Here is a 461,373-nt window from a genome sequence, read left to right on the forward strand (position 1 = left end):
TGGCGTAATTGCAAGAGGAATTATTGCGGAAATGGAGGGGGAATTGACTGTTGCTTCTCCACTTTATAAACACCACTTCCGCCTAAGCGATGGAGTCTGCATGGAAGATAGCAATATCAGGCTTGCCACCTACCCACTGGCACTTTATGAGGATAAGGTTTACATCGGCTGCAATAAGATACAGTAATGGCAGTAACGGAATTTTTGAGCGCGCGCCGCTCCTGCACTACCTGCCCCTATTGCGGCGTAGGCTGTGGAGTAACGGTCGACAAGGAAGAGCGCGCGGACACTACGGCTATAAAAGTCAGTGGCGATACCCAACATCCCGCTAATTTTGGCAAACTTTGTGTCAAAGGCGCCGCGCTTGGGGAAACCCTCGGTGAACGTGATAGGCTGCTACGTCCTCGCTTGCATGGAAAGGAGTGTGACTGGGATAGTGCCATGTCCTATGTGGCCGATAGCTTTGCGCAAAATATCCGTGAATATGGTCCAGACTCCGTAGCCTTTTATCTCTCCGGGCAGCTACTTACCGAAGATTACTATGTTGCCAATAAACTGATGAAGGGATTTATTGGCAGCGCTAATATCGATACCAATTCACGTCTGTGCATGTCCTCAGCAGTTGTCGGGTATAAACGTGCATTTGGAGCAGACGCCGTACCTTGCTGCTACGGTGACCTGGAACACACAGACCTTATTATATTAATTGGCTCCAATGCCGCCTGGACCCATCCAATCCTTTTCCAGCGCATGCAGGCAGGCAGTGCAAAACTGGTCGTCATAGACCCTCGTGCGAGTGCTACCAGTGAAATGGCCGACCTACACCTCGCTATTATTCCAGGCAGTGATGCATCCCTGTTTAACGGCTTGCTTAATTTCCTCGCACAGCACAATCAACTTGATCATCAATATATTCAGCAACACACTCAGGGCTTTGAGGACACCCTCGTCGCGGCTCAGCACTGGTCTCTTCAACAAACCGCGCTGGCCTGTGGAATATCTACAGAAAAATTACAGGCATTCTTTCAGCTGTTTGCCGAAACAGAAAAAACAATCAGCTTTTATTCCCAGGGTATCAACCAATCCAGCAGTGGTAGCGATAAAAACAACGCTATCATCAATTGTCACCTGGCTACAGGGCGCATTGGAAAAACGGGAACGGGCCCTTTCTCAATCACGGGACAACCCAATGCCATGGGGGGGCGTGAAGTGGGTGGCCTTGCGAATATGCTCGCTGCCCATATGGAATTCGATATGGATGCCATTGATCGGGTAGGCCGTTTCTGGTGCGCTCCGCAGGTCGCACTGACTCCCGGCTTAAAAGCAGTAGATATGTTCCGCGCAGTGGAAAGTGGGCAGATTAAGGCCATCTGGATTATGGCCACCAATCCTGCAGTGAGCATGCCAGAGGCAGACCGAGTGGCAGAAGCGCTGCGCAAGTGTCCGCTGGTAGTTGTTTCCGATTGTATTGCCGATACAGATACCGCACGGTGTGCCGATGTACTGTTACCAGCTACTAGCTGGGGAGAGAAAAATGGCACGGTTACCAATGCAGAACGGCGTATCTCCCGGCAAAGGCCCTTCCAGGAACCAAGCGGAGAGGCTCGGCATGACTGGCAGGCCATTTGTGACTTGGCAGGTCGTCTGGGATTCGAGGATCAATTCAGCTATTCACATCCCGCAGATATTTTCCGCGAGCACGCTCAATTATCCGGCTTTGAAAATAACGGTAGCCGAGCCTTTGATATTTCCCTCTTTGGGAATATCCAACGCAGTGACTACGACAAGCTACAACCGGTGCAGTGGCCGGTCAATACTGCAAACCCCAACGGCAGTGCACGCTTGTTTGGAGATGGAAGATTTTTTACCGAAAGCGGACGCGCTAATTTTATTCCTATCACACCCCGCTCTCCCCAGCAGCAAATTAATAAGGCCTACCCATTGTGGCTCAATAGCGGACGCATGCGTGACCAGTGGCATACTATGACCCGCACCGGCCGCTCACGCAAGCTGCTCGACCACAGCGAAATTGCTGAGGTTCAGATCAATCCGAGAGATGCCAGGGAATACGGTGTTGACGAGGGAGCCCTGGTAGAGCTGCGCAGTGCGCAGGGCAGAATGTGCGGACGCGCAGCGCTAAATGCCGCACAAAAACATGGAGAGTTATTTGCGCCCATCCACTGGAGCCAAACTCTTGCGCAGGAGTCCAAAGTCAGCGCCCTTACCGAAGCAGTTGTTGATCCCCTATCAGGCCAACCCGAGTTCAAACAGGTACCAGTTCAACTACAGCCCCTCGAATGCCACAGTTATGCCACCCTGATCTGCCCTGATCCAGTAGCCAAAAGTCTATGGCAGTGGTTACAAACACATAACGACAGCAACCTCCTGCACTGGTACAGAGTGCCTTGTGATGGTGGTTATCGCTTTGAGCTGGCTCTGTGCCATCCCCTGGATGGCCGCAAGTTAGGTGCAATGCTATTGCAAGATATCCCCGATATTCACTGGCAACAGGTCGAGACGTTAAAGAGTCAGCGCTGGCTGGCCTATAACGATGAATTCCAACTACTGATTATTGCTAATAACGACTGGCACAACCTACCGGATCGACGGACTCTAGAGCGCTATTTGCAACTCGATATGCCCCAAATTCCAGCTCAACTGCTACACCCTATCCCAGCCGGTGTGCGTATGGTCTGCACCTGTATGCAGATTTCCCGGCCGCAGATCGAGCAAGCAATTGGAAATGGCATCCACTCCGTAGAAGCGCTAGGTCATGCACTCGGGTGTGGAACCCGCTGCGGTTCTTGTAAACCGGAAATATCTGCCCTGATCCGCACAGCGCGGGAAAGTGGTGTTTCCGGACAGGCAGTAGCCGCTACGATGGAGACCGAAGTGGTTAAGTCTGCCAAAAATAAGCACAAAGAACTTAAAGAAAACTACGCAGCTGGCGCCTAGGAAGTCCTTTTGAATTAACAGAAGGGTCCAATTCATCCCCGCAATATCCCCAAGACAATAACTATCTGTGGATGAAATTATTTCCTTTAGAGGCTGACCTGCCGATTTAGAGCAGAAAGGCCTCTATTATGGCGTTGCAAGGGCCCTCTCAAGTTAATATCAACTTTATTCCCTCTACAATTAAGGCCGATATATCTAGCGCGTCATAGCGGAGCTTTTCAATCAAGCACACGGGGTTTCCATGTTCAAAATCGACCATATTGATCACGTGGTTTTACGCGTAAAATCACTAAGCGCTATGCGCGATTTTTATGAAGGAATCCTCGGCTGCAAGATGGAGCGGGAAAATGAAGACCTCGGGCTTTACCAGATGCGAGCCGGCAACTGCCTGATTGACCTGGTTCCGGTAGACCACTCCATTGGTTTAGCGGGAGGCTCAGCCCCAGGAAAAGAGGGACGTAATATGCATCACTTCTGCTTGCGTGTTGATCCTTTTAACCCAAGGGAAATTCACAAATACATGAGTGAAAATAATGTCGAAGCCTCCCCAGTAGAGCAGCGCTACGGAGCCGAAGGCATGGGGCCATCAATCTATATTTCAGATCCCGAGCACAATGTTATAGAGCTTAAGGGCCCGCCAACCACTTAGGGAACCCCGAAACAGCTTGATAATTTTCCAGTCCCGAAGAACAGAAATGTAAAAAACCTGAGATGGCTGATTACTCAGCCAATGAAGATTTTTTAGCAGCTTTCACGGATGGAATAGCAGCATTAAAGAAAAGCCCCTGGAGTATCCCGACATTTTAATCACAAACCACCTATCAAGCTCATTAAAAGCAGTATAACTACATTTTTTTGAAAAAAGTCATTTAGGGATCGGCAATTATTCTAGCCAGCTATTGATATACCAAAATCCTGAGTTAGTATCGCAACACAAAATATGATTATCACAAAAAAACCACATACAATAGTGCACGCTGGCGAAGGGAAATATTGAGCCTCCTATTCAATAATTGATGGCACCCTGAGCATTAATAAGAGTGTTCACATCTATGGCTTAATATACTTGGGACGATTAGAGGATTATATCTTTATTACGCATCCCGAAAGGCCAAATTAAAGCCCACCATTTCAATATGGAATTCTTTCCTATAGAAAAAATGATTTAACTCACTTTGACCATTTATGAAAAAGCTGTTTTCAATCAACTTGCATGCAGCCCCAAAAAGGCTTTTACTGACGGATATCAATAATTATCAACAGGAAAGCTATATGTCTTTACTTTTAGCTATGTTCGGATTTTCTCTGGCCATGTCGATCACGCCGGGGCCAGTCAACATGGTAATTATTTCTTCCGGCGTCAATTATGGTTTTGGCCGGACAATGCCATTTGTTTCAGGAGCAACAATAGGATTTACCCTCTTATTGGCAGCCATTGGCTTCGGTTTTTATCAATTACTGGCTGTTTATCCCAAGTTTTTACAATATCTGGCCATACTGGGTTCGGCTTATGTGATATATATCGGTTATAAGATAGCAACGGCTTCTGATGCAACTATTGATATTGCAGAGCAGACTAAACCGAGATTCCATGAAGGATTTTTGTTGCAATGGCTTAACCCTAAAGCGTGGGTAGCCTGCATATCTGGAGTTGCACTATTCTCGAGTGCAGAAAGCCACTCCAGTTTAATGACCTTTGTACTAATCTACTTCCTCGTATGCTATACATCTTTGGCAATCTGGGCTCTGGCAGGAGATAGAGCTCGATTACTACTAGGTACCGAACACCGGGTAAAAGTATTTAACGGTATTATGGGGGGGCTTCTGATCCTTTGTGCGCTCTATCTCTTGTATACACAGCTCCTAACTGGACAATCCGGGCTCACCAATTTATAGAGCTCTTCTATTTTTGCCTTTAACCCCACTAATTTAGTGCAGGGTTATTTAAAAAAATTTTGGCCGACCAAAACTATGCAAATCAAGAAATGCTTTCATTATATATTGCCATTGACACCCTTATATAAGTTAGTTAGCGCTTCTAGCAATTTTTCTTGCTTAATTTCTGCTAGAAGCCCGTCTCTGAACTCACTATTTAAGAATAGCATCCAAATTCACTATTAAATGAAATGATTTTATTGCTTTGCAGATGACGTAACTAAATATAATGTTTAAGTTCAACAAACGATAGGACTGTGCAATTGGACGCCAAGTAGATAATTTTGGCCTCTATCAGCTCTACGCTTGTGTATGTCTGATTGATTTTGTGCCAGTGAATCAACCTCTTGGCCTAAAAAGTGCGGCTACTCTGGGTGCTGGAATATACAATTTACCTTCTTGCAGATCCTTTTTATCCTGGTACCACTCAGCAATCTTTGCAATAAAATAACATTCAATCCTCATCTGTAGAGAAAAACTATGATACCGAGGGTATGGGTTTTTCAGTATATTTTAATAATCTTGAAGTCAACATTACTAAATTGAAGGAGTTGATTAACAAAATTATTTAATCAATTATCTCCCATAGAAACTTTGAGATTCAGACATTTTTATCAAGTAAGCTTACAATTTTCTCACAATTCAGGCCCTGAGATTATGGAAAATGAAGTCATAGATTATACGGTAAATGGTGATTCCTTTACCGGTTACCTCGCGTGGGACAGCGGTATTAACGAAAAGCGCCCCGGAGTCATTCTGGTACATGAGTGGTGGGGACATAATGCCTTTGTGAGGAAACAGGCAGACCGGCTGGCCGAACTTGGATACTACGCTTTTGCAGTGGACATGTTCGGTACCGGCAAACAAACCGATGACCCTGCCGAGGCGCAGAAATTCCATGATGAGGCCCTCAAAAGCCCCGTGGTTCTGGAAGCGCGTTTTCGTACAGCACTTTCGCTATTACAACAACACGCCGGTGTTGATCCCAATCGCATTGCTGCACAGGGATATTGTTTTGGTGGCGGCGTGGTATTAGCTATGGCACGCCTCGGCCTCGAGTTGCGTGGTGCCGTCAGCTTTCACGGTGCTCTGACCAGCGATGTTGTCGCGAAAAAAGGCAAGATCCAGGCCGAAATACAGGTCTATACCGGCGGTGCCGATGCCATGATTCCGCCCCAACAGGTCGGTGCTTTTGTTGAAGAGATGCAAGAAGCGGGAGCCAAGCTCACACTGGTGAGTTATCCAGGTGTACTGCACGGATTTACCAATCCCGCCGCAACTGAGCGAGGCGAGAAGTTCGGCCTACCACTCGCATATAACCAGGAAGCGGCAATGGATTCCTGGCAGGGCGCCCTGGATTTCTACCAAAAAATCTTCAACTGACAATGTTTGTGCCCGGTAAATTTACTACCGGGCACAAATCGCCTTTTAAATTTCAGAACTCTAATCTTCACTCAGATAGAGAGCACCTCTACCCTGCTCTGCCGCCTGGTCCCCTGGGTTGCGTAACGGGCAGTTATCCATAGAAAGGCACCCACAGCCTATACAACCTTCCAACCGATCGCGCAGCTGGGTCAGCTGGCGAATACGCTGGTCGAGGTCCTCACGCCAGCCTGCCGAGAGCTTGGCCCAATCTTTAGCTGTCGGCGTGCGTCCATTCGGAAGGGTTGCCAACGCCTGACGGATTTCGGCCAGTGGGATACCGGTACTCTGTGCCACCTTGATAATGGCCACACGCCGCAATACATCGCGGGAGTAGCGCCGTTGGTTACCACTGGTGCGCCAACTGCTAATCAGCCCCTTACTCTCATAAAAGTGCAGAGCGCTTACCGCTACATCACAGCGCTCTGCCACCTCTCCAACAGTCAACTCACGCCGGATACTTTGCCCCGGTTGGATAGCAGCTTTGTCATTTTTCGCCTTAGTCACCTAAAGGCCTCCCAAAACCATTGACCTCAATATTACTTGAGGTTTTACACTGCGCCGCGATCCAATGCAAGTAAAGGAAGGAAAGTGATGAACTGGAATCGTAAACAACCGAATCCGACTCTCCAGACACAGTCAGCACCGGGCTTCTTTCAACTGATGGTGGCAGCACAGAGCCTGAGCATCAGCCTGGTCAAAGAAACCAAGCAGCAAGAAAGTCCATCGGCTGCCAATACCGGGATCGGGTTGAATGCCTGCAAGGTCGGGGGCCAGTCATGAAAACTGTTGCTGCGATTGCAGTACCTGGTAATTTTACGGTTCCCACACCCCAACGGCTGACGTTATTGTGCCTCGCAGCACTCACAATTATGTCCGGCGCTACTGTGGCGCCATCCCTGCCGGCCCTGGAAAACTATTTTTCCCAACACCCAGATAGTGCACTGCTGAGCCGGCTGGTTTTGAGTTTGCCCGCCCTGATGATCGCCATATTTGCACCTCTGGCCGGGATTATCTCAGACCGCTACGGAAGGCGCAGACTACTGCTATTGGCGGTAGGTCTGTATGGCTTTGCCGGGACTTCCGCTTTATTGCAAAACAGTCTGGAAGGAATTCTCGCCAGCCGCATTCTTCTGGGGGTGGCCGTAGCCGGCACAATGACCTCTGTCACTGCCTTGGTAGGAGATTATTTCACCCCCAGAGAGAGGCAGGTTTACATGGGGCAGCAAGGCGCTTTTATCAGCCTCGGGGGAGTTGTCTGTCTACTGGCCGGGGGATTACTGGCAGACCTGCATTGGCGTGGCCCTTTTGCCATTTACGGGGTTGCGCTGCTGTTGATTCCCGCGGTGCTGATCTACCTTCCTGAACCCAAACGCAGCTATACACTCAAAAAATCAAAAAGCATTGCAGAAAAAAAAATCTACTGGCTGGGATTCTCCGCCTTGCTCGGTGCTGCCATGCTGAACAGCCTGGCTTTTTTCCTGATCCCAACACAGCTGCCTTTCCTGCTGCAAGAGATCGGTGCCAGCTCTCCCAGTCAAGCCGGAGTAGCCATTGCTGCGGGTAATCTAATGGGCGCTCTCGCTTCGCTGACTCTGTTCCCACGTGCACACAAAATTTTTGGCAAATTTGGAATTTTCGCCTTCAGTTTTACCGTTATGGCCACCGGCATGGGGTTGATTTCCATAGCAGAATCTTTCTCTGGAATCATTATCGCCATGGCAATCTACGGTAGTGGTATGGGAACACTCATACCACATATTTTTTCTACAGGGTTGGAGTCAGCTACAGAAAATATGCGCGGGCGCATTTCGGGAGCGCTGACCGCCAGTGTATTTATTGGGCAATTTTTATCTCCTTTTCTCAGTCAGCCATGGGTTAATCACTTTGGTCTTGCAAGTGCCTTCTCTACAGTGGCTCTAGGGCTATTGTTACTGGCAGTTATAGCCCTGATAACCCACTGGCTTAAAACAAAAACATCCACTGAAATTAAATTGCGGTAGGATGTAGACCCGCCCGACAACGCAACGCCAAAGAAGTAACCGTAACTTTGGCAAGGAGAGAAAGTGAAACCTATTATTTCGATCCAGGGCCTCGGCAAAACCTATGCTGGAGGATTTACCGCCCTAAACAATGTCGACCTGGAAATTCAGCGTGGGGAAATCTTTGCCTTGCTTGGCCCCAATGGAGCTGGCAAAACCACCCTGATCAGCATTGTGTGTGGCATCGTCAACGCCAGTCAAGGCAGTATTCGCGTCAACGGGTTTGACATTCAGTCAGACTACCGCAAGGCCCGCAATGAGATCGGTTTGGTGCCGCAGGAAATTTCCACCGATGCCTTTGAAACCGTATGGGCTGCTGTGAAATTCAGTCGTGGCCTGTTCGGAAAATCCCCGAATCCCGCCTATCTGGAAAAGATTCTGCGGCAATTGTCTTTATGGGAAAAAAAGGACAATAAAATTATTACCCTGTCTGGTGGCATGAAGCGCCGCCTGATGATTGCTAAAGCGCTTTCCCATGAGCCGAATGTCTTATTCCTGGATGAACCCACCGCAGGTGTAGACGTAGAGTTGCGCCAGGATATGTGGGAGATGGTACGCGGACTAAAGGATTCAGGCGTCACCATTATCCTGACTACACACTATATCGAGGAGGCCGAGGAGATGGCCGATCGCGTCGGCGTCATCAATCATGGTGAACTGGTATTAGTGGAGGAGAAAAAAACCCTGATGCAGAAAATGGGTGAGAAGGAACTCAGCCTCAACCTGCCCGAGCCATTACAGAGAATTCCCGATGCCCTTGCCGACTTGCCTCTAAGCCTAAGCGGAGATGGCAGCCAACTGGTATACCGTTTCGATGTCAAAAGCGAAGACACTGGCATTGCGGAGTTTTTGCGCCGCCTCAATGCAGCCAGTATCGATTTTCGCGATCTACATACCAGAGAGAGTTCCCTGGAGGAAATCTTTGTCAACCTGGTGCACGGTGCGCGCAGGGAACGAGAGGAACAGCTAAGCAAGGAGACCCAGGAATGAACTGGTACGGAATCGCGGCGATTTACAAGTTTGAAATGGCGCGCACATGGCGTACTCTGATGCAGAGTATCGCCTCGCCGGTACTCTCCACCTCCCTCTATTTTATTGTGTTTGGCGCGGCCATCGGCTCGCGTATGGGGGACATTGACGGTGTTAGCTATGGAGCCTTTATTATCCCTGGCCTGATTATGCTGGCTCTGTTAAGCGAGAGTATTTCCAATGCCTCTTTTGGTATTTTCTTTCCGAAGTTCTCAGGCACCATTTACGAAGTGCTATCCGCACCAGTATCGGCTTTCGAGGTTGTAGCCGGCTATGTGGGGGCTGCAGCATCCAAATCAATTATTCTCGGGCTCTTGATCCTGCTCACTGCACGCTTTTTTGTGGACTACGAAATTGTCCATCCCTTTTGGATGATCGTATTCCTGGTGCTGACTGCGGTCACTTTCAGCCTGTTTGGTTTTATCATCGGTATCTGGGCGGATGATTTCCAGAAACTGCAAATTATTCCGCTAATGATTATTACCCCCCTGACTTTTCTGGGTGGAGCTTTTTACTCCATTAGTATGCTGCCGGAAATCTGGCAGAAAATTACCCTGTTTAACCCGGTGGTCTACCTGATCAGCAGTTTCCGCTGGGCGTTTTATGGGGTTGCCGATGTAAACCTGGGCCTCAGCGTGGGAATGATCCTTCTTTTTCTTCTCCTTTGCCTGACAACTATCTGGTGGATTTTCCGCACCGGCTACCGGATTAAAACCTGATCAGTGAGATTTTAGGGATGGGGGAGATTCACGAAGGTGGCTGTGCCTGTGACGCCGTGCATTTTCACGCCACTGGCGCTCCTCACCGAGTGAGCCTCTGTTCCTGTAGCTGGTGCCGAAAACGTACCGGCAGTCTAATCGGCGTGTCGGTGTATTTTGACAAGGCCAACGTAGAGTTCATCCGAGGCAAGTTGAAAAGTCACCAGTTAATATCCGATGCGAATCGCTGGATAGAGTGCCAGTTCTGCATCAGCTGTGGCAGTGCCGTTACCTGGACCCTGGAATTTCTGCCTAGGTATCGCGGTATTGCCGGAGGCGCCTTCGACGACCCGGCATTTATTCAGCCAGAACGCTACGTCTACTACCAAAATAAACCGGACTGGCTGGAAATAAATAGAAATATCAGCCACTGCCCGATGATGGCGGGCCGCACCGACCAATATTAGAAATCAACGGTAACCGCGCATAAACAGTGCCACCGCCTTGCGCACCCGCTCGCGTCGCTCCTCCTCTGCCTGCACCTCACAGCAGCCGATCAATACACGCATATGCCGGCAACCCAGCAATATACCCATAAAGTCCTCAGCAGCCTCGGCCGGGTCCTCCACCCTCAACTTACCCATCTCGGTAGCACGGCGCAGCAACTGCTCAATATCCTTCAGAATTTGCTGAGGACCCGCATCGAAAAACAGCTGTGCCAGTTTTGATTCCTGCGCGGCCAGTGCGCACAAAAGCCGTAACAAGCGAATGCTATCTTCGCTGTCCACCATGCTCAGGAAGGCTTGGCCAATGCGCTCCAGTACTTCTGCCACCGAATCCCCCTCCTCCAGGTCGAAAATAGGCAGGGGCATCATCATCTCGCAGCGGGAAGTGATCGCAGCACTGAACAGCGTCTCTTTATCAGAGAAGTGGCTGTACACCGTCAGTTTCGATACACCCGCAGCAGAGGCCACCGCATCCACACTGGTTGCGGCAAAACCTTTGGTCAGAAACAGCTCCTTGGCTGCATCGAGAATTGCCTGGCGTTTGGCCAGATCCTTGGGACGCCCGCGCTGGGCAGCCGCCTGAGACTGTTCAGACATAGCACTCCATATACTGGACTCACCAGTTTAATAAATTTACTATACTCGCCAGTATAACATTACCGGCCGCCCGGCCATGACTCGTCCACTTCTGGACTTACCTTGTCGCCTCGCCGCCGAGGAAGGGAGCCCCTATGTACCGACCGCTACTCTTCACCGCGCTGTCATTCAGCCTGCTGTTGTCCGCCTGCGCGCCATCGGAGCCCACCGAACAGCAAGAAAAACCCCGCCCAGCAGTAATGGTCCAACCCCAGGTGGCCAGCGCACAGATGGATGTATATCCCGGCGAGGTACGCGCCCGCTTCGAACCCGCCTTAGCCTTCCGCATCAGTGGCAAATTGCAGCGGCGCCTGGTTAATGTGGGCGACCGCGTTGAGCAGGGGCAGGCATTGGCCGAACTGGATACCGAGGACCTGCTCCTGCAGCTGGATTCTGCGCGCGCACACCTCACCTCTGCCGAAGCCGACCAGCGCTTGGCGAGCAGCGAGTTAGAGCGTCACCGTAAACTATTGGAACGCCAGCTGGTCAGTCACTCACAGTTCGATGCGGTGGAAACCCGCTTCGAAGCCAGCGATGCGCGTCTGCAACAGGCCAGGGCGCAACTGGATGTAGCGCGCAACCAGGCCACTTACGCAGAACTGAAGGCGCCTGAGAGCGGAGTGATCGCCCGCCGTATGGCTGAAGCAGGCCAGGTTGTCGCCGCTGGCCAGGGGGTTTTCGAGCTGGCCGCCGACGGTGAACGCGAGGTGCGCATCGATTTGCCGGAGCAGGCAATTGGTCATTTCCGCGTCGGCCAGTCACTGACCGTGGAACTTTGGTCGCAACCAGGTAAATCCTTTCCCGCCCTGGTGCGTGAGCTATCCCCCGCCGCAGATCCAGTATCCCGCACCTTTGAAGCACGCGTGGCTTTTACCGATAAAACCACCGGCATTGAAATAGGCCAGAGCGCCAGGGTCTTCGTTCCCAAAGCAGCAGCTACCGATGTTTTACAGGTCCCCATGTCAGCAGTGAGCGCCGATGAAGGCAAAGCCTTCGTATGGGTACTGAACCGCGAGCAGCAAATCCTGCATAAAACCGAAATCACTGTGGGGCCCTATGGCCAGGAGTTTGTACCAGTTTTCTCCGGCCTGCGCGCCGATGATTGGGTCGTTGCCGCCGGCACTCACCTTCTACTGGAAGGACAACAGGTTCGCCCAGTGGATCGCATGAACCGCCCAATCGAACCAGACCGGGCCCTCGCGCGCCAGGACTGATTGGCGGCCGCACTCAGAAAAGAATCTGACCGGGCGCGCAGTAAAAAGGCGCTGCTACGAATTTGCCGAAATACGGCTTGCTCGATAGGGCCGTGCTTCAACACAGAGAAATTGCCATGGGTTTTAACCTTTCCGAATGGGCACTGAAAAATCGCCCGCTGGTACTCTACGCCATGATCGTACTGGGGCTGCTTGGCGCAGCCTCTTACACGCAACTTGGGCAAAGTGAAGACCCGCCCTTCACCTTCAAGGTAATGGTGATCAATACCCTTTGGCCCGGCGCCAGTGCCAAAGAGGTATCCCGCCAAATTACCGAGCGGGTAGAGAAAAAACTACTGGAGACTGGCGACTACCAACGCATCTCCTCTTTCTCCCGCCCCGGCCAATCCCAGGTGCTGTTTGTCGCCCGCGACGATATGCATTCGCGGGATATTCCCGATCTCTGGTACCAGGTACGCAAAAAGGTCAGTGATATCCGCCACACCCTGCCACCGGATATCCAGGGCCCATTTTTTAACGACGAATTCGGCACCACTTTCGGCAATATCTACGCGCTGACCGGCAGCGGCTTCGATTACGCCCTGATGAAAGACTATGCCGAGCGCCTGCAGTTGGCACTGCAGCGGGTCAAGAATGTGGGCAAGGTGGAATTACTGGGTCTGCAGGACGAAAAAATCTGGGTGGAAATTTCCAACACCAAGCTCGCCTCCCTGGGTATTCCCCTCACCGCAGTGCAAAGCGCACTGCAATCGCAAAACCAGGTCGCTGATGCCGGCTTTGTAGATACAGTGAGCGACCGTGTGCGTATTCGCGTGAGCGGCCAGTTTCACTCGGTCGATGAAATTCGCCGCTTCCCCATCACCGCCGGTGGGCGCACCCAGAGGCTGGGTGATATTGCCGAAGTACACCGCGGTTTCAGCGATCCTGCACAACCGCGCATGCGCTTTATGGGCGAAGACGCCATCGGCTTGGCCGTATCCATGAAAGAAGGCGGTGATATCCTCAAGCTGGGCAAACAGTTGGACACTACTTTTGCCGAGCTGCAGGAAGACCTGCCGATCGGCATGCAATTGCGTAAGGTGTCCGACCAGCCTGCGGCTGTAAAACGCGGTGTGGGTGAGTTCCTGCAGGTATTGGCAGAGGCGCTGGGCATCGTCCTATTAGTGAGCTTCTTCTCCCTCGGTACCCGCCCCGGCTTGATAGTAGCGCTATCGATACCATTGGTGCTGGCCATGACTTTCGCATTAATGAATTACTTCAATATTGGCCTGCACAAGATTTCTCTGGGCGCCCTGGTACTCGCCCTTGGCCTGATGGTGGACGATGCCATTATCGCCGTGGAAATGATGGCCATCAAAATGGAACAGGGGCTCAGCCGACTAAAAGCGGCCGGCTTCGCCTGGACCAGTACCGCCTTCCCCATGCTCACCGGTACCTTAATCACCGCCGCCGGTTTCCTACCCATCGCCACGGCCGAATCCGGCACTGGGGAATACACCCGCTCGATCTTCCAGGTAGTCACGCTTTCCCTGGTTGTTTCCTGGATTGCCGCAGTAGTATTCGTGCCTTACCTGGGACATTACCTGCTGCCCAATTTAGCTCGCCATGATCACAGCGGTGAGGTTCAGGACCCCTACCAGAAGCCCTTCTATCAGCGCTTCCGCCGCCTGATCACTTGGTGCCTGCGCCACCGCAAAACTGTCATAGTGGCAACCCTGGCGATCTTTATCGGTTCCCTGGCCTTGTTCCGTCTGGTGCCACAACAGTTCTTCCCCTCTTCCGGGCGTTTGGAGCTATTAGTAGATCTCAAGCTGGCCGAAGGTGCCTCACTGAAATCCACCGAGTTCCAGGCCAAGCGGCTGGAAACCCTGCTGGATAAAAACGACCTGGTGGAAAACTATGTGGTGTATGTGGGCACCGGTTCGCCGCGTTTCTACCTGCCACTGAACCAGCAACTTCCTGCAGCCAGCTTTGCCCAGTTTGTAGTGATGACCCGCAGTGTTGAGGAGCGCGAGCAGGTTCGCAGCTGGCTGATCGAAACCATGGCGGAGGAATTCCCCACCCTGCGTAGCCGGGTATCCCGCCTGGAAAATGGACCACCGGTTGGCTATCCGGTACAGTTTCGTATCTCCGGTGAACATATTGGTGAAGTGCGCAGCCTGGCCCGCCAGGTTGCCGAGCGTGTGCGGGAAAATTCCAAGGTTACCAACGTACATCTGGACTGGGAGGAGCCCAGTAAAACCGTCAATCTGAATATCGATCAGGACCGCGCACGCACCATGGGTGTGAACAGCGCCTCGCTTTCCCGTGCCCTGCAAAGCTCACTCACCGGTATTACCGTTAGCCAATACCGCGAAGACAACGAACTGATTGACGTACGAGTGCGCGGCGATGAGCAAGAACGCTACGCTCTCAGCCAACTGGGCAATCTGGCGGTGCAAACCGACAGCGGCCGCAGTGTCCCCCTCAACCAGATTGCCACCCTGGAGTACGGCTTCGAGGAAGGGATTATCTGGCACCGCGATCGCCTGCCCACGGTCACAGTGCGCGCAGACATTTATGGTGAAGAACTGCCCGCTAATGTTGTAAATGAAGTATGGCCGCGCCTGCAGAATATTCGTGAGCAATTGCCACCGGGCTACCTGCTGGAAATTGGTGGCAGTGTGGAGGAATCCGAGCGCGGACAAAAATCAGTGAATGCCGGTATGCCGCTGTTTGTGTTGGTGGTATTTACCCTGCTGATGCTGCAGCTGCGCAGCATGTCCCTGTCTACGATGGTCTTCCTCACCGCGCCTTTGGGACTGATCGGGGTTACCTTGTTCCTGCTGCTGTTCGGCAAACCCTTCGGTTTTGTCGCCATGCTAGGCACCATTGCCCTGGCCGGTATGATTATGCGCAACTCCGTCATTCTGGTGGATCAGATACAGCAGGATATCGGCCAGGGCTTGAGTGCCTGGGAGGCAATTATTGAGTCCACTGTGCGGCGTTTCCGCCCAATCGTTTTAACCGCCCTGACTGCGGTATTAGCGATGATCCCACTGTCGCGCAGTGACTTCTTCGGCCCCATGGCTGTTGCCATTATGGGGGGATTGATCGTAGCTACCGCCTTGACCCTGATCTTCCTGCCAGCCCTGTATGCCGCCTGGTTCCGGGTGCGAGAGGAGAAAACAGAGACTGAGGTAGAAATTCCAACGGAGTTAAATGGTGCTGAGCCGCAGGTATCCTGATAATCGCTGACACCCTAATAAAAAGACTCAAGTAAAAACCAAAAGAAAAAAGGCCCGGATATTTACATCCAGGCCTTTTTTCATTCAGCAGCTTTTAATCGCCACCATCAACATACGATTAAGACTTCTTGGATTTTGCAGCCAGAGAGTCATACACAATACCGGTCCAAATATCCGGGGTCATAAAACCCTGTCCATACTGATCATCGAAATCCTTGGTGGGCTTGGCAGCAATGACTTGATCGCGACTTTGACCACTATCGACCAATTTCTGAATGCGATCCCTCAGGGTCTCCAGCATATCCCGTTGCACTTTTAACTCCGCAGGATTACTCAGAGGACCATGTCCGGGAATGATTTTTGTGTTTTTACCAGAAAGCGCCAATGCGGTGTCCATAGCTTCAATCATGCCATTCACCGAACCACCAGAAGAAAGATCGATAAATGGATAAGTGCCATTGAAATAGATATCGCCCATATGAATCACATCGGCTTTGGCGAAATGCACAATAGAATCACCATCGGTATGGGCTGGGCCGACATGCTGTACCTTAACCTCATCACCATTCCAGTGAAAAGTGGTGGCATCGGTAAAGGTGATTACCGGTAGTGCTGCTGGCGGTGAGGGCTCAACCTTACGCTTAAAAGCCTCTATAAACTGTTCGGTACTCACACGTTTGCGCACATTCTCATGGGCAACGATCAGGGTACCACTTTTACCCAGGTTTTCATTGCCGCCGGTATGATCGCCGTGCCAATGGGTATTGATCACAAAGCGCAGCGGCTGATCTGCCAAACCCGCCACCGCTTTCTGTATTTTTGCAGTGAGTGGTGCATATTGGTCATCCACCATAAAGGTGCCGTCCTCTCCGACCAGTACTGCGATATTGCCACCAGCCCCCTGGAGCATATATACATTACCTGCCACCGGCTCACTGCTAATTTCGATCTTGGCAAAGCGGCCTTCGGCCAATAGCGGGGTGCTGATTAGAGACGCTAACAGCACCGCAATAGCTGCAATCTGCTTCATGAATATTTCTCTGTTTTTATTGTCATATTGCTACAGTGATATTACTCAATTCAGGACGCCTGCTCTAGCTGCTTAGGCTCGCCCTTTGCTTCCTGACCGGACAACATGGCCATTAATATATCAGGGCGGTCGGTAACAATACCATCCACGCCCAGGTCGATGTAGCGTTGTAGATCGGCCCGCCCGTTTGCTGTCCACACAGAAACATGCAGGTTGAGTTTGTGTGCCGCACGCATAGTACCCGCAGTTACCACATCCAATCCAAAGTGGAACATTGGCAACTGCATTGTCTGATAGTGAGGGGCCAGCAGGCCTTCCGCTCGAATCAATTGAGCAAAATACAATAGTGCCGCTTCCCAGGTCACTGCGCCTGTAGCAACATCCGGACTGAGACGCCTGAACGCACGAACAACTCCATGATGAAAGGAAGAAACAATCACCTGCCCATGCTTTTCCTTCGTCTGTAATACCTCGCTCAAAACCTCTGCGGCAGCGTATTTAGCGCTTTTTAACTCCAGAATCAGAGGAGTATCACCCACTTCCTCCAATGCCTCTTCAATAGTAATAATTGTCAGAGGATTCTCACGATAGGGATAGCTCTCTCCATCGGGGCTCCAATGATAAGCAATATTTAACTCGCGCAACTGGGCAAGGGTCATATCCTCAACAGAACCACTGCCATCTGAAGAGTCTTTCAACTCAGGATCATGTAATAAAACCAGATGGCCATCGGCGGTAAGCCAGAGGTCCACTTCGATACCATCGACACCCAGCTCCACCATTTTTTGTAAATACAACGAGGTATTACCGGGATACAGACCGTTGCTGCAATCATTACCATGGGAAATCACCATAGGGTTACGTGTATGTGTAAGCCGCAATGCCGATTTTTTCGCAGGTCTTGATCTGGCGTAAATCATCAGCACGATCAACAGACCAGCAAAGATCAACAACATAGACATGAATCAATACCATTTATACGCGACAAAGAAACAGTTGCCCTGGCATACCAAACACCGCTTGCAGACACAGTCAATACACAAAATCCTATAAAAGTCCTTATACCACGTAGAATTTCAACCATTGACAGCTGGCTCGGCCATTAGCTCTTCTCCAGCTCTCTCATTATTTTCCGTAGTATTCTCTTTCCCGCCACTGCCCTTATTAGCTCTCTCTTTCCAGTAGTGAAGCAATACTTCCTGTAACCACAAAGGAAAAAAGATCACCAAATCATAAAAACGATTTAACAGTATGCCAGTATGCATTACTGAAGTGGCCAAAAGGCGCAGCCCACCACAAAGCAGACGTAAACTGAGCACCAGGCAGGTGCCTATTACAGTACGCGCAGAGGAGATAAATTGCTCCAATGGAATTGCAGTAAAAGCCAGAATTAAAGGAAGGATAAAACCAAGCCCCATCTGCGTCAGAGAAACAGGCCAATAAGTCCCCATTCCCGCCATCATCGGCAAAGCCTCACCTGCACTGGCAGCCAGCAGCTGGTCATACTGTAAAAGTAATTCACGCGTAAATGCCAAGCAGGCCTCTACCATAGAAAAAAGTAGCAACAGTGCCAAAGCAGCCCAGTTCAAACGACGCCGGATATTATCTGACAAGGTATTGATCGCCGGAAACATCCGTGTGACTTGCAAGCATTCCATCACCATGATTCCAAGGCTCACCTGTAAAAAGATAAGTACGTAGGCGACAATATCTGTAACAACAAAACTACCGAGAAAACTATTACCACCCAATATTTCTGCTACCGGGCGCGCGATTAACTGAAAATTAACAGAAATACCAGCCACCGCCACCATTAAAGCCATGGAAGCAATTAAAAATCGGCCCATGGAAGAGGCTGACAGAAAGCGCACACTACGATCACTTTCCTGCAAAATTTCCTCATAGCGCTCCATGTGTAAGTCCAGGGCTTTAGTACGCCGAATGACCGACTCTACATTTTTATTGATTCTCCCCAGTGTGATTAGCATTGCACGCCAACTGGGCATCATTCGTTTCAGTAACTGATGTCGCTCACGAGTAGATTCCCGATAAGACTCCAGAGCCTTGGATTCCGCCTTTCGCATGGAGTGATTAATCGTTTCCAGCACGTCTGCCACAACAGAATCATCCTGGGCGGGAATTTCTGATACGGAGCGAATAGCACGAGCCCAGTTGGAGGGTTCAGGAGGCACTTCAGCACTGCGTACATAGTCTTCATCGATAGATGTCAGCTGCTCGCACAAACGACGGTGAAGTGTTGGATATTGCGCCAACTCTCTCTTCATTGCCCCTTCTATACGCTCAAATTCCCTTTCGATATGACGCTCTGCCGTCGCCCTGCCAGCTGCCAGCAAAACTTCTCGATTGCGCTCAAGGAGAGTCTGCTCTGCGGTGCCCAATGCACCAGCCGCAAGGCGCAGGGAACGATAACTAAAGCGCGCCAGAGCATATATAGCCCTATGTACCGGCCTCCTGGCAAGGAACATTGCGAAAAGGCCGAATAGGAGCCAAAGCCACAGCGGCAAACTATTGATTAATGGACTCACGATGTTAGCACCCTAGCGACAATTCAATGGCCCATCCTATCAGCTAGCAGTCACACAATCGCCCAAAATGTCACAGTTTATATTGCTATAAGACGACATCACCCTATCAGAGATAAACCCAGACAAAATGGTACCAGGGTATCTATTTCAACAAGATAAACCGGCATCGAAATAGCATTTGCAGCATTAATGTATTGAATTACCCAATAGTGTTTATTCGCACGCCACACCTTCTCAAATTACAATGCCGACAAATTCTCGGGAAAGAGTCCTCCTCAAATATTCACTAACCAGGCAGTATTCCCAGATAAAAAATGACTCAGGAAATCCTCCAAATATTAAGCACCAATAAAGCGAAGCATTCAGAATAAAAAGAGGTAGGACTGAGAAGCTAAAGACGCAAATGACACAGCAAAAAATCACGACCAGGGAGAAGTGTTTTTGGGAAAATGACACTCAGGGATACATGAGAACAATTTTCACAGATAGTTCCACCAATAAAAAATAACTGCGACATTTTCTTAATGTGGTTTTTTTATAACTGAAAATAAGGCATCTATTTTTCCAAGCCGTCCCACCCCACGTCTACACTCCAAACTAAATTCTCACTGGGTGAGTCATTTTCCCTAAGTACAAAAAGGGAATATGCGTAAGCAGGGATGCCTTCAAAAGAGGCATCAAAAGCCAATCAGGAAACTTATGTAACAGGAGTTGATAGAGGATCTCAAACTCAAATTTGGGAAAGATCTATCTGTATCAAGGAGAGGTACGAGGTATATGCCGGTTCTTTTTTTCAGCAATTCCGGCCTTCAGGGCGATCTTTTATTTTCACTTTTTTCTCAGTCTATTCCGCTCCCATGGGAAAAGGCGAGCATAGGAAAACAGCGCCATTGCCTGCAGCACTATGAGGCAATAATTGTTGACTGTTGGCAAATAGGTATTGCCGCCACATCCAAAGAATTTCTTTCCGATCTGAAAAAAATCAGTCATCCAAAAGCTATCCTTATTAACTTTCCAGTGGACTTACCTTTACATATCTTGGAAAAACTGCGCCAAAGTGGTTTCTACCTCCTCTGTGACAGTAATACCAGCCAGGAAAATTTAATTCAGAGATTAAGTACTGCTATTCACAGCTGTGAAAGCAGGCAGCATGGCAGTACCCCAAATCCTCTTCCTCTAACACGCAGAGAACAGGAAATTCTAGGACAACTGACTACGGGTGAACCCAACAGTGTGATTGCCACCAAACTTCACTTAAGTGAACACACTGTAAAAAACCACATGTATAACATATTCCGAAAAATCGGCGTAAAGAATCGCCTGCAAGCCAGTAATTGGGCAAAACTCAATCTCCAGGAAGAGAAAATATGAGGCTAAGCCTGCTGATATTTTTTCTCTGTATGTCAATTGCCTATGCTCAGGATGACACAACCGTCCCTCCTGCAGACACCGACTCAGGCAAACTAGAGGATGAAATCAGCGGGTTTAATATTGATCGAACAATAACGCGAACCGGGCATGATTTTGCGCGTTATCTGAGTGAATACAGAAATCTGAACTATCCAGATTCAACTTACAACTTAACAGTTTACGAGCGCCCCTCCGCACGGTGGGGCAACCTGATTTGGGTAACCTATAACGACAAAATAGTTTTTCGGCGCTTTATCACCCCAAGCACCAACAATATACACCGGCTGGCCGATGAGGCAGCACAGTATATTCACCAAGCGGTACTACAAGATCGCGTAAGCAGTGCGTTCACAGATAATTTTGATTTGGGAAAGGATGAATTCTAATGCAAATCAGATATTTGATAGTTCCTGCTGCCCTGCCTGTGATTATGTTCCTGTCCAGCAGTGGCTATGCCACAGAATTAATTTACGAACCAGTAAACCCCAACTTTGGTGGCAACCCATTAAATGGCACCTACCTGCTACAAAATGCGCAAGCACAGGACAGCCATGATGACCCCGACAAGCCAGACAGTCTGTATGAGCAGCCCAGCGCTCTGGATCGTTTTACTGACTCCCTCGAAACACGGCTTTTAAACCAGTTGCTTACTGATGTGGGCGATGGCAATAGCGGTGAACTAATAACTGATGACTTTATCGTGCAGATCGTTGACAACGACGGTGTACTGACCGTGTTGATCACTGACCGGAGTACTGGAGATAAAAGCGAAATCGTTGTAAGCGGGCTCAACCCGACTAATTAGCATAGTACCCAACTCCGAAGGAAAACTGGCAATGCGTAATGCAATAAAAAAAGCCATAGTTTTGCCCGCCCTGGCGTTCATATTAACACTAAGCGGCTGCTCCGCATTTAAAAGTCTTGGTGATGCCATTTTTGGCCCAGGTCGTACTGAGGCCATGCTCACACCGCGTATGAACACCTACAGGGATTTACTTAACCTGCCAGAACCAAAGGGTAAAATTCTGGCAGCGGTATACAGTTTCCGGGACCAAACGGGACAATACAAGCCTGCCCCAAACAGCAGCTTCTCTACCGCTGTCACCCAGGGCGGTGCCGCCATGTTGATGGATGTGCTGAATGAATCAGGATGGTTTATTGCGCTTGAACGCGAGGGATTGCAAAACCTACTCACTGAAAGAAAAATTATTCGCGCTGGTCTCAGCAAGCCGGATGCCCCTGCAAACAACAGTGTCCCTCTACCTACCTTAATTGCCGCCAATGTCTTATTGGAAGGGGGAATTGTCGCCTACGACCAGAATATTCAAACTGGTGGCGCAGGGGCCCGCTACTTTGGTATCGGAGCTGATGAGCAATACCGTATTGATCAGGTCTCCGTGAATCTGCGTGCTATCGATATCCGCTCAGGCCGAATATTGCATTCGGTATTGACCTCGAAAACCGTTTACTCAAAAGCAATCAGTGCCGATGTATTTCGCTTTGTAAGATTCCGGCGCCTACTGGAAATGGAAGCCGGAGTGACATACAACGAACCCGCACAACTTGCTATGCTTTCAGCAATGGAATCTGCGGTAATTCATCTGATCAGTGAGGGAATTATTCACAATTCATGGGCACTGGCGAACCCCGATGATATCAACAACCCCGTACTGCAATATTACCTGAATGACAGCACGGTGATTATGTGATGAATCCACTTGAGACAGGACGAGCTTAAAAGGCTGAAGCAACCATGCCAAGTATTAACAAGCACCATCTCCCCCTGAGCCTTACCGCTGCCCTCTTTCTCTTTTCAGGGGTTTGCAGCGCCACAGACCTGGATTCCAGCAATGAGCTGGCGATCTCCAGTGAACTGAGCGCCGCCAACCTTATTTCTGTTTCCAATCTCACCGTCATTAACCAGGAAGGCGGTGTAAACCATATCAACGTACGACAGTCAGGGCGAACCAACTACACATCTGCTCATCAGGATGGCAATCGAAATAATCTCTCTGTCACCCAGGCTGGCGAAGACAATGTTATTCTATCAAGCCAGATAGGAGATCAAAACTTAAGTGGCCTGATCCAGGTAGGCTACGAGAACCTAATTGATATCGAGCAGTACGGCATGGGAAATTCTGCCGGGATTTCCCAATTCGGTACGCAAAACAGTGCCCATGTACAAGAAATTGGCATATTGCATAAGGTCAACATCTACCAAAGTGGCCATGGATTACACACGTCTGTCACAGTAACAGGCACTGCGACGACCACCCATATCAGCCAATACGATTAAAACTGGTATTTGATCAATTCTCTACTGGCACTATTTTTTATTGGTTTTCTATCACCACCAAGGTCTGTCTTTCATTAAAAATTGCTTTCGGCGCATTTCACCTAAGTTAATAATGATTAATCCTGCACTGATTTCAACTCTGCTATCGATATAGTACATTCAACTCAAACAAACCCCGCATATCTAGCCAGTCGTATATTTTACTGAAATAGAAATCTCCATAAATTTATCATCTAATGATTCGAACTATTTTCCTAGTTTTTAGAGAATTACCTCCTATAGCCGTCTCGCAGGATTAGGGCAAAACTCTAAACATATCCGATCACTTGTTGTTTACACCTCTCGGACATTACGTCATGCAGGCATTAGGTTGTTATATAGAGATCATCTTCTCTGGGCCAAACCGGCCCTTCTTTACCAAGGTCCCGAATGTTGTACCTGGGAGACACTTGAATTTTCAACCTGGCATTAGAGCAGTACCGCCATCTTAATGAAATTTATCTAGCGACAGGGAACGATCAGTCGCTGGTAGCAGTATTCAGTCACGGATCAATAGTGTTTTAAATTCCCCAGCGGGATAAAACCGTATTGCCGTAATTACCCTTACCTGAAAAGGTACGGAAGTAATTCAGCGTAAATTTCGCTGGTTTATATAGCGTCGGAAGAAAAGGAGTATCTCATGAAGACGTTAACCCCTATCGCAGCAGTGGTCGCCATTGCCATAAGCAGTGGCGCACTTGCAGCAAGTAACACCACAATCCAGAATCAGGGAGGCGTAGGCAATATCGCGACTTCCACTCAAGTCGGCCCAGGTGTTGACAATAACCTGGTAATTCAGACTCAAGCTGGCACTGTCAATACATCAACTGCTCTACAAACTCTTGGCAGTGACCTCAATACTATCAACCATCTCCAAACTGGCGCCCTGAACACTGCTACATCCACTCAATCTGGCGGACTCCTGAACACCGCTTCTATTACCCAGGTTGGTAGCGGTAACAGTGGTATAACCACACAAGCCGCCTCGTCATTTGCATCTACAGCACTTATTAACCAGGTCGGTGATTTTAACACTGGCGTGGTTACTCAAACTGCCAGTTCACTGGATCTTGCTTCAATTAATCAAGCTGGCGACTTTAATGTTGCGACTGTTACCCAGACACTCAGCAGCTTAAATACTGCCATTGCCAATCAAGTGGGTGATGTTAACATCGCCACACACATTCAAACAGGTGCACTCCACACATCAACATCCACACAAGTGGGCACCCTCAATGTTGCTACCGTTTTCCAAGCTGGCTTGGGCAGTGATTCTTTCACACTACAGACTGGTTTCGGCAACGTATCCCTTCATGCCCAAACTGGCTTTTTTAACGATGCATTCACCAATCAGCTAGGCACTATCAACATTTCAACCATCACCCAAGCCGGGTTTGGGCACGATGCAATTGTCAATCAGGTTGGCACCGCCAACTTGCATACCATCACTCAATTTGGACTCAACGAAACCGCTGTTGCCACTCAGGTCGGTACTGGTAACGTCGGCATAATAGTGCAGTAGGAATACCGACCAAACCTTTTGAAAATGGATGTCAAATCACTCGTACTAGGAAGTTAGAGGTTTTACCATGAAGAAGTTAGCCCCAATCGCCGCAGCAATTGCCCTCACCGCAACTGCCGGTGCTTTCGCAGCGAACAACACAGCTGTTCAAAACCAGTTTGGAGTTGGAAACCTGGCCACTGCAACTCAGGTTGGCCCAGGGGTAGATAATAATACCATTATCCAGACCCAGGTTGGCCTGCTTAATCTATCCACTGCATTACAATCTGCGGGAAATAGTTTGAGCACCATCAATCATACCCAGGCTGGTGCCTTTAATGCGGCCACCTCCTTCCAAATTGGTTCCACACTAACTACTGCAAATATTACCCAAGTAGGTGCTGCAAACGTTGGTACAACCACACAGACGTTACCATCTATCGGCAGTGTGGCAAATATCAACCAAAATGGATTTGTAAACTTTGCCAGCACTTTGCAAACTATCAGCTTCTTTGATGTTGCCACTGTAACTCAAAACGGTCTGCTCAACCTGGCTCTGATAGTACAGCCTTTGGGTGCCTTCAATACTGCTGCAGTTACTCAAACCGGTGTCCTGAACAGCGCATTCCATTCCCAGGTTGGTGCCTTTAACACCACTACCTCAAACCAGCTCGGCGCATTAAACAGCGCTACAGCTATCCAAACCGGTTTCTTCAATGATTCTGGCATCCTGCAAGCTGGTGGCTTGAATTTTGCCCTGCATACTCAATTAGGCGCATTCAATGATGCACACTCAAACCAAGTGGGCCTCTTGAATATTGCCACCAAAACTCAGATAGGTTTGGGCCATGATGCAGTAACAACTCAAGTGGGACTGCTCAATAGCCACTTCACCACTCAGATCGGATTTAACGAAACTGCATTCGCCACTCAGGTTGGCATTGGTAATGTCGGTGTAATTACACAGTAGTTCCTTAGAGAGAGAGAAGCTTGTGGCGGTCATTAAATGACCGCCTTTTTTTAAACCCTGATTTCTCTTTGCTTTTATAACCTCGAGGTACGATTACTTTTTTCTCAACGAAATTTGCGAAGCTAAAAGCTCCTGGAAATAGTAGAGGAGGGTGAAAACCTTAATGTCTAATCCCATGGTGTCACAGATTTATTTACTGTATGGCATAAGTATCGTTAACTTATAAAAAAGCCCACTTTATTCCCAGGTTTTCAAGACTTCTGTCCTATAGCCGTAGAACCGCTCCTCATCAAAACTCTACTCAGCATCAAGATGCTGTTCATGAGGTATCGCAAGGTTGATTTCCTGAATGTCAAAAATTGAAGTTCTGTCTTCAAATATTGATTGCAAAACTGCCACCTGGAAATACCCAGAAATTTTTTACAGTGTGAAAGTACTTTGCAGTACCGGATGATGCTGTTTTATCAATTTTTCCGCATTAAAAAGCTTCTCAAGCTGATCAAGATATCTCTCTAGGAGTACCGATGAACAAGTACACACCCTTAGCGGCAAGTATTTTTCTTGCAATCGCCAGTACCGGAGCCGTCGCTGCAAACAACACTGCCGTACTTTTCCAGAATGGGGCAGGAAACTCAGCTACTGCCGATCAAAGTGATCCAACCGTTAACAATAACTTTATTTTCCAGACCCAAGTGGGAAATAACAATACAGTTTATGCAGAGCAAACAAACGGCAATGGCTTAGGGGTGATTACACAAACCCAAACCGGGGATAATAATAACGCCGAATCTTACCAGGAAGGTAATACACTGGGCACCACGGCCACCATTACCCAGATTCTGAATAATCACAATGCGGTAACCGATCAGGATTTCAATACTGGCGGTGCCGCGGTTATTATCCAGTCTGGAGATATGCAGACAGCCCAGATTGATCAAGTTTCTAACACACTAACTGTTGGAGTAGCAACACAGAGTGGCTTTAATAATAATGCTTTTGTATTCCAAATCATGAACCTGGCTGACGTGGCTACTGTTGTGCAAGATGGCACCACAAACCAAGCCAATGTTTTCCAGGTAATGGGTACCGGAGATGCGGCTACTGTCGCCCAATTTGGAGTAACCAATATTGCCACAGTTGCTCAAACATCGGGCACCGGTAACGTGGCCAATGCTACCCAGATTGGCACAATTAACGTTGCCAATATCACACAAACTGGTGGCTTTGCGAATACTGCCACTCTCACACAAAATGGCACCAACAGTGGCACTCTATTACAGAGTAACAGTAGCTTAAGCTCTATTAATGCAATCCAATCTGGCACATCCAATGGTGTAGTACACAACCAGGTATTAGCAACAAACGCTACATCACTATCAACCCAGGTTGGCACCTTCAACCAGTTTAATATCACTCAACAGGGAGGTGACAACTACAGTGAGCTTTGGCAAGTTGGTGATAACCAAGTTGCTATACACAGTCAAACTGGTGACGATAACTGGGCACTAACCGAGCAATTTAGTAGCTTTAACTTTGCAACAGTCATTCAGCCTGGCAGCTCAAACGACTCCTTCATTTTGCAAGGTGTAGGAACAGGAAATGTCACAAATGTATCGCAGATTGGTAGCTTCAATAGCTCTATTGCAACTCAGGTCGGCAATGCAAATATGATCTCTGTTACCCAGCTAAGTGATGGTAATGTTTCCACAGAAAACCAAATTGGGGATGGCAATATGGCCGTTGTTGTTCAGTAGTTCAAACTTGGGAAGGCCGACCTGACAACAGGTTAGCTTTCCCAGCACTTCAATTCCGATCTCTGGAAACACTAGACACTTGAATCTTTACTACCTCTCCACACCACAAAATTAGATTCTTTTATGTATTACGGTTTCATAGCTGCATCTTCCAAGTAATATTGAAATCCAGCATCTCTGGATATGTAAATGCACAACCAAAGGTAAATACCATACCAACAAGTACCATCAACTGGTTTAAGTATAAGAAAAAAGCATCAGCTGGCACTTTTAAAATCCAATACATCACCCAAGCAAACTAAACGACAATACGATAATTTGCATTTAATTAGGTGCCAAGAAAAATAGATTTAAAAATACACATCAATTGAAAAGACATACCTGCCAAGGCATTTTTTTTACGCTCACTTCAGCTAAAGTTTCCTGTAAGGAAATTTTGTAGGCCCCGGCGATGGCTTCACTTGGAAGAGGCCATCTTCGTGTAAATGGATATGAATGGACTCGAGTACACGGTAATACGCAGGAGTACACAGTGAGGAAGGTTACCGTTCTGCCCCTGGCAATTTTGTTGTCAGCCAGTGGTATTGTAAGCGCTTCAGATAACACCTCAACAATTGAACAGAGTGGTAATAACAATTCCGCCACGGCCGACCAGACGGACATAGGCGCTATCGACAACCATATTGAAGTTAATCAAAGTGGCAACCATCATAGCGCTGAAGCCATACAGACCAATGAGGCTGACAGCACCATTTACCAAATTCAGGAAGGTACCCTGAATGACATGTACAGCCTGCAGATGGGTGGCATCGGAAACAATGTACTGATCTATCAATCAGGAATGGACAATCGAGCCAGTACTTACCAGATTTCGGCACAAAATAATGAGGCTATGATTCGCCAGAATGGAATGGGCAATGAGGCGGAAATCCACCAGCACCTTGGTAGTGATAATGTTTCAGTTATTGAGCAAATTGGCGATATTCATGGCGCTCTGATTGGCCAATATGCAAGCTTTAACTCCGAGGCTTATATACTGCAGGAAGGTTCCTATCACGAAGCCTTAATCAGCCAGGAAGGCAGTGGTCACTACGCCAATATTCATCAGGCGGGTATGTCCCACACTGCTGAAATTGAACAGGCTGATATGTATAACGAAGCTGATATAGTTCAAAATGGTGAAAGCAACCTGACTACGATTGTCCAGGTTTCCTGGTACAACAGCGCTTATGTTAATCAGGATGGATTTATGAACCATGCCACTATTATGCAGTCAGGTGGTGGCGGACTTGGTGGCGGACATATGGTGATAGTGAACCAGTCCGGTGGATTGAATAACGCAACGGTGATCCAGTCTGGGTTTTCTGAGTCAGCAAATATTACCCAGGTGGGCACAGGTAATACCGCCATAGTGCATCAGTAATCCAGATATTTCATGCTGAGGAGATTAATTAGCTCCTCAGCCATTCTTATTTTTTGGAGTTAATTTCCGGGCAATAATTTAATTTCCCTTACCATTTAACTCCCAGCTATTTTTTTGGGGAGCTACCCCCATATAGCCACACTTAATTTCCATTATCCCAGACCTACTAAACCGTAGAATAACTGCAAACGTCATCGAAATTGGATACAAGTAATCACAAGCAGGTCACATAGTAAAAATTTTTTATCCGAAAACTAAATCATCCTTGCCATTCACTCAGTAAACTTTAATTTTTCGATAGCTGTCTGTCGCACTTTGACTCCATTCCGCCCACCCTTATCTGCGCAGATTTTAGATAGCCATATTGAATCACCTGGCAGCGTCGCCAAAATCACTATTTTTCCTCTCTCTATTTCTACAAATAAAACTTTATTCCTAGAGAATTAGAACTTCTCTCCTATAGCCGCATCTCACTACAGCTACAAGACTGAAGAGGACGGAACGAACATTTGGACTCCTAAGCAGTATCAAGGATGCCAATTATCATGTATATGTTTTCCCCTCAACTCGATTTTCCATCGATACGCTATTTCATGCGGCCACCTCCTATTGCTGGCCGTATTCCCGATTTACAGTTGCGCTGACTCTGCCGGGCTAGTGCTTTCGCTGTAAAAACCTCGGCACAGGATGACGTGCCATCCCTATCAGCACTTGAACGCTGACCCCAATCGTGATGCTCATTTTTATGTAGTAATGGAGACACTCATGAAATCTTTGACCCCTATCGCTGCCGCAATTACTCTCGCTATCAGCGGTACCGCTTTTGCGGCAGATAATGTTACCGAGCAACTGCAATATGGAAACGGTAACACGGTAAATTCTTTTCAGGTTGGCGCTGGAAGCCATGACAATTACGTAAAACAAGTACAATATGGTGATCACAATGCCGCTGTCGCTTCACAAGGCGAAGAGCATGACAGCGAAGCCATACAATACCAATATGGTGACGGTAACTTCTCCAACATAACCCAAATTTTTGGGCACGATAACCATGCCACTTCCAAGCAGGTAGGGGACCACAATACTTCAGTAACCCTGCAGGTTAACGAGCACCATAGTAAGTCTTACCATTACCAGGAAGGTAACGGTAACGACGCTAAAACGCTTCAAACTTTTGGTGGGTACAATGTTGCCAAAATTAAGCAGAGTGGCGACTATGGCAAGGCATCCATAACCCAGCTGGGTAGCTACAATGGCGAGGTAATTATCAAACAAAAAGGCGACCATGCTGACACCGATGTTATACAAACCGGCGAAGGGAACTACGTCCATATCTATCAGGGTCATGGTGGTATGAACGATGCCGACGTTCACCAGAGCGGTAATCACAACGATGCTCATGTTAAGCAAAAAGGCTGGATGAACGACGCACATATCAACCAGCCGGGTGATTATAACTACGCAAGCATCAAGCAGCGTGGCTATAAAAATGATGCCGAAATTGATCAACATGGCGACCATAATGATGCCAAAACTCGTCAAAAAGGCTGGAGGAATGACGCGGACGTCGATCAATACGCTGATAAAAGCTATGCAAATATAGAGCAGTACGGATATAAAAATGATGCCGATATTCGCCAAGCTTATGGGGAGCATAACGATGCCTCCATTGATCAGAAAGGCTTCTACAACGAGGCGGATATCTCCCAGGCCGGTTACTATAACTACGCCAATGCCAAGCAGATTGGATATGGCAACGACGTCTATCTAGGCCAGATCGGTAGTAAGCATAAGGCGTTAGCAGTCCAGGTCGGTGGATACAATGAAAGCTTGGTCGGCCAGTTTGGCCACTGTGAAACTGCACTGGTTCTTCAGGTAGGCCATGCAAACAAGAGCGTTGTTTTACAATAGAAAACTATCAGAAAGAAAAAGGGCGGCCTATGGCCGCCCTTTTTTGTGGTGAGGGACCTTATTACAGGTGCTCTACCGTATCAATCTCATACTCCACTGCGCCAGAGGGAGTATGCACCACAACCACGTCTCCCACTTCCTTGCCAATCAGGGCACGGGCAATCGGTGAATTTACTGAGATTTTGTGTTTCTTCACATCAGCTTCATCGTCACCAACAATCTTGTAGGTTACTTCCTGATCATTATCCAGGTGAATAATCGTTACTGTAGTACCGAAAATTACCTTGTCGCTGGGCTCAATCGACTTTACATCGATCACTTGTGCATGGGACAGCTTGGCTTCAATTTCCTGGATACGCCCTTCAACAAAGCCCTGCTTCTCCCTCGCCGCGTGGTACTCGGCATTTTCCTTCAAATCACCGTGTTCTCGCGCCTCGGCAATAGCCTGTACAACAGCGGGGCGTTCGACTTTTTTCAGATTATCCAATTCTGAACGCAGCGCATCTGCGCCTTCAACGGTCATTGGTACCCGGTTCAATGTGGGACCTCCATTATAGTTACTACGAAACCGGGCCCTGTGTTACCACAAGGCCCGGTCGGAACTTACGAATTGTTGTGAATGCTTAGGACAGCTTTACCACACGCTGGTGCAAATCCTGCAGGCGGCGAACCTGCAACGGCTGCTCCTGGCGCATGGCCATCGCCATGGCCTGAGCGGCCGCCAGGGTGGTGGTGTAACACACCTGATGGTTCTCGGCACTGCGACGGATATCCGCAGAGTCGCGAATCGCCTGGCGACCTTCGGTGGTGTTTACCACCAGTGCAATCTCGTCGTTTTTAATCATATCGACGATATGCGGGCGACCTTCACTCATCTTGTTGACGGTTGTAACGGGAATATCGTTTTCTTGCAAGACCTTGGCGGTGCCACGGCTGGCAATCACCTCGAAGCCCAGCTCCACCAGATCGCGGGCAACGCCCACTGCATCGGCCTTGTCGAAGTCACGCACAGAGATAAATACGCGGCCGGACTCCGGCAGGCGATCGCCAGCGGCAACCAGGCCCTTGTCGAAGGCTTCCGCGAAGGTGGCGCCTACGCCCATCACTTCGCCGGTAGACTTCATCTCTGGGCCAAGAATCGGGTCCACTTTGGGGAACTTATTGAAGGGGAATACAGACTCTTTGACGGAGTAGTAGTCCGGAACGATCTCTTCAGTAAAGCCCTGCTCTTTCAGGCTGATACCCGCCTGACAGCGCGCGGCCACTTTCGCCAGTGAAGTGCCGATGCACTTGGAAACGAAAGGCACAGTTCGGGAAGCGCGCGGGTTCACCTCGATCACGTAGATCTCGCCGTCCTGGTAGGCCAGCTGGGTGTTCATCAGGCCAACTACGCCCAGTTCGCGAGCCATGGCTTTCACTTCCTCGCGCATACGGTCCTGCACATCCGGCGGCAGGCTGTAAGGTGGCAGGGAGCAGGCGGAGTCACCGGAGTGAACGCCACACTGTTCGATGTGCTGCATGATGGCGCCGATTACAACATCCTGGCCATCGGATACCGCATCGATATCCACCTCAATGGCGGCGTTGAGGAAGTGGTCCAGCAGTACCGGCGCTTCGTCGGAAACCTGTACCGCTTCTTTCATGTAAGTGAGCAGCTCGTCTTCTTTGTAGACGATCTCCATGGCGCGGCCGCCCAGTACGTAAGACGGGCGCACAACCAGCGGGTAGCCCACGTCTTTCGCGGCCTGGATGGCTTCGGAGACAGAGCGCACGATAGCGTTCTTTGGCTGTTTGAGGCCGAGACGCATAATCATCTGCTGGAAACGCTCGCGGTCTTCGGCGCGATCGATCTGCTCTGGAGTGGTACCAATAATCGGCACACCTTCGTTGGCCAGGTAGCGCGCCAGGTTCAGCGGAGTCTGACCGCCGAACTGTACGATTACGCCTTCCGGCTTTTCTTTGGCAACGATTTCCAGCACGTCTTCCAGGGTTACCGGCTCGAAGTAGAGGCGGTCGGAAGTGTCGTAGTCAGTGGAAACGGTCTCCGGGTTACAGTTGACCATGATGGTCTCGTAACCGTCTTCGCGCATCGCCAGAGCGGCGTGTACACAGCAGTAGTCGAACTCGATACCCTGACCAATACGGTTGGGGCCACCGCCGAGTACCATAATTTTCTTCTTGTCGGACGGCTCTGCTTCGCACTCCTCATCGTAGGTGGAATACATATAAGCAGTGGAAGTACTGAACTCAGCTGCACAGGTGTCCACACGCTTGTAAGACGGGAATACGCCCAGCTTGTGGCGGAATTCGCGCACACTCTTTTGGCTCACCCCCAGTAAGTCGGCGAGGCGGCGATCGGAGAAACCCTTACGCTTGAGGAAACGCATATGCTCAGCAGTCAACGCTGAGGTAGGCAGTGACTTGAGCGGCTCTTCAATTTTGATCAGCTCTTCGATCTGCACCAGGAACCAGGGATCGATACCGGACAGATCGTAAACTTCGCCGACGCTCATGCCCATGCGGAAGGCGTCGCCCACATACCAGATACGCTCGGCACCGGGTACGGAAAGTTCGCTGCGCAGACGGCTCTCAGCGCCGTCTTTGCCCGGGTCAATCTTGCTTTCCAGACCGAAGCTGCCCACTTCCAGGCCGCGCAGGGCTTTCTGCATGGACTCCTGGAAAGTGCGACCGATCGCCATTACTTCACCCACAGACTTCATCTGGGTGGTCAGGCGCGCATCGGCCTCACCAAATTTCTCAAAAGTGAAGCGCGGAATCTTGGTGACAACGTAGTCGATGGACGGCTCGAAGGACGCCGGGGTAGCACCGCCGGTGATATCATTTTGCAGTTCATCCAGGGTGTAACCCACTGCCAGCTTGGCCGCGACCTTGGCGATCGGGAAGCCGGTGGCCTTGGAGGCCAGTGCGGAGGAGCGGGAAACGCGGGGGTTCATCTCGATCACCACCACGCGGCCAGTCTTCGGGCAGACGCCGAACTGTACGTTGGAGCCGCCGGTCTCAACACCGATCTCGCGCAGTACCGCGATGGAGGCATTGCGCATCAGCTGGTATTCCTTGTCGGTCAGCGTCTGCGCCGGGGCAACAGTGATGGAATCACCGGTATGTACACCCATCGGATCGAAGTTCTCGATGGAACATACGATGATGCAGTTGTCGTTCTTATCGCGAACCACTTCCATCTCGTACTCTTTCCAGCCGAGCAGGGATTCGTCGATCAGCAGTTCATTGGTGGGGGAGAGGTCGAGACCGCGCTTACAGATCTCTTCAAACTCCGGCCAGTTGTAGGCCACACCGCCACCGGAGCCCCCCATGGTGAAGGACGGACGGATAATCACCGGGAAGCCGAACTCTTCCGGTACCTTCTTCGCCTCTTCCATGGAGTGGACGATCTTGGCGCGCGGAGTTTCCAGGCCGATCGCCTTCATCGCCTTGTCGAACAGGTCGCGGTCTTCCGCTTTCTCGATAGCGTCTTTGTCCGCACCGATCAGCTCGACATTGAATTCCTTCAGGACACCGTGCTTGTCCAGGTCCAGTGCGCAGTTCAATGCTGTCTGGCCGCCCATAGTGGGCAGGATGGCGTCGGGGCGTTCCTGCTCGATAATCTTGGCTACGGTGCGCCATTCCACCGGCTCGATGTAGGTGGCATCGGCCATGGCCGGGTCGGTCATGATGGTGGCCGGGTTGGAGTTCACCAGGATCACCCGGTAACCCTCTTCGCGCAGCGCCTTACAGGCCTGGGCACCGGAGTAGTCAAATTCGCACGCCTGGCCGATCACGATGGGGCCTGCGCCGATAATCAGAATGCTTTGGATATCTGTGCGTTTTGGCATCTTTCTTCCGTTCTACTACCGGCTAAGGCCGGCTGCGCTAAATTTCATTCGTGTCTTGTAAGGAGACTCTAAACAACTCCGTGATGCCTCTGGCTTGCAGAGCGGTTCACAATCAAGGCGCGGCTTCGCAGGAATGTCTAGACCTTTCAAGAAGTCGCAACGCGGAGTGTGAATCGCTATGCAAGCCCCGAAGGGCGGGCCTTGAAGGCCACAGCTGCTGCGTTGCAGCTCTTGCAAAGGGCTACGGCCATTCGCGGCGAGCTGCGCCTAACATCTGCAGCCTTCAAGGACCCGCAGAGGTATTACGGTGTTATTCAGAGTCTCCTTATAACCGCCGCAAAAGCGGCGGTTGTTTGCCCTACCCTGGGCTGGCTACGCCCTTAGGCGCGCTCTTTCATCAAATCGATAAAGTGGTCGAACAACGGTGCCACATCGTGAGGGCCCGGGCTCGCTTCCGGGTGGCCCTGGAAGCTGAAGGCCGGCTTGTCCTTCAGGTGAATACCCTGCAAGGTGCCATCGAACAGGGACTTGTGGGTAACTTCCACATTGTCCGGCAGGCTGTCGGCGTCCACTTCGAAACCGTGGTTCTGTGCAGTGATCATCACCTTGGTGCTGTTCAGGTCCTGTACCGGATGGTTGCCGCCATGGTGACCGAACTTCATCTTGGCCGTTTTACCGCCCACCGCCAGGCCCAGCAGCTGGTGGCCCAGGCAGATACCGTAAGTGGGAATGCCCGCGTCGAGGATTTCGCGGATAGCGGTAATCGCGTATTCACAGGGCTCGGGGTCACCGGGGCCATTGGACAGGAATACACCGCTGGGATTCATCGCTAGCACTTCAGAGGCCGGGGTCTCCGCCGGTACTACGGTGATATCGCAGCCACGATCCACCAGCATGCGCAGGATATTGCGCTTCACACCAAAGTCGTAAGCCACCACTTTGAAGGGCTGTTCCGGCGCGGCCTTGTGGCCTTCGCCCAGCTCCCAGGTGCCTTCATTGAAGGGGTAGGCTTCCTTGGTGCTCACTACCTTGGCCAGGTCCATCCCTTTCAGACCTGCAAATTCCTCGGCCTTGGCCAGGGCTTCTTCGCGGTCGATATTGTCACCGGCAACGATGCAACCGCTCTGTGCACCCTTGTCGCGCAGCAGGCGGGTCAGGCGACGGGTGTCGATATCGGCGATACCAACGATATTGCGCTCGCGCAGGTAGTCTTCCAGGGACTGCTCGTTGCGGAAGCTGCTGGCCAGCAGCGGCAGGTCGCGGATTACCAGGCCGGCAGCCCAGATATCAGCGCACTCTTCGTCTTCCTGGTTGGTGCCAGTGTTGCCGATGTGTGGGTAGGTCAGAGTCACAATCTGGCGGGCGTAGGAGGGATCGGTGAGGATCTCCTGATAACCGGTCATGGATGTGTTGAACACGACCTCGCCAACAGAACTGCCGTGGGCACCGATTGCGCGTCCTTCGAAGACACTACCATCAGCGAGCACCAGCAGCGCGGGAGTTGTACTCTGCATAAAGTTGTGGGGCATGAAGGCCTCCGACGTAGGGACAGCTTTAGTCAAGTTGAACTCCAATCTTCAGAACTGCTTCCGGGCGGGGTTTGTGGGCTTTGGAGCACGCGGCTCCTGACTGGCACGCGCATAAAAAAGCGAGATGAAACATCGCAGCTTCATCTCGCTTTAAAAATCTTTTCACGCGCGGCTCTCACAAATTGGCCGATGCTTGCCACCGGCTTTTTAGTGGGCTCGCGCTGCGCGATCAAGCTTCGCGGCACCGGCCCAAATTCGGGCGCAGATTCTACGCGAATTTACCTCTGGACGCTAGTGCAAAAATACGCCAAGCCTGGCGGGGCGCTCTTCTTTACTCTGGTTTCTGCCCCAGGCGGAACAAGCTGTTTCCCATTTTCAGCTCAGCCTTTTCCAGCATGGTCTTGTTCATGCGCAGGGCTACTTCACCACCGCTATCGGCAAACTCAATCATACCGCCAGTTGCAGCAAAGCGCTGGGCATCACTGATAGTGAGAACCGGGAAGTACTCTACAGCCACCAGGGCCTTGAGTAAGCTGGCACGCTCCATGGCACCGAGTACTACGATCTGGCACTTGCGCGCCTGCAGCATCTCTTTCAGGTCAATCTTTTCCAGCTCCACCCGACGACCGTCGATACGCTGGTTCTTAAAACGCTCCGCCAGGGGTTCACCTAGAGAATCGCCTCCCATCAGGCATACCCTGAAAGGCGCGCGCTGATTGGCAAAAGCGTTGACCGGCCACTGCAGGTTGTAAGCGAAGTGCAGAATGTAATCCACCATCACCCTTCTCCCCAAAGGGGTATCGGAAAGGTTCACTGCCGCCTGCACTACTGGCGCAGCAAGTAAGATTAGAAGTAGAGAAAGACAGGAGAGGGTGCGACAGCTGGGAATTTTCACGATCGTTAAAGCCCTGGGGTTGCGCCATCCGGGGCCATACAATTATCGCCCCAAAACGGTTTTAATCGGCGGAGGCCCACGGTTTGGGACCTACACCGGGGCTCTGGTTGCGCGCCTGCAAAAAGCCCGGCCACCCCTGAAGGTTAGTCTACCGGGCCTGCCAGTGTCGGCGCCATTCCCGCTCCAGCGACAACTACACCACCTGCGGACTGCCTCCACTGCCATCGCCTGTTACCGCCGGGCGCCATTTGAGCGCCTTCTCAATAGACATAATCATGGCGCCAGCCACATCCTTACGCGTGGCACTCTCAATCCCTTCAAGACCAGGAGAGGAGTTCACTTCCAGCAACAACGGCCCCTTACTCGAGCGAATAATATCCACCCCAGCCACCTTGAGCCCCAATACTTTGGCAGCCTTAATCGCCAGGCGCTTCTCCTCCTGGGTGACTTTCACTACCGAAGCAGTCCCACCCTGATGAATATTGGCACGAAACTCCCCAGGTGCCGCCTCCCGCTGAATTGAAGCCACCACGCGACCATCAATGACAAATAAGCGCAGATCCTTACCTTGCGCTTCGCGGATAAACTCCTGCACCAATAAATTCGCCTTCAGGGACTTGAACGCGTTGATCACCGACTCCCCCGCTTTGCGGGTTTCTGCCAGCACCACGCCGCGCCCCTGAGTACCCTCCAGCAGCTTCACAACCAAAGGTGCGCCACCCACCATTTCAATCAGCTCATTGGTATCCACCGGGGAGTTGGCAAAACCGGAGGTAGGAATACTCAGACCGCTCTGCTGTAACAGCTGAAGGGAAAATAGCTTATCCCTAGACTGGCTGATCGCTGCAGAGCCATTCAGGGCAAACACATCCAGGCTTTCAAAATGACGCGTCAGGGCGCAACCATAGAAAGTCTGGCTTGGGCGGATACGCGGAATCACGGCATCCAGGTTATTGAGAATTCGCCCGTCCCGATAGTGCACCTCTGGCTCACTCGGGTCGAGCTTCATGTAGCACTGGCGGATATCGAGAAAGCTCATGCGATGCCCCCGCTCGGCACCGGCTTCCATAATGCGTCGGTTACTGTAGAGATCCGGATTGGATGCCAGTACACCGATACGCAGGCCAGTACCCGCAATATGGTGTTCATCCCGGTAGAATTCATCCAACTGGCTTTGGGGAATCTCACCCAGGCAAAAACTCTCTGAGGGGTCCACCAACATACGCCCCAGCATGGCCTCCCGACCAAGCAACATGCGATACCCCATACTGTCGCGATTAGTCAGGGTCAACTCGATATCCCAGACACTGCCCCCCACAGACATGGATGTGCGAATGACCGGGCGCTTCTCGCTTTCACCTGAGGAGCTCCGCACCAGGCGTTTATCCAGCAGGCGAGCCTCGCAACGCACAGAGGGGCGACGCTGGTGCTGCAATGGATGAGCCTCAAAACTTACCCAGGGTTCACCGTCGCGCTTAAAGGTATGGATGTTGTAAGCGTGCAGACAGGAAGTTTTCGCTCCAGAATCCACTCGCGCCTTAATCGCCGGAATGCCAAGTGCAGGAAATCCGCACCACTCCTCACTGCCGACAATCAGCTTCTTTTCCAATAGCAGTTCCTCAAAAAGGGATTACAGGGTGGCCAATTAGGGAGGGAAACCCAGCGGCCTTTTATAGCTTCGCCCACAAAAATGGCGGGCAAATGAAAATTACAAAATCATCTGGCGGCGCCCCTGCAGGCACCAAAAATATCTGTTCAGGGTGAGATTAGTTCAGCCCCAACACATCGCGCATATCATAGTGTCCAGGTGCGCGCACACTGCCATCACCAGCCAGCCACAAAGCAGCCCGAACCGCGCCACGGGCAAAAGAGAGTCGGCTGCTTGCGCGGTGACTGATCTCAACCCGCTCCCCTTCAGCCAGGAACATCACAGAGTGCTCTCCAACCACGTCGCCACCACGCACGGTGGCGAAGCCGATGGTATCGCGCCCACGGGCGCCAGTCTGGCCCTCGCGCCCATAGATCGCCACTTTTTCCAGGTCGCGGCCCAGGGTCTCGGCGACTACCTCTCCCATACTCAACGCAGTGCCCGAGGGCGCATCCACTTTGTGGCGGTGATGCGCTTCAACAATTTCTATGTCCGCATCTTCCCCCATTACCCGCGCAGCGGTCTCCAACAACTTGAAACACAGATTTACACCGGTGGAAAAGTTACTGGCCAGGCATAGAGGCACCTTCTCCGTATTGGCCAGCACCTGTTTTTTCTGCTCCGCATCAAAACCGGTAGTGCCAATGACAATGGGACGCCCATGGGCAGCACAATAGGCAGAGTTATCCACAGTTGCCTGCGGCGCAGTAAAGTCAATCAACACATCGAAGTCAGCCTTTTCCAGGCTATCCACAACGGCGATACCATTACGCCCGAGCCCTGCGACTTCGCCGGCATCAGCTCCCACCAGGCTGGAACCCGGGCGTACAATTGCGGCGCTTAATTCGGCATTATTCGCAAGCTGTAGCGCCTCTGCCAGCGCCCGCCCCATACGTCCGCCAAACCCTGTAACCGCTATCTTTACTGCCATTCCCACCGCTCCTGTGTGCACCCTTAAGGCCTGGGATTCTACCCTGCACCCTCAGTGGCGCATAGCGAAATAGACCCCCTTTAAATGAAGAAGAGTGCAGACAATAAAAGCTGCTACCAGGCAGCTAACACACCATGGAAATATCAATGGTAATCTTTATTCCCAAGAGAGAGTTTGCTGCCAAAACGCTCTTGACCACCGCTGCTAGTCTTTATGTGATGGGATAAATGGAGCGCCAATATGCGACTTATGATCCGATCTAACCACCTGCCGCATCTACTTGTGGTGGTTATTTCCCTGACCCTGGCTTTTGGCAGCATGCCGGGCTCAGCCCAGCAACAAGGTGCCAATGCGGATTTTTGGGAGAAATACGATGACATAACAGATTGGGTGACGCTGCGTCTGCAGCTCACCCCTGAACAGGAAAAAGTCGTCTTGCCCATCCTGCAGGAGAGTTTTGCGGAAAAAAAGGCAGTATTGGAAGCCTATAGCTTGTTGAGCGACAAAAAAATTGATTTAACCCCCAAACAACGTGGAGAGATCGGCGCACAAATGGCTGCCATCAGCGCTCAAACGCTGAAGGAATTAAAGGGAAAATTAAATCAGAAACAACTAAAGGAGGCGGGCAGAATTCAGCACGAATTCCTGCGTGAATTTGCTAACAGGTTACGGGTCCGGGCAGCCCAGGAGCGCTGACCCAGTAAAGATATTACTGGGTCATTCCAGTGCTCACTCAGCCAGCTCTAGCAACTGAGGGAGCCAAGTGGAAGATTAAAGCTTCATATCCCCAAAGAAGTTCTTCACACCTTCAAACCAACCGGTCTGACGAGGTGCATTTTTCTTTTCGCTCAGGGTATTGGCAAATTCCTGCAGCAATTCTTTCTGTTTGCCGGATAGGTTAACTGGAGTTTCCACTACAACCCGACACAGCAAATCACCGGTAGCGCCGCCGCGTACTGGAGTAACGCCTTTGCCACGCAGGCGGAACAGTTTGCCTGTCTGGCTCTCTGCCGGGATCTTCAGCTTCACCTTACCATCCAGGGTTGGTACCTCCAGCTCACCGCCCAATGCAGCGGCGGCAAAACTGATCGGCACTTCGCAGTAGAGGTTCTTGCCATCACGCTGGAACAGTTCGTGCTCTTTTACCACCACTTGTACATAGAGATCACCGGAGGGACCACCATCGGGGCCTGCTTCACCCTCTCCGGACAGGCGGATACGATCACCGGTATCCACACCGGGGGGAACCTTCACAGATAGGGTTTTGGTTTCTTCTACGCGGCCACGACCGTGGCAGCTGCCACAGGGATCGGAAATGATAGTGCCACGACCGCGACAATTGGGGCAGGTTTGCTGTACAGAGAAGAAACCCTGCTGCATCCGCACCTGGCCAGCACCACCACAGGTGCCACAGGTTTGCGGCGAAGAGCCAGGCTTGGCACCAGAGCCGTGGCAGGTATCACAGGAAGCCAGGGTCGGCACCCGAATCTTGACTGTGGTGCCGCGCACCGCGTCCTCGAGGTCCAGCTCAAGATCGTAGCGCAAGTCGGAACCCCGCGCCGGGCCACCGCGACGGCCACCGCCACCACCACCGAAAATATCGCCGAACACGTCGCCGAAGATATCGGAGAAGCCACCGAAACCGCCGGCACCACCACCACCCATCTGGCCCTCTACACCAGCGTGGCCAAATTGGTCATAGGCAGCGCGCTTCTCTGAGTCCGACAGGATCTCGTAAGCTTCATTAGCTTCCTTGAATTTGTTTTCCGATTCCTTGTCATCAGGATTGCGGTCCGGGTGGAACTTCATCGCCACCCGGCGGTAAGCTTTCTTCAGCTCTGCATCTGAAGCGCCGCGCTCGACGCCCAGGACTTCGTAATAATCGCGTTTCGACATAAAACTATGTTCTCTGGTCCGGCATCAAGAACGGCCAAACTCTTTCTACTTCTCTGTCCCTAACCAAGCTCCGCGTTGCGGAGCACTGCCAAAATAAGAAACATCACTTTTGGCAGCTATCTGAAACAACACAGGGCGCGGGGCCTATTAAGAAGGCGCCGCGCCCCTGAAGTTTTCCGGCAGCCACTGTATAAGCTGGTACCGGAAATGCAAGCGAACGCTTACTTACCTTCTTTTTTGTCGTCCTTTACTTCTTCGAACTCGGCGTCAACAGCATCGTCGCCAGCGGAAGATTGCTGCTGCTCACCCTGCTGAGCGTCTGCACCAGCGGCACCTTCAGCGCCCGCGGCCTGGGCCTGCTCGGCGTACATCTTCTGTGCAACCGGACCAGAAGCTTCGGTCAGCTTGGTGGTGGCAGCTTCCATAGCAGCCTTGTCATTGCCTTTCACCGCCTCTTCCGCTTCAGTGATAGCTGCTTCGATTGCAGACTTCTCTTCAGCGGTGGCTTTGTCACCGGCTTCTTCCAGGGTCTTCTTGGTAGCAGAGATCAGACCATCGAGGGTATTGCGGGTTTGCACCAGCTCCTCAAACTGCTTGTCCGCTTCGGCATTCGCCTCAGCGTCCTGAACCATCTTATCGATCTCGTCCTCGGAGAGACCGGAGGAAGCCTTGATCACGATGGACTGCTCTTTACCAGTCGCCTTGTCTTTCGCGTGTACGTGCAGGATACCGTTGGCATCGATATCGAAGGTCACTTCGATCTGGGGTACACCGCGGGGGGACGGCGGAATATCAGCCAGGTCAAAACGACCCAGGGATTTGTTCTGGGAAGCCTGCTTGCGCTCACCCTGTACCACGTGAATGGTTACCGCAGTCTGGTTGTCTTCCGCAGTGGAGAAAACCTGGGACTTCTTGGTGGGGATAGTGGTGTTTTTGTCGATCAGCGGAGTTGCAACGCCACCCATGGTTTCGATACCCAGGGTCAGTGGCGTTACGTCCAGCAGCAGTACGTCCTTTACGTCTCCAGACAGTACGGCGCCCTGGATGGCAGCACCCATAGCAACAGCTTCGTCAGGGTTAACGTCTTTACGCGGCTCTTTGCCGAAGAAATCGGTGACTTTCTGCTGTACCAGCGGCATGCGGGTCTGGCCACCAACCAGGATCACTTCGTCTACGCCTGAAGCGGACAGGTCCGCATCTTGCAGAGCGATTTTTACCGGCTCCAGGGAACGGGCTACCAGGTCTTCTACCAGGCTTTCCAGCTTGGCGCGAGTCAGCTTAACCACCAGGTGCTTGGGACCGGTGGCATCTGCAGTGATGTACGGCAGGTTCACTTCGGTCTGCTGGCTGGAGGACAGCTCAATCTTGGCTTTTTCCGCAGCTTCTTTCAGGCGTTGCATGGCCAGGGGGTCGCCTTTCAGGTCGATACCCTGGTCTTTCTTGAACTCTTCCGCGAGGTAGTCGATCAGGCGCAGGTCAAAGTCTTCACCGCCGAGGAAGGTGTCACCGTTGGTGGACAGTACTTCGAACTGCTTCTCACCGTCGACGTCTGCAATTTCGATAATGGAGATATCGAAGGTACCACCACCCAGGTCGTATACCGCTACAGTGCGATCGCCACCCTGCTTGTCCAAGCCATAGGCCAGGGCTGCCGCAGTCGGCTCGTTAATGATGCGCTTAACGTCCAGGCCCGCGATACGGCCGGCATCTTTGGTTGCCTGGCGCTGGGAGTCATTAAAGTAAGCAGGTACGGTAATTACCGCAGCTTCTACTTTCTCGCCGAGGAAATCTTCCGCGGTTTTTTTCATTTTCTTCAGGACTTCGGCAGAAATCTGCGGCGGAGCTTTTTTATCGCCTTTCACTTCTACCCAAGCGTCGCCATTGTCAGCTTCGGTGATGGTATAGGGGACCATCTTGATATCTTTCTGTACAACGTCGTCTTTAAACTTGCGGCCGATCAGACGCTTAACCGCAAACAGAGTATTCTGGGGATTGGTCACCGCCTGACGCTTGGCGGACTGGCCCACCAGAATTTCGTTGTCGTCAGTGAAGGCAACAATAGAAGGCGTAGTACGATCACCTTCGGCGTTCTCGATTACACGCGCCTTGTCACCATCCAGTACCGCTACACAGCTGTTAGTGGTACCCAGGTCGATGCCGATAATTTTTCCCATCTGTAAAATCCTCATTTGATGCGCGCCGCCAGCTCTGTTCTGTATGCAACGCGCGAATAATTCCTGATGTCAGCTATATTGGTGCCGGCCAGCGAAATTCAAGGCCGTTCCACTCATTTGCCGTTACGGGGCCTTACTAACCACAACCATGGCCGGGCGAACCAAACGACCGTTGAGGCGATAGCCTTTTTGAAACACCTCTAGAACCGTATTCGGCTCCACCTCCCCGTTGGGTACCTGGGTCATTGCCTGGTGCAACTCCGGGTCAAACGGCTCGCCAGCCGGATCAACTACTTCCACAGAATTTTTCGCCAGGGTATCGACGAAAGACTTGTGGGTAAGCTCAATACCTTCCACCAATGCCTTATTGGATTCATCAGCGTTATCGATGGTAGAAAGTGCCCGTTCCAGGTTGTCCACAACCGGTAACAAATCCTGCAACAATTTCTCTACAGCAAACTTGCGTGCACGATCGATATCCTGCTGGGCGCGGCGGCGGGCATTCTGCTCCTCCGCCTGGGCGCGCAGGGCGATATCCTTCTGCACAACCAGCTGTTCCTGCAGCTTGATAATTTCATCGTGCAGCGCATCGGCACTTTCGGCTTCTTCGTGCAAAGCCTCTTCAGCCTGCTGGCGCTCCGCTGTGGAGGGGTCTTCTATCTCCGCGGAAACCGCCTCGTCTGTAGCTGTTCTGTGCTCGTCCGCCAGCGCTTCCGGCTGCACTCCCTCTGTGATCTGATCTTCTTCGCTGCGCTCTCTGGCCACTGCTTTCTCCGTCGCGTCGACTCTGTCAGTAATGAGTTGGGGCCCGTCCCGCGGGCTCTGGTGGCTATATGGGGCCATCCCCGTACAGTTCAAGTGGTTTTTTGCGCTAGCGCACAGTGACAGGGGAATCTGCGCTTGACGCTATAGCTAACCCAAGGTGAATACTGTATAAATAACCACTAATTGGGCATTCATACCCATCCATATAAAAGGACACAGAAGCGATCTCTATATGTTGCTGCACTTGTCTATCAGCCAATTCACCCTGGTGGACCAACTGGAGTTGGAGTTCGGTCCCGGTACCAGCACCCTCACCGGCGAGACCGGCGCGGGCAAATCCATCACTCTGGACGCATTGGGGCTCGCCCTGGGTGGTCGCGGCAGTGCCGAACTGGTGCGCACTGGGGCCAATCGCGCCGATATTAGTGCCACTTTTGATATCTCCGAGCACCCAGCAGCGGGCCCATGGCTCAAATCCCAGGAGTTGGATGCAGGACAGGAAGTTATCCTGCGCCGCACTATCGGCGCAGATGGACGCTCGCGGGCCTATATCAATGGCCAACCGGTTACCCTGCTGCAATTGCGCGCCCTGGGTGAGCAGCTGATCGACATTCACAGCCAGCACGAACATCAATCTTTACTGAAAAAGGACACTCACCGTCGCCTGCTGGACGAGTTTGCCCAAGTCCAGGAGCTGGCTGCTGAAACCCGCAGCCGCTACAAGACCTGGCAAGACCAATACCGCCGCTACCGCACCCTGGCCAACAGTGTTGAAGAGGCCGAGGCACGGCGCCACCTATTGCAGTACCAGCTCAAAGAGCTTGAGCAACTGGACTTGAGTGAGGGAGAAGTGGAAGCCCTGGAGAGTGAGCAGCGCCAGTTGGCCAATGCCGGTGAAATCCTAAGCGGCAGCTACCAACTGGCCGCCCTTCTGTCCGGCGGCGAAGGCGATATCGCCGAGCAAATTCACCGCGCCCTGCAACTGCTATCGGCCATGCCCGAGCAGGCACCGGCACTGGTGGAAGTGGCGCAAATGCTCGACAGCGCTCGCATTCAGGTGGATGAGGCTGCCGGCACTCTATCTCGGCATATCGACCGCTTTGAAATGGACCCCGAACGCCTGTCAGAAGTGGAGGAACGCCTCAGCGCTATTTACCAGGCAGCGCGCAAACACCGTGTACAACCCAAAGAACTGCCATCCCTGCAGCAACAGCTGCAAGAAGAACTGGACGATATAGGCTCCGCAGACGCCCTGGAGCGACTCGCAGCGGAATGTGAAAAACTGGAGCAGCAATTCCGCAAAACTGCAGGCAAGTTGAGCAAACTGCGGGCAAAGGCTGCCACAGCGCTTGCCCACGCAGTGAATCAACAACTGGGCGATCTGGCCATGCCCCATGCAAAGGTCGAACTGGCCCTGCAAACCCTGGACAAGCCCTGCAGCCATGGGCTCGAGGAGGTGGAAATCCTGATCTCCACCAATCCCGGCCAGCCCCCTCGGGCACTGGGTAAAATTGCCTCCGGCGGTGAACTTTCGCGAGTCAGCCTCGCGATCCAAGTGGTAACAGCACAGACTTCACGCACCCCCACACTGGTCTTCGATGAAGTGGATGTGGGCATCGGCGGTGCCACAGGTGATGTTGTGGGGCGCCTGCTACGCCAGCTGGGTGAGACCCGCAATGGCCGCACAGGCCAGGTAATCTGCGTTACCCACCTGGCACAGGTGGCAGCCAGGGCCCATCGCCAGTACCTGGTGGAAAAACACAGTGACGGTGAGCGGGCCTTTGTGGCTCTGCGCGAACTGCTAAACGGCGAGCGCCGTGAGGAAATCGCACGAATGCTCGGCGGTGCTCCCAGCACCCAATCCCTGGCCCACGCAGAAGAGATGCTCTCCAGGACCCACTAATGCAAGGCTGAGCCAAGCAGGTTCTACTTACCTGTTTGGCTGCCACCCCAGAACAGCCTGACCGCACAGACAGACAGAGGCATCCAAAATCCGGCTGTTGAGCAATGAAATCCCGCAGATCAATAAATAACCGCCATACAATCGGGCAAAATAGCCTGCTTGCGGGTGAGATATGCCGTTTTAGGACAAATTGACCAAATATGACTGGGTATGGCGGCAGAAGTCACCATATACTCAGCCGCTTGTTTAACTTTGTTTGAGTAGTATCGGCCGAGTTTATGCAGAGAACGATTTTTAACACCCCCATTGTCACGCCCCTGCTGCGCCAGGTAGCCAAACTGCTCCTGAAATTGCACGGCTGGCGCGTTAATGGCGACCAGCAGTCACTTAAGCTGAAAAAGTACGTATTGATTGGGGCTCCCCACACCACCAACTGGGACGGCTACTACTTTATTCTCGCCGCGCTCAAACTGAAGATGACCCCGCAGTGGATGGGCAAGGACAAACTGTTCAAGTTTCCCCTCGGCGGACCTATGCGCTGGTTTGGCGGTATCGCCGTAGATCGCAGCAAAGCCAATAACCTGGTGGATGCCACTGTTCGCCAGTTCAAACTGCGCAAAGAACTGGTCATCGCTATCCCACCCGAAGGGACACGCGCCGTAGCCGAGCGCTGGAAGTCTGGCTTTTACCATATTGCGCGCAGCGCCAAGGTGCCACTGGTATTGGGCTTTATCAATTTCTCTAAGAAAGAAGTGGGTATTGGCCCGATTGCCCAATTAGGGGAAAACCTGGAAGCCGAATTGGCCAAGTTGAGGGAGTTTTATGCGGACAAGATCGGCAAATTCCCGGAACTCTACACGCCGCCCTGCCAGCCACAGCAATAAGCAGGCAAGGGAATGGGTGCGGCGAAGGCCGCACCTGAAATAATCTACTTTTCTTTCGCTTTCACATAAAGCACCAGACTGTGGCCTGTTAGCTCATAGCCGTGCTCTTCGGCGATCTGGCGCTGCAGCTCTTCGATTTCCTCATTGTGGAATTCGATTACCTTACCGGTATCGGTACACACCATATGATCGTGGTGATCACCGCGATCCAGCTCAAATACAGAGTGGCCGCCATCAAAATTGTGGCGCACAACCAGGCCAGCGCTCTCAAACTGGGTCAAAACCCGGTAAACAGTAGCCAGGCCGACATCCTCACCCGCTTCCAACAGTAGCTTGTAGACATCTTCTGCACTCAGATGCTGCTCACTGGTGCTCTCCAGCAACTGTAGAATCTTAACCCGCGGCAGAGTGACCTTGAGGCCCGCTTTGCGCAATTCCTGGTTTTCGTTCGACATGAATAAATTTTTCCCGACAGGATTTTATGGATTGTCTTTACTTGTAACAGCCCGCTGCAGAGATCTATACCCGTATAAGACCTCAGAGTTCCGTCTGTCAGCGAACCAACTCTTCGGGTATTATCCCATGCCCTACGGAGTTAGCGGAACCCCGATCACTTCGACAGGGGCAAATCGCGCAAGCGGGGGAACTTTCCTCCTCTCACGGAGCCTATTTCGGTTAACCGTATAAAATTTGTGCGAGAGGTGCCGTGTGAAAGAACATCATAATGGAGCAATGAATGCCGTCTAGCCTGAGATTTATCGCCATCGCCAGTCTATGCGCCTTATTAGGTGCCTGCACACTGGTTAAGTTTCCCGGCGTACACCGCATCGAAATTCAACAGGGTAATATCATCACCCAGGAAATGGTGGACCAACTCAAGCCGGGCATGACCCGCCGCCAAGTGCAGTTTGTTCTGGGCACACCGCTTCTGGAAGACACCTACAACCCCAACCGCTGGGACTACGTCAATCGCATACGCGATAAGAAGGGCCAGTATACCCAGAAGCGCTTTAGCGTTTATTTTGATGAGGACTCACTGGTTTCTACCAGCGGTGACTGGAAGCCGGCGGGCTGGCCCTGAGTTCAGGGCCCCTCCGCATCCTTCTTTTTCTCAGCCAGACGCTTGGCCTTCTCGGCGCGCTGCTTGCGCGCCTCTTTCGGATCTGCAATGAGCGGCCGATATACCTCTACCCTGTCCCCTGGCTGCAATTCATAGCTTTCCGCAGGCGGTAGCCCCTTACTGCCGAGGGGCTGGGCAAATATTCCCATCTTGGCGCTGTCCGGATCTACCTCCGGATACTCATCTGGAATTCCCGAGCGAATCAAAGCTTCCCGCGCGGTAGTTCCCTGCTTTACCAATAAGCGCATCAGGCGTTGCTCGTGAGGCAGTGCATAAACCACCTCCACCGAAATCATCTTTTCTTCTGTCATTGGGGTTTCCCGTAAATCACTTCGGCACGCTCACACATTACTGCCACCATCTGGTTGGCCAGATCGCTGAAAAGCTTGCCGGCAGCGGCGGCGATCAAACGGCTTTTCAGGGAAAATGCCAGGGTGAAAGTCACCTTGCAGGCATTTTCAGAAAGCGGGGAAAATTGCCACTGGCCGGTAAATGATTCAAAGGGACCATCCACCAGTGTCAGGGTCATGCTTTGGGGTCGATCCAGTTTATTGCGGGTAACAAAGCTCTGGCGTATACCCGCGCGCGACAATTCCAGCCGCGCCTCCAATGTCTGTTCATCGCTATACAAAACCTCCGCCCCGCGACACCCCGGTAAAAACTGCGGGTAACTGGTCACATCATTGACCAGGTCAAACATTTGTTCTGCGCTGTACATCACCAACGCGCTGCGTTCAATTTCAGTCATTCCTGCTGCCTAAGCCAGTCCTTCGGGCACAATCGCCCAGGATCGTCGTCTGGCCGCTAATTTTGCCAGCCAGCGCTACTCAAGCAAGACAATTCCTGTAACAATCGCGTTTTTTGCCATCGGGACACCCCCAGTCTCGCTGGAATAACAAAAACGAAAGCTGTATCCGATAAAAAATAATAGCGAGAGTACTATGACCGCCGTGAGAGAGCATTTTGGGTCAAGGCTGGGCTTTATCCTGGCCGCTGCGGGTTCCGCAGTTGGAATTGGTAATTTGGTGGCATTTCCAGTGGCGGCCACCAAGAGCGGGGGGGGTGCCTTCCTGCTGGTTTACGCTCTCTTCGTTTTCCTGATCTGCCTGCCGGTTATGATGGCCGAACTTGCTATAGGGCGCCGCTCCGACAAAGACCCTGTCGGCGCCTACCGCCAACTCTCCAATGGCTCAAACCTGTGGCGTATTCCCGGATGGCTGGCCCTCGCTACACCTTTTATGATCGCGGTTTTCTATTTAGTGGTTACCGTGTGGGTACTCGGTTACTTAATTGAAACCGTCACCGGCAACCTGGCCACACTGGCAACACCAGATTTCTTTATTCACTTTATTAACACCCCTCAGGTATTTATTTACCTGGTGGTACTGATGCTGATCATCAATGCCATTCTCGCTATGGGGGTTAAAGACGGTATTGAACGCGCGGCAAAAACCCTGATGCCGATGCTGTTCGTTATGCTGCTGGGCCTGGTAATTTTTGTATTGACCCTGGATAACGCCATCCTTGGAGTGAAGTACTACCTGGTACCGGATTTCAGCAAGATCGACGGCAACGTGGTGAGTAAAGCCATGGCCCAGGCTTTCTTCTCGCTGTCTCTGGGTATGGGCATCATGATTACCTACGGCTCTTATATGAAAAAGCGGGACTCCATTCCCGGCTCTTCCCGTGCGGTAGCCATTACTGACACCCTGGTTGCATTTACTGCAGGCCTGCTGATCCTGCCGAGCATCTTCCACTTTAACCCGCAGATTGATCCCTCTGAATTGAGCGAGTCTTCCGCAGGCATGATCTTCCTGTTCCTGCCGAAGATCTTCCTCGCCCTGCAGGACAGCATCGGCTATTTCGGCGCAAGTGCCGTAGCTGCGATCTTCTTCTTCCTGGTTCTGGTAGCGGCAATCACTTCCCTGGTTTCCATTATTGAAGTGCCCATTGCCACCCTGCGCGACGAGCGCAATATGGAGCGTCAAAAGGCCATTTACGTTGTCGCCGGAATACAGTTTGTACTGGCCATCGCTTGCGCCGTTTCCTTTGGCATGGTCAACTGGCTTACTGAATTTGTACAGTTGGCCGGCGTCAACAAGTCCTTCTTCGATTTAGTGGAGATCATTTTCTACGACACCATCCTGCCCCTGAACGGCCTGCTGGTATGTCTGTTCGTGATCTACAAGTGGAAGAAAGCCAACTTTGACAAGGAGCTTCAGGAAGGCGATGCGGCCTTCGCCGGCTCCTTCTCACAAAAATACATAAACTTCTCCCTGGGCACCTTTATCCCACTGATACTGCTGTTGATCTTTATCAACACCGTGGCCCTGAAGTTTTTTGGACACAGTTTTATCTAGTCATTAGAAGTTTTCATGGCCAAGAAAAAGAAAGCGCAAACATCCAATACCATCGCCCTCAACAAGAAGGCCCGTCACGACTACTTCATTGAAGAGAAGTTTGAGGCGGGCGTTGAGATGCAGGGCTGGGAAGTGAAAAGCTGTCGTGAGGGCAAGGCCCAGCTCACCGACAGCTATGTCATTTTCAAAAATGGCGAAGCCTGGCTGCTGGGTTCCAATATCCAGCCGCTGCCCAGTGCCTCCACCCACTATGTCACCGAGCCCGACCGCACCCGTCGCCTGCTGCTCACCAAACGCGAGCTATCCAAGCTGATTGCCGCCGTGGAACAAAAGGGACACACCGTGGTGGCCACCGCCCTGTATTGGAAAGGTCATCTGGTCAAATGCGAAGTTTGCCTGGCCAAAGGTAAGGCTATGCATGACAAACGCGAAACCGAGAAAAAGCGCGATTGGAACCGCGAAAAGCAACGTCTGATGCGCGCGACGCACAAGTAGTGCACAGAGACAAATAAAAGAATAATTACGGGATTTATCATGAGTGCACCGCGAGGACAGTTCAGCTCGAATATTGGCTTTTTGATGGCCGCGGCGGGGTCCGCCGTGGGCCTCGGCAATATTTGGGGCTTCCCCACCAAAGCCGCCAGTAACGGCGGCGCCGCCTTTGTGGTGGCCTACCTGTTTTTGGCCTTTGCCCTCGCCTACCCGGCACTGATGGCCGAACTCACCATTGGCCGTTACGCACGGCGCAATATGGTACAGGCACTACGCGCTATCTCCACTGGTCCTGTGAGCCGCTTTTTCGGCAGCCTTACCGGCTTTGGCGGTATCCTGGTGGCCTCCCTGATTCTTAGCTTCTACGCCATTGTGGCCGGCTGGATGGTGGCACATCTGGCCGAGCCATTCGCCGCCCTGTTTGGTGCCCAGGAAGCCGCACAGTGGCTCACCGAAAACAGTACCCAGCGCAATCTGATCTTTACCGCAATTTTCAGTGGCCTCACCATGTTGATTATTGCCAGCGGTGTTGAGAAAGGTATCGAGCGCTGGTCCACCCTGCTGATGCCCTCCCTGATCATCCTGTTGCTACTTTTGATCGCCTATGTACTCACCCAGCCCGGCGCCTTTACCGGCCTGGAGGTGTACCTGATGCCGGACTTCAGTCACTTCACCCCGAAGCTGCTGATTTCCGCCATGGGCCAGGCTTTCTTCTCTCTGTCTCTGGGTGTAGGCACCATGCTGATCTATGGCTCTTACCTGAGCCAGCAGGAGAGCCTGCCGCGCCTCGGTGCCCTGGTCACCCTGATTGATGTTGGTATCGCCTTCACCGCCGGCCTGCTGATCCTGCCCGCCATGTATGTAGCCCAGGAAGCCGGCACCCAGATCTTCGCCGCTGACGGCGCCCTGATTGCCGGGCCCAACCTGATCCTGCAGGTACTGCCAGCACTGTTCGATACCATGGGCGAAGCTGGTGTATTCGTAGCCATTGCCTTCTTTGCCCTGATGGTGATTGCCTCCCTCACCTCCTCCATCTCTATGCTGGAAGTGCCGGTGGCTTTCTCGATTGAGAACCTGGGGATTCCACGCCGTATCGCCACCCCAGCGGTAGGCCTAGTCATATTCGCCATCAGCAGCACCATTATTTACAACTTCGACACCCTGTTTGGACTGGCAGTCAGTATCAGTACTGAATACGGGCAGCCCCTGCTTGGTATCGCCCTGTGTATCTTTGCAGGCTGGATCTGGCGCCGTGACCAGCTACTGGGTGAGCTGAAAAAAGGCCACGAGGATATTGAACACACCCTGTTCTGGAAGATCTGGCCCTGGTATGTGCGCATCGTATGCCCACTGTTGATCCTGGTAGCCTTCGCCCAGTCAATTATGTAATCACTCCTCATACCTGCCCCGGCCGCAGCCAGCCGGGGCTACCCTCCACTTTCCTAACACCGCACCAAAACACCCCCAAACAGCCAGCAAAACATCTAGCACGTAAAAACTTATTGCTGAGGCCAAGTTTGAGGTATACTTAGATGACACACGAGAGTGTTTCTTATCGGGGATGACTTGGATTCGACGCCGGTTACGAAACCTTGGGTGCATGCCGAGATGGCAGCGAATCTCGTAAATCCAAAGCTGTATTTTATTAGTTGCCAACGACGACAACTACGGTGCCCAACTCGCTGCGTAAGCAGCTTGTGAAGCGCTAACTAAGGGTTCGTCCCTTAGCAGTCTTCAGCAAGGTTCCAGTATCGCGCTGTAGACTGTTATACAGAACTGGATCGCCGCAAGCCATACCCGTGGGTAAGCGGTTAAACAACTTTCGGGATCGCCCTATACGTCCTGACCGCCGGGCTGTAATGGGTTAAATCAATAGACGGAGCTAAGCATGTAGAGCCTCTGGCAGAGTGCTGACGGACGCGGGTTCGACTCCCGCCATCTCCACCAAATTGCTGTCTCAGACAGCCCACGAAAGCCCCGCAAACCTAGAGTTTCCGGGGTTTTTGCTTATCTGGACCATCCCAGTTAATCTAAGCTAACCCGTCCAAATTCCATGGAAGGTGAGCTATGCCGCTGTCTGACACCAAGGTCCGCGCCCTCAAGCCCCGCGAGAAGAAGTACATCGAGTCCGATGAGAAAGGGCTGGCAATCGAAGTGACCCCGACCGGGGCCAAGCGCTGGGTATTCCGTTTCCGCCTTCACGGCAAACGCCCGGAGACGGCACTAGGGTTCTCGCCAGATATGAGCCCAAAATATGCCCGCGAATTTCGCGATGAAGCCCGACAGCGTGTTGCCGAAGGTATCGACCCTCGCGATATAAAACATGCCCGTAAGAAATCCGCCTAGAAAACCAGCCGCAACATCCTCACACTATAGCGAGACTTAAAACCCTATCTGGGTTAATGCCCCATTTCCGAGATAAGCCCACCTGAAGTTTGCCATCTGCTAACTGCCATAGACGAATACCATGGCACCCCCGTAGTAAAAGCAGCCCTAAAACTATCTTCCCCTCCTATTCTGATAAGAAGCCATCATTATCTTTCACGCGTAATGAGGGTACAAAAAGCTTTATTCCTGCGATTCCTTACCCAGTTTTTTTAGGGAGTATTATGACAAGTGATTAGTCAAACGCTTCGAAAGGTAATGCGGATATAATCCAGTATCGATTTATCTATCTACCAGAGGCAAATAGAGGAAAATGATTATGTGATTTTATAGTGTGCATTCAAGATAATTGACACCAAGGTACCGCTCATAAACTCAAATACTTAAGCTTTGTATGTGGCTATAGACAATAAATCCAGCCCTTTTTATGGACTCAAAAACTACTCCCATGCAAAGAAGCACTTTCCTGACTTACCATTACGGTAAAATTAACTAGTCGGCCCTAAAAAATGCCGTGAAGTCTTGTGACACTATGGTGATGTAGATATACCATATGGTACTGACCTCCTTGACCAACTTGATCCGTCAGATCCACTACTATTACTCTCAAAAGAAATCCCCTGGATAGATTTTGATCGCACTTTTGGGCACTTTTATTCTGACAAAAAAGGACACCCGAGCATTCCCATTCACCTCCTCATCAGTCTACTTATACTCAAGCATTGGAACATTTGAGTGACGGGAATGCTGTACTTCAATGGTAACGAACCCCCTACTATCAGTCCTTCTGTAGTTTAATATCTTTCCAGAATAAAGCCCCCTGCCCCATAGAATGGCTGCATTTTCGCAGCCGCATTGGCGAGTTCATTGTTGAAAAAAATTTCAAGATGTCGGTGCAACTCCATGCCAATCTTATTGAAGATAAAACCGTAAATATCGATACTAAAGTACAAGAGAAATTTATTTATTACTTACCCATCGGATGGTAAGCTCGCGATCAAATTTATTAACCGCCTTAATAAACTCGCTAAACACAACGGTACTCAGCAGCACCTAGCCTATGCCAAGGAAGAAAAAAAAATGCGACTTAAACTGCGTTTCTTTCACCATGTCAAGAAGCGTTCCAACGCAAAAAGAATCAGCAAAATGGCTGCGTACCATAACGGGTATTTTTTGCAGGAATTGAAAAGAAAATTACCTAAAAGTCTTTTACATCTGTCAGGGTGATTTTGCGCTGCGTGAGTGTATCTTGAAACAATATAAAATGATAAATACAAAATCTACAGCTTACACGAACCGCAAGTGTATTGTGTTGACAAGGGTAAAGATCATAAGCCATATGAGTATGGCAGCAAAGCTTCTATTGTCTCTACCGCGAAAGACGGCATTATTCTAATTGCTATGAATCACCACGAAAAAATTCACGATAGCAAGACCTTAGATGAAGTGATTAGCAAGGCTTATGAAGTCAGAGAATCCAAGATTGAAGGGGCCATATGGGATCGGGTCTATCGCGGGAAAGAAGATGGTCGAGGGTGCGAAAATAATTTTCGCCCAAACCTGCGTTGAAAAGGGATGATCGCTACCAGCGAGAAAAGAATCGGAAAAAATGTCGGCGTCGAGCGGCAATTGAGCCGTTAATTGGACACCTGAAATCTGATTTTCTTCTGTCAAGAAACTTCCTTAAAGGCACCGTGGGTGATGCGATCAGCCTTTTCAAGGCCGCATGCACCTGGAATTAAAAAAATGGATAGTTAAGGCTCTGGAAGCTTTTTATTTCGACCTAAAAAAAGCGCTTTCATCAATATTTTTAGCCTCAAATCCACACTCATTAACAATATGGCTCTTTTACTTACGCCTTGAAAGCTGAGTTTGGTACGAATTATCCCGTAATCCCACGCTGCCCGGTACTGGGGGTGGGTGTTTGTTTTTTTCAGGATCAACTACTTAAATAGGGGGTTTACTATGCGCGTAAAACCGATTCCGCAGTATCTAGCAGCAACCGTCTTGGTTGCGTTACTGCAATCCGCGGCAGCCGATCCGGGTGAAAAAGCTTCAGAGTCTCGTTCTCTGCAGTTGAGCGTGTCCCGCGAAGGTGCGTCTCAGTCGGAGCCCATCAGGCAAGCCTGGCCGGAGGTGGTCAGATATCGTGCAGATGAAGAGGTGCGTATTATCATCGAACTGCACGGGCCTTCGGCTGCGGAGCAGGCTGGCTTTCGTGCATCGGGCGCTATCGGCACACGGCGGGATATGCGCGCTTTCGTCGCCCGGCAGCAAGAGTTGGGCCTGCGCCAGCGGCAAATAGTCGCCAAACTTCAACAGCGCAAACTGATCACGAGCCACAACCACCGCTTTACTCGTGCAGTAAACGCCATCAGCGCAACCGCCAGGGTGGATCAGCTGCCCGCTATCGCCGCAATGCCGGAGGTACGCGCGGTAACGCGGGACCGGCAGGTACGCGCTTTTCAGGCCGGCAGTCTGCAACAAGTACGCGCGCCGGAAGTGTGGGCAATACGCGATGCGCAGGACAGAGCCGTGGAGGGACAAGGGACCAGCATCGCCATTATCGATACCGGTATCGATTACACACACGAAGACCTGGGCGGCTGTTTCGGCAACGGCTGCCGCGTGGTCGGCGGCTACGATTTCGTGAACGACGATAGCGATCCCATGGACGACGACTCTCACGGCACCATGGTAGCAGGGGTGGCCGCGGCGGTAGCGCCTGCTGCCAAGCTCTACGCCTACAAGGTACTGAACAACTATGGCTTTGGCAGCGAAAGCAACATCATCGCCGCCATTGAGGCCGCACTGGACCCGGACGGAAACCCGCAAACGGATGATGCGGTGGACGTGATCAATCTGAGCCTGGGCGGCGCGGGTGGCAACAACTCGGTTCTATCCGTCGCCGCCAATAATGCCATGCGCGCCGGTGTCGTGGTGGTCGCCGCCGCCGGCAACGACGGCCCCTTTCTCAACTCCATTGGCAGCCCCGGTTCCGCGGAGGAAATTGTCACCGTAGGTGCGGTAGATGGGGCGGGCAACCTGGCGGACTTCAGTTCCCGGGGCATGTTCGGTACCAGCCTGGACCTAAGCAGCAACAGCGTCAAGCCGGAGATGCTCGCGCCGGGCGTGGATATCACCAGTGCCAACCTGGGCGGCGGATTCCAAACTGGATCCGGTACTTCATTTGCCGCGCCCCATGTGGCAGGCGCCGCGGCGCTGCTGCGCCAGTTGCATCCGGAACTGACCAGCGCCGAAATCAAGGCGCTGCTGGTCAACCGCGCCTCGCAGGTGGACGGCAAACTGGCCGAGGTGGGCAACGGGCAGTTGGATGCCTTCGCGGCGGCGAGCGCTCGTTTTCTGGTCAGCCCGCCAACTCTCTATGCAGGGCACTTTGGACAGGGCGCTCACAGCCAGAGATCCCTGCAGGTGGCGATTAAAAACCTGAGCGCTCCTGCCGAATTCACAGTTGCTACCGGGGGTACTTTCCCCGCCGGCGCCGACTTGGATCTTTCCACCGATCAGTTCGAGTTGGAAGCGGGTGCGAGCAGAGCCGAACTCGTCGACCTGAATGTCGATCACGGTCAGGTGCCCTACCTCGAACCGCTTTACCTCACCTACGATTCGGCGCTTGAATACTCATCTGGCGAAGAGCGGGTGCGCCTGCCAGTAGCCTTCCATCGCGCGGAGATACTGGCCATGCGTGAATCCGAGGCGCCGGGGAAATTCTGGTCATATTACGCAGTGGTGTTCAATAAGAGCTGGTCTGCCTGGGGGAGCCTCTTCGATTTCGACGGTGCTGAACCGGTTCTGCATATGGCGGTGCGTGACGAGCCGATCAACATTCTGTTCGGTACGGACGTCTTTGCTGATGGAGAGCGGTATGACGTCTGGCAAGCATTTGAAAACCGGCACGTGTCCGATGGTGAATTGGTAGTACCTGCAAGGGTTCGGGGGGCTGGCATTCCCCCTCTGCAAACAGAAAGCGGCAAGACACTCCAGTTTGTGCAACAGGCCCTTGAGGTGACCCACCCCGAACTTCCCGGTTCAGCCATGTTCCAGAGGTACGGTGGGGATATACCGACCACAACCCTGCGTAACCTGCCTGACAGCTTCCGTGTCAACTATATGGGCCTGGCGAAGGAAGAGAACACGCACCCGCAGGACCGCAAGCTGTATATGGTTAAGCACGGCCAACAGGGCATGTCCGAAGACCTGCACTTCGATCTCAGCAATTCCGGCAGTACGCAATTGCTGATCGGCAATCCGTTCTGGAATCGGGAGGGTTATAACGTGGGTTACGGACTCAATACGTACGAGGCCGATCTCAACTTTTGGGAATCGAGCGAGATGACCCATAAATCGTCCCTGCTGACCCTGTATGGGCACGAGGAGGATATCGCCGCTTGGCCCACATTTTTGAATTTGCATGTACCCCTAGGGGACCAAGGGGAAGAATGGTGGACCACGGAGGCCCACAGCAACGAAATTTCCGTCGGCCGCACGGTCTACCGCAAACTGCGGCGTAGCGATGAGGACTTCACTATCCCCAAAGTAATACTGGAGCGGTCCAGTGGAATCATGCTTATGGGCCAGGGTCCCAGGTATTTTGCCGGGGGCCTGCGCAATGACGGCGGTGACCACCGCTTGCTTCCCAACCAAAACGGTCAGCTTACTTCGGGTTGGATAATGGACAGCTGGGGCAACGGCTACCGCCCGGAGTCCAGATACCGTGCCCTGTGCCTGCCCGTCGATAGTGAATTGAGCAGCAATGACTTTATTCCAGAGGACCTGTTCTTCGCCGGCAGCGAATGCACCTCGGTGCAGGTGGATTTCGAGTACACCACGTCTCTCGGTGAAGATGAATACACCTCCAGCGCCCGGGTGCAACTCAACAATCTGGACGGTGCCGCCGCGCCGCGTATCGCTATGCTGGAACTGCTGGATGACGGCGTGATTTCGCACTATGCGCGCCGCAACGCCAAGCTGTTTTTGTCCCTCGAAAGCCAGTTGCCGCTCAACTCTGTGACCACCGAGCTGGCGCTGGGCGGGGGTGACTGGTTGCCGCTGGAAACCGCACCGGTAGACGGTCGCTACGTTGCCCAGCTGCCCGAAGTGTCGGAATCCGCCGTCGCCGATCTGCGCATTGTCGCCACAGACAGTGCCGGCAACAGTATGCAGAACACGATTCGCGGCGCCTTCGTGCTGGGCTTGAATGCGGCAACGGTAGTGGATACCGATAATGACGGCACGGTGGACAGCGAAGATGCCCAGCCCTTTAACCCCCGGTTCCAGCAGGCACCAAGTTCAGGTGTGAAGTTTAATTCAGGTACTGCGGGCGATCGCGAGGCGAGCCCCGGCGAGGAGGATGTGGTGGTGCAGGTATTAAGCCTGAAGACGGACGTGGAGTCGGAACTCAACACCCTGACCTTACAGGCATCCGGCAGCGGGGACGATGGATTGGATATCGCCCGGGCAAAACTCTACCTGGACAACAACAATAACGGAAACCTGGATGAGGGCGACACCATACTTGCCAGCAGTAGGTTTCAAGCAGATGACGGCGAACTGACTTTCCAACTCGACCTGCCGGGACCGCTGGCGCTGGAGCCCGGCGAGAGCCATTTCATCGTCACTTACGATTTTGTGCAGTGAAGGAGCGCAAACTGATGAACGGGAAAAACTTCATACTTAAATCTGCGGTCCCCGCTCTGCTGTTATTAGCTCTGAGTGCTTGTGGCGGCGGTAGCGGCAGTTCGGGTAGCCCCAACAGCACAGACGGTTCTAGCAGCTCTAGCGGTTCCGGTGGTTCTGACGGTTCCGGTGGTTCTGACGGTTCCGGTGGTTCTGACGGTTCCGGTGGTTCTGACGGTTCCGGCGGTTCTGACGGTTCTGACGGTACCGGCGGTTCCGAATCTAAAACCTTCTCCAGCAGTATTACCGCCGTAAATATTAGCCGAAAGGACAGCGGCGATTTGCTGCCGGTATCTGGATTGCCTGCGGAAGGAGCAGAAATTACACTGAGCGAATGAATTACTTTTGTGTATAGGGAGCCTAAAGCCCTTTTTGCTACCTACGAGTAAACGCCAACTGTAGCGTTCCACTTTGGATTCTGTCGCAAACTTTGCGACAGAATCCAACAATAGTCACCCTAAGAGCCGTCCTTGGGCTTTGCACAAAAATATCTTCAGTTGCTTAGAGTTTCGCAATCTTTTCCTCATAGGTGGGGCAACCCCCAACTATTAAACTCTCTTCCCCCTTTCCGGGTAGCGGTCTTCCGCTGGTATTCCCCCTCCTCACAGGTAGTTAGTACCCCACAACCAAGGGGTTATTATTTCGTCAAACTCAAGTAGAACTTTTATCAAAGAAGGGCTTACCCTAATGTTGACACCTATAAAGGTTTTATTCGCGTCAGAACGGGGGCTTGGATACCCTAACTATTGAGCCAGGCTAACTCTCAGGAGCATCAGCCTGTTAGTATCCTATACAGCACACACCAGCACAAAAAAAGCCATCAGTTCCCGTAGTTCGCTCTATAGGAAAGGTTTATTGACGGGTAACCAAGTGCACGAAATATTTAATATAGCTTTATCAAAAAGTTAAGAGATATTTTCAACCGCCATCTCCTCCAAATCGAAAAAGGCCAACCGCAAAGTTGGCCTTTTTTTTCTGATCATACTCCAAGTATCATCAACTATAGCCGAGTAATGCAGCCTATAGGGATAGTCAGTTTCCAGGCAAGTCTGCCACTAAAAAATAGTACCCTTACTAATTAAATTTGTTTCAGAAACTGATCGGTAGTTAGTACTGCATGACCGAATGCTGGCCAATTAATATTTATGGTTGCTTCCATCTCCGCTTCACTAAAAGCAGCAATAGCATCAGAAATTAAAGTCGCATGGTAGCCAAGTTCAACAGCGTATCGACCGGTCGAATCTATACAGGTATTCGCACGATTTCCCGCAATTACTACTCTCTGTATTCCATGCTGCTTTAAGAGTAAATCTAGGTCCGTATTCGCAAATCCACTTGAGGTCCAATGTTCCTGTGCAATCAAGTCACCAACCTGAGGAGTGACATCTGGGTGAACTTCAGCACCAAAACTCCCCTTAATAAACACTTGATTATCTTTTATAGCTTGTTGTGCGGGGTTGAGGAATTTCCAGTTATCGTAGTCATCACCGGTACCTGCATGATGTAAGGCGTAAACGACTTGAATACCCGCATGACGACAAGCATCTGTGAGCTTCTTGAGATTGGCTATTGTTCCAGCCGTTTCAGCTGTACCCTTAGTCATTTCCCAGAGCTTCCCGCCTTCAGATAAGAACTCATTCAGTGGGTCAACGAGCAATAAGGCGGTTTCATTCACCGGATATTTTGACATCAGTGTCCCCTACTAGTTACTTCTTGAAGTATAGGATGCCTTTTTAGAGATATTCTTCCCTAAGAAAGCAAAGCTTTTGCCAATACTCGCTACTAAAAAGATGGCTTTCCACAGTCGAATAGAGGGTTGAAAGCACCCTCAAGGGAGAGAATACTCAGGTGTGGGCAAGTGTTAGCTATCGATGGCGCCATTACAGTATCTGCTCCGACAAGGCCAGCCTTACAAAGCCAACACAAGACGTAACAGGTTTCGTTAACTGGTGTGCGAAGCTAGGAGCTACTTTGATCAATTGGTAAGATTATTTGTGGGGTTTTGGAATGTATACACTCAGAAATCAAGTAAATACGGGCCTGAGGCCAACTTGTCAATTTCCGTCACCCGCCCCACCAAATCTAAAAGTGAAGAATGCGCTAACATATTCCCTACAGACTATGATTCATAGCATCCACAATAACTTAAACAGAGGATTGCCATGAATGAATCTAAACATGAAAATTTTATGCAGACAGCTATCGAGAAGGCACGTACAGGTTTAGCCGAAAGTGGAATTTTGATTGCTCTTCGAATCCCCTAAAGAGCAAATCAGACCTACCAGCTGACTACTATAGATAGACCTTGTAATAAGCAAATGAAATCAAAGAAAGATCAAGCTCAGCAGTAAGTATATCAGGTTCAAAATTACGCTTTACGGCTGGTTCATGCTCGCCAGAACCTCTTCAATGGCCGCTAGTACCTGTGGAAATTTTCTATACCCATCTGAAGCCAAAAAATGTCCCGAATCAGGAATCGATACAATTGTTGCCTGGAGCTGATCAGCCAACTCTTCTGTCAAATAAAATGGGACTATAGAGTCTTGTGGAGAACCAATCACAATTATCTTGCCCGCCGCCAATATCAATTTACTAAAATCCAAATCCGTTTGAGTAAAACCATCAAGCTGCGGCAGATTTGGAATATTAGAAATAAAGCCTGACACGAGTACAAGCCCAGCAATATGCTTCTCTTTTTTGAGAGAATTAAGATAGCTCAGTGTTGCAATGCAGCCAAGACTATGTGCGACAACGATACTATTACTATCGATCTTACCCAACTGATCTGAAAGTGTCTCCTGCCACTCTTCGGGGTTCGGAACCGATGGATTTGGTAGCGACAAAACTTCAGTAGTGATACCACGATCTTGAAGCTCATTTCTAAGCCAAGGAAACCAGTGATCATCTGGTGAACTCATATACCCATGAACAACTGTAATATTTAAATCCCTAACAATCGGGCCTGAGTGCACATAAGTAGATACTGAGATTAATATTGTGACAATCGTGATCCGAGAGAACAAGAACACTGAAAGACTTTTATAACATTTAAATTTCATTGAATTTTACTCTGCCATTACGTTTAAGCTACACTGTAAACCTTAACAGCACTGTCAGAGTCAACCATCAGAAGAGAAAAAATGCGCATTGGTGAACTTTCAAAAATTACTGGTATAAGTCAGAGAATGCTGAGATTTTACGAAACTGAAAAACTGATTACCCCTGCTCGGTCTAAAGCGGGGTATCGCGAATACTCAAAGGAAGATATAAAGCTGATAAAAAATATAAAAATATTAAATGAAAGCGGAATTAAATTAAAAACAATAAAAGAATTATTACCTTGTATAGAGAGCGAGCATTCAATCCCTCGATTTTATGGGTGCCCTGCCGTTAAAGCCTCACTACAAATTGAGTTAGAAAAACTTGATGAAAAAATAGTCCAGCTAACACAGAGTAGGAATGCATTAGCGCAGTATGTTGGCGACCTTCTACCAGACAGGGATTAGCTTTTTTCTTTTATCATTTAGACCAGAGTTATGCCGTTCCCCACCATGAATATCGTGCCACATCGCATTTTCACTCCCACCAGAAAGCCCAGTCTTATCTGGATCTTCAAAATCTGATAACAGCTTTTTGGCACGTTATTTAGCCCTCTCCTTCCTCCGCTTTTCATATCCAAGGGAGCGTTTTTGATCTGTCACACAATACTCATCCAGTAGCAATAACCTCGAGAGCTATGAATAAAGTCTTTGCTACTGCAATATTCCCGTAATTTTTCACCGAAAGGCTTCATTTAGAACATCCCAATAACGGCGCAAAAAATGCTATCAAACAAAAGACATCAACATTTTCCCTGATAATGCCTTCGACTTTGTTGGCTGGTGCCCTTTTGAAGAGTAACTTAGGGCGGGTGGCAATTTTCTAGTAGGCCTGATGTTCGATTGCCGCATCAAAGAGGGCTCGTGGTGTTATCCGGCCACTCGCCTTTTCAAAAAAATCAAACTAATGAAGATTACGGAGCATCATCATGGAAGAGACTCTCACACTCTCTCCCGACAGCCTGCAGCGCCAACTCAAAAAGCAAACCGCGTCCCTCACACTCTCTCCTGACGACCTGCAGCGCCTGCTAGGCAAGCAAGCCATACAATTAGATAGTTCGACCTCTCTCTCTTTCGAATTCACGCCAACACCTCAAACAGACCCACTGCGACGTGACCCCGTCCTTAGCAACCTATTGCAATATGAAGCTCGCATGCTCGAGTGGCTCGGTGAATCTGAGGGCAATGCACGCCAATTCGCGCTCGACCCAATTTCGACCTTTCAGCGGGTGTGCGATCCGCGCCCCGAGCTGGTCGAGGAGCTGCGCGGCCTGTTTGACCGAGAAGAGCCAAGCGACTTAATTGAAGAAGAAATTGAAGAGCAGCAAGGTCTTCAAGAAGTTGAATCCTCGCCAGACCCGGACCTTTCGCAAGGCTGGGACTTGATCAGTGCCTCGACCCAAGGAGCGGTCAACAATTGGATTAGCGAGCTCTTCGAAGGCGACTCCGGCCAATGGTCCTTCAGCGGAAGTGTCGGCAAGGGCCCCGCCAAGGTTCGCTACGAGTTCGCATTTGATTGTCCCGCCTTCATCGCTCCCGAAGACCAAAAGGCGACGCTCGACCTGCCCATCACAGGGTTCATCAAGTTCCCAGGTATCACAAGCAACATCGAAGATGCGCAGGGCCAAAGCCCCGGTCACGCCCGGCTCGTTCTTGACCTCGACAAAATGCAAGCCAGCGCCAGCATCAACCATTATGGGCAAGTCACCGTGACCATCAAGAAGCCCAACTGGGACATGATGGAACTTGACCTCAACGATATTCAACTTTCAAAGTCGATCAAGGGTCTCGACATTACCGACGCGATGAAAGGAGCAGTCGACCAACTCATCTCAAGTTTTGATTGGCCCATCAAGTACACGGTTGCTCAACACACCCCCCTGCCCGCCGGGAACCTGGATATCGGGGTGATGTATACAGCCTTTGATGGCGACTCCGACTCAAACCTGTTCGGACTTGGAATATGCCGTGGGAATCGCCAGCCAATAGACGCGCTTCTACCACAGACTATCCCTAGCAACTGTACATCGGCGCTCATCGTATCCAACGACATCATTTTGACTTCGGTGGCCGCGGCGATTGCTGAAGCAACGCCACTGACCTCATCGCAGCTGACGGTGACAGATACCTACCCCGAGAAAATGTACCTCAACACAGACGTCGAGGATGTGATTGAGGGTGCGCATATCAAAATCAAAGAAAATAACCTCCAAGCGGCGTTCAACAACGATGGCGATCTTGTTATCAGTGCCGACATCAGAGTCAAGCGTGGGGCCATGACCCTGTGGGTCTACCAAACCCTAAAGCTCTCTGCGACGATAAGCTTCAACGCCTACGACGATGTGCTCAACATTCAGGTGAAAACAAAAGCGAAGCTCCCTTTCTGGTGGGCATTCGTTCCGCTTGGCTGGGTCATTCAATTGATCATCTCAATTTTGAGTTCAAAGAAAGGGAGTGTCGACATCGCAATTCCCGGCTTCCAGGTCAAGAAGACGAATTCGCCCGCCTATCTCCAGGTTGGCGGTGACTGGGCCTATATGCCAATCAAGCTTCATTCCACCCCAATCGCGCCTCCAAATATTCAGATGATGCACATCAATCAGCAGCTGGATGAAAACGGCGGAAGGTTCCGGTTTGACTTCAGCAAATACGGCTCAGAAGTGACGAGCTTCATCGTTGCCGCCACCTACTGGTTCTTCAAGTACGAAGGAGGTACGGACCACCAGACTCAAACGCTGGGCCTGTCGCTCACCCAGGTCCACAACAAGAATGCCGTCCTCACCGTCACTCCAGACGCCACCTTGTTCGGCCAGAAGAAAGGTTTAAGCCCCTCAGACTCCCAATTGACATTGTCATGTATCGCAGTAGTCGACGGTCCTAAAGACGGTGTGATCCTACCGAGAACCATCACCGATATCCCCGATGAATCAACCAGCCCATACATCCCCCTCGATGAGCCAGAGGCTTATGCTGCCCTTGGAGGCTGGGCGTGCGAGTACCACAAGGACAACGACCCGAGCGAACCCCCAAAGTCACACCACGTTCGCACCATTGAGCTCGATGCAACCACCGCGGTTCCTAACAACTACGAAGTGGGTATCCAATCGACTGCACAGATGCATGATGACTCGGGCAACAATGCCATTGCATCGATTGATGGCAATCTCATTGAGCTGAGCAATAGCCCCCCTCTGATCGCAAAGTACGTGACAAACCTCCAAAACACGAGTGATGACGTGTATGTCGAGATGGGCCAACCCATAAGCGACGCAGCAGTGTTCCTCTCTGGCTATCGCGTCCACTACGACAGCAGTGACCACGACATCCGGCAAGTCGGCGGAGGTTCGGAAACCTATTCCACGTCAGGCTCGCAGGTCATACTGCACAATCCACACGCACTCATCGGCGACGGCGACTCGGGAAACAGCAAGCACACTCAAGAAAACAGCGAATCGCACGTGTCGTTCCTAATTATCGCAGTACCGGAGTAAATCGCGCGGTTGCTCAGGTGGCCATTACACGCCTGGGCAACCTATTCGTTACCAGAATCCCGCGACGGTGTGTACACGCTCCAGTCTTCTTTGGACGCCGCACCGTCAACGCCCCACGACAAACTGTAGTGGCGCGCAGTTTGTTAGTGAAAAGTAAGCGATGCACGAACTACTTACGATACTGAATACTGTGATTTATGTACCACTGACTTTGCAGCAGCGTTTGGACCCTTTGCCTTCAAAAAGCTTTATGGATACTCCATGATTTCTAGTGGGCAGGTACGGAAATAATATTTGAAATTTTTCTGTAGATTTATAGAGCGAAAGCCCCAAAAGTCGCCGAAGTCCTAGCGAAAAATAATGTGCCTGGAAAAGAACCCAAGCAAACGAACCTTTAATCAGAACTACCCTACTTTATCGACCAGCCACTTCATATTATTGAGATCGCGCGGTTTTTGATCAGTAAAATCAGGCACCTTGGTGTAAAGAACGCATAGAACAATACGCTATGCCCTATGCTTCAAGTACTCTTAACAAATTAAACAGAGTGTTGCCATGAATAAATCCAGGCATGAAACTTTTATGCAAGCAGCGATTGAGGAGGCACGTAAGGGTTTAGCTGCGGGAGGTGTCCCCATTGGTAGCGTAATCGTACTAAATGATGAAATTATCGGCAGGGGCCACAATCAGCGTATCCAACAGGATAGTGTGATCAAGCATGCTGAAATGGATGCATTGGAAAACACAGGGAGGTTGCGCGCTGCCGATTACCAAAAATGCACGCTTTATACGACTCTGTCACCCTGCTCAATGTGTAGTGGAGCCATTCGCCTATACGGCATTAAAAATATTATTATCGGTGAAAATAAAACTTTCCAGGGTGATGAATCATTACTCAAATCTGAAGGTGTAAGCTTGGTTGTTCTTAATAACCTTGAATGTATTGACATTATGAATCAATTCATTGAGCAACACCCTGAAATTTGGCATGAAGATATTGGCGAGTAAGAAACCATTAACTGCAAAGTGTCTTTATAGTGGCCAGCCTATAAACCAAATTATTAGAAAAGATTGACATTTCATTGAGTCTTTCGATGTTTACACTGTGGCTTTCAAGAATTCAATTGTGTTTGAGAAGCTACACGGCCTCCTACTCAGCACCAATCTGACACATTACTGGTCAGCCTGATAGTTGCTAAGCAGGCCCAATCGATGAAGGCTGCAACAGCCACCAGATATGGGCCCTAGCCTGAAGATACCTGAGGCACAACAACTATCCTAGATGGAAGTTTCAGCAGTAAGAGCAGCCCTAAAACTACCCCCTCTCCTATTCTGCCCCCCTGGAGAATTGGGAAAACTTGTGTGGACAGAAATCAGTTGGGGTGCCAAGCACATAGAGCTGCCCAGCGAAAAAGTGAAAATGGGCCAGCCACACATTATCCCTCTTGCTGAACAGGCTATTGCCTTACTGCAAGAACTGGAGCCGCTAACAGGCCATGGCAAATATGTTTTCCCATCAGCTCGAGGCCAGTGCCGTCCACTGTCTGATAACGGTGTGAGGGCTGCGCCCAGGTCATTGGGCTATGACAATGAAACCATGACCGCCCACGGCTGCCGTGCAATGGCCCGTACTCCATTAGACCGCGACACTCGGCAGATTTAATTTAGAATTCGCGTTTTCATCAAGGAAAAAATTGAATGTGGCACGTGCATCTCAAATCAGAGAGGTAGAACACATTCTTCAATGGATTTACGAGGATAAAAGGATATGTCTATCAACGAACATGCAACCAAGGTACAGGTGAGTCGACTGGTTAACACCGCTCTGGCAGCGATTAAGAATAAAGATCCGAGACTTGATCAGACTCTGGTCCACACCTTGGATCAACTCAGCTTAATAAGCCGGAACCTGAATACTGCCAAACATAACGTACAGCACTTTGGTGGAATGATGGCGAGCGGCGCTCATGGACAAAACGCCTACCGAGCCAATCAATCCATGAACTCGAAGCTTAGGACCCTCTCATCACTTGAAGCCTTCCTCGCAGAAGAATGGAAAAAGCTTGGTAAAGCAGTTGACGCTTTTAGGAAACAGCTACCATGGGACGGCAAGACCGAATTGGAACTCCTGGACATGCTTGCGGGAGAAATCGAATCGTTCGATAAATTACTTAAGAAAAACGTTATTCAGGTTCCAAAACACCAGTCCAATCCACATCAAACGATGACCCTTCAAAGAGAAATCACCCAATTAAAGGCAATACCCGCTCATACAGCGCCAAGTATGCTTGTCTTAATTTCCATCGGCCTTCGGTTATTTGCAATGTACGTCGGTTCTAAAAGAGTGACTAGCAATTGATAGTTTCGATTTCCCTTTTAGCAGTTCGCTAGGCGCTGAACGTTTTTCATCCGACAGGATCAATGCCTGTCGGAGCCATCTAAATAAGTGGGGGCAGATCAATAAGGACGGGCACTAATGCCTCTGGTGCGTATTTACTGGCCGGTGGATTAAGACAGGCGGTCTAGTACCGTGATCGAATATCGCTATCCAGAAGAGAAAACCGTTGCCCTGTTTTTTGCTGAATTACTGCAAGATACAGTGGCAATGGATATTTTAGAACGTGGATATGTAATCACTTCAGAAGAAGCCACTCATCTCAGTAAGTTCTTCTGGGCCATGGTTGAGAAATCCGCACAAGAGCCAGAGTTACCTTGCGAGGCCAGCTCTGAATACTGGCTAGAAAAGCTGTACAACAGTTTTGGCGGATACCTTTTCGAAAAGGGTTATGAGCAGCAGTGGGATGATGAAATTGATAATGCCTAAACTTCAACCTCAGAACCATATAATAATGAAAAGCTGCTTTTAAAACTTTTATGGTCTCTGAAAATACTAGCATCACCCTACCTAAGCCTTCTGACATAATGCCTAGCGAAAATTCTCAACTTCCTCTACACCTCGAAAACTCTTTAAAAAGTAGAATATATATCGAGGCTTACACATAGTGATGAAATTTAACGAACATGAACTTGCCATCAAAGATATAGCAATTCACTACTCCCACAAGCTAAAAAACCAACTGGCCGAAGACATTCTACTTGGCAAGAGAGATATCACTTCAGCTGAAGAAACTAAACTACTGACTCAGTTTTTCTGGCAAATGGCAGATCAGGCAGCTAAAGATTATCAAAACGATGGACAACCAGATATTGATGTCGACCTTGAGGATTGCATGGAAAAGCTAATGAATATTTTCATCGGCTATACCAAAAGAGCAGGCTTTAACCAACAATGGGTTGAAGAATCCAATAGGATTAACAGCACTTAAAATTTTTTTCACCATCGAGTCCAATGCCAGCTATTACCGGCCTTTCATCTATCCGTTTCTCTAGCGCTATTATTCTCGGCGACTCAATAAAACTGGCCAACAGTTTCCTACCATCAGTGAACTAAAATCATCAATAATTGTTCTATCTATTTTTTCTTCATAGACATAATAGACAATAAATCTCGGCTGCTTACCAGTGCCTAACTTTGACTCTTCATAAAAACAGAAGGAAAAGTGTTGAATAACCTCATCACCGTCTACATCTTCATAAGCCACAGTAAGAGAGTCCCATGAAGGCGAAGATATACCCTTAAGTAATTCTTTTTGGGCACGCACATTATGGTCCTTGTAAGCAACAGTCAAACCTGCAAGCTGGCTGCTGGACACATGGAAAGACACTTTCGTATCACCAAATGTTTCCGGTAGAGAATACATAAAATCTGCTTTATCCGCTTTTAATACGTCAGGAATTCCTGCCTGCGCAATCATAGAAAAATAGGCTAGCAACAATATTAAAATTCCACTTTTCATCATCCACCTTTCAGCTCTTTGGATAACACCGCCCCACCACATCAAAGACGCAAGAAATTCTAGCAAGTTAAAAATATAAATCACATCAGCTAGAAAAAAATCCTACAGGCCAATATACCGATCACCTGTGAGATATAGAACCAGACAAACAATAAAATATAGGCGCCCAAATAATCTTATTGGATTTTATTAAGTTTTCTTCAGCGTCAAAGCTGCGTAGAATCGAAAGATATTTATCAAGATTCTGGGCACTGATCAAACCGGTTTCTACAAGCCAGCAGCCCAAGATAAAACAAGGATACCGAGAATTTTCTAAAAGACCCATTCCCCAAAGGAGAACGGTAGCGTGACGTAAGAGTAAGTAAAAGGCGCTGACCCAAGGTGCGGCAACACCCCGGGCCAGCTAACCAAATTGATAGAACAGTTATCAAAGTGGCTCCATGAATGGTACGCTAGAAACCCACTCGTCTTCAATAAAAGGTTGCAAATTCAGTAACCTGAGGAGATTCCCCAAGCACTGGGAGTCTAGCGCCCGCCTTTTTTTCTTTTACGCCTACCGTTCTCGCGCCCCTCCTAATGCCCGCAACCGATATTACTTTTCTGGCCTTCCCGTTGCGGGAGGTTTGCCAATGCTTTGCGTCTCATTAGGAAACCAATATGTTGATTTTAAACCGCCGTACAGGCGAGAACCTCAGGATTGGGGAAAACGTCTCAATCACAATATTAGAAGTTAAAGGTAATCAGGTGCGGGTAGGCATAATCGCTCCCAAGACCTTGGCGGTTCACCGCGAAGAAATTTATAGAAGAATCAAAAAACAGCAGGAGCGGAATAATGGGAGATAAAAAGCAGATTCTCCCAGTAGGGTGAGCCCTAACAATCTTGCTTTGGCCCTACTACTTCAAAAACGCTAACTACCGCAACCCTTGTGTAATCGAACAATCTATCCAGCATTTAGGGCTTCCCTATTCCAAAGGTCCTAAATGCTGGACAGAAAACTTTAACACTGCTTAGGCAAGGTCAATAAATGTAACAATTTAGCCAGCTGTACCACTTAATGCAGAAGATACAAAAGCCGGCAAAATACGTTGTTCTATCAAACCCAGGGTTTTGTCATCATCTCTATGGCCGGTGATCGCAATCACCAAATCAAGATCTTCAATAGAGATCACATACTGGCCGCCACCGCCCCAACCAAACTTTGCGACATATTTCTTGTTGCCAACCTTCAGGGGCGTTCGCCAGAAGAAGTAGCCGTATGAAAAGTTGGTATAGTCAAACTCATCATCTGTGGGAACAGCCACTTTACCAGTAGCCTTGGTAATATACGCCTCCGGTATTAACTGGTGGCCGTTCCATTTTCCCTTATTAAGTACCAAAGTGCCCCACTTAACCATACTGCGCGATGTCATCATGGCTCTTGATCCTGCCTGGGGCACGCCGCTTACGGCTTCCTTCCAGTGATAGATATCTATCCCCATCTTCTCCAGTAGCTCTTCTTTAATAAAGTCACTCGCGGAGCCGGGAACTACAGCATCCAGAACCAGCATTGCAATCATTGGGTCTGAGCCTTGATATAAGTAAGTTTGCGAATCAGAAGTGATCGGCTTACTGTAACTTAGATAGATTTGGGCTAGCTTTTTCCCGGTTAACTGCTCAGGTTTTTCTAGTAAGGCATCGAGTTTTTCCTCTGCAATACGGATTCCTGACTGCATGCTCATGGCATGATTTAGTGTGACAAGGTCTGCGCCTTTAGCAAGCTGCTTCCTATCCAATCCTTTCAGGAAGGAAGTGACAGGCTTGTCTAGGTCTTCCATGGTCAAATACCCTAACTGTATCGCCCTCCCAATTGCCAGGGCTGTATAGGCCTTGGTGGCAGACGCTTGTGGGTGAGGAAAATTGACACGACCAAGGGAATAGTAGGATTCAAAAACCAGTTTGTTGTTTTGAGCAATTAGTAGGCTATCGTAAGGTGTATGTTGGTTATCAGCTATTTCTAGTGCCAGCTGTTGCAAACTCTCCTTGATTACATCTATCTCACCAACAGGAATACCGTCTTTTCTATCCGCTGGAGCTGTATCAATAAATGCTTTTTTAAGCTTTGGTATTGATCTCTCCAGGCCTGTGAGGTCACTACCATAGTCGGCCATATTTATTTCTGGAGCATGCAAATCTCCTGCGCCCGCAGTGACGCTTATGCCATACATTAAGCCGATTGCGATTAGCTTTTTCATAATCATCTTAGATCCCAAATTTAATTTTTAATTAATAAGACTCGATATACTATTGACTAGTGTTTCAGCTTATCGGCAAGCCAATAAATACTGCGAACTGATGTCTTTGGGAATGCTGTAGTGTGATTCGCCGATTCGATAACTGCCGGCTCCAGAGTTAAGTTAGCCAATTCTTGGTCCTTTAACTCACTAACGAACCTTTCTACCGTAGCGCCCAGTTCCTTCTCTAATTCTCCGTAAGCAATAAATACGTTTGTTTGCTTGGGTATATCCATCAATGGTTTGTTAGGCTCTGATTCAAGCCGAGAATCCATATAAGTGCCTATCAATCTTGATGGGCTACCGATAATGTAGTTTTGAAAAGTATCCGGTTGGCTTATTAAGGCATAAACCCCAAAGAGCCCCCCGAATGAGTAACCGAAATAAGTACGGTTATCTGGATTCGCGCGGTAATTGCTTTCGATATACTTAATAACGTCATTTCTTATAAAGGCGAGATGCTGATGGGCCTCTCCTTTATAGGTTTTTTTATCTTTATTATCTGAGGGTAGTGCTGGCTTAAAGTCCCGATATCGACTTGACCATTCATTTTCATCAGCTGGCATATCTTTCTGCCAGCCAATACCCACCAAAATGGCATCTTCCAGTGCGTATTCAGTAGTAGCCGATAGTATTTCAACTGCCCATAAAGCGTCTGTATAGTAAATAACCGGATGCTTATTAGTATCACTCTCCTCGTATTTTTCAGGCAGCTTAATAAACAGCTCGTATTCTCTATTATTGCTGGAGTCCTGAATGGGTATTATTTGGGTTGTGGATAACTCCAGGGCCTTATGCTCACCTGCTTCAAGGGCAGCGATAGGTAGCAACAGGAGAAAGGCGACTAGTAAACGCTTTTTCATATCAGTATTTATACCGTTACATGTGATCGGAGAAGCGCTCAATCTAAACAAGGAGCCAGTGAAACACCTGAAGTGCTCCTGATTTTTCGATGACTTTCTACTGCTGGCATAAAGTGCTTATTTATCAATAGGTTACAAGGCGCGCTTTAGATGTGATCAGGGTTTATGCTAGTATCGATAGCAAAAATTCAGCTCAAATTTTGCTCAGGTAGATACATCAATGGCTTCACAATATTGGGTGGGTGACTTCTTTATTGATTTATCCAGAAACCAGATCACCCGACATGAGCAATCACAAACTATCCCCCCAAAAGCCCTTGCTGTCTTAACCCACTTGGCAAAGCATCAGCGAAAGGTAGTGAGCCAGGATGAGCTACTGTCTGAAGTTTGGCCCGATACAATAGTCACACCAAATACGCTGCAAAGAAGTATTGCGCAACTTAGAAAAGCCTTGGGCGAGGATCGAAAGCAGCAGTCTTATATTAGAACCCATGCCAAACAAGGTTATAGCCTGGAATGTGATATTGTTTGGCAAGATGGTGATTCTATTCCACAGGATAAGACAGTATCGGAAGAAAACGCCCTCTCTCCTGCTCCCCCTGCACCCCCTGAGCCTGTAATAGATATACAACCAAGTAATCCGGATTATCAAACCCAGTCAGTTAAACCAAATAGATTCCCAATATTTGCGCTAATCGGGATGCTATTATTGATATTTGTTGGATTTAATTACTCTTCACCCAAGCAAAACGCTCAGCTTATATTTGATCGATTACAGGCAGTAACGGCTACGGATCACAAAGAGTTTGGCCCCTCATATTCACCTGATGGTGAATATATTATATTTAATCGTTATTTGGATAAGCTCTGTGTTAATAAAATCTGGGCCAGGAATATACATACCCAGCAGGAAACGGAATTAACTCCCGAATGGGGTACTTATGGCCGCCATACATTATCTCCGGATGGCAAAAAACTGGTATTTATTTCAGAAGAAGACTGTACCATACCGCTAACCCAGAATACCTGTTACAACCTGGTAAGCCTGGACTTCCAAGAGGCATTAGTAAGTCCGCAACAGCCAAGTGTATTAATGCGCTGTAAAAACTCGGCCATTAAGAATCCGGCATGGTTAAATAACAATGATCTCGCTATTTTGCATAAAGAGTCTGATCGTTGGCGGTTAATCAAATATTCCGTGAGTGATAACAGCAGTCAGGTACTTTATGACCTGGAAGAGGGAAACCTAGCCCACTTTGATTATTCAATCGATGACGATTTAATAGCCGTCACCAGCTATCATCAAGATGGCCGGCTTTATATCGATATGCTGGATTCTAAGGGGGCGCTTTTAACCAGCCATCCGATTGACTATCCAGATGAGATATCTGAACACAGAGCCATTTCCCCTAACTTTTCACCGAGAGAGGATGAGCTAATCTTTAGTACAGGGCGAAGACTCTTCTCTCTCACCTATGATGGCAAGGTCAGTAGAATTCAGTTACCTCTGGACCAGTCTGCCAGCTCTCCAGACTTTCATCCAGGTGGACATAGAGCACTGGTTATTAAAGGGCAATACGATAGTGATATTGCCTTGATACCGCTAAACCTGCCTGGAGCTAGCACCACACCTTCAGAAGAAGATGTCAGCACAATTTACCCAAGCGCCACACGGTCGATTTCCGGGGAGGATGACGGTATTTTCCAACCCAATGGCAACTTGATTGCGTTTACCTCCAGGCGCTCTGGTGAAGACCAGGTGTGGGTGACTGATGGTAGTGATTTACGGCAGGTATCTCAGTTTCCAATCGATACCAATATCGACGGTATCCATTGGTCTGCCGATGGAGAAAGTATTCTGGTAAATGCCAATAACAAGCTCAATAAAATTTTCTTGGATGGCCGTGTAGAGGGCTTGCCCCTGAATGCGCCTGTTGATCAGCTCTTCCAGTGGGACAGTATCGATAATTCAGCGTTATTATCCTTGACGATTAAAGGGGTTACAAAATTTGCAGAAGTCAACTTGGATAGCCTTGAGCCCAGGTTTATCAATGAAAAACCAGTTAGCTGGGCCCAAAGAGCTAAAGATGGCCGGTTGATCTATATGGACCATATGAATCGCTTCTGGCAACCTGGCGCCGCGGAAGACCAGCTTATCGAGAAGCTAACTGATCAAGGTAGCGAAAAGAGATTTGTTATCAAAGATAATGTGATTTACTCAATCAATCGAGACGACCAGCTGTGGTCATACAATCTCGACACCGATAACTTTTCCATTTTGAGGGAAATGCATAGGGATATCGATTACTTGACCGATATTAATCAAGAGAACCTGATGATTACCTATGTTGTTGCCGCTAAAAAGGAGGTGGCTGAGCTTTTCTTACGGCAATAGCATTACGACAATACACTCTTTTTATTTCTAAAAAAATAAGATGGTTTCCTAAAAACCATCTTACTATTCCATCACGATATGATACGAACTTTAATATTGCTAAAGCTCAATTAAAGAACTACATAGCTACCTAAATAATCTCATAAGCTGATCAACTACCCACATATGGAGCTGGCTGTGATTAGATCGGCTGTGCCATGCTGCAATGACTTCAAATTTTGGGGTTTGTGTATCCAAATTGAGAGGAATCACTTTCTTATTGGGCAACAATCTTGAGGGGTAAAAAGCAATTGTGTCAGTGGCAGCAATAATATCTGGTGCGGCTGAAAAGCAAGGTACTGACATTACGATATTGCGCTTTAGTCCTTGCATAGCAAACCATTCATCGTGAGACCCTCTCAAGTTCGGGCGAGAAGGCGAAATAATCAATTGTGGAAGCTCGGCTACGTCAGCCAAAGTCAATGACCTGCCCTTTAGAGGAGATTTTTTTCCTGCAATACAAACATGTTGCTCTTCAAATAACAGTTTGTAAGGCAGGTCATCCGGGATGAAATCAGGGAAAGTGAGCGCTAGATCGATCTCGCCGGCAACCATTAATTGATTTAGGTTATCTGTTTCAAAATCCCTAACAATAACTTTAAGCTCTGGAGCAGATTTACGGACAACCTCTAGTAGTTGGGGTAGTACCGATTGAATCGCATAGTCTGTGGCGCTAATGCTAAAAACCCCCTTATAGGTTGCCGGGTCAAAAGCTATTGGGGTCAGCAGTGACTCTACATCCTTTAAAATGCTGCTGATCCTGCCGCCCAGTTGTTCGGCAATAGGAGTGGGCACCATGCCGTTACCTTGCCTAATGAACAGACGGTCATCAAATACCTCCCTCAACTTACGCAGCTGTTCACTGATTGCTTGCTGAGTTAACCCTACCTTTTCCGCTACCCGCGATAGGTTTCTCTCTTGCAGTAGCGCTTCCAATATACGTAGCTGTTTCAGGTCTAACCGACTTATACCATTCATATTTGTAACCAGGACAAAGAGTAGTTGTTTCTAATTGTATCTTTGCCTATCTATTATTCCCACCATCGTAAGGCACAGCCACATCTGGCTGGGGCTATTTAATAGCCCAAGTAGTTACTCTTCTAATTATCTGGAGATAGATATGAGCCGACCCACTAAGCGCTTTGCTCCTCAGGAATCTTATAAATTATTTATTGGTGGTGAATGGGTTAATAGCAACTCGGGGCGTACGATGGACAGCCTCAATCCTGCTACAGGCGAATTACTGACTCGCATACCGTTGGCCGATTCAAGTGATGTCGATGCTGCTGTCATTGCGGCAGAAAAGGCGTTCCCCATCTGGAAACTTACTTCCGCTATTGAACGACAGGATGCACTGCTCAAAATTGCAGACATGCTTGCAGAAAAGAAAGCATTCTTCGCCCACCTTGAGGCATTGGAAACCGGCAAGCCAATTCGCGAAACTTCAAATATTGATATCCCACTGGCCATAGACCACTTTCGCTACTTTGCAGGGGTTATCCGCTCTCACAGCGACGAAGCGGTGATGATTGATGATCAAACCATGAGCTTGGTATTCAGCGAGCCAATGGGTGTAGTCGGTCAGGTAATCCCATGGAACTACCCTCTGCTGATGGCCGCCTGGAAGATTGCACCCGCTATCGCAACCGGTAACACCGTAGTGATTAAGCCATCCGAGATGACTTCATCCACCCTGCTGGAGCTGACCAAGATTTTCAAGGAAGTATTACCAGATGGTGTGGTGAACGTTGTCACCGGCGTAGGCCCAGAAGCGGGCCAGGCTTTACTGGATCACCCTAAAGTCGCGAAGCTGGCCTTCACCGGGTCTACTGGCATCGGCTATAACGTGGCCAAAGCTGCGGCTGATAAATTGGTACCAGCTACATTGGAGCTGGGTGGCAAGTCAGCCAATATCGTATTCCCCGACACAAACTGGGAAAAAGCCCTGGAGGGCGGAGCCCTGTCTATCCTGCTGAACCAGGGACAAGTCTGTGAATCTGGTGCCCGCCTTTTTGTCCACGAAACTATCTTCGACCGTTTTACCATTGAATTAAAAGCCAAGTTTGAATCTGTAAATGTCGGCGATCCGATGGACCCCAACACACAGATGGGCAGCCAGATCAGTGAAGCGCAAATGAACCGTATTCTTGGCTACATAGATATTGCCAAAGAAGAAGGTGCGAAGATCCTTACCGGCGGTAAGCGGCTGCAAAAACCCGGAATGGAACAGGGTTTTTATATTGAGCCGACAATTATTACCCATGCCGATAACGCTATGAAAGTGGCTCAGGAGGAAATCTTTGGCCCGGTTGTTGTAGTGATTCCTTTCTCCTCTGAGGAGGAAGTTATAGCGATGGCCAACCAATCCGATTATGGCTTGGCTGGCGCTGTGTGGACTCAAGATATCAACCGAGCGTTGCGTGTTGCACGAGCCGTGGAAACAGGCCGCATGTGGGTGAATACCTATCACGAACTCCCTGCCCATGCACCGTTCGGCGGTTACAAGAAATCCGGTATCGGGCGTGAAACCCATAAATCGATGATTGATGCCTACACGCAAAAGAAGAATATCTTTATCAGCCTTAATGAAAAGCCCTACGGTCTTTTTTAAACCTCACTGCAATAAGCTTTTAGCAGGAAAGTAGTTATGAAAAACGAAGCACTGTTCAGTGAAATCAACCTGGGCCCTTACACCCTGAAAAACCGCATTGTGCTGCCGCCGCTTACCCGGTCGCGTAGTTCACAGCCTGGCAACATCGCTAATGACTTAATGGCCAACTACTACGCTCAGCGAGCTGGTGCGGGCTTTATGGTTACAGAGGGCACGCAAATTGAGCCCCGCGGCCAGGGTTATGCCTGGACTCCCGGAATTTATTCACAGGACCAGGTCGAAGGCTGGAAAAAAGTGACCAAAGCCGTACACGATCAAGGCGGTATTATTTTTGCCCAGCTTTGGCATGTGGGGCGTGTATCCCACACATCACTGCAGCCGGGTGGAGGGGCTCCCGTTGCGCCGTCTGCAATCCGAGCAGATGCGGTAAAGGTATTTATTGAGACAGGGCCAGGGCAAGGTGCTTTGGCTGAACCCAGTGATCCTCGCGCGCTGACAACAGAAGAAGTTAAAGAACTGGTGCAGCTCTATGCCCAGGCAGCACGCAATGCTTTGGAAGCAGGCTTCGACGGCGTTGAGCTGCATTGTGCCAATGGTTATCTTGTAAACCAGTTTATTTCTGAGCATACCAACCAACGCGATGACGAGTATGGCGGTAGCCTGGAGAACCGACTGCGTTTCCTCAAAGAGATTGTTGCAGCGGTATCAGCAGAGGTAGGTAATGATCGTCTCGGCGTTCGATTTGCTCCGCTGTTTGAAAGTACCAATGAGGACCGTGTTTATCTTGGCCTGGTGGAGAGTGACCCACACACAACCTATATCGAAGCTATCAAACTATTGAACGAGGCGGGAATTGCTTACCTATCTTTAGCAGAAGCGGATTGGGATAATGCACCGGATTTACCTGAGAATTTCTACCAGGAAGTACGAGAGATCTTTGGCGGGCGCATCATGTATGCCGGCAAGTATTCCCCAGAGAAGGCTTTGCGGGTGCTGCAGGCGGGTAACGGAGATATCTTTGGTTTTGGCCGCCCTTTTATTGCCAATCCGGACCTTCCCACACGTATTCGCAATGATTGGCCTCTTAATAAGGTTGACCCGGAAACCATGTATGGCGGTACCGATGAAGGCTATACCGATTACCCTTCTTACCAGCCATAATTTTTAACAGTTCCTTAACAGGACATAAAAAAAGCCCCAGTAATTGAAGGTTACTGGGGCTTTAAACTTACTCGTAAAACTTCTTGGATTCCTGAGGTAATTTTCAGTGTTTTTCCAGACACTAAAATAACTATTAATCCCTTTGGATACCTCGACTAAATTGTGATTTACTTCGAGATAATTATTAAAAACTAAAAGTCCACTCGGGCATCCAGTTCAAAGCCCAGGTTTCCAGGACTTTATCAAAGCCACTCAACACCATAATCCCAAGCAACAAAAGTATGGCACCAAGTGCTACTTTGCCACCAACAGCAAAAGCGCCAACTGATGGTGATAAGCGGCTATAAATTTTCCGTGATAGCCCGCCTGCCACCAGTAGCGCAGCACCGGTACCAAGCCCAAAAGAAAACATCACCATAAATGACTGGCCTAGTTGCTGGCCCATGGAAGCAAGCGCGATTGCTGCACCTAGCGTGGGACCTACGCAGGGCAACCAGATAATTCCTGTGAGAAAGCCGATACCAAACTGTCCGGCCCAGGCGCCATCACCAGTAATGCTCGCCCCTGCGGTAACTTTCGCCAAACGCAAGGTCACCCAGTCGGAAAGGGGTTTGATCAGTAGAATAAGGGCAACGGCCACAAGCAGGATTGCAGCAATATAGCGAAATAGCTCTGGGTCCAGCCCTAAAGAAACCAACAGGAAACTGAGTACAGTTCCAGCCAGGGCAAATGACAAGCTGAGCCCTACGGCGAGCGCATAAGGTCCCCAGCGCCCAGCACTGCTGGAGGCGCCAACCACCATTGGCACCAGCGGCCAAACACAGGGGGAGAGAATACTAAGTGTGCCCGCAATCAAGGCCAGGGGGATGGCGCTGACTTCAAGCATTTTCGCCGCAGGCCTTAACTGAGTTAAAGATATTCTGGCGAATAACATCAGCGCGTGTTTCAGCAACACTGAACCATACCTGCTTGTCCCCACGATAGAGCAGCAGGGTTGACTGCCTCGGCGCACGGAAATGCTTTACCCACTCTTTTTGCTTGTCGAAATTCACATTAAGGATTGTGAGGCCGCACTGGGGGTTATCTTCCTGGAACTGCGCAAGAATTATGCCCTGCTTCTTACAGGTAGGGCACCAGTCTGCCCGTACATCAATCAATACGGGTTGCTTGGCAGCTTGCAGCTCTTTGAAGCGCTCTTCGGAGAAGGGCTCTCCTGCTGATGCGAAGGGCACGATAAGAAGGAAGGAAGTTACAAGCAAAGTGCGTAGAAATAAGTGAAGAACTTTCATGCTAATCATATCCTCAGTATAAAAATGCACACCCCAGCGGAAAGGTAAAAATTGGGTGCATTGCAACCTTAGTCGGCGTAGGCCGCAAATTATTACAGTCCATAATGAGGAACTTCTTAACAGATACTTACTATAGAGCCGTCCACACTTACCATGGCTTGGATACAACACACTCCAAAAGCCAAGCCAGCTCAGGATTCAAAGGAGAGCCAAAACGCCGGATAAAAGAGAAATCCAGGGGGTAAGACGTGAAAATGTGCAGCTAATCCAATCGCTCAAGAAATGACTCAAAGCCCCAGATTCGTCTTAAAAGCTGATTATCCGCCCCTGGCTATAAAGTAGAAAAACGCAAAGATTTCGTCATGCTAAGCCAGGAATGCCAAGTACATTTCAAAGGCCTCAAAACCAGGCTAAGCAGATCCTCCTACTCTCTAGGAAAGCATGCACATTGGAACTCTGAGGATTCTGGCCAATTAATCGTTGGGAATGGGGAATCTGTAGGTCTCAAAAGTTAACCTAATTTATTGAGGGATGAACATAGGATACTAAATTAGCGGATTTTTTATTTCCGGCCAATCTTTTTATGTATCACCATTAATATCAGCGGAATCACCAGCCAACCCAAAGACCAAACCACAGGGCTGATGAATGCAAGTCCAATAGTAAGTACTGCGACGAAGGGTTCAGTCGTTGCGCTTTTGAAGACGTTATCTTTTTCATTGCTGGTAAGGGATGTGTTAGCGAAGCCCATCTTGCGGGCATACTGCCAGCCTGCGAGCCCGATAAATCCCGATAGCGCAAGGCATACACTCTGGCCAACGGTGGACGAGATGCTCACTAATTTAGGGTCATTGATCGCAAAATAGAGATAAAAACATACGACCACCTGCTGCAATAACACCAGCGAAGTATGGATATTATTGGACTGCTCAACGGGCCCAAGTAATTTATGCGTCAGATTCCACTGTACGAGCGTTAGTCCTACGGCAATAAATAGGCGGAAAATCTCTTGGGAATTCTCCACTAAAAGACTCAGAAGGCCAAATTCAAGCTTTATCCAAGCCATATCTTCTCCCGAAGGAAGATATAAAACGAAGTTGACAAATAAGAGCGCGTAAGCGACATCAATGAAATTTTCAAGTCGCCGCAGGCGGCAATGCCTTATTGCAATAGTTCCAGTATCTATATGGCGCATCAGGGAGACCAGACTTTTTAGCCACAGTGAGTCTCGTTATAGCAGACACCGGATGCTGTATAGGTGCAAAAAATAGACTGAAAGCCAGTAATTTTTACGCCTCCCAGTAAAAAGAGACAGAGAAAAGGGCCGGCCTGTTATTTGCTCTTAGATAACTTTTCGCCTGAAGAAGATAGTTCGATTAATGATCTAACTGGTACTACTGCCATCATTATTACGCTAAAAGCTGATAGCCGGCCAATTTTGGTTGATAAGCAGACAGATCGAGCACAATTCAAACAAGGCAATACTATTAATCGATTGACTTCAAACAGAATCTACATAAGATCCTACGAAATTAACCCGGATAAAGATTTAACAACCATTTGCATAGCTATCCGGTCGCTGGGTTTGGTCAGTAGACCTCCTGACAAGATCCCCACTTTTCCAGTGGTTAAACGAATACAATTTTTACAGCCAGCAGAAAAAAGTATAATTATTTTTCTAGAAAAATTGATGATGCAAAAAAGTTTATTGAACTCAATGCCGGTAAAAATACCTTCAGCTGCAAACCTTACCGTATCCAGTATGAAAACCAGCCTAAGTAAAAATCTCAGAGCTGGCTTTTGAAAGAATTGGCACGGTATCCTGAAGCAGTCAGATTAGAGGCTGAAAACACTCAATCGTCAGAAAAAATAGCAAGAGGAGTGACAGTGCTCCTTATCCATTTATCTTGGACAGCCCAACCTAAGCATTGCTTTGAATAATAAGTCAATAATACCCAGCAACCATATAAAAATGGGGTAATTATGGAAGGTGAATTACTTTCACTTCGAGCCGAACTCGCCCTGCTGGAGCGGGACAATCAACGCCGGCTGGAGACCTTCGAACGACGGCTCTCCGCCCTTGAGGCACAGCTCAGGCGGGACGATACAGAAACCAAAGAAGCCTTGGTAGAAAGTACTGCTGAGTTAGAAGACGAACTGGCCCTGCTTATGGGCACACCCTCCAAGCCCCGCCAAACCATTCAGCAAGCTCATTCAGCAACCATACCTTCAGCAACGGCAACTCCTACCCCGAAATCTTCTGAATCCAAATCAACGCCTGAGAGAGCCGGTAAACCATCAGTAGCCACTCCATGGTTACAAGAAGGCCTGGCCAGCCTATTGGCACCAACCCTGGAACCGCTCAATCGCGTGTGGGAGCCCCTTGCAAACTTTTATCGCCATTACCAGCGCCAGGGTAAAGCCCCGGTATTCTTTATGACCGCTGCCGGCATACTGGCACTGGTATTTGGCTTCGCATACTTGCTGCAGTTCTCTTTCAACAACTATTTGGGCCCGGCCGGTAAGGTGATCTTGGGCTTTCTGGTTGCGGCAGCAACCACTTTTGGCGGTGTGACTTTTAGCCGGCGTATGCCCCATATGGCGGACTACGGCTCTGGATTAATAGCGCTCGGAGTGATTCTTCTCTACCTGTGTGGGTACTTTGCCGGGCCTTACTATCAGTTGCTGCCTGTTCCTGTTGGAGTCGGCCTGTTGGTGGCGACAACAGGGCTCTCTTACTTACTGGCCCTATTATTTGAGACACGAGTGGTGTCTATGGTGACCCTGCTGGGCGGTGCCACCATGCCTTTGGTGGCGAATCATTTTGATCCTTCCGCACTTGTTTACCTCAGCTATTTATTGGCACTCGCCCTGGCGATGCTGCATTTATCCAGGCAGATACGCTGGCCACAGCTTGCGATCGTCACTATGGTACTGAGCGCAGGCATGTTGGAGTTTTCGATCTCAAACCTGGATGAGGCCGTCCCAAACTGGGGACCATTGTTGATATTGCACGGCTTCTTTTATGGCTTTGCCCATTACGCCTTGCGGGGTCTAAACGCTGAATTGATAGAGTCCAAAGGGCTGGAGCGAAGGCGCCTGATTATTATTGCCGCAAACCTGGTGCTGTTTATCCACATCAGCTGGTCGCTCGCACCCAACAGTAACGCACTGGGCATTGTGTGGCTGCTGAACCTTCTACCCTGGATGGCTCTGGCCATTTATTCACGCTGGCTGTTTGGCTACAACGCCATCAGCATTTCCGCCCGTGTTGTACAGAATATGGCTCTACTACACGGTGGATTACTGGCAGGCTTGGCAATCCTTGCGTTGTGCAGTCCCGCTTTATTGGGGATTGTCTGGTGCCTAGAGGGATTGTTGCTGATTTTTCTCGGTGCCCGTTTTGGTTTTATCAGTGTAAGAAGCGAGGGTTACATCGCCCTATCTGCAGCTGGCATTACCATGCTGTGGCAAGCTCTGACCTGGGTAGCTGGCGGAGTTGTTCCCGCACCAATGTTGCTGTCATTAAGCGCAGATGCTGGTTGGGGTAACTGGTTGGCGCTCTGTGCGGCTGCCTTCGCATTAACCCGACTGTTGCAGCACTGCGCAGATCGGATTACTCCTAGAGAGCACCATTTAACCTCTTTCGCAGATAACGCTTTTGTGGTGTTTTTATCCGCAAGCTTTCTGCTATCTGTTGGCATCCTCTGGCCCCAGGGTATGTGGCTGCTTGCCTTGCTACCGATGGGCTTTTTAATCTGGCACGGCAAGCGTACTGGCTCAGCATTTAGTGAATGGTTTGGACTCAGCCATTACTTACTGCTGTTTATCCCACTACTCGCGAGTGCATCGATTGTGGGTAACTTGCATTTCTACGATCAAATACCTTACGGAAAGATCGCTAGTGTAGAGGCCTTCCTTAGCTTGTGGATGATTGCAGCTCTGTATAAACACCTGGATATGCAATCCACTGGCTTCTCTCTGGCACTCAATTTGCGCAAGCTGTTTTACGCTCTGGTGCCAATATTTTTCCTACCAACAGTACTTTATAAGGCCAACGACTACTTCCCCATCGCCGTTTGGCTGTCTGGCGCTATCGCCCTGGCACTTTATACACACCTGAAACTGGAGGTATTAAAACAGGAACTGCGCATATTGATCGCAGGCGCAAGCTTTGTAGCAATAATCAGTTGTGCTCTGCAGGAGTTCGCCAACTGGCAAGGGTTTGCCTTGAGTGGGTTGCTGTTGGGGCTGGTATCAATGGCTGCACTGTTGTGGATCGGCCAGGGATTGCGGCGGAAGCCAGTCGGCCAGGATTGGCGGTTGGCCCTACATCGGGCACTTAAGCCACTCTTTCCATTGGCCTTTTACTATCTCGCGGCAACGCTACTTATTATTAGCTACGCACTAAGCCGTGACTTTGCACTGGCACTTTTACTATGCCAGCTGTACTTCGCCGGTCTGTATATTTTTAAACCCCAATTAGCGCCGCTGCGCAACCAGTTGACCCCCCTTTATATGCTGAGTCTGCGCCTGTTTGAGTTTATTACCTTGTTGCAAGTTGCAGCGGTCATTGCCAATTCCGCTAAAGCGCCAACGTTGGGAGTGTATAACCTGGTGGCCCTGGGAATTGCTTCGCTGCTGGTTTATCAGCGCTTTTTCGCCAATAGAGCCGTATGGCCCGGCCGCAGGCTGTTTAACCTGTGGGTGCTGCACCTTACAGCTATTCCAGTTTATATTGCCCTGTTGGCACAGATACTGGAAACCATGTGGCTACCGGCATTATCTTTTGCCTTGGTGTTGCATGCAACGCTGCTGCTGTTCCAGACCCTGAAACCAGATACCCAGAAGTTACTGAAGCTTTCACTCATTTTGTATGGCACTGCCGCACTAAAAATTGTGCTTTGGGATATGCAGGACTTTTCCCTGATACAAAAGATTGTGGTCTGTATGCTGGTGGGGCTATGCATGCTGGGGTCTGCATTCCAGTATCAGAAATTTCTGACCCCCAGAAATTGAAAATACCAAAAATACTGATTAGCTTATCTCAAAAATGAAATGGGCCTTTTTAGGCCCATTACTATTTACAGTTGTTAAATTATTTATGATTTGTGTGAGGTTATACAAGAACTCCATATGCTCTATCTTTTGAAGCAATACTTACAAAGGCTTGGCACAGATCACCCTCTATATTGCTGCTAAAGACGTCTTATCACATCAAAGAACGCCTTACCCCAACCGCCCATTTGCCGGCCAACTACACTGAATGCGTAACTCCATTTCGATAAAATGCGCAGGGAAGCGAGAAATGAAACGGCTTCAGTTGGCAATAACGCTTTTTGCCGCCTTACTCATTAGTAGCCAAGCTTTGGCAGAGTATAAAAAAGGAGACTTTATTGTTCGTGTTGGCGCCGCCGCAGTTGATCCCAATGACGATTCCGACAATCTGCGCCTAAATGGCACCATACTGCCTGATACACGGGTTTACGTGGATACCGGTTACTCCGTGAGCGTTACGGGCACCTGGTTATTCGCAGATCACTGGGGACTGGGGCTTTTGGCAGCATTACCATTTAAACATGATCTCGACGTGCGCGGCCTGCCCGACCCGGTGACTGGCGAACCTCTCGGACGGGTGCGCCTCGGGGACATTAAACATCTGCCTCCTACCCTTACCTTGCAATGGTACCCAGTATGCACAGAATCCTGGGTGCAGCCTTACATTGGTGTCGGAGTAAATTACACCCACTTTTTAAGTGAGCATATCAATCGTGCGGCTCAGAATTACTTTGAAGCTGTACTCGGTGCAGAATCACGAGCAAGACTCAAGCTGGATGATTCTTGGGGCCTGGCTGGGGAAGTTGGAATAGATATCGCCTTTGGCCAGGATAGCCGTTGGCTGTTTAATGCCGCTATTTGGTACCTGGATATTGATACCGATGCAAATATCCGCTTCTATACAGGTGCGGAAACTTACTCCCGTATCAATGTCGATGTGGACATAGATCCGTTTGTTTTCTCGGTCGGTATCGGTTACCACTTCTGATTTGGAGTGCCGGGAATCCGAAAGAGTGATTTTAACGGTTTCTTTTTTATGCCAGTCTGGGCATTAAAGAAATAAGTTATGGACTTTCCTTTCAGTCTGGCGGTAGCTCGCCTCTTCAGTAATCCACTCTCATTTTAATTGATCGAGCAAGCACTTCCCGTTGCGGCGTTCCGATAGACTCAACATTCATTCTATTTTCCCGAATCATACGGCCCGTTTTAAGCAATTTTCATCCTGTCCCTGCTCGATAAACTGCTCCCCATCGATAGAGGTTGCCCATCCCCTGGGGCACTACTTTAGAACTCACAGATTGAGGAGCGATACCATGACCACTTCCGCCCTGAGCACAATTCAAGATACCAACTCCATGTTTCCTGCTATTACCGACTTGGCTGGCCGTATAGGCCTGGCTGCGATTTTCTTACTGGCAGGTGTTAATAAAATTCAAAACTACGAGGGCAGCGCCCAGTACCTGGCCTACGGCGGCCTGCCTGAATTCCTGCTGCCACTGGTGATACTGTTTGAAGTAGGTACCGCCCTTGCCTTGATCGCAGGCTTTCAAGTTCGCTTGGTTGCATTAGCCCTAGCTGGATTTAGTGTGATTACCGCCGCCTTGTATCACAACAATCTGGCTGACCAGATGCAATTTATTATGTTCTTCAAAAACATCGCCATGGCCGGGGGCTTCCTGTTACTGGCTGCTAATGGTGCTGGACGATGGAGCCTGGACGCTCGCAGACAGGGAGCCAAGCAGTAATTCCTCATAAAATAGACGGCAGAAACCCCGAGAAAATCGGGGCCTGCACTCACTCTTACAGGCTTTTAAGAGGTACAAAATGGGACTTTTAATCAGCGGAAAATGGCAGGACCAATGGTATAGCACCAGCGAGTCTGGTGGCGCCTTTGAGCGAGAGGCGGCCCAACTGCGCAACTGGATAACCATTGATGGTAGCGCAGGGCCCAGTGGAACTGGTGGCTTTAAAGCCGAGCCCGGCCGTTATCACCTCTATGTATCACTTGCTTGCCCTTGGGCCCACCGCACACTGATCTTTCGCAAGCTGAAAAAGCTGGAAGGGCATATCGGCGTATCGGTAGTAAGCCCTGATATGCTGAACTCTGGCTGGAGTTTTAATATTGAAGAAGGCAGTAGTGGCGATCCCCTATTCAGATTCGATTACCTGCATCAAATCTACACCCACAACAAAGCCAATTACAGTGGGCGCGTAACTGTGCCGGTGCTATGGGACAAACAGCAGAACTGTATTGTCAGCAATGAATCTTCAGAAATCATACGTATGTTTAACAGCGCGTTTAATCTGATTACTGGCGATCAAACAGACTTTTTCCCACGGCAAAAGCGCGATGAAATTGAGGTTATTAATCATGAGATCTACGAGAATATTAACAACGGAGTTTATCGCTGTGGCTTCGCTACCACCCAGGCCGCTTATGGGGAAGCCTACGACAAATTATTCAAATCAATGGACCATGTGGAAACACATCTGAGTCAACAGCGCTATCTTACCGGTGATCAAATCACTGAAGCAGACTGGCGTTTGTTTACCACACTTATACGCTTTGATGCAGTCTATCATGGGCATTTTAAGTGCAACCGTCAGCGCTTGGATGACTTCCCTAATATCCGTAACTATGTGCGCGAGCTGTATCAATGGCCCGGTGTAGCCGAAACTGTAGATTTTCACCATATCAAGCGCCATTACTACTTCAGCCATACTTCGATTAACCCCACCCAGGTTGTACCGGTGGGGCCCGCTATTGATTACAGTAGCCCCCACGACCGCAACAGGTTCCCCGTAAGATAAATCTTTAAGCCCGGCCCCACCTCAGGACTAACCCCAACCTCGGCCGCTCTGCGGCCACTTTTACTCAATCATGGGCAATGTCGTCGCCACCCATCTAAATTTTCGAACAAATCTTTCTATAATTCTGACTATCATTCGATTCTGGCGAACATTAGAGTAGCCCTTCGACAACTTATCCTGCCATAGGCATCAAGTTAAATGATCAACGGGAGAAGGCACCCATGCAGAAAACCACCCTGGAGCAATGGCGTATGTTTAAGGCTGTGGTGGATGCGGGAGGTTTCAACCAGGCCTCTTCAGTGGTGCATAAAAGCCAATCGAGTATTCACCATGCGGTAGGGAACCTGGAGACGGCACTGGGTGTAAAGCTTTTTGAAGTAACCGGGCGCAGAGTTGCATTGACTGAAGCTGGCCAGCTGATGTTGCGCCGTGGAAAGTACTTACTGGATGAAGTATCCCGTATAGAGGCAATTGCGGAGTCTCTTAGCAGTGGTGTGGAATCTGAGCTGCGTATCGCTGTAGATGGTGCCTTCCCCCAGCAAGTGGTATTTAAGGCTCTCGAAAAAGTATCCGGAATATTCCCACAAACCAATATTGATATTGTCGATACCATTTTATCTGGCACTAATGAGTTGTTACAGGAAGGTGCTGTAGACCTGGGTTTATCACCAATGACAATGACCGACAATCTCAATGAAGAAATCTGTACGATTGAATTTATCGCAGTGGCATATATCAACCATCCTCTGCATCAATTCAAACGAAAGTTAAACTATGATGATTTAAAATCTTACCGACAGATTATTGTGCGGGACTCAGCCACACAAACCAGCGTCGACTCGGGGTGGCTTGGCGCTGAACAGCGCTGGACAGTAAGTAGCTTGCGTGCATCTACAGAGCTGATTTGCCAGGGAATGGGGTATGCCTGGCTACCCATGCCAATTGCCGCCCCGCTATTGGAAAACGGAATGTTAAAACGTCTTTCACTGGAAAAAGGCGCATCCCGCACAGCCAGTTTTTATTTGAATTTTAGAGATCAAGACAGCCTGGGCCCCGCTGCGCGTGAATTTATAGGGGAATTACGGTTGCTGACACTAAATATGCCCACTTCGGAAAATTCACTTTAATAGAACAGCGAATCCTTATCTATCCAATATTTCTCTGGTGCAGACTTGAATAAAATAAATAAAACCATTATTCAAGTACTTGGATCTTGTTATGTACTATTTTAGACCGGCGCAGGAACGAGGAACTGCCAATTTTGGGTGGCTCCAAAGCAAGCATTCTTTCTCCTTCGGACACTACTACGATCGCATGCATATGGGGTTTTCTGTATTGAGGGTAATCAATGATGATACCGTCCGTCCCGGTGCAGGTTTTGATACTCACGGCCACAGGGATATGGAGATTATCTCCTATATCTTGGAAGGCGCTATTGAACATGTCGACAGTAAAGGGAATCGTTTTGTGGTCCCCGCCGGAGAAGTGCAAAGAATGAGTGCCGGAACAGGCATCACCCACTCAGAATATAATCACTCAACATCACAGAGATTAAAGTTCCTGCAAATTTGGATTCAACCCAACCGCCAGGGCATCAAGCCTGGGTATGAACAAAAATCAATTATTCAAACGAAGAAGCTGACTCCCCTGGTTACCCCAGATGGACGTGATGATTCACTAACCATGCAACAAGATGCCAGTTTGTATCGACTTCACTTGAAGAGCGGAGAAAGTGTGGTTCTGGATACCCGAATTCGCCCCGGATATTTACATGTAATTGAGGGGAGTGCCACTTTTAATAGCAATCATAAAATGATGGCAGGAGATGGCCTTGGATTGTTTAAAGAGTATATACAATTACAGGCCGGTATAGATGGTATAACGGCCTTGTGGTTTGATCTGCCACATCAATGAAAATTTAGTAAAATAAAGTCAACTCTTGAAATAAGGCAGTTCGAAGTAATCATCAGCGGCAATATATATTTTTTCAATCAGGCGCAGTAATCGCCCTACCTGCTCTCTGGCCGATTCCCTCCTAAAATAGATCGAGGCAATTGGGGATCAATTGATGGGTGCAGTTGGCGACACGGATAGTCGCGATAGCAGGCAAGCCGAACCGGGGAGACTTATCTCCCTGCTCTCTCCCGTGCCTCCCACTATTTTGACACTGATCCTGTTGTTCTACATGTCAGATATATCTGCCGGTCGCGAAATTATTTTTGGTGTGACCTGGGTATCTGACCTCGGTGTATCACTGCAATTTTTTATTGATGGTCTGAGCTTTCTTTTCGCCCTACTCATCAGTGGCATCGGCGTATTTATTACAATTTATGCCGCATCTTATTTACGCGGACATATGCAACTGCGCCGTTTTTATCTGTATCTCTACCTATTTATGATCGGAATGCTGGGTCTGGTGCTTGCCGGTGATCTGATGACTTTATTTGTATTTTGGGAAATCACCACTATCGCCAGTTACCTGCTGATTGGCTTTAATAACACCAGCGCCATTGCACGCCGCTCAGCGCTACAGGCCCTATTGGTAACCACCCTTGGAGGCCTGTGTTTACTGGCCGGTTTTATACTGCTTGGTTCACTCACAGGCAGTTTCGATATGGTGCAGGTACTCGCTTCCGGGGAGACAGTACGCGCAAGTTCACTATATGTGCCAATCCTGATGCTGATATTAATCGGATCTTTTGCCAAATCCGCACAACTGCCTTTCCATTTTTGGCTTCCCAATGCGATGGCAGCTCCGACCCCTGTCAGCGCCTACCTACACTCTGCAACTATGGTAAAAGCAGGCATTTATCTATTGGCGCGCCTGCATCCAGTTCTGGCACAGACAGAAACCTGGGAGTGGATTTTGACCTGTACCGGTGCGGCTACCGCAGCAGTGGCTGCATTGGCTGCTCTGCGCCAGACCGACCTGAAACTTGCCCTGGCCTACACCACCATGATCGCACTCGGTACCCTGACTATGTTCCTTGGTTCCGATGCCTCTGCTGCAGTTGCAGCCGCTATCACCTTTTTAATAGTGCACTCTTTTTATAAGGCTGCACTGTTCATGGTGGTAGGCATCATTGATAAGCAGACTGGCACCCGCAATATGATCAAACTTGGTGGGCTCGGACGTGTCATGCCTATCACTTTTTTTACCGCACTGGCCTCAGCACTTTCTATGGCAGGATTCCCACCATTTCTTGGCTTTATTGGTAAAGAATTAAAATATGAGGGAGCGCTGGCTGTGGCATCCGAACCAGCTCTCGTATCCACTGCCGCAGTATTCGCCAATGCCGTCACTGTTACCGTGGCTGGTATGGTTGCTTTAAAACCCTTTCTGGGAAAATACCCACACAACCTACCCAAAGTCCACGAGGCATCGCCTGGCTTATGGATAAGTCCACTAATTCTCAGCTTTCTGGGACTTACCTTTGGTCTTGCCCCGGATCTCGTCGGTGGGGGACTTGTTGAACCTGCGTTAACTGCTGTACTGGGTATTCCAGAGAGTATCGATTTACGCCTCTGGCACGGGATTAATATTCCTCTGTTAATGAGCATATTGACCTTTGGTCTTGGGGTCACTATGTATCTGGGCTTACGCCACCTGCGGGCTTGGCTGGCATGGGATTTCAAACATGCGCCTACCAGTGCCGATCTACTGTGGGACAAGTCCCTGGAGCTGTTGAGGTCCTTTGCGGCTTTCCAGACCCGGATATTGCAAAACGGGGTTATGCGGCGTTATTTGACGGTCATTTTTGTGACCGTTTCGATATTCCTTTCCTATGCCTTGTTACGATCGGGGCAATTCCCACTGGAATACAACTGGCCGCGTCTGAACCTGAAAGAATGGGCCGCCCTTCTACTTACCGTGGGTGGAGCTTTTATGGCGGGTACAGCACGCAAACCATTAATTGCAATATGCGCTCTCGGGGCCCTGGGTGTTGGAGTTGCATTAATCTATCTGTTCTTTGGTGCTCCGGATGTAGCTATTACCCAGCTCCTGGTTGAAACCCTATATTTGGTATTGGTTGCCGCAATACTGCCTCGCCTCCCAGTATTCAGCCCCGGTAGAAAAATCCGCTTTCGCCCTAGAGATGCCCTTTTGGGTGGCATGGTCGGCCTGTTGGTGACTTTGAGTATTCTTGCCGTATTACAAACACCCTTCGATAGTCCTACCAGTGACTTCTTTGAGCAGGCCGCAGTGCCCGAGGCCCATGGGCGTAATATTGTCAATGTCATCCTGGTGGACTTCCGCGCGCTGGATACCTTCGGAGAAATCATTGTGGTATTTACTGCTGCCGTAGCGGCAGTAACGCTGCTGGGCCATCAATTACGGCGGGGGCCACAATGAACTCTCTGATATTGCAAACAGCAACCCGAGTGCTTGTGGCGCTCATTCTGGTTTTCTCGGTATATATGCTCTTGCGCGGCCACAATTATCCTGGAGGGGGTTTTATTGCCGGGTTAATTGCCGCTTCGGCATTTGCACTCTTTGCCATAGCCTGGGGTATGGAAGCAGCCCAGCGAGCACTGCGGGTTCCTCCCGGAAACCTGGCAATGAGTGGCGTATTGATTTCGGCACTGTCCGGTATGCTCGCAGCTTTTAAAGGAGAAGCGCCTTTCTCGGGCCAATGGTTTCAACTTATCGGCGATAAAAACTCGGGCGGTATCTCCATCAGCAATGTACTAATTTTTGATATTGGCGTTTACCTGGCGGTACTCGGCGCTGTACTCACCCTGATTTTTGCCCTGGAAGAGGCTGGTTAATATGGAGGGTCCCCTCGCACTTGTGGTTGGCATATTGATTGCCACCGGAGTCTATCTGATGCTGGCCAGGGATCTGCTGCACTACCTGTTCGGATTAATACTCATCAGTAATGCCGCCAATCTGGCCATATTTATTACCGGTAGATTAACCCGCGCGGCTCCGGCCCTGGTTCCCAAAGGGCTGGAAGTACCGCCTATGCCTGTAGCTAACCCCCTGCCCCAGGCACTTATCCTGACTGCCATTGTAATCGGTTTTGGTCTGTTGGCCTTTGCCCTGGCACTAATCGCCCAGGCCTATAAAGTGCTGGGTACCCTTGATGTGGACTCCATGCGCATTGCGGAGCCGGTGAAGCCCAAGAGGAAAAAATCCCCTTGAGCTGGTTACTCGCCCTGCCCTTCCTGATTCCCATCTTCACCGCACTTGCCGCTTTTCCAGCGCGCGGGCGCCCTTTGCTCTGCGGCTCAATTTCTATTTGCGGCTGTGTGCTGATGCTGGGAATAGCAATCGCCATTATGATACTGGTGGAAACCGGCGGTCCGCGCGCGGCCCAAATGGGGGATTGGGCGGCTCCCTTTGGGATTACCCTGGTAGCTGATCGTCTGAGTGCAGTAATGTTGCTAATCAGTGCAATTGTAGGGCTCTGCGTTTCATTATTTTCACTCTCAGACATTGATGAAAAACGGGTAAAGCTGGGATTTCACAGCTTCTTCCAGCTTTTATTGGCAGGCGTTTGCGGAAGCTTTATTACCGGAGACCTGTTTAATTTGTATGTCTGGTTTGAGGTGATGCTAATCGCCTCATTTGCCTTGCTGGTTTTGGGGGGAGATCGTATCCAGCTGGATGGCGGTATTAAATATGTCGCGCTGAATCTTGTGTCCACCCTGCTGATGCTCACATCCATTGGTATGATTTACGGGTTGACCGGCACCCTAAATATGGCACAGCTGCATATATCCCTGGCCACGGTCGACAATCCGGTGGCTGTATCTGCCCTGGCGGTATTGTTTATCAGTGCTTTTGGGATCAAAGCAGCTATCTTTCCATTATTTTTCTGGCTGCCAGCTTCTTATCATGCTCCCCCTGTGGCAGTAACCGCTGTATTTGCCGGGCTGCTTACGAAAGTTGGAGTCTACGCGCTGATAAGAACCTTTACCCTGATTTTCCCTACAGACCTGGGCTTTACCCACAATATCCTTTTGGGGGCAGCATTACTCACCATGCTAACCGGCGTACTGGGCGCTGCCGCCCAATATGAATTTCGCAAAATCCTTGCATTCCATATCATTAGCCAGATCGGTTTCCTGGTGCTTGGGCTGGCTCTCAACTCCCCCTTGGCACTGGCCGGATCAGTGTTTTACATGGTGCATAATATTGTTGCCAAAACTAACCTGTTCCTGATCAGCGGTACCGCCCAGCGCCTTACAGGCAGCTATGAATTGAGCGAAATCGGTGGTGTTTATCAAGCCAGCCCTCTGCTTTCTACCTTTTTCTTTATTGCCGCTTTCAGTCTTGCCGGCTTTCCTCCCCTGTCGGGTTTTTGGGCCAAACTATTGTTATTAAAAGCCAGCATGGACCAGGCGGCTTACCTTGTGGCAGCTGTTGCGCTAATTACCGGCGCTCTAACCCTATATTCCATGAGTAAGATCTGGGCAGAGGTTTTCTGGAAGGACCACCCCAAAAGCTACTGTAGCAATTTGTATGAGATACCACGTACTGAGAGGTTACAGCGCCTGCTACCTGTTGCCCTGTTAGCATTCATTACCTTAGGGCTGGGGCTGGTTCCAGAGCCTTTTATTGATTACTCCCTAGGGGCCGCAAATGAGCTTCTGGAACCCCGGGAATATCTGGATGCGGTTTTGGGCGAGGGTTCCGCCCAGTACACAGGAAACCACTGAGTATGCGCGTATTTTTACTCAATCTGTTATTGGCCATCAGCTGGTCCGCACTTACCGGTAATGCGACACTGACGAATTTCTGTTTTGGTTTTTTAATTGGTTACTTGGCACTGAGGGTATCCCCCAGTTTACCCGGGGGAAGTAAGTATTTTTATCGCCTGCCGCGCTTCGCCCACTTGTCCTTTTTTTTCATTCAGGAGCTGATACTGTCCAGCCTGCGTGCTGCCTATGAGGTATTTTCACCCAAACTAAAGAGCCGCCCCATGGTCGTGCGTATCCCCCTGAAAATCACTGATCGCAACCAAATTTTTATTCTCACTAATTTAATCTCGCTAACTCCGGGAACCATGGTGCTGGAAATTACCAAAGACCACTCTGAACTTTTGGTTCACACCATGTTTGTGGATGATCCGGAAGCTTTTCGCGAGGAAATTCACCAGGGTTTCGAAAAGCGGGTACGGGAGGCCTTTTCCTGATGCCAATTACTATTGCCGACATACACTCCCCCATTATTGTAGGGGCGATTAACATCTCTTCACTGATGTTACTTTTGGCCCTGGCAATGTGCTTTTTGCGAATATTTTTTGGGCCTACGTTAGCCGATAGAGTTGTTGCCCTGGATGTATTAAATATTCTCGCCGTCGCATACTGTGCACTATTGGCAATTGCTTCAGGACAGCCTGTATACCTGGATGCGGCTATTGCACTGGCACTTGTGGCATTTCTGGTCAGTGTGGCCTTCGCGCGTTTTATCGAAAAAAGTGGCAAGAAAACCGTGATTCACGAAGGGGGCGGTGGTGGTAGTTTTCGATGAGGTTTTTATTGCAGCATTGATACTGGTAGGAAGTACTTTTGGGTTCAGTGCCGCCCTGGGATTACTGCGCATGCCGGATTTTTACACTCGCATGAGTACTTCCGGTAAGGCTGCTACCCTGTGCTGTGGTCTTTTACTGGCCGGAGTAGCCACCCTGTTCCATGATACCCAGGTTACGGCACGGGCGGTGGCTGCAATCCTGTTCCTGCTACTCACGGTGCCGGTGGGCGTGCATATGATCGCACGCGCAGCCTACCGGGTTGGTACCCCTATGTGGCGGGGAGCATCAGCCCGCCCCCGTTTCAAAAATCCGAAAAGGGACCTCCGTTAACCGAAAGTCCTTTCGAGGAGCCCCTAAATTAGTGGCCCTTAGAATACAGTTCAGCGATAACTGCATCACTACGCTGGGAAAGTCGATGGGAACAGTCATCAACAAGGATGACATGCCCCATCTTGCGTCCCTCTCTCAGGCTTTTGCCATAAAGCCATACGCCTTCATTTTTCTGCGAGGGTGATTTATTCACTCCGAGCATATTAATCATGGCAGTTGGGCTGGAGCATTGTGTATCCCCCAGCGGCATATCGAGAATGGCGCGCAGGTGGTTGGCAAATTGACTGGTCTCTGCTCCCACCAAGGTCCAGTGGCCACTGTTATGGACCCGCGGCGCTATTTCGTTAACGATCAATCCCTCAGTTGTCACGAAACATTCCAGGGTCAGCGCGCCTACATAGTCCCAGTCACGCATCAGTTTATCCAGGTAGGATTGGGCCTGACTCATTAGCTGGAAGTCATGAAACGGCGCCTTTGAAACCAGAAGAGTGCCCTGGCGATGAAGGTTTTCAGTCAGGGGATAGGTTTTTACTTCCCCGGATACAGAGCGCACTCCAACCAGGGAAACTTCACAGGAAAAATCCACCGCTGCTTCCACCACGCAAGCTTGGCTCTGAGCTTCTTCGATAGCATCTTCAAGTTGCGCCTGGTTTTTAACCCGCCATTGGTTTTTCCCATCGTAGCCATTTTCACAGCTTTTAATAAATACTGGATAGCCCAGGGTGCCAAGGGCGCGACGTAATTCATCAGCCCCCAGCGCCGGTACAAAGGACGCCACTGGAAGACCGCTCTCGGTCAGTGCTAACTTTTCCCGCAGGCGGTGCTGGGCTTTTTCAAAGATATGGGGATCGGGATAAACCGGGCAAAACTGCTGTAACTTTCGCAACAAGGCCACATCCACCTGCTCTCGCTCGGCAGTAATTACCTCTGGCCGGCCCAAGGCTTGATACAAAACCTCCCCGCTCTCATGCTCTTCAAGCTTGACCAGCTCTCCAAGCCCTTCGACACAGCTGGTGTTTTCCCCTTCCTCGGCGAGGAAGCTGAAAGTGATACCGAGGGGCTGGCCCTCCTGCGCCATCATCTGTGCCAGCTGCCCACAGCCAACTATAGCGATATGTCTGGTGCGCTCACTCACAGTGCCTTACTCCACAGACAGAGGAACTTGCTCACTTTGCTGCTCCCGCCAGGCAATCAGGCGCTGCTGCAGACCTGCATCGCTCAATGACAACATCTGTGCTGCCATCAGGCCCGCATTAAAAGCGCCGGAAGCGCCTACTGCCTGAGTGGCAACGGCAACACCCCGTGGCATCTGTACAATCGAAAGCAGGCTGTCCATACCAGTCATAAAACGGCTCTCAACAGGGACAGCAATCACCGGCAGCGGGCTCATGGCAGCAATCATGCCCGGTAAGTGCGCAGAGCCACCAGCACCAGCGATAATCACCTGGGTACCTTTTTTATGTGCCTCACTGGCAAATTCCACTAAACGCTGGGGGGTTCTGTGGGCAGAAACTACGGCGGTAGCGAAGGGGACCTCCAGCTCTGTAAGAGGCTTGGTCGCATTGGACATGGTGGCCCAATCCGAGCGCGACCCCATTACGATGGTGACTTTTTCAAAAGGCAGAGACTTCACTTGCAGTTAACTCCAGTGTTGGATGAAGGCCAGATAGACGGGGATCGCCACCAGCACGTTAAAAGGAAATGTGATTGCCAGAGACAAGGTGATCGAAACACTGGCATTAGCCTGGGGCAGAGCTACGGCCATCGCTGCAGGCACTGCGATATAGGAAGCACTGCTGCCCAACACCGCTAGCAGGAAGACGCCTCCGGCAGACAGACCGAGCAGGGAGCCGAGAACTCCCCCCGCAACGCCACCCATCAAAGGCATGAAGATGCCGAAGCTGAGCAGGAATGCGCCCTGCCCCTTTACGTCTCGGAGACGCGCCGCGGCTACCCGCCCCATCTCCAATAAGAACAGGGCGAGAACGCCGTGAAATAATTGACCAAAGAAAGGCATGACAGATGCAGTACGCTCTCCAGCCCAGGCACCAATAACAATACCGCCAAGAAGCAAGAGAACGCCCTGGTTACAGGTCAGCTCGTGAAACAGCTTGCCGGTGCCAGCGTCTTTAGCAGACTGCCTCGCCAGCAGAATGCCCACCACAATTGCAGGAACTTCCAACAAAGCGACAAACAGAGGGAAGTAAGCCTCGTATTCAATACCGCGTGAATTGAGAAGTGCAACAGCCACAGCGTAAGTCGCGACACTGACGGAACCATAATGGGCAGCTGTGGCTGCGGCATCGAGGCGGGACCACTTGCCAATCCAGTGAAGGACCGGGAAAGCCAACAGAGGTAGCAAGGCACCAAAAGCCAGAACAGCCAGTGATTGTGGTACCAGGGTAGCGGCAGAATAGGTACTGAGTGCCGCACCACCCTTGAGGCCGATAGCCAGCAACAGGAAGATCACACAGCTTTGGTAGAGGCCAGTTGGCAAGCGCAGGTCACTGCGAACCAACTGTGCCAATGCACCCAGCAGGAAGAAACCTACAACAATATCGAGTTGCATTTTCAGTACTTCCGGCGCTGGGATCGTACTGGCTGTCGCTCCTGTCTGGCGATATCCACCCTGATTCGCCGGCGGCTTCGACTGGTAAACCAGTAACCGACGTTGGCAAGTAACACCAGGAGACCAACAGCCATGAGGGCTCCGGCTACGATACCGGCCAGTGTCAGGGTCCAGCCAACAAACATGACCAGTAATCCAACAGACGCGCCAAAATATAGTTGTGACTTATGCATCAAAGAGGCCCCCGCTGTTTATTAAGTGGGCGCATTATCGATAGGACTATTGATAGATAAAAATAGATAATTATTATGTTATCTATCAGCAATCCTCTATACAGGTGCCTTGTGTCATCCAGCAGAGCCCACGCCCGCATCGGAACCGCACGACAATTGGAAATCCTCCTCACCGTGTTCGAGCAACGCAGCATTAGTACCGCCGCCAAAACCCTGCACCTGACCCAGCCCAGTGTGTCTATGCAACTGGCCAAGCTCTCCTCCGCAGTGGGGCTACCCCTCTACTATTCTGTCGGCAAACAAATCCACTTCACCGAAGCAGGCCTGACATTGGTGGAAAGTGCCAGAGAGATACTAAAAAGCTATGAGTACCTGGAGCTGAAACTGGCGAAACTCCGGGGCCTGGAAAGCGGTAAACTCCAACTGGCCGTTGTCACCACAGCCAAGTACTTTATCCCCCACCTAATTGGGGAGTTTTATGAACAACACCCACAGCTGGATATTCGCTTTCGTGTAGGTAATCGCCAACAAATCATTGATTATACTGGGGAGGATGCTGATGATTTTTATGTATTCAGTCATCCCCCGCAAAATCCCGATTTGGAACTGGTGGAGTTTTTACCCAACCGCTTGTTGGCTATCGCCCCAGAAAAACACCCGCTTGCAAACAGGAAAAAGATCTCCCTGAAGGAGTTTGCCAGTTGTCCTTTCCTGCGTCGGGAAGAAGGTTCCGGTACACGTCATGCAATTGAGCGCTTCCTGAGAAAAAGGGGGGTCGATCTCAATGTTCGTATGACAATTGAAAGTAATGAAGCCATAAAACATGCAGTGATGTCTGGTCTCGGCGTATCGATTCTCTCCGAGCATACACTTGCCTTTGGCGGGCGTGCCGGCCTTGCCATGCTGAATGTAGAAGAACTGCCCATTATCACTCATTGGTATCTCGCCCGGCGAAAATCCCGCCCCCTCTCTCCTGCTGCAATAGAGTTTCTGGATTATGCCCGTAACCTGGAAACTGTGCCGGAAGAAATTGGAAGCCCCAAAATACTTCAATCCAAGTAATTAACCTTCCCCAACTAAAACAGGGAGGTAGAGGAATAAATCAATCTTATATTTACTGGTGTCTACAGAAGAGATTGTTATTCGTACGATCCCTGCTTTTCTATTTCCTTTAAAAGTCATGCCTTAAAGTTCGTCAAATCCCCTGCGGCCGGCCCGAATCCTGCTACTTTTGGGATACCCGCCGGCAACCTCAAATAAATCCTGGCGGAAAAATCACAACGGCAGAAAAGAAAGAAATTTCCTGCGCAAGTACAGAATTTTTATAGAGGGACATAGTGATGAAACTTAAGGGACTAAGTTGCACCGCAATTACGTTTCTTTTGACCTTTGGTGCAAACTTTTCTCATGCCCAAGAGGACTGGCGTGACATAGAGTGGGGTGACTTTATAGTTAGGTTCGGGCTCAGCTATGTTACTCCCAATGATGCAGCTACATCACTGAAATATCGAGTTCTTCAACAGTGGGATCTTTACAATACAACCTGGGAAATGGACACCGCGCAAACCTGGCAGATCTCAGGAGTTTGGCGCCCCACAGATCGTTGGGGCTTTGAACTGATGCATATTAATAACGCTTCATATGACGTAACCCTGGATAACTTCACAGGCAATCCGGGCCGTGACCAAATCCAGTTAGGAGATTTCAAGGCCTCTAGCACACTCGCTTTCGCAAACTGGTATTTCTTGGACCCTTCCTATTTCACCCGTCCCTATGTAGGAGCTGGGATTAACTATACCAATTACCATACAGTATCAATCAGCCGCCAGTTTAATGAATATCTGATAGATTCAGGCATGGCCGTTGCACCTGGATCATTTAATATGGGGCACTCTTGGGACTGGGCGCTACAGGCCGGGGTGGACTTCAATTTGGATTTTCGCCAGTTTCAGTATCCACTAATAATTAATCTTGCAGCGCTTTATTACATGTCTGATACAGATCCCACAGTGGATTTCCCCACCGAACTGGGCAGTGATCGACTTTACGCCCACTTTGATTACGATCCATGGGTAATCAATATTGGCGTGGGAACCAAGTTTTAAAAACACCTCATTAATTGCAGCTATTAGATTCACCTGTTGAATTTTACCAGTGGATCACAGCAGTCAGCCTACATGAGTCAATAGCTGTCTGCTCCCCGTATATTATTTATCGGAGTCATTGTGGTCATCAAACATAAATTAAACCAGCTGCTCATTATCTTTAAACCTCGATACCTTATTTCATACCTCTTATTATTCTTACCTTTATTATCGATCCATCCTGCTGTAGCGGAGTGCACTCCGGGAAATACCGGTTCAGATGGCCCAGATCAAATTACCTGTGATGAAGATAACGATGCTGAAGACGCAGACGTTAATGCCTTGGGAGGCAATGACACCCTAAATCTAAATGGCGGCAACCTCAATAATGCCTATGGGGGATCCGGTGACGATGAAATCCATATTCTTGGGGCCATAGTGACCAACCTGGTTGATGGTGGCGATGGCGAAGATACTATTGTCTTGAACGAACGCAGTAGTGATGTTGGCACTTATCTTGGCGGTGGAGGTATTCACGGCGGTGCCGGCGATGATGATATTCAAATTCTGGACGGGTTGTCTTTCCATGTTTGGGGTGGCGATGGAAATGACAAAATCACCTTGGATGGTGGTTTTATTTTTAATTACCTGGATGCCGGCGAAGGGGACGACTATATCCACTGGGATGAGGGGCTCAGTAATGAAATTCGAGGTGGCAATGGCTCAGACACTCTGGTTATAGATTCCTACTCCTTCGAGGGCGACGCCATACTTAATGGTGGTGATGATCTCAGCGCTGAAGATGGTGATATTGATACTCTGATTTTCAAGCTGGATTATCGCGTAGATGGAACCCAGTTAGATAATTGGGAGAGGGTTGTTATCTGGGGTAGTTCTAAAATGATTTTTTCCGGCAGCCTCAACGTCGGCGGAGGCCAGGATAGCAATGGCAACCCTCTGGGATTGCACGTCAAGTGGGGAGGGCAAGCTTTTTTTGATACTGACGAATATACTGTGACTGGCAATGTTGCCAATGATGGAACTATCGATCTGGTTAATCAAAAATTCAATAAACTAACAGTAAAAAAAGATAGTAATGGTAACTATGGCCAATATATTGGCGGCAATGGCCGCCTATGGATGGATGTAATCCTTGAAGGTGATAATGCGGGAAGTGACCACCTGTTTATTGAAGGCGAAGCCAGCGGCACTACAGCAGTTACAGTTTTTAACCTTGATGGACAAGGAGCCCGCACCGAAGGTAACGGCATTAAACTAATTTCGGTATCAGAATCATCTACGGACAATGCTTTTGTGTTAAATGGTGATTATGTCACCAAGGATGACCAGCAAGCAGCTATTGGCGGAGCTTATGCTTATACCCTTCATCACAACGGAGTTTCAGGTAACAATGATGGTGACTGGTACCTGCGCTCTGTAGTAAATGACTCAAACAAATTTCCACAAGGTGGAATGACTCGCTGGCAACCCACTGCGGTATTATATGAATCCCTACCACAGATACTTCGCTCCCTGAACCTTCCCACCCCCTTACGCAGTCGTGTAGGAAACCGCTTTTGGGTGGGTAGCAGTTATAAAGATCTTCTTAATACTGATTACAGTAGTTCAGAAGAAACTGCTATCGATAGCAAAGGCCTGTGGATACGTAGTAGTGCACGTTATATTAGCGCCTCACCAAGCCAATCCACCACCTGGGCCAGCTGGGATCAAAATTATTTTCAATTGCAACTGGGAGCGGATTTACCCCTGAATGTTTCAGTCCTGGGCAGTTCGCCAGTTGCAAGTATGACCTTGCATTATGGCAATGCTAAAAATGATGTGGATTCATTCTTTGGCGATGGTGACATTGATGTCAGAAATTATGGTGTCAGCGCATACTTAACCTGGTACAGCTACCAGGGCTTATATCTGGATACGCAATTAAAACTGGACTGGTTTGACTTCGATTTTGATGCCTACGATCTACGTACTCTGCATAACAGTGGCGAAGCCTACGGTTATGCCATATCCATAGAGGGCGGATGGAGCTTCAAATTATACGATTACTATTCCATTACTCCTTTGGCCCAACTAATTTATACCTCTGAGGAAGCAGAGGATATCGAGGATACTTACGAAGTTCTCGTGAGTGATATCAATAACAATGGTCTTTTATTGCGCCTGGGTACCGCATTCGAGAAAAGAAAAAGCCAGCGCAAATCAAGCCGGAAAATGTATGGTTCGCTACCTTTGGAGCGCTTTAGCTTCTATATGACACCAAGCTTGATTTTTAATCTCGACCAGGAAACAGATTTGCTTGTTTCAGGAACCCGCCTATATCAGGAACCGGACAACTGGTTTGGTGAGCTTCGTATGGGCGCCAGTTATGAAGAGTGTGGAGATCATTGCTCAATATACTCAGAAATATTTTATTCAAGTAGCCTGGAAAATCTTGGGGATAGCTTTGTTGGTGGCCTGGAACTAGGTTTCCGCTATAAATGGTAGCAAGTACCAATTATAGCGGCTCATTATTAGCGCTTTTTATTGCAGCTTATCTAGCAATTGATATTCAGAAAATACCTTCTTTAACTTGCAATCATTGCCAGATTTCCTTTTCAGGTTTGTATTTTTTAAGCCAGATCCTTGGGCACCTGGTATTGTTAAAAACCGATCCCGCCAGTGACGGTGATCCGACACACGGACTGCCTTAGTTCCCTGCCTGATACTCATCGCCTTTAGCCAAATATCATCCGCATCAGGGCAAATTTTGAGGAATTTCTCACTATCAAACGCATCTTTATGCAAAGCATGAGGGTGATAAAGTACTCCTCCAACCCCGGTTGGGAATACCATATGGGAAGGTTTGGTATTGGAGAAGCCACACCAGCTTTCCCTCTTTAATCGCCATTTCTCATAGGGAAGTAGGTTTCCAGTCTTATCAAGGGTGATTTGATGGGCACGATGACAATGGATATATGAGGGTTCCCGTAAATAAGCCTGGTACAGCATATCAACCATGTCCGGTGGGTATAAGACATCGTCATCTACAGTAATTATTAAACTATCCGGGAACTGATTAAATGCGTAAAAGTATTTTTTATAAGAGCCAAGATCACCATCAACAAAAAAGATCTGAAGACCTCTCTGCTGCTGCTTCAGCAACATCTCCGGCACTTTTTCATCGGGAAAATTTTCTCTGGACAACCACAGAGCTATAGCGTCAGCCTTGAGGGATTGTTGGAATAAACTTTCCACACATAAATAAACATCATGGATACGTCGACCGAAGGATGTCAACGAAACAACGATTTTATCTGGCTTATTATTTCCTACCCCCTCTTCAACACTGGTTAGAGTTTGCTGGCTCAACAGATGACTGCGAACCAGAGACTCCAACTTTAAGTTGTTATTTAAATCGTGGCTTCTGAGCCTTTTTTTCAAAAAGTATTGAAGCATGTCATGTAACCGAAAAATATTTTTTTTGACCATCAAGGTAACCAAAATATGTCACTCTTCTGGTTACCTCTTATAAAAAATAATATACATCAAGGTGTACATGAAAAATGCTCAACAGTATCAAATTTGGAACTATGGTCCATTAACATAGATAAAAGAACTGTTGATACGCACCTTAAATAGAATAACTCACTGATTCGCGGCCATATTTAGTCAACTTATTCACAATAGCCAGGATTTACCCTGTCCAGTTTGCGCAGAAGTCCCGGCCACGCCAGCAAGCCTCCCTGGCTACCTGTAACCATGTCTCCCTCACTAACGATCTTATCCACAATTTCCTGGGGAACTGGGGTCAAAGGAGGATTACCGGCGAGCGCAGCAATTTGTATTTCACAGGCACGCTGCAGGATAAACATGGCGAGGAAGGTATCTGCAATGGTGGAGGCGCAGGTTAACAGGCCATGATTACGTAGGATCATGTAGTTCGCCATACCCAGGTCAGAGACCAACCGCGCTTTCTCATCTTCACGCACGGCAATGCCTTCATAATCATGGTAGGCAATGCTCGATAGGGGAAAAAGGGATTGCTGGGAAATCGGCAACAGCCCTTCGGCATGTGCTGAAACTGCCACACCCGCAGTAGTATGGGTATGCATAACACAGTGAGCATCCTCTCGAGCCTCGTGAATGGCACTGTGGATAGTGAATCCCGCGGGGTTCACCATCGCACCGCTGTCGTCAACCTTTTCCCCACCCAAGTCGATTTTGACCAGACTGGAAGCGGTAATTTCCTCGAAAAATACTCCAAACGGGTTAATCAGAAAGTGAGATTCGGGGCCCGGAATACGCACGGAAAGATGAGTGAAAATCGTATCATCCCAGCCGTAATGAGCGATTAGCCGGTAGGCTGCAGCCAAGTCGACACGTAATTGCCACTCTTCCTCACTGACCTTTCCCTTTAGTGAAGGCATGATTTCCAGTTGCATGATGCTCTCCTGTTTTCTTATTCGAGCCTCGATTCTGGATGAGCCTTACCGCAAAGACTGTCAATTTGTTTACACTTGGCGAATGAATACTATTGCGGCCATTTTAGATGCCTGTCCTCTGCTCTCCGGATTGCCAATTGAGGCCATGGAGCAGCTTGCGCAAGGAGCACAAGTACGGCGCTTCGGCACTGGGGATATGATTTATCCACCTGCCTCTTTACTGGAACGCCTGTCAATTATTGCCGAGGGGCAGGTACGTATTTGCTCGAGTAATATTTCAGGGCGCGAAGCCACACTTGCCATACTGGATTCCGGAGCCTGGTTTGGCGATACGGTATTTTGCCCTGGTACTCCCCGAGTATTTGGCGCCAACGCTCACAGTGACTGCACTATTGTGGATATTCAAGGCGAACAATTACGCAACTTGATGCGCCGCCATCCAGAGGCTTATCCAATAGTATTGGAACAAGTAAGCCTCCGCTTGTGGGCAGTAATGTCGATTATCCAGGACGACGTCCTGCGGGGTACCGAAGCAAGAGTTGCACGGCGCCTGTTCTTTATGGCACAGATGCATCACGGTAAGGATATTAGTGGCGCAGTGAGCTTTCGACTCACCCGTGAACTACTTGCCAACACCATGGGCATGACCCGGCAGGGAGTTCATCGCGTACTAAAAAATATTGAGTCTAAAGGGCTGATCGAGTCCTCTTACGGTCACATCAAAGTACCAGACTTAAGCCGTCTTCATGCCTATATTGAAGAACTTGATTAAATCACAGCCCGAGCAAACATTGGTTGGCCAGGCTATGACTGACAGAGTTTCTACCCAGCCTCTCCAATTTCTTCAGCCTGTTTATCTCCTGCCCCTTCCATCTCCCGGGCTTTCTTGCGGCCATAAAGAGCCAGCAACATGCCCGATGGGAACATCAGGACGCCATAGACCGCAGAGGGCACCGACATTTCACTGGAGTGTAGAAGAGTCAAGGTTACCATCAGGCCAATAGTGCCATTTTTAATACCTAATTCAGTAGCTACCGCCAAGCCCTCACGGCTAGGCAAGCCACAAAGCCGGCTGGCCATTAAACCCAACAAAACACCCAGAATATTTAACAGGACTACTGAAGGCCCGGCCTGGGTCGCCAGCTCATCAATACGATCGCGCATGCCCCACACAAGCCCTACCACAAGAATCAGCAACACCAACGCGCCAAAGATGCTGACAATACCCTCTGCACGGCTGGCCAAGTGAGGATTCCAGGCTCGCACCAACATCCCGATAACTACCGGCAGCAATACGATGACTGATAACATCACGACAGTTTTCGCAAACGGCAGCACTATTTCCTGTTCAGCACCGAAGTAGGTTCGCAGTGCATAGTTGGTGAAAAATGGCAGGCTGAGGATAGTGATCAGGCTTGCAGACACAGTAAGAACAATAGACAGGGCTACATTGCCACGGGCGAGCAGGGTGAAAAGATTTGAGGTAGTGCCTCCCGGACATGCCGCGATAATAACGAGACCTACGGCAATCGCAGGGGGCAGGCTAAGAAGCCAGCACAATGCGAAAGCAACAATCGGCATCAGGAGAATCTGGGTGATAGTACCCACCACCAAACCAGCGGGTTTCACAGTTACCTGATGGAAATCCTTGGCCGTCAGGGTCATCCCTATTCCGACCATAATAATAAACAGCGCAATCGGCAGACCGATTGAGATCATGGGTCCTGATTCCACACTAGCCTCCTGAGATTGTTATTATTTTGGTAACCCGGTTAGTAGGTGGCCACTTGATAGAGCGACACGCATGAAACACCTATGTAAAACCACTATTTCGAGTTACCAGATTTTATTTCGTATTTTTATTGTTTCGCTGTGCGATATTGAACCCTAGCACAGTCCACCGAAGAGTGCCGCCTCTGGTACACTGCCCAGCATTGATTTCAGGGCAGTCACACTTTTTATGTCACAGATTTTCCCTAGTGCACCAGTGGATCACTGGTCCAATTTACTATGGGCTGTGGGGAGTCCGGGTATTACTGGCTCACTTGAATCAAGTTTTTTACCCACAACATTGCCATGGTTGCCGGAGAAAAGACGAAAAAGGCTACTGGAGTATTTCGCTCAGTCACAAGTCAACAAGAAACTTTCACCGCAACTCGAGGCATTCCTGCAGCACTATAGCGAGCGCAAACCCACATCCCGATTGGGTGTGTACTTTGAGAGGCTGTGGGCCTTTGTCTTTGAACATCACCCCGACTACCAACTGCTGCACCACAACTTACCTCTGCGTATCGCTGGTAAAACATTGGGTGAACTGGACTTTGTGGTACGGCACCTCCCCAGTGATACTTGCGAACACTGGGAGGTTGCAGTGAAATTTTACCTGCAGCTACCTGGCCATTTTTGGATTGGCCCTGGGCTCAGGGATCGTCTGGACATCAAGCTGAGGCGTATGGCGGAGCACCAGCTGCCATTAATCCGGTGCCCTGAGGTAGTGCACCTTCTGCAAGATCTAAATTTAAAAATTGAACAGCAGTGGGCCTTGATACCCGGACGTTTGTTTTACGCATTGGAGGGCCCTGCTAAAGCCAGAGGGAAGCTATCAAAACGACAAATGCAATTCTGGTGGGCCGACCCGGATAGCTTCAACCTCTACTTAAGCACTTTCCCTCAATATCAATCTTTACGCTGGTTTTATTTACCTAAACCTACCTGGCTGGCTCCATTGCAACCGGACCTCACTAGCGAAAGTCACTCTGATGAGCTTCCGAAGGCTTTGGACAAAGCCCCTGTTGACCGTCCTCTATGTGTTGCGGCAAAGGATAAAAGCGGGGAAGTCTGCCGCGGATTCATTGTTCCAAAACACTGGTATCCAGAGGCACTGGCAAGCCTGACTGGCCACTGAAAACAGAGGTGAGTGTGGTGTACTCAGCGAGCAGCCCAAACAGCCTCTATCCGAAATATCCCTCCTAAAGTTGTCTCCTTTCCTTCCCTGTAGCTCGCCTAAGGCAAACAATTTCCGATTACTTATTGACATAGATCAATTTATATTTACAATTTTCAGAAATTTCTGAAACTTAAGAATTCCATGAAACTTTCCAGTCAAGCCCAGGCGTTCGTACTGCATTTCGGCGAGATGGGCAGCCGGTGGGGCTTTAATCGTACTGTCGGTCAGATGTTTGCGTTGCTCACTATCCACCCATCGCCCCTCAATGCAGAGCAACTTGCCCAGGCTCTCAAAATCAGCCGTGGCAATGTGAGTATGGGGCTTAAGGAGTTACAGGCCTGGCGATTGATCGAACTGCACCACCAGCCGGGAGATCGCAAGGATTACTTCACCGCAGCCGGTTCAATCTGGGACCTGGCACGCACAGTCTTTGAAGAGCGCCGAAAACGGGAACTAGACCCAACCCTGAGCCTACTGCGCCAGCTGTTGCTCAATGAGCCCCAGGATGAGCAGGAAGCCCAGGCCCAGGAAAAGATCCAGGAGGTCTACAGCCTATTGGAGTTACTGGAGGAGTTTGCCAATACACTGAGCAAACTGGAGCATGATGACCTGCTTAAATTGATGAAGCTTGGCTCAGGCATCGTCAAGCTGCTGGAACTCAAAAGCAGACTTACAGGGGGAACGTCAAGCTCCGACTAAAAGTACGCCACGGCAATAAAAGAAATACATAGAAGTAGTCAGCCCGGGGATTGAGAAATCCAGCGGGCTACAGAAAAAGCGGTATAAGGATATACCGCCGCCGACCCAGCGTCGGTAACCGCTCAAAAAATTACTGGCAGGTCCATACTTCTGCATTGGTGTTTTTTCGGGCACCCCCGGGTTACTCAGGAAGAGTACCCGGTTATCTGGTTAAAAATAGTTCCGACCAGCAGAGGCACCCATGCTAGATACTCTGATCCTCTCCAGAATACAGTTTGCCGCCAACATCAGTTTTCATATTTTATTTCCCACTATCACTATCGCTCTCGCCTGGATTATCGTCTTTTTCAAGCTCCGCTATGACCAGACGAATAATCCTGTTTGGATGCGCGCATATCGATTTTGGGTGAAGATCTTTGCCCTGACATTTGCCCTTGGGGTTGTCAGCGGTATTACCATGTCATTCCAGTTTGGCACCAACTGGCCAGGCTTTATGGCTCAAGTCGGTAATATCGCAGGGCCATTACTGGGTTATGAAGTACTCACTGCTTTTTTCCTCGAGGCCACATTCCTCGGTATTATGCTGTTTGGCATAAACCGCGTTCCCAGCAAAGTTCACACCTTCTCGGCATTTGTTGTAGCCATAGGCACAACACTCTCCGCCTTCTGGATTATCGCTCTTAACTCCTGGATGCAGACCCCTTCTGGCTTTGAAATGCGCGACGGTGTCGCTTACCCAGAAAGCTGGCTCGCAATTATTTTCAATGCCTCTTTTCCCTACCGCCTGACACATATGCTGCTGGCTTCGGGATTAACGGCAGCCTTCTTTGTCGCTGGAATCTCTGCCTATCGCATTCTGAAAGGCGACCCCAAACGCGCCCCGCGCCTGGCATTGAAAACCGGTCTGGTGCTGGCGGCAGTTCTCATTCCTATCCAGATTTTTGTGGGGGATTTACATGGTCTCAATACCTTTGAGCACCAGCCGCAAAAAGTGGCAGCTATGGAAGGTGTATGGGAAACGGAGAGAGGTGCGCCCTTACTGCTATTCGCAATTCCTGATGGCGAGGAGAAAACCAATCACTTCGAGATTGCCATCCCCAAAATGGCCAGCCTGATCCTAACCCACGAGCTGGATGGCGAAGTACGAGGTATTAATGAATTCCCAGGAGACCACCCCCCAGTAGCGCCGGTATTTTTCGCCTTTCGCATTATGGTGGGTGTAGGCCTGTTGATGCTCGCCGTGGCCTGGGGCGGCTGCTACCTGTTATGGCGGCGAAAAGAACTTCCTCGTTGGGCACTGAAAACCCTGGTGGGAATGACCTTTGCCGGCTGGGTAGCGACACTTGCCGGCTGGTATGTAACAGAGATCGGTCGCCAACCCTGGCTTGTTACAGGTGTATTAAAAACCGCTGACGCAGTCACCCAGCTACCTCCCTCTCATGTCGGCTTCTCGTTAACTCTTTACCTGATTGTCTACGTGATCCTTTTATACGCCTATATACACACCCTGAAAGTAATGGCCTTGAAGTCAGTCAAAGTGGAGGAGTTTGAGACACAAGAACCGCTCGCAGGAGGCAGCCTGACCAACCTGCCTCATTCAACCCAGAAGTCGACAAAGGGGGATTCACAATGAGTGAGGGGGCAACTTCCGCTGCCTATTGGCTGCCCGTAATTTTCATTGGCCTGATGGGGCTCGCAGTACTCGTGTACGCTATTCTCGACGGCTACGACCTGGGAGTCGGTATCCTACTTCCTATGGGCGAAGAGGATGAGCCTCAGCGAGACACTATGATCGCCTCAATTGGCCCCTTCTGGGATGCCAATGAAACCTGGCTGGTACTGGCTGTCGGCCTGCTGCTGATCGCCTTTCCAATCGCCCATAACCTGGTATTGATGCACCTTTATATTCCCGCGGCAATTATGTTGGTCGGGCTAATCATGCGAGGTGTGGCATTCGACTTCCGTGCCAAGGCCGCCGTAGGACACAAACTCGCCTGGGACCGAACTTTCAAAGCGGGCTCCCTCACCACCAGTCTCTCCCAGGGCTACATGCTGGGGCAGTATGTCATGGGTTTTACACCCGGCTGGCAGGCACAACTGTTCTCTGCCGTCAGTGCATTGGGTGTTACCGCCGCATACAGCTATATGGGCTCGGCCTGGCTGGTGTTAAAAACCGAAAATGAGCTACAGGCGCGCTCGGTGCGTTGGGCACGCAGGGCCGGTCGCGCAACCCTGCTCGGTGTTCTCTCGGTATCGGTAATCAACCCCTTGGTCAATCCAACCGTCTTTGATCGCTGGTTTACCTATCCGCTGGTAATGTTTGTGCTGCTGATCCCCACCCTTTGCTTCCTGGCCTTTATCTTTAATGATGTCCTGCTGGCAAGAATGCCGAAGAGTAATGACAGACATAGCGCTCTTCCCTTCACTATGGTGGTGATCATCTTCTTGATGTGCTTTATCGGCTTAGCTTTCAGTTTCTTTCCCGATATCGTGCCGGGACAGCTGAATATTTGGCAGGCGGCCAGCGCCACTGCATCACTCAAGTTCATTTTGGTTGGTGCGCTGATTGTTATACCAGTCATTCTTGCCTATACCGCTTTTTCTTACCGGGTATTTCGCGGCAAAGCAACCGAGCTTCACTATCACTGAAGAAATAGTTTCCACTTTCAAGGGGTAGCAACATCTATTCAAATAAAATTTGGTAGCGCGGAACTACCCCACAAATCAAACAAAATCCCCTTGCTCGCCGAAATTGGTACGATAATAATCATCAATTCCAGAAGACAATTTTTTACAAGGAAGTAAAGCGCATTTCTGGCGCTTTCAGATTGCGCTTGTCTAAGGGGGAGGTGAATTTGAACCAAATCGATCGACGGGCTATCAGCCGGCGCGACACTGCTAGTCCGCGCAAACCACAACGTAAGAACGGCCGCGAGAAATACGAGAAGCTTCTCGATGCGCTGGAAACCTTAATCGCTGAGCAGGATTCAACCGATATCAGCCTCGCAAACCTGAGCCAGGTAGCCGGGGTTCCTGCAGCATCTGTCTACCATTTCTTTCCCAGTGTGGATGCCAGCCTTACTGCCCTGGCAGAACGGCACTACAAGTCTTTCGGAGACGTAGTGCTGGGCCATTCAGACTTTTCACCTGCGGAAAGTTGGCAGGATATGCTCAATCAGCTGTGTGATCTGGTACGCAGCTACTATGAAGACAATATTTCTGCACTGAAGGTACACTACGGACCGCAATCCAGCTGGGCATTGCGTCAACTGCAAATGGAAAATAACTGGCGTTTGGCAGACACCTTGATAAAGAATCTGTCTCGCGAGTTTGAACTGCCTCCATCGCAGGATTGGCGCGACCGCTTTATGTGTGCGATCAATATCAATGACTCTTTCTGCTCCCAGGCTTACTCGCGTTTCGGAAGAATAACCGATGAGTCCGCGGCTGAAGGTAAGCGAGCGGCAGCCGCATACTTGAAGCTTTACCTGGGAGAACTGTTACAGAGGCGCCAACTGCGCTTCGCTCCGCTGGAGGCTTCGGCCTAAACAGCGTACAGGCCTCTTTTAGTAGAGGATTCTCAATCCACTCTTGCTTAAAAAATAAACCCGGCAACAAAATTGCCGGGTTTATTTTTGCCCATCACTTATTCGCCACATCCTATTCTTCAATTCCAACAAACTCAAAAACAAATAACCATCACAACCCAAAACCCCTAAATCATTAGCTTTCCAAAAACGAAGGCCTATTTGAAAAAGAAAAATATCATCAACTTCCCAGGTAAAATAAATCACGGAAACTTCTTTAAAAATCACTCGTTTATTACTACTTATTCTTGATTTTTCATCGATATCTGTCATCACAAATTGCCCATTTCCGCCCTAAAAGGGCAGTATTCAATCGACCCATTTGTGACCATCTGGACCCGAACTAGAATTCGTAGTGAAACTCTTACTGGATCAAGTGGAGGTTCTCATATGCCCATTGCCGCGCACGAGCTGGAATCGGACTTCCCAGAGTATGCAGAAACCATCAAGATACTTCTAAGGGATGACCTGCAATTCAAACTGGAGAACGACCTCTACCGAAAACTTGATAAACAAATTCGCGGTCTTCAAGACAGCGGGATAGGCACTGATGACGACCACTACTCCAGCCTAAAAAAACAGCGTGCTTATCTTAAGCAGCATCTCTATAACCGCATCACAGGAATGATTACCCATCATTAATTTGCGATGGCTATTGTCTGGACATTGCCGGCGCCATTCAGCACACTGAAATCACAAGCAATCAGAACAAGTTGATGGCGCCATGCAACTCTACCTGACTTATTCCTCTCCCTTTTCTCGAACTGCCCGTATTGTCGTTCATGAACATAAACTCCAGTCTGTTATCACTGAGCAATTTTCCCATCCATTTCAAAATGAACAGGAATTAATCTCCAGCAATCCCCTTGGCAAAGTGCCCTGCCTGAATCTGGACAATGGCAGTGCCATTATGGACAGCGAAGTTATTTGTGCCTACCTGGACAAACAACTTGGAGATGGCCACCTGAGTAAAGCCATGGAGAATGACTGGGATCTGCGCACACTTTACAGCACGACCTCAGGATTGATGGAAACCCTGGTGCAGCGACAAATGGAAAAACTGCGTAAGCACGAAGGATTGCACTCAGAATTCTGGTGGCAACGTTTTAACGACGCAATCACCAGGGCACTGGACTTCCTTGAGTCAAATGTATCAAAGCTCCCCAAACAGCTCAGCCTGATCCATATTAACCTTGGCTCAGCCCTGTCATATCTGGACTTCCGTCATGATGATTTCGATTGGCGCAATGGACGACCACAGTTAACTGCCCTATCGGAAAACCTTGAAGCTCGTGAAAGCTTTCGTGCCACTCACTTGCACGAATAACCTTAGTTTCCACCCTCAGGCCAGGTTTCAATTCCTGGTCTCATAAATTCTTCTCTAAACTGTCATATCCTATCGATAGCCTGAGCGCTTTTTGAGGCGCCGCCATGTCAAATAGATCGAAGAGCCCTTCGTGGATACTTCTACACGGCGCCGCTATTGTGGCGGTAACCTGTAGCCTTTTCAGTGGATTGCGTATTGCAACCCTGGATAAGCCTGCGCTTATTACTATTGCAGAGCTTCTCCCCCAAGGAGAGGTCCATACTGTTCACTTTGTCTCCGCAATTTTACTTTCCCTGGCCGCTGCAGGATATTTGATCTCACGCATCCCCTATTTTCGAAACCTGTCTGGAATATCGACGCCCAAGCCTATCAATTATCACAGACTAGTTACCTGGGGTGGTGTTTCCCTGCTTATAACTTCACTGTTGAGCGGTTGGATGCTGTTTAACGGCCTGGGCCCACTCCCCTGGCTTCGCTCGATTCACTTTTGTAGCGCCATCGGACTTGTCTTTTATATTTTTATGCACGGCGGTGTTTACCTTATGCAATTTGGCTTGCGTGCACTTCCATTTATCCTCAAACCATCACTGCCCAAAAGACAATACCTTCCTTTAGTTTCACTATCTCTAGGCACGTTCTCCCTTGGCTTTCTTTTAGTGGGAAGCTGGTATTTAATTCACGGATATTCCCATCACCCCCTGGCAGTCGCCGGGATTTCACCAAATACCATCATCAACATCGATGGCATGGCCTCAGAACCACAATGGCAACAGGCTCAAATACTCACCTTACGTACTGATGGTGGGGCCAATTTTTATAAAGGCCGCTCCGATGTGCAGTTAAAGGCCCTGCAAAATGGTCAGGAAATTTTTTTTCATATCACCTGGCAAGATCCCAATGAGAGCCTCGCCCACCTGCCCTTGAAAAAAACTACAGAAGGTTGGGAAATCTTGCAATCAGGCTATAAGATATTTGATGAAAAACGTCATTACGAAGATAAATTCGCAATACTCCTTTCTGAAAACTGCTCTTTCGCCGCAGCTGGCACCGCCCATTTGGGACAATCCCCACTGGCTGATAAACCCGCAAACTGGCACGGCAAGGGCTACCATTACAGTACCTCCGAGCAGGTGCATGACCTCTGGCACTGGAAGGCAGTACGTACCAATAAGATGCACCTGGCTGATGACAACTTTATCGGCAAACCGGATAAAGTGCGTCCCGGTGCACGTCGCTATACCGCAGGTTACCAGCAGGATAGCAAAGAGTCCGGTGCTTATAGAATGAACTGGAAGTGGTATTCTCCCACTACAATCACCCCCAAGCGCCTACCTGCAAAAACAGATCAGCTGGCTCCCTATCAGTATTCTCTCCCCCACAGTCAAAGCCCGGATTGGACTATTTCCTGGTTCGATTACCAACCCTATTCTTCAAGTCACGACCAATTCCCATTGGGTACCTTGATGCCCTCGGTGCTGTATACCTCCAATCGCTTTGAGGGCGACCGTGCAGATGTCCGCGCTCGTGGTATCTGGCGCGATGGCCACTGGTCCCTGGAATTGGTGCGCAAACTGGATACCGGCTCTTCCCAAGATATTCCTATTGTGGACGGCATCTGCATGTGGGTCTCCGCCTTTGACCGTGCACAAATTGCCCATACTCGCCACAGCCGCGCCATTCAACTCAGCTTTGATAAAACCTTATGATACTTCGCCTACTTCTGGTCTTCGCTCTACCTTTCACACTGGTTGCGGCAGCAATAGTCCGTGCCCCACAAAATCCTGAGCCACCGGAACATTACTTGGTCAAGGTCAATATGCAGGGGGAGTTACTCGGCGCCTGGGAAGGTCCCTGGTCCTGCGTCTGTGACAAGCGTAGTGGTCTCTTATGGGAAGTAAAAACCGACAACGAGGACATCCACGATGGACGCTGGACCTACTCCTGGTTTATTGATAGCGAAGGCGTTGCCAATAATGGCGACTGCTACTTTGAGCTGGACCGCTGCGATACTGAAGACCTGATCCGGCACACTAATCGCGAGCGCCTGTGTCAAGCAGGCAACTGGCGCCTGCCCACTCTCAGTGAGATCAATACGATTATCAGCAAAGACAATAAACCGGGCAGCCCGACAATTGAGTCCGAGTACTTTCCAAAAACCATGCGAGGCGATTACTGGACCAGTGAAAATAAACAGAAACTGAGCGGTATTTACCGCTATTTAACAGTCGGCGGTACTGCTGTGAATTTTATTGGTGGGGACAGGGTCACAATTCCCTATCGTAATGCCGCATTCGTCCGCTTGGTAACCAGTCGTTCAACAGCCTGTCACAAAGCTCCTCAATAATGCCTGCGCGTTGCTGCCATGCAATCCACCCCCCCTCCAGGCCGCGACGCTCTCACAAAAATGGTCCCAATTTCCAAAGGATTTCTCTAATGAGACGATATTTTGGCAGTGCTCTTACAATCTCGGCGTTATTACTTACAATGGGTGCCAGTGCCGCAACTAAACATTACAGGCTCTCTTGGGATGGTGATGCTTCCAGCAGCGCAGTGATTGGCTTTTCACCTGACGGCAGTAGCAATAACCCCTACCTAAACTATGGCTACTCCACCGACGAAAGTAACTGGAATAGTGCCTATGTCAGCAACAGCGAAAGCTTCGATGGCGGTATCACCAGTCACTTCGTGCGCTTACAGGATTTAAATGCAGACTCTCCCGTATATTTTCGTATCTGTGATCAAGATGGCTGCGGGGATCGTTTTTGGTTCCGAACTGCACCTGCGCACAATTCCCCATTTGTAGTGGTTGCCGGCGGTGATACCCGAACTGGCCATACCACCCGCCGGCAGGGGAATGAGCTGCTCGCAAAAATTCGCCCCCTCGCCGTTATGCACGGTGGAGACTTTACCAACGCGAATAGTGCATCGGAAATGCGTGAGTTTCTGGACGACTGGGAGCTGACTTATTCCAGCGATAATATCGATGGTTACAGTTACAAACGCATCTACCCGTTAATTCCCACACACGGCAATCATGAGGACGATAATTATTCCACCATCTGCCAGGTCTTCGGAGTGGACTTTAATGGCGACGGTGACTGCTCTCCCAGCGACACCTATGGTGCTGTGCAGGTTTCTCCCCTATTGCGTGTATATACCCTCAACAGCCAGTTCCAGAGCAGTGGCTGGTCCTCCTATGCAACTGCCATGAATAACTGGCTTGAAAGTGACTTATCAGCATCAGGCAGTGCAGCCAGCTGGCGCTTTGCGCAATACCATAAGCCTTTATTTCCCCACTACACAGGCAAGTCTGACAACCCCACCCTGTTCAGCTGGTGGGCACAGCCTTTCTACGATTACGCCATGAACCTGGTAGTGGAGTCCGATACCCACCTCACCAAACTTACCGAGGCAGTCATCCCAAGTGGTAGTAACTTCTCCACAACCACTTCCGGCGGCACTGTCTATGTCGGGGAGGGCAGCTGGGGGGCTCCGGCCCGGTCTGCCAACGATGCCAAGTCCTGGACTATCGACATGGCCAGTATCCAGCAATTCAAAGTAATTCAGGTGAGTGCAGAGGAACTGGTGGTGCGTACTGCCAAATTTAACGATACCGCCAGCACCTTATCGCGAGAAGATCGCACCGCAGATCCACTGGTATTACCCAGTAACGTGAATTGGTGGAGTGCCAACCGTATCGGTGAGGCCATGACTTTAATACGCAACAGCGCGGACCGCAGCGTTATTTCTGAAGATGGCAGCGGCAGCAACAACTTTATATTGCCAGTGACTGACGATGTGTTTATTTCTTCACGCTACTCATCCAGTAATTTTGATGGGGATTCCGATGGGCTGCTTGCCGATGGCAGTGACTCCACTTTTGGTACCCTGTACTCGCTGATCAAGTTCGACCTCTCAGACCTCACCGCCTGTAGCTCGATCAATACCGCCACATTGGAGCTGAATGTCACCAATAGGTCCGGCAATACCTACGGTGTTTACCTGGCCGCAAATGATTGGCAAGAGGAGTCTGTAACCTGGAACTCCGTTGGCGGTTCCTCGGTGCGCGATGACCTGGCAGAGAGTTTTGTCCCGTTCTACACAGGTGTTGAGCGAATCGACCTGACTTCTTCAGGGCTTATAGAAAGCTGGATAAATAGTGGCAATACCGGCCTGGTTATCGCTCCCCGCTCAGGCAGCAACGGGGTCGACTTCACCTCCAAGGAAACCGGTACCTCGGCGAAGTTAACGGTTGAGGCCGACTGCACCACTATTGCCGGACCTCTACCCAAAGCTGTAAAAACCGATGATTTTACTTTGCTATGGCGTAACGAGATTAAAGTTCCGGTCAAACTTATCGAAGAGCCTGCCGAATTTAATCAGGGCCAGGGGATTGCCACTCACCTTCAAGCGGCCCTCCCTGATCATGGTGGGCGCACCTACCAAGCCGCCAAACATCAAACGCAGATCGGTACTGCTCAAGGCGAGGCTGGCTGAGGGATCATCACTGTGCCGACCGGGATAGCCATGTAACACCCCGTTCTGCACCACGACCAGGTATTTCTCGCTGGTGTCGGTCATATCAATATTCAGGCGGATCTCCGCATCCGCCGCTTTCTCTCCGTTTAGTCGCACGGCCATGGCATCGAATAACAGCTGCAAGGGCACCCTGGCGACTATTTCTTCAGCCGGCAATACCTCTTCTCGAAATTCAACACCATGACGCAATTCTTTCGCACCTGAGAGGTAAAAATTGCGCCAAATACCGGATTCTGCCTGGTAACCCAGCTGCTCCAGGCTGTCGGCTAGCAGGTAACGGGCCTGGTCGTTATCCGGCTCGGCAAAAACCAAATGCTTCAGTACCATGGCCACCCAGCGGTAGTTACCGCGAGCAAAGTCCCGCCGTGCCCGCGCCATAATGCTTTCCTCCCCCCCCATATATTCCACATAGCGATGAGCCGCCTCTTCCTGGGGAACCGGGTGCAGGTTAGCCGGATTGCCATCGAAATAACCTAAATAGCGATTGTATACAGCCTTGGCACCGACATTAACCGTGCCGTAATACCCTCGGTTAGCCCAGGCCTGTGAAAGGCTTTCAGGCAATTCCAGCCTCTCAGCAACTTCGATCATGTCATAGCCGTGATTGGCGAGGCGCAGCGTTTGGTCGTGGATATATTTGTACAGGTCCCGCTGCTTGGCGAGATAATCCATAGCCTCCCCTTTCCCCCAGGTAGGCCAGTGATGGCTACTGAATACTACTTCTGTCTCCCCACCAAACTTCTCCATCGCAAATTCAATGTAACGACTCCAGGCCAGGGCGTCTCTTGTTTTGGCACCACGCAGGGTATAGATATTGTGCAGTGTATGGTTGGCTATTTCACTCATACATAACGCTTTAAACTGGGGAAAGAAAAATACCATTTCAGTCGGCGCTTCCGCCCCCGGAGTATTAATAAACTCAATCTCCACGCCGTCAATTTTCATTTGTGCACCGGCTTCAGGGATTACAACCGTTGGTGTGGCAATGCCATGCTCACCATCGGATACCCGGTTGCCAAGCCCTGAAGAAACAAACCCATCAGGGCTTGAGGGCAAGAGGTCACCAAACTGGTATAAGGCGCGCCGTTGCATCACATTGCCAGAGCGCACATTCTCGCTGATCGCTTCCTCTGCAAATCCCTCTGGAGCAATAATATCAATCGAACCACTCTGCAGTTGCTCAGCCGTCAGGACCCCCGTCACCCCGGCAAAATGATCCGCGTGGCTATGGGTAAAAATCACCGCGCTGACCGGCCTCTCTCCCAGAGATTTATTGGCCAGGGCGAGCGCCGCAGACGCAGTTTCCGCAGATGTCAGGGGATCGATAACAATCCAGCCGTTATCCCCCTTTACCAGGGTCATATTCGCCAGGTCCAGGGAGCGCACCTGGTAGATACCATCCACCACCTTAAACAACCCATTGTTCAACGCGTTGAGCTGGGCCTGCCGCCATAAGCTGGGGTTTACCGTATGAGCAGAACTACCTTGCAGGAACTGCATCTGGGATAAACCATACACCTCACGTCCCTCAGTATTTTTAATCTGGGCGCCGGGAATAGTGGCAATAAATCCTCGTTTGGCCAGTTCAAAATCTGTCTTATCAGTAAATGGTAAGCGATCAGAAACTGTTTGGTTGTGGACGATAGTTGCCTTCGAGGCAGGCTTTATTTCAGCATTGAAGATATCAATACCGGCTTCGGGTTCACTGCCACAGGCAATGAGGAAAAGTGATAACAATAATATCAATGAACGCATAGAGGCTCCCCCAGGCTGGTTACGCATGACACTCCATTTCCATACTTAAGACAGGAGAGGGTAACCAGATACAAAATGGTCCCCCACTCTAATTCCCTGAAACCTCGGTGGAATTCTGCCAACGAAAGACAGAAAAAGTCACACCATTCAAAAGGAAAGCTATTTGTTGTTTTTGCCGCCGAAATTTAGTTGGCGCAAATTAAGCCAAATCCGCTGTAAGAACCTTGATATTCAAGCGACGAAATAAGTAGTAATTTATATTTCTTCAAGGCGGCAGAAAAAACCGTTACGACCAAGTCAACAAACAATAATTTCCAGCGCCCCTATAAATCAGCTTAAAAATGAAATACGCGAAATTTAACCCTGCTCTTGAGCAACCCTTCACGATTAACAAACAGGATTTAACCAGACGTTGAAAAGACAGGCATATACTGTGCGCTGGCACTTGAGATAGCAGAATAAAGGTAACCAAGTCGCCAATATAGTCTATATAACCCTTTTGACTCCGGCAGTGAAGGACTCACACCCGGTATAGAGCCGAGGTCTGCATTTCAAATGGTATGGAGATAATTTCAATGCTAATAAAAAGACCCCCACTCTGTGGCGCACTGATAATCGCCATGTCACTGCTGACGCTAAAATCCTTTGCCGCCAATGAGGAGGAAGTTGTGACTGATCCTGTAATTCGCCAAGGCCCTGTGGAGGGTCAGCCAAAGTCCAATCAGTTCTGGTGGCCCAACCAGCTGGATCTTAGACCCCTGCGCCAGCACTCACCCAGGTCCAACCCCATGGGGGATGACTTTAACTACGCAGAAGAATTTAAAACGCTGGATTTAAAAGCAGTCAAAAATGATATCGAGGCCCTGCTCAAAACCTCCCAGGACTGGTGGCCTGCAGACTTTGGCCACTACGGCCCATTTATGATTCGCATGGCCTGGCATAGTGCAGGCACTTATCGTATCGACGATGGCCGGGGTGGTGCCGGTGGTGGACAGCAGCGTTTCGATCCCCTTAACAGCTGGCCAGATAATGCCAATCTGGATAAAGCTCGCAGGTTGCTCTGGCCCATCAAACAAAAATACGGTCGCAAGCTGTCCTGGGCAGACCTGATGATTCTCACAGGCAATGTCTCACTGGAATCCATGGGATTTGAAACTTTCGGCTTTGCGGGTGGACGTATCGATGACTGGGAACCTGACCTGGTTTACTGGGGGCCGGAAACCGAGTGGCTCGCAGACGAGCGCTATACGGGTAACCGCCAGCTGGAAAAGCCGCTCGGTGCGGTACAAATGGGGCTGATTTATGTCAACCCTGAGGGGCCGAATGGCAAACCCGATCCGGTAGCTGCCGCCGTAGACATTCGCGAAACCTTTGGCCGTATGGCCATGAACGATGAAGAGACAGTGGCACTAATTGCCGGCGGTCACACCTTCGGTAAAGCTCATGGAGCCGTCAAGGCCGACTGCCTGGGACCAGAGCCTGCCGCAGCTCCCACAGAACAGCAGGGGCTCGGCTGGAAAAACAAGTGTGGTAAAGGCAATGCGGATGACACCATGACTTCTGGCCTGGAAGGTGCCTGGTCTGCAGCACCAATTACCTGGAGCCAACAATACCTGAATAACCTGTTCAACTTTAACTGGGTAAAAACCAAGAGCCCTGCAGGCGCGGTACAGTGGATACCTGATGATTCCGCTGCCGCCAATCTTGTGCCTGACGCCTTCGATAAAAACAAACGTCATGCGCCAATCATGTTTACTACTGATCTGGCACTGAAGTTTGATCCAAGTTACAAGGAAATTGCCCAACGCTTCCAGAAAAACCCTGAGGACTTTAAACGCGCCTTTGCTAAAGCCTGGTTCAAACTGACCCACCGGGATATGGGACCCAAAGCACGCTACCTGGGTATTGAAGTACCCGAGGAGGCCCTAATCTGGCAGGACCCCATTCCCAAAGTGGATTATCCCCTGGTCAATGACAGCGATATTGATAACCTTAAGTCGGCAATCCTCAACTCTGGCTTAACGATTCCTGAACTGGTGAGAACTGCATGGGGATCAGCTTCCACCTTCCGCGGCTCCGATATGCGTGGCGGAGCGAATGGAGCGCGCATTCGCCTGGAGCCACAAAAGCAGTGGCCGGTAAATGATCCCGCCGAATTGGCAAAGGTGCTGACGCAGTTGGAAAAAATTCAACAGGACTTTAATAGCAATCAATCCGGCGGCAAGAAAGTCTCGCTTGCCGACCTGATCGTGCTCGGCGGCTCCGCTGCCATTGAGAAAGCCGCTGCCGAGGGTGGAAACAATATCAAAGTACCCTTCAGGCCTGGCAGGGCTGATGCAAGCCAAGAGCAAACCGATGTGAAATCTGTTGCGGTACTAGAGCCCACCGCCGATGGATTCCGCAACTATTTCGCTAAAGATAACAGCAGAACGCCCACGGAAATGCTGGTGGATCGCGCTAGCCTACTCACCTTAAGCGTGCCCGAGATGACAGTCCTGGTAGGAGGAATGCGTGCGCTCAATGCCAATACCAGCGGATCTCCCAACGGGGTTTTCACCGATCGCCCCGGTGTACTCACTAATGATTTCTTTGTTAACTTACTGGACATGTCCACCGAGTGGAAGAAGTCTGAAAAGTCAGAAGGGCTTTATGAAGGCAAGGATCGTAAAACTGGCAAAGATAAGTGGACTGCCACCTCAGTGGATCTGATATTCGGTTCCAACTCAGAGCTACGAGCAGTGGCTGAAGTCTATGGTTCCAATGACTCCCAGGAAAAATTTACCCAGGATTTCGTCAAAGCCTGGACGAAGGTGATGAATCTGGACAGATTTGATGAAGTTAATCGATAGCTAAAATCTATTTTTTAATTAGTCCCTATTATCCATACCGGGCAGGTATGCCCGGTATGGATTTTGAATTAAGCCATAGAGTATTTCTATACATCCTGAGTGATCGGAAATTTTGCTCCTCTGTAAGTTGGCCCCTAAAAACAACTTCAAAGAAAAAATTAATCAGTAAAAAAGCCAGGGCTAGCCCTGGCTTTTTTACTGATTTACAAATCAATTATAGAAATTTAGCTTCTTTAGTCTGCCTTAACTATCATCGCGAAGGTGTTGATCAAAGAATTCCTTAATCATAGTGTACTGATGAATACGAGTTTGCTTGCCACGTAAACTATGCTTCTTACCTGGATAGGTCATAAGTTCAAACTGTTGGCCATTATCCTGCAACTGTTTAATCAGACGTGTAGTGTTGGTAAACAAAACATTGTCATCTGCCATCCCGTGATAAATCAGCAGAGGACCTTTCAGTCCATTCGAATAGGGAAATACAGAGGAAGCCTGGTAGGCCTCAGCATCTGTATTGGGATTACCCATGTAGCGCTCGGTATAGTGAGTATCATAAAGCATCCAATCGGTCACAGGAGCACCAGAAACGCCAGCTTTAAAATAATCTCCGGCCTTAAACATACTCATTAGTGCCATGTAGCCACCGTAACTGTGGCCATAGATACCAATATTATTGCTATCAACAAAAGGTAGTGTGCGCAGGAATTTAACACCTGTTACCTGGTCCTCTACCTCCGGGCCTCCCATATTTTTGAAAATGGGATTTTCAAACGCTGTACCCCGGTTTGCAGAACCACGGTTATCCAGAGAGAAAACGATGTAACCCTGTTGAGCCATAAATTGGTTGATGTGCTTGTCCCAACTATTGGTTACTACCTGAGCGTGGGGACCACCATAAACAAATACCATGACCGGGTAACGTTTACTCTCATCAAAATTGGCCGGCTTATATAGGCGGTAATTAAGCTTATGTCCCTGTGGAGCTTTGATAGTGCCAAACTCCGGAGTAATCCACTGCTCCATATAAGGAAATAAGGGATGCCCTTCAACAACAGCGTTCTCCTCCAGCCAGGTTATCAGCTCGCCACTTGAGCGGTGTAAACTTACCTGTGGAGGAGTAGTTATGCTGGTGAATTTATCGATGTAACCTGAACCATCCTCAGCAAACTCAATACCGTGCATACCACTGCGTGTGGATATTCTCTGAATACCCCCATCACCTTTTATTGGTACACTATAAAGGTGCCTTTCTATGTCAGAATCCTTACGGCCACTGAAATACACAACATCTTTCTTTTCATCCACAGCTTCCAGCTCATCAACTATCCAATCACCAACAGTTAATTGCTTCTGTAGTTTTCCATTTAAACTGTACAAATAGAGGTGCTTGAAACCATCTCGCTCAGATGACCAGATAAATTGGTCACTGTTTTCCAGGAAAAATAAATCATCGCTGAGGTTTACCCAGGTGTCACTGGATTCTTTTAACAGATTGCGGGTCTTGCCGTTATTGAGATCAAAAACACGAAGCTCAAGTTTCTGCTGATCCCGAGACTGCCATTGAAAAGTCAGTAAATTATCGCGAGCCCAATCTACTCGGGGAATATAAATATCCTGCTCTTCCCCCAGGTTTACCCAACGGGTTTTTCCAGACGCCACCTCCATCACACCCAGGCGAACCTTAACATTAGCTCGCCCTGCTGCGGGATAACGCTGGCTTATCATATCGATGCGATCTGCATATATCTCGCTGCGGATCACTTCATCTACAGGGGACTCATCAACCTGTAGGAAAGCAATATGGCGGTCGTCTGGAGACCACCAATAACCTGTCATACGATCCATTTCTTCCTGGGCAACAAACTCGGCCATGCCATTTTTGATAGGCCCATTTCCATCGCTGGTTAGCGCACGCTCTTTACCACTTTTCAGGTTGACGACAAAAATATCCTGATCACGAATAAAAGAGACATATCGCCCTTTCGGGGAAACACGAACATCGGTCTCAAAAGCTTCGGTTTCAGTCAAGCGCCGCGCGGATTTCTTATCCAAATTGTAATAATAAACATCTCCTGCCAGCGGAAATAACAAGGATTTCCCATCCTCAGACCAGCTGTATTCCATAATACCGCTGCCATAGATTCTTTGACGCTCACGTCGGGCTTTTTCCTCATCGGATAACACTTCATCGCCGCTGTGCAGGCTGTCAGATTTCACCAGGATACGGGACTGCCTATCGGCAATGTTGTACTCCCATAAATCGTAGCGGTTGTAATCTTCATCCCGTCCCTTCAGAAAAGTTACCCGACTACCATCGGGAGAGTACTCAAGGGCACGGGGCGCTGTGCCCCCAAGGGCCGGATCGGAGAATATTCGTTCAATAGTCAACGTATCCGCGGAACAGAGTCCCGCAAAGGTTGTGCAGCTAAGCAGGGCAAGCAGTTTTCTTTTCATAGAAGGGCTCTTTGTTTTAGTGTTTTATGCTAGGCGCAAATCTGCGGTGAGAAGGGCGTAAGACCGCTTTCTCTGCAAGCAACAAAGTCCTTGAATTCTACAATGTAATCTCCAGATAACGGAGGGGATCGAGCTCTCCTTCTGAATTTAACAGAGTGACAATCAAACCTTCTGTAATTGCCTTCCTTTACCGTCATTTACTCTGCACCAAGTATGTTTACAGTGCCTGAAGACAGTCTTGGAGCTGGCTTTTGCGAAACAAAAACAGTGAGAGATGTACCTTGTTTCTTCCATTAAAACAATTCTCACCTCCTTCCATAACAACTCGATCCCAAAGCGAGACTCTTCCCAATGACCACCGCGAACCCAATCACAATCGATTCACTTTCTTATCTAACTTTGAGGCAGACCCTGTAGTCGGGGCAGGCAAGATGATAGAGGGACCATCTAAGTGTGCGACGGTGAAAAGCGTAGGACCCTGCCAAAATGGGCAATTTAAACCCCAAAATAAGCAATCAAATAGCACAATAAGCCGTATATTGAACTCAAACCCCTGAATAAATTTTATTTTGAAAGAGTATTTTGGATTTCAGTGAACCATTGTGTGTGGCCGAATATTACTGGAAGCTTCTATCGAGATCTAAAATCGACCATACGCCCAGTATCATAGGTTGTCGGTGCCGATCTCCCCGTCTAAGTAACCTTTCCCTGATCCCCAGCTTGACACTACCAAAACAAAACACTCTCCCTTGCATTCCAAGACGATCGGTCATATATTGAACATTAGTTAATAGACGACCGGTCTAATTTTAATGGCTCGACCACGTAAAAGCGGAAACACCAAAGAAGCATTGTTAGAAACAGGCACCGCAATGCTGACCAGCCAGGGATATCACGGCACTGGTATCAAGCAGGTGCTGGATACAGTAGGCGTACCCAAAGGTTCGTTCTACAACTATTTCCCCAGTAAAGAGGCCTTCGTAGCCAGCATTATTCACCGCTACGGCCAACAGATTGATGCGGAACTAGCGCAGACGAAATTAAACATGGATCAGGCACCCGGCTTGATCCAGCTTTGGTGCTGCTTTCAAAACCGTGTTCAGAACAAAGTAAAAGTTGGCCAGTCTTGTGCCTGTCTGCTCGGAGCGATGTCGGCCGAGGTAGCCCAGGCCAGCCCTCTTTGCCGTGAAGCCATTGAGTCTGTAGAGCACAGGTGGCTGGCAAATCTTCAATCGATATTACATTTGGCCCAAGATCAAGGAGATCTACGCAGTGACGTCCCCGCCGATAACCTTGCGACACTGTGTTATAGCGTTTGGCAGGGCAGTATTCTGCAATACCAGGTATCCGGTGATCCCAATGATTTACTCAGACAACTACGGACTTTTTTTAGCACCTTGGTGACGCAACAAGGAGCACAAACACTGGCCAGCATTAAAACTTACAGGCAGGACATTCATTTTGAAAAATAGCACTAGCGCCTTAAAAAACACCGATCGAGCTACACCTCTCGCTCGCCCACTGAGTATTCTGCCGGGAACCAGTGTGAAAAACCGCTTGTTTAAATCTGCTATGAGTGAGCAATTAGCGGATCCCAATCATGCCCCCACCAAGGAGCTGATTCACTTATATCGCACATGGTCAGAAGGGGGCACAGGTTTACTGGTCACCGGTAACGTCATGGTTGATCGTACCGCTCTGGGTGAACCGCGGAATGTGGTATTAGACGAGGAGTCAGACCTTTCTCTGTTCCGGAAATGGGCCGAAGCCGGGCGCCAAAACGGTACGCAAATCTGGATGCAATTAAATCATCCAGGCAAGCAAACACCCAACTTTTTAAGCACTGAACCCGTCGCACCCTCTGCAATTCCACTGGCTAACGGCTTAGAGAAGACCTTCAACTGCCCTAGAGAACTCACCGAAAATGAAATAGTTATTATCATTAAAAAATTCGCCTGGGCCGCCGCACAGGCAAAAGAATTTGGATTTACCGGAGTTCAGATACATGCTGCTCATGGTTATCTGATCAATCAGTTTCTATCCCCTCACCACAATCGGCGAAATGATCAGTGGGGAGGTACCTTAGAAAATCGCATACGGTTTTTACGCGAGGTATATAGCGCTATTCGCGAAGCGGTTGGTGAAGATTTTCCGGTAGGCGTAAAACTCAATTCAGCAGATTTTCAAAAGGGTGGATTCAGTGAAGAGGAATCCATGCAGGTTCTAAAAGCCCTGCAGGATGAAGGTATTAACTTAATTGAAATCTCCGGTGGCAACTATGAAAACCCAAGTATGGTTGGTGCCAATGTGAAGGAAAGTACTATCAAGCGAGAGGCCTATTTTATCGATTATGCAGAAAAGGCACGAGCACAGCTGCAAATTCCCGTCGTAGTCACCGGTGGCTTCCGTTCCGCAGCTGCCATGGAGGCCGCCCTTGTATCAAATGCCGTGGATATGATTGGCCTTGCCCGCCCATTAGCGGTTGACCCACGGCTATCGCACAAACTTTTATCGGATGGCAACCATAAGATAACATTGAAAAAGCTCACCACAGGTATTCCCAACCTGGATTTTATGGCTATGCTGGATGTCACTTGGTACGAACAACAGCTGGCCCTTATTGGCAAGGGAAAGCCAACGAAACCAAATATGAGTGCTTGGACCTCAGTATTAAAAACGCTGACTGCTGTCGGATTACTTTCTTTTCAGAGGCGACGAGCCTGATAAAACTTTATTGCGCCTGGGAGTACTATAGTTCCTCACCGTAAATCACAGCAGATAACTGAGACAATACAAGGACGTACCCCCGCCGGCCAAAACCAGGGTGAGTTCGTGAAAAACAAGTAGTTTTAAATGCCTGTAACAACATTTTGTTGTCAGATTATGGCTCTTCTACAGGTCTTTGTAACTGAGGACACCTTCCTAGCGCTTCAGAAAAATCAGCCTCTCCAGCTGCCGAAGAGACACTGTGCACCCTAAAATCAAACCCGAAAATTTACTCACTATCTCTCCTCTATAAATTGCCATAGAACTACAAAGCCGCTTTATTTTTGACGCTCTTATCCCATTTTCAAGCCATAGATCACAGTAAAAATAATCTGGGCAGGCCTCTACGCACATTTAAAAATACAGGTTTCAAGAGTAACTTATTCAGGTAACAAGAAAATAACCTGTAAAGGCCCTTAAGAAAAGAAACACCTTATTGAAGTAATTGGCCTTAACAATTGTTTACTCTGCTTAACCGACATTTGTTCGGGGCGACGGTCATACTTGAACCGAATTACTCACAGGATAACAACAATGAAGGTTCAACTAATTGCCTTTATGGCGACGACCCTGCTCATCAGCGGTTGTAACTCCACCCCAGAGGCTCCCACCACAGAATCTTTTGTTACTAATATTACTGAAGTAGGCCACAAGCGCTTTGTATATAAGGCGAGCCTGGGGACCAGGCCACATGGCCGTGGAGGCCAGAACTCTGGTGGCACAGGTATAGGAAGTGGAGCCAAGCCGCCGGGAGGCAAACACAGCTCAGGTAAATCTGGACGCAATAAGTCAACCTCAGGCGATATTAGGAAAATGGCTATGGAGCGGATGGAGCTTCTGCTAATCGAAAGCGGCTTCTGCCCTAACGGCTGGTTCCTGATTGAGCAGACATTCCACCAAAACCAGGCAGAAGTCCTCGGTGAATGTCGTGCAGCTGCACCTCAATAAAGGAAAATACCCAGGTAAATTCAATCAATAGCCAGTAACACTGCAACCGGGCCATTCTCCTATGCTCGGTTGCAGCATTGCCCTGCGTGTATTAACTGCCGATTTAAATTGCAGTTTTATGCCGCTTCAATAAGTAATCCGCGTGGAAACGCAGATGCTCTTCAATAAATGAGGCAATAAAGTAATAGCTGTGGTCGTACCCTGCATGATGCTCTAGCCGAAGCGGGTAATTACAAGCTCCTGCAGCCATTTGTAAAGCCTCAGGCCGCAGCTGCTGCTCAAGGAACTCATCATCATCGCCCTGGGATACAAGTATCGGCACATGAGTTGTAGCTCGCCCCAGCAGTACACTCGCGTCGTACTCCTCCCAACTAGTGGTATCTGCCCCCAAATAAGCTCCCAATGCCTTCTCACCCCAGGGACAGGCAATAGGATTACAAATAGGACTAAAAGCCGAAATTGAGGTATAACGCTCAGGGTTGCGCAAGCCTATTACCAAGGCTCCGTGCCCACCCATAGAATGACCACTGATTGCACGACGCTGACTCACCGGGAAGTGAGCTTCAATAAGTGCAGGAAGCTCATCCACAATATAATCGTACATTCGGTAGTGCAGCTTCCAGGGTTGTTGAGTGGCATTGACATAGAAGCCAGCCCCCTGCCCCAGATCATAGGACGGATCATCGGCCACATCCTTGCCGCGAGGGCTCGTATCAGGAATAACCAGTACGATACCCAGCTCTGCGGCCAGGCGCTGGGCCCCCGCTTTCTGGCTGAAGTTTGTATCGGTACAAGTGAGTCCAGATAGCCAATAGAGCACCGGATAGCGATATTCAGGGTCAATTTCCGCTTCCTGTGGCAAAAAAATAGAAAAGTGCATTGGGCAATTTAAAACATCGGAATCATGCTTATATTGCCGTTGTGAGCCATCGAAAGACCTGGTGCTGCTGACAAGTTCAATAGTCATGGTAACTCCGCTCAAGCTTCACCATAGTGAATAACACTGCGTATACTTTTACCTTCATGCATCAAATCAAATGCATGGTTTATTTTTTCCAGCGGCATGGTGTGGGTAATAAAATCATCCAACTTAAACTCACCAGCGAGATAACGCTCTACATAGTCCGGTAATTCCGAGCGCCCCTTTACCCCTCCAAAAGCCGTGCCTCGCCATACCCGCCCTGTTACCAGTTGGAAGGGGCGAGTACTAATTTCCTGTCCAGCTCCTGCCACACCGATAATTACCGACTCCCCCCAACCTTTATGGCAGCACTCAAGGGCAGAGCGCATTACGTCTACGTTGCCGATACACTCGAAGGAATAATCGACACCACCATCGGTGAGGTCGACGATCACCTCTTGAATCGGCTGCTCATAATTCCGGGGGTTAATGCATTCAGTGGCGCCGAGTTTTTTTGCCAGGGCAAACTTCTCCTCATTCACATCTATGCCAATAATGCGCTCTGCACCCGCCATTTTGGCACCAATCACGGCGGATAAACCAATCCCGCCAAGCCCAAAAATAGCAACGGTCGAACCCGGTTCTACTCTGGCAGTATTCATTACCGCGCCCATTCCGGTAGTGACACCGCAGCCAAGCAGGCAAACCTCCTTCAACGGCGCTTCCGGATTAATTTTTGCCAGCGAAATCTCTGGAAGGACTGTGTACTCCGAAAAAGTGGAAGTACCCATATAGTGATAAATGGGTTGTCCGTTGATAGAGAAACGCGTGGTGCCATCGGGCATCAGCCCCTTACCCTGGGTAGCCCTGATTTTCTGACACAGATTGGTTTTACCAGACAGGCAGAATTTACATTCGCCGCACTCCGGCGTGTACAAAGGAATCACATGGTCACCAACTTTCAAGCCAGTAACCCCCTCCCCTACTGACTCGACAATACCTGCACCCTCGTGGCCGAGAATCGCAGGAAATACTCCTTCAGGGTCTTCGCCAGACAGAGTAAAGGCATCGGTATGACAAACTCCAGTAGCCGTCAGCTTGATACGTACCTCTCCCTTCTGGGGAGGCATCACATCAACTTCCTCTATAGAAAGTGGCTCACCTGCCTTCCAGGCCACCGCAGCTTTACAGCGAATAGTCTCCGCACCCATAGTATTTTTCCTTGGTCATGCTCATTGAATTCAGCAAGGGGCCAGGATAGCCCGGCGCTGGAATAGAGGCAAAGAGGAACAGGGTCAAGGGCAAGCAGATAAAAGGGGGGGGGCTAGGTCCAGCTTCACGGATTGGTTAGTTTTCCACCAGCTCTAATACCTGGGCCTTAAGCTATTTCTCTTTGTCGTTTACGCCACTGTAGTGGTGAGCTGCCATGTAAGGTACGAAAGGCTTTGGAAAAAGCACTGGTGTCGGTATACCCCAAGCTCGCAGAGAGCAGCCCAATATCAATACTGGAAGCGCGCAGATGCCACCGGGCGGTCTCCATACGCGCCTCCTGGAGCAATTGTTTGAAAGAAGTACCCGCCTCACTCAAACGTCGCTGCAATGTACGCACGGGCGTATCCACCAACTGCGCGACCTGAGCCAGACTGTGCTGCTGGGCTCCCAGAGTTTGCAATATCAAAGTACGTATCTGAGAAGCAATATCCCCCTCATATCCCTTGATCAATCCTTGGGTAAACTCTTCAAAATAATTCACCAGGCTCTGGCTAGGGGCATTGAGGGGTCGCTGAAGTAATTCAGCATTAAATGTCAGGCAATCGCCCTGTTGGGCAAACAGGACTTCCGCCTGAAAATAGTCCCGGTATCGTTGCCTGGAAGAAATTGGGGCATGGCAAAACTGTACCTGTAGCGGGCGGATATCTTTACCGGCCAATTCCTGAAATAAGCGGCAGGCGGCACCCATAGCGAGTTCGCTGTACTGCTCCGCAGCGCCAAGCCCACCAGAATGGCTGACTCTCTGTGCCATCAACAGACCATCCCGCTCCGATATTCGCCAGTGATCCGCCTGGTTATGTAGCACCATGTAGCGGTGGCTCACTGTCAGGGCAGCATCCAGGCTCCCTTCATTGAGTAATAGCTTTCCCAGTACCCCAAGCATGCGCAAACCCTGCATCTCTGCCAAACGCAAACCAAAATCTTCACACTGCAGCTCTTCCACACAGAGATTCAGTAAGTCGACAAGGGTCGCGATAGAAATAAGGATATCCGGGCGGCGCACACAGTCTGAAGGTAGGCCAACGCTTCTCAGGAGGGCAGCGGGATTCCCACCCATTTGCGGCACCAGAGTATTGAAACCCGCAAGTGTGCCGCTGCGAATCTCATAAGTGGGCTTCATCGTTCCATCCCCACAGCTTCAACCTCTGCTTTATTGACCACTATCTTCCACAGTGTTTAGCCACGCCATCAATATGGCCCCGGATCGCGAGCACACAGGAAAAAAGAAATCGGGTAAATTAGAACTGGCATGATATCAGGCCAAATGCCTTCGGGTAACAGAGTTACTTATGGGGATAAATATCCTTACCGATAGAAAAACTACGCAGCTAAAAGAGATGTCAGCCGCTTTTCTTCACAAATTTCGTCAGAATCACGATACGCTGCCCCTCAACACGTCCCTCAATATGCTCGGGGTTATCGGTAAGGCTGATGCCGCGCACAGCAGTACCGCGCTTGGCCACAAGGCTGGAGCCCTTTACATCCAGGTCTTTGATAATGGTGACATTATCACCGGCCTGCAGTATTGCACCATTGCAGTCGCGATGCACGAGTAGCTCCCCCTCTTCCGGAAAAGTACCCGCTTGGGCCCAATTAACCAGGTCATCATCCAGGTAGAGCATTTCGAATAAATCTTGAGCCCAGGTCTCGACAGATAGACGCTTTAGCAGCCTCCAGGCCAATACTTGCACAGCAGGTTCCTGACTCCACATACTATCTGCGAGGCATTGCCAGTGGGCACTGTCTAAATGTGCTGGGTTATCCAGTTGCTCCCGGCAAGTCTGACACAAAAGCACCTGTGGGTTTGCCTGACCCACTGACTCAGCTACCTCATAGACCGCTAGGTTTTCCTGTGCCTTGCAGAGTTCACATTGACCGCCACTGCGCTGTTGCAACTGTTCCTGAGTGATCATGGTTGACCTCAAAAAAGTGCGCAGTATAAGCGCTAATTCGCCCATATGGGCAAACGACGTGGCTATCGAAAATTTGGAATAGCGAGGTGAAAAAAGTTAGCCTGGAGAAATGATAGGGGAAAGGCGCATAGCTCTAAGACCGGTATCAACAGGGACCCACGGCCCCTGTTGATAATACTTCGCTAGTAGCGAGCTCTAATGGTGTGCTGAGATCGCTGAGGCAAAATGGCCACCCTGCTTACTGGCAATGGCCGAAGTAATATCACCCAGGCTAAGAATACCCACCATACGCTTTTCACTGTTCAGTACTGGCATACGGCGAAGTAGCTGCTGCTCCATTTTGTGTACAGCTGAGAGGAGGTCATCTTCCTCCCAACACCACTCAATGCCTTCAGTCATCACGTCGCGGGCAGTTAGAGAGGACAAATTACCACCCTGCACTACACCTCGACATACAATATCGCGGTCAGTAACCATGCCGATCAGACGATCATTTTCTCCAATCGGGACGGCACCTATATCTTCATCACGCAGGATCTTCGCCACTTCCTGTAGCGGGGTGTCTGGAGTACACCAGGTAGCTCCCTGGTGCATTGCCTGTTTTACTTTCATCACGTACCTCCGCCAATTTCTTAAATATATTCACTGGGTGGCGGCATGGCCGCCACCCATTAGAAAATCAGTGCACTTCAATACGCTTTCGTTGTGGGGGATGCCCCTCATGCTTGGGCACCGTCAGGGTCAGAATACCATCCTTAAAGTTTGCGTCGATCTCACTCTCACGCACATCATCACCCAGGTTAAAACTGCGTAAAAACTTACCGTAGCGCCGCTCTTGACGAAGCACACGGCCATCTTTTTCTTCCTTCAGTTCGCGATGTACTTCTGCCTCAAGGGTCAGGACACCATTTTCAAGAGTCACATTGATATCGTTCTTACCAACACCTGGCAATTCAGCGCTTATTTCATACTTGTTTTTACGTTCACTCACGTCGATACGCGGAGAGAAGAAACCCTCCCGCTCATTGGTAATGCCACGGCTGGGTGAGAGCATCTGTTCAAACATATTGTCCAGATCCAGTAGGGACCCTCTCGGTATCAGACTCATAATCACAACCTCTTTGCTTCCACTATGTCGCAGGAGGCGCAAGCCCGCTCCTCGGACCCGGCTTGCGCCTCTCACATCTTGACTTCATTCTAGGTAATTCAGCGACACTCGGTAGGAATAAGTGCCCACAGTAGCCATCGCAAATAGCATTAAAAAATATTTTTTATTTACTTTTTATCTATATGGGAATTGCTGGATATCTTGCAGTTAAGGATATTAGTCAGTGGCATCGAATTTAACTACGATAATTACAGGTAAATTAAAGAGGATAAGCGCATGGCTCTAGCATGGGTCCTCGTGGCCAACCAGTCGCAAGCCAGGATTTTCGAAGCAAAAAAACGCGCCGGAAACCTCCACGAAATCGAAGCTCTCCTCCACCCTGAATCCCGCTTATCGGGCCGCGATCTCGAAAGTGACGCCCCTGGACGCACTTTTGACAGCCGTGGCAAGGGTCGCCACACCATGGGTAATTTTTCCGATCTACGCCATCGCAACGGTGAGAAATTTGCCAGAGAGATTGCTCATACCTTAGAGCGGGGGCGACAGGAGGGACGCTACGAAAAACTTTATATCGTAGCCGAGCCATATATGGTGGGTAGCCTACGGGATGCTCTCAAGACTCCAACCCGCGCTACCATTGCGGGTGAGACCGGTAAGAACCTGGTAGAAAGCCAACCAGAAGAAATTCGGGCCCAACTGCCCATCTGGTTGTAATTAAATTTTGTAGCAGAAAAATAAGGGGCTACTTGACTAGCCCCTTTATTGTTTTTCTGGAAAAATCAGGCTCTGCCGCTATCGGCAAGCAATTTACCAATCAGCATATCTTTTTCTCGCCACAGCTCATAGACCCATTGATTGAATTCAGCACGAAATACCTGATCATTTACGTAGTCCGCAAGAAAGAACCTTTCCGGAATACGAATCTGCTCAACACGAACAATCACCCTCTTTACTTTCCCACCAAGGAAATCAGCAAATGACGGGATACCATCCGGGTAAACTATGGTTACATTTAACAGGCGGTTTAGTTGCTTACCCATACTTTGCATTGCGAAAGCGATACCCCCGGACTTAGGCTTGAGCAGATGGGCAAAGGGAGATCCCTGCCTGTCGTGTTTGTCTTGCGTAAAACGTGTTCCCTCAAGGAAATTCATAATACTGGTGGGGGTTAATTTAAAGCGTTCACAGGCTTTTTTTGTCGCCTCCAAATCCTTACCGCGCATTTCCGGGTGCTTCTTCAGGAACTCCTTGTTATAGCGTTTCATAAAAGGAAAATCCAACGCCCACCAACAAACCCCCATCACCGGAACCTTGATCAACTCCTGTTTTATGAAAAATTTCAGGAAAGGAATTTTTCGATTGAAAATGGACTGCAACACAAAAATATCCACCCAGCTCTGGTGGTTTGACGTCACCAGATACCAACCATCCTTATCCAGCGACTCATCGCCCTGTACGTCCCACTGGGTTTTCTGGGTGAGCTTCATCCAGCCTTTATTCAGAGTGAGCCAGGCTTCAGCACAAGAAATAAAAATGATCGCAAAGAACTTGCGCAGCGCAGCAAAGGGCAAAATCAATCGCAGGACCACAAAAAATAATATGGGTATGAAGCACACAATGGTGCCAATGGCCAACAAAGTCGAGGCCAATATCAGCAAAACAATCGAGGGAAGAAAATTTAACATCTTGCGATTCTTTAATAATTGAATAACGAATGAAGTAATTTACCGCAGCTCCCTCAAAGAACCACATAGTTTCACTCTTGAGCTGACCGAGGCTAACCGGTCAATTCAAGCACTTGGTAGACCACTTCCTGTGAATAAATCCGTTTTACCGGACACACTTATAAGTTGCCAACCTCAATCATCATGGCTGTGTACATTTTTAGATTCAGACGGAATTGTTCCACAGTGATAAATTCATGCTCAGAATGGCCTGTATAAGCATTGCCCGGCATGGAGGGACCAAAACTGACTGCATTCGGCAGCAGTTTGGCATTGGTAGAACCACCTATGGCGACAGGCTTGGCATCTTCCATACCAGTAAAATGGCTGAAAACATCCAGCAATGGTTCAACATGAGGCGCATTGTCTACCCGGTAGGGATTACCCAGGGAAACCTGAGTATCGGCAAATATTATGCCGGTCCGTTCCTGCCAACTTGATAGTGCAGAATGAATTTCTTTTTCCAGCTGGGTAGCACTTTTACCCGTGGGGCGGCGCAGGTTCAGGTAACTGGTGAGCCCATTTTCAGTGACTTTCACCATGGTAACAGAAGCAGTCATTGGCCCCATAAATGAATCGTTATAGGCGATATCCCCAAATTTCTCTGCCTCAATACCAGTGCCTACCAGGTCATTCAGGTAACGTACAGTTGCTCCAGCAGCATTAGCCGGCCATTCGTGCACACTAAGAAGATCGGCCAGGAAGGCAATTGCATTGACTCCATGTTCCGGCTCAGAGCTATGGATGGCTTTTCCACGAGCAGTAACAACTAGCTTGTTTTCACTTTGCGATATTTCAAAAGTCGCTTGGGAGTGTTTGGCTGCTCTGGTGCGAACCGCCTCAACCAGTTCCGGAGTGACATTAGCCAGGGTGGCTCGGGCTTCGTCCGGCACTTGGCTGCGGAAATAACCACCGGAAAAATCCTCAACATAGGGCTTGGCAAAGTCCGCCGGCAAACTTCCAATAGTGCTAACCTGTATTTCACTCCACCCTTTTTCTGCGGTCACTACCGGGTAGCTAGCATCAATAGTGATGTTGTAAGCGGGAATTGGGTAAGTTTTCAGAAAGTGTCTCAAGGGCTCCCAATCAGACTCTTCAGCCAGGTAAATAAGAAGCTCTATCCTGCGCTTAATAGGCGAGCCCTGGTCCTTAATTGCCTTCATGGCATAGAGTGCAGTTGCGATAGGCCCCTTATCGTCTTCACTGCCTCGGGCAATCAGCTTGCCGGGTTCACTTTCACTATCGAGATAAAAAGGGCTCTTTTGCCACTTCTCAGGGTTTGCCGGCTGTACATCCCCATGAGTAACAATACCGACCTTTTCAGGTCCCTCACCCAAGGCCACTACCAGTACATGACCATAGTCCTGGTATTCAAGCCCTAGCTCCTTCGCTTTTAACTCCAGCACCTTTTTAAATCCTACAAAAGCGGGGTTATCAGCCAAGGGGGTTTCCTCACTTGCAACAGTCTCGAAGCGCACCAGGCTCGCGAGGGTTTTTGTCATGGCCCCTTCGTATTTTTCGACTGCGTAGTCCGCGGTGTCCTGAGCCAGGGAAGAAACTTCAGCCTCTGCTCCAGCAGATAAAAAAGCTGGTAAAAGCAATAACAAGAGAACAGGCTTCAACCTCATAATTCCCCCAAGTGAGTAAAAGCGCCATTGTACATCTCCTCTTATTAGCATGACTCACCTTTTCACCCCAGTCCCAGTGGTATTTATCACCACACGACAACCACCCATCCCCGGCTTGGAAGTACTGACTGCTAAACTATTCAGTGACCATGGGCCCAAACGGGTAACCTAAGCCTGTCTCCCTTTGCTTGCATTCCCATTTAATGAGCCAGCCAGATCCCTGGCTTCAGGGAGGGGGTAAGAAGCAGGCAAAGACTTCGGACTATCTATTTCCTAAAATCCTTACCCCACCCGGGAGTAGTGCATGGGAACCGCGATTGGCAAACATTTCCACCGCAAGCAATGGCTGAGTGTTCAACAGGCTGTCAATCACTTGAGCGCCCTCTCGGAGGAGCCCCTAACCAGCGCTCATTTAGCGGACCTTGCTGAGGAGAAGCTCCTTGACCTTTACTGGTATCGCCCTGGGCAAAAGTTAATGTTCCTGGATCAAATCGGCAGCCGCGAACTGGTGGAGCCCCTGCGCCTTTGTACGGATAATCAAAGTGATTGGCGGGCAATTGTCGGCGTATTACGCCACAACCCCGCTCTGCCAGCATATGAACAAGATACCCCCCTGCTTGAAGACGCCCAAGGTAATCGCCTTCGGATTACTTTCGATCATCATCAACTACCTGAACCCTATAGCAGCCGTTGGTATCCCAACCTGGCTGAACTGGTACTCAAACGCAGTGACCTGGAGCAGCTGGAACCCCGTCTGTTCTCACCTCAGGAGGCCAGTATCAACCTGGAGCGCGACTTGCTACTCGACGTTATTTGGCAACTGGAACAACTGGCCCTGGATGGCGAGGAGCACTCTACTAGCTGGCTGGCTGAGCAGCTCGCCAGACGCTCAACATCCCTGGACCGTAATGCCTGTGAAAGGGTTCTTCTAGCCGCAGAACGCGAGCGGACGCAAAGGCAGGCGCATTAGTAAAAATCACTCGAAATACCAATACCACCTGAAGTAACCACTTTTGACCTCCCTCGCAGAGTCTCATTCCAACCATTGGTCATAAGCGACAAAGGCTGTACCCTAGCGCCAGTCATAATAAAGCAATACCAGAGATCTCCGGAGGTAAGCCGTGCAGGCACGGAATAACCAGACTCGCTATGGCTGGGCTGCCATCGCTTTGCACTGGTTGATGGCACCAGCCATCATCGGTCTTTTTGCCTTGGGTTGGTGGATGAGGCAGCTGTCCTACTACGATCCTTGGTACCAGCAGGCGCCAAATATTCATAAGAGTATCGGTGTGTTGCTATTACTGCTGCTGGTGTTACGGCTCTTTTGGCGCCTGATCAATGTTACGCCACAAGCAGAACCCAATACGCCACGCTGGCAAACACTTGTGGCTAAGGGAGCACACCAACTCATTTACCTCCTCCTGTTTGCCATTATGTTTTCCGGCTACTTGATCTCCACCGCTGACGGGCGAGCCATTGAGGTTTTTGGCTGGTTCAGCCTGCCGGCCACTATTCAAAGCATTCCCAACCAGGAAGATATGGCCGGTAGTGTGCATGAAGTTCTGGCTTGGAGCCTGATTATTCTGGTAGCCATTCACGCCTTGGCAGCACTGAAGCATCACTTTATCGACCATGATTCCACCTTGCTGAAAATGCTAGGACTATCCAAAGATTCTGAGCAATCAGAAGAACAAGCCCCCATCACAACCACAAAAAAGGAAACAGTCTTATGAAGAAGCTCACTGCACTTTTATTCGCAGCCCTACTCGGCACCACAGCCCAAGCCGCCGAATATAAAATCGATACTAAAGGTGCCCATGCTTTTGTACAGTTCCGCATCAAACACCTAGGCTACAGCTGGTTGTATGGCCGCTTCGATGATTTCGACGGCTCTTTCTTTTACGACGATAAAGCGCCAGAGAAATCTTCGGTTAACGTCAATATTGATGTTACCAGCCTCAACAGTAACCATGCTGAGCGCGACAAGCACTTGCGCGGGACCGATTTCCTAAACACTGAAAAATTCCCCTCAGCCACCTTTAAAAGCACCAGCTTCGAACCTCTCGCAGATGGCAAGGCTTTGTTAAAAGGTGAACTTACCCTGCACGGCATTACCAAGCCAATTACGATCGACGTAACCAATATTGGCGGTGGTAAAGACCCCTGGGGCGGCTACCGTCAGGGCTTTAGTGGCACTACAGAGTTCGAACTGAAAGACTTTGGTATCGATTACAATCTGGGCCCTGCCTCCCAGAAAGTAGAGATGATTCTGGATATTGAAGGCATCCGTATCTAAGTCCAGACACAATCGCCCAAATACATACAAAGCCAGGGCTCCATAAGCCCTGGCTTTGTTATCACCAGTCTCACTTATCTTTTCAGCCCATCAATTTAAATATCCATCACGAGCTATTTACCAGTGCAAAAAATTAGCATTGTGACAACTGTAATCTAGTCCCAAGTAGCACCTAACCGGTCGATTCAAATTTGAAATTGCGTACTTATTAGGCAGGGTGGCAGGAATTGCCGCTAAGTTGGCATTCTTGATTCGCTGTGATTCTATTAGGTTAGTACCAGTTATAGCTTGGATTTTACTGTAGTAAGTTTGTACAAGTGCTGCTCAGATAAAGATGGCCTGTGGCTTCGAGAGCTTAGCTGGTAGCCCTGATAAGAGAAAGAAGTGCAAATTTTTATTCGATTTCAGCCTCCCCCAAGCTGCAAATAGCAGTAGAAATTCAAACCAGTCCACACTGAGCAAGCACAAATGATTACGGCGCTTTTGACGTCAGAACAACTTTTCAGCGAAAATAGCGGCAATTAGTATCAATCATTGCAATCGTTCCTTAGATCGGTATAAATGGAACGATTATACAGAGCAACTTCAACCTCATAGTGACCACTCACTTAGAGCAGGATTTTAGCACCGGATAAGCTGCCCATCACACTGCCAATATCCGTGGCGGTAGCGGCAATCAACTTGGTTTACTGCAGCTTTCTAGCTGGCGCTTAAAGAGATAAACCTCATTACCTCAGGTTTTCTCTTACTCACTTGAGTAAGTGCTTACCATGTTTTAAGCCTGCTGGAGCCAGATTCGCAAGAAGTTTGAGCATTCTTGCCAGGGTAAAAAGGACAAAAAAATGGCTTGCCTACAGCACCCAGATAGGGAACAACCAGTATATTTAATGGCCCACCACACTATTGGTCGCCGCCAGGGCGCAGTGGACACCCGTATCACCAGTGCTGAGATTTCCGGTATTCACTCGGCAATCCAATGGACCGGCACCCATTGGAATATTCGTGATCTCAGCCGCAACGGAACCTGGCTCAACGGCCAACAACTGGTTCCCGCCAAGAGCTATCCACTACAGACAGGTGACAAGATTTGTTTCGGCCGGGCTGACAACCCAGCCTGGATTATCGAGAATCTTGATGCGCCAGAGAATCTACTCATTGACCTGCAAACCGGGGAAGCACAACCTCTTGAGCAATACCACTTGCTCCCTGATGAGAGTGAACCATTGGCAAGCTTACACTTCAGTCCCGTAACTGCGCAGTGGCAATATGAGTTCACTGGCAATTCCGCTGAAGTCGGCAACAAGAAGCTAGTGAACCATGGCGACCGCATCGACTGCGGCCTTAACAGCTGGCAGTTATTTCTGGCAGATAATCAAGGCGCCACCAAGGAGCTATCCCTACAACAGCTGTCGATCACCGACTTCGGCCTGCGCTTCTCAGTCAGCTCTCACGAAGAGCATGTTCAGCTACAGCTGCAGCGAGAGGGAATGAAGCAATCCCTGCCTGCACGGATCCACAATTATCTGCTGTTATACCTTGCCCGAGCACGCTTCAGGGACATGCAAAACGGCCTAGATATGGATTCGCAGGGCTGGGTCTCGATCCAAGTAGCTACCCACGAGCTGGGTATTACTGTCAATCATCTGAACACCCAGATCTTCCGTGCACGCAAACAGATTTCCGAATCCCTGCCGGACGCAGTTGATACTTCAAACCTGGTTGAACGCCGCTCTTGGGAGATCCGTATTGGCTGCCACCAGTTTGAGATATATAAGGGTACCCAGCTGGAGGCAAAAGCAGAGCTAGGAGAAGCTTAAATTTTGAAGGAGCCAGGGTTTATTAAGTTAAGGACCACTTTACTATTAATTTAGTTACCAGAATGGTAGAACTGAATCACCAAGATACAGACAAGGCTTACATTACAGGAGCTACTACCCCCTCTGGGTGACCATCTTATATGGTAAAGGCACTCTTCAGCACCGGGGGAATAAATTGTTTGCTACGCAAAGCAACGGTAGGCATACATGATACTCAACTCAACAGATTCCATTAATAAACATAGTTGAGCGAAGATCAGTAACCTCTGAGTACAAATAGCACCCAAGGGCCATTGGTAGGAAGCTTCAGGCACATTGGGACTGGAAGGCCATATAATGCCTTCCAGAAATCAGGAGCAACTCCTCTCTAGCTGTATATACAGCACAGCATTGTGCCTAGCTTACAGTACTCGAATCAGAACTGTTTAAAATTAAGCCAGCATTGACTCGTCAAGTACCAATATTAATTGTACTACAAGCATAATAGAGTCTCTCTAATAGAGCTGATCAAGCCAAAAAATATGGAATAACGTGAACCATTTCCTTCAGAAAGGAGACAGATAGCTTCACGAAAATGTACTATCAGGTAGAATGGCCTATCCATCCGAGAAGATCAAAATACAATGGACGTAGTTGCGCTGGAGAAAACTGAGGAATACCAAGGCCGTTACAGGGTTGAGCGCACTCTGGGAGCTGGGGGTATGGGAGTTGTTTACCTCGCAGAGGATATCAAGCTGGGGCGCAAAGTTGCGATTAAGCAGTTACGCTCAGATATGACTGGCAACTCAGCAGAAGCTCGTTTTCGTAGTGAGGCACAACTCTTAGCCAGGCTAAACCATCCCAATATCGTACGTTTATATGATGTGATAGAGGAGGAGCACAAAATAGCCTTGGTAATGGAGCTAGTTGAAGGCGTGACCCTCAAGGAATGGATACGCGAACAAACATCCACACTGCCAGAGAAGCTCGACTTGCTGATGCAAGTATCTTTAGGCCTTGGCAAAGCACACTGCCTAGGTATTATCCACCGAGATCTTAAACCAGAGAATATCCTTGTTACTGTAGATGGTGTTGCGAAAATAACCGATTTTGGTATTGCCAAAGCACTGGACTGCGATCAACAGCTTACCAGGGAGGACCACATAGCTGGCAGCGTACAAGCTATGTCCCCTGAGCAATTACAAGGAACTCCCCTGGATGCGCGTAGCGACCTATTCAGCCTTGGCTGTATCGCCTATGAGCTTCTCTGTGGTTGTAAACCTTTCGAAAGAAAGGATATAAGTGCACTGGCTTTTGCCCAGCAAATCATCAATAAACCTCATATCCCACCCCAAAAATCCTGGCCAGATATTCCAAAGCCCCTTGGTGCTCTTTTAGATAGACTATTAGGGAAACATCCGGAGCAACGGCCAGACTCAGCTCTACAGGTGTATGAGGCCCTGGAAATAATTCGCAAATTTGGAATTGACGCTGACACTCATCAGTATTCTGATACGGTCACGCAATTATTAATAAAACCTAGAAAGAAATATAAACGTATTTCTACCCTTATTGCCGGACTAGCCTTACTCTTCGCCGGGGGAGTTTGGGGCTGGCGCTCACTTACGCAGCTGACACCGCAATATATTGCAGTATTACCAATAGAGATCAGTGGTGAAATTTCAGGTGGTGATAACGCATCCACTCTGGTAAGAGCTATGGTTCGCCAGGCATTAACGAGCACTCCAGGTGGTCTTGAATCCAGCGCTTTGGTAAATTTCACTCCCGATGAGAACAGCTCTCAGGAGCAGCAACTAAAAAAACTACACGAAAAAGGCGTCACCGATGTCTTATTCGCCCATCTCGATTGTATGCAGCAACGCTGCAACATTGAATTACAAAGAATCAATCCTGAAAATAACCAAGTAAAAGAACAGGCCTCTTTTTTATTCCTCAGCGAGCACCGCCAGGAGTCTCAATATACTATTAGCAACAGCTCTTTAGCACTTTTTCCAAGTGGTTATCAAAAGCAAGTTAGTGGTAAGGTTAAAATGGAGTCAAGTGATTACAACTTGTATCTAACCCTGCTAGCAAAATTAAATAAAAATGATACCCCCCTAACCGAAGAAGATCTCGATCACCTGGAAGAATTAATTGGCAAATACCCCAGAAATGTGAACCTTTATAAGCTCTATGCTGATTTCGCAGCAAGGATATTTATCATAACAAACAATAACAAGCTGCTAACATCCACTATGGGAATTCTCTCTAGTGCTGATATTTCCGGGGCAGATGAAATTACTCTACTTGAGGCTCAGCTAAAGATTAGGTCTATTGATGCAGACAAAAAAGGCTTTGAAACAATACTTAAGAAACTCGAGAAAAGAGGCTACCCTTCCGCCCACCTATTTGCCGAAAGTTCGCGATTTCATTTTAGTAATGGCAGCTACTCTGAAGGGCTAATTTATGCTCAAAAGGCCGTAGCATTATCACCTTCAGCAAATCACCTATACTTAGTTGCAATCACCCAAGTAGCCAGCGGTGACTACAGCTCCCCAAAAGAAGTATTAAATAAACTATTTGAGAGCAACCCTCAATACTGGCCTGCTTATGCCTTACTGGGAGTTATAGAACTAGAAAATGGCAACCTTGATACGGCACAAGCTGCCATACAAATGGTTCCAGAAGCTCATAGAAGCTGGCGTACAAAATCTAATCTTGGGACTATATTTTTTCTTCAAGGTAATTACAGAGAGGCCTTGAAAATTTACCTAGATATCCTGGAGAGTTCGCCAAGCAATATTCAAATGATCAGTCAGGTCGCAGAGGCATACGCTATGCTTTCTGACCATAAAAACGCAGAAAAGTTCTTGAATAGGCTCCTTCAAACTACAGAAGGCAAATCTGATTTTCGCTCTCAAAGATATAGAGCTGTTGCTTTAGCGAATCTAGGGCAGGTTTCCCTTTCTATAAGCATGATAAAAGAGCTCCTCCAAAAAGCTCCAGATGATACCTACGTAAAATATTCTGCAGCCCAAGTATATGCCATTGCTCAAGAGTGGCGCTCTGCCGGTTACCATATAGAACAGCTGTTAGCACAAGGGATGAGCGCAGTGTGGTTCATCCTACCTGAATTTCAACAACTCTGCGCTCAACCCATAGCAATAGAAGCCTCTCTTAACTCTATTTGCCAGTACCCGAAGCCGGAACGGGGTCAATACCCGCTTCCGGATCACCGGAAACAAAATGCATTCCCGTTTCAGGATCAACACACATCCACAAAAAATTAAACCGATCTGGAATACGATCCTTATCTTTAATTTTTATCACCAGCTTAGTGTAATCTCCATCTACTTCTTTGGCTCGCGCGCGAAATTGATGGCGAAAATCAGGACTCAGCGCGATAATTCCATCAAGTTTATGGTTTTGCTGGTAACGAACAAACTCCAACTCTCGACCTGGAACTTCTGACAAATCCAGGGAAACTTTCAGGGTAAGCACTCCACCTTTATAAATTTTAAAGCGCATATTCCCAAAGTGTTCTTCCGGGTTAACTGCATTGTAAAGAGGCCAATACTGAGGCTCGCCATCCTTCTGCTCTCTGGGCCGTAAAACCAGATCCAGCTTTAACCCTTCTTTAGGTACCTCGCACTCCAGTACGGGTAAGTCGGCACAAGCGACCATTATTCATCCCTCTCGTAAGAATTTGTTATTTGGTGTAACCAAAAGACGTTTTATCTCATGTAAACTACGTCTGTGACTGCGCAATCATAACCGGTACCGGTTTAAAAAAAAGCCGGCAGTACTGATACTACCGGCCCGGAATGATGGTCCCAACCATCGACGGTTACAACAACACTATCAAGAGCAAAATTTGGCATCCGTGCCCCGGGCAAGCTCATCCAAAAGTTCCGACTAAGACTCTGCACCTGTCGGTTCCAGCTCGACCGTTCAGCTTGCGCTGAATCCTTTTAATCCCACGCTTGCGAAAACGTGAGAAAACCAAATCCATCCGAAGTTATGTTGCGGGGGCTGCCGATCCATGGCAGGGGAACTGCTTAACAATCTCCCGCCCCCCTCAACTGGAACCTACTTTACGGATTTGAGAATTACAGGTCTATCACGCCCAATTACAGAAAATTACGCGCCAAATGTTTTATACGTCGGCATAGGCTGTTAGAGTCGCGATATAACAAAAAGCATCGCTTAGTGAGGATACGATGGAAGCGAATCTCGAAGATGTAAAAATTCTCTCTCCCCGCCGCAACAGTACTGAAGCCACAAATATTGAGGAGTTGGCGCGTGAACAATTACAGCATTTCTGCATCGATTCAGACTCAGAGCACGGCCAATTACTGGAGCAAACTGCAGCACTGCTATATCAGGCCCAGGGCAATCTGAACCAACTGTGGAGCCAGGTTACAGACACCCTGCAGCGCTTGGATCGCTCAGATAAAATTGCTTATTTCAATGCCAAGCGCTTTATGAGTTTCCAACTGGCAAAACTGCTGGATACTCTACAAAACCCATTGCGGGCTAGCTTTCAAAGTCTGCAGGGAGACGATTTCAATATCACCACACGTGGTGGTTATCCACTATTCGACAATATTCCAGCGATTTTTTCCGCAACCCCGGTGATCGCACGCACTGCCACCTACATCTATGCCTGTACCGAGTGGGTAGATGACGCCTTTCGCGGCCGCGAACCCAGCCACGACATTTACTCACGCCTGCTCAACCCGACTTCTATCTCCCTCGCCAATGCCATTGTGGACCTAGAGTGCGGTCCTGCAGCAAACGAATATATGGCCTGGAACTTTAACTCTGGCATGGCAGCCATTGATGCACTGCTTTCCAACCAGCTGCGCCGCGACGATATATTGATTGTCTCGCGTAATATCTACGGCGGCGTACACCAGCTGCTTCAAGATTTTTACGCTCGAAAAGACAAGCTAGCAATCCAGCTGGTTTGGTTTGATGGCACTAGCGGAGAGGATTTTAAAAAGCTTTTAAATGAGACCCAGCAGAATTATGCCGATAATCTTGCTAGGGGGGCGAAGATCCACACCTATATCGAATCACCCTGTAATCCACACGGTATCATGTTGGATGTACCGGGTATCTGTAAGATGGCACATCGGGAAAATATCCTCGTAAGCCTGGATGCCACCTTGGCCACTCCCTTTCTGTATCAACCATTACGCCGGGAGGACCGTGAGGAGCGCCCGGATTTTGTTGTGCACTCCTATACCAAGGATATTGGCGGCACCGGCGCTGCAACAGCTGGCGTGGTTATTGGGGAAAACCACCGCATGTTTATTCCCAAGGGGGACAGTGCCAAAGGGCTCAACTGGGACCAGTGCATGTTCTGGGATGTATATTATATTAAAGGCGCTTTCCTGGATGCGGATAAGGCATGGGAAGTGCACTGCGGCATGCGTACCCTGGAAATGCGTATGCTTACCAAATGTATCAATACATTGAGCCTTAGCCATTTCTTTGCCAGCCACAATAAAATCCGCGTGAATAGCCACGCGGTAGAGAGTCACCCGAATTCAAAAATGCGCGAGTCATTAATGCGCTATGAGTTCCCAACACCGTTGTTCAGTATTGATATGGAGGCGGCACAGATTCCCACCGCGGCCTTCAAGAGCTTCTTTGATGCATTGGAACCGGCCTTTGGGCAAATGGTGAGCCTGGGGCAAACCAATACCATGGTACTCTGCCCTGCACTTACCTCTCATTCGGAGCTCTCTCCTGAAGCGATGGAAGCAGCAGGCATATTCCCAACCACCATCCGTATTTCAGTGGGGGATGAAAATATGGCACAGCTCGCAGCCCACGTGATTAATTGCGCACGTCTACATCTGGACCCTGTGAGTCCAGGGTTCAGTGACGGCTTTATCTCTCCGGAGGAGGCCGATGCACTCTTTACTCACTTCTATATGCAATCCCACCAGAAGGTAGTGGAAGCACAACCGAAAATTGCCGATTACCTGTAAAGGAAATTGATTTAAGGGAATGAATGAAAGTGGCGCAGCCGGTAACTACCGTTGCGCCGCGCTTGTTGCACTACCCTATATCCCGTAGTATCACTACTTCTGTCCATAATTTAATCAAACAAAAATGCCGAAAATTTCCGCATGCCTTCTGGCCTGGGTACTTTGTTGCCTTTCTGCAATGGTGCTGGCCCAAGGATACGAGCAGCTTTACAGCGACTACCGCGGCAGCCTCTACCAGATTCGCCTGATCGAAAAATCCTCCAACTCCAAAGCCGGTCTCGGTTCCGGGTTCCAAATCTCAGCTGATGGGTTACTTGCCACCAATTACCATGTAGTCGCTCAGGCCGTCAGTGATCCTGAAAAATACACTCTGGAGTATCTATCCACTGACGGCACTAAAGGCACACTGGAGTTGCTGGATATAGATGTAGTGAACGATCTGGCCCTACTGCGCCAGGACAATCCAGGTAAGGAGTATCTTCAACTTGCCACCGACACCCCCAAGAAGGGTGAAACCATTGTTTCACTCGGCAACCCTTTGGATCTGGGTATGACACTGATTCCAGGCACCTACAATGGTATTGCCGGCGGCAGTTTTTATGATCGTATCCACTTCGCCGGTTCCATCAACCCAGGAATGAGTGGCGGCCCAGCAATCAATACCCGAGGCCAAGTGGTAGGTATTAATGTCGCCACTGCTGGAAATCAAGTGAGCTTCCTGGTACCAGTAGATAAGCTATCCACGCTAGTAGAGCACTACCATCAGCGCGACGAAGCCCTGGACTTAAAGGCTGTGACGTACCAGCAGCTTGTCGACAACCAGCAGCGAATTATCAACTCCATCCTGCAGGCCGACTGGAAACGCCGTTCGCTTGGTGAAGCAAAGGTAGTTGGGGAAATCGTGCCGGCCATTAAGTGCTGGGGCAATACGCAGGATGATGACGATAGCCCTATAAAGCGCATCGACAAGGGCTGCACTGGGCAAGATGTTATTTTCCTTTCTGACGAGTTCAATACCGGCAGAGTGGAGTATGAATTTTTCTGGCTGGAGGCCGACAACTTGCTGCCTGCACGCTTTTACGCAGAATATGAACAACAAATGAGCACGTTTTATCCTGGCAACAGCGCTGGCGAAGAAGACGTAACTAATTTCCACTGTCGCCAGGGCTTTACTTCGCAACCGCGTACTGGCAATGGCCCGGTATCAAAACCAGACCGCAGTAAAAAACCACTGATTGCGCGTACCAGTTATTGCGTAAGACGTTATAAAGATTTTCCCAATTTATATGACATCTTCTTTCTGAGCCTCAGTGTGGACCAGAAAAACCGTGCACTGGTGAGCCACTTTACCCTCTCTGGTTTTACCCAGGAGTCCGCCGACGCCTTTACCGAGAAGTTCACGAGCGAGATCCAATGGCACTGATTATTGAAGAACTCAACCGTGCCCATCGGGTACAAATGCGTTACTGCATGGATGGGGAAAAATTCACTCTGGGTCGCGCTTTCAGCAACGATGCTATCCTAGAAGATATTCACGCCGATGGCCGCCACGCTGAAATACGCCATGAAGAAGACGGCAGCTACGTTCTGCATGACCTTAATTCAGTTAATGGCAGCCAGCTATTAGGTAACCTGCAGGACAAGTCGGTCAAGCCTGGAGAAATCTCCTCACATCAGATTACCTCTGGGGATATAGTGCAATGTGGCAAATCCCGGCTGCGCCTGTTCTACTCTGATGATGCTGTGCCAGCAGCTACCCCACTGCACTCTCTGGAAAGTTTGTTTTCAGGCCTATCCCGCCCCTTGAACGCCATATTGCTAGTATTGGCTGTGGCCTGCTCCACGGTGCTACTCAGTTACCTCAACTATGCACGTAGCTATGAATGGACACTTGCCATCAATATATTGGCAAGTGCTACCATCGGCCTGGTGATTTATGCCGGTGCATGGGCTTTCATTGGCAGAGTGGTAAAACATGAAACCCACTTCTTTGCCCACCTGTCTATCGCCGCTATAGGCGCCCTAAGCTATACCGTTTGGGAGTGGTTCAGTGGGGTGTTGAACTACAACTTCGCTATCGGCGATATGATGGAGGCTCTCGACTTCCTCGTGCTCGCGATCATTCTGCCAGCCATGCTCTGGTGTGCCTGCTACCTGGCCACCAATCTTGGACGCGGCTGGCGTTGGGCTGTATCGATGGTATTACCCATCGGCTTTTTAGGGCTCAGCCTGGTTGAAAGCCTCAGCAAGCTCAATGATTTCAGTGAGGCACCGGAGATTTCCACCGAACTCAAGTACGATAATATGCTGCTACGTAGACCGGTGCCGATGCAGGATTTTATCGCCGGCTCAACAGCACTATTTGATATTGCCATCGAGAAAGAAGAGTCGGAACCGGGGAACATGGACAGCTCTACCGAGGAAGACACAAGCAGCAACGCGGAGGTTGGGCAATGAACAAGTCATTTTGGAGCCCTGGACTGGAGCAACTGGAACCTTATACTCCAGGCGAACAAGCCAATAGTAAAAACCTGGTCAAGCTCAATACTAATGAGAACCCTTACCCTGCCTCGCCGGGGGCGCTCTCACTATTAGCACAAGGCGATTTCGCTGATGCTCTGCGTCGATACCCGGATCCGGAATCCCTTGAGTTACGCGAAGCTATTGCGGAGCGCTACGATCTCAATAGCAATCAAATATTTGTAGGCAATGGCTCAGATGAAGTCCTTGCGCTGAGTTTCTACAGTTTTTTCCGTCGCAGCGACCCTCTGCTATTCCCCGATATCACCTACAGCTTTTATCCGGTGTACTGCCAGCTTTTTGATATAGAACCTAAAACCATCCCTCTACGCGAGGATTTCACCCTTGCTGTAGAGGACTATGCCGGTAATGCCGGGGGTATCATTATTCCCAACCCCAACGCACCAACTGGCCGCTACTTACCACTCGATCAAATCAAAGAGTTATTGCGCCTGCATTCAGAACGGGTAGTAATTATTGACGAAGCCTATATCGATTTTGGCGGAGAAAGTGCCACCCAGTTGATTGATCAATACCCTAATTTATTGGTGATCCACACCCTATCCAAGTCCTATGCCTTGGCCGGCCTGCGCCTCGGTTTTGCAATGGGACAGGAACATTTGATTGAGGGATTGCTTCGCGCCAAGAACTCCTTTAACTCTTATCCAATAGACTCCATTGCCCAACAGGTTGCAACCGCCGCAATACGCGATCGCGCCTGGCATGCAGATAACTGCGGCAAGGTCATCGCTACGCGCCAGCGTAGTGGGGCAGCCTTACAGGAGCTGGGCTTCCAGGTCGTGCCTTCCAAGGCAAATTTCATTCTGGCGAAGCCACCGGAGCCAGGGGCTGAAGCCCTATACCTGGCACTGCGTGAGCGGAATATCCTGGTGCGCTACTTCAACAAGCCCCGTATCAGTGATTACCTGAGAATTTCCATTGGCACAGATGATGAAATGGACCAGCTTATACGGAACTGCAAAGAGATACTTGCGTCACAGAGCTAGCAGGCAACCTGTCTATACTCGTCGGGTCCGCTTAACTGCGATCCGACTACAGTGACTTACCGGTAACATGGGAACTATGTACTTTCCATCAACGTCCCCCTCCATCAAACACCCCAGGTTGATTGCCCGCGCCCTGGCCATTACCTCAATCGTTCTCAGCAGCATCGCCCAGGCCAACCCCTGGGAAGAAACTGAAAAGCCCAGCGCTCAGGCGGCCTCCAGCATTGGCACCTACACCAATGGCTGCCTTGCGGGGGGAGAAACCCTGCCCTTGCGCGGTGAGGGTTATCAACTGGTGCGCACAGGCCGCGAACGCCATTTTGCGCACCCGGATACTATCGCCTTCCTAAAAGACTTTTCGCAAAGTGTGGCACAGAATGATCTGGGCAGAATCCAGATTGGCGATATGTCCATGGCCCGCGGCGGCCCCTTTGGCAGCGGTGGGCATAGCAGCCACCAAACCGGCCTGGATGTGGATATCTGGTACTCCCAGGATCGGCGTGCTGCCAAGCGACCACTCACGCAGTGGGAGCGCGATAATATCTCCGCTATTCCTCTGGCAGATGCAAAAAAACATCGCCTTATTGACGAAAACTGGGATGAGCGAGTCCCCAAAATCCTGCGTATGGCAGCAGAAGACCAGAGGGTGGAACGTATCTTTGTACATCCCACAATCAAGCGCCAGTTGTGTGAAGTTGTGGGCAGGGATAACGAATGGCTGCGCAAAGTGCGCCCCTGGTGGGGACATAACTATCACTTCCATGTACGCTTGGCTTGCCCCGAGGGAAGCAGCGATTGCAAACCCCAGGCACCGGTGCGAACAGATCCCTGTGGCAACGACCTGGACTGGTGGTTTAGCGAGGAATTCTACGCAATACTAAACGGCACCAAGCCCCAACCGACAAAGCCCAAACCTAAGACGATGCCGCAGCAATGCCAGCAGGTACTATTGGCACCCCCTGCCGGCACCACGACGGAATAAATCTATGATCAACACTTTGCTTATCTGTGGCGGTGGCGGCAGCGAGCACGAAGTGTCCCTGCGTACCGCGGATTTTATTGAAGCGCAGCTGACACAAGCCGAAGATATTGCCCTGAAGCGGGTGGAAATGGATGCAAGTGGCTGCCTCACCGATAAACAGGGCCGGGTTTACCATATCTTTTACGACCGCAAGATTCGTGATGAAGAGGGCAATGCCTGGAACGTCGATTACGTTATTCCCTCCATCCACGGTTACCCCGGTGAGACAGGCGACCTGCAATCCCAGCTGGATATGTTTGGTATCCCCTACTTCGGGTCCGCACCTGAAGCCAGCAAAATTTGCTTTAACAAAATCAAAACCAAGATGTGGCTGAGTGCGCTGGGAATAGACAACACACCCTATCTTTTTTTGCACAGCATGGAAGCTGAGGAGCTGAATAAAGCTCACGCAGCGCTGGAGGAGTGGGAGGCGATATTTGTAAAGGCCTCCAACCAGGGTTCCTCAGTAGGTTGCTTCAAAATTACTCGCAAGGAAGAATTAGTAAGCGCAATTGAAGAAGCCTTTACTCTCTCCCCCTATGTTTTGATAGAAAAAGCCTTGAATGCGCGTGAACTGGAAGTGGCGGTCTATACCTTTGAGCAAGAACTAATCGCCACTCGTCCCGGCGAAGTACGCGCTCCATCAGATACTTTTTACACTTATAAAGAAAAATATGCTGCTGGCAGCCGCGCTGAAACTTTTATTGAAGCGGAGGGACTGAGCGAAGAACAACTGGAATGGATTCGAGAAGTTTCGATGCGTACTTTTAAAGCCTTAAAGCTAAAAGATTTGTCCCGTATCGACTTTTTCCTGACCGATAATAACGAGCTTTACCTCAATGAGGTAAACACTTTTCCAGGTATGACACCCAACTCCATGTTCCCAAAAATGATGGAGAACTATGGCCACGATTTTACCGAATACCTGACAGGCCTGATTCGTGCTGCAGTATCTGAATCGATACAGGATCGGTAGTTAGAAAATAGTTATTAACCGTTCGAAATCTGAAAAACCAAAAGGGGCAATAGGCCCCTTTTTATATCTGACATTTATTTTACTTTTCCAATCTATCTGCCAATCAGAGGTGTAACCATCCCTGCTGCCTGCGCCGAGAGAACTGACCACGCAAGAATTCCATTTGGTCACCTCGAATACGCTCACTGTTAATTAGCGCCAGGTATTCCGCCGCATTTGGGCAAAATGGCAATGCCAATAATTCCATATCAATGTCTTCCAACAAATGACTTCCTTTGTGCTGATTACAACGCCTGCAAGCTGTTACCACATTTTCCCAGGAATCCAAGCCTCCTTTGGATACAGGCATAACATGATCACGGGTCAGATCGATAGATTTAAAGGGCACGCCACAGTACAGGCAGGTGTGAGCATCACGAAAAAATAGCGCCCGGTTTGTCAGTGGAGGTCGGATGCGCGGGCGCGCCATTCTGGCACCACCACAGGCAATGATTGCCGCCAGATCCAATGTGGAACGCTTACCGCTACGATTGAAACCACCACGTACCCGCTGCACAATCCCCCCGAGTGACCATGTGACCAAATCCCGCACATACAGGCAGGAAGCCTCCTGCCATGTAAGCCATTCCAGTGGCTGCCCTGCCAAATTCAGGCGTAAAATTCTTGCTTGCATGACCTCGCCTCCCCGCAGTCAAACGGAAAAACCCGACTCGTACCGAAAGTCATCACAGCCAGCAGGCTAAATAATTTTAAAAATTGGCTGTTTGTATACAGGCAACCTTGATAGGCCGGATAGAAAGGTTTGGGATGGGATTCAATCTGTAAGAGAGATTTCAGTGTTGAAAAAATAAAAACTATGACAGGAAAAGTGCAATAACCTGCAAATAATTTCACCGACAAGAAAACAGCACCCCAACAACTCGATGATGTCTGGGGCAAAATGGGCACTGCTGAAAGTAGATTACTGAATGCGCCACCCTCCGCCAGCCCGAGCAATTTTGGCCGGCCTATCATTATTAAAGCGGATAAATATTACAAATTCCAGACAGCTGAAGCCACCATCAAGAGTAAACTCACTCTCTTAAACCGTCCGAGGAGTGGAACAGAAAAACATTAATAGATTTTATTTAAATAAAAATGTGAGGAAGTTTGGGCACAATAATTAAAACACCGCCCAGGCAATCCGGCCCGGGCGGTGCGTCTCACAGGATGGTGCCCATATCCTTAGGGCGAGCGGCGCAATCCATTTATCCTTTGCCGCAGAGGTGCAGTCCCTTTTGCGTCCCTGCCAGTTAATTATGGACATCAAGCGAGAAAAAAGTAGGGGTAATCTGCTGAAATTTGTGTAAGACATATCTCACAAAGTGAAATATTTCCTTCACAAAGGAGGGGGAGACCCTGTAGACACGCTGTGGTAAAACAAGGGTAATTAGGTGAGCGCGGCCACTATAAACACCTTTATTTCAAGTGCAATCCAATTAGGGAAAATAACGTTGAAATATACGCTAATTTTTTTGCTTATCTTTACCACTGTAGTTTCAGGCGCCTTATCCGCAGTTGCTTCAGGAATAAGTGTTCCTTGGCGCCAACTTTTTGGTGGCATTAAAACTACCGAGCAGCAGGTTTTAAGTGGGCTCTCAAACGCTCAGGGATACAATCTTCAACTATTTGCCGACGATGTTCCCGGGGCACGCTGGCTGGTGATCACCCGCTCAGGCGACATCCTCGTCTCGCAGCCAAAAAAGGGACAGGTATCTCTGCTATCCCCAGACCGTAACGGCGACGGACAAGCGGATGCCCAGCGGGTATTAATCGATAACTTAAACCGGCCCCACGGTCTAGCTCTATATGAAAACTGGCTTTATATCGCAGAGAGCGATGCCGTTGGGCGGGTTCCACTCGATCATTCCGATGGGCGCCTTGCTGGAAGTTACCAAAGGATTATCGAAAACCTGGAGGACAGCGGTCACTGGACCAAAACCATTGAAATGGGTCCAGACGGCTGGCTTTATCTGAGCAGCGGTTCCAGCTGCAACGTCTGCATCGAGAAAGACCCACGGCGCGCCACGATAATGCGTATGCGGCCAGATGGCAGTGACTTTAAAATCCTTGCCACTGGACTGCGCAATAGCGTTGGATTCGACTGGTCCCCAAAAGATGGCGGTTTATATGCCACAGACAATGGCCGCGACTGGCTCGGCGACGACCTCCCACCCGATGAGCTCAACCTAATTCGGCCAGACAAGTTCTATGGCTGGCCCTATGCCTATGGAGACCGGATACCCGACCCAGATTTCATTGGTGATGAAAACCCGACAGTAAAAGAGATGATCGCATCCTCAGTTCCTCCGGTACACGAATTTGCCGCACATAATGCGCCATTGGGTATTCGCTTCCTGCGCAGCCCGGAACAACCGGAAGACTACCGGGGGGCAGCTCTCGTAGCCCTGCACGGCTCTTGGAATCGCAGCGTCAAAGACGGTTACAAAGTGGTATCCCTACACTGGGATGAAAGTGGGGATATCACCCAGCGGGATTTCCTTTGGGGGTTTCTCAGTGACGATCGCAAAGAAGTTTCTGGTCGACCAGTGGCCATTGCTGAAGATAGCCAGGGCTCAATTTATATTACCGACGACTACGCCGGGGCGATTTACCACCTGTCTCCCGGTAGCATGCTAAAAGCCTCGGCCCCCTATCCTCTCAAGGTCACTAATAATACTCCCAGAAAACCACCTACAATAGACTCCGACGCCGCTCGCGAAGGCAAAGCCCTCTACCAGGATCATGACTGCGCTCATTGCCACCAACAACAAGTGCCCTTGAAAGAACTGAGCAAAAAATACACTTTGGAGACACTTGCCAGTTATTTCGATGCACCGACGCCTCCTATGCCTAGATACAACTTTACGGATCAGCAGAAAAAAGCACTGGCCCATTACCTGTTATCTCTCGAGGCCCTGAGATAGCTCATCTACTAGGAAGCGAGTGCACTCTAATTGACCCTTGTCGCGCCAGCGGCTAAGGTTGCCTCGGAATTAAGAGGCGATGCTATGGCGGCAAAGAAAAAATCAGCAACTTTTGAAGAAAGCCTGGAGGCCCTGGAAGAATTGGTGGAACGCCTTGAGGCCGGAGACCTGCCTCTTGAAGAGGCCCTGGCTGACTTCGAACGTGGAGTAAAGCTCACCCGTGAGTGCCAGAAAAAACTGGCCAGCGCCGAGCAGAAGGTCAAACTGCTGATGGAAGAGAGCGGTAATATTCGCGAGCTACCATTCGATACCGATGATTCCGCGGATGATGCCTGAGTGAGTAGTAAAACCGCACCCGTAACACTGCGGGCCTTTCTCCATGATGCAGCCACAAGGGTTGAAGCACGAATCAAGGAAGTCCTCAAGCAACCTGCCCCCAATGCCGAAAAACTCTTTGAGGCTATGCGCTATGCCGCATTGGGCCCAGGCAAACGCCTGCGTCCGGCCCTGGTATATGCCAGTGCCAAAGTCTTTTATGGAGTAGATTTTGATCCAGCTAAATGTGATGCAACCGCGGCGGCCCTAGAGTGTATTCACGCCTACTCCCTGGTCCACGATGACCTACCAGCAATGGATAACGACGATCTGCGCCGGGGCCGCCCTACCTGTCATATCGCCTTTGACGAAGCCACAGCAATCCTTGCCGGCGATGCACTTCAAACCCAAGCATTTGAACTGCTACTGGCAGATAACACTGAGCCTGCACTCAAGTTACAACTTTTACAGGAGCTGACGACAGCGTCTGGCAGCCGGGGAATGGTTGCGGGCCAGGCTATCGACCTGGACTCTGTAAACAAAACCCTTACTCTGGAACAACTGGAGCCTATGCATCGCCTGAAAACTGGCATGCTGATCTGCGCCAGTGCACGAATGGGTGCTCTACTCGGTGGCGCCAACAGTGTCCAGCTACAAACTATTAGTCACTATGCGCAAGCTATTGGCCTGGCTTTCCAGGTACAGGACGATATCCTCGATATCACTGCAGATACTGAGGTTTTAGGTAAGCCCCAGGGTGCAGACGCGCTGCTGAACAAACCTACTTATGTCTCCCTTCTTGGCGTAGATGGCGCTCGGGAGAAGTTGCAGGGACTGCACAACCAGGCCCTTGATGCCCTGGTTACACTGCCTGGCGATACCTCATTACTGCGAGAGCTCACTGATTATATCGTCCAGCGCAGCCACTAGAGTGGGGCGTCCGTCCCCCTTTGGGATGCAATATGCCTGTCACGGGCATACAATCCCCCTCACTATCATTATCTGTAGCCATTGATACGATTGATGCTCGAAGACATTCCACGCTCACGCCCTCATACGCCGCTGCTCGACTCTATCGACGAGCCAGCCCAACTGCGCGCGCTTGACGAACGCCAGTTGCCCGAACTCGCCAACCAGCTGCGCGAATACCTGTTGTACTGTGTCGGCCAAACCGGCGGACACTTCGGCGCCGGTCTCGGCGTGGTGGAACTGACTATCGCCCTCCACTATATCTATAACACTCCAGAAGACCGCCTGGTGTGGGATGTAGGCCACCAGACCTACCCGCACAAGATTCTCACAGGTCGCCGCGAACAGATGCTCACCATGCGCCAGCAGGGCGGCCTATCAGGCTTCCCCAAGCGCAGCGAGAGCCCCTACGACACTTTCGGAGTCGGTCACTCCAGTACCTCTATCGGCGCGGCCCTGGGTATGGCCCTGGGCTCCCCCGATGAGCGTAAAGTCGTAGCGGTTATCGGAGACGGCGCCATGACCGCAGGTATGGCCTTCGAGGCGCTCAATCACGCATCTCATACCGGTCGGGATATGTTGGTTGTTCTCAATGACAACAGTATGTCGATCTCGAAAAACGTCGGCGGACTGGCCACCTATTTTGCCAAGATCCTTGCCAGCAAGACCTACCTCAATATGCGCGAGGGCAGCCGCAAGATCCTGTCTGCGATACCCAAGGCCTGGCAGCTGGCACGACGTACAGAAGAGCACGTCAAGGGCATGATTACCCCTGGTACACTTTTCGAGGAACTGGGATTCAACTATGTCGGCCCACTGGATGGCCATAATATGCACGATCTGGTGCACACCCTGCGCAACCTGCGCAGCCAGCCCGGTCCCCAGCTACTGCATATAGCCACAACCAAGGGCAAGGGCTTCGGTCCGGCGGAGGCCGACCCTGTCGGATACCATGCACTGAACAAACTGGAACCGGAGAGTAAAGTTCAAGTTGCAGTGCCAGGTAAAAAGAAGCTGCCCAAATATCAGGATATCTTCGGCCAGTGGCTGTGTGACACTGCCGCCCAGGATGAGCGGCTTATAGCTATTACACCCGCCATGTGTGAGGGCTCCGGCATGGTGGAGTTTTCCAAACGTTTTCCACAGCGCTTCCAAGACGTAGCCATTGCCGAGCAGCACGCTGTTACTCTCGCCGCCGGCCTCGCCTGCGAGGGCCAAAAGCCGGTTGTGGCCATTTACTCTACTTTCCTGCAGCGCGGCTATGACCAAATGGTGCATGATGTTGCCATCCAAAACCTGGATGTCACCTTCGCCATCGACCGCGCCGGCCTTGTTGGTGAAGATGGCCCAACCCATGCAGGCAGCTTCGATCTGACCTTTATGCGCTGCCTGCCCTATCTCGCCATCGCAGCGCCCAGCGACGAAAACGAGTGCCGCCAGTTACTGTATACCGCCTACTGCCACAATGGCCCCGCCGCTGTGCGTTATCCGCGCGGTACCGGCATGGGCGCTACGATCGAAGAAGAGATGCGAGAGCTTCCCATCGGCAAGGGCCGTTTACTCCGCGAGGGCAGCGGCGTGGCGATATTGAATTTCGGTACCCTGCTAGCCCCCGCTATGGCAGCTGCGGAGCGCCTTGGCGCCACTCTCGCCGATATGCGCTGGGTCAAACCATTGGATGAGTCGCTCATTGACGAGCTGGCGGATAGCCACCAATTGCTGGTGACCATCGAAGAGAACACCATTGCCGGTGGAGCCGGCAGCGCAGTGCTTGAGTACCTTAATGCTACTGCCAGAACCATGCCTGTATTGCAGTTAGGCCTGCCAGACCAAATTATCGAGCACGGTAAGCATAAGGACCTGCTCGCCGGAATCGGTCTTGATGCTGCCGGAATTGAAGAGCAGATACATCGCCGGCTGCAGATACTTAACCAACACAACTTCAAGGGGCGCACGGCAGCGGCCAACTAATCGGGTTCGTTCCAGGACCTTCCCAGTCCAACGAACCAATAACTTCAATAGTGTGTCCAGCTTTATTCAGGTACTGCGGGCGCGACTGGGGCTTTTTACTGGCCCTTTTTCTATCAATTTCTGCTTGGATTCGGGGGAAAGATGTCGTTTTTTAAAAAAGCCCTTGTCACTTCCATAGGCCTGCTTGCCAGTTTCAGTGCTACCGCCATGGACCAGAAAGCTTTCAGAAAGGCCTTTAAAGCCCTTCCCTCTGAGAATGCCTCGGAGCAGTTGATAGCTTTGCAAGACTTCCGCTACCGGTGGATTATGGAAAGCTATCCCAGCATGGCCACCTACGAAGGCTACCCCGGACAGAATGACCGCTGGGTGGACAACTCAAAGAGAGGCATCGAAGTTCGGCAGGAACAGACCCGTCGACTTTTAGGTGCTACTCGCAATCTAGATGCCAGCGAGTTGCCCGAAAAGCAACAACTGGACTACCAGTTGCTTTACCAGGATTTACTCGGTGAAGTAAAAGGCTTCCAGTTTCCCGATCACCTACAGCCTGTGACCCATATGAGCGGTATCCAGCGCAGCGTGCCAGCTGTGCTAATTAGTATGCCGCGCCGCTCGGTGGCCGATTACGAGGATATCCTGGCTCGATTGGAGAAGCTGCCAACCCTGGTTGAGCAAACCCAGGAATTGATGCGTGAGGGACTCAGGAGGGAAATTACTCCACCACAGATTACCCTGCGTGATTTACCGAGGCAGATCCGCGCCCTGATTCCAGCAACTCCGGAACAGAGCCCGCTGCTTAAGGTCTTCGCAGACATGCCAAAGGGCATTCCGGTTGCCAGGCAACAGAGCCTGCGCCAACGTGCTCTGGATATCTACAACAAGCAGTTAATGCCGGCCTGGCGGAAAATGGCTGAATTTATCGAGCGTGACTATATCCCCGGTGCGCAGAAAAATATCGCTCTTAGCAGCCGCAATGACGGCCTGCGCTGGTACGCCTATAAGGTTGAGCAAAACACCACTACAGAACTAAGCCCTGAGGAAATCCACCGCATAGGGTTGGCCGAAGTCAAGCGTATCCGTGCAGAGATGCAAGCTGTCATGCAAAAGACTGGCTTCCAGGGAGACTTCAAGGCCTTTACCGAATTCCTGCGCACTGATCCACGCTTTTACCACACCAGCCGTGAGGCCCTGTTAAGAGACTACCGGGATATTGCCAAGCGCATCGATGGCGAGCTGCCCGCGCTGTTTGGCACCCTGCCCAGATTGCCCTATGGAGTTAAACCCATTCCCAGCTACTCGGAGCAGTCACAAACCACGGCCTATTACCTGCCAGGCTCCAACGAGGCTGGCCGCGCAGGTATTTTCTTTGCCAACACCTACAACCTGCCCAGCCGGCCCAAGTGGGAAATGGAGGCGCTGACGGTACACGAGGCAATGCCTGGCCATCACTTACAGATTGCCCTGGCCCAGGAGCAAAGTGATATTCACCCACTGCGACGCATGGCTCTCTATACCGCTTTTGTGGAAGGCTGGGGCCTCTACTCCGAGAGCCTCGGATATGACCTGGGTTTGTACAAAGATCCCTATAGCGAGTTTGGTGCACTGACCTACGATATGTGGCGCGCCGTGCGCCTGGTTGTAGACACCGGCATGCATCAACTGGGCTGGAGCCGTGAGCAGGCAATTGGTTATTTTATGGAAAATAGTGCCAAGCCTCTGCACGATGTCACCGTGGAAATTGACCGCTACCTGGTTTGGCCAGGACAGGCACTGGCCTATAAATTAGGGCAGTTAAAAATTAAAGAGCTACGTGCAAAAGCAGAAGAAGAGCTAGACAATAATTTTGACATCCGCAGCTTCCACGACGCCCTTCTTGGCGCCGGCGCGCTGCCCTTAAATATTCTCGAGACACGAATGAACAGCTGGATTGAAAGTCAGGGCTCTGCATCGGCTCAGGCAACTCCCCCAGCAACATCGCAAGCATCGGCGGGCTAGAGAAACTAAAAGGGCAGGAATTCCCTGCCCTTTTTTATGACTGAAGTCTCCGCTAAAAGCCCTCTAATCACCACTCGGAAGATACTGACAAATATATTGAGCGTGGCTCCCCTGGAAAGTATCTGTCCCCAACAAAGCTGCTGTAGTCCGCTCGCTCTGCGTAGGCCTTATTGGTAAGGTTTAACGCCCTTATAGAAAGAGCCCAGCGATCAAATACCCACTCGGCCCGCAGGTTCAACAAATTGTGCCCGGAATATTCATGCTGATTTTGGGGATCTGTGAAGTAGCGCGCCTGATGTAACCATTCCAGCTCAGCGGTTATCTCTTGCCGGGGTTGCCATTGCAGGCGATAGCTACCGAAAGCCCTGGGGGCTGAATCCACAAGATTGCCATCCAGTAACACTCCCTGCAGCTCTCGCTCATCACGGTAGCGGTGCTCCGCATAACTGGAGGATGTCTCCAGTCGCCAGCTCTGGGAAAATGCATAGCCAAGCGCCATCTCCACACCGCGATGTGAGGTTTTCCCACTGGATTGGTTAAAGTACTCCGTATCCCGAAAAATTACATTGCGCTTGCGCATTCCATAAGCCACAAGTTCATAGGAAAGGTGCTCTTTAAGAATTCGCACCCCCAGTTCAATACTGCTGATTTGTTCAGAATCCAATTCGGCAACAGTTTGTTCTCGCTGTAAACGATAAAGTTCTGTTGCTTGGGGAACCCGATATCCTTGGGCCATATTGACAAAAAACTGCAAGCCAGGTTTGAGATCGTAAGTAGCTCCTAGTTTGGGCGACCAATTCTGGAAGCTGTCTTTGCGGTCTTCTGGCCGGCTAAACCTACAGCCACCAAAGCCACAAGGGAGACCATCCTCGGCCGTACGGCCAGACAGCATTTTATTATTGTAGTCATACTGTACCGATTCTAAACGTACGCCGCTGTAGAGCTTTAAAGTATCGGTAGCATTCCAGGTAGCCAAAGTAAAAGGGGCAACGCTGTAAGCATCTACTTGATAGTCATAGTGCTTACCTACGGGGATAGTCTCCCGTAAAAAACCCGATCCCTCTGTTGGCTCTTTCTGGAGTTCTCGTAAATAGCCTTGGGTAAATTCCATATCTAGCCCCATTACTATTTCCAGGTTGCCTGCCCTGGTAAAGAAATAGCTGCTTCGCAGGCCGATACTCTCCTGGCCATTTTCTTCCAACGCCTGCCCCGGTAAATAGTGCTGTAGAAAACGCATATCTGTTTTTCTAAGATAAGGGGCCAGTGATAGCTTTTTCCCCGAGCCCAAATCAATATCGAGAATAGAGTAAAGCCGTACCGCGGAGGCATCGCGGAATGCTTCTGGGTTCGGGTTTTCCCTGTCCCTCCGATCATCCCGATAGACATTGTATCCTTCGATATAACCCGCTGTTTCCTGATTTAAATTCGTGACTGCCAGACGAGAACGGATCTGTGTCTGCGCTGTAGAAACAGAGTGCAAAAGACTGAGCTTTTGCTGGTCATAACCAGAGTGGTCCCTATAGCCACCATCAGATGCCAGGGAAAGATCTGCTCGTACTCTGCCTTCGTTAGAAAGATCAGATTCAGCTGAAATACTGGTTCGATAGTAATCATGGGGGCCACCTTCAAAACCTAAAGTTCCAGAAAAGGCTTTTGTATTTTCTTCAATTTCCGGACTCAGAATATTCACGACACCATGCATAGCATTGGAACCATACAGAGTGCCGGCTGGTCCGCGAATAACTTCAACTCGCTGTGCCACTTCACTATGGGATTCAAACAACTCATTTATATTGCAGAATCCATTTGCCCGCAGAGGGATGCCATCCTCCATTGTCAGCACACTGCCACAGGCTCCAGCCCCTGACAGTACTGGCGAACGCAATGCGGGCAAATATTCCAGACCGTTGCCTCTTGCCACATTGGCCCCAGGGACTCGCGCTAAACTTTGCTGGATATGATTGTGCTTAATCAGCTTTAATTCCTGACCGGCAACCATAGAGAAGCTTTCAGGATACTCCTGAAGCTGTTTTTCAACACGACTAGCTGTAACGACGACAGATTCGATATTCGCTTGGTCGGACCAAGCCACCTGGCTGACCGACAATAGTATTAGCCCCAGACTCCTGATTTTTTTTAACATGCTTCCAGCTTGATTCTCCTTCGATTACAGTCAACCATACAGGACCTGGGCAGAGTTTTCCCATTCTCTCCCTTCCCACTATCAAATTCCCCTTTCCGCCTTAGCCTATCAAGCTCCCAGTCAAAACCTGTGCCAATGTAAAAACACGCAGTAGCGACACCCCACCGGCATATTAGTCGATCAATTTTCTCTAAACTCTTAAGTAAAGTGGCAGTTAGCTATTCTCCGACCTAACCTCCAAAAGGAGGATGAAATAGGAATTTTTTAAAAATTACGTTTTAAGAGGAAAAGCATGGCCTGGTTCTACCTATTGTTGGCTGGTCTTTGTGAGATTGGTTGGGTACTGGGGCTGAAAATATCCCAGGAGGTATCTACCCGCCTGCTGGGTGTTGTAATGGCTGTTGTGTTTATTGGCCTCAGCGGATTTTTACTGTGGTTGGCCCAGCGGGAAATCCCCATTGGAGTTTCCTATGCGGTTTGGACAAGTATCGGAGCGGCCGGTGCCTTTCTGATGGGAATCGTTTTCTTTGGTGAGACGGCCAGCCTCGGTCGATATCTCGGGGTACTGCTAATTATCGTCGGGGTTGTCACATTAAAACTGGCTCGCTAGCTTACATAACAGTTTTGAAGGGCAGCTAATGCTGCCCTTCTATCCCTGGTTGCATACCACTTATAAAAATTAGAGATTCAGGAGTTACTTTCCATCCTCCCCGTGATACTTGCGCTTACGCGCCTGGTTTTGCACAGATCGATACATCTGGGATAGCGCTCTCTCCCCCGCCCGTTTCTGCGCCAGAGTTTGACCGTTACGGCTTAGTTCCTGTTGCAGTTTTTGCCAATTGCGCAGGCGCCGCCCATCCAGCGAACCGCCCGTTATCGCCTCTTGTACCGCACAGCCTGGCTCTGACTGGTGCCGGCAGTCAGAGAAGCGACACTCCCTGGCCAAGGCCTCAATATCGGAGAAAGTCTCCGCCACGCCACCTTCAACATGCACCAACCCCAGCTCCCGCATTCCAGGGCTATCGAGTAACAGCGCCCCCCAACTCAGGGAGTGAAGAGAGCGTTTCCGTGTGGTGTGGCGCCCTTTGCTGTCAGCTTCACGAATGGTCCCAGTCTCAGCCAGAGATTCGCCAGACAGCGCATTTAGCAAAGTGGACTTACCCACTCCAGAAGAACCTAACAGCGCGATAGTTTCCCCAGGTAAGCACCACTGGCGCAGCTGTGCCACGCTCTCTCGATCCAGGCTATTTACCATTGCAACAGGTAATTCACCGAATGGGCGCAATGCCTGAAGAAAAGGGGCAGTATCTTCACACAGGTCGGCCTTAGTCAGTATCAGGTGGGGGCGGCAACCGGACTCCCGTGCCAGAGCCAAATAGCGCTCAATACGTGAGAGGTTAAAGTCCTCATTCAGGGACGAAACAATAAAAACACTATCGACATTGGCAGCGATCATCTGCACCTGATGCCCCCCAGGTGCCATGCGCTCAAACTGGCTGCTGCGGCTCAACAAACGCACAAAATATCCACTGCTCTTCTCTAACAACAGCCAATCCCCCACCGTCGGCAAATTAGCAACAAGACTCCCGGTTAGGGGAAGGGACACAGCCCCCTGCTCGCCGGCCAATTCCAGGCGACCGCGGTGTACAGCCATAACCCGCAGCGGCAAACACTGTTCGAGTTCTTCGAGCGTCACCTGCTGTTGGAAAAAAGACTTCCAGCCGAGCTTTTGTAGCGGAGAAGCTTCCCGCTCAATTTTGATAGATGGGGATTTAGTGCCGAATCTGTTAACAGACCGGCGGGTAAAGTGAGATTTACTCAAGATTGAAACCCTCTGGGCGCAACAAAGCACCAAGCGACCGCAGATACGCGGCCAACAGAGCTTTCTCAGGGAAAGCCCGACGTCTAGGAATCTATCGCCGGGCGTGGGCAGCTGGAGGCTGCTACTGGACCCGACGGAGGGTTGCAACAATCATCAATCATCCTCCGCAGTTATTGAGTTCTGGACTCCGCCATAGTACCTGGCGGGTTATGGGCAAATTAGCACTACCCGGGGATAGGAGCAAGGATAATCCCGGGAAGCCTCTTAGTAATTGCCCCGCCACAAAAAGCAAAGCCGGCAAAAGCCGGCCTTCGAATCCGATTACAGCGAGTGCATCACCTTTCTCGACTCACCATAACCCGATCAGCTGAGTATAGATCCGGCTTTTTCTTTCGCCATCACGTTTACTCGAGAAGCATCTTCTCCTGCGGGTATTTCCACCAAGTGACGAATCTATAAAGGTTTTATGACACCCCCAACCACCTCCCCCAGACCTCCACCTCCTCGGGGTGGGAGGCCGTCAATGCGTGACTGCGATTCAATACCAACTGAGAGAACCGCAACAAGTACAACAAAAAATGGGAAGCGCTATGCCAACAACAAAATTTACAGGACCCGGCACAAGGGCCGGGCTGATTCTGGGGGCTGTCTTCTGCTCCATCCAAATACCGGTGTGGGCATCTGACACACCAGATCCCACAGAGGTCAATATTCCCGGCAACCTACAAAGCCAACTGGGCTGCGATGGCGACTGGCAACCAGGTTGTGTCGCCACCCTGCTCCGCTATGACAGCGAAGACGACAAATGGCAAGGCAACTTTTTGATACCCGGCGGCAACTGGGAGTACAAAGCCGCTCTCAACAATAGCTGGGATGAAAATTATGGCTGGGGCGGCCAGCGGGACGGCGGTAATATTTCCCTTAGCCTGGATGAGGCTCGCGAAGTTAAATTTATCTACGACCACGAGAGTCACTGGATCACCGACAACCACAATAGCGTGGTCGCCACTGTAGCCGGCAACTTCCAATCCCTGCTCGGGTGCCCGGGAGACTGGCAACCCAGTTGCCTGCGCAGCTGGATGCAGGATGCCGATGGAGATGGCACCTACACCTTTATCACCTCAGCGCTGCCTGCCGGTTCCTATGAATTCAAGGTAGCCCTGCACGAAGGCTGGGAGGAGAGCTACGGCAACAATGGAGCCAACGTCAGCTTTACCGTGGCCGCCGATTACGACGAAATCTATTTTGCTTTTGATTCGAATAGTAAAGAAGTCACCGTCAGCAGTGATGGCTTCGCCAAGGGTGACCTGAGCAGCGATAAAGCGCACTGGGTGGATACCAGCAGCTTTGCCTGGGATATCCAGGTGCAGGAAGGCACCAAGGTTAAATTGCACTACAGCAACAGCACCGAGCTAAAACTGGAGGACGGTGATATCCGTTCCGATGGCACCATCGATCTCACCCCTCTCGCCACCCTGCCCGACAGCGCCCAACAAAAATTCCCGCACCTGGCCAGTTTCAGTGCCTGGCAATTGCCGGGGCAGGCTTCCACTAGTGATCTGGTAACCCAGCAGCTCGCCCTCGCCGCTTACGATGCGGAGGGCACGTTACTGGATGCGACTGGTGTGCAGATGGCAGGCGCGCTCGATGATCGCTTCTACTACGACGGTGAACTCGGTGCCCGTGTCGGCGAGGAGAATATCCAGCTCGATCTTTGGGCTCCCACCGCACGGGCAGTAAAGCTGCACCTGTTTACAGACTCCAGCAGCGATAGCGCCGATCAGGTGGTATCCATGCTGCGCGATGAATCTACCGGGGTTTGGAGTGCCGATATCGATAAGCAGTGGGACCGCAGCTTTTACCTCTACGAGGTCGAGGTGTATTCCTACTTCAGCCGCCAGATTGAAACCAACCTGGTCACCGACCCCTACTCCCTGAGTCTCTCCATCAATAGCGGCAAAAGCCAGATCGTCAACCTGAATGACCGGGACCTGATGCCGCGCGGTTGGGACCGCCTGCGCAAGCCCAAGTTAACCCAGCCGGAAGATATCAGTGTCTACGAGCTGCACGTACGCGATTTCAGTATTGCGGATCAAACTGTCCCCGAAGCAGAGCGCGGCACCTTCAAGGCTTTCACCCGCAAGCACAGCGACGGCATGCGCCACCTCAATAAACTGGCCCGCGCCGGCCTCACCCATATCCACCTGCTGCCGGCCTTTGACTTTGCCACAGTAAATGAAGATCACACGCAGCAGCAGCAAACCCCGGACCTCTCAGACTACGCATCGGACAGCAGCGAGCAGCAGGCCCAGGTAGATGCGATTCGCGATACCGATGGCTTTAACTGGGGCTACGATCCATTGCACTACACGGTCCCCGAAGGCAGCTATAGCAGCGCTCCCGATGGACCTGCGCGCATTCGCGAATTCCGTCAAATGGTGCAAGGGTTATCTCACTCCGGCCTGCGACTGGTGATGGACGTGGTTTACAACCACACCAGCTCCTATGGCCAATACGACAACTCCGTACTCGATAAAATCGTCCCCGGCTATTATCACCGCCGCAATCTGGAGGGCGGTGTGGAAATGAGCAGCTGCTGCGCCAACACCGCCAGTGAGCACGCCATGATGGAAAAGCTGATGATCGATTCCCTGGTCACCTGGGCCCAGGCCTATAAGGTGGACAGCTTCCGTTTCGATCTGATGGGACACCACAGCCTCGACAATATCCTCAAGGCGCAAGCGGCATTGCAATCACTGACCCCGGCAGCCGATGGTGTCGATGGCAACGCTATCTACTTGTACGGCGAGGGCTGGAATTTTGGCGAGGTGGCTGACGATGCTCGCTTTGTACAGGCCCGCCAGGGCAATATGGCGGGCAGCGGTATAGGCACTTTTAACGATCGCCTGCGCGATTCCGTGCGTGGCGGCAACCCCTTCGGAGGCTTTGAGGAGCAGGGCTTTGGTACCGGTCTGTTCACCGACAGCAACGGCAAGTTTGAGGGAGAAGATGAGCGTGCCACACTGCTAACCCTGACAGATAAAGTCCGCGTTTCCCTCGCCGGCAACCTGGCGGATTATCCTTTTGAAGATGCCAACGGCAATATCATTACCGGCAGCGAGCTGGTCTATAACGGCCAGCCCACCGGCTATACCGCCGACCCGCAGGAATCCATTAATTATATTGCCGCCCACGACAACGAGACGCTGTTCGACGGAGTACAGATCAAAGCCAGCGACAGCGCCGACTTGGCTGAACGAGTGCGTATCCAGGCATTCAGTAATTCCCTGGTTCTGTTCGCCCAGGGAGTGCCGTTTATCCACGCAGGCCAGGATTTCCTGCGCTCAAAGTCGATGGATCGGGACAGTTACAATTCCGGTGACTGGTTTAATGCACTGGACTTCAGCCTCGCCACCGATAATTGGGGTATAGGTTTGCCTATCGCCGATAAAAACGAAGATAACTGGTCCCTGATGCAACCTTTACTGGCAAACCCGGAATTGGCTCCCGAGCGCCGGCACCGCTTGTGGAGCTCCGCTCTATTCCGCGAGCAGCTGGCGATTCGCAACAGCTCTCCCCTGTTCCGCTTGTCTGATGCAGAGTCCGTAGAGGCACACCTCAATTTCCTCAACACCGGACCCGGCCAGATTCCTGGGCTGATTGTGATGGAGTTATCCGATGCCAATGGCAACATCGATCGCCGCTTTGAACGTATTGTGGTGCTGTTTAATGGCGATGACGAATCATTAGAATTTAGCAGCGAAAACCTCATTGGTGAGTACCTGTTCAAGCACCCACGTCAGCGTCGCTCTGTAGACTCACGCCTGTACAAAGTGAAATTTGATAGGAGCAGCGGCACCTTTACTCTGCCCGGCCGAACTACCGCAGTATTTGTGCAGCCACGCCGCAGATATTAATTCTCCACAGATTAAAAAAGGCCGGATTTTCCGGTCTTTTTTTGGATTTTTTAGAAACTTTTTTCCGGCTCTCACCAAGTAATAAACCCATAATTGTCATATTCCGCAGATTGATTTAGCTTGTGCTTAAATAATAAATAGGTACACAAATCATGAAGCGTTTCCTTCTCTGCGGTATCGCAGTGACTCTTTTCTCTTCCTCAGTGCTGGCAGAAACCATTATCCACGCAGGCACACTCCTCGCTGTTCCCGGTAAAAAACCTTTAAAAGAGCAAAGCGTAATAATCGAGGATGGCAGGATTACTTCCATCAGCCCTGGTTATGTGAACAGAGATGATGCCGAAGTCATTGATCTTAGGGAAAGCTTCGTAATGCCGGGCTTAATGGATATGCACGTTCACCTGCAAAATGAGCTGGGCCCCCAAAATGATTCCGAAACCCTTAAGATGTCCATGCCACTGACCCAAATGCGCTCGCAAATGTTTGGCATGCGTATTCTGAAATCTGGTTTCACCACTGTGCGCGATGCGGGTAATAGCGGTGAAGAAATGTATGCAATGCGCGATGCAATCAACAATGGCTGGGTAGATGGCCCACGTATTATTGCAGCCGGCGGAGTGGGTATTACCGGAGGGCATGCAGATATCAGTGGGGTCAGCCCCGAGTTAATGGCGTTGCATGACGACAAAACCAGAACTGTATGCGACGGCCCCTACGATTGCCGCCGTGCGACCCGTCATGCGATCAAATACGGCGCTGACTTTATCAAGATTACCTCTACCGGTGGTGTACTTACCGATCGCGCTACAGGTACCGGCCAGCAGATGGAAATGGATGAGCTAAAAGAGGTGGTCCTGGCAGCCCAGCGTATGGGGCGCAAGGTAGCCAGTCATGCGCACCAGGAAGAAGGCATTATTGCCGCATTGGAGGCTGGTGTAGACAGTATTGAGCACGGAACCTACGCGGGCCCCCGCGCCCACAGGCTATTTAAAGAAACCGGCGCCTACCTGGTTCCGACCCTTCTCGCCGGTGATACCGTGGTACAGCTGGCAAAAAATACCGATGTTTTATCTGAGGCTCAGAAGGAAAAAGCCATACGTGTTGGCACGGACATGCGCGGCAATTTCCGTAAAGCGGTCGATGCCGGAGTAAAAATTGCTTTCGGCACCGACTCAGGTGTATCCAAACACGGCATCAATGCCCGCGAGGCGGTCCTGATGAGTGAAGCCGGTATGGATAATATGGCCATCCTGCAATCCGCTACCGTTAACGCCGCCGACCTGATCGATATGAGCGATTCACTGGGCACCATTGAGTCCGGTAAGTATGCCGATATTATCGCCACCGATGGCTCGCCACTCGATAATATCGATGAACTTTTAGATGTGGATTTTGTGATGAAAGGGGGCAAGGTCTTTAAGAATTAAAAGCCTCTGAATAGTTTAAAACCGAGTTTGAAATATCCGAACTCAGCTTTAAATAATTTCTACAAAATAAAAAAGGCCGGATAACTCCGGCCTTTTTTATTGGGATACTTAAAGAGAAGTGAAAGTTAGTTTCCCTCTTTTCCTTCTTCATCCTCATTTTCAATCAAATGACCAAGCTTACCTTTCTTGGTGGACAAATACTTGGCATTGTGGGGATTGCGTCCGGATTGGTGCGGCAAGCGCTCAGTCACATTAATCCCCAAATCCTCCAACGCTTTTACTTTGCGCGGGTTATTGGTCATCAGACGAATAGCATGGATTCCCAGGTGCTCGATCATCGCTTTCAGAATAGAGTAATCCCGCATATCAGCACCAAAGCCCAACTGCTCGTTGGCTTCCACCGTATCCGCACCACAATCCTGTAGGTGGTAAGCGCGAATCTTGTTTAAAAGGCCGATGCCACGACCTTCCTGGCGAAGGTAAAAAATCGCTCCGCGCCCTTCCATCGCGATGCGATGCATCGCATGCTGTAACTGGGCACCGCAATCACAGCGCAGTGAGAAGAGCGCATCTCCGGTCAGGCACTCTGAATGAATGCGGGCTAACAAGGGTTCATTGGTGTCGAAATCCCCCATAGTGAGCACCACGTGCTCTTTACCGGTTTCCACTTCCTCGAAACCGTGCATCTCAAACATTCCCCAGGATGTGGGCAGCTTTGAGGACTCTACATATCGAATGGTCAACTTAATACCTCTTCAATTCAGTTCCGAGCACGCAATACCAGTACGCCACTCTGCTGTTCCATATCTACCCGCCCCAGAAAACTGTTTCCCAAAAGGACGACACGGGGAAAATCATCAGAGTGCACAGTGGCCGCGACATTGTGCAGTTTAATACCGCCGATAGTGACACTGCTGAGATTTATCAGGTATGCACTCGTCATCCCATTTGCAGTAGAAATGGGTATTTTTCTAGCTGAGCTGAGGTTCAAACCCAGGCGCCGCGCAGTAGGATAATTGATTGCGATACTGGTTGCTCCAGTATCCACCATCATCGGCACCCGCATTCCATTCACCCAAGCATCTGTACTGTAGTGACCTCGGCTATCAGCGGAGAGCCGCACCTCCGCCTTATCCGCTTTGGCATAGCTCGCCGCTATAGGTGCATCCAGGGTGAGTTTCTGTTCTCGACCAGCAACATTGATACGTGCGTGGCTGCTAGTTGTCTCCAGGAGAAGGACGCCTTCAGGGGATTTATCACCACTTTTCAAAATTCGCTGGCGACCATCGATTTCCAATAAGGCTCTATCGCCGAACAGGCCTCTCAATTGTACCTGCTGTGCTCCTACCTCGGCGGTAATCAGAAAGCCAAATAAGAACAGTATGTAGCTGCGCATCGCGTCTTCCTTATCCCGCTAGGCTCCCAGTATCCAGGCAGTCAGTTGCAACACCAGACCTGCGTAAACGGCAGCAAGTATATCGTCCAGCATAATCCCGATGCCACCTCGCACTTTCTTATCAGCCCAATTGATGGGTGGGGGCTTTGCAATATCAAATATGCGGAAAAGCACAAAGCCATACAGGGCCCACGCCCAACCTGCAGGGGCCAAAAACATGGTAAGCCAGTAACCCACCATTTCATCCCAGACTATCCCACCGTGATCATGGACACCCAGCTTGCGAGCAGCTGCACCGCATAAATAACAGCCCAGCAGGCCCGCCAGAAGAACAATCCCTAAATACCAGGCTGGCGACAACCCCTGCATTAACCACCAAAATGGAATCGCAACTAAAGTGCCGAAGGTGCCAGGCGCCTTTGGAGCGAGGCCGGAACCAAAACCAAAGGCCAGTAGCATGGTGGGGTCACGCAGGAGCTGGGGAAAAGTCGGGTTCTTTCCACTCATAGTGTTTGTATCCAAGGCCTCTAGTGGCGTTCTCTACTCATTAAAAGTGCCAGTTCAAAAGTGTTGGTAGCCCTTTGACGGCGCTTGCCAGGGCTCACCATTGTGCCAGCAACGCACTTCGGCAGCGCCAGCACTTAGAGTCCCAATAGCAGTCACTCCTAGCTCCAGCTTTTCCACTGATTCCACCTTTTCCGGGGGCACAGTAAAACAAAGCTGGTAATCATCGCCACCACCAGCAGATAAAGAAAGGGCATTCGCACCAGCAAGTGACTGCGCTATGGGAGAAACAGGCAGGCGCTCCAGATAAATATCAGCGCTGACGTGGCTGGACTCACAAATATGGGCCAGGTCTGCTATCAAGCCATCGGAAATATCTAAAGCGCTGCTGGCGAAGTCAGAAATCGCTGCCGCAGTGGCGAATTGCGGCTCGGGAAAATAAAAGGCGTGCTCAGCCTGATGTTGCACCTCAGCTGGCACCCGCTGATCACCGAGAATTACCGGCAGGGCAGCAGCTGCCGCCCCCAGAGGGCCACTAACATAAATAGAATCTCCACAACCGGCACCATCACGGCGCAATGGCCGGGCAGTCTGTCCAATCACCTGGATAGTAATCGACAGAGGACCGGCTGTAGTGTCTCCTCCCACCAGGGAAACGCCAAACTGCGCAGCGGTTTGCAGTAAACCACTGGAAAATTTGCGCAACCAGTTAGCGTCACTTTCAGGTAAGGTAAGCGCCAGAGTAAACCAGAGTGGCCGGGCATTCATGGCAGCCAGGTCACTGAGGTTAACCCGCAGCGCTCGGGCAGCTATCGCCGCCGGGTCGGCCTCGGCGGGAAAATGTCGACCCGCCACCAAAGTATCCATAGACGTAGCCAATTGGCCCTGGCTGGGAACCTGTAGCAAAGCGCAATCATCACCAATTCCCAGAACCACACCCTGCCCTTGCGGAGCACTGGCAAAAAAGTCACGAATAATTTCAAACTCGCCCGGAGCAGCTCCCATTTTCTGCTTCAGGCTTTCTTGTCCGCCGCCACTTCTGGCGCACGCAGATCCGCAGCTGTTTTATCCAGGATGCCGTTAATGAATTTGAAGGCATCGGTAGGACCAAATTTTTTCGCCAAAGCTACAGCTTCGTTAATGACAACTTTGTAGGGCACATCAATACGATTTTTTAATTCGTAGGTGGACATACGCAGAAGGGCTCTGGAAACTGGGTCGAGCTCATCCACTTTACGGTCCAGGTGCGGAGTGAAAGCACTCTCAACTTCGTCCAGATTCTTGGCAACACCGTGGAAAATATCGCGGAAATATTCCACGTCGGTCTTGCTCATATCGTTGTCAGCATGAAACTCAGCTTCAATCGTATTAAGGCTGGCGCCGGCAATCTGCCACTGGTAGAGCGCCTGCATGGCGTAGTGACGCGCCTTGCGGCGAGCGGATGCAGTTACGGTCATTGTTTTTTCCGGTAGATACTTCACAGAATGGGGGTGCCGGCAAAATAGGCCGGCACTTCGGCAATTTAAATTTTGCCGAGCAGGGAAACCATTTCCAGAGCCGTCTCGGCAGCCTCACAACCCTTGTTACCAGCCTTGGTGCCGGATCGCTCAATCGCCTGTTCGATAGAGTCCACGGTAAGCACACCAAAAGTTACCGGGATACCGGTATTCAGTGATACCTGGGCCAGGCCCTTGGTGCACTCGCCAGCCACATATTCAAAATGTGGGGTGCCGCCACGAATCACCGCTCCCAGGGCAATAATGGCATCGAACTTCTTAGTCTCAGCCAATTTTTGAGCGGCCAATGGGAATTCGAAAGCACCCGGCGCATAGTAGATAGTGATATCTTCATCCTTGATGCCCTTGCGACGCAGGGTATCCAGTGCACCATCTTTCAGGCTCTCAACGACAAAACTATTCCAGCGACTGACCAACAGCGCATACTTGCCAGTGCTGCCGACAAAATCCCCTTCGATCACTTGAATATTATTCATAATTTCCAGTCCATATTTCTTTCTATAACGCCGGTACTTGTCGACGTTACAGCTCTATTTACTCTTCGGCGTTCAGATACTCTTCCACTTCCAATTCAAATCCGGAAATGGCACTGAACTTAAACGGTGCACTCATCAGGCGCATCTTGCGTACCTTGAGGTCACGCAGTATCTGAGAACCTGTGCCCACCTGCTTGTAGACCAGGTCCTGGCTGGGGCGCTGCTGCTTGCCGCTGATCAGCCAGTCGATACTTTCCTCAATCTCTTCGGTGGTTTCGTTGTGGCAGATAAGCACCACAACGCCTTTACCTTCTTTCTCAATACGCTGCATTGCGCGGCGGAAAGTCCAGGGGACAAATTTTTCGTCGCCTCGGCGAATTGTGAGTACATCACGCAGTGTATTGCCCACATGCACCCGCACCAGAGTCGGCTCTTCCGGAGTGGGATCCCCTTTAATAAATGCGAAATGTCTCTCCCGTCGTGCTTTATCGAGATAGGTGCGCAATTTGAATTCACCGAATTCGGTACGCACTTTGCGCTCATTAACACACTCAACGGTCTTTTCATTCAAAGCGCGATAGGTAATCAGGTCGGCGATAGTACCGATCTTGAGATCGTGTTCCTTAGCAAACTTTTCCAGATCCGGGCGGCGCGACATAGTGCCGTCTTCATTCATGATCTCAACGATCACAGCGGCGGCCTCAAAACCCGCCAGACGCGCCAGATCGCAGCCTGCCTCGGTATGGCCGGCGCGGCTCAATACGCCACCAGGCTGGGCCATAATCGGGAAAATATGGCCGGGTTGTACGATATCACTGGGCTTGGCATTCCTGCCCACTGCGGCGCGTACGGTGCGCGCTCGATCTGCAGCAGAAATACCGGTAGTAACCCCCTCAGCAGCCTCAATAGATACGGTGAAGTTTGTACTGAACTGGGCACCGTTTTCCCGCGACATCAGCGGCAGGTCCAGTTGCTCACAGCGCTCCTTGGACATGGGCATACAAATCAGTCCGCGGGCATGGGTAGCCATAAAATTGATGTCTTCGGCGCGTACCTGCTCCGCCGCCATCACCAGGTCACCTTCATTCTCACGATCTTCATCATCCATCAGGATCACCATTTTGCCCTGGCGGATATCATCGATCAGTTCTTCAACCGTATTTAATTCCATTGTTAACTCTGGATAAATTTATCAATTGCTAATTGAGCGGCGATCCCTGCTATTCACTCCCACCCGCCCTCACTGGCGCGGCATGCCGGGATGAAACCGGCTAGCGCTTGTAAAACCCATGCTGGGCGAGAAACTCAAGAGTCATACCCTCATCGCTGGATTTGGCTGCTTTATCACCGAGTAACAAGCGCTCCAGATAACGTGCAATAAGATCTACCTCGAGGTTGACCCGGGTACCTGCCCTGTAGCTTCCCATAATGGTTTCCTGCAGCGTATGCGGCACAATCGTCAGCTCAAACTCTGCACCATCCACCGCGTTGACTGTGAGGCTGGTGCCGTCAACAGTGATCGACCCTTTGTGCGCAATATAGCGGGCCAGATTTTCCGGCGCGCGCAAACGAAAGCGCTCGGCCCGGGCCTCGGATTTGCGCCACACAACCTCACCAATGCCATCCACATGGCCACTGACAATATGCCCACCAAGGCGGGTTTGCGGGGTGAGAGCTTTCTCCAGGTTAGCTCGATCGCCTTTTTTCCAGCTACTGACACTGGTGACGTCGAGTGTCTCTGCAGAGACATCCGCCCAGTAGCCATCGCCAGGCAGATCCACTACTGTCAGGCATACGCCATTGGTTGCGATACTGTCCCCAAGCCCGACATCGGTAAGATCCAGCTTGCCACTCCTGACGCGCACACGCAGATCTCCCCCTTGGGGCTGCAGCTCGGCGATTTCACCCACAGCTTCAATAATTCCGGTAAACATCAGCGCTCAATATCGGTAGTTGCAGTGATACGCCAGTCGTGACCGACGGCGCGCATATCAGTGATCGTGATCGGCAGCACCGAGCCCATACGCTCAATTGGCAGCTCGAATAGCGGCCGCGCCGTGCTGCCGAGCAGCTTGGGAGCCAAATAGACTATCAGCTCATCTACATGGCCGCGATACAGGAACTCACCGGAGAGGGTCGCACCACTCTCCACCAGGATCTCATTACATTGGCGTCGCGCCAGCTCCTCGAGCAGAGCGAGCAGGTCCACCCTCCCCTCTTTGTCCTGTGGCAGAATGATGACTTCAGCACCTGCCCGTTCCAGGCGCTCGCGACGCTCCGGGTCCGCACGCTCGGTGGTGCACACCAGTGTGGGGGCATCGCCCTGTAAAATAAAGGCTTTTGCCGGGGTGCGCAGCTGGCTATCAACAATCACCCGCAGTGGCTGTACCTCAGCTGCCTGTTCAGCAACGAGCAGCTCAAGGGCCATTTCATCGGCGCGCACATTTAGGTTTGGGTTGTCGAATCGCACTGTTTCTACACCGGTCACAATTGCGCAACTGCGTGCCCGTAAACGCTGTACATCGGCACGCGCCGCAGGTCCGGACACCCACTTGGACTCACCACTGGCCATCGCCGTACGTCCATCCAGGCTCATCGCAGATTTACTGCGCACGAGAGGAAGCCCCAAAGTCATCCGCTTGATAAAACCCGGATTGAGCGCGCGGCACTGATCCTCTAAAAGAGGCCCCTCCACTTCTATATTGGCATCGCGTAGTTTTTGTAGCCCCTTGCCACCCACCCTGGGGTTAGGATCCTGCATTCCGTATATCACACGAGAGACACCAGCTTCGATCAAGGCCTCTGTACAAGGGCCAGTGCGACCAGTATGGCTACAGGGCTCCAAGGTCACATAGACCGTAGCACCCCGGGCTCGCTCTCCTGCATCGCGCAGGGCTTCAATTTCTGCATGGGGCTCACCAGCACGTTGATGCCAGCCCTCGCCGACAACAACACCCTTACTATCGGTGATCACACAACCCACACGGGGGTTGGGCATAGTGGTATACAGCCCACGCTCCGCCAGTTGAATAGCTCGGGCCATCAGGGATTGGGGTGTATTTACAGCCACTTGAATCATTTCCGTTGGGTTTCCTTACTGGTCAGGCGCTCAATCTCTTCACTGAAGTCACTGACATCCTCAAAGCGCCGATAGACCGAAGCAAATCGCACATAGGCCACCTGGTCCAATTCCCGCAGCTGCTCCATAACCAGTTCACCAATAGCGCGCGCCGGCAGTTCGCGCTCACCAGTCGCCTGCAAAGCATGCTTGATTTGAGATACTGCAGATTCTACCCGCTCAGTGCTGACCGGGCGCTTTTCCACCGCACGCTGAATACCCGCACGCAGCTTATCCTCGTTAAACGGTTCGCGTTGACCGTTTTGTTTGATTACCCGCGGCAGAAGTAATTCCGCTGTTTCAAAAGTGGTAAAACGCTCGTGACACTCAAGGCATTCGCGCCGGCGGCGCACTTGGTCGCCCTCGGCCACCAAGCGGGAATCGACTACTTTGGTTTCTTCTGCGCTGCAGAACGGACAGTGCATGTGGGATCGTCCCCAGGGGAGTGGAAAATGGGCCGCAGTTTACCACAGCCGTTGCACTGTGTGTCTGCGCGACGCACCGCACCGGTGCAGTCGGCCAGACAGGTTAAGAACGGGCATGTACTTCCATAAAAAAAGCGGCCAACAAGCCGCTTTTTTAACTGGAAGAGCTATCAGGCCTTCTTGTACACAGGAAATTGCGCACAGATTTCAAGAACCTTCTGCTTCACTTCGGTAATAGTGGACTCTGCATCACCCTTTTCCAAGGCATCGAGAATGTCACAAATCCAATGAGTCAGTTGCTGGGTTTCCTTCACACCGAAGCCACGGGTAGTAATCGCCGGGGTCCCAACACGCAGGCCGCTGGTGATAAATGGAGAGCGCGGGTCATTGGGGACTGCGTTCTTGTTCACCGTAATGTTTGCATTACCCAGGGCCTCATCAGCATCTTTACCAGTGTATTCTTTACCAATCAGGTCCACTAGCATCAAGTGGTCATCGGTACCACCGGAAACGATATTGATACCACGATCCAGGAAGGTCTCCGCCATTGCGCGAGCATTCTCTACCACCTTCTTCTGGTAAGCCTTGTATTCAGGGCTCATCGCTTCTTTAAAAGAAACCGCTTTGGCTGCAATAACGTGCATCAGCGGGCCACCCTGACCACCGGGGAATACGGCAGAATTCAGCTTCTTCTCAATTTCTTCATTGGCGCGCGCCAGGATAATGCCTCCGCGTGGACCGCGTAGGGTTTTGTGAGTCGTAGAGGTTACTACATCCGCATGGGGAATCGGCGAAGGGTACTCTCCAGCAGCAACCAGGCCAGCAACGTGTGCCATATCGACAAACAGGTAAGCACCAACCTTATCTGCAATCTCACGAAAACGCGCCCAATCCATTACACGGCTGTATGCAGAGAAGCCGGCAACAATCATCTTAGGCTTGTGCTCGAGAGCCAAACGCTCCACTTCCTCATAATCAACTTCGCCAGTTTCCGGGTTCAACCCGTATTGGACCGCGTTGTAAATCTTGCCTGAGAAGTTGACTCGAGCACCATGAGTCAGGTGACCACCATGGGCCAGACTCATTCCTAAAACGGTGTCTCCTGGCGCGCATAACGCCTGGTAAACCGCAGAGTTAGCTTGAGAGCCGGAGTGAGGCTGCACATTGGCATAATCGGCACCGAAAAGCTCTTTGGCGCGCTCAATCGCCAAAGTTTCCACCTTATCCACATACTCACAGCCACCGTAGTAACGCTTACCCGGATAACCCTCTGCGTATTTATTGGTCAGGCTGCTGCCCTGGGCTTCCATGACTTGCGGGCTAGTGTAGTTCTCGGAGGCGATCAGCTCGATATGATCTTCCTGGCGAGAGTCTTCTTCCCGAATGGCTTCCCAGATTTCGGGATCGTAAGAAGCGAGTGTGACTGATGAATCAAACATGGTGTTCCCTCGGTAATGCGGGCTGAGTAGAGTTTTGTGTAGCTCGGTACCACTTTGCTCAGGTCTTACAGCTTGGCTTCTGGCGCCAATCGGGCCACATGGACTACTCAAAGAATCCTGAGCATTTTAGAAAGGCGCGCATTGTACACCAAGGGCAAAGGGATTGCGCAAAAACGAAAACGCGGCCATTTGGCCGCGTTTTCTTTTAGCCATATCGGCTTAGAACCTCACAATCAGGGAGCCAGACCAATAATCCACATCCGCCTCAATAAAAGTGTACTCAGTTTCAAAGATGACTTTCTCTGACAGCTTGAAACCAGCTCCGATACCAGCAGAGGCACCGCTGTCGGAATACTCACCAAAGTAGTCTACATCCAGTTCCTCATGGAGATAACCCAGACGCCCTTTCATGTAAATATCACCTTGCGTGCGATAAGTAGCATATAGCGCCTGCGTGGCGAGGGAGTAGTTCTCATCTCCCCAGTAATAGTCATACTCACCCTCAACCAGAGAGTCAGTAAGCTCAACTTCAATTCCCCAGCCTGAGTTCGAGGTGTAACCAGCGCGGATACCGGCATTAAGGGGACTATCTCCACTGGCATCAGTATTCATCACACCGAAAACACCACCGACATATGCACCTTCTGCCTGTGTAGTCGCTGAACAAACCAAAGCCGCAGCTACAGCCAAATCCTTAAAATTAAAACGCATCATCTTCCCCCTACCTCTGAAGATATAAAAACGGGCGGATTATAGGGGGGCATGCAATGTATGCAAGCACTTACTTAAACGCACTATAAAAAGCCAAGTGTGAAATAGAAAAATCACTAGAAGTACTTAAGACGCGGGCGCCAAATGTAAAATTAGGCCTCGCTACAATGTCACCTGTTGAAAAATTAAAAGCGATAACTAAAAGCCCCGGACAAAAATCCTACATCTTTTTCGAGGATGGTGTACTCCAGCTCAAAATTACTACTGGCACCAAGAAGAAATCCAATACCTGCCCCAGCAGTAATACCAAAATCGTCACTGTTATCACTGCCCACGGTGACATCCTCATATAGCAGCCCCAAACGCCCTTTGAAGTAGATATCACCAAGTGTTCGATAAGTTGCATAGCCAGCCAGACTATACATATCCACATCCACTTCTTCCCCAAGGACTTCTACCTCACCACTTATCAAGGAGCCAATATATTCAACTTCAACTCCCCAGCCCGATACCAGGGAGTAGCCAGTTCTCAATCCAACCCCCGTGGGATTATCAACCCCCTTGAAGTCAAAATTCATTGTCCCGACAGCAGCCCCCCAATAACCCCCTTCCGATAATGCCGCAGAAGACAATAGTGAAAGAATACCGGCGACTATAAATTTTGTAATTTTTTCCATGGATATTCCCAAATTTGCCAAACGCTTAACTAATTAATAGTGAAATAACCACTCTTATCCTGTCCACCATCCAAATATCTATAACTATATGTCACTTAGATCAATACAAGCGGCATGAAATAAATAGTCATACTCATGAAAAACATAAAATATCTATTCAAATTCTTATGAAGAGCAATCAGTCGAAGATTAGCGCAAAAGAAAAGAGCGGATTTGAATTGAAAGTAGGCGTGGATTAGTAAACGGTCAAATTAATATCCATCAATATTATTCAAAATAATACCAATGACTGACTAACCAGTAGATTTAACCGACAAAAACAATGTTCCAAATTAATATTGCTTTCAATCATTACACATAAGGAGCGGGGGAAGCAGTAAAAGAATAGGTATATTGCATTATATTCCTCTCTTCATCCTACAAACTTTTCCTCACTTGATCCAAATCAACTCTCGCTTGCTCATCCCAGCAACAATATAGCCAGAAACTGATCGCGGAGGTCTGGGATGAATACCATCTATCGGCAACTGTGCTGTGACCACAAACATATGCAGCAAATGCTCAACGCTTTTGAGCAGTTATTGCTGGATCTATTTGGACGCAGCGACCGCGACCCCAACACATTGACGTTAATACTTGATGCGCTGGATTATTTTTCGGTCTACCCAGATAAATACCACCATCCAGTTGAGGACTTGATACTTGCCCGTCTCCTGACCAAACCAATACATGGGCGGGATGCCATCTATGAGGCACAAATGCAACACGAGCAAATTGCAGCTGCAACCAAACATATGTGCGCACTATTTTATGCTGTTGCGAATGATGCGATGGTAGAGCGAAGAGTATTACAGGGCGCCAGTAACAACTATTTACAACTTCAGCGCAGCCATATCAGCCTGGAGAATTCAGCGATTTTTCCCCAGATAGAACAATACCTAGACGCTGAAGATTGGAAGCAGATAAACAAACAAGTCGCGGAAATCAAAGACCCGCTTTTTGATGAGAATGCAAAAAAAATCTACGAATCTTTGCGTAACTACCTGGTACAACCAGAAACCGCAGAGAAAGCCCTCGCTTGAGGTGTAAAAAAATTACTACTAATGAATCAAAGGAGGAAGCATGAAAACTAAACGCCACGGCATTTCAATTGGCATGGAGCGTATTGATAATGATTTCTTTCTCTATATCAAGGCAATTGGCCAGTTGACCCATGAAGATTATGAGCATATTACGCCATTACTTGAGTACGCCCTCGAAGGCGTAAAAAGCCCACAAGTACAAATGCTAATTGACCTCAGGGATTTCGAGGGGTGGGGATTACATGCAATTTGGGACGAATTCCAACTGGCATTAAAACACGGCAATGAATTCTCCCGGATCGCCGTACTTGGGGATGAAGAGTGGCAGGAAATCGCCACCAAAGTAGGAGGATGGTTTATGAGTGGTGAAGTGCGCTACTTCGAGGAGCAGCACAAGGCCATGGATTGGCTGTCACAGGCAACAGAAGAAAAAGTTGAAAAAAGTGAGGCCAGGGAAGATTTAGCTTTCTCCACACACTCCTGATAAGTAGTGGATTAAGGGGGCGTTTTCGCCCCCCTTTTTTTGTCACTAATTTTAACTATCCACCTCGTGCATGAAAAAGTGACCCAACCCTCTAGGAATAACTACTCTACATTTTCATTATCAAAGCCACAATGAGTTCCGGCTACTTCACTAAGCCCAAGTAAATCCACAATTTTTACAACTCTGCCATCCGCCTTAATCAGCCCTTCTTTCTGGAAGCGAGAAAAAATCCGGCTGACTGTTTCAGCGGTAAGACCGAGGTAATTGGCAATATCTGTCCGCGGCATGGAGAGGATGAATTCGCTGTGAGAATATCCACGACTGGCATAACGACTGGATATGTTGATCAGTAAAGCAGCTAGACGCGTATCCGCCGAGCGTTTACCCAACAGCATCAAAATATCATTTTCCTGACGTAACTCCTCGGAAAAAATACTGTAGATTTGTTGCTGTAATGCCGGAACTTGTTGCGCGAGTACTTCCAATTGCGCAAACGGTAAAAGACAAACACTACTATCCTCCAAAGCTTCAGCATAACTGGAGTGAAGACGCTTACTGTAGGCATCAAGACCAAGCAACTCTCCAGGAAGAGCAAAATGGGTGACTTGGGTATCCCCATCTGAGGCTATTACGACACTTTTAAAACTACCGGAACGGATTGCGTAAAGATTTTTAAATGGATCGCCTGACCGGAACAAAGCCTCACCAGCTTTGACGATTTTTTTCCTGCGGGTGACTTTTTCCAGTCGATCAATATCCGTCTGAGACAAGCCAGCAGGAAGGCATAGACGCCTGACTGAGCAGTTACTGCAACTTACCGCCACTGATGAATCTATCATGCCTAAGCGACCGGTTAACAATTTGCGGCAATTGTACCCACTCCTCCAACAAGCGTCTTTAGCTGAATTTCAAAAAACAAAAAGTGAAAAAAATTTCCTATCGGACATTCAGTCAAGCGTTCAATTTCCTTAAAAATAGCGTGTAAAAATTTAAGAATTATTTTTTACACAAAAGAATCACGGCTGACCACTAATATCTTTTCTGTATGCTTAGCCTTTCTGTCGTTTAATAAAAAACCCGCTACTAGAACTACCACTTTCAGTGAACTGATGACCAGCCAGACAGCATGGCATGCTATTCACAACCATCCCTTGCTGTTTTTCCCTGTTGGATCTATTTCGGTTTTGAGCTTACAAAACTCTTCTGCCCATGCAGAGGTGCGAATACGCACCGGTGCCTTCTTACTCTCTATGATCTCCAAAACCACCTGTGCAACTTGGTCAGCGCTCTGGTAACGCCTTGCAGTTTGTTCTGGAGTCCGCTTGTGGATACGGGAGAAGTACGGCTCGAATTCCCCCCCATAGCCCCCTTCCGGCATTCCTTCATCCAGCTCCAACTGCGAGAGGATACTATTGGCAAATTCAGAGTGGATACCACCTGGCACTACAGCACTTATAAGATAGAACCGCCTTGGTACTGGGTACTACCCAAGGTAATTCACATCCATTATCCGTTGGGGTCTCCTCGTCACTGGCCATTTCAGTCGTTTTGACAGACCCAGCGCCAGTATTAGTGACCAGGTTATCAATCCGGCCCTGCTCCCTGACAACAGTCTCAACACAGCGCTGCACGCCCTCGATGCTCAGAACATCCAGTGCCAAGACCCTGAGACTCCCTCTATTTCCAGTCCTCTCTTTCAGGAAGCCTGCCTTGGTGAGGTTACTCATGGTTGTATAAACGATACATTCCTGCGCGGACAGTTGCAGAGCCAGATTGAAACCCAACCCGGTAGATGTCCCACTATTCAAAGTAACCTTTCCCATTTATCGATTCCTAGAATTTAATACAAATGTAAACCAACCAGTGTATTTTATGGTATACCAAAAAAGTAAACCGATTCGTTTACCTTGTAAATAAACAGAGACCACTGCTCCACTTTTCAGCTACCAGTGAGAAGCTGATACCATTAGCCGCAATTGAAACGGCATGCCTTATGGTCCATGTCCCAAATCCCTGCCCAGGTAAAGTTATTTCTATGAGCATCGCTGATCCAGATTTTATTAAAGCCCTGCCCAAGGCAGAGCTTCACCTGCACATTGAAGGCTCCCTGGAGCCAGAACTCATGTTTGAATTGAGCAAACGGAACAATATTGAAATCCCATTCAATAGTGTTGAGGAAATCAGGGCTGCCTATAAATTCCATAACCTGCAGTCCTTTCTGGATATTTATTACCAGGGTGCCTCAGTCCTGATTCATGAGCGTGACTTTTATGACCTGACAATGGCTTACCTCGAGCGCTGTCAGGAGGATAATGTTGTACACACAGAGATTTTTTTTGATCCACAAACCCACACAGAAAGGGGGATCGATATCGGCGTGGTCATTCGTGGAATCCACAGTGCCCTCAAGGATGCGGAAAATGAATGGGGTATAAGCAGTCATCTGATTCTCTGCTTTCTTCGCCACCTGAGTGAGGAGGAAGCTATCACAACCCTGGAAGCAGCCAAACCTTACCTCGATTTCATTAAGGGGGTTGGCTTGGACTCCTCAGAACTTGGCCACCCACCAGTTAAATTCCAGAATGTTTTTGCTATGGCCAAAGAACTGGGCCTGGAGCGTGTCGCCCATGCAGGGGAGGAAGGGCCGGCAGAATATATTAAAGAGGCTCTCGATATACTCGATGTTAGCCGTATAGACCATGGGGTTCGCTGTGTGGAGGATAAGGCTTTGATTAATCGCCTTAAAGAAGAAAAAATTCCACTAACTGTATGCCCCTTGTCCAACACTGCACTTTGCGTCTACGATGATATGAGCGAGCATCCGATCCTCAATCTGCTTGATCAAGGGCTCTGCGTTACAGTAAATGCCGATGATCCAGCCTATTTCGGCGGCTATGTCAACCGAAACTACCTGGCTCTAAGCGAAAGTCTGGGGATGACCAGGGAGCAGGCAAAACAACTGGCTCTAAATAGCTTTAAAGCCAGTTATATTTCCGAAACACAAAAACAGAAATGGGCGAAAGCAATTGCTTCAATTGAGACAGTCGCAGAGCTTTAATTAATTTTCTGTTCCAATTAAGGGATTCTTGAGGGGCAACCGAATATTCAGTTGCCCCTCATATTAATCCTCATCGTAACCGCAATGGGTCCCAGCCAATTCACTGAGCCCAACCAAATCTAATATCTCCACCGCCCTACCACTCACTTTAATTAAATTCTCACGCTGAAAACGTGAAAAAAGTCGGCTAACTGTTTCTGCAGTCAATCCCAGGTAATTCGCTATATCAGTTCTTGGCATAGACAAAACGAATTCACTGTGGGAATAACCGCGACGGGAATAGCGACTGGAAATATTAATCAGTAGAGCCGCCAGGCGAGTATCGGCTGAGCGCTTGCCGAGTAACATCAGAATATCGTTTTCCTGACGTAGCTCCTCGGAAAAAATACTGTAGATTTGCTGCTGCAGGGCTGTCACCTGATGGGCCAATAACTCCAACTGGGTGAACGGCAACAGGCAGACACTACTGTCCTCAAGTGCCTCAGCGTAGCTCGGATGAACCCGACTGCTATAGGCATCAAGTCCCAGCAATTCTCCTGGCAAAGCAAAATGAGTCACCTGCGTATCACCATCAGCAGCAATCACAGCCGTTTTAAAACTACCGGAGCGAATCGCATAAAGGTTGGCAAAAGGGTCGCCAGAGCGATAGAGGGTCTCCCCTGCTTTTACTATTTTCTTTCGGCGAGTAACCTGCTCCAGTCGATCAATATCCGCTTGAGATAATCCCGCGGGCAGGCATAAACGTTTAACGGAGCAGTTACCGCAACTAACCGCTACTGAGGAGTCAATCATACTAAACCAGCCGGTAAACTAATTTGCGGCAATTGTACCCGCTGTAAAAGCGATCGTCTCCTGTAGTTACTTAAAGAACCCGGGAATATTGCGCATCGGTATGCTGATTATGTAAATAAATATCGAAAGCTGAAGCCACATTGCGTACAAACCACCGCCCTTGATCAGTAACAGTAATATTGTTTTTATCCTGGTAAATTAGACCATCCTCAAACATAGGCTGCAGGCGTTGGAGCTCTTCATAAAAATAATCATCAAAAGGAATCCCCACCCGACGCCCGGCTTCGTTTTTGTCCAGGCGCAGACGGCACATTAACTCTGTTATAGCCCACTGGCGCAAACGGTCTTCTTCACTCAAAAACCATCCTCTGCAAGACGCATTACCCCGCTCTCCTATAGCCTGGGCATACTCTTTCAAGCGATGCAGGTTTTGCCAGAAACCATCTCGGCTATAGCTAATCGCCGAGGCCCCAAGCCCCACCAAGGCGTCGGCAGGCATCAAGGTATAGCCCTGGAAGTTTCTTTGCAGCATCCCGCTATGGGAAGCCTTTGCCAGCTCATCTCCCGGGCGAGCAAAATGGTCCATACCCAAGAATTCATATCCAGCGCGTCCCAGGTGCTCTACTGCGGCCAATTGCATAGCCACTTTTTCTGCGGCTGATGGAATAAGGTCAGTATCGATCAGGCGCTGCGCTTTAAAACGATGGGGCAGGTGTGCATAGTGATAAAGTGCAATTCTGTCAGGCTGCAAATCCAATACTTTATCCAGGGTACTGTGCAGGCTGTAAAGATTTTGTTTTGGCAGGCCGTAAATCAAATCATAGGAGATAGACTCAAAACCCCGTTCGCGCGCCGCAACTGTCAATTCAGTAACCTGGTCAGCGCTGCATATACGGTTAATTGATCTCTGCACTTCGATATCAAAGTCCTGGACTCCCAGGCTCAAGCGGTTAAATCCGAGTTCCCGCAGGGTATCCAGCGTCTCCAGTTCCAGGGTACGTGGATCGGCCTCAATACTGTATTCCACCCCATCGCCAGGATGGAGGTTAAACACCTCACCCAGCCCTTCCATCAAACGCCGCATATCTCCATCACTGAGGAAGGTGGGAGTCCCGCCCCCCAGGTGCAACTGGGTTACCGGTACCTGCGCTACCTTGTCTCGATACCAGCGAGCTTCTCGTAGCAGGTTGTCAAGGTAGCTGGAGGCGAGGCCATATTGAGAGGTAATAACTTTATTGCAAGCGCAGAAATAGCAGAGTGAACGGCAAAAGGGGATATGAACATAAAGAGAGAGGCTGCGAATATCCTGCAAAGCTTCCCAAGGCCTAATATTGCCATCCAGTGGTTTGAACCGGTCTGCTGTAGGATAGGATGTATAACGGGGGCAGGGCCCGCTATAGCGGGACAGCAACTCTTCTGACAAGCCACCCATGTTACTTTTGGTTTCCTGCATCATATTCCTACAACCTCAATCAATCGTTTGCGACAGCCCCCCCGCACAAACTAAAAGGCAGCCACCGAGTTCCTTTTAAGAAAACCGCAGCGACTGCCCCATCCCAAACTAGAGTGTCGCTACCTTAGAAGCGGTAGCCCAGACCCGCCATATAAACCAGCGGATCGATATCCACTTTAGCGGTGATATTACCCACACCCGGTACCTTGACGGTGGCATCGGTATCGATATCCATCCAGAACACGGAAACATTGAACAACCAACGCTGGTCAGCGCCAAAAGCGAAGTCGACGCCAGCTTCTGCAGCCAGGCCGAAAGAGTTATCCAGGGAGAGCTTGGCGTCCCCAGTGGCATTAAGCAGCTCTTCAAACTTCGCATCTGCAGTGCTACTAATTTCCTCATCGAAGAAAGCGGTGTAGTTCACACCGAGACCAACGTAGGGCTGGATTGTGGACTGAGTATCCATCGGGTACCACTGCACTAACAGAGTCGGCGGCAAGTGCTTGGTTTCCCCCAGCTCAAAAGTGTCTCCGAGGCCTTCAGCTTGAATTTCATGAGTGAAAGGAGTTGCGGCTACCAGCTCCACACCCCAATGATCGCGGAACATATACACACCGGTCAGGCCCAATGCAGAGCCATTATCCACATCAACACCAGTATTCGGGACAGCATCCCCATTGGCAAAAAGTGTGCTGGAACTGGTGTCGGGCGCTACAGTGGCCATACCACCACGCAAAATAAAGCTACCCTCTTCGTAGGCCAGTACTGGGGCAGAGAGTACGGCGGTCAAGGCGGCTGCTGCATAAGCAGTTTTACGATTCATCAACTTCTCCATATAGCGATTTGGCATTTTTCCCGACTCAGGAAGGGCCCCCTCCAGGCACAATCACAAGTCGCAGGAAGGTTAACCCCTGGCTACAAAAACGGGCTTGATCCAAATCAAGCTGTCGAATTTAGTAGATTTAAAACCAGCAGTTCACCAGCTGCAGTCATGTAACCGGGCTTGAAATCAGGGCAAGTCCCAAGGCGGGCGGAGGAAGATAGCGAGAGCGGCGCGGCTAAGGAATGGTGACAACTGAGCTATTTGATACCTCTTCTCTATTTTGCGAACCAGTACCAATTTTTAGCGTTAGGTGACAGGCATACCTCACCGGTGCGCCTGTCATTTTGATACAGTTCCCGGGTCTTGCTTGGGCACGGAAAACCTATATCAATTGAACACACAATTTACCAGGTCAGGGTTCCAGCGGGCCTGCGGAACATATTCTGAATACTGGAGAAGTCGAGCTGTTGATTTTCTTCACTCGCCCCGTGAAGCTGATACAGGTTTTTGGCCAGCGCTCCCATAGGCGTAGAAGAGGCGCTGGTGGAGGCCGCATCCATTGCGAGCCCCAGGTCTTTCAACATTAGCGCTACACTAAAGCCACCTGCATACCCCTTTGCTGAAGGTACATTTTCCATGGCGCCAGGATAGGGGTTGTAATTGGAGAGCGACCAATTATTGCCTGAACTCTCCTGCATAATCTCACTGAGGACCCTGGGGTCCAAACCTTTATCCACACCCAACTGTAAAGCCTCTGCAGTGCCGGTCATATGAATCGCCAACAGCAGATTGTTACAGATTTTGGCTACCTGCCCCGCACCAGCCCCACCCGCATGAAATATTTTCTTTCCCATAGCCTCTAGAACTGGCCGGGCCGAATTCACAACTACCTCATCGCCACCGCACATAAAGCACAGTGAGCCAGCTGCCGCTGCCGCAGTCCCACCGGAGACAGGTGCGTCAATCGCACGTAATCCTCGCTCATGCGCAGCGCTACTCACAGTAGAGGCATCTTCCGCGGATATCGTTGAGCAATCGATAACCAGGGTGCCAACCGGAAGTTGTTGCAAAAGGCCCTGATCACCGAGGTAGAGCCCTTTGACAGCCTCACCACTGGGTAACATCGAAATCACAACATCCGCACCTTCAGCGGCCTGAAGTGCTGTATCACAAGGAATACAGCCATCCTTATGGGCTTGAACCAATGCCGCGGAATTTAAATCGAAAGCAGCTACTCTGAAGCCTGCCTTTGCCAAATTGGCAGCCATAGGGCCACCCATATTACCCAGACCAAAAAAGGCTATTTTTTCCATAAAAGCCACTCCGTGTTTTGTTGTTTATATTCCGGGCATAAAGCGGCCAGGACGCTTGTAACAGGCTTTCTACAAATCTATCAACGGATGATCGCTATCCCAGGGACCCACAAAGCAATCTGCCACTTGCTGAGAATTCATTTCCCCTAGGGATGCCGGTTGCCATTTAGGTGCGCGATCCTTATCAATCAACAGGGCACGTACCCCCTCCTTAAAGTGTCCGCTAGCGCAAAGATTAACTGCCAGATTCAACTCCATACGGAAAACATCGGCAAGAGACAAATGGCGTGCCCTGCGCAACTGCTCCCACACTATCCAGGGTGTTAATGGCGAGCCTCCCGCCAGGGTAGCAGCAGCGCGCTGTAACCATTTATCCACTCCCTGATACGTAGTGACAGCCGCACAGACCTCCGGCAGAGTCGAGAAATCCGTGAGCTGTTGAATTTGATCATAATGCTCGCGCAACGCCGATTCCGGCCGCTGCAGAGGAGATAGTTCGAGCCCTTTAAGGCAATCACCCACCAGCTGATGATTCACGGTGCAATCCGCAACAAAATCCAGCACCGATAGGGACTGTAAAACCGACTCACGCTGGTCTTGGGCAATAATTCGGTCCGCCATCCCTGCAAACAGGGCGTCGGCACCATTAAACTGGGCACCGGACAGGCCGAGGAAAAGCCCTAGACGACCGGGCATACGATTAAGGAACCAGCTCCCCCCCACATCGGGAAACAGGCCAATGGTAATTTCCGGCATCGCCATTCGCGTAGTTTCAGTCACAATGCGATGGCTCGCACCAGCCATAATGCCAATACCGCCTCCCATCACAATACCCCCACCCCAGACCACTATCGGCTTGGCATAAGTGTGTATCTTGTAATCCAAACGATATTCACGGGAGAAAAAATCAGTGGTATAGCGATAATCCGGCACTTCACCATAAGATGTCGACTGCTGATATAGCGCCACTACATCACCACCGGCACAGAGGGCCTTATCGCCACGGCCCTCAATCCAAACCGCCGCTATATCATCGTCTTCAGCCCAGGCGTCCAACTGGGTGGACAGCAGATCAATCATCTGCAGATTCAAGGCATTCAGTGCCTTGGGCAGGTTTAGGGTCGCGACCGCCAATGCGCCGCGCCGGGAAAACAATACCGGGGAATCCTGATCCATTGTTATCCGTCTTATTGCTCTTGTACTAGTTAGCGTCGCAGTTAAGCACATATCAGATTCGACGTCAGCCACACGCGAGTACAGCGGTGACAGGTACTAAGGTGCAGTTGCACTTTTTACGCAAACTGATAAGTTGCGCGCAAAATCTGAGCGATTGCAACACCCAGTTACGGAACCCCAAATGGCTGAATACGTATACACCATGAACCGGGTGGGCAAAGTAGTGCCCCCCAAACGCGAAATTCTGAAGGACATCTCCCTGTCTTTCTTCCCCGGCGCCAAAATCGGCGTACTCGGCCTCAACGGCGCCGGTAAATCCACCTTATTGCGCATTATGGCGGGGGTCGACCAGGACTTTAACGGTGAAGCCCGCGCCATGCCGGGTATTAAAGTCGGCTACCTGCCCCAGGAACCGCAACTCGATGCCAGCAAGACCGTGCGCGGCAACGTAGAAGACGGTGTACGCGAAGCCATCGACGCCCTCGCCGGCCTGGAACAGGTCTACGCCGATTACGCCGAGCCCGATGCGGACTTCGATGCCCTGGCTAAGAAACAGCAACAGTTCGAAGATATTATCCAGGCCTGGGACGCCCACAACCTGGAGCACCGCCTGGAAGTCGCCGCAGACGCCTTGCGCCTGCCGCCCTGGGATGCAGACGTCAACAACCTGTCCGGCGGTGAGAAGCGCCGTGTGGCCCTGTGCCGACTGTTGCTGTCCCGCCCGGATATGCTGCTGCTCGACGAGCCCACCAACCACCTGGATGCGGAATCCGTGTTCTGGCTGGAGCGCTTTCTGCACGACTTCACCGGCACTGTGGTAGCCATCACCCACGATCGCTACTTCCTCGACAATGTTGCCGGCTGGATTCTGGAGCTGGACCGCGGCCACGGCATCCCCTGGGAAGGTAACTACACCACTTGGCTGGAACAGAAAGAAAAACGCCTGGAGCAGGAGCAGCGCGGCGAACAGGCGCGCGCCAAAGCCATGCAAAAGGAACTCGAGTGGGCCCGCCAAAATCCCAAGGGCCGCCAGTCCAAGAACAAAGCCCGTCTGTCCCGCCTGGAAGAAATGCAGTCTCAGGACTTCCAGGCCCGCAACGAGACCAACGAAATCTACATTCCGCCCGGTGAGCGTCTCGGCGATAATGTGATTGAGTTTAAAGAGGTGAGCAAAGGCTTCGGCGAGCGCCTGCTAATCGACAATCTGTCTTTCCGCGTGCCCAAGGGCGCGATTGTGGGTATCGTCGGCGGTAACGGTGCCGGTAAGTCCACCCTGTTCCGTATGATCAGCGGCACCGAGCAGCCGGACTCCGGCGAAATCAAAATCGGTGAAACCGTTAAGGTCGCTTACGTTGAACAGGGCCGTGAGAATCTGGACGACAGCAAGACCGTATGGGAAGCCATCTCAGACGGCCACGATATGCTCAAGATCAACAGCTATGAAGTGGGTTCACGCAACTATGTTGGCCGCTTTAACTTCAAGGGCAGCGACCAGCAAAAACGCGTAGGCGAACTCTCCGGTGGTGAGCGCGGACGCCTGCACCTGGCCTACACCCTAAAGCAGGGCGCCAACGTACTGCTGTTGGACGAACCCTCCAATGATCTGGATATCGAAACCCTACGCGCCCTGGAAGAAGCTCTGCTCAACTTCCCCGGCTGCGCCCTGGTAATCTCGCATGATCGCTGGTTCCTAGACCGCGTCGCCACCCATATCCTCGCCTATGAGGGTGAGAGTGAAGCGGTGTTCTTCGAAGGTAACTACACCGAGTACCACGAAGACTTTGTGCAGCGCAAAGGTGAGGATGCAACACCTCATCGGATGCATTATAAAAAGCTTAAGACTTGAGAATAAAAAAGCCCGCTTCTGCGGGCTTTTTTAATTCACATACAAGAAGTGCAACATATACTCAAGTAAAATAAAATTCTGGCCATACATCAACAAATATAGGCGCCTTTTTTGGTGACTAACCGCTCATGAGAAGATATATAAACCTTGCCTTATTCATATTGTCGACCTCTAAATAAGATTTAAACATTGTCAACTCTATAATTCTGTTTAAAGTACTATTAGTTAGCTAAAATTATGGCTCAACCGCCAACTCTAACATACGCATGATATTGAGAAAGCATTACCAGCCTAAAATAAAAATCCGACCATTTAATCAAAAAAACCTTACAATTCTGTACTTTTTATATCAGCTCAAAATATATATAAGATTTGGACACATCTGATCCAGCACCCAAAAAGATAACCGAAATTATATTTTTAAAATGTAAAATTACTGGAATGTTACTATCTTTCCCAGAAATAAATAAAAACTTACAAACCACCTTACCAAATTAGTAACCACCACACCCTTGAAAAACCAACTCATATAAAAAGAACCAGTTTCCCACTTATTGTTCACTGAGAATAAACCAATACATTTAACACTAAACGAATCATACTTACACTTTCAATACTATTTTGAAGTTTCAAGATAGAATAAAAAACTCTAGAAAATAACCTCTCATATATAAACAAGTCATGATCTGAGAGATAACGAGAGTTTGTCATTCTAGTGCTAATTAGATAAACTCGATAATATTTTGGCTGCCCCCTTTATGAGCCCTTATAAAATAAAGGTAAGGATGACACCAAGATTATTAGAAAAAACTCTTTGAGATTAACCGAACCTAAAAATTTACCTTTAATTAAAATTTAATGTAGAGTCAGCAGAAACACCAAGAGAAAGACCTTGTCGGCAAGAAAATATGGTTAATATATAAAAACTGCAATAAATCCAAAAATTATATTGGCGACCGAAGGAACTTCAACGAGTATTCAGTCGCATCGGCAAGCTAAACGCCATGAAGAAACACTTAATTCAAAGTGCATTGATCACTTAGGTCTAACTTAGAATTAAGACATCTTTAAAAGTCATCCACAAAGTCAGAAACCTAGACTAGAGATGTTGTGACAGCACTGTGATGCCGCTGAACACACCAAAAAGCCTGAACATAAGTCTCATATGGCAAACTTTAATTTGAACCGCAGTTACTTCCCTAATTGGGAGGGGGCTCTGGTATAGCCTCAGGACCAGCTTGGATATCAGTTTCAAAAAGCATTATTATACTCCATCTAGGAATTGACATTAAATTACAATTGGTTAGAGGCATAACCATGTACCGATACACAAATGGTACGGACCGAAAGCTAAGCCTCTAACCCTAAAACTGCTAAATATTCTAAACCTGATCTGTTGGCGGCTCTGGACTTGCCTCTGGACCAGCTTTTATATCTGTCTGACTATGCATATCATATCTCCTTTTACTCTTTAATTTGTCAAAGTTGCCATCATTCATTACTGAATAATGGACTATAGCAAGCTTAACTCGAATTTAGCTTTTTAGGCCAATGTTAATCGATAATTATGGGTGAGCGATCACAACTAATGTATTCGAATATTTTTTTATACAGTTTATCACTTTACGTAAGTTACCAGGATCTAGAGCAGCCAAGCTTTCATCCAGTATAACCAGCTCGGCATCCTGTAACAAAGCTCGAGCAATAAACAACCGACTCATCTCCCCATGTGACAACTTCCATCCCATCTCTCCTACGGTCTGCAGTATCCCCGCAGGCATTTTATTTAACAGGGGAGTCAGGCCCAACTCATCACAAACTGCATAGGCCTTTCGCAAACTCTCTTGCGTTGGTGGCCACTCATTCCCCATCAACAAATTAAATAGGAACGAGTCACCAAGTACATGATTTTCATGGAACTGAGGGGAGGAAGCTACGATTCGACGCCATTCATTCAAACCAAAACTGGCTCTATCGTACCCATTTAATAACATCAGTCCGTCACTTGGCTCATGGATACCTGTAATAATATTCGCTAAAGTAGATTTGCCTGACCCTGAAGCGCCTTGCAGTAATATACGATCCCCAGAATATATATTCAGTGTACATCCGGCCAGTATTGACCTGCCTTTTCCAGAATAGCTGAAACACAAATCCTTCATGGAAATGAAAGGTTGATTAGCTGTAAGCGTTTTCACACTATTTGCTTGCACGGTCCGAAACAAAGTGTGTGGTTGTGGTATTTCAAGGGCAAATAGCTTTCGTACGTTTTCCCAAGCTAAAAGGGCACTCAGAGCACTGGTGAAACCACTCATACATTTAAGCACTGCACGGTAGCCGAGTAGCACACCACCAAAGGCCACTGCTAGCTGAGCACTACTCACATCACCACTAATGAATACCGGTAACAATCCCACTACCCCAAATAAGAGCCACATGCGCGGTAAAAGAGCTACTAAGCGCACCATGGTACTATCTACGTCTGTAGAAGCTTGTAGGTAATTACTCAGCTCCCGATCTTCACCACGATGCCAATCCACCGGAGCTTGCTGGGCAAGGCGAGTGCGATGACCCAACATCTTTTCAATTAAGCGATCTGTCATTGATAGCCGCTGGACAACCCAGCTGCGACGACTTTGGTACTGGGCACTCCCCAGGACAATCGCCACAATGAAAAACAAAGGCAAAAGCAATAGATATATATGCCCTCCTGCACCTATCAACAATACAAAGACAGCCATAAGTAGCTCTGTAGCCCCTAACACCAAAAGGAAACTTCCCTGTAACGCGTTAGACTCAATATTTTCTGCATCATAAACACGCCCTAATACTTGGCCAGTGCCCATATGGCGCAAACGGTCTGGGTTGATACGCAGGGCGCTAGCAAGTAATCGTCGTTTTAGGAGTGCTCCGCTTTCTATCGATATAGAACCGCGTAGATGTAAGGTAAACAATGACAGAGGAACTTGAGAAGCCATCAACAATATCCAGGCAATAAGCCAGCCCGTATCGATATAGCCACCCAATACGGCACGTCCAATGACCCACCAGCTAGCCAAGAAAAAAACCATTTGTGTTGCGTGGCAGGCCAGCATGCCTAAAAATTGCCAGTGCTGGCTTCGCAAGCGTAACTGTTTCCAAACAGAGCGATGTGCAGGCTGGCGCAGTAACCAGCAACCTTCAATGCGCACCCCTGCCAGATTCTCTTTAAGTAGAGCCTCGGTCGCACGCGCGCGTCGTCGCTCCCCAATATTAATACCATCAAGTAAACGCGCTATACGCTCACGCTGGAAGGTCACTTGTCTATGACTGAACTGGGCCTCCACCTGACTAAGAGAATTTTGAACCACTTGCAACGTTGGGGTAAGTAAACGCAATTGACGGCGATTCCCCCCACATAAGGCGGCAAAATACTCATCCTCACCAAAATTTAAGCGAACCAATGCAGGTGAAGCCTGTAACAACATCTGGCTCAACTCGCTATAACTACAACTAACTTGCTCGACCTGTATATCTAGAGCTTCCGCACTCGCTTGTAGACGAGTGTTCGTGTCCAACTCATTATCTGTTGAAGAGTAATCCAGTATTTCCGGCTCCAATCCACAATGCCGGGCTAACGCCTGTAAGGCAGAATCTAGTTGAGAGGCAGGCCAACAACGGGAGCGGAGTTTGTCGCTTGAAATTTCAGAATTCATGGACCACCTCCGCGGACTGCCTTTCTTTTGGCTGTATCAGCTCCTCTTTCTTAATGGGCCTTTCTACCTCTGACAGGCTTCCTGCAGCCATGCGCAAGTAGCGCCAATCACTACTCTGCCAACACTCTTCCCATGCCTTTTGTTCAGAAACTACTAACCGCGCATAGTGGGAATCCCTACGGGATTTCAGCTTTTTAGGTGCGCCGTCCTCTATAATACGCCCATCCTTTACTACCAGCACACGGGGAAAATCCTGCGTCTCAGAAATATCGTGGGTAATGCAGATCAAAGTGGTATCTTTCCAAATTTGTCGCACACGCCCAAGAAGTCGCTGACGCTGTTCACGATCCAAACCTCGAAAAGGCTCATCCAAGATTACGCAACAGGGGTTTTCCTTTCCCAGGGCTCGCCCCAGGCGTACGCGTTGGCCTTCTCCACCGCTAACAAGTGCACCACTTTCGCCAAGGGTACTTTGTAATCCATCTGACAGCGAAGCCACTAGCTTGAGTAGATCCGACTGCTCAAGAATTGGATACAAGGATTTATTAGGGCTGTTGCCGTAATTCAGGTTATCAAGGAGGCTACTATTCCAAAGCTGGATAGCGGGGTCTACCCAAGTACAATGCATGCGAAATTGAGCCAGAAGCTGGCCTTGCAGTTTCAAGCCATTCAAAAGCAACTGTCCACTGGAAGGTTTATGCCACCCTAACAAAAGACCAGCAAGACTGGACTTTCCCGCGCCGGATTCACCAACGATAGCGACATGTTCTCCTGGAACAATATTCAGGTTAATACTATCAAGAATGGTACGACCGCTGACCTGGACACTGACATTTTCGAAGCGGAAATGTGCCGGTTGCGTCAGGCAAAAGCTCTCTTCTTTATCATTGTCATCCGTTACTCCCTCCTCTGTTTTATCATTTACCGCCAGTAAAGGTTCCAAGGCGCGCAGTAAAGTATTTCGCTGTCTTGGATACTCCCGCATTAATACGGCAATATCTTCTCCCATAGGTGGAAGGGCTAAAACCCAATAAATCAATAGCAATAGATCAGGGCTCGCTCCACGAACTTGGATGCAGTAAGCCACCAGGGTACAGACAAGTACACAATTTATAATCATCTGCACCGCCTGGCTGTTTAATTGCAAATGCAGAGAAAGATAACTGGACTTCACCCACTCGGTAAGTAAGCTCCCATGCTCTTTGCGCACTGACTCGGCAGCACCATGAGTTCGAATCGGAACAAGCCCTAAGAGCGCATCCATATAAAATCGAGCTAAGGCACCCGCATGTGTCTGGACACGCATGTGATGATCGTTAAGTAAAGGCTGGAACACCAGGGGAATCAATACCTGGACAGCGACCATCAGAATTACAAGCGGCGCAGCAGTCGGCGCAATCCATATAATTCCAGCAGCCGTAGCAAACAAAGAAACTACTTTAAAAAGAATACCACCTCCCAGCACAGGGAGTTCTCGTAATGCACTAATACGGTGACTGCGCTCGGCAGTATCTGAAGTTGGGCGACTCTGAAAAAAGTGATCCGGGATACGCGGCAATGCTGTGAGAAAACGCATACGAAAACGGTTTTCCAAGTGCCTCCCAATCATCAGTTGAATCTTTGCTGCAGGATACTGAATGAGAACTACAGTCAACATAAAACCCAGCAATAGCACCACAGTACCCGTCCGCTGTATTTCAGTACCCAGCTCACTATGGATATCGATCAGCCCCCGAAAGAGCAACGCTTCGGCCATTAAGCCAAATACGGCTCCCATCATCGCCAGGATAACTATGAGTGGAGCGAGTAAGCCATCATCCCGCAACATTCCAAACAGCTCCTGCAATGGACGAACAGGAGGCTCCTCTAAAGCTCTGGATAAGTTCTCAGAGCTTGGTTTCACTTCAGCATCTTTACGTAAGCCTTTAACACTTACTATTACTGCACCGCTGAACTCCAATTGTTCTGGAAACTGTTCGAAAGGCGTATTTAAGTCAGTACCAGGTGGACAATGAGGACGAGCACACCAATAACTCTCTGGCACCAAATTAAAAGCATCAGCAGAGCTTTGGGAAAATTCATCCACCAGCTTTTGTAGTATCCCACTAACTTCGCTTCCTCTGCGTAATGCCCCAGAGGACACCAGGGCGGTCAACATACGGACAGATGCATCAAGAAACGCTAAAGGTAGCCAACTGTCTGACTTCAGTGCAAACTGACAAAACTTCGCACAGAGTGATTCGGAAATTTTTAAGCGAACTATTCTTGTGCGAAGGGGATTCATAAAGTCATCTCCTCCCGCCCAGGCGCGCCACCCCTGGGGGGGAACACGCATAGTATGAATATGCAATTCTTCGAGGAAGCGATGAACATTGGGCCAACATCGGCCACTGGCTGGGTCCATTACCTGTATAACACTACCGTGATTACGCCAGGCAACAACAAAATGAGTATTCCCATTAGGTAAACGCACAACCACCAGCCCAGGTAAATAACCAGGAATATCCATTAGCAAGTGGTCTTTTGGTACGACCATTTGAGCCGCATCTAATCCTAATTCAACAGCAATTTTTTCCAGCGTATTTATAGAAGTACCATCCACATCGGTCTGGCAAGCATCGCGCAAGTGGCCATAGTGGACATTGACTCCAAACCCCTCCAACAGGCTTTTCAGAGATGCCGGACCACAGTCCATATTAGATGTCTGTACAATTTCAGGCACTAGCCAGCGGATTTTCTGCCTCACTGAGAAAACCTCGCATTGATTAGCTTACTATCTGGCTCCCCTGTCAACATATCTCCAACTCGCTGTAGTAGCAGTTGATAAGGAGTTTTTATCCCGGTAGCAACTTCTACTCTCGCGGGCAGGTCATGCATTAATGGTAGTTGTTGGGGCACTTCGCCTTGAAGAGATAGCTCGACCAAAATTCGATCTCCATGAACAGCACTGGCAACCCTCTCTACACGAGCATGAAGCTGCCCATAGCGCGCCCAGGAAAAACCATCTAGTTTAACCCGGGCACTTTGCCCTTCACGAATATGCCCTAAAGCCATGGCCGGAGGAAAAAAGGCTTGCACGCTAATCATGCCTTTTGCTTGCATTGTGGCAATCTGTTGGCCAGCAACCAGAACCTCTCCCTCACGAATATCCGCTAAAGAAGCGAGCTTACCCGAAATTGGAGCACGTAACTGTTGCTCATCCACAGCCAAGTTACTCCGCTGTATGCGGGTATCCACCTCTGCAAGCTTACTTTGAATATCCGCCCGACGCTGCTTTAACTCACTAAGAGCAAGTTGATATTCACTGGCAATTTCCTCAGACCGATCAACGGTCGCCTCAATTTGGGCTTCTGAAGCCAGAGTTGCCATAGCCATTTGCTGGTAAGTTCGCTTTGCTGCCAAATAATCCAATTCAGAGCTTTGCTGTTTTTTCAATAATCGCTCATAACGATCTGCCACATCAGCCTGTATCCTCTGATTACTTATCTGAAGTTGGTGCTGCTGGCGAATGAGTTTTAACTGCCCGTTGAGAGCTTTATTATCTTTTTCAAACTTTTTATCCAGAAGGGTTTGTTCCCGCCCGATCGCCTCCAGCTGTATTGCAAGGCTCTGGGAAATTTTATGATTCCCATCCAAATCAAGATCATACGCAGCAGTATCAAGCTGTACCAATATATCTCCCCTTTTGAGGATATCCCCCAGAGAAGCCTGGATAGACACTACTCTCCCTGTTCTTTGGGTGCTCACATGTACGGTATTTTGCTCCTGCTCAAGCCTGGCTTGATCACTAACGCTGTATGTAGTGATATCTTTTGTCAGAAACCAAACTATCCAAGCCACCATCAGCGATATACCAAGAGCTGTAGCCCATGCTAACGAGTAAAAAGTATCCGCAGAGATAGATCGAGTTGTATTAATGAAGGGGGTTGGCAATGCGATTCACCTAATTTGTACCAACTATGGCCAGTACTATTTATATTTCACCTTTATATGCGTACAGCCTTTGACTGTTTATCGCGGAACCAAATCTAAATGCCCTATAACAGATAGTCAAATTCGATAAATATTGAACTATCCAGCTAACTTATCGCTGTCTTTCTTGCCTATATGATCAAAAATCCAACATTGAACAAAAATAAATTCACATTTATCAAATAGTAAAATTCTAAAAATTTCTTATAGAGACGACCTACTGAAGTACTGTTATTAAAGTTAGAAATTAAAAAACATAACTTACTTTTATATTTTTAATCTAAAGCAGCCTATTAAAACCTAACCTTACAGTCATTTTCCTAACTTGTATGCCGCTCCCCTACTCGAACAACTTCTCCCCAACCAATACATAAATGAAATCGATAGAACAGAAAAACACGTATATTTTTTACACCTCACTAAATTAATCGTCATGGAATCTTTAGGGCAAAAAAACCTATGCGTTAGTACACGGACTATTCCTTGGTGGCTGGTGTTGGTGGCGGGTTGCCCAAAGGCTGGTCGCAACTTGACACCGCACCTTCAGCTCCACCCCGACAGGTTTGGATGAAAAGCACCGTCTAATCCACCCCGGCATTGGTATCGAAACTTTTATTGAATATATAGTCAGCGTCATTGAATGGGAGGAGCTTGACAATATCATCTTGGTTGGCCGTAGCTTTGCCTGTATTACTGGTACAGCTGAGGCAGACAGAGTCAGGAAGCGGATAAAAAGCTAATCTACCTAGATGCAGCAGTTGCCCATAATGGGCACTGCTTCTATGAACAGTGACCAGATCCGAACCAGGCTATGAGGCTGGCCCAAGCTAAGCTGGCAAGGGGTACTGAGTGTTTCCTAACCATACCTGCCCAGTCATTTAATATTATAAAACCCAAGGATATAGCCTGGGTTGAGCGCAACCTGACTCTCCATCCGGTAAAAATCTATCTTAACTCAATACATCTAAGTAAGCCGGAAAGATCTGGGCTGCCTATATGTTACTTGTACAAATCCTGTACACTCCTCTCGCGCACAAAGTCGAACATGGGCAAAAAGCTGGCTGGCTGGCTGGCTGGCTGGCTGGCTGGCTGGCTGGCTGGCAAATGATAGAAATCACCACAGGCCATAGCGCCCCTATTACTAATCCTGACATTGTTAGCAGTCTTTTACTAAGCCTATAGCCATGCTTTATTAACACCTATATTCTCACCTGTTCGATACCCTCTTCTTTTTCCAGAGAGCGCCAAAGCAGCATTCAAGGTCAACAGCTATAATGTAATCAGCTGAGATTTTCATATTGAGAATTATTGAGAAATGTATCTATCGGCTAGCCAGTCATGAAGTTATATCAGCCTTATATCAGCTTAAAGCATCTAATCAACATCACCCTTTCTGGTAGAAGCACATGCCCAGCTGCAAGATATTTATAGAGTCCTCAAAACTGGTTCCAGATTCTGTGCCAGCCATATTTAATGAAATTCTTATCGAGGGGCTTGAAGCCAAAGGAGAGCATGCAGTTACAGCGGTGGTTGAATCAAATTATGTAGAGCCCGCTGGCTGTTATATCGAAATAATATGCGGTAAAAAGCCTGCACGCACACATGAAATATTGCAAAAACTTGCTATCCGGATCGATGAAACAGCAAGAAGGATTTTTCAAATCGAAGATCCTATTACAGTAAGAATTTTATTGTTTGATGAAGACTTAATGTCGGGAATCAACTAACATTTTGACCACAAAAATAACTATTAGAAAAATTAACAATCAGCCAAAACTATAAATAGTAACACCAGAGGCCGCCTCCTCTTCAGCTGAAGACAGCCCCTACTAAAAATACTCCTATTATTTTAAAAGCGCGCACTTGCTCCAAAACGTAAGTAACGAGGAGTTTGATAAACCTGATTGATATCCCAATTCGGATCAGCAATCCCTGGGCTCAATTCGGCAAATTCATATACTTCAGTCTCAGCATCTGCATCCAGAAGGTTAAAAATTTCAGCTCTTAATTCTAGATCAGCTAAACCAATTCGAGTAGTATAAACCAATGATAAATCTATTTGTTTAACCCAACTAGTTCGTCCACTACTGCCACGCTCTGCTTTTATCAAATTACCATCGGAATCCGTAAGATAATAAGTATCCCCATAGGAAGGAGTACCATTAGGATGCCCCGTACCAAAAGAGTTAATAGGTCGCCCTGATTGCCAAAGTAGATTGACCCCTAAGAGTAGGCTTTCCATTATTTGATAATTACCATATATTTTAAACTTATGGGTACGATCATTAGGAAGAAAGCCATCGGCTCCATCCATTAACTCAGGGAAATCGAAGTCTTGAGTTATTCCCGCATCATCTTGTGCATTATCTGACTTTACATAACCCTCAGTATTCCCCTTACTTTCAGACCAGGTATAGCTCGCACTGATTCCCCAGACCCCATCAAATCCTCGCTTGGTCGAGACCTCCAACTCTTTATATTTTCGTTTTGCCTCAGGGTAAGCTAATAGCTCTGCAGGAAAAGTTGTCATCTCCAGCTCGCCAGTTCCGTACCTATCATAAGGTATAGTAATATCATTACCTGGATTAGCTAGTACATATCCATGAGCATCTCCAGTATGCTCATAACCCAGAGCATCAACAGCATGATCAATACTCACATCATCAATATGGGATTTCAAATCACGGTAAGTGGCCTTTAACCCAACAGTCCAATCACTGTTTAAAACCTTTTCATAACCAAAAATAATTTCATCCTGATACATCGGCTCTAGATCCCGATCCGATAGCTGCGCGCTATCAGGAACTTCGCCACTGGAAGTTATCTGAGTGGAGCCTATTTCTTCAGAGAGAGGGATACCATCGGTACCTACATTAGATGGAGCAACAGTGACGGGGTCATAATCCCCATCAAATATAAAGTACCGCTGTATCCCTAATTCACCACCAGACAAACGCACATTGGTATTTGAGGCAATCGGCATAAAGTACCGCCCCCAATTACCAAATAAACGAGATTCACCATCGCCAAAGGGGTCCCAAGAAAAGCTTAGCCTGGGCGCCCACTGATCATCAATTTCAATAAATACATCCCCCTCACCGTTATAATTAGAAAAGGTCTCATTGCGAAGCCCTGCACTTATAGTAAAGGTGTCAGTGATATCCCAAGTATCCTCAATGTAAAATGCTTTAGACTCCACTTCAAAGTCACCTGACACTTCCCCCAGGCGATATCGAACAATGTGGACATCTGATCCATCCCCATGAATATCGGGAACGATCCCCCCATTTGATAGTTCTGCACCTGGCGTAAAAGTATAATATCTATAGTAGACACCTCCATCTGCTCGCAACCCAGTACCCGAATAAGTTTCTGCAGAACTTGAGGAGTTATTTTCTTGATCATAACCAAATCGTAAGGTGTGATCCCCTAAGACCCATTCAAAATCTATACGATCAGCAACGCGCTCATCACCACCAGTTTGAGGCCTGGCACTAGCCTCACAGCCAGGAAATGTAGAAGAATTCCCCGGTATTGCTCCATCACTTGTATCGACAACATATGGGCATTCTGTATCGGTAGTGCTCGTAGTGGTTAGGGAATATTCATTCTCACCATGGAGAAGTGATACACTAAAGTTATCAGTTATTTGCCCGTCGTATCGAACAAGCCAGTTTTCTCCTCCTCGCTCATCCCACACTGTACCTTTATATCCTTGATCATCCTTATTGTAAGGGTCATAGTTTAATTGCCTGTTCTCTCTGGTGCGCTCATCTGAGAAATGTACGTAGGAAAATATATGATTATCAGTAATATTCCAGGTTAAATTTACTCCCCAGAAATAATCACCAATCTCTCTATCATTGAAAGTACCCGGATCAGCCCTTGTTGTAAATTCTTCAATCGTTTCCTGTTGCTCATATAAGGCATAGAAAAATAGTTTATCAGGAACTATCGGCCCACTGACATAATAGTCAGTCGTATATCTTGATTTTTCGTTTTCGGAATTTAAATCATAAAGAGTGCCATCAGTGGATATTGTATTAGGACTAGTTGAGCGAAGGTCCGCAGGCTCGTAATAAGCAACCACTCCATATTCAAATTCATTACCTCCCCTTTTAGTAACAGCATTCAGTACCCCACCAAGTGAACGACCAAATTCAGCGCTATATCCCCCAGTTTTTATTTGAAACTGATCATAAAATTCAAAGGGTACTGAAGAACCACCAAGTCCATTTCGGAAATTTGTAACATTGAGACCATCAATATAATATGCATTTTCACCTACAGAGGCGCCACCAAAAGAAATCAGATCCTTATCTTCCCCAAAGCCGGAATCCCCCAGAACTGTCCCAGGTGCCAACAAAGCTACCGATTCAATGTTACGAGCAACAGGCAGCATCTCTATATCAGCCAACCCAATATTAAGTGAGGATTCCGCTGTTCCCCTACGTATTTGCGGAGCTACCTCCCCAAAGACTACAACCTCTTCAAGATCACCCAGTGACAAAGGTATATCCAAGCTGGCCGAACTACCAATCGAGACTAAAACCTTCTCAATAACCGTAGGTTGGTAACCACGTTTTTGCACCGTAACTTTATAGGCCCCACTGGGAAGGTTAACTCTGAAATCCCCATTCACCCCAGTAGATATTGTTCTTTTAAATCCATTCTTCTCATTCTCGATAATAATGGTGGCGTCAGTTATCTCAGCTCCATTATGTCCTAAAATTGAACCATCAATCGTTCCATTAACATTTCCTGCAGCTATGGCTTGACTGCCCAAAATCGACAGGCTAATAGATGCAGCTACTATTGTCTTCTTGAATAAGGTCATAAAGCCACCCTTTTTATTGTCAGTTTATTTATAATTTATCGGCTTTTATATCAGGCTCAAAATATCTACCCCGCTACCACAGCCTCCAATATCAAACCAAGTAGATGTTCCACTCCTTCTAAACAACCAGTTATAAACTCATCCGACCCGTAGAAATCCTAAAATGGGATCAAAAGCAAACGTCCACTTTGAAGAGACTGAGACACACACTATTCCTTCATATTTTGTAAAACAATCTCTTTAGCTCTGCATTTGTTACAAATCAGAGAGAATCACGCCAAGAACGTGCTAACCACTCAATAACCAAATAAAATAGATAACTGAAAATGTAATTTGTCCCAGAAAATTAAAAAGATTCTGGAATTTATAAGCTTGATATGGAAACCCTAACAATCACCACAAATAAAAAATGATTATTTCTTATCAAATTCAAAAAAATTCATTATTTGCATCAAAATCAATACATTACTGGCAAGGTTGCTTACACAATATCTTCTTATTCAAAACCCAAATTTGATTTTGCAATCAAAGGATATATATCTTGACCAAGAGTGATGAAAATAAAAAATTCTGCGGTAGGGTTAAAGTGATGAAGAGGCAAGATAAGAGGACGAGAAACCCGCCCTCTTGAAATATATTATTTGCGCAAGAACTCCAACATCCACTTGGCAACGACATTCTCATGGATATCATTTTGTAAAGAAGCCTGCCCCTTCTGCACAACTTCTTCGCCGAAAGCTTCCCGGCGCAACTCCATCAAGCTATTGGAATAGGGCTTTGTAAACTCTGGGTGAGCCTGAAAGCTGAGCATGTGGTCATCCACTTGCAACATAGCCATAGGGCAAAACTCGCTGGAAGCCAGCACACGGCCGCCCGGGGGAAGCGCTTCAACTTGATCCTGGTGGGTAACCAACAAACTAAAGTTATTCAGCGGCTCAGACATCCAGGAGGGAGTTTCCTGCATCTCATAGGTATGCACTCCCAATCCCCAACCTTTGTCAGACTTGCGGGTTCTTCCTCCCAGAGCCTGAGCAATCAGCTGGTGTCCAAAGCAAATGCCAATAGTGGGCTTCTTTACATCGTGTAACTTGCGCACAAATTGCATCAGCGGCGGAATCCACTCTTTATCATCATAAACACCGGTTTTACTACCTGTGATCAGATATGCATCTACTTCATCTATCTGCTCCGGGTATTGACCGTGCTGTACCTCGTAGGTAGCGAACTCCAACCCTGAATCCTGACTGCGCAATAGCTCGGCAAACATCTCTGGATACTCGCCGAATTCGCCCACCAGCTCCTTGCGCACATCGTCGGTCTTTAACACTCCAATTTTCATTATTTCACCGCTGAGTTGACTGCTGAGTGTTGGGATTATGGCATATTCAAGAATGACAGGTCTCTTAAGCTGACCTGTTAAAAGACTGTCACAAACTCACAGTTTTGGTGACCGAAATAGAAGTGCCGTTTCTTTAAAACACCCTCCCCAGTGTATATCTGACTGGTGATTACCGATCCACCCGTAGGGAACATTCCCCCCTCAGGCATTCTTACCCACAGGACTTTTGTGTATGATCGCGCCTCAGCACATTTTTCAGCCAATTATTCGGCTAACGGACGCTCCAGAGGCAATTAGGAGCAGCCGACACCAAAATGATTGAGGACAAACAATGACCACAACGACCTCCCCCAGCGATCAGCAGGATAGTTCGCCTGGGCGCAAGACGGCTTTTACTCGCTTCCTAGATGTAGTGGAGTGGCTTGGTAATCTGCTTCCCCACCCCATTACCCTGTTTGCACTTTTTGCCGTTGGGGTGGTAGTACTCAGTGGCATAGCTTCCTACTTTGGCCTGTCCGTCGCCGATCCCCGCCCTGTGGGCGCAGCTGGCCGTGACCCAGATGGAGTCATTGAAGTCTTCAACTTGATGAGCGGTGACGGCCTTAGGATGATCGTCACCAGCCTGGTGAAAAACTTCACCGGCTTTGCCCCTCTTGGAACAGTATTGGTCGCTCTTCTCGGAGTAGGGATTGCTGAGCATTCGGGCCTGCTGAGTGCCGCAGTACGCGGCTTGGTACTGCAGGCTTCCAAGCGCACTGTCACAGTGATCGTGGTCTTCGCCGGTATTATCTCTAACACCGCCTCAGAACTCGGATATGTTGTGCTGATCCCTCTGGCAGCCATGATCTTCCACTCCCTGGGCCGTCATCCCCTGGCGGGTTTGGCTGCTGCTTTTGCCGGTGTCTCTGGTGGTTACAGCGCCAACCTATTACTGGGCACTGTGGACCCACTACTCTCAGGCATAACAGAATCAGCAGCCCATATGATTGACCCGACCTACAGCGTCGGTCCGGAAGTAAACTGGTTCTTTATGATCGTCAGTACTTTCCTGATTACCCTTGTCGGCAGCTGGGTCACAATGGCAATCGTAGAACCCAAGCTGGGTAAGTATGACCCAAATGAAGCTTCGGTAGATTTAAGCCAGGACAAGCTGGGCACTTTGACCGATGACGAGAAACGGGGACTTAAATACGCGGGTCTCGCTGTCTTAGCCGTTTCCGCTCTATTTACTCTTTCTGTTGTACCTGAGTGGGGAGTTCTGCGTAACCCGGAAACCGGCTTGGTAGCCGGCTCCCCATTCCTGAAAGGTATTGTATCCCTGATCCTCGTCTTCTTCGCCATCCCTGGCTTTGTTTACGGCAAAGTGGTTGGCACCATGAAGAATGACCGCGATGTGATCGATGCCATGGCCAAGAGCATGAATAGCATGGGCATGTATATCGTGCTGGTGTTCTTCGCAGCACAATTTGTTGCCTTCTTCAAAGTCACCAATCTCGGTACTATCTTTGCTGTACTGGGCGCCGACGCTCTACAGAGCATTGGCCTGACCGGGCCACTGCTGTTCCTGTTCTTCATCATGATGTGCGGTTTTGTAAATCTGATGCTCGGTAGCGCATCTGCCCAATGGGCTGTAACCGCCCCGATCTTTGTACCCATGTTGATGCTGCTCGGTTATGCCCCCGAGGTTATTCAAGCGGCCTATCGTATCGGTGACTCTGTGACAAATGTGATTACGCCAATGATGAGCTACTTTGGCCTAATCATCACCTTCGCCGCCCGCTACAAAAAAGACCTAGGCATGGGCACCTTGATCGCTACTATGATCCCCTACTCTATTTTCTTCTTTATCGGTTGGACTGCCCTCTTCTACATTTGGGTTTTTGCCCTGGGCCTCCCTGTTGGTCCAGGAGCCGCAACCTATTACGGCGGCTAAACCATACACTCCAGAGCCCGCCCTATGCGGGCTCTTTTTTTTACAACCCCTTGTCCTAATCCTAACTACAGCCACCAAAGAAAGTACGAATGTCCCAATTTCGGGCAGGCAAGGCTTCTTGCAGAGAACATATTTAACGAAAACCGATTTCTGACAAATTTTTCTGAAAAACTATTATTCCCAATCGCTTAGTCGTCATAAAACAAAAAATGCATTTATAAGAATTTAAGGAATATTTTTCTTAAATGACCAAGCATACAGGTATTTTTTTTCATTAGGCGACAAGGTTTAAATCTACATATCGATTAACAGTCTTCAAAAGACCTAAAAAAAACAAGTAATATAGATACTTGTAATAACGTTAAGCGGAGATCAATACGCGGATTATCGCCACCAGCGCCTTGCCCTGATCGAACTATCATTCACTATCCGCTCAGGATGAGCACCATGGTTGTGCCCTGCACTGGCCTTATTCTTATAAGGCAGTGACTGTTATTGCCCATCCATCCATTGACATATCCGGACGTCAAAACAGAGCAGACTTCCGCCGACAAGATTGTCCTTATAACAGACACAGTAATAACCCTTAGAAGAAAACCATAAATAACGTGCCACAAGGCTCCGTTTTTTATTATCCCTGGGTTCTGCTAACAGTCGTTTCACTAACGCCAGATTGAATTATTTAACTCGGAACAAGTTCATAACGTCATTTATCCGAGTGGTATACAGGATTCTAAGAAATTGACTCAACAAATAAGAACTACGCTGTTAACGGGCTTTTATGAGTTGGTGAGCCAATTTAATGGCAGCCCTGAGGCCTTGCTAATAAATGCCCGAATAAATCCCCAGCAAGTTGAAAGCCTTGAGGGTTACCTACCCTTGAGATCCGTAAACGACCTGATGAACAGAGCTACGCATCAACTCAACTGTGCAGATTTTGGACTGCGCCTTGCTTACAGCCAGGGGGCGGCTGCATTGGGATCGCTGGGAGCAGCGGTACTGCAGTCCCTAACTTTGGGGGAGTTCCTCAACGCAGCAATTAGGCAGCTCGGAGAGCCACCCTATAACCTGCGTGTGGAACTTCAGAAAAAAGGCAAACACACATATCTTTATTTTTATTGCATAGACGACCTCCAAACAGAGGAGCGGGGAGCCCCCGCTATTGCCCTGGAACAGTGCCGAGAATTTCTCCTCGGGGTCTCCATGGTCGCATTACAGAATCTTTGCGGAGAAAACTTCCAATTGGAAGCCGTGCATCTGCAAACAGAGCGCCCCCTGCATGACCAGTATGAAAATTTCTTCGGTGTCCCGATACACTTTGGGCGGGAAAAAGATGCACTTATCCTGAGCAGTAGCTCCCTATTACACCCCACTGAAAAGTGTAACCCGAGCCTACGTCCACTGCTAAAGACATATATTGAAGAGCTCCTACAACAGGGGGAAGCCAGTCTGATAGAGCAAGTGCAGCAGCTTATTTATTGCCTGATGCCGCTGAAGCGTTGCAGCCTGCAAGAAGTTGCTAACCAACTTGGCATGCACAAGCGCACCCTGCAAAGGAGGCTGCGTGACCGCAATCTCGTATTTGAAGATTTACTGGATCGCATTCGCCGTGAGCGTGCCGAATACTACTTGAGTACCAAACAGCCGCCCATGTCACAGATATCCAATATGTTGGGATACCGTGAGCAGAGCTCTTTCAACCGCGCCTGTTATCGTTGGTTTGGAACCACGCCGATGCGTGTGAGACGCCAAATGATAGCCAGCATCGCTGCCAGAGAAGTAGCAGAAACCGAGTAATTGGACCCTTCACCAAAAATGGCAGGGTGCTTATTGTGATAACATCACCCTGTCGGCCTCAGCGCATTAAGCTGTAAATATATAATCAGTAGGTGCTAATAATCAAAACCAGTTGGCTCAATCCTTACCCGCAAGGTTTAGGCCTATGCCTGCAGTTGCTTCATTACCACTCAATACCTTTACGTGCTGCGAGACCACTAGCAAAGGCATGCTTTTCCGCGCGCATTTCACTAACGGTATCCGCAATATCCCTCAAATATTGTTTAGCACCACGGCCGGTAATAATAACTGACTGTTCCTTGGGGCGATCCCGTATAGCTGCCAATACTTCAGCCTTATCCAGCCAGTGAAAATTTAATGCATAGGTCAATTCATCCAAAACAACCAAGTACACGCTTTCATCACGCATGGCCATCAACCCCTTCTCCCATAGCGCTTGTGCTGCGGCCTTATCTGCATCAAAGTTCTGGGTTTCCCAGGTAAAGTCCGTACCCATCTGGTACCACTGCAAAGGGCGGGAAGATCCCATCAATAAATTCTTCTCCCCGCACTCCCAAGTACCTTTTATAAACTGTATGACCACCGTAGAGAAAGCATAACCCAGAGCCCTTGTTACCAACCCCATAGCTGCTGTGGTTTTACCTTTACCATCACCAGTATATAAAATTACAGTTCCACGCTCATCCTGCGCTCTAGATACCGTCTCATCAACGATCTGCTTGCGATTCCGCATACGCTCCTTGTATTGTCTACTTTCATCCTGAAATTTAGAGCTCATAAAAAAACCAATAAATATTTAGGCACATAACTATGTAAACAAATTGATAGCAATATTTAAGTCAACTTAAGAAAACTCAAAATGACACCCCAAATCAAAGTGTCCTGCCATAGTACATGATGCCCACCTTCAAAAATTCCCAGGCGAGATTCATTTATTTGCTGGAATAAAGCCTTCTGGTTTTCAAAAGGAGCGATTCTGTCATAGCGACCACCACAAATAAGTGTCCCAACCCTGAGCTCAGGCAAGCGTTCAAAGGTATCATGTCCCTTTCTTGCCTGGAGCTGTCGAGAACGGCATAAAGCCCCTTCCGGCTTATTTATAGAGATCTCACAAACTTGCTTGTAGTAATTCCGCAGAGGTGTGTAGAGCGCCGTTTCTATTTGTTCATTATTGGAACTCGGCATACGGCTATCTCCAGCCGAGATGAAAAAGTTAACTTTTTCCTCGACGTTCATTGCTTCGATATCATATTTATGGAGAGGAAATGAAGCTCCTCCCGGCCCCCCAGAACTGGTGACTATCAAAACGAGTCTCTGCACAGCTTGTGGATAGAGAAGCGCAAACTCCTGCAATACCATTCCACCAAAAGATTCGCCAATAAACAGTGCATCCTGCCAACCTATATGCTCCATTAAACGCTTGAGATCCTGGGCATAGTCAAACATCGTAGGAGAGGCATCGGGAGAATTGGATTGCCCAATTCCTCGTGGATCAAAACTCAGTATTTCAAAATGTCGTGCCAATGGAGAATCAAATACAGTCGGATGTACTCTGAGATCACTGAGAGTACCGGGATGGAATACCAGGCGAGGACCATTCCCGCGAAGCTCAAAGTACAGGCTCACGCCATCCTGGCTAAATACCGACATACAGTTCCACCATCAATACCAGATAGCTGTAGTAAGAATAACTACAAAGGTATAGTTCAGCAGCAGAAAGTGAGTGACAAAGAGATTCACCTTAATCCCAATAAATAGGGAAATGGCACCTTTTCCGGGTGAAAAGGAAGAAAGGCCTGAAATAGCAGCTATAAACCACTTCACCTCATTTTTTATAAATTTACCTGCTCTCCACCATATACACACCAGAATCGGTAATGAAGCCGATGTGAGACTTTCCACTTTTACTGCGACGTGAAATGGCTGGCCACTATAAAGACAGACTGGATTCTGTTTCAAAAATATTAACGAGCCTCCTTTACCCAAATAAAGTGAAACATCCACTACTGGGTAACAAAGCAACAGCAAGTATGATAGCGCGACAGTCCGACCATAATGAACAGACCGGTCAAACACGCGGTTAAACATGAAGCTCTACCTGGTACCAGCGCCCTTGCTTACTTCCACATTTCTTTACATAAATTCCACATTCCTTGCGCATTCCTGAACTATGTTGGCTCTCATCGGTTAGTGAAAAAAGCCTCCTTCCCAAGATAAGGCTCCACACCAGTTATGAAATACTGATAGCAACAATCCACTCAGTCGAATCCAAAAAGGAGAGCACTGTGAATAAAATTCTGATTCCCATCGCTATGCTAGCCATCGCCTCTACAGCAACGGCACAACCTCGCAAACCGCCTCAGGAGGCCTTTGATGCATGTAATGAAATGTCGGAAGGGGATTCCTGCACCGTTGAAACTCCACGAGGTACATTGGAAGGCACTTGCCGTATCCCTCCCAAGGAAGAGCAACTGGTCTGCGTACCGGCAAAAATGGAGGGCCACAGACCGCGCAGGGACAAAGAAGCGGATTCCTAATAAATTTTCCGATCTGTCAGGGGCCGTGCAGTTTTAGGTTGTCGTATGAAAAAGTGGTTATTACTAACTCTTGTCTTTGTTGCCCCGACTGCTCTAGGTCATTTACCAGAAACATCAACTGAAGCCTGCCATAGCCTCACTCCCGGTGCCAGTTGTGCTGTCGGGCATAGTATTGGCCAGTGTTTTAACTTAACAGAGTCCCAGACACTCATCTGCCTACCGGAGAGATTGAATATTGCCCAGGCCCCCTCCAAAGACCGTATTGCAGGCAGACCTCCCACTCGCAAACACCTAGCAATACAGTCAGATGGGTTGCAAAGCACTGTTCCTGCAAATCGTACGCCTATCGCCTCCAGTGTGGTGACGGTGTCTGTGCAGGGCCCCTGGAGAGTGATTGAAGCCAATGGTATCTCAACACATAAAACAGGCGCTTTTCCCAACGCAGGTAATCCACACAGAATTGAAGCCCAGCGCTATAAATACAGAATTCCAGCCACCCCCAAAGTGGCAGCACAAGTCACACCCGTCACACTGCAGAATTTCGGCATCGGCATTAACGGTGTGCCTTTTGATCCAAGTGCAGCAGAATGGTATCTGGGTAATCGTGGCCCTTGGCGATATGAAGCGTTATCAGGTGCAGTCCTCTTAGGTGTGGATGATAACTTTGCGCATGTGCAGCCTAGCGGAGCCTACCACTACCACGGCCTGCCGACCGGACTTCTGGCACGCTTGCAAGTAACCTCTGAGCACCACTCACCGCTAATTGGTTGGGCTGCAGATGGCTTCCCAATTTATGCCTTGTACGGTTTTCAAGATGGCCAAAATAGTGAATCCGGTGTCGCAAAAATGCGGTCCAGTTATCAAGTGAAAGCTGGGCAGCGTCCTGCTGGCAGCAATCAGCCAGGCGGTTACTATGATGGTACTTTCATAGCTGACTACGAGTATGTGGAAGGCTCAGGCTCCCTTGATGAGTGCAACGGCCGTTTCGTGCGCTCCCCCAACTTTCCCGAGGGCACCTACGCCTACTTCCTCACTGAAGAATGGCCAATTATTCCGCGCTGCTACAAGGGTACGCCTTCAGAAGATTTTCGCCGGGGCCCACAGAGAACACCCCGCGACAGAGGAGCGGGAAGGAGATTCGGCTGACTCAACCAAACCTGCCAATTTATTTAAACAATACGTTTAAAGGCGATCGCTAACCGGGTAACAGTTGAATCAACAGCAGTTTCTCCTCAAACAACAAATTACAATGATTTGCTGAAAAAATTTAGCAGTTTCAGCTCATATCTATAACGGAAAGGGCTTCCGCCAGAGTTTTTACCGAGTGCATTTCCATCCCCTCGATATCATTTTTTAAGCGGTTTGCGGCGGGCACTATCGCCTTGCGGAAACCGTGCTTGGCCGCTTCACGCAAACGCTCCTGGCCTGAAGGCACAGGTCGAATCTCACCAGACAGGCCCACTTCACCGAACACCACCAAATCTCGGGGCAGAACGCGGTTACGGAAACTGGAAACCACAGCCAATAACAAAGTCAGATCAGCACTGGTTTCCATGACCTTAACCCCACCTACCACATTGATAAATACGTCCTGGTCGCCCACCAATACACCACCATGTCGGTGCAGCACCGCCAACAACATGTTCAAACGGTTTTGGTCGAGCCCCACTGCCACACGGCGCGGATTACCCAAACTGCTGTCATCCACTAACGCCTGCAACTCCACCAAAAGTGGGCGAGTACCCTCCCAAACAGAAGTTACCACCGAACCCGCGGCGATTTCCTCTGCGCGCTGCAAAAAAATAGCGGAGGGGTTGGAGACTTCTTTAAGACCCTGTTCGGTCATAGCGAACACCCCCAGCTCATTGACCGCACCAAATCGATTTTTGTGCGCGCGCAAAGTGCGGAAACGGGAGTCGTGAGTACCTTCAAGTAAAATGGAGCAATCGATAATATGCTCCAGTACTTTGGGGCCGGCGAGGCTGCCATCTTTCGTGACGTGGCCCACAAGAATCAGTGCCGTGCCGGTTTGCTTGGCGTAGCGGGTCAGGTAGGCTGCACTCTCCCGTACCTGAGCTACCGAGCCTGGTGCGGACTGTACATCGCTCATATGCATGACCTGGATGGAGTCCACCACCATCACTTGCGGATTCACCTCCCTGGCCGCCAGGCAGATGCGCTCTACATCAGTTTCGCTAAGTAGTTGCAGGGAGTCTGTAGGCAAGCTCAGGCGCTTGGCCCGCATAGCCACCTGCTGTAAGGACTCCTCCCCGGTGATATACAACGCTGGCATGGAGATAGCCAAATGACACAGAGTTTGTAGTAGTACCGTGGATTTACCGGCTCCGGGGTGTCCACCAATCAGCACCACCGAGCCCGGCACCAGACCCCCGCCCAGCACACGATCTAACTCAGAGGCGGAAGTGGGAATTCGCGGTAATTCGCTCAGGTCAATTTCCGAGAGCTTTTGCACCTTGCCAGCACCAGCAGTGCCGGCATAGCCGCTCTGCGCATCGGTAAAATTGGCTGCACGGCTGTCCTTATGTTCAGGCCCAAGCCGTACCTCTGAAAGGCTATTCCAAGTACCACAGGCACTGCACTGCCCTGCCCATTTGGTGTAGTCCGCACCACATTCATTACATACATAGGCAGTTTTGCGTTTTGCGGCCAAGGTTATCTCCCGAACAGTTGCCCGAATAATTTGGCGTACAGTTTACCCCTTATCAGGGAACAACGGGCAGCGCTGAGCAGACATAAATGACTCACCTGTATCGGTCCAACGCAATGGCACTTACTTCCTTAATCTACGCCGTCTACGCGATTGATCTAGATCAATTCCCTGGGTCTCCACCGAGATAATATCCGCCGCTGCCTGTACCCACTAATGGGGAGGCATTCAATCACACTGACCAATCACCAAACAGGAAGTAAGCATGTCGTCTATTTCTCTTCGCGGCGCAATTCTAGCGCTCGCCTTGGCCTCGACCTCCGCCCTGGCAGCAGACCACGAAGTTAAAATGTTGAACCAGGGCAAGGATGGCATGATGACTTTTGAACCAGCCTTCCTAAGCGTTGCCTTGGGCGACACAGTAACTTTTCTTCCCACTGATATGGCCCACAACACCCGCTCCGTATTTTCCCCAGCAGAGGGCGCTTCCTGGAACGGCACTATGGGGGAAAAAGTGACTGTAACCCTGAACAAAGAGGGTGTTTACCTATACCAGTGTGACCCACATCTACCACTGGGTATGGTTGGGGTAATTCAGGTCGGCGAAGCCGGCAACCTTGAGGAGGCCAAGAAACACGCCGAAGGGATGAATGATCGTATTGCTGTAAATAAGGAGCGACTGCAACAGTACCTCGGCTTGGTGAAATAAGGAGAGCCGCGGCGTGGACATCCTATTTGAAAAAGGCCACCACCTGGTTGCGCGTTTCTGCGATCTGGTCAATGAGCAGAATGGCAGCGACGGCGTTCAGGCCAACCAGTTTGTAATTCGCCGCGGTACCAAGGGAGCGCTCATTGATCCCGGCGGCGATCTAACCTATACACCCCTGACTATCGAGCTCAGCCGCCACCTTAACCTGAGCGATCTTGAATACATTCTGGCCTCACACCAGGATCCGGATATTATCGCCTCGTTGCCGCGCTGGATGCTGCATTCCCGCTGTAAGGTGGCAGTATCAAAACTTTGGTCGCGCTTCTTGCCACATTTAGTATCTGGCTTCGTAGCCTCTCGGGCGGGCAGTGAGAAATGGCAGGACCGCATAGTACCGCTCAATGATAAAGGCGAAGTACTGCCTTTTGCCGATAGTGAAATCTGGGCCCTGCCCGCTCACTTTCTGCATTCATGTGGCAATTTCAGCTTCTATGATCCGGTTAGCCGTATCCTGTTTTCCGGAGATATTGGTGCCTCCCTCGGTGGCGAAGAGGGAGAGGTGTTAGATTTCGACACACATATCCCATCAATGGAAGGTTTTCACCAGCGCTATATGGGAGGCAATTGGGCCTGCCGGCTTTGGGCCAAGATGGTGCGTGAATTAAACCCGTCTATGATCGTGCCTCAGCACGGCGGCTATTTCTCCTCGGACGAAACCAAAAACCGATTCCTAGGTTGGCTGGAGAAGCTGGAGTGCGGCCCAGATCTATTGCGCCATCAAGATTTCCGCCTGCCCCTCGGCAAGTCCTGAACCCAGAGATATTGACTGGTGGCGCCTGCAACGCCACCAGTGTTTCACCTCATTAACCAACACCCCGGTCACTATTGCGCCCCTAAGTGTCAGCTCATACACTGCGTCCCTGTACTTATTCAGGCCGAAGCCATGAACCCCGGATTTTTACGCTCACTGCTACTGATACTGCTCCTTGCCTTTGCCGGCTTGGCTTCGGCGGTACCTTGTATTGAGCGTGGTGAGGTAGCATCGGCCTTAATGAGCGCTGATTCCAACGAACAGAGTCACTGTTCCTCAGAGAAGCCTGACGACTGTAGCAATGAGCACGCCGGCAATTGCAGTATTGAGTGCGGCTGCTGTCCTGGGCTTGGCAATAACCTCGCTGCCCCTTCTGATAGCAAGCCCATTTTTATTACGCAGAGCTCGTGTAATACAGTCTATTTCCGTTTCAACGTCCCTCCAGAGCCAGATACTGAGTTGCGACCTCCTATTCACTCCTGAATTGCAACAGGCACCACAGGGCTCTCCTGACCCAGACAATCCACCAGGAAATTTTTCACGCGCGAACAGATCTCCGCGTGCCCAGAGCCCCGTGCATTTTTCACATGACGCGTAATCAATTTTGAAAACAAGGAGACTCTCCATGTACCGAACTTTCCTGGCTGCTATAGCCTCTATCTTTATCCCCATGGCATTGAGCGCCTGTGCCGAGTCTATTGAATCACCGGCACAAAGCCCCAGCCTGACCACCTACAAGTCAGCCACTTGCGGTTGCTGCAAAGTCTGGGTTGATCACGCTCGGGAAACTGGCTTCGATGTGGTAGCGAAAGATGTCGATGACCTTAACAGCGTCAAAAAGCAGCATGGAATTGAACCCCGCTACCAGTCTTGCCACACCAGTGTGTCCAAGGAAGGCTATGTTTTCGAAGGGCATGTGCCAGCCAAAATGATTCACCAATTTTTGGAGAATCCACCGAAAAATGCCCTGGGGCTGGCAGTTCCCGGTATGCCCCTGGGAAGTCCTGGCATGGAGGTAGGCGATCGCTTTACCCCCTACCAGGTAATGCAAATAAACAAAGATGGCAGCAGCGTGGTTTATGCCGCGATTAACTCTGCCGGAGAACAGTTCTGAGGGCTGTCGATGACAAACCCCCCATGGTGTGGTGCGATCTCGCGCCGCACCTTTGTGACCGGCCTTACCGCCGGCGCAGCTCTATTAGGCTTATCTAGTCTTCCCCTCTCCGCCAGAACGAGGGTGCCTCCACCCACGATACTAAGTGGCGAGCATTTCTCCCTGAAAGTGGGCCAAAGACCGGTCAACTTCACCGGCCAACGACGCAACGCTATTTCAGTTAACGGTTCAGTTCCCGGCCCAGTTCTGCACTGGCGTGAAGGGCAAACTGTCACCCTGAATGTGTTCAATCAGTTACCCAAGGATACTTCGATTCACTGGCACGGTATCAGAGTACCGAGCAATATGAATGGAGTGCCGGGGCTCAATTTTTCTGGAGTTAGGCCTGGGGAAAACTTTCGCTATCGTTTCAAGGTAAAACAAAGCGGCACTTACTGGTACCACAGCCACTCCAGCTTCCAGAGGCAACAAGGACTCTATGGAGCCATCGTCATTGATCCAATTGACGAAGACCCGGTGGCCTATGACCGGGACTATGTGGTGTTGCTTTCCGATTGGAGCGACGATTCCCCCCAGCGGATTTACTCTAACCTGAAGAAAGATGGCCACTATTACAACCGCCACCGCCGCCGCACCACCACAGATCTTTGGCGAGATGTACGCGCAAAAGGTATAGAGCAAACCTGGCGCGAACGTCATCCATGGAACTTCGCTGGCATATCTGATCGGGACGTATCTGATATCACCAGCGATACCTACAGCTACCTGATCAATGGACAAACCCCGGAGGACAATTGGACTGCCCTATTTGCCCCCGGAGAAAAAGTACGGCTACGTTTTATCAACGCCTCAGCCATGACAATCTTCGACCTGCGCATTCCTGGCTTGGATATGACAGTGGTCAGTGCCGATGGCCAGAATATTCAGCCTCTGCGGGTAGATGAGTTCCGCCTAGGCACCGGGGAAACCTACGATGTGGTCGTTAGGCCTAAAGAGGACAGAGCCTACACTCTGTTTGCCCAAGCGATAGACCGCGGTGGTTTCGCTCGCGGCACTTTAACGCCAAATCAGAAATTCACTGCCGAAGTTCCCTCCATGGACCCAATCCCAATACTTGATGAGCGCGATCTGGGATTCACTCCTGCCAGTGGCGCTAAAGCCGCCGGCAGACAGCCTTCCGCTGAAGAACGCAGTGGCAAACTGGCCCCCGCCGGCCAGGGAAGCAATAGCTCTATCATTCACCAACCAACAGAAAAAGGTCATGGCGTAGCCCTGCGCGCGCTCACTCCAAAAAATGGAGTGTATGATCCCGGCGTGGGACTGCGTAAACATCAGCAGCGCTACAACCGCCGCGTACTTTGTTACGCGGATCTTCGCAGCCTCACTCCATCGTTAGGCCAACGCGAACCGCAGCGGGAACTGCAGTTACACCTCACCGGTAATCCAGCACGTTATCTATGGTCAGTTGATGGCGTTAAATATAGGAATGCCACACCGATACTATTAACCTATGGCGAGCGCATTCGTATCACTCTGGTAAACGACACTCTGCTCACCCAGCCCATGCACCTGCATGGTTTATGGAGTGAGCTGGAAACCGGCGATGGAGAGTACCTGCCACGCAAGCACACGGTGATAGTGCAGCCCGGCGCCAAAATCAGTTTTCTGGTAAATGCCGATACCCGAGGGCGCTGGGCATTACACTGCCAAATGCTCTATCGCGCTCACGGCATTTTCCGTGAGGTCCGTGTGGTATGAACCACCACACAATAATAAAAGCCACAACAACAGCCCTCATTGCCCTATGCTCCGAGCCGAGTTTTCAAGCAGCTTTAGCCCAAAATCAGGAAGATCTGCACCACAGCATCCAGTCTCGCTCCAACGAAACTACCGTTGGAGAAGGTAATGGCATCGCTGGGGAAGAAGATAAACCTACAGCCAAGTTCAGTTTCGACCAGTTCGAGCGGCGCGGCCAAAATGGCGCAGCAATTGAAGGGGATTTCAGTTATGGAGGCGACATTAATAAGCTGGTGCTGGAAATCGATTTCGAGCGGGGAGGAGGTGAAACAGAAAAAAATGAGCGATGGCTGGTCTACAGCCGCGCTATTTCCAAAAACTGGAATTTCCTCTCCGGCATACGTCACGACCTCCAGAGAGAGAGTACCAGCCGTAACTGGCTGGCGGTTGGTTTAATCGGAGAAACACCTTACTCATTAGAAATGGATGCGGTGTTATTTCTTGGGAAAAGTGGCAGCACAGCTTTCCGTCTGGAAGCGGAATATGAGGCCAAACTCGCAGAGAAAGTCACTCTGATTCCGCGCCTAGAACTGAATTTTTTCGGTCAAAATGACGAAATCGCCGGTAGTGGTACGGGATTATCTCAAGCAGAATTAGGTTTGCGCCTTCTCTATGAGATTCATCCCAAGTTTTCCCCTTATGTTGGGGTTCATCATGAGCGAGAAGTGGGCAATGCAGCGGACTTTGCCCGTGAAGAAGGAGAAAAAGTATATACTACCGTGTGGGTTATCGGTATTCGTGCTTGGTTTTAATCCCCACCCTACCAATAATTTCTTTCACAACAAACTACTGTTCGTCGAGAAAATTCAATAGACATTCTAAATAATTCATCATGGTAGTTTAAATACACGACATTTTCTTACTCATAGTGGATTAACAGACAGACCTCAGTAAAATCGAGAGTTTAGACAGGCAATATACTTATAATCATTATTAATTCCCTACAATTTACAAACCTAAAATCTGTAAATTATCAGCGTCATAAATATCTTTTGCGGTGGATAAACGAAAATTCCATATCAGACAAAATGAGGTTAAAAAGGGCTAAAGGTGTCGCACTTCAATCCTACAGCTCAGTGCCATATTCCTTCATCACACCTTTGCAAAGATTTTTTTGCACTCACCACCGTAGATTTAACTAGATATCTGACCCTCATATGGAAGTCCTGCCAAGATATAAGACAACCTCTTTCACATAAAGCACCAATAACACCAGTAATTATTTTTTTATTACTAATAGGAATGCAGCCTGCCAAAGGACAGTCTCAAGGAGATTTACATCACTCTATCCAGTACCGCTCCACACTGAATGATACGAACATAAGAGAAGACAAGCCGATAGCCAAGCTCAGTCTTGACCAATTCGAATTACAAGGCAATAACGGAGCCACCATCGAAGGTGACTTCAGCTATGGCACAGATGAAAGTAAGATATCAATAGAGGTTGATTATGAACGCACCAATGGAGAAACTGATGAAAATGAATTATGGGGAGTTTATAGCCGCTCAGTTTCTGCCAACTGGAATGTTCTTACCGGAATACGCCATGATTTTCAGTTAGAGAACACCAGCCGTAACTGGTTTGCCATTGGAGTTATTGGCGAAACGCCCTACTCTTTCGAAATGGATGCTGTACTTTTCTTTGGTAGAAGTGGTAGCACAGCCCTTCGTATAGAAGGGGAGTATACGTTCAAAATTTCAGAAAAAGTGAGCTTAGTACCACGTGCTGAGCTAGATTTCTTTGGGCAAAATGATGCGAGTGTGGACGGTGGTTCTGGTCTATCCGAAATAGAAATCGGCGTGCGCTTACGTTATGAAATTCACCCCAAGTTTTCCCCCTATATTGGCATTCATCAATATCGAAATACCGGTAATACGGCTGACTTTGAACGCGAAGAAGGAGAAATGGTATACGATACTGTATGGGTTCTTGGATTTAGGGCTTGGCTATAAGGCCGAAGAGTACTATTCTCCGAATGCCTAGTATCTACACTAAACCAATAAGCCCTCTAAAATCTCATCCTCACGAATATCCCAGCATCAACTCAAACCGCCCCACACTAAGTTGCGAGTAAGAAGAACTTTTAAGGGTACCCAAAGGAAATCAATAGACCAGAATACAGACAGTCAATTGACGCTCTAATCTACCTTAAATATTTCTCTAACGCCGATGCTGTATCCTACCGCGGGAACTCTTCAGTGATTTTCGCCATTGAATTTTTTCTTTGGCAGTTTAAGGCAAGGGAAATTACGCGTCTCTAACCTGCGCGCGATTTGCTTCCAAGCAACGAAAGTCATCAATTGCTGGAAACCCAAAAAACCTATAATACCACTATCAAAATAATCCTTAAAAGCTAAGCCTTTTTGTTATTTACAATACCTTTAAACACTCTGCCCGATAACTTCAACAACATCGCTCGGCTCAATAGTCTAGGAAGTAAAACAAGCGTCCACTTTTGCTTACCCGAAAGCACATAACTTTTCTTTGCCAAGAATCCATTGATTCCAACCAGAGCAACGTGCTCAGCGGTTTCATATAAATTTTCATCAACGCTTACCTTATTATTTGCCACCTCAGCAAAATTTGTCTTGGTTCCACTGGGGCAGAGGCAGGTAACAGTGACTCCCGTTCCAAGCAGTTCATTATGTAGAGCTTCTGAGAAATTTAACACATAACTTTTAGATGCAGAATAAACCCCGGCATAGGGTACTGGCATTAAAGCTGCACTGGAAGCCACATTGATAATCCCCCCTGTATTTCTTGACTTCATTTCAGGAAGGTATAAATAGCATAGCTCAGTTAAGGTATTAATATTAAGCTGAAGTAAACTTCTGTATGTCTTCAAGTCAAAGTCTTGGAAATTCCCCCATTTACCGAATCCTGCATTGTTGACTAAGATATCTATTGCCAATCCCCGCGATTGGGTTTCGATATATAGTTTCTGTGCGGCACCTTCCACGCTTAAATCAATTTCAATAATATCCACTTTAACTGAATATCTCCCTTCAATCTTCCTGGCTACCTCCGATAAAGCCCTATAGTTACGGGAAACTAAAATGAGGTTCGCGCCTTTCTTTGCACATTCATAAGCAAAGGCTTCGCCGATACCAGAGGAGGCGCCGGTTATCAATACAACTTTTTTATCCATCTGTATGTTCCCCTTGTAAGAAATTCAACTGAATTGCCATAATCATGGTTGCACAACCAATTCAACCTGTCCTTCTGCAATAAACTTCCTCCACCAGGGAAGAGTCGGAGCCGGCATACGCACATCAACCGGGGCACCAATAATGGGGGTCAGGATCGCCGCCCCATGGGATTCTGCAGCAGCTAGCGCTCGCTCTAGAGGTTCAAACCAATCATGCAGGGCAAGATCAAAAGTGCTGTTATGGATGGGCACCATAGCGCGACCACGCAGATCCAGGTGAGCCTGCACACTCTCTTCCGGCATCATGTGAATTTCACTCCACAGATCGTTGTAGGCACCAGTTTCAATCAAGGTCAGATCAAACGGGCCCAAGCGTTCACCTATCTCCCGAAAACCACTGAAATAGCCGCTATCACCGCTAAAGAAAATTCGGGCATCGCGCCCGGCAATCACCCAGCTGGCCCACAGAGTCTTATCACGGTCAGTAAGGCCGCGTCCGGAAAAATGTTGAGCCGGAGTTGCAGTAAATTGCAAGCTGCCAACAGCATATGACTGCCACCAGTCAAGCTCGGTAATCTTGTCTGATGCAACCCCCCAGTCCCGCAAATAATTGCCAACCCCCGTGGGAACAAGAAATCGTTCTACTCTCTCATCCAGGATACGCACGCTGGCTTTATCCAGATGATCGTAGTGATCGTGGCTTATTATTACGGCTTTTAGTGCTGGTAAGTCCTGCAGAGACAGAGGTAGCGGGTGAAAACGCTTCGGTCCCATCCACTGCACTGGTGAGGCTCGCTCACTGAATACCGGGTCAGTGAGCACGTATTCTCCATCGAGACGGATCAGTACTGATGAGTGTCCCAAACGATAGACTGTAGGCTGATTCTCGTTACTGGTAAGTACTTCCTTTGTAATCGGCTGCAGAGGAAGGGGCGCTTTCGGTAACGGCGCAGCCCTCTCTGCGCGAATGTAGGCACCGATAATCTCAACAACCTTACCCATCCCGGCTTTATAGTCGACTTCTGAGTTTTGAAACTTATTCGGCTGAGTAGCACAGCTGTTAAACAGACCAACGGACATACCTACCACTCCTAATAATAACCACCAGTGTTTTTTCATAGATACCACCAAGTAAACTATACAGTGCAGTTTATTGCCGACAGATACAAAAGTAAACTAATTAGTGTAAAATTAATTGTGAAGTAAGATTCACCGCCAGGCGGATTTCCTAGTGCAATCAGAAGTACCGAGAGTCATATGAACGAAAAGAAGCCAACCAGAAGTGAGCTGAAGCGCCAGGCCATTATTGATGCCGCTAAACAAGCTTTTCAGGAACTCGGTGTTCAGGGTACCAGCATGGATGAATTGGCAGCCCGTGCTCAAGTATCCAAGCGCACTGTATACAATCACTTTGCCAGCAAGGAAGCGCTGGTTATGTTTTTGATTGGCGAACTCTGGCAGCAGGCAACCCAACCCCCTGGCTGCGAATACAATCCGAACAGCGACCTCCATACACAGTTGCGCGCCCTGCTCGAGTTGGAGATTAAAACCATCTGCAACCCCCAGTATATTGAATTGAACCGAATGGCTTTCGACTACTTCTTCCACCAACCGGAAGCCCTGCGCAAAGAGATGGAAAAGTTCAAAGCGAATGAAACCGGCGTACAGCGCTGGATAAAATCTGCTTTAGCCGATGGCCGTTTGAGGCAGCTGGATCTAGAGATCGCCAGCGGCCAGATACACAATTTGATAAAGGGAAGTTGCTTTTGGCCACAGCTGCTCCAGCTTTCTGGCCAACCGACCCCTACTGAGCAAGAAGCTCTGGCCGAGCGCACTACAGCTATGTTTTTGAGTCATTATCGAGCTTAAAAGGTATAGTGTTAAATATCAATGAAAGCACTTAGCTCCTCCTGGGTCCGCCTATAGAAATTATCTAACCCACTAATCGTAAAAATTTTAGTGGCTTAGTTTCTCGCTATTGAAGCAAGAGCAGGCGCTATGGCAGAAACCCGCTTCAATATAAATGTGGCACTGGAAGTTTCCCGAGATATAAATTGATTATGAGAATTATTTCGTTAAGAACAACGGGAAGATAAGATATTGATATCAATAGTTAAAATCAGCCTTTTCATGAAATAAATCTAGAAGCCCCTAAAATTCATAATGGGAAAAATGTATTAGCATTTCACCTAGATAAGGCCGCCTACTCCACCCACTACTAGATTAATAAACTTAGATACGGCCTATGTATTCGATATAAAGTTGCTACGAACAAAGGGAATAGACATATATGATCAGAGAGTACAAATTGAGTGACTTGGACATCATTTTAGATATTTGGTTAACAGCCTCGATCAATTCACACAGATTTATCTCTTCTGAGTTCTGGGAATCACAGCTGGAAGATATGCGCGATATCTATATCCCAAACTCAGATACCTATGTCTTTGAGAGAGACAGAAAAGTAGCTGGGTTTTATTCCCTCAATGGTAGTTCATTGGCTGCAATCTTTGTTTATCCACACGTCCAGGGTCAAGGTATAGGAAAGCAACTTCTGTCTCATGCAAAGTCTCAACGGTCTCATCTGACACTCTCCGTCTATAAAGAAAATACACCCAGTTATCATTTTTATCTCTCTCAAGGTTTCCTACCAATAAAGGAACAACTAGATAAACATACGGGACATATTGAATATCTAATGAGTAATAAAGCACAATAAGCCACCCTACTGTCTACCTTTTTTGAGCCTCACTTCGGATAGCTTCTATTTATTGCACCAATACGAAAAAAATGAAGCAATGACAAGGACGATGCTATGATTACACTTCCACAGTTAACAGAATTACTTGGCTGGGCATCAATAATCAATATTGCCTACCTTCTCCTGGCAACAATAGTTATTTCTTTTATGAATAAGTGGTTATCTTCTATTCATAGTAAGCTATTTAGATTAAAGGCTGGGGAGTTGAACTCCAAGTACTTTGACTTCCTGAGTATTTACAAAATCGTGACACTGGTATTTATCGTGGCGCCATATATCGCTCTGAAAATTATGGGTCAGTAATTATCCAAACAAACTGCCAAATTTCATTTAAACCTCAAGAACCAATAAAATGCCTACCACAGATCTAAAGTCAAAACTTGACGCGATATTCGACAAGCATGTACAGGCTGAACTTGCCGGCGATCTCGATGGAACCCTGTCCACTATGGCGCCCAATCCTCATATCGTAAATATACCAACCATGCTAGGTGGTCAAGGCCCTCAGAGCATCCGTACATTTTACTCCAAACATCTTATAGGGCAGTTTTTTCCACCCGATGTTACTTTCGAAACTATTTCTAGAACATACAGCGAAGAGCGACTCGTCGATGAGTTGATCATATCATTCACTCATACTATAAAGATGGACCACATGCTACCGGGAATTGAACCAACCGGAAGGCGAGTTGAAGTAATATTTATTGTTATTGTGGGCGTTGAAAATGACAAGGTAGCTTACGAGCATATTCTGTGGGACCAGGCAAGTGTTCTGGTCCAGCTTGGCCTATTAAACCCAGAAGGTCTTCCGGTTGTTGGCGCAGATGCCGTAGCAAAAATCAGAAATCCAGCCTTGCCGGATCCTTTTTTTAATGGCTCCTAAAAAATCAGTATTTGCGACCCATTCATTTCATGTTATAGATGTTGCTTATCTAAATTTTCCAGGTGTATTAGTTGAGCATTGAGCCTAGCCTATATTTTTATCTTAATATTCTTTTAGATATTATTTATTTTATATAGAGAGCTATTTTAAAATCATAAAATGTACCCCCCAATTTACTGGTAAATTCTGCGGTAGATTTTGTTCATTAATGAAATAGAGTCATAAATAACACTACCTAAGGCTAAGAATCTCGCACCCTCTGGCTTAGAAAATTTTATTTCTTTACTTCTGAGAGGTCCTTTACAACTCTCACATGCTGCATCATACCGCCATCTTCATGATATAGCAGGTGGCAGTGTAAAGGGTATTTACCCGTAAAGTCTTTAAAACGGGTTCGAAATTTTACATATCCATGTGGAGGCACCTGGAAAGTATCGCACCAGAATGGCAGCTTCAGTGTATGGTGCATCGGGTCTTCACCTACCACTTCAATAACATAGTAAGGATTGACATGAATATGTATCGGGTGAGGAAACTCACTCTCATTGACCAGAGTCCACTCCTCTATCGCATCTAACTCAACATAGTGGTTTACCACATCACAACCACCAAATGGCGCATGATCAATACTTACATTTAGACCACGGAAATATTTATCCGGATCATCCAGCGTATTGGCCTGCAAGGTCAATCGCCGTGTATTAGTGATCTCATCATCTGTAATAGGCTTTAAAAGATCAACCTTAAAACTCTCAGGAAATGGAGGTGGAGCACACCTTGACGGAGGCTTGCTGGGAGCGTAAATAGCAGTACCAATCTCCTCACCCTGCTCAATCGCGATAACAAACAACGGGCTATTATTGTGGTACTTGTAGTGCGGCATCTGCTGAAATTCAATGGCGTTATTATATACATAGAAATGCGCACCGGGCGTTGCAGCCTCACTAATTTTGAGAAACAAGGAAGCGCGATTCGCGGGACCCAAACTTACGCCATCCTGCAGGCGGTAGTCTTCTGTGGGATTCCCATCAAAGCCGTAAATGTACATCTGCGCGAACCAAGGGCAGTCTATGTCTATTGACGTGCGAGTGGTTGCATTGAGGAGACGCAAGTTCAGTAACTCTCCCACCGTCGCATGTATCACTGGGCAATATTGACCATTCACAGTAATGCAGTATTCACTGTCGGGGAACTTGGCAACCTGATGTTGGTCCTCCACTCTTCCTTTTTCATCTACCGCAATATTTTGAAATACCAATACATATTCCTTAACACCCATCGCCTCCAGTTCATCATCAAAATCGTCACGTACAATTAAGGCACCAGCCATACCACTTCCGACTTGTATCGCGACAGAGCCGTGTTTATGAGGGTGATACCAGTAGAGGCCGGGCGGGTGATTTTTTGGAATATCATATTCATAGGTGAAATTTTCACCCGGCGGAATTTTCATACAAACATTATCACCTGGAGACTCTGGGGAAACGTGAAGTCCGTGTGTATGCAGGTTATAAGTATTGAATTCATGAGGAAAATTGATCATTCCGGAATCACCCTCTTCCTCTTCAGGTGGCAGCTTGTTATTGGTTTGAATTGTCAGATGGCTACCGGGGCGTATTTCAATGGTCGGCCCAGTAAGGGTAAACCCAGCTTCCCGGGTGATTGAAGATGAAAATACGCGTGTCCAGACAGGAGTTTCATTTTTTTTGTAAAAACTGAAGACATTGTTCTCTTCGTACTGAACATCCAATTCAACACGTAGATTCCTATCTGCCTTACTCATCGAATATACCGGTGGGTTTACCAGCGGCTCTAAGAAAGAGATATTCTTTCGATTATTCACGGTATCGCCTCAAATCCTTTTAAAGGCATAGAAAATATTAATACACTAGCATCACCGATATAACCGCTCTCTTGGTTATAACTTCTGGAAAAAAGTTCTCTATATAGTATCCCAACCTGGGATCAACTTATCCAAGTATAGAGTTCAGTGTAGGCCACTGAGTGTCTATCAAAGAATGACATCTATATAAGCCTGGAATGAAACAGGTAAGAGAAGTAATCTACGCTTTAGCCGATCTAATTACGAGTATAAAAAATCCCCATCAAGGAGCCTTTCTCCAAAACTTACAATTTATCTTAGGCATATCCCAATTACGACCTCTATCCGGTTCATACCGGCGCGCCATACGGCTCCAGTGAGAACAGTATCGAGAGTTAGGGATTAGCTTCATTCGATCCTCAATCATCAGCAACAACAACTGAGATTTAAGTAACCAATAGGTGGTCATCTAAAGAAAAATAGCCTTGGATAAAAAATCTTTTAATCTGAATAGAGAAAGACCAAGCATACCGAAGTCTTGATTACCTTTGCGAACAAAACAACAGAATCTATTCATAATACTTATAAATTTTACTTTCAGAACCAAACTCCAAGGCTGATTATTTCAGTTAAAAGATAGGCATAAATGAATTGTTGAGATTTTATTCGGCTAAGAAACCTAGAAAAATTTCCCCTGGCTACTTAATTTGAGAATATCTGCTTACTACATTATTGGCTCTGCATCCTTGCGACCAGGTTCCATCTTTGAATTTTACGGCGCTGTAAAAGTAAACATTAATTTCATCAAATTACTATTCCTTTGATGTTTCTACAGCTTGATTACTTTGACATATCTGGTGCCTGAAACTGATCATAATGATCAAATTCGCAATAAACCAAAGGTCTTTAATGATAAAAATTCCACTGGATGCTAGAACCCACGGTTTTTCCCAGCTCCCGGGATAACTAAGCAGGAACGTTTGGGTAGTAACAAAAACAGCCCCACAAAGTAATACTCCAGGCCAGAAGAGTGCCCTAACATGAATACCTATAGCCAATATAACCAAGGCAAGCAGATCATAAACGCCAATAATATTGGATGCTTGCTGGACACTGAAAAAGTTATACAACCAGGACATCAATGGGGAACTATTCACCAGCCCTTCGATACCTTGGGCCTCTATAGCGGTGAATTTCATTCCTCCAATCCACAATAGAACCAGGCCAACTGGTAGAAAATTCAGCCATATATATTTCCTTGAAGGTGCAGATTTATAGCTGAGCCAGGTCAGCCCTATTATGATCAGGGAAAAATATTTTATGACTCCCTGCCCAGAACCTATAGCAGGAAAACCGCCAAGTGCATCAATCCAGTGTGTGCTGCCAAAAAGGCTCAGCAGGGGCACTATGGATAGTGCGATGATCAAGAGCGCCAAAGGCAGGATAAATTTTTCTATAAAGATAGATAGCACAGAGAGTAGGGCAGCTATGGTGAAGATTATCGCAACAGCGGTGGCAATTCGTGAAAGTCCCGCGCCTCCTTCGAAACCATAAAATGCCATGATGGATCCCAGCCCCCCCTGCTGACCGGAGAAAAGCGCGGCTGCGAGCAATGCGAAGGAAATAGCCAGGAGGGCAAATGGTAGTTTCCGCAAACAAATATTCATCATTCAATGACCTGGAAGTAATTAAACTTTCAAGGAGCCGCCTTACGGCAATCTCCCATTCCTTATGCCTTGCCAGCAGGAGCAGCCTGATGGCAGATGCTTTGAAGGAACTTACTTACAGTTGTCGTCACGACTTCGGGAATTATTACAACTCCAACGTCTTTCACTTTGACTTAGCAGCCAGGCTTAGTCACAACTGAGCCTACTCCAGAATCAGGGTGCCTCGGTACATCTGCATCTGACAGGTAAATGGATATTCCCCAGGGTTTGCTGCCGGCAATATAACCGGAGTATCCCTGTGCAGAGTAAGCTCAGCGCTGACTTCCAAGTCTGGAAATAACACCCACTCCGAGCAGGGACTCGGATCTTCGCGAAGAAAGTGCAAGGTTGCAGCTCGGCCCGCCGGAAGGCGAATATGATCTGGCTCATATACCCCATCTTTGACCAGTATTTGCAACTTATCTGCGGTGGGCATGGCTTTGTTGGCTTTGCGCTTTGGTCCTAGCCAAAACCACCAGACAATGCCAACAATGAGCAGCAATCCCACCAGATTAACGAGTATCGCTCCCATTAGCGCACCTCCGAAGGTTTGAAAAAGCGCAGGCGATTTGCATTACTAACAACAGTTAGCGAGGAAAATGCCATTGCAGCTCCCGCCACAATCGGGCTTAGTAGCATTCCAGTTATTGGGTATAAAACCCCCGCGGCGATAGGAATGCCCAGTGTGTTATAGATAAAGGCACCAAACAGGTTCTGCTTGATATTGCGGAGGGTCGCACGGGATAGCTCTACAGCGTTGGCAACGCCGTGTAACGATGAGCGCATCAGAGTGACATCTGCACTCTCAATTGCAACATCGGTACCTGCTCCAATAGCAAAACCCACATCTGCACGAGCCAGCGCCGGCGCATCATTGATTCCATCACCTACCATGCCCACACGTTCACCACCTTCTTGTAGCTCGGCGACAATGCGCTCTTTATCCTCCGGTAAAAGATCTGCATGAACTCTATCGATCTGCAGCTTTTTGGCGACTGCCTCTGCACTCCCTTTGTTATCACCAGTCAGCATCTCGATTCTTAGTCCCAGCTTGCTCAGGCGCTCTATGGCTGCTTGAGCATCATCACGAATAGGGTCAGCTACAGCAATTATGCCTTGCAGCTCTCCGTCCACTGCGGCGTACATTACTGTACGCCCGGCCTCAGCCAAGGTATCAGCTCGGCTCCGCCAGGAAGCCAGGGGTATATTTTCTTTGTGCATTAGTTTGCTGTTACCGAGCAGCACCTTCTTGCCAGAAATAATCCCTGTCACACCGTGGGCAGTTATTGCGTGGAAATCACTGGGAGACTGCAGCTGCAGTTCTTTTTCTTGGGCCGCGCTGACTATAGCTTCAGCCAGAGGGTGCTCAGAGCCCTGCTCCAGACTCGCGAGCAGTTGCAGTAATTCATCACTGTCACCATTGCATTCGATATCGGTAAGGCGTGGTGAGCCTTCCGTAAGGGTACCTGTTTTATCAACAACCAGGACGTCCAGATTACAGGACTGTTGCAAAGCTTTACCATTGCGTACCAGCACTCCATTTTCAGCGCCCTTCCCCACTCCCACCATTACGGATAGCGGAGTAGCGAGCCCCAAAGCACAGGGGCAGGCTATGATCAATACCGAAGTAAGCACCACCAGCATATGGGCAGCTTGGGGCTCTGGGCCGAAGTTAAACCAGATGAGAGCCGCAACAACAGCAATAATCATAACCACCGGTACAAAAATCGCAGAAATTCTATCGGCCAGGCGTGCGATGGGTACCCGCGACCCCTGGGCGTTTTTCACCATTTCAATAATCTGCGCAAGGCGTGTATCGGCTCCGACTTTTTCCGCAAGAAACAGCAGGCTACCGTTTTTATTGAGAGTACCTGCTGTCAGGCTATCCCCTTCGTCTTTTTTTACCGGGACCGGCTCACCGGTGAGCATAGACTCATCCACCAAGCTTTTGCCCTCGAGAACCCGGCCATCCACAGGAATTTTCTCCCCCGGACGCACACGCAGCTGGTCACCTTCCTGTACCTGCTCTATCGGGAGATCTACCTCTTTACCATCTCGCAAAACACGAGCCGATACATCTTGTAGTTCCAGCAACTTTTCCACCGCGGCACTGGTGCGCCCACGGGCCCGCACTTCCAGGGCCTGTCCCAGGCTGATCAGGCCAATAATCATGGCACTGGCCTCAAAGTACACATGGCGAGCAGATTCTGGCAACAGATGGGGAACCAGCACCACCATCATCGAGAAAAGCCAAGCTGTACCAGTACCCAATGCAACCAAGGTATCCATAGTGGCACCGTGGTGGCGCAGCGCCTTCCAGGCCCCACTAAAGAAATGACCGCCGCAGAAAACCAGCACTGCCAGGGTAATCAGTCCTGTTGCACCCCAAGCGAGCTGCTCATTGAGGGTGTTCACAGATACTTTATCGGTAATCAGACCCCAGGCCATCAGCGGTACGCCCACCCCCAAGGCGAAGGCTGAGCGCCACAACAGCTGGCGATAATGTTGCTGTTCGTGGGCTCTTTGCTCGGCGCGCTGATCACGCTCACTGCTCTTTGCTATCTCGGCGTCATAGCCCGCGGAACGCACCGCCTCAATACAAGTCTGAGGTTCTGCTTTGCCGTGAACGATAAGGGTTTTGTCAGCAAGATTTACCCTGGCATCCTCTACACCACCAGCTTGCCGTACCGCACCTTCGATCTTGTTTACACAGCCGGCGCAACTCACGCCGCTGAGGCGGAACACCATTTGTGCTGAATGCTGCTTCTTGGCCATATTGCTCTCCCTCAAAACCGTTTCTGGCGACAAAGTTACAACCTTCCCGCTAGGGTAAGGCAACAGTTTGCGCCAGCAATCCCTTCTTTTATAGGGTTCGGCCGCCAATCTTCAGCTTAGTGTTTTGCTCAAAGACTTGGAGCTACGCACAAGGCGAGTGCAAAGGCCGCGCAAGCCCTTCTCCGGGGTGTTATTATCGCGCCATGAAACACCCCCTGCTCCCTGAAAGACCCCTGAGTATCTCACCGACTCTGGCTGCAACCGTTGGCCTGGAGGAGGCTGTATTGCTCACAGCGCTCGGCGACTTGACGCCTTTCCTACCCTTGGAGCCTTATGGGGGGCGGGATTGGTACACAGCACAGGGAGAACAGCTATACCTGCTACTACCCTTTTGGCAAGCAGCGGATATCCAGCGTGTGGCTACCAGCCTGCGTAACCAGGGTGCACTGTTACTCGGTGCTGCCCCTTTTGGCAGTAGCGAAATCCTGAAATTTGCCCTGCCGGGAGAATACAAACACCCTATAGCGACACCGCCAACTCCCCAGGTCCAAATCCCACCGAGCCGCAGTGCCAATACTATTGCACCAGGCTGGCAGCCCGATGCAGAGACCATGGCGCGTATCAGCCAGCTGGGCATCCCCGAACACTTTGTGCGCGAGCAGTTACCGGAATTTGTAACCTACTGGCGTGAACGCGCCGAGCCGCGACACTCCTTTGGTTCACTATTCCTACGCCAGGTTAAAGGCAAGTGGGAGGCTTTTCGCGCCACCGCTCAACGCAAGCAAGCCCTGCCGGATAACTGGCAACCGAGCAACGACACCTTGCGAAAACTGGCCGACGAGGGTGTGCCCAGTACATTTGTCAGCCGCGGCCTGCAGCGTTTCCTCGATTACCACCGCTCCAGTGGCAAACAATCCATATCCTGGGATCTGGAATTCAATGACTGGATCATGGAAGACTGGGAAAAGCAGGAAACCCCATTTATTGAAAAGCGTAAACCCACCGCGATGACCCGTGACTGGCAACCCAGTGAACATACCTGGGAGCAGTTACAACGCCTGGCCATTAATCCGCGCTTTGCCGCAGAGCTACTGCCAGAATTTATCTATAAATGGACTGAGCGAGGTGGCCACAGCGCACGCTGGGGGGAGCTGTTTATTGAATACGCTCGAGAGGAGTGGGCCTACTACTGCCAGGGTATTGAGAAAAACCCTGTGGCCAAACCTATTCCACGCAACTGGCAACCTGGGGGCGACTGTCTGAGTCACCTGGTGAATCAATGCGAGATCGACCGAGATTTTGCCCTGTCGCTAGTAGCGGAATTTATTATTTACTGGCGCGGCCAAAACGCCGCACGCAAAAGCTGGGACGCCGTTTTTGTGCGTCACGCACGCCACCAGTGGGCGGAGCGCAACAAATTGGCAATAGGAAACTCTTATGGCAACCCACAAGACTCCAATAGCAGCGCAAACCAGCGCACCCGCGACCGATCAATCGGCGACATACTCACAGACACAAACTGGTAGTGGACAGAGCCAGGAACAAGTCAACGAAAAGAAGCGTGCAATCAACGAAGTATTCGCACTGTTTAAGTTAAACTATCATAACCAGTTCAGTGCTGCCTTCCCGGACACAGAAACTCTACACCATGCCAAGCGCCTATGGCTGGAAGCTTTACTCTCATTTGCCCCCGAAGACATTATGCAAGGCGCAAAGCGTGCGATCCTCCAGAGCGAATACTTGCCCACAGTGCACAAAATGCTGCAGCTCTGTGCCGCCGGCGAAAATGGCCTACCGGAATCCCGCGCGGCTTACCGTGAAGCCTGCAATGCTCCCAGTCCAAAAACCAATCATAGGTGGAGCCACCCTGCGGTTTATCATGCCGGACGCGAGTCTAATTGGTTCTTTCTCGCCAATAATCCCGAATCCGTAGCCTACTCCGTATTTGCAGAGCACTATCGCAAGTTTTGTGCTCGAGTGTTAGAGGGAGAAAAGCTTCCGGCCCCGGAGCAGTTGAAGCTGGAGGAAAAGCCCGGCACCCCACTCTCCAAGGAAGAAAATGCACAAAAAATGGCGGAGCTACGCGCGGAACTGGGAATCTGACCTAAGACCAGGATATTTTTTGTAAGCCGGCAAATCCATGTCGGCGGCAACTTCTGGCTCCACATTCTCCTAAAAAGATAACAGAAGAAATTGTTTAGAATTTAACATTTAGATACACCAAAATCCCTCAATAACAATTAGAGGAAAGTATTCCTAAGATACTTAAGGATCATTAAAAAGGACCCATTAATGAAACTAAAAATCTTACTACCCATCCTTATCTCATCTTTCCTGCCACTCCAAACCTTTGCAGTCACGGGCCATTCTCACAACCTCACCAGTATTTCTGATGAAGATGTTGCACATCAACGTGCAAACCTGGCAAAGAACACACAAGGAAGAGGTTTTGGACCCCAATCTCCCCGCGATATTGACCTCATTGAAGGTAGGAATACCATTTCTTTTAGTTTGGCCCCTGCCTACTCCAGCATGAATCTTTGTAATATCCACTTTCATAAAAATGCCGAACATAAAGGAGGGGAATTTACTATCTTTGCTGGGAATGGAAATGGCCTTGGATACGACACTGGCTTTAAATTTTCCGGAAGCCTGTCAGCGGCTGAGCTAGCAGCTATCAATCAAGATATTTGCCCCAGTGAACATGGCGGATTGCGCCCAGGTGATACCATTGAAGTTCACTATGTTCATTCATCTGCCAAAACCATACCTGGCCCCTCCCTGGGCGCCTGCCTGAATGACTCAGTCAGGAACCCCCAGTTACGGGTTGAAGCTCAGGTTTACGTACTGGTGAATGACCACAATGCCCTTGATTTCAGAGAACTGACAAAGCTCGGAGAGCATAAAGGGTTTCATCAAGCAGTAAATATTCCAGCTAACACCGGACTGCCAATTCAATATCCAGGCTCAACAACTGGCCCTGGATATAATGAACAAGGTTCTCCTTTCCAAGTAACCTGGAGTGTCAGGCCTCGTGTTGCAAAGGTCAATATTAAATCAGTAGACAATTGGTGCCGTGAAAATGTATTCAATGAAGATCATGCCCACGGCGTAAGAAATCTTATTACAAATCCAGACCTTCTTTCTGGGATTAATCCATAACCTTGATCAAAGCACCGGAATATCTATAGCTCTAGCCTAGGGAGTGCTTACTTAAATAAGCACTCCTAAAATAAGCACTCCTAAAATAAGCAACCAGAGTCTGGAAATGTGTTACGCCACACCCTAATTTAATACGCTCGCCCCAACACCTTCCAACATATACAACTTATAAATTATTAAATCTCACTTTAAAAAATCATCATCCCATAATATCGATTTGGAGAAGCATTCACCACGGCATACCGACAAACTGAATCAAAAATCATATGACAAACACTGTATCTATACACAGCAAAATGACACTAAAGTAATTTTACTTTCTTTACGAAAGAAATTTCATGCAAAGCCTTGACAAATAAACCATATAGCCACCTAACTTTCTGTATGTTATTTTTATGGATACCGAGCCCCTATGTGACATCCATATGCAAAAAATATTAGCTTTATCGACCATATTGTTTTTTGGCTTTATTTTGTGGGTAATTTACTTAGCTAACACAGGCAGCAGCAGTATATTTTTTGAACTGGTGAGAGCTATCCCCTACGGGGATAAAATCGGGCACATAGCATTATTTGGCACACTTACATTAATCTTGACGCTGTCTTCAAGGCAAAAATTTTACTGTCTGGGCTCCATACATATTTACTATGGGGCGATAGCAGTATTTCTTTTTGCTTTAAGTGAAGAAGTCACACAGGCCTTCCTCCCCTCCAGAACCTTTGACTTCATTGATTTAGCAGCTGATCTTATCGGTATAGGTACAGCGAGCATTACGGTTAATCTCTTACAAAGAAGAGAAAAGTACATTTGAATACGAATGGAAAAATTTACTTTTACCATCCTTTTAAAAAAATTTATTGATGAGCGGCCATCTGACAATTTCGGATGGCCGCTGGAAATAGAAGCGCAAGCAGAACAATAAAACTATCAGTTTGCTGTAGCGGAAGATAGATTCAATATATTTTCAATTTTCTGCCAGGAGACCAGCTTAAAGTTTTGCCTACCACTTGGCATACGGTTTCTTCCATCCTGAACCACTAATAACCCCATTGGGAATTCAGTACCAAGGTTTGCACCAGTTACGGCCAGGCCATCAGTCTCTGAGCTGGCATCTATACCTAACTCCCTGTTCATGTCCACACGGAAATTACCGATAAACTCAGTCCCAGAGCGATTGAATAATGCATAGCTGTTGTTCCCCTGGCTAGATGCCACCAGATATCCACTATCTTCATGCAGATACAAGGCCAGCCCCTCTACATCAGCCACTAGACTTTTAGTATTAACCTCCGCTACAAGTTTGGGCTTACCCATCCCGGCACTGTATCTGTGCAAATCCAGCTTCCATATTCCCCTGTCTTCTTCACCGTAGAAAAGCTGACCATTCTGGGCATCGACAACGCACCCTTCTACCTGACCCTCGACAGCTAAACGGGATACGTGTTTAAGTTGCCAATTTCTAGCATCTTGACCCAAGTGAATATCCAGCTGATGTAGCTCTCCCTCCTTATCAGATACCCAGACGCTAAGCCGGCTATCCATATAATAAAGGCACAAGCCATAGGGGTCCTTCATATTCAGTTTCTGTAATCCCAGATATTCAACTTTCCCTGATTTTTCTATGGCAAATAAGTCAATACCCGGCGTGGAGCGGTTGGAAGCTGCTGCAATTGCACTATAAGTAGGATGCTGTATTTCGCTGATATCTACATTATTCACTCGCCCTACGGCAAATTGCTGCACCAGTTGCCCGGATAAACCATAGATATTTAAGCCATGTTTTTTATCAGTGCCCAGAATTAAGCTTTGCTCAGGGTGAAGCCGATTCACCCAAATAGCTGGATCATCTGCAGCGTCTCCAGCTGAAGAAACCGGCTGTGTTTGGGCACTGGCAGGAATACGCGGTATGAATTCATCCACCAGTTGCAGGTCAGGATGTTCAGGAGGATTGAGAGGTTCATACTCAAAGTACAGAAGGGAATCTACTTCCTCATCCAAAACCACAATATTTTTGCCTATAACGCCAACAGAAGCTGGATAATAATTACTATCAATATAGATAGTCTGAGCAGGCCCTTCTTGTAAATTTTTTAATTCATAGCCTTGCAGGCGAGCATCCGCTGTTAACCATAAATAATTGCCAGAGTGATCAATCCAAAGGCCGCCAAAATCCTCCCCGAGTTGATCTGCTTGCATGAGTAATTTTCTTTCCTCATCCTTTTCAGCATCAGCATTCATACTGATAATACCGATTGGCGGCTGGGAGAAGAGCAGCTTCCCATTAAAGGGAGCGACTGCACATGCATTCACCTGCTCACCAAAATACAGGGGGCGAATTTCTACAAGCTCCCATGTAGAAGGTCCAGGGCTTACCAGGTATTCGTGCCCTAACCCATCATCTCCAATAGTAAATAGATGAGTACGATCATTATTCTGATAAAAACACAGGGCGCTTTGCGGCGAAATTTCATCACGGCCGCCAAGATACTGCAAAACTGGTTTGCGATCGATCCCTCCCTTTAACTTGTAAAGTTTCACCTCTGCAGATAGCTCATCATAGGCTGCCACAAGGAGGCTGCCTTGTGACAAACTTTGTATAGCCAAAGTTTCTACCCGGCCAGGAGCAGATACCAGGTGATCTCCATTGCTATCTAGTAATAAGACGCCTTTATTTTTACTGGCAATTAATAGTGCACTCTTTCCCGGAAACTGAACGGGTAACATCTGTTCAGCTCCAATGCCCTGGAGATCGAGTTTTTCTATCGGCTGCACCTTTTTGACACGTAAAACCTGATCCCAACGAGCATCACAACCTCCGAGAATACTACTCAGTAAAAGGCAAATTAGGAGGTAGTACTTATTTTTCATGGTAATCCACCAGTAGAAAATATAAACCCCGTTACTAAATAGGGGGTTGGCAATACCTATTAAAATTTTAGAAAGTGCTATAACTCAAACCCAGTGCATAGGTTGGACCATACTCCTCATACTGGCCATTAAAGCCTGAATTATGTGCGTAGTAAGGCTCATCAGTGAGGTTCACCCCGGTAAAGGTCAGTTGCAGTCCGTTATCGAAACGATAGCGTGCGGATAAGTCCAACTGTAGATGATCATCCTCATAGCGATCAGCAGTAGAATTCTCCAAATCCACCTCCAATAAACGCTCGCTTCGATAAGCAGCTGATAACCGCATGCTAAATGCATCGCGCTCATAACCCATCACAAAATTAGCCACCAGATCTGCTTGCGAAGGCAAAGAAATCTTATCGTTACGCTCCCTATCTGGCCCCAGGCCCAAGCGTGCTTCAGAGTCTGTCATAGTGGCATTTGCGCGTAACAGGAACCCGTTTTCGAAACCCCTGGTCCAAGCCAGCTCCATACCATTGAGACGGGCGGAATCACCATTTACCGGTTGTAATACTTCAGCCTCGTCAACACTCAAATTCCCCACATACTGACTGTAATCCACAACACTGGAAACATCGGACAGGACAATGAAATTGTCGATACGCTTGTGGAATAACCCCAGGGAAAGCATACCCAAATGGTCTGCATAGTACTCGGCAGAGAAGTCCAGATTGCGCGACTGGTACGGATCTAGCGCAGGATTACCGGCCTCCACTTCCAGCTTGTCATCGTCATACTCTATCTTGGCCGGCGATGGGTTCAGGTGTCCGAAGGATGGGCGCGAAAGAGACTCACTATAAGCCGCACGCAAAACAATATTATCGTTGTAGTCATATTTATAATTTACACTGGGAAAGAAGTCATCATAATCGCGCTGATAGCGTATCCCAGCTGCATAAACCTCGTCGGCAATTTCCTGTGCACCGGGTACCGGCTCTTCAGACTCGACAACTTGCACACCCTCAGCGGTAAAGTCTGTGCGCTCGTAGCGAACCCCAAATACCAGCTGCGACTGGTCAAACTCAATCGTATTCATAACGTAGAACGCACTGATATCTTCCTGCATATTGTAATCGCGCGCGGAAGACAAAGCCGTTTCAGTTTCATCAACTTCAAAATCGTCAATATGACTGTTAATAAAGTAATTTAAACTGCCGCTACTAACCCCAGGGCCAAAGCTATCCAAGCCGTAGTCGATGTCATTGCGAACAAAATCTGCGAGGGTGTAGTCTCCCGCAAAATCCTTATACACGGTCGCATTCAAGTCTCCACTCTTCTCACGCTGTCGCTCGTGTATGCCAAACTGGATAACTGATGGATTACCGGCCCACTGAATTTCCCGGCTAATGTCGAAACGCAGGCTCAGCTCTTTATCCTCTGTAAAGTTATCTTCAATGACGAGCTCATCCAATTGATAACTGAACGGGTCTAAAACTCGCTGCGCATCTTCTGCGCCCACTGCCATACGCGGCGTTTTATCTGCCTCTACATAGCCAATGCGCACTGGCTCCAATGCAAAATCTGTATCGCGTCGGTGAGGTTCAGACTCCTCCGCATGGGAATATCCCAGTGCATAGGAGATATCCACCTGATCAAAATTATGCTCACCACCGAAAACAGAGGAGATGATTTCCTGCTCTTCCAGCCGGTCCTTCAAAGATTTTTCCAGTGCAGCTTCCTGCCACTGTGCGGAGTTCCTTGAAATAGTTTCCGGCTCATCCCGCCCGGCATCCAACTTCCAGGAGTTGCGCTGGCGAATTTCCTTGTCGGAAAATTCTGAATAGAGATTGTGGAAGTACATACGTGAGCGATCACTAAGATCCAGATCGAAGTTGGCAGCAACACCTGTTCGCTCACGGGTAATGGAATAATCACGCTGTTCAATCTCTGTCGCACCAATGCCGGTAGTACCATCCTCAGCCGTAAATTCCTGCCAGGTACCATCAGTCTCAATATTTTCCGAACCGAAATTCCGCTCTTGATGGCTGAGGGCCAGGGCCACACCAAAGCGTCGATCGCCACTCAAATCAAAGACATTGGTTATAGTGGCTGCGACTTTGGGACTATTTTCCTCCTGAAGTTCACTGTAACTGTTCTCAGCACTGAACTTATAGCGACGGCCATCATAATCGAGCGCATTAAGGCTTTTGATTTCAATAGCGCCGCCAATAGAGTCTGCACTCATGTCGGGAGTCAGGGTTTTAAAAACCTCCAGGCTGGCGAGTAGGTCTGAGGGAATGACATCCAGGGCGACCGCGCGACTATCTGTTTCCGGGGCCGGCAGGTTAATTCCATTTATTGTTGCCGCGTTCAAGTTAGGATCAATACCGCGCACACCCACAAAGCGTCCCTCCCCCTGATCACGGGCAATAAAAACCCCCGGCATCCTCTGTAAGGCTTCAGTAACATTGGCATCTGGAAGCTCACCGATTGCATCAGATGTCTGCACTGCAACCAGCTTATTCGCATCCCTCTGGCGATCCAGGTCACTGCGCGCGTTACTTGCCTGGGCAGTGACGACCACAGTCTCCATAACCTGTGAATCCTGGTTTTGGGCACTTGCATTTGCGCTCATAATTGCAGCGGCAAGTGCCGTAACTGATGTACCTAGCAGCCGTAAACTGATGATCTTATATTTCATAAAGCACCCACTCCCGTCATTGCCAGTGGCGTATTAGATTGGGCGCAGACTAGTAGGCGTTTATGACCCTTCAGTGACGTTTTTTTTAAGCTGTCATCAAGCTTTCAGAAAAAATTGTAAATATCTGTGCCAATCAACCAAAGGGCCAAACAATCAGGCCTGAAAAATGAGTTATAGAGCAGTGACTCCGGTCATAGACTTTTAAGCAGAAATTCCCACTTAACCAATGAGATTCGCCGAGCCAGCGATCCAGAACCAGTAACCCAAAATGGAGTGGAGTATGAGCGACCAACCCAGTAACCCAACACGGCGCAAACTGCTCAAAACCTTGGGTACTGTGACCGCCGCGGGTACAGCAAGCTCAGTATTACCCGGCTGTATTGCGGAACACAGCGCTGAAAGGGAAAGCCTTACTTTTTCTGAAATTCCTCATTCGCTGGATTTCCAACATCACCTGCCGGAGCACTACAGCGCCGATATCCTTTTGCGCTGGGGAGATCCAATTCAGGAAACCGATACTCCATTTCACCCGGAGAAACTGGATGCCGCAGAACAGCGACAGCGATTCGGCTACAACAATGATTTCATTGCATTTATGCCTCTGGCTGACAATGTCGAACCTTCACGTGGGGATTTACAACTGCAAAGCGGCAATAGCAACCGCGGACTACTGTGTGTAAATCACGAATATACTCAACCCCACTTAATGTTCCCCGGCTATAGCGACGAATACAGTGCCACTCGTGGGGTTAGTTCTGAGCATGTCGCCATAGAGCAGGCGGCCTGCGGTCACTCCGTGGTGGAAATTGAGCGCAATAGCAACGGGTGGCGTACCGTGCTGGACAGTCCCTATAACCGCCGAATAACCATGACTACCGCCATGGATATCAGTGGGCCAGCGGCAGGAAACAGGCGATTGAAAACCGCAGCCGACCCCAGCGGTACCCAAGTGCTGGGCACCATAGGGAATTGTGCCGGGGGCAAGACGCCTTGGGGTACTGTCCTTATTGCTGAGGAAGGGTTCGGTGGCGCTTTCCAGGGTAACCCACAAGAAGTCGAAGACCCCAGGGAGGCCCAGAACCACCATCGCTTTGGCATAAGCCCAAGAAACCGTAATTTGGGTGACTACGATCGCCGCTTTGACATTCAAGCGGAGCCCAACGAGCCAAACCGTTTTGGCTGGATGGTGGAATACGATCCCTATGATCCCCAATCTAAGCCGCGCAAGCTCACTACCCTCGGCCGCTTTGAGCACGAGGGCTTCACCCTGGTGTGTAAACCCGGTCAGGCGGTGGTGGCCTACGGAGGCGATGATGACGAACACCAGTTCGTTTATCGCTTTGTCTCCAGGGGTATTTATCAACCTGAGGATTACCAGGCCAACAGGGAACTTCTTACTGAAGGCACTCTCTATGCCGCCAGGTTCGATGAAAATGGTCACGGGCAGTGGTTAGCCCTGATTTATGGCCAGGGATCTCTAAACAGCGAAAATGGTTTTCACAATCAGGCAGATGTACTGATCGATGCACGGCGTGCGGCAGCCCTGTTAGGCGCAACCCCCATGGATCGCCCCGAAGATGTGGAAACCAACCCCCATAACGACTGCACTTATGTCATGCTGACGAAGAATAAGAAGCGCCAGAAAGATGAAATCGATGCTGCCAACCCTCGCGCTAAAAATGTTGCAGGCCATGTATTGGAAATAGTACCACCGGGTAAAAATGGTAATCGTGACCACACCAGTGATCGTTTTCAGTGGCAACAGTTTTTACTGGGGGGAAACCCAAATGCAGAACGCCCAGAAGAGAGAGGTGCCTACGGCCAGCAGGCCAGCTACAACATTTCCGCCAATGGCTGGTTTGCCAACCCGGATAATGTCGCGTTTGATGGCCACGGCAATATGTGGATTGCCACTGATGGCTGTGAGCGCTTTGGATTCCATGATGGGCTCTGGGCCATGGCGACAGAAGGGCCCCTGCGCGCTGCACCAAAACACTTCTTCGGCTGCCCCAGAGGTGCAGAGGTTTGTGGACCGGAATTTACACCCGATGGCACAACCCTTTTCATAGCAGTGCAGCATCCCGCCGAAGCGCGTAACTCCACATATGAAAATCCCATACACCGCTGGCCGGACAATGACCCCAAATTGCCACCACGTCCATCCGTATTGGCAATCTACAGGGACGATGGTAAAGAGGTTGGCAGCTAACTTCACAATCAATTAAGACGGCGTCAGTATTGCTAAAATTAACTCTAAGTATATTTTTTTACCGGCTTGCCGCCTGTAGTCTCTCCTAAGAGCGCAGGCTTTGTGGTTGAGGTTAGCCATGCAAACTAAATTTATCGCTGCTTTACGCCACATTGGCGTCACTCTGGCAGTTGCTGCTGTATGCCTGCTACCCCAGATCAACGCACAAACCTCTGAGTCCACCATTAATCTGCGCGGCAGTGGAGCCCGTTTCCCCCACCCAGTCTACGTCGACTGGTTTCGACAGTTTACCCATCAGGATAACGATATATTCGTGCACTACGGATTAAGTGCCAGCACAGATGGTATCCGGGATTTCCTGGGAAATACGGTAGACTTTGCTGCCTCAGATATTGCCATCGAGATTGACAGGCTAGAGGGCTTAAAGGGAGGAGCCGTAGTACTACCTGTCACCGCCATTCAGCTTGTATTGATATTCAACCTGCCGGGCATTGAGGCGTTAAAACTTTCCAGGGATGCCTATGCAAATATCTTTTTAGGTAAGGTCCAAACCTGGGACCACCCCAGTATTGCTGCCAGTAACCCTGAAATACAGTTACCTAACACTGAAATAACGGTGGTAACTCATACTGAGAGTTCTGGCGCCTCTTATCTTTTCTCCGGGCATCTGAGTAATATCAATGATGAATTTCGCGAAAACATCGGAATAAGCCAAGCGCCTAACTGGCCCAGACAGCCCGGTTTCGAGCGGGCCGCAGGTAGCCAGGGAGTGGCGGCTAAGGTCAGAGCGACCCCAGGTTCCATAGGCTTTATAGACCACTGCTTTGCCGAAGTTACCAATCTCCCTGAAGCACTGCTGGAAAACCGTTCGGGGAATTACATTGAGGCCAATGTAGAGAGCGGCACTGCAGCATTGGAAGAGGTTGAATTTCCTGAAGGCAAGCTACCAGGCAGTAACGCCCCTAACCTGATTGCCTGGGTTTGGGATCCCGCTGCTGAGGGCGCCTATCCAATTACCAGTTTCTCTTGGCTATTGCTTTACGCGGAGCAGGACGATAGTAAAGCCAAAGCTCTACGCAAAATGCTGTCATTTATTCTACATGCCAACTCCCAGGCAAAGGCAGGTGAGTTGGGGCTGGTGCCCTTACCGGAACACGTTCGGGAGAAAGTGCTGAGCGCCATAGATTTTGTCCAATAAATCAAAGATGTATTTAGATTTATTTCCCTTGAAATCAACTTATATTAACTCAGTGGTGACACCAAGCTCCCTACCCTCCTGCTAAAATTGAATTTGAAGCCAAGTTTTACCCGGCTCGCCATCAGGAATCGATTAAGGTACTGGCGGCCCTTTAGTTGAGGTTTTCCATGCTATCGAGGTATGCCACTACTTTATACCGCCTGGCTGCCACTCTTTCAGCCGCTATTTTTGGCGCAATTTTCTCTCTTTCCTCCCTGGCCCAAGTACCGGAAAACCCTATCAACTTACGTGGAAGTGGCGCAAGTTTCCCGTATCCCATTTACGTGGAATGGTTTCGTCAATTTACTCATCGAGAAAATAATATTTTTATTTTCTATGAAATGAGCAGCAGTGGCGATGGTATCAGGGACTTTCTTGGACACACAGTGGACTTCGCCGCATCCGATGCAGCGATTGATGTTGATGAATTAAGACGTTTAAAACAGGGCGCTGTGGTCTTGCCGGTAACCGCCGGAGAGGTGGTACTGGTATTCAACCTTCCAGGTATCGATAAGCTGAAACTTTCCCGGAAAACCTATACAGGGATTTTCCTGGGTAAAATAAGAAACTGGGATGATCCACTGATCGTTGCGGATAACCCCGATATCACATTGCCCCGAACACCGATTAGCGTGGTCACGCGCTCAGAAAGTTCTGGTACCTCTTATATTTTTTCCGGTCACTTAAGCAGTATCAGTGAGGAGTTTCGTGAGAAGGTTGGCCTGGATAGAGTTCCCAACTGGCCTAAGCTTCCCAGCTTCAAGCGCGCACCGGGGAATCAGGGCGTATCTGCCAGGGTAAGAAAAATCCCTGGTGCCATCGGCTATGTCGAGCATGGCTTTGCCGAGATCGTCAACCTGCCAATCGCAACACTGGAAAATCATGCGGGTAACTATATCGAAGCCAGCGCAGAAAGTGGTGCTGCAGCACTAAAAGAGGCCGAATTTCCCAACACCGAACTACCAGTAAGTGGCGCTCCCAATTTGATCACCTGGGTTTGGGACCCCAAAGCGAGGGACGCTTATCCAATCACCAGTTTTTCCTGGCTATTACTCTACTCGGACCAAGAAGATGATAAAGCCAAGGCCCTGAGGCAATTACTGGTATTTATGTTGAGCAGGAAATCCCAGTCGGAAGCGGGCAAACTTGGATTAGTGCCACTGCCAGAGAATGTACGATTAAAAGTTTTAAATGCTGTTACCTTTGTGCAGTAGAATCCGTTACAAATTTAAATAACGAAATTGAATTTAAGACGATTAATATAAACAGCATTAAACTAGAGCGCGTCAGGCACTGGCGCCCGCTGTGGAAAACTCCAATATCCTATTGCGCCCTGTTCTCTTCGCTTGGTAAAGGGCGCTATCTGCCTGCTGTAACAGTTCCAAAATATCTTTATGCCCTTGCAGACAAGCCACCCCAATACTCGCGGTAAAACTTACAGGTCCCTGAGCCGATTTAATAACAATTTTTGCAATATCTCTATGTACCCTCTGCGCAATACAAACTGTGCCCGCGACATCCGCACTCACCAACAGCGCAAATTCCTCACCACCAATCCGACCAAATACATCCACCTCACGCACATGCTGGGCTATTACTCGTGCTGTCGCACACAGCGCCTGGTCACCAATTAGGTGGCCGTGAATATCATTTATGGATTTAAAATGATCAATATCAAGCATCAACACACCCAGGGGAATCTGCTTGCGCTGGGCTAGTTTTATTAGTAAAGCAGCTTCCTCGAAGAAGCTGCGGCGATTGTATATTCCAGTGAGCGGATCTGTACGCGCCTCTATTTCCGCCCGCACTTTTGCTGCTTGTAACTCCCTTGTGCGCAGCTGTATCAGGTGCTCAAGATCTGTTTTGGAAACTTCCAATTGTTGCAAATATTTTTTTTCTGCCTGGTCTTTTTGGGTGCGTAAACGCTGCACCATTAATCCAATCGCAGCCATAATGGCCATCATTTCCACAAATGAAGCTACTGGAGGCCAGTAATAGTTGACCGGATTATGCACCACAAAGCCTAAATCACGCATAGCCTGCACCAGTAAGCCAAGCACCAGGGTGGCCCAACCTATTGCAAATACCGCGGCAGCACTATTACCCTGCCGCCAGCGCACCAAGGCAATTGGCACCACAAGTGGATAACATAACAATGCTACTGTCATGGAAATCTGGGAGGCAGATTTCAACCCCAGCAATACACAAACTAACAGGAAAGCACTGTTAGCCATCATTACCTGTAATAAGTAATCCAGCCTGGGAGTATAGCGCCTGGTTTCCAGGAAAATCCGCGCAAAAATTAGGCCTGTTAAAATCGCGATAGCTCCGCTAATAGTGGTATATCCCCAGTGAAATCCACCACTTACCAGATATTGATGTGTATAACCAAGTACGGTGCCCCACACCAAAATTTTACTGGCGCAATACAGGGAATAAAGGTAGAGAATATTTTCTTTAACCGTAATTGCCCCAACAAACGCAAATAGGGCCATGAGGAAATGGCCTCCGAAAAGGAAGGCTATTAAACTAATCTCGCCCTTGCTATTTTGTTGCAGCTTTTGGGGGCTCCAAATTCGCATACTGGGAAAAACCACTCCCAGCTCACCGGAATCAAATTTTACCAATAATTCCTGTGTAGTCTTGGCTGGCACAATAATTTCAAAAACAAATCGATTGTGCTCTACCTGGCGAGTGTCAAATGGAGCATATATGGATAATTTGGCAAGCTTCCGATAAGGTCCGGCACTGGATAAAGCACGGGAATACACCTGTAATCCCAGCAACTGATGATCCACATACTCAATATGTAATTTGGCTGGCTGGTTTGTGCTATTGCGCAAAGCAAAATGCGACCAGAAAGCACCGGGTTGAATACCGGTTGAGCCCGCAGTTCTCAAGGGGGTAAATGCTCCACGTTCATAGGCAAGTAAAGCATCCGCAATATCACTGTGGCCACCTTTATCATGCCAAGTCTCGTGGAATCCTGTGAGCTTACTTCCATCCTCCAACTGTGATACTTCAATTGGCACATGGGCCCAGGCCAAGGCTGAGGGTAGAAACAGGCAGTTGATAAGTATCAGAGTTAGCGACAATCGGGCAGAACGAAGGTACCACTTTAAGTTTATGGGGCATCGGAGATACAATAACCGCTGTCTTATTATACTTTTCTTCATGCTCTTGGCACGTAGGCGATACAATTCCGCTTTTATAATGTCTTCGACCGGCTCAGTAAATCACAGCCTCTCACGCGGAGAGTCATCTCCAGTTCCGGCAGCAACCGGCTTCAGTATCTTTGGCCACTCCCTGCTGAGCTACTGTCACTTTTAACTCCTCCCATCACGAATACTGCGATGGAACGCCAGAGCTATACAACCTTCGAAACCGTAAAAGATGACGGAGTTCTGACCAATACCATTTAACATCCGCCAGAAAACACTCAAGGCCTAACGGTGATGAGACATCCAAAGTAATAGTTATATATATCTGGACTTAAAGAGAGTCTAGATTCCAACAAGTGACAGGGAAATTAAGCGGATCACCTAACGGCATGGCGTCTTATGTACCCCACGAATGGCCAAACTCAATCACGGCCCTAGAGATCATCAGACAAAGAAGAGAAGCCGATATAGAGAAGACCAAATCTGGCTAACAATAAAATTGAAGCTTATTTGAATTAATTGACCAAGCTTATCTCCTACTCTCTCAAAAACTCCATTTTAGCCTGCAAACATACCATTCATGCCTCCACTGAACTCCCCGGTAAAAACACATTACATAACAAGTATGTATTGGTAGATGGTCATTAATTAATCTTTATCCAAGTGGCCTAAAAAAATCACTATGTTTAATAATATTGGTTGGACCGTGAATACAAAGATAAAAGAAATCCAAGTCAATACTTTTACAGGGTTTGATCGTGCAAATACCTGAACAGATTGAATACCTTCTCAGTCAGAGCTTCTCGCTATCGACTAATATCAAATCTAGAAAGATCCTTAAATATCTATATACGCTTCAGCTTGGTTTATTAGCTTTATCTAAACCAGTTGAGGCAGTGCCTTCAATGACAACACCAAACCACAGATGAACATAAGGGCAAACATATAGTAGTGAAAACACTGTGTGCTAATACGCAATATTCAACGTTTCACTGGGTAAACCCCTATGCCCCCCCCAATACCTATAGCAATACCCTAGGTAAGTAACTCTTTGGTAATAACTCTAAAGCTAAGGTAGGTCAGTATTTTTGTTCCCTGTAACACCAGAGTGTTCAAAGCTTTGGTGGCAAGCAGATTTTCCTTATCAATACCATAATTCAAAAAAAATGGATTTTTTACTGGCCCGATAGCCCCGATGATTCCGGATAAAAAGGGAGTAACAAGTCCCAGTATAAAAAAGTAAGGAAGGCGCATGGGAAACGAATACTTTGTCTTGCCCAAACGGTATTGAAAAACAGTAGACATTAGAAAGACTCCAACAAAAAATTGAAGCCACAGGGGGTGCATCTGAGAACAGATATAGGCCCCAATTTTGGCCTCCAGAATGCTACCGGGCATGATCCAGCAGGCCACCTTCCAGTTGATATAGGACCAAAAAAACAAAGCCCTGAAGGGAGCAGCATCACGCTGCCAATTGTGGCAGTCGGTGCAACCAAGTGAGGACCCAGGAGAAAACCTACCATTGGTACTAGCAACATGGCCCCGCCACCGGCGGCCAGAGTACAGACATACCAGGATAGAGCGCCAAAAACCAGGAGAGTTGCAGCTATCATTAGTTGGCAGCCTCAACCACTCAAAGCACTCTCCTGAAAGTATCCATCCAAAACCACAGCCGACAAACCCAGCCAACAAATACAGTCCAGAGAGGCAATCAGTAAACCGGTGGTCGCCAAAGCACCCCTCAATGCTGCTATCAGGGGGTGCTCAGAAAGTGTATGCCGATTAAATAGAGAAGAATTGCTGGATGCCCACCAAAACACTTGTGGTGGCCACAGAGGCGAGAATTAGGCCCATCACCCGACTGACGATGCTGGCACCAGCATCACCAATAAAGCGATAAATCCAGTTAGCAGTCAGTAACAGTGCAATGACTACAGCGAGTACCGCCAGCATGGCCGATGCGGTGTTTAATTGGTGAAGTAAATCAAAGCGGTGATTATCAGTCAGCACTACTGCGGCAAGCATGGCCCCTGGCGAAGCAATGGACGGCACTGCCAGCGGAAATATGGCAGTCTCATGCCCTTCTTTGACGATTTCCTTTTCCCGCTCGGGCTTACCCTCACCAAAAATCATTGTGAGGGCAAATAGAAATAGCACTACACCACCTGCAACCTGGAATGCGGATAGAGGCACCCCAATGGCCTCCAGTAGAAACTGACCTGCGATCAGGAAGAACAGCAGAATACCAGCCGCCACCAGTACAGAAAGCCAGGCGATTTTACGTTTTTGCCACTCTGCATGGCGGGAAGTCACTGCAATGAATACCGGCAGGGTACCCACCGGGTCGATTACAGCAAAGAAAAAGACAAAACTACTGATCCAATCGTTCAATTGGTACTCCGGCGTGCCGTGCTACTATCCGCTTATTCCTTGCCGCGGGGAGACCGGCAAGCACCACAGCAATATTGCCCGGGCCATCCCCGATGCCATAGGGAATGGCCTCCGCGGTGGAAAAGCTTAACCTGAAACTCAGTAAAAAAGTCTAGTGCATGACCAATCACTCACCGACCGCCCGCCGCATCGCGAAGACCATCCTGAATGGTTTTGATGCGTATTTTGCAGACTACCAGAACATCACCCTGGGCGCCAAGGCGCGCTTTGAGACCGCCTCCTGGCAAGCCGCACACCAGGCCAATAAGGAGCGCATTGATCTATACAAGACCAAGGTCAATCAGGTGCTCAAGCTGGTACACTCCGTCACTAGCAAAGACACCAGCCAACTGGATCTATGGCGGGATGCACGCGCAACTTACGCACAACTAATCGCCAGCCATAGCAATTACGAAATCGCGGAAACATTCTTTAACTCAGTGTTTTGTAGCCAGTTTAAACACGCCAATATCCACGATAGCAATATTTTCGTTAAACCTTCCCGCCCCCCGGAAGACAAGCCGCTGCGGGATTACAGTATCTATATCAGCTATAGCGGGCGCGCCGGCCTGGAAAACATGATTGAGGATATCCTCAAGGATTTCAGCTTTTCTGCACCCTGGGAAAATATGCAGCGGGATATTGAAAATATCTGTAGGGCGCTACGTGGACGCCCCCTTGCAGACCTGGAAAATGAAAAATTGCTGCGCGTGGATATGCTGGAGTCAGTTTTCTACCGCAATAAGGCCGCCTATCTGGTTGGGCGCATGATATTCCATGGTGAGGTAGTCCCCCTGATCCTCCCCTGTCTGAACAACGGTCGGGGCAGTATCTTTGTAGACACCTTGCTGCACAGCAATGACTCCGCCAGCATTATCTTCAGTTTCACACGCTCCTATTTTATGGTGGATGCACCGATTCCTTCCCGCTTCGTGCGCTTTCTCTCTACCATTATGCCTCTAAAGGAAAAATCGGAACTGTATAACTCCATAGGCTTCCACAAGCATGGCAAAACGGAGTTTTATCGCCATATTCTCGCCCATATGAAAGTGAGTAATGACAAATTTGTGATTGCTCCTGGCATCAAGGGCATGGTGATGAGTGTATTTACGCTACCCTCTTATCCGGTGGTATTCAAAGTCATCAAGGACCGTTTTGATCGCCCCAAAACTGTCACCGAGAAAATTGTGAAGGAGAAGTATAAGTTTGTTTCCCGCTCAGACAGGGTCGGGCGTATGGCTGACACCCAGGAGTACACCAATTTTATTTTCTACCGTAACCGCTTTAGTGATGAATTACTGGAAGAACTACAAAAACTCGCTCCCTCCAAGCTGCTGATCGATGACAAGTGGGTAATCATCAAGCATCTCTATGTAGAGCGGCGTATGGAGCCCCTTAACCTCTATCTGCAAAATGCCAATGAAGAGGAAACAAGAGAGGCTATGGAAGAATACGGCAATGCAATCAAGCAGCTGGCCGCTGCCAATATTTTTCCCGGCGATATGCTACTGAAGAACTTTGGAGTCACCCGTCATGGCCGTGTCGTCTTCTACGACTACGATGAGCTTTGCCCTCTGACAGAGTGCAATTTCCGCAAGATCCCCGAAGCACAGACCGCAGAGCAGGAGCTGGCGGATAAGCCCTGGTATACGGTAGATGAGGCAGATGTTTTCCCCGAGGAATTCCGCCTATTTTTCTCTGGCAACCCTGTTGCTCGCGCAGCCTTTGAGAAGCAACACAGCGATCTTTACGATTACCGCTATTGGAGACGACTACAGGACCGTATTCGCGCTGGACATGTGGAGAGCGCCTTCCCTTACCGGCGCAAGTGGCGCTTCCACCGTCGAGCACCGGCTATCGCAAGGAAAAAGTAAGTGCTCAATCTGTGACTATATTGGTAGGAGGTATTTCCTATTAGAACAGGTGATAAGTGCGCATATTTGCATGGGCCACAACCCCAGTGGCCCTGGCTTTATTATTTGCCAAGGGCTGCGGTTATCTCCCCAGCGAAATGACCATTGCCGGGAAAGAAAAAGCGCCACCGCCCCACGCTCGCATCACAGGCAAACCCCAAGTGGTCAGCTGTGCCACCCCAGCCAGGGGGTTTCGCCCAATCGCTTTTGATGCGCTCTACACCTTTACAGGCGATGAACGCCAACCATTCCAAGAGAAAACCAGTATTCCGGCGCAATTTGATGTGGAAGCCTATGTATGGGGCAGTGAACGCTGTGCTCCTAGCGCCTTCTGCAAGCGCGGAGACTATTATTGGCTAATTGGTCGCGGGCCGGGAAATGAGTTCAATACCTGGGTGGTTACACCTCAATACCCGAGGATGATTATTCAATCTCCTTGTTACGAATGGCTTCGGATCGGACAGCGCTATCGCTTCTCTTTTAGCCGTGGGAAGCTGGTAGGATTCAGCCGAGACTAGGTGAGTGCTGATTACTGTGGGCGCTTTTTAAGGTAGCGATAAATAGCATCTTGAGAACGACACCCCTTACGATCACTATTGGCAATTCTGGTATTACTTTGCTTTGCATCCATAACCCGGGCCTTTTGATTGTCACTCCATTGCAGCTCCAGTATTTTCCGTACAGTCTCACGATGCTTACTATTGGTCAGGGGAAAAGTAACTTCCACTCGATGATCCAGGTTACGGGTCATCAAATCTGCCGAGGACAGCCACATAATCTCCTCACCACCGTTGTGGAATATATAGACACGCGCATGCTCCAAGAACTTATCCACCAAACTGATAACCTGGATATTGTTGGAGAGTCCCGCAGTTTCACATACTAACGAACACATACTCCGCACAATAATTCTAACCTGCACACCAGCAGCACTTGCACTATAAAGCCGCTCTATCATCTGACTATCCACCAAGTTATTGCATTTTATGAACAACTCGGCCTGATCACCTCTTTGTGCAGCTTCGATTTCCCGATCTATTGCCCCCAGCAGGGCTGCGCGGTTGGTCAGTGGGGAAACCGCGATATGCTGGAATACCGGGCGACGTCGAGTACGCTGGATAAATTCGAAGACATTGTAAACATCCAGGCCCAGATCCTGGTTATTAGTTAACAAACTAAAATCACAATAAATTCGCGCGGTACTCTCATTAAAATTACCTGTTCCCAGATGACTGTAGAATTTATCCTTGCCCTCTTCCCGCCGAACAATAGAGATTAATTTGCAATGAACTTTTAATCCGGGAACGCCATAAATTACCTCCACTCCCGCATCGGATAACTCCTTGGACCAATGGATATTGGCTAGCTCATCGAATCTCGCACGCAACTCAACTACTGCAATCACCTTTTTATTATTGCGCACTGCATTTATCAAAGCAGCAACCACCCGTGAGTTTTTTGCAACCCGATATAAATTGATACGAATTTCCCGCACCTGGGAATCTATAGCTGCAGAGGCCAGCAAATTGGTGATTACACGAAAATCATGATAAGGGTAATAATAAAGTCGGTCTGCACTGCGAATTTGTGCAAAAGCACCCCCATCACTCGGCAGCGTAGGCAGTGGCACCAACGGCTTGTAGGTATAACGCCCAGAGTCCGCTGGAAATTTCATCAGGTCTTTGGAATTGTGGTAGCGGCCACCTGGTGTATAAGTATCGTAACGCCCCATCTTTAATTTTTTTTTCACCAAATTAAGGAGCACTTCGGGCATTTCTGCATCATAGGCAAGGCGCACTGGATCAGCACGTTTACGTCTCTTGAGTGATTTTTCTATACGATCTACAAGATTCTGGGTGATTTGCTCGCCCAGCTCCAGCTCGGCATCGCGACTGATCTTGAACATGAATGCCTGCGCCGAGCGAATGGGCAACACTTGGCGAAACACCTCTACCAAACAGGCCCGTATAATATTGTCCAGAACGATATAAACCTTTTCCCGCTTACCTTCACGGGGTGGAATCACTACAAAGCGAGATAGAGTATTAGTGGGAATTTCCATAGCGGCATAGCGCCGACTGCCATCTTTTAGGCGGAGGAAAATCGCAAAATAAATACTCGCCTCATTAAGTAGCGGCATAGTATCGCGGTCATCAATAAAGAAAGGCTCCAGCTCAGGCAACACTTCGCGATGAAAGTAATCCTCTACAAACTTACGCTGGCGCTCGCTGAGCTTATTCTCCCTAACCACATGGATGTTATGTTTATCGAGATCAGCCAGTACTTTGGCGTAAGCACGTGCATAGCGCCGCTGAAGACGTAACACTCGCTCATTAATTTGCCCCAATAGTTTGGCAAAATGCCTCTTCTGTTGTTCACCAACGGCAAAGGCCGCGAGGCGACGTACATCCGCTACACGAACCCGGAAGAATTCATCGAGGTTATTGGAGAAGATCCCCAGGAAGCGCACCCTCTCAATAACGGGTACTGTTTCATCTTCCACTTCCTGCAACACCCGCTCATTAAACGACAGCCAACTCAACTCTTTGGGGTATAGGGGCGTATCGTTAAACATCGACAATCTGCCAAACATCTCAGCCGCAAATGAATTTCCCCATCCCAGAGGGCTTGGAGTGAGCGTGTCCCAAGCAGTCAATTTAGAAGGCGCAGTAATAAGCGGAAACGAGGCACTACTGCAGAAAAGAGGATTTACACGCTTTTCGCCAATTTCAGGGGCGTATTCCCGCCAGATTGAAACAATCTAAGTGGGCACAGGGTTATACAGTTAATAGTAGAGCAGTTTGCCGTCTCAATTAACGCGGGTGCCAGGATGTCGATGCAATCACCAAGTGAACGCTACGCAGCGCTCGACCTGGGTTCTAACAGTTTCCACCTGTTATTGGCGGAATTTCGCGGTCAGCGCATGGTGCGCCTGCATACAGACCGTGCCATGGTGCGCCTGGCTGAGGGACTGGATGCCGAACGCAATCTGGATCCAGCGGTGTCGGAACGTGCATTGGCAGCTCTCAACCGTTTCCAACCCGTACTGGATAAACTACCGACCGATCATATTCGTGTGGTAGGCACCAACACCCTGCGCGCTGCAGCGGCCAACGCAGACGGTTTTCTCGAAGAGGCGGAATCCATCCTGGGGGTGCCAGTGGAAATCATCAGCGGCATTGAAGAGGCTCGCCTGATTTACTCAGGTGTAATGGCCGCCGCTGACGGTCCACCCCGGCTACGCTGCATAATCGACATCGGTGGCGGCTCCACCGAACTGGTGCGCGGTAGTGAGTCCCCAGAGCAATTGCAAAGCCTGTACATGGGCTGTGTTTCCTACAGCAAGCGCTACTTCGCCGATGGCATTATTAGCAGGCAGACCATCAATCATTTCAAGCACGCTCAGCGCGCTGCACGTGCGGAGCTTCAGGAACTCCAGCACATGGCCACCGAAGCTGAAGTAGTAGGCTGCTCAGGTACCATCAAGGCGGTATCTCGAGTACTGAACGGTGGCGAAGTAGAGGATATCAGGCGCGAGGATATTGATCGCCTGGCGCAAGAGGTGGCCCAAGCCGAGCATATCGCCGATTTGAATTTGCCCTATCTCGATGAGGAGCGCCGCCCTGTATTCGCTGCGGGCCTGGCAATTTTGCACGCTATTTTTTGCGAGCTGGATATCCAGCGCATGGAAGTCTCACCTTACGCAATACGCGAAGGCATAGTGCACGACCTGGCTGGCCGCCTGCATGGAGGGGACAGGCGCGCGGATACAGTGGCCTGGGTAATGCAGCGCTGGCAGATAGATGCCAACCAGGCTCGCCGCGTAAGTGATACTGCCCTTAAGCTATTACAGCAACTGCGTCCCGGATATCCGCCGGAAGGACGCCAGCGATTGCGCTGGGCCATACAACTCCATGAAGTTGGTTTGGCCCTGACGCACAGCAGCTTTCGCAAGCTCGGCGCTTTTATGATCAAACACGCTGATCTGGCCGGGTTTTCCAAGGGTGAACAGGAGCACTTGTCCTATCTCGTGCGCAACCAGCGCGGACGAATAAAGCACCCCAAAGAACACTACGGCTTCCACCCCAGCCCCGACCTGCTTCTGTGTCTGCGCCTGGGCTGTATCATTCACCGCGATCGCACCGAACGCACATTGCAAGGAATCAACCTGGCCGACCAGGGAGATGCCTACCGCTTGCAAATTGAACGTGAGTGGCTGGATAGCAGCCCGGCTATTGAGGAGCTGCTCTACCAGGAAGAACAGCATTGGCAATCACAGACACGCCCATTGCGCCTACTAGCGGTATAGACACCACTGTGAATAGTTATCGATACCGGTAACATGCCCGTTAATATCAATTTTTATCCTAAGCCCAGAATCTATGAAGCTCAGCGAAGTTACCCTCAGCCACCACTATGCAGATCTGGGCGACGCCTTCGGCACGCGAATAGATCCCACCCCCTTCGATCACCCCCAGTTGATCGACACCAATCCAAAAGTCATGCAGCTACTCGGTATCGATGCATCTGAGATAGAAAATGCCGCATGGGCGCAACTGGGCTGTGGCGCCAAACTATTTCATGGCAGCCGCCCCTTTGCCATGAAGTACACAGGTCATCAGTTTGGGGTCTACAACCCGGACCTGGGTGACGGCCGCGCATTGCTGCTGGGAGAAATCGAAAATGCCGGACGGTGTTGGGAGCTGCACCTTAAAGGTGCCGGCAAAACCCCCTACTCCCGTTTTGGCGATGGCCGCGCGGTATTGCGCTCCACTATTCGCGAGTACCTCGCCGGTGAGGCCTTAAGCGGCCTGGGTATTCGATCCACCCGTGCACTATGTATTGTTGGCAGCGACGAACCGGTAACACGTGAACAGATTGAAAATGGCGCCATGCTGATCCGAGTGGCCGAGAGCCACGTGCGCTTCGGCCACTTCGAATACCTGTTTTACACTAAACAACTACAAGCCCTGCAACAGCTCATCAGTGAAATCTGCCAGCGCTTTGTGCCAAATTCACAAGGGCTCGGTGTCCGCGAGCAGGCTGAGGCGATGCTGCGATTTACCACTATGCGCAGCGCCGAACTGGTAGCTGGTTGGCAGGCAGAGGGCTTTGCCCACGGAGTGCTCAATACCGACAATATGTCGATTATCGGCGATACCTTTGATTTCGGCCCCTATGCCTTCCTTGACGACTACGACCCCACGTTTATTTGTAATCACTCAGATCACACAGGCCGCTACGCCTTCGAACAGCAGCCGGGTGTCGTATTGTGGAATTTAAACGCGCTCGCCCACGCCCTGTCCGGATTTGTTGACGTGGAAACATTGCGTGATTGTTTGGAGCAGTTTCAGCCCCAGGTCACCCGCACCTATGCTGCACGTATGCGCGCCAAGCTTGGGCTCACCACAGAAGAGGATGGCGATCCAGCACTCTGTGCAGATCTACTAAAACTGTTACAACAGGGTGAGGCGGACTATGCCCGTTTCTTCCGCGCATTGGCACACTATCGCGGCGAACGCCCAGCAGCTGGGTTATGTGAATGTATCGCAGCAGTTAAACACGATGCGCTGGATCAATGGCTGGGGCATTACGATCGACGCCTGTCACGTGAGAATAGTAATTCCCGCACGCGCAACCGCGCCATGTTAGCAGTAAACCCCAAATATATTCTGCGTAACTATTTGGCACAGAAAGTCATCGAGGCAGCCGGACAAGGTGATTATTATCCCCTGCGTACTTTGCGCAATTTGCTGCAATCACCGTTCGAGGAACACCCGGAGCATGAGGCCTGGTCTGCCAGACCACCTGAATCCGGCAAGCGTATTCCCCTAAGCTGCTCCTCATAAAGCGGCAAAACTGGTACGAAAATCAGATAAAAAGCGTTTAAATGCGGCTAACTGCCGGATATATGCGGCTAATTTTTGCCCGATGGTGACTATCCTCCTGCCGCCAACGATGACTTCATGTAAGATCTGGGTCACCACTTAACAGAGGAACTCCTACAGATGATCAAAAACCTGCTCCTGGCCGCTTTCGGCCTGATGTTCGCCCTGCAGGCCAGTGCCGCAGATGTTGTAGGCAAGTGGCGCACTGTCGACGATGAAACCGGCCAGCCCAAGTCCATCGTGGAAATCTACGAAAAGGATGGAAAGTACTACGGGAAAATTGACCAGTTGCTGATGAAACCCAATGACACCGTCTGCGAGAACTGCCCCGGTGATCTGAAGGGTAAACCTCTCGTTGGCATGGATGTGATCACCGGCATGGCGAAGAAGGGTGATAAATACGAAGGCGGAGAGATTATGGACCCGGTCACAGGCAAGGTATACGACTGCAAGTTCTGGCTGGAGAACGACGATACCCTGAAGGTGCGCGGTTACCTTGGTTTCTTCTACCGCACCCAGACCTGGCACAGAGTTCAGTAATTAAATATTAAGAAGGCCCATCTCGCGGGCCTTCTTAATATCTGTTCTGGCAAGGAAGCCCTTCCCCTGCAAACTTTTCGTTTTTACAGGACCACCCTGCCACTCTCATCGGTTGAGGCTCGGGCCGAAACCACCTTGGCATCCTCGCTGGTGTCGATACGCACCTTTGCACTCATACCGGCCCGTAACTGCGGCGCATCCTTTAGAGGATAGAGACGCAAGCGCACCGGCACTCTCTGTACTACTTTCTTCCAATTGCCGCTGGCATTCTGGGGAGGCGTCAGGGCAAACTCGCTACCACTAGCCGGGCTCATACTGTCCACCTGGGCCTGCCATTCGAAATCAGGATAAGCGTCGAGGGTCACCTCTGCCTGCTGACCGGTACGTACCTTGGCTAGCTCAGTTTCCTTAAGATTGGCTTCCACCCAAAGACCGCTAGACCCAATCATATTGAGCAAGTTAAGTCCGGCAGTGGCCATCTCCCCAACCTGGGGCACGGTATTGGCGATGGTGCCATCTACTGGCGCAATAATACGCGTACGAGACAGTTGATAGTTGGCCTTATCCAACTGTGCCTGGGCCACTTTGAGATCCGCCTGATCTTCCAAAGCAGAACCAGGATCGCCTCCCAGCTCTGCCCGCAGGCTGGACAGTTTTTCTGCATTGATAGTGATCTGTGCCCGAGCCCGCTCCAATTGCTGGCGCGCACTATCCAGCTCCGCTTCAGAAAAAGCCACTTTGCCTAGCTTTTCATTGCGCTCCAGTTGGCGCCGGTAAAAATCTGCATCTTTGCGCGCCTGCTGTAAGGCGGCATCGGCCTCCGCATATTCGGCACGGCGGGCCAGCAAGTCATTGCGCACCTGTGACAAACGGGCTTCTGCCTCGGTGACCGCCAACTCAAAGGCGGTGCGGTCGATCTGAATTAACAGCTGGCCCTTGCTCACCACTTGGTTGGCACTCACCAGTACCTTGGTGACCACACCGCTGACTTCTGGTGCCAGGGAGACTTTTTCCGCCTTCACATAGGCATTCTCTGTCTCGACGATATCGCCACTGCCAAACAGGCTCCAGCCAACCGCCAGCGCAGCAAGCACCAGGACCAGTATGAGCCCCAGTTTGCGCTGTGTGGTTCGATCCAGGTTTAGATTCAGCTTGTCAGTCAAATTCAATCTCTTCGCGTGTCAGGTTTTTGCGCAATCGCTCCAACAACGTTTGCAGCTGTATTACTTCCTCCGGGGAAAAACCATCCAGGGCTTGGGCGCGAGTCTCTTTTTCGAGCCCATCCAACAAAGCCATGGCCGGTTCCGCCTGCCCGGTCAGGTAAATACGAAAGCAGCGCCTGTCCTGCGGGTCAGGGCGCCGCTCTACCAGCCCTTCCCGCTGCAGGTTATCGAGTTGGCGCGCCAGGCTAATCGGCGCCATATCAAGGCACTCAGCCAATTCTGCCTGCTTCTGCCCCTGTTGTCGCACCAGATGCCACAGCACCTGCCAACGGGAGCCGCTGAGACTATGCCCCCTGGCTCGGCGGTCAAAGTTGCGCCGCAGTAAACGCGCCGCGCTGTGTAGCTCCAGGCTCACCCCAGTCGCAATATCCTCGCCCTGCGTATCTTTCCCTGACATGCCTAAGACTCCCTTTTTGAGGGCGCTCATTATAAGCCTGCTTATTATTTCATCAATGTATCAGTTATCAATACGGGATTAGCAATAAAAAAGGCGGTCAGAATGACCGCCTTTGCCAGCACAGGTGGACTTCAGCTTACTTTTCCAATACCTCAATCCGATCGACCTTCTGGAATCCCCGTGGCAGCTTATTACCACGGCGACCGCGCTCGCCGCGGTAATGATCCATCTCTGCGATCTTAATCTTGGTATGACGCTTTCCAGCGTGGACAACCAGCTGGCTCTTACCCTCCAGCACGGCAACACCCACCACAACTTCCTCACGGCTCGCTGCGCGGGCCGAGGTGATATTGATAATCTTATTACCCTTGCCCTTCGCCAACTCAGGCAATTCAGTGACAGGGAATACCAGCATACGTCCTTCCGAGGTTACTGCCGCCAGCAGGGCCTCCTGTGGATTTTCCAGTAAATGAGGTGGCAGCACCTGCGCTCCCTTGGGCAGGGTCAGCATGGCCTTGCCTGCCTTATTGCGCGACTGCAGATCCGAGAGCTTGGCAATAAAGCCATAGCCGGCATCGGAGGCCAGTAAAACCCGTTGTTCGTCCGGCCCCATGAGCAGCCCCTCAAAGGTGGCACCGGAGGGTGGATTGATTCGCCCGCTCAGCGGCTCGCCCTGCCCTCGCGCCGACGGTAGAGTATGGGAGGCAATGGAATAGCTGCGCCCTGTACTATCAAGTAACAGCGCCGGCTGGTTGCTCTTGCCTCGTGCGGCGAAGCCGAGACTATCCCCAGCCTTGTAACTCAATGCCGCCGCATCAATTTCATGGCCCTTGGCCGCGCGAATCCAGCCCTTTTCGGAAACCACAACAGTGATGGGATCGGAAGACAGTAACTCCGCTTCGCTAAACGCTTTGGACTCTTCACGGGCAACGATGGGGGAACGACGCTCATCACCAAATTCTTTGGCCGCCGCCAATAGCTCTTTCTTGATCAGCGTCTTCAGGCGACGTTCGCTATCCAGAGTTTTAGTTAGAGTATCACGCTCTTTCTCCAGCTCAGCCTGCTCACCACGAATTTTCATCTCTTCCAGACGCGCCAACTGGCGCAGCTTGGTGTCGAGAATGTAGTCTGCCTGGATATCCGTGAGCTCGAAACTCTCCATCAACTCCTGTTTGGGTTCATCGCTGGTGCGGATAATTTCGATCACCTCATCGAGATTGAGGAAGGCGATCAACTGCCCGGCAAGCAGGTGCAGGCGTTTCTCAACTTTGTCCAGGCGGAACTGTAGGCGGCGGCGGGTGGTAGTTGCCCGGAAAGTCAACCACTCTCGCAGGATCTTATCGAGGGACTTCACCTGGGGGCGGCCATCGATACCGATCATATTCATATTGACGCGGTAGTTGCGCTCAAGATCGGTGGTGGCGAACAGGTGGTTCATCACCGATTCCATATCCACCCGGTTGGATTTCGGCACAATTATCAGGCGCGTGGGATTTTCGTGATCCGACTCATCGCGAAGGTCATTCACCATAGGCAGCTTCTTCGCCTGCATCTGCTGGGCAATCTGCTCCAGCACCTTGGCACCACTCACCTGGTGGGGCAGCGCGGTAATCACGATATCGCCGTCTTCCTTGCTCCATAGGGCGCGCATCTTGATAGAGCCGCGACCGGAAGTGTAAATCTTACGAATATCATCGCGCGGCGTAATTATCTCTGCTTCAGTGGGCATATCCGGGCCGAGAATATGCTCACACAGCTCCTCTACTGTGGACTTGGGGTTTTCCAGCAGCGCCACAGTCGCGTTGACCACTTCGCGCAAGTTGTGCGGCGGAATATCTGTAGCCATACCCACGGCAATACCGGTGGTGCCGTTCAATAGAATATTGGGCACCCGTGCCGGAAGAACACAGGGTTCATCCATGGTGCCGTCAAAGTTCGGCTGCCAATCGACAGTGCCCTGCCCCAATTCCGACAACAGTACTTCCGAATATTTACCCATGCGCGACTCGGTGTAACGCATGGCGGCAAAGGACTTGGGATCATCCGGCGAGCCCCAGTTGCCCTGACCGTCGATCAATGGATAGCGGTAACTGAACGGCTGTGCCATTAACACCATTGCCTCATACACGGCACTATCACCGTGGGGATGGTACTTACCGATCACATCGCCGACCGTACGCGCGGACTTCTTATACTTGGCGGTATTCTTCAGGCCCAGCTCGCTCATGGCATAGACGATACGCCGCTGCACCGGCTTTAGGCCGTCTCCGATATTCGGAAGGGCGCGATCCAGGATCACATACATGGAGTAATCCAGATACGCCTTCTCGGTGTACTCCTTTAACGGCAGGCGCTCTGTGGCCTCATAGACAGAGGTGTCGGTCATACAGCACTCGTTATTCGATTCGGAAGGAGCGGATTATGGCGGACTGGGGCGGGAGGTTCAAAGGGAAGCAATGAGTGTTAAAAAGATATATCGCGGAACTGGAGTAGGAGTAGGAGTAGGAGTAGGAGTAGGAACTAGCTTCCACTTCTCAGCTAACCTAGCAAAGCAGTACAAACCACTGAGTCAAATTCACACGACAGATGTATAAGCATTTTAGAATACTGGCAGGAAACTAAAACCACTAACTACAAAGTAGTTAGCAAGTAACCCCTGATATGCCTCAACTAAAATTAGAGACACTGAGTATCGGCTCACTTGAAAAAATAGCGCTGGATGTACCGCCGGGAGAAGTCATCTGCCTATCCGGCTCCTCCGGCTCCGGTAAAAGCCGCCTACTCAGAGCTGTGGCTGATATAGAGCCCCATAATGGCAAGATATCTCTTGATGACAAAGAACAGAATAAAATACCTGGCCACCAGTGGCGTCGCCAAGTCATGCTGGTACCGGCACAGAGTGCCTGGTGGTATGAGACTGTCGGTGAACACTTTAATAAACCGATGGACGAAGCCTTAAAGGTATTCGGGTTTCCCGCAGAGGCCACAGGGTGGCAGGTGAGCCGGCTCTCTTCGGGAGAAAAGCAGCGTTTGGCGCTTATTCGCGCTCTCTCCTATGAACCAAGTGCGCTTTTACTGGATGAGCCCACTGCCAATCTCGATGTGGAAACCACGAATAAAGTAGAAAAGTGGCTGCTTGCTAAGATTCAAAAACATCAATACCCGGTAATCTGGGTGGCCCACAGTAAAGAACAGATACAGCGAGTGGGCAGCAGGCATTTTGAGATTCAGGGAAGCCATCTTGTGGAGCGGGAGATATCACAATGAGTGTGATCGACCTGACATGGTGGCAGTTATCGCTGGCTGCGGCGCTGGTGGTTGCCCTGGCAATTTGCACCCATATCGCACGATTACAGCTCGGCAAGCCACTGATTGTCGCGGCAGTACGCACTGCGGTTCAATTGGCGCTTGTCGGAGTCATACTGGAAGCCCTGTTCGCTGTTGGCACCCTGTTATGGGTCAGCCTGCTGGGATTGGCAATGTTATTGTTTGCCGGGCAACAAGTCGTCTCACGGCAAAAATATCGCCTGCGTGGAGGCTGGAGTTTTGCCATTGGCACTTTATCCATGCTGGTTTCCGCATTTAGCGTCACAATACTGAGTCTAGTGGTGCTAATCGGTCCTCAGCCCTGGTACCAACCTCAATACTCTATTCCCCTCCTGGGAATGCTTCTTGGGAATACCATGACCGGCGTTGCCCTGGGCCTGGATCGACTAACAGAAAGTATGCGGCGCTCAAGCGATATTATTGAAAATCGCCTAATGCTGGGCGAAACCTGGCGGCAAGCCAGTATTGAATTTCGCAGAGACGCAATGCGCGCGGGATTAATGCCAACAATCAATTCGATGGCTGCAGCCGGCATTGTATTTCTGCCAGGTATGATGACTGGGCAGATACTAGCTGGTACATCCCCCACAGTCGCAGTGAAATATCAAATTTTGATTATGTTTACTATTGCTGCTGGTACAGGGTTTGGTACTTTTGTCTCTGTTGGTATGTGTGCGAATCATCTCTTTGATTCGAGAGAGAGGTTATGTATAGATAGATTAAAGGAGTTAAAATCACCTTGATTTAATCTAAGTTACTCAATAGCAGCGCAAGTGTTACAAGACAAATTAAAATACCTTTATTTAGAGTATTAATTGAGTCTGAATTATTATCAAAATATTAAAGCCCCTTTAAAGGTAACCTTCTGGAAAGGTAATTTTCTGGAAAGGTAACCTTCTGGGTATTACTGATTGCTGTGAGCTGAGAATCCCCGACAATATCCCAAGACATACATTCCAAGAATTAAATTCGCCCACGACTTCGATATTTCCATCTTTATTCATAATATCAAAGCCAGGAGTTGCTTCCCGAAATACAGTGGCACCACCATAGGTCAATTCAGCAAGGGGCTCAGACTCACCACTAATATTGTAAGAAATAGGAAAACCAAATTCGACACTTTCAATTTTACCCCAATAGGCTCCCCCAGCTGCAATACAAGCAGAGTCAGTACCCCAACCCCAAAAAACTGGAGCATTGAATAGATTACCTGAGGCTGGTTCCTTGACTGTGCTAAATTCAATAGCCATATAGGTTTCGGGCCCAAATATGCGTGATAAAAGAAACAGTTTCTCTTGAAATGCCTCTAATGCACTTATGCGAAGACCAATCCGTTTCTCAAGGTCAGGATGTAAATAAGTCTGCTCGATGCCATTAACTCGATCGAGATAACCAAAAACATCCGTCTTAATAGGAAAGGTATCGGTATACTTGTCTGAAAAATTAGTACCTGAGTCAACTAGCTGTAGTTTCCCATGGAATTCCAGCAACCCATCGGGAGTACACAAATGAAAAAAGACTGGAAAAGGCGTTAACGCTGGCAAACAGCCAGCGTTTTCAAATTAATCACGTAGCTTTTTATGGCCGACCTAAAAATAAAACTAGAGCGGCTATAATCAAACCAACTAACAAAATCCAAACCCCTCTCAACATCAAGGAGCGTGCATATTCTGCCTCTTTATAGCGCAGCGCATAGGGAATACCGGTGATTGGACCCAAGAAAATGGTAATGATACCCCAAACCCAATGCTTGTTACCCAATGCTGTAAGGGCTGCCATTAGTCCCCCAAACCAGCATAAGGTAACACCGATCACACACACCACAAGTGCAATGATTGACCACCACTGGTTGGCCAGGAAAATTTCTACAATTTGAGTTTCTGTCATGGTGACCTATTACTCCCTATTACTACTCGGTCATTAGAATACCTGCTCCCCGGTTGACAACTCTCTGATTATCCATCCAAGCCAGGGAAAGATACCCCCAGTAAGGCGGCACCTATGAATGGCATATAATAACCTTTAAGCGGAGCAAATAGTCTCCTTAAATAAAAGCAAGAAAGTTGGCAAGCACTTACTCTCCTGAAAACTCAGTCACAAGCTCTAGTCCCGTAATATTCCTGGTCTCATTGGCAAAAGCATAATATTCCGGCTTTTCATCGATAAAGATCTGATGAGTCATTTTTACTTCTTTAGGTAGATTTAAAATTCCCGCTGGTATTGAATACTGCTGGGTTTCTTTTAAACGGTAAAAAAGATGAGATCCACATTTGGAGCAAAAGCCACGCTCTGCCCAGTCTGAGGAGTCAAATACGGAGATATGCTCCTCTCCAGAGATCTCAACATTGGTTTGGCAGTCCACCGCCAACAAAGGACCACCACCCCACTTTTTACACATTCCGCAGTGGCAGACACCCAAATTTGATGATGGTAACGAGGCCTTAAGGGTAACAGAACCACACAGACAACTTCCTTGTACTTGATTAGTACCGCTCATATTACATCCCCTCTGTAATGAACAACTTTATTATCAGTGTCAGTATTTGCCAGCAAACACTGTCATCAAAAGAAAACTACACGCTTGGAGGGAATCACACAAGGGTTCCGATGAATACTTCTGGACTAAAGATCACACTAAGATCTCTATAAGTTCTCATTTATGAGACTTGGTTCTAACCAAAGTTAGTTATATCTTCCAGCGAGCTTCATAAATTATGAGTCACTTTTCCTATCTTAGACCTGAAGCCTCCCCCCAGGAAATATTCAGTCACTTACATGGTGCAGGACCATCAATATTAAAAACATTTGAAGCAGCAATGAGAAGCCCCTCAGAACTATCTCGTGGAGAACGTGAATTAATAGCAGTATTTATTTCCTCCTTGAATGGATGTCGATACTGCTATCTATCCCATGCAGAAGTCGCACGCGAATATGGAGAGGCAGATGAACTTATAGAAGCTGCGCTTTCAGGTGTTATCACTCAGTTTCCCCAAAAGCTGCAAATAATTTTTAGTTTCGCTGCGAAAGTGGCTGAAAATGCTCATTCGATTTCGAAAGAAGATATTGCAGATGCTATTAGTGCTGGATGGAAGGAGCAAACAATATTAGATGTTGTCTTCGTCGTATCCTGCTTTTCTCTAGTTAATCGCTTAGTATCCGCCGCAGGTATAGAACCCTTATCACAGCAAGGTAATATAGAGGCAGGTAAATTTATTGCGCAACAAGGCTACTATCAAGATAACAAGTCAAAGTAATTTTACAAATCTTGATTAATTTGAAAACTCGACTCTGGGCTGGCCAAAATCTCTTCCATTGTAATCTGGTGCGCAGGGGATCAATTCCGCCGCTGGAATGCCTGCATCAATAAGATATCGCTCAACTTTTCGACTACGCTCTTGTGCCAGCTTCTCAAACTCTTCACGCAAGAAAATAGGGGGGTTATGGTAAAAATCAGCAAGGAGACGGCGGCTACCTCTTAGGCCTACGGTAGACTCAGGATACATTGCGCTCCAGTCTCTGGCATTAGCTATACCGCACACTCCGGGGCGGGCCTTCGGATGTTTATGCAGTACAGTTACCATTTGCTGTAATTGCCCCATAGCCAAACTACTTAATTCTGAGCTGCCAGGAGCAAACTCAATTGAATCAAAGTCTTTTGCCATAAATCGTCCCCACGCCAACTTAACCAGCAGGTAAATTCCATAGGGAGTTAGGTAGCTTAACAAAGCATCGAAGATGGCTTTTTGCAGTAATTCACTGAAGACAAAGGATAGAGAAAACTTAGGATCTCGAATATTACCGGTTACAGGCATTCCAAATTTCACATTTCCCTGGCCATCTTTCAGCAACCATAAAGCCACATTTAATGGGATAATTTTTGATTTAACGGGCAGCTGGTCATCCTTACGAACACGACGCACTTTGATTTTTTCTAGCTCAACATCAGCAAAAGCATTCAATTGATTTTCCCGCACATGAATGCTAACCACCGCGTCCATTTGTCCTTGTAATATCTTATAACCAAGTAACTTAGCCATATAGGGAGTGGCCGGAATAAGATTTACATTCTCCATATACCCCGTTAAATCAGCATCCCATATGTTCTCCCCTAAGTAATCGATAGTTCCCCCCAGTTGAATGTCACCAAAACCACCAGGCCTGCCATTAGCTACCAACACTGCCGGTGGGTGTTCGCCGAGATTGCTAAAATGGCTCAAATTTAGATTGATATCACGTACGGGCAGCCGAGCTCGAAACTCGTCCTGCCGATCAACCCAGGTGAAAGTGCCATGTCGAAGATGAACATCCCTTATATGGTAGGAAAGGGGGTCATTTTTTTCTCTCTCAACAGAAAGTCTGTTTACCCCTTTAAACCCTCTTAGCTCAGCTATTTCTTGCTTTATTGGGAATCTACCCCGCTCATCCCGCACTAAAATAAACCGCGGCTGTAGAAAATCAATAAATTCTACATTTAGTAATTTATAACGCCTATCGAAACTAAATCCTTCAATATGCAGTAATCTAAAGTCCCCCACTGTGCTATGTCGATGATACTCTGGCTCAACTGGATTCCTGTTAAAAAAGTGAAAATGAACCGCTTCCCCCCAGGAAAATCGCCACTCCTGAGCACTGATCGCAAATTGTGAAAGCGTTATACTCTCCCCCTCCACTAGCAGTTCACCTTGGGGAGAAAAAAGATCAATTTTTTTCGCCTTTAGTAAATTGAACTCCAGGCCCTGTCCAGCTGTAAAACCTCCATCCAGTTCCAAATCCCCCAGCCTGAAACAATGATCTCCCTCATCGAAATAGCCGTTGGGTATACAACTGGCAATATTATTCAATTGCAACTGCTGTACATGTACTGATCCAGAGCTGAAGCGTAGTTGTCTCACCCGTAGACTTTCTGTTTTTAACAGCTGTTCCGGTAGTGCCTGCGAAAATCCTGCTGCATGCATCTGTATATTTGCCGAACTAATATCGAAGACTTTAAATATTCTTCCGGAAAGCGTATTTTTACTTACTACTTTGCCAAGTTTCAGCCGTTCTAACTGATAACAAGGCGCTATCTTTCGGTCTTTAAGTAATCCTGCCGGAAGACAACCACTTATGTTGCCAACTTGTATCAGTGATTTCCCCTCGAAGGAAATATTATCCAATTGCAAGTTAGGTACCCTAATCGGTTTAGTATTTCTACGCACTAAAGACAATCCACTTAGCTCCATTGAACCCTTAAGAGAAAATGGTCTACTGAGTGATATTTTTTGCACACCAGGCATCAGGAGCTGGTCGAGCCCATAGCAACGTCGCGTATCCCCCGGGCTAGCCTGTTTCAATAGATGAATATTTACCTTCCTGTCGGAGTCAGGTAAACAGACCCTGATATTTTCCAGGCGAAAATTCGTAACGGAAAAATCTCCATCACCATCCCAGGTCATGCGCTGCCAGCTCATCTGTTGCAAGCCAGCCTGCAAGTAATTATTCCCTTTTTGCCAAAAAGCAACTGGTGCAGTTTGCATAGGTCCAAAATCCAAAAGAGCTGTATTTTCATTTAATCCAATACGAACCGGTCCTCTATTGAAGCGCAATCGAGGAGTTTCAATGCAATCAGCCAGCTGAAACCTATTTGCCTCACTAGGTAATAGCCTGTGCAAACCACAGATAAGAATGTTATCAATTTCCAGATGGTACAGATCGAGTGTATTGTGCGAGAAGGCGATTTTATCGACGGACAGCTTTGAGAGCTGCCAAAGTGGTTCTCCTGTTCCTATAGAAGTAAATTCTGTCTCTCCAATAGATAAGCCGCTACTACCAACTGAGTATATTTCTTTACTGAACACACAATGTGGCAATCGTTCTGCGGAATTTAAATGGCTAGGCAAGCAGGCAAATAGCGACTCTATGGATAAGTCCTGCATTTCTACCATAGAGTCTTGTGTGTTATTGCCAGACCATAGAAACTCCAGCTCAGGTATGGATAGTTTCTGGATTTCCAGTAATGGAATATTGCCACTTCCCAAAAGCTGCAGTTGCTCAATATCGCTGTCATCCAGATTACCCGATACCCGATCATGCCCAGCCTCCAGTTTAAAGTGCCCTCCGAGTTGCACTGTTTGCAATTCCACACATCGCAGCTTTTGGGTCAAAGTACTCTCTAAATCTGGCAGGCAGGCATGCAACTGGCCGACTGAGCTTTCGGGTAAGGCAATATAAGTGCTAAACGTATCAGCAGGAACAATACGAATCCTGGCCAATGGCAAGTTAAGGTCGGCCAGGTTAAGCAGGGGTCTGTTCTGTACAGTAGCTGCAGTGGCGCGGCCAATAGAAAGCTCCGCAGTGGCAAAATCCAACCCCCCCAGCCAGGCCAGCACAAGGGGGCGCTCTTGTTGCAGGTCGCGCACATCAAAGCAGGCTGGCATTTCCTGCGCTGCTGCTGACGAACGGTAAATCAATTTTGCCCATTCAGGGGGCAAACACCCATCCAATCGAAGGAGGGAGCTGCTCTGTAGCTTGAAATTAGGGGCACGAATACTGGCCAATGCCATACTCAGAGCCTCTCTCCCTGTTTTCGATTCCCTCAGGCGCCCCTTTTCCTTACCGTAATCCTCTTGCCCCACAGCGCCTTCCGTAGCTGAAAAGGCATTGGCCCATGGGTCCTCAACAGGTTCACGGCGAAAATACCCTTCACCGGTGCTGAATTTTTGCAGCAGAAGCCCCTTATTACCTCCTCTAGACTCTCCCAATAACAGCCGTTGCACTCCCAGCTTACCAAAGATGGCATAACCATCCTCACCACCTTGCCAGGCAAAATTCCCACGTCCATCCAGGCTATTCAGTTGCGCACAAAGTGGTTCCCAGCCCGTAGGCAACAATCCTCGCGACATGCAACCGGAAAGGGACTCGAGGGAAAAATTCTGAATCGAATAAGGTGTGTCGACACCCAAGGTATCAATTCCACGCCACTTTAATTTTTGCAATTGCAGCTGTTCTTCACCGAGTCCAGACAGCTTGAGCTGAGCAAGAGATAATGGTCCACTGGCAAAGCCCCAGGGAATTTCTAGTGGGGAAGAGCCGAAGCGTAAGGCAGCTTTTTCCTTAGCCCGCAAACCGACCAAACGTACGCAGTGATCCGGTTTTTTCCACATATCGCCGGGGACACAACCATTGGCAGTTCCCACCGCCAAGCTGTCCACAGCTAGGATGCGACTGGTGACATCAAATTCCAATGAACCCAATGCTGCTTGCTGAGCGGTTAAAGGCTGGCGATGGGGTTGAGCAACATCGAGATAGCGCAACTGCTGCGCAGCACTGGTTCCGGTTGTAATTTTAAGTCGATGGCTCCAGTCAAAAGTGGTTGGTTCAGGCACCTGCAAAGTGGTTGCGCGGATACAAAAATGATGATTGTTATCACGCAGGTGCTTAGGGCACCAATCAAATGCAGTAGCCCGGCCCCTGCGCCAATGTATCCGCTTTATTGAGCGGACAAAATCGAAGTCACGAATAGTGATGGTTCCAGCGCGCCAATCCTGCCAACGCTGATTACTCTGCCGGAGTAAGACGCCCTCCCCACTCGCATAACGCCAATGTGCCAATCCTTCACGGCCAAACCCAAATCTAAGATCACCTTCAACATTGAGGCGACGCGCAGCAGCGCAGTGGCCAACCAGGCGCTGTAAGCCGCGAATTGCATCAGCCCACTTCTGAGGCGGACAGCCAGAAAAAAGCTCTGCTTGAAAGGATTCCGCTCCGGTACGCAAACTTGGCCAACGGAAATCTCCTTGCTTCAAGTGCAGATGCGCCAAAGTAGTATTGTAATGTGTCGAATTTTTTTCCCTGGCCAACAATTCCTCTAATTGGATATCTGTAGCTGCGATATTGACCTTGAGGGGCACATCTCCCTTGCGCCACAGCCCCAGCAAAAAATCCTCTATTTTTGCATCGCCAACATAGGCACAGGTCGCAGTTGGCCAGACAGGCCGGTGGCGATAACAGAGTTCACTATCGCGTATCCTGGCCCAGCCGATACCCATTTTAAAATCACGATCCCTGCGCTTCACCTCTCCCAAGTCCCAGCCGCCCACTTCCCATTCCCGGTATTTTTCTCCGGGAACGGATTGCAAATCCATGTAGGCGCCACTTACCGAGGCGCGTGGTAAGTGGGCTCGCCCGCGCAGCAACTGCCACCAGCTGTAATCCAGTGTTACTTCACGTGCGGCAAACCCCCTTCCTTCACGATTGGAAGCACGCACCCCTACAGCCAGCACAGACAAATCTAGTAGGGACACCCGGAAATAGTCGGCATGAAAATCCAGGCCCCGCTCAGCCAGCCAGGCATCTGTTTTATCTCGCACGAAGTCCGAGGCGAAGATAGAAAAGCCTTCCAGTAGCAATAAGCCACCAACCAACCACCAAAGCAGATGGCGAAACTTAGTGTATTGATGGACGGGCTCTGGTGGCATTGGGAAAATAGCGCCGCAAAAAATAAATTAAGCGCAAGCTGCAACGACAGCCAAGCCAATAAAGTAAAGACCAGCACCTGTGTATTTTTTTACCCTGGCGCTTCGATTCGCGATAATAGGAGCCGGTGTCGTGCTATAGGTCTCACTTCAACTCATGCTGTCTACTATTTATCCAGAAGTGAATTTGCACGGCGGAAGAATTTGGCAGGCGATCAGGTTATATATCGCTGCGACCATTCCATTAAGTGAGCAATGAGTGAAATGCAGGAGCACCCAAATTACCAGGATATCGTTCTGGTCGGCGGTGGCCACGCCCATGCCATAGTGCTGCAAATGTGGGCTATGAACCCACTACCAGGCGCGCGTCTAACACTGGTTTCCCCACAAGTACAAACCGCCTATTCAGGCATGCTACCTGGTATGGTAGCGGGCCACTATTCATTGGATGACACCCATATAGATTTGATCCGGCTATGCCGTGCGGCTGGGGCTCGCTTTGTGCAGGCCTGTGCGCACCATATTGATCCCGAAGAACGTAAAATTTCCTTGTTGGGGCGCCCGCCACTGGAGTATGACCTACTGTCACTGGATGTGGGCGCGACTCCCGCACGGGAGCTGCCGGGTTCGGAGTTAGCAATCCCAATCAAGCCCATTGGGCACTTCTATCCTTTTTGGCAGAAACTTTTACAACATGTGCATAAGACCCGGGCACCGCTAAAACTCGGCATTGTCGGCGGTGGTGCTGGTGGCTGTGAACTGGCCATGGCAATGGCCCACGCACTGGAGGAGCAAATTTATTCCGGGCGTGTGCAGGTACACCTGATTCACGCCACGGAAAGAATCCCCCAAGGCTATCCACTGCTTGCACGCAAGCTTGCAGAGCGCGAACTCGACCGTCTCGGAGTACAGCTGCATCACAACTGGCCTGTTCAGGAGATTACAGAACAAGGCGTACGCAATAAATGCGGCGACCTGCTGGAACTCGACCAGGTACTCCTCTCCACTAATGCTTGTGCACCGCCATGGCTGGCTGATTCACAGCTTGCCCTGGATGAAAAGGGCTTTGTGCTGGTGGATCGCAGGCTGCGTGCCCAGGGCCGACAGGAAATTTTCGCTTGTGGTGATGTGGCCAGCTTTTCAGCAGAGCCACTGCCCAAAGCCGGCGTCTACGCCGTTCGCCAGGGACCAATTCTATTCCATAACCTGCGCGCCACTCTCACTGGTCACCCGCTAAAGAGCTATCGCCCGCAAAAGAGCTTCCTGAGCTTGCTATCCTGTGGCGGCAAACGCGCCATCGCTGTACGCAATGGGATTGCCGTCTCAGGTGACCTGCTATGGCGCTGGAAAGACCATATTGATCGCACTTTTATGCAGCGCTTTAGCGACCTGCCCGTTGCTATAGAGGAAATGCCTGAGGCCCAACCCCGTGAAGTAATAACCCAACGCAACGGCATCTCATTGTCGGGTATGCGCTGCAACGGCTGTGGTGCCAAAGTCGGCGCGGAAGTTTTACGCCGCGCCTTACAGAAATTGCCCCCCCAGCAGTCAGAACATCTTTTACGTGGCGTGGGCGATGATGCCGCAGTGATGGACCTGCCCCCAGGCCAGTTGCTGGTCCAAAGCTCAGACCAGTTGAGGTCTATGGTGGCGGACCCCTGGTTGTTTGGACGAATTGCCACACTGCATGCACTCTCAGACTTGTTCGCCATGCATGCGCGCCCCGTCAGTGCACAAGTGCTGGCAACCCTGCCTACCGCCGCAGCAGAAATTACCCAACGAGATTTACAACAACTATTGGCCGGGGCCATTTACGAACTCAACCGCCACAATTGCACCCTATCCGGTGGTCATACTGCCGAAGGCGCGGAGATGCAGTTAGGGCTCACGGTGAATGGCTTGGCGGAACGTGAGCAGTTACTGGAAAAAAGCGGAGCTCGCGAGGGAGATTGCCTGGTGCTGAGCAAACCCCTCGGCATAGGCACAATTCTCGCAGCGGAGGGTATGGGTGAAGCTGAGGGGCGCTGGGTGCAGAAGGCCCTGGAGTGCATGCTGCTCAGCAATGCGAACGCAGCCGAAGTACTTGCCCAGCACAGCGCACGCGCCTTAACAGATGTTACAGGATTCGGCCTGCTCGGCCATCTGCTGGAAATGCTCGACGCCGATAAGCTTGGCGCCACACTAATCGCCGAACAACTTCCGCTGATTCCGGGTGCCGCTAAGTGTATCGAGCGCGGTTGGCTCTCCAGTCTGCAGCCACAGAACGCACGCGCCTACCTTTCTGTGGAAAACCCTCAAGAGTGGCAATCCCTTCCACACTGGGCACTGCTCGCAGATCCACAGACCAGTGGTGGACTGCTCTCCGCCTTACCACAGGAACACGCTGAGGCCTGTGTGCGTGACCTGCTACAAAGCGGCTGCAGCCAGGCTGCAATCATTGGCGTTATCACCCACACTGATGGAGTGAAGCCCAGTGTGCGCCTGCAACGAGAAGGAAACTGGCGCCAGCTGATAACTCGCGACAATGAGGCGGTGCAAAGCCAGGTTTAAGTTGCCTCCAATACCGATGAGAGAGATACTGGCGCCAGAACAAGCGCCGGCAACCAAGTATTCCGGCGAATAGGTCTTCACAGATTGGGGAGTCGGCTTTTTAGCAATCGACAGGAAGACCAATCACCATGAAGAAAATCGTGATTGTTGGCGGAGGCGCCAGCGGCCTCCATCTGGCCACACGACTCGGACACTACTTCAACTTTACCCGGGGGCTGCCACGACGGCGTAAAACTCCCGCCGTACAAGTAACTCTGGTCGATAAAAATCGTACCCATATCTGGAAACCCCTGCTCCACCAAGTCGCTGCCGGCGCACTTGACGCCAATATGGACGCGCTCAATTATCAGGTTCATGCCCGCGCTAACGGTTATGAATTCCAACTTGGTGCACTGGAGTCCCTCGACAGGAAAAGACAAGTGCTGACACTTGGCCCTGTCAAGGACGACGACGGTGACGAACTGGTGCCGTCACGGGAGCTGGAGTACGACTACCTGGTGCTGTGCATCGGCAGCCAGAGTAATGACTTCAGTACTCCGGGAGTCCGCGAACACTGTGTGTTCCTCGATAGCAGCGAGCAAGCACAGAAATTCCACCAACAGTTGCTCAATCATTTTTTGCGCTTGGAAACCCATGTCGAGGAAAAACTGCAAATTGCTATCGTCGGCGGCGGTGCTACCGGCGTGGAGCTGTCCGCAGAGCTGGTAGATGCCAGTAAGTTAATGGGAAATTACGGCCGCATTCGCTCCAATGCCATTGAGATAACGGTCATTGAAGCCGGCCCACACCTACTACCAGCACTACCCGCGCGGCTGGGCAATAACGCCGAACGGGAATTGGCAAAGATGGGAGTGCGTGTGCTCACTGGCTGCAACATCGCCAGCGCCAGCGCCACGGACCTGACAACCCGCGACGGAGAGAAAATTCCTGCAACGATCCGCGTCTGGGCTGCCGGGGTAAAAGCCCCCGAGTTTCTCACCCACCTGGATGGCCTCGCCACTAATCGCCTCAACCAAATTGAAGTGACAACCACTCTGCAGACCCAAAGCGATCCAAAAATATTCGCCATGGGAGACTGTGCCAGCTGTATAGATGGAGATGAACAAAGAGTGCCACCCCGCGCCCAGGCTGCACAGCAGATGGCTACTCTGACTGCCGACAATCTGGTCGCCCTGATTGAAGACAAACCGTTGGAACATTTCTACTATCGCGATCGCGGCTCACTGGTCTCCCTGAGTAAGTACACTGCGATAGGTAACCTGATGGGCGCCCTGGTAAAAGGCAGCCTCACCGTAGAGGGGCGCATTGCCGGTTTTGCCTACCGCTCCCTCTACCGGATGCATTTGGCAGCGATTCACGGCTGGCCAAAGGCCATGCTGCTCTATCTGGTCGGCCAGGCCAATCGCGCGGTCAGCCCACGGCTAAAATTGCATTAGATCAAACACTCTGATTTGACTCACCACAGGGATTCGTAAATTATCAAGGCGCAGGGGTGCGCCTTAAGAAATTCAATATAGGCACTTGCCCCCATGCTGGTAGCGTAATTTTTTTGCGATCGACATAGTATCCAGCCGCATACCTATTCTGAGAATAAGAAAAAAACCGATAAATATGCAGTATCAAAGTATTGTGGTCCTGACTGGTGCCGGAGTTTCAGCGGAATCCGGGATTCGCACCTTCCGCGGAGCCGATGGCCTGTGGGAAAACCATCGTATTGAAGACGTTGCTACGCCGGAAGCCTTCGCTCGTAATCCCCGCCTGGTGCAGCGCTTTTACAATGAGCGGCGCCGTCAATTGCTATCGGGTGAAATCAACCCCAATAGCGCCCATCATGCACTTGCAAGACTAGAACAAGAGTTCTCAGGAGAGTTCCTGCTGGTCACACAGAATATTGATGATCTACATGAAAGAGCCGGTAACAGCAATTTGATTCACATGCACGGGGAGCTTCTGAAAGTGCGTTGCAGTACTAGCGGGCAGCTGTTTCCTATCGAGTCAGACCTGGATACAAGCGACCTTTGCCACTGTTGCGCCCTGAGGGGCACCTTGCGGCCCCACGTAGTCTGGTTTGGGGAGATGCCCCTTCAAATGCGTAGCATTTACGATGCCCTGAGTCGGTGCGACCTATTTATCAGCATAGGTACCTCTGGCAACGTTTATCCCGCAGCGGGCTTTGTGGAATGTGCCAACCAGGCAGGTGCCCACAGCGTGGAACTCAATTTGGAGCGCAGCAGTGTTGGCGATGCCTTTGCCGAGCACCGCTATGGGCCCGCCTCTGAGGTCGTGGATTATTTTGTGCGAGATCTATTGGGCTAAATATCCTTACGGTTCTTCCACAGCTGCTTCAGTTTTCGATTTACGCTCAGCTTTAGCACTACTATCGGCACCATAACGCTGTAACAAAGTTGTCACATCTCCGCGATTGCGTATCACGATATAAAGCCGATCGTACTCATCCAATTCCCTGATTGGCCGCCCCTTATCACCGCCCAACAGCTCCACCAGCTTTGGAGTTGTATTACTGTGACCCACAACCAGCACCCGCTTACCGGCCTGATCGAATTGCCGTGCAAATTCCTTCAGTTTACGGGGATTATACGTCTGAATCGGCAAACCCAACTCCGCAGCTAGTGGCTCTGCGGTCTCTTTGGTACGGGCATAGTCAGTACTGTACACCGCATCAATACCCACCTCGCCAAGTACGCGTGCCAGCTGCTTGGCGCGCTGCCGCCCAGCTTCCGTCAGGTGCGGGTTTATTCCACTTTCCAGGCCCCGCTGCTTCTCAGCATGGCGCACCAAATAGATAACCTGGCTATCAGTAATTGCAGTTTCACTCTCAGCCCAAGCCGCCATTCCAAACAGGGCCAGGAGTGCACAAGTAAAGCGAACCGTTAAACGGGACAACACGGATTAATACTCCCTATCAATAACTCAGTAAGACGTTATGCAGGCAATGATAGAGCAAGTAAATCGGAATGCGATAAAACGCAGGAGTATGCGCTCAATATGTAAAGAAAAGTAAATATATAGGGAAGGATATCCGGTGCCAATAAAACGGCACCGGACTAGCGATCAAAAAGAGATTAGATCTTCCACTCTTTTACAGTGTCCAATCCATACTCATCGATCCACTGGCTTAAAGCCTTCGGATTACGCTTTTTCTTTTCCACAGTGGCACCGGTATAAGGGTTGCGGTAGTGGCCGGTTTCCAGCTTGGGCTCCGCAGACTTACTGGCGGGCGCTGCACGACGACCGCGACGGGGAGAATCTCCCTCTTTCTTCAGGTGACGGGCAACACGGGACTTAAGAGTCTGAACAAAGTCCTGAGCATCCTCATCACCCAGCTGGCCAACCAGCCATTCAACAATTTGCTGACCGCGGGCGACGAAGAACTCTTCCTCTTCCATCTGGTATTCCGCAGCCAAATTAACCAGCGCCTTATCGAAAGCGATTACGCCATCTTTTTTACGTTCTGCCTGGGCCATTTGCTCCTGCAGCTCTTCGATTCTCGCCTGGTGTTCGGCGATTTGTTGTTCAAGTTGTTCGTATTCCTGAAACATTCAATAAACCTCAACGACGGTTATTAAAAAATACAGAGGAAACCCTGTGACGGCAATCGACACAGAGTCGAGTCCCGGGTATTCGAAATATAAAAATTTGTAAACAACAGCGTTAACCGATTGAGTGCGGTTAAGAACTGTAATATTCGACACATTACGAACGGGCCGAAACAAAAAAGTAGATACCGCTGCGCAGGTGGACTCCAACGCTAGATATAATCGGCAAATACATTATTTAAAACTAACCGAGTTCAGCCAAAATTGGTGATATGCCCGAATGGCTGGTTATATTTCTCGGCTGAGGTCGCGAATAATAAGCTTTCGCCAATAAATATCAACTGTTTACACACTGTCATTTGAATATAATATGGATCTTCGCCCGTATCGCTACTAAAAAGTAACAAAGGCGGGGATATCTCCCTCAATGAAGGGATATTCAACTGTTCCTGTATTGGCTATATTGTACCTGCAGTCGCCAATTGCAAATTACTATGCTGGTCATTGCAATAGAGTTCATTGCCAAAAACTATTGGATACTTATTGTCAGCTATGTCCAATCCCCACAATATCCATCATATGCCCACACTTGCGGCATTAATGACGCCCTTTCCCTACCACATTGATATCGATGCCACTGTCGAGGACGCTTTGGCTGTGATGGAGGAGCACAAGGTACGCCATTTACCAGTTACTCGAGCGGGTGAACTGGAAACTGTTATCTCCAGGGGAGATATAGAACGCGCTAATGCACCCGGCCATCGCCTGGAAGAGCAGCAGCTATACGTGCATGACCTCTGTGCACGGCGCCCCTTTATCGCCGATATCCACGACCCTCTCGATAAAATCCTGTTGGCCATGGCCGATACCGGGATCGGCTCGGTATTGGTAATGCGCGAGGGAGAACTGGTGGGTATTGTGACAGTGACCGATATATTGCGTTTTTGCAGTAACTACATGGCGGAGTTAGCCCAGCCGGTAGACGATTCCATCGCCTGATTTCGGTAAAAAAGCAATTTCACAAGGGCCAGACCCACAACAGCATGGGGATACTGACTAATACGACCAGTATCTCCAGAGGCAGCCCCATGCGCCAGTAGTCACCGAAATCAAATCCTCCCGGTCCAAGGATTAATGTATTGTTCTGGTGTCCGACCGGAGTCAGAAAAGCACAGGATGCGCCGATGGCCACTGCCATCAGGAAACTGTCCGGGTTTACTGCCAGCTGCTCCGCAGTGCTGAAGGCGATGGAGCACATCACCGCCGCAGTCGCGACATTGTTCATAAAATCCGACAGGGTCATGGTGACAATCAAGATCAGCGCTAATGCCACTACCGCACTGCCCTGGGCCAGATTATCCAGCAATACCTGCGCTAACAGGTCTGCGGCACCAGTGGTTTCTATCACGTCCGCTACTGCAATCAGGGTACCCAGCAATACGATTACCGAGCCATCCAGGGACTCATAAATATTTCGTAACGGTACAACCTTCAATGCCATAAACGCCAATACGCAGGCAGCAAATGAGATCGCAGCGGGAATTAAACCAAAAGCAGCTCCCCCAACCGCCAGTGCCATAGCAATTAGTGCTATGGCTGACTTTTCCTTATTCGGCATACTGATATCCCGCTGTGCCAGGGGGACGCAGCCCTGCTCGCGGGCGAAATGGTTCAAGTTGTCATCTGCCCCCATCATTAACAGGGCATCTCCGGCCAGTATCGGGGTAGAGCGCAACCTACGCACTGAGCGACGTCCCCGCCGGGAGAGAGCTAACAGGTGAATCTGGTAGCGCGCAGACAGATGTAAGAATTGGATAGAGCGCCCAACCAAAAGGGAGTTGGGCATCACCACGAGCTCACGCAGCTGCATTTCCTCACGGTGATTAGAATTTTTTTCCTTCTCTGCCGATTTCTCTTTACGCCCAGCTGTGGCTTGACTCATTTTATCTTTCAATTCTTCTTTATCTTTCTGCACACTCTCCGATTCCCCCACCATCTTGAGACCGAGGCTCGACAAGCTGGCCGCAAGGGATTCGGGTTCAGCCTCAATAACCAGAATGTCTCCGCTGTGCGCTCGGTGCCAAGGGGTAGCTGGCGAAACTCGGGCATCGTTATGAACAATCCCTACAACCTGAGCATCTTCAGCACCAAGCAGTTTTCCAATCTCGCGAAGGCTCTTACCTGCAGCGGCACTCTTTTCGCCTACAACCGCCTCGGTAAGGTAGGTACCTGTGTCAAAACTGGAGGCTCCAGCCTGACTGCGCCCCGGTACTAAGCGCCAACCAATCAGACCGATGAACAGCAGTCCAACGACCGTCACTAGTAGGCCCACCGGAGTAAAATCAAACATACCGTAACTGCCAGCACCTGCACTGGCACGAAAGCCCGATACCACCAGGTTCGGTGGGGTGCCAATCAGGGTAGTCATACCGCCGAGAATAGTGGCGAAGGAGAGCGGCATCAGAATTTTGCCGGGAGCTATATTCTGTTTCTCAGCCATATCGGCAGCCACTGGCATCAGCAACGCCAAGGCACCAATGTTATTCATAAAACTCGACAGAAATGCGCCGAGACCGGTAAGCAATAAAATACCCAAGGTGATATTGCCGCTACGCGGTACCACTCGCTGTGCCAGAGCATCCATTGCCCCGGTGTTTTGCAGGCCTCGGCTGATGATTAACACGCAGGCTACAGTCACCACCGCAGGATGTCCAAATCCGTTAAAGGCATTCTCAGCAGGTATTAAGCCGGTAAACACACAGGCAAGCAGGGATGCCAGTGCCACCATATCGTGTCGCCAAGGGCCCCAAATAAACAGCGCAATGGTTACCGCGAGGATGGCTAAAATAAGCAACTGGTCGAGAGTCATAAATTAGGTATGTCCTGAACACGGCATTCGCGAGAATTTCGTCGCGATGACTTATTCAGGGTATACAAGGAACAGTATCGAGCGAGCAATTGAGTGTCAGAACACTGATAGAATCAGTGCCGCTATTTCCAAAGGCAACTCTGTCAGCTTCACCCTTAAATAGACGTGATAAGTAATCACACATCCCTATGCGATATTAATTATTGATTCATCGATGCGTTAATTCGCCAGGGAAAAAGTGACCGCGCGCTCCTCCAGCGGGTAAAAGATTGTACCCACTTTGATACAGACCCGGCTGGTACTGCAGGAAAACCAACCCGTATACCCTGTTACCTGAAGACTCCTATGACTGCTCGCCATCTGCTGTAGAAGGCGTTGGGCCCAGGGCCTCAGCTCCTTACCATCATAACCAGAGCCACAAGCACAGACATGCAGGTTAACGAAGTTAGCCGGTAAGCCTTCCTTGACCAAAGTGCTCGCCAATTGGGTTGGCGTATAGGTTTTCCACTCACCTCCCTGCCATTGCGCCATACCATTTACGTATACTTTCTTTTGTTTGTTATTACCACTATTGCGTTGGGCCCCAATCATCTTTCCATCGGGTGCACCTGTGCCATGGGTAACTATGTAAAGAGTGTCAGCTGGGGTAAGTTTACTGAGACACTTATCCACCCATCGGTACATAGCCTTGCCAACTCCGGAAGTCACCTTATTGGCGAGGATCTGGTTTGCAGGAATATTCCAGGCACCGGCCAGATCTTTTGCAAATTCCTGCATTTCATCGCTGTTAACTGGAATGTAGATATATTTTTTTGCCATTTCTTACATTTTCCCTGGAGTTGCGCATACTTTTCCAAATTACACACTGAATTTCCACTCAGGCTGAGTGAAAATGCCACTGGCAATCAGGAGAAACATTCATCCCCGGTAATATTCAACGCTGACTCTGAACAGGAGCCAGGAAAATCAATAATAATTTTCCCTCCTGAAATTTACGCACATTAATGAACCACAAAAAAATCAGATAATCAATCCTAAATTCAGGTTAGAGGTTGTACCTACCCCGTAATTGTTTTTCATCCTTTAACTTAGCAGCAATCCAAAAACAATCAGTTGCAATCCCTATTTGAAGACAGGGGAAATTCACTCGCTATATTAGTTTTACACAGCACCAGCTAACGCTTTTATAATTATTTTTTACCATATTTTTTGGACCTCCTTATTTTGTGCACAACCTACCACAAAATTCACCTTTGACGACATATCTTGCTCTACACTTTCACGAGCTGCCAATTCTCCAATATGATGCTTTTTACTGATGACTGCCTGGGCAGGAAAACCTCAAAAGATAAGAATCAAAAATAAAATTAGGGGAACATAAAAAATATGACAAAAATAGAAGAGGCGGACGCTCAGATTAACTTTTGCACATGATGTAAATATCAGGTTACTTCCAACTAACGGCCTACTACATAAGTTACATTTTCAGACAGATAAATATTATTACAGTTTATTGAAAATTTTTTCTAAATTACACTTCACGAATAAAAATTCACGCACAATCAATTTTCCCGTAAAGAGTTTTTCTCTCGGCAGAAATAGATTGATTGACAATAAGGCTTACCTCTCCATATTAGGGAAAAGTACAGTCTCTAATAAGTTGGTTAAAACTACTAAGCATTTATACCCTCAAATAAGCTGGTAACAGCAAAACCTGCTGCCTGTTCCACACTGGCCTGCCCCTGACCGATCAACCACCAAGCTGAGTAAACCTGGGCATCAATTATTGAACTTATCCACTCGATGGACAAATCCTTGCGAATGTCGCCATCTTTTTGCGCCTGTTCTATCAGACTCGTTAAATCATCCATCTGCTGACCATAATACGCCAGCACTTCTAAATCACCCTCTGCGATATTCCACAGAGATAGCAGGAAATGATAACTATCTGCCAGGGGCATCAGAGCCTCGAGCCCCCTGCGCACCTTTTCCCGAGCCGAGAGCTTGCAATCTGTATAGATGGGCCGCAGAACCTGGCTGGTTAACTTAAAACACTCTCTGGCTATCTCCAGGATCAACTCCTCACGGGTTTCAAAGTGCCGGTAGAGGGTTGCCCTTCCCACCCCGGCAACTTCGGCTACTTCTTTCAGGCTGGCTTTTGGGTTCTTCATCAGTAGCTCCTTGCCGGCTTCAATAAGGCGGGCTCGGGAGCGACTGACTCTGGAATCATTGGTATTCATAGCAACCCTTTTTTTGAGACACAGTTGTCTCATTAATGTCTGACGGTTATGATACATAAATGTCTCATAAAAATTTTACACTGTGAGTGGCTCCATGAGTACTGATGATGAAGACTTGTTATCCGAATATCGACGCACGGCCAATTCCCAGCTTCCTAACGCCCACTGTTTGCCCTTCGGGGCATATACGTGCGAGACCATATTTCACAGGGAAATGGAGAGCATCTTTGAAGGGGGTTGGGTGTTTGCTGCTGCCGAAGCAAGCCTCTCTAAACAGGGAGATTACTGTGCCATTAATATTGGACGTATACCTGTAGCTGTGATTCGTGGGGCAGATGGACAGCTGCGGGCTCTGTCCAATACCTGCCGGCACAGAGGCACACCATTGCTGGATACCGGCTTGGGCAATGTTAATAAGCGCATAGTCTGCCCATATCATGCTTGGAGCTACAGCCTGGAAGGTTCTTTACTCGGAGTACCCTTCACTGGAAAACAGGAGGTGAACAAAGCCAGGCACTGTCTACCTATCTACCCGGTAGAAACCTGGAATGGCCTGGTATTTGTAGATGTCAGTGGTCAGGCACCCCCCCTCTCAAAACAGCTTTCCAGCGTATCGAATTACCTGCCAATCCAACAGCTTGACGTTTTTGATGCATTCGAGCCTGGCAAAACCGAGTATTGGTCTGCCAACTGGAAAGTGGTGATGGAAAATGCCATGGAGAGTTACCACCTGTTCAAAGTACATCGGAAAACCTTAGAAACAGTCACACCAACCCAAGATGCCTACTACACCGCGGGCTGCAGCAGATGGGCCCTGACTGGAGGCACAATCAAGTCCTTTCTTGGCTTTGGCAAGCCAGAACATTACCAACTACTGATGCTGCCTCCTAACTTTGTTGCCATTATCGATCCTGTCTCTTTTAGCTGGATGTCCGTTATTCCACGCCATGCGGGTGAAACAGAGGTCCAATCCGGTTCACTGATTTACAACGACCATGGCAGCAATCGCTCTACCCGTAAATTTACGGACAGATTCTTTGCCGAAGACCAATGGATTTGTGAACGAGTTCAACGAGGTATGAACTCATGCTCTGGAAAAGGCGGCACACTAGTTGAGGCAGAGCGCATTGTTGTGGATTTTCACCACTTTCTTGCTTCGCGCCTATTTGGCTGTCCCAGTATCCCTATTTATCGAACATCTACGAGCCGGGAGAGTAGAAATTGAAACTTTGTCATGCCTTACTTTTAACAGGTGTTATTGCCGGCTCAGTGACTTTTCTTGCCTGGGCCCAGCCTTTAGCTCCTGAAACAAGAGCACATATAACCAATGCAGCGAGTGAACCAGGAATTGCCACAAAATCTGATGCTAAATCCTTAGCGCAATCAGGTTCAGAGATTCTTCCAAAAAGAATCTATGGCATGACCCGCTTCATTGCTTTGGAAAACGCTGGCAACTTGGTTGAATTACTATTGCAGCGCGAGGATGTATACACTCGGCTTAAACCGGGCCCTCATAAGATATTTATTATCTACCAGAAATTTTCGAAGAACTACCATGAAGCCCGGGTAACGGTAGGGTTACCGAAGGAAAGCTTCTTATTTCTGAGCAACGTCAGTGAGCCCATACCGGATGGTGATGTCACCCACATTGGAGGAAGCACGGATACTTCCCCAGATGGACTTGAAGGGCACTGGCAACTGGTTCACTTTGGCCCAACACTGCAAGCAGTCATTGAGAAATATACTCTGTCAGAAAACGGGATTGTTCGCTCTGTTGATATTTATCAGGTTAATGAGAAACAGTGACATGAACTTTTTAACTGCAATGTTTACCCAGGAACAGATTGAACACTTAGAGGTGTGGGTGAATGATGGCTTCTTTTTACTGGCTATGGTGGTATTTGTATTCGAACTGCTACGTTATGCTCTCAAGCGCAAACTGACCCTAAACATGCTAGGTGATTCGGCTAGCAACTTCATTACCCTGGCTGCTTTTATTGCAATTACCTCATTAATTGCTGCGCTTTTTTATGTGGCCGCATTTTTCTTTGTTTTTGAAAATTTCAGCGTCGTCCAACTACCCATTACCGGCTGGACCATCATGGCCTGCCTGATCCTTGCTGATCTGGCTTACTACTGGGAGCACCGCTTTGCCCACAGAGTCAATTTGGCCTGGGCTTCCCATACAGTGCACCACAGCTCACCCTATTTTAATATTTCTGTAGCCTACCGATTTGGACCACTGGATGGCTTGTTGCCTTTTTTCTTTTACCTGCCATTAGCCATGCTCGGGTTTAATCCACTTCTCATTTTCTTTAGCGAAATGATTGTGCAGGTTTACCAAACATTACTGCATACTGAGGCAGTTAAAAAACTACCTAGACCGATCGAATGGATTTTAAATACCCCATCCCATCACCGGGTGCATCATGCTGCTAATCGTGAGTATCTAGATAAAAATTATGCCGGTATTCTAATTATTTGGGACCGGATTTTTGGAACCTTTGCTGAGGAAAAATCAACTGTGCGGTACGGGGTTTTTCCCAGAATTAACAGCATCAACCCGTTTACCATCTTTTGCCACGGCTACGCCAAGCTATTCCGGCAGCTCTGGCAGGCTAATAGCTGGAAAGCACGCTGGCATCTATTGATAAAATCCCCTGAGTGGATATGGAAACATCACCAGAATCGCAATAGTTTTCAACAAAATTAAATACTGTGCACCAATAAAGGCAGATTTTTCTATCTGTTAACTATAAATTAAATGGTTCTATCTCATAAACTATTTTGACCATTTTTTGATAAGTGATACTCACGAACAAGCCTGAACTAGTTAACAAAGACAAAGCGATAATTGCACCCTATTTATTCTCATAACTTAATCTGGCATCAATGTGGCAGAGTATTTCTCCTAAAATCCCAATAGAGAAACAGAAGTAAAAGAGATCCATTTTATTACGCTCAACAATTTCTCAGGAACAGCCCTGCCACTCGCTATATTTGTTGGATATTCCATATTACATACGGACTATTAGTGCTTTTTTACCATCGACAACATATCTTATCTTCCATATCTCAGTTTTCCTCACTCCGGCGAATGACTTTCAAAGCCAGGATATTCTCTTCAGGCATCTGGTTCACAGAAGCGGCATCAAGTATCTTATCGATATTCCCCATATTAATAGAGAGGCTTCCATTGCGGCAGGGTACATCCAATTACCGAGAAATTTTCCTCCGTGATACTCCACTACTGGATGTGCGCGCACCGGTAGAGTATCAGCGTGGGGCCTTCCCCTCTGCAGAAAATCGTCCATTACTGGATGATCACCAACGCGAACTCATCGGCACCGAATACAAACGGCGAGGACAGCAGGCCGCCATAACCCTTGGATGGAAACTCGCCACTCAAGAGGTGGTACAGGCACGTCTCACCGCCTGGGAGGCTTTTCTCGATGAGCACCCACAAGGCTATCTCTACTGTTTTCGTGGTGGCCTACGCTCACATACTACTCAGAAACTGCTTCGCGACGCAGGTTTTGATTACCCTCTGGTAGAGGGTGGTTACAAAGCTATGCGCAACTACCTTCTTGGTGAACTGGAAATCCAAAGCCGGCAGTTATCATTTGCTGTTATTGCTGGCCATACCGGCAGTGGAAAAACGGAACTGATCCAGTCGGCCAGTCGAGCTCTGGACCTGGAGGGCATAGCCAAGCATCGTGGTTCCAGCTTTGGTCGCACCGGATACAAGCAACCAACGCAGATCAATTTCGAAAACCAAATCAGTATCGACTTACTCAAGCTGACACAAACCTCTGAAAGGGTTTTTATCGAGGATGAAAGTCACCTCATCGGACGCTGTGCCCTCCCCCCCGCCCTGCAAAGCGCAATGAAAGCTGCACCACGTATACTGGTTGAGGAACCCGTAGAGAATCGTGCCCGCCGTATCGTGCGCGATTATATCAGTGAGGCCTTACCACGTTTTGGCGACACTGAATCCCCTGCTGCGGCACTTGGAGCGGATCTGCGTGACAGCTTGGGGAAAATACGCAAACGCCTAGGCGGGCTGCGCTATCGGCAATTAGACACACAACTGGCCGAAGCCAATGGGGAGCTACAGCGCAGTGGCAACAGCGACGCCTATATTCCATTGGTGATGGCACTGCTGAAGGAGTATTACGATGGGAGTTATAGCTATCTGATGAAGAAGCGTGATAGTGAAGTCCTGTTTCGCGGTACCTACGCTGAAGTGAAAGCCTGGTTGGCAGATTCGGAAACTCTTATCCCCAATTAACTTTCACCCAGCACGATTACCGCAATAATCAGAAGCTACATATCAAGCCTTATGTGCCAACCGATTCAATTTAAAGCGACGCAGCATTATCCAGTCCCGAAGTCCGCGGGGCAGCCAGCGTGCCAACCAGGGCAATAAGCTACTGCGGTTTCCAATGCGTACCAGAGTTCGTGGCCGCTTTCGAAGTAACTCACGCACCAACTTACGTGCAAGCGTGCTGGCCAGAGTGGCATTTTGCTGCGACTCCTGTGCGCGGGAGCGCACGGCCTCCTCCTGGCGCTTATATAAAGAGTCCGGCGGCAGTAACCCGCGCAGTGATACCTCTGCATGACGGCCAAATTCCGAGGCGATAGCCCCCGGCTGCACCGTCATCACGCGAATGCCAAAAGGCTTTAACTCGAGACGCAGTACTTCGGAAAGTGAGTGAAGGGCAGCCTTGGAGGCACAATAAGCACCAGAGAAAGGTGTCGCCAGTACGCCGGATACCGAACCAATATTACAAACAACACCCCCCTTGCCGGCACGCATTAACGGCACACAGGCGCGGATCAGTGCAAGCGGTGCGAATACATTAGTGCGAAACTGATTTTCCAGGGCCCGAGTATCCAACTCCAGCAAAGGCCCCATCTGGCCATAGCCGGCATTGTTGATCAGAATATCGAGGCGGCCATAGGCGGCTTTAAGAGCGTGAACAACGCGGTTTATATCCGCCTGGCTGTTTACATCCATGGCTTCAGTGGCAATGCCCAAATCAGCAAGCTCCTGCAAGCTCTCCGGACGCCGCGCCGTGGCAATAACAATTGTACCGCGACGATGCAACGCCAGGGCCAGCTCACGCCCGATACCGCTGGAACATCCGGTAATCAGTGCGACTCGGTCTGGCGCCACATAGCCCCGTCCGATCTGGGCCAGGCTCTCAGCTGCAAAGCCCTGACTTGAAGTGCGAAAGCTGGATACTGGCGGTCTGTTCACGGGGACTACTCCGTTAACTGTTCCAAAACCTCCGGCTGAACTTGTGGGTGCTCAATCAACCCAAAAATATTGCCGTAGGGATCGAGAAAACTTGACATCAGCACGCCCTCGCCAACATCCACCACATCGCTATGTTGTCGCGCACCCATGGTTCCGAGACGTTCGACCTGTGTGGCCATATTCGCAACCGCCCAATAAGCGACCACGCCATCCGCACGGCTGATCGCACTGCGCGCGTCTGGATTCAAGCCCAGTTCACATTGGCCAATTCGAAACCCCACATAACACTCACTATCAAAATAGGGTTTCTGCTGCAGTAATTGTGTGTACCAGTCTTTGGCTTCAGCAATATCTGTTACACCGTAAATAACCGTGTGCAAGCCGAGAATCTGCCCCATTTGAGACACCCTATTGTGTGATTTTTATCCACTGATGGGGCACTATGGCGCAGCTTACTGCAGTTCCTGCTCCAGCTGCTCCAACAGGTCGAGTGGTTCCAGCTCCACTCCCTCCAGTTCAACATTCCAATTCAACCCTACCAGCAGCACGTCTTCATGCATACCGGTAAGCCAATCGTCCATAAACTCTTCCAGATCGATAGCTACAGCTTCATACTCGGCCCAATCACCTTCACAGTGCATCTCAGCAAATTCACGCTGCGACCAAAACGGCATTACTTCAGTCTGTGCACGTTTTTCTGATTCACACAGCGCAAAACCCTCTTCCCCCTGTAGTGCCCAAACACAGCCCTGCTCAGCAGCCTCAGGCAAAAAGCGCGCACAGTTCTCTTCAAAATCATTCGTTAGGGGTGCACTTTGCATAACATCTTCGCTTAATGGATTTGCCAGCAGTGTACGTTAGTTTTCTCTTCGCACCAATGCAGTAACCTGGCGTAATTTTCCCGGCCTGGCCTTAGCGAGGCTCACCAGCCATTTTTAACTTATGCATAAAACCCAGCTAATTTTTTCTTTATCTCGAATATTTTTGCTTAGACAATTATCGGCTTAGGCATCCCTTTCAAATACCGCCATAGATTCAACGTGATCGGTATCGGGAAACATATCCATGACACACGCCTTTGTCAGGTGGTAACCGAGCTGTGTCAAGGCCCCCGCATCCCGCGCAAGGGTTGCAGGATTACAGGACACATAGACAATTTTCTTTGCATTAAAACTCGCAATACTCCGCACAGCCTGCAAAGCACCACTTCGCGGCGGGTCCAGCAGAATCTTATTAAAGCCGCCCTGGGCCCAAGGCTGATTTATTATTTCCTCATTCAAGTCTGCTGCGTAAAATTGCACATTATCCAAAGTATTCAGCTCGGCATTCTCTACACCGCGACGGGTGAGTGCCCCCACGCCCTCAATGCCAACCACCTCGCCGGCACATCGCGCCAAAGGCAGGGTAAAGTTCCCCAGGCCACAGAAAAGGTCCAATACCCGCTCATCGGGTTGGGGATCCAGCCATTGCAGGGCTCTACTTACCATTTGGCGATTAATTTCGAAATTGACCTGGATAAAGTCCAATGGCTGGAAACGCATGGTGAGATCAAACTCTGGCAGCGCGTAACTGAGGAAGGCCTCCCCCTGCTCCGGCCATAAACGTCGAACTGATGTCGAATCACCAGGTTGTATATACATGTGTATACCAGATACTTTTGCGAAGCTTATCCAGCGCTCTCGGTCATCTTCCGATAACGGCTTTAGGTGGCGCAGTACCAGAGCCGCAACATCATCACCCACAGCCACATCCAACTGAGAAAAATAGGCTTTGCCATCGCAGTCAGCCACAAGCTGTTTTAACGTCGGTATTTGTCTGGCAATTGCCGGGTGCAGTACATGGCATTCATCGATATCCGTCAGATCATTACTGCGTTTTTCACGGAAGCCAAAAATTAACTCTTTCCCCCTACGGGATTTTAACTGGCGAATGCCGATACGTGCCTTGCGCCGATAGCCGTAGGATGCAGCAACCAAGGGCGGTAATATCTCTTTGGGCTCAATACCAGCAAAACGAATAAGTTGGTCCAGCAGGATTTTTTGCTTCTCAATAATCTGCGCACCAATTTCCAGGTGCTGCAGAGAACAACCTCCGCAGAAGTTGATATGAGGACAGCAAGGCGCGCTACGCTGAGGTGATGCCTGCAAGATTTCCACCGCTGAGCCCTCATCGAACCGGGCCCGACGAGCGCTATAACGAAAAAGTACTTTTTCACCAGGCAAAGCGTTATCGATAAATACAGTTTTCCCCGCAACGCGGGCAATGCCACGCATATCATGGCTGAACTTCTCTACGCAGGCTTCGGCCTGCGCCGGCAAATTTTTTGTCACCGGCTTGCGCGAGGTAATAAAACGCGGTTTCTTGCTCATGTTAATTAATTGAAGAATTCGAAAGATCTGATTTGTACTGATATTTTTTACACAGTGAGGCGGTGGCCATTATCACGGAGCCAACGGCGCAATTCTTTGAAACGGGGACAAACACTTTGCACCAACACCCAAAAGTCACGGCTGTGATTGTGATGTTGCAGATGGCAGACCTCATGGGCAATGAGGTAATCCACTACAGGTTCCGGAGCCAGACAAACCAACCAGTTGTACTGTAGCTCTCCACGGATACTGCAGTGCCCCCACTTGCTTTTAGTACGCCGTACCCGCACTGAAGAAAATGTCAGCCCCAGTCGATCCGCCACCAACTGGGACTTTTCCGTTAACAGGACCAGTGCTTCGCGCTGATACAAGCGCTGCAAAGCTCCTTGAAGTTGCTCCTGTTCAGGAAATTGGGTGCGGGTATAAAGAAGGATTGCCGCTTCACCAATTCCTGCAGCTTTAGTACTAGAGGCACGCGCAAGTGGCAATGACCTGCCGAGCCATGGAAATCGCTCACCAAAAGCATATCGGTAACGCGGCACCTGGGATGCCCGCTGACTGGCGGCCAGTAATTGGGCTCGCACCCACTGAATATTGTCCTGCAGAAACTGATGGCCATGGCGAGCTGCACAGCGCTGAGGGATACGTACCTCTACCCCTGACTGCGCCAATATCAATCCCAATCGCTTGCGTCGGGGTGAACGCACCAAGCGATAGGGAATATCCTCAAAAATAAATTCATCCGCCTCACTCATTGGAGGCACCCCAAAAAATTTGGCATCTGCTAGCCACCGTGAGCCACCACCGCCATGGTGATTCGGGAAATACAGCTTAACTTGCCATTGGGTGCATAAATCAATATTTCCCAAACCTGGCTGCTTCGTCCAATATGCACAGGCTTAGCCCGGCCAGTAACTTCACCCTCCGGCACCGGTCGCAGGTGGTTGGCATTAATCTCCTGCCCAACACAGTAGTATTTATTGGGATCCACCAACAGGTTGGCACCAATAGATCCCAGAGTCTCTGCCAGCACCACATTAGCACCACCGTGTAAAATCCCAAAAGGCTGGCGTGTACGGTGGTCCACCGGTAGTTTACCCTCTAAGTAATCTTCACCAATTGCCGTAATTTCCAAACCGAGATAGCCGGGCATGCAGTTAGCACTGCCCTGATTAATCTCTTCCAAGGTCGGAGTACTGTGCCAAATTGCCATGAAAAACTCTCTAGAAATGAAATCGTAAAGGTGATCATCTGAGTTTAACCACTCGGTAGCACACCACCGTTAAACTCACCAATAAAAAAAGGCGGAGGAGAAAAAACCACGGGGATAAAGACCGGGGATAAAATAACGAGGACCGAAAAGCCCATAGCGATGCAGCTCCAAATCCAACATGCGTAACTCCCACTCGAGCCGACTGTGCTGGAAATACAGGGCGCGGCGCTGGCTGTCACTGTCAGTGTGCCGGAGGGCATAATGCAGAGAGTAAAGCTCCCGCTCTAAGTTGTCGCGACGCCACAATAAGTTTTGATACTGTTGTTCGATACGGTATTCAACGAGTCCACGCTGGTAATTTTCGACGAAGAGATCAGCAGTAGGGCCTGTACATACCCCTTCATACTTGTACCCCCGACGCCCTTGCCGATAACCATTATCCGGGGTGCAGAACTGCTCTATACCTTCCTCATGACCGCGCAACCAAGCCTCATTATCCACATAGATTTCGTAACTCAGGCATTCCTGAGCCAACTCCTGCACCAGCAGCGGGGAGCGTCCGCGGGCACCGTCCTGAACGCCACGCTCATACCAGAGCCCAGCGCGGCACTCATCTTCGGAAATTACTGCACAACCACTTAACACAGCAGCAAAAATAAGTAGGTATAAACTCACTTTCGTAGACATAGGGTCGGCCTCCCGTATTAGTTACTGTTCTCCCACAATAAAAACTCAGCCGAAACGTTTATCAGCTACGAAGGGGTTGGTTTTACGCTCCTGGCCAAAAGTCGACATAGGGCCGTGCCCAGGTACAAAGCGTACCTCGTCACCGAGCGGCCACAAGCGCTCCTTGATCGAGCGTATCAGAGTATCGTGATCTCCCTGGGGAAAGTCTGTGCGTCCGATAGAGCCCGAAAACAGCACATCCCCCACCAGGGCAAGGTTACTGGGACGGTGAAAAAACACCACATGGCCCGGCGTGTGGCCGGGACAGTGATAAACTTCGAGCTCTTCCTCACCCACAGTAACGGTATCACCCTGCTCCAACCAACGATCCGGAGTAAAAACTTCCACCGCGGGAAAGCCAAACATCTGGGCCTGCATGGGCAGCTGTTCTATCCAAAAATTATCATCTTGATGAGGGCCCTCAATGGGTAATTGCAGCTGCCCGGCTAGCGCAGCTGTCCCCCCCACATGGTCCAAGTGGCCGTGAGTAAGGAGTATCTTCTCCAACTTGAGGCCGCGCTCCTCTACAGCGGCAAGGATCTTGTCAATATCACCGCCAGGGTCCACTACCGCAGCGCGCTTGCTGTCCTCGCACCAAAGCAATGTGCAGTTCTGCTGAAAGGGAGTAACCGGGACCGAATGAAATTGCAGCGACATAGGTATCCTTAATGGGATCAGTTACAGGGAACAGAGATTATACCGTGAGTACCCGTTGAGATCGCTGAGCAGGTGCCGAACCTCCACGCTGTCCGTTTTGCAGCAGCGCGCGCAAGTCCCCAAGCAGCTGTTGCAGCACCAGGTCACTGGACCAGTAATCTTCCAGAGGCAACACCTGTGGACCTTGGCTACCCATATGGGAATCACTTAGTGGACGCGTCTCATAATCTTTATACACGGCCTGGTTATAAGTAGGACTCAGTGGCTTTAGGGGCCAACCAAATAAATCATCGGGGTGATAGAAGTTCTTCCAACGAAATCGATAGCCGCGGGAGTCCGCGGTGACCGCCTGGATCTGCTCACGCCCCCTGCCAGCACACCAGAGCGGATTACTGGCTCCGAGGGTGTACCAGTAGCTCAGGGTCTTCAGTCGCAGGAAGCGTTCTCGCGCAGAACCCTTACGCACACCTCCGGGACCACCATCACGCCAAATTCCATGGCCAACACTCGAACGCTGGGCATCCCAGAGGTAATTGGAAAAACTGACGCAACCGAAAGAATGACTTAATAGCACCACCGGTGTTCGCTCACCGGCCGCTGCTGCAGCCTTTTGCAACATGCGATAAATCGCCCCTTGGGTTTTCTCATAGGCTCCATCACGCTGCTGGATATCTCCCAATTGGGCTGCGCCCTGGGCCATAGTACAAAGCAAGAATTTGCGCGCGCGCAGATAGTCCATCTCGCTCTTGCACATCCCCTGGAACACCCGATCTGTATTGCCCTGAAGGGATTCCACTGCCGTCAGGGTATCGCAATACAAGCGCGACCAGTCACCGCCGAGAGCATCTTTTAACGCCGAGAATAATGGGCTCGCAAAATCCCTGGGGGCCACCCCGGCTCCCGCAACGGCCAGGACTACAATATCTGCCATATTTGCCTCTTCTTATTATTTTTGTTGAATTGGCATCAGACCCTCTGCACACCCGACAGTGATCCAAATTGAACTCACTGCGTAAAAATATGTTGCGTATTTTGGCAAAAATAATCCGGTCAGGAGGACCGGAAATTGCCGCTATAACAATGCGCTAGAAGGTGATTAATCTGGTCGGTAAGACCAGTTTGCACGCCAGCTTTCGGGGGCAAAGGGACGTGCCCCTGCCGGCGGCTAATCTTAAGGGATCAGTGTGACTAATTTGATCCGCCCAGTAATATACTGCCCAAAGTCAAGTCCGCGCCAGTCTTAATCGAAACAAATCTACCAATTCTACCCCTGCCCCCTGTCGCAGCGCTGTCACATTAGCGCTTTCCTGGTGCATAATAACCTTTGTACAAAAATCAGACGTTTAAAACGATCCCGCCCGCAGCGATGCTATTAACCTCCAAATACAGCCTGCCGGATTGCCCCGAGCACACACTGGCGCGCCCCCGCCTGCTGTCGTTACTTAACGACGGTCACAGCGACCAGTTGCTGTTGGTAACTGCACCGGCGGGCTACGGTAAAACCACACTTGTCACCTCCTGGGCCTCAGGCCAGGATAACCCGGTGGCCTGGTATACCCTGGATGCCAGCGACAACGAACCGAATCAATTCTGCCGCTACCTTGTGGAGAGTGTGCACCGCGCAACCGGCAACGGCGTACCCCAGACCTACCAGTTGCTAACAGCACCCCAGTGTCCGGACCCAACCTCTGTCGTCAGCCATTTGCTGGCTGAATTGCGCGGACTGCCTTGCGAGCTGCGCATAGTGCTGGACGATTATCACCAGATCGATAATCAGGTAGTACACGACACAACCCGTTTTCTTCTGCGCCACGCCCCCGCCGGTGTGGGCGTCGTCCTCACCAGCCGCAGCCAGCCGCCCCTGGGGCTCGCTACCCTGCGTGTACAGGGACGCCTACTCGAGCTGGGCAGCGATGCCCTGGCACTCACTACCGAGGAAATCGCCCAGCTGCTGAAGCAGCGCCTGCCATTTAACCTGGACGCTGATCGCGCCGCCCAACTACAGCATTTAAGTGAGGGCTGGCCCCCGGCTGTGCAACTATTCACGCTCTCTGTACGCGACCGCGAAGAGGTCGACCGTTACCTGGCAGAACTGGAGCAGGGCCATAGCCATATTCTCGACTACCTCGCCGAAGAAGTACTGGAACGGCTTGAACCCCAGCTGCGTGAGATGCTCGCATGTACCTCAATCCTCACCCGCGTCAATGCCCAGCTGGCAGAGCGCCTGAGTGATCGCAGCGATGGCCAGCAAATGCTGGAAAGTGCGGCCAGGCGTGGGCTCTTCCTACAGGCACAGGATTCCAGTCGACGGTGGTTCCGTTTTCACCCAGTGTTTGCGCGTTTCCTGCAGCGTCAACTGAGCGACCGAGATCAGTTGCAGCATTTACACACCATTGCCTGCGACACCTGGCAAGAGCTGGGCCAGCCGGTTGAAGCCCTGCGTCACGCCCTCGCCGGTGGTGACCGCGAACGCCTGCGCCAGCTGCTGAACGAGCAGGGAGAGCGGTTACTGCGCGGGGGCCAGTCCCGCCTGTTGCGCGATTGCCTTGAATGGCTGGGCGCTGAAGAGCTACAACTCAATGCGCGATTTACCCTGCTTTCAGCCAAGATGGCGCGGGAAAACTTTGAGTACGACCAGTGTGAGAAGAACCTCGCCGCCACTGAGAGCTGGCTGCAACGCCAGGATCCGCAGCAATGGCACCAGTATGAGGGTGCCTTTGCCACTATGCGCGCCCAGGTCGCTATCGCCCGCGGCCAAACCCTACAAGCCAAGGAATACGCTGAGGAAGCCCTGGGGCTGTTGCACCGTGAACAGCTGGGGGAGCGAATTTCCGCATTACTGGTGACCGGCGAAACCAGCTTCTGCCTGGGCGCATTGGAACAAGCCCTTGCACATATGCAGGAAGTGGAAGCCCTGGCTATTGCCGAGAAAGATATTCCCAGTGCCGCGTGGGCCATCTGCCAGCAGACCGAGATCGCTTTCGCCCAGGGTCTTTTGAAAAAATCCGCCACCCTGCAGGAAAAGGTGTACAACCTGGTGCAGAAACACCACCTTTCCACCCTACCAATTTCCGAGTTTGTCTGTCGCCTGCGCGGCCAATTGCAGTGGGAGTGTGGAGACCTGGAAGGCGCCGAGCGCTCCGCCCGCCGGGGAATGCAAATCAACCGCAAAGTGGGAGAGCACTGGCTTTTGCCTGAATACACCCTATTGCTGAAAATTGCTCAGGCGCGCGGCGAGAAAGAGGAGTCCCAGGAATGGCTCGACCGTATTGAGCGCCTGCTCTCAGGCGAACGCTATCATCGCGACTGGGTTGCCAATGCCGACGCCACCCGTATCCGCACCTGGCGCGCCCTGGGCAATCAACAGGCTATTACCACCTGGCTGGAACAGACTGAACCGGTAGCCGATAGGCCCAGCAATCACTTTGAGCAATGTCACGGACGCAACCATGTACGCGCATTGATTGAGCTACATCGCTGGTCTGACGCCAATCGCTTGCTGAGCCGCTTGCAGCAGGTCGCCAAGGAGTGCGGCCTGGTGACGGACCGTCTACGCAATCGGGTATTGGAGTCCCACCTGCTTTGGCTGCGCGAGCGGCACGGTGAAGCAGTGGAAGCCATTTCCGTGGCGCTGCAGTTGGCCGCCGGGCGAGACTTCCGCGCCAGCTTCCTGCAGATCGGTAAACCACTGATCGTCATTCTGAAGGCCGCCCTGGAGCAGGGGCTGGAGGAGGCAGAAGCCACCAAGGCGCAGGAATTGATTCGCGTGACCCAGCAACAGCCTGAACTGGATGGTGGCATTCGAATTGAGCTGGATGACACCATCATCCGGGAGATTCTCGCCAGCGATGCGGTACCCGATTTTCTGCGCCATTCGCCACTGACTCCCAGGGAGTGGCAGGTACTCAATGCCATTCACTCGGGGCTATCGAACGAGCGCATTGCGCGTCACTTCAAGGTGGCACCCAGTACTATCAAGACCCATATCCGCAGCCTCTATCAAAAACTGGATGTCAAAGACCGCCAAGAGGCCATCGCCCTGGCCGAGCAAATGCTGCGTTCAGTGCAGGATCGTCCCTGAGACCACTCACAGCACAAGGATGTACTGACGCATTCTCACCGCAGCTCACTATAATTTGACGACACACCCAGGGTGAGTCAGATATTAGTGTGTCCTCCAACTACTCTCCCCCAGCGCACCACAACTCTCAGCCTCTCCCCCCTGGGTGGGGAGGAGGTAGACCACTGCACGCTACCCCATACTCGGCGCATCCTTCCAGAGTGGGCCTGTCCCACCCTTCAAATAATGAAACAAGGCAGTAATCCATGAGCGGCAACAGCACAGAATGGTGGCGCAATAGTGTTATCTACCAGATTTACCCCCGCAGCTTCTGCGATGCCAATGGCGATGGTATCGGCGATCTTCCCGGTATTACGCAAAAACTGGATTATGTGAAATCTCTAGGCGTAGATGCCATCTGGATCTCCCCCTTCTTTAAATCCCCGATGGTGGATTTTGGTTATGACGTGGCGGATTATCGCGATGTAGACCCGATTTTTGGCAAACTCGAGGACTTCGACCAACTGATCGAAGCAGCCCATGAGCGCGGCCTGAAAATTATTATCGACCAGATCCTCAGCCATACCTCAGACCAGCACCCCTGGTTCAAAGAGAGTCGCTCCAGCCATGATAACCCCAAGTCAGACTGGTATGTATGGCAAGATCCCAGGGACGACGGCACCCCGCCAAATAACTGGGTATCCGTATTTGGTGGTGGCTCATGGCGCTGGTGTACCCGCCGCCGCCAATTTTATCTGGCTAACTTTCTCAGGGAACAGCCGGACCTCAATGTGCACAACCCAGAAGTGCAGGAGCAGCTGCTAGCCGACATGAAGTTCTGGCTGGACCGAGGAGTGGATGGTTTCCGCCTGGATGCAGTGAACTTCATTTTCCACCAGCAGGCCCTGGCTGATAATCCAGCGCGCCCACTCAGGATTGACGAAAAAGGGTTGCCGCCGGTGAATCACTACGATTATCAATGGCATCAACACGATAAGTCCCAACCTGAAAACCTCGTCTTTTTACAACGCGTGCGCAAGCTGATGGATCAGTATCCGGGCACGGTTACCGTGGGCGAGGTGGGCGATGACAACACCCACAAGATCATGGCCGAATACACCACAGAAAACCGACTGAACATGGCCTACTCCTTCGATCTGTTGACCGAGGATTGCAGCGCTGAATTCCTGCGGGAAACACTGGAGAAAAACCGCGAGGTAATTGAGAGGGGTTGGCCCTGTTGGTCCATCAGTAACCACGATGTACCCCGCTCGATTAGCCGCTGGAACAAAGGCTTCAGCGATGAATTAACCCATGCGCGCGCCCCGCTATTCCTGCTTATGCAGCTGACCCTGCGCGGCAGTGTTTGTATATACCAGGGGGAAGAACTGGGCCTGCCGGAAGCGGATATCGCTTTTGAGGATTTGGTCGACCCTTATGGCATTAACCTATGGCCTGAATTTAAAGGTCGCGACGGTTGCCGCACGCCTATGCCCTGGTTGCAGGGGGGCGGCGAAAGCGCCGGCTTTTCCGCCAGTAAACCCTGGCTACCTGTTTCAGAAGATCACCAGCGACGCGCCGTCAGCATCCAGGAAGATAGCCAGCACTCCATGCTGAACCAGTTTCGCGCCCTGATTGAATGGCACCACACATTGCCGCCAAGCTTAGCGACAGCACAACAGGCAGTGATCAACACCGATAACGAATTATTGGTATTTATTCGCCGTGCCGCAGGAGAGGAACTCCTTGTTGCCCTGAATCTAGGTAAACACAGCGAGCAATATACCCTGCCTGAAGAGTTTACTGGTGCCCAAGACATTACCCCAAGCCTGTTTAAAAACCAGTGTAACAACAGCACCTTAACCCTGGATCCTGCTGGAGCCTGTGTACTGCATCGGAAAAAACCCGATTCGTAACCCGCTAACCCAGGAGGTTTTTTGACCGGCAGTTACTGCTGCTGATCGCTATTTTCAGGAAAATAACAGCACCTCTCTCAGGTATTTTGTGTTGCTTTTCTGTGTCTCTGCAACGTCAGCTTATCCTTTCGACGTCTGCTTCCTCGCCGGCCCCGTGCCGGCCTTTTTATTCCCCATTGAAAATCCTCGCAGGCAGCTCTTACAACATTTGGCTTCGACCCTGCTGCTAAATTAGATATTTGCAAAAGTACAAATTAACTGCCCTGTAAAATTACCCGGAATTTATGCTCAACGCCTGCGACCAAATGGAATATGCCCGTGCCTGAATCTGGGCCAGGAATTCAAACTGCGAATACCTCGTCGGTAGTGGCCAGCCAGGTAGATCTGCAAAAGGCAGAGCTTGGCGACGTCTATTCTGCACTCAAAACTACACCTAAGGGCCTAACCCGGAGTGAAGCTACAGCTCGGCTTAAGCAGTACGGCCCCAATACGATTCAAGAGAAAGAACAGAGCGCACTCGCCAGGTTCTTCCGTTTTTTTTGGGGCCCCATTCCCTGGATGATCGAAGCCGCCGCTTTACTTTCCGCACTTATTGGGCACTGGCCGGACTTCGCTATCATCATGGCACTGCTTCTCTACAATGCCATTGCCGGATTCTGGCAAGAGCATAAAGCCTCCAATGCCCTCGCCGCCTTGAAAGCCAGTATGGCTCCACAGGCCGAAGTACTACGGGACGGCAAATTCCAGACTATTGCAGCGGCCAACGTGGTGCCAGGTGATATTTTGCGTATAAAGCTTGGTCAAGTGGTACCAGCTGATGTGCGCTTTATCGACGGCAAATCTATTAGCATCGATCAAGCCGCTCTCACCGGCGAGTCCCTGCCGGTCAGCAAAAAAGTGGGAGATATTGGCTACTCAAGCAGTATTGCAAAACGTGGAGAAATGAGCGCTGTTGCTATTGGCACCGGCCGCAATACTTTCTTTGGACGCACCGCAAAATTGGTCGCAGGTGCAGGCCAGGAGGCCTCGCACTCACAAAAAGCCGTCACTCATATTGGCGACTTCCTGATTGTGCTCTGCCTGATATTGGCGATGTTACTGGTTGGGACCCAGCTGTATCGGGATATAGTAATAGCGCCCAACTGGCACTGGTCCGACATTATCAACATTTTGCGCACAGTATTGGTGCTGCTAATCGCCTCCATTCCGGTAGCTATGCCCTCAGTGATTACTGTTACCAATGCCCTGGGTGCGTTGGCACTATCGCGCAAAAAAGCTATTGTTTCCAAACTCGAATCTATTGAAGAACTCGCCGGTGTAGATATCCTTTGCTCCGATAAAACCGGCACTCTAACGAAAAACCAGTTGAGCTTACATGATCCAAAATTATTTGATGCTCAAAGCAGCGATGAACTTATTCTCGCCGCAGCTCTAGCTTCAGAATCCGCTTCCAGTGACCCCATCGATCAGGCAATTTTTGCCGGCCTTAAAAATAAAAATCAATTAAATAACTTTCGACTAAAAGAATTCACTCCTTTCGACCCCGTTACTAAGCGTGCTCAGGCGCAGGTCACAGACGATAAAGGACACTTACTTTCTTTTTGCAAGGGTGCCCCCCAGGCGGTGATGGCACTGTGCAATCTCAACGGTGATAAAGCAGAGAAAGCAAAATCCTGTGTAGAGGAATTAGCTTCTCACGGCCTTCGTTCACTGGGAGTGGCACGCTGTAATAATGGAAATAACTGGTCTTTTCTCGGAATTCTTTCCCTCGAAGATCCACCTCGGGATGACTCTAAACAAACTATCAGCAGGGCGCGGGAACATGGGCTACAGGTAAAAATGATTACTGGAGACGATGTCGCGATCGGTAAGGAAATCGCCTCCCAGGTAGGTATCGGCCAGAATATATTTGCAGCAGGGGATGTATTTGATCAATCGGAAAATATGGACCACCTGCCAAAGAAAGTGGTTGACTGTGTAGAGCGAGCTGACGGATTTGGCAGGGTATTTCCAGAACATAAGTATGCCATTGTAAAAGCATTGCAAGGGCGCGGGCATCAGGTAGCTATGACTGGTGACGGTGTAAACGACGCTCCTGCCCTTAAACAGGCCGACTGTGGTATTGCCGTCAGCGGCGCCACCGATGCCGCTCGCGCTGCGGCTGCTATTATTCTTACCGCCCCAGGATTATCGACCGTTGTCGATGCTATCGACGAAGCACGAAAAATATTCGAACGTATTATTAATTATGTGCTTTTTCGGGTTTCCATGACATTGGACATCATGGTTGTTGTGGTATTCGCCACCATTCTTTTTGGATTCTCTCCCCTTACCCCCGTAATGATTGTACTTGTCGCATTACTGGATGATATTCCCATAATGACCATCGCCTACGACAATACCTTACTGCCCAAAGAGCCGGTACACTGGGAAATGCGTGATCTGCTGCTTGGGTCAACGATTATTGGAATTTTTTCTATTGCACAAACAATGGGCCTCCTTTTAATTGGCATGGAATGGCTACAGAATAGCCAGTGGCAATCCTGGATATCACTTAGTAAGGAACAAATCCAGACAATTATTTTCTTGCAAATTGTCGCTGGTGGTCATCTGCTGCTGTTTGTAGTGCGCTCACGTAAAGCTTTCTTTAGTAAACCATTCCCAGCAATGAAACTGTTTTGTGCGATTGTCGGCACTCAAATCCTGACGGTGCTAATGTGCGGATTCGGCTGGCTGGTTCCCGCCATCCCTTGGAGTATTATTGGCTTGGTATGGCTATATATGATCATCTGGATGTTCGCCCTGGACTTGGTCAAAAAATTACTCTACCGCCGCCTGCAGGACATTTGAAAAGAGTTTAACTTTTTCTCAATTCACTGAATGGGAATAGCCATGGATTGTTTTAAAACCTTTCAGGTTAAACCTGGCAGTAAAGTCAAACTGGATAAAATAGATCCAGGATTCAAAGACTGTTACAACAGTCGCGAAGAAGCCAATCCAATAATAGAAAAGCTCGATAGGAGAATTCGAGCCCAGCAGTACCTGATGTACGCAGAACATAAGCACTCATTATTGATCTGCTTGCAGGGCCGGGATGCTGCGGGCAAGGATGGCACTATCAATCATGTATTAGGTGCTATGAATCCCCAGGGTTGTAACGTAACCAGTTTCAAACAACCATCTAAAGAAGAAGCTGCTCATGATTTCCTCTGGCGATGCCATAAGGTAACACCGGCTCAGGGCCATGTGGCTATTTTTAACCGTTCACACTATGAAGATGTCCTGATTCAACGGGTTCACAATATGGTACCCAAATCGATATGGTCTAAGCGCTATGAGCATATCAATAATTTTGAAAAACTACTGGCCGACCATGGCACCCTGATCCTGAAGTTCTTCTTGCATATTGATGCAGATGAACAGTTAAAGCGTTTCAAGCAACGTATTGATGATCCCACAAGGCATTGGAAAATCAGTGAAAATGACTACACAGAGGCAAGCTACTGGGATGCCTATACCAATGCCTTTGAGGATGCATTAAGTAAATGCAGTACGGCTTATGCTCCGTGGTTTATCATCCCAGCAAATCACAAATGGTTTCGTAACCTAGCAGTAGCTTCTATCGTTGCAGATGCTATGGATGCTCTGAAGATGAAATTCCCTGCCCCCACTGTCGACATAGACAAAATCAAGAAAAAATATCACAGCCTGGATAAGATAGATATAGAGGAGGGGCTGGTAAATGCCTCTAAAAACAAAAAGCAGTGAATCTCAGCCACACAGGCTAATTACCTTGCACGTTCTTTGTGGAAAATAATTTCTCAAAAGCATCATAGACAGCCAGATGTAAAGCATCACCGTGATCCAGCTGCTCAAAATAACCAAAGTGCACCCTGGCTTTATTTTTCTCACTATCTAACTTAGTGAATAGCGACCTTGTCAATCTCTCCATAACCTCACCCTCTTTCCCTACGCCGACATAAACTAATTCATCAGCACAGCAATCTTTTGGAAGATCAGCCAATAATGATCCTCCACTCCACCAAAGACTTGGACTGATGATAATATAATTGTCGAAGTGTTCTGCACGCCTAAATAGAATTTCGGTAGCTAGAAGTCCTTCTAATGACTGACCTATCAAGGTAGAATCTCCTCTCACCCGATAGTGACTTTCAACCAGTGGCCGCACTTCCTTATCAAAAACTCTATAAACTGATCTGCCCCCCTGAAGATGGGAATTCCTTACGATCCCGGGATTCCGCAGAGGGGAAGGTAAAATCCCGCTTTCTGCCTACATTCACAACTCCAACAAGAATCGACTCAGGAACCATATCAATCCAGAAAAAGGAACCAAACTGTAACAAGGCTGCAATATGAATAAAATCTTCATTTGTAGACCCATCCAAAAGATATATTACTGGATAGTCCCTTTTTGGTTCTCTTTGATCACTCTCCGCTAGGTAAACATTCAGGCTACGCTTTTCATCCGATATTTTGGATGGAAAACCTATAGAATCTCCAATAACCAAAGGTGGTTTTTTAAAATCCTAAGGTCCCAACAACAGCTGACACCAGTGAAGTACAAAAGAAGATAAGCTATTTAGCTATTTAGCTATTTAGCTATTTAGCTATTTAGCTATTTAGCTATTTAGCTATTTAGCTATTTAGCTATTTAGCTATTTAGCTATTTAGCTATTATTTTCATAATGGTAAAAATAAATTTTATTATTGAGTAAGGCGACATTAATCACTAGATTTCCACCCAAAATCATACAGCAATCAGTATAAAATTAACTATCGAAAAAACTATTAGATAGTACTACTACCCAAACAATTTTTCTGCAACCGGACTGATATATCCAGTCCGATTATATGTCACAGACTGCTGCATGGTTAACTACCTCAGCATTCCTGCTGAGCATTAAATTCCCTTTTCTTGGCCTCATACCACTCCTGCATCACTTCAGGACTTTCCATCAGATTCTGCTTTTTTGCATGACTTGTAAGTGAAGGGGATCCTGTTTTTGATACATCTCGACACCATGCCTTTTACTCATTTCCGCCATCTCTTCAAAGGTGCTGGCGCGAAACTCCAGGTCACAAGCATCTCCTAATTGTGTACACGTCATTATTCTCATTGGGATATCCCTCATTCAGTGATGGCCTTTTCAGCTCCAATCAACTTAGAGCTCAGGCATCTTTTCAAATTTAGAGAGGCCTGGGTCCATATAATCCCAGGAAGCACCACTGCCCGAGTACACGACCATGGATGGTCTGAACTTTTCCAAGTCGTGCAAAGTTCCTGCCCGCAAAAATTCAAACTGGGGCATTCCACTATTTTCCGCAGATATATGGGAGCCGCAATGAGGACAGAACCCTCTTGTTATCAGGTTGCCACTTTCCGCATACTTTTCATGGTATGTGAGCTTGCCAGAAATATTAAGACTATCTTTTGGAACTGCAATATTCGATATGTGTCCTGCACCACTAATTTTCTGGCAGTCCGTACACTGGCAATGCCCCGCCATTACAGCATCACTATCACACGTATAACTTACAGCACCACATAGGCACTCCCCTGATAAATTTGACATTTTTTCCTCCATAGTAACTTACGATTTTGAAGTTATTAAATCCTATAAGCATAACTTCATTTTTGCAAGTTACTGTATTACTATTTATCGCATTGAATCGAATGGAACAACCGTGACCCCTGATAAGAACTTTTTGCGCTCCGGATGTCCGATAGTGAGTGGACTGGATGTATTTGGTGACAAATGGACCTTGGTAATACTCAGGGACTTGATTTGTGGAAAAGAGACTTATACCGAACTCGCTAATTCACCAGAGAAGATTCCAACAAACCGGCTGGCCGAAAGGCTTAGAATGCTGGAGTCGGAAAAAATTATTGAAAAATCCTTGTACCAGGAAAAACCCAAGCGTTACAAATATCTGCTAACAGAGAAAGGCCGAGATATTTTGCCGATCCTCCAGGAAATTGCCCGATGGGGCAATAAATATATTGAAGATACCTGGGTTCCACCTAAATGGTTTATGCAAGAAGAAAGGTAATTTAAAGCAAAGTAGAAGTTGTTCAGCTGTTAGACTGATTATCAGTCATCCAGAGCAAGAATTAGCTTTGTCACAAAAGGTAAATACCACAAGATCATATACGGTATACAGCGCAAATAAAGCAACCAGGAGCCGCATTGTGAATATGAACATAATCAACCTTTGCACTACTGAACATTTTTTTAGCCCAGCTTCCAAATCAACCCCCTGGCATACCTCTGCCGCCACCATTAAATCATTACAACAGTATGCCCTTAAAGAGAGCAGTCGGTGCTTCAACATTTCTGGAATTTCATTAACATTCAATTTTGTCGGTTTTGCACCCTCCCCAATAAAAACCGGACCTGAGGCACAGTAAAAGCTTCGTTAATTGAAATGTACGAATGGTATACAAAGTATTCGTTCACCAACCTCAGCATCTAGCAGTGAGATCCTCAGGGATAACCAAGGCTGGCATCTGCGAATTTCCAATCCATATTTTTAAATTTTAGATGAGGTTCTGAGCAGTTATATAAGTGATGTAAATTCGCTGGATCAAGACCTTTAATTTGAAAATTCACGCCAATTTTTCCCTAACTGATAATTAGGCCAATAAGCATAGTTTCCAAACAAGCCTTCGGCAGGCCAATTTCGGAAGTGCAATAGGTACCAATATAATTTGCAGGTAAACCTAAAATAGGATTATCCTTGAATGCTTCATTAGAAATGGCGACATCTATGTATAAAAAACAGCAAGCCAAACTGTAGCTTCTTCTGAAGAGGTCTCCAATACCCGATGCTTTCTCCCCGCTGTAATCTCGACAAAATCACCAGCCTCCAAGCGCACCTTCTCTCCGCAATTAAATTCAATCAATCCATATCCGGATAAAACGATTACCCACTCGTTCTGCTCCTGATTATACCAACCCTGTTCAGGGGAGGATTGCCCATAAGATACGATTCTCTCAATACGCATATCCCCTGATTTCACAATGTCTGTAAAGTGCTCCACAGATGTATCTGCAGGTAAGTGAGCGAATATATTTTTCATCCAGGCCAACTCATTATTGATTAGTCGAGGATACATAAGGTAGCTACTTGTTCAAAATTATTCTTTCCAACCAGAGAAATACTCCACCAAGTAGTCAATCGCCATTCTTGCGCGTAGTGGCAAGAAGCGACGATTCTGGTAGACAATCCAGCTACTGGCTCCCCTGCTCCAGAAAGGTTTAAGAATTGGCTTTAACAAACCTTCCTCAACAACTTCACTAAAACTGCCCTTAGGCATATAGGCAATACCTAACCCCTGTTTACAGGCTTCTACAACGGTATGGGCATTATTACTTCTCCAGCGCCCCTTAACCTTCACAACCTCTTGTCCTCCATTTACTTCAAACATCCATTGATCATTATTTGTCACAATACAGCTATGTACTTTCAGTTGACCAGGGCGCTCGGGAATGCCGTTTTGTCTTAAATATTCTTTGCTGGCAACTGCCATCATCTGCCGGTCTGCAAGCTTTCGAGCTACCAAACCGGAATCTTCCAGGCGACCATAGCGAATGGCAAAGTCGATACCATCTTCAACAAAATTAACCATCCGACTATTGAAATCCATATCAATATTTAATTCTGGATGCTCTACACCAAATTCCATCAGGGCCGGGGCGACATATTGCTCGGCAAAGAGGCCAGCACAGCTCACCCTGAGGGTTCCACTGAGCTGGAACTGCTGCTGGCTTACCTGTTCATTCGCCTGTTGCAATCCAGTCACCAGTTCCTTACAGCGCTGGTAATAGACTGCTCCAGCCTGGGTAAGGCTGACCAGGCGTGTGGTGCGGGCCAGAAGGGCGCAGCCCAAACGTTCTTCCAAACGTGAGACCTGCCGACTGACATGGCTGGTGCTACACCCCAACTGCTTCGCTGCCGCAGAGAAACCCTGGCTTTCCGCCACAGCTACAAACTCGACCAGGCCGTCAAAATTTTCCATATTTCAAACTTCTATTATTGCTATATAGCAAAGGTATTTAACCGAATAGATATATTATCAGCAGATTAAGGACAATCTACAATCCCTCCCCACTGAATGCTTACCAATAGAGGAAACAGACATGAAGAAAGTACTTATCCCGGTTACCAATCACGCCACCCTGGGTGAAACCGATCAAGCCAACGGCACCTACTCACCCGAACTGACCCATGCCGTTCATGTATTTAAGGAGAATGGCATCGACTACGATATTGCCTCAATCAAAGGCGGCAAGGCTCCTATTTACGGTACGGATATTGAGGGCGATGAGGTAAACCAGAAGATGCTGGACGATGAGGATTTCCAGAACCGTATCAACAATACCATCCCCGTAGATCAGCTGAATATTGACGACTACGATGCAGTATTTTATCCAGGGGGATTCGGCTTGCTCTCCGATCTGGCAACTAATGAAGAATTCGCCAAACTGAGTGCTGAGCACTATGAAAAGGGCGGCATCCTGGCGGCAGTCTGCCATGGTCCAGCTGGCTTCCTGCCCATCACCCTAAGCAACGGGGAAAAGCTTTTGGCCAGCAAATCGGTAACGGCTTTTACCCGCGAAGAAGAGATTGACTTCGGTACTATTAACGATATTCCCTTCCTGCTAGAAGAGTCTCTCGTTAGAACTTCGGCCCGGTTTAACAAAGTCCAGCCCTGGCAGGAGTTTGTTATTGAGGACGGACGTGTAATCAGCGGCCAAAACCCAGCTAGCGCACACGGCGTAGGCTTGGCCATTGCCAAGCAACTTGCCAGCTAATAGGGCTGCGGGCCGGTCCAAGTACCGGCCCACAACCTTGAGTAGAGGTTCCAAAAGTGCAAAATGCAATTTTTTATCCGTCCTTAATGCTCCTGGCAGGTGTCGGTATACCGGTAATGGCAACACTGAACAGTGGTCTCGGTGTTAAGCTCGGTAGCTCAGCCCTGGCAACGACACTACTGTTTTTTGTTGGATTGGTAATCTCCTCAGTTTACCTCTTTAAAACGGAAGGGATCCCAGGCGAGATTTTTCACAAAGGCATTTCCTGGTATTTCTACCTCGGCGGGATTTTAGTCGCATTTTATATATTGAGTGTCACTTGGGTATCCCCAAGATATGGAGTGGGCAATGCAGTATCTTTCGTTCTTCTTGGACAGCTGCTCGCTATTAGTGTTATCGATCACTTCGGATTACTTGGGGCGCAGCAATCCAGCCTGGACACAAAGCGCCTAATTGGACTGGCCATGATGGTTATTGGTGTTTTGCTAGTAGTTAAACGCACTTCGTGACCTTTTAAGCACAATTTAAACCTTTGGAGTAGAAGCAATGGCTAATTTATACGTTATGGCGCGAGTCACAGCCCAGCCGGATAAAGCATCCCCGGTATTAAAACTGCTAACAGAACTGGCAAAGGAATCTGAAAATGAATCCGGCTGCCTATATTATAAAATACTGCCCGCCACGGATCAGAGTAATATATTTACGACTCTTGAACTGTGGGAGTCTGCGGAAGCTGAGCAGCAGCATTGGAACACAGACCATTTGAAAAATATACTATCCCAGCTAGCCCCACTTTTAGCAGAAGAAGCAAGAATTGAAAAATACACTGAATTATAAAATATAAATTAAGTTAACTGACTATGGAGTTTTCACTCAATAGGTAAAAGCAAGTCCACAGCATCTGATTAACTATGGACTTGCTGGGCTTTTAAAGGTAGGCCTTTATCAATTGGAAAAGGGTAATAATGGAGCGGCTATCAAACTAGTTGTTTCCAGAACTTCTACCTAAAAGTTCAGCCCAACTAACACGCTCTGCTCGGTAAATTGTGGTATCAACAACCTCCACCTCCCAAGCAGTCTCAGGTATATCTCCTGATGTCACTTCTATCAAGTGCGCATTGCGATCACCACCTGTACTTGCACTTCCTGGGCCCCCAGCACATATTAAGATATTTCCACCTATAAGCTCATCGACATCTCCAAGAGATGCAGTATATTTAGGCGCAACAAATTCCCAGGTTTGCTCCGCAGACATAGTTTCCGTATCTAATCGAAATTTAACTGCGCGGCTGTTGTAAATATCTCCACTTAATTCAGACTCATTTCTATTGTCATAGACTAATATTTCTCCATCGCCAGTCTTCATTGCAGCATGCTGGGAAGCCATCCAGCTTCCATTATCAAGGGCGAACAACTTTTCTGATAGCTCTTTAGAAACTACTGAGTCCCTCCCCATAATCCAGTTAATTTCACCACTCTTATGGTCGATACTGACCACCCAACTTTGGGAACGGCTGGAGAGAAGAATAGAATCATCTTCAGCGATATAATGCAGTGCATTAGAGTGAGTCCAATCCAGAGCCCCATTGGATAACACTCTTGCGGCCAGATCGCCTGGGAAACGGCCTGTATCCAGGTGATCAAAAGCAGACCACTCCCATACAATGTTACCCTGGGTATCGAGCTCTATAATTGCGTCTCCCTGTAATAAAGTTCCATTGATTGTTTCGGTTTCATTGCTCAATAGCAGTATGTGACCATTTTCTAGTAATAGAGCATCATGATGGTAAGGGGGCAGCTCAATAGAGGATAGGGTTTCCCCTGTAAATGAAATAGTGCGCGCCTCACCACTCAATAACAACAGTAGGCGTCCATCATGCAGATTTCTCGCTATCTTGGTACCTGTTGCAGGCAAATCACCATGTAAGTACCAGACAAGCTCGCCCTCTTCATCAAATCCCCAGAAAGTACTACCAGTATTGCCTGATGGCGCGAAAATGGTAAGCCCCCCTTCACCCTGCTCATTTTTTGCAAGAAGATTTACCTCAGGTACTCCAGTGGGTTGAGGGCCCGTCTTAAACTCCACAGCCTCACTCAATATATTTTCACCAGACTCAAATACAGCTACTGCTGTAAATTGATAAGTCGTATCAGATCGCAAACCGAGCACTACTCGGTTATGATCAGTCCCGAAATCAGTATAAGCCGTACGCCTTCTTTCTGTATCAGCAGAGTTGAATCTGATGGCCACTCTCGCATTAGACGCTGTGACTACACTGGCATTAACCATCAGACTATTATCAGGATGAGGGCTCAGTATTAACTCCACTGCCCCCAGAGTTGTTTCATCCGCCTGACTCACCTCTGCCCTGGAAAACCCGCTAAGGAATATATAAAATAATAAAAAAAATTTCAGTAATACATTCTTCTTATACATGTTCTGCTCCGTTTATTTATGGAAACCCAACTATTCAACGGAACCCAAGGGATTTGGTTTACATAAGATTAATTTTTTACTCTTCCATAAGCAAATACCACATTCATAACAATATCTATTCGAACATTTTCATAAAAACAGGAAAAAGTTTAATACCATCCCCAAAAAACAAATAACATACGTAAATCAGTTTTTAATATCGGCAAACAAAACTTTAAGCCAGCATAAATCTTCTGGGCCCAGGTGTGCTTTTTACGCCAGCTTTTATTAGAATAAATATCTTTATATTAATGAAAAATTGCTTTCTCAGTTAATCCTCTCCAGTGCTTGCCATCCAATTCTGGAATTGATCCACTAGCCAGATTAGGGTCATTCAACGGATCATGTTGTTCTTGCGTAGTTCTTAAAGCCAATTCCAATTCCTGTAAAATTGGATTGACAACCTTGAGAGTACTAGCCTCAGAAAACTTTAGGGCAACGTCTTTCTCTGCTTTTGCTATGGCTCTCTTAGATTGAGCTTCATCAATTTTCTCACCGACTGGACGCAATCCAAATTTGTTGACTATCCCACCTACACCGGGAACCAGTACTTTCGCTGCCAATCCAGCACCAACAATAGGATTGAAAACCGCCGCCACACCACCAATGAGCAACATTCCCAAAGTCATTTTTCTATCTAAAGCGTCAATATCATCGGCAAGCTTGGCTTAAGGATTTCTGTGCTTTTCTTTATGCTCAAGTGAAAATTCCACGGCAGACTCCACCATGAATTTACGCAGGCTGCCTTCATAATATTCATTGGAGAAGTGAAAATACGCCGCTTAGGCAGGTCATTAACCTCTGGGGTTTCTTTGGGCAGACACCGCATAGTATGCAAGGTAAAACCTACCTCTGAAAGTTCAAAAGGAATTACAAAGTAGTGTTTTTCATCAAAGATCTGAGCAGTTTTATTATTCCTCTCGGAAGAGGCAAAAACAGGCAGCTATTCAATCAACCCCTGAACAACCTTAACACCGGAAGTAAAGCCCTCAGGAATTCACGAAGATAAATCATCCAGTATATTCTTGCTCTTATTTAGATACTTTTTCATAATTATTCTACTCCCCCCTTTTTACTACATCACGTCTCCATCTCTACCAGTTATCCGGAGAATATTTTTCTATTCCATGAACTTAAGTTTTCATAAAACCCCTTTCGCTCAATCTTTTCTGTCAAAGGATAATCGGTAGACAAAATAGGGGCACCGAGTAGTCCGAAATGGTATCAGCTTTATTAGTTCAAACGCTGACCAACAAGCTTGGCACTAACAAAGAAGTCCCTTATTCCATTTTGGTGTGATTGGCCCAAGATGGCGACCTTAACATCCTCTTGACCTGTAGTGGCAAATACCACTGCTAACCCATCCCGCAGTAAATGCCGAATATAACGGCAATCTGCACTGGGGAATCACTCACTGTTGTCTTATCCCGCTTAACTGGGAGCCTGTCTCTCGCCCTGGGATTAGTAACAGTAGTTCGCAACTGCGGTTGTTTGCACAGCCCACGGGCAATTGAGAGGTGTGTAATGCATAACCGACCTTCGCTGCAAAATCATCGAACTATACATACACAACGGAAAACACCCCTACAAAAAGTGCAGGGATCTCTACGTAAAAACTCTTCATTCGCCGCCGCACTGGTGGTTGTAGGATCGGCAATATTAGCTCCCCTGGCCTATGCCGTAGATTACTCCAATCCCCACGCCCGCCAAGGCTCGAGATATGTCTCTCACCAGGGACATGGAGGGCACTATGGCGGGCATTCCAGGTACAGCAGGGATTACAGATACAGAAGGGATTACAGGGGACACTCGAGATACAGCAGGAATCAAAGGGGATATTCAAGATACGGCCGATACCAAAGGGCACAACCACGATATGGCCGATACCAAAGGGCACAACCACGATATGGCCAGCATATGTGGTTCAAAGCCCATGTGCAGGGTACGCCACGCATTGTGATCGACCTTAGTGACCAGATAGCCTACTTCTATAAAGGTGGGCGCCTTGCCGGTATGTCTCCTGTCTCTACCGGCAAACCCGGCCATCGCACTCCCACAGGCAACTTCCGTATTTCTGAGAAGAAATATAGTCATCGCTCAAACTTATACGGTCACTATATCAGTGCCCGTGGCCAAGTACTGCGCAGCAATGTGGATGTACGCCGCCATCGCAAACCCGCCGGGTCTCGCTTCCGCGGCGCATCAATGGATTACATGATGCGGATTAACGGCCCGGTCACCATGCACGCCGGTTATGTACCCGGTTACCCGGCCTCCCATGGATGCATCCGTATCCCCTGGCATATGGCGAAGATTTTCTATCGCCACGCTAGAGTTGGAACAAAGGTATCCGTCGTACCTTAGGCAAAATTGGAGCGCTATAAAAAGGCGGACTTAACAGTTCGCCTTTTTCTTTTATTGGGAAACTTTTGCCCCCTTCCGCCTTGAAACTTCCATGCGGGTGAAATAATCATGAGCAGCTCGATTAACATGTCGCGCCAGCAACAGTGTAGATACCATGGTAGGTACGGCCATCACAGCGTACATGCCAATAATAATACTGTTAACTGCACTCAAGGACGCCACCGCCCCCAACACAATCAGCACCATATAGAGCCCGGTATAAAGCCCCTGCCAGCGACTGCCAAAAAGAAACACATAGCACTTCATACCGTAGTACCAGCAGGTAACGATTGTACTAAAGGCCAAGGGAAACACCATAAACAGCAACAGAATGGGCCCCAACTGGCCAAACACCTGAGAAAATGCCTGTGCGGTCAGAGTCACACCAGCCACACCCTCACCTTGCTGCCAAGCCCCGGTAAGTAATATTACCAGGGCGGTACAGGTGCAGATCAGCAGGGTATCCACAATAGGCCCCAACATAGCAACCACGCCTTCGCGCACCGGCTCGCAGGTTTTTGCCGCACCATGCGCCAATGATTCGGTACCGATACCCGCCTCATTAGAGAAAGCCCCTCGGCTTACGCCGATCGTGATCACTGTACCAAGAGCACCACCGGCAATCGCTTGGCCACTAAACGCATCACTAAAAATAAGGGCAAATGCCGCTGGAACCTGCTCCCAAAAATTTCCGATTACAATCAGGGTCAAGGTGAAATAAAACAGCACCATCCCTGGCACAATTCTCTCGGAAAATTTGCCAATACGCTGGATTCGCCCGGCAATCACGTACGCTGAGGCAATAGCGATTAATAAGCCAATAATAAAATCAAACAACAGAGAACCACCCGGTGCTACCCAGCCCAGCGGTTCGGCGAAAGACTCTCGCAATAATTGAGTAGTCTGGTTGGACTGAAATACCGGCAACATGCCGCACAATCCGGCCACAGCAAATAAAACAGCCAGTGGCATCCAGCGTTTACCAAGACCTTCACGGATGACATACATGGGACCACCCTGCAACTCCCCATTCGTATCACTGCCACGAAACATCACGGCGAGGGTCGCGGTATAAAATTTTGTAGCCACCCCCACCAAAGCGGTAACCCACATCCAAAAAATGGCCCCCGGCCCACCGGCGGTAATGGCAATGGCCACACCGGCAATATTGCCCAGCCCCAGAGTACCGGAAAGTGCTGTAGATAGTGCCTGGCTATGATTTACCTGGCCTGGATCATTTGGGTCATCATAGCGACCACTTAACAGCCCGATACTGTGCCCCAAATGACGATAGGGTCGGCCGCGAGAATAAAGCAGTAATGCCAATCCGCCACCAACTAGCAAGACAAGCAGCGGTGGCCCCCAGACAAAATCGGCAAAGATCTTTAGAGCTTGTTCGATTACATTAAAAAAGGACATAGGAGATTGTAATTTTCTGTGAGACAGAGCCAGTCTAGGTAGACAGGCACCAAACTGTCAAAATCCAGGGGCTCCCCCAGAGTTTCTGGCCAATCCATTCAGATAGACTAACACCAATAAAAAAGCCCCTGAATAAGGGGCTTATTAGCGGAAAAAGGGATTTAATTTAAGCTGTAGTACCAGCCCGTAATTCAGTTTCCGATTCTACAGTTTCCCGCACAAAAAATACTGATACCGCACCGAGCAGCATACTCACCCCGGCCAAAACAATAATGTAAATCGCCTGGTTGTCGAACACTGACTTCAAGATCAGCCCCGCCACCAAAGCAGAAATTATCTGGGGTGCAGCAATTGTGAAATTAAAGATTCCCATATACACACCGGTTTTATCTGCCGGCAGGGTGTCGGATAAGATCGCGTAGGGCATTGCCAAAATTGCCGCCCAGGCAATACCGACACCAATCATTGGCAGTAACAAACCCAGTGCACCGCTGGGCACAGAGACCTGGGTGATCAGCAGATTCACCTCGGTCGGCTCGCCACCCTGAAACAGCAAGAACCCAATATAACCCAACCCTCCCAGCGCTAAAGATAGTGAGTAAGTCAGTCTGCGCCCCAGCAGTTGAGCCACCCTCGCCAACACAATCGAAAACAACGCAGCAAACAGCGAATAGGCAGCGAAGATAATACCCACCCAGTCACCCGCCGCACCCTTAGCTGCGGCGATATACGTGGGAATTTCACTTACAGTTTCAAGGTAAGCGGGATCAAACCACTTGGCTTCCACTCCCCAAACATGCTGGGTAATCGCTGGGGTTGTGTATACCCACATAATAAACAGGGCGAACCATGAGAAGAATTGCACCAGGGCCAACTGGCGCATAGTGCGGGGCATACTCAGCATCAAACGGAAAAAGCCACCCAAACGTTGTAAAAGTGTCCCTTTCTGTTCCCGCTCTTTTTGCAACTGCTCCGCATCAAGGCCTTTATAAGCATTGTACTGCTCCGGTGGGTATTCCTTGGTACGCACAACTGTCCAAAGCACACTACCCAATAATACTGTTGCACCTATATAAAAAGCCCAGATCACCGAAGGGGCCACTTCGCCGGCACGGGCAGTATTTTCCAGGCCGATAACATTGGTGAGGATAAATGGAAGCATAGAGCCAAAAATGGCACCGATATTAATCAGTAGGGATTGGATGGAATATCCCAAGGTGCGCTGCTCTGAGGGCACCATATCTGCCACCAGTGCGCGGAAAGGCTGCATGGTGACATTGAAGGCGGCATCCATCAGTGCCAGCATTACACCGCCGAACAAAATTGGCGCCACCAGAGCTACGACAATTCCAGCATTGGGCATAAACGCCATACCCAGAGCTGCGGCAATAGCACCAAACAGGATATACGGATTGCGGCGCCCAAAACGGCTCCAGGTACGGTCCGAAGCAGAGCCCACGATAGGCTGCACAATAAGCCCCATCAGCGGAGCCACTATCCAGAAAAGTGACAGCGAGTGTAAATCCGCTCCCAAATCAGACAAGATCCGGCTGGCATTCGCATTTTGCAGGGAGAAGCCAAACTGCACTCCCAGGAATCCGAGGCTGACATTCCATACCTGCCAGAAGGGCAGGCTCGGCTGTTGGGCCCGGGGCGCGGCGGCGCCGTTTACTGATTGGGTCATTGGGATCACCGCATCTCTATTTATGCTTATTTTGCCATTCTGTCACGCCAACCTCAGGTCTCCATCCTCCCCACAGGGGGAGGATGCAAGCACTAAATAGTGCCTTAGCATAGGCTTGGGTCCCCTGTGCCCGCACAGGTCCTGCAGCCACAAATAGTCAAATAATCAACTGAAGTTCCGCGCGATGATCCCAAATCTGCCCCTTCTGCGTCTAATTGCCCTTGCCAGCACCCTCTGCTTGAGCGTACTCGCTGTAGCCGGTGAATCAAGAAGTTACCTGGCACATCAGCAAAGCAAAGACTCACTTACCATACAATTAAATGATGGCGAGGTCTCCCTTACACCGGTCGGCCCTTCGGCACTCTCCCTGCACTACCACAGCGAAGGTATCAAACAGCTGCCTTCTTTTGCTATTGACGACAAGCCGGAAAGTTCGTTCAAGGCCCAGTTGCGGGACGGAGAGGACAAGCTCATCTACCAAACTGGCTCCCTTACAGCAATTATCCACAAGTCTCCCTTCCGAATTGAGTACTTTCGCGGTAAAGAGCCAATCCTAAGTGAAGAAAGCGGCTTCTTTGCCACCGAGACAATGCGCGGATTCCGCTTTGCACTGTCGCCAGAGGAAAAACTACTGGGCGGTGGAGAGCGGGTTATGGGGATGGACCGTCGCGGTCAACGCCTGCCCCTGTATAACCGTGCCCATTACGGGTACACCACCGAATCCAACCAGATGTATTTTTCCCTGCCTGCAGTACTGTCCAGCAACAAATACATTCTGCTGTTCGACAACTCTGCCACCGGCACCCTGGATCTGGGCGCAAACGAAGAAGATATCCTGCAATTTGAAGCCGTAGCCGGGCGCACCGCTTACATCGTGGTAGCCGGTGAGACTTATCCACAGTTGCTGGAAAATTATGTATCCACCACCGGCAAACAGCCCCTGCCACCCCGTTGGGCCCTGGGTAACTTCGCCTCCCGCTTTGGCTATCACAGCGAAGCCGAAGTCCGCGCAACCGTGGATAAGTTTGCCGAAGAAGATTTCCCCCTGGACGCCCTGGTGTTGGATCTCTACTGGTTTGGCCCGGATATCAAAGGCCATATGGGCAACCTGGCCTGGGACAAGGAAGCCTTTCCCGAACCAGAAAAGATGATGGCAGACCTTAAAAAACGCGGCATCAATACCATTCTGGTGACCGAGCCTTTTGTCCTCTCCACCTCCGAGCGCTGGCAGGAAGCCGTGGCGAATAATGCCCTGGCCAAAAACCTGGCCGGAGAGCCCAAGCGTTTTGATTTCTACTTCGGCAATACCGGCTTGATTGATGTCTTCTCCGAAGATGGCCGCGACTGGTTCTGGAATATTTACGACGGGTTATTGGAACAGGGCGTAGCCGGCTGGTGGGGCGACCTGGGTGAACCGGAAGTTCACCCCTCCGATACCGTTCACGCAATCGGTATGGCCGATGAAATCCACAACGCCTTCGGCCACGCCTGGGCACAATTACTACACGAACGCCAAACGGCAAAACACCCTGAACGCCGCCCCTTTATTATGATGCGCGCCGGTTTTGCCGGCTCCCAGCGCTACGGCATGATCCCCTGGACCGGCGACGTTGCTCGGGAATGGGGTGGCTTACAGCCCCAGGTGGAATTGGCTCTGAGTATGGGCTTGCTGGGCTTTGGCTACACCCATTCAGACCTGGGTGGCTTTGCCGGTGGTGAGAAATTTGACCGTGAACTCTACATCCGCTGGTTACAGTACGGCGTATTCCAACCGGTTTACCGCCCGCACGCCCAGGAGCATATTGCTTCCGAGCCAGTTTTCCACGACCGCCGCACCCGCGACATCCTGCGCGAATATGTAAAACTGCGCTATCGCCTGCTGCCCTACAACTACACCCTCGCCTTCGAAAACAGCCAGACCGGCATACCGTTGATGCGCCCGCTGTTTTTCGAAAACGAAAGTGATCTGTCCCTACTGGACTACAAGGATGCTTACTTGTGGGGTCAGGATTTCCTCGTTGCCCCAGTCGTGGAAGAAGATGTGGATGAGGTCGCGGTAAAACTGCCCGGCGGCACCTGGTTCGATTACTGGACTGATGAACAATATTCTGGCGATCAGGCCCTGGTAGAAGTGAACCTGAAAACTATTCCTGTACTGGTGCGGGCCGGCGCCATTATTCCCACCATTGACGGTATTCACAGCAGTCGTGATTACTCCAGTAAAAACCTGACCTTGGATTACTACGCGCACCCATCAGCAGCAAAATCTGAGCGCTATGTTTATGAGGATGATGGTGCTACCGCGCAAGCTTTTGAAAAAGGCAAATACGAGAAGCTGCATTTCTCAGCAGAAAACAAACAGCAGGGTTTATCCTTTTCCTTTAGGCGTGAAGGCGAGGGCTATACCGGTATGCCGGAGTCCCGCAAGGTCACTTTAAAGATTCACAACTGGCAACAAGTGCCCGTGCAGCTCAATATTACCGGCAAATCCCTGCCTATTTTCGACAGTGAAAAAGACCTTGCTCAGACACCCCGTGGGGCCTGGTACAACAAGCGCAAGCAGCAACTGCTGGTTAAATTTGACTGGCATAAAGAACCGCTGGATTTAACGCTCAAAAATCAATAATTCAGCAAACCGCTGTTCACTGACTAAAAACTTTTAAAGTCATCAGGAAACAATGAAGAAGTTACATTCCCTGTTTATTGCCAAACTCATTTCGGCTTCATTACTAGGTGCTGCTCTATTCGGCGCTGCCAGCTGCAGCCAGGAGAGCGGCCCGGAAGAAATACAGCCCGCTGAAAAAGTTGCAGAGAAAAAAGCGGTTATCTACCAAGTGCTGCCGCGCTTATTTGGCAACACTAACAGCACCAACAAACCCTGGGGCACACTCGAAGAGAATGGTGTGGGTAAGTTCTCCGACTTTACCCCAAAAGCACTGAATGAAATCCACGCGCTGGGCGCCACCCATATCTGGTACACCGGTGCCCTGCACCACGCGCTCGTTGGCGACTATACGGAATACGGTATCAGTAACGATGATCCAGACGTGGTTAAAGGCCGCGCCGGCTCTCCCTATGCCATCAAGGATTACTACAGCGTAAACCCGGACCTGGCCAATAACCCAGCAGAGCGATTACAGGAATTCCGCGCACTGGTGGAACGCAGCCACGCGGCCGGTCTGAAAGTGATTATCGATATAGTGCCCAACCATGTAGCCCGCGCCTATCACTCTCTCGATAAACCCCAAGGCGTACAGGATTTTGGAGCTGGCGACAACACCCAGGTCACCTACGCCCGCAACAACAATTTCTACTATGTGGTGGGCGAAGACTTCCGCGTGCCCGTTGCAGAAGACAGTTATCAGCCACTCAATGGCGAAGTCAATGATCTTGTCGATGGGCAGTTTATAGAGAGTCCAGCGAAATGGACCGGTAATGGCGCGCGCAGTGCACAACCTGCAATGCTCGACTGGTATGAAACGGTCAAAATTAATTTTGGCGTTCGCCCCGATGACAGCAAGAATTTTTCTGAGCTACCCCAGGAATATGCCGAGCGCGACTACCGGGCCCACGCCCAGTTTTGGGCAGACAAGAAAGTCCCGGACACCTGGGAAAAATTCCGCGATATCGCCCACTACTGGCTGGACTTTGGCGTGGATGGATTCCGCTATGACATGGCCGGTATGGTACCGGTAGAATTCTGGAGCTACCTGAATTCCTCCATCAAAATGCGCAACCCCAACACACTGTTACTTGCCGAAATCTATACTCCGGAGCGCTACCGGGACTATCTGCACCTGGGCAAAATGGATTACCTCTACGATAAAGTCGGCACCTACGACGCTATTCGCGCGGTCATGGAGAACAAGGGCAGTACAGATAAAATCGCAGAGGTGCAGGCAGGCCTGGTAGATATTTCCTCTCATATGTTGCGCTTTATGGAGAACCACGACGAGCAGCGTATTGCCAGCCCACAATTTTCTGGCAACCCAGAGGCAGGCAAACCTGCAATGCTGGTATCCGCCGCGCTCTCTCCAGCCCCTACCCTGGTTTACTTTGGCCAGGAGTTAGGAGAACCCGCCAACAAAGATGCCGGCTTCGGTAAAGCCAGCCGCACCACCATTTTCGACTACTGGTCAGTACCCAGTATACGCCGCTGGAATAATGAGGGCGCTTTTAACACTGCTCTGCTGACAAAAGAAGAAAAAGAATTGCGCAGCTTCTACCAGCGACTGCTCAACTTCTCCAAGCAAAGCTCTGCCTTACGTGGTAACTATTTAGATTTGCATAAATACAATCGCAAGCAAAGTACTGGCTATGGGGAAAAGCAATTTTCCTTTGCCCGCTGGGACAATTGTGAAAAACTATTGGTAATAGCCAACTTTAGCAGTCGACATTCTGAATTTGATTTTGTTTTACCAGAAGAGTTACTTCGTAAATGGAATTTGAAAGATGGAGTGTATCAGGTTAAGGGCCAGATTTCTGATAGGACGATAAATCTCCTAATAAATAACAGGCTAGGGAAGATTCACTTTAAACTAAAACCCTTCGAAAGTAACATATTCCACATTTCAAGTGCATCACCTCAAAATTCACCAACAAATATTTAGTGAAATTATATCGGGGAGTGGACACTCCCCACAAATTCAGAATCGATAAAAATCATATTTCTGGCTACTTCTTTTCTGGAAATCATTCACATCCCCCATTTAAAACCAGATATACGCATCGAAAAACTGTGAAGCAGTCAACAATTATTTAAAGAAATAAAAAATTATTTATTTTGCCTCCCATTACAAATAACATGCATCGATTCCAATAATATTAGCTAATAGAATACTAATAACTGAGACACTCGAACCAGTTACAGGGAAATCATGTTGATTATTGCTGCAGATACATGGAGGACAATGTGAGTATATATATTAATAAACCCTGGATTAAACTCATTAATCTGGCAACTATGTCTATAATATTGACCGCTTGTGGAGGAGGGTCATCCAACAGTAGCTCTAATAGTGAGCCCTCCTCAGGTCAAGGGGATGGAGCAAACAATACTCCCCCTGTAATCAATAGTTTATTACTATCACCTGAACAGGCATATAATGATACACCCCTCTCTATTCAGCTAGATGCAACCGACGAAGACGGTGACCAGCTGGAAGTCAGTTATATATGGAAAAATAACGAAGAGGTTATTGGTGAAGCAACCAATAGCAACCTTGAACCTGCCTACTTTAACCGCGGCGACAATATTCTTGTAGAAGCTTCTGTCACCGATGGCAAAGATACGGTAACGCAAACCGCATCTATTACTATTCAAAATAGAACACCGGTTATCGAGAACCTAAGTTTTATTAACTTGCCTGTTTTTACCCAGCCGGATCTACAAGTTACTTCAACAGTCTCTGATGAGGATGGTGATCAGATAACCTCCACGTATCGGTGGTCAGTTAACCAAAAAGAAGTTATCGGTGTAACAACAGATACATTACCTTCGGACTACTTTTCAAAAGATGACCAAATAACAGTAACATTAATCGCCTCAGATGGCGATCTAGCTACCGAGCTATCTGCCAGCACTGAGGTACAAGATTCCCTGCCTGTACTGACTATTGTCAATATGCCGGAAACCGCACAATATGGTGCTGAAGCCACTTTTCAAATAGTAGCTGAAGATTTTGATAACGATCCATTCACGCTTGAATTTCAAGCACGCCCCAATGGTATGGAAATGGATGAAAGTGGTATGGTCAGTTGGACGCCAACTGGGCCTATGTTCGATACGGAGATGGATGTCACTTGGGAAATTCTACTGACCCAATCAGAATATTCACATAGTGAAAGCAGAACAATTAAAGTACTCGACCAGAATCGGCAATTTCCACTTGCAAGAGGCCATTCAAATATATTTTCTAAGATTCAATTATCAACTGTTGGAGATTTTGATGGAGATGGAGCACAAGAAGTATTATCCACCAGTCAGAACAGCAGGCGACTTTCTATCTGGGGATATGACGGTTCTGATTTCGCAATTAACTGGGAATACCCTTTCTCGATAAGCAGCTATAATGATGGTCTTTCACCCGCATCAACTATTTCATCTGTTGCCTCTGCCGACTTCGATGGCAATGGCCTAGATGAAATATTGGTAGGGTTAAAATATTATAACTCCTTGGTAGGAGACCCGCCCCAATTAGGCCTGTATAAATTCAATGAAAATTTTAAGCCTGCGAAAATTTCAAGTGTTGATGGTTACGATATTCATGAAATCAAGGTTTACAATCTGGACAATGACCCAAATTTAGAGATCATTCTATTAGTCCAAACCACAACCTCCCCTTTTCCAGTACCTGACGGTTATCAGCGCAAAGAAAAACTAGTCATTCTGGACAGCACAGATTTTTCAATTAAATGGCAGTCAGAATCACTAGCCCTAGGGACTAATTTTACCATCGGTAATTTAGACCTTGATGATGAAATGGAAATCGTAACCGGTAATGGCTTTCTATTGGACCGTGATGGAAATAGTTATAAAACAGCTTGGCACTATGAGAATGGTTTTACTAGAGAATGGCGTAGTATAGAAACAGCAGATATAAATATGGATGGGGTAGAGGAAATTATTGGAATTCACCCGGACACCGGATATCTTACTGCGTACGACACTATAACGAAAAGCATAATCGCTGAGAATCCGGGTTCCATAGATTATTTTCGCATCATCCAACCTCCAGAGGAAACGTCTGCAAGGTTTGTGACGACATCAGGTTCGTTCCCAGTAGTATATTCCTTTAGCCCAGATACTCTCCAATTTACCAGCTTATTAACAGGAGAAAGAACAATACCTAATCAATTCTCCTCAAATGTGATGATTTTCAATATGGATGGAGATCCAGAACTGGAGTATCTTTATTACGATGGAAAGAATTTGGCAATTTTCTCAGAAAATCCAGGGGACTCTAAGCTCCAGTTAGAATGGAATTCAGATGAAAGAGCACCCAACTTCCGCAGCTACATGCTTCCTATAGAACAACATGAGTCTAATACTTCTGAGATCCACGCTTTAGTTCTTTCGAATTCCCTAGATGAACCCACATATGTATTTTCTTTAGACTCAAGCAACGGAAAAACCTCTTTGAGCCCAGAAATCTATCTTCCAAAAGGCGATGATTATGACACTCAATTAACACTTTTAGACTTACAGGATGACGGCATAAAAGAGCTAGTTTTCGTAAATAATGAAAGGCCTGGAATTTATGATTTCTTTTCAGAGTCAATAATATGGTCTGGAGAAGCCACAGGGTCAGATCCAAGGCACATGGTAGTAGGTAAACTTGGCAATAATACGGAAAGCAGCATCGTAGTCACGAATGAGGACTCATCTCTTCAAGCCTATAATGCAAACACTTATGAATTAATTTGGAGTAATACATCTGATGGTGGCAACCATCTAGAATTATTCAATATCAACAACAGTGGGAAGATGGGTATTGCTGTCTCAAACTACGACAAAATAAGTATTTTAACTGAAGAAAATAGCTACCAATCCCCAGTATTTCAATTCCAAATTAACGATACTCCAGATGAGTTTAGAGACCCAATATTTTCAGAAAATATTGAAGACATATGGTTCAACCCTATAGAAACGGGGGATATAGATGGAGATTCAATTGATGAAATTATTGTCACGATGGGTTTAAGACCCGAATACAACCACCATTGGATGATGATATTAAATCAAGATTTAAGTGTGAGAAGTGTTGCTTACCTTCCGGATGTCGATCGGGTTAATGCAATACAGATACAGAACTACGGCTTATCACACAGAAACATTTTATTAGCTATAGCTAAATTCAATACAGTTTACATTGCGGAAATGGACCCCAAAACTGGAAAAACCATCAGCATATCACCCGAATTGGCATCCTCTCCGTGGAGGCACATGAATTTTACAGACACCAATAAAGATGGAATTTATGAATTAACATGGTTGTCGGGGGAGCTCACTATTAATGTAACTCGATAACCTAAACTATTCTTTTCTGTATATATAGACAATTTAAAGCAAGAAAAAATAAAGCAGGCCTAATGCAAGGCCTGCTTTATTTGTTCATCTATAGACCATCCACATTGTAAGTCATCGTTTGATCATTAATCCGCACCGTATAAATTCCTGTAACAGAGATGTAAATATCAGAACCATCCCGCTCAAGAATTTTGTCGGTATTGTTATCGCCGTAGTTTTCACTCCAGTCACCATTGACATCAAATTTAAAACGCTGCTGGGATTGACCATCGAAGTTAACCGAAATTTCCCAAAGGTTATCCGCCACTAACTGCATTGCCTCAGATCCCCAATTATTTGGCGTTCCACGGAAATATAGGGAGGAAAAATTAGAGGCGTGGCCGCCACAATCCACACAGGTTAGGGAGTAACTGAGTGTTTTATCATTCACTTCAACAAGATAAGTACCAGCCACATTGGTATAAATATCATTGCTGCCCTGCTCCAGAAACCCATCGGCATTGTTATCCCCGTAATTTTCATCCCAGTTAGTACTTACATCAAACTTGAAACGCTGATTACTACTGCCATCAAAAACGACTGTTGTACGCCAGGTATTATCCGCTACCAAACTCATGGCCTGAGTGCCCCAGCTATTGGGCGTTCCCCGAAAATGCAGTGCAGTGAAGTTTTGTGCATAGCCTCCATTGGGATCAATCACTGTAATAGTCGCAGTGTCACTATCCGTCAGGTCATCGTTATCCGTTACCGTCACTGTTTCTGTATAGGTACCAGCACTGTCGAAACTCAGGGAAGTACTGGCGTTGCTGCCACCACTACTCCAGCTATAGGACACCACACTGCCATCAGTATCGCTAGAAGCGCTGGCATCCAGAGTGATACTTTGATTGATCGCAACGGTAACTGCTGAGGGAGAGACAACCGCTACCGGTGCCTGCTGGGAGGAAACTTCAGTAAGGGTATAGCTCAGGCTCTGATCATTGACTTCGATTCGATAATTACCACTTACAGAAGTATAAATATCTGCACCGGTCTTATCCAAAGTACCATCGGCACCATCATCGCCGTAATTTTCGGCCCAATCACCATAAATATCCAGTTTAAAGCGCTGGTCCGCCTGACCGTCAAAGTTCACTACCAACTGCCAGATATTATCGCCCACCTGTTCAAATGCTGTACTGCCCCAGTTATTGGCAGTACCGCGGAAGTACAGGCTAGGGAAGCCAGGTTCAGCGCAATCGTCACAAGGTGTTACTAACTGGCCACCATGAATTGCCGCAGCAGAGTTGGCAGCCACATTAAAGGTAGCATAGCCATTGCCATCCACAGTAATCACATCACCACTGCATTCATGATCGTCCGCCAACACATTGCAGTAATCCCCCGCGGGCATGCCGGTGTAGAGACTTTGGCTCAGGGAGCCCCCCTCATTATTGATCACCACAAAACCCTTGTTGCCGCGGCCAAAAGCAATCTGGTTATTGCCATTGTCCCACCAATTGTTCATGGCAGTACCGTTGGTATAGTTACGGAAACCTACCATATTGGCGATATTGCCCCAGCGGTGTTGACAGACCCAAGCGCCATTTTGACAATTATTCGGGCCATTGCTGGGAGGACCAATATCAGTATCGGTAAAGTCATACCCCGACATTACCTTGGGATAACCGTAGGGATGAGCCAACATAAAGACATTGGCCAGGTTGTATTTGGCCCCATCGTGATAAGTCAGATTACCACCACCACCATGGCCTCGCTCGCGGTCGTGGTTATCGATAAAATGTACCGCATCGCCAGAAGGGAGCAGCCCCCAGCCTTCACCAATAGTGGCAAGATTTTTAATCTGACCATTGAAGTTACTGGCCACATCGGTGCCATATTTGAATTCGGTGACACTGCCTAAAAAAGTGTAATTGTAAGGCTGAATTTCCGAAGCTTCGCCAGCAGCACCAATAACCTCAGAGAAGACCCAGGGGTTGCCAGCTTGATTCACAATGGCGTGCAAATCGCTTGGGGACATATGCTTGACCGCATCTATACGAAAACCATCAATTCCCATGTCTTTTAATTTACTCAAGTAACCAGCCAGTTTTCCCTGTACATAGCTGGAACCGGTATCCAAATCCGGCAAGCCACTCAACCTACAGCTCCATACGTGATTGGCATCATTGTAGTTATTGATGGTGCAATCGGAGTGATAGTCGTTATAAGAAAACTCCGGATGGTCCAGCAAGGTCCACTGAGTGCCGCCCCAACCGGTACCACCGCCATTCCAGGCCGCCGTATGGTTAATTACCGCATCGGCGTAGACTTTCACACCTGCTGCATGGCAACGGTTGATCATGCTTTGCAGTTCCTGCTCAGTACCACTTCGACTGGTTAAATTTGTATAAGTCACGGGCTGATAGCGCGCCCACCAGGTGGATAGGCTGATATGCTCATTGGGCGGAGATATTTGCACCGCATCAAAACCCTTAGGCCCGAGAAAGTTCTCACACTCACTGGCGATATCATTCCAGCTCCACTCGAATAAATGTACAAAAGCGGTACCGGCATTAACATGGGCACTAGATAGTGTACCAAGCACAAGGCCCGTACTGGCCAGTAGCCTTTTTAGGGGAAATGGATTGTTCATTATTGCTTTCTCTTAGTCATCTTTTCGCTGTTATTTTTTTAATCCAGGTATCTGAGCCCTCAATCACACAAACGGCAGGTCAAGGGAGCAAGATTTCCTGAATTTAAATACCAAAGTCACCAATTTAGAAACAGCAAGCCTTAAAGCTCAGGAGAGCCTCCCAACAGAGATAAAAGAAGCTAATGCATAACAATCAATATGAGGTTCAATTTACTAAGTACTCACAGCAAATGCTCACCAGTTGAATCCAACCAAGCGAATGACTTGCATCAGTGAGTGCAAATGATTGCCGGGAAATGACAACCTGAGAGATAACTAAACCTAGTTATCGTTGTTATATTTAACCCTAATAAGTGCTTCTAACCCAGTGACTCCAGTACAATGGGCCACCCTCCATGAAGAATGACCTATAGCAGAGTAAAGAAGTGGTACTAATGCATACATCCCCCTTCAGGGGGGCGTAGTAGCTTTATCTGCAGAGGTTTGAAATTAGCGACAAGTGAAGCTCTGCACTGTTCAAAAAACAAACTTAGCTTGTCGACCGGCTTTCCGCTAAGCGCCAAGCCAGGCCCAACTACGGACGTTAATGATCACAAAACATGTGAGAGTCATACTTCTCTTTTTTAGCAGCCTGCTTGGCACGTATGCATTTGCATACTCAGGCAGTGAAACTTCAAAAATGTCAGAACAATATAGTTCTTCTGATGCTGTCTTTCTGGCAAGGCTTAGAACTACAAGTTCTTCCTAGTTTAAGTGGGAGATAAGTGAGGTAATAAAAAGCTCCAAGCCGCAATTATCAAAAACTATTGAGCAAAGTATAATTTCCTGTGACCCACGGCTTAAGGAGGAACAAGAATGACTTTTATCCACCAAAGGAAACGAACCCCTATACTGAGCAGGTGCAGCTTTAACCTTCAAGCTGAATGTCTCAATAGGGACTGGCGTAATAAGCTATCGAACAACCATTAACATATCTAAACAAACAGGCATACTAACGCGTGTGTTTGTTCAAAGCGTTAAAACATGACAAATACGGTGAGCTTAAAGAAATTCTCTCTGATAGTTTTTGTCTCTTGTATTCTTTCAGCATCCTCTTTTTATGGTTACCTACTAATACATGATCAGATAAGTAGCTACATCAGGTTCGAAGGTAGAGCAGGGAGCAATCAATTTATTGAGTACAAGCCAAATAGCTTCCACCTTAGGGCACAATTAGAAGAATCTAAAGGCAACATAGAACAAGCATTGCTAAATCAGCTTCATCAAGATTTTGAGGAATACCAGGGATCACTATCATTATGTAAAGTTAGGCAAATTTATGGTGACCCTACCTACTCTGTTTTGGCAGAAATAGACTGCGAATACTCCCAGTGAGTTTTAACAAACGGCTTTTCTTGCCCCTTCGGGAGTTGCCCCGCTACATTACGCTTAATTACCGCAAATTCAGGGTGTTAAGAAATTTTTCACTGGAAGAGAAGGTGTCAATAAATCAATGTAAAATGCCTAACCAAATAGATTGCCACTCCCTGCTGAACTAAAATATACGGCACCATGCACCCTAGTATAAAAACAACGGCACTAAAATAGGTAATCACTTCTAGATATGTTGGACTTGCTTCTTAACCGTCTAAAGCAAAGCAACTGCCCAGTTATAGAAGCCTTCTCCCGCAGGGGAGCTATTCCCCAAAAGATCTGCACAAGTCGCGAGCCTGTCCAAATCAGTAATTGCAACTATTGCCAATACCTAACAAATACTGCCATCACTAATAGCTGAGTAATGTATTTCAGCCAGATAGCGATTATTGTATCGATAGCCCCTGAGGATAGCCCTGCTGGCAACTCAACTTGATCTAACTCAATACGTGCTTCCCCCATTGCTTCATTATGCGCCGATAACAGGGCCAAATGGCGCATATTTCTACGTATTTCAATAACAAAATCTCCGCGCCACTATCGCCCCGTGATAGATTAGACCCAAGAGTCAACTGCATAAGGCAGGGACCAGAAATACCCTTTGATCTGGAGGAAAGATGGAGCAGCAAAGCACCGTATTCGTGGTAGTGGATCCCAACGATGAAAAGCATGTAGCTCTGGAGCGAGCTCTGACCACTTCCCGCGGGCGCAATCCACAACCGCGCCTTGCAGTGTTTGTAGCCGTTGATGGTGAGGCTGTAGATACTCGCGCAGTAAACGACCACCTCTTTCGTGATGAATCCTGGTTTCGCGAGCAAATCCGCGAGCCTATTTCCGAAGCAGGGTTATCCTGTGAAATTACTGTATGCTGGTCCAGCGACTGGCAAGCAGCCATTGTGCAGGAATCCAAGCGCTACAATGCGGAAATGATCTATTTGCCGGTACACGCAAAATCCAGCCGCCGCTTTACTTTTGCCGAGTCCAAGTGGCAGGTATTAAAAACTGCACGCTGCCCAGTGGTTCTAATCCGTCCTGGCGCCAAGGAAGAGCGAAAAGTGGTATTGGCCACCGTGAACTACCAGGCTAAAACCCTGGAACAGCGCCAGCTAAATCGCCAGATCAGCGAGCGGGCTACTTATATTGCCGGTCACTATGGTGCCGAACTGCACTTGGTAAACGCCTACCTGGATTCCATGCTTTACCCGGATCGAGGTGCGCTGGCCAAACTCGCAGACAAAACCGGAGTACCAACACACCGCATTCACGTGAAGCAGGGATATACCAGTGATGTGGTGGAAACTATTGCCCGCGAGATTGATGCGGACCTGGTGGTAATGGGAACCCTGAACCAGTACGGTGAAACCGGCTCCTTCCTGCGCGGTAACACCGCCGAACGAGTGATCGGCCAGCTAGACGTGGACGTGATGGTGTGCAACCAGTTCACTACCACTGACATGAAACACGATTGAGCGGCTTTAATAAAGCCCTTTAAGGCCTGGCAATCGAAAAATTGCCGGGCCTTATGCTTGCTATGATTTCTTCGGCTTGGCCGAGAGCAGCAGTAACTCAGCCTGAGTATCAAACATTACCCTACCGCTTTTAACCCTGGCACGTTTGCCGGAGTAGTAGTCCGTCAGCTCAGTGCCATCAGCAAAAACCCCCACTACAGAGACAGTCTTTTCTCCACGAGGCAGATCCATAGCAACTACGACCGATTGCTCGCCGGATAAGGTACGAGCGAAGGTGTAAGGTATATCAGCGATTTTCTTGTGCACACCAGCACCCAGCGCCGGGTGGGCTTGGCGGAACTGGCCGAGCTTTTGCCAGTGAGCCAATAATTTACGGGTCTCAGGCTTTTTTAGGTCATCCCAGTTCATCCTGGTACGCATGGAGGCATCTCCATAGGCACGATCATCGATCATGGGGCGAGCCAGTTCATCGCCGTAATAAATCTGTACCGCACCGGGAGCCAACATCAACTTGGTAGCAGCACTCACAGTTTGCTCGCGCTCACGATCAAATGAATGGTGATCATCGTGTGAACCCAAGTAGTTGAGTACCCCTAAACCTTTCAAGTCTCCGTTATTTAGTGCTGCTGAATAGCTGGAGAAGATCTCCTCAGCAGATTGGCCGGCAACTTGGGCGAAGTCAAAATTGATCAAACTGTCGAAGCCATGCCGGTAGAAATCCACTTTCTTATCATTGTAATTGTAGGCACGCCCAACTGTGGGACCGAAGTTATTAACCCCAAAGTGATAGACCTCCCCCACCATAAAGAAGTCACGGTCATCAAGTTTCTTATGCGGGTTTCTGGCTTTCCATTCCGCCAGTGCCAGATCTGCTTCTTTTCTCAATACTGCCCAGGCTTCTGCCTCTACATGTTTTACTGTATCCACACGAAAACCATCCACCCCATACTCACGCACCCAGTCTGTCAGCCATTTGATCAGATAGTACTTGGGCGCACGGGGATAACCTGTACGCTCGAAGAATGCATCCAGTTCACTCTGCTCCTGCTCCAAGCGTCCCTCATCCTTCCACTTTTCAAGCAACTGCGGCGGTAACGCCACAGCATCTTCACTTTCCGTAAGAATATCTGTGAGGTTCTCGTGTATCGCACATTCAACATTCCCGGCGTAATCAGACCAGTCACACTGCTGACCATTTCTCAACCAGGAAGCCGGCCATTTCGCGTCTTGTTCCGTAACAGGCCCGGTATGATTAATGATCACATCCATTAGTATGCGAATACCGCGGTTATGGGCGACTTCAATCAGCTCCGCTAACTCGGCCTCAGTACCGAAGTTTGCATCCACAGCGGTCCAATCCTTGGGCCAGTATCCATGGAAAGCATAAGTGCGCTTATCGGACTCGTTATAGCCGTGGATATTCTCAATCACCGGAGCCATCCAGATAGCATCCACCCCGAGATCATTAAAATATCCCTCCTCAATTTTCTCTATCACCCCACGCAGGTCACCGCCCTCAAAGCCGCGCAAATAAGCTGCGTCAGCTTTCCGTTCGTAGGGGAAATCATTTTTGGTGTCGCCATTCAAAAAGCGATCCGGCAACATAAAGTAGACAGTAGCATTACGCCAGAAAGGATCTACCGGCTCGACAGCTACAGCAGCTTGCGCGGCTCCCAATAGCAAGGCCATCAAAAAGCTGGTCAATTTATACATTATTTCCTCTTGTCTCACCGCTCACTATTTGCCCATTGCACTCTAATATGCACAGTAAAACACACATCCTCCTGCTAGGGGGCGTAGATTCGGGCTATTGCGACCGCAGCGTCCGGTTAATATCCCTTTTTCACCATAAGCCTCATGAAAGCACAATTCCCCTTTGCGACTGGCTGCAACGGAGAGTAATGTAAAACTCATACACCACGGAGAAACCGCAGGGCTTTATCGTGGTCCAACCGTTACATTCTGATAGCAGCAAAAAGGAGGCAGGGAATGTCGGAACACCAGTCTAGGCAAGGGTGGATCATCGGAATTATTGTGGTGATTGTCGTCGCCGCGGCAGCCTATTGGTTGTGGACCGGCGAGGAAAAGAAGAATGAAGTTCCCATCACCAAAGTAATCGAAGAGCCCCAAACCACCCCCGAACCGGAAACAATGGCGCAGCCAGAAGTGGCCGCACCCATTCCAGAACCCCAAGAACCCGCACCGGCAGAAGAACCCGGTAGAGAACCCCCTCCTCCACTCAACGAGAGTGACAAAGCCGCTTATGATGACCTGATGACCCTGGCACCAGATAACGCACTATCCCGCTGGCTGGTGTCCGAGGAGGTAATCCGCAAATGGGTAGCCGCTGCCAATGCAGGCTCACGCGGCCAATTGATCCACAAGCATCGCCCACTCAAAACAATTCGCGGCCCGATTATTGTCGATGGCTCATCTATGGAAGGCTACCAGTTATCTCCGGATAACTATCGCCGCTACGATCAACCCGTGCGAATTTTCGCCCTGATGAACACCGATATGGCGGTAGGTCTCTATCAATACTGGTATCCGCGCTTGTCCCAAGCCTGGGGTGAACTGGGTATCCGCGATAAAAGCTTCCACCAAGTAGTACTTGAAGCCATTGACCAAGTGCTAGCAGCACCGGAAGTAGAGGGCCCTATCCAGCTGGTACGTCCGTCGGTTTACTATAAATTTGCCGACCCTTCACTGGAAAAACTGCCCGGTGTGCAGAAATTGATGATCCGTATGGGTCCAGATAACGCCACACGAGTTAAAGAAAAACTCAAAGAGCTAAAGGAAAAGCTACAGGCCATACCAGTACAACAGCCCCAACAGGAACAAAACCAGTAATTTCCATAACCAGCCTGTGCCAACCTACTGGCACAGGCTAATAAAAGCCCTCTCTCAATATCTTATTCGCCCCCTGATCTCCTTCTTACCGATAAAGCCCCTGCTAACAAGCCTATAGAGGCCCACTTTGAAATATCTTGCCCCCGGCAGGCCGCTGGCTGTCGCACTTATCCTCATCGATTCGGTCGCGCACGCAACCCTGGAAATACATTTTGCACCGGCTCCAGAATGGGTAGTAGAGCTGGCACCAGCAAAATCCGGGCGGCCACCAGAAGACAATGAGCGTGTGCATTTATCCAAGTCCCAGATACTGCACCAGGGACAAGAACAGAAGTATTATTTCCAAGCCACTATGCAGCCACTGTACCAGCTTTAGGTCAGTGAAATTGTGGAGCACAACTGGCCAATGGGAAAATATTGAAGGGTTATTTAAGCAAGCTATTGAAGCAGATTTTCCCGCTGCTTATTTTCATTATGGCAGTTATCTGCTTGAAATAAGCGATAAAGATCATAACAGCAAGGGGATTGAATATCTGAATAAATCCGCCAATTCAGGATTTCCTCTCGCTCTCTAACTGAGTGCATATATCGCCAAAAACAAATTGTATGACCAGAAAAAAAATGGACAGCTAGCCCCGAAAAACTAAGAAGCTACCATCAAATGTCGATGCATCAAAGATCAGTTTTACATGGGCGCTCTGAATGCCAATGGAAATCTAGTACAGACCAACCACGAAAACGCCTACGACCGGTAGGCTCTCTGTGTCAAGACAAATAATCTGGGATGCCTTACCAGCACTGCCTTAGGGCTGGTGTAAAACAGAACTATCAGCATGCAGCGGAAAAGAATCAGTATGCTGTAATACAGGGTTCTGTCAGGGCCAGTTATAATCTAGGTTCACTCTATCAGGGTAGTCAGGAGGTGGAGCAGGACCTCGGGCTGGTAATCGAGCTCCTCACTCAGGCAGCAGAGGGCGGCTCGGCAGTGGCAATGCAAAACTTGGGCTTGATCTACTCAAATCCCAAATATAGGCTAAAGGGTTACCTCAACGCTCTCCAATCGTTTGAGCGAGCAACGGAAAATTAATTTTCATGAGGTTATTTTAATCAAACTCGCATGCTTGAAGAATGTCTAGAGGTAGACAGAAATCAGGATCGCGCAATAGAACTCTATAAGAAGTCTTCCAGACTTGGGCATGCTACTTCATCTCTTAAACTAGCAAAGGTATACAGTAAAAAGTATTCCAATGGCAGAGACCAAGCAAAAGCATTGCATTATTTAAAAATAGCCATAGAACAAAGCGAGAATAAAACCATAAGACATACTTTAGAGAATGTGTCAGAAATCACAAAGTTGTGATTTTATAGATTTAGAAACAATAATCAGTTATTTATCTACCGAAGATCATTAAAAAATTACTTATAGTTCCAGCACCTTAATAAGATGAGCATCCTGCTTGTGATACTCCCCTCACACTAGCACCTACCCCCCGTTGGCTCATATGGACGGAAATCAACTGCTTCAAACTCTAAGGTTGTTCATAATTTGTAATGAAACCTTAAATTCATACCCGACGTCACAGAATAACAATTTACCCTCCCTATAATTCGATTCAATTTTCATCAACTACATTCGAATTAATTAAGAAATTATGAGAGAGCCATTAAAACTACTAACAGTCTTCAGTTTATCCGTTTTCTTGACAGCCTGCGGTGGCGGCAGCGGTGACAGTGGCCAGAGTCCGGACGATGACAATGCCAATAACCCCGTAAGTGATGGCAGTGGCGATAACGGTGATTCCAATAATGGCAATGACGGTTCAGACAATAGCACTGGCGGCAATACAGATACTGATACCGGCAATGACACAGATAGTAACGGAGTAATCAGTGGAGGTGAGGGTAGCGTCACAGAAAATGTTGAAATAACTACTTCAGGTCAATTGATAGATAGCGGCAACACAGATCAAACCTTTGAGGAAACTGGCCTTCAAGGAAAATATGGCAACCTGAAAGTCTCTTCAGATGGCAATTGGAGCTATACCCTAGAAAGTAATCTGGCTGATCCACTAAATGCAAACGAACTGGTTACAGATGAATTTTCTGTTGGCATTGGAAGCACAGAAAAAACAACAACTATTACCATATCAGTCACAGGTACTGATGACGCTTACACTTTTGATCCCGGCTCTCCCTTAGCTACTATGATCGTAAATAGCAGAGAGCATGCTAACGGAACTATGATGATAGAGGATGTCGATGGTAATACTCCAGAATTTCCTGAGGAGACTATTTCAGGTAGCTATGGTGAGTTCAAACTTCTAAAGAATGGAGATTGGGAGTTTACGCTAAACAACAATGCAGATAGCCTGAAAGAGGGTGAAACAGCTGAAGATACCATTGCATTTCAATTAACAGACGGGACAGAGCAATCTGTTACTTTTACCATAGCCACTATTGACCCATCAGAGAGTAGTATAGTATTTATTTTAATGAACTTCTCTGATGGCCTGGCAACAGACCAGGGGGATCTTACTCACATAGCGAATACTGTCTTCAATGATAAAGATTCACTGGATAATGCCTATAGAGAAAACTCTTTTGGGCAGTTAAAGTTCCTACGCCATAGAATCAACGATAAGTCTCTACAGCACTACTGTTACGGCGAACCAGGCAATGAGGATACCTCTGTTGACTGTGTGGTCTTCAATATTCCAGATAGCGAGAACGGCGGTACATTAAGCATTGCAGATGCAGTTGCCCGTGCCGAGGCCGGCCAGGAAGGGGAATATACAGATGACGGCTTCACATGGCGTGACAAAGCCTACCAGTGGGCTAGTGATAATCTCGTTGACGAAAATAACCAGCCACTAAACTTACGCAACTGGCGTCATCAGGTCTTCATTTATCCAAACGCGTCTTACAAAGCTGGTCTTGTAGGAGCTGGTGTTGCCAGCGTTGGAGGGGGTATGAGCCTTGTTGCCTCTTTCTCCGATCAAAATGTTATGGGACATGAACTAGGTCATAATATCGGCCTAAGCCATGCAGGCCTGGATAGCAATAATGATGGTGATACTAACGATAGCGGAGATAGTGAATATGGCACTGATGGCTCATTAATGGGCAATCGTTCTCGATCAAGATTATTTGGCAGTGCGCATCGAGAATATATGAAGTGGTATAACCTCTTCCCTGAGTACACAACAACAGTTGAACAAGTTTCCAGCTCATCCCAAGATGTGGAAATCGAAGCCATTGAATTAACTGCTGGAGAGCTTTCTGGCTCTCTTCCCCAGCAATTAAAAATAGAGAGTAATGGTAGCAGCAATGGACAAAACCACTATTATGTTAACTACCATGTAGCTCACGATATACTGAATCCTAGGCCTCACTTTGAAGATTCAGTAACCGTTCACTATCTCAATGGTAGAACGTCCAACCATGTAGCAGTTTTAGAGCAGGTTGGTGATAGCTTCACTGACTCAAAAATCGGACTCACAATTACGTACAAATCATCCGACTCAATCAAGAAATCTGCTGTAATCACAGTGAGTTACAACTAATTACCTTAGAGAAAGTTAACAAAGTATTGGAAGGATAAATAATATGCTTAGAGTTTTGACACTGATCACAGGTATAACACTCGCCGTTTTTGCTCAAGCAGAGGAGGTCGTAACCGGCACTTTGGAAGAAATTATTTCTGAAGACTTTGAAACGGGAAAGGTAGAAAGACGCTTTTCCCTCAAAGATGAGCAAAGTGGTCATTATTACTTTATTGAAGCTGAAGAATTAAAGCGCAAGGGTATGAAAACTGGGGATCGAGTAAAAATTCGCGGTGAACGCGGAAAAAAACGGATGCTACATATCAAGGAGACCCAAAAACTTGAGACTGAGGGAGAGGAATAAGTTAGCCTGTCGATTTACTATAGTAAACACTGACTATTTAAATTTTTCTCTCTGGACGCCTACATATAGTGCGCCCAAGAAGTTACAGCTTTATACTGACCTCCAGCCCCGCTTTACGCGGGGCTCTTAACATCCCTGGATTGCAATGCATCTACGAAACAAGTAACTTCAACTGTTGAATATGTGAGGTAAAATTTAGGGCACAGCGACGATTAAAATCCATAATTTCTTCAATTTTATACTTGTTCGCCAACTCATTACCTGGACGTAACTGCGCCTGTCCCGGGTAAATTCCCTTGCCAGTCAATAGGCAATTCCAGGATACATTCGGGAAATAGACATCCAGTTTTTGATCCAGTAGTTCATCAGTAATATTCTTGCCTGCCATCCAGGACATCAAGATTGAGCGCAGGGAGGGAGATATCTTTTCATTAGTGCCATTGGCAATCCAATAATCCGTATCTGTTCTCGAACTAATACGGTAGTGACAGACAATATAGTCCCGTACCGCATCAAAACGAGCGCTGATACGATCATTAAAGTCAGCCCTATACTTATCTGTATGATCACCATTGTTATAGGCCTCTATAAAGCGCACAACGGTTTCCTGAACCATATCCAACGCCGTTGCCTCCAAAGGCTCAATAAACCCTTGGGAGAGCCCCACTGCCAGGCAGTTCTTGGCCCAGTGTTCGGCAACCCGACCCACCTTGAACTTTAATCTACGCGCCTCGACATCACTGTCCAACAGTCCCAAGTGAGCGCGAAATTCCGTTTCCGCCTTGTCATCATCGACAAAGCGGGAACTGTAAACATAGCCGTTGCCATTGCGATTAGTCAGTGGGATTTTCCAGGCCCAGCCATATTTCATCGCAGTAGAAATAGTGTGCGGTGCATACTCCCTTTTTTGGTCTGTAGCAAATACAACCGCAGAGTCGTTAAACAGACTCTCAGCGCTACTAATAAAAGGAATTTTCAGGGATTGTTGTATGAGACTTCCACGAAAGCCGGAACTATCCACATACAGATCCGCTTTGAGTACCTCACCATCAGAAGTTTTCAGGTGATCAATATTCCCCTGTGCATCGAGCATGGCGCCAGCCACTGTCGCCACCTTATAGCGAACCCCTTTCTTTTCTGCAACACGCCGCAGGAACTGGCCCAATAAACCAGAATCAAAATGGTAGCCATAGGCAATTTCAAAGGGGAAGTTTTCCGATGCGACTGGAGCTAATTTTTGCCGGATCAACTCAGTTGCCAGAAAGAAGTGGTCCGGGTGCCCCTCCAGGTCAACGCCTTTCCTTCGCAGATAACTATTATGAAAAAATGCCGGGATAGTAAATTGGTCCGGCTGGCCGACAAAGGGATGAACATACTCGGTATAGCCCGGTTTGACCGACCAATCCCTAAAGGTAATACCGACCTTGTAAGTAGCGTTACAAGCAGGCATCCACTCCGATTCGCTAACCCCTATAGTCTCCATAAAACCCTTTAGTGGCGGAGTTGATCCCTCCCCCACACCGATAATTCCAATATCCGGTGATTCCACCAGGGTGATTTCAAACCCTTTATTCTGCCAATGGGTCGCCATCAGATTGGCGGTTATCCAGCCAGCGGTACCCCCGCCAAGAATAATTATTTTTTTACATTGATTGCTCATGGCGACTCTCAAAAATTCGGCACCGCACTTGTTTTCGGGCCATTTGATATTCCAAAAAAAACCGCCCGGCAAGCGTAGCTCAGCGGGCGGTCTCTTATCACATCTCCGGTTTTACACCGAAAGAATCAGCGATACTTAGTAGCTATAGTTCAAGCCGAGGTAGAACTGACGCCCAAACTCAGTGTATTCACCGAGAACGCCATCTACTCCGTAGGATTTCACATCAGCCTCATCAGTAAGATTGTTCGCTGAGAAAATCACATCGATACCATTATCAAATGCGTAGGATATCTGTGCATCGACAGTGGTATAGGCTTGTGCTTCCACAGGTGTGGAGCTACCTGGTACCGGCATATTCAGGATAAATTCATCCCGATAACGAACATTGACGTGGGAGCTGAAATTACCGATGTCCCAGAATACTGTAGTGCTCCAGACATTTTCAGAGAGGCCCGGCAACGGCAGGTTTTCACCATAGAGGTTACCGCCACTCACTTCGGTTTCACTCTCAGTATATGAATAGCTGGCGGTCATACCCAAGCCAGCCCAAATACCTGGCAGCTGATCAAAGGTTTTGGTACCCGCAAGCTCGATGCCTCGAATATAACCACCCTTGTCGTTGTTCACGTAAGTCTCGAAAGCGCCGGCTTCCAGACCCACGGGAATTTCAATGCCCAGGGAATCAAACAACGCCGTTCGATCTGCCTGGCTGTCCAGGTAGATATACTGCTTTTCTACGAGGCTTTCGATATCTTTCCAGAAAATGGCTGCAGTTACCGCGCCGCCATCTTCGAAATAGTGCTCATAAGCCAGGTCAAACTGGTTTGCACGGAAAGGATCGAGGTAGGGAGACCCCTTGGTCCAAACGTTGTACTCCGTAGCGCCATCGTTGTTAACACTGTTCCAGGAGCCAGCGCCGCCCTTCAGCTGCCCAACCGGCGGACGGCCCATCACTTTAGCTGCAGCAAAGCGAATGTAGTCCTGCTCGGTCAGCTCAAAGTTCAAGTTAAGGGAAGGCAGGGTGTCTGTGTATTCGGGGCCGTACTCAACATAGTCGTAGCTATCTGAAGTTACACCCACGTCATCAGTAATTTCGATACCATTGCCAGCACCCACATTTTGGATACCGCTGGACTTCACATCGGTTTCAACAACCCGTACACCGAAATTACCAGTTACTGGAATACTACCCAGCTGGGTTTCAATATTGGCCATCAGGTAGTAGGCAAAAACTTCCTCTTTCACAGCACCGGACTCAACGAAAGTCCAGTCCTGGCTAAATACCTTTTTACCTTCGTAATTACCGGCACCAAAAATGCTGGAAGCCAGGGCATCCATATCGTTGACTACGAATTGTGGTATCCCATTGGTGGATTCAACGCTGACATAGCCGTCCAGTAGTTGCGGCTCACAATCGATGTCGGACAGGTTATCCGCACAGTAGTCATTGAATTGACCATCGCGGCTACCGTACAGGAAAGCACCACGCTCAGAATCGAAAGTACGCTCAGAGACACGGAATCCAGTCTCAATAGAGGCAATCGCTCGCCACTCCAAATCAAACTTGTAATCGAACTTGAAGGCTTCAACTTTATCGGTGTACTCGTGGGGGTACTCTTCGTAGCGCGACAAACGCATGGTATCCAGATCGGTGAAATCTACACCGGAGAAAACGCCTGAGGGAATACCGTCACCATTAAGGGAATAGGCAAAGCTCTGGCCAGCAGCTTCTTCCCAGGTCTCTAAGTTACCATTGTCATCGTAGGTCAGGTCGTAAGCGTGCATGGATACAATCTGATCCTTGCGCGTCTTGGTGCCCTTACTATAGGAGTAGTCAACGGCCAGAGTGTGGCGGTCACCAAAATTCCACTCCAGGTTCAGGCCAATACTATCGCTATCCGCCTGAGTGGATTGATCCTCAGAGCGGGATTCAAACCAGGGGCTGGAATCGTAAACAGTTTTTGGATCGGTAATAATTACCGTTCCATCGGTAACCACTCCGCCGTTTACTTCCGTATCGGAAAGGGTATACATGTCTGTATTGGCCAGCCCACCAACCGTAATACCGTGGCGAGTATCCACACGCTCAAAGTCAGATTTGAAGTAATCCAACTGGGCCTTGAAACCATCGGTAGGCTCAAAAACGACGCTGGCCAGGTAACCATTGCGGGTATCGGTACCATCACCTGACTGCCATTGGAATGCGCGCGGCAAGGCATCTGCGCTGCCGTCACCATCGTAATCGCTTGCCGGCGGTTCATAACCGATCTGGGCGTCTGCACCCGTGCGGGACTTTACAAAGCTGTTCGGCTGCTCAAGGTGGGAATAACCCAAAGCGACGCCCACCTTGTCATCCATAAATTTACCCATGTACGACAGCGTGACACGCTCACCGAATTCGTCGGCACCGACGTCGTCGGCTGCGTCGTTAAACGACATACGCACATTGGCATTAAAGTTGTGTTCTTTCTCGGCGTCGAGAGGATTGGCTGTTTTCAGCTCTACAGAGCCCGCTACACCACCTTCGATATGAGAGGCTTTCGGAGTCTTGTAGACCGCGGCCTGATTAATCAGCTCAGCTGGGTACTGGTCAAAAGATATCCAGCGAGTACTTTCGGTATAACCACTGGTAGAGGCCTGCTCACGACCATTCAGGGTGGTCTGCAGGAAGTCGCCGTTCATACCGCGGATATTTAGCTGTGAGGACTGACCGTTGGATCGCACGGTGGTTACGCCGGGCAGACGGCCCAGGGCATCGGCGATTGATTGGTCGGGAAGAGATGACAGAGCGCCCGCATCTACCACATCGGCCACAACATCGGCGGCGCGCTTGGCTTCAACGGAGTCCAAAACGCTGGTGCGAATACCGGTAACTGTTACCTCTTCCAGTGTTTCCTCCTCTTGCGCATAGGCCCCAACCGAGGTGGACACGGAGGCCGCGATGGCAGCAGATAGCAAAGTGGGTCTGAGCGCCCCTTTACCTTTATTGGATAGACTCATCATCTTCTCCCTGGACTTATCGTTATGTTGAGACCCTGCATCCTAGGGCGGCCCCTAATCCATAACATCCTCCCCCGAGGGGGGAGGAGGTGGGAGAAACTGTGATTTTGTTCACAGGGGCGCATCTCTACACCCCACACTTTAGTATGTTGGCTATTTATACAGGAAAATCACCCCTCAAGCTGTACCGCAGCGCCAATCAAGGCTTGGTAACCGGCTTTAAGTGCATAAACAGGCACAGCCTCCATCCACTGGGCTACCCGGCCCTTATTCAGAAAACGTTGCTCGAATTCACTCTCCGGCAGCAGTTCCGCAATACGTGGCAGTATCCCACCACCTAAGAAGACACCCCCTCGGGCCCCGATATACAACGCCGCATCCCCAGCCGCACTTCCAAGGAAATTCAGGAAATCCAGTAAAGTTTCACGGCATACGGGATCTGTTCCGCCCAATCCGCGCGCGCTAATGTCGGGAGGGCTCAAGTCTTCCGGTTCCTGTCCATTCAATTCGCAGACCGCACGATAGAGGTTCACCAAGCCATTGCCCGACAGCACCCATTCATTAAAAATAGGTGCGCGGCTCTTCATCATGATTTGCAGAAGCTGTAATTCTCGCTCAGTGGATACTGTCAGATTGGCGTGGCCGCCCTCTCCAGCAAGGACATGATAGCGGCCATCTGCCTCAGCCAAACCTGCTACACCAAGACCGGTTCCCGGCCCAAGTACAGCCATTGGCGCACCCCGCAGCCGGGGAACATCTCGCAATACTTCATAATCGTCTTTTCCCAGACGAGGCAGGGATTGCGCCAATGCGGCGAAGTCATTGATCAGTTCGAGGTGCGGAAAGGAAAACTCCCTGGCCAACTCTCCTGCATCAATACTCCAGCCAAGGTTGGTCATATAGACGCGGCCACCGGAGGCGGTCTTTTCTAGAGGGCCCGCGGCCGCAATACACGCCTTCTCAGGCCGGGGGCCTTCCAGTTCATCAAGCCAGTGTTGCAGGGCGGCATCAAAGCCCTGAAACCGCTTACAGTCCACTACTTTCAGATCTTCAAGCTGGTAACCAGCCGCCACCGGTTTGGCAATGGCAAAGCGGGCATTAGTGCCGCCGATATCCGCTACGATACTTGTCATATTTATCCCTATGAGATCCCCCCAAAAAAGGCGATATAAGTTACGGTGTCAGAGAAAATATTGCCAGCCCCAAAAGTTTGCCAAAGGGGCTATCTCAGCCCGGAGAGGAACCGGATAGTCGATAGACTGGCCATATTTGCGATTAGGCACTTAATAACAGCAAAATCTAGACTGCAGGGCTAGATTTGGTCAAACAACCGAACTAGCTTTATACCTCTTTAAGGGCTTTCAGCGCTCTTGAGGGGCTACTCCCTTCACCGACACAGCAAAGTCCTGCATCTCCTTTTTACTGTAGCGACTCAAAACTCGCTTTTGCGATGCAGGTTGAAACCGGATCCCCACTCCTTCACGTCTTGCCAACCGCGGCCGTACAGGGCGAGGGCAAAATCCACCACCGCAATTGGGGCAGACATTACTCAAAACCTCTTCAACACAGGATTTGCAGAAGGTGCACTCATAAGTACAGATCATTGCCTCAACAGAATTTGGCGGTAGATTTTTATCACAACATTCACAATTCGGCCTCAGCTCCAGCACTGGAAACACTCCTTTATTATTTTGCCAACTCCACTAATTGATCATCTATCGAAAAGAAAAACCAACCCATAATCAGATAGACATGTCTGTTTTTATACTGAAAATTTTTCTCATAAAAAATAACAATAAATTTCTCTTCTACTTAAACTCGTTTTACAAAAAGTCCTCACTTTTAAAATAAGCGAAAAGCAGTTAAATACCTCTCTCATGCTCTATGACCAGAACCCTTGCCACCCCTAAAGGATGTACGAGATGTTCTGTACCTTCCCACGTATAAAATATACCCCTTGCATTAAGCACTCCGGAGCATACCTTACCTTCACGCTTGTAAAATATTTCCACGCTTCCATCCATAACCGCAAAACCTCCTGTCCGTCATTTACATGCCCAACATAAGATTTGTCCATCCAGTGCAATTTGGTAGTAATTCCCTTCATATTGACAATTAACTTTGATTGCCAGGCCTTCTCTCCAACAAATTGACAACGCTTTACAATTTCCATCAGATATAAAGTTCCAAACTCAACAGAGAGACAAAGATTAAATAGCCGCTGAAATTTATTACTAGAAAGGGGTGCCCCCAATCTCCTGTGCCTGTTTAGGACGCTCAGTCTCATCATTATAGTTCTCAGCAGCATCGTCTATTCTGCGCACGCCAAAAGTTACAGTAGGAGGAATGCCCATGCTCAGATCAATATCAGCAACACGATAATTACATCCCTTGGCCCTCAGAATGGCATTCACTTTCTCCTGTTTTTCTACCGCTTTAATAACCGTATTGGCAATCACTTCATCACTACTAAATGCGGTCACAGATTCATTGACCTTGTCGCCAAGTTCCCTGGCTTTATCGAAAATACCCACATCTGTTCCCCTTATCATCTTTACCTATAAAATGAATAAGATCATAGGGAATAACTCAACTCTTAGGAACTGTCTCCAGGCATTCAGCTGGGATGGGTTGCACTACCCAAAGTATTACTTTTACCCAATATCCCTTTACTTATAACCTGATAAAAGTGTACAAAATTGTTTGAATAGTAAACGGTAATCTGACGAATCAGTCATTAACCTTATTATCACAAAGGTAAAATTTATACTGAATATTAGTGGGGATTGTGAAACTGAGAAGTAAAGGTTGACTAACCAGCCACCTCCAGAACTATCCTCTACAAACAAAGCGGGACGAACCTTACCCTGCAGTATCAACGGCTATAGACATCCTGAAACTCTATATTTTACTCTGTGCCGCTCCATGTCTTGCCCCCCCCTGGTCGTTATGTCAATATGATTTTTTTGATGTTTGGTAACAACGCATGAGTGGACGCAAACAGTTCATTGAGTCAGAAGTCCTCGATAAAGCCATGCGCGTCTTTTGGGAGAAGGGCTACAAAGGCACCTCCCTGTCCGACCTTGAATCAGCTATGGGTCTGAATAAATCGAGCATCTACAACTCATTTCACAGTAAAGAAGAGTTGTACGGTCGCTGCTTGGAGCATTTCCACTCCCAGTACGCCTGCGACGCAATGAACACCCTGGACCACCCGGATTTTAACATTGCCATGGGCAGCTTTTTGGAGATGCTACAGGCGGGTATGGAAAGCTCAGAAAATCCAGAAGGGTGTATTGCCACCATGGCAGCTATGGAAGTTGGCGCTAGCGAGGGGTTTCTCGCCGACCTGGTGGCCAAAGGTACAAATGAAATGCTGGAGCGTATTGAGTCCAGAATGCAAAAAGCGGTAGAAGATGGCCAGCTGAAGGTTGATACCGACTGTGGTGCTCTTGCAGCACTGGTGATGGCTGTAAGCCGTGGCGTTGTAGCCTTGAATAAAGGTACTGGTAACAATATAGCGGGCAAACGCAGTTACCAGCAGCTCACTGCAATACTGGGCCAATACACCAAGCCCTAATCATCTTGCTGGCTGAAGCTATTTTACGCTGTAATTACATTGCCCTGAGTAACATAAGTAATTTACTTCGGCAGTATACCTTGTAGTGGTGCAAATTCGTTTAGCTCTCTAAATCTGCGCTCGGCCAATGGCCCGGGATGCAGACGTGGTATCCTCGTCCGATCTGTTGCCTCGTTTGCCCGCTCAAAGGCTTGCAGAAATTCCTGGTCGCTATTCAAATGCCCCTGTTGCCTTAGAATTACAGACATTCTGGCGATCTTATTAAGGTCTACCGTGCGACTAAAACGGCGAAACCCTGCATAACTAAAAATTTGATCGACATGGTCATTACTCATGGCTAAGAGCTGATCCATCAACGCAAATAACAGTGTGTTGGCATCCAGCTGGGTTAACAAAAGGGTAATCTCTCCTGTTTCTAACTCCGGTAAATCGCATCCATTTGACAATTCTATAAAAATATCTACAAGCTACTGCCCTTTGTAGCGCATTTCCATATTCCACAGTTGAAAATTCGCTCCAGCATATTCAACCTGCTGTAAACAATTTTGTAACACATTGGTAATTTCACCTTCATCAATAGGTGAATCACCCAAAATAAAGTACTCAGAGTTGCGCGCTATTTACGAAAAATTATGATGGTTATTAAATGGCGTGCTGGTATGACAGCCTACTTTCAGTCAAAAGCGCTCACGTATTTCATGCTCTCGCGCTTTTTTGATCGCCAGAAAAACAGTTTGAATAATTTCTGAAGTTGGCAACTCCGGCTCTACCCGCCACTTACGCCCATATGCAATTTTGTTTCCCCAACCCTTACTCCGGTAGTTATCAGGACCAATAACACCAACTTGAATAAAAATTCCCCCGGCATCCTGGTCTACGAATATCGGATAATTCTCCGAGCACTCAACTTCGGGTATTAACTGTTCCACAGTTTCCCCAGGTTTGTTTGTAGACCAGATAATGCTGTGGAATGCAGTGATTCCCATTTTCCATGGCGAACACTGGGGGCATATTCGATGGGGGACTCCCCCAAGCCGGGAAGAAAAGAAAATTCCTTTAGGTTTATCTTTAGGTTTATATTGTTCAAGGTTCCAACATTTCGATGATTGATGCCGATCACAGGTTGATATTCTAAAGCCGCACTCTACACTGGGAAGCGCAAAAAAAACCGACAGTATGTGGCGAAAATTCACCACTAGACAGCCCCCTACAACTTCTGCTTATCGTAAAAAACACCCTTCCAAAACTGATTTTGGAAAGGGCGCAGGGGGGTTCCTGTGAAAACTATTTTTTAGAAATAGCGACGCAGCTCCAGTTGTAAATAGTCGTCGTTGCGTAGGCTGTAAGTTGGATCCCCCTCATCGGCATTACCGAAGAAACGGGCCTCGGCCTCCAAAAGCCAGCGATCGTCCAATCGATGAGTAACTTCCAGGTTGGTAAAGCGGCTGCCATTATCCAGATCGGTACTTACTGCCAGCAGGAACTCAGTATCCTGTGTATTATTAAGAGCGTAACGAACCCCTACCGCTATATCATTTTGGTTTGCAGTAGACCAAGGCCCACGGCGATCATCAAATTGATATTCCATCAACAAGCCAAGATCGGCCACAGTTTCACGAATACCATATAAACTATATTCGAAACCGCCGACAGCAGCTGTCTGACGATCTTCACCGCGCGGCTTAAAAGAAATGGCTTCAAACTTCCACAACCAATCACCTCGAGTAGTCTGGATATCCACTCCTGTTTGGTCTACCTGAGCATAGTAAGGTGTGAGCAAGCCATCATTGCTCGGCAACAGCAGAGGATCCCGATTTGTACCAGAAAAATGACTTAACCCCAGATCCCAATCTCCAAGCACATGACTGTAGCGTAAGGCCCAATCTATGTGTTTTTCTTCCCGGTCAGACTGGTAGATTGCCCCACCCTCATCAACAGGTAGGGAAGAACGCAGCCGTCCCTCACGACCAGCAAATTGCCGCTCGCGAAAACCCAATAAGCCATAAACCTCTAAAGTGCCCCAATCACGTTCCATCAGAAGGTTCACCATGGGCTGGCCTAACTTGTCTTCACCATCGATATTTTCCAGAGCATCGTCCTGATTAATCATATCCACTAAATGCAGGGTTTCAGTAACCCCCCAAAAAACCTTACGCACACCAGCATAGAGTTCAAAACTATCATAGGCCTTCCACCAGTACAGCTCACCGAGATCACCATGGCTGCGCTCGCCATCCTCGCTATCCCAACGACCAAAGGCACTGGCTACAAAGCGCTGGTTACCATCGTCAAGGTCCCGATAATACTCAAGACTTAAAGATGCGGAAATCCCTGCATCACTCTGGATAGAATCTGCTGGGTCCGCAGTAAAAGCGCGAGCCTCCAGGCCCGCGTAACCGGTTAACTCATTTGCCACTGGCGCCTGACTCAATGCAGCCATCAACGGAAAAAAGGCGAGTATTTTTCGGTTTGCCATGGGCACGCTTCCTACTTCGCCCTTGACAGACTGTTTTTGGTAAAGTCACGATCGGTAAAGCCGTTGCCAAAAACCCAGTCGCTATACTGCAACACAGTAGATTTACCGGTTTGGTGATTTACCATCTCCATTTTATTTGCGCGCCAGTATTTATCGTCATACTGGTTGTAATCGGAAACCGTAAGAGTCTTCATCAGGTCTCCTTTACGATCATAAAAATCTGTCCTCCACGCCCGATATTCTTCCATATCAATCCAGATATGCTGGATGGAGTAACCGGATTTAGGATCTACCGGGTCCAATTCCAAAACAAAGTGATCTCGCCCATCAAAAGTCTCATTGTGCAGATATTTGTAGGTATATTTCTCCACTTCTTGAGAGGCAATATCCTCATAGGCAAATTCACTACCCATAAACGGGCCGGATTTATTGCTGGAGGAAATACGCTTAACGCGTTTTAGTGCAGGTAAGTAGAGCCACTGATCATCGGAACCCACTTTATGGGTAAAGGACAAAAATGCAGTGCCCTTCACATCTCGCGGGTTGTCAAAAATTACCAGGGATTTATCTCCATCATCTTCCTGCTCAAGTGTCTTGGTACGCATAGAGCGCATGCTCGCCTCACCATATTTATTTCGTAAAGTCATTGTGAGGTTGTTACTGATATCACCGAATCCTAAGTCGCGGCGATCGGCCTCTTTCGCAATTTCCAGGCCTTTCTCTGCGGCCAGGTCCAGTTCATTAGCAGCGACTGAAAAAGTAGCCAGTGCCAGTGTGCCGGCAAGCACTCGAGTCAGAAATTGTTTTTTAGAGCGGTTGGGTTGCATAGTCTTGCTCCTTACTTTCAATAGAGGGGATAGCTGGGTCATATGCCTTGGCATCAAGTTTCATCAGAAGAATCGGTAATAGTAGGAAGTCCGCCAGTAAGGCCATCAGAATACAAATTGCAGTTAATATGGCCATGGAGGAATTCATACCGAATGAAGACTGAGCCAGTACCATAAATCCGGCAATCAGAATCAAAGAGGTCACTACAATTGCCACACCCACAGAAGAGAAGGCGTAGCGCAGCCCATCTTCCACGTTGTAGCCGGCACGGCTGCGACGAAGATATTTACTGAGAAAGTGCACTGTATCATCCACCACAATACCCAGTGCCATACCAGTAACCATGGTTACCGCAACATTGACCTCCGCTACCAGGGCACCCCAGAGGCCAAAAGCCAAGCCAGCGGGTAACAGGTTGGGTATCAGGCTCAAGGTGCCGAGTTTTACACTGCGCAGGGCAATACCAATAAGAGCGGAGATCAGCACCAGTGCCACCAGAGTACCCACCAACATGCCCTCCATATTACGCTCAGCAATATTCGCAAACATGATGGCCGGACCTACTCCGTAAGCAGTGAGGCCAACATTTTTTTCCAGCCAATTACTGCCGGCGTCAGCCACTGCTTTGAGCTCTTTCGACTTCAGATTGTCGAGGGTTACGACTACCTGCGTGGAGGACTTGGCCACATTAAGCTGGTTATTCAAGTCCAGACCATAAGGCAAGGATAATTCATACAACAGTAGATACTGAGCTGCCAGCTCCTGATCGTCAGGCAGCTTGTAATACGCCGGATCATCACCATGCAGGTTTTTGTTCAAACGTTTGAAAGTATCGCCAATCGTATTGACATGACGCACGCCAGGTTGGGTTTCCATCCACTCGGTAAAACGATCCAGCTTAGCGAGGAACTCAGGGTTACTTACACCATTGCTATCGCCAGATTCCAGGGAATAGATCAATTGATAAATACCAGACAAGTTTTCATTGATGTAATCGGAGTCAGCCCGGAACTCTACAGATTCATCAAAGTAACCAACGAAGTCATCATTGATTTCGTTACGCGGCACCATAACCAGTAAAGCCAGGGAGATGATGACACCAACCAGAAGTATCGGGCGTTGGCGACTTATAACAAAATCTCCAAGGGCATCCATAGAGCGGCCAATCTTGGATTCGCTGACACGGCTCTTGACCGGCAGAATCGCCATCAGTGCGGGCAGAAAAGTGATTGACAGGAAGAAGGCCACCATCACACCCATAGCAGTGATATTACCCAGATCATGAAAAGGGGGCGCATCGGAAAAGTTCATTGACAGAAAGCCGATCGCTGTAGTGATCGACGTAAGAAACACTGGACCCATGTTGAGCTGCAGGCTCTCTTTAATAGCCGCATGCTTACTGAGGCCACGGCGCATAGCAGCAAACAAGCTGACCAGGATATGTATCGAATCTGCCACCGCGAGGGTCATAATAATGGTTGGAGCGGATACAGAGGGAGGAGTCAGTTTAACGCCGATAAAACCAGCCAGTCCCATACCTGCGGCCATGGAGAAGATAATTACTAATAACGCGGCAAATGTGGCACTGACACTGCGCACCAGCAAGAAAACTACAGCAATGATGACAAGATACATGAGTGGAATCAGAGTACTCATGTCTGACTGAGAAGCTTCAAAGAAGGCATTACTTAGCAAAATGATACCAGTCGCATAGACTTCAACATCATACTTAGCTTCAATCTCTTCCATCAGCGCTTGAGCCGCGGCAGCTGCCTCAGGTGTTTCATTCATGGATTTCTGCGGCAGCTGGAAGGTAATATTAATTCCAGTCACAGAGCCATCACTATTTACCAGACGCTCTTTCAAGGTAGGATCCGCAAGAGCTGTGGATTTAATGGAAGCTAATGTTTCGGTATTGAGCCCACTGGCATTTTCCACCAAATCCTGAACTAAAAGATCATCTTCCTCAGCAATGGTATGCTGGAAATTAGTAATAGAATCCACCCGCAGTGCATAAGGCAACAACCAGGATTTTTCGGTCATTTCTTCCACCGCCGCTAGGGCACTCGTGGAGAAGGCTTCGCTACTTTTAGGCACTATGGCAAAAAGAATGTTGTCATTCTTGGTATAAGTACGCTGAATCTGTTCATAGGCCTGTAACTGAGGATTAGCATCACTAAAGAATGCTCGGTAATCGTTGTTAAAACCGAGGAACCTAGCACCACTTACCGCGAGAAAGGTTAACAACAGGGCACCAATAGCGACCAGCCAGCGATATCGAATGAGCCAGTCCGCATAGCGGCCAACCCAATTCGACTGTAATTGGGGGGAAGACATAAAAGCAGCTCCTTCAAACTACCTGATAGAGAAGAAAAAATAGTCTTTAACCAGTATTAATAGATTTCATTTCCCCATGCGGATTGAGGAAATTAAAAAGTGGGCAACAAATTCATTAAATAATTCAGTGTAATTTTATTAGCATCAAAATAAATGCGGACCTATATATATTAACTTTTAATTGAATTAACCAGCCAATTTTTTTATTGGCACAAACCCACCCCTCCCAGTTAAAGGATGACTATAAAACCTTAAAATTAATTTAATAAGAATCCAAGAAAAAATCTAATGTTGTAAATAACAAAGCTATTCCTAGTTAAGCCAAAATTTTTAAGTCCTTTCATCCCCCATTATTAAGAAGAAGAAAAAAATCCGGGACAGAGGGTGCGCCTTTATATTGGTTGGGCAATCTCCATCTCTCAATACATGCCTTCAAGTCCTAATGAAATTAGTAAACGGGCACACAATGCACTCTGTGAAATAAGCACTTTTCCCTTCCGATCCATTAGAGTTCGGATTTACTAGTCATTACATAGCAAACACACTTAAAAGACCGGCCTCTAGTATCCATTCGAGCATCGCATGCCCTCTTATTATTTCTGTGGCTGTATTGATTCCCACAAGCTCTGCCAGCAATCTTGAACCGCTCGGTTCATCTTGTCAACAAATTATGATTGCCTGGTAGCATGAGAGGATTGCCTAAAAATACGACCACCTAAGCCTCATCAGTCGGACACTGATTGAATTAGTCATCGGAGCTTCAAAGCCTATGAGGTTAGAATCCCAATAACCATAACGATAACCAAGGAAATATGCTGTGAAGAGATTACTCCTGCCCTTGGCCATCGGCGCCTCGCTGCTGGTCACTCAAATATCTGCTGCCGACACCAAACCCCAGCAGTTACTGGAAAATACCGAATCCAAGGTTATTGAGTGGCGTCGCCACCTGCACCAGAATCCAGAATTGGGTAACCGCGAGTTTGAAACAGCTAAATATATAGAAAAACATCTCCGTTCATTAGGGCTGGAGGTAGAAACTGGCATTGCCCATACCGGGCTTGTTGGGTTTCTGAAAGGTGCCAAACCAGGGCCGACAGTAGCGCTACGCGCCGATATGGACGCTCTACCGGTAACTGAAAGGACCGATGTTCCTTTTGCATCCAAGGTGAGAACCACTTACCAGGGCAAAGATGTAGGCGTAATGCACGCCTGCGGCCACGATACCCATGTCGCCATGTTGATGGGCGCCGCTGAAGTACTTGCCGGCTTACGTGAAGAACTCGCCGGCAATGTACTCTTTATTTTCCAGCCTGCCGAAGAGGGGGCGCCAGATGGTGAAGAAGGCGGAGCCGAGCTGATGCTCAAAGAGGGAATTTTCAAGAAATACAAGCCAGATGTTGCTTTTGGCCAGCACGTTACCTCCTCACTTCCTGCTGGCGTAGTCGGTTACCGCTCAGGCCCCTTGATGGCCGCCGCTGATGAATTCCGCATCACTATTAATGGCCACCAGACTCATGGCTCCCGCCCCTGGGGCGGAGTGGACCCTATTGTTGCAGCCGCGCAGGTAGTTATGGGTACCCAGGCAATTGTCAGCCGTCAGATAGATATCACTAAGGAACCAGCAGTTATCTCTTACGGACGCATTGATGGCGGTGTGCGCAATAATATTATTCCGGATAGTGTTTATCTGAATGGCACCATCCGAAATTTTGATATGGATAATCGTGCGGAAATTTTCAAGCGCTTGAAAACAACAGCTGAATTAATTGCTGAGAGTTCTGGCGCTAGCGCGGATGTAGAAATTTTGGAAGGATACCCTGTAACTATCAACAATGCGGAATTAACTGAAATGGCTCTCCCCATTTTGAGATCCGTAGCGGGTGACAAGCGGGTGATAGAGATACCTAAAGTTACTGGTGCGGAAGACTTTTCCTACTTCGCCAATGAAGTGCCCGGTTTTTACTATTTCTTAGGAGTAACCCCACAAGGGCAAGATCCCAGCAAAGCCCCCAGTAACCACTCACCTCTATTCTATGTGGATGAAAGCGCTATGCGTAAAGGGACTGAAGCTCTAACCTTACTAACCTTGGACTACATGGCCAATTATAAACGACGGTAATGGTAAGCGAGCCTCCATTGAGGCTCGCTTACACTATTTTTATTTTACGCGCTTTCCGAGCGCCCCCTTGCTGGACGGCGGCGTGGTGCACGTTGGAGCCCTTGTGAATCGGAGCGGTCTGTTCCTTCAACTCTATCTCGCCCCTTGCCATTATTTCTTGAGCGAGTCCCAGCATTCCCACCATTATCGTTATTACTGCGAGAACGGCTTTTCCCACGCCCCTCATTATTACCGCGGCTGTTTGCGCGATTACCTGAACGACTGTCCTTGCTGCTTCGGCTACCACGGCTGTCGTTATTGCCGCGAGCGCTCTCTCTGCGTTTTTCCCCACCAGAACGGGAGGGCTGAACTCCTCTGCGCTTAGGGGTGCCTGAGGCCGGCAGCTGATGATCTGGCTCGAAATCCTCAATTTCCTCACGAGGGATCGGTTTACCAATCAAGCGCTCGATATCGCGTAATTGCTTGATTTCATCGGCGCTCACAAGAGACAAGGCTTGCCCCTGAGCCCCCGCACGCCCTGTGCGACCAATACGGTGGACATAATCCTCGGGGACACTCGGCAGATCAAAATTCACTACCTGAGGTAATTGATCAATATCAATTCCGCGGGCCGCGATATCCGTTGCAACTAGGATCTGCACCTTGCCAGCTTTAAAGTCCGCCAGGGCCCGGGTTCTGGCATTTTGGCTCTTATTGCCGTGAATAGCAGCTGCCAGAATGCCATCTCCTTCTAGCTGCTTCACAAGTCTATTGGCACCGTGCTTGGTACGACTAAATACCAGTGCCTGATGCCAGCTATTCTCCCGAATCAGGTGACTAAGCAGTTTTGTTTTTCTAGCTTTATCCACAGGGTGCAGCTTTTGGCGTACCGTTTTTGTGGTGGAGTTACGAGGGCTGACATCAATCTCCAGCGGGTCCTCCACCAATCCTTTGGCAAGCTGGCGAATTTCTGGGGAGAAGGTTGCAGAGAACAGCAGATTCTGGCGTTTGGCCGGCAGAATCTTCAACACTCGCTTAATATCATGGATAAAGCCCATATCCAGCATACGGTCTGCTTCATCCAATACCAGAGCCTCTAGCCGATCGAAACGGATTGCCCCCTGGTTGTGCAGATCCAACAGGCGCCCGGGAGTCGCCACCAGAATGTCGGCACCGCCGCGCAAGCGGGATATCTGGGGATTTATCTTAACACCACCAAATACTACCGCATGACGCATTGGCAGGTACTGGCTATAGCTCTGCACATTATCGAACACCTGAGCGGCCAGCTCGCGGGTTGGGGTAAGTACCAGCGCACGCACATGCCCCTTACGGGCACGTTCACCGGCACTGAGCCGGTGCAATAGTGGCAAAGTAAAACCGGCTGTTTTACCTGTACCCGTCTGGGCCGCCGCCATAATATCACTGCCCCTCATTACCGCAGGGATAGCCTGCGCCTGAATGGGCGTAGGCGTACTGTATCCCTGCTCTGCAACTGCACGGGCAATATCCTGGGCAAGCCCCAGATCTTCAAACAACATAAAAACCTCAAACTGCGCTCCAGGCGCAAGCAAACACATTCGCACCACAAGGGTGCAAATTTAAAAATCGGAGTGGGCATACAGAGCTTGTTGGTGCTCAATGCATACAGCCGTCTATTCACCGGTCGTCCGGCGCGCGGCATTCAGTAGAAAGTTCCGGGAAGAATTTAAGAAATGTTCCTGGGAGGGCACCGGTGAAATACCGGCCTACAAATGACGCAGCTGAGAAATCACAGCGCGGGCACTATAACATAAATGTACTGACTGTATAGTTCTATCTGTTAACACCCAGGCTTCATAGCCTTATACATAGGGGTTGTTAGGGAAACGCCCAGCGCGACCGTAATATAGTTTTGCGTTCGCAACGCGAGCGTCTATCTTTTTGATATCCACCCCCGTTGCGAACTAGAAACAAAGCTGCCAAGCGCAGTTGGGATTTTTATTGATATGTCATTTAACAACAGAGTTACCCCGGAACGAAAAATAGAATTAATCACTCTCGGCAACGGGCGCAGGGTATCAATCCGCCCTATTTGCCGCAGTGACGGGCAGCTGGAGAAAGAGCTCATTGAGGACCTCTCCCCCCAAACCCGACGCGATCGCTTTATTGGGGGCAGCTGTAAAGCGAGCCAGCAACTGATTGAACTGCTCACCGACAACGACCATCAGGTTCATGAAGCTTTTATTGCCCTTTGCAGTAGCGACCACGCCCAGAGAGCGGTTGCCACCGCACACTATGCAGTAGATCCAGACGGACGAGCCTGTGAGTGTGCCGTAGTGGTTAGTGATGATTGGCAGGGCCTTGGCCTTGGTAGACTGATGTTAAAACGCCTAATTCACTGCGCCCAAGAACAAGGCTTAGAGCGTATCTACTCTATTGAATCTGCCGAAAACAAACGCGTTCATTCTTTCGCAAGGTCAATGGGCTTTGTTTGCCAGGCCGACGCTCGAGATTACACCTTACTGACTTATACTCTAAATCTACAGCCGGCAGCGCAAACTATCGAATTTGAGCAGAAGTCAGAAGATAACCGAATTAATCTAAACTGAAATACCATCGATTAGGGGCTGCCTGGTATGGCTTGGCAGTCCTTCATCGACCTATTACCTTGGCCGAATCTCCAAAAACATAACGCACTGACTAGCCGGTCAGCAATATATTCTTTCCAATACCCGCAATCCAAGCATTAACAGCTACACATTAAACAATCAGCCTTTAAGCTGATAAAAAGTCAAACAACGATTAAAAAAAGTAAATGAAGCTGAAAAAAAACTATTTCTATTTTCGTACTATGTTTCTGCATATCATCCTGCTCTTCAAGTATCCCCTCGTATATTAATAACTCAAAAAGCTTCCCACACAATCGCTTAGTTACTCAAGAACAGATTCAGCTATGGGGATTCAATAAGAGTAAATATTGCCAGGGAGAAACAATCTTTGTGTTAACTATTTTCATGCAACTGCTTTGATCAATAAGAAAATTAATTATTCTATTGAAGTTGAATCCTACAAGTCTGAAAGTACAGTTAATCTCAAACTTAACCGAAATGCTTTGGAAAGTTCTTTTTCAGGTACTGTAATACTTCTACATGGATTTCGCGCTTCAAAGGAGTTCATACTTAGCTCAGCGCTCTATTTTCGCTTTCTTGGGTTTGACGTAGTAATCCCAGACCTTCTGGGTCATGGAGAATCAGGTGGCAAAAAAGCCTTTGGAGTGGGCGACAGTGAGATCGTCAACGCTTTGGTCGATAACCTTATCCAAAAAAGCATTATTAAGAAAGATAATCTCTATTTGCTAGGCCATTCAATGGGAGCCCTAACCACTGCACGAATCTCTGCCTCTCGCCAAGATATCAGCGGTCTTATTCCAGAAAAAAACTTCCGCGAAGGAGCTACTCGTGCACTAGAAAAAGCCAATATCTATCTCGACGACACAAGAATAAAAGCACTCCTAATTTCCTCCAATAGTTCAACGCTTCTATTCCTCTCATCATCAGACCCTATTGCCCCCTATAGCGAATTTAAGGACTTAACAGATAGTAATATAAATTTGGTCTTACTTAGGGAGAGAAATCATCCCAGCATGGAAGTGATCGGAAAAAATGAGTATGAGCTACTTGTTAATTGGCTAAATTAGTATGGTGAGGATTGCATGCTTAATATATTTTTATTTCATCATAATTTCAGCATTCAGTGATACTTTTTGTATCACTGAATGTCAAATAAAAACTAAAAGTAAAAGTAAGTAAAATCAATTCAACAGCTATTCAAAAAAATCATCACACGCTAGTGGACCACTAAACTCCAGCAAGGCTTGCGGCATTGTGACTGTTTCAACAAGATCTCCTTTTTTATAAAGCGAGAAATTTACGTTAGCCTGCATAGATTTCATATATCTCTGCTCCCCACCAAAAATAATTACAGAAGGAAATTCAAGAGGATAGAAACTATTGATATCAGCCTTAGCTTCCACAACAAGCTTATATCTTATCTTATTGAGTTCAATTCTCATAAATCCAGAACATGAGTCTATCACCCTTTTAACAGATAAATTATTAAACGCAGGATAGAATATCAAATCGTGCTCATCAGAAATATACCGACCAGCCCACATTTCAAAGTCAGAATTACCAAGCTTGGCTCCAGTAAACATATAGTAAAGTTTATCAGATAGCCCCATACTGTATGCCATCCCCGCACTGGACTCTTTGTCATACCAACCTTTGTCCAGCTGGGCATACCCTACTCCCATCAGTGATTGTGTACCATCGTGAAAGCTATACTGTATAGGAGTCCCTACCGTGTATAGAAACCATCGCCCCCCTACCCCTGGAATCTCAGGAATAATACCAAATGGTGTTTGCCCCGGATTCAAACCATGCCAATAATGATGGTGTTCACCATTCCATCGCATACTGAAATTAAAATTTTCATGGCTCACCCAAATAGCTTCATCATCAGCCACAAGGACTCCGGGCACTTCATAATAAAACTTACCGGGATCACCCGGGTGAGTTAAAATCACCTCATCCAAAAACAAATCATATTTTACAGATTCTCCATTTATTGGCGTAAAAGCCAGATGAATATAGGCTTTTGGAATGGGGTCAGAAAAATTTGGAGCAATATATGTCTGAAAGCTGACCTTGAAGTAGCCTACATCAGGAACCGCAATATTGTAGAACCACTGTTCGGCCCAGGTCTTATCTGAGGTTGGGTTATGAGCCTTTACGTCATCTAGAGTTGTTGCGTACCCTTTTATATGTGAAAAAATCAATACTGAAGCAAATAGAAAATATCTTAATTTAATAAAGCAGCGCATAGCATTCTTCCCATGAGAAATACTGTAGACCAGCAATATAACTGACTATCCTTTACAAAAAATGTAAATAGTAATAAATGTCAGATTGAAAAGCCCACCGAGCTAGAAACAGCTAAGCCGGTTTTTTGGCGAACAGGAGCATAACAGTCTTTATCAACCAGATAGGATACCCACCAACATTAGACTGCATAAAATGAGAGAGAGCCCACAATTAAAATCAAAATATTTTTTATATTGAATGCTATTACATAATTTTAACAATAATTAGTGAAATCAAGGGATATCGGCCCGACCAAAAAACCTAGAATCATTAAAACTGGTTAATTTTAGGTTCTATTTAAATAATATGTGGCGGATAATTTCTCTTTTATTTTTGAATCACATCTAAAATAAGAAAATCCAATTCCCAGCCTGACTCTCTTAAAATGGATAGATCTATTCCTCCCAAACTCCCAATCTACATAAATGGTACATGGGTAAACTCTAACAGCAAAAAATGGCTAGATGTCACCAACCCCGCCTCAGGGGATACACTCTGCCATGCACCATATACAACTTCAAAAGAGCTACAAAATGCAGTAATTTCTGCCACCGAGGCATTTAACGACTGGAAAGATACACCAGTTTCCATACGAGCTCGGATAATGTTGAAATATCAAGCTTTATTGAAGGAAAACCAGGAATCACTAGCTGAAATACTGAGTGAGGAGACTGGTAAAACCTTTGAAGATGCCAAGGGCGATGTTTGGCGTGGTATTGAAGTGGTCGAACACGCAGCGAATATTGCCAGCCTGATGATGGGCGAGACCGTTGAAAATGTCGCCACTGGTATAGATTGCTATTCCTACCTCCAGCCAATAGGTGTTTGTGCCGGAATAACTCCGTTCAACTTTCCTGCAATGATTCCCCTCTGGATGTTTCCCATGGCAATAGCTTGTGGCAATACTTTTATCCTCAAGCCATCAGAGCAAGACCCGATTACTCCCTGTAAGCTCGCAGAACTCTTTGAGGAGGCCGGTGCGCCGAAAGGAGTTTTACAGGTAGTACATGGAGGTAGTGAGCAGGTAGATTTCCTACTGAAAGATCCAGGCATCAAGGCAATATCCTTCGTTGGATCAGTACCCGTAGGTCGTCATATTTATCAGACAGGTACTCAGCACTTAAAGAGAGTCCAGGCATTTGCAGGAGCTAAAAACCATATGGTTGTTATGCCTGATGCTAACAAGAGGGCTGCAATCAATAATATCGTCGGCTCCTCTGTTGGTGCGGCAGGTCAGCGATGCATGGCAATTTCAATCGTGGTGCTAGTAGGTGAAGCACAGCAATGGATACCTGAAATCCGTGAAGCCATGGCCAAAGTTAAACCGGGCCATTGGACAAATCCAGACTCTGACTTTGGCCCACTGATTTCTCCAACAGCCAAGAAACGGGTATTGGGGTATATTGCGAAAGGAAAGGCAGAAGGCGCAGACTGCCTGCTGGATGGTTCCAATATATCAGTCGAAGGTTACCCCAATGGGAATTGGGTAGGGCCAACCCTGTTTGCTAATGTCTCTCCAGAGATGTCCATTTACACTGACGAAATATTTGGGCCGGTCTTATGTCTCGTCAATGCGGATTCACTGGAAGATGCTATCCATCTGGTCAATTCTTGCCCCTATGGTAACGGTACTTCAATTTTTACTTCCAGTGGTGCCGCCGCTCGCAAATATCAGCATGAAATTTTAGTGGGGCAGGTAGGAATAAACGTTCCCATTCCTGTCCCCCTACCTTTCTTTAGCTTCACTGGCTGGCGAGCCTCATTTTACGGGGATCAACATGCCTATGGAAAGCAGGCCGTGCGCTTTTATACGGAAACGAAGACGGTAACTGCGCGGTGGTTCGACTCCGATATCGAACATGCGGAGCATACCAATATGACTATACAGCTCAAATAAATTTAAAAGTGCATTAAACTACGTTCAGTTAAGGAGATCATCGTGGCCACATCAGTCGCCTTTTTTGGATTGGGGCATATGGGAGCTCCAATGGCATCTAACCTGGTAAAAGCTGGATTTCAGGTCAAAGGGTATGATCCCGTTACAGAGCTCCTCGATAACGCAGAAAAGCAAGGTATAGAAAAGTGTGTATCTCCACATCAAGCAGTTGTGGGTGTAGATTTTATTGTGAGTATGCTACCTAATGATAGTGCCGTCGAATCACTCTATCTTGATGAAGAGAAATTACTGGAGCAAATTACCGAAAATACATTGGTAATCGATTGCTCAACTATTTCGACAAAGAGCTCCAAGAGACTTCTTGCTTCTGCTCAAGATAAAAAGTTACATGCTATTGAAGCTCCTGTATCTGGTGGTGTCGCCGGTGCAGCAGCAGGTACGCTTAGTTTTATGTGCGGTGGAAACCATAGCGATGTCGAGCGAGCAAGGGAAATTCTTCAGCATATGGGGGCCAATATCTTCCATGCTGGTCCCGCAGGCGCAGGACAAACCGCAAAAATCTGCAATAACATGCTACTGGCCATTCATATGATTGGTACAGCCGAGGCCTTGCAACTCGGGGTAGATAATGGCCTCGACCCCATTGTACTCAGCGAGATAATGTCGAATAGCTCTGGGGCCAACTGGTCACTGCAAAAATATAACCCCTATCCCGGTGTAATGTCTGATACCCCCGCAAGTAAGGATTACACCGGTGGATTTATGGTGAAGCTGATGTGTAAAGATTTGGGACTTGCGCAGCAGGCTGCAAATAACAGCCAAAGTTATACTCCACTTGGTTCCCTGGCCCGTAATCTTTACGGGCTACATGATCTTGCAGGCAATCATGAGCTGGATTTTTCCAGTATACAGCGAATGTTCCAGAAGACTTGATAACTACCTGAAATCTGCTGGAATTAAGTACGAATGCGTTTCCTCAGGAAAAAATAATCTATTTAGAAAACTAGACCTAACTGTTGTAGGCCCCTATAAAAGAGAGGCCTAAATTATACTTGGGATTAACTATTAGCGCTCTTGTCCTGTAGGTGCTATCTGGATTTCTCTGATAGTTACTTGTTGAGGCTGTGAATACATAAATAGTGCTGCGCGTGCTATATCATCTGCATTTATTGCGCCACCAATAGAATCCTTCCACTTTAGATAGTCGTCAATAATTGCCTGTGAAGTGGTATGGCTTACAAGATCAGTTTCCACTGCACCTGGACTTATTGTCATCACACGTACGCCACTGGATGCGACCTCTTCTCGTACCGTCTCACCAATGGCCGTAACCGCATATTTGGTCCCACAATAAGCAGCGTGGTTAATAAAGGTTTTCACTCCTGCCAGTGAACTGATATTGATAATACTGCCACGCTTTCTGTTTTTCATGCCGCCAAGTACTGCCTGCATACCATTTAGAGTTCCAAGCACATTCACATCAAACATCTGCCTCCATTCAGTAGGGTCTTGGGTTTCCACATTACCTAAAAGCATCATACCGGCATTGTTAATCAAACAATCAACAGGGCCAAATTGATGTTCAGCTTCTCTAATTGCTGCTTCAAGGTCCTCTCGATCGGTGATATCTACCTTCTTACACAAGGTATTAGGTAGATTAAGGGATTCCATCTTCTCCAAACGGCGCGCCAACAGTAGAAGGGGATATCCAGCATCTGACATATGCCGAGCGATGGTGGCGCCGATGCCTGAGCTGGCTCCAGTAATCACAATAAGTGGTTTGGTCATAACAATCTCTCTTTTCTTTTCCATAGCCGGTCTATCTTTCGGCACTCATTTGATGGACCAAGTATAGGATTTACGACTATGATGATTATCCTCACCAATCTGAAAACATTGTTTGGTTTTAATGAACAAACTATCCTGGCGAGCCATCAGGGCCTTTTTATCTGTAGCAGAATATGGGAGCTTTACTGCCGCCGCCGAGCACCGTGGGTTTTCCAAGGCCAATCTGAGCCAGCAAGTATCTGAGTTGGAAGCTGCTCTCGGGGTCCAACTCCTTTACCGCACCACCCGCAAGTTGCGACTGACGGAAATCGGTGAGGGCTATTACCAGCGTTGTAAACTGGCAATGCAGCAGCTGGATACTGCCGCGGAGTGGGCATCTCAGAGCAAAGCAGGGATTAAAGGCAGTATTCGGATAAATGCTGTTGGCGGGGTGATTGGTGAAGAGCTTATTGCGCCACTCGTGATAGATTTCCAGCGTAAATATCCCGAAGTGCGGGTTCACTTAGACTTTTCCAGCGTACGTGTAGACCTGGTTGAAGAGCAATACGACCTGGTCATCCGTATGGGTACGCTGCCGGACTCATCGCTGATAGTGCGCAAGCTGCATAATATTAAAACCCGGTATGTCGCGAGCCCCGACTTTTTAAGTACCCACGGGCCTATAACCAAACCTTCTGACCTTTCCCTGGTGCCTCTGGTTTATGGCAGTGTTGACCAATGGGTCATGACACGAGGTAAAGCCCAACAGGTTGTTCAAGCTAATCAAGGAATTAAACTCGTCAGCGGCCGGGCTATGCATCTCGCATCATTGGCTGGCCTGGGAGTGACTCGCTTGGCAGATGTTTATGTGCAAGCAGATATTGCCGGGAACAGGCTTGTAGAAATCTTACCTGGCTGGTCAGAGTCCACGATATTGTCTATGGTGTGCCCACCCCTGAAGCACCAGCTAATAAGAGTTCGCAGTCTTATGGAATGGCTAAAAGAGCGCTTCCCTAACGCATATCAACTCTTACTGGAAAATGGTCCGGCTGGTTAACTCCGCACCTGCTTATTTTTCTTCTTGTTTTCAAAAAAAATTCTATTAAAAATTTGTCTCGGAAAATATTTATTCCTCTGATTTATCAGCTCGCTTAATCGCCTCTAACTCTTCCAAAGTTAACGACTTATAACCACGTAAATAAGGCCATCCAAACCCCCACCGAAAAGGTGTAGGCAAAAAGGGTGTCCCACCGATACGGACTCCCACCAACATTAGTAGCGCAACTTCGTCCTCACCAGTACCAACAACACAAGCTTTTAATTTTTCATCCGCCAGCTTGCGCTCTTCATAGGTACCGCCTTTCCAGTAAGCGTAGTCATGAGCCAGGCAACAGCTCATCCATAGTTCTCCATGCTCAACAGTCCCATCAGGAAAAACACTACAACCATCTGTTTGAAAAGGTTCTATTTCCAAAGCCCATAATGTAGATGAATAAAACAATACGATTATTAATAGGTACTTCATAATACTTTAATTTGATCAGCAGCAGACACAACCTACCCAACTAACTCCAGAATAGGATGAACTATATTTTATAACATCCTCCTCCAGTTAGGGGGTTTACCATAGAAATAAATGGGAGCTTCTAAGATTTTCCTGCGATCAATTCTTCCAACCAGTTGGCTACAGGTACCGGTTAGATAAATAAAGTTTCAATCAATTCTCATTGGGCTCGAGCCTTGCCCACAAGAGTTTCAAAAAAAATCCAAAGAGCTTGCTGGTGGAGCTGGATAACTATGCTGTTCACCCAATTCACCTAAGGCAGCAAGAATAAGTGTGTCACCAATGACCTGGCGCACTCGAGCAAAAATCAAAGTAGCACGAGAATACCTGCCATGTGAGGACTCAGCGCTGACCAGGCTAAGATTTGGCTTATGGCTATGGACTTCGGCGCTCTGATATCGCTATCGCTCATAGGAGATCAGCCCTTCCATAGCAACTCTTCCCTGATAACGTTCCAGCATCAACAGCTCTATATACTTAGCTATGGATTCCACCAAGAAGGCTCTATCTCATTTAATCCCATTTCAAACCAATGGCCAAATCATTAGCCAAACCGTTAGCCAAACCATTGGTATGCAGTTTTATGAACTGCACGGCGATAGGCCTGACTGCTATCTTACCCTTTATTTGGCACCCTTATCTTACAACTACCCCTGAATATTCCTACATTAAGTTTATTACCATCAGAAAATCATAAACCTTTCGACACACTAAATTTGCTTGTGGTCTTGATTTTCTGGTTAGTCACCACTCCTTTAATTTTGGCCTTCGAGCGAGAACACAATACTCGGAAGCTCGCTGAACTGACAAATGAACAGACCCAGACTGAGCTAAGAATGTTACAACAACATGTTAATCCCTACTTTTTTTAATACACTAAACAGTCTATATGCATTACGCTTAATGCAGTCGAATCAAGCGGCACCGATGCTGCTGATATTATCTGACCTTCTACGCCATTTGGTGTATCAGGGTCAAACAGCTGAAGTAGTACTAAAAGATAAACCTGCCTATTTACAAAATTATTTTGAACTAAAAAATTAGGAGTAGAATTTCTCTACAGGATTGGAATAGATATAAATTACCAGAGGAATCAAAAAAAATTCCGCCTCTACTACTGATTATACTAGTAAAAAATACCTTTAAACATAGTGCTGAAATCAGCCACGATAAATGCTTTGATCACATCCTTTTATATGTGCAAAGTAACAAATTAATGTTTGAATCTATTAATCGCGCACCTGATCAATCTATCAATAAGAGCACCGTAGGTATTGGTCTGGAAAATATTAAACATCGTTTACAATTAAGACAACCAAAAAGTTTTACCCTACAAAGGGTAGTTGCAGGAACAGCATTGGCATGCTCAACTAACAATACAATTATGAAAACCTGAATTATAAATGATGAACCATTAGCTCATGATATCCATATACACCAAAGCCATATACATGTTGATCTTGAAATAGCAGAGCAGTGTTATAGGGCTGCTGAAGGACTTTCTTTTCTAGCTGATCAGGAATTTGATCTGATACCATTGGATATTCACATGCCTGTTTTATCCGGCCTGAAAATGATTAACATACTGGCTAACCGCCCTCAGGTTGCTCTTTGCACTGCTTATCAAGAATACGCACTTAAAGGTTAAGAATCAGATGTAACCGACTATCCGTTGAAATCAATCAGTAATGAACGTTTTCCCCAAGCCATGGATAAAGTCAGACGTCATTTTGGAGAGTCAACACCGCCAGTAAACCTAGAACATATAAATTGTATCGTAGAAAGAGTAGAACAAAAAATCCTAAATATTAAATTATAAAAATACTTTATTTTGAAGCTTACGAAAACCATGTAAAAATCTGGCTTGGGGATAATATTTGCTTACCGCATCTACCAAAAAAATTTGGTCAGAACTCTACCTTATGGGCACTTTGTTTAAATACATAAATTAATTTTACCTATTAATAAAAATTTTTTAGCCTAAACAGAAAAATGTCATATCGGCCAAAAAAAGCAGTGAAATTTGGTAAAAAACTTCAGCAAAATACTATAGATTAATGGTCATGCTAAGTTCATTCATGACTGCTCCACAATAAGAAAATTAATATAGACAAACCTCAATATGCCATCCGACCGATTAGAACAATAGTATAATTATAAAAATTATTACAATATATTCATAAACCATCATTTTTTCTAAAAAATGAAAATTTGAATTTCACATAAAGCTCTTTTAATTACAATTAAAAATTTGTCCGATAATCTTAAGTCATCTTTCTTTTCAAGTTGCCTCTATCAATACACACAAATAAATTTCTGCAGATATCTTATTCCGAGCAGCCTTAGCAAATCTATAAACTTCTTCACTTATAACTAGCATCTCAGCAAGAGACTTCACATCTACTTATCTTCATACTATAAGTAAATAAATATAAATATTTAATCTTCCTTGGGAAGCGGTACTGCGGTATCTAATATCGTTACCCCATTCAAGCTATAGCCATTTATATCTGGGTAATCTACTTGCATTCTTTTAACGAATTCACTAACCAAGAAGTCTAACCCAACGTCTGAGATAGGTCCACGAACACGACCAAAATTACTGCAATGTAGAGTCCAAGCTTTCTCTGCCTCTCCCCCACTAACAGTATAATTAATTAAAAGTAGCTTTGGACCAAAACGATTCCACAACATATCACCTAAATTAACAATCTGTAATAAGACAATAATTATCATTATGCCTAATACTGTAGCATCCATTTAAAACTCCTACATATAACTTTTCAGTAGATTAGATTTACTCTTCAGTTGAAGGCCTTTTCCAATGAATAAATTTACTTTTAGCCTCTGTAATTATGGCCACTCGTTTTCGTTTCTGACGCGCATCTTTACGTCGTAGGCTGTCACAGGATTTGCATCGACTATCGCGACCACTACTATTTTGGGAGTTTAAATAGTAGTTCTCAGGAGTTTGCCAGTAGCGACATATGCAACACTGTAGGCGGCCTTGACTATCTGTCTTCCGGCGAGGGCGCCCTACTGTAGGGTGTTTAATCATATTAGGAAACTGCCTATGAATTTATACTTATTCTGCATGCCAGGTTTTAATCCGTGGAGTGCGAGGTTGGCGCTGCTCAAACGCTGTCTTTTTAAAGTTTGCTGCGTTAGCCTTTCCGAACAACATGCCAACTAACATCCAGCGTCCAGTATTGAGATACTCCACATATTGACGACGACTCATTTGAATAGACTTGGCTCTTGCAACTTGAGTTTCAAGGCCCGGCTTGCCAGCATGTAACTCTAACTCTACGACTTGACGAGCTTCAGATAGAAGCTGCCCTAACGTCATTAGACAGCGATCTACTTCTTCTGCTCGAGGGCATTGATAGCCATTATGCGGAGAAGTTGATCGTATTATTTCACCACCACTAGACATAAGTGCAGCAATTATATTTCCGCCTCCTGATAACCCTTGGGGAAGGCCGTCATACCCTGCGGAGCTCCATTGCAACCACTCCTCTAAGCGTTGCTCTAAAGCTTTTTTTAGTTTGTTATCTAATTGCGCCATAAATTTATAGTCCCAATCCTGTGAACAAGGGCGATCTATAATTTTTAGAATGTCACTCTGATGTAAGTAACTATTAATAAATTATTTCAAGTTTCAGTGATATCATTTTTTCATTGTCAGCGTGGATAGTTTTTTTATTTAGCCGGTATGACCTTTTTTCCTTTATTTAAGGATCGAGAATTTTCTTAATACGACAGTTGCGCTTTAGTTCTTTGTATTTGTTGTTATTTCAACTATAAATATCTCCCTACTAACAATTAAGCCAGGAGGAGTTTTGTCAAAGTACAGAGGCCAACAGCTGACCACCCCACATGTTCACTTAAAGTGAACATGTGGGGCAATGTACATTTGAAACGTACTTTTATCAACATTTATTTCTAGATTTTTTGTGTAACGTTCATCTCGAATGGGCTTACCCCTCACAAAAAGGGTAATTTTTTGCTAGATGGAGCTGTAGACTGAGTTATCAACTTCTCGTACAAAAGTACATGCTCTATAGTTGCTTAGTGAGTTCTACCGATTAGAATGTGCCTGTGCCTTAAAGGAAGCGACGTTCGTTCCCCGCTGAAAGGTTCATTTATAATGGACTTATGATAGTGGTTCACCAACAGACAAAATGAAGCATGAAAACAGTGAAAACTGGTAAGAAGAGTGAAACTTTGAAAGATCCCAAAGGCCGGGGAGCTAGTGAACGTTTACATAAGCTCCTCACTCAAAAAGGTTACCCCGTAGGGCGTGGTCGATTGTCTAGCTTCTGCAAGGAGTTCGGTATTGGCAAGACTACAGCAGCAGCTTGGCTTAACAATGATGTATTGCCTAGAGACCGAATTGAGCAGCAACGCATCGCCAATGCACTGGGAAGTAGTGTTGGCTATTGGGCGACGGGTGAGGGCGAAACAGAATTACGACAAATTGACTTTCTGCTAGTTGGTAAGTGCGTCAATGCTATCGTGGTCTATTTACGCGATGAGTGTGATCTGGATCCGGATACTTTACCAGACGTGGTACTGGCTGATGCATACGGTAGCTTGTATCGTTACGCCCAGGAGAACAATGGCGAAATTTCCTCAGAGTTAGTCGCCAGGGTTTCTGTTCAGGTACTTGCGAAGCTGGCTCAAAAAAGTTAAACATCAACCTCAGAAAACTACTATTACACATACTTAACTAATAAGTAATCACCTATTATCGAGAGAGGTGTATTAGCTGATTTTGAAGTTATCCCACTTATAAAGCAGAGAATACTTACCGTGAATGAAAACTATTTCTCTGACCATAAAGCTAATAATATAACTCTGATACTTACGAATTTTCAGCAAGCTATGGCTGTAGCGCCGCTTGAACTTGCGTTGTGTAACGCTGGTTTTTCCCAATACTGTGGGTAGCCTGATCCACAGTCCATACACCATCAATTTGCTGGTGGAAGTTACTTAAGCGCAGAGGGGTTTTGGCTCTAAGATTGGGATTTCCATCCAGGGTAAATGACAGCTTTCCGCTCTGGCGGTTTAGATTACGTAGACGAGCAGCAGCTGCAGTTTCCGCATCTGTTGGTCCAGATCTCAGTTGTGGTAACCGATCTACCGCCCCACTGCGATCGCCGATTAATACCAATTGCTCTGTAGCGGTAAGCGGGTCATGCCAGCGAGCTTCAACACCACTATAGAGATTACGATCGGGTAGGGTAAATCGCCAGTTCTCGCATGTATCTGAGTTAATTTGCATCTCAAGTAACTTCTTACCACTGGCACTTTTGGCTTCATCTACTGGAACAAAAATCAGACGATCCTCTACCAGCTTGGCTATAGCCTGCATTTCCAGTGCAAGACGAGTAAGTAAGTTCATATCACTTTCGTTGGTTTGATCTAGATGCTGGAACTTGTGCTTTGCTAGGGATTCAGCCACAACTGGAGTTAAACGGTTATCTTTACAGATTTCTGTGATTAGCTCCTTTAAAGTGAGATTATCCCAACTACGTGATTTATGCGTCTTTAATTTATCACGAAAGTTGCTACCACGGGCAGTTATAGTCATCTGACGCAGCGGCCCACTTAATTCAATCTCATCTACAACAAACCTTGGTAACATTTGTAAGTCATTGCCATAACCTAGCTGAGCGGAAATTAAAACACCCTTTCGCGGTATAGCTAGGCGACCTTCCGTATCATCCAAAATGACACTAAACGTATCAGAAGTTTGGCCTGCCTTATCCACCCATGTGAAGCCTAGAGCTCTTTGGTTGAGTTCACTTCCCTCAATACCATCCACCTCTATTACAAAACGCGGCTGCATAGAAAAACCTCTAATCCCATAAGTTAATCATTGGACTTTTTACCTTCGCATCGCTCAATTCTGGCAGAATTATACGCACGCCCTCTGGCAACACTGAAGGCAAAAGGGCTAACTTAGGATTTGCTTCTAGCACTTCCGGTACGGCGGACTCTCGGCCATAGTAACTTTTGCAAACTTGGTCCAGGACATCCCCAGCTCTTGTACGGTAATCAGTGACCATACTTTGCTCCGTAATACGTCAAAGAAATAGAAAACTCCACACAGCGAGCCACTCCATCTGCCAATGGATCTTTGTCGGTGCGCTCTATACTGGTAATTGCCCAAAACCCCATTACTTCACCCATTCCGGATACAAGCTGTAAAGGCTCTCCTTGAGCAGCAGTATCTGCCATTTCTTGAAGTTGATTAGGCTTACCAAACTCTAAAGGATAGATTGTCCCACTCAGAGTAATGTCACGTGTTCCCTGCCCAGTAAATTGAGGCTGTGGATACCCCCGAGGACGGTTACTATTCTGCCAGTTGAATTTCCATGCCTGGCGCAACTGATCGTAACCAGCGGTCTGTAGAGCAAATGGAAAGTCTCCTAATTTCAGCATAGTTTCTGATGGAACGTCTCCTAATTTCAGCAAAGTTTCTAATATATTCATCATGTCGCCGCTCCATTCATTATACCCAGGTCAAACATTACACTGCGTTGCTGAGCTTCTTGGCTTCGTTGACGTTTATCCAGTTCTTCACCTACTTTGCGTCCTATGGACTCTTCATCTAACCCTGCTGAAGGGTAAATATTGATTGGAGAGTTAATACTGTTTTGTACCATGATATTGCTGCCACCTCGAGGTCGTACATCTGCTTGCATGTCTATTGTCGTTGGCTGATTTTCAGGATTCTCTTCTTTACCAAACAGCTTTCCACTCAACCAGGAGGCTCCACGAAATAGCAAAACTAAAGGACTTTTACCCAATATTTTGAAGGCAAAGTCTTTGATCTTGGTTAGGGATTTACGTGCACCTTCAGGTAGCTTATCCCATAAACTACCCAAAGTTTTATCGCGAATCTCTTTAAGCCAATCTCCAAACTTACCAACCGCTGCAACAACTTTGTCCCAGTGCACCCAGAGTAAGGCTACGGCAGCAACGATACCTGCAATAATAATCCCAGGGAGTGATAACAAGCTAATAAAAGGCAATATCGCAACAGTCATTATTCCAGTTAGCACAGCACCAATAGACTTAGCTATTCCGCCAAATTCACTAAATTTACTGACTAAAGAGCCAACGCCTTTAACCACTTCGATTAAACCTAGAGCAAAATTACGGATAAACTCTTTAGCTTCTGGTTTTTGTAGCCACTGCGTAAAATCCTTGAACATACTCATAAGTGTTGGCATCAGCTCAGTAGCAAGAAGGTTTTTAAAGCCAGTAAGCGTAGTGGTCAATTTTAGCCAGCTAGTGTTAAAATCCGCTGCAAGCTGAAGTTGTTTACGGTCTAAAACATTACCTGTCGCGTTAGCTTCCTGGTGCATCTGCTCAAGCCCACTACTCCCACCGCCTAACATGTTGACCATGTCGATACCTTGAGAACCAAAAAGTTTATCCGCTATAGATATACGCTTACTTTGACTTTCAATAGTCACCATAGCGTCCGCTATAACTTTCAATTGTTCTTCAGGTTTCATCTGGGCCAGGTTCTGTGCATCCAAACCCAGATCTTTAAGTGCAGACGATGCCTTCACATCACCCTTCGCAGCCGCAGTAATACCTTTGATCATATTCTGGGCGCTCATATCAAAGGTTTTGGCAGTTATGCCTGAGCGCTCTGCGGCAAAACGATACTGCTGCAATCCCTCTACAGTGAACCCAAGCTTGTTAGCGGTATCAATCGCTTGATTACCTGAGTCAGCCGTACTTTTTACAAAATTGAAAAGCCCTAAAGCTGCGGTGGTTGCACCTGCTCCTATGCCTTTTAAGTGAGAGATGGATTTTTTAGCTATGCCAGGTAGACGCCCGAGGGATTTAAGGCCTGCCGAGCGTCTTTCTAAGCGCTCTAATTTTCGATCCACATTAGCAACACTGATACCATATTTTTGAGCCGCTGTGGCTGCTCTCCAAAGCTCCTTACGTTTACGCTCAACAACCTGACGAGCTCTCTCCCCTTTAATACTACTGGCCTCGTAACGCCTTTCCAGTTTGGAAAGACCATCTCGTTGCTTTTTTAAACCCTCGGCCGCAGCCATTGCTTCATCGGTCTCGTTAATAGACTTACTAAAGCGTTGCAACATTGTCTGGCCTTGTGTAACAGCACTTTTAAATCCAGACGTTAAGGTGCCATCTAGGCTCACTAATAGGGAAAACTTGCTCATGGATACGGATCCAAAGGGGGTAAATTAGATAGATTGCCTCGGTACAGCTTCATCTTTAGGCAGATGATCAACCCAACTACTCAGTTCCTCACAACTCATATTTGAGAGTTCTGTGAGACTCCAGCCAGTCCAGCTAGCCAGAGTTATTAATAGTCTTCGGATAGCAGAGGCGCTTAGGATAAAAAACCTTCATAGGTCTCATCTAGTTTTTTGAAGTCTGCAGCATCCATATCTTCAATGACTGCGGGGGAGACTTCACAGAGATTGGCATAGGTTTCAGTCGCCAGCTCACCATCTCCCACCGGCTGGCGTTTGCGTTCTGATTCTTTTTGTTTACGCTCAATAGCTAGCAAGTCACGCACCTTGGGACGCCGCATTTGCAATTCGGAATAGATAATACCTTGATATTCAACTGGAAAATCCAGCTTAATTGCGTTCTCGGACATATTTTCCTCAAAAAAAGCCCACAAGCATTAAGAACTTGTGGGCAAGTCAATTTAGAGAGTGATAAAAAAAAAGGGAATTGAAAATTCTTAAGAGCCTGGGTTATCGGCCAATAGCAGCGCGAAGCTCTGCCGTCTGGTCAACACCATCAACAACACGCTTGCCATTTAGCACGTCAATTTCAACGACTTGACGGCCATCAATGCTCACAGAGTAATAACGCAGTTCCGCACTGTATTTCTGTTTGTTCATCTCACCGGGCTTATGAGAACCTGCTTCATAAGTACGCACCAGCCCTCGCATCTTAATAACCACCGGTACCACCGAGCCATCGGCTTCACTTTGAGCTGCCGCGCGTAGGGTTAAGGGTGTACCAGCTTGTCCTGCTTGACCCCACTGGGCCAATGTTTCGGCATGGTAGCCTGCCAGGGTCCAACTAGCTTCCAGTTTCTCGACCCTGCCCATATCTATCCCAATAGCGGCCCCTAAACCGCCCCCGTTATAGTCTTCAGTAACGACTTTGAGGCTAGGTGCTTCAAACTCCTCCACCAAACCGGCATACCCCTTACCATCAGCAAAGAGCTCCATATCTTTAAAAATAAAACCTTGCATTTGTTTCCCCGCTCAGTCGAAAATAATATTAAATTAAGCTACCAGATCGGTTAGGTAGCGATTAGTGCTAGCAACTTGGAAGCGGATACTCTCTGCGATACCAACAGGGGTATATTCTACGTTGAAGTACACTCGTCCAGCAGCCAATTCACTTGTACTATTAAGCTCTGGATCTGGGGTACAAGTGCCTCCATGAATTGCTCCAAGCAGAGTCAAGCGACGTAAGAAGTTATTAACACTTTCTGCGACATCTTCAAAAAAGGTTCGATTTAAATTACGATCTACTGCCCAAGCAACACCTTCTTGAATACTGTCATCAATTGCATCGGCGATACGTACATGCGTTTCAAATGCCCACTTGGGATCTGCAGAACAAGTACGGTTTCCCCAAAGACGAAAACCACCTTGGCGAATTACTGTTGTAATCTCATGTTGATTCAGTAGATTAGCGCGGCTATTAGGGTCACCTTGAATGAAATCTACAGGGCGACTGCTACCAACAATTCCTGAAATTTCCTGATTGGAGATGGATGCCCAAAAACCTTCTTCGCTATCTCGCTTAGCACGGATACCTGCAGCAATCGCCGACAGAGGGACTCGTTTATTATCTCCACTGGTCTTATCAAATTTGAGCACGGACGGATCAAAAATCTGTAGACGCTTACTGCCGAAGTTAGTTCGAAATGCTTTTGCGGCAGCATCATCGGTGTCAGGGGCATCAATATATGCAACGCCTTTAACTCGATCAGCGACGACGTTCATTTCACTCGCGACTGCCGAATCAGACGAAAAGCCTGGGGCAATCACAATACGGGGGCGCTCCCCCACGGCACTTTCCGCACCACGTAATGAATGTAAGCCAGTGTACTGGCCAGCACTTTCGCCCCCAATAACGTTTGCACGAGTGGAGGAATCATCAGGGCCTTCTGCTACCCTTACTACTACAACTAAAGCGCCGGCCTGATCTAAAATGGCATCAAGAGCATCAGGTAAACTGCCTTTAGCAGTACCCAATGTATCCAAGGCTGATGCTTGCAGTTCAGAACCCGCAATCAATACGGGTTTGTTGAGAGGGAAAGGTTCATCGGTACCGCCAGACATCCGGAGTGCTGGCTGCGGCGAAAGAACACCACTACCATCACTATCACCGTTTACCACAGAAAATAGTGCTGAAGCCTCCGCATTTGCTGCTAATGCCGTGCGAACATTATCAGCTGTACTAATAAGCTTGCTACTTGAATCTGTGGCGAGTGATACCGTTACTGATTTACCATTAATGTTAATGGAGAGAACAGCATCTGCGGTATTTGGATTGACAAACTCAATACTGATGACATTGCCCGTATTACCAGGGCTTGCTGCCGTAAAAACAAGCTCTGTATTTGCTTCAGTAGTGCCAATAGTCAGAGAGGCATTGGTTGCTGCCGCAGCATTTGGGGCCGTCCCCACAATACCAATACAACCCAGTTTGACTAGGTTGATATCGCGTGCGCCGGCGTCACTATGGGTTACCCCTACGCCGTGTAAAATGTTGGTGCTCATAGAATAGCTCCTGCTTTTAGTGATCAGTTAGTAGAGACATCAGCTGATAGCCAGTGCCGCCAGTTCATCAATAGTTTGTTGTGCTTGGGCCCCATAGTCTGAGCCCTCCGCAAGCTCCAAAATCTGAGCCTTACCACGTAGGCGGAGATCGCGGATTTGGTCGAGTGCCTCGAGCCAGACACTATGTTGGAATTTAATTTCTGCCACTGCTTCTACAGCAGTTTGTCCGGAAGTATCCATTTGTACTTGTACAGCTAGAGGGGTGGGGCCAGGAAATCCATCAACCTCATAAGCTATTGCTACTTCATAAGCTCGGCGACGTTCTTCATGCATAAATTCACCGGGCCCTAGGAGTTGAGCACGTACTTGGCCGGCAAAGTGATCGATGCTGATTAAAGCATCGGCACGTCTCTGTTCCTCACTACGGGTATCAACCTGCAGTTCTGCCCATAGAGTGGCATGGTCAGCAATTACCTGCTGAAAATCATCGAGAGTTAAAATTACATCATTAGGGCGAATGGGGTCTTGCCATTCAATCTCTCCCTCTACGCCATCGAACTGTACTGCGTGCACTGCATCGAGAATATCGTAGTCAGCCAAGTCCATTTCCACAGTGTTTCCATCCACTGTAACTAAGCTCTCGGTAGCCATAATCGTCAGTTGCATTATCTTTGCCTCTAGATTTATGGTGCTATACGCTGTACATAGGCCAGCGCATAATAAGGAGGTAAAATCGCCACAGTGTGCTCATGGCCATCATGAGTAGAGGCGCTTGCCGTGTGGTTATGTGCACCACCACCACCACTGTAGCGGGTATAAGTATTGAGCCCGTTATCCCAAGTACCTCCATCCCACTTAAGTATCCATCTTTGCTGGTATGTTCCGGTACTTCCGTTCGTGTAGGCACCTAGATCATGATGATGCCGGTGGCTAGGAATTTGTGATAAGGTCAATGTGTGGTTATTAACTGTTATCGCGTGGGAGTGGGCACCATTCTTACTTGTCCTTGCTGATGTGGCACCACCAGTCGCCCCAACTGAATAATTGTCCCCAGCGCCAAGTACAAATCGGTTACGCAAATCACGTGTACCGTTACTGCCATTACATAGCTTGTATCCAGCTGGCAAATCTTGGATCTCCCCGCCCCAGATATAAATTAACTGACCAGGAAATTGCTTATTGATATATCCCTTTAATGTTTCTGGAGTGACGGCCTTTTTCTTTTCATTGCCAATGTCAACCTCACTCTGACTGGCCAGCGCTACGATTCCGCTCTGGCTAGTACCAGCTGCTACTGGTTTATTATCATTGAGTTTATTCTGCAGTGTCTTTGGAGTAACCACGAGTGTTGAGCTATTTCCATCATCCACAGCCTCCTGGGTAGCCAAACGGGTAAAACCATCTCGATTCGTAGTTGCATAAACATGACTGTGGCTGGAAAGAGCCAATACAGACAAGCGCTGATGGAGCGTTTTTGGCGTTACCACTTTATCATCAACGCTCCCTATATTAACTTCGGCTTGAGTCGCAATAGGAATAACGCCCGCACGTTCTGTGGTAGCTGTTGGGTTGCTAAAGCCTGTATCTCCAACGGAAATATTATCCGCGTTACTACCAGATAGTTTGATATCTAGGGATAACAGGTAAGTTGAATTGGCTCCTTTATTCCCTACCGGGTCGGCTCCAGGGCCTACCGAATATACGGCATAAAGTATTCCCGTATCGGTATACAAGCCAAACTCATTAACATCATAGATATCACTGCTCTCATCTTTTAAGGTGATATGCAGCATATCATTGGCAACTTCTACGTTACCGGATATGGTAGGCAGTCTTTTAAATTCTTGTTGCAACCCTGTAGCGCTGGCATCCGGGTTCCAGCGCCCTGTACCCAGGGCAATCTTTGACAGTTTTACCGGTAAAGTACCGGCGTTATTCTCATCCACGATGGCCTTCTGGCCTGCAGTGGTAAGTACTAGCGCGAGTGTCACGGGTTTACTCCATGCACGGGCGAGCCACTCAGCCAAAAAATACCGAGTGACTCGCGGGCAGATTTATGGGAAAAGTGTTTAGGTCGCGGTAAACCGCAAACGGTCAAATACAGCAGCTCGCGCTAAACCTACAGATAAAGTCGTAGCACTTGCCTGTGTCCCCAGTCGCATAGTGAAATGGGAACGAAGCGGTTTAACATACGTTACCGCTTTCACAATATCTTTCTGAAATTCAGCACTCACTGGTTTACCAAATGCATCCACAGCATTTAGTACCAGATCAAAAGTATGAGGCTTACCTGGAGGATCAGTTTGAAACCACTCAACAATTGCTACATCTCCACCAAAAGCTGCAGCTGCAGTTTCTACTGCAGATCGAGTACCTTTTGTTGTATGTGTAGTAAACGCTGAGCGAATTACGGCACGTTTGGTAGCGGTAGGCCAACTATCATTCCATGTATCCACACTATGTTGCCAGGCTAAAAAAGGTAGGAACGTTGGTGGACATTTATCTGGGTCATAAAGTTCTGTAATGTTTACCGGTATTGCATTGAGTCTGGTAGCAATAACAGACTCTACAGCTAGCTCCAACTGGCTCGCATTGGGTGGCAATAAAGTGTTATTCAAGATTTACCCTCCATTAGTCAGCATAAAAAAGCGCGTTGGTCACAATATATTTTGTACCCTCTAACACTGGTAAAGATTCATGTAGCTCCGAGGGTGGAAACAGCAACAAATCTCCAGTAGTCGGAGCGATATTCTGACCACTTTGCAAAAATTTTAGCTGTCCACCTGAATAGTTGTCGTTCAAATAAAAGACCAGGGTGAATACTTTGCGCCACCCAAGATAATAGTGCCCCGCACGAGCCCCATGATCAGGATTTTCATGAAAACTCAGCGGACGAGGATTATCCTCGTGAGCCCGTAGGTATTCACCCATTTGGTAACGAATTACACGAGATTCATAGAAGTAACGCTGAGGTCCTCCACTTCCTAAGTATTTATCTAAAGTACGTGTAGCAGCCGCTATCAATTGATCCCTTACCCAAAGCAGGGGCTCATAGCGCTCAACCCAAGTTTCTGAACTGGTTCGTGAATCACCGACAAAATTATCTGATGTATAACCAACTTGACCCGATCGTAGCCAGCGACCATGTTTCTCAGCAGCCTCAATAATTTCTGCACATATTGCTGGAGGTAGAGCTCCCTGGTTAAAGCAGGCTAACTCATGCGGCAGCATGGGATTCTCCCTTTTTTATGCCTATTAGTTCAGCCTTATCCGCAAGAATATCCTCACAAGCAGAGAGCCAATTTAACAAAATATACTTATTATCATTTTCCGGCGGGAATGCCTCATGGAGGTAATTATCAGATACTGGAAATACTACCGCGCTCCCGGGATTTGTATTACAGCAGACATTCTGCTGAGGGAAAAACAGCTGCCCACCATAAGTGTGATTTAGATTAATGACCATAGTTAATTGACGCCATTCACCTGGTCGGCAATGGCGTAAGTCAGAATGCAACCGAAAAAATCCGGTTGGCCTATAGCGTACTATACGCGCAGGCTCGGCCACTAAGTAAGCCTCTACATTCGCTACATTTTTTCGATATAATTCGGCAATATCTTGGTAGAGAACTTCCAGTTTTTTTTCCAAATCGGTCAGCTCAGAATGCTGACTAAGCCAGATCTCATGACAGCGGCGACTACTGGGGACCACTACATTTCCCACGCCGTTCCCCATTACTACCCGGCCGGGCGTGTTAAATTTTACTGATTCAGCTAGCTGGATAATCTGCTCACATTCAGTTTTTTTAAACACATCGTGGACGTAAATAATTCGGGGATCCGTAGTACGTTCTATTTCCATCGAGTTCTCCTACGGAATATGTATTCCCATACCTACGCCTATACCCATACCAACTGTAGAATATTTTGTAGCTTTCAGGCCAATAACGTCATCAAATAGGTAACTACCACCAATTAATTTTATACGTACCCGCACTCCGCATGTGTAGGATCCATTACTGGTTCGATTGCGGTATGCATAGCGAGTACCATTAATAGTCCCCACAGAACCTACTGACGGCGAAGCACCAGAAATATCGGAATTGTCGCCGGATACACTGGCATTATCGAAGCGCATCTGGAATTTATCACCTACAGTGCTACTAGCAGGCTTAATCCAGGCTCCCTGACTAACGGGAGAACTAGACTGACTTTCCAAATATATGTATCCGTTGCGGGCAATTTCTAAACGTGCTACCGCGTTAGTCGGTGAGCCCGCTGACGCTGAAAAACTACTTGGTAGATTACCTGGGAGAAACTGGTAATGGTGAAAGGTTATCGTAACCGTATTACTGTAGACAGTACCTACACCATCGGTCACCTTGCAACGGTATTGGCTGGTTGTTATTTCTCCTGTATCCGAGCGGCTAAGAGTCACGCTCCTTCCATTAGCGGAAACTGACAAAGTGGTACCACTGACCTTTTGCCAAGTGTAAATAAAATTCCCAGTGCCATTGCTCGGTTGGCTACATGTCAATGTAGTACTGCAACTTACTGAACCCGTACCGGCATTTTGCTTGACTGTGGTACCAGATAAAGATGGTGTACCCATAGCTACATAATCGGTAGCACTATAGAAATCTGCACTATCAGCAGCACCTGAAGTCGGAATATTATTATTTTGTGAAATATTCGGTACAAAACTACCGCCTCGATAAAATTGTGAAGTATTACCGGCACCACTCTGTCCAAATACACTTTGTAGATTGGCACTACTAGCCTGGCCGCTACTGGGCATAGTTGCCATAATTATCCCCGCTATTTAGTTTGATCTCGCTAATTTTTCTGCAGCTCTTTTATCGTTTTACTACATTCTTTAATGATCTCAGCCTGCTGTTCAAGTCGTACTTCCTGGTCTTTACATACTTCAACGAGTAATCCCGTCACAACGTTATAATCGGCCTGATCATATCGCTTACCATGCTTCCTGAACTTCGATTTGTAAACAGTACCTGGTAGTGCTTTACGAATATCGGGGCTCATCAAACCGCCAGAACCACGACCACTGTCTTTCCAATCGAAAAGAACGCCATTAAGTTTTTTCAATCTGGAAATTGGCTTGTCAATCGTGCGTACATTGGTTTTAAGAATTGGGTCTGATCCAACTGAACTAGACTGCCAATACACATGGCCATCAGCATGGAAATTACCATTGGAAACATCGAACAAATATTTCGTTGTGGTGCCTGAGCGAATATATAAGTCACCAGTATGTAGACTCAAATAACCGTGGCTTCCGCTATGCATCATACGCATATCCGCACTGTTACCCCAACGAACCTCTTTGAGGTCCTGCCATTCGGTATGTCCTGTTACATTATCATCAGTATCAGCACGAATAAGCTGTGAACCATGTAAATTATCTAAGGTGTCCGCATTCCCCGCACTAGTAGCACTGGTAGCGCTATTGGCACTAGTGGCATAGTTAACGTTCAAATTCAATGAGAGATCGCCATTTGCATCAAAACTTGCTGAGCCACTGGCATTACCGCTGACTGAAACAGTACCACCGGTTTTTATCGCACCGATTTCTGCTGGGGTAGGCTTTTGCCCTTCATGATAGATTTTTTTATTATCGCCATAAGTCAATCCGCCAGATTGTTTTATATAAGCTGCGCTAGGTTCCGCAGCCTGCCAAACGGCCTCATCATTGTAGGTAGTAGATACGCCATTAGATTTCGTCGCGCCAATTTCGAATACACTTACTCCGAAGTGATCAACAGCCTTCTGTACCCACAGCTCAACCGGCTGACCATACCCCGCACTAATCAGCCGAAAAGCGTCATCTTTAAAAGCTCCACTATGGTTAAATGCATAGGAGATACCGCTATCGGACACTAGGATATTTGGTGCGGTCTGCTGAACGACATGGACACTCACCATTGTATGACCACGAATAGATGAACCATTAGTTGTCAATAATAAAATCAATGTGGCATTGGCATAATCAGAATTGGGCATATTGAATGTAGCAATTTTCGCCCAATAATTTGCACTGCTCATTCCCGCATTCTTTAAATTGCAAACCCGCCTCCCCAAGCCCTCTACTGGAAAGGGGCCGGTGTTTTCTTTTACTCCATCGGTATAGGTAATTCGCAAGGTGCCATCAACTAATACTTCCATACTGGAAATACCGCGGCCAGTATCGCCCTTGGGACCAGCCAAGTTACCAATTATGGACCAACTACCAACACTCTTTTGATAAAGAGTTTTATTTGGGCTATCCAGCTCCACATAATACTCGCCATTTCGGCCCAGGCTGTCTGCAGGTATACCATTACCAGCGAAAATACCCAGGCCTTGTTCGCCCTGAATTCCTTGTATACCCTGGTTACCCTTATCGCCCTTATCTCCTTTTGGGCCTTGGGGGCCCCGTAGATTACGCAACTTCGCCCAACTGTTATCACTTTTTCCATACAGGTCGGCACTATCATAGTCCAAGTATTGATCGCCATTGTTACCGAGGCCCGCAGCAGGTATACCACTACCCCAATGAATTGTTGCGCCTTGAGGGCCAGTTGGGCCGGATGGGCCCGCTACACCGCTCTGCGCCAGAGTTAATGTCTGGGTGATTTCGCTCATAATTTTCTAATGGTTAAACAGTGACGTGCGGCGTCACAGTGACGCAGCCATATATCAGGCATTTGCACTATCAGTTTTGGGTTTTAAAGAGAAGTTGTAGAGGGCTGCAGGCCAAGCAATTATCAGCCTCGCAAGGGCTAAGTGTGCATAGCAAGGAGCAATACCCTCACGACTAAAGTCTTGAGATTTTTATTTTTGTCTAGCTAAAAATTAGCACTGCTAACTTAACTTTCGCTAGGTATAACGGCATAGTTAATACTAGTTTTCAATCCGGCTTTGAAGACTTTTCATCATATGCTGGAGTTTATTAACAGTTTTACCTTGGTCCTTGATAGCTTTAAAGTCATCACTCTGCCGCTGCAATCTATTCTCCAAGTCTTTACACACCTCAACCAACAAACCAATGACCGCATTATAATCGGCCTGATCATATCGCTTACCATTCTTCTTAAATTTGGATTTGTAAACGGTACGTGGTAGTGCCCTACGAATATCCGGGCTCATCAAACCGCCAGAACCACGACCACTATCTTTCCAATCGAAAAGAACACCATTAAGTTTTTTCAATCTGGAAATTGGCTTGTCAATCGTGCGTACATTGGTTTTAAGGATTGGGTCCGATCCAACCGAACTAGACTGCCAATACACATGGCCATCAGCATGGAAGTTACCACTGGAAACATCGAACAAATATTTCGTTGTGGTGCCTGAGCGAATATATAAGTCACCAGTATGTAGACTCAAATAACCGTGGCTTCCGCTATGCATCATGCGCATATCCGCACTGTTGCCCCAACGAACCTCTTTGAGGTCCTGCCATTCGGTATGTCCTGTTACATTATCATCAGTATCGGAACGAATAAGCTGTGAACCGTGTAAATTATCTACGGTGTCCGCATTCCCGGCACTAGTAGCACTGGTAGCACTATTGGCACTAGTGGCATAACTAACATTCAGATTCAGCGAGAGGTCGCCGTTTGCATCAAAACTTGCTGAGCCACTGGCATTACCGCTGACTGAAACCGTGCCACCGGTTTTTATCGCACCGATTTCTGCTGGAGTAGGCTTGTGCTCCTCATGATAAATCTTCCTATTTTTTCCATAAACTAGCCCGATAGATTGTTTGACATAAGCTGCACTAGGCTCCTCTGCCTGCCAGCTAAAATCGTTATGATAAGTAACCGTCACTTCATTAAGTGCGGCAGCCACTTCGTGAACACTCAAAGATACAAAAGAATGCTTCTTTCTCACCCAGAGTTCTACAGGCTGACCATATCCATTAGATATCAATTTAAACGAATCATCTGCAAAAATTTCACCATGATTTGCAGCAATATATACCCCAGACTCTGCCGCCAAAGTATCGGGGCTGGCTCCCTCACGAAACTTTACAGTGATCACGGCCGCGCCATGTACTGCTTGATCCCCACAAACTAGAGCTAAAACCAGACCAGCATCAGCTGTACCTGTCGTAGTTCTTAACGTTGCGACTTTGGCCCAGTAATTTGAATTATCAGCTCCTGGATTTTGTGATAGTGCTACACGCCGTCCCAAACCCTCTATCGGAAAGGGGCCAGTATCTTGATTCGTACCATCAGTGTATGAAACTCGCAAGGTGCCATCTGATAATACTTCCATATCGGAAATACCTCGGCCAGTATCACCCTTTGGACCAGCTAAGTTACCGATTACAGACCAATTACCAGCACTCTTTTGGTAAAGGGTTTTACTTGGGCTATCCAGCTCCACATAATGCTCTCCATTTCGGCCCAGATTATCTGTAGGTACACCATTACTGGCAAAAATACCTAGGCCCTGTTCACCCTGAACTCCCTGGATGCCTTGATTGCCCTTATCCCCCTTATCTCCCTTTGGCCCTTGAGGGCCACGGAGATTGCGCAGCTTTGCCCAGCTATTATCACTTTTTCCATATAAGTCGGCACTATCATAGTCGAGATATTGGTCGCCGTTGTTACCGAGGCCCGTGGCAGGTATACCACTGCCCCAATGCATTGTTGCACCTTGAGGGCCTGTTGGGCCGGATGGGCCCGCTACACCACTCTGTGCCAGAGTTAATGTCTGGGTAATTTCGCTCATAGTTTTCTCATAGCTAGACAGTAACGCGCGGCGCCACAGAGACACTGCCATATATCAAGCGCTCAGCACTATCACTACTGGGATTTAGAAACAGATCGTAGATAGCATCGCGCCAGGTAAAACCAGCGGTTACGAGACCCGGAATTTCAATTTTTAGCTGGCCATTATTTGGGTCACCGCTGTCGCCTCCCACCTTCAGCCCATCTAAATTGTCTAAAGATAGCAGTAGTGTTTTATCATCATGGTTATCACGTATTTGTAGACGTGCCGTGTAGCCAGTCAAGTTACGAGGTGTGCCTGGTGGAGCTTCAATAGTCATTAGCAAGCCATAGCCAGCCCCTTGCTCCAGTTCAATATTGTAATTAGAGCCGTACATATTTACCCCCGTATAATTTCAATACCTGCACACCACGCGGTCTGATGTGGTTCATTGAGGATATCGAATTCTGGTTCGTGCAATTGCACTCTTTCTATACCCTCTTGATGCAATACTTTGGATAACCCCGATCTGGCTACAGTAAGGCCCAAACCATGGCGTTTCTTTGCATAAGCAATTGCGGCCTCTTCAGCACGTTGATATAACGCTTCATCCACAGGTCCTGGCATTGGAGTCAGAGTTGCACTAATAGAGTACTGTTTAATTTCAGGCTCTATTATCTCTACCTTATCAGTTAGAGGACGTATGGACTTTTCTGATAAGGCATTATTCACAGCTTCAAGTAAATCCGGTGAAGCCGAGCCATTACCCTCAGTGCTGAGGATAACCACATGTACCACTCCATCACTAGGACTGCTTGCCAATGCATCTTTTACGCGGGGGTCAGCTGCAAGCGCATGGCTCTTATAGGAGCCTTTAGGACCAGCAGTGGTGAGGCCCTCGAAGGCAAGAGGAATTCGCCCGCGGTAGCGGGTGTCATCCTCACCTTCTAGCCGGCGAGTCTTGTTGTTCTCTCCCAGCCGATCCAAATCTCCATCAACCGCAAAAGCAACCATGACGCCCCGAGCCGCATCATTGACTCGCTGACGAGTGAGCATCTCTCGGTAGGCAGCTACTTGTAATAAGCGAGCTAAAGGCTCGCTTTCCATTTGTACATAACTAAGATTCATCAGAGAATCCGCTGGGATTTTGAAGTAAGGTGCTCCATCATCAGTAACTAGGTCTGCCCTCACTGTTTGTGGCTTAATCACCTGCCCCATTTCATCTAGTAATAGAGGGGAGGCACCATCAAGCAGAGCTACCATTTCGCCATAGATACTTTCAAAATCTAGAGTTTCCACTATATTTGGTGCTGGTAAGCGACTGATGTCCACTGCACTTTCTGTTGTCATATTTTTATATTCTCCAGAGTTATAAACTCGCCGCTGTCCACCATATAGCCGGACAGTTTCATAGTTATACCGCTGCTCTCCATACGTACTACCTGCATTTCTGTACTCTGAAAGCGAGGTTCCCAAAGGCTTAAAGCCTCTGCTGCATTGGAGTAGATATCCACTATGGTGGAGCGAGTTAATGGTGCATCCAAGGAATGGAAAATTTTTGCACCATAGTTCCGACGCATTAATCTAGACCCTACTGGAGTAGTGAGAATGTCGGTGATTGACTGACGCAAGTGCTCCAGCTCTGTGATAGCCACACCACTACTACTATCCATACCGTATCGCTGCACGCTTCCCCCTATTGTGGTTTCTCAGTGGGGCTACCCACCGATTTCACTATATGTGTATGCTTGGGTAGGCTGATGCCATTACTGCTAAGGTCATCACCGGTATGCTCAACCTTTCCTTTCATTTGAATTTCAGTCCCTTCTAGCCTGAGACTTTCGCTCTCTAAGTTAATATTTTTCGCTTTTAAACTTATATTCTCAGCTTCAGCAACAATCGAGCCCGCCACTTTCAACTGGGTATTACCATTTTGATACTCAATCATGTCACCATTGGCGAATGTGCGGCGAAAAAGGTCGGCAGTATCGCCATTAGCTGGTGCTTTATCGCTATAGATCGCTGGTAAAATCACACCTGCACGTAGCTCTCCACTAGGGCTTAATACTGCAACCTGTTCACCAATACTCGGTGGACGCCACTCGGTATCATTAGTCCCAGCCGCTGGGGCAAACCAACGTAACCAGGTTGTTAGGTTTTCTCCTAAGCGCACGCGAGCGCAGGCTGTGTCATAGTCCACCTCCTCCACAGTACCGAGACGTACTATATTGTCGACCCGACGCTGTAACTCACCAAGCTGCTGTAGAAGTGCAGTTACTACTTCTGAGTTCATGCCTCGCCCACCTCACCAATTTTGGTATAGTCATCGCGATGCTTTAAGCCAACTTTTGGTTCATAACCCACATGAACTTCTACCGGCTTAGGTATTGGCGTAAGATCATGTCGCCGGTCTTCTCCGACCCATATTTTCTGAGTAAACCTTAAGGTGTAAGCAGCAAGAACACCGTCACCAGTTTCATTAAGCTGCAAAGGCTGAAGTCCTTGGAAATTCAAACGTCCAGACTTTTCAATTAACTTGGCTTGTGAATCGGTCAAGTGCTGCTCAAATACTAGGACTGTTGAAACCGCAAGATCTCGAGCTGCTCGGTTATTAGCCACCAAAGTAGTCAGATTGCCTACAATGACTATAATTTCCCATTCTACTGAAAGCGGCTGCACGCCATTATTAAAAGCAGCTATTGGTTCACTAGAAACGAGTCTTAACAGTAAGGCTGGAGTGCTATCAGGAATCTCACTACTACCTACCTGAAGTTCCTTTATTATTTCTTCACATTTAATTATGCCGGGAATACTTTGTAATTTAAGTAAAATATTGTCAGATATAGTGTTAATACTGGTCATAAATGTGCATCTCTTATCCGACCTCAAGGAGCAAATAAAAATTAGATCCAATGTGAAATTCAAAAACTAAATCTGAACCACTGAAATTTTAAAAACCAAAAAAAATAAATAAATTTGAGCAACACAACCCAAAGGAATTTAAAACTTTTGAATCTAAAATTTTTCGGCCACTAAATAAATTTAGCTATCTTTAGATAAACCCGAAGGAGAACGGGCCATATGATAGCGAGCTATCGCTTCGCTGATTTTATTCGGAGCAAAATAAAAAGTAAGAATTACTCCTACCGGTAATCCCATTTTCGAGGCTGCTGAAAAAGTAATTTCAGCAGCATTAGCGAAACTTTGATTATAAGGCTCAAATGCTGACCACACACATTATCAAAGCTACGAGACTTTCTAGCAGCCAAATAAACGTAATTGATAACGCTAATAAACGCCGGGTAAGGTTCTGGCCAGCAGTTACCTGCTGCCACTTCAGCATCCAATCTAATACTCTTGCTTTGAAATCAGCTTTTTCCTCTTCAGTATAAACTAAAGCATCACCGGTTCTAATTACGGCATCGACACTCTGTTCGATAACATCGCTAGTATCCCATAATCTCTTCCATAAACTCATGATTTAAGCCCCAATTTAATTCCCCACAAGCATGGCTCTCGAGATAAATATTGATAAGCTGCTTCCGCCGCTTTATCATAAACTTCGTTTAGAGTTAAGAATCCGGCATTAGTTGTCTCTATATATGGATATTCCTTTAGTGGCTTAAATAGCCCTTCGCCATTACATTGCCAGACTGTCATAGTTTCGCTATTAGTAGATACTGCTATCATAAATTCTTTTGTTGGCACCACTAATACAAGTACTTCTGATGAACCTATAGACTCTAAGGTAAGGGGGCTCTTTTCAGTTTTGTTCATATTTGTGTACAGGATTTCGCATTAAGAAATTCTTAACTTGGTTCACATCAGCTCCCACTTGATCAATACTATTCTGTAAATTCTCAAATTTACGGTCAGTTTTCTCTTCCAGGCGACGATTAGCCTCATCCAGGCGTGCAATATCATTCTTGTGGTTGTGCTCTAATGCTTGCCATTTGCTCCAAAACATTCCAAAAGAAAAAACTGCCCCACATAGCATAATTACCAAACCAATAGCCACCGGTGTATCACGGTCGATCGCTTGAGGTTGATCACAACTCATAAATTCCCCAGGATACAAAAAAGCCCCAGAATTTCTGGAGCTTTCTCAATATTCAGATTAAACGACTTCGAAAAATATTAATCGAAATTAAATTTACTGTCTTAGCTTCTGCTGGTCTTACCTTACCCACACTACAGAAACCTTATCGAAAAAATCTGTAATCACCAAATATATGACCCTTTTAAATCGAGCCTGTAATTTGACCATGGACTAATAAACAATTTAGGCACGCAATAACGACCACAAAAGCATACTTCAATACCTGTCATTCTCCTCAGAGCATATAGACAGAAAATTCAAACTATCAAGTCAACTGCCACCAAAGCAGCACTGGTGACAGCTATCAATCAAGCATAATTAATTAACACTTTTGGAAAACCAAAAAAATCTGAGAATTTGTGACGCAATCGATTAACAGCCGCAGCAGCTATCGTCACATCTCATTTTCCTACCCTCACCTTTATGGGCTTACTTCGCCCACAATGCAGAAACTTTAGCAAACAAATCCGTAACTGCAAAATACATGACCCTTTTAATAAATCTCAAAGATTATATCTATATTGCAGCGTATAACTCTACCTAAGAATGCAATACGACTCTTATGAATACCCCTCAATAACTTCCATTTTCTTCAGAGGATATAGATGAAAAAATTGCACCATATAGATATCAAGCCAATAGCCGCAAAATTAAATTTTACAGCTCTGGCCTGTTATTCACGAGCTTACCTTGCCCACGATACGGATACTTTAGCGAAAAAATCCGTAATCACCAAACACATGACCCTTTTAATTCAGACCTCACTTATAGAATATGGAAGGAACAATAGATTAACAGCCAATAAATTCTTCACACTAATCAATATGTAAGCAGGCATTGCAGTAAGAAGAGTTCAAAAACTGAAGCTAGCTTGATAGCTTGATAGCTTGATAGCTTGATAGCTTGATAGCTTGATAGCTTGATAGCTTGATAGCTTGATAGCTTGATAGCTTGATAGCTTGATAGCTTGATAGCTTAAGCCTAACTTACGAAAAACTAATAAGTGCTAGAATGAGTCCTCACCACTAAATTCCTCCATAGCTCGCTAGGCTAGAAACTTCTTGTGCCCAGAAATTTAGACCTCAAAAAAGTGCGTCAAGGCTTCGCTCTATACCTGCCAAACACTTTAGGCCGTTTAGTGCTCGCACCGGTTAAGTTTCCGATAGCTGTGCGCCATTGTTTATTCCTCCTCAATCCCTCATTGCTTATAAATTTCCGAAGGAGTCTTGAATATCTGGATATCCCACCATAACTATTACCTCGAATTTGACAATTCTCTTGCACAAGTCACAAAGCGACGACAAATAATTATTTCAGTAATATTTGCAATAAATTGCTCAGAAATTTTTTACAAGATATTTCGCCATAATACGAGATAAAATAGGACCTAATAGGTTGAAGCGTTTTATTTAGATTAATTAGGGCTAAATATATCGCAACAACCTGAAGTCGAGAAAAGGTAATGCTTTAAGGTAATTTGATTTGTTTTACTCTATCTAACTTTGTCATCGGGTACAGTTAAGCTTTAATGTACATGCCTCGCATTTTCTACAAAGATCTGCACGTACGGATGCAATACAATGTAAGGTGCCCTTTGTTTTAACCTCAGCTTTGTAGGTATCCTCAGACAGTGCTTCGAATAGCTGCCGTTGAATAGAAAGGGCTTGTGTCATAGTGGCGCCCTTAGCTAGAGCAATTTTTGCTGTTACTCTGGCAGCTACTCGCGCAGCTCGATTTTTAGTGTTTATACCCCCATTTTTTTCCTGAAATTGGGTTATTTTTCTAGCTTCCATGACAATCCTCTCACTTTATTGTCGTAATACAACAAACAAGAGAACAATATACCTATTGAGGTCTATCGTAAAAATCCCTGATGGGTCAGACTTGAACCGGTTTATTAAAATAGATTCGACATAGATACGATTTCATGAAAGTTGCACTATCGTATAAATGCTTTTAAGGAGAATGGTGGTGAATCGCTTACCCACTAACTGGCTTGAGTTGAGCCCAGGGTTGCGCTTGGCTCAACAGCGTCGAGCGCTGGGTTTGAGTCTAGTAAAAATGGCTGCGATCTCGGGTATCAGCGCAGAGCGCTTGCAGCGTATAGAAAGAGGCAATGGCAGGTTGGCTCCTGGAGAACTATTGCCTTTACTGGGCGGCTACAATTTGAGCCCCAATAGCTGGCTGGTCGGTATGGAGAAAGTGCCATTATTAGGCATCGAAGCCAGCCCGCAATTCCAACAACACCTAAGCCTGCTAGACCTGGATGAAATGGAGGCTGTAGAAAAATTTGTGTTCAACATCACCGCGGGACGTAATGCCCAGCCGTGAACCCACCAGGGAAGAGCGGGACTATATGGAAATGTTGGCAGCGATAGCGAAATCTCTGCGCTTGGATGCCGGGCAGGGAATCACCGCTACGGCACGGGCTTTGGGGATGAGTCTATCGAGTTACAAACGTTTAGAGCGCAGTGAATACCTAGCCAATGGAGCGGATTTACAGCAGCTCGGGCGCTTATATGGGCTTGATGCCAACCTCTTAGTTTATGGGGTAACCTTAGTCGGGCAACCGCTTTCTGGTGAGGCGAAGTTAGCGCGCACTTGGCAGCGTCTACTATATCGTCTACGCGCACTGGACATTCAGACTCAGGGAGCAGTAGGGGAATTAGTGGCAGATCTATATCAGTTGCACCTAAAGCGTGGTGGAGCTCCAGCCGAGATAGCTATAGCAAGAGATCAGCGACGCTTACAAGCATTATTAAAATCAGAGTAAGGGCTACTAGCTACAGTATATTCATCTTGTCTTGTCGCTCCCTGCGATGCATCTCAACCAGTACCCTTACGGCTGCGCGTGCTACTAGGTCCTTGCTAATTTTGCCTTTGTTCTTCTTGGCATCGGCATAAAGTTCGCTGTAGGAACGTGTAAGGATTTCATCATCTACAGCGATATCTACATCCCCCCCCAAGGCCTCATCCAAATAACACACTACTTCGTTAACACATTGGCCAGCGAGTACAAAGTCTTTGACAGTTTTTGGGGGGGGGAGATCGGAGCATAGAGAATTACGATCGGCAGCATAGGCCCACCAAATAGCATCTGAACCCAAAGCTTCGGCGATATCATCCATTTCCTTGAGGTCGCGGGGGAGAATATCCTGACTGAGCCAGCGGGTGGTATTTGCCTTACTTACTCCAAATCTGCGTGAAAATTCCGCGCTACGTCCCGATCCTTCAGGAGGAAAGCCAGCTTTATCTAGTAAGAGATTCAAACGCTCACTACATCCCTCTGTAGCCACTAAGTATTTATCAACCATTTTCCCCTCTACCTATTGTTGAGCTGGGTAAAAACCTTATGGCTATCTACCCTGTCATTGCGCACTCAATTGTTTTCTATGTACTGCTAATACGTTGACAGCTGTAAGTGATACACGGTCCGGATCAATGTTTCCGCTATTACTACATGCATACTCGTAAAGCTCGATATAACCGCAGTTCAAAGCCTCTCCTTCAAGATCCAGCGGTCTATCCATCAGGTCTGCCAATCGTTTTAGAAGTGCATTTGCACACCGGCTAAAAAGTGAAATATCGAATACCTCTTGCACAGAGGACTCCTCTTCTCCTTTACCTATTGCCCACCAAAATGGATCTGTACCCAGAGCATCAGAGATTCGTTTCAATTCTGTCATATCACGAGGTACTTTATCGTCATTAAGCCATCTGGTCGCGTTAGCCGTATTTACCCGAAACTCCCTCGAAAAGGCGGCTACACGCCCCTTACCGTCTGGTGCGAAGCCTTTTGCATCCAACAGTCGATGCAGGCGCGCGCTACTCCCGGCAGTACCTAATGACTTCTTTTTGCTCAAGTGTATTTCCTTAGTACTGCAAGTATCACTTGCGAAGTAATCTTTGACCCGTCTTCTGTAGCGTGACTTTTCTTTTCCAAACCGCCCAAAGTCGATTGATAGTGGGCCTTTTGTACTGAGAAATGATCATACCATAAGTGTCACTATAAATTGTCAGAATAAAAATCAGGCAATTAAGCCTAAAATTACACAATGAAAGAAATAAATTTATCAAATTTTGGTGAAATAATATCCATATAGCAGGTTAGACAGGTTGCAACAAGCACCACATGTGGAGTATTGTTTTTTAATCCACAAGCGATACCTAAGGGAAAGGGACTGTGAGTTTAGAACTAATGATGCGAGTCTGGAAGCTCGAAAATCTAAATAGTACCGAAAAATTTGTTCTTCTAGCTTATGGTAGCTACGCCAATGAAAAGGGTTGCTCCTGGCCGAGTAAAGAAACTGTTGCCCGTCGAACTTCATTATCCAAAGCCACTATAAAGCGCACAGTAGCTCGGTTATGTGCCAAGGGTCGCCTAGTAGAAATGCCCTTACACATGGGGTATGGCGCAGATAATAAAAGACGCAAAGTACGGGCGTATTTGGTTCAACCCGAAGGACTATGCAACGACGAGAGCGTGGAGAAACTAGGTGCATTAACTGGGGTTCCAAAGCACTGGGGGCAGAGTGAGCCAGGTTCATTGAGCTCCCAAACTAGGAGCACCGAGTACCAGGAACACCGGAAAAACGCGTCAAGTGGGGTTACTGTTAGCCCCAATAATATAAAAAATAATAAATCTATAAAGTATATAAATCGACACAGAGGAATTATCCTTGATAACTTGCCTGATTCTATTGACCCAGAAATTGCTCGGGAAGTTATAGATCACCGAGAGAAACAGAAAAAACCACTAACCCAAGGCGCATTTAATCGACTGATAAAAACTGCTCTGCAAGCACCCCAGATCGCAGGTATAACAGCCAATGAAGCCCTACAAAAGATTCCCGATCGTGGCTGGTACGGACTGGAATTGGAGTGGCTGGTACCTATGCAGTCAAAGATGTCCCCTCGCACATCAAGCAGCAACCGCCGCTCTCGTGATATCCCCATCGCCGACATGCTCAATGACCAATGGTAGGTATGCAAAATTATTTATTCAACCACCATTACTAAGCTTTTGAGCCTCCACAATGCTTGATTTTTTAACTCCAGCCAATAGAAATTATTTTTCTTATAAAGAACTGCAATGTCGCTGTAACAACTGCATAACAGAGCGCCACCAGGGCGATACTTGTGTGGGCAATGCACAGAACATGAATCATGAATTTATGCAGCATCTAAATCGGGTACGTGAGAGAGTGTACTGTCGCTCAATGCCAATTTCCAGCGGCTACCGTTGCAGTCGCCACCCTGTAGAGTTGCGCAAGCGTGAGCAAGCCAAGCGAGATGGAAAACCATATATTCACGGCGATCATCCCAGTGGCGTGGGTGTAGATGTAAGAATATATGGTGCTAATGCCCATGATTTGATTGAGGCACTGCACATTTACAATTGGTGGCATAGCCAAAGAGGCATGCCGCGCCCTTTTACTGCTATTTGTCCCAATCAGCGCGGACCATACACAGGACGCTTTATTCATATTGGAGGGAACACTGATTTCCCTGGGCGCCCGCGCCCCTGGCTATGGACCTATTGAGGGGACCGAGATATGGAAACAATATTTGTCATAAATTCCCATCTATATTGAATTTCCCTTATTTACGATGAAAACCAGTATGGATTTAACCAATTTTTAAAAAAATAAACTTGTTAGGAGACAAAAGAATAATGGACAGATTTGCAATTTTTTACGGCAGCTATAATCTGCAGATGGGTGGAGCAAAAGATTTTAAAGAGTCTCACCCAAATAAAGAAGAGGCACGGAAAAGAGCAGAGGAAATTGCCAAGGAAAATTTCTTTGCTAGCTGGGTTCAAATCTTTGACAAAGTAACCGATGAGCTTACCATCTACAGTGTGGTTGATGGTGAACTCAAGGAAAGGGACTGCGATCAATATTTGGCTACCCCCAAGTAAAAATAAAAAAAGGCCAGGAAGCACTTATCAAGTACATAACTTAGATGGATCAAATTAAGCAAAAGCTGGAAATTTGTCTCTTGAAAATAAGCGTTTTACTCAGCTGATCAAGGCAACTAAATTTAAAAGTAAAAATGGAGGCGATCGCATGAATGAAGAACTAACGTAAAGATAGATATCCTACTATTCATCATATTTAAATGAAATGGTACTATTAATGACAGATCCTTTTAATTTACGAGCAGGGATATTCCCTTCATGAGATATTTAGAGCTTCCTTGCTCAGACAATATACGTTAGTTTAATGCTTTCCCCCCAAATTTATAAGATGTTCCTGCACTCCAATAAATTATTGCTACAAACTAAAAAATTAACTGTAGATTGTAGGAAAACATTATAAAACCACTATCTACAGCTACCAGAAACCGGCCCTTACTATCAAAAGATAGTAATTCATTTTATAGGGAAAAGTTATAAAAATTTCCTTCTAGCTGATTTTTAGCCAACCACTCCCCAACAGCACGAACTAAGTAAATACACTCACAAGTTAGCGTATTCCTTACCATGCGGGGTGTCACAGAAAGATAAACCATCAAAGCTATGACTCATCTGGGAGCGAGAAACTCATGCTTAAGGCTAATCTCTAGGAAATTAGCCAAAGTCTACAAACTTCATTGATAACAATCTGGCATAAGGGAGCTTTGCTGTTGTATCACTTATGTTGGCAATCGTGGCGTCCATCCGGATACCAAGACATACGCGATATACCCGCACCGAACTGGGTTAACTGCTCACCAGAGTCGGTCTCGGTGTTCGTGCGCCATACTTTCCAATAGCCGTCGGCTACGCCCAGATAAGCAATATCATCGGCAGCCCCCAGCTGCGTGAAACAGCTAAGGCACAATAAGAAAACCCATCGACTTATTTTTTTTATAAACATCGAACTTCTATCTACTCAACGATACAGATTCACAACACCACGATACAAAGTGCTCTCACCACTCTCCGGCGAAGTCGCCTGAATAGCAAAGGTATACGCACCTTCATCACCGACCAGCACCGCATTGGGATCGGATTCGTTATAACCGCGCCACTCCACTTCGTGTAACAGCGCATTGTCCTCACCATCTTTTGCACGCATCAGCCGTTCATCGACCAGCACAATGGCAGAGGGGTGGTCGGGGTCGACAACACCCGGCGGCAGTAGGCTAAAGGTGACAACGGCATCCGTGCTGACCTGATAGGCCATACGTGTCAGCTGTTCGTAGCTGTGGCTGACTCGGTAGGGGTCTGATTTAACTTCAATACTTGGAGCCGCTACGGCACCGGTAATGCGTGGTGCAATGCCTGCGAGATAGATAGCAGTACTACGTACTAGCTTGGGTGTCGGATAATAGATAGCAGCCGAGGATTCTACGATATGTCCTTCAGGATCACGCCCATTCCAATAAAGCCAATGATTACCTTGGGGATAAAATACATCTTCAAACACACTGAAGGCAGATTCGCCACTTGGTGTGACCTGCATACTCACCAAGCCCGGTGTACGCAACTGCACCAAAACCTTATAGAGTTCGTTAGCGTAGACATCATAGAGGGCGGGCACGGTACCCTGGACGTAACCCTCACCATTGGGTTTCGGCAAATCGTAAATAAAGTCATCGAGCCCATCATTTGCACGCAGTACAACTCTATACAGGCCCTCAGCCTGAAGCTCGTTCTGATTGTCTCGCCCATCCCAGGAAATTGGATACACACCGGCCTCAACATAACTTTCGCTAGCCAGGTAGACTAGCTTATCGTCGGAATCCCGGTGGATCTCAATGGTGACATTGGCAGGGCGGTTTAGGCTGAAACTACCTTGCGCCCGCTCGCCCTCAAGTGGATGGAATTTTACTACTTGCAGGGCCACATCACTGAGGCGCACCGCAGGTAGGTCAGTGGCTGAATCTCTATACCCACTAAAATTCACCTGTGGCGATGAACTGTCATCAGCATAGATTTGTGTTTGTATGGCGACCTCATCCGCCGTGCCCCACCAATTATCACTGACATCCAAGTTAACGTTTGTCGGCTCGCCAAAATTGGTGGCATAGAGATCATAATGATTATTACTATAAAGGCTATTGCCAGTGATCACCGGTCGTGGGTTGTTAACCGCATTGCCTCCTCCGTCGATATAAATACCATAATCATTGAACGTGATTTCATTGCCATCGGTAATCAGGGGATTACTTCCAGCACGTACATAAATGCCGTAGGTATTAAAACGGAACAGAGAATTGCGCACCGTACCTTGGCCGCCGTTAAAGTCGAGCCCGTACTCAGCCCCCTCTACTCGGGCATAGTTTAAATCGACGCTGCCGCCGGCAACCACTTCGATACCATACCACTCCCCTGGCGTGGTCTGTATTGAGAGCGGCGCAAAGTCCACTCTAGATTCCACAGTGCCCTGTACAAGCAAAGTGCCAGCAACCTGTAACTTTAGATCTGGAGCAGACTTTAGGTTGGCACCAGCCTCAATAGTCAAGGTAATTCCTGGCTCCACTCTTAAGCTCTGTAACATCAAATAGTCATCGGCGGATAGAACAGTATCCTCCGCGATAGAACCAAATAAAGTTACAGCATCATGAGCGAGCTGACCGTTTTCACCATCCAGGTAACCACTATAGTTTACAAGTGGTAAATACGGTTGATCATTGAAATCAAAAATAGACTCAACGATCAGCTCTAGTTCAGTACTTCCCCACCAGTTACCGGTCGCATCCAGAGTAGTCGATGCTCCATCGACATAATACAAGATATGGTAGTTGTATGAGCTGTTGTCATAGAGGCTGTTGCCGGTTACGACGGGAACGGGATTTTGCGCGGCATCTGTATTGTGCCCATCGGCATTAATACCCCATTGATTACCAGTGATCACGTTGCCTGCAGTGATCTGTGGGTCGCTATTAATGTACACATCAATACCTTCGCGACTACCACTAATCTTGTTACCAGTAATCTTCGGAGCGATGCGTGCCTCGGCGGATGCCGCTATGGTTTTAATACCAGTGTAATTATTCAAAAGCTCGGAGTTGCGCACTGAGCCATCGCCGCCGTTAAATTGAATACCGATAACAGCACAGTGCACTTCGGCATATTCGATGTTTGCGGTCGCACCCGCAATCACCTCAATGCCTGGCCAGTCTCGCCGCTGGGTATTGTTACCATCACAAGCCTGGTCGGTCGACTTGAACACAATAGGCGAGGCACTGCTGCCTTGTGCACTCAAAGCTCCTTGAACACGCAACGGAAAATAGCCTGCAAACTGGAGTTCCGTGCCCGCACCAATACTTAAGGTTGTACCCGCCGCAACTTCCACACGCCCAAGTATCAAATAGCTATCTTCGAGCAGGACTGTATCCTCTGTAAAATAGCCAAGTAGTGCCTCTCCTTTATAAACAGGTTCGCCCTCAGGGCTGTCGAGGAATTGACGATAGTCGATAATTGGAAGGTAATTGGAATCCGTCCAGTCGTAGATTTTTGCAGCGATTTGGCTAGGATCTGTCTTGCCCCACCAGTTGCCAGTGGCATCCAGGGTGGTCGAGGACCAATTGGCAAAATACTGGGTGTAATAGTTGTAAGAACTATTGTCGTAGAGGCTGTTGCCCGTCACCACTGGTGCTGGGTTTTGCGCCGCGTCGCCGCTGTTTCCGTAGGCATAAATACCATACTCGTTCCCAGAAATGACATTACCGTTACTAATTTGCGGATCGCTGTTGTGAGATACATAGATACCATAGTAACTGCCACGAATCGCACTGCCTGCAATATGTGGGGAGATGCGTGCCTCTACTGATGTGGCTTTGGTACGGATGCCGGTGTAATTATTCAAGAACTCGGAGTTGCGCACCGAGCCATCACCACGGTTAAAGTGAATACCGTTTACCGCACAGTGCACCTGGGCGTATTCGATTGCCGCTGTAGCCCCTGCGACAACTTCAATTCCCGACCAGTCTTGTCGCCGCGTATTGATGCCATTACAGGCCTCTGCCACCGGTCTAAACAACACCGGCGCCTCTGCTCTACCGTTGACTGCCAACTCTCCTCTGACCAGCAACGGGTATTTGCCGCCAAACTTGAGTTCTGTGCCCGCTGCTATTGTGAGCACCGTATTCGCCGCAATTTCTACCCGCCCAAGCACCAGAAGGCTATCTCCAGACAGGGTGATATCTTCAGCGATGGAGCCAAGCAACGCCTCTCCCGTGTAGGCGGGTTCGCCCTCAGGGCCGTCGAGGAAGTTACGGTAATCCACGACCGGATTGTAAGTTGGAGAATCTGTCCAGTCGTAGATTTTTGCCTTGATTTGGCTAGGATCTGTCGTGCCCCACCAGTTGCCAGTCGCATCCAGGGTGGTCGAGGACGAATTGGCAAAATACTGGGTGTAATAGTTGTAAGAGCTGTTTCCGTAGAGGCTGTTACCCGTCACTAGCGGGGCTGGGTTTTGTGCCGCGTCGCCGCTGTTTCCGTAGGCATAAATACCATGTGTGTTCTCGGTAATCACATTGCCAGCGCTAATATACGGATCGCTGTTGTGAGACACATAGATACCGTAGTAACTGCCGCGAATCGCACTACCGGTAATTTGTGGGGAGATGCGTGCCTCTTCTGATGTGGCTTCGGTACGGATGCCGTAGTAATTATTCAAAAAGTATGAATTACGAACCGAGCCACCACCTCCGTTAAAATGAACACCTTTAGCTGCACAATGTATCTCGGTATGACTCAAAGTTACGCTAGCGGCCGGTCGAATCTGGATACCACCCCAATCTAAACGTTTAGTATTCGTACCATTACAGGAATTTGTAGTTGGTTTAAATTTAACTAACTCTTCGCCCAACCCGGCTACTTGCAAATGACCAAAAGCGGTTAACTTGTGGTTACCATCCACAACGACTTCGACCCCCGGCTGAATCCAGAGAGTGGCGCCTGCTAATACATTCAGATCATCATTGAGAACATAGGGTGAACCATCGCCTTTGGTCCACACTAGGGTGTTAGAAACATTCCCAGACCAGTCCCGAACTAGGGTATTCGTATAAGTGGTAGTCACACTGTTCGAGGCAATACTTTGCCCTATATCTATCTCAGCAATTGCGTAGATGGAATTATCACCATCCTCCAACGGCACCCATGTAGAGAAAACACCACTATCATCGGCATCAATGTTTCTTATTACCCGGCCATTGACAAAAAAACTGACCGTTGACCCCGGTTCTGCGGTACCTGTCAAAGTGATAGGATTTATCAGACCATCAGTATTGGGTAGGTTTAGTACCGGAGCAACAATATCTGTGCGGACCTCTAGCTGCCCATCGGTGTTGTCACTATCGCCGGTATTTAAATATTTGAGAGCTTGCGTATCAGAAACCTCTGCTGAGGTTGTGCTCCTTACGCGGATGAGGTTTTCACCCTCACTCAGTGTCACACTCAGCGCAAAGTCACCGGTAGCGTTAGTCTGCGTTTGCGCAACAATCGCACCGTTGACCTCGATATCCAAGGTATCGTTTGCTTGGTCAGAAAAACCAGCAATATATTGGCTGGGAGAATAAACCCTATCCGCTGTGGGATAGATTAATACCTCAGCATAGGCAGCCACAGAAAATACTGCGAGGGACGACCAAAACACAGCCAATATACTGGCATTTATAACTTGCATAATCGCCCCAGTGAAACTACACCTATTCATTACTGCCCACCCCTGAATCACTCCATTCACCTTGTGGTATTGCCCCACACAACGTGCTAATCACTTGAAAACCCCTAAGAAAGAGCCTTATAACGCACTGGGCCTTATTCAATCAATAAAACGTACTGCATCCATGCGAATATGAGTTTTATTTTGCGAGCCGGTAGTCCTTTTAACCGAATCGGCCCGGCAAGCAGTAAAAGAACCGAGATACTCAGTATTAATATGGGATCTGTCACAAACTTTCTGTATGGCTGAAACGCACCTATAGCCCGGACACAATTATCCTGCGAGTCCCATAAATTGTCGATAGGCCGGGATATCTTCCTAGCCCAGCCGCCTTTTCGGATCATATGAGCAGTCTCAATCCCATCGAGAGTGGCTACCGCTGAATGAAAGCCAGAATCCCATCAGAAACAGATAGATATTAATGTTGGCCTGGCCCGCTAGATTGGCTCCGCTTTTGTCTTTGACTACCATCTCTGGCAACCCATTGATGCCAATAGATTGCTCAAAGAAGTGTGTTACTGCAGCTTCACTTCGGGTTTCTGAGAGTATGAAGTCAACGGCCTCACCGGATTTATCGACTGTCCGATACCGGTATACCCACTTGCCCCTAACTTTGATATAGATCTCATCCATACACCAGGAGGTGCCTACCTGGCTCTTCTTCTTTCGGGCCACTGCGGCAATTTGCGCGGAGTATTTGACAACCCACTTGTTCAGGGTGGCGTGATCAACCGTAACCCCACGCTCCTGGATAACCTCTTCCAAATCGCGATATGAATCTGTATAGCGTACATAAAAGAGTGATGCTCACCTCTTATACCTCTTAATAATGGATAAAATCAAAAAGTTGAATCCACAATGGAAAAGAAAAACTAAAATCAAACCTATAATAAATAAAGTAAAACCCCCATACTTACGAAAGTATAAGTGATAAGGGATAAGGGATAAGGGATAACCATCAACATTACAGAAACAACCGCGATTAATGGAGATAAATATTTTAACCTAGAGTCATTTAAAAACTTAAACATATTAATTACCAGGCACAACTCCCATTTTTTACCGAATACCCAGTATCTGTATTTTAAGGGCATAAAGTGTAAGAATAAATAATCTTATATCTAGGCCATTGACCATAACTACGATTAATATCACCTCAACAAAAGTTAACGGGCTGCAATCAAATTGAAATGGCACTCGCATGATAACTGTGTCCGTGCCACAGGTGTGTTTCATCCATACGGAAAGTTTGCGACAGAACCCGTTTTTTGTGCTGAATGGCTAGCAGAAAAGGAAAAGGCCCCAAGCTCGGGGGATTGGAACCTTTTTGCTACTTAGGGAAGCAGCACATCAAGATGCAAGGCCACTATGCCCTTGTGTGGCCAATTTCGCAATTGGCTCCACCCTAGTAGGTAAGAGTAAAGAAAACGTGGGCTTTCTTTACCTGCCTGAAGGAGCCTGGAAGACAACGGATTTACAGGGTAATTCCGGTTAAGTTACTCGGTAAATATTTCAAGGTTAAGTTGTTGTGTAGATTGTCGAGTAAGTTAACTTATTGTGGTGATTGTCAGCCTCACAATCTGTTCAGCTGACACAGAGTTTTGAACACCCTCAAACTTTGCGACAGAACCACTTAGTCGGTATCAAATGTACAAGTGTAACTAAAGCAGATTGCCCCACCCACTCTTCGCTGGAGTGACAATAGAAATTCAGGGATTTCTACGACTGCAGATTGCTCCGCGGATGAAATTGATACAAAAAAATCACAAATAGCCGTTGTTGGTGCAGAAGCTACAAGGTTTTCCAGCAACATTACCTTTGTTGACTCATCAACAGGTAACCGAAGTACTTTTTGACTTCTATCCCTATGATTCGAACCAGACCTAAAGTTTATCCCAGACAAAAATCTACCCGCCAATTCAGAGAGCTCAACCTCAGAAAGCCCAATAATTCGAAAAGAGCACTTAGGCTTCAAAGACATGGTTATATCCCCTTGTATTCTTTAGCTACATCCCGTAACACATCGTATGGCAAAGTATCTCCGCCCCTATAACCGTTATCAGGTTTCCACTCTTCTAAAAAATCACCGAAATCATCTCTATCGTCGATCCCGTACTCTTTACAGATATCATTTAACTGTTTCTTTTCCCGCTTTTGTTTATTTTGTTTTTTAGTTGGATTAAAAATTTCATCATGTTCTTTGGGGTGCTGAGTTCTGTGCTCGGTGTAAGTATTTTTTTGTCGATTTTTTTTAGCTTTATCAAGCCAATCTGGAAATAAACCGAGGGGGTCGAAATAACGCAATGGATTATTTAATACGTAAGAGTAAGTATTTATACCACCTCTCAGACCGATAGGATCACTCTGCAAGTACCGTCCTGTAATGGGTTCATAATCCCTAAAGTAGTTGTAGTAGTGCGGTGCTTCCTCCCCCTTGATCTGTCCAGGGAAGCGCAAATTGACTTCAACCAGGTTAAAGTCACCATCCGGATCAGCGTTGGGCTCCGCTTGTCCAAACGCATCGCTGTCCCAACGCCACACAATCGCGCTGTCATTTGTACCAATACGCGGTGTATTTAAGTGATCACTGTGCAGGTAGGTAAGTGTTGTGCTCTGTACCTGCCCCGCACTGAGGCGCGTTTCGATCTGGGCAACGGGCATATCGCCGAGGTAGATATAGTCTATTTGACGGTGGACGGCTCCGCCTGCACTGAGATTGGTTTCGCCCAGGTATTGACCTGTTAGGCTGTAGTGCAACAGGCTGTCTTCAGCCTTGTCGGTACGCACTCTCTGGCCGATGGCGTTGTAGTAGTAGGTTCCTTTTAACGTGCCGTCTTCGCTGTAGGTCTTGAGGCGATTGGCGTGGTTATAGGTGTACTCATAGGCTCCGTCACCACTGCTGATGGTGTTACCGGCGTCATCCAGTTCCCAGGCCTGTCCGCCTTTTGCTTTGAGACGGTTGGAGTTGCTTTCATAACCGTATGTGGTGCCTACCGGTGATTGACCACTTTCGGTAAACGTCTGCTGGGTGCGGTTGCCTACCAGGTCATAGGTAAAGGTATCCTGGCCTGCGGTAAAACTGCCATCGGTTAGGCGATAGAGGTCGTCATAGATAAATACCTGGTTCTTACTGCTGTCCAGGTTGTCAGTAATGCCGGTGATATTACTTACCAGGTCATAGGTATAGGTCTGTGACTGGATATTGCCTATACCACTGGCATCAATCGATTGCAGGCGGCCATCTTGGTCGTAACCATAGCTCTGGGTAGTACCGTTGCCGTACTCCATAGAGCCAATGCCCATCATGGAATCGTACTGGATATTACTGAGAATCGTCTGGGCCTCGGCCTCGGCGTTGTCCTGTATGGTGACTTTGGCAATACGACCGAGTGCACCACGGATGTAGCTGACAATACGTCCAGAGGGATAGGTGATACTGGTTACCCGTCCTTCGCTGTCGTAACCGTACCCGGTTGTGAAATCCAGCCCGGCAATCGTATCGCCCTGCTGAGTAATTCGGCCCAAGGCATCATAGGTCAGCACGGTGGAGCCGGCATCGTTGCTGTAGCCGGTCAGGCGCCCGCGGCCCTTATTGCCACCTTCGATACTGTCGTAGGTAAAAGTGGCTTTTTCGCTGGGACTAGCGGGATAGTCGATGCTGGTAAGTCTATTTAATGCATCGTAGGTCAGTTTGCTGACAATACCGCGGGCATCGGTGCTGGAGGTCAGGTTGCCGGCAGTATCGTAGACGTGGGTGCTGGTACCGGTATCCGGGCTTACCAGCTTGAGGAGGTTGCCAGCCAGGTCATACTCATACAGAGTACTGTTGTTGCGAGGATCGATCACCTCGGTGATACGGCCTGTCGCGTCGTAAGCAAACTTAGAACTGGCCGCCAATCCTTCGGCATCCTCAATACTCTCTGCCAGCCGACCCAGGCCGTCGTAGCGGTATTGGGTTTTAACACTGAGGGCGTCGGTGAATAAGGCCAGGCGTCCCATACCATCGTAGGTGTAGCTGGTCGTTTGCTGCTCGGCGCCCAATCTTTGCTTCAGGCGATTGAGTTGATCGTAAATGCCGCTAGAAGTCTGCTTAAGATTTCCATCCCGATCTACAATCTCTGTTTTTAGATGATTACCCTGTGAATCGAGGGTGTACTTAATTTTACTGCCTTCAGCATCCTCTACTTGAGTGAGGCGATTGCGCTGGTCATAGCTAAATACCAAGCTATTGCCATCTGACTCGGTGACCTTGGTTACGTTTCCGCGATCATCGTAGTCATAAAGCGTAACGATATCGTCGTCGCTACTGTTGTCATCGGAACCGAGTTGGGTCTCCTCAAGCAGCCAACCACGGGGGTGGTAGCGATAGTTAACTCTAAGATCGTTGGCATCGAGGGTTTGCGTCGGCTTACCGGTAATATCGTAGGAGAGAAACTCTTTCGTGTGATCGAGCGGATCGGTAATCTTTTTGAGATCCCCCTTGCGGTAACAGTTGCCACCGGTATCACAACCACTCTGGTCGATGTTGTCGTAATAGGTAAAGGTTACGATGTCCTGCACATCTGTGCGCGGGCCGTCAATTTGTTTGACCAGGGCGCTATCTGGGCAACCGGCTTCGCCGTTACAGTAAGTCAGGGTGGTAACAGCATCGGTGTTGTCGTCCTTGCGCTGTTTGATCGTAGCGATATTGGTGGGTATACCTTGAGCGTCGCGCACAAAGGTATATTCCGTGCGGAATACCTTGTCGGGATCCTGACTGGAAACCTGCTCTTCACTGGCTAACCAACCATTATCATAGGTCCAGCGCTGGGTAATGAGTTCACCACTCGCTAAGGTGGTGCTGGCACTGGTCTTCTGCGCTTGGCCGTTATAGGTGTAATCGGTGGCCGTGAGCAGGGTTAAGTCATCGCCCTGCTTTTCCCAGTTTTCGGTGCGGATACGGTCTTTATTATCGTTGTAGACTTGACGAAATTCGTTGCCGAGGGCATCGATGCGCTTTTGCAGGTAACCCGCTTCATCGAATTCATAGGTGCGCTTGCGGATATCGAGCACGGCACCGCTGGCACTCTTGACCGTCTCGGTGATCTGGGTAGTCCCAATCTCAACGTAATCCAGCTCAATAACATTCTGCCCTTCGATCTGCTTGATCACGCGGCCATCATCGTCGTAGGTGTTGCTTACCCAGACGGCGCCGGCACCTTGCTGCAGACTGCTGATGCGGTGTGCATCGGCGGGGTCTTCGTATTTAAAGCTGTCCCGGTAATTATCGAGCCCTGAAACCTCAACCAGGTTGCCGCGGGTAGCGCTCTGCCACTCGTCGTGGCGGTAGTCGATACGGCGGCCGTCGCTGGCAATGACATGAGTCAGACGCCCGCTCTGCTCGTTATAGAAAAACTCCACTGCAGCACCAGTGAAAACACCATCTGCACCGAGTTCCTCAATGCGAGTAAGGCGCGGCTGATAGGCCACTACCATTGGCTTACTCGGGTCGATGCTGTAGGGCGAAGTGCCAGTTAGTGGCAGGCGCCCGCGCTCATCGTAACTCAGTCGATGGCGCTGGCCTTTGCGATTAACAACCGCTACCAGGCGGCCATCTGCATCGAATTCGTCGCGCTTGCCGTTAGCGTAGGTAAAGGTGTAGCTGCCATCACCGTGTTCTTTCAGGCTTCCCTGGGGGGCGTCCCGCGGGGTGACATAGGCACCACCGGTAAATACAAAGGTATCCCGACGCCCGCAGCCGGAACGTATAAGTACGGAGCCATCCGGGTACTCAAACAGGCGACGGTCATGATCGAAGGCCCAGCCGTAGCCGAGGGCATTGTCGAATTCCGAGCGGCCGTCAAAACGGCGCACCAGGCGGATGGGATAACTGCTGCCGACTTCGAGGTCGGTATTGATCAAGTAAAAAATCCCATCGTAGGTGCGGATGGGGTCACCCTCGGAACTGCAGTCACTGTCACAGGAAGCACTGTCACTGCGCTCACAGGGCGGTGGCTCCGGTGGGCCAGGAGGGGGATCACCGGCGGAGTCGCCGCCAAAGTCGTGTGCCACCGCTGTGTGCATCAGCAGGCTCGCACAGAATCCGACGAGCACAGTGTGAAGCTTTCCCCAACTGGTCATGCTGTAATCCTTTTTCTTCTTTGTGGCGACTCATGGGCCGCATCAATTTTTTACTGCGATCGCCTTAAATAGCGATGCACGCAGCGACACCGGTGTGCCGACTGCGCTTAACACACTCTGTAAGAGGTGTCGGGTATTCAGTGTTTACTTTGTGCGCGGTATTGGGCGTAAGCCTGGTCGGCTTTATCCTGTTGCCCCAACTGTTCAAGAGCCTGACCGCGGCGCAAGTGGATCTCTGCCCGACCGGGGTCCACCGCAACGGCCAGGTCGTAGGCTTCCAGAGCCTGTTGCCACTGTCCCCAGGCTCTCCACAAACTGCCCATGAGTAGCCAGCCCTCAACATTTTCGGCATCGCGATCTAATAGCAACTCAAGTTGTTGGTGGCATCGCTCTAACTTACGGGTGCGGTAATAGTGATTTGCCAGCATCAATAGCTGTTCATTACTGCGCTCAGCGAGGCGGGTGTATTCAATAGCTTTAATTCGTTTGTGATAACTCTGCTCCGCTGCCTGTGCGGGCGAGAAAAGAGCGACAGCCAAAAACAGGAAAAATACTTTCATGGTGATAAATTCCTTTTTTTCTTATTTGCCTAACGTACAGGCTCTGGAGATTTTGGTTGTACCCAGACTTTTAAGGTTGCTGTACCGAAATTGCCTTCATAACCCCGTACATTCACAGTGATAAAATGCTCTCCCTCACTGACCCGGCGACTGTCCCACTGCCAGGTCATCGGCAGAAAACCCACTTCATTTTCAAAGGCAAAAATGCCGTCCACATAAAAGACCGGTTCAAAGCGCTGTGCCAACAAACGCTCGCGGTCTTTCTGCGCAACATCCAAGCGCAGTGGCACCTTGCCGGAAACCAGCCAGCGGCCCTCACTATCCCGCTCGGCTTCAACACCGAGGGTCAGGCTAGTTTCAATATCGCCGCGGCTCTCTAACGGCTGATCGGTGTGGTGGTACATACGCTTGCTGCGCTGACGCTGTTTCACTTTTTCACGCTGGTTATCTGCAGGAAGGTCGGCAAAGTTAACTCGCTGTGGCTTGCTCCCTGCAAACAGGGTATTTTCTGCTAGCCCATAGGCAGTAATGGCGAGATTCAGCTGAGGGTGTTCATCGATTTTCAATACCTGGGACTCGTCCCAGCCGTCCCAAGACTCCGCTTGCGCACCAGCGGGGCGCGGTGCCCAATCGAGCAGGGTACGCAGCAGCGGCCCACCTTCTTTCAAGCCGACGCGAATACTCACCCGTGCAGGCTGACTCAGGTGGTAACGAATTTGACCGGTCTCTTTATCCCAGTGTACATCCCTGACCTCGACAATCTCACCGCCACTCAAGTCGGTCAAGTCATGGGTGACACTACGCACATCCGTGGAGGCATTTAGGGTGTAGCTGTAGGCCTCTGCCGGCACCGGGCGCCCGCGCAGATCTAAACCATCCCAGCTCAACTGTTGCTGGCCGGCCTCGACTTTTCCGGCATCCACTACACGCACCAGACGATCGCGACCATCGTATAGTTTCAGGGCAACAAGCGCGGGCTCATCCAGGTTAAAACGGACACTCGCTTGCTCTCCACGAAGCGGGTCGAAGACCTGGTTCTCCACACTCACTTGAGTGATTTCCAGGGCCTGCGTAGCCACACTCGACAGTGCCAAGGCTGCGCTATAAGAGAAAAGTTTTACCCAGTTCGATCTGCTCATACTTCGTTTACCTCACTGATCTCGCTGGCCCGACATCGCAGTCGATCTATTAGTTTTTACTGAGACCTGTGCAACCCGCTGGAGCGGGGCCCACACAGGTTGACGTGCTCCCGCCTCGCTTTGGGTCAGCGCCCTAACACTTTTTGTGGCAAGGTCGTACAGCCAGATATTCATACTCCCGCCGCGGGTTGAGTGGAATACCAATTGATCCCCTCGCGGTGACCAATTCGGGCGCGCATCCAGGGCTGGATTCTCGGTAAGGCGCTCACTGCGACCATCGAGTTGACGCAACCACAGTTCATAGTTGCCGGAGCGATTGCCAGAGTAGGCGATGGCACCATCGCCGCGTACCGCGAGATCGAAGTGATAAAGTGCACCCACGGTGAGCTGTTCGGTCTTGCGCGCCGCGACATCGACCTTCCAGATATCGTGCACCTGGCCACCATTACCTGATAGGAAATACACCGCCTTACCATCTGCCGACCAACTGGGCTCATGCTGTAAACGCGGCATTGAGGTCAGTTTGTCCAGCTTGTTACTGGCAAACTCGTACCGATAAATATCGTTGTCATCGATACTGCTGGAGGTACTGAGTGAGAAGGTGAAGCTATCTCCAATAGGGCTAACCACCGCATCCAGAATATTGGGCAGCGGCGCTTCAATCTGAGCCAGTGCTTTGTTGCGAACATTCAACCGGTACAAGCGACCATCGTGCAGATTTACCAGCAGATGGCGCCCATCCGGATACCAAGAGATACGTGATACATCCGCACCGAACCGGGTTAACTGCTCGCCAGAGTCAGTCTCGGTGTTCGTGTGCCACACTTCCCAGTAGCCGTCGGCTACGCCCAGATAAGCAATATCATCGGCAGCCCCCAGCTGCGCGACGCAGCTGAAGCAAAGCAAGAATACCCACCGACTTATTTTTTTTATAAACATCGAACTTCTATCTACTCAGCGATACAGATTCACAACACCACGATATAAAGTGCTCTCACCACTCTCCGGCGAAGTCGCCTGGATAGCAAAGATATACGCACCTTCATCACCGACCAGCACCGCATTGGGGTCGGATTCGTTATAACCACGCCACTCCACTTCGTGTAACAGCGCATTGCCCTCACCATCCTGAGCACTCATAAGCTGCTCATCAACCAGCACAATGGCGGAGGGGTGATTGGGATCGACAATGCCGGGCGGCAGTAGGCTAAAGGTGACAACGGCATTGGTACTGACCTGATAGGCCATGCGTGTTAACTGCTCGTAGCTGTGGCTGACCCGATAGGGATCGGATTTTACTTCGATATTGGGGGCTGCTGTGGTACCGCTGATATGCGGCGCACCACGGACGAGATAAATGGCGGTGCTGCGAAGGGGTTTAGGGGCAGGGTAATAAATTCCAACTTCAGATTCGACAACATGGCCCTCCGGATCGCGCCCGTCCCAATAGAGCCAGTGCTGGCCCGTGGAATAGAACACATCTTCGAACACATAGAAGGCGGATTCGCCACTCGGGATGACCTGCATGCTCACTAGGCTCGGATCTCTTACATTAACAGAAATTTTATAGAACTCGTTGGCGTAGACATCATAGCCGGCAGGCACGGAGCCGGACACGCTGCCCTCACCAATAGGTTGTGGCACATCGTAGACGAAGTCGTCGAATCCGTCGCTGGCACGCAACACGACGCGATATAAACCCTCGGCTTGTAGTGCGTTTGAAGTATCACGTCCATCCCAGGATATTGGATATTCGCCAGCTTGAACAAAGTTTTCGGTGGCCTGATAAACAAGTGAATCGTCTGCATGCCGGCGGATTTCAGTGGTCACGCTGGCAGCGCGATTTAAGTAGAACCCACCTTGCGCCTGCTCACCATCCAATGGAGAAAACTTTGTCGTTGTCAGAGTCACATTACTGAGGCGCACTGCGATTGGGCTGGAGGTCGCCTCCCGGTAGTTGCTGAAATCCACCTGCGGAGAAGTGCTTGCGGAATTGTAAATTTGCCTCACTATTGATAACTCATCCGCCGTGCCCCACCAGTTGTCAGTGACGTCCAGACTGACGTTTGTGGGATCACCAAAATCGGTAGTGTAGAGATCGTATTTTTTATTGCCGTAGAGGCTATTGCCGGTGACGACCGGTTGGGGATTATTGGCCGCACTACCATCCCCTTTTACGAATATACCGTAGTTGTTGAGGGAGATTTCATTGCCGTCACCAATCTGGGGATTGCTGCCAGCACGCACATAAATACCGCTTGTATTAAAACGGAACAAGGAATTGCGCACGATGCCCTGGCCGCCGTTAAAGTCGAGGCCGTACTCGGCGCCCTCTACGCGAGCGTAATCGAAATTGACATTGCCGCCAGCAATTACCTCAATGCCATACCACTCTCCAGGAGCAGGAATTATTGAGGGCGGTGAAAAGACCACGCGAGAGGTTGCGTTGCCCCTAGTAACCAAGGTACCTGCCACCTGCAGTTTCTGATTCGGCGCTGCGCGTAAAATGGCACCGGCTTCCAGTGTCAGAGTCACTCCGGGCTCCACCACTAGGCTCTGCAACATCAGATGGCGGCCGGCGGGCAGAACGGTATCCTCTGCAATCGCCCCTAATAAAGTAAGACCATCATATGCGGGCTGGCCGTTCAAACCATCCAGGTAGCCACCGTAGTTCACAAACGGTAAGTGGGATTGGCTACTATCCGTCCTATCGTATATTTTCTGAGCAATTGAGCCAAGGTTATCGGTACCCCACCAGTTGCCCCTAGCGTCCAGACTGATCGAGAACTGATAGTTAAAATTTACGGTGTAATAGTTGTGAGAGTTATTGTTGTAAAGACTGTTGCCGGTCACTACCGGTATTGGGGTCCGCGTCGCATAAGTGAGATCCCCCCTAGCATAAATGCCATATTTATTGCCGGTAATTACATTGCCACCGCTAATCTGTGGGTCACTGTTCCAATGGACGTAGATCCCGTTAGTGCCGCCGCGAATCGTGTTGCCGGTAATTTCCGGGGCGATATGCGCTCCGGCAGATTCACCATAGGTATGAATGCCGGTGCTGTTATACAAAAGCTCGGAGTTGCGCACCGAGCCATCACCACCGTTAAAGTAGATACCGTTTGTAGCACAGTGAATCTCGGCGTATTCAATTGTCGCCACTCCTCCAGCAGCCACTTCGATGCCCTGCCAATCTGAGCGGCTTGAATTTGTGTCATTGCAGGCGACAGCTGTGGGCTTAAAGGAAATCGGCGAGGTCTCGCTCCCCTGTGCCGTTAATACACCCTCAACCAGTAATGGATAATTACCAGTAAACTGGAGTGCGGTACCCGCACTGATACTCAGAGTTGCACCCGCAACAACTTCCACCGAGCCGAGTACTAAATAGCTAGCTTCGGACAAGTATGTATCTTCGGTGAAATAACCAAGCAGCGCCTCTCCCGCATAGGCCGGCTCTCCCTCTGGACCATTGAGAAAACCTCGGTAATCCACAAACGGTAGGTGGGATGAGCTCTTATCCGTCCTATCGTATATTTTCTGAGCAATTAGATCAGGGCTATCGGTACCCCACCAGTTGCCCCTAGCGTCCAGACTGATCGAGAACTGATAGTTAAAATTTTCGGTGTAGTAGTTGTAAGAGCTATTGTTGTAAAGACTGTTGCCAGTCACTACCGGTATTGGGGTCCGCGTCGCATAAGTGAGATCCCCCCTAGCATAAATGCCATATTTATTGCCGGTAATTACATTGCCACCGCTAATCTGTGGGTCACTGTTCCAATTGACGTAGATCCCGTTAGTGCCGCCGCGAATCGTGTTGCCGGTAATTTCCGGGGCGATATGCGCTCCGGCAGATTCACCATAGGTATAAATGCCGGTGCTGTTATACAAAAGCTCGGAGTTGCGCACCGAGCCATCACCACCGTTAAAGTAGATACCGTTTGCAGCACAGTGAATCTCGGCGTATTCAATCGTCGCCACTCCTCCAGCAGCCACTTCGATGCCCTGCCAATCTGAGCGGCTTGAATTTGTGTCATTGCAGGCGACAGCTGTGGGCTTAAAGGAAATCGGCGAGGTCTCGCTCCCCTGTGCCGTTAATACACCCTCAACCAGTAATGGATAATTACCAGTAAACTGGAGTGCGGTACCCGCACTGATACTCAGAGTTGCACCCGCAACAACTTCCACCGAGCCGAGTACTAAATAGCTAGCTTCGGACAAGTATGTATCTTCGGTGAAATAACCAAGCAGCGCCTCTCCCGCATAGGCCGGCTCTCCCTCTGGACCATTGAGAAAACCTCGGTAATCCACAAACGGTAGGTGGGATGAGCTCTTATCCGTCCTATCGTATATTTTCTGAGCAATTAGATCAGGGCTATCGGTACCCCACCAGTTGCCCCTAGCGTCCAGACTGATCGAGAACTGATAGTTAAAATTTTCGGTGTAGTAGTTGTAAGAGCTATTGTTGTAAAGACTGTTGCCAGTCACTACCGGTATTGGGGTCCGCGTCGCATAAGTGACATCCCCCCTAGCATAAATGCCATATTTATTGCCGGTAATTACATTGCCACCGCTAATCTGTGGGTCACTGTTCCAATTGACGTAGATCCCGTTAGTGCCGCCGCGAATCGTGTTGCCGGTAATTTCCGGGGCGATATGCGCTCCGGCAGATTCACCATAGGTATAAATGCCGGTGCTGTTATACAAAAGCTCGGAGTTGCGCACCGAGCCATCACCACCGTTAAAGTAGATACCGTTTGCAGCACAGTGAATCTCGGCGTATTCAATCGTCGCCACTCCTCCAGCAGCCACTTCGATGCCCTGCCAATCTGAGCGGCTTGAATTTGTGTCATTGCAGGCGACAGCTGTGGGCTTAAAGGAAATCGGCGAGGTCTCGCTACCCTGTGCCGTTAATACACCCTCAACCAGTAATGGATAATTACCAGTAAACTGGAGTGCAGTACCCGCACTGATACTCAGAGTTGCACCCGCAACAACTTCCACCGAGCCAAGTACTAAATAGCTAGCTTCGGACAAGTATGTATCTTCGGTGAAATAACCAAGCAGCGCCTCTCCCGCATAGGCCGGCTCTCCCTCTGGACCATTGAGAAAACCTCGGTAATCCACAAACGGTAGGTGGTATGAGCTCTTATCCGTCCTGTCGTATATTTTCTGAGCAATTAGATCAGGGCTATCGGTACCCCACCAGTTGCCCCTAGCGTCCAGATTGATCGAGAACTGATAGTTAAAATTTACGGTGTAATAGTTGTGAGAGCTATTGTTGTAAAGACTGTTGCCGGTCACTACCGGTATTGGGTTCCGCACCGCATAAGTGACATCCCCCCAAGCATAAATGCCATATTTATTGCCGGTAATTATATTGCCACCGCTAATCTGTGGGTCACTGTTCCAATTGACGTAGATCCCGTTAGTGCCGCCGCGAATCGTGTTGCCGATAATTTCCGGGGCGATATGCGCTCCGGCAGATTCACCATAGGTATAAATGCCGGTGCTGTTATACAAAAGCTCGGAGTTGCGCACCGAGCCATCACCACCGTTAAAGTAGATACCGTTTGTAGCACAGTGCACCTCGGCATAGTCAATGGCCGCCGTAGCCCCTGCGACAATTTCAATTCCCCGCCAATCTGAACGTTGGGTACTGGTGCCATTACAAGATTGCGTCGATGGCTTAAATTGAACTAGCTCTTCGCTGAACCCCACCACCTGCAAATGCCCAGCAATAATCAACTTGTGATTACCATCCACAACGACTTCAACCCCCGGCTGAATCCAGAGGGTGATATTTGCTGAGATATTCAGATCGTCATTGAGGACATAGGGGGAGCCATCGCCTTTGGTCCACACCAGAGTATTGGGCAGATCCCCGGACCACTCCCTTGCTAGGGTGTTGGTGTAGGAGGTAGCCACGCTGTTCGAGGCAACGCTTTGCCCTGCGTCCGTCTCAGCAATCGCATAGATGGCATTGTCACCATCTTCCAAGGGCACCCAGGTAGAGAAGACACCACTGTCATCGGCATTTATGCTTCTTGTTACCCGACCATTCACAAAAAAACTGACGGTTGAGCCCGGCTCTGCAATGCCACTTAGGGTGATCGGATTTGTCTGACTATCTGCAGTGGGTGGATTCAGTAGCGGGGCCACGATATCACTGCGCACCTGCAGCTGGGTACCAATGTGGTCTGCCTCCCCGACAGGGGCATATTGAATGTTCTGTAGATTAGAAGTCTCTGCAGAAACCGTGTTCAGAGCACGGATACGATTGTCACCGGCAGCCAGCGCCACAACCAGTGCAAACTCACGGGTTGCATTGCTTCGCGTTTGTGCAACGGTCGTGCCATTGAGCTCGATATCAATGGCTTCGTTGGGCTGCGCTGAAAGCCCACTAATATACAAGTCGGGCGAATAGACTCTTTCCGATACCGGGTAAAGCAGGACTTCTGCCTGAGTGCCGACGGACAACCCTGCGATAGACATCCAGAATACGGCCAGTAGGCCAGCTTTCGCGAGCTGCGCAACCCCGGTAAAGAAGCTGCGCCGTGTAACCTCTCTTAATCGACCCTGGATCATTCCATCAACCTTTTATTGTCGTCCTGCATAAAGCATCGATACAAACCGGGAAATACCCCGGCCGACTTATGAAGCGGCCCCGCCCAACCCTCAACAGACCGATACCAACCACTAAACGCTTGCGCTCGTTCACGCTTGGCGATGAACGCTTACCCTTTTTGCTCAAACGCTGTTTTTATCCCGAAGGTAAAAACACTCTTAAACCGGACCAGCCCAGCCACCAGTAACAGTGCGGACACCGCCAGGAGAAAACCCTGCATTAAGGGCGCGCGGGTTTCAGTTCCGATGGACAGCGCGTGAATAAAAGCCAGTGGCAATATCACTACCCACAGGGTGTGCCCGATACGCCACTTTCCCTTTCCAGAGGCCAGTTTCCATCCAGCAAAGACATTCAGGCACAACAAGCCGAATGCAATCAATCCCAGGCTCACCTGCTGGCTGTAATATCCGTGAGTAAACTTTGGTAATAGCAGGCCCCAGGCTGGAGCCTCCGTGCGCACTGATACAGCAGCAAAGAACAGAGAAGCGTGCAGCAATATCAAGGAAAAGGTCAGCACGCCGAGCACCTTGTGGAACCTAATGTTCCAAAATGATAGCGTACCCGCCCTACAACTTAGGCGCTTAGCCAGCGCCAGTAAGCACTGCAAACCCAACAGACTGATCGCTACTAATCCAGCGAGTTTGGAGAAGACGTACAGCTTTTGCCCAGGTGGTAGGAGGGTCGCAAAATAATCGGTTGGATTACCGACAGAAGACCACCAAGTGATCAGGGGGATACCGATCGCGATAAACACGATAAGCAGTGCACTCCACTTTGCTATAGATGCCTTCATGTACTCTCCTCTGTCCTGCTCCATGACTGCCCCCCTATCAAGAGTCAAACCCTGGGCAGCGCCCTGTGGAAACACAACTATTTAGTAGCCTTAAGGCCTCCTCACTCTGCATAGCCTTGGAGCCCACCGTTGGCAGCCCCTGCGTAACCCAGCCTTTAATACCGTAGGGCTTAAGGATGACGGAGTTCTCGATGCCCGCCATCTTCAACGCCTTAGCCATTTCAAAGCCTCTAAAATCTTTAACACAGTAACTAACGACGTAGTCAGCTTCATCCAACTGCTTCACTATCTGATCATCGAGTTCACGCAGCGGAATATTTAAGGCATCGGGGATATGGGCCTCAGCAAACTCTTGCTCCTCCCGCACATCAACAAAGACAATCCGTTTACCCTGCTGCATTTGCATAAGAAGATCGGCAATCGCCATCTCCTGGACCGGCGACTTTTCTGAGGCGTGCACCTCAGCATCACAGGTCATTGCAAGACTATCTTGTCGCAAAGGCTTCTGTTCTTCTGTGCTTTGGGAGAGAGCGGAATACACACGATCAAAGAATTTCAGATAGCAGTCAGCGGGAACGGTGTCTCGACCATAGCTTTCCTGTAAACCTCGAAAAGCGGACTCGATCACCTGTGCCTCTGGGGTTTTATCCGCGCCCCAGAAGTTCACTTCAATATCGCGGATGATATGTACCAGATTGAGAACCACAGGATCTTCAACCGCGTAGGTGACTTGAGTCACTTCAAAGGCAGTCTGGTTCTCTATCCTGCGGAGATCAGATTCAGGGGTATCGAACTCAATGCCCGCAGGCAAAGACTCTCCCTGCTCGACAAACAGCAGAGAAGCTTCGGGATTGACATGACGAGTTAGTAACCAAGCTGTCGCCCACTTATCCGGGCCCAACCCATACTCACTGACAAAAGCCTGTGGAGTTTCAAACTCAGACCTAGAGCAAGCGGTGAGACACAGGCAAAGTAATACTGAAATGACTCGAAAAATACTGCCCAAGTGGAAACTTCCTTTTAGCAATAACATACGTAAGACAACAAAGAAGCTTAGATCTATCTAAACCTATAAACGCTATCGTAGGCTAGCGTGAGTAACCTTGCCGGGCTTTCTACCACAGCAAAAATTACTACACAACAAGCAATATAGAGAAAATCACTCAAGTAAACTGATTGGGAAACATTCTTTTGATATGAATACAGGGAGGGGCAGCCCAGGATTTGTTTATTTTTTCTTTTCAATTTTCTGTATAACTGCAGCAGGTTATCTACATTTCCTCAAGCCAGAGTGAATTTTATAGAAATACTGAATGATAATTTTACTCCTAAAAGAGTAAAAATTTTATCCAATCTTACGCAATTAAAAAGTAAATTACAGCGATCCCTTATTTTACTGAGACCAGCTGATTTTATAGCTTAGGCTAATCGTTACCAAAAGCCTAACTCATCCCCGCCCCCTTATTTGGGCCTCCTATACCATTTCGATTGTTCACGGCTCCTCTGTAGAAAAAGACACCATCAAACAAAATGAGCTGTATATGCATGGTAGGCACCATCTCTACAGTCAACTTCTAGCCATAAAGGCAACGACTACTACATTATCCATGCCACCAATACATGGTGCCTGATTATTTGAATGTGATAGCAAAGCCGCCCAAATGAGTAGCTACTCGTATTAATATTTAATATAAGCTTGATTCTGGCGAACGGTTATGAACACGTACTGGAAGATAGACCGCAATTCTAAGGGGCGAGACTTTTTAGTCGGCGACGTTCACGGATACCTTAGTCAACTAAAAGTCCAACTGTCAGGGCTCAGCTTTGACCCCAATGTTGACCGCCTATTCTTTCTGGGCGATATCGTCGATCGTGGCCCAGAAAGTGCTGCTTTGGTCGAGATGGTTGATCAACGCACTTACATTAGTATCCTTGGAAATCATGAAGCAATGACGATTGCAGGATTCGAAAACCCCACTTCTATTCAAGTGCATCTTTCGAATGGTGGGGCCTGGTTCTATAAGTTATCTCCTCTTAAGCAGAAAACGATTGTAGAAAAACTAAGGAGCTGGCCTTGGGCATTAGAAGTAAATGGAGGTGATATCCGGGTTGGGCTCGTTCATGCTGATGTACCTAACAGCAGCTGGCTGGTCATTGAAATGTTACTTAACGATATTAGTGATGCCTGGTCAAAAGGAGCTTCATTGGCTGAGCCAAAAATTGAAGCGGCCGCCCAGTTACTATTTTGGCGAAGGTCGCTAGCCACTCGTCTATATCAGGAAGTTTTGGAACTCGGGACTAACAAAAGAACCGTATCTCAATACAAAATTGACTTTCTTCGTCAACTTAGAAAGCTAGAAAACATAGATTCGAAATTAATTCGACCCTTTGAAATTACAGGGATCGACTACGTGTATATGGGACATTCGTACGTACCCATACTAACCACGGTGGGTAATTGTTACTTCTTAGACACCTACCGCGGATATGCAGGAGACAAACTAAGTATCCATTGCATAAACACCCAAGTGCCTCAATAACTGCGCCAACTACCCACCTTTAGTTGTGCCCCAACATCTCAATTAATTGATTCATGCCTGCAATTTAGCGATATTGGCGCTTCCTCTCGAGGTTAAATTCATTTAATACCACAATACTCTTACATCTATAACAGGCAGCCCTATAAGCTTTACCTTTGTATATTATAAATCTAGTTAGCAGCTCCACTATACTTAACATTTAAACTAGGCCAGAATTTTCCTTTTGGCCGGCTGAATATCAAATACATTCTTACCAGTTGCATCTTTATATTTATCATAATCAACCTCCATCCTGCCAAGTATACCTCTGGGCTCTAATACTCCTGTACTATAACTTTTTCCACCCTTGTAAAAATTTTTTAGTTCATTAGAAGTAAAAATTGATGACTCAATGATAAACTTGCATAATTGCCTATCTGAAAAGCTTAGAAAACTTACTGGGTAAACAACATAGTTATCCGTCATTTCATTACTTGCAAATAGGTTGCTTTTCACACCTTTAATATAGGAATATAAAAATGGACTTAGAGAGTATGACTCTGAAAGTATCCAGTTCCATGTAGTCGAGCACATTTTTATTAAAAAATTATATCTAACGATCTGAAGTATCAAGACTACTCGTAGCAGTTTTTCCTGAGGTTTATTCTCGAAATGCAGCTTACTAATAACACTCTCTAATCTGGAAGGTATAGATAGGCCGGCTACCAGCTGAATATCAAGATAACGCTCAACGTCTATCTCCCATAAAAATCTGCTCTTCAAAAACCTCTGAACTCTACCCCACAAACTAATCTCGTCAATAGCAACCGCCATTTCAAAGTGTAGGTCCGATAGAGAACAACCCATTTTTATACGAGATTCCAAAATCGCTTTAGTTATTTTGCAATTATATTTGAATGCATCAATATCAAAATCATTAGTCAAGCTAGAGACTGAAGTTCCATACGGTATACTTTTAACTTTTATTAAGGTTTCACTATGTAAGTGACACACCTTATAGCAACCTTCTCTCCAATAAAATCTGACATATGAATTCTTTTCCCAACACTTACGGCAAATCTTATTATCTGACACAGAACGTTTAGGTGGGGCTTCATATAAGTTAAGTTCTGATAAAGGGAAGTACTCTCTAAGAACAAACTCCAATGCTACTCGGCTTTTATACCATTTCAGATTATGGCGCTTATACTCTACATTAAAATCACTTAACTTCTTCCTTTCCTTTTCAGAAATATCATACCCGCCCGCTATATCTTTATACAAATTAATAAGCGAGACGACCAAGACCTCAGAATCCCTATAACCATTCCAGTAAGCTAATCGCCCCAGATAGTCAGGAAAACTTTCATCAAAATATTTTCTCTTTCTATAAATCAGATTCATACTATTTTTTCAAAGCCTAGCCCCACTAACCCAACATTTATTTATCCGCTCTAATCCTAACTATGACACACCAAAAATATATTATCGAGTTTTAATTAACCACACACCAAGAAGCATGACTTGAATGTAAAATGCTTTGTAAAATATATATTACTTGAACTCCAGCAATGGAGGAAAAGTTAATTCTTACTACGGAAAGCACATCACTTGTGAAAAATTTAATTAATAATAGAAAATTAAATATAATGTCATTTTCCTTTGGCTAGCTCTTTCTTTATTGCAGCTACTAAGCTTCCGTCTTCAATTCCCTTGAACATAACCTCTATAGATTCACCTATATTAGATTCCTTTATGATCGAGATCTGTCCCAATTGGTCAGTTAAATATGACAAAATAATTATTTTAGCTCTTTTATAAAACATGTTGTATAAATTCAAACACCACTCTCTAGCCAACCGATTAGATTGATTGTTAACCTCTTCTTTGTAGGTTATAAATGCTCTATATTTGCCACCGTTGGATTTGTAAATATCAACTAGACGAGGGCCTTCTGAAATTAGATAACTTAAATATAACCCCTGCTTTTTCCTTGATAGATTATTTGATCTTAAATATATATCCAGAACACCAAGATCTTTTTTGCTGAAACCTCTAGATGCTAGCTGTAGTCTATTGCGCTGAATAAGGTTGGGAAATGTTAGTGGGAGAAACAAATCAGAAAGTGTTACCCATCCATGGTTTTCATAAAAGTGAATGAGGTATTTACCTTCTCCTGTCTTTTTCAGCCCATAGATTTCCAGATAGGAAATTTCTTTACCTGAATCAATTTGATCTGAAACCATTTCCATTCTTATTAAGGCATCCTCATGGCGAGGCACATCCATCATCCACTGATTATTGATTTCGGTATTTTGATCATATGTTTCTTTAAAGAAAGCAATTATCTGCTCTTTGCTAAATTGTGATTTATAAGTGATATCAGAAGCATCTCCCGCAATGGAAGCTAGGCATAGAACAAAAAGAATAACCCTCAAAAACCACCTCCCCGGCAAGTATCTTATTTTGCACATCATTAGTGCCCAGTATTTTTCTAATAATTCTAATACTGCTTATCAGAAAATGGAGCAATAAGGAGCGTCACGATATAGACTTAAGTGCTGAATTAATTGGGAAGTGTCACCTTTTATAAATTAATTTTTACCCATTAATGTTAATGTGCCGAACTCTATTTATTGCTTGATGTTACGATTGATGTTTAACTCTTCTTGTATGATTTTTGTACCATAGCGCCCCCCAAAAATAGTGAAAAACCATACCATCAAGAATAAATTTTTTTACTTCTTCAGAAGCCACATAAATATCCAGAAGGTAACCCAATCGATCTTCGTCAATCAATTCTGAGCTTTCACTGCTAAGTCAGCTTTGAATTATCTCACTTTTTGAAAAGCAATAAACTGCTTCATGCTTGCATGATTTTTCACTTTAGAATTTATACTGTATTCAAGTTCTCCTCTCTGCATAGCCAAAACAAGCCGGACGATAGAATAACCCTGTCGCTGAACACCAGCCATAGATATAGCGGCTGATGCACACTCAGACTTACGAGCTTTTTTCCGTAGATTTTCAATCAATGAAAGGCTTTGCTCCTTATTAATTACCCAGTCTCGGTTTAGGCCATCTGGTTTCTGGAGCGTATGTATAATATCCGCATCCAATAACTTTTTTAATTGGTATCGAGTTATCTCAAGTACTTTACATGCCTCATTCATGCCCCAATTTGTTGACAATTCATTAGCAAGTGATTCAACCTCCTCCCGTCTATAATGCTTTTTTCCCTTAAAAATTACTGATATCAAACGACCCTGTTGAACAAGTTTGTCAATCCTTTCTGTTCTACATCCTAAAATTCTGATGGCATCTTTTTTCGAAATAATCTTACGAGTTGTAGAAGTCACCTGTATTCTTGTAATCCGTTCAGGTTCCAATACTCCAGGCCAATACTCCTGAATATAGTGATTGAATTCTGCTTTTATTCTTGCGACTCCCTGATTATTTTTTTGCCGATGTAAACGTTCATAGATATCTCGAAAGTGTTTATTTAATCCACCTTGGCCTTTGTTGCTCATTGGATGATCAATATACTGGCTGAGTAACGCATAAAAACTATCAGGCCATCCATGAAGCAAATGCCACACATTTATATAAATCTGACTTAATTCAAGATTTTTCATTGCCACAGGATTAAATGAATCACCCAATAAGCGAGTTTGATAGTGTGCAATGAAATGTATAAAACTCAACGCCTCCCTTAATGACATCCCTTGCAATACAATTGGAATTTCTCTGCTTGATTGTCTGCCAGAAATTAACGACTCAATATAAACTGATTGTTCTATTAGACTTAGTTTCGCACTATTAAGGCTAGGTTTAATGCAATTGACTTCGCCATCAAATTTATTCAAATGATGACGGTACCAGCTCAAGTACATGCCTGAATTGGGATTCACGTCTATTAACATTTTTTGATGCTTAGAACAGACCACTACCGGAAGCAATGCCCATTGGTACTTACAATATCCCAATTCTTCCAAGCAGTCTGGACACACTTTGGGGCGCTTTACAATAAGATTGGGAGTATCAATGATTGGTCGGAATGATCGATAAATAGGGGCTAGCTTCGAATAGCCTGCTATCAGGCCAAGAGTGGCTAGAAACGCCCTTGTATTAAATTTTCCTGTAAGAATCTGGTGAACAGGAACACGATTGTTTTTCCACTTAAGGCCAGCATAGTGTAATAATTTACCAATGTGGTTAAAGCCATTTTGTTCTGACAAGCGAACTAAGTAACTGACCAAGCATTCTTCTGGCTGGATGAAGGGTCTTGATAGTAACATCGCCATTCCTGTGTACCTAACTAGGAAATTTTTCTATTTGCTACATAATCAATAACTTTGGGAGTAGGTCATAAATATTGGATTACTCATAATACTGCATTAACAATAACTATTAGTTTGTACACAAGGAGACTAAAAATTTTAATTTTAGTTATAGTGTCGGAATTGCTTCTTCAAACACAAAATTTTGTTTCATAAAATTTCGACATTCCTACTTTCTTTAGATTGCTTATACAATTAATTAAAAACATAAAAATATCTTATCATCTGGATAACATTTAAAATATTCTTTCTGAGATTATGTACAGCACAAAAACAATATTATCTCACACTCTTAAAATATAGCTTGCAATAAATTTATATCACTATCTTTATGGGCGATATTCTATAATAAGCCTTAAGCAGCTCCTTCAATCATGTAGAGTCTTTTATTAGGAGCAATACCATATATAGCATACTCAGCATCTACGATAGAGTTCTTGTTTGCTCGATAACCAAAATGCCAATCAGAGTGTATAATCAGCTCCCTTAACTCTAGTTTATCTAGAGGCAATATAAATGGATTTACGTTATTGGTTACGCCATATTCCCTCAAAACACTTGCTAATAGGTTTAGATCAAAAGGTTTACCTTCCATTTTGGAAAGAATGTAAGCATCACCAATCAAGTTTGCTGTCGCTCGCAAATTCCCATCTGTTGCAGCAAACACTCTATAAGCATTTGCAATATCCTCTAGCTTAATTCCACTTGAAATACCATAAGCATCTGATAATAGTTTCAGGAGGCGTCTATAGTTATCTCGCTCAGTTTTTTGACTTATTCGAAATGGCGGGACAATATGACGGTATGCGATACGTCCTTTAAGTTGGCGGTTTGAATCTACAAGATACTTGCTCCAAGGCATCCCCATAAACACAATTGGTACTTTCGTATCTTTTATTAGATCTTTGAATATATCAGCAATACCGGTTACTACTTTTGCACTACGGCGCTCAATAATTACCTGAATCTCATCAAGAATAAGAAGTTCTACACCAACCACACGTATCAAAGTAATTAACCGTTCATAAAGCTCACCTTGATTTCTTGCTCCCATCCCCTGCTGAGGATCGCCTATAGCGACCAGCAATGACCTCAAGAATTCTAAGGGAGTGGAAATAGCCTTTAATTCAAAATGAAGAACTGGAATATACGTTCTCTCATCCTGCTCGACTATGGGGTTCTTATCGACATAGTATTCCGCTAATGCACTTTTTCCACTTCCAGACTCTCCCGTCAACAGTAAGCAAGAAGCAACATCAAACTGTTGCTTCTTAAGTCGAAGAGTATCAAATAGTTTGAGCATCTCTGTAATGAACGGACTTTTTATAAATGGACGGATAGCATTTACTCTCTTCACTTATCTATGCTCCAGCCGTCCATATCGAGATCATCATCTTCAGAAGCACAATCAATATCGATAACCTGCTTAGTGTTGTCGACCACCAATTTCATATCGCTAACACCAATTTTTTCAGAACGTGCAGCCTTAGAAGTAGTTATCTGTGTTTTGCGCCTGGAATTTCTTGCATGTAATTTTTCACGCTCCTTCGACAGCTTAACTCTTGCCCGCTGAAGATCTAAATCATCTAATTTTGATTTACCCACAGCTTTTACCTTCGCTCTAATTTTGTCATGCTCAAAAGCTGATAATCCCGATGCATATTCAAATTTTTCACATTCGACCTTCAGAAAAATTTTATTTACATCATCACGAACCAGGATATATCCAATATCAAAAGGATTGTACCGAACATTTACGGTCCCAGGTCCATCTCTTCGATACAAATCCCTAAGTTGATTTGAGTTATAATCCAGTGAAAATATTCGAATTCCACCTTTCCTAAGCTCCCTAGTACTTGAAGCCATGAGGAGGGGGGTCAAATCCATTTCCTCCTCAACAGGCACAGGAAACTGTTGCTCTGAATTAACCCATAACTCATTTGGTGTCACTCCAAGCTGTGTAATTGGCTCGTTGTGATAAACTTCGATAAGCCATTTCACAAAATAACTTTTGAACTCAGAAAATGTAATTTTAGCTTCCTGCCTTCCATCGTATGTATCACCACACTTCCCAGCCTTTCGTACTACACCAGGCAAATCATCCAGTACCATTGAATTTACTGTGCCAAAAAATCGTTCAACTTGACTTTTATAGTTCGCCTTCCGTATCGGGCAGTATTGAAATACTGATCCAATTTCATCTGCCACAGCACAAAAATTCTTCCCCCAGAATTCATTACCATTATCAGTAACTATTGTTGTCGGTATTCCATGAGCTGGCCAGGATGCATCGCTGCCAAGCGACTCCAAGAATTCAGTCTTTGGTAAAAATGCATTGATGCAAGCAATGGAAACTGAGGCATAAGATGGCTTTTCAAATGAAAGCTGAAAGCCGAGTACCATATGTGAGTAGTGATCTATTAGAACTGTAATGTTGGGTCTACCAAGTAAGGTCTTATGATCATCATGGAGAACGTGGATATCTAAGAGAGTATGATCTATTTCTACTCGCTCTAAGACTCTTGTAGTTTTTATTCCGCTTTCGGATCCAGCTAATTCAGCTTGTAAAGCTCTAACTCCTTGTCTTGCCTTCTGCTTATTTTGATAAGAAACCTCTAAAACTCGGGACTTTACCGTATGGTAATTTGGCACTTTTAATCGTTCATTAGGGAAGTCTAAATTATGCGAGAGTATTTTCTCCTCAACATTGCGATAAATTGAAGCCATTGATGGCTGACTTGGGGAAAAATACCGTTTCGCTGCAGAACGAATTATCTCTAGAACTCTTCGGTCTATTTTAGGTTCTCGATCCCCTTTAAATCGATGCCTTGGATACAAGCCTCGCATTTTATTGCCAGACTCTACAAATCTTTTGTACCAACTTCTAACAGACTGCCAATGGGGTGGTTTCTCGCCAATCTCCCCTGCAACTTTGCGTATTGTTGTTCCTGCATTTTTTTCGGTAATTTTATTTATACCGTACTCTCTAAGCCTTTTAATGTACTGATATTTTCTATTTGTTTCCTGCTGCTCTTTTTCAGTAAGATCTAAAAACTTTAAGTCACCAAAGTCTCGTGTCTCAGCGAGTAGTTTCAACCCTCCAGATGAATAGATTTCATTTAACTCCGCTTTAGGTATTCTTGAGATTCGGTCAGTTGCTATATCAGCGAGTACGATTTCACTGCTGCCTACAGACCTGATCATCGCTCGTTTACACGGAACTTCATCTCTAAATTCAATGATGACACCTTCTACCCACAGCTCAACAGACATCGAATGTCACCTCCGTTGTCTCACTTAGGTGTTCGGAGCTTATATCAAACTTTAAATACCCCAATGCCAGCCAGGAATAGATTTCCCTCAAGCTGGCTTTACCCTTTAGCTTCGTAATCATGCGAGAAAGGAGCATTGTATTGCCAACACTTTCAGCGCACTGATACAAGTTACGCATATCTTGTATGGGGCGCTTTCTATACTGATAGAGCTTTTCATAATTTGATAGCAAAGGCTGACGAGTAATCTCCATCTCATCAACCAACAGAAAACTTATATTAGGATTTTCAAGTGAAGCTTCAAAACTACTGAAAAGTTTTTGATACCATTCCCTTTGAGAACGCTCTAAAGGCTTAACTTCAACATATTTACAAGCGCCTGATACATAGTGCACTTCGAAATCTGGTGTATATTTTCGTTCTTCACCATCTACGAATACACTAAATGTTCGCGGCTGAGGGAAGTAGGTTTTAACTCTCGAATCAAATTCGAGATGGAAACAATACTTTGATTCCAAAATGGACTCAACGAGGATTGATTTTCCGCTGCCCGACTTAATTGCCGGAAATCGAACGATGTTCTTAACAGCGGATTTTTTCAGCTTACGGGCAGGAGATCGCATTTTTTACATATATCCTGAACTTTCATGCTCAAATTATATGGTTTTTATAGCTTTCTCCTAAAAACTTTATAGAATATTCCTATAAATTTATAAACTTTCCCTACAATTTACATTAACCGACCTCGGCAAGGTTCCCTTTACTCTCCAGCCACTGCTTGCGATCACCCGCACGCTTTTTGGCAAGTAACATATCCAACAACTGATTGCTGTCATCACCGGCATCTATATAAAGCTGTACCAGGCGACGGGTATTGGGATCCATTGTGGTTTCACGCAGCTGCATAGGATTCATTTCACCTAGGCCTTTAAAGCGAGTAACCTGGATCTTGCCCTTTTTCTTCTCTGCACTGATTCGATCGAGAATGCCCTGTTTTTCTGATTCATCCAGCGCGTAATAGACATCTTTGCCAATATCGATACGAAATAATGGCGGCATTGCTACATACACATGGCCATTGGTCACAAGCGGGCGGAAGTGTCTCAGGAATAGGGCACAAAGCAGAGTAGCAATATGTAATCCATCTGAATCGGCATCTGCAAGAATACAAATTTTGTTATAGCGCAAACCTTCAAGGTTATCGCTACCGGGATCTACTCCCAAGGCTACAGCAATATCATGCACTTCTTGGCTGCCCAGGATTTCTGCTGAATCAACCTCCCAAGTATTCAGAATTTTTCCGCGCAAGGGCATGATAGCCTGAAACTCACGGTCACGAGCCTGCTTGGCGGAGCCACCCGCAGAGTCCCCCTCGACCAGGAAGAGTTCACTGCGGGAGGTATCGGCACTGGAGCAGTCTGCTAATTTGCCGGGCAGTGCAGGTCCCTGGGTTACTTTTTTACGTGCAACTTTTTTGGCGGAGCGCATACGTTTTTGCGCATTGCTGATGCATACTTCAGCGAGTTTATCGCCCTCTTCCGTGTGCTGGTTCAACCATAGGCTAAAGGCATCCTTAGCCACACCGGAGATAAACGCAGTAGCTTCGCGAGAGGACAGCCGCTCTTTGGTCTGACCTGAAAACTGAGGGTCAGCCAGCTTGGCAGAAAGTACGTAGGAACATTGGCCCCAAATATCCTCAGGCCCCAACTTAATACCGCGAGGTAACAAGTTGCGGATTTCACAATACTCCCGCATGGCATCCAGTAAACCTGCTCGCAGCCCATTCACATGAGTGCCACCCTGAGCGGTGGGAATCAGGTTTACATAGGACTCTGCAGTAATTTCTCCACCTTCAGGTAACCACTGTACTGCCCAGTCTGCAGCTTCTGTAGATGCAGCAAAACTACCGACAAAAGGTTCTGCAGGCAGAATTTCCCATCCTTGGTTAGCCGCAGCAAGATAATCTTTTAGTCCATCTTCGTAGTACCATTCGTCCGACTCCCCGTCCTGCTCATTGATAAAGGTAACGGTGAGCCCAGGACAGAGCACAGCTTTGGCACGTAGCAGGTGGCGTAGGCGCACCACGGAAAATTTTGCGGAATCAAAATACTGCGGGTCTGGCAAAAAACGAACGCTGGTTCCGGTAGTACGCTTGGGGCAGTCACCGACCACTTCAAGATCAGAGGCTTTTTCTCCATCCTTGAAACCGATTCGATGTACCTTACCATCCCGCTGGATAGTCACTTCAAGCACCTTCGACAGGGCGTTGACCACGGACACACCCACACCATGCAAACCGCCAGAAAACTGGTAGTTTTTATTGGAAAACTTACCTCCAGCATGCAAGGTGGACAAAATTACTTCAACACCTGGACGCCCCTGCTCGGGGTGAATATCCACGGGCATGCCACGCCCGTTATCACTAACAGAGATCGATTGGTCTTTGTGTAAGACGATTTCGATTTTATTGGCATGACCTGCGAGGGCTTCATCGACACTATTATCGATGACTTCTTGGGCCAAGTGGTTGGGGCGGGTAGTATCTGTATACATACCGGGGCGTTTGCGCACCGGATCCAGCCCTGTGAGAACCTCAATATCTTCGGCGGAATAATTGGCCATAATTTAATTAATTACTGCTGATTAAATAAAAATTCAACTATAGGATCGCAATATCGTGCGAACCCCTGAAAGCTGTGATCACCACCGTCTTCGATAGTTTGACGCTGGCCCCGATAAAAGTCCTCTGCATCACGGTAATCGAGTGTTTCATCACCTCGCTGGGCTAAAAGCCAATAGCGACTGCTCAAAGGGCTGGGCAGCTCAGCTTCCAAATGCTCCAAAGTATCTACGTCCCCCCTACCAAGGCGATAGTCTCGCTGTTCACCACTATAAGGCCGTAATACCTGCCCAATATAGGCGGGCATAAAGCGGGACGGTCGTACTGCAGGGTTGATAAGTGCTGCTGGCAGGTTAAAGCGCTCTCCCAGATAGGTGCACCAAAACCCTCCCATAGAACTTCCCACCAACCCAATAGGGCCACAATCAGCAGACTTCAGGAAACCCTTTAATAAGCTAACCAGGGATTGCTGTGCAATTGCCGGATAAGGAGAGATTTGTGGCGCACAGAAAATAATGCTCGGATGATCAGCACCGAGCTGTTCGCGCATCAACTGACACTTAAAAGATTGCGGGGACGATAGAAAGCCGTGCAAGTAAATCAGCAGCGGCCTTCCCTTGGAGTCTTGTGTTTGCATAGGCGGGGATTATAGCGCCCTTGAGAGCCTGTGGGAGCGTAAGCTCCATACCTACCCGCCGAATATTTCACATTATCTACAGTAGAGCCTTATCGAGGCTGGCAAAGGCCCGGCGCATATCTACACGCATATCAGACCAAAAAGTTACGCTTGTAAAGCGCTCAAGCCGCCCCCCCGGCCCGTTCGTACCAAAGTTTTCTCCAATATCCCGCCGGTCGCGAAAGCGCATCACCGCATTGCCATCGCGGTCGTAGAGAGTTCCTACCAGTACACCATAGGCACTCTGTTCAGTGTACACACGCCACGCCCAGGGTGAGGGGTCCAATGGAGCAGCCACTGAAAATTTTTCCAGTGACATTGCCAGGGTGTAATCGGCCTCTGACTGCTCAGAAACCAGCACACCATTGCGCGCACTAAGAAACTTATCCGAGAAAGTTTGTGCCAACAGGTTATTAAGGCGCTGCAGATCCCGTTGGTCCAGCTCATAGTCCTTCTCGCGATAATTACTGCGTGGCAAAGTGGAAAAACGCTTGCTGTATTCAATTTGTACAGAGCCGACATAAACCTTGGCGCCACTGAGATCCAAAGCAAAAGCTGCTGATACCTCATCCAAATGGCTGGGACGAGGCTCCAAACCATCCTGCTGTACCTGAACAGAGCTACCTTCAGCAGATGTAACCTGTATTGGTTGCTGGGTACAGGCTGTAACTATTAATGCTGTACCCAACATTGAGCTAAGTAATAATTTTTGCATTTCTAAACTCCTGACTTCCCGATGTTATCAACCCGGCGAATGGAGCTCGAACACAGCGATCAATTACCACACTTTTTAGGCTGCTCATTGCAGCGTCACACTTGTATAGCTCTGATTTTCGCCGATCAATCCCTATACCAATGATTGGACTTGCGCCCAATCCAGGGAATTTCATTGTACGGCGACCGGGGAGGAAAGATAGTAGTTAGTTCGTTAAGAATGGTTTTGTACTATTCAACAATCAAGAGACAGAAGACAGGCAACCCGCTACAGCTAATTGGTATCGGGTTGATGCAAATCAATAACCTGAAGAGGCAAGATCCACATAATATTTAGAGATGGCCACGCGCTCCACGCCAGTGGTGTAGGTGCCATCATTGTGCAGCTCAAACCAACGATAGCCAGGCATTTCGTCATCTACCGCGAAAGGGCCGCTGCCAGGGGTGAACTGTACCGAAGTAGACGGCGTTGCGTGCAAGCCGATCTGTCCTCGGTTGCTGTCAAATTGCTGGTGTACATGGCCCCACACCAAGGCTTTAACTTGAGGTGCTTGATCCACCATCTGTAAAAGTTGGTCACGCCCCGCACGAAGCATATGGCCATCAATCCATTTACTGCCCACAGGAACAGGCTGGTGGTGCATCATAATCATCACCGGATGCTCTCGAGTTTCCCATAGTAGCAGTTGAAGGCGTTCCAGTTGTGCCTCACCCAGTCCACCACATATCTGGCCCTCCACACTGGTATCCAGCAGTAATAATCGCCAATTACCCAGTGCGATCAAATCCGTGCTCCGATTGGGAGCCAACTGCCGCATACGTGCACTCACATCATGATTGCCGGGAAGCCAGTACCAGGGAATAGGAATGGTGCGAATTTTTTGCAAAAAGCGACAATAGGAGGCCTCCGAGCCGTTCGCACTGATATCACCGGTGGCAACCAGGGCTTGAGCACGGGGTTGTTTGGCGATAACTGTCGCCAAAACCTCGTCGAGTGTGTGGCCGGTATCCAGACCCAGCAATTGATAATCGGGCCTGCTGCCGATATGTGGATCTGTGATCTGGATCAAACGGTGCGATGTCGCCCCAGGGGGAGACTTCGACTTATTGTGTTCGCGAATCACTTGCTCACCTTGTGTTCACATCCATGTGCTCTACTGCAGAATCAAAATCTCCGGCCATCCAGCACCAGATCAAATTCTGCGCGACCATTTGCGAGACAGTACTCAAGCCATTCGCCGAGATAACGGTTCGCCTGAGGTCTCTCATCTGCGCGTTGCATACGGGGATTCGGGTAAGCGGTATCAACTCCTTTACCACCCACCGGCCCGCGACCATTGGCTGTGATTACCTCCGCCATGCACGCATCGTGATAAAGACGTACAGTTAAGTCCGGGGGTTCCAGCCAGCGGCACTTACTGAGGCTTACCTCCGCGCTCAGGGACACTTCCGTCGTGTACCTAGATCGCGCCTTCACTCCCAGTATCAGAGTGCCTCCGGGCAATTGATAGCGCCACAACTCCCTCTCTGAAAGCTGTGGCAGCAATTTGATCAGACGCAGGTAGTTTGCATCGCAGTCGGCATGATATGACGGCAGATCGACTCTATACACTGCACTTTCATTGCCATTTGGCGACAATTGTTGCCGTTTGCGCTGTCGCGCCTGTGCCTCGCCCAGTACAGCCATTATCAACACTCCGATTCTATTGCCGCCGTGACTCAGATCTCAGTTTGCCCTTACAGCAGGTAACAGAGTGCAAGGCATAATGACCGGTCAGGCAGTTAACGTCATCTTTACTAGTTTTTCCCGGTTTAACTCCAGCCACTGCATGCAAATGATAGTGGGTGCATTATCGATAGGGTTCTCCCCTGGAGCATAGTCCCCACCCAAAGTCCTAAGAATCAGATCCCGGGTAAACACCCTTAGGTGTATATCTTCATTCTCATCTTCCAGGCCAAAGTACCCCTCTGCAGAACTCAAGTCCACTAGCCCACAGTAAAGGTGTAATCGCTCTGAACTGCCCCCTACACTGGGCATATAGCTGTGGATAAAGTGCAATTCCTGCACTTTCAAACCAGCCTCTTCCTGCACCTCGCGTTGGGCCACATCCCGCAGATCTTCTCCCTCCTCAACCATTCCGGCGACCACCTCCAGACACCAGGGCCCAGCTGAACGCTCTAGAGCACCCGCGCGAAACTGTTCAGTTAATGCTACAAGGTCCCGTTCTGGATCATAAAGTAGTACTCCGACAGCAGGCCCACGGACAAACACCTCGCGTTGAAATGTGCTGCTCCAACCGCCGCGAAATAGCCGGTGGCGTAGCCTCAAGCGCAACATGGTGAAAAATCCCTTGAACACTGTTTCCTTGGAAAGGATTTCCACAGAATCCGCAGAAAACTCAGGATACAAATCGTTTTGACTACTTTTTCTTGGCATTGTTCGCCTTCCTCTTTGCGATACAGGTCTTTCGCACTCTGGGTAGTACAGGGCTATATGGACCCGAGCCAGCTGTTATACTCTGCGCCCACCGTAACAGCCTCTGAACCAAGCGGCCATACGAATTATCTCCCTGGATTTTAGAGAGTGCGCCACTATGAGAGTGCTCAATATCGCCTATCAGCAACTGCGTCGCTACGGCAAGACACGGGTCAGCTGGGCGCAGAAATTGACTTTTGGCCTGATCAAAAATGATCACAACACCCAAGTATTCAGCGATCGGGATGTAGCCGCATTTGAGGCCCCGTTTGGCATCCGCGACCTGGGTGTGAGCAAAGCCAACCGCCGTTTGTTAGAAACCGTAGAAGCATTTGAACCGGACTTGGTGATCGCAGGCCATTGCGACATGATCGGTAACGATACCCTGAGGGAAATTAAAAAGCAGCAGCCCAACTGCATGATTGCGCACTGTAATAATGACCCTCTGTTTGTCCCCAGTAATGTGGAGCGAATTAAATACCGCGCGGAAATCGCCGATGCAGTTTTCGTGTCCACTGGGCGCCGCGAACTGAAAATTTTTGAAGGCTTCGGCGCTCGGGTTTACCACATGCCAAACCCAGTAGAGACATCGATCGAAAACCTTAATAATGCTGAGCGCACAGATCTGCCCATCGACTTATTGTTTTGCAGTAACAGCAACAATTTTACCAAGCGCCTGCAGATGGTTAAGAACCTCAAGGATGCCTTGGGGGACTCATTGAATTTTAAAACCTATGGCAGTTTTGGTGAGCCGCCGGTCTGGGGAAGAGATTACGATCGTGCACTCTCCCAAACTAAAATGGGGCTGAACTTTAATCGTCAGGATACCCACTACTGGTATTCATCCGCACGCATGGCACAACTTGCCGGTAACGGCATACTGCAGTTCACCAGTGACAAATTGCACTTTGATGAGTTACTACCGCCAGAGAGCATCGTTTATTTTTCAGAAGAGCAAGATCTACTGGAAAAAATCCGAGAGTTTCAAAATGATGATGCCAAACGCCGTGCCTGGGCAGCAAAGGCCCGGGAATTTTTCCATACGGAAATGAACTCCAAGCTCTATGCGCAGTATATTGTCGAAGCCACAAGCTTGCAGCCATTTAGCCATGACTATGCCTGGGCACGCGATATCAACCTGGATGGCACCCTGAAATAACGGCACTGCCAAACCAATCACACTTAATATGTTGGATTTATGAGTAACAAGCCAATTCGAGTGGCACAAGTCCTCGCCGGCGCCGAACACGGTGGTGCGGAAAATTTTTTTGTACGCCTGGTAAGTGGATTAAACCCAAGAGGGGAAATTAACGAGAAGGCATTTATTCGTAACCACGACCATCGCGTACAGGCACTGCGTAACAATGGCGTTGAAACTGAAGGCTTCAAGTTTGGTGGCAAGCTGGATTTTCTCGGCCGCAGAATTTACCGGGAGGCCTTGGGCAACTGGCAGCCCGATATTGTGATGACCTGGATGGGGCGCGCCACGATTATCACCCCCAATTCAAAAAACTACTTACTGGTTAGTCGCCTAGGGCACTACTACAATCTTAAGTACTACCGCCATGCAGATTACTGGATCGGTATCAGTAAAGGCATCTGCCAGCATATGATTGATGGCGGTATCCCCAAAGACCGCATTTTTCATATCCCCAACTTTGCCGACGAGACTCCTGTAGAACCTCTACCACGCAACAGTTTTAATACTCCGGAAGACAAACCCCTGATTCTCGCTGCCGGACGTCTGCATATCAATAAAGGGTTCGATGTTCTGCTGCACTCCCTGGCACAGATTCCCAATGCGACACTGTGGCTAGCAGGTGCTGGGCCAGAGGAGGCCAAATTAAAGGCCCTGTGTCACAGGCTTGGCCTGGATCAGCGGGTACGCTTTCTGGGCTGGCGCAACGATGTCACCACCCTGATGCGCACTGCCGATCTATTTGTGTGCCCATCACGCCACGAGGGATTGGGCTCGATCGTAATGGAGTCCTGGGCGCACCGCTGCCCAATAGTAGCAACCAACTCCCAGGGGCCGGGTGAGGTAATTACTGACGGTAAGAGCGGCCTAATCACTCCGATCGATGATGCAGACGCACTAGCTAAAGCCATTAAATCAGTACTGGACAACCCTGAGTTGCGCCAGAGCCTGATTGAAAATGCGTCGGAGGTCTATGCAAATGGCTATTCGAAAAAGTTTATCGTGGACTCCTATATTGAGCTCTACGATAAACTAATGCACCGAGGGCGCCCTTAATGAACAAAAAAAGCCACCAATTTATGGTGGCTTTTTTCACATCAGGCCAAAATTTTGGCACCTGCTACTGATAAGCCTCCGGTAAATCCTTCAATAAGGCGCTCACACCCCGGACAATGAGACGCTGGCGCTGCTCAATGCTATCTGGGCGAGTCAGTAGTTCACTGGCACTTCCACCCCAAATAATTTCCCCCCCTGGGCGACCAATCCCCACACTCATAATCACCAGAGGGGCATCAGTAAGCGGCGGTAACTCTACAACCTCTTGGGGCGCATTACTGTCAAACTGTTTATCCCAACTGGGGTCCCTAGTATCCCCGGAAAAAAACTCATCAACAACGGCAACCTGGTAGTCGACCACCATATCGGCTTCCTGGTCCTGCCCCACCTGACGATAACCTCTTTGCTGCAACTGCGCCGCGACTGTGCCACGCATTTCTTCATCCAACTCCACCAATTGCGCCGGCGCATCGGGCGCATCCCCGAGCGGCGTTACTCCCCATTTGTAGGTGGAAAAAGCCACCGGCTGGGCTCCTGTATTTACTCGCTCCACCTGCATCTCCTGGCATCCTGCCATTAATAGCAATGTCACCAGACCCGTCATTATGTAACGCATAAATACTCCTTAACTTTCATACTTATTTAACCGGTTCAGAAAAATCATAGAGTTCTATTTTGGGACTCCACTTATACCATTCAGGTTCAGCTTTTGGGTACAAAGGATAGTGACTGCCGCTCTCCACCTCGAAACCCATGAAGGGCGCTTCCGGCGTCGCAAAGGCAACCCCCCCTTTTATCAAGGCTTGAGCGGATTCTGTATTGACATTAAGACCGCTCCTCAAACCAAAATTCACCTCTACACCACTGGCATTCCAAAACACAGTGTGCTCACGCACTAATGGTTGATACTGCGGCTCGATATGCACATAGATGTAAACTCGGTCAGCCAATTCTCCCAGGGAAAAACCTGTAACCTCACCCACCTGGACCTGCCGGTAATAAACGGGACTCCCAGCTACCAGAGAGCCGCGCCTCGCGGCATCCAGTATCACAGCTAACCCCGGTCGGCTCATGGTATCGGCAAGATCCTCTTTAGGCGCTTGCAGCTCTGCATAAAACTCCGTTTGCATGGGCCCCAGGCCCGGCTCTAAAGCCAAATAGCGCCCGGTTATCAATGTATCCAGGTGGGCAACTTTACTTATGCCTATCTGTGGCGACACCACCCAAATACGTGTGCCTGCACGGGCAAAGCTTGCACCACGGTGATAAAGCTTGGCACGGGCATGGACCTCTCCGAGGCCTGCGCCAAGACGTAACCGAGTAATTTCCCCAATTTGCACACCTTTATAGCGCAGAGGGGCCCCAACTTTCAGCCCTTCCGCACTGGGAAGGTTGATTCGTATTTCAATCCCTTCTTCAAGTGCATCCTCACGACTGCTGTACAGAGGAAATTGATCACCATTTTGCACTGGTGCTGATTTCGCACGATCCTCACGCCGGATGCCAAAAGCAACGCCCCCACGCAACAATGACATCAAGGAGTCCGCCTGTACTTCAATCCCCTCACTAAGACTGGCACTGGCGCGCAGACCGCTGACATTCCAAAAACGAGTACCCTGGTGTACCAAGTGCGCATAGCGCGGCTCAATTACCACGTACACTTCAACCCCCTCACCATCTCTACGCAGCTCCATTCCCTGCACCTTACCCACTTCGATACGCCGGAAGTACACAGGAGCTCCTCGTTGAAGTGAACCTGGGTTGCGTGTGGTGAGACGCAGGTGTAAACCGGGTACGCGGGGATCTCTTGGCGGTGCCGAGGCACGTGCCGTAAAAATACGCTGGGATCGGTTTCCCCGGCGAAGATCTACTTCGATGCGATTGCCCTGAATCAGCTTGTTAAGGCCGCCAGTAAAGTCAAATGTGGGGGGGGCTAGCCAGAAACGAGTATTTTCACTGAGGAGGTCATCAGTTACTGGGTCCATCAACACTTTGACTTCTATGCCATCCATACGCTTGTTAGCTTTTGCCCTGCTGACTTCACCTACTTGAATCCCCTGGTAATACACTTTGGTGCTGCCAGGCGTAACATCTACACCGCGATCAAAATTTAAAGTGACAGAAATCCCTGCATCTGCAGCAGCAAAATTTTTATATAATTTAAATTCTGTGCCATTTACGGCTAAGGGGGATTGACGCTGAGATTCCGGGGTATAAAAGCTGACACCGCCGGCAAACAAGGCGGCAAGAGATTCCAAATTAATGCTAATTCCGCTGATGCCACCTTCAATTGAAATACCTGAACTGTTCCAAAAACGGCTGCCCCGGTGAATTAGATAGGCATATTCACGGCGAATAAACAGCTCGATACTGACTTCATTACCATCCTCTTCAAGGCTGTAATCCGCTACCTGGCCCACCCTTAACTGGCGGTAATAAACAGGAGAGCCACGGCTCAATGAGCCCAAGCGGCGGGATTTGAGCACCACGCGCAGGCCATCTCCGCGAATAAATGCCGGGGGCTGGTCCAGCGCAACAAATTCGCGCTTGCGTTTGCCGCTGCCAGATTCAACTGCAATATAGTTACCTGATAGTAATGTCTCTAAACCACTGATACCTGTGATGGAAAGCTCCGGTTTCACTACCCAGAATTCAGTCCCTTCAACTAGCAGATACTCTGCACTGCGATTGAGGCTGACCTCCGCCAACACTCCATCAGCACCATTCAACTCCTTAGCATTGGGTACCAGGCGTACATCCTGCACAAGGCCGATATCTACACCGGAATACTTCACGACGGTCTTCCCCTTCACCAAGCCATCGCCAGAGTGAAACAGGATGCTCGCCTTTACATCTCCCTCGGCCACGTCCTGGTATAGCAGCCAAACTGCGATCAGCCCCGCCACCAAAGGCAGAATCCAAACCAACGGTAATCCCTTACTCGCGCGCACCACCCCCCGCTGGGCCCCACCGTTTAAACGTGCCCCTTCAACACCACTATTTTCAGGGGGCAAATTATCAGCCATTTTCTGCGGCACCCCGATGTGCCGTCTCCGGTGCTACATCCTTACTGTATAAGTCACCATCATAAGCATCCCAAATAAGTCGGGGATCAAAAGAACGTGCAGCCAACATAGTAACGATTACCACAGAGGCGAAAGCGGTGCTGCCAGGACCCGCCACCACCTGAGCAATAAATCCCATATCGACTAATGCCACCAAAATGGAAATCATAAAAAGATCCAGAAGAGACCATCGCCCAATACCGGCAACTACCCGATAGATTTTCATTGCCTGGGAAGGCACAAACGTTAGGCGCAGTTGCATCTGAACCAGCAATAAAGCCAAGCCCAACAACTTCATTACTGGCACAGCAATACTTGCCACAAAGACAATAAGCGCAATTCCCCACATCCCGCTGTTATATAGCTGCATAACGCCACTAATTATGGTGGTTGGGTCGCCGGCACCGAGGTAAACCACCGTCATAATCGGGAGAATATTTGCTGGTAACAATAATAGGGCCCCGGTAATTGTTAGTGCCCAGGTAAGCATCAAACTCCCCAAAATACGCCTGTGCACCCGCCCACCACAGCGAGGGCATCGGCAGTGCCCACCCGTAATTGGCAAAATAATTAATTGATGGCAGCTGAGACAGCTTGTCAGGCCCTCATGAATCCCTTTGCGAGGGAATTTCGAACTCATGTCAGTTTCTCCCGCTGAGCACGCCGAAGTGCCAGCCGGTGCCAAATGGCATTCTGGTCAAAACTGAGTGAAGAGAGATTCGCAACCAGCATCATGGCGCCAAAGCAATACAGCCCCGGTTCCACATCCATTTTCCCCAGATCCCTTAATTTAATCAGCGCTACAAGAATGCCGAGCATATATACATCCAGCATCCCCCACTCTTTGATATGTTGGTACCAGCGCACCGCAATAGAAACCCAGCGATCCAGCAGCCCCAAAAAACTGCCGCAACAAACAAATAACAGCAGCAGAAATTTTCCCAAAGGAGCCAGCACACTGCAGAATAAGACCAGTGACGCCAACCAGATATAGCCAGCTTTAAATAATGAATAAACACCATTCATCAGGGTATTCTCGGCACCAAAAGAGAATAACGAGAATTTAAGGAGCGGGAGACTCGCTGAGGGAATAAATAGCAGTAGCCCAGTCAAGCTTAAAGCAATGGTGTAGTAGACGCTGTGATTGGCATTGCGATGCAGAGTGCAACCACAGCGTGGGCAAGTCAGCTTTTGACCGGGCGGTGCCAACCCGCCAGTCAGCAATAGATCGCACTCATGGCAAGCATGCTGCCAACGTATCTGTTTATCATCACGCAGCTGTTCCATGTGCGAGAGGTCCTTGCCTTATCCTGCACAATTTTTGCCGCATCCAAATGCTTCGATGGCGCGTCTATTGCAATATAGGGCCATTGCCCTATTCAATGCTGCCCTGACATTGCCAGGCAGTTACCGGTAAACGCACATTCGCGTCGGTTTAACGAAGATATACCAAAAAGCCGAAAGCGTCGCCTCGACGCTCAGGCTGGCCGCGGGTACACTCTCGCGACTGCTGATTGGGGAGACTGGCAGCACAACCTAACTTTGCGAGCCAAAGGAATCCACCGAGTACCCAGAACTCGAGTGCCGCTCCAGATACTTTTTAGAAGCTTGAAGACCGCACCCGCCACAGGAAGTTGAAACAGATGAAAAGAAGTAACCGCACAGAGCCGCGAGGCCGCCAGTTGCGTCCACTGAAGAAACTACTCGCCGCCGCCCTACTCGGATTCGGTGCCATGCAGGCCCAGGCCGACACCCTGTGGGATATTTATACTCAGGCGCTAGATAACGATCAGCAACTTGCCGCCGATCGAGCCACCTACCATGCAGGTATTGAGGCAAAGAACCAACTGCGAGCACCGCTATTGCCGCAGGTAAATGCCAGATTCGAGGCCTCCAGAGTCCATGAATTTAACATCTCAAACGGGGCACAAATTCTTGAAGATGGCCCCGTTGATGGTGATCTAGTTGACTTTAACCGAAGATCAACCGGGACCTATCAAAATAGGGTGTACAATGCCACACTGACCCAAGCAATTTTTGACGCCCCTGCTTGGTTTGATTACCAACGGGGTAAAAGATTAACCAAAGTTGCTACTGCAGAATTTAGTGCCAATCAGCAAGAAATGATGCTTCGAGTCGCCACAGCCTATTTCGATGTACTACGCGCCTATGACATCCTGGAATCCGCAGTGGCCGAGGAGAAAGCCCTAGCCAAGCAGTTGGAGCAAACTCAGCAGCGATTCGAAGTGGGCCTAACCGCAATTACTGATGTGTATGATTCCCAGGCGGCCTTCGACAGCTCTGTAGCCCGCCGCTTAACCGCTCAAGACGAGCTGCTCAGTAACTTCGATGCCCTATCAATCCTCACCGGTAGCTATCACGATGAGGTTGCTCCTCTCGTAGATACCTTCCAAGTCGCACCTCCAGTGCCGGCTGAACGTGCAGACTGGGTCGACTTCGCTTTGGCCAATAACTTCGACTTGAAAGCTGCACGACTGAATGCCGAGGCGGCCCGCTACAATGCCCGTTCTGCCGCCAGTGAGCACCTGCCCACTCTTACCGGCTCCCTCTCCTATAACAAGCTCACCTCAAACGGCACTGAACGTGTGAGATTCAGAGACGAGACTCGCCAATCAGATACTGAGTTTCCCAGGGACTTGGACGACCGTGATTCTGTAGCCGCAGTCACACTGAATATACCGATTTATACTGGTGGCCTTTTGAGCGCCAATCGACGTGAAGCGCGTAACTTATCCTTTCAAGCACAAGACCTGCGCAACCTGGCTGAACGCAATACTATCCAAAACACCCGCACCCTACATCGTGCAGTGGTAACAGATGTATCCCGTGTGGCAGCCCGACAACAGGCTGTGGTCTCCGCAAAGAGTGCATTGGATGCCACTCAAGCCGGCTACGAGGTGGGTACGCGTAATATCGTAGATGTGCTTTTAGCGCAAAACACCCTTTATTCAAATCAAACCGAATATGCCAACGCCCTCTACGACTACATCATCAACACCTTAAGCCTTAAGCAGGTAGCGGGTCTCCTTTCACCACAGGATCTACAAGAATTGGATGTTATGTTGAACCCGGCCAACAATGTTCACCGGGTAGCGGAAGCCGGCCCAAGCGGTTCCAAGTAGCTAACTCGACTCCAAAGAAATGTGAGCAGCTCCAAGAGAGCCGCTCACACTTTTCCTGAACTCGGCATCAGCCTGTCTATCTCTTCCAGCAGGCGCTGCAAAGCCCCACTATTTTGCTTCGCTACTGCCCTAGCTCGTTGACCTAAGACCTGTCGCTCCTTATCGTTCAGTAACCACTGCTTTATCTGATTACTCAGTGATACAGCATCCGCCGCAATTGCCAATCCGCCAGCATTCTTTAAAAGATCAGCCACGGTCGCGAAGTTATGCATGTATGGCCCGGAGATAGTCGGTATCCCCCAGGCCGCCGGCTCAATCATATTGTGCCCTCCCACAGGGACCAGGCTCCCCCCCACAAAAGCCACATCACAGGCACCATAGAAACGCAGTAGCTCACCCATGGTATCCCCTAAAAGAACCTGATCATCCGCTTTTGGAGCACCACCACTACTGCGCCTTGAAACCTGAAAGCCTCGCTCCTGACATAAACGGGCAACATCATCAAAACGCTGAGGGTGACGCGGTACCAAGACTAAAAGCAGATCTGAAAAGTCCTTAATCAGGGTAGAGAACGCATCCAGTATGATCTCATCCTCGCCGGCATGGGTGCTGGCTGCCAGCCAAACCTTACGATTTAAAGAGCCGCGCCATTGGTGGGATAGCGCCTGCGCTTCGCTGATGAGGCCCAGGTCAATATCCAGGTCAAACTTAATATTGCCGCTGGCCACTACTTTCTCTCGAGGCAGGCCCAGAGAAACAAAACGTTCAGCGTCTACTGGGTACTGGGCAACAACTTTATCCAAATTGCCCAACATTGAGCGGGTAAACCCAATAAATCGCCCATAACCCCGGGCAGATTTCTCACTCAAACGTGCATTGGCAAGCAATGCAGGGATCGCCCTCTTTCGACATAAACGCAGAAGGTTTGGCCACAATTCGGTCTCTACAATCACCAACATAGTGGGGTTGAGAGCTTCCAGAAATGGATTGAGGAACTCGGGTAAGTCATAAGGTAGGTAATAATGGAGCAGGCGGCCACCCAAAATCGGGCTTAAGGACTTTGTAACCCGCTCGGAGCCTGTAGGGGTACTCGTTGTAACCAGCCAATGCCAATCAGGATAGCGAGCTGCTAATTGAGCAATAACGGGGATCGCAGCGAGGGTCTCCCCCACAGATACGGAGTGAACCCATATTAATGGAGCTTGACTATAGCGTTTTGGCACCCGACCCAGCCGCTCCTCGAAACGCTGACGATAAGCTGGCTGGCTACGGCCGCGCCACCATAACCGAAAAAAAATAAATGGAATGGCTAAGCGAAAAAGCCAGTTGTAAAGGGTCTGCATATATCCAGCTGTCACCAGTTGGCAATTATTTGGAATCCGAGCCGAAGCTCCAGCCAGCTATCTTACAGGCAGAGAGTACAACTTGAACTTTTTATGTGACTTACTAGCAGTCCACAACCCGGTAAAAATCTGAGCGAGCCCCAAACACTCCACAGGCCATGCCTACAGAACGACATAGGCGCAACCAAGGCCGGGAACCCAGGCGGAGCCCTCCAAAAACCAAGCCAAACAAGCAGAGAACCCCTGCAACCATAAGTTGGAATATCGCTGAAAGTAAAATTCCTAGCCGACTGCGCCCAGATTGCAACTTTTGCTTTGCAAGCGTGATACCTGCTGAATATTTGCGACGGGAAAGCCAGCGTAAGTTCGCGCGGCTTATTGGTACAGGTTCGAATACTTTTGCTTCAGCGCAATGAATGATGTCTCCACCCTTGGTATGCAGCTCAGAAAAGAACAACACATCCTCACCACCTCCAAAGGGATCCCGCTCATCAAAGGACAAGCTAAACTCACGAATTATTTTCATTGGAATCAGGACATTATTGGTGGCACAGTAGGTGAGGTGATCACCTGTTTGCCTCTTCCTTCGAGAGAAATATCTTGAGTAATAAGCCGGCACTGAGTCTGGCAATTCCCGTATCACACTACCATTCACTACCGTGTAGCCACCAAGCTCTTGAGCAAATCGAAACAACTTGACCAGCCAGTCTCGAGCCACCCATTCATCATCATCAATAAAAATAAGGTAATCCGCATTTTTGCCCTGTGCCTCTTGAATACAGCGATTGCGGGCAATGGGAATTCCACGGCGTTCTTCAAGGACGTAAAGAATTGGGAGGGACGAATCTGTTGCGAAGGACTCCACTACCGCCTTCCCCCCCTGCTCCTCAGGGTCATTATCCACTACTGTCACACTTACATCTGCATCTGCAGGTAAATCAAGCTCGGCAAGACTTTGCAAAGCAACGCGAAGTTGCTCCGGCCTTTTGCAGGTGCAGATACAAATGTCTAGCAGTGGTCGCAATTTAAACTCCACAAACAACCAAATATTAAATCAGGGCGTTAGCAATAGCAGCGCAGCCTATACCCCTCTATTTGGCATGTCTATAATATTTGACTTTTAGTAAGCCTGTAGTCAGCTCATCAACTTATTGTCCGTTGAGCTAGACAGTCTGAGTAATACCTAGTACACACTTATGTCGTGAAACAATCCATGAAAGTAATGCAACTGCTTCCCGCTTTAAACTCCGGGGGAGTCGAGCGGGGTACGCTCGACTTGGCAAGAATGCTCATTCAAGCCGGCCACACATCTATCGTTGTATCTTCTGGGGGCACCATGGTTCCAAAATTGGAATCCGAAGGGTCCAGGCATTTTACACTGCCTATCCACAAAAAGTCCCTAAGTAGTTTGCTACAGGTTAGACCGTTAAGACAACTTATCGAATGGGAAGCTCCAGATATATTGCATGTTCGATCCAGGGTCCCCGCCTGGCTCACTTTCTTGGCTTGGAGAAAACTAGATATCCAGTCGCGGCCACGCCTAATTAGCACCGCCCACGGCCTGTATTCAATTAATCGCTACAGTGCCATTATGGCCCGCAGCGAGCAGGTAATCGCAATATCCGAGTGTGTGAACGATTACTTACATGATAATTACCAAGCCTATCTACAACGTCCCCCAGAAGTGATCTATCGCGGAGTTGATACCGAGGAATTCAATCCCAACATCTCGGTTCCAGCTGACTGGAAAGCGAACATTGAGAAGGAATATCCAAATCTAGCGAATAAGCAATGGCTTCTATTGCCCGGCAGGCTGACTCGCTGGAAAGGTCAAGAGGATTTTATTGAGCTAATCCAGCGTTTGATCAGTAAGCATCATGATATTCATGGGATCATTCTCGGTGGGGCTGAAGCTAACAAGAGCCACTATGAAAAGGAACTGAAACAAAGAGTAAGAGAGAAAGGAATAGAGGGGCACCTTACCTTTGTCGGCCATCGTAGTGATATTCGTTATTGGTATAAGGAATCTCGTCTCGTGTACAACCTATCCAAACGACCTGAACCATTTGGACGTACCGTGATAGAATCTGCAGCTATGGGAACACCCGTAATTGGATACAACATCGGTGGCCCCGCAGAGTCTCTGCGTGTTTGCTTTCCACAAGGGTTGGTAGAGCAAAACGATGCTGAAGCACTTTATAATCGCTCACGGGAATTGCTAAAAGGCCCAAAACAAAAAGCCTCCCTTTCTGAAGACTTTACCCTCAAGCGCCAAGCAGAACATACCATCGAAGTCTATGAAACCATGATCAAAAAGTCGCCCGGAGCCTGATATAGTGATTGATTTAGGCTACAGTAAGCCTTTTGCCAGTGGTGGAAACCGCTTTTGCTACCGCCACCCAGAGAAACCTCTGCTCTGCATAAAGGTTATGCGCCCAGGGCGCACCGCAGAATTGCTCGGACGAGCACCATGGTACAAAAAGTGGCGCGGTGAAGATGATTTTGATGATAATTTGCGTGAACAAGAAGGCTATTCGCAAAAAGCTATCCAGCAAAATAAAGAAGGCCTCTGGCAACATTTACCTCGCTGGTACGGGATACAACAAACCAGTCTGGGCCCCGGTGCAGTAACAGACCTTATCCTGGAAAGCGAGGGCAACCCAGCCCCTACCTTGCGCCAATATCTGAATAAGCATGGCCTAAACAGTGAAATAAGATCTGCCCTTGAACGCTTTGCAGCATGGCTCTTGGAGTATGGTGTACTGACCAAGAACCTGATTGCACACAATCTAGTTGTGCGCAGGGAAAATGAAAAATTAGAAATTTATATTATTGATGGCTTGGGTTGTGCATCTTTTTTGCCCTTGCCTCAAATTTCTGACTACTTCGCCAAACGCTACATTCAGCGGCGAATCCGGCGCATGTGGCTTCGAGTTGAGTGGGAGATTTCAGATAAGAAAACCCCCTGGAGGAAGTTTGAGTCTCAAGGCCTCAAACACTAGCGAAATGGCAAGTCGCAGCGGCGGAGTAAAGCCTGGGCACATAGGAGATATTGATCCAAAGGCTCTCGTCGCTTTTGTTTTGCCACCTCAGCTACTTGGTCACTAATAATTCCCTGGTCTACCAACCTTTGCACCGCAGCCCTGACTTTATTGGATCGTGCTCGACTTGGCACACGTATAACACCCACCTGGGCACTGCTCTGTAAAGATTCAAACAGCATAGAGATACTGTCTTCACTAACCCAAATTTGCTCAGCCGCCGCCATCTCTTCTTGTAACCACATGGGGGAGCAGGTACGCCAATCCACCATCTGGACATTGTCTACCAATAGTGAAGTAATCGTGCTCTCAGGAGTTCTGCGGCTATTGGACAACTGCCATTTAAGAGGTTGTTGAAGTAACTGATCCACTTGGTGATGAATAGCACTGTTATCCCATGAATAGTGACTACTTGGTCCCCCCAGTAATATTAGCCCCCGCCCAGATTTTTTAGACCCTTGTGGCAAAGGGCCTGTCAGTGCACCCTGACTGAGAATCACATTATCTAAAGGAGGCGGGCGGTCGTGCTCTGGCACTATCGAAAAGTCAAACCAGCGAAATGGCAACTGTGGGAGGTTAATAGCTACTGCACGCCCCCCAAAACGGTGACGTGCAGCTAACATAGGCAAACGACTTCGGCGGCCAGTTCCAATCAGAAAATCCGGCTTAGGGAGCTTGGGAATCTCACCGGCAGTTCCGAAAAGGATATTAGAGGCCGTAATGGAAGTGGAGATATCAAAGCTCCTAACCTGGCCCACGAAACTACTTCGCAACCCAGTGATCAATGCCGCACTTTGCTTTTCGTGTGCGCGGTTACCATCTAGAAAGCACCATATTGTCAGTTGCAAAAGAAATCCTTGATATGCAAACAGAGGCCAATTATTAAACAAGTCATCAACTTACTGGCACCAATTGCTAAAATCTTGTAGATGCTTTTACAGGGGCCGCCACTGTTGAACCCTCACCTCTTCCAGTATAACCTTCCAGCCGGTTGTGCGGATGCTTAGAACCCTGCACATCTAAAACTTATCAATGCACTAAATATATTACCTATTTCGAAGATTGTATCCATCTTAAGCTCCCCAGAGTATTGCTATAGCATTTACCGTTGGCAACCCATGGGCAGCTTCAGCAAGCCTTGTTTGCCTAAAGCAGAAACATTATCAACTACACACTTAGTTATGTCAGAAACTGGAAGTAACTCCAATCCACTCCCTCCAGCACGTTACCGAAGGCAAGATTCCAGGTGGGTCTCTATACCGCTCCGCATAGTTTACTTGGGGCTATTCCTTCTGCTTTGCGGTTTTTACCTGACTCCCAAGGTCTCGGGCGTACAAACAAGCTTCTATTTAACTTTACTGCCAGCGACACTTTTTCTGCTGCCTTGGAGAAAAGACTATTCGTTCATATTTTCATGGCAATTTGTTGCTTTTTGCAGCCTTCCTTTGATATTGGCACTATCCACTTTTTGGGCCGATGGTGCGAATGCTGATGTCGTGCGAGAGGCAACATACTACTGGAAGCTGGTACTCTATTTAGCGGCTTTTTACTGTGCGATATATCTATTATTAGAACAATATGGAGATAAAATTTTACGAAACCTATTACTTGCAATAATTTTAGTGGGATTAGTTTCCGGGATCGCCTCATTAATTGCATATGGTATTGATGGTGGGTTTCAGAAATTTTACCGTATAGGTGGAATATCTTTAGAAGGGAATATTGATAAAACCGGCATGCTATTTGGCTTCCACGCGTTGTTCTGCTGCTATGGAATCAGGCACTCCTCTCTATTTTGGCGCTGGCTATCTTGGACTGGATTAGTGATTTCCTGCACCTATATTTTTCTTTCACAGACCAAAATTCCGATAATAATGGCAGGGGTTGCTATTCTACTCTCAGCAACTCTAACTCCTTCGCGTATATTCAAAATACTTGTGGCACTGGTACTTTTTACTGCTATACCCTTTGCCTACTTTATTATGTTTGGTGACTTGCCGCTATTCCATCGAAGCGTCGCCTATTCAGCTCGCCTGGAACTATGGGGCAAAACTTTCGAAGAATTTATGCTTTCCCCTATCGTTGGCTCAGGGCTGGTTCACAAGCAATTTATCACGCTAAATCATGTACTGCCTCATCCACATAACTACCTCTTGGATGTGGCTCGCTTTACAGGCCTACTCGGCATCGCAGCTTGTGCCTGGCAGGGGCTAGGCGTGCTTTACACTGTCGCAACCAAGAAAAACCTACTTAGTTGGGTTCCAGGCTTATATGTTGCCTGGTTCCTGTTCGGTACTTTAGCGATGCTAATTTACGCCCAACAACCTTTGGTCAAACCTAACTACATCTGGTTCTTCTATTGGGCTCCTCTCGCAATCCTTTTGGCCCGCAGTTATCTTGAGCAAGGTAAACTCAGGCCCTCGGGCTCTGCTTACCAGCAGATCTACCAGAAACAAACTCCTCCAAATATTGAGTCAAACTGATGAATGTCACCGTTTTCGGCACCGGTTACGTAGGTCTGGTGCAAGCTGCTGTACTGGCTGAGGCCGGCAATAAAGTAGTCTGTATTGATATTGATAATGACAAAGTCGAGCGTCTGAAACAGGGGCATATCCCTATTTTCGAGCCAGGCCTTGAGCCGATGGTGAAAAGTGGGATCAACACCGGCAATTTGTCATTCTCGACCAATGCCGCTTATGGTGTTGAACATGGAGAGCTTATTTTTATTGCGGTCGGCACGCCACCAGATGAGGATGGCTCCGCCGATCTTAGACACGTCCTAACCGTTGCAAAGACTATTGCGCAACATATGGACAGCAAAAAATTTATTATCACAAAGTCAACGGTGCCCGTAGGTACTGCCGACAAAGTCCGCGCGACAGTCGAACAGCAGCTAACTGGCCGCAATAGACCCGATTTAACATTTGATATTATTTCAAATCCGGAGTTTCTCAAGGAAGGATCTGCTGTCTCAGATTGCATGCGCCCTGATCGCATCATAATAGGCACCTCTGAGGCCGAATCGGAGCAAAAGCTCCGCCATCTATACGCGCCATTTAATCGCAATCACGAGAAGATTCTCGTTATGGATGTTAAAAGCGCAGAGCTGACCAAGTATGCGGCTAACTGTATGCTCGCTACCAAAATCAGCTTTATGAATGAGATGGCAAATATTGCCGATAAAGTTGGTGCTGATATCGAGGCCGTGCGCAAAGGTATCGGCTCTGACCCACGGGTTGGCTATCACTTTATTTATGCTGGCATCGGTTATGGCGGCTCCTGTTTCCCAAAAGATGTCAAAGCCCTGATTTCTTCTGCACAGCAATTAGGCTTGTCGGCGGACATCCTCTCTGCAGTCGAATCACGCAACGAACAGCAGAAACACTATCTAGCCGAGAAAATTGTGGGACATTTTAAGGGGAACCTGAAAGGGAAAACCTTTGCGCTCTGGGGCCTTTCTTTTAAACCCAACACCGACGACATGCGAGAGGCACCGAGCCGTATCCTACTAGAACGCTTGTGGGAGCAGGGTGCACGGGTTCAGGCTTTCGATCCTGAAGCCATAGAAGAGTGTCGCCGTATCTATGGAAATCGAGCAGACCTAAAACTCTGTGCATCAAAAAATGAGGCACTGCAAAACGCCAATGCCCTGATTATCGCTACAGAGTGGCAACAGTTCAAAAGCATCGATACAGATGAACTGAAAGCAACTTTGGTTTCTCCAGTCATTTTCGATGGCCGCAATCAGTATGAGCCAAGCGAAATGCAGGAAGATGGATTTGATTACTATTGTGTGGGAAGGCCTGATACCAATGCAGCCCCATAATAAATAATATAATTACAAGTTTGATGAGTAATAAAAAACCCGGTTTTCACCGGGTTTTTTATTATCTCTGACCAGCATCTTAAGCAATTCGAATATTTACTTCAGGTGCATCAGTGACATCGCTCAACCACCCCCGATGAGCGGCGCTACGTCCCTGAACCACATCGAAATAGAGACTCTGTAAGCGGCCGGTGATCGGCCCGCGCCGACCACTGCCAATTGAACGCCCATCTAGAGAGCTGATCGGCAGTACTTCAGCCGCAGTGCCCGTAAAAAAGGCTTCATCGGCAATATATACTTCGTCCCGAGTAATCCGCTTCTCCACCACCCTGTATCCGCATTCCCTGGCGAGTTCAATTACAGTATCGCGGGTAATTCCATCCAGGCAGGAGGTAAGCTCCGGCGTATAGATGATACCTTCGCTAACGATGAAAAAGTTCTCTCCACTCCCCTCTGCCACATAGCCTTCTGGGTCTAATAGGAGCGCCTCATCACAACCGTTGCGCACAGCCTCCTGTAGAGCCAGCATAGAGTTGATGTAATTGCCATTGGCCTTGGCTTTACACATGCTGATATTGACATGATGGCGGGTATAGGAGGAGGTATTCACCTTGATACCTTGTTCCAAGGCCTCCGGGCTCATATAACTGGGCCATTCCCACGAAGCTACGATGACATGGGTTTTGAGACCCTCAGCACGTAACCCCATTCCCTCGGATCCGAAAAACACCATGGGCCTCAGATAGGCCTGATGCAGGTTATTCTCCCTCACTACCAAACGCTGAGCTTCATTCAGCTCATCAACATCGAATGGCATTGGGATATTCATAATTTTTGCAGAGCGAAATAGTCGGCGGGTATGGTCCAGCAAGCGAAAAATACTGGCGCCTCGGTCAGTTTCATAAGCCCGTACCCCCTCGAACACTCCCATCCCGTAGTGCAGGGTATGGGTCAGTACATGAACGCGTGCATCACGCCAGGGGACCAGCTCACCGTCAAACCAGATAACGCCGTCGCGGTCGGCAAAAGACATGGGAAACTCCTACAAATCCTGAAAAACAGTTTAATCGGGCAGCAGGAGGTAGCCGGCCTTTAACCGAGCAATTGCTGCCAGTTTGTTTGAACGGTCTTTCTTTCCGCTGTGAATCGGTCATCGCTCACAATCCCTGGCAGTTGTTGTAGTGCCAGGCGATGACCCTCAGATCGGTAGGCTTTGTAGGCGTCGATCAGATGTCCAGCTTGTTTGGCTGGCATCAGGCCCGCGTCAATCAGACTTTCGAGAATGCGAATATTATCGGTATAACGCACTATCGAGGGCGCAGTTTGCGCCCAGGCCAGAGCAGCATATTGAACCAAAAACTCAATATCGACAATACCTCCCGCTCCGTGTTTCAGGTCGAACTTTTGATCATTGCTCTTATCGAGATGGGAGCGCATTTTATTTCGCATTGCGACCACTTCCTCGCGCAATTTCTGCTCATTTCTGTGCTCGCAAAGCAATCTCAAACGAAGCTCCTGGAAATCCTCACACAGGCGGCTGCTACCCGTCACCGGCCGGGCGCGCACAATTGCCTGGTGCTCCCAGGTCCAGGCACTCTCACGCTGGTACTTGTCAAATGCCGCCATAGAAGTGACCAGTAGCCCTGAATTACCAGAGGGCCTCAGGCGAGTGTCCACCTTATAGAGTGGTCCGCTCAATGTGCGCGTTTGCAGAATATGGATCAGGCGCTGCGCCAGACGGGTATAAAAACGCTGGTTATCAATGCTGGTATCCCCGCTAGTATTGAGCTGGGGGTCTGCATCATGCACAAACACAATATCCAGATCAGATTCATGGGCCAACTCGAGACCGCCAAGTTTACCGTAGGCGATAATGGCAAAACGCATATCCTCTACGGTAGCGCCTGCAGGCAAGCCGTATTTGTCCACCATCTGCGCCCAGGCCAGATGCAAAGATTGCTGTAGAATTGCCTCAGCAAGCCAAGTGAGGGAGTCGCTCACTCTCATCAGCGGCAGAGCCCCACTTACCTCCTGGGCAGCAATACGCAGGCTTTGACTCTGCTTGAAGTAACGCAACGCTTCCATCTGTTGCTCCAAATCAGCAGGATCAACGCGCAATAGTTCTCGACGCAGCTCATCTGCAATATCCTCCGCTGTAGCCGGCGCTAACAGGCGACGTGAATCCAGTAATTCATCCAGAAGTATCGGGTGGCGTGCGAGCTGCTCTGCAATTCGCGGGCTGGCACTACAAAGCCGCACTAGCTGGCTCAGTACCGGTGGGTTTTCATTGATCAAAACCAGGTAGGCGCTGCGGCGCAGTACTGAGCGCACTAGGGGCAGTACTCTAGCAAGCACCAGCAGCGGCTGCTCCTGTAAACTGGCTGCCGCCAATAGCAGAGGCATAAACTGGTCCAGGCGCTCCCGGGATGAAGCAGGCAATGCGATCACCATTGGTGAGTTGGATAGCTCCCGCAACAGATTCAGGGCCTCCCCAACAGGGGCAAAGCCAGCATCCGCCAAGCTCTGCAGGTTGATCTCCTCACTTCCCGGCTCATTACAGCTGCCCCAAAGCCCCTGCCATTCCTCCGCTACACGCGGCTCAGCGATCTCCTCCGGAGGCGCGATTACAGTATCGAATTCACTTTCGACTACATTGCGCACCGATGCCAACTCCCCGAAGAGTTGTCCCCAGTCATCTCGCCCCAGGGCATAAGCAAGCCGCTGACGTTCCTTATCATCTTGGGGTAATGCTTGAGTTTGCTGGTCTCGATAAGCTTGTAGCGCGTGCTCAACCCGGCGCAGTAATAGATAACAGTTTGCCAATTCAGAGGCTACACCGGGCTCTACATGCCCATCACTTTCCAATAGTGGTAGGAGCTTCAACAGGTTGCGTTCACGCAGTGCCGGTTGGCGGCCACCGCGAATTAACTGGAACGCCTGGGCGATAAATTCGACTTCGCGAATACCACCTCGACCGAGCTTGATATTGTCTGTTAGACCTTTTGCACGCACCTGGCGTTGAATCAATGCCTTCATCTCCCGCAGCGCATCGATCGCACTGAAATCGATATAGCGACGATAAGTAAACGGGCGCAGCAGCTCCATCAAATCTGCCGCAACTTCCTTATTACCGGCCACAGGTCGCGCCTTGACCATGGCATAGCGCTCCCATTCGCGTCCCTGGGTCTGGTAGTAGTCCTCCAGTGCAGCAAAATGGCTCACAAGCGGGCCACTGTCTCCATAGGGGCGCAAACGCATATCCACACGAAACACAAAGCCTTCGGCATTAATAGCATCCAATGATTTGATTAGTCGCTGTCCCAAACGCTGAAAAAACTTCTGGTTTTCCACGCACTGTTCGCCATCTGTGTGGCCGGGTTCCGGATAGGCAAAGATCAGGTCTATATCTGAGGATAGATTCAGCTCTCGCGCACCCAGCTTGCCCATACCGAGCACTACCATAGATTGCGCACGCCCTTCTCTATCCCGCGGCTCGCCATAGCGCTTTACCAGCTGGGAATGGTGCCATCGCAGCGCCGTATCAATACAAAGCTCCGCCAACTCACTCAGGCGCAGGCAAGTCCGTGGAATATCCCACTGGTCGGCAAAATCGCGGAATATCACCTCCGCGGTAGCGCGATTGCGCAGAAACCTCAGTGCGCTGTCGAGGCTTTCATCACTATTGAAGTCTGGCAGTGCAAGCCCAAGATCCTCGGCTTTTAACAGCTCAACCAAGAACTGAGGTTGCCGGCAGCAATGACGGTGAAAAAACTCAGAACCGATAAAGCTTCTTGCCAATCCCGGCTCTAGGGCCCGCTCTTCTGTAAGCCTCTCCACCTCATCACTAAAAGCAGTGCCCGCCTGTTCGCACCAATCACTCCACAATGAATCCAGCTGGTGTTTGAGTGGCTCGGGGCAATTGGCGTGGTCGAACATGGGGTATCAATCCTTAGAGCAGCTATGAGGCTGGTGTGCCTGCTCATTTTTTCCTAGGTCGAATTCAATTTTGAAGCGAGCAGCTTAGAACAGCTAGCTTCTTAATACCTCCACCTATTCTTCACCAGCTAGGCAATCCAGCTCCAAACTTTAAAACGCAATGTCTGGCGGCGGAGCTACACGCAACACTTCCGCAACGGTAGTCAGGCCGGCTGCCACTTTTTTGGCACCTGAGAGACGCAAGCTACTCATACCCTCTCGCATTGCCTGACGACGCAGCTGCTGCAGATCGCAATCAGGGGTAACCTGTGCTTGGACAGGCTCACTGAACGGCAGTATTTCGTAAATGCCTTGACGTCCCAAATAACCGGTATTACGACACTCCAGGCAACCTATCGGTGCATATACCTTTTCCGGGAGCGGAGCCTTCCATGGGCGCACCAGGGAATGCCAATCGGCCTCTGCTATCTTATCCGCACGCTTGCATGACGGGCACAGGGTGCGAACCAGTCGCTGCGCCATTACCCCGAGGATGGTCGATTTAAGTAAGTAGTGAGGTAACCCCAGGTCAAGCAATCGAGTGACCGCCGTAGGGGCATCGTTGGTATGTAAGGTGGAGATCACCAAGTGCCCGGTAAGCGCCGCCTGTACCGCCATCTGCGCTGTCTCAAGATCGCGGATCTCCCCCACCATAATGATATCCGGGTCCTGGCGCATCAGGGTCCGAATACCTGCGGCAAAATCGAAACCGATAGAGTGGTGCACCTGGGTTTGGTTGAAGCTCTCTTCAACCATTTCAATCGGATCTTCCACCGTGGAGACATTCACCGCGCTGGTAGCCAACTGTTTGAGGCCTGTATACAGAGTGGTGGTCTTTCCCGACCCCGTAGGCCCTGTTACCAGTACAATGCCGTTGGGACGCGACAACATTTTTTGCCAGCGGGACAAATCTTCACCACCCAAGCCCAGGTCACTGTAGGAGCGCGCCAGCACTTCGGGGTCGAAAATTCGCATCACCAGTTTTTCACCAAAGGCTGTAGGCAACGTAGAGAGGCGCAGCTCCACTTCACTGCCATCGGGTCGCTTGGTCTTGATACGTCCATCCTGGGGCTTTCGCTTCTCAGCCACGTTCATTCGCCCGAGAATTTTCAGGCGGCTGGTCACAGCAGCATTCACCTGATCTGGCAGCTCGTGAATAGGGTGCAGCACACCATCGATACGGAAACGGATTCGCCCCACTTCCCGCCTTGGCTCGATATGGATATCACTGGCGCGCTGGTCGAAGGCATGCTGCAGCAGCCAGTCGACAATATTGACGATATGTTGATCGTTGGCCTCGGGATCCTTGAGGTTGCCGAGCTCCAGCAACTGCTCAAAATTGTTCGCAGTAGATGTACCTTGCAGGCCGCTGGCCCCAGAAATGGAGTTGGCAAGGGAGTAGAACTCCACGCAATAGCGCTTAATATCTGCGGGGTCCGCCACCACTCTCCGTACCATACGGCCACTGGTGTGCTCCAACTGCTCTTCCCAGCCCCTAGCGAAAGGCTGTGCAGTTGCAACCAAGAGTTCTTCTGCTCCCGCTTCAACACATAAGATCTGATGGCGCTTGGCAAACTGGAAGCTCATCACCTCGGTCACCGCACTCACATTCACTTTAAGCGAGTCAATATGATAGAGGGCATGAGAGGAAATATCTGCTAACCAGGCACTGAGAACTTCGCTGTTCAATAGGGCTCCGGGGGCTTTCCGGTTGGCGAGGTCGCAGCTTGCGATGTAGCTGAGAGGGTGCATTTGTGCCTGCTCAGCAGTACGCGGAGTACCTACAATCCGGTTAGCATCCTGCCTGCTCACATAGCCCTGGCTGACAAGGTCATCCAGCAGCCCATGTAAGTCCAGCAGCCTGTCCGCGGCTTTGCTCTCTGCCATTGGTAAACCCCCTTTATTCTCATATGGCGACGCCGCATTGTAGCCCCATCCTCAGGGTACAACAGTGCATCGTTAACGCACTATTACCGAAGTTGCTCCGATTGGGGTACCATGCCGCCGTTTCGCACCCTGAGCAATGGAGCTAACCATGGCCCTGTCGAATATTGCCAATCTGTTTGGCCGCTCTCCAATCAAGCCGATTGAGAAGCATATGGCTACGGCCCACGAGGCTTCAGCCGATCTGATTCCGTTTTTTGACGCACTGATCAAAGGTGATCTGGAAGAGGCGGAAAAAATTCAACTGCGCATCTCTGCCACAGAAAACCGCGCAGATGACATCAAAAGAGATCTGCGCCTGCACCTGCCGGACAGCCTGTTTATGCCGGTCTCCAGATCCGATCTGCTGGAGCTGTTGCACGCGCAAGATGAGGTTGCCAACACCGCGCAGGATATCGCCGGGCTGGCAGTGGGCAGGAAAATGCAAATCCCACAAAGCCTGCAGCCGCTCATGGCCACTTTTGTTGAAAGTGCTGTGGCGACCTCATCCCAGGCACTGCGCGCCATTAACGAACTGGATGAGCTGCTGGAAAGTGGTTTCGCCGGCCGTGAGGTCACCATCGCAAAGCGCATGACTGAAGAGCTGGACGAGCTGGAGCGCAAGTCAGACAAGCTGGAAATTGAAATTCGCGCTGCGCTTTTCGCCATAGAAAAAGACTTACCGCCGGTGGATGTAATGTTTCTCTACCGCGTTATTGAATGGATCGGCGAACTAGCCGACCGCGCCCACAGCGTGGGCAACCGATTGCAGTTGTTGTTGGCACGTTAGGGGGTTCAGCGTGGAAATTATTAGTCAATACGGCCATATTCTGTTGATTTTGGCCTGTGTCGCAGGCTTCTTTATGGCCTGGGGCGTTGGTGCAAATGATGTCGCCAACGCCATGGGTACATCTGTGGGCTCGCGCGCACTGACTATCAAGCAGGCGATCATTATCGCCATGATTTTCGAGTTTGCCGGTGCTTACCTAGCTGGCGGAGAGGTAACTGCCACCATTCGCAAGGGTATTATTGACTCGGAAATCTTTGCCTCGCAGCCAGAGTTGCTGGTTTACGGCATGCTATCTGCCCTTCTCGCCGCCGGCACCTGGTTGCTAGTGGCGAGCATCCTCGGCTGGCCAGTATCGACTACCCACTCAATCGTTGGTGCAATTGTCGGCTTTTCTGCAGTTGGCATCTCTGCCGACGCTGTGGCCTGGGGTAAAGTTGGCAGCATTGTAGCCAGCTGGGTGGTTTCTCCTCTGCTAGCTGGCACTATCTCCTTCCTGTTATTCCGCAGCGTTCAGCGGCTGATTCTCGATACCGAAGATCCATTCAATAACGCTAAGCGTTATATTCCCTTCTACATGTTCGCTGTAGGCTGGATGATCGCGATGGTGACCCTGACCAAGGGCCTGAAACATGTCTTGAAAGATGCCAATATCCAGCTGACATTCGTGCAGGATGCAGGCATCGCAGCCATTGCCGGTCTTATTGTGGCGGGTATCGGTATTGCCATGCTCAAGCGCGTGAAGCGCGACCCCTCCGCAGAATCCGAGAATCGCTTTGCCAATGTGGAGCGAGTCTTCGCGATTCTGATGATCTTTACTGCCTGTGCCATGGCTTTTGCCCACGGCTCTAACGACGTGGCCAATGCAGTAGGCCCACTCGCAGCGGTTGTAAACACTATCCAGAGCGGTGCGGTAACCGCCAAAGCCACTATGCCCTCCTGGATTCTGCTCCTTGGTGGCCTGGGAATTGTTGTGGGTCTTGCCACTTACGGCTTTAAGGTAATGGCCACTATTGGCAAGAAAATTACCGAGCTGACTCCGAGCCGCGGTTTTGCCGCCGAGCTGGGGGCTGCCGCCACCGTCGTTCTGGCCTCGGGAACTGGACTGCCAATTTCCACCACCCATACCCTGGTTGGCGCAGTTCTCGGTGTTGGCCTGGCACGTGGTATTGGCGCCCTGAATCTGCGTATGATCACGACCATTGCAGCTTCTTGGGTAGTAACTTTGCCCGCAGGTGCCGGTATTGCAATCCTGTTCTTCTACTTGTTTAAAGGTATATTTGGCTGATAAGCCAGTCTTAGGCTTTAAGAAAAGTCGATTAGAGGGAGGCCCCAAAAGCCTCCCTTTTTTATTGCCTCTAATTCGCCATCTACCTGTTTGAGCTACGCTGTTGCAACGCAGGGCGAGATAGCCTGCCCTTTTATCAGCCGGGAATTCCAGCCTCTCCAAGCAATTGGCCTCCACTGCAATGAAGACAACTAACACATGCCAATGGACTGTCGGAACCTACCTCGCGCAGAGGTTAAAAGATGCGGGAGTCCGGCATTATTTTGCTCTACCTGGCGACTATAACCTGGTACTGCTGGACCAGCTATTGATGCACAGGGACTTACAGATGATCAGCTGTTGCAATGAGCTAAATGCAGGCTATGCCGCCGATGGCTATGCACGTGCCACTGGTGGGCCATCAGCGGCGGTGGTCACATTCTCCGTTGGTGGATTGAGCATGATTAATGCCGTTGCAGGAGCCTATGCCGAGGACCTACCGCTAATCGCTATCTCTGGGGGCCCAAATACCAACTCTGAAGCTGAGTGGGAATACTTGCATCACACATTGGGCAAGGTCGACTATAGCTATCAGCGAGAGATGTATTCCCGCATAACCGCAGAAACCGTGATCATCCACCACCCCTCACTGGCACCCGCCGCTATCGATCGCGCAATTGATACGGCAATGTTGCGCCGCAAACCGGTATACATTGAGATCGCCGCAAATGTCGCCAATGCTCCAACTTCCGCACCCATACCCCGCGGTTTTGCCAGGCGCGCTACCAGCGATCCCGATTCCCTCAACGCTGCAACCAAGCATGTTGCCGAATTCCTTAATGCCGCTGAGAGACCGGTACTGATCGCCGGAAGTAAAATCCGTGCAGCCAATGCCCGCATCGCCCTTCACGATTTGGCCCAAAGCTGTAGTTACGGCGTCGCCACCATGCCCGATGCTAAGGGCATAGTGTCTGAGGCACACGAGAACTTTATGGGGATCTATTGGGGGCCAGTGAGTACGCCAGGTTGTAGTGAGATAATTGATACCTCCGATGCGCTATTGTTCGCAGGACCACAATTCACTGACTACACAACTACCGGACACCAACTGGGTTTTGAAAAAAGCCGGGCAATCTTCTGCCACCCGGCCTCAATACAACTCGGGGAGACCTGTTACAGCAATGTGCACATGAACGACCTGCTTGAAGCTCTTGTAGGACAACTCAAACCCAACGATGGTGCACTCAAGGCCTACCGAAGAGTCAGCAGTCCAAAACACATTCCTCAGCCAGGCAAAGCCAAGACTCCACTATCTATCCGGCAACTGTTTACACGAATACAGAAACTGCTCGACCGTAAAAGCACTTTGCTGGTGGAAACAGGGGACTCATGGTTTAACGGTATGGAGCTATCCCTGCCTGAAGGTGCACAATTTGAAATCCAGATGCAATACGGGAGTATTGGATGGTCAGTAGGGGCGACTCTTGGTTACGCACTGGGGAAGGACAAAGGCCGCCTTATTTCCTGTATTGGCGACGGTTCTTTCCAGCTGACTGCACAAGAAATTTCCACCATGATCCGCTATCAGGTCGACCCGATTATTTTCCTGATCAACAACGGTGGCTATACCATTGAAGTGGAAATCCATGATGGCCCTTACAATAAGATTAAAAACTGGAACTACGCCCAATTAGTTGAAGTATTTAGTGCGGGAGAAGGTGATGCCTGGGGCTGTAAAGTCAGTACCGAGGGGGAACTGGATAAAGCTATTAAGGAGGCTAAAAGCCGTAAAGGGCTCTGCCTGATAGAAGTGATCATCGACCGCAACGATTGCAATGTGAATCTGCTGCGCTGGGGGAACCAGGTTGCGCGTAATAACGGCCGTGCAAACCGAAGCATGTAAAAAAACCAGGTAAAATGAGAACTACGTTCGCGCTCAAGTAAGAGCATTAGTCGTCCAGCCTTAGCCTCTATTTACAAAACCTAAGTGCTCTATAGCACCGCTTCCAATTGGCTAGCACGCCGGTAATACTACTTTTCCTGAACATAATAATGTCCATTACTTAACTTACGTCTTATCCATGCCACTGCTACTCTTTGTCACCTTCCTTTGGGCCCTTTCCTTCAGTTTGATCGGGGTTTACCTGGCCGGCCAGGTGGATAGCTACTTTTCCGCAATGAGCCGGGTATTACTCGCCTCCCTGCTATTTTTGCCGATGTTGCGGTGGCGTCGCTCAGGCACTCGCATTGCCTTAACCCTTATGACTATTGGTGGTGTACAGCTTGGGCTGATGTATTTGTTTTATTACCAGTCATTCCTTCTTCTGAGCGTCCCGGAAGTCCTGTTGTTTACCATATTTACTCCTCTGTATATTGCCCTTTTATACGACCTCCTCAAGAAACGAGTCTCTTTATGGAATCTGGCAATCGCACTATTAGCAGTTTCCGGGGCAGCTATTATTCGCTGGGATAAACCGAATGGCGACTACTGGAATGGATTCGCCATGGTCCAAGGGGCAAATCTATGCTTTGCACTGGGCCAAGTAGCCTACAAGCAGTTCATGCAGCACCGACAGCCACTTGAGCCCAGGCAAACTTTCGGCTGGTTTTTCCTGGGTGCCAGCTTAGTTACCGTGACAGCCTGGACACTATTGGGTGAAGCCAAATATCCGCAAAACGAAATTCAGTGGGGTGTACTAATCTGGCTAGGGCTGGCCGCATCAGGGCTTGGCTACTTTCTTTGGAACAAAGGCGCTACCCAGGTTTCCGCCACAACTTTGGCAGCTATGAATAACGCCTTGATTCCCGCGGGCTTATTGGTAAACCTGTTAATCTGGAATCGAGAAGCCGATATCACAAAACTGGCAGTGGGAGGTGGTGTAATTACCGCAGCCGTAATAATTAGCGAATGGCGCAACAGGAAAAGGGAGATCCACTATGGCGAGTACCGCAGTACCTAACCTCAAGGAGCAACTGCGCCAGCTTGTTGGCACTCCGAGTATCAGTGCCACAGATCCAGCGCTCGATATGGGGAACCGACCGGTGGTGGAACTATTGGCAACCTGGCTGGAAGCCCTCAATTTTAAAGTGGAATTGTTGCCCCTGAAAGGCAACCCTCTCAAGGCCAACATGATCGCCACTTTGGGCGGCAGCTCCGATGGCAATGGCGGACTGATTTTATCCGGACATACCGATACAGTGCCTTATGATGAGGGCCGATGGCAGTCCGATCCTTTCAAGCTGATAGAGCGAGACAATCGCCTATACGGCCTCGGTAGTAGCGATATGAAAGGGTTCTTCCCCCTTGCCATTGAGGCGGCCAAGTCCTTCTTAAATAAGCCTCTGCGCCAACCCCTTACGATTCTTGCAACGGCCGACGAAGAGACCTCAATGGCTGGGGCACAGGCATTGGTCGAAGCAGGGAAACCCCACGGGCGCTTTGCGATAGTAGGTGAACCCACCGGCTTGCGCCCTATACGCATGCACAAAGGGATAATGATGGAGGCAGTGCGAATCACCGGCCAGTCCGGTCACTCTTCCAATCCCAGCCTTGGCGCCAATGCCTTGGAAGCCATGCACTCAGTAATTGGAGAGCTGATGTCTTTGCGAGCCGAATGGCAGCAAAAATACAATAACCCGGGCTTTGCCGTACCTGTCCCAACCTTGAACTTGGGCTGCATCCATGGCGGCGACAACCCTAATAGAATATGCGGCTCTACTGAATTGCAATTCGATGTGCGCCCACTACCAGGCATGCATCTGGCAGACCTGCGCGCTGAACTGCAAAAACGTCTAGCCAGCTGTATCGACAACGACAGAATTCGCCTGGAAGTGATTTCCCTATTTCCAGGTGCACAACCTTTCGAGCAAGAGCAGAATTCTGAGCTGGTGCAGACTGCAGAAAAACTCTGTGGCCATACCGCCGGAAGCGTCGCCTTCGCTACAGAGGCTCCCTACTTGAAGAGCATGGGCATTGACACTATTGTGCTGGGTCCAGGTGATATTGACGTAGCCCATCAGCCAGATGAATACCTTGGGCTAGAGCGTATCAATCCCATGGTGGATATATTACGCAAACTGATAGCCCGCTTCTGCCTATAAGCACAGCACCCTAACTCGGCATACAGCAGGAGTCTGGGCACTTCGCCTGGAGTAGATAAAACCTCCAATACTTGTCTTTAAGCTGGCAAGTACCTCAGTAAACGGAAAGGCATTAGTGAGCGACGATAGCGCCTCCCTCAACTGGTTCCGCCATGCGGCACCCTATATTAACGATCTTCGCGGTCGCACCCTGGTGATTGGAGTCCCTGGTGACGCCCTGGAACACACCAATTTCCGTAATTTAGTGCATGACCTAGCGCTACTCGCCAGCCTCGGCGTGCGCTTGGTAGTCGTTCATGGCGCCCGCGCCCAAGTGAACCGGGCCCTTGCTGAGAGCGGCATAGAGAGCCGCTTTCACGACAATAACCGGGTCACCAATCGAGAGAGCCTGGAGATAATTAAAGCTGCGGTGGGTAGATTGCGATTTGATATCGAAGCCGCATTTTCACAGGGTCTACCTGACTCCCCTATGGCCCGCTCAGCTTTGAAAGTGATTTCCGGTAACCTGGTTACCGCACGGCCCTGCGGAGTGCTTGATGGTGTCGACTTGGGCTGGACAGGTACCGTTCGGAGAATGGAAGTCAATACCATTGAGCAAGCCTTAGACCAGGGTGCGCTGGTATTGCTCTCTCCACTGGGCACTTCGCTGACAGGGGAACTGTTCAATATCAACTACCTCGACCTGGCAGCGGAGGCAGCGCGGGTATTACGAGCAGAGAAGCTGGTACTGTTCCGCGAACCTGCCCAGTTAATCTTGGACGGTAACCCGGTTCACGAACTCAGTATTGTACAGGCTGAACAAGTTTCTGCTCGAGTACGAAGCAAAGCTCTAGGGTGTGCCATACGCGCCTGTAATTCCGGGATCGCTCGTACCCATTTGCTCAGCTACTGTCAGAATGGCGCTCTTATCCAGGAGCTGTTTCGCCGCGAGGGTGCCGGTACAATGATCTACCGGGATAGCTATGAAGTGGTGCGCCGTGCGCGTATCACCGATGTTGGTGGCATTCTCGGCCTTATTCGCCCGCTGGAGAAGCAGGGTGTCCTGGTACGCCGCTCTCGGGAAAAGCTCGAAGCAGAGATTGAGCATTTCACTCTGGTAGAAGTCGATGGGACCCCGGTGGCTTGTGCTGCTCTCTACCCGATCAGAGATGACAGCGGGATCACATCAGCAGCGGAAATTGCCTGTGTGGCCAGCCATCCCGAATTCCGCGGCGGTGGCCGTGGCGCCAAGTTGATGCGACACCTGGAGCGTCAGGCCCGCACCCTAAATGTCGATGAGCTCTATGTGCTCACCACGCAGACCGAGCATTGGTTTATTGAGCAGGGGTTTAAGCAAGTGGCGATCAAGGACCTGCCCACATCTCGCAAGTCTCTCTACAATATTCAGCGCAATTCGCGGATTCTGCGTAAACGCATCACTGCCAGCCCTCCTGCATAAACTGCTCCATCCGCAATTTTCATCCTAGTAAGTCGCGCAACTTGATCAATTTGCGCGAAAATATCCCAGATATCGGATTTTTTTGATAAGCTGACGCTCTAATTTACACAGCCGGATGCTTGTACCATGCCCAGATATCGTTCCCGTACCTCCACCGCCGGACGCAACATGGCCGGCGCCCGGGCACTGTGGCGAGCCACAGGAATGACCGACGCCGATTTCCACAAGCCGATTATCGCCATCGCCAACTCTTTCACCCAGTTTGTGCCGGGCCACGTACACCTGAAGGATATGGGACAACTGGTGGCAAGGGAGATAGAGCGAGCCGGTGGTGTCGCCAAGGAATTCAATACCATCGCCGTAGATGATGGCATTGCCATGGGCCACGACGGCATGCTCTACAGCCTGCCCAGCCGTGAGATTATCGCCGATTCAGTAGAATACATGGTCAACGCACACTGTGCTGATGCCCTGGTATGTATATCCAACTGTGACAAGATCACTCCGGGAATGCTGATGGCCGCTCTACGTCTGAATATCCCGGTTATTTTCGTATCCGGCGGACCAATGGAGGCCGGTAAAACCAAGCTGGCCGATCATAAACTGGATCTTGTC

386 protein-coding genes, 1 other RNA gene and 4 pseudogenes (2 of these 391 cut by a window edge) are annotated in these 461,373 nt (G+C 48.6%); 191 read left to right on the forward strand and 200 right to left on the reverse strand.

Going from position 1 to position 461,373, the window contains the following annotated elements:
- The 5 genes from nirD to ACJJI7_RS02860 all read left to right on the forward strand — a co-directional run.
- Positions 1 to 187, forward strand: partial view of a nitrite reductase small subunit NirD gene (gene nirD, locus ACJJI7_RS02840; protein ID WP_020414666.1) — the final stretch only. The gene continues 260 nt to the left of window position 1, outside the view; only the last 187 of its 447 coding nucleotides appear in the window; its start codon lies off the left edge, out of view; its stop codon occupies positions 185 to 187.
- Complete coding sequence (locus ACJJI7_RS02845; RefSeq protein WP_444901003.1) at positions 187 to 2,955, forward strand: nitrate reductase; 2,769 nt, start codon at positions 187 to 189, stop codon at positions 2,953 to 2,955. The genes nirD and ACJJI7_RS02845 overlap by 1 nt, the downstream gene beginning before the upstream one ends.
- Before the next feature lie 241 nt (positions 2,956 to 3,196).
- Positions 3,197 to 3,604: a VOC family protein gene (locus tag ACJJI7_RS02850; protein WP_020414664.1), complete on the forward strand. Its 408-nt coding sequence runs from the start codon at positions 3,197 to 3,199 to the stop codon at positions 3,602 to 3,604.
- A 536-nt stretch (positions 3,605 to 4,140) separates the two neighbouring features.
- Positions 4,141 to 4,851: a LysE family translocator gene (locus ACJJI7_RS02855; RefSeq protein WP_444901002.1), complete on the forward strand. Its 711-nt coding sequence runs from the start codon at positions 4,141 to 4,143 to the stop codon at positions 4,849 to 4,851.
- A 696-nt stretch (positions 4,852 to 5,547) separates the two neighbouring features.
- Positions 5,548 to 6,273, forward strand: coding sequence for a dienelactone hydrolase family protein (locus tag ACJJI7_RS02860; RefSeq protein ID WP_444901001.1), 726 nt, complete (start codon positions 5,548 to 5,550; stop codon positions 6,271 to 6,273).
- Positions 6,274 to 6,333: 60 nt separating this feature from the next.
- Here the strand turns inward: ACJJI7_RS02860 and soxR are convergent, their stop codons facing one another.
- Entirely contained in the window at positions 6,334 to 6,819 is a 486-nt protein-coding gene (soxR, locus tag ACJJI7_RS02865) for a redox-sensitive transcriptional activator SoxR (RefSeq protein ID WP_020414660.1), read from the reverse strand.
- A gap of 87 nt (positions 6,820 to 6,906) precedes the next feature.
- On the opposite strand from soxR, the gene ACJJI7_RS02870 reads away from it, so the two are divergent.
- From ACJJI7_RS02870 to ACJJI7_RS02890, 5 genes are all read left to right on the forward strand, one after another.
- Positions 6,907 to 7,095, forward strand: coding sequence for a hypothetical protein (locus ACJJI7_RS02870; RefSeq protein ID WP_020414659.1), 189 nt, complete (start codon positions 6,907 to 6,909; stop codon positions 7,093 to 7,095).
- Positions 7,092 to 8,315 (forward strand): MFS transporter, encoded by a 1,224-nt coding sequence (locus ACJJI7_RS02875; RefSeq protein ID WP_353375714.1) that lies wholly within the window; start codon positions 7,092 to 7,094, stop codon positions 8,313 to 8,315. Before ACJJI7_RS02870 ends, ACJJI7_RS02875 begins: the two co-directional genes overlap by 4 nt.
- Positions 8,316 to 8,378: 63 nt before the next feature.
- On the forward strand, positions 8,379 to 9,344 hold the full coding sequence (locus ACJJI7_RS02880) for an ABC transporter ATP-binding protein (RefSeq protein ID WP_282952492.1): 966 nt from the start codon (positions 8,379 to 8,381) through the stop codon (positions 9,342 to 9,344).
- Positions 9,341 to 10,102, forward strand: coding sequence for an ABC transporter permease (locus ACJJI7_RS02885; RefSeq protein ID WP_020414656.1), 762 nt, complete (start codon positions 9,341 to 9,343; stop codon positions 10,100 to 10,102). The genes ACJJI7_RS02880 and ACJJI7_RS02885 overlap by 4 nt, the downstream gene beginning before the upstream one ends.
- A gap of 17 nt (positions 10,103 to 10,119) precedes the next feature.
- Entirely contained in the window at positions 10,120 to 10,548 is a 429-nt protein-coding gene (locus ACJJI7_RS02890) for a GFA family protein (protein WP_444901000.1), read from the forward strand.
- A 3-nt stretch (positions 10,549 to 10,551) separates the two neighbouring features.
- Here ACJJI7_RS02890 and ACJJI7_RS02895 read toward each other — a convergent pair whose 3' ends face one another.
- Positions 10,552 to 11,184 carry a TetR/AcrR family transcriptional regulator gene (locus ACJJI7_RS02895; RefSeq protein ID WP_444900999.1) on the reverse strand — a complete coding sequence of 211 codons (633 nt, stop codon included), beginning with the start codon at positions 11,182 to 11,184 and terminating at the stop codon, positions 10,552 to 10,554.
- 134 nt (positions 11,185 to 11,318) lie between these two features.
- On the opposite strand from ACJJI7_RS02895, the gene ACJJI7_RS02900 reads away from it, so the two are divergent.
- Complete coding sequence (locus tag ACJJI7_RS02900; protein WP_444900998.1) at positions 11,319 to 12,437, forward strand: efflux RND transporter periplasmic adaptor subunit; 1,119 nt, start codon at positions 11,319 to 11,321, stop codon at positions 12,435 to 12,437.
- Between the two features lie 116 nt (positions 12,438 to 12,553).
- Complete coding sequence (locus tag ACJJI7_RS02905; RefSeq protein ID WP_444900997.1) at positions 12,554 to 15,664, forward strand: efflux RND transporter permease subunit; 3,111 nt, start codon at positions 12,554 to 12,556, stop codon at positions 15,662 to 15,664.
- Between the two features lie 118 nt (positions 15,665 to 15,782).
- On the opposite strand, the gene ACJJI7_RS02910 is transcribed toward ACJJI7_RS02905, so the two are convergent.
- From ACJJI7_RS02910 to ACJJI7_RS02920, 3 genes are all read right to left on the reverse strand, one after another.
- Positions 15,783 to 16,694 (reverse strand): MBL fold metallo-hydrolase, encoded by a 912-nt coding sequence (locus ACJJI7_RS02910; protein WP_444900996.1) that lies wholly within the window; start codon positions 16,692 to 16,694, stop codon positions 15,783 to 15,785.
- A gap of 50 nt (positions 16,695 to 16,744) precedes the next feature.
- Positions 16,745 to 17,656 carry a glycerophosphodiester phosphodiesterase family protein gene (locus ACJJI7_RS02915; protein WP_353375709.1) on the reverse strand — a complete coding sequence of 304 codons (912 nt, stop codon included), beginning with the start codon at positions 17,654 to 17,656 and terminating at the stop codon, positions 16,745 to 16,747.
- Positions 17,657 to 17,770: 114 nt separating this feature from the next.
- On the reverse strand, positions 17,771 to 19,240 hold the full coding sequence (locus ACJJI7_RS02920; protein WP_444900995.1) for a hypothetical protein: 1,470 nt from the start codon (positions 19,238 to 19,240) through the stop codon (positions 17,771 to 17,773).
- A 777-nt stretch (positions 19,241 to 20,017) separates the two neighbouring features.
- Here ACJJI7_RS02920 and ACJJI7_RS02925 point away from each other — a divergent pair.
- The 10 genes from ACJJI7_RS02925 to ACJJI7_RS02970 all read left to right on the forward strand — a co-directional run bounded on the left by ACJJI7_RS02925 (position 20,018) and on the right by ACJJI7_RS02970 (position 30,544).
- The gene (locus ACJJI7_RS02925) at positions 20,018 to 20,611 is read left to right on the forward strand and encodes a helix-turn-helix transcriptional regulator (RefSeq protein ID WP_020414648.1); all 594 of its coding nucleotides are present in this window, start codon (positions 20,018 to 20,020) and stop codon (positions 20,609 to 20,611) included.
- Positions 20,608 to 21,036 (forward strand): CsgE family curli-type amyloid fiber assembly protein, encoded by a 429-nt coding sequence (locus ACJJI7_RS02930; protein WP_020414647.1) that lies wholly within the window; start codon positions 20,608 to 20,610, stop codon positions 21,034 to 21,036. Before ACJJI7_RS02925 ends, ACJJI7_RS02930 begins: the two co-directional genes overlap by 4 nt.
- The gene (locus tag ACJJI7_RS02935) at positions 21,036 to 21,455 is read left to right on the forward strand and encodes a curli assembly protein CsgF (protein WP_020414646.1); all 420 of its coding nucleotides are present in this window, start codon (positions 21,036 to 21,038) and stop codon (positions 21,453 to 21,455) included. Before ACJJI7_RS02930 ends, ACJJI7_RS02935 begins: the two co-directional genes overlap by 1 nt.
- Before the next feature lie 31 nt (positions 21,456 to 21,486).
- The gene (locus ACJJI7_RS02940; RefSeq protein ID WP_020414645.1) at positions 21,487 to 22,359 is read left to right on the forward strand and encodes a CsgG/HfaB family protein; all 873 of its coding nucleotides are present in this window, start codon (positions 21,487 to 21,489) and stop codon (positions 22,357 to 22,359) included.
- Between the two features lie 44 nt (positions 22,360 to 22,403).
- Positions 22,404 to 22,946, forward strand: a complete 543-nt coding sequence (locus ACJJI7_RS02945) for a hypothetical protein (RefSeq protein WP_444900994.1) — start codon at positions 22,404 to 22,406, stop codon at positions 22,944 to 22,946.
- A gap of 679 nt (positions 22,947 to 23,625) precedes the next feature.
- Entirely contained in the window at positions 23,626 to 24,507 is an 882-nt protein-coding gene (locus ACJJI7_RS02950) for a hypothetical protein (protein ID WP_026305243.1), read from the forward strand.
- 67 nt (positions 24,508 to 24,574) lie between these two features.
- Positions 24,575 to 25,456 carry a hypothetical protein gene (locus ACJJI7_RS02955; RefSeq protein WP_444900993.1) on the forward strand — a complete coding sequence of 294 codons (882 nt, stop codon included), beginning with the start codon at positions 24,575 to 24,577 and terminating at the stop codon, positions 25,454 to 25,456.
- Between the two features lie 524 nt (positions 25,457 to 25,980).
- A complete protein-coding gene (locus ACJJI7_RS02960) occupies positions 25,981 to 27,210 on the forward strand; it encodes a hypothetical protein (protein ID WP_444900992.1) in 1,230 nt (409 codons plus the stop codon).
- Positions 27,211 to 27,742: 532 nt separating this feature from the next.
- Positions 27,743 to 28,633 (forward strand): hypothetical protein, encoded by an 891-nt coding sequence (locus tag ACJJI7_RS02965; RefSeq protein WP_020414641.1) that lies wholly within the window; start codon positions 27,743 to 27,745, stop codon positions 28,631 to 28,633.
- A 765-nt stretch (positions 28,634 to 29,398) separates the two neighbouring features.
- Positions 29,399 to 30,544: a hypothetical protein gene (locus ACJJI7_RS02970; protein ID WP_282952485.1), complete on the forward strand. Its 1,146-nt coding sequence runs from the start codon at positions 29,399 to 29,401 to the stop codon at positions 30,542 to 30,544.
- A gap of 61 nt (positions 30,545 to 30,605) precedes the next feature.
- Here ACJJI7_RS02970 and greA read toward each other — a convergent pair whose 3' ends face one another.
- Both greA and carB read right to left on the reverse strand, forming a co-directional pair.
- Complete coding sequence (greA, locus tag ACJJI7_RS02975) at positions 30,606 to 31,082, reverse strand: transcription elongation factor GreA (protein WP_026305241.1); 477 nt, start codon at positions 31,080 to 31,082, stop codon at positions 30,606 to 30,608.
- 85 nt (positions 31,083 to 31,167) lie between these two features.
- A complete protein-coding gene (gene carB / locus ACJJI7_RS02980; protein WP_282952484.1) occupies positions 31,168 to 34,395 on the reverse strand; it encodes a carbamoyl-phosphate synthase large subunit in 3,228 nt (1,075 codons plus the stop codon).
- Positions 34,396 to 34,563: 168 nt separating this feature from the next.
- Between carB and ACJJI7_RS02985 the strand changes: the two genes are divergently transcribed.
- Positions 34,564 to 34,779, forward strand: coding sequence for a hypothetical protein (locus tag ACJJI7_RS02985; protein WP_282952483.1), 216 nt, complete (start codon positions 34,564 to 34,566; stop codon positions 34,777 to 34,779).
- On the opposite strand, the gene carA is transcribed toward ACJJI7_RS02985, so the two are convergent.
- The 5 genes and pseudogenes from carA to dapB form a co-directional block, all read right to left on the reverse strand.
- On the reverse strand, positions 34,776 to 35,924 hold the full coding sequence (gene carA / locus ACJJI7_RS02990; protein ID WP_020414636.1) for a glutamine-hydrolyzing carbamoyl-phosphate synthase small subunit: 1,149 nt from the start codon (positions 35,922 to 35,924) through the stop codon (positions 34,776 to 34,778). The genes ACJJI7_RS02985 and carA overlap by 4 nt on opposite strands.
- A 331-nt stretch (positions 35,925 to 36,255) precedes the next feature.
- Positions 36,256 to 36,819: a YfiR family protein gene (locus ACJJI7_RS02995; protein ID WP_245556715.1), complete on the reverse strand. Its 564-nt coding sequence runs from the start codon at positions 36,817 to 36,819 to the stop codon at positions 36,256 to 36,258.
- A 193-nt stretch (positions 36,820 to 37,012) separates the two neighbouring features.
- Positions 37,013 to 37,942: a 30S ribosomal protein S6--L-glutamate ligase gene (rimK, locus tag ACJJI7_RS03000; protein ID WP_245556720.1), complete on the reverse strand. Its 930-nt coding sequence runs from the start codon at positions 37,940 to 37,942 to the stop codon at positions 37,013 to 37,015.
- A gap of 132 nt (positions 37,943 to 38,074) precedes the next feature.
- Positions 38,075 to 38,428 (reverse strand): annotated as a pseudogene (locus ACJJI7_RS03005) (ATP-dependent zinc protease family protein); the annotation flags it as partial.
- A 157-nt stretch (positions 38,429 to 38,585) separates the two neighbouring features.
- Positions 38,586 to 39,398, reverse strand: coding sequence for a 4-hydroxy-tetrahydrodipicolinate reductase (gene dapB, locus ACJJI7_RS03010; protein ID WP_444900991.1), 813 nt, complete (start codon positions 39,396 to 39,398; stop codon positions 38,586 to 38,588).
- Positions 39,399 to 39,638: 240 nt separating this feature from the next.
- Between dapB and ACJJI7_RS03015 the strand changes: the two genes are divergently transcribed.
- A complete protein-coding gene (locus ACJJI7_RS03015) occupies positions 39,639 to 40,094 on the forward strand; it encodes a hypothetical protein (protein WP_020414632.1) in 456 nt (151 codons plus the stop codon).
- A gap of 75 nt (positions 40,095 to 40,169) precedes the next feature.
- On the opposite strand, the gene dnaJ is transcribed toward ACJJI7_RS03015, so the two are convergent.
- The 3 genes from dnaJ to grpE all read right to left on the reverse strand — a co-directional run bounded on the left by dnaJ (position 40,170) and on the right by grpE (position 44,233).
- Positions 40,170 to 41,294, reverse strand: coding sequence for a molecular chaperone DnaJ (dnaJ, locus tag ACJJI7_RS03020; RefSeq protein ID WP_020414631.1), 1,125 nt, complete (start codon positions 41,292 to 41,294; stop codon positions 40,170 to 40,172).
- A gap of 221 nt (positions 41,295 to 41,515) precedes the next feature.
- A complete protein-coding gene (gene dnaK, locus ACJJI7_RS03025) occupies positions 41,516 to 43,468 on the reverse strand; it encodes a molecular chaperone DnaK (protein WP_282952481.1) in 1,953 nt (650 codons plus the stop codon).
- A 123-nt stretch (positions 43,469 to 43,591) separates the two neighbouring features.
- On the reverse strand, positions 43,592 to 44,233 hold the full coding sequence (grpE, locus tag ACJJI7_RS03030) for a nucleotide exchange factor GrpE (RefSeq protein ID WP_282952480.1): 642 nt from the start codon (positions 44,231 to 44,233) through the stop codon (positions 43,592 to 43,594).
- Between the two features lie 232 nt (positions 44,234 to 44,465).
- Between grpE and recN the strand changes: the two genes are divergently transcribed.
- Positions 44,466 to 46,136 (forward strand): DNA repair protein RecN, encoded by a 1,671-nt coding sequence (recN, locus tag ACJJI7_RS03035; protein WP_282952479.1) that lies wholly within the window; start codon positions 44,466 to 44,468, stop codon positions 46,134 to 46,136.
- A gap of 278 nt (positions 46,137 to 46,414) precedes the next feature.
- A complete protein-coding gene (locus ACJJI7_RS03040) occupies positions 46,415 to 47,020 on the forward strand; it encodes a 1-acyl-sn-glycerol-3-phosphate acyltransferase (RefSeq protein ID WP_020414627.1) in 606 nt (201 codons plus the stop codon).
- Positions 47,021 to 47,064: 44 nt separating this feature from the next.
- On the opposite strand, the gene fur is transcribed toward ACJJI7_RS03040, so the two are convergent.
- The gene (gene fur, locus ACJJI7_RS03045; RefSeq protein ID WP_020414626.1) at positions 47,065 to 47,475 is read right to left on the reverse strand and encodes a ferric iron uptake transcriptional regulator; all 411 of its coding nucleotides are present in this window, start codon (positions 47,473 to 47,475) and stop codon (positions 47,065 to 47,067) included.
- Positions 47,476 to 47,756: 281 nt separating this feature from the next.
- On the opposite strand from fur, the gene ACJJI7_RS03050 reads away from it, so the two are divergent.
- Complete coding sequence (locus tag ACJJI7_RS03050; protein WP_020414625.1) at positions 47,757 to 48,101, forward strand: outer membrane protein assembly factor BamE; 345 nt, start codon at positions 47,757 to 47,759, stop codon at positions 48,099 to 48,101.
- 2 nt (positions 48,102 to 48,103) lie between these two features.
- On the opposite strand, the gene ACJJI7_RS03055 is transcribed toward ACJJI7_RS03050, so the two are convergent.
- On the reverse strand, positions 48,104 to 48,451 hold the full coding sequence (locus ACJJI7_RS03055) for an RnfH family protein (protein WP_444900990.1): 348 nt from the start codon (positions 48,449 to 48,451) through the stop codon (positions 48,104 to 48,106).
- Entirely contained in the window at positions 48,448 to 48,888 is a 441-nt protein-coding gene (locus ACJJI7_RS03060) for a type II toxin-antitoxin system RatA family toxin (protein ID WP_444900989.1), read from the reverse strand. Before ACJJI7_RS03060 ends, ACJJI7_RS03055 begins: the two co-directional genes overlap by 4 nt.
- A gap of 193 nt (positions 48,889 to 49,081) precedes the next feature.
- On the opposite strand from ACJJI7_RS03060, the gene ACJJI7_RS03065 reads away from it, so the two are divergent.
- The 9 genes from ACJJI7_RS03065 (at position 49,082) to ACJJI7_RS03105 (ending at position 59,412) form a co-directional block, all read left to right on the forward strand.
- Positions 49,082 to 50,500: a sodium-dependent transporter gene (locus ACJJI7_RS03065; RefSeq protein WP_020414622.1), complete on the forward strand. Its 1,419-nt coding sequence runs from the start codon at positions 49,082 to 49,084 to the stop codon at positions 50,498 to 50,500.
- Between the two features lie 15 nt (positions 50,501 to 50,515).
- Complete coding sequence (gene smpB, locus ACJJI7_RS03070) at positions 50,516 to 50,995, forward strand: SsrA-binding protein SmpB (RefSeq protein ID WP_020414621.1); 480 nt, start codon at positions 50,516 to 50,518, stop codon at positions 50,993 to 50,995.
- A gap of 39 nt (positions 50,996 to 51,034) precedes the next feature.
- The gene (locus ACJJI7_RS03075) at positions 51,035 to 52,381 is read left to right on the forward strand and encodes a sodium-dependent transporter (RefSeq protein ID WP_282952477.1); all 1,347 of its coding nucleotides are present in this window, start codon (positions 51,035 to 51,037) and stop codon (positions 52,379 to 52,381) included.
- A gap of 168 nt (positions 52,382 to 52,549) precedes the next feature.
- Positions 52,550 to 52,939, forward strand: a transfer-messenger RNA (tmRNA) gene (gene ssrA / locus ACJJI7_RS03080).
- A 120-nt stretch (positions 52,940 to 53,059) separates the two neighbouring features.
- Entirely contained in the window at positions 53,060 to 53,338 is a 279-nt protein-coding gene (locus tag ACJJI7_RS03085; RefSeq protein WP_282952476.1) for an Arm DNA-binding domain-containing protein, read from the forward strand.
- A 663-nt stretch (positions 53,339 to 54,001) separates the two neighbouring features.
- Entirely contained in the window at positions 54,002 to 54,112 is a 111-nt protein-coding gene (locus ACJJI7_RS03090; protein ID WP_475717129.1) for a hypothetical protein, read from the forward strand.
- Positions 54,113 to 54,679: 567 nt separating this feature from the next.
- A complete protein-coding gene (locus ACJJI7_RS03095; protein WP_444900988.1) occupies positions 54,680 to 54,946 on the forward strand; it encodes a hypothetical protein in 267 nt (88 codons plus the stop codon).
- Between the two features lie 396 nt (positions 54,947 to 55,342).
- The gene (locus tag ACJJI7_RS03100) at positions 55,343 to 59,035 is read left to right on the forward strand and encodes a S8 family peptidase (RefSeq protein ID WP_444900987.1); all 3,693 of its coding nucleotides are present in this window, start codon (positions 55,343 to 55,345) and stop codon (positions 59,033 to 59,035) included.
- Positions 59,036 to 59,049: 14 nt separating this feature from the next.
- A complete protein-coding gene (locus ACJJI7_RS03105; protein WP_444900986.1) occupies positions 59,050 to 59,412 on the forward strand; it encodes a hypothetical protein in 363 nt (120 codons plus the stop codon).
- Between the two features lie 740 nt (positions 59,413 to 60,152).
- Here ACJJI7_RS03105 and ACJJI7_RS03110 read toward each other — a convergent pair.
- Positions 60,153 to 60,764 carry a cysteine hydrolase family protein gene (locus ACJJI7_RS03110; protein ID WP_444900985.1) on the reverse strand — a complete coding sequence of 204 codons (612 nt, stop codon included), beginning with the start codon at positions 60,762 to 60,764 and terminating at the stop codon, positions 60,153 to 60,155.
- Positions 60,765 to 61,449: 685 nt separating this feature from the next.
- Complete coding sequence (locus ACJJI7_RS03115) at positions 61,450 to 62,133, reverse strand: RBBP9/YdeN family alpha/beta hydrolase (protein ID WP_444900983.1); 684 nt, start codon at positions 62,131 to 62,133, stop codon at positions 61,450 to 61,452.
- 81 nt (positions 62,134 to 62,214) lie between these two features.
- Here ACJJI7_RS03115 and ACJJI7_RS03120 point away from each other — a divergent pair, with 81 nt between their 5' ends.
- The 7 genes from ACJJI7_RS03120 to ACJJI7_RS03150 all read left to right on the forward strand — a co-directional run bounded on the left by ACJJI7_RS03120 (position 62,215) and on the right by ACJJI7_RS03150 (position 68,989).
- Positions 62,215 to 62,580: a MerR family transcriptional regulator gene (locus tag ACJJI7_RS03120; protein ID WP_444900982.1), complete on the forward strand. Its 366-nt coding sequence runs from the start codon at positions 62,215 to 62,217 to the stop codon at positions 62,578 to 62,580.
- Positions 62,581 to 63,101: 521 nt separating this feature from the next.
- Positions 63,102 to 65,663: a hypothetical protein gene (locus ACJJI7_RS03125; RefSeq protein WP_444900981.1), complete on the forward strand. Its 2,562-nt coding sequence runs from the start codon at positions 63,102 to 63,104 to the stop codon at positions 65,661 to 65,663.
- 555 nt (positions 65,664 to 66,218) lie between these two features.
- Positions 66,219 to 66,671, forward strand: a complete 453-nt coding sequence (locus tag ACJJI7_RS03130; protein ID WP_020414604.1) for a nucleoside deaminase — start codon at positions 66,219 to 66,221, stop codon at positions 66,669 to 66,671.
- A 352-nt stretch (positions 66,672 to 67,023) separates the two neighbouring features.
- Positions 67,024 to 67,326, forward strand: coding sequence for a tyrosine-type recombinase/integrase (locus tag ACJJI7_RS03135; protein ID WP_020414603.1), 303 nt, complete (start codon positions 67,024 to 67,026; stop codon positions 67,324 to 67,326).
- Between the two features lie 105 nt (positions 67,327 to 67,431).
- Positions 67,432 to 68,022 carry a hypothetical protein gene (locus ACJJI7_RS03140; RefSeq protein ID WP_020414602.1) on the forward strand — a complete coding sequence of 197 codons (591 nt, stop codon included), beginning with the start codon at positions 67,432 to 67,434 and terminating at the stop codon, positions 68,020 to 68,022.
- Between the two features lie 171 nt (positions 68,023 to 68,193).
- The gene (locus ACJJI7_RS03145; RefSeq protein WP_444900980.1) at positions 68,194 to 68,487 is read left to right on the forward strand and encodes a hypothetical protein; all 294 of its coding nucleotides are present in this window, start codon (positions 68,194 to 68,196) and stop codon (positions 68,485 to 68,487) included.
- A gap of 181 nt (positions 68,488 to 68,668) precedes the next feature.
- Entirely contained in the window at positions 68,669 to 68,989 is a 321-nt protein-coding gene (locus tag ACJJI7_RS03150) for a hypothetical protein (RefSeq protein WP_444900979.1), read from the forward strand.
- Between the two features lie 69 nt (positions 68,990 to 69,058).
- Here ACJJI7_RS03150 and ACJJI7_RS03155 read toward each other — a convergent pair whose 3' ends face one another.
- The gene (locus ACJJI7_RS03155; protein ID WP_444900978.1) at positions 69,059 to 69,604 is read right to left on the reverse strand and encodes a hypothetical protein; all 546 of its coding nucleotides are present in this window, start codon (positions 69,602 to 69,604) and stop codon (positions 69,059 to 69,061) included.
- 573 nt (positions 69,605 to 70,177) lie between these two features.
- Between ACJJI7_RS03155 and csrA the strand changes: the two genes are divergently transcribed.
- Positions 70,178 to 70,363: a carbon storage regulator CsrA gene (gene csrA, locus ACJJI7_RS03160; RefSeq protein WP_020414597.1), complete on the forward strand. Its 186-nt coding sequence runs from the start codon at positions 70,178 to 70,180 to the stop codon at positions 70,361 to 70,363.
- 192 nt (positions 70,364 to 70,555) lie between these two features.
- Here csrA and ACJJI7_RS03165 read toward each other — a convergent pair whose 3' ends face one another.
- Both ACJJI7_RS03165 and ACJJI7_RS03170 read right to left on the reverse strand, forming a co-directional pair.
- Positions 70,556 to 71,752 (reverse strand): serine hydrolase domain-containing protein, encoded by a 1,197-nt coding sequence (locus ACJJI7_RS03165; protein WP_169337137.1) that lies wholly within the window; start codon positions 71,750 to 71,752, stop codon positions 70,556 to 70,558.
- A 56-nt stretch (positions 71,753 to 71,808) separates the two neighbouring features.
- On the reverse strand, positions 71,809 to 72,654 hold the full coding sequence (locus ACJJI7_RS03170; protein WP_444900977.1) for an alpha/beta hydrolase: 846 nt from the start codon (positions 72,652 to 72,654) through the stop codon (positions 71,809 to 71,811).
- A 220-nt stretch (positions 72,655 to 72,874) separates the two neighbouring features.
- Between ACJJI7_RS03170 and ACJJI7_RS03175 the strand changes: the two genes are divergently transcribed.
- Positions 72,875 to 75,049, forward strand: coding sequence for a winged helix-turn-helix domain-containing protein (locus ACJJI7_RS03175; RefSeq protein WP_444900976.1), 2,175 nt, complete (start codon positions 72,875 to 72,877; stop codon positions 75,047 to 75,049).
- Between the two features lie 126 nt (positions 75,050 to 75,175).
- Here the strand turns inward: ACJJI7_RS03175 and ACJJI7_RS03180 are convergent, their stop codons facing one another.
- The gene (locus ACJJI7_RS03180; RefSeq protein WP_020414593.1) at positions 75,176 to 76,066 is read right to left on the reverse strand and encodes a LysR family transcriptional regulator; all 891 of its coding nucleotides are present in this window, start codon (positions 76,064 to 76,066) and stop codon (positions 75,176 to 75,178) included.
- Between the two features lie 142 nt (positions 76,067 to 76,208).
- Between ACJJI7_RS03180 and ACJJI7_RS03185 the strand changes: the two genes are divergently transcribed.
- Both ACJJI7_RS03185 and ACJJI7_RS03190 read left to right on the forward strand, forming a co-directional pair.
- A complete protein-coding gene (locus ACJJI7_RS03185; protein WP_444900975.1) occupies positions 76,209 to 77,699 on the forward strand; it encodes an aldehyde dehydrogenase family protein in 1,491 nt (496 codons plus the stop codon).
- Positions 77,700 to 77,735: 36 nt separating this feature from the next.
- Positions 77,736 to 78,860: an alkene reductase gene (locus tag ACJJI7_RS03190; RefSeq protein WP_444900974.1), complete on the forward strand. Its 1,125-nt coding sequence runs from the start codon at positions 77,736 to 77,738 to the stop codon at positions 78,858 to 78,860.
- 184 nt (positions 78,861 to 79,044) lie between these two features.
- Here ACJJI7_RS03190 and ACJJI7_RS03195 read toward each other — a convergent pair whose 3' ends face one another.
- The 3 genes from ACJJI7_RS03195 to ACJJI7_RS03205 form a co-directional block, all read right to left on the reverse strand.
- Complete coding sequence (locus ACJJI7_RS03195) at positions 79,045 to 79,746, reverse strand: cytochrome c biogenesis CcdA family protein (protein WP_020414590.1); 702 nt, start codon at positions 79,744 to 79,746, stop codon at positions 79,045 to 79,047.
- The gene (locus tag ACJJI7_RS03200) at positions 79,739 to 80,149 is read right to left on the reverse strand and encodes a thioredoxin family protein (RefSeq protein WP_444900973.1); all 411 of its coding nucleotides are present in this window, start codon (positions 80,147 to 80,149) and stop codon (positions 79,739 to 79,741) included. The genes ACJJI7_RS03195 and ACJJI7_RS03200 overlap by 8 nt, the downstream gene beginning before the upstream one ends.
- A gap of 562 nt (positions 80,150 to 80,711) precedes the next feature.
- The gene (locus ACJJI7_RS03205; RefSeq protein WP_353375685.1) at positions 80,712 to 81,344 is read right to left on the reverse strand and encodes a hypothetical protein; all 633 of its coding nucleotides are present in this window, start codon (positions 81,342 to 81,344) and stop codon (positions 80,712 to 80,714) included.
- Positions 81,345 to 81,485: 141 nt separating this feature from the next.
- On the opposite strand from ACJJI7_RS03205, the gene ACJJI7_RS03210 reads away from it, so the two are divergent.
- The 14 genes from ACJJI7_RS03210 (at position 81,486) to mnhG (ending at position 95,829) form a co-directional block, all read left to right on the forward strand.
- Positions 81,486 to 81,953, forward strand: a complete 468-nt coding sequence (locus ACJJI7_RS03210) for a hypothetical protein (protein WP_020414587.1) — start codon at positions 81,486 to 81,488, stop codon at positions 81,951 to 81,953.
- Positions 81,954 to 82,132: 179 nt separating this feature from the next.
- Entirely contained in the window at positions 82,133 to 85,168 is a 3,036-nt protein-coding gene (locus tag ACJJI7_RS03215) for a DUF2339 domain-containing protein (RefSeq protein WP_444900971.1), read from the forward strand.
- Between the two features lie 289 nt (positions 85,169 to 85,457).
- Positions 85,458 to 86,195, forward strand: coding sequence for an OmpW/AlkL family protein (locus ACJJI7_RS03220; protein ID WP_020414585.1), 738 nt, complete (start codon positions 85,458 to 85,460; stop codon positions 86,193 to 86,195).
- Between the two features lie 325 nt (positions 86,196 to 86,520).
- Positions 86,521 to 86,952, forward strand: a complete 432-nt coding sequence (locus ACJJI7_RS03225) for a DoxX family protein (RefSeq protein ID WP_020414584.1) — start codon at positions 86,521 to 86,523, stop codon at positions 86,950 to 86,952.
- 79 nt (positions 86,953 to 87,031) lie between these two features.
- Positions 87,032 to 88,018, forward strand: coding sequence for a glutathione S-transferase family protein (locus tag ACJJI7_RS03230; protein WP_444900970.1), 987 nt, complete (start codon positions 87,032 to 87,034; stop codon positions 88,016 to 88,018).
- Positions 88,019 to 88,239: 221 nt separating this feature from the next.
- The gene (locus tag ACJJI7_RS03235; protein WP_282952453.1) at positions 88,240 to 89,145 is read left to right on the forward strand and encodes a LysR family transcriptional regulator; all 906 of its coding nucleotides are present in this window, start codon (positions 88,240 to 88,242) and stop codon (positions 89,143 to 89,145) included.
- Between the two features lie 91 nt (positions 89,146 to 89,236).
- Positions 89,237 to 89,932 (forward strand): pirin family protein, encoded by a 696-nt coding sequence (locus ACJJI7_RS03240; RefSeq protein WP_282952452.1) that lies wholly within the window; start codon positions 89,237 to 89,239, stop codon positions 89,930 to 89,932.
- 154 nt (positions 89,933 to 90,086) lie between these two features.
- Complete coding sequence (gene mbhE / locus ACJJI7_RS03245; protein ID WP_282952451.1) at positions 90,087 to 92,372, forward strand: hydrogen gas-evolving membrane-bound hydrogenase subunit E; 2,286 nt, start codon at positions 90,087 to 90,089, stop codon at positions 92,370 to 92,372.
- Positions 92,369 to 92,788 (forward strand): Na+/H+ antiporter subunit B, encoded by a 420-nt coding sequence (locus tag ACJJI7_RS03250; RefSeq protein ID WP_020414579.1) that lies wholly within the window; start codon positions 92,369 to 92,371, stop codon positions 92,786 to 92,788. Before mbhE ends, ACJJI7_RS03250 begins: the two co-directional genes overlap by 4 nt.
- 1 nt (position 92,789) lies before the next feature.
- Positions 92,790 to 93,164, forward strand: a complete 375-nt coding sequence (locus tag ACJJI7_RS03255) for a Na+/H+ antiporter subunit C (RefSeq protein WP_020414578.1) — start codon at positions 92,790 to 92,792, stop codon at positions 93,162 to 93,164.
- A complete protein-coding gene (locus ACJJI7_RS03260; RefSeq protein ID WP_444900969.1) occupies positions 93,161 to 94,684 on the forward strand; it encodes a Na+/H+ antiporter subunit D in 1,524 nt (507 codons plus the stop codon). Before ACJJI7_RS03255 ends, ACJJI7_RS03260 begins: the two co-directional genes overlap by 4 nt.
- Positions 94,685 to 94,686: 2 nt before the next feature.
- Entirely contained in the window at positions 94,687 to 95,160 is a 474-nt protein-coding gene (locus ACJJI7_RS03265) for a Na+/H+ antiporter subunit E (RefSeq protein ID WP_444900968.1), read from the forward strand.
- Entirely contained in the window at positions 95,160 to 95,498 is a 339-nt protein-coding gene (locus ACJJI7_RS03270) for a cation:proton antiporter (protein WP_020414575.1), read from the forward strand. The genes ACJJI7_RS03265 and ACJJI7_RS03270 overlap by 1 nt, the downstream gene beginning before the upstream one ends.
- Positions 95,482 to 95,829, forward strand: a complete 348-nt coding sequence (gene mnhG / locus ACJJI7_RS03275) for a monovalent cation/H(+) antiporter subunit G (RefSeq protein ID WP_282952449.1) — start codon at positions 95,482 to 95,484, stop codon at positions 95,827 to 95,829. The genes ACJJI7_RS03270 and mnhG overlap by 17 nt, the downstream gene beginning before the upstream one ends.
- A 28-nt stretch (positions 95,830 to 95,857) precedes the next feature.
- On the opposite strand, the gene ACJJI7_RS03280 is transcribed toward mnhG, so the two are convergent.
- Genes ACJJI7_RS03280 through ACJJI7_RS03295 form a run of 4 tightly spaced genes read right to left on the reverse strand, consistent with a single transcriptional unit; the run spans position 95,858 to position 98,631 of the window.
- Positions 95,858 to 96,964: a 5-(carboxyamino)imidazole ribonucleotide synthase gene (locus ACJJI7_RS03280; RefSeq protein ID WP_282952448.1), complete on the reverse strand. Its 1,107-nt coding sequence runs from the start codon at positions 96,962 to 96,964 to the stop codon at positions 95,858 to 95,860.
- Between the two features lie 6 nt (positions 96,965 to 96,970).
- Positions 96,971 to 97,462 (reverse strand): 5-(carboxyamino)imidazole ribonucleotide mutase, encoded by a 492-nt coding sequence (gene purE, locus ACJJI7_RS03285; RefSeq protein ID WP_020414572.1) that lies wholly within the window; start codon positions 97,460 to 97,462, stop codon positions 96,971 to 96,973.
- Between the two features lie 6 nt (positions 97,463 to 97,468).
- The gene (locus ACJJI7_RS03290; protein ID WP_020414571.1) at positions 97,469 to 98,398 is read right to left on the reverse strand and encodes a sodium-dependent bicarbonate transport family permease; all 930 of its coding nucleotides are present in this window, start codon (positions 98,396 to 98,398) and stop codon (positions 97,469 to 97,471) included.
- A 2-nt stretch (positions 98,399 to 98,400) separates the two neighbouring features.
- Positions 98,401 to 98,631, reverse strand: a complete 231-nt coding sequence (locus ACJJI7_RS03295) for a hypothetical protein (RefSeq protein ID WP_020414570.1) — start codon at positions 98,629 to 98,631, stop codon at positions 98,401 to 98,403.
- 111 nt (positions 98,632 to 98,742) lie between these two features.
- On the opposite strand from ACJJI7_RS03295, the gene ACJJI7_RS03300 reads away from it, so the two are divergent.
- The 3 genes from ACJJI7_RS03300 (at position 98,743) to ACJJI7_RS03310 (ending at position 103,220) form a co-directional block, all read left to right on the forward strand.
- Complete coding sequence (locus ACJJI7_RS03300; RefSeq protein ID WP_444900967.1) at positions 98,743 to 99,693, forward strand: LysR family transcriptional regulator; 951 nt, start codon at positions 98,743 to 98,745, stop codon at positions 99,691 to 99,693.
- Positions 99,694 to 99,971: 278 nt separating this feature from the next.
- Complete coding sequence (locus tag ACJJI7_RS03305) at positions 99,972 to 100,736, forward strand: OmpW/AlkL family protein (RefSeq protein ID WP_020414568.1); 765 nt, start codon at positions 99,972 to 99,974, stop codon at positions 100,734 to 100,736.
- Positions 100,737 to 100,856: 120 nt separating this feature from the next.
- Positions 100,857 to 103,220 (forward strand): autotransporter family protein, encoded by a 2,364-nt coding sequence (locus ACJJI7_RS03310; protein WP_282952445.1) that lies wholly within the window; start codon positions 100,857 to 100,859, stop codon positions 103,218 to 103,220.
- 36 nt (positions 103,221 to 103,256) lie between these two features.
- Here ACJJI7_RS03310 and ACJJI7_RS03315 read toward each other — a convergent pair whose 3' ends face one another.
- Together ACJJI7_RS03315 and ACJJI7_RS03320 are read right to left on the reverse strand one after the other, a co-directional pair.
- Entirely contained in the window at positions 103,257 to 104,204 is a 948-nt protein-coding gene (locus ACJJI7_RS03315) for a glycosyltransferase family 2 protein (protein WP_444900966.1), read from the reverse strand.
- 185 nt (positions 104,205 to 104,389) lie between these two features.
- On the reverse strand, positions 104,390 to 105,157 hold the full coding sequence (locus tag ACJJI7_RS03320) for a class II aldolase/adducin family protein (protein WP_020414566.1): 768 nt from the start codon (positions 105,155 to 105,157) through the stop codon (positions 104,390 to 104,392).
- On the opposite strand from ACJJI7_RS03320, the gene ACJJI7_RS03325 reads away from it, so the two are divergent.
- Entirely contained in the window at positions 105,141 to 105,929 is a 789-nt protein-coding gene (locus ACJJI7_RS03325; RefSeq protein ID WP_211214950.1) for a Crp/Fnr family transcriptional regulator, read from the forward strand. The genes ACJJI7_RS03320 and ACJJI7_RS03325 overlap by 17 nt on opposite strands.
- A 50-nt stretch (positions 105,930 to 105,979) precedes the next feature.
- Here the strand turns inward: ACJJI7_RS03325 and ACJJI7_RS03330 are convergent, their stop codons facing one another.
- Entirely contained in the window at positions 105,980 to 106,891 is a 912-nt protein-coding gene (locus ACJJI7_RS03330) for a bile acid:sodium symporter family protein (protein ID WP_026305232.1), read from the reverse strand.
- 226 nt (positions 106,892 to 107,117) lie between these two features.
- Between ACJJI7_RS03330 and ACJJI7_RS03335 the strand changes: the two genes are divergently transcribed.
- From ACJJI7_RS03335 to ACJJI7_RS03355, 5 genes are all read left to right on the forward strand, one after another.
- Positions 107,118 to 108,062 (forward strand): DUF1853 family protein, encoded by a 945-nt coding sequence (locus tag ACJJI7_RS03335; protein ID WP_020414563.1) that lies wholly within the window; start codon positions 107,118 to 107,120, stop codon positions 108,060 to 108,062.
- A 183-nt stretch (positions 108,063 to 108,245) separates the two neighbouring features.
- Positions 108,246 to 108,803 (forward strand): GbsR/MarR family transcriptional regulator, encoded by a 558-nt coding sequence (locus ACJJI7_RS03340; RefSeq protein WP_020414562.1) that lies wholly within the window; start codon positions 108,246 to 108,248, stop codon positions 108,801 to 108,803.
- Between the two features lie 241 nt (positions 108,804 to 109,044).
- Positions 109,045 to 110,436 carry a cytochrome ubiquinol oxidase subunit I gene (locus ACJJI7_RS03345; RefSeq protein ID WP_020414561.1) on the forward strand — a complete coding sequence of 464 codons (1,392 nt, stop codon included), beginning with the start codon at positions 109,045 to 109,047 and terminating at the stop codon, positions 110,434 to 110,436.
- Positions 110,433 to 111,452, forward strand: coding sequence for a cytochrome d ubiquinol oxidase subunit II (locus ACJJI7_RS03350; protein WP_020414560.1), 1,020 nt, complete (start codon positions 110,433 to 110,435; stop codon positions 111,450 to 111,452). The genes ACJJI7_RS03345 and ACJJI7_RS03350 overlap by 4 nt, the downstream gene beginning before the upstream one ends.
- Before the next feature lie 206 nt (positions 111,453 to 111,658).
- Complete coding sequence (locus ACJJI7_RS03355; RefSeq protein WP_157533611.1) at positions 111,659 to 112,351, forward strand: TetR/AcrR family transcriptional regulator; 693 nt, start codon at positions 111,659 to 111,661, stop codon at positions 112,349 to 112,351.
- An 81-nt stretch (positions 112,352 to 112,432) separates the two neighbouring features.
- Here the strand turns inward: ACJJI7_RS03355 and ACJJI7_RS03360 are convergent, their stop codons facing one another.
- A complete protein-coding gene (locus ACJJI7_RS03360) occupies positions 112,433 to 112,663 on the reverse strand; it encodes a hypothetical protein (protein ID WP_020414558.1) in 231 nt (76 codons plus the stop codon).
- Positions 112,664 to 112,780: 117 nt separating this feature from the next.
- Here ACJJI7_RS03360 and ACJJI7_RS03365 point away from each other — a divergent pair, with 117 nt between their 5' ends.
- The 5 genes and pseudogenes from ACJJI7_RS03365 to ACJJI7_RS03385 form a co-directional block, all read left to right on the forward strand.
- Complete coding sequence (locus ACJJI7_RS03365; protein ID WP_020414557.1) at positions 112,781 to 113,032, forward strand: HP1242/YdcH family protein; 252 nt, start codon at positions 112,781 to 112,783, stop codon at positions 113,030 to 113,032.
- Positions 113,033 to 113,114: 82 nt separating this feature from the next.
- Positions 113,115 to 113,717, forward strand: coding sequence for a glutathione S-transferase family protein (locus ACJJI7_RS03370; protein WP_020414556.1), 603 nt, complete (start codon positions 113,115 to 113,117; stop codon positions 113,715 to 113,717).
- Between the two features lie 104 nt (positions 113,718 to 113,821).
- Complete coding sequence (locus ACJJI7_RS03375) at positions 113,822 to 115,423, forward strand: ethylbenzene dehydrogenase-related protein (RefSeq protein ID WP_444900965.1); 1,602 nt, start codon at positions 113,822 to 113,824, stop codon at positions 115,421 to 115,423.
- Positions 115,420 to 116,061, forward strand: coding sequence for an Lcl C-terminal domain-containing protein (locus tag ACJJI7_RS03380; RefSeq protein ID WP_282952441.1), 642 nt, complete (start codon positions 115,420 to 115,422; stop codon positions 116,059 to 116,061). Before ACJJI7_RS03375 ends, ACJJI7_RS03380 begins: the two co-directional genes overlap by 4 nt.
- A 140-nt stretch (positions 116,062 to 116,201) precedes the next feature.
- Positions 116,202 to 117,911 (forward strand): annotated as a pseudogene (locus ACJJI7_RS03385) (DNRLRE domain-containing protein); the annotation flags it as partial.
- 126 nt (positions 117,912 to 118,037) lie between these two features.
- On the opposite strand, the gene ACJJI7_RS03390 reads toward ACJJI7_RS03385, so the two are convergent.
- Positions 118,038 to 120,038, reverse strand: a complete 2,001-nt coding sequence (locus ACJJI7_RS03390; protein WP_475717107.1) for an alkyl/aryl-sulfatase — start codon at positions 120,036 to 120,038, stop codon at positions 118,038 to 118,040.
- Positions 120,039 to 120,586: 548 nt separating this feature from the next.
- Between ACJJI7_RS03390 and katG the strand changes: the two genes are divergently transcribed.
- Positions 120,587 to 122,860 carry a catalase/peroxidase HPI gene (gene katG, locus ACJJI7_RS03395; protein ID WP_020414551.1) on the forward strand — a complete coding sequence of 758 codons (2,274 nt, stop codon included), beginning with the start codon at positions 120,587 to 120,589 and terminating at the stop codon, positions 122,858 to 122,860.
- Between the two features lie 243 nt (positions 122,861 to 123,103).
- Here katG and ACJJI7_RS03400 read toward each other — a convergent pair whose 3' ends face one another.
- On the reverse strand, positions 123,104 to 125,314 hold the full coding sequence (locus ACJJI7_RS03400; protein ID WP_282952439.1) for a S9 family peptidase: 2,211 nt from the start codon (positions 125,312 to 125,314) through the stop codon (positions 123,104 to 123,106).
- An 812-nt stretch (positions 125,315 to 126,126) separates the two neighbouring features.
- Here ACJJI7_RS03400 and ACJJI7_RS03405 point away from each other — a divergent pair.
- The 3 genes from ACJJI7_RS03405 (at position 126,127) to ACJJI7_RS03415 (ending at position 129,028) form a co-directional block, all read left to right on the forward strand.
- Positions 126,127 to 126,786, forward strand: coding sequence for a TetR/AcrR family transcriptional regulator (locus tag ACJJI7_RS03405; protein WP_444900963.1), 660 nt, complete (start codon positions 126,127 to 126,129; stop codon positions 126,784 to 126,786).
- Entirely contained in the window at positions 126,776 to 128,038 is a 1,263-nt protein-coding gene (locus tag ACJJI7_RS03410) for an NADH:flavin oxidoreductase/NADH oxidase family protein (RefSeq protein WP_282952437.1), read from the forward strand. Before ACJJI7_RS03405 ends, ACJJI7_RS03410 begins: the two co-directional genes overlap by 11 nt.
- Positions 128,039 to 128,614: 576 nt before the next feature.
- Positions 128,615 to 129,028: a hypothetical protein gene (locus ACJJI7_RS03415; protein ID WP_020414547.1), complete on the forward strand. Its 414-nt coding sequence runs from the start codon at positions 128,615 to 128,617 to the stop codon at positions 129,026 to 129,028.
- A 103-nt stretch (positions 129,029 to 129,131) separates the two neighbouring features.
- On the opposite strand, the gene fghA is transcribed toward ACJJI7_RS03415, so the two are convergent.
- The 6 genes from fghA to ACJJI7_RS03445 form a co-directional block, all read right to left on the reverse strand.
- Entirely contained in the window at positions 129,132 to 129,995 is an 864-nt protein-coding gene (gene fghA / locus ACJJI7_RS03420; protein WP_020414546.1) for an S-formylglutathione hydrolase, read from the reverse strand.
- An 11-nt stretch (positions 129,996 to 130,006) separates the two neighbouring features.
- On the reverse strand, positions 130,007 to 131,140 hold the full coding sequence (locus ACJJI7_RS03425) for an S-(hydroxymethyl)glutathione dehydrogenase/class III alcohol dehydrogenase (protein WP_282952436.1): 1,134 nt from the start codon (positions 131,138 to 131,140) through the stop codon (positions 130,007 to 130,009).
- A 167-nt stretch (positions 131,141 to 131,307) separates the two neighbouring features.
- The gene (locus ACJJI7_RS03430; protein WP_020414544.1) at positions 131,308 to 132,321 is read right to left on the reverse strand and encodes an AraC family transcriptional regulator; all 1,014 of its coding nucleotides are present in this window, start codon (positions 132,319 to 132,321) and stop codon (positions 131,308 to 131,310) included.
- A gap of 220 nt (positions 132,322 to 132,541) precedes the next feature.
- Positions 132,542 to 133,114: a PhnA domain-containing protein gene (locus ACJJI7_RS03435; protein WP_020414543.1), complete on the reverse strand. Its 573-nt coding sequence runs from the start codon at positions 133,112 to 133,114 to the stop codon at positions 132,542 to 132,544.
- Positions 133,115 to 133,309: 195 nt separating this feature from the next.
- A complete protein-coding gene (locus ACJJI7_RS03440; RefSeq protein ID WP_020414542.1) occupies positions 133,310 to 133,726 on the reverse strand; it encodes a CBS domain-containing protein in 417 nt (138 codons plus the stop codon).
- A 67-nt stretch (positions 133,727 to 133,793) separates the two neighbouring features.
- On the reverse strand, positions 133,794 to 134,222 hold the full coding sequence (locus ACJJI7_RS03445; RefSeq protein WP_020414541.1) for an Hsp20/alpha crystallin family protein: 429 nt from the start codon (positions 134,220 to 134,222) through the stop codon (positions 133,794 to 133,796).
- A 276-nt stretch (positions 134,223 to 134,498) separates the two neighbouring features.
- On the opposite strand from ACJJI7_RS03445, the gene ACJJI7_RS03450 reads away from it, so the two are divergent.
- On the forward strand, positions 134,499 to 134,936 hold the full coding sequence (locus ACJJI7_RS03450) for a host attachment protein (protein ID WP_020414540.1): 438 nt from the start codon (positions 134,499 to 134,501) through the stop codon (positions 134,934 to 134,936).
- A gap of 65 nt (positions 134,937 to 135,001) precedes the next feature.
- On the opposite strand, the gene yihG is transcribed toward ACJJI7_RS03450, so the two are convergent.
- Both yihG and ACJJI7_RS03460 read right to left on the reverse strand, forming a co-directional pair.
- Entirely contained in the window at positions 135,002 to 135,907 is a 906-nt protein-coding gene (yihG, locus tag ACJJI7_RS03455; protein ID WP_282952435.1) for a 1-acylglycerol-3-phosphate O-acyltransferase, YihG family, read from the reverse strand.
- A gap of 158 nt (positions 135,908 to 136,065) precedes the next feature.
- Positions 136,066 to 137,574, reverse strand: a complete 1,509-nt coding sequence (locus ACJJI7_RS03460) for a dipeptidase (protein WP_444900962.1) — start codon at positions 137,572 to 137,574, stop codon at positions 136,066 to 136,068.
- Positions 137,575 to 137,878: 304 nt separating this feature from the next.
- On the opposite strand from ACJJI7_RS03460, the gene ACJJI7_RS03465 reads away from it, so the two are divergent.
- The 5 genes from ACJJI7_RS03465 (at position 137,879) to ACJJI7_RS03485 (ending at position 144,956) form a co-directional block, all read left to right on the forward strand.
- Positions 137,879 to 138,544 carry a hypothetical protein gene (locus ACJJI7_RS03465; RefSeq protein ID WP_020414537.1) on the forward strand — a complete coding sequence of 222 codons (666 nt, stop codon included), beginning with the start codon at positions 137,879 to 137,881 and terminating at the stop codon, positions 138,542 to 138,544.
- Between the two features lie 151 nt (positions 138,545 to 138,695).
- On the forward strand, positions 138,696 to 139,307 hold the full coding sequence (locus ACJJI7_RS03470; protein WP_282952432.1) for a cytochrome b: 612 nt from the start codon (positions 138,696 to 138,698) through the stop codon (positions 139,305 to 139,307).
- Positions 139,304 to 139,870: a YceI family protein gene (locus ACJJI7_RS03475; protein ID WP_020414535.1), complete on the forward strand. Its 567-nt coding sequence runs from the start codon at positions 139,304 to 139,306 to the stop codon at positions 139,868 to 139,870. The genes ACJJI7_RS03470 and ACJJI7_RS03475 overlap by 4 nt, the downstream gene beginning before the upstream one ends.
- An 842-nt stretch (positions 139,871 to 140,712) precedes the next feature.
- Complete coding sequence (locus ACJJI7_RS03480; RefSeq protein ID WP_157533606.1) at positions 140,713 to 141,687, forward strand: FHA domain-containing protein; 975 nt, start codon at positions 140,713 to 140,715, stop codon at positions 141,685 to 141,687.
- A 701-nt stretch (positions 141,688 to 142,388) separates the two neighbouring features.
- Positions 142,389 to 144,956, forward strand: coding sequence for a protein kinase domain-containing protein (locus ACJJI7_RS03485; RefSeq protein WP_169337136.1), 2,568 nt, complete (start codon positions 142,389 to 142,391; stop codon positions 144,954 to 144,956).
- On the opposite strand, the gene ACJJI7_RS03490 is transcribed toward ACJJI7_RS03485, so the two are convergent.
- Positions 144,850 to 145,350, reverse strand: a complete 501-nt coding sequence (locus ACJJI7_RS03490) for a hypothetical protein (RefSeq protein ID WP_444900961.1) — start codon at positions 145,348 to 145,350, stop codon at positions 144,850 to 144,852. The genes ACJJI7_RS03485 and ACJJI7_RS03490 overlap by 107 nt on opposite strands.
- 536 nt (positions 145,351 to 145,886) lie before the next feature.
- On the opposite strand from ACJJI7_RS03490, the gene ACJJI7_RS03495 reads away from it, so the two are divergent.
- The 6 genes from ACJJI7_RS03495 (at position 145,887) to ACJJI7_RS03520 (ending at position 153,192) form a co-directional block, all read left to right on the forward strand.
- Complete coding sequence (locus tag ACJJI7_RS03495; protein ID WP_020414532.1) at positions 145,887 to 147,668, forward strand: trans-sulfuration enzyme family protein; 1,782 nt, start codon at positions 145,887 to 145,889, stop codon at positions 147,666 to 147,668.
- Between the two features lie 124 nt (positions 147,669 to 147,792).
- Positions 147,793 to 149,091: a S1C family serine protease gene (locus ACJJI7_RS03500; RefSeq protein ID WP_282952428.1), complete on the forward strand. Its 1,299-nt coding sequence runs from the start codon at positions 147,793 to 147,795 to the stop codon at positions 149,089 to 149,091.
- The gene (locus ACJJI7_RS03505) at positions 149,082 to 150,125 is read left to right on the forward strand and encodes an FHA domain-containing protein (RefSeq protein WP_282952427.1); all 1,044 of its coding nucleotides are present in this window, start codon (positions 149,082 to 149,084) and stop codon (positions 150,123 to 150,125) included. Before ACJJI7_RS03500 ends, ACJJI7_RS03505 begins: the two co-directional genes overlap by 10 nt.
- Positions 150,122 to 151,195: a histidinol-phosphate transaminase gene (gene hisC, locus ACJJI7_RS03510; protein WP_020414529.1), complete on the forward strand. Its 1,074-nt coding sequence runs from the start codon at positions 150,122 to 150,124 to the stop codon at positions 151,193 to 151,195. The genes ACJJI7_RS03505 and hisC overlap by 4 nt, the downstream gene beginning before the upstream one ends.
- Positions 151,196 to 151,271: 76 nt before the next feature.
- On the forward strand, positions 151,272 to 152,177 hold the full coding sequence (gene mepA / locus ACJJI7_RS03515; protein WP_353375658.1) for a penicillin-insensitive murein endopeptidase: 906 nt from the start codon (positions 151,272 to 151,274) through the stop codon (positions 152,175 to 152,177).
- Between the two features lie 4 nt (positions 152,178 to 152,181).
- Complete coding sequence (locus ACJJI7_RS03520; protein WP_444900959.1) at positions 152,182 to 153,192, forward strand: D-alanine--D-alanine ligase; 1,011 nt, start codon at positions 152,182 to 152,184, stop codon at positions 153,190 to 153,192.
- 103 nt (positions 153,193 to 153,295) lie between these two features.
- Here ACJJI7_RS03520 and ACJJI7_RS03525 read toward each other — a convergent pair whose 3' ends face one another.
- Positions 153,296 to 153,865, reverse strand: a complete 570-nt coding sequence (locus tag ACJJI7_RS03525) for an HNH endonuclease (RefSeq protein ID WP_353375656.1) — start codon at positions 153,863 to 153,865, stop codon at positions 153,296 to 153,298.
- An 820-nt stretch (positions 153,866 to 154,685) separates the two neighbouring features.
- On the opposite strand from ACJJI7_RS03525, the gene ACJJI7_RS03530 reads away from it, so the two are divergent.
- From ACJJI7_RS03530 to ACJJI7_RS03550, 5 genes are all read left to right on the forward strand, one after another.
- A complete protein-coding gene (locus ACJJI7_RS03530; RefSeq protein WP_444900958.1) occupies positions 154,686 to 156,158 on the forward strand; it encodes a DUF7133 domain-containing protein in 1,473 nt (490 codons plus the stop codon).
- Positions 156,159 to 156,188: 30 nt separating this feature from the next.
- A complete protein-coding gene (locus ACJJI7_RS03535) occupies positions 156,189 to 156,494 on the forward strand; it encodes an exodeoxyribonuclease VII small subunit (protein WP_444900957.1) in 306 nt (101 codons plus the stop codon).
- Positions 156,495 to 157,403 (forward strand): polyprenyl synthetase family protein, encoded by a 909-nt coding sequence (locus tag ACJJI7_RS03540; protein ID WP_444900956.1) that lies wholly within the window; start codon positions 156,495 to 156,497, stop codon positions 157,401 to 157,403.
- 93 nt (positions 157,404 to 157,496) lie between these two features.
- Positions 157,497 to 159,413, forward strand: a complete 1,917-nt coding sequence (dxs, locus tag ACJJI7_RS03545) for a 1-deoxy-D-xylulose-5-phosphate synthase (RefSeq protein ID WP_282952420.1) — start codon at positions 157,497 to 157,499, stop codon at positions 159,411 to 159,413.
- A gap of 141 nt (positions 159,414 to 159,554) precedes the next feature.
- A complete protein-coding gene (locus ACJJI7_RS03550) occupies positions 159,555 to 161,405 on the forward strand; it encodes a DUF885 domain-containing protein (protein WP_444900955.1) in 1,851 nt (616 codons plus the stop codon).
- A 67-nt stretch (positions 161,406 to 161,472) separates the two neighbouring features.
- On the opposite strand, the gene ACJJI7_RS03555 is transcribed toward ACJJI7_RS03550, so the two are convergent.
- A complete protein-coding gene (locus ACJJI7_RS03555; protein ID WP_282952418.1) occupies positions 161,473 to 163,548 on the reverse strand; it encodes a TonB-dependent receptor in 2,076 nt (691 codons plus the stop codon).
- 292 nt (positions 163,549 to 163,840) lie between these two features.
- Between ACJJI7_RS03555 and ACJJI7_RS03560 the strand changes: the two genes are divergently transcribed.
- Positions 163,841 to 164,158: a DMT family transporter gene (locus ACJJI7_RS03560; protein WP_020414519.1), complete on the forward strand. Its 318-nt coding sequence runs from the start codon at positions 163,841 to 163,843 to the stop codon at positions 164,156 to 164,158.
- Positions 164,159 to 164,242: 84 nt separating this feature from the next.
- Here the strand turns inward: ACJJI7_RS03560 and rsgA are convergent, their stop codons facing one another.
- Positions 164,243 to 165,370, reverse strand: a complete 1,128-nt coding sequence (gene rsgA / locus ACJJI7_RS03565; RefSeq protein ID WP_353375651.1) for a ribosome small subunit-dependent GTPase A — start codon at positions 165,368 to 165,370, stop codon at positions 164,243 to 164,245.
- A gap of 590 nt (positions 165,371 to 165,960) precedes the next feature.
- Between rsgA and pulA the strand changes: the two genes are divergently transcribed.
- On the forward strand, positions 165,961 to 169,287 hold the full coding sequence (gene pulA, locus ACJJI7_RS03570) for a pullulanase-type alpha-1,6-glucosidase (RefSeq protein ID WP_444900954.1): 3,327 nt from the start codon (positions 165,961 to 165,963) through the stop codon (positions 169,285 to 169,287).
- Positions 169,288 to 169,439: 152 nt separating this feature from the next.
- On the forward strand, positions 169,440 to 170,714 hold the full coding sequence (locus tag ACJJI7_RS03575) for a metal-dependent hydrolase family protein (protein ID WP_020414516.1): 1,275 nt from the start codon (positions 169,440 to 169,442) through the stop codon (positions 170,712 to 170,714).
- A gap of 125 nt (positions 170,715 to 170,839) precedes the next feature.
- Here ACJJI7_RS03575 and ribA read toward each other — a convergent pair whose 3' ends face one another.
- The 13 genes from ribA to ACJJI7_RS03640 form a co-directional block, all read right to left on the reverse strand.
- Positions 170,840 to 171,457 (reverse strand): GTP cyclohydrolase II, encoded by a 618-nt coding sequence (gene ribA / locus ACJJI7_RS03580; protein WP_026305223.1) that lies wholly within the window; start codon positions 171,455 to 171,457, stop codon positions 170,840 to 170,842.
- A 17-nt stretch (positions 171,458 to 171,474) separates the two neighbouring features.
- Positions 171,475 to 172,110: a retropepsin-like aspartic protease family protein gene (locus ACJJI7_RS03585; RefSeq protein ID WP_444900953.1), complete on the reverse strand. Its 636-nt coding sequence runs from the start codon at positions 172,108 to 172,110 to the stop codon at positions 171,475 to 171,477.
- A gap of 18 nt (positions 172,111 to 172,128) precedes the next feature.
- A complete protein-coding gene (locus tag ACJJI7_RS03590) occupies positions 172,129 to 172,617 on the reverse strand; it encodes a phosphatidylglycerophosphatase A family protein (RefSeq protein ID WP_020414513.1) in 489 nt (162 codons plus the stop codon).
- 54 nt (positions 172,618 to 172,671) lie between these two features.
- Complete coding sequence (gene thiL / locus ACJJI7_RS03595) at positions 172,672 to 173,619, reverse strand: thiamine-phosphate kinase (RefSeq protein ID WP_020414512.1); 948 nt, start codon at positions 173,617 to 173,619, stop codon at positions 172,672 to 172,674.
- Between the two features lie 8 nt (positions 173,620 to 173,627).
- The gene (gene nusB / locus ACJJI7_RS03600) at positions 173,628 to 174,071 is read right to left on the reverse strand and encodes a transcription antitermination factor NusB (protein WP_282952413.1); all 444 of its coding nucleotides are present in this window, start codon (positions 174,069 to 174,071) and stop codon (positions 173,628 to 173,630) included.
- 65 nt (positions 174,072 to 174,136) lie between these two features.
- Entirely contained in the window at positions 174,137 to 174,607 is a 471-nt protein-coding gene (gene ribH, locus ACJJI7_RS03605; RefSeq protein ID WP_020414510.1) for a 6,7-dimethyl-8-ribityllumazine synthase, read from the reverse strand.
- Positions 174,608 to 174,665: 58 nt separating this feature from the next.
- Complete coding sequence (ribBA, locus tag ACJJI7_RS03610) at positions 174,666 to 175,778, reverse strand: bifunctional 3,4-dihydroxy-2-butanone-4-phosphate synthase/GTP cyclohydrolase II (RefSeq protein WP_020414509.1); 1,113 nt, start codon at positions 175,776 to 175,778, stop codon at positions 174,666 to 174,668.
- A 100-nt stretch (positions 175,779 to 175,878) separates the two neighbouring features.
- The gene (locus ACJJI7_RS03615; protein ID WP_444900952.1) at positions 175,879 to 176,541 is read right to left on the reverse strand and encodes a riboflavin synthase; all 663 of its coding nucleotides are present in this window, start codon (positions 176,539 to 176,541) and stop codon (positions 175,879 to 175,881) included.
- A complete protein-coding gene (ribD, locus tag ACJJI7_RS03620) occupies positions 176,541 to 177,686 on the reverse strand; it encodes a bifunctional diaminohydroxyphosphoribosylaminopyrimidine deaminase/5-amino-6-(5-phosphoribosylamino)uracil reductase RibD (RefSeq protein ID WP_444900951.1) in 1,146 nt (381 codons plus the stop codon). Before ribD ends, ACJJI7_RS03615 begins: the two co-directional genes overlap by 1 nt.
- Complete coding sequence (gene nrdR / locus ACJJI7_RS03625; RefSeq protein WP_020414506.1) at positions 177,683 to 178,150, reverse strand: transcriptional regulator NrdR; 468 nt, start codon at positions 178,148 to 178,150, stop codon at positions 177,683 to 177,685. The genes ribD and nrdR overlap by 4 nt, the downstream gene beginning before the upstream one ends.
- 170 nt (positions 178,151 to 178,320) lie before the next feature.
- A complete protein-coding gene (glyA, locus tag ACJJI7_RS03630; protein WP_020414505.1) occupies positions 178,321 to 179,589 on the reverse strand; it encodes a serine hydroxymethyltransferase in 1,269 nt (422 codons plus the stop codon).
- Positions 179,590 to 179,808: 219 nt separating this feature from the next.
- Complete coding sequence (locus ACJJI7_RS03635; protein ID WP_444900950.1) at positions 179,809 to 180,303, reverse strand: outer membrane beta-barrel protein; 495 nt, start codon at positions 180,301 to 180,303, stop codon at positions 179,809 to 179,811.
- Between the two features lie 182 nt (positions 180,304 to 180,485).
- A complete protein-coding gene (locus ACJJI7_RS03640) occupies positions 180,486 to 180,977 on the reverse strand; it encodes an outer membrane beta-barrel protein (RefSeq protein ID WP_020414503.1) in 492 nt (163 codons plus the stop codon).
- Between the two features lie 506 nt (positions 180,978 to 181,483).
- Between ACJJI7_RS03640 and ACJJI7_RS03645 the strand changes: the two genes are divergently transcribed.
- Both ACJJI7_RS03645 and ACJJI7_RS03650 read left to right on the forward strand, forming a co-directional pair.
- Positions 181,484 to 182,059, forward strand: a complete 576-nt coding sequence (locus ACJJI7_RS03645) for a hemerythrin domain-containing protein (RefSeq protein ID WP_020414502.1) — start codon at positions 181,484 to 181,486, stop codon at positions 182,057 to 182,059.
- A 40-nt stretch (positions 182,060 to 182,099) separates the two neighbouring features.
- Positions 182,100 to 182,543 carry a SpoIIAA family protein gene (locus tag ACJJI7_RS03650; RefSeq protein WP_282952412.1) on the forward strand — a complete coding sequence of 148 codons (444 nt, stop codon included), beginning with the start codon at positions 182,100 to 182,102 and terminating at the stop codon, positions 182,541 to 182,543.
- A gap of 101 nt (positions 182,544 to 182,644) precedes the next feature.
- Here the strand turns inward: ACJJI7_RS03650 and fnr (ACJJI7_RS03655) are convergent, their stop codons facing one another.
- The 3 genes from fnr (ACJJI7_RS03655) to ACJJI7_RS03665 form a co-directional block, all read right to left on the reverse strand.
- On the reverse strand, positions 182,645 to 183,382 hold the full coding sequence (gene fnr / locus ACJJI7_RS03655) for a fumarate/nitrate reduction transcriptional regulator Fnr (protein ID WP_282952411.1): 738 nt from the start codon (positions 183,380 to 183,382) through the stop codon (positions 182,645 to 182,647).
- A 299-nt stretch (positions 183,383 to 183,681) separates the two neighbouring features.
- On the reverse strand, positions 183,682 to 183,987 hold the full coding sequence (locus ACJJI7_RS03660; protein WP_444900949.1) for a Rossmann-fold NAD(P)-binding domain-containing protein: 306 nt from the start codon (positions 183,985 to 183,987) through the stop codon (positions 183,682 to 183,684).
- Positions 183,965 to 184,366 carry an SDR family NAD(P)-dependent oxidoreductase gene (locus ACJJI7_RS03665; protein WP_444900948.1) on the reverse strand — a complete coding sequence of 134 codons (402 nt, stop codon included), beginning with the start codon at positions 184,364 to 184,366 and terminating at the stop codon, positions 183,965 to 183,967. The genes ACJJI7_RS03660 and ACJJI7_RS03665 overlap by 23 nt, the downstream gene beginning before the upstream one ends.
- Positions 184,367 to 184,578: 212 nt before the next feature.
- On the opposite strand from ACJJI7_RS03665, the gene ACJJI7_RS03670 reads away from it, so the two are divergent.
- A complete protein-coding gene (locus ACJJI7_RS03670) occupies positions 184,579 to 185,601 on the forward strand; it encodes an adenosine deaminase (RefSeq protein WP_444900947.1) in 1,023 nt (340 codons plus the stop codon).
- Between the two features lie 63 nt (positions 185,602 to 185,664).
- Here the strand turns inward: ACJJI7_RS03670 and fnr (ACJJI7_RS03675) are convergent, their stop codons facing one another.
- From fnr (ACJJI7_RS03675) to ACJJI7_RS03695, 5 genes are all read right to left on the reverse strand, one after another.
- Positions 185,665 to 186,393 carry a fumarate/nitrate reduction transcriptional regulator Fnr gene (gene fnr / locus ACJJI7_RS03675; RefSeq protein WP_020414498.1) on the reverse strand — a complete coding sequence of 243 codons (729 nt, stop codon included), beginning with the start codon at positions 186,391 to 186,393 and terminating at the stop codon, positions 185,665 to 185,667.
- 70 nt (positions 186,394 to 186,463) lie between these two features.
- Entirely contained in the window at positions 186,464 to 187,849 is a 1,386-nt protein-coding gene (gene hemN / locus ACJJI7_RS03680; RefSeq protein ID WP_157533605.1) for an oxygen-independent coproporphyrinogen III oxidase, read from the reverse strand.
- A 121-nt stretch (positions 187,850 to 187,970) separates the two neighbouring features.
- Complete coding sequence (locus tag ACJJI7_RS03685; RefSeq protein WP_040629129.1) at positions 187,971 to 188,669, reverse strand: OmpW/AlkL family protein; 699 nt, start codon at positions 188,667 to 188,669, stop codon at positions 187,971 to 187,973.
- Between the two features lie 404 nt (positions 188,670 to 189,073).
- Positions 189,074 to 189,982, reverse strand: coding sequence for a 3-hydroxyisobutyrate dehydrogenase (mmsB, locus tag ACJJI7_RS03690; RefSeq protein WP_282952405.1), 909 nt, complete (start codon positions 189,980 to 189,982; stop codon positions 189,074 to 189,076).
- 69 nt (positions 189,983 to 190,051) lie between these two features.
- A complete protein-coding gene (locus tag ACJJI7_RS03695; protein WP_353375643.1) occupies positions 190,052 to 191,158 on the reverse strand; it encodes an enoyl-CoA hydratase/isomerase family protein in 1,107 nt (368 codons plus the stop codon).
- A gap of 181 nt (positions 191,159 to 191,339) precedes the next feature.
- Between ACJJI7_RS03695 and ettA the strand changes: the two genes are divergently transcribed.
- Positions 191,340 to 193,004 (forward strand): energy-dependent translational throttle protein EttA, encoded by a 1,665-nt coding sequence (gene ettA / locus ACJJI7_RS03700; RefSeq protein ID WP_020414493.1) that lies wholly within the window; start codon positions 191,340 to 191,342, stop codon positions 193,002 to 193,004.
- A 1,565-nt stretch (positions 193,005 to 194,569) separates the two neighbouring features.
- Here ettA and ACJJI7_RS03705 read toward each other — a convergent pair.
- From ACJJI7_RS03705 to ACJJI7_RS03715, 3 genes are read right to left on the reverse strand one after another with little or no spacing between them, the layout of a single operon-like run.
- The gene (locus ACJJI7_RS03705; RefSeq protein WP_444900946.1) at positions 194,570 to 196,699 is read right to left on the reverse strand and encodes an ATP-binding cassette domain-containing protein; all 2,130 of its coding nucleotides are present in this window, start codon (positions 196,697 to 196,699) and stop codon (positions 194,570 to 194,572) included.
- On the reverse strand, positions 196,689 to 199,445 hold the full coding sequence (locus ACJJI7_RS03710; RefSeq protein ID WP_444900945.1) for an ATP-binding cassette domain-containing protein: 2,757 nt from the start codon (positions 199,443 to 199,445) through the stop codon (positions 196,689 to 196,691). Before ACJJI7_RS03710 ends, ACJJI7_RS03705 begins: the two co-directional genes overlap by 11 nt.
- Positions 199,442 to 200,542: an HlyD family secretion protein gene (locus tag ACJJI7_RS03715; protein ID WP_282952401.1), complete on the reverse strand. Its 1,101-nt coding sequence runs from the start codon at positions 200,540 to 200,542 to the stop codon at positions 199,442 to 199,444. The genes ACJJI7_RS03710 and ACJJI7_RS03715 overlap by 4 nt, the downstream gene beginning before the upstream one ends.
- Before the next feature lie 1,125 nt (positions 200,543 to 201,667).
- Here ACJJI7_RS03715 and ACJJI7_RS03720 point away from each other — a divergent pair.
- Complete coding sequence (locus ACJJI7_RS03720; protein ID WP_444900944.1) at positions 201,668 to 201,853, forward strand: hypothetical protein; 186 nt, start codon at positions 201,668 to 201,670, stop codon at positions 201,851 to 201,853.
- A gap of 224 nt (positions 201,854 to 202,077) precedes the next feature.
- The gene (locus ACJJI7_RS03725) at positions 202,078 to 202,398 is read left to right on the forward strand and encodes a hypothetical protein (RefSeq protein ID WP_444900943.1); all 321 of its coding nucleotides are present in this window, start codon (positions 202,078 to 202,080) and stop codon (positions 202,396 to 202,398) included.
- 122 nt (positions 202,399 to 202,520) lie between these two features.
- Here the strand turns inward: ACJJI7_RS03725 and ACJJI7_RS03730 are convergent, their stop codons facing one another.
- On the reverse strand, positions 202,521 to 205,508 hold the full coding sequence (locus tag ACJJI7_RS03730; RefSeq protein WP_444900942.1) for a TonB-dependent receptor: 2,988 nt from the start codon (positions 205,506 to 205,508) through the stop codon (positions 202,521 to 202,523).
- Between the two features lie 637 nt (positions 205,509 to 206,145).
- Positions 206,146 to 206,847, reverse strand: coding sequence for a glutamine amidotransferase-related protein (locus tag ACJJI7_RS03735; protein WP_282952398.1), 702 nt, complete (start codon positions 206,845 to 206,847; stop codon positions 206,146 to 206,148).
- Positions 206,848 to 207,178: 331 nt separating this feature from the next.
- Here ACJJI7_RS03735 and ACJJI7_RS03740 point away from each other — a divergent pair, with 331 nt between their 5' ends.
- Together ACJJI7_RS03740 and ACJJI7_RS03745 are read left to right on the forward strand one after the other, a co-directional pair.
- Positions 207,179 to 208,780: an AbgT family transporter gene (locus ACJJI7_RS03740; RefSeq protein WP_444900941.1), complete on the forward strand. Its 1,602-nt coding sequence runs from the start codon at positions 207,179 to 207,181 to the stop codon at positions 208,778 to 208,780.
- Between the two features lie 741 nt (positions 208,781 to 209,521).
- Positions 209,522 to 210,577, forward strand: a complete 1,056-nt coding sequence (locus tag ACJJI7_RS03745; protein WP_444900940.1) for an AraC family transcriptional regulator — start codon at positions 209,522 to 209,524, stop codon at positions 210,575 to 210,577.
- A gap of 163 nt (positions 210,578 to 210,740) precedes the next feature.
- Here the strand turns inward: ACJJI7_RS03745 and cobO are convergent, their stop codons facing one another.
- From cobO to ACJJI7_RS03760, 3 genes are read right to left on the reverse strand one after another with little or no spacing between them, the layout of a single operon-like run.
- Entirely contained in the window at positions 210,741 to 211,355 is a 615-nt protein-coding gene (gene cobO / locus ACJJI7_RS03750; protein WP_026305216.1) for a cob(I)yrinic acid a,c-diamide adenosyltransferase, read from the reverse strand.
- Between the two features lie 56 nt (positions 211,356 to 211,411).
- Positions 211,412 to 212,203, reverse strand: coding sequence for an alpha/beta fold hydrolase (locus ACJJI7_RS03755; RefSeq protein ID WP_353375636.1), 792 nt, complete (start codon positions 212,201 to 212,203; stop codon positions 211,412 to 211,414).
- Positions 212,204 to 212,239: 36 nt separating this feature from the next.
- The gene (locus ACJJI7_RS03760) at positions 212,240 to 212,665 is read right to left on the reverse strand and encodes a hypothetical protein (RefSeq protein WP_282952395.1); all 426 of its coding nucleotides are present in this window, start codon (positions 212,663 to 212,665) and stop codon (positions 212,240 to 212,242) included.
- 197 nt (positions 212,666 to 212,862) lie between these two features.
- Here ACJJI7_RS03760 and ACJJI7_RS03765 point away from each other — a divergent pair, with 197 nt between their 5' ends.
- Together ACJJI7_RS03765 and ACJJI7_RS03770 are read left to right on the forward strand one after the other, a co-directional pair.
- Entirely contained in the window at positions 212,863 to 213,114 is a 252-nt protein-coding gene (locus tag ACJJI7_RS03765; protein ID WP_282952394.1) for a hypothetical protein, read from the forward strand.
- 45 nt (positions 213,115 to 213,159) lie between these two features.
- Positions 213,160 to 214,260 carry a YHYH protein gene (locus ACJJI7_RS03770; protein WP_282952393.1) on the forward strand — a complete coding sequence of 367 codons (1,101 nt, stop codon included), beginning with the start codon at positions 213,160 to 213,162 and terminating at the stop codon, positions 214,258 to 214,260.
- 130 nt (positions 214,261 to 214,390) lie between these two features.
- Here the strand turns inward: ACJJI7_RS03770 and radA are convergent, their stop codons facing one another.
- The gene (gene radA / locus ACJJI7_RS03775; protein ID WP_282952392.1) at positions 214,391 to 215,785 is read right to left on the reverse strand and encodes a DNA repair protein RadA; all 1,395 of its coding nucleotides are present in this window, start codon (positions 215,783 to 215,785) and stop codon (positions 214,391 to 214,393) included.
- A gap of 262 nt (positions 215,786 to 216,047) precedes the next feature.
- Between radA and ACJJI7_RS03780 the strand changes: the two genes are divergently transcribed.
- From ACJJI7_RS03780 to ACJJI7_RS03805, 6 genes are all read left to right on the forward strand, one after another.
- Positions 216,048 to 216,491 (forward strand): pseudoazurin, encoded by a 444-nt coding sequence (locus tag ACJJI7_RS03780; protein ID WP_020414476.1) that lies wholly within the window; start codon positions 216,048 to 216,050, stop codon positions 216,489 to 216,491.
- Between the two features lie 13 nt (positions 216,492 to 216,504).
- Positions 216,505 to 217,302 carry an oxygen-binding di-iron domain-containing protein gene (locus ACJJI7_RS03785; protein ID WP_020414475.1) on the forward strand — a complete coding sequence of 266 codons (798 nt, stop codon included), beginning with the start codon at positions 216,505 to 216,507 and terminating at the stop codon, positions 217,300 to 217,302.
- Between the two features lie 625 nt (positions 217,303 to 217,927).
- Positions 217,928 to 218,416 (forward strand): DUF411 domain-containing protein, encoded by a 489-nt coding sequence (locus ACJJI7_RS03790; protein ID WP_020414472.1) that lies wholly within the window; start codon positions 217,928 to 217,930, stop codon positions 218,414 to 218,416.
- 9 nt (positions 218,417 to 218,425) lie between these two features.
- A complete protein-coding gene (locus tag ACJJI7_RS03795; protein WP_444900939.1) occupies positions 218,426 to 220,174 on the forward strand; it encodes a copper resistance system multicopper oxidase in 1,749 nt (582 codons plus the stop codon).
- On the forward strand, positions 220,171 to 220,965 hold the full coding sequence (locus ACJJI7_RS03800) for a copper resistance protein B (protein WP_020414470.1): 795 nt from the start codon (positions 220,171 to 220,173) through the stop codon (positions 220,963 to 220,965). The genes ACJJI7_RS03795 and ACJJI7_RS03800 overlap by 4 nt, the downstream gene beginning before the upstream one ends.
- Before the next feature lie 298 nt (positions 220,966 to 221,263).
- Positions 221,264 to 222,166, forward strand: a complete 903-nt coding sequence (locus tag ACJJI7_RS03805; RefSeq protein ID WP_245556714.1) for a copper resistance protein B — start codon at positions 221,264 to 221,266, stop codon at positions 222,164 to 222,166.
- 401 nt (positions 222,167 to 222,567) lie between these two features.
- Here ACJJI7_RS03805 and ACJJI7_RS03810 read toward each other — a convergent pair whose 3' ends face one another.
- Positions 222,568 to 223,362 (reverse strand): SDR family NAD(P)-dependent oxidoreductase, encoded by a 795-nt coding sequence (locus ACJJI7_RS03810; protein WP_444902611.1) that lies wholly within the window; start codon positions 223,360 to 223,362, stop codon positions 222,568 to 222,570.
- Positions 223,363 to 223,404: 42 nt separating this feature from the next.
- Complete coding sequence (locus ACJJI7_RS03815; RefSeq protein WP_444902610.1) at positions 223,405 to 224,442, reverse strand: MBL fold metallo-hydrolase; 1,038 nt, start codon at positions 224,440 to 224,442, stop codon at positions 223,405 to 223,407.
- Positions 224,443 to 224,619: 177 nt separating this feature from the next.
- Here ACJJI7_RS03815 and ACJJI7_RS03820 point away from each other — a divergent pair, with 177 nt between their 5' ends.
- The 4 genes from ACJJI7_RS03820 (at position 224,620) to ACJJI7_RS03835 (ending at position 227,006) form a co-directional block, all read left to right on the forward strand.
- Complete coding sequence (locus ACJJI7_RS03820; protein ID WP_020414466.1) at positions 224,620 to 225,231, forward strand: TetR/AcrR family transcriptional regulator; 612 nt, start codon at positions 224,620 to 224,622, stop codon at positions 225,229 to 225,231.
- Positions 225,232 to 225,670: 439 nt separating this feature from the next.
- Complete coding sequence (locus ACJJI7_RS03825; RefSeq protein ID WP_475717109.1) at positions 225,671 to 226,081, forward strand: GNAT family N-acetyltransferase; 411 nt, start codon at positions 225,671 to 225,673, stop codon at positions 226,079 to 226,081.
- Positions 226,082 to 226,177: 96 nt separating this feature from the next.
- The gene (locus ACJJI7_RS03830) at positions 226,178 to 226,426 is read left to right on the forward strand and encodes a DUF6868 family protein (protein WP_020414464.1); all 249 of its coding nucleotides are present in this window, start codon (positions 226,178 to 226,180) and stop codon (positions 226,424 to 226,426) included.
- A 49-nt stretch (positions 226,427 to 226,475) separates the two neighbouring features.
- Positions 226,476 to 227,006 carry an ester cyclase gene (locus ACJJI7_RS03835; protein ID WP_444902608.1) on the forward strand — a complete coding sequence of 177 codons (531 nt, stop codon included), beginning with the start codon at positions 226,476 to 226,478 and terminating at the stop codon, positions 227,004 to 227,006.
- 274 nt (positions 227,007 to 227,280) lie between these two features.
- Here ACJJI7_RS03835 and ACJJI7_RS03840 read toward each other — a convergent pair whose 3' ends face one another.
- From ACJJI7_RS03840 to ACJJI7_RS03855, 4 genes are all read right to left on the reverse strand, one after another.
- Positions 227,281 to 228,789 carry a multicopper oxidase family protein gene (locus tag ACJJI7_RS03840; RefSeq protein WP_157533603.1) on the reverse strand — a complete coding sequence of 503 codons (1,509 nt, stop codon included), beginning with the start codon at positions 228,787 to 228,789 and terminating at the stop codon, positions 227,281 to 227,283.
- 851 nt (positions 228,790 to 229,640) lie between these two features.
- Entirely contained in the window at positions 229,641 to 230,498 is an 858-nt protein-coding gene (locus tag ACJJI7_RS03845; protein WP_444902607.1) for a DUF417 family protein, read from the reverse strand.
- A gap of 199 nt (positions 230,499 to 230,697) precedes the next feature.
- Positions 230,698 to 231,066, reverse strand: a complete 369-nt coding sequence (locus ACJJI7_RS03850) for a cupredoxin domain-containing protein (protein WP_020414460.1) — start codon at positions 231,064 to 231,066, stop codon at positions 230,698 to 230,700.
- Positions 231,066 to 233,309 carry a heavy metal translocating P-type ATPase gene (locus ACJJI7_RS03855; protein WP_020414459.1) on the reverse strand — a complete coding sequence of 748 codons (2,244 nt, stop codon included), beginning with the start codon at positions 233,307 to 233,309 and terminating at the stop codon, positions 231,066 to 231,068. Before ACJJI7_RS03855 ends, ACJJI7_RS03850 begins: the two co-directional genes overlap by 1 nt.
- A 203-nt stretch (positions 233,310 to 233,512) precedes the next feature.
- Between ACJJI7_RS03855 and ACJJI7_RS03860 the strand changes: the two genes are divergently transcribed.
- From ACJJI7_RS03860 to ACJJI7_RS03875, 4 genes are all read left to right on the forward strand, one after another.
- Positions 233,513 to 234,835 carry a DnaT-like ssDNA-binding domain-containing protein gene (locus ACJJI7_RS03860; protein WP_020414458.1) on the forward strand — a complete coding sequence of 441 codons (1,323 nt, stop codon included), beginning with the start codon at positions 233,513 to 233,515 and terminating at the stop codon, positions 234,833 to 234,835.
- Positions 234,747 to 235,412, forward strand: coding sequence for a replication protein P (locus ACJJI7_RS03865; RefSeq protein ID WP_020414457.1), 666 nt, complete (start codon positions 234,747 to 234,749; stop codon positions 235,410 to 235,412). Before ACJJI7_RS03860 ends, ACJJI7_RS03865 begins: the two co-directional genes overlap by 89 nt.
- Before the next feature lie 189 nt (positions 235,413 to 235,601).
- A complete protein-coding gene (locus tag ACJJI7_RS03870; RefSeq protein WP_444902606.1) occupies positions 235,602 to 236,471 on the forward strand; it encodes a delta-class carbonic anhydrase in 870 nt (289 codons plus the stop codon).
- A gap of 425 nt (positions 236,472 to 236,896) precedes the next feature.
- Complete coding sequence (locus ACJJI7_RS03875; RefSeq protein WP_444902605.1) at positions 236,897 to 237,283, forward strand: VanZ family protein; 387 nt, start codon at positions 236,897 to 236,899, stop codon at positions 237,281 to 237,283.
- Between the two features lie 116 nt (positions 237,284 to 237,399).
- Here the strand turns inward: ACJJI7_RS03875 and ACJJI7_RS03880 are convergent, their stop codons facing one another.
- Both ACJJI7_RS03880 and ACJJI7_RS03885 read right to left on the reverse strand, forming a co-directional pair.
- Positions 237,400 to 239,340, reverse strand: a complete 1,941-nt coding sequence (locus ACJJI7_RS03880; RefSeq protein WP_444902604.1) for a phytase — start codon at positions 239,338 to 239,340, stop codon at positions 237,400 to 237,402.
- Between the two features lie 67 nt (positions 239,341 to 239,407).
- Entirely contained in the window at positions 239,408 to 242,020 is a 2,613-nt protein-coding gene (locus ACJJI7_RS03885) for a TonB-dependent receptor (protein WP_444902603.1), read from the reverse strand.
- A gap of 280 nt (positions 242,021 to 242,300) precedes the next feature.
- Here ACJJI7_RS03885 and ACJJI7_RS03890 point away from each other — a divergent pair, with 280 nt between their 5' ends.
- The 3 genes from ACJJI7_RS03890 (at position 242,301) to pstS (ACJJI7_RS03900) (ending at position 246,680) form a co-directional block, all read left to right on the forward strand.
- Positions 242,301 to 244,229 (forward strand): PhoX family protein, encoded by a 1,929-nt coding sequence (locus tag ACJJI7_RS03890; protein WP_444902602.1) that lies wholly within the window; start codon positions 242,301 to 242,303, stop codon positions 244,227 to 244,229.
- A gap of 118 nt (positions 244,230 to 244,347) precedes the next feature.
- Positions 244,348 to 245,427: a phosphate ABC transporter substrate-binding protein PstS gene (gene pstS / locus ACJJI7_RS03895; protein ID WP_282952375.1), complete on the forward strand. Its 1,080-nt coding sequence runs from the start codon at positions 244,348 to 244,350 to the stop codon at positions 245,425 to 245,427.
- A 167-nt stretch (positions 245,428 to 245,594) separates the two neighbouring features.
- Complete coding sequence (pstS, locus tag ACJJI7_RS03900; protein WP_444902601.1) at positions 245,595 to 246,680, forward strand: phosphate ABC transporter substrate-binding protein PstS; 1,086 nt, start codon at positions 245,595 to 245,597, stop codon at positions 246,678 to 246,680.
- Between the two features lie 72 nt (positions 246,681 to 246,752).
- On the opposite strand, the gene ACJJI7_RS03905 is transcribed toward pstS (ACJJI7_RS03900), so the two are convergent.
- The 3 genes from ACJJI7_RS03905 to ACJJI7_RS03915 all read right to left on the reverse strand — a co-directional run bounded on the left by ACJJI7_RS03905 (position 246,753) and on the right by ACJJI7_RS03915 (position 251,018).
- On the reverse strand, positions 246,753 to 248,498 hold the full coding sequence (locus ACJJI7_RS03905; protein ID WP_444902600.1) for a diguanylate cyclase: 1,746 nt from the start codon (positions 248,496 to 248,498) through the stop codon (positions 246,753 to 246,755).
- 1,164 nt (positions 248,499 to 249,662) lie between these two features.
- On the reverse strand, positions 249,663 to 250,025 hold the full coding sequence (locus ACJJI7_RS03910) for a TSUP family transporter (protein WP_475717110.1): 363 nt from the start codon (positions 250,023 to 250,025) through the stop codon (positions 249,663 to 249,665).
- A gap of 384 nt (positions 250,026 to 250,409) precedes the next feature.
- Positions 250,410 to 251,018: a MarC family protein gene (locus ACJJI7_RS03915; protein ID WP_020414444.1), complete on the reverse strand. Its 609-nt coding sequence runs from the start codon at positions 251,016 to 251,018 to the stop codon at positions 250,410 to 250,412.
- Positions 251,019 to 251,176: 158 nt separating this feature from the next.
- Between ACJJI7_RS03915 and aceK the strand changes: the two genes are divergently transcribed.
- Together aceK and ACJJI7_RS03925 are read left to right on the forward strand one after the other, a co-directional pair.
- Positions 251,177 to 252,931: a bifunctional isocitrate dehydrogenase kinase/phosphatase gene (gene aceK, locus ACJJI7_RS03920; RefSeq protein WP_020414443.1), complete on the forward strand. Its 1,755-nt coding sequence runs from the start codon at positions 251,177 to 251,179 to the stop codon at positions 252,929 to 252,931.
- Between the two features lie 56 nt (positions 252,932 to 252,987).
- Positions 252,988 to 253,488: a hypothetical protein gene (locus ACJJI7_RS03925; RefSeq protein WP_020414442.1), complete on the forward strand. Its 501-nt coding sequence runs from the start codon at positions 252,988 to 252,990 to the stop codon at positions 253,486 to 253,488.
- Positions 253,489 to 253,499: 11 nt separating this feature from the next.
- Here ACJJI7_RS03925 and ppk1 read toward each other — a convergent pair whose 3' ends face one another.
- Complete coding sequence (gene ppk1, locus ACJJI7_RS03930) at positions 253,500 to 255,545, reverse strand: polyphosphate kinase 1 (RefSeq protein ID WP_353375611.1); 2,046 nt, start codon at positions 255,543 to 255,545, stop codon at positions 253,500 to 253,502.
- Between the two features lie 261 nt (positions 255,546 to 255,806).
- On the opposite strand from ppk1, the gene ACJJI7_RS03935 reads away from it, so the two are divergent.
- Both ACJJI7_RS03935 and ACJJI7_RS03940 read left to right on the forward strand, forming a co-directional pair.
- Positions 255,807 to 257,279: a Ppx/GppA phosphatase family protein gene (locus ACJJI7_RS03935; RefSeq protein ID WP_020414440.1), complete on the forward strand. Its 1,473-nt coding sequence runs from the start codon at positions 255,807 to 255,809 to the stop codon at positions 257,277 to 257,279.
- Positions 257,280 to 257,352: 73 nt separating this feature from the next.
- On the forward strand, positions 257,353 to 258,819 hold the full coding sequence (locus ACJJI7_RS03940; protein WP_020414439.1) for a protein adenylyltransferase SelO: 1,467 nt from the start codon (positions 257,353 to 257,355) through the stop codon (positions 258,817 to 258,819).
- Here ACJJI7_RS03940 and ACJJI7_RS03945 read toward each other — a convergent pair.
- Positions 258,814 to 258,954, reverse strand: coding sequence for a hypothetical protein (locus tag ACJJI7_RS03945; protein ID WP_475113765.1), 141 nt, complete (start codon positions 258,952 to 258,954; stop codon positions 258,814 to 258,816). The genes ACJJI7_RS03940 and ACJJI7_RS03945 overlap by 6 nt on opposite strands.
- Positions 258,955 to 258,978: 24 nt before the next feature.
- Between ACJJI7_RS03945 and ACJJI7_RS03950 the strand changes: the two genes are divergently transcribed.
- Positions 258,979 to 259,398 carry a DUF2147 domain-containing protein gene (locus ACJJI7_RS03950; RefSeq protein ID WP_020414438.1) on the forward strand — a complete coding sequence of 140 codons (420 nt, stop codon included), beginning with the start codon at positions 258,979 to 258,981 and terminating at the stop codon, positions 259,396 to 259,398.
- An 83-nt stretch (positions 259,399 to 259,481) separates the two neighbouring features.
- Here ACJJI7_RS03950 and ACJJI7_RS03955 read toward each other — a convergent pair whose 3' ends face one another.
- From ACJJI7_RS03955 to parC, 3 genes are all read right to left on the reverse strand, one after another.
- Entirely contained in the window at positions 259,482 to 260,561 is a 1,080-nt protein-coding gene (locus ACJJI7_RS03955; protein WP_020414437.1) for an HlyD family secretion protein, read from the reverse strand.
- Complete coding sequence (locus ACJJI7_RS03960; protein WP_157533593.1) at positions 260,554 to 261,018, reverse strand: MarR family winged helix-turn-helix transcriptional regulator; 465 nt, start codon at positions 261,016 to 261,018, stop codon at positions 260,554 to 260,556. Before ACJJI7_RS03960 ends, ACJJI7_RS03955 begins: the two co-directional genes overlap by 8 nt.
- A 136-nt stretch (positions 261,019 to 261,154) precedes the next feature.
- A complete protein-coding gene (parC, locus tag ACJJI7_RS03965; RefSeq protein WP_020414435.1) occupies positions 261,155 to 263,404 on the reverse strand; it encodes a DNA topoisomerase IV subunit A in 2,250 nt (749 codons plus the stop codon).
- Between the two features lie 275 nt (positions 263,405 to 263,679).
- Here parC and ACJJI7_RS03970 point away from each other — a divergent pair, with 275 nt between their 5' ends.
- Positions 263,680 to 264,285 (forward strand): ABC transporter ATP-binding protein, encoded by a 606-nt coding sequence (locus ACJJI7_RS03970; RefSeq protein ID WP_020414434.1) that lies wholly within the window; start codon positions 263,680 to 263,682, stop codon positions 264,283 to 264,285.
- Entirely contained in the window at positions 264,282 to 265,088 is an 807-nt protein-coding gene (locus ACJJI7_RS03975) for an ABC transporter permease (RefSeq protein WP_444902598.1), read from the forward strand. The genes ACJJI7_RS03970 and ACJJI7_RS03975 overlap by 4 nt, the downstream gene beginning before the upstream one ends.
- A 108-nt stretch (positions 265,089 to 265,196) precedes the next feature.
- Here ACJJI7_RS03975 and ACJJI7_RS03980 read toward each other — a convergent pair whose 3' ends face one another.
- From ACJJI7_RS03980 to ACJJI7_RS03990, 3 genes are all read right to left on the reverse strand, one after another.
- Positions 265,197 to 265,889 carry a hypothetical protein gene (locus ACJJI7_RS03980; protein ID WP_444902597.1) on the reverse strand — a complete coding sequence of 231 codons (693 nt, stop codon included), beginning with the start codon at positions 265,887 to 265,889 and terminating at the stop codon, positions 265,197 to 265,199.
- 34 nt (positions 265,890 to 265,923) lie between these two features.
- On the reverse strand, positions 265,924 to 266,232 hold the full coding sequence (locus ACJJI7_RS03985; protein ID WP_282952365.1) for a hypothetical protein: 309 nt from the start codon (positions 266,230 to 266,232) through the stop codon (positions 265,924 to 265,926).
- A 187-nt stretch (positions 266,233 to 266,419) separates the two neighbouring features.
- Positions 266,420 to 266,842, reverse strand: a complete 423-nt coding sequence (locus tag ACJJI7_RS03990; RefSeq protein WP_282952364.1) for a GFA family protein — start codon at positions 266,840 to 266,842, stop codon at positions 266,420 to 266,422.
- Positions 266,843 to 267,059: 217 nt separating this feature from the next.
- On the opposite strand from ACJJI7_RS03990, the gene ACJJI7_RS03995 reads away from it, so the two are divergent.
- Entirely contained in the window at positions 267,060 to 267,599 is a 540-nt protein-coding gene (locus ACJJI7_RS03995) for a carboxymuconolactone decarboxylase family protein (RefSeq protein WP_353375607.1), read from the forward strand.
- Positions 267,600 to 267,614: 15 nt separating this feature from the next.
- On the opposite strand, the gene ACJJI7_RS04000 is transcribed toward ACJJI7_RS03995, so the two are convergent.
- Complete coding sequence (locus ACJJI7_RS04000; RefSeq protein ID WP_444902596.1) at positions 267,615 to 272,801, reverse strand: DUF748 domain-containing protein; 5,187 nt, start codon at positions 272,799 to 272,801, stop codon at positions 267,615 to 267,617.
- A 252-nt stretch (positions 272,802 to 273,053) separates the two neighbouring features.
- Between ACJJI7_RS04000 and ACJJI7_RS04005 the strand changes: the two genes are divergently transcribed.
- From ACJJI7_RS04005 to cobB, 3 genes are all read left to right on the forward strand, one after another.
- Entirely contained in the window at positions 273,054 to 275,348 is a 2,295-nt protein-coding gene (locus tag ACJJI7_RS04005) for a slr1591 family oxidoreductase (protein WP_444902595.1), read from the forward strand.
- 128 nt (positions 275,349 to 275,476) lie between these two features.
- Positions 275,477 to 276,784 (forward strand): NAD(P)/FAD-dependent oxidoreductase, encoded by a 1,308-nt coding sequence (locus ACJJI7_RS04010; protein WP_444902594.1) that lies wholly within the window; start codon positions 275,477 to 275,479, stop codon positions 276,782 to 276,784.
- Positions 276,785 to 276,959: 175 nt separating this feature from the next.
- Positions 276,960 to 277,664: a Sir2 family NAD+-dependent deacetylase gene (cobB, locus tag ACJJI7_RS04015; RefSeq protein ID WP_475717111.1), complete on the forward strand. Its 705-nt coding sequence runs from the start codon at positions 276,960 to 276,962 to the stop codon at positions 277,662 to 277,664.
- A 6-nt stretch (positions 277,665 to 277,670) separates the two neighbouring features.
- Here cobB and ACJJI7_RS04020 read toward each other — a convergent pair whose 3' ends face one another.
- Positions 277,671 to 278,255: a SixA phosphatase family protein gene (locus tag ACJJI7_RS04020; RefSeq protein WP_282952356.1), complete on the reverse strand. Its 585-nt coding sequence runs from the start codon at positions 278,253 to 278,255 to the stop codon at positions 277,671 to 277,673.
- 176 nt (positions 278,256 to 278,431) lie between these two features.
- On the reverse strand, positions 278,432 to 278,908 hold the full coding sequence (locus ACJJI7_RS04025) for a DNA binding protein (RefSeq protein ID WP_020414422.1): 477 nt from the start codon (positions 278,906 to 278,908) through the stop codon (positions 278,432 to 278,434).
- A 549-nt stretch (positions 278,909 to 279,457) separates the two neighbouring features.
- Here ACJJI7_RS04025 and ACJJI7_RS04030 point away from each other — a divergent pair.
- On the forward strand, positions 279,458 to 279,904 hold the full coding sequence (locus tag ACJJI7_RS04030) for a CBS domain-containing protein (RefSeq protein ID WP_245556713.1): 447 nt from the start codon (positions 279,458 to 279,460) through the stop codon (positions 279,902 to 279,904).
- A 19-nt stretch (positions 279,905 to 279,923) separates the two neighbouring features.
- Here the strand turns inward: ACJJI7_RS04030 and ACJJI7_RS04035 are convergent, their stop codons facing one another.
- The 3 genes from ACJJI7_RS04035 to ACJJI7_RS04045 form a co-directional block, all read right to left on the reverse strand.
- Positions 279,924 to 281,774, reverse strand: coding sequence for an SLC13 family permease (locus tag ACJJI7_RS04035; protein WP_020414420.1), 1,851 nt, complete (start codon positions 281,772 to 281,774; stop codon positions 279,924 to 279,926).
- Positions 281,775 to 281,993: 219 nt separating this feature from the next.
- Positions 281,994 to 282,593, reverse strand: coding sequence for a hypothetical protein (locus ACJJI7_RS04040; protein ID WP_020414419.1), 600 nt, complete (start codon positions 282,591 to 282,593; stop codon positions 281,994 to 281,996).
- 854 nt (positions 282,594 to 283,447) lie between these two features.
- Positions 283,448 to 284,014, reverse strand: a complete 567-nt coding sequence (locus ACJJI7_RS04045; protein WP_020414418.1) for a TetR/AcrR family transcriptional regulator — start codon at positions 284,012 to 284,014, stop codon at positions 283,448 to 283,450.
- A 94-nt stretch (positions 284,015 to 284,108) separates the two neighbouring features.
- Between ACJJI7_RS04045 and ACJJI7_RS04050 the strand changes: the two genes are divergently transcribed.
- The 4 genes from ACJJI7_RS04050 to mnmH all read left to right on the forward strand — a co-directional run bounded on the left by ACJJI7_RS04050 (position 284,109) and on the right by mnmH (position 288,305).
- Positions 284,109 to 285,239, forward strand: a complete 1,131-nt coding sequence (locus tag ACJJI7_RS04050; protein ID WP_444902593.1) for an aromatic ring-hydroxylating oxygenase subunit alpha — start codon at positions 284,109 to 284,111, stop codon at positions 285,237 to 285,239.
- A gap of 44 nt (positions 285,240 to 285,283) precedes the next feature.
- A complete protein-coding gene (locus ACJJI7_RS04055; RefSeq protein WP_475717112.1) occupies positions 285,284 to 285,820 on the forward strand; it encodes a hypothetical protein in 537 nt (178 codons plus the stop codon).
- A 1-nt stretch (position 285,821) separates the two neighbouring features.
- Positions 285,822 to 286,727: a sterol desaturase family protein gene (locus ACJJI7_RS04060; RefSeq protein ID WP_444902592.1), complete on the forward strand. Its 906-nt coding sequence runs from the start codon at positions 285,822 to 285,824 to the stop codon at positions 286,725 to 286,727.
- Positions 286,728 to 287,210: 483 nt separating this feature from the next.
- Positions 287,211 to 288,305 carry a tRNA 2-selenouridine(34) synthase MnmH gene (gene mnmH, locus ACJJI7_RS04065; protein ID WP_444902591.1) on the forward strand — a complete coding sequence of 365 codons (1,095 nt, stop codon included), beginning with the start codon at positions 287,211 to 287,213 and terminating at the stop codon, positions 288,303 to 288,305.
- A 42-nt stretch (positions 288,306 to 288,347) separates the two neighbouring features.
- Here the strand turns inward: mnmH and ACJJI7_RS04070 are convergent, their stop codons facing one another.
- From ACJJI7_RS04070 to ACJJI7_RS04110, 9 genes are all read right to left on the reverse strand, one after another.
- A complete protein-coding gene (locus ACJJI7_RS04070) occupies positions 288,348 to 289,277 on the reverse strand; it encodes an SDR family oxidoreductase (RefSeq protein ID WP_020414412.1) in 930 nt (309 codons plus the stop codon).
- 5 nt (positions 289,278 to 289,282) lie between these two features.
- Positions 289,283 to 289,675, reverse strand: coding sequence for a VOC family protein (locus tag ACJJI7_RS04075; protein ID WP_020414411.1), 393 nt, complete (start codon positions 289,673 to 289,675; stop codon positions 289,283 to 289,285).
- Between the two features lie 54 nt (positions 289,676 to 289,729).
- Positions 289,730 to 290,098, reverse strand: coding sequence for a DUF2750 domain-containing protein (locus tag ACJJI7_RS04080; RefSeq protein WP_020414410.1), 369 nt, complete (start codon positions 290,096 to 290,098; stop codon positions 289,730 to 289,732).
- A 183-nt stretch (positions 290,099 to 290,281) separates the two neighbouring features.
- The gene (gene rlmD, locus ACJJI7_RS04085; protein ID WP_444902590.1) at positions 290,282 to 291,646 is read right to left on the reverse strand and encodes a 23S rRNA (uracil(1939)-C(5))-methyltransferase RlmD; all 1,365 of its coding nucleotides are present in this window, start codon (positions 291,644 to 291,646) and stop codon (positions 290,282 to 290,284) included.
- Positions 291,647 to 291,693: 47 nt separating this feature from the next.
- Positions 291,694 to 292,401, reverse strand: a complete 708-nt coding sequence (locus ACJJI7_RS04090) for a M48 family metallopeptidase (protein WP_020414408.1) — start codon at positions 292,399 to 292,401, stop codon at positions 291,694 to 291,696.
- Between the two features lie 29 nt (positions 292,402 to 292,430).
- Positions 292,431 to 292,859: a hotdog fold thioesterase gene (locus ACJJI7_RS04095; protein ID WP_020414407.1), complete on the reverse strand. Its 429-nt coding sequence runs from the start codon at positions 292,857 to 292,859 to the stop codon at positions 292,431 to 292,433.
- A gap of 75 nt (positions 292,860 to 292,934) precedes the next feature.
- Positions 292,935 to 293,546: a DUF2799 domain-containing protein gene (locus ACJJI7_RS04100; protein ID WP_020414406.1), complete on the reverse strand. Its 612-nt coding sequence runs from the start codon at positions 293,544 to 293,546 to the stop codon at positions 292,935 to 292,937.
- Positions 293,547 to 293,591: 45 nt separating this feature from the next.
- Positions 293,592 to 294,242 (reverse strand): MBL fold metallo-hydrolase, encoded by a 651-nt coding sequence (locus ACJJI7_RS04105; RefSeq protein WP_020414405.1) that lies wholly within the window; start codon positions 294,240 to 294,242, stop codon positions 293,592 to 293,594.
- Between the two features lie 37 nt (positions 294,243 to 294,279).
- Positions 294,280 to 295,173: a hypothetical protein gene (locus ACJJI7_RS04110; RefSeq protein ID WP_282952343.1), complete on the reverse strand. Its 894-nt coding sequence runs from the start codon at positions 295,171 to 295,173 to the stop codon at positions 294,280 to 294,282.
- Between the two features lie 435 nt (positions 295,174 to 295,608).
- Here ACJJI7_RS04110 and malT point away from each other — a divergent pair, with 435 nt between their 5' ends.
- From malT to ACJJI7_RS04130, 4 genes are all read left to right on the forward strand, one after another.
- Positions 295,609 to 298,323, forward strand: coding sequence for an HTH-type transcriptional regulator MalT (gene malT, locus ACJJI7_RS04115; RefSeq protein WP_444902589.1), 2,715 nt, complete (start codon positions 295,609 to 295,611; stop codon positions 298,321 to 298,323).
- A 245-nt stretch (positions 298,324 to 298,568) separates the two neighbouring features.
- Positions 298,569 to 300,218, forward strand: coding sequence for an alpha-amylase family glycosyl hydrolase (locus ACJJI7_RS04120; protein ID WP_444902588.1), 1,650 nt, complete (start codon positions 298,569 to 298,571; stop codon positions 300,216 to 300,218).
- A gap of 312 nt (positions 300,219 to 300,530) precedes the next feature.
- Entirely contained in the window at positions 300,531 to 303,068 is a 2,538-nt protein-coding gene (locus tag ACJJI7_RS04125) for a plasma-membrane proton-efflux P-type ATPase (RefSeq protein WP_475717113.1), read from the forward strand.
- 42 nt (positions 303,069 to 303,110) lie between these two features.
- Positions 303,111 to 303,986 carry a polyphosphate kinase 2 family protein gene (locus ACJJI7_RS04130; protein ID WP_444902586.1) on the forward strand — a complete coding sequence of 292 codons (876 nt, stop codon included), beginning with the start codon at positions 303,111 to 303,113 and terminating at the stop codon, positions 303,984 to 303,986.
- 16 nt (positions 303,987 to 304,002) lie between these two features.
- Here the strand turns inward: ACJJI7_RS04130 and ACJJI7_RS04135 are convergent, their stop codons facing one another.
- From ACJJI7_RS04135 to ACJJI7_RS04145, 3 genes are all read right to left on the reverse strand, one after another.
- The gene (locus tag ACJJI7_RS04135) at positions 304,003 to 304,407 is read right to left on the reverse strand and encodes an alpha/beta hydrolase (protein WP_444902585.1); all 405 of its coding nucleotides are present in this window, start codon (positions 304,405 to 304,407) and stop codon (positions 304,003 to 304,005) included.
- Between the two features lie 787 nt (positions 304,408 to 305,194).
- A complete protein-coding gene (locus ACJJI7_RS04140) occupies positions 305,195 to 305,356 on the reverse strand; it encodes a hypothetical protein (RefSeq protein ID WP_444902584.1) in 162 nt (53 codons plus the stop codon).
- Between the two features lie 45 nt (positions 305,357 to 305,401).
- Positions 305,402 to 305,812 (reverse strand): GFA family protein, encoded by a 411-nt coding sequence (locus tag ACJJI7_RS04145; protein ID WP_444902583.1) that lies wholly within the window; start codon positions 305,810 to 305,812, stop codon positions 305,402 to 305,404.
- A gap of 112 nt (positions 305,813 to 305,924) precedes the next feature.
- Here ACJJI7_RS04145 and ACJJI7_RS04150 point away from each other — a divergent pair, with 112 nt between their 5' ends.
- The gene (locus tag ACJJI7_RS04150) at positions 305,925 to 306,290 is read left to right on the forward strand and encodes a winged helix-turn-helix transcriptional regulator (protein WP_444902582.1); all 366 of its coding nucleotides are present in this window, start codon (positions 305,925 to 305,927) and stop codon (positions 306,288 to 306,290) included.
- 94 nt (positions 306,291 to 306,384) lie between these two features.
- On the opposite strand, the pseudogene ACJJI7_RS04155 reads toward ACJJI7_RS04150, so the two are convergent.
- From ACJJI7_RS04155 to ACJJI7_RS04165, 3 genes and pseudogenes are all read right to left on the reverse strand, one after another.
- A pseudogene (locus ACJJI7_RS04155) lies at positions 306,385 to 306,596 on the reverse strand (DUF1203 domain-containing protein).
- A 409-nt stretch (positions 306,597 to 307,005) separates the two neighbouring features.
- Complete coding sequence (locus tag ACJJI7_RS04160) at positions 307,006 to 307,320, reverse strand: cupin domain-containing protein (protein ID WP_026305209.1); 315 nt, start codon at positions 307,318 to 307,320, stop codon at positions 307,006 to 307,008.
- A gap of 57 nt (positions 307,321 to 307,377) precedes the next feature.
- Positions 307,378 to 308,259 (reverse strand): LysR family transcriptional regulator, encoded by an 882-nt coding sequence (locus ACJJI7_RS04165; protein ID WP_444902581.1) that lies wholly within the window; start codon positions 308,257 to 308,259, stop codon positions 307,378 to 307,380.
- 121 nt (positions 308,260 to 308,380) lie between these two features.
- Between ACJJI7_RS04165 and ACJJI7_RS04170 the strand changes: the two genes are divergently transcribed.
- Genes ACJJI7_RS04170 through ACJJI7_RS04180 form a run of 3 tightly spaced genes read left to right on the forward strand, consistent with a single transcriptional unit; the run spans position 308,381 to position 309,892 of the window.
- Complete coding sequence (locus tag ACJJI7_RS04170) at positions 308,381 to 309,055, forward strand: type 1 glutamine amidotransferase domain-containing protein (RefSeq protein WP_020414394.1); 675 nt, start codon at positions 308,381 to 308,383, stop codon at positions 309,053 to 309,055.
- A 56-nt stretch (positions 309,056 to 309,111) separates the two neighbouring features.
- A complete protein-coding gene (locus tag ACJJI7_RS04175) occupies positions 309,112 to 309,564 on the forward strand; it encodes a DMT family transporter (RefSeq protein ID WP_020414393.1) in 453 nt (150 codons plus the stop codon).
- 37 nt (positions 309,565 to 309,601) lie between these two features.
- On the forward strand, positions 309,602 to 309,892 hold the full coding sequence (locus ACJJI7_RS04180; protein WP_282952332.1) for a putative quinol monooxygenase: 291 nt from the start codon (positions 309,602 to 309,604) through the stop codon (positions 309,890 to 309,892).
- Between the two features lie 145 nt (positions 309,893 to 310,037).
- Here the strand turns inward: ACJJI7_RS04180 and ACJJI7_RS04185 are convergent, their stop codons facing one another.
- The gene (locus ACJJI7_RS04185; protein WP_444902580.1) at positions 310,038 to 311,492 is read right to left on the reverse strand and encodes an aryl-sulfate sulfotransferase; all 1,455 of its coding nucleotides are present in this window, start codon (positions 311,490 to 311,492) and stop codon (positions 310,038 to 310,040) included.
- 287 nt (positions 311,493 to 311,779) lie between these two features.
- Positions 311,780 to 312,160, reverse strand: a complete 381-nt coding sequence (locus ACJJI7_RS04190) for a hypothetical protein (protein WP_020414390.1) — start codon at positions 312,158 to 312,160, stop codon at positions 311,780 to 311,782.
- A 1,091-nt stretch (positions 312,161 to 313,251) separates the two neighbouring features.
- Between ACJJI7_RS04190 and ACJJI7_RS04195 the strand changes: the two genes are divergently transcribed.
- Entirely contained in the window at positions 313,252 to 313,491 is a 240-nt protein-coding gene (locus tag ACJJI7_RS04195) for a hypothetical protein (RefSeq protein ID WP_353375589.1), read from the forward strand.
- Positions 313,449 to 313,895 (forward strand): L,D-transpeptidase family protein, encoded by a 447-nt coding sequence (locus tag ACJJI7_RS04200; protein WP_169337133.1) that lies wholly within the window; start codon positions 313,449 to 313,451, stop codon positions 313,893 to 313,895. Before ACJJI7_RS04195 ends, ACJJI7_RS04200 begins: the two co-directional genes overlap by 43 nt.
- Positions 313,896 to 313,946: 51 nt before the next feature.
- On the opposite strand, the gene ACJJI7_RS04205 is transcribed toward ACJJI7_RS04200, so the two are convergent.
- Positions 313,947 to 315,353, reverse strand: a complete 1,407-nt coding sequence (locus ACJJI7_RS04205) for an alanine/glycine:cation symporter family protein (protein WP_020414386.1) — start codon at positions 315,351 to 315,353, stop codon at positions 313,947 to 313,949.
- Positions 315,354 to 315,519: 166 nt separating this feature from the next.
- Entirely contained in the window at positions 315,520 to 317,037 is a 1,518-nt protein-coding gene (locus ACJJI7_RS04210; RefSeq protein ID WP_020414385.1) for an MFS transporter, read from the reverse strand.
- 184 nt (positions 317,038 to 317,221) lie between these two features.
- Here ACJJI7_RS04210 and ACJJI7_RS04215 point away from each other — a divergent pair, with 184 nt between their 5' ends.
- The 3 genes from ACJJI7_RS04215 (at position 317,222) to ACJJI7_RS04225 (ending at position 325,066) form a co-directional block, all read left to right on the forward strand.
- Complete coding sequence (locus ACJJI7_RS04215) at positions 317,222 to 319,663, forward strand: glycoside hydrolase family 31 protein (RefSeq protein ID WP_444902579.1); 2,442 nt, start codon at positions 317,222 to 317,224, stop codon at positions 319,661 to 319,663.
- 52 nt (positions 319,664 to 319,715) lie between these two features.
- Positions 319,716 to 321,647: an alpha-amylase family protein gene (locus ACJJI7_RS04220; RefSeq protein ID WP_353375587.1), complete on the forward strand. Its 1,932-nt coding sequence runs from the start codon at positions 319,716 to 319,718 to the stop codon at positions 321,645 to 321,647.
- Between the two features lie 302 nt (positions 321,648 to 321,949).
- A complete protein-coding gene (locus tag ACJJI7_RS04225) occupies positions 321,950 to 325,066 on the forward strand; it encodes an FG-GAP repeat domain-containing protein (protein ID WP_444902578.1) in 3,117 nt (1,038 codons plus the stop codon).
- 88 nt (positions 325,067 to 325,154) lie between these two features.
- Here ACJJI7_RS04225 and ACJJI7_RS04230 read toward each other — a convergent pair whose 3' ends face one another.
- Positions 325,155 to 327,701 (reverse strand): alpha amylase C-terminal domain-containing protein, encoded by a 2,547-nt coding sequence (locus ACJJI7_RS04230; protein ID WP_444902577.1) that lies wholly within the window; start codon positions 327,699 to 327,701, stop codon positions 325,155 to 325,157.
- A gap of 2,030 nt (positions 327,702 to 329,731) precedes the next feature.
- Between ACJJI7_RS04230 and ACJJI7_RS04235 the strand changes: the two genes are divergently transcribed.
- Entirely contained in the window at positions 329,732 to 330,583 is an 852-nt protein-coding gene (locus ACJJI7_RS04235; protein ID WP_282952321.1) for a universal stress protein, read from the forward strand.
- A 60-nt stretch (positions 330,584 to 330,643) separates the two neighbouring features.
- On the opposite strand, the gene ACJJI7_RS04240 is transcribed toward ACJJI7_RS04235, so the two are convergent.
- Complete coding sequence (locus ACJJI7_RS04240) at positions 330,644 to 332,296, reverse strand: alpha-amylase family glycosyl hydrolase (RefSeq protein ID WP_282952320.1); 1,653 nt, start codon at positions 332,294 to 332,296, stop codon at positions 330,644 to 330,646.
- Positions 332,297 to 332,572: 276 nt separating this feature from the next.
- Here ACJJI7_RS04240 and ACJJI7_RS04245 point away from each other — a divergent pair, with 276 nt between their 5' ends.
- From ACJJI7_RS04245 to ACJJI7_RS04265, 5 genes are all read left to right on the forward strand, one after another.
- Positions 332,573 to 333,433, forward strand: a complete 861-nt coding sequence (locus ACJJI7_RS04245) for a DUF3014 domain-containing protein (RefSeq protein ID WP_353375583.1) — start codon at positions 332,573 to 332,575, stop codon at positions 333,431 to 333,433.
- Positions 333,434 to 333,560: 127 nt separating this feature from the next.
- On the forward strand, positions 333,561 to 333,809 hold the full coding sequence (locus ACJJI7_RS04250; protein ID WP_282952317.1) for a hypothetical protein: 249 nt from the start codon (positions 333,561 to 333,563) through the stop codon (positions 333,807 to 333,809).
- Positions 333,810 to 333,819: 10 nt separating this feature from the next.
- Positions 333,820 to 334,008, forward strand: coding sequence for a hypothetical protein (locus ACJJI7_RS04255; protein ID WP_282952316.1), 189 nt, complete (start codon positions 333,820 to 333,822; stop codon positions 334,006 to 334,008).
- 1,077 nt (positions 334,009 to 335,085) lie between these two features.
- Positions 335,086 to 336,996: a VCBS domain-containing protein gene (locus ACJJI7_RS04260; protein WP_282952315.1), complete on the forward strand. Its 1,911-nt coding sequence runs from the start codon at positions 335,086 to 335,088 to the stop codon at positions 336,994 to 336,996.
- A gap of 43 nt (positions 336,997 to 337,039) precedes the next feature.
- Positions 337,040 to 337,339 (forward strand): hypothetical protein, encoded by a 300-nt coding sequence (locus ACJJI7_RS04265; protein ID WP_020414371.1) that lies wholly within the window; start codon positions 337,040 to 337,042, stop codon positions 337,337 to 337,339.
- Between the two features lie 151 nt (positions 337,340 to 337,490).
- Here the strand turns inward: ACJJI7_RS04265 and ACJJI7_RS04270 are convergent, their stop codons facing one another.
- The 5 genes from ACJJI7_RS04270 to ACJJI7_RS04290 form a co-directional block, all read right to left on the reverse strand.
- The gene (locus ACJJI7_RS04270; RefSeq protein WP_282952314.1) at positions 337,491 to 338,999 is read right to left on the reverse strand and encodes a tryptophan halogenase family protein; all 1,509 of its coding nucleotides are present in this window, start codon (positions 338,997 to 338,999) and stop codon (positions 337,491 to 337,493) included.
- A 135-nt stretch (positions 339,000 to 339,134) separates the two neighbouring features.
- On the reverse strand, positions 339,135 to 341,999 hold the full coding sequence (locus ACJJI7_RS04275) for a TonB-dependent receptor (RefSeq protein WP_444902576.1): 2,865 nt from the start codon (positions 341,997 to 341,999) through the stop codon (positions 339,135 to 339,137).
- Between the two features lie 170 nt (positions 342,000 to 342,169).
- The gene (gene glk / locus ACJJI7_RS04280) at positions 342,170 to 343,132 is read right to left on the reverse strand and encodes a glucokinase (protein ID WP_020414368.1); all 963 of its coding nucleotides are present in this window, start codon (positions 343,130 to 343,132) and stop codon (positions 342,170 to 342,172) included.
- 228 nt (positions 343,133 to 343,360) lie between these two features.
- Positions 343,361 to 343,678, reverse strand: coding sequence for a DUF1272 domain-containing protein (locus tag ACJJI7_RS04285; protein WP_445365201.1), 318 nt, complete (start codon positions 343,676 to 343,678; stop codon positions 343,361 to 343,363).
- A gap of 555 nt (positions 343,679 to 344,233) precedes the next feature.
- Positions 344,234 to 344,533, reverse strand: coding sequence for a hypothetical protein (locus ACJJI7_RS04290; RefSeq protein WP_282952312.1), 300 nt, complete (start codon positions 344,531 to 344,533; stop codon positions 344,234 to 344,236).
- 452 nt (positions 344,534 to 344,985) lie between these two features.
- On the opposite strand from ACJJI7_RS04290, the gene ACJJI7_RS04295 reads away from it, so the two are divergent.
- Positions 344,986 to 345,579 carry a TetR/AcrR family transcriptional regulator gene (locus ACJJI7_RS04295; RefSeq protein ID WP_444902575.1) on the forward strand — a complete coding sequence of 198 codons (594 nt, stop codon included), beginning with the start codon at positions 344,986 to 344,988 and terminating at the stop codon, positions 345,577 to 345,579.
- 62 nt (positions 345,580 to 345,641) lie between these two features.
- On the opposite strand, the gene ACJJI7_RS04300 is transcribed toward ACJJI7_RS04295, so the two are convergent.
- The 5 genes from ACJJI7_RS04300 to ACJJI7_RS04320 form a co-directional block, all read right to left on the reverse strand.
- Positions 345,642 to 345,974: a hypothetical protein gene (locus ACJJI7_RS04300; RefSeq protein WP_444902574.1), complete on the reverse strand. Its 333-nt coding sequence runs from the start codon at positions 345,972 to 345,974 to the stop codon at positions 345,642 to 345,644.
- Between the two features lie 282 nt (positions 345,975 to 346,256).
- Entirely contained in the window at positions 346,257 to 346,508 is a 252-nt protein-coding gene (locus ACJJI7_RS04305; protein WP_444902573.1) for a hypothetical protein, read from the reverse strand.
- 362 nt (positions 346,509 to 346,870) lie between these two features.
- Positions 346,871 to 348,055, reverse strand: a complete 1,185-nt coding sequence (locus ACJJI7_RS04310) for a hypothetical protein (RefSeq protein ID WP_444902572.1) — start codon at positions 348,053 to 348,055, stop codon at positions 346,871 to 346,873.
- Between the two features lie 11 nt (positions 348,056 to 348,066).
- Entirely contained in the window at positions 348,067 to 348,882 is an 816-nt protein-coding gene (locus ACJJI7_RS04315; protein WP_444902571.1) for an outer membrane lipoprotein-sorting protein, read from the reverse strand.
- The gene (locus ACJJI7_RS04320) at positions 348,863 to 351,220 is read right to left on the reverse strand and encodes an efflux RND transporter permease subunit (RefSeq protein ID WP_444902570.1); all 2,358 of its coding nucleotides are present in this window, start codon (positions 351,218 to 351,220) and stop codon (positions 348,863 to 348,865) included. The genes ACJJI7_RS04315 and ACJJI7_RS04320 overlap by 20 nt, the downstream gene beginning before the upstream one ends.
- An 817-nt stretch (positions 351,221 to 352,037) precedes the next feature.
- Here ACJJI7_RS04320 and ACJJI7_RS04325 point away from each other — a divergent pair.
- A complete protein-coding gene (locus tag ACJJI7_RS04325; RefSeq protein WP_282952306.1) occupies positions 352,038 to 353,339 on the forward strand; it encodes an amidohydrolase in 1,302 nt (433 codons plus the stop codon).
- Between the two features lie 44 nt (positions 353,340 to 353,383).
- On the opposite strand, the gene ACJJI7_RS04330 is transcribed toward ACJJI7_RS04325, so the two are convergent.
- Entirely contained in the window at positions 353,384 to 354,859 is a 1,476-nt protein-coding gene (locus tag ACJJI7_RS04330) for a DEAD/DEAH box helicase (RefSeq protein ID WP_444902569.1), read from the reverse strand.
- Between the two features lie 447 nt (positions 354,860 to 355,306).
- Here ACJJI7_RS04330 and ACJJI7_RS04335 point away from each other — a divergent pair, with 447 nt between their 5' ends.
- Positions 355,307 to 355,909, forward strand: coding sequence for a GNAT family N-acetyltransferase (locus tag ACJJI7_RS04335; RefSeq protein WP_353375570.1), 603 nt, complete (start codon positions 355,307 to 355,309; stop codon positions 355,907 to 355,909).
- A 368-nt stretch (positions 355,910 to 356,277) separates the two neighbouring features.
- Positions 356,278 to 356,997, forward strand: coding sequence for an alpha/beta hydrolase (locus ACJJI7_RS04340; protein WP_444902568.1), 720 nt, complete (start codon positions 356,278 to 356,280; stop codon positions 356,995 to 356,997).
- A gap of 126 nt (positions 356,998 to 357,123) precedes the next feature.
- Here ACJJI7_RS04340 and ACJJI7_RS04345 read toward each other — a convergent pair whose 3' ends face one another.
- Positions 357,124 to 358,182: a hypothetical protein gene (locus ACJJI7_RS04345; RefSeq protein WP_444902567.1), complete on the reverse strand. Its 1,059-nt coding sequence runs from the start codon at positions 358,180 to 358,182 to the stop codon at positions 357,124 to 357,126.
- Between the two features lie 425 nt (positions 358,183 to 358,607).
- Between ACJJI7_RS04345 and ACJJI7_RS04350 the strand changes: the two genes are divergently transcribed.
- Together ACJJI7_RS04350 and mmsB (ACJJI7_RS04355) are read left to right on the forward strand one after the other, a co-directional pair.
- Positions 358,608 to 360,119, forward strand: a complete 1,512-nt coding sequence (locus ACJJI7_RS04350) for a CoA-acylating methylmalonate-semialdehyde dehydrogenase (protein WP_444902566.1) — start codon at positions 358,608 to 358,610, stop codon at positions 360,117 to 360,119.
- A gap of 42 nt (positions 360,120 to 360,161) precedes the next feature.
- Positions 360,162 to 361,052, forward strand: coding sequence for a 3-hydroxyisobutyrate dehydrogenase (gene mmsB, locus ACJJI7_RS04355; protein WP_282952301.1), 891 nt, complete (start codon positions 360,162 to 360,164; stop codon positions 361,050 to 361,052).
- 132 nt (positions 361,053 to 361,184) lie between these two features.
- Here the strand turns inward: mmsB (ACJJI7_RS04355) and ACJJI7_RS04360 are convergent, their stop codons facing one another.
- Positions 361,185 to 361,907: an SDR family oxidoreductase gene (locus ACJJI7_RS04360; protein WP_020414351.1), complete on the reverse strand. Its 723-nt coding sequence runs from the start codon at positions 361,905 to 361,907 to the stop codon at positions 361,185 to 361,187.
- 121 nt (positions 361,908 to 362,028) lie between these two features.
- On the opposite strand from ACJJI7_RS04360, the gene ACJJI7_RS04365 reads away from it, so the two are divergent.
- A complete protein-coding gene (locus tag ACJJI7_RS04365; RefSeq protein WP_020414350.1) occupies positions 362,029 to 362,943 on the forward strand; it encodes a LysR family transcriptional regulator in 915 nt (304 codons plus the stop codon).
- 69 nt (positions 362,944 to 363,012) lie between these two features.
- Here ACJJI7_RS04365 and ACJJI7_RS04370 read toward each other — a convergent pair whose 3' ends face one another.
- A complete protein-coding gene (locus ACJJI7_RS04370) occupies positions 363,013 to 363,285 on the reverse strand; it encodes a hypothetical protein (protein ID WP_282952299.1) in 273 nt (90 codons plus the stop codon).
- A 1,068-nt stretch (positions 363,286 to 364,353) separates the two neighbouring features.
- Between ACJJI7_RS04370 and ACJJI7_RS04375 the strand changes: the two genes are divergently transcribed.
- Both ACJJI7_RS04375 and ACJJI7_RS04380 read left to right on the forward strand, forming a co-directional pair.
- A complete protein-coding gene (locus ACJJI7_RS04375) occupies positions 364,354 to 364,494 on the forward strand; it encodes a hypothetical protein (RefSeq protein ID WP_475717114.1) in 141 nt (46 codons plus the stop codon).
- A 403-nt stretch (positions 364,495 to 364,897) separates the two neighbouring features.
- Positions 364,898 to 365,098: a hypothetical protein gene (locus ACJJI7_RS04380; protein ID WP_475717130.1), complete on the forward strand. Its 201-nt coding sequence runs from the start codon at positions 364,898 to 364,900 to the stop codon at positions 365,096 to 365,098.
- Between the two features lie 791 nt (positions 365,099 to 365,889).
- On the opposite strand, the gene ACJJI7_RS04385 is transcribed toward ACJJI7_RS04380, so the two are convergent.
- Both ACJJI7_RS04385 and ACJJI7_RS04390 read right to left on the reverse strand, forming a co-directional pair.
- Entirely contained in the window at positions 365,890 to 366,210 is a 321-nt protein-coding gene (locus ACJJI7_RS04385; RefSeq protein WP_020414347.1) for a hypothetical protein, read from the reverse strand.
- 325 nt (positions 366,211 to 366,535) lie between these two features.
- Entirely contained in the window at positions 366,536 to 367,018 is a 483-nt protein-coding gene (locus ACJJI7_RS04390; protein WP_282952297.1) for a hypothetical protein, read from the reverse strand.
- Positions 367,019 to 367,677: 659 nt separating this feature from the next.
- On the opposite strand from ACJJI7_RS04390, the gene ACJJI7_RS04395 reads away from it, so the two are divergent.
- Positions 367,678 to 368,145 carry a hypothetical protein gene (locus ACJJI7_RS04395; RefSeq protein ID WP_353375566.1) on the forward strand — a complete coding sequence of 156 codons (468 nt, stop codon included), beginning with the start codon at positions 367,678 to 367,680 and terminating at the stop codon, positions 368,143 to 368,145.
- A gap of 190 nt (positions 368,146 to 368,335) precedes the next feature.
- Here the strand turns inward: ACJJI7_RS04395 and ACJJI7_RS04400 are convergent, their stop codons facing one another.
- The 25 genes from ACJJI7_RS04400 to ACJJI7_RS04520 all read right to left on the reverse strand — a co-directional run bounded on the left by ACJJI7_RS04400 (position 368,336) and on the right by ACJJI7_RS04520 (position 388,874).
- On the reverse strand, positions 368,336 to 369,304 hold the full coding sequence (locus ACJJI7_RS04400) for a contractile injection system protein, VgrG/Pvc8 family (protein WP_444902565.1): 969 nt from the start codon (positions 369,302 to 369,304) through the stop codon (positions 368,336 to 368,338).
- 10 nt (positions 369,305 to 369,314) lie between these two features.
- Positions 369,315 to 369,524, reverse strand: coding sequence for a tail protein X (locus tag ACJJI7_RS04405; protein ID WP_020414343.1), 210 nt, complete (start codon positions 369,522 to 369,524; stop codon positions 369,315 to 369,317).
- Positions 369,514 to 369,954: a phage tail protein gene (locus ACJJI7_RS04410; RefSeq protein ID WP_020414342.1), complete on the reverse strand. Its 441-nt coding sequence runs from the start codon at positions 369,952 to 369,954 to the stop codon at positions 369,514 to 369,516. Before ACJJI7_RS04410 ends, ACJJI7_RS04405 begins: the two co-directional genes overlap by 11 nt.
- Positions 369,951 to 371,666, reverse strand: a complete 1,716-nt coding sequence (locus ACJJI7_RS04415) for a phage tail tape measure protein (RefSeq protein WP_282952294.1) — start codon at positions 371,664 to 371,666, stop codon at positions 369,951 to 369,953. The genes ACJJI7_RS04410 and ACJJI7_RS04415 overlap by 4 nt, the downstream gene beginning before the upstream one ends.
- Positions 371,667 to 371,839: 173 nt before the next feature.
- Positions 371,840 to 372,112 carry a phage tail assembly protein gene (locus ACJJI7_RS04420; RefSeq protein WP_282952293.1) on the reverse strand — a complete coding sequence of 91 codons (273 nt, stop codon included), beginning with the start codon at positions 372,110 to 372,112 and terminating at the stop codon, positions 371,840 to 371,842.
- Positions 372,113 to 372,212: 100 nt separating this feature from the next.
- Positions 372,213 to 372,722, reverse strand: coding sequence for a phage major tail tube protein (locus ACJJI7_RS04425; protein ID WP_020414339.1), 510 nt, complete (start codon positions 372,720 to 372,722; stop codon positions 372,213 to 372,215).
- Between the two features lie 33 nt (positions 372,723 to 372,755).
- Complete coding sequence (locus tag ACJJI7_RS04430) at positions 372,756 to 374,264, reverse strand: phage tail sheath subtilisin-like domain-containing protein (protein ID WP_020414338.1); 1,509 nt, start codon at positions 374,262 to 374,264, stop codon at positions 372,756 to 372,758.
- 39 nt (positions 374,265 to 374,303) lie between these two features.
- On the reverse strand, positions 374,304 to 374,930 hold the full coding sequence (locus ACJJI7_RS04435) for a hypothetical protein (RefSeq protein ID WP_020414337.1): 627 nt from the start codon (positions 374,928 to 374,930) through the stop codon (positions 374,304 to 374,306).
- A gap of 17 nt (positions 374,931 to 374,947) precedes the next feature.
- Positions 374,948 to 376,255 carry a phage tail-collar fiber domain-containing protein gene (locus ACJJI7_RS04440; protein ID WP_020414336.1) on the reverse strand — a complete coding sequence of 436 codons (1,308 nt, stop codon included), beginning with the start codon at positions 376,253 to 376,255 and terminating at the stop codon, positions 374,948 to 374,950.
- Between the two features lie 78 nt (positions 376,256 to 376,333).
- Complete coding sequence (locus ACJJI7_RS04445; RefSeq protein ID WP_020414335.1) at positions 376,334 to 376,882, reverse strand: phage tail protein I; 549 nt, start codon at positions 376,880 to 376,882, stop codon at positions 376,334 to 376,336.
- A 13-nt stretch (positions 376,883 to 376,895) separates the two neighbouring features.
- Complete coding sequence (locus ACJJI7_RS04450; protein WP_020414334.1) at positions 376,896 to 377,495, reverse strand: prolyl hydroxylase family protein; 600 nt, start codon at positions 377,493 to 377,495, stop codon at positions 376,896 to 376,898.
- Positions 377,482 to 378,126 carry a 2OG-Fe(II) oxygenase family protein gene (locus ACJJI7_RS04455; protein ID WP_020414333.1) on the reverse strand — a complete coding sequence of 215 codons (645 nt, stop codon included), beginning with the start codon at positions 378,124 to 378,126 and terminating at the stop codon, positions 377,482 to 377,484. The genes ACJJI7_RS04450 and ACJJI7_RS04455 overlap by 14 nt, the downstream gene beginning before the upstream one ends.
- 9 nt (positions 378,127 to 378,135) lie before the next feature.
- A complete protein-coding gene (locus tag ACJJI7_RS04460; protein ID WP_282952288.1) occupies positions 378,136 to 379,071 on the reverse strand; it encodes an immunoglobulin domain-containing protein in 936 nt (311 codons plus the stop codon).
- Positions 379,072 to 379,100: 29 nt separating this feature from the next.
- A complete protein-coding gene (locus ACJJI7_RS04465; RefSeq protein WP_444902564.1) occupies positions 379,101 to 380,906 on the reverse strand; it encodes a collagen-like domain-containing protein in 1,806 nt (601 codons plus the stop codon).
- A 258-nt stretch (positions 380,907 to 381,164) separates the two neighbouring features.
- Positions 381,165 to 383,003 carry a hypothetical protein gene (locus tag ACJJI7_RS04470; protein ID WP_282952286.1) on the reverse strand — a complete coding sequence of 613 codons (1,839 nt, stop codon included), beginning with the start codon at positions 383,001 to 383,003 and terminating at the stop codon, positions 381,165 to 381,167.
- A gap of 13 nt (positions 383,004 to 383,016) precedes the next feature.
- Entirely contained in the window at positions 383,017 to 383,379 is a 363-nt protein-coding gene (locus ACJJI7_RS04475) for a hypothetical protein (protein ID WP_020414329.1), read from the reverse strand.
- A 2-nt stretch (positions 383,380 to 383,381) separates the two neighbouring features.
- Complete coding sequence (locus ACJJI7_RS04480) at positions 383,382 to 384,332, reverse strand: baseplate assembly protein (RefSeq protein WP_020414328.1); 951 nt, start codon at positions 384,330 to 384,332, stop codon at positions 383,382 to 383,384.
- Positions 384,329 to 384,670 carry a GPW/gp25 family protein gene (locus ACJJI7_RS04485; protein WP_282952285.1) on the reverse strand — a complete coding sequence of 114 codons (342 nt, stop codon included), beginning with the start codon at positions 384,668 to 384,670 and terminating at the stop codon, positions 384,329 to 384,331. Before ACJJI7_RS04485 ends, ACJJI7_RS04480 begins: the two co-directional genes overlap by 4 nt.
- An 8-nt stretch (positions 384,671 to 384,678) precedes the next feature.
- Positions 384,679 to 385,275, reverse strand: coding sequence for a phage baseplate assembly protein V (locus tag ACJJI7_RS04490; RefSeq protein ID WP_020414326.1), 597 nt, complete (start codon positions 385,273 to 385,275; stop codon positions 384,679 to 384,681).
- Entirely contained in the window at positions 385,272 to 385,844 is a 573-nt protein-coding gene (locus ACJJI7_RS04495) for a hypothetical protein (RefSeq protein WP_020414325.1), read from the reverse strand. The genes ACJJI7_RS04490 and ACJJI7_RS04495 overlap by 4 nt, the downstream gene beginning before the upstream one ends.
- 180 nt (positions 385,845 to 386,024) lie before the next feature.
- Positions 386,025 to 386,216, reverse strand: coding sequence for a hypothetical protein (locus ACJJI7_RS04500; RefSeq protein WP_444902563.1), 192 nt, complete (start codon positions 386,214 to 386,216; stop codon positions 386,025 to 386,027).
- Positions 386,200 to 386,460, reverse strand: a complete 261-nt coding sequence (locus ACJJI7_RS04505; protein WP_444902562.1) for a hypothetical protein — start codon at positions 386,458 to 386,460, stop codon at positions 386,200 to 386,202. The genes ACJJI7_RS04500 and ACJJI7_RS04505 overlap by 17 nt, the downstream gene beginning before the upstream one ends.
- Complete coding sequence (locus ACJJI7_RS04510; RefSeq protein WP_444902561.1) at positions 386,457 to 386,759, reverse strand: hypothetical protein; 303 nt, start codon at positions 386,757 to 386,759, stop codon at positions 386,457 to 386,459. The genes ACJJI7_RS04505 and ACJJI7_RS04510 overlap by 4 nt, the downstream gene beginning before the upstream one ends.
- Entirely contained in the window at positions 386,746 to 387,042 is a 297-nt protein-coding gene (locus tag ACJJI7_RS04515; protein WP_020414322.1) for a hypothetical protein, read from the reverse strand. Before ACJJI7_RS04515 ends, ACJJI7_RS04510 begins: the two co-directional genes overlap by 14 nt.
- Before the next feature lie 1,544 nt (positions 387,043 to 388,586).
- Entirely contained in the window at positions 388,587 to 388,874 is a 288-nt protein-coding gene (locus tag ACJJI7_RS04520) for a hypothetical protein (RefSeq protein ID WP_020414320.1), read from the reverse strand.
- Positions 388,875 to 389,052: 178 nt separating this feature from the next.
- Here ACJJI7_RS04520 and ACJJI7_RS04525 point away from each other — a divergent pair, with 178 nt between their 5' ends.
- Both ACJJI7_RS04525 and ACJJI7_RS04530 read left to right on the forward strand, forming a co-directional pair.
- Entirely contained in the window at positions 389,053 to 389,412 is a 360-nt protein-coding gene (locus tag ACJJI7_RS04525; protein ID WP_353375559.1) for a helix-turn-helix domain-containing protein, read from the forward strand.
- Entirely contained in the window at positions 389,399 to 389,854 is a 456-nt protein-coding gene (locus ACJJI7_RS04530) for a helix-turn-helix domain-containing protein (RefSeq protein WP_020414318.1), read from the forward strand. The genes ACJJI7_RS04525 and ACJJI7_RS04530 overlap by 14 nt, the downstream gene beginning before the upstream one ends.
- Before the next feature lie 10 nt (positions 389,855 to 389,864).
- Here ACJJI7_RS04530 and ACJJI7_RS04535 read toward each other — a convergent pair whose 3' ends face one another.
- Positions 389,865 to 390,395, reverse strand: coding sequence for a hypothetical protein (locus tag ACJJI7_RS04535; protein WP_353375558.1), 531 nt, complete (start codon positions 390,393 to 390,395; stop codon positions 389,865 to 389,867).
- Between the two features lie 54 nt (positions 390,396 to 390,449).
- Complete coding sequence (locus ACJJI7_RS04540; protein ID WP_444902560.1) at positions 390,450 to 390,944, reverse strand: hypothetical protein; 495 nt, start codon at positions 390,942 to 390,944, stop codon at positions 390,450 to 390,452.
- Between the two features lie 338 nt (positions 390,945 to 391,282).
- Here ACJJI7_RS04540 and ACJJI7_RS22630 point away from each other — a divergent pair, with 338 nt between their 5' ends.
- The 3 genes from ACJJI7_RS22630 to ACJJI7_RS04560 all read left to right on the forward strand — a co-directional run bounded on the left by ACJJI7_RS22630 (position 391,283) and on the right by ACJJI7_RS04560 (position 393,001).
- Positions 391,283 to 392,065: a helix-turn-helix domain-containing protein gene (locus ACJJI7_RS22630; RefSeq protein ID WP_507021901.1), complete on the forward strand. Its 783-nt coding sequence runs from the start codon at positions 391,283 to 391,285 to the stop codon at positions 392,063 to 392,065.
- Positions 392,066 to 392,117: 52 nt separating this feature from the next.
- Entirely contained in the window at positions 392,118 to 392,624 is a 507-nt protein-coding gene (locus tag ACJJI7_RS04555; RefSeq protein ID WP_444902559.1) for a hypothetical protein, read from the forward strand.
- Positions 392,625 to 392,755: 131 nt separating this feature from the next.
- Positions 392,756 to 393,001, forward strand: coding sequence for a hypothetical protein (locus ACJJI7_RS04560; RefSeq protein ID WP_444902558.1), 246 nt, complete (start codon positions 392,756 to 392,758; stop codon positions 392,999 to 393,001).
- A 712-nt stretch (positions 393,002 to 393,713) separates the two neighbouring features.
- Here the strand turns inward: ACJJI7_RS04560 and ACJJI7_RS04565 are convergent.
- The 10 genes and pseudogenes from ACJJI7_RS04565 to ACJJI7_RS04610 form a co-directional block, all read right to left on the reverse strand.
- Positions 393,714 to 393,941: a TolB-like translocation protein gene (locus ACJJI7_RS04565; RefSeq protein WP_444902557.1), complete on the reverse strand. Its 228-nt coding sequence runs from the start codon at positions 393,939 to 393,941 to the stop codon at positions 393,714 to 393,716.
- A gap of 15 nt (positions 393,942 to 393,956) precedes the next feature.
- Positions 393,957 to 398,702: a right-handed parallel beta-helix repeat-containing protein gene (locus tag ACJJI7_RS04570; protein ID WP_444902556.1), complete on the reverse strand. Its 4,746-nt coding sequence runs from the start codon at positions 398,700 to 398,702 to the stop codon at positions 393,957 to 393,959.
- Positions 398,703 to 399,070: 368 nt separating this feature from the next.
- Positions 399,071 to 399,548 (reverse strand): annotated as a pseudogene (locus tag ACJJI7_RS04575) (IS6 family transposase); the annotation flags it as partial.
- A gap of 1,176 nt (positions 399,549 to 400,724) precedes the next feature.
- Entirely contained in the window at positions 400,725 to 404,861 is a 4,137-nt protein-coding gene (locus ACJJI7_RS04580) for an RHS repeat-associated core domain-containing protein (RefSeq protein WP_444902555.1), read from the reverse strand.
- A 137-nt stretch (positions 404,862 to 404,998) separates the two neighbouring features.
- Entirely contained in the window at positions 404,999 to 405,421 is a 423-nt protein-coding gene (locus ACJJI7_RS04585) for a tetratricopeptide repeat protein (RefSeq protein ID WP_444902554.1), read from the reverse strand.
- 29 nt (positions 405,422 to 405,450) lie between these two features.
- Entirely contained in the window at positions 405,451 to 406,560 is a 1,110-nt protein-coding gene (locus ACJJI7_RS04590) for a FlgD immunoglobulin-like domain containing protein (RefSeq protein WP_444902553.1), read from the reverse strand.
- Between the two features lie 12 nt (positions 406,561 to 406,572).
- Positions 406,573 to 407,466: a TolB family protein gene (locus ACJJI7_RS04595; protein WP_444902552.1), complete on the reverse strand. Its 894-nt coding sequence runs from the start codon at positions 407,464 to 407,466 to the stop codon at positions 406,573 to 406,575.
- 48 nt (positions 407,467 to 407,514) lie between these two features.
- Positions 407,515 to 413,145, reverse strand: a complete 5,631-nt coding sequence (locus ACJJI7_RS04600) for a FlgD immunoglobulin-like domain containing protein (RefSeq protein ID WP_444902551.1) — start codon at positions 413,143 to 413,145, stop codon at positions 407,515 to 407,517.
- 149 nt (positions 413,146 to 413,294) lie between these two features.
- On the reverse strand, positions 413,295 to 414,002 hold the full coding sequence (locus tag ACJJI7_RS04605) for a ferric reductase-like transmembrane domain-containing protein (RefSeq protein ID WP_444902550.1): 708 nt from the start codon (positions 414,000 to 414,002) through the stop codon (positions 413,295 to 413,297).
- A gap of 13 nt (positions 414,003 to 414,015) precedes the next feature.
- Positions 414,016 to 414,984: a chromate resistance protein ChrB domain-containing protein gene (locus ACJJI7_RS04610; protein ID WP_444902549.1), complete on the reverse strand. Its 969-nt coding sequence runs from the start codon at positions 414,982 to 414,984 to the stop codon at positions 414,016 to 414,018.
- A 709-nt stretch (positions 414,985 to 415,693) separates the two neighbouring features.
- Between ACJJI7_RS04610 and ACJJI7_RS04615 the strand changes: the two genes are divergently transcribed.
- Positions 415,694 to 416,518: a metallophosphoesterase gene (locus ACJJI7_RS04615; RefSeq protein WP_444902548.1), complete on the forward strand. Its 825-nt coding sequence runs from the start codon at positions 415,694 to 415,696 to the stop codon at positions 416,516 to 416,518.
- A 204-nt stretch (positions 416,519 to 416,722) separates the two neighbouring features.
- Here ACJJI7_RS04615 and ACJJI7_RS04620 read toward each other — a convergent pair whose 3' ends face one another.
- The 12 genes from ACJJI7_RS04620 to ACJJI7_RS04675 form a co-directional block, all read right to left on the reverse strand.
- Complete coding sequence (locus ACJJI7_RS04620; protein ID WP_444902547.1) at positions 416,723 to 417,901, reverse strand: hypothetical protein; 1,179 nt, start codon at positions 417,899 to 417,901, stop codon at positions 416,723 to 416,725.
- 248 nt (positions 417,902 to 418,149) lie between these two features.
- On the reverse strand, positions 418,150 to 418,935 hold the full coding sequence (locus tag ACJJI7_RS04625) for a hypothetical protein (protein ID WP_444902546.1): 786 nt from the start codon (positions 418,933 to 418,935) through the stop codon (positions 418,150 to 418,152).
- Between the two features lie 393 nt (positions 418,936 to 419,328).
- A complete protein-coding gene (locus ACJJI7_RS04630; protein ID WP_444902545.1) occupies positions 419,329 to 420,801 on the reverse strand; it encodes a TniQ family protein in 1,473 nt (490 codons plus the stop codon).
- Positions 420,802 to 421,192: 391 nt separating this feature from the next.
- Positions 421,193 to 422,194, reverse strand: a complete 1,002-nt coding sequence (locus ACJJI7_RS04635; protein WP_444902544.1) for a TniB family NTP-binding protein — start codon at positions 422,192 to 422,194, stop codon at positions 421,193 to 421,195.
- Positions 422,191 to 424,110: a TnsB C-terminal domain-containing protein gene (locus ACJJI7_RS04640; RefSeq protein ID WP_444902543.1), complete on the reverse strand. Its 1,920-nt coding sequence runs from the start codon at positions 424,108 to 424,110 to the stop codon at positions 422,191 to 422,193. The genes ACJJI7_RS04635 and ACJJI7_RS04640 overlap by 4 nt, the downstream gene beginning before the upstream one ends.
- A complete protein-coding gene (locus ACJJI7_RS04645) occupies positions 424,100 to 424,732 on the reverse strand; it encodes a hypothetical protein (protein ID WP_444902542.1) in 633 nt (210 codons plus the stop codon). The genes ACJJI7_RS04640 and ACJJI7_RS04645 overlap by 11 nt, the downstream gene beginning before the upstream one ends.
- A gap of 112 nt (positions 424,733 to 424,844) precedes the next feature.
- Positions 424,845 to 426,731, reverse strand: coding sequence for a DNA topoisomerase IV subunit B (gene parE / locus ACJJI7_RS04650; protein WP_020414312.1), 1,887 nt, complete (start codon positions 426,729 to 426,731; stop codon positions 424,845 to 424,847).
- An 11-nt stretch (positions 426,732 to 426,742) separates the two neighbouring features.
- Complete coding sequence (locus tag ACJJI7_RS04655; protein WP_020414311.1) at positions 426,743 to 427,279, reverse strand: YqiA/YcfP family alpha/beta fold hydrolase; 537 nt, start codon at positions 427,277 to 427,279, stop codon at positions 426,743 to 426,745.
- 163 nt (positions 427,280 to 427,442) lie between these two features.
- Positions 427,443 to 428,120, reverse strand: coding sequence for a hypothetical protein (locus ACJJI7_RS04660; protein WP_444902541.1), 678 nt, complete (start codon positions 428,118 to 428,120; stop codon positions 427,443 to 427,445).
- Between the two features lie 298 nt (positions 428,121 to 428,418).
- Positions 428,419 to 429,243 carry a 3',5'-cyclic-AMP phosphodiesterase gene (cpdA, locus tag ACJJI7_RS04665; protein ID WP_245556712.1) on the reverse strand — a complete coding sequence of 275 codons (825 nt, stop codon included), beginning with the start codon at positions 429,241 to 429,243 and terminating at the stop codon, positions 428,419 to 428,421.
- A gap of 41 nt (positions 429,244 to 429,284) precedes the next feature.
- Entirely contained in the window at positions 429,285 to 429,806 is a 522-nt protein-coding gene (locus ACJJI7_RS04670) for a DUF1249 domain-containing protein (RefSeq protein ID WP_020414307.1), read from the reverse strand.
- Positions 429,807 to 429,893: 87 nt separating this feature from the next.
- Entirely contained in the window at positions 429,894 to 430,556 is a 663-nt protein-coding gene (locus tag ACJJI7_RS04675; RefSeq protein ID WP_020414306.1) for an NUDIX domain-containing protein, read from the reverse strand.
- Positions 430,557 to 430,713: 157 nt separating this feature from the next.
- Here ACJJI7_RS04675 and ACJJI7_RS04680 point away from each other — a divergent pair, with 157 nt between their 5' ends.
- Both ACJJI7_RS04680 and ACJJI7_RS04685 read left to right on the forward strand, forming a co-directional pair.
- Entirely contained in the window at positions 430,714 to 431,754 is a 1,041-nt protein-coding gene (locus ACJJI7_RS04680; RefSeq protein WP_020414305.1) for a glycosyltransferase family protein, read from the forward strand.
- 39 nt (positions 431,755 to 431,793) lie between these two features.
- Entirely contained in the window at positions 431,794 to 432,849 is a 1,056-nt protein-coding gene (locus ACJJI7_RS04685) for a glycosyltransferase (protein ID WP_353375556.1), read from the forward strand.
- Between the two features lie 64 nt (positions 432,850 to 432,913).
- On the opposite strand, the gene ACJJI7_RS04690 is transcribed toward ACJJI7_RS04685, so the two are convergent.
- Genes ACJJI7_RS04690 through ACJJI7_RS04705 form a run of 4 tightly spaced genes read right to left on the reverse strand, consistent with a single transcriptional unit; the run spans position 432,914 to position 437,201 of the window.
- A complete protein-coding gene (locus ACJJI7_RS04690; protein ID WP_444902540.1) occupies positions 432,914 to 433,465 on the reverse strand; it encodes a DUF4136 domain-containing protein in 552 nt (183 codons plus the stop codon).
- Between the two features lie 22 nt (positions 433,466 to 433,487).
- Entirely contained in the window at positions 433,488 to 435,875 is a 2,388-nt protein-coding gene (locus ACJJI7_RS04695; protein WP_444902539.1) for a PqiB family protein, read from the reverse strand.
- Positions 435,868 to 436,554, reverse strand: coding sequence for a paraquat-inducible protein A (locus tag ACJJI7_RS04700; RefSeq protein WP_282952274.1), 687 nt, complete (start codon positions 436,552 to 436,554; stop codon positions 435,868 to 435,870). The genes ACJJI7_RS04695 and ACJJI7_RS04700 overlap by 8 nt, the downstream gene beginning before the upstream one ends.
- A complete protein-coding gene (locus ACJJI7_RS04705) occupies positions 436,551 to 437,201 on the reverse strand; it encodes a paraquat-inducible protein A (protein WP_020414300.1) in 651 nt (216 codons plus the stop codon). The genes ACJJI7_RS04700 and ACJJI7_RS04705 overlap by 4 nt, the downstream gene beginning before the upstream one ends.
- A 356-nt stretch (positions 437,202 to 437,557) precedes the next feature.
- On the opposite strand from ACJJI7_RS04705, the gene ACJJI7_RS04710 reads away from it, so the two are divergent.
- Positions 437,558 to 439,057, forward strand: a complete 1,500-nt coding sequence (locus ACJJI7_RS04710; protein WP_020414299.1) for a TolC family outer membrane protein — start codon at positions 437,558 to 437,560, stop codon at positions 439,055 to 439,057.
- Positions 439,058 to 439,101: 44 nt separating this feature from the next.
- Here the strand turns inward: ACJJI7_RS04710 and waaA are convergent, their stop codons facing one another.
- Positions 439,102 to 440,400 carry a lipid IV(A) 3-deoxy-D-manno-octulosonic acid transferase gene (gene waaA, locus ACJJI7_RS04715; protein WP_020414298.1) on the reverse strand — a complete coding sequence of 433 codons (1,299 nt, stop codon included), beginning with the start codon at positions 440,398 to 440,400 and terminating at the stop codon, positions 439,102 to 439,104.
- A 103-nt stretch (positions 440,401 to 440,503) separates the two neighbouring features.
- Entirely contained in the window at positions 440,504 to 441,424 is a 921-nt protein-coding gene (locus ACJJI7_RS04720) for a glycosyltransferase family 2 protein (RefSeq protein ID WP_444902538.1), read from the reverse strand.
- Positions 441,425 to 441,613: 189 nt separating this feature from the next.
- Between ACJJI7_RS04720 and ACJJI7_RS04725 the strand changes: the two genes are divergently transcribed.
- A complete protein-coding gene (locus ACJJI7_RS04725) occupies positions 441,614 to 442,732 on the forward strand; it encodes a glycosyltransferase family 4 protein (RefSeq protein ID WP_444902537.1) in 1,119 nt (372 codons plus the stop codon).
- Between the two features lie 4 nt (positions 442,733 to 442,736).
- Complete coding sequence (locus ACJJI7_RS04730) at positions 442,737 to 443,402, forward strand: YrbL family protein (RefSeq protein ID WP_020414295.1); 666 nt, start codon at positions 442,737 to 442,739, stop codon at positions 443,400 to 443,402.
- Here the strand turns inward: ACJJI7_RS04730 and ACJJI7_RS04735 are convergent.
- Entirely contained in the window at positions 443,399 to 444,289 is an 891-nt protein-coding gene (locus tag ACJJI7_RS04735; protein ID WP_444902536.1) for an ELM1/GtrOC1 family putative glycosyltransferase, read from the reverse strand. The genes ACJJI7_RS04730 and ACJJI7_RS04735 overlap by 4 nt on opposite strands.
- 270 nt (positions 444,290 to 444,559) lie before the next feature.
- Here ACJJI7_RS04735 and ACJJI7_RS04740 point away from each other — a divergent pair, with 270 nt between their 5' ends.
- Complete coding sequence (locus tag ACJJI7_RS04740) at positions 444,560 to 445,924, forward strand: O-antigen ligase family protein (protein WP_282952267.1); 1,365 nt, start codon at positions 444,560 to 444,562, stop codon at positions 445,922 to 445,924.
- Entirely contained in the window at positions 445,924 to 447,267 is a 1,344-nt protein-coding gene (locus ACJJI7_RS04745; RefSeq protein WP_020414292.1) for a UDP-glucose dehydrogenase family protein, read from the forward strand. Before ACJJI7_RS04740 ends, ACJJI7_RS04745 begins: the two co-directional genes overlap by 1 nt.
- Before the next feature lie 79 nt (positions 447,268 to 447,346).
- On the opposite strand, the gene ACJJI7_RS04750 is transcribed toward ACJJI7_RS04745, so the two are convergent.
- From ACJJI7_RS04750 to tfpB, 3 genes are all read right to left on the reverse strand, one after another.
- Complete coding sequence (locus ACJJI7_RS04750) at positions 447,347 to 448,300, reverse strand: branched-chain amino acid transaminase (RefSeq protein ID WP_020414291.1); 954 nt, start codon at positions 448,298 to 448,300, stop codon at positions 447,347 to 447,349.
- 59 nt (positions 448,301 to 448,359) lie between these two features.
- The gene (gene glnE / locus ACJJI7_RS04755) at positions 448,360 to 451,203 is read right to left on the reverse strand and encodes a bifunctional [glutamate--ammonia ligase]-adenylyl-L-tyrosine phosphorylase/[glutamate--ammonia-ligase] adenylyltransferase (RefSeq protein ID WP_444902535.1); all 2,844 of its coding nucleotides are present in this window, start codon (positions 451,201 to 451,203) and stop codon (positions 448,360 to 448,362) included.
- Positions 451,204 to 451,353: 150 nt separating this feature from the next.
- Positions 451,354 to 453,129, reverse strand: a complete 1,776-nt coding sequence (gene tfpB, locus ACJJI7_RS04760; RefSeq protein ID WP_444902534.1) for a type IV pilus assembly ATPase TfpB — start codon at positions 453,127 to 453,129, stop codon at positions 451,354 to 451,356.
- A 148-nt stretch (positions 453,130 to 453,277) separates the two neighbouring features.
- Between tfpB and ACJJI7_RS04765 the strand changes: the two genes are divergently transcribed.
- The 7 genes from ACJJI7_RS04765 to ilvD all read left to right on the forward strand — a co-directional run.
- On the forward strand, positions 453,278 to 453,955 hold the full coding sequence (locus ACJJI7_RS04765; protein ID WP_020414288.1) for a TIGR00153 family protein: 678 nt from the start codon (positions 453,278 to 453,280) through the stop codon (positions 453,953 to 453,955).
- Between the two features lie 10 nt (positions 453,956 to 453,965).
- Positions 453,966 to 455,240 (forward strand): inorganic phosphate transporter, encoded by a 1,275-nt coding sequence (locus tag ACJJI7_RS04770; RefSeq protein WP_020414287.1) that lies wholly within the window; start codon positions 453,966 to 453,968, stop codon positions 455,238 to 455,240.
- Positions 455,241 to 455,421: 181 nt separating this feature from the next.
- On the forward strand, positions 455,422 to 457,122 hold the full coding sequence (locus tag ACJJI7_RS04775) for a thiamine pyrophosphate-binding protein (RefSeq protein WP_444902533.1): 1,701 nt from the start codon (positions 455,422 to 455,424) through the stop codon (positions 457,120 to 457,122).
- A 178-nt stretch (positions 457,123 to 457,300) separates the two neighbouring features.
- Complete coding sequence (locus tag ACJJI7_RS04780) at positions 457,301 to 458,179, forward strand: DMT family transporter (protein WP_020414285.1); 879 nt, start codon at positions 457,301 to 457,303, stop codon at positions 458,177 to 458,179.
- Positions 458,157 to 459,320 carry an acetylornithine deacetylase gene (argE, locus tag ACJJI7_RS04785; protein WP_282952262.1) on the forward strand — a complete coding sequence of 388 codons (1,164 nt, stop codon included), beginning with the start codon at positions 458,157 to 458,159 and terminating at the stop codon, positions 459,318 to 459,320. The genes ACJJI7_RS04780 and argE overlap by 23 nt, the downstream gene beginning before the upstream one ends.
- 115 nt (positions 459,321 to 459,435) lie before the next feature.
- A complete protein-coding gene (gene argA, locus ACJJI7_RS04790; RefSeq protein WP_020414283.1) occupies positions 459,436 to 460,758 on the forward strand; it encodes an amino-acid N-acetyltransferase in 1,323 nt (440 codons plus the stop codon).
- Positions 460,759 to 460,884: 126 nt separating this feature from the next.
- Positions 460,885 to 461,373, forward strand: partial view of a dihydroxy-acid dehydratase gene (ilvD, locus tag ACJJI7_RS04795; protein ID WP_282952261.1) — the 5' portion only. The gene runs 1,347 nt beyond the window's last position; the window shows 489 of its 1,836 coding nt (coding positions 1–489); its start codon is at positions 460,885 to 460,887; the stop codon falls past the right edge of the window.

The sequence above is a fragment of the Microbulbifer variabilis genome (genome assembly GCF_056232115.1).

Coding starts and splice junctions, on each gene's coding strand:
- ACJJI7_RS02845 (WP_444901003.1), top strand. CDS start 187: ATGGCAGTAACGGAATTTTTGAGCGCGCGCCGCTCCTGCACTACCTGC.
- ACJJI7_RS02850 (WP_020414664.1), top strand. CDS start 3,197: ATGTTCAAAATCGACCATATTGATCACGTGGTTTTACGCGTAAAATCA.
- ACJJI7_RS02855 (WP_444901002.1), top strand. CDS start 4,141: ATGAAAAAGCTGTTTTCAATCAACTTGCATGCAGCCCCAAAAAGGCTT.
- ACJJI7_RS02860 (WP_444901001.1), top strand. CDS start 5,548: ATGGAAAATGAAGTCATAGATTATACGGTAAATGGTGATTCCTTTACC.
- ACJJI7_RS02870 (WP_020414659.1), top strand. CDS start 6,907: ATGAACTGGAATCGTAAACAACCGAATCCGACTCTCCAGACACAGTCA.
- ACJJI7_RS02875 (WP_353375714.1), top strand. CDS start 7,092: ATGAAAACTGTTGCTGCGATTGCAGTACCTGGTAATTTTACGGTTCCC.
- ACJJI7_RS02885 (WP_020414656.1), top strand. CDS start 9,341: ATGAACTGGTACGGAATCGCGGCGATTTACAAGTTTGAAATGGCGCGC.
- ACJJI7_RS02890 (WP_444901000.1), top strand. CDS start 10,120: ATGGGGGAGATTCACGAAGGTGGCTGTGCCTGTGACGCCGTGCATTTT.
- ACJJI7_RS02895 (WP_444900999.1), bottom strand. CDS start 11,184: ATGTCTGAACAGTCTCAGGCGGCTGCCCAGCGCGGGCGTCCCAAGGAT.
- ACJJI7_RS02900 (WP_444900998.1), top strand. CDS start 11,319: ATGTACCGACCGCTACTCTTCACCGCGCTGTCATTCAGCCTGCTGTTG.
- ACJJI7_RS02905 (WP_444900997.1), top strand. CDS start 12,554: ATGGGTTTTAACCTTTCCGAATGGGCACTGAAAAATCGCCCGCTGGTA.
- ACJJI7_RS02910 (WP_444900996.1), bottom strand. CDS start 16,694: ATGAAGCAGATTGCAGCTATTGCGGTGCTGTTAGCGTCTCTAATCAGC.
- ACJJI7_RS02915 (WP_353375709.1), bottom strand. CDS start 17,656: ATGTCTATGTTGTTGATCTTTGCTGGTCTGTTGATCGTGCTGATGATT.
- ACJJI7_RS02925 (WP_020414648.1), top strand. CDS start 20,018: ATGCCGGTTCTTTTTTTCAGCAATTCCGGCCTTCAGGGCGATCTTTTA.
- ACJJI7_RS02930 (WP_020414647.1), top strand. CDS start 20,608: ATGAGGCTAAGCCTGCTGATATTTTTTCTCTGTATGTCAATTGCCTAT.
- ACJJI7_RS02935 (WP_020414646.1), top strand. CDS start 21,036: ATGCAAATCAGATATTTGATAGTTCCTGCTGCCCTGCCTGTGATTATG.
- ACJJI7_RS02940 (WP_020414645.1), top strand. CDS start 21,487: ATGCGTAATGCAATAAAAAAAGCCATAGTTTTGCCCGCCCTGGCGTTC.
- ACJJI7_RS02945 (WP_444900994.1), top strand. CDS start 22,404: ATGCCAAGTATTAACAAGCACCATCTCCCCCTGAGCCTTACCGCTGCC.
- ACJJI7_RS02950 (WP_026305243.1), top strand. CDS start 23,626: ATGAAGACGTTAACCCCTATCGCAGCAGTGGTCGCCATTGCCATAAGC.
- ACJJI7_RS02955 (WP_444900993.1), top strand. CDS start 24,575: ATGAAGAAGTTAGCCCCAATCGCCGCAGCAATTGCCCTCACCGCAACT.
- ACJJI7_RS02960 (WP_444900992.1), top strand. CDS start 25,981: ATGAACAAGTACACACCCTTAGCGGCAAGTATTTTTCTTGCAATCGCC.
- ACJJI7_RS02970 (WP_282952485.1), top strand. CDS start 29,399: ATGAAATCTTTGACCCCTATCGCTGCCGCAATTACTCTCGCTATCAGC.
- carB (WP_282952484.1), bottom strand. CDS start 34,395: ATGCCAAAACGCACAGATATCCAAAGCATTCTGATTATCGGCGCAGGC.
- carA (WP_020414636.1), bottom strand. CDS start 35,924: ATGCCCCACAACTTTATGCAGAGTACAACTCCCGCGCTGCTGGTGCTC.
- dapB (WP_444900991.1), bottom strand. CDS start 39,398: ATGGCAGTAAAGATAGCGGTTACAGGGTTTGGCGGACGTATGGGGCGG.
- ACJJI7_RS03015 (WP_020414632.1), top strand. CDS start 39,639: ATGCGACTTATGATCCGATCTAACCACCTGCCGCATCTACTTGTGGTG.
- dnaJ (WP_020414631.1), bottom strand. CDS start 41,294: ATGTCGAAACGCGATTATTACGAAGTCCTGGGCGTCGAGCGCGGCGCT.
- dnaK (WP_282952481.1), bottom strand. CDS start 43,468: ATGGGAAAAATTATCGGCATCGACCTGGGTACCACTAACAGCTGTGTA.
- recN (WP_282952479.1), top strand. CDS start 44,466: ATGTTGCTGCACTTGTCTATCAGCCAATTCACCCTGGTGGACCAACTG.
- ACJJI7_RS03040 (WP_020414627.1), top strand. CDS start 46,415: ATGCAGAGAACGATTTTTAACACCCCCATTGTCACGCCCCTGCTGCGC.
- fur (WP_020414626.1), bottom strand. CDS start 47,475: ATGTCGAACGAAAACCAGGAATTGCGCAAAGCGGGCCTCAAGGTCACT.
- ACJJI7_RS03050 (WP_020414625.1), top strand. CDS start 47,757: ATGCCGTCTAGCCTGAGATTTATCGCCATCGCCAGTCTATGCGCCTTA.
- ACJJI7_RS03055 (WP_444900990.1), bottom strand. CDS start 48,451: ATGACAGAAGAAAAGATGATTTCGGTGGAGGTGGTTTATGCACTGCCT.
- ACJJI7_RS03060 (WP_444900989.1), bottom strand. CDS start 48,888: ATGACTGAAATTGAACGCAGCGCGTTGGTGATGTACAGCGCAGAACAA.
- ACJJI7_RS03065 (WP_020414622.1), top strand. CDS start 49,082: ATGACCGCCGTGAGAGAGCATTTTGGGTCAAGGCTGGGCTTTATCCTG.
- smpB (WP_020414621.1), top strand. CDS start 50,516: ATGGCCAAGAAAAAGAAAGCGCAAACATCCAATACCATCGCCCTCAAC.
- ACJJI7_RS03075 (WP_282952477.1), top strand. CDS start 51,035: ATGAGTGCACCGCGAGGACAGTTCAGCTCGAATATTGGCTTTTTGATG.
- ACJJI7_RS03085 (WP_282952476.1), top strand. CDS start 53,060: ATGCCGCTGTCTGACACCAAGGTCCGCGCCCTCAAGCCCCGCGAGAAG.
- ACJJI7_RS03100 (WP_444900987.1), top strand. CDS start 55,343: ATGCGCGTAAAACCGATTCCGCAGTATCTAGCAGCAACCGTCTTGGTT.
- ACJJI7_RS03105 (WP_444900986.1), top strand. CDS start 59,050: ATGAACGGGAAAAACTTCATACTTAAATCTGCGGTCCCCGCTCTGCTG.
- ACJJI7_RS03110 (WP_444900985.1), bottom strand. CDS start 60,764: ATGTCAAAATATCCGGTGAATGAAACCGCCTTATTGCTCGTTGACCCA.
- ACJJI7_RS03115 (WP_444900983.1), bottom strand. CDS start 62,133: ATGAAATTTAAATGTTATAAAAGTCTTTCAGTGTTCTTGTTCTCTCGG.
- ACJJI7_RS03120 (WP_444900982.1), top strand. CDS start 62,215: ATGCGCATTGGTGAACTTTCAAAAATTACTGGTATAAGTCAGAGAATG.
- ACJJI7_RS03125 (WP_444900981.1), top strand. CDS start 63,102: ATGGAAGAGACTCTCACACTCTCTCCCGACAGCCTGCAGCGCCAACTC.
- ACJJI7_RS03130 (WP_020414604.1), top strand. CDS start 66,219: ATGAATAAATCCAGGCATGAAACTTTTATGCAAGCAGCGATTGAGGAG.
- ACJJI7_RS03140 (WP_020414602.1), top strand. CDS start 67,432: ATGTCTATCAACGAACATGCAACCAAGGTACAGGTGAGTCGACTGGTT.
- ACJJI7_RS03150 (WP_444900979.1), top strand. CDS start 68,669: ATGAAATTTAACGAACATGAACTTGCCATCAAAGATATAGCAATTCAC.
- csrA (WP_020414597.1), top strand. CDS start 70,178: ATGTTGATTTTAAACCGCCGTACAGGCGAGAACCTCAGGATTGGGGAA.
- ACJJI7_RS03165 (WP_169337137.1), bottom strand. CDS start 71,752: ATGAAAAAGCTAATCGCAATCGGCTTAATGTATGGCATAAGCGTCACT.
- ACJJI7_RS03170 (WP_444900977.1), bottom strand. CDS start 72,654: ATGAAAAAGCGTTTACTAGTCGCCTTTCTCCTGTTGCTACCTATCGCT.
- ACJJI7_RS03175 (WP_444900976.1), top strand. CDS start 72,875: ATGGCTTCACAATATTGGGTGGGTGACTTCTTTATTGATTTATCCAGA.
- ACJJI7_RS03180 (WP_020414593.1), bottom strand. CDS start 76,066: ATGAATGGTATAAGTCGGTTAGACCTGAAACAGCTACGTATATTGGAA.
- ACJJI7_RS03185 (WP_444900975.1), top strand. CDS start 76,209: ATGAGCCGACCCACTAAGCGCTTTGCTCCTCAGGAATCTTATAAATTA.
- ACJJI7_RS03190 (WP_444900974.1), top strand. CDS start 77,736: ATGAAAAACGAAGCACTGTTCAGTGAAATCAACCTGGGCCCTTACACC.
- ACJJI7_RS03195 (WP_020414590.1), bottom strand. CDS start 79,746: ATGCTTGAAGTCAGCGCCATCCCCCTGGCCTTGATTGCGGGCACACTT.
- ACJJI7_RS03200 (WP_444900973.1), bottom strand. CDS start 80,149: ATGAAAGTTCTTCACTTATTTCTACGCACTTTGCTTGTAACTTCCTTC.
- ACJJI7_RS03205 (WP_353375685.1), bottom strand. CDS start 81,344: ATGCGCCATATAGATACTGGAACTATTGCAATAAGGCATTGCCGCCTG.
- ACJJI7_RS03215 (WP_444900971.1), top strand. CDS start 82,133: ATGGAAGGTGAATTACTTTCACTTCGAGCCGAACTCGCCCTGCTGGAG.
- ACJJI7_RS03220 (WP_020414585.1), top strand. CDS start 85,458: ATGAAACGGCTTCAGTTGGCAATAACGCTTTTTGCCGCCTTACTCATT.
- ACJJI7_RS03225 (WP_020414584.1), top strand. CDS start 86,521: ATGACCACTTCCGCCCTGAGCACAATTCAAGATACCAACTCCATGTTT.
- ACJJI7_RS03230 (WP_444900970.1), top strand. CDS start 87,032: ATGGGACTTTTAATCAGCGGAAAATGGCAGGACCAATGGTATAGCACC.
- ACJJI7_RS03235 (WP_282952453.1), top strand. CDS start 88,240: ATGCAGAAAACCACCCTGGAGCAATGGCGTATGTTTAAGGCTGTGGTG.
- ACJJI7_RS03240 (WP_282952452.1), top strand. CDS start 89,237: ATGTACTATTTTAGACCGGCGCAGGAACGAGGAACTGCCAATTTTGGG.
- mbhE (WP_282952451.1), top strand. CDS start 90,087: ATGGGTGCAGTTGGCGACACGGATAGTCGCGATAGCAGGCAAGCCGAA.
- ACJJI7_RS03250 (WP_020414579.1), top strand. CDS start 92,369: ATGAACTCTCTGATATTGCAAACAGCAACCCGAGTGCTTGTGGCGCTC.
- ACJJI7_RS03255 (WP_020414578.1), top strand. CDS start 92,790: ATGGAGGGTCCCCTCGCACTTGTGGTTGGCATATTGATTGCCACCGGA.
- ACJJI7_RS03265 (WP_444900968.1), top strand. CDS start 94,687: ATGCGCGTATTTTTACTCAATCTGTTATTGGCCATCAGCTGGTCCGCA.
- ACJJI7_RS03270 (WP_020414575.1), top strand. CDS start 95,160: ATGCCAATTACTATTGCCGACATACACTCCCCCATTATTGTAGGGGCG.
- ACJJI7_RS03290 (WP_020414571.1), bottom strand. CDS start 98,398: ATGCAACTCGATATTGTTGTAGGTTTCTTCCTGCTGGGTGCATTGGCA.
- ACJJI7_RS03295 (WP_020414570.1), bottom strand. CDS start 98,631: ATGCATAAGTCACAACTATATTTTGGCGCGTCTGTTGGATTACTGGTC.
- ACJJI7_RS03305 (WP_020414568.1), top strand. CDS start 99,972: ATGAAACTTAAGGGACTAAGTTGCACCGCAATTACGTTTCTTTTGACC.
- ACJJI7_RS03315 (WP_444900966.1), bottom strand. CDS start 104,204: ATGGTCAAAAAAAATATTTTTCGGTTACATGACATGCTTCAATACTTT.
- ACJJI7_RS03325 (WP_211214950.1), top strand. CDS start 105,141: ATGATTTCCAGTTGCATGATGCTCTCCTGTTTTCTTATTCGAGCCTCG.
- ACJJI7_RS03320 (WP_020414566.1), bottom strand. CDS start 105,157: ATGCAACTGGAAATCATGCCTTCACTAAAGGGAAAGGTCAGTGAGGAA.
- ACJJI7_RS03335 (WP_020414563.1), top strand. CDS start 107,118: ATGTCACAGATTTTCCCTAGTGCACCAGTGGATCACTGGTCCAATTTA.
- ACJJI7_RS03340 (WP_020414562.1), top strand. CDS start 108,246: ATGAAACTTTCCAGTCAAGCCCAGGCGTTCGTACTGCATTTCGGCGAG.
- ACJJI7_RS03345 (WP_020414561.1), top strand. CDS start 109,045: ATGCTAGATACTCTGATCCTCTCCAGAATACAGTTTGCCGCCAACATC.
- ACJJI7_RS03350 (WP_020414560.1), top strand. CDS start 110,433: ATGAGTGAGGGGGCAACTTCCGCTGCCTATTGGCTGCCCGTAATTTTC.
- ACJJI7_RS03360 (WP_020414558.1), bottom strand. CDS start 112,663: ATGACAGATATCGATGAAAAATCAAGAATAAGTAGTAATAAACGAGTG.
- ACJJI7_RS03365 (WP_020414557.1), top strand. CDS start 112,781: ATGCCCATTGCCGCGCACGAGCTGGAATCGGACTTCCCAGAGTATGCA.
- ACJJI7_RS03370 (WP_020414556.1), top strand. CDS start 113,115: ATGCAACTCTACCTGACTTATTCCTCTCCCTTTTCTCGAACTGCCCGT.
- ACJJI7_RS03375 (WP_444900965.1), top strand. CDS start 113,822: ATGTCAAATAGATCGAAGAGCCCTTCGTGGATACTTCTACACGGCGCC.
- ACJJI7_RS03380 (WP_282952441.1), top strand. CDS start 115,420: ATGATACTTCGCCTACTTCTGGTCTTCGCTCTACCTTTCACACTGGTT.
- ACJJI7_RS03390 (WP_475717107.1), bottom strand. CDS start 120,038: ATGCGTAACCAGCCTGGGGGAGCCTCTATGCGTTCATTGATATTATTG.
- katG (WP_020414551.1), top strand. CDS start 120,587: ATGCTAATAAAAAGACCCCCACTCTGTGGCGCACTGATAATCGCCATG.
- ACJJI7_RS03400 (WP_282952439.1), bottom strand. CDS start 125,314: ATGAAAAGAAAACTGCTTGCCCTGCTTAGCTGCACAACCTTTGCGGGA.
- ACJJI7_RS03405 (WP_444900963.1), top strand. CDS start 126,127: ATGGCTCGACCACGTAAAAGCGGAAACACCAAAGAAGCATTGTTAGAA.
- ACJJI7_RS03415 (WP_020414547.1), top strand. CDS start 128,615: ATGAAGGTTCAACTAATTGCCTTTATGGCGACGACCCTGCTCATCAGC.
- fghA (WP_020414546.1), bottom strand. CDS start 129,995: ATGACTATTGAACTTGTCAGCAGCACCAGGTCTTTCGATGGCTCACAA.
- ACJJI7_RS03425 (WP_282952436.1), bottom strand. CDS start 131,140: ATGGGTGCGGAGACTATTCGCTGTAAAGCTGCGGTGGCCTGGAAGGCA.
- ACJJI7_RS03430 (WP_020414544.1), bottom strand. CDS start 132,321: ATGAAGCCCACTTATGAGATTCGCAGCGGCACACTTGCGGGTTTCAAT.
- ACJJI7_RS03435 (WP_020414543.1), bottom strand. CDS start 133,114: ATGATCACTCAGGAACAGTTGCAACAGCGCAGTGGCGGTCAATGTGAA.
- ACJJI7_RS03440 (WP_020414542.1), bottom strand. CDS start 133,726: ATGAAAGTAAAACAGGCAATGCACCAGGGAGCTACCTGGTGTACTCCA.
- ACJJI7_RS03445 (WP_020414541.1), bottom strand. CDS start 134,222: ATGAGTCTGATACCGAGAGGGTCCCTACTGGATCTGGACAATATGTTT.
- ACJJI7_RS03450 (WP_020414540.1), top strand. CDS start 134,499: ATGGCTCTAGCATGGGTCCTCGTGGCCAACCAGTCGCAAGCCAGGATT.
- yihG (WP_282952435.1), bottom strand. CDS start 135,907: ATGTTAAATTTTCTTCCCTCGATTGTTTTGCTGATATTGGCCTCGACT.
- ACJJI7_RS03460 (WP_444900962.1), bottom strand. CDS start 137,574: ATGAGGTTGAAGCCTGTTCTCTTGTTATTGCTTTTACCAGCTTTTTTA.
- ACJJI7_RS03465 (WP_020414537.1), top strand. CDS start 137,879: ATGGGAACCGCGATTGGCAAACATTTCCACCGCAAGCAATGGCTGAGT.
- ACJJI7_RS03475 (WP_020414535.1), top strand. CDS start 139,304: ATGAAGAAGCTCACTGCACTTTTATTCGCAGCCCTACTCGGCACCACA.
- ACJJI7_RS03480 (WP_157533606.1), top strand. CDS start 140,713: ATGGCTTGCCTACAGCACCCAGATAGGGAACAACCAGTATATTTAATG.
- ACJJI7_RS03485 (WP_169337136.1), top strand. CDS start 142,389: ATGGGAGTTGTTTACCTCGCAGAGGATATCAAGCTGGGGCGCAAAGTT.
- ACJJI7_RS03490 (WP_444900961.1), bottom strand. CDS start 145,350: ATGGTCGCTTGTGCCGACTTACCCGTACTGGAGTGCGAGGTACCTAAA.
- ACJJI7_RS03495 (WP_020414532.1), top strand. CDS start 145,887: ATGGAAGCGAATCTCGAAGATGTAAAAATTCTCTCTCCCCGCCGCAAC.
- ACJJI7_RS03500 (WP_282952428.1), top strand. CDS start 147,793: ATGCCGAAAATTTCCGCATGCCTTCTGGCCTGGGTACTTTGTTGCCTT.
- ACJJI7_RS03505 (WP_282952427.1), top strand. CDS start 149,082: ATGGCACTGATTATTGAAGAACTCAACCGTGCCCATCGGGTACAAATG.
- hisC (WP_020414529.1), top strand. CDS start 150,122: ATGAACAAGTCATTTTGGAGCCCTGGACTGGAGCAACTGGAACCTTAT.
- mepA (WP_353375658.1), top strand. CDS start 151,272: ATGTACTTTCCATCAACGTCCCCCTCCATCAAACACCCCAGGTTGATT.
- ACJJI7_RS03520 (WP_444900959.1), top strand. CDS start 152,182: ATGATCAACACTTTGCTTATCTGTGGCGGTGGCGGCAGCGAGCACGAA.
- ACJJI7_RS03525 (WP_353375656.1), bottom strand. CDS start 153,865: ATGCAAGCAAGAATTTTACGCCTGAATTTGGCAGGGCAGCCACTGGAA.
- dxs (WP_282952420.1), top strand. CDS start 157,497: ATGCTCGAAGACATTCCACGCTCACGCCCTCATACGCCGCTGCTCGAC.
- ACJJI7_RS03550 (WP_444900955.1), top strand. CDS start 159,555: ATGTCGTTTTTTAAAAAAGCCCTTGTCACTTCCATAGGCCTGCTTGCC.
- ACJJI7_RS03555 (WP_282952418.1), bottom strand. CDS start 163,548: ATGTTAAAAAAAATCAGGAGTCTGGGGCTAATACTATTGTCGGTCAGC.
- ACJJI7_RS03560 (WP_020414519.1), top strand. CDS start 163,841: ATGGCCTGGTTCTACCTATTGTTGGCTGGTCTTTGTGAGATTGGTTGG.
- pulA (WP_444900954.1), top strand. CDS start 165,961: ATGCCAACAACAAAATTTACAGGACCCGGCACAAGGGCCGGGCTGATT.
- ACJJI7_RS03575 (WP_020414516.1), top strand. CDS start 169,440: ATGAAGCGTTTCCTTCTCTGCGGTATCGCAGTGACTCTTTTCTCTTCC.
- ACJJI7_RS03585 (WP_444900953.1), bottom strand. CDS start 172,110: ATGCGCAGCTACATACTGTTCTTATTTGGCTTTCTGATTACCGCCGAG.
- ACJJI7_RS03590 (WP_020414513.1), bottom strand. CDS start 172,617: ATGAGTGGAAAGAACCCGACTTTTCCCCAGCTCCTGCGTGACCCCACC.
- thiL (WP_020414512.1), bottom strand. CDS start 173,619: ATGGGAGCTGCTCCGGGCGAGTTTGAAATTATTCGTGACTTTTTTGCC.
- nusB (WP_282952413.1), bottom strand. CDS start 174,071: ATGACCGTAACTGCATCCGCTCGCCGCAAGGCGCGTCACTACGCCATG.
- ribH (WP_020414510.1), bottom strand. CDS start 174,607: ATGAATAATATTCAAGTGATCGAAGGGGATTTTGTCGGCAGCACTGGC.
- ribBA (WP_020414509.1), bottom strand. CDS start 175,778: ATGGAATTAAATACGGTTGAAGAACTGATCGATGATATCCGCCAGGGC.
- ACJJI7_RS03615 (WP_444900952.1), bottom strand. CDS start 176,541: ATGTTTACCGGAATTATTGAAGCTGTGGGTGAAATCGCCGAGCTGCAG.
- ribD (WP_444900951.1), bottom strand. CDS start 177,686: ATGATTCAAGTGGCTGTAAATACACCCCAATCCCTGATGGCCCGAGCT.
- nrdR (WP_020414506.1), bottom strand. CDS start 178,150: ATGCACTGTCCGTTCTGCAGCGCAGAAGAAACCAAAGTAGTCGATTCC.
- glyA (WP_020414505.1), bottom strand. CDS start 179,589: ATGTTTGATTCATCAGTCACACTCGCTTCTTACGATCCCGAAATCTGG.
- ACJJI7_RS03635 (WP_444900950.1), bottom strand. CDS start 180,303: ATGATGCGTTTTAATTTTAAGGATTTGGCTGTAGCTGCGGCTTTGGTT.
- ACJJI7_RS03640 (WP_020414503.1), bottom strand. CDS start 180,977: ATGGAAAAAATTACAAAATTTATAGTCGCCGGTATTCTTTCACTATTG.
- ACJJI7_RS03645 (WP_020414502.1), top strand. CDS start 181,484: ATGAATACCATCTATCGGCAACTGTGCTGTGACCACAAACATATGCAG.
- ACJJI7_RS03650 (WP_282952412.1), top strand. CDS start 182,100: ATGAAAACTAAACGCCACGGCATTTCAATTGGCATGGAGCGTATTGAT.
- fnr (WP_282952411.1), bottom strand. CDS start 183,382: ATGATAGATTCATCAGTGGCGGTAAGTTGCAGTAACTGCTCAGTCAGG.
- ACJJI7_RS03665 (WP_444900948.1), bottom strand. CDS start 184,366: ATGGGAAAGGTTACTTTGAATAGTGGGACATCTACCGGGTTGGGTTTC.
- ACJJI7_RS03670 (WP_444900947.1), top strand. CDS start 184,579: ATGAGCATCGCTGATCCAGATTTTATTAAAGCCCTGCCCAAGGCAGAG.
- fnr (WP_020414498.1), bottom strand. CDS start 186,393: ATGATTGACTCCTCAGTAGCGGTTAGTTGCGGTAACTGCTCCGTTAAA.
- hemN (WP_157533605.1), bottom strand. CDS start 187,849: ATGATGCAGGAAACCAAAAGTAACATGGGTGGCTTGTCAGAAGAGTTG.
- ACJJI7_RS03685 (WP_040629129.1), bottom strand. CDS start 188,669: ATGAATCGTAAAACTGCTTATGCAGCAGCCGCCTTGACCGCCGTACTC.
- mmsB (WP_282952405.1), bottom strand. CDS start 189,982: ATGGAAAAAATAGCCTTTTTTGGTCTGGGTAATATGGGTGGCCCTATG.
- ACJJI7_RS03695 (WP_353375643.1), bottom strand. CDS start 191,158: ATGGATCAGGATTCCCCGGTATTGTTTTCCCGGCGCGGCGCATTGGCG.
- ettA (WP_020414493.1), top strand. CDS start 191,340: ATGGCTGAATACGTATACACCATGAACCGGGTGGGCAAAGTAGTGCCC.
- ACJJI7_RS03705 (WP_444900946.1), bottom strand. CDS start 196,699: ATGAATTCTGAAATTTCAAGCGACAAACTCCGCTCCCGTTGTTGGCCT.
- ACJJI7_RS03715 (WP_282952401.1), bottom strand. CDS start 200,542: ATGGTGGCTTGGATAGTTTGGTTTCTGACAAAAGATATCACTACATAC.
- ACJJI7_RS03720 (WP_444900944.1), top strand. CDS start 201,668: ATGTTACTTGTACAAATCCTGTACACTCCTCTCGCGCACAAAGTCGAA.
- ACJJI7_RS03725 (WP_444900943.1), top strand. CDS start 202,078: ATGCCCAGCTGCAAGATATTTATAGAGTCCTCAAAACTGGTTCCAGAT.
- ACJJI7_RS03730 (WP_444900942.1), bottom strand. CDS start 205,508: ATGACCTTATTCAAGAAGACAATAGTAGCTGCATCTATTAGCCTGTCG.
- ACJJI7_RS03735 (WP_282952398.1), bottom strand. CDS start 206,847: ATGAAAATTGGAGTGTTAAAGACCGACGATGTGCGCAAGGAGCTGGTG.
- ACJJI7_RS03740 (WP_444900941.1), top strand. CDS start 207,179: ATGACCACAACGACCTCCCCCAGCGATCAGCAGGATAGTTCGCCTGGG.
- cobO (WP_026305216.1), bottom strand. CDS start 211,355: ATGAGCTCTAAATTTCAGGATGAAAGTAGACAATACAAGGAGCGTATG.
- ACJJI7_RS03760 (WP_282952395.1), bottom strand. CDS start 212,665: ATGTTTAACCGCGTGTTTGACCGGTCTGTTCATTATGGTCGGACTGTC.
- ACJJI7_RS03770 (WP_282952393.1), top strand. CDS start 213,160: ATGAAAAAGTGGTTATTACTAACTCTTGTCTTTGTTGCCCCGACTGCT.
- ACJJI7_RS03780 (WP_020414476.1), top strand. CDS start 216,048: ATGTCGTCTATTTCTCTTCGCGGCGCAATTCTAGCGCTCGCCTTGGCC.
- ACJJI7_RS03790 (WP_020414472.1), top strand. CDS start 217,928: ATGTACCGAACTTTCCTGGCTGCTATAGCCTCTATCTTTATCCCCATG.
- ACJJI7_RS03795 (WP_444900939.1), top strand. CDS start 218,426: ATGACAAACCCCCCATGGTGTGGTGCGATCTCGCGCCGCACCTTTGTG.
- ACJJI7_RS03800 (WP_020414470.1), top strand. CDS start 220,171: ATGAACCACCACACAATAATAAAAGCCACAACAACAGCCCTCATTGCC.
- ACJJI7_RS03810 (WP_444902611.1), bottom strand. CDS start 223,362: ATGGATAAAAAAGTTGTATTGATAACCGGCGCCTCCTCTGGTATCGGC.
- ACJJI7_RS03815 (WP_444902610.1), bottom strand. CDS start 224,442: ATGTCCGTTGGTCTGTTTAACAGCTGTGCTACTCAGCCGAATAAGTTT.
- ACJJI7_RS03820 (WP_020414466.1), top strand. CDS start 224,620: ATGAACGAAAAGAAGCCAACCAGAAGTGAGCTGAAGCGCCAGGCCATT.
- ACJJI7_RS03830 (WP_020414464.1), top strand. CDS start 226,178: ATGATTACACTTCCACAGTTAACAGAATTACTTGGCTGGGCATCAATA.
- ACJJI7_RS03835 (WP_444902608.1), top strand. CDS start 226,476: ATGCCTACCACAGATCTAAAGTCAAAACTTGACGCGATATTCGACAAG.
- ACJJI7_RS03840 (WP_157533603.1), bottom strand. CDS start 228,789: ATGAGTAAGGCAGATAGGAATCTACGTGTTGAATTGGATGTTCAGTAC.
- ACJJI7_RS03845 (WP_444902607.1), bottom strand. CDS start 230,498: ATGATGAATATTTGTTTGCGGAAACTACCATTTGCCCTCCTGGCTATT.
- ACJJI7_RS03850 (WP_020414460.1), bottom strand. CDS start 231,066: ATGGGAGCGATACTCGTTAATCTGGTGGGATTGCTGCTCATTGTTGGC.
- ACJJI7_RS03855 (WP_020414459.1), bottom strand. CDS start 233,309: ATGGCCAAGAAGCAGCATTCAGCACAAATGGTGTTCCGCCTCAGCGGC.
- ACJJI7_RS03860 (WP_020414458.1), top strand. CDS start 233,513: ATGAAACACCCCCTGCTCCCTGAAAGACCCCTGAGTATCTCACCGACT.
- ACJJI7_RS03865 (WP_020414457.1), top strand. CDS start 234,747: ATGGCAACCCACAAGACTCCAATAGCAGCGCAAACCAGCGCACCCGCG.
- ACJJI7_RS03870 (WP_444902606.1), top strand. CDS start 235,602: ATGAAACTAAAAATCTTACTACCCATCCTTATCTCATCTTTCCTGCCA.
- ACJJI7_RS03875 (WP_444902605.1), top strand. CDS start 236,897: ATGCAAAAAATATTAGCTTTATCGACCATATTGTTTTTTGGCTTTATT.
- ACJJI7_RS03880 (WP_444902604.1), bottom strand. CDS start 239,340: ATGAAAAATAAGTACTACCTCCTAATTTGCCTTTTACTGAGTAGTATT.
- ACJJI7_RS03885 (WP_444902603.1), bottom strand. CDS start 242,020: ATGAAATATAAGATCATCAGTTTACGGCTGCTAGGTACATCAGTTACG.
- ACJJI7_RS03890 (WP_444902602.1), top strand. CDS start 242,301: ATGAGCGACCAACCCAGTAACCCAACACGGCGCAAACTGCTCAAAACC.
- pstS (WP_282952375.1), top strand. CDS start 244,348: ATGCAAACTAAATTTATCGCTGCTTTACGCCACATTGGCGTCACTCTG.
- pstS (WP_444902601.1), top strand. CDS start 245,595: ATGCTATCGAGGTATGCCACTACTTTATACCGCCTGGCTGCCACTCTT.
- ACJJI7_RS03910 (WP_475717110.1), bottom strand. CDS start 250,025: ATGCCCGGTAGCATTCTGGAGGCCAAAATTGGGGCCTATATCTGTTCT.
- aceK (WP_020414443.1), top strand. CDS start 251,177: ATGACCAATCACTCACCGACCGCCCGCCGCATCGCGAAGACCATCCTG.
- ppk1 (WP_353375611.1), bottom strand. CDS start 255,545: ATGTTTAACGATACGCCCCTATACCCCAAAGAGTTGAGTTGGCTGTCG.
- ACJJI7_RS03935 (WP_020414440.1), top strand. CDS start 255,807: ATGCAATCACCAAGTGAACGCTACGCAGCGCTCGACCTGGGTTCTAAC.
- ACJJI7_RS03940 (WP_020414439.1), top strand. CDS start 257,353: ATGAAGCTCAGCGAAGTTACCCTCAGCCACCACTATGCAGATCTGGGC.
- ACJJI7_RS03950 (WP_020414438.1), top strand. CDS start 258,979: ATGATCAAAAACCTGCTCCTGGCCGCTTTCGGCCTGATGTTCGCCCTG.
- ACJJI7_RS03960 (WP_157533593.1), bottom strand. CDS start 261,018: ATGTCAGGGAAAGATACGCAGGGCGAGGATATTGCGACTGGGGTGAGC.
- parC (WP_020414435.1), bottom strand. CDS start 263,404: ATGACCGACACCTCTGTCTATGAGGCCACAGAGCGCCTGCCGTTAAAG.
- ACJJI7_RS03970 (WP_020414434.1), top strand. CDS start 263,680: ATGCCTCAACTAAAATTAGAGACACTGAGTATCGGCTCACTTGAAAAA.
- ACJJI7_RS03975 (WP_444902598.1), top strand. CDS start 264,282: ATGAGTGTGATCGACCTGACATGGTGGCAGTTATCGCTGGCTGCGGCG.
- ACJJI7_RS03985 (WP_282952365.1), bottom strand. CDS start 266,232: ATGACAGAAACTCAAATTGTAGAAATTTTCCTGGCCAACCAGTGGTGG.
- ACJJI7_RS03990 (WP_282952364.1), bottom strand. CDS start 266,842: ATGAGCGGTACTAATCAAGTACAAGGAAGTTGTCTGTGTGGTTCTGTT.
- ACJJI7_RS03995 (WP_353375607.1), top strand. CDS start 267,060: ATGAGTCACTTTTCCTATCTTAGACCTGAAGCCTCCCCCCAGGAAATA.
- ACJJI7_RS04000 (WP_444902596.1), bottom strand. CDS start 272,801: ATGCCACCAGAGCCCGTCCATCAATACACTAAGTTTCGCCATCTGCTT.
- ACJJI7_RS04005 (WP_444902595.1), top strand. CDS start 273,054: ATGAGTGAAATGCAGGAGCACCCAAATTACCAGGATATCGTTCTGGTC.
- ACJJI7_RS04010 (WP_444902594.1), top strand. CDS start 275,477: ATGAAGAAAATCGTGATTGTTGGCGGAGGCGCCAGCGGCCTCCATCTG.
- cobB (WP_475717111.1), top strand. CDS start 276,960: ATGCAGTATCAAAGTATTGTGGTCCTGACTGGTGCCGGAGTTTCAGCG.
- ACJJI7_RS04025 (WP_020414422.1), bottom strand. CDS start 278,908: ATGTTTCAGGAATACGAACAACTTGAACAACAAATCGCCGAACACCAG.
- ACJJI7_RS04030 (WP_245556713.1), top strand. CDS start 279,458: ATGTCCAATCCCCACAATATCCATCATATGCCCACACTTGCGGCATTA.
- ACJJI7_RS04035 (WP_020414420.1), bottom strand. CDS start 281,774: ATGACTCTCGACCAGTTGCTTATTTTAGCCATCCTCGCGGTAACCATT.
- ACJJI7_RS04040 (WP_020414419.1), bottom strand. CDS start 282,593: ATGGCAAAAAAATATATCTACATTCCAGTTAACAGCGATGAAATGCAG.
- ACJJI7_RS04045 (WP_020414418.1), bottom strand. CDS start 284,014: ATGAATACCAATGATTCCAGAGTCAGTCGCTCCCGAGCCCGCCTTATT.
- ACJJI7_RS04050 (WP_444902593.1), top strand. CDS start 284,109: ATGAGTACTGATGATGAAGACTTGTTATCCGAATATCGACGCACGGCC.
- ACJJI7_RS04060 (WP_444902592.1), top strand. CDS start 285,822: ATGAACTTTTTAACTGCAATGTTTACCCAGGAACAGATTGAACACTTA.
- ACJJI7_RS04075 (WP_020414411.1), bottom strand. CDS start 289,675: ATGGGGCAGATTCTCGGCTTGCACACGGTTATTTACGGTGTAACAGAT.
- ACJJI7_RS04080 (WP_020414410.1), bottom strand. CDS start 290,098: ATGCAAAGTGCACCCCTAACGAATGATTTTGAAGAGAACTGTGCGCGC.
- rlmD (WP_444902590.1), bottom strand. CDS start 291,646: ATGAGCAAGAAACCGCGTTTTATTACCTCGCGCAAGCCGGTGACAAAA.
- ACJJI7_RS04090 (WP_020414408.1), bottom strand. CDS start 292,401: ATGAGTGAGGCGGATGAATTTATTTTTGAGGATATTCCCTATCGCTTG.
- ACJJI7_RS04095 (WP_020414407.1), bottom strand. CDS start 292,859: ATGGCAATTTGGCACAGTACTCCGACCTTGGAAGAGATTAATCAGGGC.
- ACJJI7_RS04100 (WP_020414406.1), bottom strand. CDS start 293,546: ATGTCTACGAAAGTGAGTTTATACCTACTTATTTTTGCTGCTGTGTTA.
- ACJJI7_RS04105 (WP_020414405.1), bottom strand. CDS start 294,242: ATGTCGCTGCAATTTCATTCGGTCCCGGTTACTCCCTTTCAGCAGAAC.
- ACJJI7_RS04110 (WP_282952343.1), bottom strand. CDS start 295,173: ATGGCAGATATTGTAGTCCTGGCCGTTGCGGGAGCCGGGGTGGCCCCC.
- malT (WP_444902589.1), top strand. CDS start 295,609: ATGCTATTAACCTCCAAATACAGCCTGCCGGATTGCCCCGAGCACACA.
- ACJJI7_RS04120 (WP_444902588.1), top strand. CDS start 298,569: ATGAGCGGCAACAGCACAGAATGGTGGCGCAATAGTGTTATCTACCAG.
- ACJJI7_RS04125 (WP_475717113.1), top strand. CDS start 300,531: ATGCCCGTGCCTGAATCTGGGCCAGGAATTCAAACTGCGAATACCTCG.
- ACJJI7_RS04130 (WP_444902586.1), top strand. CDS start 303,111: ATGGATTGTTTTAAAACCTTTCAGGTTAAACCTGGCAGTAAAGTCAAA.
- ACJJI7_RS04140 (WP_444902584.1), bottom strand. CDS start 305,356: ATGAGAATAATGACGTGTACACAATTAGGAGATGCTTGTGACCTGGAG.
- ACJJI7_RS04145 (WP_444902583.1), bottom strand. CDS start 305,812: ATGTCAAATTTATCAGGGGAGTGCCTATGTGGTGCTGTAAGTTATACG.
- ACJJI7_RS04160 (WP_026305209.1), bottom strand. CDS start 307,320: ATGAAAAATATATTCGCTCACTTACCTGCAGATACATCTGTGGAGCAC.
- ACJJI7_RS04165 (WP_444902581.1), bottom strand. CDS start 308,259: ATGGAAAATTTTGACGGCCTGGTCGAGTTTGTAGCTGTGGCGGAAAGC.
- ACJJI7_RS04170 (WP_020414394.1), top strand. CDS start 308,381: ATGAAGAAAGTACTTATCCCGGTTACCAATCACGCCACCCTGGGTGAA.
- ACJJI7_RS04180 (WP_282952332.1), top strand. CDS start 309,602: ATGGCTAATTTATACGTTATGGCGCGAGTCACAGCCCAGCCGGATAAA.
- ACJJI7_RS04185 (WP_444902580.1), bottom strand. CDS start 311,492: ATGTATAAGAAGAATGTATTACTGAAATTTTTTTTATTATTTTATATA.
- ACJJI7_RS04190 (WP_020414390.1), bottom strand. CDS start 312,160: ATGACTTTGGGAATGTTGCTCATTGGTGGTGTGGCGGCGGTTTTCAAT.
- ACJJI7_RS04195 (WP_353375589.1), top strand. CDS start 313,252: ATGTCTCTCACCAGGGACATGGAGGGCACTATGGCGGGCATTCCAGGT.
- ACJJI7_RS04200 (WP_169337133.1), top strand. CDS start 313,449: ATGTGGTTCAAAGCCCATGTGCAGGGTACGCCACGCATTGTGATCGAC.
- ACJJI7_RS04205 (WP_020414386.1), bottom strand. CDS start 315,353: ATGTCCTTTTTTAATGTAATCGAACAAGCTCTAAAGATCTTTGCCGAT.
- ACJJI7_RS04210 (WP_020414385.1), bottom strand. CDS start 317,037: ATGACCCAATCAGTAAACGGCGCCGCCGCGCCCCGGGCCCAACAGCCG.
- ACJJI7_RS04215 (WP_444902579.1), top strand. CDS start 317,222: ATGATCCCAAATCTGCCCCTTCTGCGTCTAATTGCCCTTGCCAGCACC.
- ACJJI7_RS04220 (WP_353375587.1), top strand. CDS start 319,716: ATGAAGAAGTTACATTCCCTGTTTATTGCCAAACTCATTTCGGCTTCA.
- ACJJI7_RS04230 (WP_444902577.1), bottom strand. CDS start 327,701: ATGAACAATCCATTTCCCCTAAAAAGGCTACTGGCCAGTACGGGCCTT.
- ACJJI7_RS04235 (WP_282952321.1), top strand. CDS start 329,732: ATGGAGCAGCAAAGCACCGTATTCGTGGTAGTGGATCCCAACGATGAA.
- ACJJI7_RS04240 (WP_282952320.1), bottom strand. CDS start 332,296: ATGTATAAATTGACCAGCTTTTTGATGGCCTTGCTATTGGGAGCCGCG.
- ACJJI7_RS04245 (WP_353375583.1), top strand. CDS start 332,573: ATGTCGGAACACCAGTCTAGGCAAGGGTGGATCATCGGAATTATTGTG.
- ACJJI7_RS04260 (WP_282952315.1), top strand. CDS start 335,086: ATGAGAGAGCCATTAAAACTACTAACAGTCTTCAGTTTATCCGTTTTC.
- ACJJI7_RS04265 (WP_020414371.1), top strand. CDS start 337,040: ATGCTTAGAGTTTTGACACTGATCACAGGTATAACACTCGCCGTTTTT.
- ACJJI7_RS04270 (WP_282952314.1), bottom strand. CDS start 338,999: ATGAGCAATCAATGTAAAAAAATAATTATTCTTGGCGGGGGTACCGCT.
- ACJJI7_RS04275 (WP_444902576.1), bottom strand. CDS start 341,999: ATGAGTCTATCCAATAAAGGTAAAGGGGCGCTCAGACCCACTTTGCTA.
- glk (WP_020414368.1), bottom strand. CDS start 343,132: ATGACAAGTATCGTAGCGGATATCGGCGGCACTAATGCCCGCTTTGCC.
- ACJJI7_RS04295 (WP_444902575.1), top strand. CDS start 344,986: ATGAGTGGACGCAAACAGTTCATTGAGTCAGAAGTCCTCGATAAAGCC.
- ACJJI7_RS04310 (WP_444902572.1), bottom strand. CDS start 348,055: ATGGCAAACCGAAAAATACTCGCCTTTTTTCCGTTGATGGCTGCATTG.
- ACJJI7_RS04315 (WP_444902571.1), bottom strand. CDS start 348,882: ATGCAACCCAACCGCTCTAAAAAACAATTTCTGACTCGAGTGCTTGCC.
- ACJJI7_RS04320 (WP_444902570.1), bottom strand. CDS start 351,220: ATGTCTTCCCCCCAATTACAGTCGAATTGGGTTGGCCGCTATGCGGAC.
- ACJJI7_RS04330 (WP_444902569.1), bottom strand. CDS start 354,859: ATGTTGTTTGAAGATCTGGGGCTTGCCCAGGATATTGCCCGTGCAGTT.
- ACJJI7_RS04335 (WP_353375570.1), top strand. CDS start 355,307: ATGTCATTTAACAACAGAGTTACCCCGGAACGAAAAATAGAATTAATC.
- ACJJI7_RS04345 (WP_444902567.1), bottom strand. CDS start 358,182: ATGCGCTGCTTTATTAAATTAAGATATTTTCTATTTGCTTCAGTATTG.
- ACJJI7_RS04350 (WP_444902566.1), top strand. CDS start 358,608: ATGGATAGATCTATTCCTCCCAAACTCCCAATCTACATAAATGGTACA.
- ACJJI7_RS04360 (WP_020414351.1), bottom strand. CDS start 361,907: ATGACCAAACCACTTATTGTGATTACTGGAGCCAGCTCAGGCATCGGC.
- ACJJI7_RS04365 (WP_020414350.1), top strand. CDS start 362,029: ATGAACAAACTATCCTGGCGAGCCATCAGGGCCTTTTTATCTGTAGCA.
- ACJJI7_RS04370 (WP_282952299.1), bottom strand. CDS start 363,285: ATGAGCTGTTGCCTGGCTCATGACTACGCTTACTGGAAAGGCGGTACC.
- ACJJI7_RS04375 (WP_475717114.1), top strand. CDS start 364,354: ATGCAGTCGAATCAAGCGGCACCGATGCTGCTGATATTATCTGACCTT.
- ACJJI7_RS04385 (WP_020414347.1), bottom strand. CDS start 366,210: ATGGATGCTACAGTATTAGGCATAATGATAATTATTGTCTTATTACAG.
- ACJJI7_RS04390 (WP_282952297.1), bottom strand. CDS start 367,018: ATGGCGCAATTAGATAACAAACTAAAAAAAGCTTTAGAGCAACGCTTA.
- ACJJI7_RS04400 (WP_444902565.1), bottom strand. CDS start 369,304: ATGCAGCCGCGTTTTGTAATAGAGGTGGATGGTATTGAGGGAAGTGAA.
- ACJJI7_RS04405 (WP_020414343.1), bottom strand. CDS start 369,524: ATGGTCACTGATTACCGTACAAGAGCTGGGGATGTCCTGGACCAAGTT.
- ACJJI7_RS04410 (WP_020414342.1), bottom strand. CDS start 369,954: ATGATGAATATATTAGAAACTTTGCTGAAATTAGGAGACGTTCCATCA.
- ACJJI7_RS04415 (WP_282952294.1), bottom strand. CDS start 371,666: ATGAGCAAGTTTTCCCTATTAGTGAGCCTAGATGGCACCTTAACGTCT.
- ACJJI7_RS04420 (WP_282952293.1), bottom strand. CDS start 372,112: ATGTCCGAGAACGCAATTAAGCTGGATTTTCCAGTTGAATATCAAGGT.
- ACJJI7_RS04425 (WP_020414339.1), bottom strand. CDS start 372,722: ATGCAAGGTTTTATTTTTAAAGATATGGAGCTCTTTGCTGATGGTAAG.
- ACJJI7_RS04430 (WP_020414338.1), bottom strand. CDS start 374,264: ATGAGCACCAACATTTTACACGGCGTAGGGGTAACCCATAGTGACGCC.
- ACJJI7_RS04435 (WP_020414337.1), bottom strand. CDS start 374,930: ATGCAACTGACGATTATGGCTACCGAGAGCTTAGTTACAGTGGATGGA.
- ACJJI7_RS04450 (WP_020414334.1), bottom strand. CDS start 377,495: ATGCTGCCGCATGAGTTAGCCTGCTTTAACCAGGGAGCTCTACCTCCA.
- ACJJI7_RS04455 (WP_020414333.1), bottom strand. CDS start 378,126: ATGGAAATAGAACGTACTACGGATCCCCGAATTATTTACGTCCACGAT.
- ACJJI7_RS04460 (WP_282952288.1), bottom strand. CDS start 379,071: ATGGCAACTATGCCCAGTAGCGGCCAGGCTAGTAGTGCCAATCTACAA.
- ACJJI7_RS04465 (WP_444902564.1), bottom strand. CDS start 380,906: ATGAGCGAAATCACCCAGACATTAACTCTGGCGCAGAGCGGTGTAGCG.
- ACJJI7_RS04470 (WP_282952286.1), bottom strand. CDS start 383,003: ATGAGCGAAATTACCCAGACATTAACTCTGGCACAGAGTGGTGTAGCG.
- ACJJI7_RS04475 (WP_020414329.1), bottom strand. CDS start 383,379: ATGTACGGCTCTAATTACAATATTGAACTGGAGCAAGGGGCTGGCTAT.
- ACJJI7_RS04480 (WP_020414328.1), bottom strand. CDS start 384,332: ATGACAACAGAAAGTGCAGTGGACATCAGTCGCTTACCAGCACCAAAT.
- ACJJI7_RS04490 (WP_020414326.1), bottom strand. CDS start 385,275: ATGAACTCAGAAGTAGTAACTGCACTTCTACAGCAGCTTGGTGAGTTA.
- ACJJI7_RS04495 (WP_020414325.1), bottom strand. CDS start 385,844: ATGACCAGTATTAACACTATATCTGACAATATTTTACTTAAATTACAA.
- ACJJI7_RS04505 (WP_444902562.1), bottom strand. CDS start 386,460: ATGAGTTTATGGAAGAGATTATGGGATACTAGCGATGTTATCGAACAG.
- ACJJI7_RS04510 (WP_444902561.1), bottom strand. CDS start 386,759: ATGAACAAAACTGAAAAGAGCCCCCTTACCTTAGAGTCTATAGGTTCA.
- ACJJI7_RS04515 (WP_020414322.1), bottom strand. CDS start 387,042: ATGAGTTGTGATCAACCTCAAGCGATCGACCGTGATACACCGGTGGCT.
- ACJJI7_RS04520 (WP_020414320.1), bottom strand. CDS start 388,874: ATGGAAGCTAGAAAAATAACCCAATTTCAGGAAAAAAATGGGGGTATA.
- ACJJI7_RS04530 (WP_020414318.1), top strand. CDS start 389,399: ATGCCCAGCCGTGAACCCACCAGGGAAGAGCGGGACTATATGGAAATG.
- ACJJI7_RS04535 (WP_353375558.1), bottom strand. CDS start 390,395: ATGGTTGATAAATACTTAGTGGCTACAGAGGGATGTAGTGAGCGTTTG.
- ACJJI7_RS22630 (WP_507021901.1), top strand. CDS start 391,283: ATGCGAGTCTGGAAGCTCGAAAATCTAAATAGTACCGAAAAATTTGTT.
- ACJJI7_RS04555 (WP_444902559.1), top strand. CDS start 392,118: ATGCTTGATTTTTTAACTCCAGCCAATAGAAATTATTTTTCTTATAAA.
- ACJJI7_RS04560 (WP_444902558.1), top strand. CDS start 392,756: ATGGACAGATTTGCAATTTTTTACGGCAGCTATAATCTGCAGATGGGT.
- ACJJI7_RS04565 (WP_444902557.1), bottom strand. CDS start 393,941: ATGTTTATAAAAAAAATAAGTCGATGGGTTTTCTTATTGTGCCTTAGC.
- ACJJI7_RS04570 (WP_444902556.1), bottom strand. CDS start 398,702: ATGCAAGTTATAAATGCCAGTATATTGGCTGTGTTTTGGTCGTCCCTC.
- ACJJI7_RS04580 (WP_444902555.1), bottom strand. CDS start 404,861: ATGACCAGTTGGGGAAAGCTTCACACTGTGCTCGTCGGATTCTGTGCG.
- ACJJI7_RS04585 (WP_444902554.1), bottom strand. CDS start 405,421: ATGAAAGTATTTTTCCTGTTTTTGGCTGTCGCTCTTTTCTCGCCCGCA.
- ACJJI7_RS04590 (WP_444902553.1), bottom strand. CDS start 406,560: ATGAGCAGATCGAACTGGGTAAAACTTTTCTCTTATAGCGCAGCCTTG.
- ACJJI7_RS04600 (WP_444902551.1), bottom strand. CDS start 413,145: ATGATCCAGGGTCGATTAAGAGAGGTTACACGGCGCAGCTTCTTTACC.
- ACJJI7_RS04605 (WP_444902550.1), bottom strand. CDS start 414,002: ATGGAGCAGGACAGAGGAGAGTACATGAAGGCATCTATAGCAAAGTGG.
- ACJJI7_RS04615 (WP_444902548.1), top strand. CDS start 415,694: ATGAACACGTACTGGAAGATAGACCGCAATTCTAAGGGGCGAGACTTT.
- ACJJI7_RS04620 (WP_444902547.1), bottom strand. CDS start 417,901: ATGAATCTGATTTATAGAAAGAGAAAATATTTTGATGAAAGTTTTCCT.
- ACJJI7_RS04630 (WP_444902545.1), bottom strand. CDS start 420,801: ATGGCGATGTTACTATCAAGACCCTTCATCCAGCCAGAAGAATGCTTG.
- ACJJI7_RS04640 (WP_444902543.1), bottom strand. CDS start 424,110: ATGTCTGTTGAGCTGTGGGTAGAAGGTGTCATCATTGAATTTAGAGAT.
- ACJJI7_RS04645 (WP_444902542.1), bottom strand. CDS start 424,732: ATGCGATCTCCTGCCCGTAAGCTGAAAAAATCCGCTGTTAAGAACATC.
- parE (WP_020414312.1), bottom strand. CDS start 426,731: ATGGCCAATTATTCCGCCGAAGATATTGAGGTTCTCACAGGGCTGGAT.
- ACJJI7_RS04655 (WP_020414311.1), bottom strand. CDS start 427,279: ATGCGCGAACAGCTCGGTGCTGATCATCCGAGCATTATTTTCTGTGCG.
- ACJJI7_RS04660 (WP_444902541.1), bottom strand. CDS start 428,120: ATGCAAAAATTATTACTTAGCTCAATGTTGGGTACAGCATTAATAGTT.
- ACJJI7_RS04670 (WP_020414307.1), bottom strand. CDS start 429,806: ATGGCTGTACTGGGCGAGGCACAGGCGCGACAGCGCAAACGGCAACAA.
- ACJJI7_RS04675 (WP_020414306.1), bottom strand. CDS start 430,556: ATGCCAAGAAAAAGTAGTCAAAACGATTTGTATCCTGAGTTTTCTGCG.
- ACJJI7_RS04680 (WP_020414305.1), top strand. CDS start 430,714: ATGAGAGTGCTCAATATCGCCTATCAGCAACTGCGTCGCTACGGCAAG.
- ACJJI7_RS04685 (WP_353375556.1), top strand. CDS start 431,794: ATGAGTAACAAGCCAATTCGAGTGGCACAAGTCCTCGCCGGCGCCGAA.
- ACJJI7_RS04690 (WP_444902540.1), bottom strand. CDS start 433,465: ATGCGTTACATAATGACGGGTCTGGTGACATTGCTATTAATGGCAGGA.
- ACJJI7_RS04695 (WP_444902539.1), bottom strand. CDS start 435,875: ATGGCTGATAATTTGCCCCCTGAAAATAGTGGTGTTGAAGGGGCACGT.
- ACJJI7_RS04700 (WP_282952274.1), bottom strand. CDS start 436,554: ATGAGTTCGAAATTCCCTCGCAAAGGGATTCATGAGGGCCTGACAAGC.
- ACJJI7_RS04705 (WP_020414300.1), bottom strand. CDS start 437,201: ATGGAACAGCTGCGTGATGATAAACAGATACGTTGGCAGCATGCTTGC.
- ACJJI7_RS04710 (WP_020414299.1), top strand. CDS start 437,558: ATGAAAAGAAGTAACCGCACAGAGCCGCGAGGCCGCCAGTTGCGTCCA.
- waaA (WP_020414298.1), bottom strand. CDS start 440,400: ATGCAGACCCTTTACAACTGGCTTTTTCGCTTAGCCATTCCATTTATT.
- ACJJI7_RS04725 (WP_444902537.1), top strand. CDS start 441,614: ATGAAAGTAATGCAACTGCTTCCCGCTTTAAACTCCGGGGGAGTCGAG.
- ACJJI7_RS04740 (WP_282952267.1), top strand. CDS start 444,560: ATGGGCAGCTTCAGCAAGCCTTGTTTGCCTAAAGCAGAAACATTATCA.
- ACJJI7_RS04745 (WP_020414292.1), top strand. CDS start 445,924: ATGAATGTCACCGTTTTCGGCACCGGTTACGTAGGTCTGGTGCAAGCT.
- ACJJI7_RS04750 (WP_020414291.1), bottom strand. CDS start 448,300: ATGTCTTTTGCCGACCGCGACGGCGTTATCTGGTTTGACGGTGAGCTG.
- glnE (WP_444902535.1), bottom strand. CDS start 451,203: ATGTTCGACCACGCCAATTGCCCCGAGCCACTCAAACACCAGCTGGAT.
- tfpB (WP_444902534.1), bottom strand. CDS start 453,129: ATGGCAGAGAGCAAAGCCGCGGACAGGCTGCTGGACTTACATGGGCTG.
- ACJJI7_RS04765 (WP_020414288.1), top strand. CDS start 453,278: ATGGCCCTGTCGAATATTGCCAATCTGTTTGGCCGCTCTCCAATCAAG.
- ACJJI7_RS04775 (WP_444902533.1), top strand. CDS start 455,422: ATGAAGACAACTAACACATGCCAATGGACTGTCGGAACCTACCTCGCG.
- ACJJI7_RS04780 (WP_020414285.1), top strand. CDS start 457,301: ATGCCACTGCTACTCTTTGTCACCTTCCTTTGGGCCCTTTCCTTCAGT.
- argE (WP_282952262.1), top strand. CDS start 458,157: ATGGCGAGTACCGCAGTACCTAACCTCAAGGAGCAACTGCGCCAGCTT.